General features: G+C 42.9%; 396 protein-coding genes, 5 tRNA genes, 1 other RNA gene, 2 pseudogenes and 1 other annotated feature (1 of these 405 running past the window's edge). Of the genes and pseudogenes, 320 read left to right on the top strand and 84 right to left on the bottom strand.

Going from position 1 to position 442,418, the window contains the following annotated elements:
- Positions 1-329: 329 nt before the first annotated feature.
- The 20 genes from ACFPU1_RS02610 to guaB form a co-directional block, all read right to left on the bottom strand.
- Entirely contained in the window at positions 330-596 is a 267-nt protein-coding gene (locus tag ACFPU1_RS02610) for a pro-sigmaK processing inhibitor BofA family protein (RefSeq protein WP_385938204.1), read from the bottom strand.
- A 333-nt stretch (positions 597-929) separates the two neighbouring features.
- Entirely contained in the window at positions 930-1,148 is a 219-nt protein-coding gene (locus ACFPU1_RS02605) for a YaaL family protein (RefSeq protein ID WP_054636230.1), read from the bottom strand.
- Positions 1,149-1,162: 14 nt separating this feature from the next.
- The gene (gene recR, locus ACFPU1_RS02600) at positions 1,163-1,759 is read right to left on the bottom strand and encodes a recombination mediator RecR (RefSeq protein ID WP_100400521.1); all 597 of its coding nucleotides are present in this window, start codon (positions 1,757-1,759) and stop codon (positions 1,163-1,165) included.
- Positions 1,760-1,776: 17 nt separating this feature from the next.
- Positions 1,777-2,088 carry a YbaB/EbfC family nucleoid-associated protein gene (locus ACFPU1_RS02595; RefSeq protein WP_385938199.1) on the bottom strand — a complete coding sequence of 104 codons (312 nt, stop codon included), beginning with the start codon at positions 2,086-2,088 and terminating at the stop codon, positions 1,777-1,779.
- A gap of 24 nt (positions 2,089-2,112) precedes the next feature.
- The gene (dnaX, locus tag ACFPU1_RS02590; protein ID WP_385938196.1) at positions 2,113-3,816 is read right to left on the bottom strand and encodes a DNA polymerase III subunit gamma/tau; all 1,704 of its coding nucleotides are present in this window, start codon (positions 3,814-3,816) and stop codon (positions 2,113-2,115) included.
- Between the two features lie 163 nt (positions 3,817-3,979).
- Positions 3,980-4,245, bottom strand: an RNA gene (gene ffs, locus ACFPU1_RS02585) — signal recognition particle sRNA large type.
- Between the two features lie 99 nt (positions 4,246-4,344).
- Positions 4,345-4,500, bottom strand: coding sequence for a YycC family protein (locus ACFPU1_RS02580; protein ID WP_083465382.1), 156 nt, complete (start codon positions 4,498-4,500; stop codon positions 4,345-4,347).
- A 64-nt stretch (positions 4,501-4,564) separates the two neighbouring features.
- The gene (gene tadA / locus ACFPU1_RS02575; protein WP_385938257.1) at positions 4,565-5,059 is read right to left on the bottom strand and encodes a tRNA adenosine(34) deaminase TadA; all 495 of its coding nucleotides are present in this window, start codon (positions 5,057-5,059) and stop codon (positions 4,565-4,567) included.
- Positions 5,060-5,153: 94 nt separating this feature from the next.
- Positions 5,154-5,246, bottom strand: a tRNA-Ser gene (locus ACFPU1_RS02570).
- A 127-nt stretch (positions 5,247-5,373) separates the two neighbouring features.
- Positions 5,374-6,309 (bottom strand): oligopeptide ABC transporter permease, encoded by a 936-nt coding sequence (opp4C, locus tag ACFPU1_RS02565; protein WP_385938192.1) that lies wholly within the window; start codon positions 6,307-6,309, stop codon positions 5,374-5,376.
- A gap of 10 nt (positions 6,310-6,319) precedes the next feature.
- Positions 6,320-7,285, bottom strand: coding sequence for an ABC transporter permease (locus tag ACFPU1_RS02560; protein WP_385938189.1), 966 nt, complete (start codon positions 7,283-7,285; stop codon positions 6,320-6,322).
- 75 nt (positions 7,286-7,360) lie between these two features.
- Complete coding sequence (locus ACFPU1_RS02555) at positions 7,361-9,142, bottom strand: ABC transporter substrate-binding protein (RefSeq protein WP_385938186.1); 1,782 nt, start codon at positions 9,140-9,142, stop codon at positions 7,361-7,363.
- A 103-nt stretch (positions 9,143-9,245) separates the two neighbouring features.
- Positions 9,246-10,298, bottom strand: coding sequence for an ABC transporter ATP-binding protein (locus ACFPU1_RS02550; protein ID WP_385938183.1), 1,053 nt, complete (start codon positions 10,296-10,298; stop codon positions 9,246-9,248).
- Positions 10,295-11,290, bottom strand: coding sequence for an ABC transporter ATP-binding protein (locus tag ACFPU1_RS02545; RefSeq protein ID WP_385938180.1), 996 nt, complete (start codon positions 11,288-11,290; stop codon positions 10,295-10,297). Before ACFPU1_RS02545 ends, ACFPU1_RS02550 begins: the two co-directional genes overlap by 4 nt.
- Before the next feature lie 98 nt (positions 11,291-11,388).
- A complete protein-coding gene (locus ACFPU1_RS02540) occupies positions 11,389-11,841 on the bottom strand; it encodes an Lrp/AsnC family transcriptional regulator (protein ID WP_054636314.1) in 453 nt (150 codons plus the stop codon).
- Positions 11,842-12,219: 378 nt separating this feature from the next.
- Positions 12,220-13,494: a serine--tRNA ligase gene (gene serS, locus ACFPU1_RS02535; protein ID WP_385938254.1), complete on the bottom strand. Its 1,275-nt coding sequence runs from the start codon at positions 13,492-13,494 to the stop codon at positions 12,220-12,222.
- A 71-nt stretch (positions 13,495-13,565) separates the two neighbouring features.
- Positions 13,566-13,778, bottom strand: a binding site (T-box leader).
- 1 nt (position 13,779) lies between these two features.
- Positions 13,780-14,385: a pyridoxal 5'-phosphate synthase glutaminase subunit PdxT gene (gene pdxT, locus ACFPU1_RS02530; protein WP_385938176.1), complete on the bottom strand. Its 606-nt coding sequence runs from the start codon at positions 14,383-14,385 to the stop codon at positions 13,780-13,782.
- 55 nt (positions 14,386-14,440) lie between these two features.
- A complete protein-coding gene (gene pdxS / locus ACFPU1_RS02525; RefSeq protein WP_054636235.1) occupies positions 14,441-15,325 on the bottom strand; it encodes a pyridoxal 5'-phosphate synthase lyase subunit PdxS in 885 nt (294 codons plus the stop codon).
- Between the two features lie 136 nt (positions 15,326-15,461).
- Entirely contained in the window at positions 15,462-16,799 is a 1,338-nt protein-coding gene (locus tag ACFPU1_RS02520) for a D-alanyl-D-alanine carboxypeptidase family protein (RefSeq protein ID WP_385938172.1), read from the bottom strand.
- Positions 16,800-17,211: 412 nt separating this feature from the next.
- Positions 17,212-18,681: an IMP dehydrogenase gene (gene guaB / locus ACFPU1_RS02515; RefSeq protein WP_385938170.1), complete on the bottom strand. Its 1,470-nt coding sequence runs from the start codon at positions 18,679-18,681 to the stop codon at positions 17,212-17,214.
- Between the two features lie 269 nt (positions 18,682-18,950).
- Here guaB and ACFPU1_RS02510 point away from each other — a divergent pair, with 269 nt between their 5' ends.
- On the top strand, positions 18,951-19,895 hold the full coding sequence (locus ACFPU1_RS02510) for a YaaC family protein (RefSeq protein ID WP_385938167.1): 945 nt from the start codon (positions 18,951-18,953) through the stop codon (positions 19,893-19,895).
- A 17-nt stretch (positions 19,896-19,912) separates the two neighbouring features.
- On the opposite strand, the gene ACFPU1_RS02505 is transcribed toward ACFPU1_RS02510, so the two are convergent.
- The 8 genes from ACFPU1_RS02505 to dnaA form a co-directional block, all read right to left on the bottom strand.
- Positions 19,913-21,022 (bottom strand): HD-GYP domain-containing protein, encoded by a 1,110-nt coding sequence (locus ACFPU1_RS02505; protein ID WP_385938164.1) that lies wholly within the window; start codon positions 21,020-21,022, stop codon positions 19,913-19,915.
- A gap of 236 nt (positions 21,023-21,258) precedes the next feature.
- Positions 21,259-23,820, bottom strand: coding sequence for a DNA gyrase subunit A (gyrA, locus tag ACFPU1_RS02500; RefSeq protein ID WP_385938161.1), 2,562 nt, complete (start codon positions 23,818-23,820; stop codon positions 21,259-21,261).
- Positions 23,821-23,932: 112 nt separating this feature from the next.
- Positions 23,933-25,843 (bottom strand): DNA topoisomerase (ATP-hydrolyzing) subunit B, encoded by a 1,911-nt coding sequence (gene gyrB, locus ACFPU1_RS02495; RefSeq protein WP_385938158.1) that lies wholly within the window; start codon positions 25,841-25,843, stop codon positions 23,933-23,935.
- Between the two features lie 148 nt (positions 25,844-25,991).
- A complete protein-coding gene (gene remB, locus ACFPU1_RS02490; protein ID WP_054636240.1) occupies positions 25,992-26,273 on the bottom strand; it encodes an extracellular matrix regulator RemB in 282 nt (93 codons plus the stop codon).
- Positions 26,274-26,283: 10 nt separating this feature from the next.
- Positions 26,284-27,405 carry a DNA replication/repair protein RecF gene (gene recF / locus ACFPU1_RS02485; protein ID WP_385938155.1) on the bottom strand — a complete coding sequence of 374 codons (1,122 nt, stop codon included), beginning with the start codon at positions 27,403-27,405 and terminating at the stop codon, positions 26,284-26,286.
- A gap of 11 nt (positions 27,406-27,416) precedes the next feature.
- A complete protein-coding gene (yaaA, locus tag ACFPU1_RS02480) occupies positions 27,417-27,635 on the bottom strand; it encodes a S4 domain-containing protein YaaA (RefSeq protein ID WP_385938152.1) in 219 nt (72 codons plus the stop codon).
- A 280-nt stretch (positions 27,636-27,915) separates the two neighbouring features.
- Positions 27,916-29,058, bottom strand: coding sequence for a DNA polymerase III subunit beta (dnaN, locus tag ACFPU1_RS02475; RefSeq protein WP_054636242.1), 1,143 nt, complete (start codon positions 29,056-29,058; stop codon positions 27,916-27,918).
- Positions 29,059-29,212: 154 nt separating this feature from the next.
- A complete protein-coding gene (gene dnaA / locus ACFPU1_RS02470; protein WP_054636243.1) occupies positions 29,213-30,565 on the bottom strand; it encodes a chromosomal replication initiator protein DnaA in 1,353 nt (450 codons plus the stop codon).
- A gap of 958 nt (positions 30,566-31,523) precedes the next feature.
- Between dnaA and rpmH the strand changes: the two genes are divergently transcribed.
- The 12 genes from rpmH (at position 31,524) to ACFPU1_RS02410 (ending at position 43,505) form a co-directional block, all read left to right on the top strand.
- Positions 31,524-31,661 carry a 50S ribosomal protein L34 gene (gene rpmH, locus ACFPU1_RS02465; protein ID WP_054636244.1) on the top strand — a complete coding sequence of 46 codons (138 nt, stop codon included), beginning with the start codon at positions 31,524-31,526 and terminating at the stop codon, positions 31,659-31,661.
- Between the two features lie 123 nt (positions 31,662-31,784).
- Positions 31,785-32,171 (top strand): ribonuclease P protein component, encoded by a 387-nt coding sequence (gene rnpA, locus ACFPU1_RS02460; protein ID WP_385938147.1) that lies wholly within the window; start codon positions 31,785-31,787, stop codon positions 32,169-32,171.
- Positions 32,172-32,499: 328 nt separating this feature from the next.
- Positions 32,500-33,267 carry a YidC family membrane integrase SpoIIIJ gene (spoIIIJ, locus tag ACFPU1_RS02455; RefSeq protein WP_054636246.1) on the top strand — a complete coding sequence of 256 codons (768 nt, stop codon included), beginning with the start codon at positions 32,500-32,502 and terminating at the stop codon, positions 33,265-33,267.
- Positions 33,267-33,902: an RNA-binding cell elongation regulator Jag/EloR gene (jag, locus tag ACFPU1_RS02450; protein ID WP_385938144.1), complete on the top strand. Its 636-nt coding sequence runs from the start codon at positions 33,267-33,269 to the stop codon at positions 33,900-33,902. The genes spoIIIJ and jag overlap by 1 nt, the downstream gene beginning before the upstream one ends.
- A gap of 650 nt (positions 33,903-34,552) precedes the next feature.
- Positions 34,553-35,929, top strand: coding sequence for a tRNA uridine-5-carboxymethylaminomethyl(34) synthesis GTPase MnmE (gene mnmE / locus ACFPU1_RS02445; RefSeq protein WP_385938141.1), 1,377 nt, complete (start codon positions 34,553-34,555; stop codon positions 35,927-35,929).
- Positions 35,930-35,971: 42 nt separating this feature from the next.
- Complete coding sequence (gene mnmG / locus ACFPU1_RS02440; protein ID WP_385938138.1) at positions 35,972-37,861, top strand: tRNA uridine-5-carboxymethylaminomethyl(34) synthesis enzyme MnmG; 1,890 nt, start codon at positions 35,972-35,974, stop codon at positions 37,859-37,861.
- 80 nt (positions 37,862-37,941) lie between these two features.
- Positions 37,942-38,658: a 16S rRNA (guanine(527)-N(7))-methyltransferase RsmG gene (gene rsmG, locus ACFPU1_RS02435; protein ID WP_054636248.1), complete on the top strand. Its 717-nt coding sequence runs from the start codon at positions 37,942-37,944 to the stop codon at positions 38,656-38,658.
- A 191-nt stretch (positions 38,659-38,849) separates the two neighbouring features.
- Entirely contained in the window at positions 38,850-39,707 is an 858-nt protein-coding gene (noc, locus tag ACFPU1_RS02430; protein ID WP_054636249.1) for a nucleoid occlusion protein, read from the top strand.
- A gap of 173 nt (positions 39,708-39,880) precedes the next feature.
- Positions 39,881-40,642 carry a ParA family protein gene (locus ACFPU1_RS02425; protein ID WP_100400494.1) on the top strand — a complete coding sequence of 254 codons (762 nt, stop codon included), beginning with the start codon at positions 39,881-39,883 and terminating at the stop codon, positions 40,640-40,642.
- Positions 40,635-41,489 carry a ParB/RepB/Spo0J family partition protein gene (locus tag ACFPU1_RS02420; RefSeq protein WP_054636250.1) on the top strand — a complete coding sequence of 285 codons (855 nt, stop codon included), beginning with the start codon at positions 40,635-40,637 and terminating at the stop codon, positions 41,487-41,489. Before ACFPU1_RS02425 ends, ACFPU1_RS02420 begins: the two co-directional genes overlap by 8 nt.
- A gap of 111 nt (positions 41,490-41,600) precedes the next feature.
- On the top strand, positions 41,601-42,755 hold the full coding sequence (locus tag ACFPU1_RS02415) for an aminotransferase class V-fold PLP-dependent enzyme (protein ID WP_385938132.1): 1,155 nt from the start codon (positions 41,601-41,603) through the stop codon (positions 42,753-42,755).
- 33 nt (positions 42,756-42,788) lie between these two features.
- Entirely contained in the window at positions 42,789-43,505 is a 717-nt protein-coding gene (locus ACFPU1_RS02410) for a DUF554 domain-containing protein (RefSeq protein ID WP_385938129.1), read from the top strand.
- A 258-nt stretch (positions 43,506-43,763) separates the two neighbouring features.
- Here ACFPU1_RS02410 and yyaC read toward each other — a convergent pair whose 3' ends face one another.
- Entirely contained in the window at positions 43,764-44,429 is a 666-nt protein-coding gene (gene yyaC / locus ACFPU1_RS02405) for a spore protease YyaC (RefSeq protein ID WP_100400489.1), read from the bottom strand.
- A gap of 96 nt (positions 44,430-44,525) precedes the next feature.
- On the opposite strand from yyaC, the gene ACFPU1_RS02400 reads away from it, so the two are divergent.
- The 23 genes from ACFPU1_RS02400 to rlmH all read left to right on the top strand — a co-directional run bounded on the left by ACFPU1_RS02400 (position 44,526) and on the right by rlmH (position 64,709).
- On the top strand, positions 44,526-45,545 hold the full coding sequence (locus ACFPU1_RS02400) for a YkvI family membrane protein (protein ID WP_385938126.1): 1,020 nt from the start codon (positions 44,526-44,528) through the stop codon (positions 45,543-45,545).
- 219 nt (positions 45,546-45,764) lie between these two features.
- Positions 45,765-45,968, top strand: a complete 204-nt coding sequence (locus ACFPU1_RS02395) for a DUF951 domain-containing protein (RefSeq protein WP_054636254.1) — start codon at positions 45,765-45,767, stop codon at positions 45,966-45,968.
- Between the two features lie 559 nt (positions 45,969-46,527).
- Complete coding sequence (gene ychF, locus ACFPU1_RS02390; protein ID WP_054636255.1) at positions 46,528-47,628, top strand: redox-regulated ATPase YchF; 1,101 nt, start codon at positions 46,528-46,530, stop codon at positions 47,626-47,628.
- Between the two features lie 119 nt (positions 47,629-47,747).
- Positions 47,748-48,035, top strand: coding sequence for a 30S ribosomal protein S6 (gene rpsF / locus ACFPU1_RS02385; RefSeq protein WP_054636256.1), 288 nt, complete (start codon positions 47,748-47,750; stop codon positions 48,033-48,035).
- 24 nt (positions 48,036-48,059) lie between these two features.
- On the top strand, positions 48,060-48,551 hold the full coding sequence (gene ssb / locus ACFPU1_RS02380) for a single-stranded DNA-binding protein (protein ID WP_054636257.1): 492 nt from the start codon (positions 48,060-48,062) through the stop codon (positions 48,549-48,551).
- Positions 48,552-48,619: 68 nt separating this feature from the next.
- Positions 48,620-48,847 (top strand): 30S ribosomal protein S18, encoded by a 228-nt coding sequence (gene rpsR, locus ACFPU1_RS02375; protein WP_054636258.1) that lies wholly within the window; start codon positions 48,620-48,622, stop codon positions 48,845-48,847.
- A gap of 304 nt (positions 48,848-49,151) precedes the next feature.
- A complete protein-coding gene (locus ACFPU1_RS02370) occupies positions 49,152-50,093 on the top strand; it encodes a YybS family protein (protein ID WP_054636259.1) in 942 nt (313 codons plus the stop codon).
- An 11-nt stretch (positions 50,094-50,104) separates the two neighbouring features.
- Entirely contained in the window at positions 50,105-52,075 is a 1,971-nt protein-coding gene (locus ACFPU1_RS02365; RefSeq protein WP_385938119.1) for a DHH family phosphoesterase, read from the top strand.
- Entirely contained in the window at positions 52,072-52,515 is a 444-nt protein-coding gene (gene rplI / locus ACFPU1_RS02360) for a 50S ribosomal protein L9 (RefSeq protein WP_054636260.1), read from the top strand. The genes ACFPU1_RS02365 and rplI overlap by 4 nt, the downstream gene beginning before the upstream one ends.
- Positions 52,516-52,682: 167 nt before the next feature.
- Positions 52,683-54,050 (top strand): replicative DNA helicase, encoded by a 1,368-nt coding sequence (gene dnaB, locus ACFPU1_RS02355; RefSeq protein ID WP_385938115.1) that lies wholly within the window; start codon positions 52,683-52,685, stop codon positions 54,048-54,050.
- A gap of 391 nt (positions 54,051-54,441) precedes the next feature.
- A complete protein-coding gene (locus tag ACFPU1_RS02350) occupies positions 54,442-55,731 on the top strand; it encodes an adenylosuccinate synthase (protein WP_100400482.1) in 1,290 nt (429 codons plus the stop codon).
- A gap of 221 nt (positions 55,732-55,952) precedes the next feature.
- Positions 55,953-56,028 (top strand) — tRNA-Lys (locus ACFPU1_RS02345).
- 174 nt (positions 56,029-56,202) lie between these two features.
- Positions 56,203-56,277: transfer RNA gene (locus tag ACFPU1_RS02340), tRNA-Glu, on the top strand.
- A gap of 16 nt (positions 56,278-56,293) precedes the next feature.
- A tRNA-Asp gene (locus ACFPU1_RS02335) sits at positions 56,294-56,369 on the top strand.
- Between the two features lie 6 nt (positions 56,370-56,375).
- Positions 56,376-56,451: transfer RNA gene (locus ACFPU1_RS02330), tRNA-Phe, on the top strand.
- Positions 56,452-56,720: 269 nt separating this feature from the next.
- Positions 56,721-57,428 (top strand): response regulator YycF, encoded by a 708-nt coding sequence (yycF, locus tag ACFPU1_RS02325; protein WP_385938112.1) that lies wholly within the window; start codon positions 56,721-56,723, stop codon positions 57,426-57,428.
- Positions 57,429-57,430: 2 nt separating this feature from the next.
- Entirely contained in the window at positions 57,431-59,248 is a 1,818-nt protein-coding gene (gene walK, locus ACFPU1_RS02320; RefSeq protein WP_385938109.1) for a cell wall metabolism sensor histidine kinase WalK, read from the top strand.
- The gene (locus ACFPU1_RS02315) at positions 59,245-60,582 is read left to right on the top strand and encodes a YycH family regulatory protein (RefSeq protein WP_385938106.1); all 1,338 of its coding nucleotides are present in this window, start codon (positions 59,245-59,247) and stop codon (positions 60,580-60,582) included. The genes walK and ACFPU1_RS02315 overlap by 4 nt, the downstream gene beginning before the upstream one ends.
- The gene (locus tag ACFPU1_RS02310; protein WP_100400478.1) at positions 60,569-61,402 is read left to right on the top strand and encodes a two-component system regulatory protein YycI; all 834 of its coding nucleotides are present in this window, start codon (positions 60,569-60,571) and stop codon (positions 61,400-61,402) included. The genes ACFPU1_RS02315 and ACFPU1_RS02310 overlap by 14 nt, the downstream gene beginning before the upstream one ends.
- A gap of 14 nt (positions 61,403-61,416) precedes the next feature.
- Entirely contained in the window at positions 61,417-62,211 is a 795-nt protein-coding gene (locus ACFPU1_RS02305; RefSeq protein WP_385938251.1) for an MBL fold metallo-hydrolase, read from the top strand.
- A 352-nt stretch (positions 62,212-62,563) separates the two neighbouring features.
- A complete protein-coding gene (locus ACFPU1_RS02300; protein WP_385938248.1) occupies positions 62,564-63,772 on the top strand; it encodes a S1C family serine protease in 1,209 nt (402 codons plus the stop codon).
- A gap of 232 nt (positions 63,773-64,004) precedes the next feature.
- The gene (locus ACFPU1_RS02295; protein WP_385938103.1) at positions 64,005-64,163 is read left to right on the top strand and encodes a CxxH/CxxC protein; all 159 of its coding nucleotides are present in this window, start codon (positions 64,005-64,007) and stop codon (positions 64,161-64,163) included.
- A 66-nt stretch (positions 64,164-64,229) separates the two neighbouring features.
- Positions 64,230-64,709 (top strand): 23S rRNA (pseudouridine(1915)-N(3))-methyltransferase RlmH, encoded by a 480-nt coding sequence (rlmH, locus tag ACFPU1_RS02290; protein ID WP_385938100.1) that lies wholly within the window; start codon positions 64,230-64,232, stop codon positions 64,707-64,709.
- 39 nt (positions 64,710-64,748) lie between these two features.
- Here rlmH and ACFPU1_RS02285 read toward each other — a convergent pair whose 3' ends face one another.
- The 3 genes from ACFPU1_RS02285 to ACFPU1_RS02275 all read right to left on the bottom strand — a co-directional run bounded on the left by ACFPU1_RS02285 (position 64,749) and on the right by ACFPU1_RS02275 (position 68,766).
- Positions 64,749-66,653, bottom strand: coding sequence for an alpha-E domain-containing protein (locus ACFPU1_RS02285; RefSeq protein ID WP_385938097.1), 1,905 nt, complete (start codon positions 66,651-66,653; stop codon positions 64,749-64,751).
- Complete coding sequence (locus ACFPU1_RS02280; protein WP_385938094.1) at positions 66,654-68,111, bottom strand: circularly permuted type 2 ATP-grasp protein; 1,458 nt, start codon at positions 68,109-68,111, stop codon at positions 66,654-66,656. It lies immediately after the preceding gene.
- A gap of 73 nt (positions 68,112-68,184) precedes the next feature.
- Complete coding sequence (locus ACFPU1_RS02275; protein ID WP_385938091.1) at positions 68,185-68,766, bottom strand: DedA family protein; 582 nt, start codon at positions 68,764-68,766, stop codon at positions 68,185-68,187.
- A 208-nt stretch (positions 68,767-68,974) separates the two neighbouring features.
- Between ACFPU1_RS02275 and ACFPU1_RS02270 the strand changes: the two genes are divergently transcribed.
- Positions 68,975-69,748, top strand: a complete 774-nt coding sequence (locus ACFPU1_RS02270) for an inositol monophosphatase family protein (RefSeq protein WP_385938088.1) — start codon at positions 68,975-68,977, stop codon at positions 69,746-69,748.
- Positions 69,749-69,852: 104 nt separating this feature from the next.
- On the opposite strand, the gene ACFPU1_RS02265 is transcribed toward ACFPU1_RS02270, so the two are convergent.
- Positions 69,853-71,334, bottom strand: a complete 1,482-nt coding sequence (locus ACFPU1_RS02265) for a S8 family peptidase (RefSeq protein WP_385938085.1) — start codon at positions 71,332-71,334, stop codon at positions 69,853-69,855.
- A gap of 147 nt (positions 71,335-71,481) precedes the next feature.
- A complete protein-coding gene (locus ACFPU1_RS02260) occupies positions 71,482-71,763 on the bottom strand; it encodes a hypothetical protein (RefSeq protein ID WP_385938082.1) in 282 nt (93 codons plus the stop codon).
- Between the two features lie 82 nt (positions 71,764-71,845).
- On the opposite strand from ACFPU1_RS02260, the gene ACFPU1_RS02255 reads away from it, so the two are divergent.
- The 3 genes from ACFPU1_RS02255 to ACFPU1_RS02245 are packed head-to-tail and all read left to right on the top strand — an operon-like array spanning position 71,846 to position 74,202.
- Complete coding sequence (locus tag ACFPU1_RS02255) at positions 71,846-72,541, top strand: uracil-DNA glycosylase (RefSeq protein ID WP_054636271.1); 696 nt, start codon at positions 71,846-71,848, stop codon at positions 72,539-72,541.
- Positions 72,528-73,370: an aldo/keto reductase gene (locus tag ACFPU1_RS02250; protein WP_385938078.1), complete on the top strand. Its 843-nt coding sequence runs from the start codon at positions 72,528-72,530 to the stop codon at positions 73,368-73,370. The genes ACFPU1_RS02255 and ACFPU1_RS02250 overlap by 14 nt, the downstream gene beginning before the upstream one ends.
- A gap of 10 nt (positions 73,371-73,380) precedes the next feature.
- Positions 73,381-74,202: an SPL family radical SAM protein gene (locus ACFPU1_RS02245; RefSeq protein ID WP_385938075.1), complete on the top strand. Its 822-nt coding sequence runs from the start codon at positions 73,381-73,383 to the stop codon at positions 74,200-74,202.
- A 58-nt stretch (positions 74,203-74,260) separates the two neighbouring features.
- Here ACFPU1_RS02245 and ACFPU1_RS02240 read toward each other — a convergent pair whose 3' ends face one another.
- A complete protein-coding gene (locus ACFPU1_RS02240) occupies positions 74,261-74,755 on the bottom strand; it encodes a glutathione peroxidase (protein ID WP_385938072.1) in 495 nt (164 codons plus the stop codon).
- 468 nt (positions 74,756-75,223) lie between these two features.
- Here ACFPU1_RS02240 and ACFPU1_RS02235 point away from each other — a divergent pair, with 468 nt between their 5' ends.
- On the top strand, positions 75,224-76,426 hold the full coding sequence (locus ACFPU1_RS02235) for a ParM/StbA family protein (protein WP_385938069.1): 1,203 nt from the start codon (positions 75,224-75,226) through the stop codon (positions 76,424-76,426).
- Positions 76,427-76,437: 11 nt separating this feature from the next.
- Positions 76,438-76,866 (top strand): hypothetical protein, encoded by a 429-nt coding sequence (locus ACFPU1_RS02230; protein ID WP_385938066.1) that lies wholly within the window; start codon positions 76,438-76,440, stop codon positions 76,864-76,866.
- Between the two features lie 139 nt (positions 76,867-77,005).
- On the opposite strand, the gene ACFPU1_RS02225 is transcribed toward ACFPU1_RS02230, so the two are convergent.
- On the bottom strand, positions 77,006-77,887 hold the full coding sequence (locus ACFPU1_RS02225; protein ID WP_385938064.1) for a lytic transglycosylase: 882 nt from the start codon (positions 77,885-77,887) through the stop codon (positions 77,006-77,008).
- A gap of 232 nt (positions 77,888-78,119) precedes the next feature.
- On the opposite strand from ACFPU1_RS02225, the gene ACFPU1_RS02220 reads away from it, so the two are divergent.
- From ACFPU1_RS02220 to ACFPU1_RS02200, 5 genes are all read left to right on the top strand, one after another.
- Positions 78,120-79,415, top strand: coding sequence for an ammonium transporter (locus ACFPU1_RS02220; RefSeq protein ID WP_385938061.1), 1,296 nt, complete (start codon positions 78,120-78,122; stop codon positions 79,413-79,415).
- A 1-nt stretch (position 79,416) separates the two neighbouring features.
- Positions 79,417-80,433, top strand: a complete 1,017-nt coding sequence (locus ACFPU1_RS02215) for a DUF294 nucleotidyltransferase-like domain-containing protein (RefSeq protein WP_385938058.1) — start codon at positions 79,417-79,419, stop codon at positions 80,431-80,433.
- Positions 80,434-80,450: 17 nt separating this feature from the next.
- On the top strand, positions 80,451-81,149 hold the full coding sequence (locus ACFPU1_RS02210; protein WP_385938055.1) for an exonuclease domain-containing protein: 699 nt from the start codon (positions 80,451-80,453) through the stop codon (positions 81,147-81,149).
- Between the two features lie 78 nt (positions 81,150-81,227).
- Positions 81,228-81,569 (top strand): MerR family transcriptional regulator, encoded by a 342-nt coding sequence (locus ACFPU1_RS02205; protein WP_054636277.1) that lies wholly within the window; start codon positions 81,228-81,230, stop codon positions 81,567-81,569.
- Positions 81,570-81,615: 46 nt separating this feature from the next.
- Positions 81,616-81,804, top strand: coding sequence for a hypothetical protein (locus tag ACFPU1_RS02200; protein WP_385938052.1), 189 nt, complete (start codon positions 81,616-81,618; stop codon positions 81,802-81,804).
- Positions 81,805-81,883: 79 nt separating this feature from the next.
- Here the strand turns inward: ACFPU1_RS02200 and ACFPU1_RS02195 are convergent, their stop codons facing one another.
- Entirely contained in the window at positions 81,884-82,393 is a 510-nt protein-coding gene (locus tag ACFPU1_RS02195) for an RsfA family transcriptional regulator (RefSeq protein WP_054636279.1), read from the bottom strand.
- Between the two features lie 682 nt (positions 82,394-83,075).
- Between ACFPU1_RS02195 and ACFPU1_RS02190 the strand changes: the two genes are divergently transcribed.
- From ACFPU1_RS02190 to ACFPU1_RS02155, 8 genes are all read left to right on the top strand, one after another.
- Positions 83,076-83,240, top strand: coding sequence for a hypothetical protein (locus ACFPU1_RS02190; RefSeq protein ID WP_385938049.1), 165 nt, complete (start codon positions 83,076-83,078; stop codon positions 83,238-83,240).
- Between the two features lie 93 nt (positions 83,241-83,333).
- Positions 83,334-83,633, top strand: a complete 300-nt coding sequence (locus ACFPU1_RS02185; RefSeq protein ID WP_385938046.1) for a general stress protein — start codon at positions 83,334-83,336, stop codon at positions 83,631-83,633.
- Between the two features lie 87 nt (positions 83,634-83,720).
- Entirely contained in the window at positions 83,721-84,116 is a 396-nt protein-coding gene (locus tag ACFPU1_RS02180; RefSeq protein WP_385938043.1) for a glucose starvation-inducible protein B, read from the top strand.
- A gap of 86 nt (positions 84,117-84,202) precedes the next feature.
- The gene (locus ACFPU1_RS02175) at positions 84,203-84,529 is read left to right on the top strand and encodes a KGG domain-containing protein (protein ID WP_054636280.1); all 327 of its coding nucleotides are present in this window, start codon (positions 84,203-84,205) and stop codon (positions 84,527-84,529) included.
- A gap of 193 nt (positions 84,530-84,722) precedes the next feature.
- Complete coding sequence (gene thpD, locus ACFPU1_RS02170; protein ID WP_385938039.1) at positions 84,723-85,652, top strand: ectoine hydroxylase; 930 nt, start codon at positions 84,723-84,725, stop codon at positions 85,650-85,652.
- A 307-nt stretch (positions 85,653-85,959) separates the two neighbouring features.
- Positions 85,960-86,616: a FusB/FusC family EF-G-binding protein gene (locus ACFPU1_RS02165; RefSeq protein ID WP_385938036.1), complete on the top strand. Its 657-nt coding sequence runs from the start codon at positions 85,960-85,962 to the stop codon at positions 86,614-86,616.
- A gap of 69 nt (positions 86,617-86,685) precedes the next feature.
- Positions 86,686-86,976, top strand: coding sequence for a DUF5327 family protein (locus tag ACFPU1_RS02160; protein WP_385938033.1), 291 nt, complete (start codon positions 86,686-86,688; stop codon positions 86,974-86,976).
- A gap of 42 nt (positions 86,977-87,018) precedes the next feature.
- A complete protein-coding gene (locus ACFPU1_RS02155; RefSeq protein ID WP_385938031.1) occupies positions 87,019-87,390 on the top strand; it encodes a DUF423 domain-containing protein in 372 nt (123 codons plus the stop codon).
- Between the two features lie 426 nt (positions 87,391-87,816).
- Here ACFPU1_RS02155 and ACFPU1_RS02150 read toward each other — a convergent pair whose 3' ends face one another.
- From ACFPU1_RS02150 to ACFPU1_RS02120, 7 genes are all read right to left on the bottom strand, one after another.
- On the bottom strand, positions 87,817-89,970 hold the full coding sequence (locus tag ACFPU1_RS02150) for an ATP-dependent Clp protease ATP-binding subunit (RefSeq protein WP_385938029.1): 2,154 nt from the start codon (positions 89,968-89,970) through the stop codon (positions 87,817-87,819).
- A 528-nt stretch (positions 89,971-90,498) separates the two neighbouring features.
- Positions 90,499-91,032: a spore coat protein GerQ gene (gene gerQ / locus ACFPU1_RS02145; RefSeq protein ID WP_385938245.1), complete on the bottom strand. Its 534-nt coding sequence runs from the start codon at positions 91,030-91,032 to the stop codon at positions 90,499-90,501.
- 119 nt (positions 91,033-91,151) lie between these two features.
- Positions 91,152-91,577, bottom strand: a complete 426-nt coding sequence (locus tag ACFPU1_RS02140) for a cell wall hydrolase (RefSeq protein WP_385938026.1) — start codon at positions 91,575-91,577, stop codon at positions 91,152-91,154.
- Between the two features lie 188 nt (positions 91,578-91,765).
- Positions 91,766-92,518 (bottom strand): hydrogen peroxide-dependent heme synthase, encoded by a 753-nt coding sequence (hemQ, locus tag ACFPU1_RS02135; protein ID WP_385938024.1) that lies wholly within the window; start codon positions 92,516-92,518, stop codon positions 91,766-91,768.
- Positions 92,519-92,651: 133 nt separating this feature from the next.
- The gene (locus tag ACFPU1_RS02130) at positions 92,652-93,404 is read right to left on the bottom strand and encodes an enoyl-CoA hydratase/isomerase family protein (protein WP_385938021.1); all 753 of its coding nucleotides are present in this window, start codon (positions 93,402-93,404) and stop codon (positions 92,652-92,654) included.
- Positions 93,405-93,460: 56 nt separating this feature from the next.
- Complete coding sequence (locus ACFPU1_RS02125) at positions 93,461-95,386, bottom strand: oxidoreductase (RefSeq protein WP_385938018.1); 1,926 nt, start codon at positions 95,384-95,386, stop codon at positions 93,461-93,463.
- Between the two features lie 74 nt (positions 95,387-95,460).
- The gene (locus tag ACFPU1_RS02120) at positions 95,461-96,054 is read right to left on the bottom strand and encodes a TetR/AcrR family transcriptional regulator (protein ID WP_385938015.1); all 594 of its coding nucleotides are present in this window, start codon (positions 96,052-96,054) and stop codon (positions 95,461-95,463) included.
- A gap of 428 nt (positions 96,055-96,482) precedes the next feature.
- On the opposite strand from ACFPU1_RS02120, the gene pta reads away from it, so the two are divergent.
- On the top strand, positions 96,483-97,484 hold the full coding sequence (gene pta / locus ACFPU1_RS02115) for a phosphate acetyltransferase (protein WP_054636289.1): 1,002 nt from the start codon (positions 96,483-96,485) through the stop codon (positions 97,482-97,484).
- A gap of 196 nt (positions 97,485-97,680) precedes the next feature.
- A complete protein-coding gene (locus tag ACFPU1_RS02110; RefSeq protein ID WP_385938012.1) occupies positions 97,681-99,114 on the top strand; it encodes an ATP-binding protein in 1,434 nt (477 codons plus the stop codon).
- 96 nt (positions 99,115-99,210) lie between these two features.
- Here the strand turns inward: ACFPU1_RS02110 and lipL are convergent, their stop codons facing one another.
- The gene (gene lipL, locus ACFPU1_RS02105; RefSeq protein WP_385938242.1) at positions 99,211-100,071 is read right to left on the bottom strand and encodes an octanoyl-[GcvH]:protein N-octanoyltransferase; all 861 of its coding nucleotides are present in this window, start codon (positions 100,069-100,071) and stop codon (positions 99,211-99,213) included.
- Positions 100,072-100,324: 253 nt separating this feature from the next.
- Here lipL and ACFPU1_RS02100 point away from each other — a divergent pair, with 253 nt between their 5' ends.
- From ACFPU1_RS02100 to ACFPU1_RS02080, 5 genes are all read left to right on the top strand, one after another.
- On the top strand, positions 100,325-100,549 hold the full coding sequence (locus ACFPU1_RS02100) for a DUF1450 domain-containing protein (RefSeq protein WP_054636317.1): 225 nt from the start codon (positions 100,325-100,327) through the stop codon (positions 100,547-100,549).
- 247 nt (positions 100,550-100,796) lie between these two features.
- On the top strand, positions 100,797-102,053 hold the full coding sequence (locus ACFPU1_RS02095; RefSeq protein ID WP_385938009.1) for a dicarboxylate/amino acid:cation symporter: 1,257 nt from the start codon (positions 100,797-100,799) through the stop codon (positions 102,051-102,053).
- 212 nt (positions 102,054-102,265) lie between these two features.
- Entirely contained in the window at positions 102,266-103,561 is a 1,296-nt protein-coding gene (locus ACFPU1_RS02090; RefSeq protein ID WP_054636295.1) for an HD domain-containing protein, read from the top strand.
- Positions 103,562-103,652: 91 nt separating this feature from the next.
- Positions 103,653-104,153, top strand: coding sequence for a YwgA family protein (locus ACFPU1_RS02085; RefSeq protein WP_385938006.1), 501 nt, complete (start codon positions 103,653-103,655; stop codon positions 104,151-104,153).
- 255 nt (positions 104,154-104,408) lie between these two features.
- Positions 104,409-104,957 carry a YwhD family protein gene (locus ACFPU1_RS02080; protein WP_385938003.1) on the top strand — a complete coding sequence of 183 codons (549 nt, stop codon included), beginning with the start codon at positions 104,409-104,411 and terminating at the stop codon, positions 104,955-104,957.
- A 321-nt stretch (positions 104,958-105,278) separates the two neighbouring features.
- On the opposite strand, the gene ACFPU1_RS02075 is transcribed toward ACFPU1_RS02080, so the two are convergent.
- Positions 105,279-107,375 (bottom strand): transglycosylase domain-containing protein, encoded by a 2,097-nt coding sequence (locus ACFPU1_RS02075; RefSeq protein ID WP_385938000.1) that lies wholly within the window; start codon positions 107,373-107,375, stop codon positions 105,279-105,281.
- Positions 107,376-107,727: 352 nt separating this feature from the next.
- Here ACFPU1_RS02075 and speE point away from each other — a divergent pair, with 352 nt between their 5' ends.
- From speE to ACFPU1_RS02055, 4 genes are all read left to right on the top strand, one after another.
- On the top strand, positions 107,728-108,555 hold the full coding sequence (gene speE, locus ACFPU1_RS02070) for a polyamine aminopropyltransferase (RefSeq protein WP_385937997.1): 828 nt from the start codon (positions 107,728-107,730) through the stop codon (positions 108,553-108,555).
- Positions 108,556-108,686: 131 nt separating this feature from the next.
- The gene (gene speB, locus ACFPU1_RS02065) at positions 108,687-109,565 is read left to right on the top strand and encodes an agmatinase (protein WP_385938239.1); all 879 of its coding nucleotides are present in this window, start codon (positions 108,687-108,689) and stop codon (positions 109,563-109,565) included.
- A 241-nt stretch (positions 109,566-109,806) separates the two neighbouring features.
- Positions 109,807-111,024 (top strand): CynX/NimT family MFS transporter, encoded by a 1,218-nt coding sequence (locus ACFPU1_RS02060; protein WP_385937994.1) that lies wholly within the window; start codon positions 109,807-109,809, stop codon positions 111,022-111,024.
- A gap of 193 nt (positions 111,025-111,217) precedes the next feature.
- Positions 111,218-111,406 (top strand): hypothetical protein, encoded by a 189-nt coding sequence (locus tag ACFPU1_RS02055; RefSeq protein WP_385937991.1) that lies wholly within the window; start codon positions 111,218-111,220, stop codon positions 111,404-111,406.
- Between the two features lie 57 nt (positions 111,407-111,463).
- Here ACFPU1_RS02055 and eutB read toward each other — a convergent pair whose 3' ends face one another.
- Positions 111,464-112,447, bottom strand: a complete 984-nt coding sequence (gene eutB, locus ACFPU1_RS02050) for a hydroxyectoine utilization dehydratase EutB (protein WP_385937988.1) — start codon at positions 112,445-112,447, stop codon at positions 111,464-111,466.
- 488 nt (positions 112,448-112,935) lie between these two features.
- Here eutB and ACFPU1_RS02045 point away from each other — a divergent pair, with 488 nt between their 5' ends.
- The 4 genes from ACFPU1_RS02045 (at position 112,936) to argS (ending at position 117,682) form a co-directional block, all read left to right on the top strand.
- Positions 112,936-114,126, top strand: coding sequence for a M24 family metallopeptidase (locus ACFPU1_RS02045; RefSeq protein ID WP_100400944.1), 1,191 nt, complete (start codon positions 112,936-112,938; stop codon positions 114,124-114,126).
- Positions 114,127-114,156: 30 nt separating this feature from the next.
- A complete protein-coding gene (locus ACFPU1_RS02040) occupies positions 114,157-115,152 on the top strand; it encodes a cyclodeaminase (RefSeq protein ID WP_385937985.1) in 996 nt (331 codons plus the stop codon).
- A 419-nt stretch (positions 115,153-115,571) separates the two neighbouring features.
- Entirely contained in the window at positions 115,572-116,009 is a 438-nt protein-coding gene (locus ACFPU1_RS02035; RefSeq protein WP_385937982.1) for a YwiB family protein, read from the top strand.
- 2 nt (positions 116,010-116,011) lie between these two features.
- Positions 116,012-117,682 (top strand): arginine--tRNA ligase, encoded by a 1,671-nt coding sequence (gene argS / locus ACFPU1_RS02030; protein ID WP_385937979.1) that lies wholly within the window; start codon positions 116,012-116,014, stop codon positions 117,680-117,682.
- A gap of 83 nt (positions 117,683-117,765) precedes the next feature.
- On the opposite strand, the gene ACFPU1_RS02025 is transcribed toward argS, so the two are convergent.
- A complete protein-coding gene (locus tag ACFPU1_RS02025) occupies positions 117,766-117,951 on the bottom strand; it encodes a hypothetical protein (protein WP_385937976.1) in 186 nt (61 codons plus the stop codon).
- A 135-nt stretch (positions 117,952-118,086) separates the two neighbouring features.
- Here ACFPU1_RS02025 and ACFPU1_RS02020 point away from each other — a divergent pair, with 135 nt between their 5' ends.
- The 5 genes from ACFPU1_RS02020 (at position 118,087) to ACFPU1_RS02000 (ending at position 122,933) form a co-directional block, all read left to right on the top strand.
- Positions 118,087-118,263 (top strand): XapX domain-containing protein, encoded by a 177-nt coding sequence (locus tag ACFPU1_RS02020; protein WP_385937973.1) that lies wholly within the window; start codon positions 118,087-118,089, stop codon positions 118,261-118,263.
- Positions 118,264-118,283: 20 nt separating this feature from the next.
- The gene (locus ACFPU1_RS02015) at positions 118,284-119,072 is read left to right on the top strand and encodes an alpha/beta fold hydrolase (protein WP_385937970.1); all 789 of its coding nucleotides are present in this window, start codon (positions 118,284-118,286) and stop codon (positions 119,070-119,072) included.
- 198 nt (positions 119,073-119,270) lie between these two features.
- Positions 119,271-120,695, top strand: a complete 1,425-nt coding sequence (locus ACFPU1_RS02010; RefSeq protein ID WP_385937967.1) for a spore germination protein — start codon at positions 119,271-119,273, stop codon at positions 120,693-120,695.
- Positions 120,696-120,717: 22 nt separating this feature from the next.
- Positions 120,718-121,803: a GerAB/ArcD/ProY family transporter gene (locus ACFPU1_RS02005; RefSeq protein WP_385937964.1), complete on the top strand. Its 1,086-nt coding sequence runs from the start codon at positions 120,718-120,720 to the stop codon at positions 121,801-121,803.
- The gene (locus ACFPU1_RS02000; protein WP_385937961.1) at positions 121,800-122,933 is read left to right on the top strand and encodes a Ger(x)C family spore germination protein; all 1,134 of its coding nucleotides are present in this window, start codon (positions 121,800-121,802) and stop codon (positions 122,931-122,933) included. Before ACFPU1_RS02005 ends, ACFPU1_RS02000 begins: the two co-directional genes overlap by 4 nt.
- 322 nt (positions 122,934-123,255) lie before the next feature.
- On the opposite strand, the gene ACFPU1_RS01995 is transcribed toward ACFPU1_RS02000, so the two are convergent.
- Together ACFPU1_RS01995 and ACFPU1_RS01990 are read right to left on the bottom strand one after the other, a co-directional pair.
- Complete coding sequence (locus ACFPU1_RS01995) at positions 123,256-124,497, bottom strand: zinc-dependent alcohol dehydrogenase (RefSeq protein ID WP_385937958.1); 1,242 nt, start codon at positions 124,495-124,497, stop codon at positions 123,256-123,258.
- 35 nt (positions 124,498-124,532) lie between these two features.
- Entirely contained in the window at positions 124,533-125,624 is a 1,092-nt protein-coding gene (locus ACFPU1_RS01990; RefSeq protein WP_385937955.1) for a class II aldolase/adducin family protein, read from the bottom strand.
- Positions 125,625-125,965: 341 nt separating this feature from the next.
- Here ACFPU1_RS01990 and ACFPU1_RS01985 point away from each other — a divergent pair, with 341 nt between their 5' ends.
- Both ACFPU1_RS01985 and ACFPU1_RS01980 read left to right on the top strand, forming a co-directional pair.
- Positions 125,966-126,589: a lysophospholipid acyltransferase family protein gene (locus ACFPU1_RS01985; RefSeq protein ID WP_385937952.1), complete on the top strand. Its 624-nt coding sequence runs from the start codon at positions 125,966-125,968 to the stop codon at positions 126,587-126,589.
- Positions 126,590-126,642: 53 nt separating this feature from the next.
- The gene (locus ACFPU1_RS01980) at positions 126,643-127,527 is read left to right on the top strand and encodes a diacylglycerol/lipid kinase family protein (protein WP_385937949.1); all 885 of its coding nucleotides are present in this window, start codon (positions 126,643-126,645) and stop codon (positions 127,525-127,527) included.
- A gap of 72 nt (positions 127,528-127,599) precedes the next feature.
- On the opposite strand, the gene cls is transcribed toward ACFPU1_RS01980, so the two are convergent.
- Positions 127,600-128,790 (bottom strand): cardiolipin synthase, encoded by a 1,191-nt coding sequence (gene cls, locus ACFPU1_RS01975; RefSeq protein ID WP_385937947.1) that lies wholly within the window; start codon positions 128,788-128,790, stop codon positions 127,600-127,602.
- Positions 128,791-129,133: 343 nt separating this feature from the next.
- Between cls and ACFPU1_RS01970 the strand changes: the two genes are divergently transcribed.
- The 9 genes from ACFPU1_RS01970 to ACFPU1_RS01930 all read left to right on the top strand — a co-directional run bounded on the left by ACFPU1_RS01970 (position 129,134) and on the right by ACFPU1_RS01930 (position 143,563).
- On the top strand, positions 129,134-131,269 hold the full coding sequence (locus tag ACFPU1_RS01970) for a heterodisulfide reductase-related iron-sulfur binding cluster (protein ID WP_385937944.1): 2,136 nt from the start codon (positions 129,134-129,136) through the stop codon (positions 131,267-131,269).
- Positions 131,270-131,592: 323 nt separating this feature from the next.
- A complete protein-coding gene (locus ACFPU1_RS01965; RefSeq protein WP_385937941.1) occupies positions 131,593-132,771 on the top strand; it encodes an acetyl-CoA C-acetyltransferase in 1,179 nt (392 codons plus the stop codon).
- An 89-nt stretch (positions 132,772-132,860) separates the two neighbouring features.
- On the top strand, positions 132,861-133,712 hold the full coding sequence (locus ACFPU1_RS01960; RefSeq protein WP_385937938.1) for a 3-hydroxybutyryl-CoA dehydrogenase: 852 nt from the start codon (positions 132,861-132,863) through the stop codon (positions 133,710-133,712).
- A 33-nt stretch (positions 133,713-133,745) separates the two neighbouring features.
- A complete protein-coding gene (locus ACFPU1_RS01955; RefSeq protein ID WP_385937935.1) occupies positions 133,746-134,888 on the top strand; it encodes an acyl-CoA dehydrogenase in 1,143 nt (380 codons plus the stop codon).
- Between the two features lie 98 nt (positions 134,889-134,986).
- Complete coding sequence (locus ACFPU1_RS01950; RefSeq protein WP_385937932.1) at positions 134,987-136,129, top strand: acyl-CoA dehydrogenase; 1,143 nt, start codon at positions 134,987-134,989, stop codon at positions 136,127-136,129.
- A 126-nt stretch (positions 136,130-136,255) separates the two neighbouring features.
- Positions 136,256-136,888 (top strand): TetR/AcrR family transcriptional regulator, encoded by a 633-nt coding sequence (locus tag ACFPU1_RS01945; protein WP_054637051.1) that lies wholly within the window; start codon positions 136,256-136,258, stop codon positions 136,886-136,888.
- A gap of 28 nt (positions 136,889-136,916) precedes the next feature.
- Positions 136,917-140,174 carry a fused isobutyryl-CoA mutase/GTPase IcmF gene (gene icmF, locus ACFPU1_RS01940; protein ID WP_385937928.1) on the top strand — a complete coding sequence of 1,086 codons (3,258 nt, stop codon included), beginning with the start codon at positions 136,917-136,919 and terminating at the stop codon, positions 140,172-140,174.
- Between the two features lie 821 nt (positions 140,175-140,995).
- Positions 140,996-141,487: a DNA-directed RNA polymerase subunit delta gene (rpoE, locus tag ACFPU1_RS01935; protein WP_385937925.1), complete on the top strand. Its 492-nt coding sequence runs from the start codon at positions 140,996-140,998 to the stop codon at positions 141,485-141,487.
- Between the two features lie 471 nt (positions 141,488-141,958).
- Entirely contained in the window at positions 141,959-143,563 is a 1,605-nt protein-coding gene (locus ACFPU1_RS01930) for a CTP synthase (protein ID WP_385937922.1), read from the top strand.
- A gap of 109 nt (positions 143,564-143,672) precedes the next feature.
- Here ACFPU1_RS01930 and ACFPU1_RS01925 read toward each other — a convergent pair whose 3' ends face one another.
- A complete protein-coding gene (locus ACFPU1_RS01925; protein ID WP_385937919.1) occupies positions 143,673-144,191 on the bottom strand; it encodes a DUF2529 family protein in 519 nt (172 codons plus the stop codon).
- 189 nt (positions 144,192-144,380) lie between these two features.
- On the opposite strand from ACFPU1_RS01925, the gene ACFPU1_RS01920 reads away from it, so the two are divergent.
- From ACFPU1_RS01920 to ACFPU1_RS01880, 9 genes are all read left to right on the top strand, one after another.
- Positions 144,381-144,743, top strand: coding sequence for a response regulator (locus ACFPU1_RS01920; protein ID WP_100400409.1), 363 nt, complete (start codon positions 144,381-144,383; stop codon positions 144,741-144,743).
- Between the two features lie 238 nt (positions 144,744-144,981).
- Positions 144,982-145,845 (top strand): class II fructose-1,6-bisphosphate aldolase, encoded by an 864-nt coding sequence (gene fba / locus ACFPU1_RS01915; protein ID WP_054637054.1) that lies wholly within the window; start codon positions 144,982-144,984, stop codon positions 145,843-145,845.
- A 106-nt stretch (positions 145,846-145,951) separates the two neighbouring features.
- Positions 145,952-146,596 carry a fructose-6-phosphate aldolase gene (gene fsa / locus ACFPU1_RS01910; RefSeq protein WP_385937915.1) on the top strand — a complete coding sequence of 215 codons (645 nt, stop codon included), beginning with the start codon at positions 145,952-145,954 and terminating at the stop codon, positions 146,594-146,596.
- A gap of 186 nt (positions 146,597-146,782) precedes the next feature.
- Complete coding sequence (locus tag ACFPU1_RS01905) at positions 146,783-148,069, top strand: UDP-N-acetylglucosamine 1-carboxyvinyltransferase (RefSeq protein ID WP_385937912.1); 1,287 nt, start codon at positions 146,783-146,785, stop codon at positions 148,067-148,069.
- A gap of 242 nt (positions 148,070-148,311) precedes the next feature.
- The gene (gene glpX / locus ACFPU1_RS01900; protein WP_100400406.1) at positions 148,312-149,280 is read left to right on the top strand and encodes a class II fructose-bisphosphatase; all 969 of its coding nucleotides are present in this window, start codon (positions 148,312-148,314) and stop codon (positions 149,278-149,280) included.
- Positions 149,281-149,600: 320 nt separating this feature from the next.
- Positions 149,601-150,878: a transcription termination factor Rho gene (gene rho, locus ACFPU1_RS01895; RefSeq protein ID WP_100400405.1), complete on the top strand. Its 1,278-nt coding sequence runs from the start codon at positions 149,601-149,603 to the stop codon at positions 150,876-150,878.
- Positions 150,879-151,006: 128 nt separating this feature from the next.
- Entirely contained in the window at positions 151,007-151,252 is a 246-nt protein-coding gene (locus tag ACFPU1_RS01890) for a type B 50S ribosomal protein L31 (RefSeq protein WP_054637055.1), read from the top strand.
- Positions 151,253-151,587: 335 nt separating this feature from the next.
- Entirely contained in the window at positions 151,588-152,202 is a 615-nt protein-coding gene (locus ACFPU1_RS01885; protein ID WP_385937907.1) for a thymidine kinase, read from the top strand.
- Positions 152,203-152,353: 151 nt separating this feature from the next.
- Positions 152,354-152,842 carry a hypothetical protein gene (locus tag ACFPU1_RS01880; protein ID WP_385937904.1) on the top strand — a complete coding sequence of 163 codons (489 nt, stop codon included), beginning with the start codon at positions 152,354-152,356 and terminating at the stop codon, positions 152,840-152,842.
- Between the two features lie 187 nt (positions 152,843-153,029).
- On the opposite strand, the gene ACFPU1_RS01875 is transcribed toward ACFPU1_RS01880, so the two are convergent.
- Positions 153,030-154,358, bottom strand: a complete 1,329-nt coding sequence (locus ACFPU1_RS01875) for an FAD-dependent oxidoreductase (protein ID WP_385937901.1) — start codon at positions 154,356-154,358, stop codon at positions 153,030-153,032.
- Positions 154,359-154,512: 154 nt separating this feature from the next.
- Between ACFPU1_RS01875 and prfA the strand changes: the two genes are divergently transcribed.
- The 7 genes from prfA (at position 154,513) to ACFPU1_RS01840 (ending at position 163,294) form a co-directional block, all read left to right on the top strand.
- The gene (prfA, locus tag ACFPU1_RS01870) at positions 154,513-155,583 is read left to right on the top strand and encodes a peptide chain release factor 1 (RefSeq protein ID WP_054637058.1); all 1,071 of its coding nucleotides are present in this window, start codon (positions 154,513-154,515) and stop codon (positions 155,581-155,583) included.
- The gene (gene prmC / locus ACFPU1_RS01865; protein WP_385937898.1) at positions 155,583-156,470 is read left to right on the top strand and encodes a peptide chain release factor N(5)-glutamine methyltransferase; all 888 of its coding nucleotides are present in this window, start codon (positions 155,583-155,585) and stop codon (positions 156,468-156,470) included. The genes prfA and prmC overlap by 1 nt, the downstream gene beginning before the upstream one ends.
- Positions 156,471-156,754: 284 nt before the next feature.
- On the top strand, positions 156,755-157,357 hold the full coding sequence (gene spoIIR, locus ACFPU1_RS01860) for a stage II sporulation protein R (protein ID WP_385937895.1): 603 nt from the start codon (positions 156,755-156,757) through the stop codon (positions 157,355-157,357).
- A gap of 140 nt (positions 157,358-157,497) precedes the next feature.
- A complete protein-coding gene (locus ACFPU1_RS01855) occupies positions 157,498-158,553 on the top strand; it encodes an L-threonylcarbamoyladenylate synthase (RefSeq protein WP_385937892.1) in 1,056 nt (351 codons plus the stop codon).
- A 426-nt stretch (positions 158,554-158,979) separates the two neighbouring features.
- Positions 158,980-160,128: an iron-containing alcohol dehydrogenase gene (locus ACFPU1_RS01850; protein ID WP_385937889.1), complete on the top strand. Its 1,149-nt coding sequence runs from the start codon at positions 158,980-158,982 to the stop codon at positions 160,126-160,128.
- A 33-nt stretch (positions 160,129-160,161) separates the two neighbouring features.
- On the top strand, positions 160,162-161,841 hold the full coding sequence (locus ACFPU1_RS01845) for an ATP-binding protein (RefSeq protein WP_385937886.1): 1,680 nt from the start codon (positions 160,162-160,164) through the stop codon (positions 161,839-161,841).
- On the top strand, positions 161,819-163,294 hold the full coding sequence (locus tag ACFPU1_RS01840; RefSeq protein ID WP_385937883.1) for a sigma-54-dependent transcriptional regulator: 1,476 nt from the start codon (positions 161,819-161,821) through the stop codon (positions 163,292-163,294). Before ACFPU1_RS01845 ends, ACFPU1_RS01840 begins: the two co-directional genes overlap by 23 nt.
- Before the next feature lie 197 nt (positions 163,295-163,491).
- Here the strand turns inward: ACFPU1_RS01840 and ACFPU1_RS01835 are convergent, their stop codons facing one another.
- The 3 genes from ACFPU1_RS01835 to ACFPU1_RS01825 all read right to left on the bottom strand — a co-directional run bounded on the left by ACFPU1_RS01835 (position 163,492) and on the right by ACFPU1_RS01825 (position 166,986).
- Positions 163,492-164,145, bottom strand: coding sequence for a carboxymuconolactone decarboxylase family protein (locus ACFPU1_RS01835; protein ID WP_385937880.1), 654 nt, complete (start codon positions 164,143-164,145; stop codon positions 163,492-163,494).
- Between the two features lie 61 nt (positions 164,146-164,206).
- Positions 164,207-165,727 (bottom strand): aldehyde dehydrogenase, encoded by a 1,521-nt coding sequence (gene adh / locus ACFPU1_RS01830; RefSeq protein WP_385937877.1) that lies wholly within the window; start codon positions 165,725-165,727, stop codon positions 164,207-164,209.
- 65 nt (positions 165,728-165,792) lie between these two features.
- Positions 165,793-166,986: an iron-containing alcohol dehydrogenase gene (locus ACFPU1_RS01825; RefSeq protein WP_054637068.1), complete on the bottom strand. Its 1,194-nt coding sequence runs from the start codon at positions 166,984-166,986 to the stop codon at positions 165,793-165,795.
- 329 nt (positions 166,987-167,315) lie between these two features.
- Here ACFPU1_RS01825 and ACFPU1_RS01820 point away from each other — a divergent pair, with 329 nt between their 5' ends.
- The 41 genes from ACFPU1_RS01820 to ACFPU1_RS01620 all read left to right on the top strand — a co-directional run bounded on the left by ACFPU1_RS01820 (position 167,316) and on the right by ACFPU1_RS01620 (position 209,298).
- Positions 167,316-167,861: a manganese efflux pump MntP gene (locus tag ACFPU1_RS01820; protein WP_054637069.1), complete on the top strand. Its 546-nt coding sequence runs from the start codon at positions 167,316-167,318 to the stop codon at positions 167,859-167,861.
- A gap of 226 nt (positions 167,862-168,087) precedes the next feature.
- Positions 168,088-168,525 carry a low molecular weight protein arginine phosphatase gene (locus ACFPU1_RS01815; RefSeq protein ID WP_054637070.1) on the top strand — a complete coding sequence of 146 codons (438 nt, stop codon included), beginning with the start codon at positions 168,088-168,090 and terminating at the stop codon, positions 168,523-168,525.
- A 14-nt stretch (positions 168,526-168,539) separates the two neighbouring features.
- The gene (locus tag ACFPU1_RS01810; RefSeq protein WP_385937872.1) at positions 168,540-169,832 is read left to right on the top strand and encodes a methyl-accepting chemotaxis protein; all 1,293 of its coding nucleotides are present in this window, start codon (positions 168,540-168,542) and stop codon (positions 169,830-169,832) included.
- Positions 169,833-169,910: 78 nt separating this feature from the next.
- Entirely contained in the window at positions 169,911-170,348 is a 438-nt protein-coding gene (rpiB, locus tag ACFPU1_RS01805; protein WP_385937869.1) for a ribose 5-phosphate isomerase B, read from the top strand.
- Between the two features lie 150 nt (positions 170,349-170,498).
- Complete coding sequence (locus ACFPU1_RS01800; protein WP_385937866.1) at positions 170,499-171,056, top strand: TIGR01440 family protein; 558 nt, start codon at positions 170,499-170,501, stop codon at positions 171,054-171,056.
- A 143-nt stretch (positions 171,057-171,199) separates the two neighbouring features.
- Positions 171,200-172,441, top strand: coding sequence for a serine hydroxymethyltransferase (gene glyA, locus ACFPU1_RS01795; RefSeq protein ID WP_385937863.1), 1,242 nt, complete (start codon positions 171,200-171,202; stop codon positions 172,439-172,441).
- Positions 172,442-172,768: 327 nt separating this feature from the next.
- Complete coding sequence (gene upp, locus ACFPU1_RS01790; protein WP_385937860.1) at positions 172,769-173,398, top strand: uracil phosphoribosyltransferase; 630 nt, start codon at positions 172,769-172,771, stop codon at positions 173,396-173,398.
- A gap of 48 nt (positions 173,399-173,446) precedes the next feature.
- Entirely contained in the window at positions 173,447-174,595 is a 1,149-nt protein-coding gene (gene wecB / locus ACFPU1_RS01785; protein WP_385937857.1) for a non-hydrolyzing UDP-N-acetylglucosamine 2-epimerase, read from the top strand.
- A gap of 292 nt (positions 174,596-174,887) precedes the next feature.
- Complete coding sequence (locus ACFPU1_RS01780; protein WP_385937854.1) at positions 174,888-177,164, top strand: S8 family serine peptidase; 2,277 nt, start codon at positions 174,888-174,890, stop codon at positions 177,162-177,164.
- 481 nt (positions 177,165-177,645) lie between these two features.
- The gene (locus ACFPU1_RS01775; RefSeq protein WP_054637090.1) at positions 177,646-177,879 is read left to right on the top strand and encodes an AtpZ/AtpI family protein; all 234 of its coding nucleotides are present in this window, start codon (positions 177,646-177,648) and stop codon (positions 177,877-177,879) included.
- On the top strand, positions 177,876-178,253 hold the full coding sequence (locus ACFPU1_RS01770) for an ATP synthase subunit I (protein ID WP_385937850.1): 378 nt from the start codon (positions 177,876-177,878) through the stop codon (positions 178,251-178,253). Before ACFPU1_RS01775 ends, ACFPU1_RS01770 begins: the two co-directional genes overlap by 4 nt.
- 77 nt (positions 178,254-178,330) lie before the next feature.
- A complete protein-coding gene (atpB, locus tag ACFPU1_RS01765) occupies positions 178,331-179,059 on the top strand; it encodes a F0F1 ATP synthase subunit A (RefSeq protein ID WP_054637074.1) in 729 nt (242 codons plus the stop codon).
- Between the two features lie 81 nt (positions 179,060-179,140).
- Positions 179,141-179,350, top strand: a complete 210-nt coding sequence (gene atpE, locus ACFPU1_RS01760) for a F0F1 ATP synthase subunit C (protein WP_054637075.1) — start codon at positions 179,141-179,143, stop codon at positions 179,348-179,350.
- Between the two features lie 101 nt (positions 179,351-179,451).
- Positions 179,452-179,943: a F0F1 ATP synthase subunit B gene (gene atpF / locus ACFPU1_RS01755; RefSeq protein WP_054637076.1), complete on the top strand. Its 492-nt coding sequence runs from the start codon at positions 179,452-179,454 to the stop codon at positions 179,941-179,943.
- Positions 179,940-180,479 (top strand): F0F1 ATP synthase subunit delta, encoded by a 540-nt coding sequence (locus tag ACFPU1_RS01750; RefSeq protein WP_385937845.1) that lies wholly within the window; start codon positions 179,940-179,942, stop codon positions 180,477-180,479. Before atpF ends, ACFPU1_RS01750 begins: the two co-directional genes overlap by 4 nt.
- Before the next feature lie 18 nt (positions 180,480-180,497).
- Complete coding sequence (gene atpA / locus ACFPU1_RS01745) at positions 180,498-182,009, top strand: F0F1 ATP synthase subunit alpha (RefSeq protein WP_054637077.1); 1,512 nt, start codon at positions 180,498-180,500, stop codon at positions 182,007-182,009.
- Positions 182,010-182,060: 51 nt separating this feature from the next.
- A complete protein-coding gene (gene atpG, locus ACFPU1_RS01740) occupies positions 182,061-182,918 on the top strand; it encodes an ATP synthase F1 subunit gamma (RefSeq protein WP_385937842.1) in 858 nt (285 codons plus the stop codon).
- A gap of 36 nt (positions 182,919-182,954) precedes the next feature.
- Positions 182,955-184,367 carry a F0F1 ATP synthase subunit beta gene (gene atpD / locus ACFPU1_RS01735; RefSeq protein WP_100400380.1) on the top strand — a complete coding sequence of 471 codons (1,413 nt, stop codon included), beginning with the start codon at positions 182,955-182,957 and terminating at the stop codon, positions 184,365-184,367.
- Between the two features lie 28 nt (positions 184,368-184,395).
- Entirely contained in the window at positions 184,396-184,803 is a 408-nt protein-coding gene (locus tag ACFPU1_RS01730) for a F0F1 ATP synthase subunit epsilon (RefSeq protein ID WP_054637079.1), read from the top strand.
- Positions 184,804-185,319: 516 nt separating this feature from the next.
- The gene (locus ACFPU1_RS01725) at positions 185,320-185,553 is read left to right on the top strand and encodes a DUF1146 family protein (RefSeq protein ID WP_054637080.1); all 234 of its coding nucleotides are present in this window, start codon (positions 185,320-185,322) and stop codon (positions 185,551-185,553) included.
- A gap of 726 nt (positions 185,554-186,279) precedes the next feature.
- Positions 186,280-187,605: a UDP-N-acetylglucosamine 1-carboxyvinyltransferase gene (murA, locus tag ACFPU1_RS01720; protein ID WP_385937837.1), complete on the top strand. Its 1,326-nt coding sequence runs from the start codon at positions 186,280-186,282 to the stop codon at positions 187,603-187,605.
- Positions 187,606-187,951: 346 nt separating this feature from the next.
- A complete protein-coding gene (gene spoIID, locus ACFPU1_RS01715) occupies positions 187,952-189,001 on the top strand; it encodes a stage II sporulation protein D (protein WP_385937834.1) in 1,050 nt (349 codons plus the stop codon).
- Between the two features lie 188 nt (positions 189,002-189,189).
- Positions 189,190-190,062 carry a peptidoglycan DD-metalloendopeptidase family protein gene (locus tag ACFPU1_RS01710; protein ID WP_385937831.1) on the top strand — a complete coding sequence of 291 codons (873 nt, stop codon included), beginning with the start codon at positions 189,190-189,192 and terminating at the stop codon, positions 190,060-190,062.
- 420 nt (positions 190,063-190,482) lie between these two features.
- Positions 190,483-190,659, top strand: coding sequence for a hypothetical protein (locus tag ACFPU1_RS01705; protein ID WP_385937828.1), 177 nt, complete (start codon positions 190,483-190,485; stop codon positions 190,657-190,659).
- 26 nt (positions 190,660-190,685) lie between these two features.
- The gene (locus tag ACFPU1_RS01700) at positions 190,686-190,976 is read left to right on the top strand and encodes a hypothetical protein (protein WP_385937825.1); all 291 of its coding nucleotides are present in this window, start codon (positions 190,686-190,688) and stop codon (positions 190,974-190,976) included.
- Positions 190,977-191,092: 116 nt separating this feature from the next.
- Positions 191,093-191,395 carry a DUF4212 domain-containing protein gene (locus tag ACFPU1_RS01695; RefSeq protein ID WP_054637085.1) on the top strand — a complete coding sequence of 101 codons (303 nt, stop codon included), beginning with the start codon at positions 191,093-191,095 and terminating at the stop codon, positions 191,393-191,395.
- Positions 191,396-191,695: 300 nt separating this feature from the next.
- On the top strand, positions 191,696-193,357 hold the full coding sequence (locus ACFPU1_RS01690; protein ID WP_385937822.1) for a sodium:solute symporter family protein: 1,662 nt from the start codon (positions 191,696-191,698) through the stop codon (positions 193,355-193,357).
- A complete protein-coding gene (locus ACFPU1_RS01685) occupies positions 193,338-195,275 on the top strand; it encodes a DUF294 nucleotidyltransferase-like domain-containing protein (protein ID WP_385937819.1) in 1,938 nt (645 codons plus the stop codon). Before ACFPU1_RS01690 ends, ACFPU1_RS01685 begins: the two co-directional genes overlap by 20 nt.
- 668 nt (positions 195,276-195,943) lie before the next feature.
- Positions 195,944-196,606 carry a 3'-5' exonuclease gene (locus ACFPU1_RS01680; RefSeq protein ID WP_100400941.1) on the top strand — a complete coding sequence of 221 codons (663 nt, stop codon included), beginning with the start codon at positions 195,944-195,946 and terminating at the stop codon, positions 196,604-196,606.
- Positions 196,607-197,158: 552 nt separating this feature from the next.
- Positions 197,159-197,443 (top strand): sporulation transcriptional regulator SpoIIID, encoded by a 285-nt coding sequence (spoIIID, locus tag ACFPU1_RS01675; RefSeq protein WP_054637802.1) that lies wholly within the window; start codon positions 197,159-197,161, stop codon positions 197,441-197,443.
- 991 nt (positions 197,444-198,434) lie between these two features.
- Entirely contained in the window at positions 198,435-199,199 is a 765-nt protein-coding gene (locus tag ACFPU1_RS01670) for a glycerophosphodiester phosphodiesterase (protein WP_385937815.1), read from the top strand.
- Positions 199,200-199,485: 286 nt separating this feature from the next.
- On the top strand, positions 199,486-200,487 hold the full coding sequence (gene mreB / locus ACFPU1_RS01665) for a rod shape-determining protein (protein WP_054637805.1): 1,002 nt from the start codon (positions 199,486-199,488) through the stop codon (positions 200,485-200,487).
- 406 nt (positions 200,488-200,893) lie between these two features.
- Positions 200,894-201,721, top strand: a complete 828-nt coding sequence (locus ACFPU1_RS01660; RefSeq protein WP_385937812.1) for a flagellar hook-basal body protein — start codon at positions 200,894-200,896, stop codon at positions 201,719-201,721.
- A gap of 125 nt (positions 201,722-201,846) precedes the next feature.
- Positions 201,847-202,677, top strand: coding sequence for a flagellar hook-basal body protein (locus ACFPU1_RS01655; RefSeq protein ID WP_385937809.1), 831 nt, complete (start codon positions 201,847-201,849; stop codon positions 202,675-202,677).
- A gap of 54 nt (positions 202,678-202,731) precedes the next feature.
- The gene (locus ACFPU1_RS01650; protein ID WP_054637807.1) at positions 202,732-203,019 is read left to right on the top strand and encodes a DNA-directed RNA polymerase subunit beta; all 288 of its coding nucleotides are present in this window, start codon (positions 202,732-202,734) and stop codon (positions 203,017-203,019) included.
- A gap of 96 nt (positions 203,020-203,115) precedes the next feature.
- Complete coding sequence (fabZ, locus tag ACFPU1_RS01645) at positions 203,116-203,547, top strand: 3-hydroxyacyl-ACP dehydratase FabZ (protein ID WP_054637808.1); 432 nt, start codon at positions 203,116-203,118, stop codon at positions 203,545-203,547.
- 310 nt (positions 203,548-203,857) lie between these two features.
- Complete coding sequence (locus tag ACFPU1_RS01640) at positions 203,858-205,597, top strand: sensor domain-containing protein (protein ID WP_385937805.1); 1,740 nt, start codon at positions 203,858-203,860, stop codon at positions 205,595-205,597.
- Positions 205,598-205,830: 233 nt separating this feature from the next.
- Positions 205,831-206,250 (top strand): hypothetical protein, encoded by a 420-nt coding sequence (locus tag ACFPU1_RS01635; protein WP_385937802.1) that lies wholly within the window; start codon positions 205,831-205,833, stop codon positions 206,248-206,250.
- Between the two features lie 351 nt (positions 206,251-206,601).
- Positions 206,602-207,039: a hypothetical protein gene (locus ACFPU1_RS01630; RefSeq protein WP_385937800.1), complete on the top strand. Its 438-nt coding sequence runs from the start codon at positions 206,602-206,604 to the stop codon at positions 207,037-207,039.
- Positions 207,040-207,240: 201 nt separating this feature from the next.
- Positions 207,241-207,417: a hypothetical protein gene (locus ACFPU1_RS01625; protein WP_385937797.1), complete on the top strand. Its 177-nt coding sequence runs from the start codon at positions 207,241-207,243 to the stop codon at positions 207,415-207,417.
- Between the two features lie 402 nt (positions 207,418-207,819).
- Complete coding sequence (locus tag ACFPU1_RS01620; RefSeq protein ID WP_385937794.1) at positions 207,820-209,298, top strand: C40 family peptidase; 1,479 nt, start codon at positions 207,820-207,822, stop codon at positions 209,296-209,298.
- 514 nt (positions 209,299-209,812) lie between these two features.
- On the opposite strand, the gene ACFPU1_RS01615 is transcribed toward ACFPU1_RS01620, so the two are convergent.
- Positions 209,813-210,841, bottom strand: a complete 1,029-nt coding sequence (locus ACFPU1_RS01615; RefSeq protein WP_385937791.1) for a C40 family peptidase — start codon at positions 210,839-210,841, stop codon at positions 209,813-209,815.
- Between the two features lie 564 nt (positions 210,842-211,405).
- Between ACFPU1_RS01615 and ACFPU1_RS01610 the strand changes: the two genes are divergently transcribed.
- The 11 genes from ACFPU1_RS01610 to ACFPU1_RS01560 all read left to right on the top strand — a co-directional run bounded on the left by ACFPU1_RS01610 (position 211,406) and on the right by ACFPU1_RS01560 (position 226,976).
- A complete protein-coding gene (locus ACFPU1_RS01610; RefSeq protein ID WP_100400361.1) occupies positions 211,406-212,191 on the top strand; it encodes an ABC transporter permease in 786 nt (261 codons plus the stop codon).
- The gene (locus ACFPU1_RS01605; RefSeq protein WP_385937788.1) at positions 212,191-212,922 is read left to right on the top strand and encodes an ABC transporter ATP-binding protein; all 732 of its coding nucleotides are present in this window, start codon (positions 212,191-212,193) and stop codon (positions 212,920-212,922) included. The genes ACFPU1_RS01610 and ACFPU1_RS01605 overlap by 1 nt, the downstream gene beginning before the upstream one ends.
- Positions 212,919-214,136, top strand: a complete 1,218-nt coding sequence (locus ACFPU1_RS01600; protein ID WP_385937785.1) for a glycosyltransferase — start codon at positions 212,919-212,921, stop codon at positions 214,134-214,136. The genes ACFPU1_RS01605 and ACFPU1_RS01600 overlap by 4 nt, the downstream gene beginning before the upstream one ends.
- A gap of 144 nt (positions 214,137-214,280) precedes the next feature.
- Positions 214,281-215,561 carry a nucleotide sugar dehydrogenase gene (locus ACFPU1_RS01595; RefSeq protein WP_385937782.1) on the top strand — a complete coding sequence of 427 codons (1,281 nt, stop codon included), beginning with the start codon at positions 214,281-214,283 and terminating at the stop codon, positions 215,559-215,561.
- 20 nt (positions 215,562-215,581) lie between these two features.
- Complete coding sequence (locus ACFPU1_RS01590; protein WP_100400358.1) at positions 215,582-216,949, top strand: nucleotide sugar dehydrogenase; 1,368 nt, start codon at positions 215,582-215,584, stop codon at positions 216,947-216,949.
- A 14-nt stretch (positions 216,950-216,963) separates the two neighbouring features.
- Positions 216,964-219,036: a glycosyltransferase gene (locus ACFPU1_RS01585; RefSeq protein WP_385937778.1), complete on the top strand. Its 2,073-nt coding sequence runs from the start codon at positions 216,964-216,966 to the stop codon at positions 219,034-219,036.
- A gap of 50 nt (positions 219,037-219,086) precedes the next feature.
- Positions 219,087-219,842 (top strand): glycosyltransferase family A protein, encoded by a 756-nt coding sequence (locus tag ACFPU1_RS01580; RefSeq protein ID WP_385937775.1) that lies wholly within the window; start codon positions 219,087-219,089, stop codon positions 219,840-219,842.
- Positions 219,843-219,932: 90 nt separating this feature from the next.
- Entirely contained in the window at positions 219,933-221,039 is a 1,107-nt protein-coding gene (locus tag ACFPU1_RS01575; RefSeq protein WP_385937772.1) for an acyltransferase family protein, read from the top strand.
- Between the two features lie 274 nt (positions 221,040-221,313).
- A complete protein-coding gene (locus ACFPU1_RS01570; RefSeq protein WP_385937769.1) occupies positions 221,314-223,056 on the top strand; it encodes a cell wall-binding repeat-containing protein in 1,743 nt (580 codons plus the stop codon).
- A 181-nt stretch (positions 223,057-223,237) separates the two neighbouring features.
- Positions 223,238-225,346 carry a cell wall-binding repeat-containing protein gene (locus ACFPU1_RS01565; protein WP_385937766.1) on the top strand — a complete coding sequence of 703 codons (2,109 nt, stop codon included), beginning with the start codon at positions 223,238-223,240 and terminating at the stop codon, positions 225,344-225,346.
- A gap of 4 nt (positions 225,347-225,350) precedes the next feature.
- Entirely contained in the window at positions 225,351-226,976 is a 1,626-nt protein-coding gene (locus tag ACFPU1_RS01560) for a cell wall-binding repeat-containing protein (protein ID WP_385937763.1), read from the top strand.
- Positions 226,977-227,269: 293 nt separating this feature from the next.
- Here the strand turns inward: ACFPU1_RS01560 and ACFPU1_RS01555 are convergent, their stop codons facing one another.
- Together ACFPU1_RS01555 and ACFPU1_RS01550 are read right to left on the bottom strand one after the other, a co-directional pair.
- The gene (locus tag ACFPU1_RS01555) at positions 227,270-229,306 is read right to left on the bottom strand and encodes an N-acetylmuramoyl-L-alanine amidase (RefSeq protein ID WP_385937760.1); all 2,037 of its coding nucleotides are present in this window, start codon (positions 229,304-229,306) and stop codon (positions 227,270-227,272) included.
- Between the two features lie 81 nt (positions 229,307-229,387).
- On the bottom strand, positions 229,388-231,634 hold the full coding sequence (locus ACFPU1_RS01550) for a SpoIID/LytB domain-containing protein (RefSeq protein ID WP_385937757.1): 2,247 nt from the start codon (positions 231,632-231,634) through the stop codon (positions 229,388-229,390).
- A 165-nt stretch (positions 231,635-231,799) separates the two neighbouring features.
- Between ACFPU1_RS01550 and ACFPU1_RS01545 the strand changes: the two genes are divergently transcribed.
- The 5 genes from ACFPU1_RS01545 to ACFPU1_RS01525 all read left to right on the top strand — a co-directional run bounded on the left by ACFPU1_RS01545 (position 231,800) and on the right by ACFPU1_RS01525 (position 238,533).
- Entirely contained in the window at positions 231,800-233,767 is a 1,968-nt protein-coding gene (locus ACFPU1_RS01545) for a hypothetical protein (protein WP_385937754.1), read from the top strand.
- Positions 233,668-234,843, top strand: coding sequence for a glycosyltransferase family 4 protein (locus tag ACFPU1_RS01540; protein WP_385937751.1), 1,176 nt, complete (start codon positions 233,668-233,670; stop codon positions 234,841-234,843). Before ACFPU1_RS01545 ends, ACFPU1_RS01540 begins: the two co-directional genes overlap by 100 nt.
- Before the next feature lie 153 nt (positions 234,844-234,996).
- A complete protein-coding gene (locus ACFPU1_RS01535; RefSeq protein ID WP_385937748.1) occupies positions 234,997-236,217 on the top strand; it encodes a glycosyltransferase family 4 protein in 1,221 nt (406 codons plus the stop codon).
- Positions 236,210-237,340, top strand: a complete 1,131-nt coding sequence (locus ACFPU1_RS01530) for a glycosyltransferase family 4 protein (protein ID WP_385937745.1) — start codon at positions 236,210-236,212, stop codon at positions 237,338-237,340. Before ACFPU1_RS01535 ends, ACFPU1_RS01530 begins: the two co-directional genes overlap by 8 nt.
- 116 nt (positions 237,341-237,456) lie before the next feature.
- A complete protein-coding gene (locus ACFPU1_RS01525; RefSeq protein ID WP_385937742.1) occupies positions 237,457-238,533 on the top strand; it encodes a glycosyltransferase family 4 protein in 1,077 nt (358 codons plus the stop codon).
- Between the two features lie 397 nt (positions 238,534-238,930).
- Here the strand turns inward: ACFPU1_RS01525 and ACFPU1_RS01520 are convergent, their stop codons facing one another.
- Positions 238,931-239,941 (bottom strand): LCP family glycopolymer transferase, encoded by a 1,011-nt coding sequence (locus ACFPU1_RS01520; RefSeq protein WP_385937739.1) that lies wholly within the window; start codon positions 239,939-239,941, stop codon positions 238,931-238,933.
- Positions 239,942-240,157: 216 nt separating this feature from the next.
- On the opposite strand from ACFPU1_RS01520, the gene ACFPU1_RS01515 reads away from it, so the two are divergent.
- Positions 240,158-240,556, top strand: a complete 399-nt coding sequence (locus ACFPU1_RS01515; RefSeq protein ID WP_385937736.1) for a VanZ family protein — start codon at positions 240,158-240,160, stop codon at positions 240,554-240,556.
- A 34-nt stretch (positions 240,557-240,590) separates the two neighbouring features.
- Here ACFPU1_RS01515 and ACFPU1_RS01510 read toward each other — a convergent pair whose 3' ends face one another.
- Both ACFPU1_RS01510 and ACFPU1_RS01505 read right to left on the bottom strand, forming a co-directional pair.
- A complete protein-coding gene (locus ACFPU1_RS01510) occupies positions 240,591-241,082 on the bottom strand; it encodes a VanZ family protein (protein WP_385937733.1) in 492 nt (163 codons plus the stop codon).
- Positions 241,083-241,220: 138 nt separating this feature from the next.
- A complete protein-coding gene (locus tag ACFPU1_RS01505) occupies positions 241,221-242,120 on the bottom strand; it encodes an LCP family glycopolymer transferase (RefSeq protein ID WP_385937730.1) in 900 nt (299 codons plus the stop codon).
- A 179-nt stretch (positions 242,121-242,299) separates the two neighbouring features.
- Between ACFPU1_RS01505 and ACFPU1_RS01500 the strand changes: the two genes are divergently transcribed.
- The 21 genes from ACFPU1_RS01500 to ACFPU1_RS01400 all read left to right on the top strand — a co-directional run bounded on the left by ACFPU1_RS01500 (position 242,300) and on the right by ACFPU1_RS01400 (position 265,183).
- Positions 242,300-243,049, top strand: a complete 750-nt coding sequence (locus ACFPU1_RS01500) for a YveK family protein (RefSeq protein WP_385937727.1) — start codon at positions 242,300-242,302, stop codon at positions 243,047-243,049.
- Positions 243,030-243,731, top strand: a complete 702-nt coding sequence (locus tag ACFPU1_RS01495; protein WP_385937724.1) for a CpsD/CapB family tyrosine-protein kinase — start codon at positions 243,030-243,032, stop codon at positions 243,729-243,731. The genes ACFPU1_RS01500 and ACFPU1_RS01495 overlap by 20 nt, the downstream gene beginning before the upstream one ends.
- Before the next feature lie 114 nt (positions 243,732-243,845).
- Complete coding sequence (locus ACFPU1_RS01490) at positions 243,846-244,613, top strand: tyrosine-protein phosphatase (protein ID WP_385937721.1); 768 nt, start codon at positions 243,846-243,848, stop codon at positions 244,611-244,613.
- A 583-nt stretch (positions 244,614-245,196) separates the two neighbouring features.
- Complete coding sequence (locus ACFPU1_RS01485) at positions 245,197-246,987, top strand: polysaccharide biosynthesis protein (RefSeq protein ID WP_385938235.1); 1,791 nt, start codon at positions 245,197-245,199, stop codon at positions 246,985-246,987.
- A gap of 32 nt (positions 246,988-247,019) precedes the next feature.
- Positions 247,020-247,646, top strand: a complete 627-nt coding sequence (locus tag ACFPU1_RS01480; protein WP_385937718.1) for a sugar transferase — start codon at positions 247,020-247,022, stop codon at positions 247,644-247,646.
- Positions 247,647-247,648: 2 nt separating this feature from the next.
- A complete protein-coding gene (locus ACFPU1_RS01475; RefSeq protein WP_385937715.1) occupies positions 247,649-248,509 on the top strand; it encodes an NAD-dependent epimerase/dehydratase family protein in 861 nt (286 codons plus the stop codon).
- Positions 248,510-248,539: 30 nt separating this feature from the next.
- The gene (locus ACFPU1_RS01470; protein ID WP_385937712.1) at positions 248,540-249,355 is read left to right on the top strand and encodes a glycosyltransferase; all 816 of its coding nucleotides are present in this window, start codon (positions 248,540-248,542) and stop codon (positions 249,353-249,355) included.
- A 172-nt stretch (positions 249,356-249,527) separates the two neighbouring features.
- Positions 249,528-250,709: a glycosyltransferase gene (locus ACFPU1_RS01465; RefSeq protein WP_385937709.1), complete on the top strand. Its 1,182-nt coding sequence runs from the start codon at positions 249,528-249,530 to the stop codon at positions 250,707-250,709.
- A gap of 76 nt (positions 250,710-250,785) precedes the next feature.
- Positions 250,786-251,844: an EpsG family protein gene (locus ACFPU1_RS01460; RefSeq protein ID WP_385937706.1), complete on the top strand. Its 1,059-nt coding sequence runs from the start codon at positions 250,786-250,788 to the stop codon at positions 251,842-251,844.
- 44 nt (positions 251,845-251,888) lie between these two features.
- A complete protein-coding gene (locus tag ACFPU1_RS01455; protein WP_385937703.1) occupies positions 251,889-253,385 on the top strand; it encodes a lipopolysaccharide biosynthesis protein in 1,497 nt (498 codons plus the stop codon).
- Between the two features lie 57 nt (positions 253,386-253,442).
- Positions 253,443-254,648, top strand: a complete 1,206-nt coding sequence (locus ACFPU1_RS01450; RefSeq protein WP_385937700.1) for an ATP-grasp domain-containing protein — start codon at positions 253,443-253,445, stop codon at positions 254,646-254,648.
- Between the two features lie 27 nt (positions 254,649-254,675).
- On the top strand, positions 254,676-255,668 hold the full coding sequence (locus ACFPU1_RS01445) for an NAD-dependent epimerase/dehydratase family protein (RefSeq protein ID WP_385937697.1): 993 nt from the start codon (positions 254,676-254,678) through the stop codon (positions 255,666-255,668).
- 14 nt (positions 255,669-255,682) lie between these two features.
- On the top strand, positions 255,683-256,777 hold the full coding sequence (locus ACFPU1_RS01440; RefSeq protein WP_385937694.1) for a DegT/DnrJ/EryC1/StrS family aminotransferase: 1,095 nt from the start codon (positions 255,683-255,685) through the stop codon (positions 256,775-256,777).
- A 17-nt stretch (positions 256,778-256,794) separates the two neighbouring features.
- The gene (rfbA, locus tag ACFPU1_RS01435; RefSeq protein ID WP_385937691.1) at positions 256,795-257,691 is read left to right on the top strand and encodes a glucose-1-phosphate thymidylyltransferase RfbA; all 897 of its coding nucleotides are present in this window, start codon (positions 256,795-256,797) and stop codon (positions 257,689-257,691) included.
- On the top strand, positions 257,688-258,701 hold the full coding sequence (gene rfbB, locus ACFPU1_RS01430; protein ID WP_385937688.1) for a dTDP-glucose 4,6-dehydratase: 1,014 nt from the start codon (positions 257,688-257,690) through the stop codon (positions 258,699-258,701). Before rfbA ends, rfbB begins: the two co-directional genes overlap by 4 nt.
- A 108-nt stretch (positions 258,702-258,809) precedes the next feature.
- Entirely contained in the window at positions 258,810-259,760 is a 951-nt protein-coding gene (locus ACFPU1_RS01425; RefSeq protein WP_385937685.1) for a glycosyltransferase, read from the top strand.
- A 112-nt stretch (positions 259,761-259,872) separates the two neighbouring features.
- A complete protein-coding gene (locus tag ACFPU1_RS01420; RefSeq protein ID WP_385937682.1) occupies positions 259,873-260,910 on the top strand; it encodes an NAD-dependent epimerase in 1,038 nt (345 codons plus the stop codon).
- A 104-nt stretch (positions 260,911-261,014) separates the two neighbouring features.
- Positions 261,015-261,908, top strand: a complete 894-nt coding sequence (gene galU, locus ACFPU1_RS01415) for a UTP--glucose-1-phosphate uridylyltransferase GalU (RefSeq protein WP_385937679.1) — start codon at positions 261,015-261,017, stop codon at positions 261,906-261,908.
- Positions 261,909-261,922: 14 nt separating this feature from the next.
- Positions 261,923-263,242: a UDP-glucose dehydrogenase family protein gene (locus tag ACFPU1_RS01410; protein ID WP_385937676.1), complete on the top strand. Its 1,320-nt coding sequence runs from the start codon at positions 261,923-261,925 to the stop codon at positions 263,240-263,242.
- Between the two features lie 186 nt (positions 263,243-263,428).
- Positions 263,429-263,869, top strand: coding sequence for a hypothetical protein (locus ACFPU1_RS01405; protein WP_385937673.1), 441 nt, complete (start codon positions 263,429-263,431; stop codon positions 263,867-263,869).
- Positions 263,870-264,037: 168 nt separating this feature from the next.
- Positions 264,038-265,183: a type II asparaginase gene (locus ACFPU1_RS01400; protein WP_385937670.1), complete on the top strand. Its 1,146-nt coding sequence runs from the start codon at positions 264,038-264,040 to the stop codon at positions 265,181-265,183.
- Positions 265,184-265,299: 116 nt separating this feature from the next.
- Here the strand turns inward: ACFPU1_RS01400 and ACFPU1_RS01395 are convergent, their stop codons facing one another.
- Positions 265,300-265,431 (bottom strand): anti-repressor SinI family protein, encoded by a 132-nt coding sequence (locus ACFPU1_RS01395; RefSeq protein WP_385937667.1) that lies wholly within the window; start codon positions 265,429-265,431, stop codon positions 265,300-265,302.
- 512 nt (positions 265,432-265,943) lie between these two features.
- On the opposite strand from ACFPU1_RS01395, the gene ACFPU1_RS01390 reads away from it, so the two are divergent.
- The 10 genes from ACFPU1_RS01390 (at position 265,944) to ACFPU1_RS01345 (ending at position 279,758) form a co-directional block, all read left to right on the top strand.
- Positions 265,944-267,473, top strand: a complete 1,530-nt coding sequence (locus ACFPU1_RS01390; protein WP_385937664.1) for a class I adenylate-forming enzyme family protein — start codon at positions 265,944-265,946, stop codon at positions 267,471-267,473.
- Between the two features lie 50 nt (positions 267,474-267,523).
- Positions 267,524-268,294 carry a helix-turn-helix domain-containing protein gene (locus ACFPU1_RS01385; protein WP_385937661.1) on the top strand — a complete coding sequence of 257 codons (771 nt, stop codon included), beginning with the start codon at positions 267,524-267,526 and terminating at the stop codon, positions 268,292-268,294.
- A 780-nt stretch (positions 268,295-269,074) separates the two neighbouring features.
- Positions 269,075-270,454 (top strand): solute carrier family 23 protein, encoded by a 1,380-nt coding sequence (locus tag ACFPU1_RS01380; protein ID WP_385937658.1) that lies wholly within the window; start codon positions 269,075-269,077, stop codon positions 270,452-270,454.
- A 27-nt stretch (positions 270,455-270,481) separates the two neighbouring features.
- Positions 270,482-271,330 carry a 3-hydroxybutyryl-CoA dehydrogenase gene (locus ACFPU1_RS01375; protein ID WP_385937655.1) on the top strand — a complete coding sequence of 283 codons (849 nt, stop codon included), beginning with the start codon at positions 270,482-270,484 and terminating at the stop codon, positions 271,328-271,330.
- 12 nt (positions 271,331-271,342) lie between these two features.
- On the top strand, positions 271,343-272,128 hold the full coding sequence (locus tag ACFPU1_RS01370; RefSeq protein WP_385937652.1) for an enoyl-CoA hydratase-related protein: 786 nt from the start codon (positions 271,343-271,345) through the stop codon (positions 272,126-272,128).
- Positions 272,129-272,148: 20 nt separating this feature from the next.
- Entirely contained in the window at positions 272,149-273,324 is a 1,176-nt protein-coding gene (locus ACFPU1_RS01365) for an acetyl-CoA C-acetyltransferase (RefSeq protein WP_385937649.1), read from the top strand.
- Positions 273,325-273,438: 114 nt separating this feature from the next.
- Positions 273,439-274,746, top strand: a complete 1,308-nt coding sequence (locus tag ACFPU1_RS01360; protein WP_385937646.1) for an acetyl-CoA hydrolase/transferase family protein — start codon at positions 273,439-273,441, stop codon at positions 274,744-274,746.
- 397 nt (positions 274,747-275,143) lie between these two features.
- A complete protein-coding gene (locus tag ACFPU1_RS01355; protein WP_385937643.1) occupies positions 275,144-277,090 on the top strand; it encodes an N-acetylmuramoyl-L-alanine amidase in 1,947 nt (648 codons plus the stop codon).
- Positions 277,091-277,338: 248 nt separating this feature from the next.
- Complete coding sequence (locus tag ACFPU1_RS01350; RefSeq protein WP_385937640.1) at positions 277,339-278,721, top strand: cell wall-binding repeat-containing protein; 1,383 nt, start codon at positions 277,339-277,341, stop codon at positions 278,719-278,721.
- 215 nt (positions 278,722-278,936) lie between these two features.
- On the top strand, positions 278,937-279,758 hold the full coding sequence (locus ACFPU1_RS01345; RefSeq protein ID WP_385937637.1) for a hypothetical protein: 822 nt from the start codon (positions 278,937-278,939) through the stop codon (positions 279,756-279,758).
- A 17-nt stretch (positions 279,759-279,775) separates the two neighbouring features.
- On the opposite strand, the gene ACFPU1_RS01340 is transcribed toward ACFPU1_RS01345, so the two are convergent.
- Entirely contained in the window at positions 279,776-282,337 is a 2,562-nt protein-coding gene (locus ACFPU1_RS01340) for a CotH kinase family protein (protein ID WP_385937634.1), read from the bottom strand.
- 203 nt (positions 282,338-282,540) lie between these two features.
- On the opposite strand from ACFPU1_RS01340, the gene ACFPU1_RS01335 reads away from it, so the two are divergent.
- The 6 genes from ACFPU1_RS01335 to ACFPU1_RS01310 all read left to right on the top strand — a co-directional run bounded on the left by ACFPU1_RS01335 (position 282,541) and on the right by ACFPU1_RS01310 (position 288,557).
- Positions 282,541-283,272, top strand: a complete 732-nt coding sequence (locus ACFPU1_RS01335; protein ID WP_385937631.1) for a polyphosphate polymerase domain-containing protein — start codon at positions 282,541-282,543, stop codon at positions 283,270-283,272.
- 21 nt (positions 283,273-283,293) lie between these two features.
- On the top strand, positions 283,294-283,971 hold the full coding sequence (locus ACFPU1_RS01330; RefSeq protein WP_054637608.1) for a DUF4956 domain-containing protein: 678 nt from the start codon (positions 283,294-283,296) through the stop codon (positions 283,969-283,971).
- A gap of 393 nt (positions 283,972-284,364) precedes the next feature.
- Positions 284,365-285,591, top strand: a complete 1,227-nt coding sequence (locus ACFPU1_RS01325; RefSeq protein WP_385937627.1) for a glycosyltransferase family 4 protein — start codon at positions 284,365-284,367, stop codon at positions 285,589-285,591.
- A 21-nt stretch (positions 285,592-285,612) separates the two neighbouring features.
- Entirely contained in the window at positions 285,613-286,989 is a 1,377-nt protein-coding gene (locus tag ACFPU1_RS01320) for a sugar phosphate nucleotidyltransferase (RefSeq protein ID WP_385937624.1), read from the top strand.
- Between the two features lie 490 nt (positions 286,990-287,479).
- The gene (locus ACFPU1_RS01315) at positions 287,480-288,364 is read left to right on the top strand and encodes a helix-turn-helix domain-containing protein (protein WP_385937621.1); all 885 of its coding nucleotides are present in this window, start codon (positions 287,480-287,482) and stop codon (positions 288,362-288,364) included.
- 31 nt (positions 288,365-288,395) lie between these two features.
- Positions 288,396-288,557, top strand: coding sequence for a hypothetical protein (locus ACFPU1_RS01310; protein WP_157049989.1), 162 nt, complete (start codon positions 288,396-288,398; stop codon positions 288,555-288,557).
- Positions 288,558-288,780: 223 nt separating this feature from the next.
- On the opposite strand, the gene ACFPU1_RS01305 is transcribed toward ACFPU1_RS01310, so the two are convergent.
- Positions 288,781-289,626 (bottom strand): LysM peptidoglycan-binding domain-containing protein, encoded by an 846-nt coding sequence (locus tag ACFPU1_RS01305; RefSeq protein ID WP_385937617.1) that lies wholly within the window; start codon positions 289,624-289,626, stop codon positions 288,781-288,783.
- A 483-nt stretch (positions 289,627-290,109) separates the two neighbouring features.
- Here ACFPU1_RS01305 and ACFPU1_RS01300 point away from each other — a divergent pair, with 483 nt between their 5' ends.
- The 7 genes from ACFPU1_RS01300 (at position 290,110) to ACFPU1_RS01270 (ending at position 296,028) form a co-directional block, all read left to right on the top strand.
- Positions 290,110-290,766: a GntR family transcriptional regulator gene (locus ACFPU1_RS01300; RefSeq protein ID WP_385938233.1), complete on the top strand. Its 657-nt coding sequence runs from the start codon at positions 290,110-290,112 to the stop codon at positions 290,764-290,766.
- The gene (locus tag ACFPU1_RS01295; RefSeq protein WP_385937614.1) at positions 290,763-291,443 is read left to right on the top strand and encodes a DUF2848 family protein; all 681 of its coding nucleotides are present in this window, start codon (positions 290,763-290,765) and stop codon (positions 291,441-291,443) included. The genes ACFPU1_RS01300 and ACFPU1_RS01295 overlap by 4 nt, the downstream gene beginning before the upstream one ends.
- 11 nt (positions 291,444-291,454) lie before the next feature.
- Positions 291,455-292,240, top strand: a complete 786-nt coding sequence (locus ACFPU1_RS01290) for a carbon-nitrogen family hydrolase (RefSeq protein WP_385937611.1) — start codon at positions 291,455-291,457, stop codon at positions 292,238-292,240.
- A 127-nt stretch (positions 292,241-292,367) separates the two neighbouring features.
- The gene (locus ACFPU1_RS01285) at positions 292,368-293,408 is read left to right on the top strand and encodes a DctP family TRAP transporter solute-binding subunit (protein WP_385937608.1); all 1,041 of its coding nucleotides are present in this window, start codon (positions 292,368-292,370) and stop codon (positions 293,406-293,408) included.
- 86 nt (positions 293,409-293,494) lie between these two features.
- Positions 293,495-293,950 (top strand): TRAP transporter small permease, encoded by a 456-nt coding sequence (locus tag ACFPU1_RS01280; protein WP_054637847.1) that lies wholly within the window; start codon positions 293,495-293,497, stop codon positions 293,948-293,950.
- Complete coding sequence (locus ACFPU1_RS01275; protein ID WP_385937604.1) at positions 293,947-295,242, top strand: TRAP transporter large permease; 1,296 nt, start codon at positions 293,947-293,949, stop codon at positions 295,240-295,242. Before ACFPU1_RS01280 ends, ACFPU1_RS01275 begins: the two co-directional genes overlap by 4 nt.
- Positions 295,243-295,260: 18 nt before the next feature.
- Positions 295,261-296,028 (top strand): putative hydro-lyase, encoded by a 768-nt coding sequence (locus ACFPU1_RS01270; protein ID WP_385937601.1) that lies wholly within the window; start codon positions 295,261-295,263, stop codon positions 296,026-296,028.
- 105 nt (positions 296,029-296,133) lie between these two features.
- Here the strand turns inward: ACFPU1_RS01270 and ACFPU1_RS01265 are convergent, their stop codons facing one another.
- The gene (locus tag ACFPU1_RS01265; protein WP_385937598.1) at positions 296,134-296,763 is read right to left on the bottom strand and encodes a cell wall hydrolase; all 630 of its coding nucleotides are present in this window, start codon (positions 296,761-296,763) and stop codon (positions 296,134-296,136) included.
- A gap of 249 nt (positions 296,764-297,012) precedes the next feature.
- Here ACFPU1_RS01265 and ACFPU1_RS01260 point away from each other — a divergent pair, with 249 nt between their 5' ends.
- The 20 genes from ACFPU1_RS01260 (at position 297,013) to ACFPU1_RS01165 (ending at position 316,763) form a co-directional block, all read left to right on the top strand.
- Positions 297,013-297,174, top strand: a complete 162-nt coding sequence (locus ACFPU1_RS01260) for an aspartyl-phosphate phosphatase Spo0E family protein (RefSeq protein ID WP_083465643.1) — start codon at positions 297,013-297,015, stop codon at positions 297,172-297,174.
- A gap of 410 nt (positions 297,175-297,584) precedes the next feature.
- Positions 297,585-299,012 (top strand): DUF7125 family protein, encoded by a 1,428-nt coding sequence (locus ACFPU1_RS01255; RefSeq protein ID WP_385937595.1) that lies wholly within the window; start codon positions 297,585-297,587, stop codon positions 299,010-299,012.
- 16 nt (positions 299,013-299,028) lie between these two features.
- On the top strand, positions 299,029-299,286 hold the full coding sequence (locus tag ACFPU1_RS01250; RefSeq protein WP_385937592.1) for a hypothetical protein: 258 nt from the start codon (positions 299,029-299,031) through the stop codon (positions 299,284-299,286).
- Positions 299,283-301,421: a LuxR C-terminal-related transcriptional regulator gene (locus ACFPU1_RS01245; protein WP_385937589.1), complete on the top strand. Its 2,139-nt coding sequence runs from the start codon at positions 299,283-299,285 to the stop codon at positions 301,419-301,421. Before ACFPU1_RS01250 ends, ACFPU1_RS01245 begins: the two co-directional genes overlap by 4 nt.
- 271 nt (positions 301,422-301,692) lie before the next feature.
- A complete protein-coding gene (locus ACFPU1_RS01240; RefSeq protein WP_385937586.1) occupies positions 301,693-302,037 on the top strand; it encodes a DUF192 domain-containing protein in 345 nt (114 codons plus the stop codon).
- Positions 302,038-302,097: 60 nt separating this feature from the next.
- Complete coding sequence (locus ACFPU1_RS01235) at positions 302,098-302,259, top strand: Flp family type IVb pilin (protein WP_385937584.1); 162 nt, start codon at positions 302,098-302,100, stop codon at positions 302,257-302,259.
- A gap of 86 nt (positions 302,260-302,345) precedes the next feature.
- Positions 302,346-302,852, top strand: a complete 507-nt coding sequence (locus tag ACFPU1_RS01230; RefSeq protein WP_385937581.1) for an A24 family peptidase — start codon at positions 302,346-302,348, stop codon at positions 302,850-302,852.
- Positions 302,849-303,220 (top strand): TadE/TadG family type IV pilus assembly protein, encoded by a 372-nt coding sequence (locus tag ACFPU1_RS01225; RefSeq protein WP_385937578.1) that lies wholly within the window; start codon positions 302,849-302,851, stop codon positions 303,218-303,220. The genes ACFPU1_RS01230 and ACFPU1_RS01225 overlap by 4 nt, the downstream gene beginning before the upstream one ends.
- An 11-nt stretch (positions 303,221-303,231) precedes the next feature.
- Positions 303,232-304,158, top strand: a complete 927-nt coding sequence (locus tag ACFPU1_RS01220) for a pilus assembly protein TadG-related protein (RefSeq protein WP_385937575.1) — start codon at positions 303,232-303,234, stop codon at positions 304,156-304,158.
- An 11-nt stretch (positions 304,159-304,169) separates the two neighbouring features.
- Positions 304,170-305,096, top strand: a complete 927-nt coding sequence (gene cpaB / locus ACFPU1_RS01215; protein WP_385937572.1) for a Flp pilus assembly protein CpaB — start codon at positions 304,170-304,172, stop codon at positions 305,094-305,096.
- Between the two features lie 17 nt (positions 305,097-305,113).
- A complete protein-coding gene (locus tag ACFPU1_RS01210) occupies positions 305,114-306,010 on the top strand; it encodes a CpaE/TadZ family protein (RefSeq protein ID WP_385937569.1) in 897 nt (298 codons plus the stop codon).
- Positions 305,955-307,436 carry a CpaF family protein gene (locus tag ACFPU1_RS01205; protein WP_385937566.1) on the top strand — a complete coding sequence of 494 codons (1,482 nt, stop codon included), beginning with the start codon at positions 305,955-305,957 and terminating at the stop codon, positions 307,434-307,436. Before ACFPU1_RS01210 ends, ACFPU1_RS01205 begins: the two co-directional genes overlap by 56 nt.
- 3 nt (positions 307,437-307,439) lie before the next feature.
- Positions 307,440-308,381 carry a type II secretion system F family protein gene (locus ACFPU1_RS01200; protein WP_385937563.1) on the top strand — a complete coding sequence of 314 codons (942 nt, stop codon included), beginning with the start codon at positions 307,440-307,442 and terminating at the stop codon, positions 308,379-308,381.
- A gap of 5 nt (positions 308,382-308,386) precedes the next feature.
- Entirely contained in the window at positions 308,387-309,289 is a 903-nt protein-coding gene (locus ACFPU1_RS01195) for a type II secretion system F family protein (RefSeq protein WP_385937560.1), read from the top strand.
- Between the two features lie 590 nt (positions 309,290-309,879).
- On the top strand, positions 309,880-310,629 hold the full coding sequence (locus tag ACFPU1_RS01190; RefSeq protein WP_385937557.1) for a hypothetical protein: 750 nt from the start codon (positions 309,880-309,882) through the stop codon (positions 310,627-310,629).
- A 166-nt stretch (positions 310,630-310,795) separates the two neighbouring features.
- Positions 310,796-311,482, top strand: coding sequence for a class D sortase (locus ACFPU1_RS01185; RefSeq protein WP_385937554.1), 687 nt, complete (start codon positions 310,796-310,798; stop codon positions 311,480-311,482).
- Positions 311,483-311,934: 452 nt separating this feature from the next.
- On the top strand, positions 311,935-312,684 hold the full coding sequence (chbG, locus tag ACFPU1_RS01180; RefSeq protein WP_385937551.1) for a chitin disaccharide deacetylase: 750 nt from the start codon (positions 311,935-311,937) through the stop codon (positions 312,682-312,684).
- A 285-nt stretch (positions 312,685-312,969) separates the two neighbouring features.
- Positions 312,970-313,365, top strand: coding sequence for a hypothetical protein (locus ACFPU1_RS01175; protein ID WP_385937548.1), 396 nt, complete (start codon positions 312,970-312,972; stop codon positions 313,363-313,365).
- A gap of 15 nt (positions 313,366-313,380) precedes the next feature.
- The gene (locus tag ACFPU1_RS01170) at positions 313,381-314,598 is read left to right on the top strand and encodes a TcaA NTF2-like domain-containing protein (protein WP_385937545.1); all 1,218 of its coding nucleotides are present in this window, start codon (positions 313,381-313,383) and stop codon (positions 314,596-314,598) included.
- A gap of 200 nt (positions 314,599-314,798) precedes the next feature.
- The gene (locus ACFPU1_RS01165) at positions 314,799-316,763 is read left to right on the top strand and encodes an acyltransferase family protein (protein WP_385937543.1); all 1,965 of its coding nucleotides are present in this window, start codon (positions 314,799-314,801) and stop codon (positions 316,761-316,763) included.
- Between the two features lie 107 nt (positions 316,764-316,870).
- On the opposite strand, the gene ACFPU1_RS01160 is transcribed toward ACFPU1_RS01165, so the two are convergent.
- On the bottom strand, positions 316,871-318,166 hold the full coding sequence (locus ACFPU1_RS01160; RefSeq protein ID WP_385937540.1) for a D-serine ammonia-lyase: 1,296 nt from the start codon (positions 318,164-318,166) through the stop codon (positions 316,871-316,873).
- 126 nt (positions 318,167-318,292) lie between these two features.
- Between ACFPU1_RS01160 and ACFPU1_RS01155 the strand changes: the two genes are divergently transcribed.
- The 6 genes from ACFPU1_RS01155 (at position 318,293) to ACFPU1_RS01130 (ending at position 325,522) form a co-directional block, all read left to right on the top strand.
- Positions 318,293-318,874, top strand: a complete 582-nt coding sequence (locus ACFPU1_RS01155; protein WP_385937537.1) for a glycerol-3-phosphate responsive antiterminator — start codon at positions 318,293-318,295, stop codon at positions 318,872-318,874.
- A gap of 308 nt (positions 318,875-319,182) precedes the next feature.
- Positions 319,183-320,028 carry an N-acetylmuramoyl-L-alanine amidase gene (locus ACFPU1_RS01150; protein WP_385937534.1) on the top strand — a complete coding sequence of 282 codons (846 nt, stop codon included), beginning with the start codon at positions 319,183-319,185 and terminating at the stop codon, positions 320,026-320,028.
- Positions 320,029-320,308: 280 nt separating this feature from the next.
- Complete coding sequence (locus ACFPU1_RS01145; RefSeq protein WP_385937531.1) at positions 320,309-321,796, top strand: PTS mannitol transporter subunit IIBC; 1,488 nt, start codon at positions 320,309-320,311, stop codon at positions 321,794-321,796.
- Positions 321,797-321,823: 27 nt separating this feature from the next.
- Positions 321,824-323,926, top strand: coding sequence for a BglG family transcription antiterminator (locus tag ACFPU1_RS01140; protein ID WP_385937528.1), 2,103 nt, complete (start codon positions 321,824-321,826; stop codon positions 323,924-323,926).
- A gap of 17 nt (positions 323,927-323,943) precedes the next feature.
- Entirely contained in the window at positions 323,944-324,378 is a 435-nt protein-coding gene (locus ACFPU1_RS01135; RefSeq protein WP_385937525.1) for a PTS mannitol transporter subunit IIA, read from the top strand.
- Between the two features lies 1 nt (position 324,379).
- On the top strand, positions 324,380-325,522 hold the full coding sequence (locus tag ACFPU1_RS01130; protein WP_385937522.1) for a mannitol-1-phosphate 5-dehydrogenase: 1,143 nt from the start codon (positions 324,380-324,382) through the stop codon (positions 325,520-325,522).
- A 178-nt stretch (positions 325,523-325,700) separates the two neighbouring features.
- On the opposite strand, the pseudogene ACFPU1_RS01125 reads toward ACFPU1_RS01130, so the two are convergent.
- Positions 325,701-325,955: pseudogene (locus tag ACFPU1_RS01125) on the bottom strand (transposase); the annotation flags it as partial.
- Positions 325,956-326,473: 518 nt separating this feature from the next.
- On the opposite strand from ACFPU1_RS01125, the gene sda reads away from it, so the two are divergent.
- Entirely contained in the window at positions 326,474-326,650 is a 177-nt protein-coding gene (sda, locus tag ACFPU1_RS01120; protein WP_385937519.1) for a sporulation histidine kinase inhibitor Sda, read from the top strand.
- Between the two features lie 65 nt (positions 326,651-326,715).
- Here sda and ACFPU1_RS01115 read toward each other — a convergent pair whose 3' ends face one another.
- Positions 326,716-327,225 carry a sigma-70 family RNA polymerase sigma factor gene (locus ACFPU1_RS01115; RefSeq protein WP_385937517.1) on the bottom strand — a complete coding sequence of 170 codons (510 nt, stop codon included), beginning with the start codon at positions 327,223-327,225 and terminating at the stop codon, positions 326,716-326,718.
- 462 nt (positions 327,226-327,687) lie between these two features.
- On the opposite strand from ACFPU1_RS01115, the gene ACFPU1_RS01110 reads away from it, so the two are divergent.
- From ACFPU1_RS01110 to ACFPU1_RS01095, 4 genes are all read left to right on the top strand, one after another.
- Positions 327,688-328,752 carry an ATP-grasp domain-containing protein gene (locus ACFPU1_RS01110; protein WP_385937514.1) on the top strand — a complete coding sequence of 355 codons (1,065 nt, stop codon included), beginning with the start codon at positions 327,688-327,690 and terminating at the stop codon, positions 328,750-328,752.
- A 313-nt stretch (positions 328,753-329,065) separates the two neighbouring features.
- Entirely contained in the window at positions 329,066-329,797 is a 732-nt protein-coding gene (locus tag ACFPU1_RS01105; protein WP_385937511.1) for a Bax inhibitor-1/YccA family protein, read from the top strand.
- Positions 329,798-329,952: 155 nt separating this feature from the next.
- Positions 329,953-330,093, top strand: a complete 141-nt coding sequence (locus ACFPU1_RS01100) for a hypothetical protein (RefSeq protein WP_157049906.1) — start codon at positions 329,953-329,955, stop codon at positions 330,091-330,093.
- A 125-nt stretch (positions 330,094-330,218) separates the two neighbouring features.
- Positions 330,219-331,055 (top strand): SGNH/GDSL hydrolase family protein, encoded by an 837-nt coding sequence (locus ACFPU1_RS01095; RefSeq protein ID WP_385937508.1) that lies wholly within the window; start codon positions 330,219-330,221, stop codon positions 331,053-331,055.
- 50 nt (positions 331,056-331,105) lie between these two features.
- Here the strand turns inward: ACFPU1_RS01095 and ACFPU1_RS01090 are convergent, their stop codons facing one another.
- Complete coding sequence (locus ACFPU1_RS01090) at positions 331,106-331,654, bottom strand: hypothetical protein (protein WP_385937505.1); 549 nt, start codon at positions 331,652-331,654, stop codon at positions 331,106-331,108.
- Positions 331,655-331,814: 160 nt separating this feature from the next.
- On the opposite strand from ACFPU1_RS01090, the gene ACFPU1_RS01085 reads away from it, so the two are divergent.
- Positions 331,815-332,372, top strand: coding sequence for a YdcF family protein (locus ACFPU1_RS01085; RefSeq protein ID WP_385937502.1), 558 nt, complete (start codon positions 331,815-331,817; stop codon positions 332,370-332,372).
- A 422-nt stretch (positions 332,373-332,794) separates the two neighbouring features.
- Here ACFPU1_RS01085 and ACFPU1_RS01080 read toward each other — a convergent pair whose 3' ends face one another.
- Together ACFPU1_RS01080 and ACFPU1_RS01075 are read right to left on the bottom strand one after the other, a co-directional pair.
- A complete protein-coding gene (locus ACFPU1_RS01080) occupies positions 332,795-333,196 on the bottom strand; it encodes a single-stranded DNA-binding protein (protein ID WP_054636886.1) in 402 nt (133 codons plus the stop codon).
- Positions 333,197-333,769, bottom strand: a complete 573-nt coding sequence (locus ACFPU1_RS01075) for an REP-associated tyrosine transposase (RefSeq protein ID WP_385937499.1) — start codon at positions 333,767-333,769, stop codon at positions 333,197-333,199.
- A 224-nt stretch (positions 333,770-333,993) separates the two neighbouring features.
- On the opposite strand from ACFPU1_RS01075, the gene ACFPU1_RS01070 reads away from it, so the two are divergent.
- Positions 333,994-337,215 carry an efflux RND transporter permease subunit gene (locus ACFPU1_RS01070; protein ID WP_385937496.1) on the top strand — a complete coding sequence of 1,074 codons (3,222 nt, stop codon included), beginning with the start codon at positions 333,994-333,996 and terminating at the stop codon, positions 337,213-337,215.
- A 268-nt stretch (positions 337,216-337,483) separates the two neighbouring features.
- Positions 337,484-338,752 carry a M20 family metallo-hydrolase gene (locus tag ACFPU1_RS01065; RefSeq protein ID WP_385937493.1) on the top strand — a complete coding sequence of 423 codons (1,269 nt, stop codon included), beginning with the start codon at positions 337,484-337,486 and terminating at the stop codon, positions 338,750-338,752.
- A gap of 197 nt (positions 338,753-338,949) precedes the next feature.
- Here ACFPU1_RS01065 and ACFPU1_RS01060 read toward each other — a convergent pair whose 3' ends face one another.
- Entirely contained in the window at positions 338,950-339,195 is a 246-nt protein-coding gene (locus ACFPU1_RS01060) for a DUF3953 domain-containing protein (protein WP_385937490.1), read from the bottom strand.
- Between the two features lie 514 nt (positions 339,196-339,709).
- A complete protein-coding gene (locus ACFPU1_RS01055; protein ID WP_385937487.1) occupies positions 339,710-340,348 on the bottom strand; it encodes a YigZ family protein in 639 nt (212 codons plus the stop codon).
- A 248-nt stretch (positions 340,349-340,596) separates the two neighbouring features.
- Between ACFPU1_RS01055 and ACFPU1_RS01050 the strand changes: the two genes are divergently transcribed.
- The 14 genes from ACFPU1_RS01050 (at position 340,597) to ACFPU1_RS00985 (ending at position 353,863) form a co-directional block, all read left to right on the top strand.
- Positions 340,597-341,739, top strand: a complete 1,143-nt coding sequence (locus ACFPU1_RS01050; RefSeq protein ID WP_054636893.1) for a sensor histidine kinase — start codon at positions 340,597-340,599, stop codon at positions 341,737-341,739.
- A gap of 263 nt (positions 341,740-342,002) precedes the next feature.
- Complete coding sequence (locus tag ACFPU1_RS01045; protein WP_385937483.1) at positions 342,003-342,716, top strand: response regulator; 714 nt, start codon at positions 342,003-342,005, stop codon at positions 342,714-342,716.
- A gap of 545 nt (positions 342,717-343,261) precedes the next feature.
- Positions 343,262-344,113 (top strand): DegV family protein, encoded by an 852-nt coding sequence (locus tag ACFPU1_RS01040; protein WP_385937480.1) that lies wholly within the window; start codon positions 343,262-343,264, stop codon positions 344,111-344,113.
- 107 nt (positions 344,114-344,220) lie between these two features.
- Positions 344,221-345,744: an ATP-dependent helicase ComFA gene (locus ACFPU1_RS01035; RefSeq protein WP_385937477.1), complete on the top strand. Its 1,524-nt coding sequence runs from the start codon at positions 344,221-344,223 to the stop codon at positions 345,742-345,744.
- 332 nt (positions 345,745-346,076) lie between these two features.
- The gene (locus tag ACFPU1_RS01030; protein ID WP_385937474.1) at positions 346,077-346,928 is read left to right on the top strand and encodes a ComF family protein; all 852 of its coding nucleotides are present in this window, start codon (positions 346,077-346,079) and stop codon (positions 346,926-346,928) included.
- 38 nt (positions 346,929-346,966) lie between these two features.
- The gene (locus ACFPU1_RS01025; RefSeq protein WP_385937471.1) at positions 346,967-347,389 is read left to right on the top strand and encodes a TIGR03826 family flagellar region protein; all 423 of its coding nucleotides are present in this window, start codon (positions 346,967-346,969) and stop codon (positions 347,387-347,389) included.
- Between the two features lie 95 nt (positions 347,390-347,484).
- Positions 347,485-347,748 (top strand): flagellar biosynthesis anti-sigma factor FlgM, encoded by a 264-nt coding sequence (gene flgM, locus ACFPU1_RS01020; protein ID WP_385937468.1) that lies wholly within the window; start codon positions 347,485-347,487, stop codon positions 347,746-347,748.
- A 155-nt stretch (positions 347,749-347,903) separates the two neighbouring features.
- Positions 347,904-348,401: a flagellar protein FlgN gene (locus tag ACFPU1_RS01015; RefSeq protein ID WP_385937465.1), complete on the top strand. Its 498-nt coding sequence runs from the start codon at positions 347,904-347,906 to the stop codon at positions 348,399-348,401.
- 111 nt (positions 348,402-348,512) lie between these two features.
- Positions 348,513-350,108, top strand: coding sequence for a flagellar hook-associated protein FlgK (flgK, locus tag ACFPU1_RS01010; RefSeq protein ID WP_385937462.1), 1,596 nt, complete (start codon positions 348,513-348,515; stop codon positions 350,106-350,108).
- A 242-nt stretch (positions 350,109-350,350) separates the two neighbouring features.
- Complete coding sequence (flgL, locus tag ACFPU1_RS01005; protein ID WP_385937459.1) at positions 350,351-351,511, top strand: flagellar hook-associated protein FlgL; 1,161 nt, start codon at positions 350,351-350,353, stop codon at positions 351,509-351,511.
- A 31-nt stretch (positions 351,512-351,542) separates the two neighbouring features.
- Positions 351,543-352,124 (top strand): DUF6470 family protein, encoded by a 582-nt coding sequence (locus ACFPU1_RS01000; RefSeq protein WP_385937456.1) that lies wholly within the window; start codon positions 351,543-351,545, stop codon positions 352,122-352,124.
- A 24-nt stretch (positions 352,125-352,148) separates the two neighbouring features.
- A complete protein-coding gene (fliW, locus tag ACFPU1_RS00995; protein ID WP_385937453.1) occupies positions 352,149-352,598 on the top strand; it encodes a flagellar assembly protein FliW in 450 nt (149 codons plus the stop codon).
- Positions 352,598-352,825, top strand: a complete 228-nt coding sequence (gene csrA, locus ACFPU1_RS00990; protein WP_054636903.1) for a carbon storage regulator CsrA — start codon at positions 352,598-352,600, stop codon at positions 352,823-352,825. Before fliW ends, csrA begins: the two co-directional genes overlap by 1 nt.
- A gap of 258 nt (positions 352,826-353,083) precedes the next feature.
- Complete coding sequence (locus tag ACFPU1_RS00985) at positions 353,084-353,863, top strand: response regulator transcription factor (protein ID WP_385937450.1); 780 nt, start codon at positions 353,084-353,086, stop codon at positions 353,861-353,863.
- A gap of 565 nt (positions 353,864-354,428) precedes the next feature.
- Here the strand turns inward: ACFPU1_RS00985 and ACFPU1_RS00980 are convergent.
- Positions 354,429-354,917 (bottom strand): competence protein ComK, encoded by a 489-nt coding sequence (locus ACFPU1_RS00980; protein ID WP_385937447.1) that lies wholly within the window; start codon positions 354,915-354,917, stop codon positions 354,429-354,431.
- Between the two features lie 312 nt (positions 354,918-355,229).
- Here ACFPU1_RS00980 and ACFPU1_RS00975 point away from each other — a divergent pair, with 312 nt between their 5' ends.
- From ACFPU1_RS00975 to ACFPU1_RS00950, 6 genes are all read left to right on the top strand, one after another.
- The gene (locus ACFPU1_RS00975; RefSeq protein ID WP_385937444.1) at positions 355,230-356,081 is read left to right on the top strand and encodes a flagellin N-terminal helical domain-containing protein; all 852 of its coding nucleotides are present in this window, start codon (positions 355,230-355,232) and stop codon (positions 356,079-356,081) included.
- 83 nt (positions 356,082-356,164) lie between these two features.
- Positions 356,165-358,666: a YheC/YheD family protein gene (locus ACFPU1_RS00970; protein WP_385937441.1), complete on the top strand. Its 2,502-nt coding sequence runs from the start codon at positions 356,165-356,167 to the stop codon at positions 358,664-358,666.
- A 68-nt stretch (positions 358,667-358,734) separates the two neighbouring features.
- Complete coding sequence (locus ACFPU1_RS00965) at positions 358,735-359,778, top strand: D-alanine--D-alanine ligase family protein (protein ID WP_385937438.1); 1,044 nt, start codon at positions 358,735-358,737, stop codon at positions 359,776-359,778.
- Between the two features lie 138 nt (positions 359,779-359,916).
- Positions 359,917-361,650: a LytS/YhcK type 5TM receptor domain-containing protein gene (locus ACFPU1_RS00960; protein ID WP_385937435.1), complete on the top strand. Its 1,734-nt coding sequence runs from the start codon at positions 359,917-359,919 to the stop codon at positions 361,648-361,650.
- A 32-nt stretch (positions 361,651-361,682) separates the two neighbouring features.
- Complete coding sequence (locus ACFPU1_RS00955) at positions 361,683-362,417, top strand: LytR/AlgR family response regulator transcription factor (RefSeq protein ID WP_385937432.1); 735 nt, start codon at positions 361,683-361,685, stop codon at positions 362,415-362,417.
- A 147-nt stretch (positions 362,418-362,564) separates the two neighbouring features.
- Complete coding sequence (locus ACFPU1_RS00950) at positions 362,565-364,013, top strand: carbon starvation CstA family protein (protein WP_100400247.1); 1,449 nt, start codon at positions 362,565-362,567, stop codon at positions 364,011-364,013.
- Between the two features lie 53 nt (positions 364,014-364,066).
- Here ACFPU1_RS00950 and ACFPU1_RS00945 read toward each other — a convergent pair whose 3' ends face one another.
- Entirely contained in the window at positions 364,067-365,404 is a 1,338-nt protein-coding gene (locus tag ACFPU1_RS00945; RefSeq protein WP_385937429.1) for a hypothetical protein, read from the bottom strand.
- Between the two features lie 216 nt (positions 365,405-365,620).
- On the opposite strand from ACFPU1_RS00945, the gene ACFPU1_RS00940 reads away from it, so the two are divergent.
- From ACFPU1_RS00940 to ACFPU1_RS00930, 3 genes are all read left to right on the top strand, one after another.
- Entirely contained in the window at positions 365,621-367,324 is a 1,704-nt protein-coding gene (locus tag ACFPU1_RS00940; protein ID WP_385937426.1) for a methyl-accepting chemotaxis protein, read from the top strand.
- Positions 367,325-367,428: 104 nt separating this feature from the next.
- Positions 367,429-367,797 (top strand): flagellar protein FlaG, encoded by a 369-nt coding sequence (flaG, locus tag ACFPU1_RS00935; RefSeq protein WP_385937423.1) that lies wholly within the window; start codon positions 367,429-367,431, stop codon positions 367,795-367,797.
- 108 nt (positions 367,798-367,905) lie between these two features.
- Complete coding sequence (locus tag ACFPU1_RS00930) at positions 367,906-369,693, top strand: flagellar hook-associated protein 2 (RefSeq protein WP_385937420.1); 1,788 nt, start codon at positions 367,906-367,908, stop codon at positions 369,691-369,693.
- A gap of 465 nt (positions 369,694-370,158) precedes the next feature.
- Here the strand turns inward: ACFPU1_RS00930 and ACFPU1_RS00925 are convergent, their stop codons facing one another.
- The gene (locus ACFPU1_RS00925) at positions 370,159-370,620 is read right to left on the bottom strand and encodes a hypothetical protein (RefSeq protein WP_385937417.1); all 462 of its coding nucleotides are present in this window, start codon (positions 370,618-370,620) and stop codon (positions 370,159-370,161) included.
- Positions 370,621-370,895: 275 nt separating this feature from the next.
- On the opposite strand from ACFPU1_RS00925, the gene ACFPU1_RS00920 reads away from it, so the two are divergent.
- The 7 genes and pseudogenes from ACFPU1_RS00920 to ACFPU1_RS00890 all read left to right on the top strand — a co-directional run bounded on the left by ACFPU1_RS00920 (position 370,896) and on the right by ACFPU1_RS00890 (position 378,635).
- Positions 370,896-371,042 carry a hypothetical protein gene (locus tag ACFPU1_RS00920; RefSeq protein WP_157843055.1) on the top strand — a complete coding sequence of 49 codons (147 nt, stop codon included), beginning with the start codon at positions 370,896-370,898 and terminating at the stop codon, positions 371,040-371,042.
- Positions 371,043-371,196: 154 nt separating this feature from the next.
- Positions 371,197-372,054 carry a glycoside hydrolase family 16 protein gene (locus tag ACFPU1_RS00915; RefSeq protein WP_385937414.1) on the top strand — a complete coding sequence of 286 codons (858 nt, stop codon included), beginning with the start codon at positions 371,197-371,199 and terminating at the stop codon, positions 372,052-372,054.
- A gap of 270 nt (positions 372,055-372,324) precedes the next feature.
- Positions 372,325-374,319 carry a methyl-accepting chemotaxis protein gene (locus ACFPU1_RS00910; protein ID WP_385937411.1) on the top strand — a complete coding sequence of 665 codons (1,995 nt, stop codon included), beginning with the start codon at positions 372,325-372,327 and terminating at the stop codon, positions 374,317-374,319.
- Between the two features lie 587 nt (positions 374,320-374,906).
- Positions 374,907-376,715, top strand: coding sequence for a flagellar hook-associated protein 2 (locus ACFPU1_RS00905; protein WP_385937408.1), 1,809 nt, complete (start codon positions 374,907-374,909; stop codon positions 376,713-376,715).
- Between the two features lie 504 nt (positions 376,716-377,219).
- Positions 377,220-377,594, top strand: a pseudogene (gene fliS / locus ACFPU1_RS00900) (flagellar export chaperone FliS); the annotation flags it as partial.
- Complete coding sequence (gene fliT, locus ACFPU1_RS00895) at positions 377,594-377,959, top strand: flagellar protein FliT (RefSeq protein WP_385937405.1); 366 nt, start codon at positions 377,594-377,596, stop codon at positions 377,957-377,959. The pseudogene fliS and the gene fliT, both read left to right, overlap by 1 nt.
- A gap of 301 nt (positions 377,960-378,260) precedes the next feature.
- A complete protein-coding gene (locus tag ACFPU1_RS00890) occupies positions 378,261-378,635 on the top strand; it encodes a DUF8042 domain-containing protein (protein ID WP_385937402.1) in 375 nt (124 codons plus the stop codon).
- A 95-nt stretch (positions 378,636-378,730) separates the two neighbouring features.
- On the opposite strand, the gene ACFPU1_RS00885 is transcribed toward ACFPU1_RS00890, so the two are convergent.
- The 3 genes from ACFPU1_RS00885 to ACFPU1_RS00875 form a co-directional block, all read right to left on the bottom strand.
- On the bottom strand, positions 378,731-379,783 hold the full coding sequence (locus tag ACFPU1_RS00885) for a DUF6612 family protein (protein ID WP_385937399.1): 1,053 nt from the start codon (positions 379,781-379,783) through the stop codon (positions 378,731-378,733).
- A gap of 300 nt (positions 379,784-380,083) precedes the next feature.
- Positions 380,084-380,299, bottom strand: a complete 216-nt coding sequence (locus tag ACFPU1_RS00880; protein ID WP_054637852.1) for a hypothetical protein — start codon at positions 380,297-380,299, stop codon at positions 380,084-380,086.
- Positions 380,300-380,629: 330 nt separating this feature from the next.
- Complete coding sequence (locus ACFPU1_RS00875; RefSeq protein ID WP_385937396.1) at positions 380,630-380,845, bottom strand: hypothetical protein; 216 nt, start codon at positions 380,843-380,845, stop codon at positions 380,630-380,632.
- A gap of 623 nt (positions 380,846-381,468) precedes the next feature.
- Here ACFPU1_RS00875 and ACFPU1_RS00870 point away from each other — a divergent pair.
- The 17 genes from ACFPU1_RS00870 (at position 381,469) to ACFPU1_RS00790 (ending at position 403,868) form a co-directional block, all read left to right on the top strand.
- Positions 381,469-383,151, top strand: coding sequence for a methyl-accepting chemotaxis protein (locus ACFPU1_RS00870; protein WP_385937393.1), 1,683 nt, complete (start codon positions 381,469-381,471; stop codon positions 383,149-383,151).
- A 312-nt stretch (positions 383,152-383,463) separates the two neighbouring features.
- Complete coding sequence (locus tag ACFPU1_RS00865; RefSeq protein ID WP_385938231.1) at positions 383,464-384,888, top strand: NAD-dependent succinate-semialdehyde dehydrogenase; 1,425 nt, start codon at positions 383,464-383,466, stop codon at positions 384,886-384,888.
- A 214-nt stretch (positions 384,889-385,102) separates the two neighbouring features.
- A complete protein-coding gene (locus tag ACFPU1_RS00860) occupies positions 385,103-385,300 on the top strand; it encodes a cold shock domain-containing protein (protein WP_054637849.1) in 198 nt (65 codons plus the stop codon).
- Between the two features lie 478 nt (positions 385,301-385,778).
- A complete protein-coding gene (gene hpf, locus ACFPU1_RS00855) occupies positions 385,779-386,342 on the top strand; it encodes a ribosome hibernation-promoting factor, HPF/YfiA family (RefSeq protein ID WP_100400931.1) in 564 nt (187 codons plus the stop codon).
- Positions 386,343-386,689: 347 nt separating this feature from the next.
- Complete coding sequence (secA, locus tag ACFPU1_RS00850; protein ID WP_385937389.1) at positions 386,690-389,221, top strand: preprotein translocase subunit SecA; 2,532 nt, start codon at positions 386,690-386,692, stop codon at positions 389,219-389,221.
- 283 nt (positions 389,222-389,504) lie between these two features.
- A protein-coding gene (prfB, locus tag ACFPU1_RS00845; RefSeq protein ID WP_385938227.1) for a peptide chain release factor 2 occupies positions 389,505-390,573 on the top strand; the annotation gives its coding sequence in 2 pieces (ribosomal slippage) (positions 389,505-389,540 and positions 389,542-390,573; 1,068 coding nt in all).
- Between the two features lie 148 nt (positions 390,574-390,721).
- Complete coding sequence (locus ACFPU1_RS00840; protein ID WP_385937386.1) at positions 390,722-392,746, top strand: transporter substrate-binding domain-containing protein; 2,025 nt, start codon at positions 390,722-390,724, stop codon at positions 392,744-392,746.
- A gap of 20 nt (positions 392,747-392,766) precedes the next feature.
- Positions 392,767-394,128 carry a sigma-54-dependent transcriptional regulator gene (locus ACFPU1_RS00835; protein WP_385937383.1) on the top strand — a complete coding sequence of 454 codons (1,362 nt, stop codon included), beginning with the start codon at positions 392,767-392,769 and terminating at the stop codon, positions 394,126-394,128.
- A 171-nt stretch (positions 394,129-394,299) separates the two neighbouring features.
- Positions 394,300-395,319: a TAXI family TRAP transporter solute-binding subunit gene (locus ACFPU1_RS00830; protein WP_385937380.1), complete on the top strand. Its 1,020-nt coding sequence runs from the start codon at positions 394,300-394,302 to the stop codon at positions 395,317-395,319.
- A 2-nt stretch (positions 395,320-395,321) separates the two neighbouring features.
- Positions 395,322-395,849, top strand: coding sequence for a DUF1850 domain-containing protein (locus ACFPU1_RS00825; RefSeq protein ID WP_385937377.1), 528 nt, complete (start codon positions 395,322-395,324; stop codon positions 395,847-395,849).
- A 5-nt stretch (positions 395,850-395,854) separates the two neighbouring features.
- The gene (locus tag ACFPU1_RS00820; protein ID WP_385937374.1) at positions 395,855-397,825 is read left to right on the top strand and encodes a TRAP transporter permease; all 1,971 of its coding nucleotides are present in this window, start codon (positions 395,855-395,857) and stop codon (positions 397,823-397,825) included.
- A 36-nt stretch (positions 397,826-397,861) separates the two neighbouring features.
- A complete protein-coding gene (locus ACFPU1_RS00815) occupies positions 397,862-398,647 on the top strand; it encodes an SDR family oxidoreductase (RefSeq protein ID WP_385937371.1) in 786 nt (261 codons plus the stop codon).
- A gap of 271 nt (positions 398,648-398,918) precedes the next feature.
- Positions 398,919-399,776, top strand: coding sequence for a YitT family protein (locus tag ACFPU1_RS00810; RefSeq protein ID WP_385938224.1), 858 nt, complete (start codon positions 398,919-398,921; stop codon positions 399,774-399,776).
- Between the two features lie 36 nt (positions 399,777-399,812).
- Positions 399,813-400,160 (top strand): c-type cytochrome, encoded by a 348-nt coding sequence (locus ACFPU1_RS00805; RefSeq protein WP_385937368.1) that lies wholly within the window; start codon positions 399,813-399,815, stop codon positions 400,158-400,160.
- Between the two features lie 602 nt (positions 400,161-400,762).
- Positions 400,763-401,449 (top strand): cell division ATP-binding protein FtsE, encoded by a 687-nt coding sequence (gene ftsE, locus ACFPU1_RS00800; protein WP_100400221.1) that lies wholly within the window; start codon positions 400,763-400,765, stop codon positions 401,447-401,449.
- Complete coding sequence (ftsX, locus tag ACFPU1_RS00795) at positions 401,439-402,332, top strand: permease-like cell division protein FtsX (RefSeq protein ID WP_385937365.1); 894 nt, start codon at positions 401,439-401,441, stop codon at positions 402,330-402,332. The genes ftsE and ftsX overlap by 11 nt, the downstream gene beginning before the upstream one ends.
- Positions 402,333-402,416: 84 nt before the next feature.
- Entirely contained in the window at positions 402,417-403,868 is a 1,452-nt protein-coding gene (locus ACFPU1_RS00790; RefSeq protein ID WP_385937362.1) for a murein hydrolase activator EnvC family protein, read from the top strand.
- A gap of 126 nt (positions 403,869-403,994) precedes the next feature.
- Here ACFPU1_RS00790 and ACFPU1_RS00785 read toward each other — a convergent pair whose 3' ends face one another.
- The 3 genes from ACFPU1_RS00785 to ACFPU1_RS00775 all read right to left on the bottom strand — a co-directional run bounded on the left by ACFPU1_RS00785 (position 403,995) and on the right by ACFPU1_RS00775 (position 405,838).
- Positions 403,995-404,603: an STAS domain-containing protein gene (locus ACFPU1_RS00785; RefSeq protein WP_385938221.1), complete on the bottom strand. Its 609-nt coding sequence runs from the start codon at positions 404,601-404,603 to the stop codon at positions 403,995-403,997.
- Positions 404,604-404,636: 33 nt separating this feature from the next.
- On the bottom strand, positions 404,637-404,831 hold the full coding sequence (locus tag ACFPU1_RS00780; RefSeq protein ID WP_385937359.1) for a hypothetical protein: 195 nt from the start codon (positions 404,829-404,831) through the stop codon (positions 404,637-404,639).
- 248 nt (positions 404,832-405,079) lie between these two features.
- Positions 405,080-405,838 (bottom strand): hypothetical protein, encoded by a 759-nt coding sequence (locus ACFPU1_RS00775; protein WP_385937356.1) that lies wholly within the window; start codon positions 405,836-405,838, stop codon positions 405,080-405,082.
- A 380-nt stretch (positions 405,839-406,218) separates the two neighbouring features.
- Here ACFPU1_RS00775 and ACFPU1_RS00770 point away from each other — a divergent pair, with 380 nt between their 5' ends.
- The 33 genes from ACFPU1_RS00770 (at position 406,219) to ACFPU1_RS00610 (ending at position 439,339) form a co-directional block, all read left to right on the top strand.
- Positions 406,219-407,067, top strand: a complete 849-nt coding sequence (locus ACFPU1_RS00770; RefSeq protein ID WP_385937353.1) for a manganese catalase — start codon at positions 406,219-406,221, stop codon at positions 407,065-407,067.
- 237 nt (positions 407,068-407,304) lie between these two features.
- Positions 407,305-408,513 (top strand): pyridoxal phosphate-dependent aminotransferase, encoded by a 1,209-nt coding sequence (locus tag ACFPU1_RS00765; RefSeq protein ID WP_385937350.1) that lies wholly within the window; start codon positions 407,305-407,307, stop codon positions 408,511-408,513.
- 100 nt (positions 408,514-408,613) lie between these two features.
- Complete coding sequence (locus ACFPU1_RS00760; protein ID WP_385937347.1) at positions 408,614-409,645, top strand: methionine ABC transporter ATP-binding protein; 1,032 nt, start codon at positions 408,614-408,616, stop codon at positions 409,643-409,645.
- Positions 409,635-410,312, top strand: a complete 678-nt coding sequence (locus ACFPU1_RS00755; protein ID WP_385937344.1) for an ABC transporter permease subunit — start codon at positions 409,635-409,637, stop codon at positions 410,310-410,312. The genes ACFPU1_RS00760 and ACFPU1_RS00755 overlap by 11 nt, the downstream gene beginning before the upstream one ends.
- 372 nt (positions 410,313-410,684) lie before the next feature.
- Positions 410,685-412,190 carry a S41 family peptidase gene (locus tag ACFPU1_RS00750; RefSeq protein ID WP_385937341.1) on the top strand — a complete coding sequence of 502 codons (1,506 nt, stop codon included), beginning with the start codon at positions 410,685-410,687 and terminating at the stop codon, positions 412,188-412,190.
- Between the two features lie 412 nt (positions 412,191-412,602).
- Entirely contained in the window at positions 412,603-413,793 is a 1,191-nt protein-coding gene (locus ACFPU1_RS00745) for a PDZ domain-containing protein (protein ID WP_385937338.1), read from the top strand.
- A 219-nt stretch (positions 413,794-414,012) separates the two neighbouring features.
- Complete coding sequence (locus ACFPU1_RS00740) at positions 414,013-414,240, top strand: DUF2198 family protein (protein ID WP_054636822.1); 228 nt, start codon at positions 414,013-414,015, stop codon at positions 414,238-414,240.
- A gap of 162 nt (positions 414,241-414,402) precedes the next feature.
- Positions 414,403-416,379 (top strand): excinuclease ABC subunit UvrB, encoded by a 1,977-nt coding sequence (gene uvrB / locus ACFPU1_RS00735; RefSeq protein WP_385937335.1) that lies wholly within the window; start codon positions 414,403-414,405, stop codon positions 416,377-416,379.
- A gap of 7 nt (positions 416,380-416,386) precedes the next feature.
- Positions 416,387-419,263: an excinuclease ABC subunit UvrA gene (gene uvrA, locus ACFPU1_RS00730; protein WP_385937333.1), complete on the top strand. Its 2,877-nt coding sequence runs from the start codon at positions 416,387-416,389 to the stop codon at positions 419,261-419,263.
- Between the two features lie 343 nt (positions 419,264-419,606).
- On the top strand, positions 419,607-420,785 hold the full coding sequence (locus ACFPU1_RS00725; protein ID WP_385937330.1) for a DUF4097 family beta strand repeat-containing protein: 1,179 nt from the start codon (positions 419,607-419,609) through the stop codon (positions 420,783-420,785).
- A 15-nt stretch (positions 420,786-420,800) separates the two neighbouring features.
- Positions 420,801-421,001 carry a PspC domain-containing protein gene (locus tag ACFPU1_RS00720; protein WP_054636824.1) on the top strand — a complete coding sequence of 67 codons (201 nt, stop codon included), beginning with the start codon at positions 420,801-420,803 and terminating at the stop codon, positions 420,999-421,001.
- Complete coding sequence (locus ACFPU1_RS00715) at positions 421,001-421,360, top strand: phage holin family protein (protein ID WP_054636825.1); 360 nt, start codon at positions 421,001-421,003, stop codon at positions 421,358-421,360. Before ACFPU1_RS00720 ends, ACFPU1_RS00715 begins: the two co-directional genes overlap by 1 nt.
- A gap of 257 nt (positions 421,361-421,617) precedes the next feature.
- Positions 421,618-422,550 (top strand): HPr(Ser) kinase/phosphatase, encoded by a 933-nt coding sequence (hprK, locus tag ACFPU1_RS00710; RefSeq protein ID WP_385937326.1) that lies wholly within the window; start codon positions 421,618-421,620, stop codon positions 422,548-422,550.
- Positions 422,551-422,713: 163 nt separating this feature from the next.
- A complete protein-coding gene (gene lgt, locus ACFPU1_RS00705; protein WP_385937323.1) occupies positions 422,714-423,592 on the top strand; it encodes a prolipoprotein diacylglyceryl transferase in 879 nt (292 codons plus the stop codon).
- Positions 423,593-423,652: 60 nt separating this feature from the next.
- A complete protein-coding gene (locus ACFPU1_RS00700) occupies positions 423,653-424,612 on the top strand; it encodes a nucleoside recognition domain-containing protein (RefSeq protein WP_385937320.1) in 960 nt (319 codons plus the stop codon).
- Entirely contained in the window at positions 424,602-425,249 is a 648-nt protein-coding gene (gene ppaX / locus ACFPU1_RS00695) for a pyrophosphatase PpaX (RefSeq protein WP_385937318.1), read from the top strand. Before ACFPU1_RS00700 ends, ppaX begins: the two co-directional genes overlap by 11 nt.
- Complete coding sequence (locus tag ACFPU1_RS00690) at positions 425,246-425,761, top strand: acyltransferase (protein ID WP_385937315.1); 516 nt, start codon at positions 425,246-425,248, stop codon at positions 425,759-425,761. Before ppaX ends, ACFPU1_RS00690 begins: the two co-directional genes overlap by 4 nt.
- 426 nt (positions 425,762-426,187) lie before the next feature.
- The gene (locus tag ACFPU1_RS00685) at positions 426,188-427,375 is read left to right on the top strand and encodes an ATP phosphoribosyltransferase regulatory subunit (RefSeq protein ID WP_385937312.1); all 1,188 of its coding nucleotides are present in this window, start codon (positions 426,188-426,190) and stop codon (positions 427,373-427,375) included.
- Positions 427,368-428,006: an ATP phosphoribosyltransferase gene (gene hisG, locus ACFPU1_RS00680; protein ID WP_385937309.1), complete on the top strand. Its 639-nt coding sequence runs from the start codon at positions 427,368-427,370 to the stop codon at positions 428,004-428,006. Before ACFPU1_RS00685 ends, hisG begins: the two co-directional genes overlap by 8 nt.
- A complete protein-coding gene (gene hisD, locus ACFPU1_RS00675; protein WP_385937306.1) occupies positions 428,003-429,283 on the top strand; it encodes a histidinol dehydrogenase in 1,281 nt (426 codons plus the stop codon). The genes hisG and hisD overlap by 4 nt, the downstream gene beginning before the upstream one ends.
- A complete protein-coding gene (gene hisB / locus ACFPU1_RS00670) occupies positions 429,276-429,866 on the top strand; it encodes an imidazoleglycerol-phosphate dehydratase HisB (protein ID WP_385937303.1) in 591 nt (196 codons plus the stop codon). The genes hisD and hisB overlap by 8 nt, the downstream gene beginning before the upstream one ends.
- Positions 429,867-429,936: 70 nt before the next feature.
- Complete coding sequence (gene hisH / locus ACFPU1_RS00665; protein WP_385937301.1) at positions 429,937-430,581, top strand: imidazole glycerol phosphate synthase subunit HisH; 645 nt, start codon at positions 429,937-429,939, stop codon at positions 430,579-430,581.
- Positions 430,574-431,308, top strand: a complete 735-nt coding sequence (gene hisA / locus ACFPU1_RS00660) for a 1-(5-phosphoribosyl)-5-[(5-phosphoribosylamino)methylideneamino]imidazole-4-carboxamide isomerase (protein ID WP_385937298.1) — start codon at positions 430,574-430,576, stop codon at positions 431,306-431,308. Before hisH ends, hisA begins: the two co-directional genes overlap by 8 nt.
- On the top strand, positions 431,308-432,066 hold the full coding sequence (gene hisF, locus ACFPU1_RS00655; RefSeq protein WP_100400197.1) for an imidazole glycerol phosphate synthase subunit HisF: 759 nt from the start codon (positions 431,308-431,310) through the stop codon (positions 432,064-432,066). Before hisA ends, hisF begins: the two co-directional genes overlap by 1 nt.
- Positions 432,063-432,689 (top strand): bifunctional phosphoribosyl-AMP cyclohydrolase/phosphoribosyl-ATP diphosphatase HisIE, encoded by a 627-nt coding sequence (gene hisIE / locus ACFPU1_RS00650; RefSeq protein ID WP_385937295.1) that lies wholly within the window; start codon positions 432,063-432,065, stop codon positions 432,687-432,689. The genes hisF and hisIE overlap by 4 nt, the downstream gene beginning before the upstream one ends.
- A gap of 162 nt (positions 432,690-432,851) precedes the next feature.
- On the top strand, positions 432,852-433,910 hold the full coding sequence (locus ACFPU1_RS00645; protein ID WP_385937292.1) for a tetratricopeptide repeat protein: 1,059 nt from the start codon (positions 432,852-432,854) through the stop codon (positions 433,908-433,910).
- 124 nt (positions 433,911-434,034) lie between these two features.
- A complete protein-coding gene (gene trxB / locus ACFPU1_RS00640; RefSeq protein ID WP_385937289.1) occupies positions 434,035-434,982 on the top strand; it encodes a thioredoxin-disulfide reductase in 948 nt (315 codons plus the stop codon).
- Positions 434,983-435,161: 179 nt separating this feature from the next.
- Positions 435,162-435,428, top strand: a complete 267-nt coding sequence (locus ACFPU1_RS00635) for a hypothetical protein (RefSeq protein ID WP_385937286.1) — start codon at positions 435,162-435,164, stop codon at positions 435,426-435,428.
- Positions 435,429-435,611: 183 nt separating this feature from the next.
- Complete coding sequence (locus ACFPU1_RS00630; RefSeq protein WP_385937283.1) at positions 435,612-436,094, top strand: NUDIX hydrolase; 483 nt, start codon at positions 435,612-435,614, stop codon at positions 436,092-436,094.
- 39 nt (positions 436,095-436,133) lie between these two features.
- Positions 436,134-437,024, top strand: coding sequence for an RNase adapter RapZ (rapZ, locus tag ACFPU1_RS00625; RefSeq protein WP_385937280.1), 891 nt, complete (start codon positions 436,134-436,136; stop codon positions 437,022-437,024).
- A complete protein-coding gene (locus ACFPU1_RS00620) occupies positions 437,021-437,965 on the top strand; it encodes a gluconeogenesis factor YvcK family protein (protein WP_054636833.1) in 945 nt (314 codons plus the stop codon). The genes rapZ and ACFPU1_RS00620 overlap by 4 nt, the downstream gene beginning before the upstream one ends.
- A gap of 77 nt (positions 437,966-438,042) precedes the next feature.
- Positions 438,043-438,999: a DNA-binding protein WhiA gene (gene whiA / locus ACFPU1_RS00615; protein WP_054636834.1), complete on the top strand. Its 957-nt coding sequence runs from the start codon at positions 438,043-438,045 to the stop codon at positions 438,997-438,999.
- Positions 439,000-439,081: 82 nt separating this feature from the next.
- Positions 439,082-439,339, top strand: coding sequence for an HPr family phosphocarrier protein (locus tag ACFPU1_RS00610; RefSeq protein ID WP_054636835.1), 258 nt, complete (start codon positions 439,082-439,084; stop codon positions 439,337-439,339).
- Positions 439,340-439,670: 331 nt separating this feature from the next.
- Here ACFPU1_RS00610 and clpP read toward each other — a convergent pair whose 3' ends face one another.
- The gene (gene clpP, locus ACFPU1_RS00605; protein ID WP_054636837.1) at positions 439,671-440,258 is read right to left on the bottom strand and encodes an ATP-dependent Clp endopeptidase proteolytic subunit ClpP; all 588 of its coding nucleotides are present in this window, start codon (positions 440,256-440,258) and stop codon (positions 439,671-439,673) included.
- Between the two features lie 400 nt (positions 440,259-440,658).
- Here clpP and ACFPU1_RS00600 point away from each other — a divergent pair, with 400 nt between their 5' ends.
- Together ACFPU1_RS00600 and rpoN are read left to right on the top strand one after the other, a co-directional pair.
- Positions 440,659-440,940 carry an amphi-Trp domain-containing protein gene (locus ACFPU1_RS00600; RefSeq protein ID WP_054636838.1) on the top strand — a complete coding sequence of 94 codons (282 nt, stop codon included), beginning with the start codon at positions 440,659-440,661 and terminating at the stop codon, positions 440,938-440,940.
- A gap of 301 nt (positions 440,941-441,241) precedes the next feature.
- Positions 441,242-442,418, top strand: the 5' portion of a protein-coding gene (gene rpoN, locus ACFPU1_RS00595) for an RNA polymerase factor sigma-54 (RefSeq protein ID WP_385937274.1). The gene runs 176 nt beyond the window's last position; 1,177 of the gene's 1,353 nt are visible here — the first part of the coding sequence; it begins with the start codon at positions 441,242-441,244; its stop codon lies off the right edge, out of view.

Genomic DNA, 442,418 nt, shown 5'->3' with positions numbered 1-442,418 from the left:
TGAAACTAACTTAACTTACTTTAATAGAAATTAACTGACGTTTGACTTTCATTCGATTTTCAAAGGACAATCTAGCAATCTATGAATTGCCGCCTCAACAGCGACTCAATTAATATTATCAGAAGTTGTTTTTAATGTCAACAACTTTTTAATTATAATTGCTGTCCTCAACAGCGACAAGTAATAATATATCATGTCCTTAAAACACATGCAACACTTTTTTTGTATTTTGACTGAGAATGATAAAAAAGAACATTATAAATGGAAGATCACTCACCCATCAAAAAAAAAGCAGGGACTTTTAAGGACCCCGCCTAAACTTTTTCTCTCTATGGAAGAATCAATAAATCGACGACTACGAGAAGTGCCACTCCAGGAATGCCCAGCAACCCGGAGATCGAAACTGTAAAGAGGTTTAAAGGGATATGATAACCCACTGCACTCCCAAAGACATTTAAAAAGAATAAAGCAAGAGCTCCAATCATCAAACGTATGACCCCTTTTCCAATCCACCGAAAGGGCTTAAAGGGCCCAGTGACAAATAAAATAAAAAAGACGAGCAAGCCTAATGCTGAAATAAGTAGTATCGGGTCCACTTTCGTTCACCTAGCCTTTCCACTCACTTGTTTACTCTATATGTATGTCCATCCTAAAAAATCTTTCCCCTTAAAATACCTGTTAGAAGTAAAGGCACTTCAGACTGGTCCTTCCCCTAAAAACAGCAGCCCATATCAGGATAAGCTTTCCTTCATTCATCTTCCATAATCATTAAGGTAAAGGAGGGGAGCGAAAAACAGATATACCGGCTTTACTTCTGCTGACTGCAGAAAAGAGCAAGTGAACAAAAGGGGCCAAATAAATAATACAAAGAAACCCACGCTTTAAAAAAACGTGGGTGCCTCTTCAATATGAAGGATGAAGGTGCTTTTTTACTTACTCACTCCGCTTACCTTCTTTTGTCTTGCTTCTTTTAAGAGAAATAAATACTTGGCTTCTGTAAGCTTAACATCAGCCAACACTTCTCTTGACGGCTCTACACTTTTTGATACAAATGCCTGCTGTCTTTCCAGCTGGTGCTTCATTTCCCCGATTAAACGCACGAGCCTCTCTCTTTCTTTTTGCCGGATTCTTTTCTTTTTAAATAACATCGGCATCCTCTTTCCTATAACTCACGTCGTCCCTCGATCGCTCTTGATAACGTTACTTCATCCGCGTACTCCAGATCTCCTCCTACAGGAAGCCCGTGTGCAATCCTTGTTACCTTAATTCCTGTAGGTTTAACAAGGCGGGAAATGTACATGGCAGTGGCCTCCCCTTCAATCGTAGGGTTTGTTGCCACAATGATTTCAGTCACTGTGTCATCTTGAAGTCTTTTAAGAAGTTCAGGAATTTTAATATCTTCCGGCCCGATTCCCTCCATAGGGGAAATTTCTCCATGAAGCACGTGATACAAGCCATGATACTCGCGCATCTTCTCCATCGCCATCACATCTTTTGAATCTTGCACTACACAAAGAACGGTTTGATCTCGTTGTTTATCCTCACATATCCTGCATGGATCAGTATCTGTTATATGGTGGCATACTGAACAGTACGTCAAATCTCTTTTTGCGTTAACGAGGGCTTTGGCAAAGTCCAGGACGTCATCTTCCTTCATGTCTAACACGTAAAAAGCAAGACGGCTGGCTGTCTTTGGCCCGATTCCCGGGAGTTTCATAAACCCGTCAATAAGCTTTGAAATAGGGGCAGGGTACTGCACCGAACACTCCTCCTAATTTAGAACATCCCAGGCAGGTTCATCCCTTTCGTGAACTTGCCCATATCTTGTTCTACTAACTCGTCTACTTGTTTTAGTGCTTCATTTGTTGCGGCTAGAACCAAGTCTTGAAGCATTTCTACATCCTCTGGATCTACTACATCTTCATCAATTTCAATATCTACAATTCGCTTGTCACCAGAAGCGATAACCTTAACCGCTCCTCCACCTGCTGTCGCCTCAACAGTTTTTTCTTTCAGTTCTTCTTGTGCTTTTTGCATCTGTTTTTGCATCTTTTGCATTTGTTTCATCATACTACCCATATTTTTCATTTCTCACGCCTCCTAATATAGTCACTATTCACTTTCTACAATTTCTATTAAATCAGAACCTACTAATTTAATGGCTTCGTCAACAATCGGCTCCGTTCCTGCCTCGTCTTCTGTCTGGCTGCTGAGCTGGCTCCGCATATAATCTTCCTTAACCTTTTCCCATTGGCCCATAAGAATGGTAATAAGAGTCATCGGCTTCCCGCTGATCGTTTCAATCGCGCTTTCAACTAATGAGCGGAACTTTGAGTCCACCATGTTTCTGTGCATCTCGTTTTGAAATGCCAGGAGCACAGAATCCCCTGTGGCCGCCACCGGCTTAGAATCACTTGCCCAGGCACTGGCCGGGACACTTTCGCTTTTAATTTTATTCATTACTTCCGGCCATTTAGAAGAAATGACTTGAAGTTCCTGTTTCGAAGCCGAACCTAGCATTTCTTTGACTTTGCCCAGTCCGGCTAAATTAACCCCGCCCTGTTTGGAGGAAGAAACAGAAGGCGCCACTCGGGATTTTGGCTGCGATTCTTCTTTTCTTCCTGCAGCGGCAGGCACTCCCTGTTTTTTCAACGTCTCCAGCTCTTTTTCCATCCGGCTGAGCTTCTTGTGTAATTCCTGGACCTCTGCAGAGCTTGTTCCTTCAGCCTGGTTTTCTACATAACAAACATTGATTAAAGATAGCTCCAAAAAAATTTTGGGGTGGCTTGCCCACTTCATCTCCTGATGATAGTGGTTCAACTTATCAATTACTTCATATAACCATGGAGTGTCAATGGACTGGGCTGTCTCCTCGAAGCTTTCCTCCACTCTCACACGGTCAAGCACTTCATCCAGCTCCGGTGCTGTTTTATATAAAAGCATATCCCGGAAGTAATAAATTAAGTCTTCCATAAAGCGAAGGGGATCTTTCCCCTCTCTTATTAATGCGTCTGCTGTCTTGATCGCTTTTGCTGTATCTTTGTCCTTTAATGCCCTGGCTGTATCAGTCAAAAATTGCTGTGACACAGCTCCGGTAATAGCAAGCACATCAGCAGATGTCACCCTATCTTCAGCAAAAGAAATGGCCTGGTCTAACAGACTCAATGCATCCCTCATACCGCCCTCGGCTGCACGGCCAATCAAATGGAGAGCTTCTTGTTCTGCCTCAATATGCTGCTCTTCTAAGATATATTCCATTCGGCCAACGAGGGCCTGGCTGGATATTCGTTTAAAATCAAAACGCTGGCAGCGAGATATAATTGTTAAGGGAATCTTATGAGGTTCCGTTGTTGCAAGTATAAAAACAACATGCTTCGGAGGCTCTTCAAGCGTTTTTAAAAGCGCATTGAACGCTCCTGTAGAAAGCATATGCACTTCATCTATAATGTACACTTTATACCTGATATCTCTAGGTGCAGCCATTACATTTTCACGGATATAACGGATTTCGTCGACCCCGTTGTTCGAAGCCGCATCTATCTCCATTACATCAACAATTGATCCATCTCCTATCCCCCGGCAAGAAGAACACTCATTACAAGGTTCTTTTACGGGAGCGTGTTCACAGTTGATGGCTTTAGCGATGATTTTGGCTGCGCTTGTTTTTCCTGTCCCCCTGGGCCCAGTAAATAAATAGGCGTGAGAGAACTTTTCCTGGATTAGAGCATTCTGCAGTGTCTTTGTAATATGCTCCTGTCCCACCACATCGCTTAGCTGCCGTGGTCTCCATACCCTGTAAAGCGCCTGGTAGCTCACTCCCGTTCCTCCTTTAACCGGCTGACATTCATCCCTAATTATACCGGTCTCAAGCGCATAATTCAAAGCAAGGATACAACCAATTCCGGACTTTTCTTTTCAATAATTTTATGTACAAAAAAACGACCCCGACGGAGCCGTTTGATCATTTCATTTATTAAAGCCGTGCACCTTCTGTTGATAATGCCTCCATAAGCGTTACCTGAACAGTTAGCTAGACCCAGGCGACTCTGCGGCACACGGAAGTGGCCGCTTACTGCTGCTTCCTTCCGGACCTGACAGGGTTCACGGGTTCCCGTTGCGCAGAACCCGGGCGTCAACACCACTTATTCAGGGCAGACCTTACGGAGACAAAACCTCGAGAAGGGATTAAGCCTCGCTATAGCGGATTGCGAGTACAGGGCACCGCTACCTCCCCGCCTAGCACGACAAATTTGATAACATTGTTAGGCGTCAGCATTTCAGCGACGCATTTCTCATTCTACATACTCTTGATACAAAATGCAAGAGGTTCTTCGTAGAAAATTTTTATTTCTCGTTTGCGGTGTTTTCCTGCTTTTTTTCCAATTCAGCAATCTTAGCCATAATCACATGAGGCGGCGTATGCATGATATGCTCTAGCGGCATATTAAGTTTTTCAGCAAGCCTTTGTGCTGTTTCTAAAGAAAATTGATTCGGTTGCACCGTTCTCCCTCCACTTCTAAAACCTCTAAGGTAACTATATCATGAGAAACCAGAGGCAGCCAATCTAAAAAAGGTCAGATTTTTGTCTTTTCTTTTCTTTCTTTTTTTTGCGCAACTCCTGAAAAAAGGAAGTCAATAACAGCCCGCACTCCTCTTCAAGGATACCCGCCCTTACGTCAGCCCGGTGATTGAAACGGGAGTCATCAAGAAGGTTCATCAGCGTACCGGCACATCCTGCTTTTGGGTCGACAGCGCCAAACACTACGCGTGGAACTCTGGCCTGAACCAGAGCCCCCGCACACATAGGGCAAGGCTCTAACGTAACGTACAATGTACAATCTTCCAACCGCCAGGAACCCATATACTCACATGCCTTTTCTATAGCAATCATTTCAGCATGAGCATCCGAACGCTGTCTGGTTTCTCTTTCATTATGACCTCTTGCAATAATTTCCCCTTTAAAAACAATGACGGCACCAATTGGGACCTCTCCCTTTTCCTGAGCTCTAAGAGCCTCATTTATTGCTTCCTTCATAAAACGTTGATCATGTTCCTCCATCAAATGCTCACCACCTCTCTCATCCCAGTAACACTATTTAAGTATAAAAAAGCATACCCTTTGACAAAAGGTATGCTTGTAATAGTAAGTATTATGGCGGAGGAGGAGGGATTCGAACCCCCGCGGGCCGCAAAGCCCCTGGCGGTTTTCAAGACCGCTCCCTTCAGCCGGACTTGGGTACTCCTCCGTGCTTGTTTATGTCTTTTTGGCTGACAAGAACTATAATAGCATAAGGTCATAACCCATGCAAGCAGTTTTCTAAAAAAAATTTAAAATGTAGTAAAAGAGCCGTTCCAACCGGAACAGCTCTTTTGTTATCTTTGGCTTTTAGGATCAAACGCATCTCGTAACCCATCACCGACGAAGTTAATAGATAAGACAGTCAACACAATCAGAAGACCAGGCGGCAGCCAGGCCCATGGCTGATTTGTTAATATATTTAAGCTTGTGGCTTCACTCAGCATAGATCCCCACGTTGGTGTAGGCTGCGGAATCCCAAAACCAAGGAAACTTAATGCAGATTCTAAGATGATCATTTGTGCCATAATGACGGTAGCATTGACGATAATCGGACCGACAGCATTCGGGATCATATGCTTCCCGATAATCCGAAGATCTGAGGCGCCTATTGATCTCGCACTAAGTACGTATTCTTTTTCCCTTAAAGATAAATAATTCCCTCTAATAATACGGGTGATATTTGGCCACGTAATTAAACCTAAAGTCACCACGAATATGAAAATAGTCGTTTCCTCTAAAATAGTTACTACTGTTAACACCATAAGCAAGAATGGAAAGATTAAAAAAAGGTCAGCCAAACGCATAATAGCACTATCCACAATTCCCCCGTAGTACCCAGCTAATGAGCCAAACACAACACCAATCACTGTAACGATAAGGGTAATAAATACCCCTACTTGAATAGACACCTGCCCACCGTACAATAATCGGGCAAAGTTATCTCTCCCTGAACTGTCCGTCCCTAGAAGATTAGTAGAATTTGGATCAGCATGTACGTTTAACAAGTCCGTTCTTGTCGGGTCAATGTCTGTTATTAACGGAGCACTAAAGGATACAATAGTTATTAAAATAAAGATAACGAGACCGATAACCGCTAACTTATTGCGGATAAAGCGCCGCAAAGCGAGTTGGGTGGGACTATAGTGCTTTTCCTTTTCTTGTCCTTCGCTCGGTTCAGGTGCACCTGGGTCTGTGTTATCCATTTGTTCTGTAGATCTAGGATCACTCATGTCTTTCACCTCAATCGTAGCGAATTCGCGGATCAACTACAGCGTAGAAAATATCCGCTAACAAGTTACCGACTAATATCGTAACTCCAACTAATAAATTTATCCCCATTATTAACGGAAAGTCCCTGTTCATTATTCCTGTTAAAAAGAGTTGTCCTAGTCCTGGGAAGTTAAAGGTGGCTTCAATCACTACCGCCCCGCTTAACAGGGTTCCAAACTCAAACCCAAGTAATGTGATGATTGGAATCAATGCGTTTCGAAGGGTGTGCTTATAAAGAACACTGTTTTCTCCTAACCCTTTAGCACGTGCGGTTCGAATAAAGTCACTTCCCATGACGTCTAGCATTTCAGATCTGATGTAGCGCATGTAAATGGCAGTACTTGCCAATCCCAGGGTGATCCCTGGAAGAACTAAATGATGTAATCGATCAATAAAGGCTTCAAACCCTGTCAAACTCGTCGATGATACCGTTCCCTGTGCTGGAAACCACCCTAACTGGAACGAAAAGAAATAAATCGCCACCAGTGCAGCAAAAAAGTTAGGTGTTGCCAGTCCCAAAAAACCAAATGTAGTAGCAGAATAATCTACTACGGTGTATTGCTTACGAGCTGAATAAATCCCTATAGGCAAACCGACAATAATCGTGACAAATAAAGAAAATACCGCTAAATAAATTGTATTGGGCACCCTCGATAGGATAAGCTCCTGCACTGTTCGTCCCGAGTAGTGCAATGAATCACCCAGGTTCCCTCTTGCCACATTAGAGAGCCAATTTGCATATTGAACATGGGGTGGTTCATTTAATCCCAATGCTTCTCGACGCTGCTCTAAAACTTCCGGGTCAATCGTAGGATCGAGCTGCTGGCCTGTTAAAGGATCCCCTGGCGCTAAATACGCAAGGGCAAACACAACAACTGTCACAATAAATAACATCGGAATGAAGACAAGTACGCGCCTTAGTATATACTTGTACATGTTTTCCTCCTTCTCCCTCTCATAGCAATGGCGTGTGGCATATTCACCACACGCCATTTACCATCTTATACAGCCTTATTCGGCGAGGTACCACTCGTGTGTATCTTTGTACATATTGGCAGGGTGTTCAGTAACTCCCTGGAGGCTGTCGACGTATGCAAAGTTATTGATTGGAGACCATAAGAAGACCATAGGAACTTCTTCAGATACATGCTCCGCCCACTCTGCATACACTTCCATTCGGTACTCTTCATCAAATGCTTCTGGAGCTTGTACGCCAGCTGCAATGAGTTCGTCACTATGCTCATCATTCCAGCGCGTATAGTTATAAGCCACATCAGACTGGAAATAGACTGCAGGATCCGGATCGCCAGATGCTAAGCTCCAGCCCATAAGGTAAAGATCCATGCTTCTCTCATCATCCTCAACTCGGTCAGCATGAGCAGAAAATTCACGAGGCTGCTGCACATTTACATTAATACCAATATCCTGAAGGTTCTCCCCGATAACTAAAGCCGCATTCTCACGAGCTTCATTTCCAGTAGGGTATTCAAGGTTCAATACGTATTCTTCTCCATCTGGATCTTCATAGAAGCCATCGCCTGTTACATCTTCAAAACCGGCATCTTCAAGAAGGGCACGTGCCTGATCCGGGTCGTACTCATATTTCACTGGCGCATCTTCATCATATGCCCAGGAAGCTTCCGGGAATGGAGCGTGGAGGACCTCTCCAGAACCATGAAGGAGTCCTTCAATCATCGCTTCACGATTAATACCATAGACAAGAGCTTGACGCACACGCTTGTCTTCAAGTTTTTCGTTAACAATGAAATTATCAGGATCAACTACACCGGCTTCCACATCCTCACTTGGACGGTGAGCCAATTTAAGACCCATGTATTGGTAACCTAAATCTTGAGGCTGGTAAAGGTTCACATTCCCCAGCGCTTCAACACTTTCCACATCATTTGGCACGATTCCGTCTGGTTCAGCCACCATGTGAATCTCACCATTATCCAGTAAACCAGTCATAACAGATTGGTCAACCACTCTCCAGGTCACACTATCAAGATGAGGTCTACCTTTCCAGTAATCCTCAAATGCTTCAAGCTCATAGCGATCCCCTTCTACAGCTGCGGTAAACTCAAACGGCCCTGTTCCAATGATTTCCCCAGGGTTAGAGGAAGCAGAATGTTGTTCCATTTCATCAGCAGGAACATCACCAAACACATGCTCTGGAATAATAAAGAAGCTGGCATCGTATTCTGGTGTTACAGTAGGCTCTTCCCACCGAAATACAACCGTATGTTCATCTACAGCTTCCACACCTTCAAACTCCTCCGTATCACCGGCTTTAAACTCATCATAGCCTAACAGTGAATCTGCATAGCTTGTACGAACACCTGTATATTCTGGGTCAGCGATAGCAGTATAAGTAAACACGACATCGTCTGCAGTAAATGGCTCGCCATCATGCCATACGACATCTTCACGAAGCTGAACAGTCATTTCTGTTTGCTCATCATTTAATTCGTATTCTTCTGCAAGTTCCCCGTAAAATTCTAGGTCTTCGTTCTGTTCAAAAAGCTTTTCATGTGTGAACTCCAGGATATTATTATCATATGAGGATTGATAGTAAATTGGATTAAACTGGTGATCTGGTGCGGAATACATGGCAAGATTTATATTTCCGCCTTCTTGAGGCTCTCCTGCCGTTTCACCGTTTTCTCCATCTGTCTCTGTTTCCGCGCCGTCTTCTGCCGGATCTGCACCTTCTTCAAAATCCTCATCGCCGCCATTACACGCTGACAAGATAAGACCTGTAGATAGTAAAAATAACAAACTTTTATGTTTCATCTTTTGTGACCCCCTTTTATTTTCTAAACCAGCAAACTTTTTTGACTCTTCCCTCTCCTCCTATACCCGCGTCACCTCCTGTACAGGTTAAAAGCTGAATAGGTTAGTCTTGTTCGGCATTTTCAGCAATTTTAGGTTCAGGCTCGGTGTACAAGTGACAAGCAACATAATGTCCTCCACCCATATTTGTTAATTGAGGCCGTTCTATTTTGCATCTTTCATGAGCTTCCGGACATCTCGTGTGGAACGGACAACCTGAAGGAGGGTTAGAAGGGCTCGGCAAGTCACCCTCTAAGACCACCCTTTCTTTTTCTTCTTCTACATTGGTTGTCGGTACAGCCGATATTAAGGCCTGTGTGTATGGATGAAGTGGTTTTTTGTATATTGATTCCTTAGGAGCAATTTCTGCCAGCTTTCCAAGATACATCACAGCCACACGGTCGCTGATATGCTTAACCACGCTGAGGTCATGAGCAATAAAGATGTATGTTAACCCGTATTCATCCTGTAAATCTTCCATCAGGTTAAGAACTTGTGACTGAACTGAAACGTCCAGGGCGGAAACGGGTTCATCACCTATAATCAGCTTCGGACGAGTCGAAAGAGCACGGGCAATCCCTATTCGCTGCCGCTGGCCGCCGGAAAATTCATGGGGATATTTGTTCCTTGCACTTTCGTTCAGACCCACTGTTTCAAGAAGATTTATGACTCTTTTTTCCCGTTCATTTTTGCTCATGAGCTTTTGAACGACCATCGGCTCTTCTATGATTTCTCCTACACTCATTCTTGGATTTAAAGATGCGTAGGGATCCTGAAAAATCGTCTGCATTTCTTTTCTTAAATTTCGCATTTTTCGTTGAGAGATATTTGTTATCTCTTGTCCGTCAAAACGGATCTCTCCTTCAGTAGAATCAAGAAGACGAAGGATCATTCTTCCTAAGGTCGATTTTCCAGACCCTGACTCTCCCACAATTCCTAAGGTTTCTCCTTTGTAGACGTCAAAAGTGATATCATCAACTGCTTTCACATGGGCTACAGTTCTTTTTAAGAACCCTCCCTTGATAGGAAAGTATTTTTTTATATTTTTAACTTCTACTAACTTTTCACGGTTTTGAACGTCATGCTGGTTCTGTTGTTTCTCTTTTGTAGTGTTCATGAATGCTGACCTCCTTGACTCTCTTCATAGAGAATACAGCGGACTTTTTGCCTATTCCCTGTATCCCGAAGGTCCGGCACTTCCGTTGTGCATTCTTTCATCGCATGCTTACAGCGGGGAGCAAACCGGCATCCTTGAGGAAAGTTATGGGCCGGCGGTACAGTACCAGGTATAGATTCCAGCCGTTCTTTTTCATCGTCAAGCTGAGGCATGCTCCCTAACAGACCGACGGTGTATGGATGTTTAGGTTCCGTAAATAGTGTCTTCGCATCTGCGTTTTCTACAATTTGACCTCCATACATCACTAGTACTCTATCAGCCATCTCAGCGACGACGCCAAGGTCATGGGTAATCATTAATATGGAAGAATTTGTTCTTTCCTTCACTTCAGCCATCAGATCGAGAATTTGAGCTTGAATGGTGACATCCAGCGCTGTTGTAGGCTCATCAGCTATTAACAGTTTAGGGTCACAGCTCATAGCGATCGCAATCATCACCCGCTGTCTCATCCCCCCGGAAAGCTGATGAGGATATTCGTCTATGGTTTCTTCGGCACGAGGAAAACCAACCATTTTCAGGAGCTCAATCGTTTTTTCCCGAGCCTGCTTCTTTTTGTATCCTCTGTGCTTTATCAACGGCTCAGCTACCTGGTTTCCAATAGTAAATACTGGATTCAGTGAAGTCATTGGCTCCTGAAAAATCATTCCAATTTCATTTCCCCGCACGTTCCGCATTTGCCGTTCCGGAAGATTAACGATTTCTTTCCCCTCTAATTTAATGGAGCCTTCTACTATTTTTCCCGGTGGACTGGGTATCAGACCCATAATAGACATGGAGGTTATACTTTTTCCACTGCCCGACTCCCCTACGATAGCTACTGTTTCCCCTTTGTTAATTTCAAAATCAACGCCATCTACAGCTTTAGCCACTCGGTCTCCAAGATAGAAATATGTTTTTAATCCTTTTACGTCTAGTAATGCTTCATTACTCATAGGTACACCTCAATTTAACTCTATTTTCCTTTACTGAATATTTTAAAAATTTATGCTGAGACCCTGGCTTACCAAAAAACTAGTTTTCTACTATAGGGTTAGGGTATAATATAGGAAAACGAATCTTTATACTGCTTTAACTCCACGCTTACATCTGCTGTGAGAATACCCTCAATTTGTGATAGTTCTTTGTTTACAAAGTGAACAAGATCTTCATTGCTTTTGAAATAGGCCTGAATAATCAGGTCATGTTTTCCGGAAAAAGCACCAATAAATCTTACTTCAGGGTACTTTTGCAATTTCCCCGCAATTTCTTCCTGCTTGCCTAGTTGAGTAGAAAAGCCAATAATCGCCTGGACTTTTAAGCCTACTTTATTTGGGTTCGTATGAATGATAAACTCAAATACTCCCTGCTGAAGCATTTTATTTATTCGGGAACGAATGGTTCCTTCACTCACATCAAGACAACGAGCAATCTCACTGTATGATCGCTTTCCATTTTCCTGCAAATACCCTAAGATAGCGAAATCTGTATTATCCAAATGGTTCATTTCTCTCACACTTCTTTTTGTATGTACTCTTCCTAGGCTTGTTCGTTATACATGCTGATTTTTTCCAAGTATAGGAATGTGTTACGATATCTTCACGCATATACGTCTTTATTTATAATTTTCGTAAGAATTAAAAGAATGAATTAAGATTATTATAAGGAAACTTGTAATTTAATGCAATATTCGTTTTTAGAAAAAAGCAAAATTATTGAAAGATTTTTTTACAATTCTACATATTTCAACGCCTAGAGACCATTTGGTAATATATTCTTCAATTTTCTCCCTTTTCTATTTCCTTCGAATTCCGTAATTTTTTGCGAAATCACGTACATCTTTATATAAAAAGCACTCTGTCTCGCCAAAGACAGAGTGCTTATTTTATCTGATGTGAGTTTTGTTTTTCATATAAGGCTGTAGAACCTCAGGGATTTTTATTGTCCCGTCTTCTTGCTGATAGTTTTCAATGATTGCAGCTACCGTGCGGCCCACCGCTAAACCAGAGCCATTTAACGTGTGAACAAATTCTGTTTTGGCCTTTGCATCTCTTTTAAAACGTATGTTAGCTCTTCTGGCCTGGAAAGATTCGAAGTTACTGCAAGAGGATATTTCTTTATATTCATTGTAGCTTGGAAGCCAAACTTCAATATCGTATTTTTTTGCGGCAGTAAATCCTAGGTCCCCTGTACACATGTTCATGACCCTGTATGGAAGGTGTAAGAGCTGAAGCACCTTTTCTGCGTGTCCAGTAAGTTTTTCAAGCTCTTTATAAGAATCTTCTGGTTTAACAAATTTCACCAGCTCCACTTTGTTAAATTGGTGCTGACGAATGAGTCCTCTCGTGTCACGGCCGGCGGAGCCTGCTTCAGACCTGAAACAAGCACTAAAAGCCGTATATCCTATCGGAAGTTCTTCACCATTAAGAATTTCATCACGATGTAAATTTGTTACTGGCACTTCTGCTGTCGGAATAAGAAAATAATCTTCTTCTCTAATCTTAAAGGCATCCTCTTCAAACTTAGGAAGCTGCCCTGTCCCCGTCATGCTCGTGCGATTTACCATATATGGGGGCAGTACTTCCTCATACCCATGCTCATCTTCATGAAGATCCATCATAAAGTTGACAAGGGCTCGCTCTAAACGGGCTCCTGCCCCCTTATAAAAAGCAAAGCGGCTGCCTGTCACTTTACTTGCTCTCTCAAACTCCACAATTCCTAGCTCTGTTGCCAGATCCCAGTGGGCTTTCGCTTCAAAAGAGAAAGACGGAATCTCTCCATACGTTCTTATTTCTTCATTATCATCTTCATCACTACCGACTGGCACACTTTCGTGGGGGATATTAGGAATTGTTAAAAGCAAAGTTTCTAACTCTTCTTCAATTTCCCGCAGCTCCACATCAAGGTCTTTTATTTTTGCAGATGCTTCCTTTGTTTTCTTTATTACCTCGTCTGCGTCTTTTTTTTCTCTCTTTAGCTGGGCTACCTGCTGTGACGCTTCATTTCTTTGCTGCTTTAACGTTTCTGTTTCTTGAATTAACTCTCTGCGGCGCTTATCCAGTTCCTGGAACCGGTCGATCTCTCCAATGTTTTCTCCTCTTTTTTGAAGCTGTTCTTTTATTTCTCCGAAGTTATTTCTAAGTTCTTTAATATCAAGCATCATCTTTGCCTCCTTTTTCTGTTCGTTTGTCTTCTTTCTGCTATTCTCCATAAAAAAAGCCCTCATCCCTGGTAAGGGACGAGAGCTTTTCCCGCGTTGCCACCCTAAATTGAAGACGCCAGTCTTCCTCTTAGCACCCCATAACGACGGATGAACCGGAAGAACCTACTACATTCAGCCCTTCACTCCAGACTGGATTCCTGCTTATTCTTTACCGATTCACACCAGCCATCGGTTCTCTGAAAAAAGAATAAAACAGTACTAGCGTCTATCTACGAATTAAATTTATGAAGAAATCGCTTGTGTTGCGAACTGTTCTTTGGCTTCTTTTACCATTGTAGCAAAATATCTATGCATACGGCAATCTGTCGTTAATTCCGGGTGAAAGGAGCATGCGAGTAAATGACCTTGTCTGGCTACCACGATCTCTTCGCCGTATTTGGCCAATACTTCCACATTGTCACCAACTTCAGAAATAAGGGGAGCACGGATAAAGACAGCCTGTATGTCTTCTCCAATGTCTTTGACAGGCATAAGAGTTTCAAAACTCTCTCTCTGACGGCCAAATGCGTTCCGCTCCACTACCATATCCATCAGTTCTAAATGGCCTTCTCCTTCACCTGCAATTTCCTTTGACATTAAAATCAGCCCTGCGCAGGTTCCAAATACTGGTTTTCCTGATTCTGCAAACTTTTTAAGGGGTTCAAAAAAATCGTATTTATCAATTAAACGGCGCATAGTGGTACTTTCCCCGCCAGGAAAAACCAAACCGTCCAAGTCTTCCAGCTGTTCTGTGCGTTTTACAATCGTGACTTCCGTATCCGGAGCAGCTAAACATTCCACGTGTTCCCGCACTGCTCCTTGAAGAGCCAGCACTCCAATTTTCACCATGATAATGCTCCTTTGCTTGTTTGTATTGATAAGCAATGTACTCCGGGATGATTTCTTACCAGCCGCGGTCCTGCATGCGCTCTGATGCAGCCAACGTAGAAATCTCAAGACCTTTCATTGCTGTTCCCAAACCTTTGGATAACTCACCAATCAATTTATAATCTTCATAATGAGTGGTAGCTTCTACAATAGCACGGGCAAATTTTTCAGGGCTTTCGGATTTAAAGATCCCGGATCCTACAAAGACCCCGTCTGCACCAAGCTGCATCATAAGTGCTGCATCCGCTGGTGTAGCAATTCCGCCGGCAGCAAAGTTTACAACTGGAAGCTTACCGTTCTCCTGAATATTTAAAAGCAGCTCGTAAGGAGCACCGATGTTTTTAGCTTCTGTCATTAACTCGTCTTTTGACATGGTAACAACACGTTTAACCTGTGCTTGTACCATTCTCATGTGACGCACAGCTTCAACAATGTTTCCTGTACCTGGTTCACCTTTTGTACGAAGCATTGATGCTCCTTCTCCTACCCGGCGAAGAGCCTCTCCTAAATCTCTTGCTCCACATACAAACGGCACGGTGTAATCTCTTTTGTCAAGATGATACACTTCATCCGCAGGAGTCAAAACTTCACTTTCATCAATGTAGTCTACTCCTAAAGCTTCTAATACGTGAGCTTCAACGATATGTCCGATACGGGCTTTGGCCATAACCGGGATAGAAACGGCTCCCATCACTTCTTCAACAATCGTAGGGTCTGCCATACGGGCAACTCCACCGGCTGCGCGGATATCTGCCGGTACTCTTTCTAGTGCCATTACAGCAACTGCGCCTGCTTCTTCTGCAATTTTTGCCTGTTCAGCGTTTACCACGTCCATGATGACGCCGCCTTTTTGCATTTCTGCCATACCACGTTTTACTCGATCAGTACCTCTATCTGCCATGTTTTCCTTTTCCCCCTGCTCATTTTATAACTAGATCATAAACGACCTTATAAATAGTAAGATAATTTTTACTATCATTCCGTTCTATATTGTATCATTATTCTTCGTCATGTTAAAGCAGATAAGAAAAGAGGGATTAAAACCATCCTTTTACTGTATCTGCAACGTTGTTCCACATCCCTGAGAAGAAACCGCCGATACTGCGCATGCCTAAAGAAAACCAACCTGCTTTTTCAACTTCTTCATTAACAATTACAGGGACACGCTTCGCTTCTTCTAATTGTTCACTTAAATATTCTTCACTATTCTCACCAGTATATTCAAAATCAATGTACCCAATGACCTCACCTTGTTCAATAGGTGCTGTCAGCTGATTCTCTTCATCAAGGAATTCTCCGTTAATCGTTAAATTGGGTGTATACGCATCAGCCTCTTCATTGCGATGCAGCAGCAACGTTAAAGGTTCAGCGGTTGAAATAGAAACTTCTGACTCTGTTCCTCTGCTTACCGGCAATGTTTCATGACCTTCAATTTGGTATCCTTCTTCCGCCACTTCTTCATGTTCATAGTTATCAAAACCATAATCCAGAAGCTTTGCTGTTTCTTCAAAGCGGGCTTCACGAGAATCTGTCCTCATCACAACGGAGATTAAGCGAAGATCCTCTCTTTCCGCTGTGGCAGTAAAGGCATTTCCCGCAAGGTCTGTGTACCCTGTCTTTAAACCGTCAAGGCCTTCATAGGCAAAAGGAAGATCTAATTCAGGAAGCATCCAGTTCCAGTTCACCATATCTATTTCGTCATCTGTGCCTTCTTTGAAAGACTTACGCCCAATGCTAGCTGTCTCCAGCACTTCCGGGTACTCATCCAGCAGGTTATAAGCAAGCTTTGCTGTTGCCCGGGCAGACATCATATTCTCTGCATCTGCACCAGTGCCTTCAGGATGCAAGCCTCCCATTGAGTTATTATTCAACCCGCTTGAATTGACAAACTCATATTCATCAAGCCCTAATTCAGCAGCTTTTTCGTTCATTTTATCGACAAACTCTGTTTCAGAGCCGGAAATTAATTCAGCTAATGCTATCGTCGCTGCATTGGCAGAGTATATAGCCATTGATTCATACAGTTCACGGACGGTGTATTCCTCATCAGGTCTTAACGGTACATTTGACAAAGCTCGAACGTGAGAAAGTTCCCTGACCTTATCACTTATAGGAACCGTCTGGTCCCAGGAGATCTCCCCTTCCTCGATAGCTTCATGTACCAAGTATTCTGTCATGATCTTTGTCATGCTCGCAGGGGGCAGTATTACATCTATGTTATCTTGATAAATAATCTTCCCCGTTTCTGCATCAACTAAAATTGCAGCCTCAGCTTCTAGATCCGGTCCGCTTGCTTCCGCCGAACCAGCAAATCCAAAAACTGCTAAACTACTAAGTACAGCGGCTGCCCCTGTTCCTAAAAAATTCTTTCCCAACTTGCTACACCTCCATGATGACTTGCACAAAAGATATTCTATCATAAGAATATGGAAAAACATAGATTCCCAGAGACCCTATTCTATCTTTTTTTCACTTCTGTTTTTGTTGCTTTTTCACTATTACACAGCTTTGTTTGCTGCCAGGTGGCTCCTGAAGACAGAAGATTGCTCTCGCAGTTTTCATTCTGAAGGTAAAATCGGGGATAATTCAGGAAGGTGACCGTGCTCCAGACTCTTGCTTGGTAATAAATCTTACTAACAAAAAGAGCTTTTCCCGGGAAATAAAGGAAAAAGCTCGATTGAAATTGCTTACTTTGTTAACAGCCTTCAGCTTCTACTCTCCTGGCTGCCCAAACGGGGGCCGGAGAACTCAGCCCCTTCCATGGCGTTTTGAAGACCAGGTCTTAGCTTACAAGCTATAGTTTGGTGCTTCTTTAGTAATTTGAACGTCGTGAGGATGACTTTCAATTAAACCGGCGTTTGTTATCCGGACAAATTTTCCGTTTTCTCGTAAATCATCCAGTGTCTTTGTGCCACAATAACCCATGCCAGCCCGAATACCCCCTAATAACTGATGAAGAGTATCGGAAAGCGGTCCTTTATAAGGAATTCGCCCTTCTATGCCTTCGGGTACAAGCTTTTGATTTTTTTCCTGGAAATAGCGATCTTTACTTCCTTGTTCCATTGCCCCTAGTGAGCCCATGCCCCGGTACACTTTAAACTGACGTCCTTGATAAATCTCTCTTTCTCCCGGGCTTTCTGACACTCCTGCCAGCAAGCTTCCGAGCATAACCGCATGTGCTCCGGCAGCAAGTGCTTTTACGATGTCTCCAGAGTATTTAATGCCGCCGTCTGCAATAATAGGCACGTTATGCTTGCCAGCTTCTTGTGCACAGTCGTAGACCGCAGTAATTTGAGGGACTCCTACTCCTGCAACAACGCGAGTGGTACAAATAGATCCAGGGCCAATTCCCACCTTTACAATATCAGCTCCAGCTGTAATTAAATCCCTTGTTCCTTCAGCTGTAGCTACATTTCCTGCAATAATTGAAAGATCCGGAAACTCATTGCGGATTTCTTCCACTTTGTTGAGTACTCCCCTGGAATGACCGTGCGCCGTATCAATTACGATGACATCTACCCCCGCATCCACAAGTGCACTTACGCGTTGAACACTATCTTCTGTCACACCTACGGCTGCTCCGGCAAGAAGACGTCCCTGTTTATCTTTGGCGGAGTTTGGAAACTCGATTACTTTTTCAATATCTTTGATCGTAATTAAACCTTTAAGTGTGCCATCTTCATCAACGAGAGGAAGCTTTTCAATCTTATATTTTTGCAGTGTTTTTTCAGCTTCCTTTAAGGTTGTCCCTACAGGAGCCGTAACAAGATTATTGCTCGTCATTACTTCTTCAATCTTGATGGAATAATCTTCAATAAACCGAAGGTCTCTATTTGTTAATATTCCAACAAGCTTTTGATTTTCATTTACAATCGGCACCCCGGAGATACGGTATTTAGCCATTAATTTTTCTGCATCAAATACCTGTCTGTCTGGTGTAAGAAAGAAGGGATTAGTAATAACACCGCTTTCTGACCTTTTTACTAAATCCACAAGCTCTGCCTGCTGTTCAATAGACATGTTCTTATGGATAATGCCAAGTCCCCCTTCACGGGCCATGGCGATAGCCATACCGGCTTCTGTTACTGTGTCCATTCCTGCACTAATGATCGGGAGGTTCAGCGGAAGTTTTTCTGTTAAAGTCGTTTTCACTGATACTTCGCGAGGATGAATTTCAGACCGGTCCGGAACCAGCAATACATCATCAAACGTCAATCCTTCTTTTTCAAACTTATCTGTGCGCACGATACTTGTCATCCTCTCTATTATGGTCTTCCCTGAATCTAATCAGTCTCTAAATATTATTAAGTAGGGTAACAATTGGGTATCCTACTGTCAAGAAACAAATGTGAAGCTGTCTTCTTAACTAAGAAGACACCATTTCAATGAGTGATTTGAGGACACAAAATGTTATTTTTCATATCTTATCATTTTTTGTCTTTTTTTAATGCTAATTATCTGAAGTTTAAACATTCAAAAAACTATGGACACAAAAACTCTTTATACTTAAAAAAGGAGCCTCAGGCATGAATTCTCTCGATCAATCCTTTTCTTTTTTTCTCCCTTTAGAAGGGCAGGATATGCTTCAGCGATTTCTTTACCAGCACTATAAGTCCAACTCCTTTCGTGAGGCGAAGGCATTTAGTTACAACAACACCACCCCTCTTTCCCATTACTGGAAGCTTGGCAGGATGCTCTTTGAACAGGCTGACTCTTCCCCTTTAGCTCTTCAGCCTTTGCTCTATTTTTATGGATTCGTTGATTTGCTTAAAGGAACTGTCCTTCTCTATGACCCTCACTACCCGAGCTCCTCCCATGTGCTGGCCCACGGTGTCAGTACTCGTAAACGCAAGAAAAGAAGCTATTGTTTTTTAGATGACGAAGTAAAAATTCAAAAAAATGGACTCTTTTCACATACGGCCAGCGTTATGTTCCACATGAAACACGTAGAAGGAGAAAAATGGTCAATGGGTCATCTGCTTTTGCAGATCCCTGAGCTTTATGAACTTTTTACTTTTATTCACAATTATCCACCATTGCTAACCGTAGAGTTCCATCCTGAATTCTTTGAGATTAAAAGCCAGCAGCCAATAGGCCAGACCGAAAGAGAAAATGTAAAGGAATGGATCTCGAAAAAGGAGATGAAAGCCGTACTGAAAGAAGAAGGTTCTTCCGTGCTTTCTTATTCTTCCTCTCTTATAGAGAATTCTGCCTTTAAAAAAACTCTCCTTCAAGATCATGAAAATCGTTATTACCTTCTTCCTGACGTGGAGAAGCATACTGGTTTACATGAATTACTGATTCATTACCTTCTTTTGTATAACCTAAGCATGATATGCAGATATGAAACGGAATGGTGGGGAGAGCTGATCACCCATCAAACAACCAGTGATTTTTCTTTTATAAAAGCTTATCTTGCCCTTGTACGAGAAAAAGTTCCCTTTCTTTTTCAGCCTTACTATACCCCATAGTATCCTGAAGATCTTTATCAGCGCCAAACAACTACCTCTTTGATTGTGTAAAGATCTTTTGCAGAAAGCTGAATAACCTTCTCAGTATCTTCCATGCAGATAACAGGGCAAGAAGGTGCTTTGTCATCTATGAACACAATCTTTCCTTTTTTACCGTTGTTCAATTTCACAGTAAGGCCAGTTGAAAGTGTAATTAAACTCTCCAGAAGAGTTTCAGTTACTTTAGGGGAAAACTTGCCAAAGTTTTTTAACGATATATCTTCTACCGCCTTAAACGGTGACTGCCCTAAACGGTAAGGGCGGTTTGTTGTCATGGCATGGTAGGCATCTGCCACAGCTACTATTTGACTAAAGGGATGGATCTGATCACTTTTTACACCTGTAGGATATCCGCTTCCATCTTCTCTTTCATGGTGCTGAAGAACAGCCAGGACCATTTCGTTGGAGGCTATATTTTCCCTGACCATTTTATAGCTTACATATGGATGCTTTTTTACAATTTCATATTCCTTTTCTGTTAATATCCCTTTGTTATCCAGGTGGGATCTTCCTATCTTAAGCATTCCCACATCACATAATGCAGCAGCTTCAGCTATCTGAATGCTCTCTTTTGGTGTATACCCCATCTTTTTACTTATAAAGTAAGAGAGTAATCCGGTACTGACAGCATGGTGATAAGGGTAGTCTTCCTTAATGGAATATTGATTAAGAAACAAAGGTATGGGCGGAATCTTGTCCATTTCTTCAACAAGGCCAGTAAAGAACCCTTCCAGCTTCTTACTATCTACCTTTTCTTTATTCACCCACTCTCTGGAAAGTTTAGTAAAGGTCGTCACTGCCTGTTTGTACCGATACAAAAAAAGGGACGTTTTGGAAGAAGCAAGGCTGCTTTCTTGGTTTACTTCAGAAGAACTATTCTCTGAACTTCTTTCGTTTTGGCTGTTTTCTTTTTCTAAAAGGGAGCCTGTTCCTACAATTTCCACACTCTCTACAAGAAAGACCTCCAGTATTTCTAAGTGAGATTCCTCCAGCACCGTGTCTTTTTTCAACAAAGGAACATTCTTAGATACAAACACGTCTTCTTTCAATATAAAGCCTGCTTTTACTTCCTTTGAGTATACTCTCATCCTCATTCTCCTCTAACCATGACGATTGTCTTCTTTTTCCTTTTTTAAGGCATTCAAGCTTAGATCAATTAATCAGATTACGCTCCTTAAACTCTTTGTTTTATTTCTTTCATCATACCTTTCAAGGAAATGAAAGGCTATGCTTTTTGATTATAAATAAAAAGGATCAACCTCCGGCCCGTTTGGCCGAAAGTTGATCCTTGGTAAACCATTGTTATTCTTTTTTGCTGCCTGTATTATTCTTCTTCCGAATCCATATTTTCTACTTCTTCTACTGCTTCTTCTGCAGAAGCTTCCGTCTCACTGGTTTCTTTGGCAGCTTCATTTCCTTCTTCAGTTTCTTCCTCTGTTTCGTCGAGCTCTTCCTCGATTTCTTCAGGGATTTCCACTGGTGCAACGGTAGCCACTTCTTCACCTTCTCCTACACGTATCAAGGTAACCCCTTGCGCATAGCGGCCTAATCTGGATATTTCCTCTGCACGTATACGAATCAATACCCCATGTACGGTCATAATCATGATATCCTGCTGATCCGCTACAAATCTCAGGGCAACAAGATGGCCTGTTCTTTCGGTAAGAGTCGCTATTTTAAGACCCTTTCCTCCCCGGTTCTGTACTTTGAATTCTTCTGGGAGAGTTCTCTTGCCAAATCCTTTATTTGTAACAATCAGGACATCTTCATTTTCTTTAATGATGTCCATCCCTATCACTTCATCATCTTCTGCAAGGCTGATGGCCTTCACCCCTGTAGCACTTCGGCCCATGAGCCTGACGTCTTTTTCATGGAAACGGATGCCCATTGCATTCTTTGTTCCAATAAGCAGTTCATCATCCCCGTGGGTCAAACGCACGCCATGAAGCTCATCGTCCTCTCTCAGGTTAATAGCAAACAGGCCGCCTTTTCTTATGTTTGCAAATGCTGACAGGGAAGCACGTTTTGCTATTCCTTTTTTTGTAAGGAAGAATAACGAGGAATCTTCGCTGAAATCCTGGATTGGAATCACCGTACTGATAAATTCATCCTTTTCAATCTGCAGCAGGTTAATCACTGGAATTCCTTTTGCCGTTCGTCCTAATTCAGGAATTTCATACCCTTTTAAACGATAAACCTTCCCCTTGTTAGTAAAAAAGAGAATGGTGTGATGAGAGTTTGTAGTAAATAAATGCTCTACAAAGTCATCCTCGTTGGTTCCCATTCCTTGTATTCCTCTCCCGCCTCGTTTTTGGCTTTTGTAGGTGGATAAAGGAAGTCTCTTAATATATCCCTGGTGAGTGATACTGATCACTACGTTTTGTTTAGGAATCAAGTCCTCATCTTCAATATGATTGCTGCCTGCAGTAATTTCTGTTCGGCGGCTGTCATTAAATCTTTCTTTAAGCTCAATAAGCTCTTCGCGGATGATTTCCAGGACTTTTTCTTCACTTGCCAGGATTGCTTTCAGTTCTGCAATTCTGGCCATTAATTCTTTATATTCGTTTTCAATTTTATCCCGCTCTAATCCAGTCAAACGTTGAAGACGCATATCAAGGATGGCCTGTGCTTGATCCTGACTTAAAGAGAACCGATCCATTAAACCGTTTCTTGCAATCTCCGTTGTTTGAGAGCTTCTAATTAATTCAATCACTTCATCAAGGTGGTCAAGAGCTATTCGCAGTCCTTCCAATATGTGAGCCCTTGCTTCTGCTTTACGGAGTTCAAAAGCAGTCCTTCGTTTAATTACCTCTTTTTGATGCTCTAAATAATATGATAAGCATTGTTTTAAGTTCAGCACCTTCGGCTGTCCGTCAACGAGGGCCAGCATATTGATGCCAAAGCTCGTCTGCAATGCCGTCTGCTTATATAAGTTATTTAACAACACATTTGCGTTTGCATCCTTGCGGACTTCAATTACGATTCTAAGGCCCGTGCGATCCGATTCGTCTCTTAAGTCTGTGATTCCTTCAATCTTCTTATCCCGGACAAGTTCCGCTATCTTTTCTACCAGCCGTGCCTTATTTACCTGGTAGGGAAGCTCAGTTACAATAATTGCTTGTTTTCCATTCGGGCTTTCTTCTATTTCAGCTACCGCACGAATTAAAATGGAACCGCGTCCGGTTAAGTATGCTTTTCGAATGCCGCTTCGTCCTAAAATCGTAGCCCCTGTTGGAAAGTCAGGACCTGGGATATGTTCCATTAATTCTTCAATTGAGATCTCCGGATTCTCGCTGAGCTCGAGCACTCCATTAATCACTTCACCAAGCTGGTGAGGAGGTATATTGGTAGCCATCCCTACAGCAATGCCGGCGGCTCCATTAACAAGGAGGTTAGGGAAACGTGACGGAAGAACAATGGGCTCTCTTTCTGCCCCGTCATAGTTATCTTGATAGTCGATTGTGTCTTTATTAATGTCACGAACCATTTCCATTGAGATCTTGGCCATTCGCGCTTCAGTGTAACGCATGGCAGCTGCTGCATCTCCATCTACGGATCCAAAGTTTCCATGTCCGTCGATAAGCATATAACGGAAACTAAAATCCTGTGCCATCCTTACCATCGTTTCATAAACGGCAGAGTCACCGTGCGGGTGGTATTTCCCAATAACCTCTCCGACAATACGCGCTGACTTTTTGTATGGCTTATCCGGTGTCATGCCTAATTCGTTCATAGCAAATAAAATTCTGCGGTGCACAGGCTTTAAACCATCTCTTACGTCTGGCAAAGCACGGCTGACAATTACGCTCATGGCATAGTCTAAAAAAGACGTCTGCATTTCTTGTCCTATGTTTATTTCTCTTACTCTGGATTCATTCTCTGCCATCCTACTACCTCCATTTCTTTCCGGTAACGTCCTGGCAGTGGGCTCTGGATTCTATTGCCCTGTTACCAATATTAAGCAGGAAAGGGCAGGGTCCTTTTCCCCACCCTCTTGCTTATACGTCTAGATTCTTAACATAATGTGCATTTTCCTGAATAAAATCTCGCCGTGGTTCCACACGGTCGCCCATAAGCGTTTCGAAAATTTCATCGGCTTTCATGGCGTCTTCCAAGGTAACCTGCAGCGTTGTACGTGTCTCAGGGTCCATCGTAGTCTCCCACAGCTGATCCGGGTTCATTTCACCAAGCCCCTTATAGCGCTGATACCCTGGTTTAGGCTGCTTAGGAAGCTCTTCCAGGATTTGATCTAGTTCCTTTTCATAATACGCATAGTGGATCGCTTTTCCTTGCTGAACCTTGTAAAGAGGAGGCTGGGCAATATATACATATCCTTCTTCAATAAGGGGACGCATGTATCGATAGAAAAAGGTTAAGATAAGCGTTCGAATATGGGCGCCATCCACATCGGCATCAGTCATAATAATAATCTTATGATACCTTGCTTTTGAGATATCAAATTCTTCGCCAATCCCGGTACCTAAGGCAGTGATAATTGAACGTATTTCATTATTTGCAAGGATCTTGTCAAGCCTTGCTTTTTCCACATTAATAATCTTACCGCGCAAAGGAAGAATTGCCTGAAAGTGCCGGTCTCTCCCTTGTTTTGCTGATCCTCCGGCTGAGTCGCCCTCCACTATATAAATTTCACTGATAGAAGCATCCTTCGTGGAGCAGTCTGCGAGTTTTCCAGGAAGAGAGCTTACTTCCAGGGCGCTTTTTCTTCTTGTAAGCTCCCTGGCTTTTTTCGCTGCTTCCCGAGCCCTTGAAGCCATCAGTCCTTTTTCCACAATCAGCTTTCCAGTGTCCGGGTTTTCAATTAAGAAACGTGAAAAAGCTTCTGAAAACAAGGAATCAGTAATCGTTCTGGCTTCACTGTTTCCTAGCTTTGTCTTTGTCTGCCCTTCAAACTGCGGATCGGGAATCTTCACCGAAATGATAGCTGTCAGCCCTTCTCTTACATCTTCTCCTGTAAGATTAGGATCGTTTTCTTTAAAGAGGCTGTTCTTACGGGCATAATCATTGATCACACGTGTGAGGCCTGTTTTAAAGCCTGACTCGTGGGTCCCGCCTTCGTGGGTATTTATGTTATTAGCAAATGAATAAATATTACTGGCAAAGCTGTCATTATATTGGACGGCTATTTCAACCTGAATACCTTCTTTTTCACTTTCAATGAAAATAGGCTTTTCGTGCAAAGTATCACGAGAGCGATTCAAGTATTCTACAAAGGAAGCGATGCCTCCTTCGTAGTAATACTCTACCTTCTTTTCTTCTTCTTCTCTCTTATCCGTAAAAATAATTCTGAGGCCTTTATTTAAAAAGGCCAGCTCCCGAAGCCTGGTTGCTAATGTATCAAAATCAAACTCCTGGGTTTCCTGAAAAATTTCCTGGTCAGGCTTAAAATGTATCTTCGTGCCCCGCTTTTCTGTCGTGCCGATCTGCTCTAGATCCTGCTGGGGCACACCTCTTTTAAAGCTTTGAAAATAGATTTCTCCTTCTCTGTGCACTTCTACTTCTAAAAGTTCTGACAGAGCGTTCACAACAGAAGCTCCTACCCCATGTAAGCCGCCTGATACCTTGTAACCGCCGCCGCCAAATTTACCTCCTGCATGAAGAACGGTCATAATCACTTCAACAGCAGGTCGGCCCATTTTTTCATGCATGCCGACAGGGATCCCGCGCCCGTTATCTTGCACGGTAATGCTATTATCTTCTTCCACAGCGATTTCTATTGTGTCACAATATCCGCCCATCGCTTCATCAATACTATTATCAACAATTTCCCACACTAAATGGTGGAGTCCCCGTCCGCTTGTAGAGCCAATATACATTCCCGGGCGTTTTCTTACGGCTTCCAAACCTTCCAAGACCTGAATTTGACTCTCATCATATGAATGTTGTTCCATGGACAATTTATTCACCTTCACTTCCTATGGAAATATCACAGCTTCCTTGAGCGACTGTGCTTTCCGTTCAGTTACCTCGTCATGCTGAAAAAAAGATTCGGAAATTTCTTCCTTGCTTACGATCTATTTTTATATGGGAGCTTTCCCATTAATTGTCATGCACGGTTTCTTCTTCACTATAATCCTCAATACCTGACACAACTGAAGCCCTTCTTTTAAGGGTTAATGAGGAAATAGGTGAAAAGTAAAGGATATCGTCAGTTACGACAATCGACTTTTGCAAATCTGCAGAAATTTCTATGATGTCTTTCTTGTCTTTGGCATTTAAAAACTGCTGACTGATTGCTGAAGACTTGTTTGTTTCATAATCTAAGATTGCCACTACGTCTTTAGCGCGGATTACCGTGTCACCGCCTAAATGGATAAACATCGTATACCCCTCATTTCTTCTGCTGCAAACGACCATCTTCTACATAAAACATGGAAGCTTGCTTTAGTGTCTCATGCTCTATACCTTCAACGCTGGTTGTCGTTACAAAGGTCTGCACCTTGCCCTGGATCGTATTTAAAAGGTGAGACTGACGGTGATCATCTAATTCAGAAAGAACATCGTCTAATAATAAAATCGGGTATTCCCCGATGTTTTCTCGAATTAGTTCTATTTCAGCCAGCTTTAATGATAAAGCGGTCGTTCGCTGCTGTCCCTGTGAACCATATGTTTGCACGTTCCTGTCATTTACCGTTAATTTAATATCTTCCCGGTGAGGACCAACTAGCGTCACACCGCGGCGTTTCTCATTATCTCTTACTTTCCCAAATGCTTGTTTGTATTCTTCTTCTATCATCGACAATTCCATGCCTTCTGATACCTCTGCAGTAGGGACATACGAAAGAATCAGCTCCTCTTTTCCCCGGCTGATTTCTTTATGAATCGTCTTCGCCCATTTTTCCAGCATGTTCAGAAAGTGGAAACGCCTTTCGACTAACTTGGCTGCTGCTTTTATTAATTGCTCAGTCAGCACCTCCAGCATCATATCGGCTTGAGTGCCTGACTTGGAAAACATGTCTTTCAGCAACTGGTTTCGTTGCTTTAATATCCGGTGATAGACAGCAAGATCATGCAAATAAACCGAACTGATCTGCCCTATTTCCATATCAATAAATCGGCGCCTGACTTGTGGGGCGCCCTTCACTAAATTTAAATCTTCTGGTGCGAACATGACTACATTGCATGCCCCTATATATTCACTTAACTTTCTTTGTTCTAATTCATTATATTTAACCTTTTTTCCCTTTTTTGAAAGGATCACTTCAAGACTAAACGGGCCTGATGATTTCGAAAGCTGGGCATGGATGCGAGCAAAATCCTCATCCCAGTTTATTAACTCTTTCTCCCTGGGAGTCCGGTGGGATTTTGTAAAAGCAAGCACATAGATAGCTTCCATAAGGTTTGTTTTCCCTTGAGCATTTTCCCCTATTATAACATTGATTTTATTTTCAAATTGCAGGGTCAGCTCTTCATAATTTCTATACTGTTTTAAATAAAGCGATTCAATATGCAAAAAGCATCCCTCTAACTAGGAGCGGAAACAACAAACTGCCCTATCCCTTTAATAACTATTTCATCCCCGTCATAGAGCTTTTTCCCTCTTCGCTGTTCCGGCTCTCCATTTAACTGAATCTCATGTTCAGATAAAAACCACTTGGCCATTCCGCCTGTATCGATGACCCCGGTTTCTTTTAAGAATTGACCAAGAGTAATATATTCTGTTGAAATCTTCACTTGCTCCATCCCTTGCTCCCTCCTTTTTGTCACCAGTTTTCAATCAGGAAAATAAGGTCTTTACCAAAATAAAAAATGTATGCCTCCGCAAGGCACATGGATACATCTTATATTTTACTAAACTCTCGTCCATACGCCAATAGGCTGTTTGGATTTCTTTTTTTCCTTAAGGCTCTACTCCTTATTGTCTTTACATTTTATTATTTTACCCTTTTTGTTTTTTTCTTTATCAAAAGAAAACCCGCTTTTTTGGGAAAGCGGGGAATCGGCTGAGAACTCAATACTCTTTTTAGTATGTTCTGACGGGTGAAAAAAGGTGAAGCATTTGGTTATGGTCAGTCGGACGAATGACAAAAGGACTCATAGCTCCAGTAAACATGATATCAATCACTTCACTATCAATGACTTTTAAGGCATCCATGATGTTTTTGCCGTTAAAAGAGATCCTGAGTTCTTCTCCTTCAAGCTTTTCGGTCGTGATTTTTTCAGTAACCTTCCCTACTTCTGCAGATACCGAGCTCACTTCAATTGTTGTTTGATCAAGCGTCTTTAGGTTAATGACATTGTTTTTTGCTTCCCTGGACAACAGCAGGGCACGTTCGAGTGAATTTAAAAGCTCTTTTGTGTGGATTTCCATGCGCGTTTTTGACTGGCTTGGAATCATATTTTTTGTTACCGGGTACTTTCCATCGAGTAAACGAGAGAAAAACAAAAGGTTCTTAAGTTTAAACAGAACTTGGCTTTCGGTTACTACAATGTCTATATAGTCTTCGCTGTCTTCTACGATCTTGCTTAGTTCGTTTAAGCTTTTCCCTGGAATCACGACGTTGCTTATTTCCAGTTCCTCCATGTTTGTTTCCACAGGAGCCGTCCGAAGTGCCAGCCTGTGACTGTCTGTTGCAGTACAGGAAAGTGTCTGGTCTTCTATTTCCAGGTTTACACCTGTCAACACGGGGCGTGTTTCCTGAGAGGACACTGCAAAAACTGTTTGTCTGATCATATCTTTCAACAGACTTTGGGGCAACGAAAACGTCTGATCTTCCTCAAGCTGTGGTAAACGCGGGTACTCTTCAGGATCCAGTCCGTTTAAATTAAACACTACACTTCCTGATCGTAAAGTGGTCGCAAATTGATCTTGAACACTTACCTCTATTTCATTACCAGGGAGTTTTTTTACGATATCAGCGAAGAATTTTGCCTGAAGTACGATGCTTCCTTCATTTTTTACTTCCACATTTCTTTTTTCATCTTCTTCTGATGGAATAAACGCTTCTATGGATATATCAGAATCACTTCCTGTTAAAGTGACGCCTGTTTGTGAAGCTGAAATTTTTATGCCCGTTAATATGGGGATTGTTGTACGGGAAGAAACAGCTTTATTTACATGCTGTACCCCGTGTACAAATTGTTCTCTGTTTATGACAAAATGCATAATTCATCTCCCTTTAACATATATTTATTATTTAATAAAAAAAATCGTCGTAGTAATAGAGGGTGTTTATACTGTGGATAAGTCAGAAGAGTTCAGGAATGGCAAAGAAATCCACATGTGGATAGTGTGTGTGTAACTTTACTGGTTTTGCACATTATCCTTTAAGCTTGTCGATAATTTCCTGCACCTTTTGCTGTAATTCTTCATCAGACGACATTAATTTTGAAATTTTCTCATGAGCATGAATGACTGTCGTGTGATCTCTTCCGCCGAATTCCTCCCCGATTTTAGGCAGAGATGAATCTGTCATTTCCCTTGAGAGGTACATAGCAATCTGTCGCGGAAAAGCGATCGTTTTTGTTCGTTTTTTTGCCATGAGTTCATCTCTTTGAATTTGAAAGTGTCCGGCTACCTGCGTTTGAATATCCTGTATGGTCACAACCCTCGGCTTAGCTGAAGGGATGATATCTTTTAAGGCTTCTGCAGCAAGATCGGCATTCATATCCTGGTTAATTAACGAAGAATAAGCGACCACTCGAATCAGAGCTCCTTCAAGCTCCCTTATATTTGTATCTATTTGATTTGCGATATAAAGCATGACTTCATTTGGGATATCAAGCTTCTCTGCTTTTGCTTTTTTTCGCAGGATCGCAATTCTCGTTTCCAGGTCTGGAGGCGTAATGTCTGTGATTAACCCCCATTCAAATCTGGAGCGGAGCCGATCTTCCAAAGTGGGAATCTCTTTTGGTGGACGATCACTTGAGATCACAATTTGTTTGCTTTCTTCGTGCAGGGCGTTAAACGTATGGAAAAATTCTTCTTGAGTCTGTTCTTTCCCCGCTAGAAATTGAATATCATCTATCAAAAGAACGTCAACGTTTCGATACTTGTTTCGAAAGTTAATCGTTTTGTTGTCACGGATAGAATTAATAAACTCATTAGTGAATTTCTCAGAAGATAAATACACCACGCGAGCACTGGGATTATGGTCAATGACGTAATGCCCGATTGCGTGCATCAAGTGAGTTTTCCCAAGTCCTACACCACCGTATATAAATAAGGGATTGTACGCTTTAGCAGGTGCTTCGGCCACTGCTAAAGAAGCAGCATGGGCAAATCGGTTTCCTGAGCCAATGACAAACGTGTTAAACGTATATTTGTCATTTAACATGCTTTTTGGAATTTCTTCTTGTGCAGCCTGGGCTTTAGGAGGGGATTTCTTCAAATCTTCCTCAACTGAAAACTGATCTGTTTCCTCATCATCCGGGATAATAAATTTCACCTGCAAAGCAGCGCCGGTAATGTCCTTTAATGTATCGGAAATAATGTCGGAATATCGGTTTTCAAGCCAGTCCCTGGCGAATTCATTGGGTGCTTTTACAATGATCATGTCTTCTTTTATATCTGCTGCTTGAGTTGCCTTCAGCCAGGTTTCAAAACTGGGCTTACTCACTTTTTTTTGAATAAGCTCGAGTGTTTGATTCCACAAATCAGTTATATTCTCCAATCCGTGCACCCTCCTTTTGTCAGTAATATTGTCTTCCCTTCCGAGAAAAACAAGGCAAGAAAGGCTTCCCAACTTCATTGTGAAAATAAGAAGGAAGCCCTCGTAAGGTCAGTTGTATAAGAAATGTTCACCCTGTATGTATAAAAATACTTCAGTACTTATGCACAAAAAATCAGCACAAATAAACATGTATATATAATATAGTAGGAAGAAGGAATGTCCACAACTGGAAGTAAAATGTGGACAAGCATATACAGAGCCTGTGGAAAGTTATCAACACAGTTATCAACAGCTGTGGATAAGAAAAACCTTGTTCACAGTTGTCCAGAGTAAAAACAAATATATCATATCAAAAAAAAAGAGCGTTAGCAACGGGATTATATGTACTTATCCACACAACTCTACCCCTTGTGTACAATAATTATCCACACCACAAGATGGTGTGTACAACTTGTCGAAAAGGTGTCGAAAACTAAAAAAAAGAACACCAAAGTTATCCACAAAGGCAAATTCGGTTACAAGGAACAAAGATTACATCATTTAGGGAAATTCATTTTTTAGGCAGGCAGAAAAGAATAGGGAAGGCAGAATTTCTTTTTTTATGCTCTGATAAAGAAGAAAGTTGATTTCTTATGGGAGAAAAAACGCATACGACATCGGGAATAGCATTATCCGAAGATCCCAAAAGGTGTTTTCCCCAAGACTATGGCAAATTGAGACATAGAGGACACCGTGAATGAAGTGATGCAGGAATGGATGTTGCACCGTTTAGGAGCAAGCGAGCGTAAATAAACAACAAAGTTATACAAAGCCTTTTTAATTAGAGGAGTGTTTCCATTTACCTTTGACCTATGTGAATATAAAAAAACAGAAGCATCTTGACATGTTTGTCTTTCCTCTATATAATTCTACAGGATGTCTTGTTTATAGAAGATAAACCTCAGGAGGTGCATATAGAATGGGAAAACCAACTTTTAACCCGAATAATCGTAAGCGTAAAAAGGTTCATGGCTTCCGTGCGCGTATGAGCACAAAGAATGGACGTCATGTATTAAAGCGTCGTCGTCAAAAAGGAAGAAAAGTATTATCTGCTTAAGGCCACTGATTGTGACAGTGGTCTTTTTTTCTCTTTTATTTGTATGTTTTAAAAAGAAGGGGAACTTATAAGTGTGAAATCCACTTTTTTCATTACATATTTTTTGTCTAATGAGGTGCTGGGATGAAAAAGGAGTACAGAATAAAAAAAAATGAAGAATTTAGTGCTGTGTTCCAAAAGGGGACCTCTTTTGCCAATCGGCAGTTAGTAATTTATGTTATGGATAAACCAGGTCAGGAGCACTTTCGAGTCGGACTTACGGTCAGCAAAAAAGTAGGGAACGCTGTAACCAGAAATCGGATTAAGCGCCACCTTCGTGAGCTTGTCAGGGAATTTAAAGATGACATGCTTCAAGAGAAAGATTACGTAATTATTGCAAGAAATCCTGTAGCCAATATGGATTACCATGAAATAAAGAAGAGCCTTATTCATGTAATGAAAAGGGGAAAGATATTAAGATCATCCAGACAATCAAGGCAGCAATCTCCAAAAAACATAAGAAAAAAATAACAGGAACAAAATTGTTCATAGAATGATATCTTTATTTCTTGTTATCTCTTCGCTACAATAGTAAAAGTAGTGTCTTTTGACCAAAATTGTAGGTTTTTATGAGAAAGGTTCTGTGACCTGAAATGTTCGTTTTCTCCAGGAAGAAGCGGGAGTGGACAACTGGGACTGGCAGGGGAGGAAGACTGTGAAAACAATTATGTTTGTGGTCGTGCAGTAAGAACAAGCGTCCAATGGCACGCTGTTTGTTTTCTCATCTCGACACCCAACATGGTGCGGGAATTTTTTATAAAGCCTGCTCATACTTAGATATAGTCAAGGAGGAAGGGTAGTGAGCAAGAAACTAGGTTTGGCAGCAATGCTTGTTGGTTTAATGGTTTTTTTGACTGGATGTTTCAACATTGAGGATCCGATCACAGCTGACAGCGAAGGTGTTTGGGATTCTTTTTTTGTGTATCCGCTCTCGTGGCTTTTAATTACGATAGCTGAATACTTTCAAGGAGATTACGGGTATGGTCTTTCGATCATTATTGTAACGATTATCCTTCGTATTTTAATTCTGCCGTTAATGATTAAACAAACAAAAAGCGCCAAAGCAATGCAGGAACTTCAGCCTGAAATGCAGAAGTTAAGAGAAAAATACAGTGCAAAAGATCAGCAGACACAGCAAAAGCTTCAGCAGGAAACAATGAAGATGTTCCAGGAACGGGGAGTCAATCCATTGGCGGGCTGTCTGCCTATCTTCATTCAAATGCCGATTCTTATTGCTTTTTACCATGCAATTATGAGGACGAGAGAAATTGAAGGACATGTATTTTTATGGTTCCCTCTCGATTCCCCGGATTTTATCTTACCGCTGATTGCAGGGGTAACCACATTCATTCAGCAAAAAATGATGATGGTTACAGATAACCCGCAAATGAAAATTTTGCTTTATATGATGCCGATCATGATTACAGTATTTGCTTTCTTCTTCCCGGCAGCACTTGCATTATACTGGGTTATCGGTAACTTGTTTATGATTGTCCAAACGTACTTTATTACTGGTCCGAATGTGAAGAAAAAAGCTGATGCTGAAGCAGGAGGAGCGAAAAAGTAGTGAGAACGATTAAGGTCTCCGGTAAAACGATTGAAGAAGCCTTATCTCAAGCACTTAACGACCTTGAAGCACAAAGAGACGAAGTGGAGTACGAGGTACTTGAAGAACCTCAAAAAGGGTTCCTCGGGTTCATTGGAAACAAGCCTGCTTTACTGAAGGTGCAGGTGAAACCTCAGCCAAAAGAAGAAGCTTTATCCTTTTTAAAACAGCTTCTGCAGGACATGGAAGTAAAGGCAGAGGTAGAGGAAAAGGGAGAAGGAAAGGATATTGAATTTCATCTGACAGGGGAAGATTTAGGGTCTCTTATCGGAAAAAGAGGAAAAACGTTAGATGCTATTCAGTATCTTGTTAATCTGGTTGCAAACCGTCACTCTGATCAATATCTTCGGCTTACGGTAGACGCTGAAGGATACCGTGAAAGAAGAAAACAGTCGTTAGAGCATTTAGCATCTCGTCTGGCAAACAAGGCTTTGAAAACAAGGCAAAAGGTAACACTCGAGCCAATGAATGCGAGAGAAAGAAAGATCATTCATCATGCCTTGCAAAAGTCACGTGAGATAGAGACTTTTTCGGAAGGAAAAGAACCTTATCGTAAAGTTACTATCCTTCCTAAGGATCATAGCGGGAAGAGATAGGGACAACGGCCGGAGACGCCGTTGCTCACAAACGAAAGGAGACGCCACTCAGGCGTCTCTTTTTTTATGGTTACGAGCTGCTTATCGCATCTTTGGATATATTATTGATGCAGAAATTTTTACCAAATAAGCTCGCTTTCTTCATTATAGGTAATTACTAAAGAAAGGAAGGCAGTCAACGTCATTCAGATGGTAATACAATTTTCCAGCTGCACACCCCCGCCGTGTTTCCTGCTCGCTAAAGGAGGATCGATGTGTGGTCTACGTAGAGTCTATATGTAGTCTACATGTAGCAGAAGATACAACTTGAGCGTTAGAAAAGGCTCGTGTGTGACTGCACAATAGCAATGCGAAGAGCAGGATCTCTCCAGCTCCTCCTTTTTAGACAATCAGAATGACTAAGAGCAAATACGGAAGGAAACGGAGGCAGATGCTGGAGAGGAGTCATATTCATGAAAAACAGTTATCCACTTGTGGATAAATATTCTTTATATCCCTCGTTTTTTGTGATATTCTATTTTGTCAGGAAAGGAATATATCCACAACCTTTTCTGAAAGGAAAAACTTCTTATCATTTATTAAGACCTTTTTGGCTATACCATAGATAATTACTTTAATTTATATAGAAGAAAAACAGGGAGGTGTGTTTCTTGGAATTTGATACGATTACCGCCATTTCCACTCCTTCGGGGGAAGGGGCAATAGCGATTGTGCGGATCAGTGGAGATGCGGCAGTCACGATTGCCGACAATATTTTTAAAGGAAAAACACCTCTGGCAAAGGCTGAGACTCATACAATTCATTACGGACATTTGATAGAGCCGTCTACAAGTGAAATAATAGAAGAAGTGATGGTCTCTGTACTGAGGGCTCCTCGTACGTTTACAAAAGAAGATATCATAGAGATTAACTGCCACGGGGGAATTGTCTCGGTTAACCGGGTTCTTGACCTGGTTCTCAGCCAGGGAGCAAGGCTTGCTGAGCCTGGTGAGTTCACCAAAAGAGCCTTTCTGAATGGCCGAATTGACCTTTCCCAGGCAGAAGGGGTTATTGATTTAATTCGCGCGAAAACTGACCGGGCAATGAATGTGGCTTTAAAACAAGTTGAAGGTCGATTGTCTTCTCAGGTGCGCCGCTTAAGACAAAAGCTGCTGGAAACAGTCGCTCATGTCGAAGTAAATATTGATTATCCTGAATATGATGCAGAAACCGTGACTCTTGAGTTATTGAAAGAAAAAGGGGAAGAGGTCCGCCAGGAAATCGAGCAGCTTCTGATGACGGCAAAACAAGGGAAAATTCTAAGAGAGGGATTGGCAACTGCCATCATAGGGCGCCCTAATGTAGGAAAATCATCTCTTATGAACAGCCTTGTCCATGAAAACAAAGCGATTGTGACAGACATTCCCGGCACGACAAGAGACGTGCTTGAAGAGTATGTGAATGTTCGCGGAGTTCCCCTTCGTTTAATAGATACAGCTGGAATCAGAGAAACAGAGGACATCGTGGAGAAAATCGGTGTAGAACGCTCAAGAAAGGCGTTAGCTGACGCTGAACTCATCCTCTTTGTGTTAAATGCCGCTGAAGAATTATCTAAAGAAGATGAGGCTCTCTTTGAAGCGATACAGGATATGAATGCCGTAGTAGTTTTAAATAAGACAGATCTGGAGATCACAATAGATACAGACAGGGTAAGCAGCTTAGCTGGAGAGCGGCCTGTGATCGGTACTTCCTTATTGAGAGAAGAAGGCATTGACGAGCTTGAACAAGCGATTGCCCATCTCTTTTTTGATGAAGGTGTGGAAGGGGCCGATTTAAGCTACGTGTCTAACGCTCGCCATATTGCCCTGTTAAAGCAGGCTAAAGGAGCTATTGAAGAAGCACTGGAAGGAGCAGATATGATGCTTCCGGTGGATATGGTTCAAATTGATATTACCCGGGCTTGGGAGCTTCTCGGTGAAGTTATTGGCGATAACGTTCATGAAAGCTTGATCGATCAGCTGTTTTCTCAATTCTGTTTAGGAAAATAAAGAATGAATGAAATAAATATAAAAGAAAAAGGAGGATGCAGCATGCAATACCAAGGCGGTAATTATGACGTCATCGTCATCGGAGCGGGGCATGCCGGCGTTGAAGCCGGGCTTGCTGCTGCCCGTATGGGAGCGAACACTCTCGTACTCACTTTAAACTTGGATTCTGTTGCGTTTATGCCATGTAACCCTTCTGTAGGTGGTCCGGCTAAAGGAATTGTAGTCAGGGAAATTGATGCCTTGGGCGGGGAAATGGCACGAAACATTGACAAAACCCATATTCAAATGAGGATGCTTAATACAAGAAAAGGTCCAGCGGTGCGTGCACTTCGAGCTCAAGCTGACAAATTTTTGTACCAGCATGAAATGAAAAAAACGATGGAGGAAGAAGAGAATTTAATCCTTCGTCAAGGCATGGTGGAAGAATTAATTGTAGAAGACGGTGTTTGTAAAGGGGTAATCACTAATACGGGTGCTGCTTACTACGGTACATCAGTCGTTGTGACTACAGGCACGTATTTACGGGGGAAGATCATTCTTGGGGAACTCTCTTATGAGAGCGGCCCGAATAACATGCAGCCATCGGTTAACCTTTCTCATAACTTAAAGGATTTAGGCTTTGACATGGTTCGTTTTAAAACCGGGACTCCACCGAGAGTCAATGGAAATACCATAGACTATGATAAGACCGAGATTCAGCCAGGCGATGAAGAGCCACGGGCTTTTTCCTATGAAACAACAAAGTATATTACCGATCAGCTTCCATGCTGGCTCACGTATACAGGTGAAGAAACTCATCAATTGATTAATGACAACCTGGGTCGTTCTCCTATGTACTCAGGAATGATTGAAGGTACAGGACCAAGGTATTGTCCATCCATTGAAGACAAGATTGTCCGCTTTAACGATAAACCGAGACACCAGATCTTTTTAGAGCCAGAAGGCCGTAATACGACAGAAGTGTATGTACAAGGACTATCTACAAGCCTTCCGGAAGACGTTCAGTTTAAGATGCTGAAAACCATTCCAGGACTTGAAAACGTCCGGATGATGAGACCTGGCTACGCCATTGAATATGATGCCATTGTTCCCACACAGCTTTGGCCGACACTGGAGACAAAGCGTATTGAAGGCCTGTTTACGGCAGGACAGATCAATGGAACCTCAGGCTATGAGGAAGCTGCAGGACAAGGGTTGATGGCAGGCATTAACGCTGCGAGAAAAGCCCAAGGAAAAGACGGACTCATCCTTGATCGTTCCGATGCTTATATCGGGGTATTAATTGATGATCTTGTGACAAAAGGAACAAATGAACCGTACCGTTTATTAACTTCAAGAGCCGAATACCGACTTATTCTGCGCCATGACAATGCGGATCTGCGCCTTACGGAAACCGGTCACGATATTGGCCTGATTTCGGAAGAACGCTTTGAAAGGTTTACACGGAAAAAGGAACAAATTGCTGCTGAAAAGGCTCGGTTAGAAAAAGTGGTTATTAAGCCGACGGAAGACGTCCAGCGCATGCTTGAAGAAAAAGAAGGAACGCCTATGAAAGAAGCCGTTTCTGCTTCTCATTTACTCAAGCGTCCAGAGCTTGGGTACCAGGATGTTGCTCAATTTTCTCCTGCCGAAGCTGCGGTGACACCGGATGTTGCCGAGCAGGTGGAAATCCAAATAAAATATGAAGGCTATATTGCAAAACAGCTTGAACAAATAGAAAAGATGAAGAAAATGGAAGAGAAAAAGATACCAGAAAACCTCGATTACTCAGCGATTTCAGGGCTTGCCACGGAAGCCAGACAAAAGCTGAGTGAAGTAAGGCCCTTATCTGTTGGGCAGGCTTCCAGAGTAGCTGGGGTGAATCCTTCTGACATTTCGATTTTGTTAGTGTATTTAGAGCAAGGAAAGCTGGCAAGAGTAAAAGAAGCTTAATGAAGGTAAACAGGCTCCCTCTGTAATAGACGGGGGCCTGTCATTTACATAATTACCTACAGAAAAGGTGGAGCAGACACATGAGCAGACAATTTTTTACAACTTGGCTTGAAAAAGAAGGCCTCTCTTTATCAAAACATCAGCTCAAGCAGTTTGATGAGTACTTTCATCTCCTTGTGGAATGGAACAAAAAAATGAATTTAACAGGTATTACCGAAGAAGATGAAGTGTATGAAAAGCATTTTTATGACTCATTAACGGTCGCTTTTTTTCATGATTTCACGAAAGTGAAGAAAGTGATAGATATTGGTGCTGGTGCTGGTTTTCCGAGCCTTCCGTTAAAAATTGCTTATCCCCATCTTGAAGTGGTGATCGTAGATTCTTTAAAAAAGAGAATTACGTTTTTAGAGCACGTTGCAGAACATATTGGCATAGATAAGGTCCAATTCATGCATGGCAGAGCGGAGGAGCTTGCTAGAAAAAAAGAACTTCGGGAGCAGTTTGATGTGGCTTTGGCAAGAGCAGTAGCCCGAATGCCGGTCCTTACAGAATTATGCCTGCCATTTGTGCAAAAAAATGGCTCTTTTCTTGCGATGAAGGGTGCAAGCGGGCTGGAAGAAAAAGAAGAGGCAGGAAAAGCAATTTCCCAGCTGGGAGGGAAATGGGGCGAGGCTTACTCATTAAAGCTTCCAGGAGAAGAAAGTGAGCGTTCTATTTTAAAAGTCGAAAAAGTTAAGGAAACGCCTAAAGCCTATCCTAGAAAGCCTGGAACACCTGCAAAGCAGCCGATAGTATAATTTGTTCCTCTGGACAAAGTCCCTGTTCATGATACAATTGACGCATATTATTCCCGTTTTCTCCATACGCAAAACTATCATTCTGAATAAAGTGTCAGCATTCTTTTAAAAATATGTTTCAGCAAGGAAGGATTCTCTCTTTTTTCGAAGAAAGTAAATAGATTGTAGCTCCAATAAGGTGGTGTCAGGCAATGAAGCAATCGCTTCAACGGTTGTTTGGCCTCGGCGATCAGCATGAAGGCAAAGAAGAAAATGAAATAGAAAGCTTGGAAGAGATCCAGCAGGAAGAAGTGAAAAATCTTCCAGTAGAGGACATTATACCTAACCCTTATCAACCCCGGACTGTATTCCAGGATGAAAAAATAAAAGAATTGGCTCAGACCATCCGGACTCACGGAGTCTTACAGCCGATCGTTGTAAGGGTGAGAAATGGCCGCTTTGAACTCATTGCAGGTGAACGCCGTCTCCGGGCTGTTAAAAGCTTAGGCTGGGATGAAATCCCGGCTTTAATTAAGGATTATAATGATGCTCAAACGGCCTCGTTAGCGTTAATTGAGAATCTTCAAAGAGAAGGCCTGACAGCGATTGAGGAAGCCTTGGCTTATGATAAGCTCTTACAAATCCATAATTTAACTCAGGAAAGTCTTGCCCAGCGTTTAGGAAAAGGCCAATCAACTGTTGCGAATAAGCTTCGTCTGCTTCACCTTCCTGAGTCTGTTCAAGATGCATTAATGAACAGGCTCATTACTGAACGGCATGCAAGAGCCCTCCTTGCTTTAAAAGATGAAGAAAAACAATCAAAGCTTCTTTCAGAAATCTTAGAAAAAGAGCTGAATGTAAAGCAGACGGAAGAACGTATCAAAAAGATGCTGGAGGAAGTACCAAAGAAAAAGGCCAAACGAAAGCATTACCCTAAAGATATGAGATTGGCTATGAATACGATCCGTCAATCTGTCGACATGGTAGAAAAAAGCGGCTTGCACATAGATACAGATGAAGAGGAAAATGAAGACTTCTACCAATTCACCATTCGTATTCCTAAAAAATAATCTATCATGGAGACATGGTAGATTTTTTTCTGGAAAGCTTTGAAGACTGTTCTCAGAGAGAATGACACGAAAATGAAAACAAAATTTCCCGGGAAACATGATAAAATAAAACCAGTATTTTTCAATGTTGCTTTTGATAGAAAGAAGTCAGGGGAGAGAAAGTTGGTGAGCCTGTGGCAAAGGTGATTTCGGTTGCTAACCAGAAAGGCGGAGTGGGGAAAACCACGACTGCTGTGAACTTAAGTGCCTGTCTAGCTTACATAGGAAAAAAAGTTCTTCTCATAGATATAGATCCACAAGGAAATGCAACAAGCGGGGCTGGCATAGGTAAAGGCGATGTAGACGAGTGTGTATATAATCTACTGGTGGAAGACATGGATATTAGAGATGTGATTCGTCCTTCTTCAGTTGAAAACCTTGACGTCGTTCCTGCAACGATTCAATTATCAGGAGCAGAGATTGAGCTTGTACCGACAATCTCAAGAGAAATCCGCTTAAAAAAGGCTCTTTCTGACGTGCAGAGTGAGTATGATTACATGATTATAGACTGTCCCCCATCTTTAGGGTTGTTAACCTTAAATGCCTTAACAGCCTCGGATTCAGTTCTGATCCCCGTGCAATGTGAGTATTATGCGTTAGAAGGCTTAAGCCAGCTATTAAACACGATCAGGCTAGTTCAAAAACATTTAAATACAGATTTAATGATTCAAGGGGTTTTACTTACTATGCTTGATGCCAGGACAAACCTGGGCCTGCAAGTCATCGAAGAAGTAAAGAAGTATTTCAGGGAAAAAGTATTCCAAGCCATTGTTCCTCGTAACGTCAGGCTGGGGGAAGCACCCAGCCATGGAAAGCCCATTATCATCTATGATGCGAAATCCAGAGGGGCGGAAGTGTATTTAGAATTAGCAAAGGAAGTGGTTTCCGTTGGGTAAAGGGCTTGGAAAAGGATTGAGTGCATTTTTTCCAGAAGAACTCACTAGTCAGGAAGATGGAGTTCAAGAAGTAAGAGTAAAGGATTTGCGCCCAAATCCTTATCAGCCTAGGAAAGTTTTTTCTAAGGAGGCAATTGAAGAGCTAAGAATTTCAATTGAAAGAAACGGGATCCTTCAGCCTTTGATTGTCAGAAAGAGCATTAAAGGGTACGAAATTGTCGTAGGTGAAAGACGTTTTCGGGCGGCACAAGCAGCCAATCTGGATACAGTGCCTGCTATCGTCAAGGACCTGTCAGATGAAAAAATGATGGAAATCGCTCTTATTGAAAATTTACAGCGGGAAAATTTAAACCCTCTTGAAGAGGCATACGCTTATGAAAAGCTAATGAATTACCTTGAGGTGACTCAAGAGCAGCTTTCGAAGCGTCTGGGCAAAAGCAGGCCTCATATTGCAAATCACCTTCGTCTTCTCCAGCTCCCGGCTAAGGTTCAGCAAATGATAGGAGAGAAAGAACTATCTATGGGACATGGACGGACTCTGCTTGGTCTCAAGGAAGAAAAAGAGATAACAAAGGCAGCGGAAAAAGTATTAAAGGACAAGTTAAGCGTCCGGCAGACAGAGGAGCTTGTACAGCGAATCAATGAAGATGTTTCACGTGGAACGAAGAAAAAGAATGAAGGTAAGCCCTCGGTCTTTATAAAAGCAAAGGAAGAGGAACTTCGTACTTATTTTGGCACCTCGGTTTCGATTAAAAAAGGTAAAAAAAGGGGGAAAATTGAAATTGAATTTTTCTCTGAAGATGACCTTGAAAGGATCCTTCAATTAATGGAGAGTGAGGAAGCTTAATAAAAAGCCTTTACGGTCTCGAAGCCATCAGCATGATGGCTTCTTCTTTGTAGAAAACTGTTTACAGGAGAACCATCTCCGGTATCGCCAAAGAATGAGGAGGAAATATCTATGATTTATTTAGACCATGCCGCTTCTTCCTACCCAAAACCTGAGATGGTAGCGAAAGAAATGGCTTCAGCTGTAATGGATTACGGAGCCAATCCAGGCAGAAGTGGTCACGAGTTGTCTCGGAAAGCTGCAGAAAAAATTTCAGACACGAGGAAGCTGTTGGCACGTATGTTTGAGGCACCATCGGCTGAATATGTTATTTTCACCCAGGGGGCTACCATGTCTTTAAATATGGCCATAAAAGGGCTGAGCTGGGGGCATGGAGATCATGTGATCAGTACGGCTTTTGAACACAATGCTGTTCGAAGGCCCCTTGAGTTTTTAAAAAGAGAGTATGGAGTAAAGATTACTTACATTGAAGCTGATTTAAACGGAAAGATGTCTGTTTCTGCCCTGGAGGACAGCATAACGGAGAACACCAAAGCTATTGTAACGACCCATGGGTCAAATGTGACTGGAACAATAGTGGATTTGAGTAACATAGATACGCTGGTCAAAGAAAAAAACCTAACATGGATAGTGGATGCTTCTCAAACAGCCGGAGTTATTCCTCTTTCAATGAAGAAGCTTTCCATTGATTTAGCAGCGATCCCTGCTCACAAAGGACTCCTTGGCCCGCAGGGGGTAGGAGCCCTGTTGCTCAGTAAAAAAGTACAAATTGATCCGCTGATTCACGGAGGAACAGGATCGTTTTCATCAGAGGAGGACATGCCTGACAAGCTGCCTTTTACTTATGAGGGAGGCACTTTAAATACACCGGGTATTGCCGGGTGGCATGAAGGGTTAAAGGAAGTTGAGAGGCTGGGAGAAAAAGCAATATATGAGCATGAGAAATCCTTGGCAGAGTTTGTATTACAGGAGCTGAAAAAAATGCCTGAATACAAAGCATTTGGACCGGGGCAAGGGAGGGAGCGGCTTGGGGTGCTTTCTTTTCTCCTTGATGGAGTTGATTCTCAGGAAATTGCAGCTGTGCTCGATTCTCATTACAACATTGCTGTACGTGGCGGTGTTCACTGCAGTCCTCTCCTTCATCAGCAGCTGGAAACTGCAGACTGCGGCTTAATTCGCGTCAGCTTTGGTCCTTATAATACAAAAAAAGAAGCAGAGGAATTACTTGCTGCATTAGAAGAAATAAGAGATGGATTTTTACTGTAACCAGATTGTGCATCTTTATTAGGAGTTAAAGCAATGATTCTACTAGGTACTATTGTAAATGGATTAGCTATTATTATTGGCTCTTTGCTGGGACTGTGTTTTAAACGGATTCCTGAACGAGTGAAAACAACGATCATGCAGGCCATCGCCTTGGCAGTGATGGTATTGGGAATTCAAATGGGGATGCAAAGCGAACAGTTTTTAATTGTAATTGGAAGCCTGGTGATCGGAGGCTGGATTGGAGAAAGACTACAGATAGAGGATCACCTTAATCACTTGGGACAATGGCTGGAGCGAAAGACCGGTGCAAAAGACGGAGAAGGACAAATCGCAAAGGCCTTTGTTACCACGACCCTTATCTATGTAGTAGGAGCCATGGCTGTATTAGGAGCACTCGACAGCGGCTTAAGAAACGACCACAGCGTATTGTATACAAAAGCTCTCTTAGACGGTTTTTCAGCTTTGTTATTTACCACCACTTTAGGCATTGGAGTTATTTTTTCCTTTGTTCCGGTTGTCCTTTATCAAGGAAGTATTGCTCTGCTTGCCGGACAAATTGATCGTCTGCTGCCCAGTGAGCTGTTGGACATGTTTATTGTAGAAATGACTGCCACAGGTGGAGTTATGATTCTTGCCATTGGCTTAAAACTTGCGGGAATCCTTGATATGAGGATTGCCAACCTTCTTCCTGCCATTCTTGTAACGGGCGGGTTAGTCTCCATTGTGTATTATGTTGATCTTCTCTTTTAGAAAGTGGCTCTGTAAAAAGGGAAAGACAGAAATCCTGCTCACCACCATCCCAGGAGGCAGAGGATATGCTGAGGACAATGGAAAAGCATCGTGAATGGGAGGAAAGGAGCCTGAACAGTATCGCTCTTGTGTTTTAAAAGCAAAGGGTGTTTGCTGGCGCGCGGGGCCTTCGTGAATGGCTAAAGAGTGAAAACCCGAACCATTTATTACAGTGGTTCGGGTTTTCTTTGAATCTTTGGCTCCTGCCTCTTATCTTTTTTATGATTTTCTAATAGGCTGTACTTCCAGGGACGGGGAAGGAAAGAAGCTCTTTGTAGTTTTTGTGGGAGCAGGAGCTGGTTCAACAGTACGATCACGCAGACGCAGGTCCGTTTTACGCAAACTTTCGGCAATATGTTCGGCCATGGACATTACCGTGTGGAGCCTTGTATTTTGCAGAACAAAATATTCCATCATTCCGCTGACATTTACAATGGCGGTAATGTGCATGTCACCTACAGCAGGGAGCTTCTTTTTCATAGCAGAACCAGGATGAACAGGACCTTCCGCAACATTTATTTTCCCCACATTTTTCATGCGGCCCAAGCAGGCATCCACAGCAATAATAAAAGGTGAGTCGTGGGTAACAGCTATTTGTTCAAGAACACTCTCAAGGTTAAGAGCGTGTACCGGGTCAGCCAGTGTACCGTACACATGAAGCCGCTGGCGTCTTTTCTTAGAAAGTAATGTTCCCGCTAGAGGGCCAAGAGAGTCGCCGGTAGATCGGTCTGTGCCGATGCAGACAATTACAATGTCTCTGTGCGCCGGAACCTCTTTTAACTGAGAGGTTAAGCTTCGAGTCAGCTGTTCTACCGCTTGCTCATCATCAATATGGACTTGAAAGGAATAGGGTGGCTGGCCAAAACGAATTTTTTTACCAATCATATTTGTCTCTCCTTTGTCATACTAGTCCCATTATAGGGACGCTTTCTTTTTTCTATACTCAGCGAGAAAGTAAAAGTCTGATTTAGGGAGCGATATATGGTAAGTGGCGGACTAAAATGGATGTGCTTAATTATTGGTACGATGATCGGCGCAGGATATGCATCAGGACGAGAATTATGGGAATTTTTCGGCCATGAAAGCGGACTGGCTATTCTTTTATTTACAGTCATGTTTAGTGCTAGCTGTCTCATTATCCTTCACATTAGTTATCAAAGCGGGTCCTCTGATTATGTTGGTGTGCTGCACAAGTTAATGGGCCGGAAAGTAACGGTTTTGTACGATGGATTGATTATCATGTACCTGTTTACAACGAGCGGAGTAATGGTTGCAGGCGGCGGAGCCACAATGCAAACCTTCCAAATTCCTTACTGGGTGGGCGTACTTATTATCAGCAGCTTTCTAGTATTATTGTTTGTATGGGACGTAAATGGGTTAACAAGCGTAAATTCGTTGATAATTCCCATCTTGATTACCAGCCTTCTTTTTACGTTAGTGGTCTTTCAATGGGAAAGCGGGAATGCTTTGTTTTTTGAAGAACCAGGCCAAAGAAACTGGCCTGCAGCCTTTACCTTTACAGCGTTAAATATTCTTCCCTTAGTTGCTGTGCTTTCAGCTGTAGGCAACAAAATAAAGCATGAAGGAGAAATCTGGATAGCGAGCATAGGAAGCGGTCTTATACTTGGCGGTCTCTCCTTCCTTTATAATCAATCATTAATTGTAGTTGCCAGCGACATTATGCTTTACGAAATTCCTCTTTTTGCCATATTAAATGCGTACCCGTACGGCATGCTGCTGTTTATGGCTTTTCTTCTTTGGATGGCCATCTTTACTACAGCAGCGAGTGGCATATTCGGGTTAGTGAGCCGTGTGAAAAGCTGGCTTCCATGGCCGGCCTGGGTGCTGTCGATTATGTTTCTTTTGTTGATGATTCCGATGACGAGCATTGGATTTTCTAATCTTGTAGCGTTCCTATATCCTTTATATGGGTTACTCAATTTATATTTGCTGGGAGCTGTCCTTCTTTACCCTTTTTTACAAGGCAAGAACACTCTGTAGTCGAATTGACAAAAGGTACTTGTTATCTACCTAATCTATTTCCCGGGTAATAGGAGGAAAAAACCACCAAAGGGCATCAGAGAGGTGTAAAGCACAAGGGTAGGGCTATTTGCTTTTTTTACAAGGTATGAAAGTCGCTATCTTTGTAAATCAGGTGTAAACTAATAGGAAAAGCAAATATGAAACTGTGTAGTAAGAAGGTAGAAAGAGGTGAATCAGTTGGCGGATCAGCCTTTTCAATTAAACGATGTAGTGGAAATGAAGAAACCTCATCCATGCGGAGAAAACAAGTGGAAAATTATCCGTATGGGAGCCGATATCCGAATTAAGTGCCAGGGGTGTGGGCATAGTGTCATGCTGCCAAGAAGAGAGTTCAGAAAAAAAATCAAAAAAATAATCGAACGGGCTGAAACTCAAGAGTAGTATTCAGGACTCTGGGTGATAACGGGCTTTAATAGAGCAAGGTCTGTTTTAAAAGGAAATCTAAAAAAGATGGTAACAAAGCCAAAGAATAACAAAACGCTTCCGATGCCAAAAAAGAGGGTCGGAAGCGTTTTGTTTGATTTCTTTAGTGTGTAAAAATTAATACTCCCTTTTCTTAATAATCCTGATACGCATGAGGAAAAGCAGGTGCTGAGGCAGAAGTGCAACGTGCGTTCCATCTTCACGCCAAACGTATTTATTGTTTTCTATGTCTCAGACAGCGCTTCAGCTTCCTCGTAAGCAAAAATGGCTGACGGCGGGATCATCAGGTAGAAACATCTTTTGGATAACCTTATTCATGTAAAGAAAAAATCATCCTTTTGCGATGACTGGCAACTCCACCTTGTTTTTTACCCTTGATCTCTCTATAATTGTAAAGGTGAAAATACTGGATTTACAAAAGGTTAAGGCCTTTTTGTCAAATATATTAACGGCTTTACGCTCTCAGTAAATTGAAATGAGGGCCATATTTTTATGAGAAAAAAGGAAGTGACGTTTCATGGCATTGACAACAGGGATAGTAGGTCTTCCAAATGTAGGGAAGTCCACTTTATTTAATGCTATTACCCAGGCAGGAGCAGAATCAGCAAACTACCCGTTTTGTACCATTGACCCAAATGTGGGGATCGTAGAGGTCCCTGACGAGCGACTTCAAAAGCTGACTGAGCTTGTGAAGCCAAAAAAAACTGTTCCGACAGCTTTTGAATTTACGGATATTGCAGGCATTGTAGAAGGCGCCAGTAAAGGTGAGGGACTTGGAAATCAGTTCTTATCCCATATCCGCCAAGTGGATGCTATTTCACACGTTGTCCGCTGCTTTGAAGATGGTGATATCACTCATGTTTCCGGAAGAGTAGATCCAATCAGTGATATCGAGGTCATTAACCTTGAGTTAATTTTAGCGGACCTTGAGTCAGTAGAAAAACGACTCACAAAAGTGGCAAAACAGGCCAAGTCAAAAGATAAAGAAGCGATGGCTGAGTATAGTGTCCTATTGAAGCTTAAGGAAGTGTTTGAACAAGAGATGCCGGCACGCAGCCTCGAGCTTACAGAAGAGGAAGAAAAGCTCGTTCACGGTTTTCATCTTCTGACGAAAAAGCCGGTTCTTTATGTCGCTAATGTAAGTGAAGAAGATCTTCTAAGCGAAGAGGATAACGAACATTTACAAAAGGTGAAGGAATTTGCAGCCAAAGAAAACTCTGAAGTAATTACTGTTTGTGCAAAGATAGAATCTGAGATTGCTGAGCTGGACGGAGAAGAAAAGGAAGAATTTCTTCAGGAACTTGGGATTTCAGAGTCCGGCCTCGACAAACTCATTAAAGCAGCTTATCAGCTTCTTGGCCTGGAAACCTATTTCACGGCAGGAGAGCAGGAAGTACGAGCATGGACGATCCGTAAAGGCACAAAGGCTCCTCAGGCAGCCGGAGTGATTCATACAGACTTTGAGCGGGGCTTTATCAGGGCAGAAGTCGTTTCTTATGATGACCTGGTAGAAAGAGGCTCCATGGCAGCCGCCAAGGAGGCTGGAAAAGTAAGGCTTGAGGGCAAAGAATATATTGTTAAAGACGGTGACGTCATTCATTTCCGTTTTAACGTCTAAGGGATATTGCCAAAGGTGAAAGACTCTGCTATAATTGCTAATTGCGAGTGAAAACGATTTGTCCGTTTTTTCTCCTTGCTCCTATACGGAGCCGTAAGACCAGAAGGAGGTGACGCATTATGCGCAAATACGAAGTTCTTTATATCATTGCTCCAGATCTTGATGAAAACGGAACAAAGGAAACAATTGACCGTTACAGCAACGTTCTTACCAACAATGGAGCAGAGATTGAGAAAGTAGACGAGATGGGAAAACGCCGTCTTGCTTACGAGATCAATGATTATCGCGATGGTTATTATGTAGTGGTATACGCTAACTCTAACACTGAAGCGATTAATGAATTTGATCGTCTTGTAAAGATGGATGACAAGATTCTCCGTCACTTAGTAGTTAAAGACGAAGATTAATGAATGGAACCGGGAGGGGATTCGATGATCAATCGTGTAGTGTTGGTCGGGCGTCTCACCCGTGACCCTGAATTGAGATATACACCAAACGGCGTAGCAGTGACCAATTTTGGCATTGCTGTAAATCGACCGTTTACAAATCAGCAGGGAGAGCGGGATGCTGATTTCTTCAATTGTGTAACGTGGAGAAAACAAGCAGAAAACGTCGCCAACTACTTAAAAAAAGGAAGTATGGTCGGCATTGATGGTCGTTTGCAAAGCAGAAGCTTTGAAAACAATGAAGGTCGTCGTGTAAATGTGGTAGAAGTACAAGCAGAGAATGTGCAATTTTTAGAGCCTAAGAATGCTTCCGGAGGAGCACGTGACGATTTTCGAGGCGGACAACAAGGGTCGTATGGCGCGGCTCAAGGTGGTTATGGAAGCCAAGGAAAACAAGGCTCTTCGAACCTTGATGAAGATCCGTTTGCTAGTGATGGAAAGCCCATCGATATTTCTGATGATGATTTACCGTTCTAGTAACCCTCCCACCACGAGATAAAGAATAGTATATATAAATAAAACCTAAATTAAAGGAGGCGAAATACATGGCACGTCGCAGAGGTAAGCGTAGAAAAGTGTGTTACTTCACGGTGAACAAAATCGAAAAAATCGACTACAAAGATGTTGATCTTTTGAAGAAGTTCATCTCTGAAAGAGGGAAAATTCTTCCTCGTCGAGTAACTGGAACTTGCGCGAAGTATCAACGCCAACTGACTAAAGCAATCAAACGCTCTCGTCAAGTTGCATTGCTACCATACGCAAAAGAGCAATAATATTAGTGGAAAGCATAACAGGTTTACGTCTGTTATGCTTTTTTTGTTCTTTTGTCAGCAGTGTGTAAGAGAGCAGTGCCTCGTTCCTATTTACCTCCTGTTCCTGTAGCCGTACATAAACGGTATATTGCACTGTTGTCTTCGTGGTAAAGGGTCCAGGCACTGGCTCTCCCTTTACTTGTTCCCTTTCTTTTTTGGTTGGAATGGGATAAAATAGACAAATGAATTTACCAATATCTCACACACTATTCAACAGTAATGATAATGAACAAAGTATAGTTGTAGAACATAATGAGGTGAAACCATGCAGAGAACAAAGGCTCTGACAGAAGGGGCTTTACTTACAGGACTTTTTATTGTTCTTATGCTGATGGCCCTTTGGGTGCCGGTTATTAATATGATTGTTTTATGGTTTCTTCCCCTGCCCTTTATCGTGTACGTGGTTAGACATGGAGTAGGAGCAGGACTGGTAATGTGGGGAGTAGCTTTCTTATTATCTTTCATCATTTCTGGATTGTTTGGTTTTCCTTTCACCTTTTTCTTTGGTGCAGGCGGGATCATAGTAGGGGAAATGATACGCAGGAAAAAAGAGGCGCTGGCTGTGTTAGTAGGTGGAAGTCTTGCTTATATTTTTGGTTTGCTGCTTCTTTACATCGGAAGCATTGTCCTTTTTGATATAAACGTAGTACAAACCTCCCAGGAAATGATGAGGCAGTCTATGGAAACTGCTGAAAATATGCTGGGTGGGTTGGGGCAGGAAACGGACGAAGAAGCAATGGCAGTCTGGAGAGAGGCACTTGATCAGCTCCAGTATCTGATACCGGTTATATTGATTCTAACTGGCATCACGTTCGCTCTTGTTACCCAGTTGATTGCACATGTGATTTTAAGAAGGCTGAGAGAACCAGTTGAACCTTTTCCTCCTTTTCGAGAGGTGAATTTCCCTCGCTCGCTCCTTTGGTATTATCTGGTAGCGGCTGTGCTGGTAATTGTTGGGCTTGAAGAAGGCACATCCATGTATATTGTCGTTGCTAACATATTTCCTATTCTTGAGCTGGCCATGACAATTCAAGGAATAACTGTGATGTTTACTTATACACATGCTAAATCAATGTCTAAGGCTTTACCAATTCTTTTAGTGATCGTGGGAATCTTCCTGCCTTTTATCCTTTATCTCATTCGAATCTTAGGTATAATTGATTTAGGATTTAACTTGAAAAAAAGGATTGAAACTGACAAGAAGTAGGGGTTGACTTTATGCCTAAGTTCTTGATGAAACGGTGGCACGGCTATCATATTATTGCACTGTTTACGGTAGCCACAGTGTTTATAGGGCTGCTTACCCTTTACCAGTGGGAGCTTGGTTTGCTGGGCTTTTTTCTTCTGGGTCTTTTGCTGTTTTTCACGGTACAAGCGCGAAAAGCTTTTGAAAAAGATCTGGAAGAATACATTTCTACATTGAGCCACAGAGTAAACAAAGCTGGTGAAGAAGCTGTCACAGAAATGCCTATAGGTATGGTGTTATATAATCCGGATTATGCCATTCAGTGGTTAAATCCTTATATGATGTCTTATTTTCCAAATGAATTTCTCGGGGAATCTTTAGATGAGATTTCAGATGAGCTCATTCCCTTAATAAAAAAGAAAGAAAGTGAAAAGCAAATCCATATAGGCACCAGGCATTATCATGTGTACTCGCGACCCGAGGAACGTCTCCTCTACTTCTTTGATATGACTGAAACAGTAAGGACAAGAAGTTTATACAGCGAGGAACAAACCGTCATTGGGTTAATATATCTTGATAACTATGATGAGGTAACCCAGGGAATGGAAGATCAAATCCGCAGCAAATTAATGAGTCAGGTGACGTCTTCTTTGAATAGCTGGGCCAACCGCCATGAAATTTTATTAAGAAGCACTTCTTCTGATCGGTATATCGCGGTATTTAATCAGCGGGCGCTTCATGAAGTGGAAGAGACACGCTTTGATATATTAGATGAGGTCAGAGAGCTTACAGGGAAGGAAAAAGTCTCTATTACGTTAAGTATTGGAATTGGTACAGGGGAATCTTCTCTTCGTGAAATCGGAGCACTTGCCCAATCCAGTTTAGACCTGGCCTTAGGACGAGGCGGCGACCAAGTGGCGATCAAAGAACAAAACGGGAAGGTACGGTTTTACGGCGGAAAATCCAATGCGATGGAAAAGCGTACTCGTGTCAGAGCCCGGGTTATCTCTCATGCGCTAAGAGATTTTGTTCTTGAGAGTGATCAAATTATTATTATGGGTCATAAAAATCCGGACATGGATGCGATTGGTGCGGCGATTGGTGTCTTGAAAATCGCAGAAGTCAACGATAAGGATGCCTATATTGTAATTGATCCTTCGGATATTAATCCTGACGTCCAAAAACTCATGGAGGAAGTAGGAAAGCATGAGGATTTATGGGCTCATTTTATTACTCCTGAGGAAGCAATGGATGAGCTTTCTCGCCATACCCTGGTCGTTGTCGTGGATACCCACAAGCCATCTATGGTCATTGAACCGAGAATTGTCGAAGCAGTTGAAAGAGTCGTGGTTCTTGACCATCATAGAAGAGGGGAAGAGTTTATAAAGGACCCTGTTCTTGTGTATATGGAGCCATACGCTTCCTCTACCTCAGAACTCGTCACGGAGCTTCTTGAATACCAGCCAAATAAGCTGGAAATGGATACCTTGGAAGCAACTTCTCTGCTGGCAGGAATTATTGTCGATACAAAAAGCTTTGCAATCAGGACTGGGTCAAGGACTTTCGATGCAGCATCTTTCTTGAAAGCAAACGGGGCGGATACGACACTTGTTCAGCAGCTTTTAAAGGAAGATATAGATAAATATGTGAAGCGCTCTAAGCTTATTGAACAGGCATATATTTACCGGGAGGGTCTGGCCATTGCCAAGTCATCTGAAGAAGATACCTTTGGTCAGATTTTAATTGCACAGGCTGCAGATACACTTCTAACTATGAATAATGTTCGAGCGTCCTTCGTCATTTCTAAGCGGGAGGATGAGAGAGTCAGTATAAGTGCCCGCTCCTTAGGTGATGTCAATGTTCAGGTGATCATGGAAGCAATGGGCGGAGGCGGTCATCTGACCAATGCCGCAACACAGCTTGAAGAAGTGACTCTTGAAGAAGCAAGAGAAGCGCTTGAACTTGCAATAGATGAATTTTTAGAAGGGGGAACACAAACATGAAGGTAATTTTTCAACAAGAAGTCAAAGGGAAAGGTAAAAAAGGGGAAGTGAAAAACGTTTCTGAAGGATATGCAAGGAACTACTTATTTCCCAACAACCTGGCTGTAGAAGCAACAAAAGGAAACATGAAAAACCTTGAAGCAAAAAAGCAAAGTGATAATAAAAAAGCAGAAGAAGAACTAGAGAAAGCAAAAGAATTCAAGGAAAAGCTGGAAGCAGCCAAAGTGGAAGTTAAAGCAAAAGCCGGGGAAGGCGGCCGTCTCTTTGGAGCGGTGTCCACTAAGCAAATTGCTGAAAAGCTAAAGGATATGAATTTAAAAGTAGAAAAGAAAAAGATTCAGCTTGATGAACCTATTCGCAGCCTTGGTGTGACAAAAGTGCCCGTTAAGGTTCATCCAAAAGTAACTGCAACTGTAAATATTCACGTCGTAGAAGAATAAAAAGAAATGGCTGATATTGTCAGCCATTTCTTTTTTTATATCTATCTTGAAGACATTGGACGAAAGAGTCATTTCTTTCATATTTCTTTTTCTACAGGCTCGCCTTATAATAGAACATGGCAGGAAAATGAGCCAAGAAAATATTTATACTAGGAAGGCGATGTACGATGAATGAAGTGTTTACAGACCGGACACCGCCTCAAAACATAGAAGCTGAACAAGCTGTGTTAGGGGCGATTTTCTTAGAAGGCGAGGCCCTTGTAACAGCTACGGAACATCTTACCCCTCATGATTTTTACCGGGCTTCACACCAACGAATCTACCAAGTAATGATAAATTTAGCTGATAAAGGTGAGCCAGTTGATTTAGTAACAGTAACCTCTGCCTTGCAGGATGCACACCTGTTAGAAGAAATAGGCGGCCTATCCTATTTAACGGATCTGGCTAATTCTGTACCCACGGCAGCAAATGTTGGGTACTACAGCCAGATTGTTGAGGAGAAGTCGTTACTGCGCCGGCTTATACGGGCAGCCACAAACATTGCTTCTGAAGGCTATGCAAGTGAAGAAGAGGTAGAAGATATACTAAGTGAGGCTGAAAAATCTATATTAGAAGTTTCTCAGCGTAGAAGTACAAGCGCTTTTGTATCCATCAAGGATGTCTTGATAGAAACCTATGATAATATTGAAATGCTTCAAAACCGAGGAGAAGATGAAGTTACGGGAATCTCCAGCGGATTTGTGGAGCTGGACCGAATGACTGCCGGGTTTCAGCGAAGTGATTTAATTATTGTGGCGGCAAGACCTTCCATGGGGAAGACAGCATTTGCTTTGAATATTGCTCAAAACGTTGCGACCAAAACGGAGGAAAACGTGGCCATTTTCAGCCTGGAGATGGGAGCATCCCAGCTCGTGCAGCGTATGCTTTGTGCAGAAGGAAACATTGATGCACAAAAAATGCGGACAGGGGCTTTGGAGGAAGAAGATTGGGAAAAACTAACTATGGCAATGGGGAGCCTTTCAAGGGCTGGAATTTATATAGATGACTCTCCGGGTATTCGTGTCGGAGACATCCGCGCTAAATGTCGACGGTTGAAGCAGGAACAAGGCCTTGGAATGATTCTGATTGATTATCTTCAATTAATCCAGGGAAGCAGCAAAGGCGGGGAAAGCAGGCAGCAGGAAGTTTCAGAGATTTCCAGAAACCTGAAAGCAATTGCCCGTGAGCTTGACGTTCCCGTCATTGCGTTATCTCAGCTTTCCAGGGGAGTAGAATCCCGCCAGGATAAACGACCAATGATGTCTGACTTGAGGGAATCTGGAAGTATTGAGCAGGATGCTGATATTGTTTCCTTCCTTTACCGTGAAGATTATTACGACAAAGAAGCAGAGAACCAAAACATCATAGAAATTATCATTGCAAAACAGCGTAACGGACCTGTAGGAGCGGTAGAGCTTGCTTTTATTAAGGAGTACAATAAATTTGTTAACCTTGATCGAAGCCATGATGACAGCTTTGCTCCTCCGGTAGCTTAGCCAGAACAAGCCTTAAGAGGATCTTTCTCTGTATGTTTTAAGAATCTTAGCTGAAACTAAGGAAGATTCTTTACGATACAGAGGGGATTTTTCTTAAGGTTTTTTCTGTACCGGAAATAGGAGGAGAAAAATCACGTATTCTCATGGCGGTCTGTGTTTCTCTTCTCAGATACATAATTATAACGAACATATAACTTTGTCAATTACAAAAATGTTCGGGTTTTGTTGACTTGCTTATGGTAAGTTGATACAATATGAAAGGGTTTTTAGGAGAAAAAACTTCTTAAATGAATATCTGCCTGCACAGAACCTTTTGGAGAATTTTTCGTAACAAAAGGTGTGTTTTGGCTTATAAGAGAGTGGTTGTACATACTTTTTGGAGGTGGACGCTTTGTCGTCAGTAGTTATTGTAGGTACACAGTGGGGAGACGAAGGAAAAGGAAAAATTACAGATTACCTTTCGGAAAATGCAGAGGTTGTGGCTCGATATCAAGGCGGAAATAATGCCGGCCATACGATTGTGTTTGGCGGAAAGAAATATAAATTGCATTTAATTCCATCAGGAATTTTTTATGATGATAAAGCTTGTGTGATTGGAAACGGAATGGTAATCGATCCGAAAGCGCTTGTGGAAGAGCTGGCTTATCTTCATGAAAGAGGTGTAGACACCAGCAATTTGAGAATCAGCAATCGTGCTCACGTGATCCTGCCTTATCATATTAAATTGGATGCCGTAGAAGAAGAAAGCAAAGGTACCAATAAAATTGGAACAACCCGCAAAGGGATTGGTCCTGCATACATGGATAAAGCAGCAAGAATCGGGATTCGCATTGCAGACCTTCTGGATAAAGAAGAGTTTGAGGAAAAGCTTGAAAGAAATCTTAAAGAAAAAAATCGTCTTCTTGAAAAGATTTATGATGCAGAAGGCTTTAAGATCGAAGACATACTTGAGGAATACTATCAATACGGTCAGCAAATCTCAGAGTATGTGGCTGACACATCTGTTGTGTTAAATGATGCGATTGATGAAGGGCGCCGCGTATTGTTTGAGGGTGCACAAGGGGTTATGCTGGATATCGATCAGGGGACTTATCCGTTTGTCACTTCTTCTAACCCTATTGCAGGTGGAGTGACGATTGGATCAGGTGTTGGTCCCTCAAAGATTGATCACGTGGTAGGGGTGTCTAAAGCGTATACTACACGTGTAGGAGATGGCCCGTTTCCAACTGAATTGCATGATGAAACAGGCGACCAGATACGTGAGGTTGGTAATGAATACGGAACTACCACTGGACGTCCAAGAAGAGTAGGGTGGTTTGACAGTGTGGTTGTCCGCCATGCAAGAAGAGTAAGCGGACTGACTGATCTTTCTTTAAACTCCATTGATGTATTAACAGGAATTAAAACATTGAAGATTTGTACAGCGTATAAGTACAAAGGAGAAATTATGGAGGAGTTCCCGGCAAGCTTGAAAGTATTAGCTGAATGTGAACCTGTCTATGAAGAACTTCCAGGGTGGGAAGAAGATATTACAGGCGTAAAGTCACTCGGAGACCTTCCTGAAAATGCCCGCCATTACATTGAGCGGATTTCTCAGTTAACGAACATTCCTTTAACCATTTTCTCTGTTGGACCAGACCGGAACCAGACAAATCTTGTCCGGGGCGTGTGGGGAAGATAACAAAGTGCAGGAACAAAGGAGAAAGGAACTTTCTTTCTCCTTTGTTTTTTTCATACTTTTCCTTTTCATGGAGAGGGCGGAATGTTAAAATAGGTACAGAATTTAAGGAAGAACAAATTTTTTAAAAAAGAATATAGATTTCTTCTTGCATTAAAAAAACACCTGTGATAATATTAATCATGTCGCCGAAAACAAAGCATAACTGCTTGCGAGACACACAGGAGCCATTAGCTCAGTTGGTAGAGCATCTGACTTTTAATCAGAGGGTCGGAGGTTCGAATCCTCCATGGCTCACCATTTATACACATGAGTCGCATGATTCTCACCTACGGTTCTCCCGTAACAGAGAAGCACAGCAAGGAAGCGACGGGACTAGCGTTGCGTCGGAATCCTCCATGGCTCATCATTTAATTACATAATACATAAGTTTTATGATATGGAAAGTGACATAGAACACTTCTTTTCCTGTAAGGCCCGTTGGTCAAGTGGTTAAGACACCGCCCTTTCACGGCGGTAACACGGGTTCGAATCCCGTACGGGTCACCATTTCATTTCATAAACTGGGCCTGTGGTGTAGCGGTTAACATGCCTGCCTGTCACGCAGGAGATCGCGGGTTCGATCCCCGTCAGGCCCGCCATGTTTAGGCTCGATAGCTCAGTCGGTAGAGCAGTGGACTGAAAATCCACGTGTCGGCGGTTCGATTCCGTCTCGAGCCACCATTTCATACTCTTTGAGTATGTTTTTTTTATAGGAATAATTGAATGTAAGTGAAAATTAACACTGCGCGGTTGGTAAACCGGGCAGTTTTTCAGTAAATAAAGGGAATAACCCTAGATTAACAGAGAAAAGACGGCAGATAAGGAAGTATTTCATTAACAAGATAACTTCCCCTGCTCGCTATGTTACAATAGAAGCTGAATTAACGATCCAACGCTTCTTTATGCTGGGCGATTAATCTTTTAGTGATGAAGAAATGGAGCGGATGAGGATGGACAAGAAAATTCTTGTTGTCGACGATGAGCAGCCGATTGCTGACATTTTAGAATTTAGTTTAGATAAAGAAGGTTTTGAAGTACAAGTGGCTTATGGTGGAAAAGAAGCAGTAGAAAAAGTGCACGAATTTGAACCTGACTTGGTGCTTCTGGATATTATGCTTCCCCATCAGGATGGGATGGAAGTATGCAGAGAAATCCGCAAGCATTTTGAAATGCCTATTATTATGCTTACTGCCAAAGATTCAGAGATTGATAAAGTACTGGGCTTAGAGCTTGGTGCAGATGATTATGTAACAAAGCCTTTTAGTACCCGGGAATTAATTGCCAGAGTTAAAGCTAATTTACGACGGCATCAAGCCCCTCCAGAAGAAACAGAACAAAAGCAAAAGGAAATTCAATTTGGCGATCTGCTCATTGATCCGGATGCGTATCTCGTTTCTAAGCGAGGAGAGCCTATAGAACTTACACATCGAGAGTTTGAACTGATCTATTATTTAGCAAAGCACATTGGACAAGTGATGACGCGAGAGCATTTACTTCAAGCTGTTTGGGGCTACGACTATTTTGGTGATGTACGAACAGTGGATGTAACTGTACGCCGGCTCCGTGAAAAAGTGGAGGATAATCCCAGCTACCCTACGTGGATTATTACGAGAAGAGGAGTAGGCTACTATTTAAAAAACCCTGAACAGGAGAAATAACCATGAAAGCTATCGATTTCTTTAAATCGATTAATTTTAAAATCGTAGTAATCTATGTATTGCTGCTTATTATTGCGGTACAAATTATTGGTGTCTTCTTTACGAATCAGTTAGAAGAACAACTCGTGGATAATCATTTTTCCATGCTGGAGGAACGGGTTAATTTACTTGAGTATAATGTGGCCCAGGAAATGGTCAGGACCAGAGGGGATGATGATAACTCGTTAGAGAGAGATATCAGCATCCTTTTAAATGAGTTTTTTACTATTGATAACGCTACAATTCAAGTTGTTGATGCTAACCAGGTAGTACGGGGCACGTCTCTCAGCCAAAACCTTGTAGGGCAGCTCAACACTGAAGTCAGAGTCAAGAGAGCCCTGCTTGGAACAGAAGATGAAGATATCCTTCTTGATCCTCAGGGAAACCGGATATATGTGATGGCGCACCCGGTTCGTGTGGACGATACAATTGTGGGAGCGATTTATATCGAAGCTCCTATGGAAGAACTGTATTCAGAGATGCAGGATATTAATAACATTCTAGCTACGAGTACCTTTATTGCCTTGGTCGTGACAATGATTTTGGGAATATTTGTGGCCAGAACCATTACGAGACCTATTGTAGATATGAAAAAGCAGGCCAGAGTTATGTCTGAAGGTGATTTCTCTCGTCGTGTAAAAGTATATGGCAACGACGAAATCGGGCAGTTGGCCATTTCCTTTAATAATATGACCAGAAAGTTAAAGGATGCTAATGCGACGACAGAAGGAGAGAGAAAGAAACTAAGCTCTGTGCTTACTCATATGACTGACGGCGTGATTGCAACCGATGAACTGGGCCGTGTTATTTTAATGAATAAGAGAGCAGAACAGCTTTTAAACATATCCAGTGAAGATGTAGAAGGGGCCTCCCTTCCTGATTTGCTCAGGCTGTCGGAAACCATTGCACCAAGTGACCTATACGATTACTCAGATTCAATTTTGCTGGATTTCAGTGAGCAGGAACAAGAGTATCTCCTGGAAGCAAACTTTTCGGTAATCCGTAATGAAGATGGACCGGTTAATGGTTTAATTACTGTTCTTCATGATGTAACGGAACAAGAGAAGATCGATCGTGAACGAAAAGAATTCGTAGCCAACGTTTCCCATGAACTTCGCACACCTCTTACCTCTTTGAAAAGTTACTTAGAAGCTCTTGAGGATGGCGCGATGCTTGATGATACGCTGAGACAGCGCTTTTTAAAGGTGACCCAGAATGAAACGGAACGAATGATCCGTCTTGTTAATGATCTGCTGCAACTTTCAAAAATGGACAGCAACGATTTAAAACTTAACTACCAGTCTTCAGATATAGGCAGCCTTCTTCATGAAATCGGCGATCGTTTTGAAATGGTGACGAAGGATAAAAACATTCAATTAGAACGAGTGATTCCTTCTTATCCTGTTTACATTGACATGGATCAAGATAAGATGGTGCAAGTGTTTGATAATATCATTTCAAACGCTGTTAAATATTCTCCAGATGGCGGAACAATTACTCTAAAGCTCCATCCTCGAGGGCAAAATATAGCAGTAACTGTTCGTGATGAAGGAGTAGGTATACCAAAGGAAAATCAAAAGAAAATCTTTGATCGATTTTACAGAGTAGATAAGGCAAGGGCTAGGAATTTAGGGGGCACAGGTCTTGGGCTTGCTATTGCCAAGGAAATGGTTCAAGCTCACGGTGGTCACATTGGTGTGCGCAGCGAGTGGGAAAAAGGAACGACAATTATCGTTACTCTTCCGTATTCTGTCTATAAAAAAGCAGGTGTTAACGAATGATTGAACGGGTGAAATCTGGCCTCCTGACAATTCTAGTCATTATTAGTTTATTTCTAACGTGGCTCATGTGGACGTACCAGCCTGATTATGATCTTTTGCAGGGTACTGAGCCTATTGAAAGTGACCCTTACGGAGAGGAATTAAACTACGATGAGGTAGTGTGGCCTGAACGCATGATCCTTCATACACAATTGGGGAGCACCATGGTGGACGGCCAGGAATCTTTGTTTGTTTCTTTTTATGAAACCCTTCTTGATGCCGGGTTTGAAGAACTCTCTGTCAGCACCTCTGTAGATACTGAAAACCTGTATGACGTGGAATCAGGAATTGAACTGATATTTCCTGCTCCTATTCCCAGTGAAGTGTTAGGCGAACTTTTTGAATTTGAAGAAGATGAGCCTTATTTAACGGTTGGATCGGCAGATCGTTTTCTCTTTACTCATGATGAGGAAAACGAGGAGATACTGGCACATCTGATTTCATATGAGGAAGATTTAGTGATTGAAGCATCTACCACTTTGAGTGTTTCTGATTTTGAAAACCAGTATTTGAACCGTGCAGGGTCTTACCCTGAGGTATTTGCTCATCAAGGGAACGAAGGGAACGAAGAAATACCTCGAATACACTATCTGCCGGAAAACCCTTTAACTTATCCGCATGTACAATATACGAGCGTAGAGCTTCAAGCTGAGCCTTTTATCGATTACTTGTTTAGTGACCCGACGTATGTAAAGCATTACCGCCAGGAGAATGGCACAGAGTCCTTTACCGACGGGAACAGGATGATGAACTTAACTAGAAATGGACGGTATTTAAATTATATTAATCCAGTGTTCAGCGACCATGGAACTGCCAGTCAGCAACATGTGGTGAACACATCCTTTGACTTCATTAATTCTCATGGAGGGTGGACCGATCAGTATCACCTCTATTCCTGGAGTCAAGATGCGGACCAGGATGAAAGCAGATTTCGATTGATTATAGAAGGGGTTCCTGTGTTTGAAAGCAATGGAGTGAACAGAACAAGCTTATTTGTTACAAGGTCTGGCACCCAGACATCCCGTTATTCTAGACCGATGTATGATATAGATGTAGAAGAAGAGCCCATTGAATCCACTCCATATGAACTGCCCGCTGGACAAGAGGTGCTGGACTATATTGAGCAGCATACTCCATTTAGCGAAGAGGAAATTGAAAATATTCGTGTAGGCTACCAGATGGACAGGCACAACCTCGTCCTGGCCTTTGAACCCATGTGGTTTGTGAAATACAGAGACTCTTGGTATCCGCTTGAAATTAATAATTCAGAGGGGGAGGAGCATGGACTGGAGTAAAACAAAAACCATCTTCATTGTTACGTTTCTCCTTCTTAATTCTTTTCTGGTCTATCAGCTTATTCAAAAACAAAATGCCAGTGAACTAAACGTAAGAGCTGAGATGACTTTGCAGCAGCGTTTTGAGGACAATAATATTCGCATTACTGAAAACCTTCCCGATGAAATTAATGAAGGACGACACATAGTTGGGAAACGCACACCCGTCCCTCAGGAAGCAATAGATGCAGTAGACGAAGAAGAAATTCTTTTTCCTGATGAACATGCCATGGGGGTTGTCCTGGATGAGCCATACTCAATTTCCAATGATAATGTGAACGAGGACATTGGGAGCTTTTTAGAATCGGAGGTATATAACGGTGAACAGTACCGCTTTGCCAGCTGGGATCAGGAGAATCAAAATCTGGTATTCTACCAAACCTACCAAGGCAGCACGATATACACTGATCAGGAAGAGCAGCTGGTACTGTTTTTAAATGACGAGGGAGATGTGACGAGCTACCTTCAAAGCTTCCTGGAAGTGGAAGAACACGGGAGAAAGCGCGAACTCCTTTCTCCTTTAAAAGCAATTGAAAGCTTGTTAAATGAGCAGCTTCTTACGTTCAATTCTGTCGTCAGTCAAGTGGAACTTGGGTATTACAGTTATTTCAGTCCTCTTGGAGAATCCCAGGTGTTTGCGCCGATGTACCGCATCGAAATTGATGAGGAGTCTTTTTATCTGGTCAATGCCATAGATGGTGGAATTCAGGAGTTAACTGATTCTGCCCACCAGGAGAATGAAGATACTAGTGAAGAGTCCAGGGAAAATGAAGAGGAATAAACGGAGTGAATACAATGTCTTTAAAGTGCAGTGTACTAGCAAGCGGGAGTACAGGTAACGCCATCTATGTAGAGACAGGAAAACAAAGACTTCTCATTGATGCGGGGCTGAGCGGAAAAAAAGTAGAACAGCTCCTGGCCAAGGTTTCTTGTAATCCTAAAGAGCTGGATGGCATATTAGTATCCCATGAACACAGCGATCATATAAAAGGGGTAGGAGTGCTTGCGCGTAAACATGGCATTCCTGTTTATGCCAACAGCCTAACCTGGAAAGCCATGGACAGCCAGATAGGAACAGTTGATCCAGGACAGAAGTTCCACTTTGAACGAGGAGAAGTGAAAAGCTTTAAAGATCTTGACGTGGAATCTTTTGGAGTTTCCCACGATGCTGCTGACCCGATGTTTTTTGTTTTCCATCATGAGGGAAAAAAGCTGACGCTTGCTACCGATATGGGGTATGTCAGTGAACATATTAAGGGTACCATTCAAAACTCAGACATGCTTATCTTTGAGTCCAACCATGATATGAACATGTTGAGAATGGGGCGTTACCCTTGGAATGTCAAAAGACGGATTTTAGGGGATTTAGGGCACGTATCAAATGAAGATGCTGCGTTGGCTTTGGCGGAAGTAATCGGTGATAACACATCAAGAGTGTATCTGGCTCATTTAAGCCAGGATAATAACATGAAGGAACTGGCTCGAATGACAGTGTCTCAAATGCTGGAAGAGAAAGGACATGGAGTAGGCAGTGAGTTTCACCTTTTGGATACGGATCCTTATACGCCTACGTCCTTAATTGAAGTATAAGCAAGGTTACAATAAGAAAAGTGTTTCGGTCTAGTACGGCGAAGACCGCTGTCAGGCTGTTGAGAAAGTTTTCTCAACAGCCGTTTTTATCTTCTTCAGCAACGTGGTATATAAGCAGGTGAACTTTTAAGGTGTAAAAATACAGAGAGTCGGACACCCTAACATCATAATTATGGAAAATATTCTAAAACGTTTTTCTCATATAGACAAATGAGAGCAACCTTTTTAAAATAAGATCACACCCCTTCCTCATAAGGTTGTCGTCGTTACATTTGTCCATATGGTTTGAATGAACAGTGTCTATGAAAAAGACTGTAAGAGAAGAACTGGGGAAAGGATGATGATGAGGGTCATGGGTTATTATGATGATCATGCTCACAAAACTAGAAGTGGAAACAAAGGCAGACGCGGGCTGATATGGGCCGGTGTTACAGGGGTAATATTAGGAGCGCTGCTCGTAATGTTTTCTGTTCCTTTTTTTACGACCGATCAGGCTGGCACAGCAGAGAATCAGTCCAGTCCTAATAATGAGGAAACGGTTGAAGAAAGTCCTAATCAGCAGCATGTCAGTTTAAACGTAACTTCAGATATAACGGAAGCTGTCGATCAGGTTTCCGGAGCAGTGGTAGGAGTGTTTAATCTTCAGCAGTCAGACTTTTGGGAAGAGTCGGGTATGAATGAAGGGACCGGGTCAGGAGTTATTTATAAAGTAGAAAATGGCCAGGCCTATATCGTTACAAATCACCATGTGATTGAAGGAGCAAGCCAAGTAGAAGTGAGCTTGGCTGATGAAACAAGGATGGAAGCAGAAATAGTAGGTTCTGACATATTAACTGATTTAGCTGTCCTGCGAATTGATGGAGAGCCTGTAGATACAGTAGCAGAGTTTGGCGACTCGGAAGCTCTCCGTGTTGGAGAACCGGCAATTGCCATTGGAAATCCATTAGGATCTTACCTGTCAAGCACGGTCACGCAAGGAATTATAAGTGCAACCGAGCGCAGCATTCCTGTAGATCTAACGGGAGACGGTCAAATAGACTGGCATGCGGAGGTGCTGCAGACAGATGCAGCTATTAATCCGGGAAACAGCGGGGGAGCTCTCATTAACATTAACGGTCAATTAGTAGGGATTAACTCCATGAAAATTGCTCAAGCAGCAGTAGAAGGAATTGGATTTTCAATTCCTACCTCAGTGGCGGTTCCTGTTATTGAAGATTTAGAATTATATGGAGAGGTTCAGCGTCCTCAATTGGGTGTAGGGATCAAATCTCTCGCAGAAATACCAAGCTATCACTGGCAAGAAACCTTAAACCTCCCGGAAGAAGTGGAACATGGAGTGTTTATAACAAGTGTAGCAAGTAATTCACCAGCTGAAGAGGCAGGTCTTCAGGAGTATGACGTGATTGTCGCCTTAAACGGAGAAGAAATTGTAGACGGTCACAGTTTAAGACAATTTTTGTATTCTGAAGTTGAAGTGGGCGATACGATTGAAGTGGAGTTCTATAGAAACGGAGAACTTCAAACTATTGAAGCGACTTTGATGGAAGAAGTGCAATTTTAACAGGAAAGAACAAGGGGCTGTCTCAATTTGAGCACGGCCCTTTTTTTTGTTACAGATCTCTTCAGAGAGCGGAACACTGAGTCTATTCTAAAAGAAATGGGGCTTCGAATGTGGATAATTTATAGAGAGGAAGGGCAGAAAATAAATGGAGGAATGATGGTGGGAACGGCTTTGCACTAGCCATTCCTGTGGATAACTTGTTACAATAATAAAATGGAAAGGAGAGTTACTTTTGATATATTGTTGCGAAACACATGTGGAAATGGCGCTGGATGATATTGTCGAACGTTCGGGAGAAATGCCGATATTTGAAAAAATAAAAGAAAATAAATTATCCACAGCCTGTTCCTATTGCAAAAATCTTGCCGCATACACAGTCAGCGAGCAATGATTGAGCAATGGTTGTGTATATGTGGATAACCTTTGTGGATAAGATAAGTAAAGGTGGATAACTCTTGTGAATATAACAATTATTGCTGTAGGGAAATTGAAAGAAAAATTTATGAAGCAGGGGATAGAGGAATATCATAAAAGAATGACAACCCTCGCTAACGTGAAAATAATGGAAGTGGCTGATGAAAAAACTCCGGACCAATTAAGCGAAAAGGAGCAAGAGCAGGTCAAAGACAAAGAAGGAGAAAGAATTTTAGCTAAGATCCCACAACAAGCCTATGTCATCGTCTTAGATTTAAAAGGCGAGATGCTGAGCTCTGAAAGTCTGGCAGAGAAATTAAATCATTTGGCTTTGCACGGAAAAAGCAAAGTTGTTTTTGTCATTGGCGGATCTTTGGGTATCAGTGAGAGTGTCCGCAGACGGGCAGATTTCTTATGGTCTATGTCAAAACTTACATTTCCTCATCAGTTAATCCGGGTCATAGTAATGGAACAAGTATATAGAGCATTTCAAATTAATCGCGGATCTTCTTATCATAAATAAGCGGATGCCTGTGTACAAGGCACCCGCTTACGTAATGTATTATTCTGTTGAGGAGACGGTGTTTTGGTCAAGGAGGGTAACTTTGACACTTACATCAAGAGTCTGGTTGCCTCCACGGTAAACTCCTTGAAGAGGACTCACGTCAGCGTAGTCACGGCCTGTACTAACGCGAATATGATGCTCCAAAGCTTCTACATTGTTTGTGGGGTCAAGTCCTACCCAGCCAATACCAGGCACCATCACTTCAACCCATGCATGGGTGGCAGAGTCCCCAATTAAAGCAGAATTTTCGCCTACATAAAGATAACCGCTGACATAACGAGCCGGGATGTTTTTCGCCCGTAAAATACCAAGCATCACATGAGTAATATCCTGGCATACCCCGTTTTTTAAATCAAAGGATTCTCGTGCAGGAGTGTTTACATCCGTTGTTTCACCATTATAGGTAAAGGTATCATGCAAATGCTCCATGACATCAATGGAGAACTGAACTGGATTATCCATTTCTCCGACTGCCTTTACAACCTGTTCTACCTGTTCTGGCGTAACATAGGTATAGTGGGTATCATTTAAAAAGGACAAATAATGAAGGCGGAATAACTCCGAATGAAAGATAGCTTTCATTTCAGGTGAATAATCAATCCGATGAATAAAAGGACTTCGCTGAATGCTTACAATTGAAGTAGTTTTCACTTCAAGGTGAGTGTGCTGTTCAGGAATAAAAAAAGTTTCCACGTAATTTCCCCACAGATCAATATGCTCTTTTGTTAAAGAAGAAGGCTGGATCTCTGTCCGGTAAGACAGCAGACGCTGGACTTCATCTGTGGTAGGCTTAAGCCTGATCGTATTCATGCTCTGGTCTACGACAGTCTCATAATCAAACTTATTTGTATGTTCGATTTGATATTTCATCGATGATCGACTCTCCATATTCTGTTGTTGATGAGGATGCTGTGTTTTCCCTACTTTATAGGAAGTGTTGACGGGTTCTACTAAATAATACGTCTTTGAAAAAATTTGTCCAATTTCATTGCAGCGATATTGAAAGTGATTTAAAAAGTTACTTAACTCCTGAAGACTTAGCTCTTTAATTCTAACCTCATTAAACTCATCCATCAAGTTATCAAGCGCTGCATACATTTCCCACGAATAGTGTGAAACTTTCCCTTCCTCAAGCTCGAAGATTGCTTCCCGAACATGATCCATACAATACTTAATGGACCTTGGAAAGTTTTCGTCTCCAATTAAAAATGACAGAATTGTTTTTGGGTCCATAATTGGAGGATGCTGCTTTAAGTATGCTTCATAGCCGTTGACAAGCTGAAGAGCGGTTCTCCAGTAATAATAATACTCTTCCTGATATTCGGCATCAGAGGTAGGAATGTTTTTGCAGACACAATTCAGGATTCGTGCCGTTTTGTCAGCTCGCTCGAGCCACTTTCCTATTTTAATCATTCGATAGGGAAGCCCACGGGACATAGACGACTCAATAACTCCTTGAGCAGTAAGAGAGGCCATTTTCATACGCTGAAGATAATTTTGTATGTCTTTTTTGGACCATTTCTCTTCTTTTGATTCTAGTACGTACAAGTAAAAATCATTCCAGATTTCCCAAAAATCATTTGGGAGATGATCTCTCGTTATGCGGGCATTTTCCCTGGCCGAGCTTATGCAAGTGGTAATGGAATTAATGTTTTCTTCAGAAAAAGCCAGGTAATTGATAAGAACTTCTCCATCATAAATATCTGAGTGGCTGAATTTTTCGAATTCTTGAATGGAAGCGCATATCTCAAAAATGACTTCCCAATCATGGTTGGCGTACGTTTCTTCATCCGAAGCCTCCAGCATTTGGATAAGCTTTACACTTAATATTCTGGCATTGTTTTCTGCTCTCTCGATATTCCGGGACATCCAATATAACGAATCTGCAACACGGCTTAGCATTTACTGATCGCTCCCTTCACCCTTTAATACCCATGTGTCTTTTCCTCCTCCGCCTTGTGAGGAATTAACGACTAATGAACCTTCTTTAAGAGCTACACGTGATAAGCCCCCAGGAACAACGTGGGTGCTCTTTCCCCGTATGACGAAAACCCTTAAATCAACATGACATGGGTAGAATCGTTCTCCTTGATAAGCAGGGGCCCGGGATAAATTGATAGTGGGCTGGGCAATGTACTGATGAGGTTCTTCGATGATTTTTTCTCTGAACATTTCAATTTCTTCTTGCGAGGCGTGAGGACCAATTAGCATGTCGTATCCTCCGGAAGCTCCAACGTTCTTTACAACCAGCTGTTCCAGGTTCCTAAGCACCCATTCACGCTGATCAGGCTCACGGAGACGGTACGTATCAACATTTGAAATGATTGGCTCTTCGTTCAAGTAATAACGGATAATATCAGGTACATAAGCATAGATGGCTTTATCGTCGGCAATTCCATTGCCTATCCCGTTTAATATGGCCACGTTTCCGCGCCGGTAAGCTTCTAATAATCCAGGCACGCCCAGTGCAGAATCCGGACGGAATGCTTTGGGATCCAGAAAGTCATCATCAATGCGCCGGTAAATAATATCTACTCGCTTTAACCCTCGGATCGTTTTCATGTAGACAACATGGTTATTTATAACTAAGTCCCGGCCTTCCACCAGCTCAATTCCCATTTGCTGAGCCAGAAATACGTGGTCATAGTAAGCAGAGTTATACATACCGGGAGTTAACAGTACGGCGCGTGGCTGAGTACCGCTTTTTGCGGTTTTTGGGACATGTGCCAAGGCTGCTTCATGTAAATGAGAAAGTTGGTGTTCTAGGGTGTGGAGGGAATGATTGGCAAAGAATTCGGGGTATACTTGTCTCATCACATACCTGTTTTGATAGACATAGGACATCCCGGAAGGGTTTCGTAAATTATCTTCAAGAATCAGGTATTTTCCTTCTTCATTTCTGATAAGATCTATTCCAGCTAAAAAAATATGGTTATTTAAAGGAATCTCCATTCCTTGTACCTGCTTTTGGTAATAATAAGGGTTGTCTACAATAAGCTCTCGAGGAATCACACCATCATTAAGTATTTCCTGCTCATGATAAATATCTTCCAAAAATTGATTCAATGCTTCCGTTCTTTGAATCATTCCTTTCTCTATCAGTGCCCATTCTTCCGGAGGAATGACAATAGGAATGAAATCAAATGGCATGGTTCGTTCTGTGCTTATATTTTCATTGTACACAGTGAAGGTAATTCCTTGCCGTAAAAAAGAAAGCTGGGCTGTCTCATGCTTTTCTCTGAGCTCCATTTCTGAAAAGTTTTGCAATGTATGATAAAAGCGAGAGTAGTGATCCTTTGGATCTCTGTTAGATGTAAACATATGATCAAAAAATGGCTCAGTTTTGTATGAATTGAACAATGTAAGATCACTCCTTTTTTTCCATGATACTGTAAATGTAAATTTGTTCAAGTAGATTTTTGAAACTTTCAAACTATTTTGTAGATGATTGGTATTTTTTGTTACGTTTCAGACGGTACATGAGATAAAGAGCAGTCAAAAGCGCTAGTAAAGAGAATATTGCAAATTGAAAATTTTGGAACCATTCATAAGCAGCTTCAATGTTGCCCAGTTGTCCTACATAAAACATGACTAAAGCTGTAGGAAAAATACCTATGAAAGTTAAAACTCCATACCGAAGCGGAGTGATTTGACAAAAAACAGCCACATAAGCAATATACCCTGCACCAAGCATTCTCCCTGCTGCTAAGGCCCAGTCCCCATGTTTTTCTACTAAGCGGACCATTTTCTTAATACTGGGTTTATTAACATGTCGTTTTAAAATGTAATCATATCGCTGAGACAACAAGTATGGGATATAGCTGACAGCCACATAGCATATAGAAACAGCGAAACTCAGACCGACCAATTCCCACCCACCTGGATCTAAGATATAACCATAAGCGAGAATGAAAATCCCCGCAGGAAAGGGGATCGAAAGAGCCTCTATGGCTACTCCTAAAAATAAACCTATAATGCCGAGCTGTCCTAAAATCTCCAGAGCATATTCAATCATTGGTGTTCTCCTTTAATCAATACGAAATAAATACCATTGCTTTCCTATACCCTTTTTTTCTCACGAGTTACCTTGATTAATTTGTAAATAAAAGTTTCAAGATGCCACTGAGACAATACATCCGCTTATTGATAAATACAACTATCTTTGTGCTCTGGCCTTCAGTTCGTTAAGATAAGTATGATGTCAAATGAAGGAGTGTTGTGATATGAGCCTGGAATGGAGAGAGCTATTAGAAAACGCCAAGAAGTGGGCCATAGAAGCTGGAGAAGAACAGGTCAGCCGGCTGGAAGGGCCGATGAAAATGGAATCAAAAACCTCTGATATAGATTTAGTCACAGAAGTGGATGTTTGGTCAGAGGATTTTATTATGAATAGGATTAAAGAAACGTATCCCGATCATGGCATGGTTACTGAAGAAAGCGGGGAACATGCTGGTGAAGCCGAATATGAGTGGGTGATTGATCCTATTGATGGTACGGTCAATTATGCAAGGGGCCTTCCTGTTTTTTGCGTGTCTATAGGGATTAGATATAAAGGTGAAACGGTAGCGGGCGTAGTTCATGCACCTAGAATTGGTGAAACGTATGAAGCGGTGAAAGGAGAAGGTGCTCTATTAAACGGCAGCAAGATTACTGTGTCTAAAACAAGTGAGCTTTCCAAATCTGTGTTGGGTACTGGTTTTCCATATGACAAGGGGACAGACCCTGATAATAATTTGTCCTACTTCAATGAATTACTTCCGAGAATTGGAGGTATTCGGAGAATGGGAGCAGCTGCCATGGATCTTTGCCAGGTCGCTGCAGGGCGTTTCGATGGATATTGGGAAATGAAGCTGAAGGCCTGGGATATTGAAGCCGGTGTATTAATTGTTGAAGAAGCGGGTGGAAGCACCTTTGTTAAAGATGAAGAAAAAGGTTTCTTTGTTATCGCAGGAAATGATGAGATTTTCTCACGATTACAGGAAGTAATTCAACGGTAGCTCATGCAGGTGCAAGCGAGTGTCGTTTAATGATTATCAACAACAAAATGGAACTAAGCCATAAGATAAAAAGATTCCCCCTGGGTTGTCCCAGGGGGAATCTTTTATCTAGCCAGAGTAAAGGAATAGCTAACGTCTTTATTGTCTTTAAATTCAGGGTGAGTAACCCGGCCAGAGATAAGGTACTCCCCATAAAAATTTCTGTGGAGATCGATTGTACCGGTATAAATTCCCTCTTCACTTGTAAAGCCTTCTATTTGTTGATCTTTTCCTCTTGGAGCGTTGATAAGGAGATCAATTGCAGCCTCTTGTACCTTCTCGCCATTTTGGTTTGTCGTAGAAATGGTTACATCAAGTTTTCCATTAGCGGGGCTCTCGTGGTCAACTGTTACGTTTAAAGAGGGAACAAACTCTTCTTCCGCGTGTTCATCATCTTCGATTTCCACTTCCACTTCCACTTCTTTATTCTTATGAGGGGCTTGTATAAGTCCATAACCATATCTATTAGTGGAACCGAGGTCAATCGTATAATGGTTTTGAAGCATTTCTCTTATTTCCTTGTGATCAGCGTCAGGATAAGCATTTTTCAACAAAGCCAGATTTCCGGCTACATAGGGAGCTGCCATGCTTGTGCCGCTTAATCTTGCATAGTCTCCTTTCAAATAGGTGCTTAGTATTTGAACGCCTGGCGCAGCTGCTTCTAAATCCGGTCCAGTAGAAGAAAAGGATGGCCGTTCATCATCCTGGTTCGTGGCTCCTACTCCAATAACAGACTCATACTTCGCAGGGTACATCACGGTATCATTGTTTCCCCCGCGGTTACCGCTGTTTCCGGCAGACGCTACAACAAGCACTCCCGCCTCATAAGCCTCATTTACTGCTTTTTCAAGAGCAGTGGAGTGAGAGGATGTTCCAAGGCTTAAGTTGATAATATCCATCTCCTGTTCTACCGCCCAGTCAACCCCTGCAGCGACATCAGACAAGAAACCAGAGCCGTTTTTATCTAATACTTTTACACCGTAAATATCGGCTTCATGCGCAATTCCCACTGTACCTATTTCATTATTTAAAGCTCCTACAATTCCTGCTACATGGGTACCATGTCCATTTTCATCCGTGTAATCCTCGCTGTTTGTTCTGCTTCCTCCAAGAAAGGCAGCACCGCCTGCGATCTGTAAGTCCGGATGTTCAGCGATTCCTGAATCAAGTAATGCTATCTTCACGCCTGTACCTGTGAACCCTGTTTCCCAGTCATTTTCTCCGTAAATACGTGTAAGACCCCAGTCAGCCTCTTGGCTTTGTGAGTGAGCATGGACCAGACTGTCTTTTTCCACAGCTGTGACATGGGGGTTGTTTGCAAGCCCGTTTGCTGCATTTTCATTCATTTCTACCACACTTACTGAAAAGGAAGAGAAATCGTATACCACATTGTGCTGAGGTATATGTACTCTGTCCTTAGCTCCCTGATTTTCAAACGTTACCAGGTATCTTTCTTTTTTCTCCTGTCCGCTGCCATATGCATTCGAATTAAAACCGCTGACTGTTATAAGCAGTACGATTAATAAAGTTGAAACGATCACTCTCATATGTGCACCTCCCATTTTCATAGTAACAAAGTATCAACGAATCAGGAATAATTATCTATTAAATTTACAAAAAAATACAACTGTCAGGGCTACACTTCCCGTAAAGAAGTCAGGATTACAATGAATGGAAAATTAGCCTGGTTTTATTTAACCCTGCCTCAGGAGTAAGCCAATAACTAAAATACTGATAAAAAACAAAACAGCAAGAACACTGGTTACTAGGCCTAAAAGGGCAAGTATCAAGCCGCTTTCCTGGTTTTTCTTTATTTTAGCGAGGGAAATAGAGCCGAGAATCATCCCTGCTGCTCCTAATAGGAGTCCCAGCAGGGGAACAACAAGCATAAATGCTCCTGCTAACAGGCCAGTAACTAAAGATGCTAATGCTTGTCCATTTAAGTGGTTTTGTTGCTGTGTTTTATTTTCTGTCACCGTTACGTTCACCTCTATTTTCTTTATATCCTGGCTACTATGCTACAATGAATTCATCACCCATGCTAGAAGGGGGAAGAACATGAGCATTCTGCACAATGATTGGGCTCTCCGCTTAGAGAATGAATTTTCTAAGCCGTATTATGTGGAGCTGAGAGAATTTTTGAAAAAAGAATACGAAACCAACACAGTTTATCCACCTATGGATGACATTTATAATGCCCTGCACCACACAACTTATGAAAATACGAAAGCAGTGATCCTGGGGCAGGATCCTTATCATGGCCCTAATCAGGCTCATGGTCTTAGTTTTTCGGTGCAGCCAGGGGTAACTATCCCCCCATCCTTAAAAAACATCTATAAGGAGCTTGAGGAGGACCTTGGATATCCGGCTCCTGATCATGGCTGTTTGACTTCCTGGGCAGAGGAAGGTGTGCTTTTACTCAACGCGGTTCTAACGGTCCGTGGAGGTGAACCTAATTCTCATCATGGAAAAGGATGGGAGCATTTCACCAATGAAGTGATACGGCACGTAAATGAAAAAAAAGAACCGGTTGTGTTTATCTTGTGGGGAAAAAATGCTCAAGCCAAAGAAGATTTGATTACCAACGAGCATCATTTAATTATAAAATCTCCCCACCCAAGCCCTTTTTCAGCCAAAAGAGGCTTTTTTGGAAGCAAGCCTTTTTCACAGGCCAATGAGTTTTTAGCAAAAGCAGGCCGGCCGGAAATCAACTGGTCTATTCCTGCAAGGGAGGATCTTGATGAAAAGAGATAAATTTTACACTACCCTTCATAACGGCACCAACATGCCCTGGGTTGGTCTTGGTGTTTATCAGGCAGAAGAAGGGGAGGAAGTGAAAAATGCTGTAACAACAGCTTTACAACATGGTTACCGAGGGATTGATACTGCCTCTTTTTATGGAAACGAAAGAGGAGTAGGAGAAGGAATTAGAGAAAGTGGTATTTCAAGAGAAGACGTATTTATTACTACAAAAGTATGGAATGATGAACAAGGATACGAGGAAACCCTTCAGGCTTTTGAAAGAAGCAGAAGAAACCTTGAAGTGGACACAATTGATTTATATTTAATCCATTGGCCTGTACCCGGTAAATTTGAAGAGACCTGGAAGGCTTTAGAAGAGCTTTATAAGCAGGGGAAGGTAAGAGCGATAGGCGTGAGCAATTTCCAGCAACACCACCTCGAGAAGCTTTTAAAGCAAGCTTCTGTAAAACCAATGGTTAATCAGATTGAATTTCATCCTCGACTTTTCCAAAAGGACCTCCTTGAGTTTTGTAATAGTCATCGTATTCAGGTAGAGGCATGGAGGCCGCTGGGAAAAGGGAACCTTCTCAGTCACTCCGTTATCCAGAATATTGCTGAAAAATATAATAAAACACCTGCTCAGGTGTTAATTAGATGGTGCCTTGAGCACGAGGTGGCAACGATTCCAAAGTCAGTGACACCAGAGAGAATCAGAGACAATTTTGAGGTGTTTAATTTTTCACTTGATCCTGAGGATGTAAGCTCTATTGACGACTTGAATGAAAACCACCGCTACGGTTATCATCCTGATGAATTTCCTTATGATGATATGCAGGGCTGATGAGCAGTAAATGACAAAGTTAAATGTCACGCATAAAAAGCCGTCTCGTCTTCTTACACCAGCCAGTGGATTCTTAAAAGGCTACAGCCATTCCTTAAATCCTTACATTGGCTGCTCTTTTGCCTGCTCATACTGCTATGTAAGGCAAATGCCTGTAAATCTGTTCAGAGAGGGAGAATGGGGAACATGGGTCGAGGTAAAGGAAGAGTCAGCGGAAATGCTTCGTAAGGAACTTACCCGTGAAAAAAAGAAGCAGAATGTCCGGATTTTTATGTCTTCCAGTACCGATCCCTACCAGCCCGCCGAGGCCAGGGAAAGGATAACTCGCATGCTGCTTAGGGTATTGACCGAAGATCCTCCCGATTTTTTACTGATTCAAACAAGAAGCCCATTAGTACTGAGAGACATAGATCTTATCAAAAAACTCGAGAACAGAGTAAGGGTCAGTGTTAGTATGGAAACAGATGAGGAAAGTGTCAGAAAAGCCATTACACCGCAGGCTCCACCTATTTCGGGAAGGTTAAAAGCGATACAGATCTTACAGCAACATAATATTCCTGTTCAAATTGCTGTCTCTCCTCTTCTTCCCCATTCACCACGTTTCCCAGCGCTTCTTGGGGAAATTGGAGAGAGGGTAGTGGTTGATGATTACTTTCTTGGTGATGGGAGCGGTGGAAGACGTACAAAGAAGCTGAAAATACCGGAGCTGTATCACAAACATGGGTACGGAGAGTGGTATTCTCCTGAATGTCTTTCTCATTTTCTTAAACAGCTTGAAAAGCAAGTAAAGAAAAGCAGGATTTTTATTAGTCAGGAAGGGTTTTTGCCATAAGGAAGGGACTGTCTCAAAAGTAAACCTCTTGAGTACAGTCCCTTTCTTTATTACTTAATTACTTATTTACAGGCTGCTCAAGTCCTGCTTCAATCATACCAGTAATTTGCGGGTCATCAGGCTTTACATCGCTTTTAAAGCTTCCGAGAATTTCTCCGTCTCGTGATATGACAAACTTCTCAAAGTTCCAATCAATGCCTCCATCAGGGTCCGTTTTATCAATCAGCCATTCATAAAGTGGATGCTTGTTTCCACCTTTCGCATGAACCTTATCAAAGACTTCAAAACTGACGCCGTAGTTACTTTGGCAGAAATTTTGGATTTGATCAATGCTTCCTGGTTCTTGACCGCCGAAGTCATTAGAAGGAAAGCCTAATACATGAAAGCCTCTTTTATGGTACTGTTGATAAATTTCTTCTAGCTGCTCGTACTGTGGCGTATAGCCACATTCAGAAGCTACGTTTACAATCAGCAACACGTCGCCTTTATACTCTGCTAAGCTTTTTTCTGTTCCATCTGCTCGTTTCACATCGATAGTGTAGAGTGTAGACATATGATTCCATACCTCCCTAGAAACAATTCTAGTACCAAATCTTCCCGTCTGTTGTTTTCTCAAAACCTCCATTCAATAGGAAGAGGATAAACTGCGATTATTACAAACTAATACAAATTAATACCTGATATTATTTTGTGTGAATAATGTAATACAAAGTATAACTTAATAATATTTTATACGTTTTTATGCAGTGGTAATTAATGGATACTATCAAATATTACTTAATATTATAAAGTAATATATTGTATTACACTTTGTATTAAAATGTATTACAATGTATTACAAAGTAATAGTGAGTGTATGATAATGTATTACATTTCAAAAATGGGAAGTGGTTGTCAAATGTATTACATTGTATTAACAATGTGCTAACTATGTATTAAACCCTATTGACTAAGGGCTTCCGTTTGATAGAATATATATGTACCTTGGAAATTATCACTAATTGAAGGAGTTGTTGGATTCATGACACAACTATTAAAAGCGGGAGCCGATGCTGGTAATAACAGCCTGAAACTATGGGTGAAAGATAAAGAACCTATTAACATACCTACTGTTTACTCTCTTTATATGGGAGAAACGACTGAGTTGATGGATTTAGAGGACATTCCTAAGGAAGATTTACTTAATAATATTGATGTAACAATTAATTCAAAAGCCCTCTCAGAAAATGGCCTGAGATATGCAATCGGAAATAAAGTAATCGATGAAAATTTAGATGCGTTGGAACTTGAAAAGAAATCTGATAAGTCAAAAGATGAAATACCAGTCATTGTAACGTTAGCAGGTCTGGCTATTTCAGCAATGAAAGAGAAAGAAAATGAGGACCGCAACCATATTGATGTAACCTACGATCTGTCTGTAGCTCTTCCTGTCAGCACCATTACAAAGGAAAGCGCAGCTCATAACTCAGCTCGATATACAGGAACACATGAAGTTATTTATCACCACCCTTCGGGGCGCAATGTAAAAGTAGTTATAAAAATACAATACTGCAAATGCCTGCCTGAAGGAGCATCCGCAGCCTGGGGTGTAGTGTATGATGAAAATGGCAAACTCACGGAAAGAAAGGTAGAGGCTGACGGAAGAGTAGCAAAGGTGAATTTCGCCGATAAAACACTTCTTCATTTTGATATTGGTTCAGGAACGACTGAAATTGTTGTAACAGAAGGCGTGAAGTTTAATCCAAAGCTTTCTGAAGGACTTGGGTATGGAGTGAAACATGCAATCTCTGAAATTATTAAACGATGGAATCGGAAAAACCCTAGAAAGAGCATAGATTCAATTGCTGAGTTTAATGAAATTTATTTTGACACAGAGCATCCAAGGCACAGCGCATTAAGAGAAGAATCAAAAACAGGGCTCATGCAGCTTTCTAAGTTAATTAGTCAGGCAATCATAAACAAGATCGACGATATGAAAGATGACCCCTATGTATTTATTTACGGCGGAGGAGCTGCAGTCCTTAAAGAGAATCTCCAAAGTATTTTAAGAAGTAAAGACAGAATGGTAAATGTAACCTTTTTAAAGGATCCATTATATGTGAATGCACGCGGTCTGTTAGTTTATACTTGCTCTCCTCGTTTTACTCAGCAAAAAGAAAAGGAATTAGGAGTGGAAACAGCCAGTTCGGCTAATAATTCTTTTAACAAAAAGAAAAACAACTAGGAGCCTAAAAAATGAGCAGGCGAAAAAAGCAGTACCAACAAGGTGAAAGAGCTACCATATATATAAATAGGGATGTCTCGCCTGAAATGCTTGAGTGGATTAACAAACAGTCTGATCTTTCTAACTTTTTTTTGTATGCAGCGAAAGAACTTTATAAGCAGACAGGTAACATGGACGTAGCTGAAATTCTTCCCAGAAAGATCAACTTTTCACTAGACGAAACGGCTGCTGCAAGTGAACATAGTTCCTCCTTTTCGAACCTGAAGTATTTTCCTTCTTATGAAGAAAAGGAACCACCGGAAAAAAAGTTACCCATTCTCCTTGATGAAGAAGAGGAAGAACAAGAAAAGGCATACGAAGAAGTGGAACAGGAAGAAAGTGACGGGCAAGATGAAAGCTGGTCCAATTTAGAAATGGATGACGACGATCCCTTTGCCTAATCATCACCCGTAAATAAAAATACAAGGTAAGGCTGCCTCCAGCGGACTGGGGGCAGCCTTCTTTGAGTTAATGCTTTGCGGTCTGTTCATAAAAGTATAAAAGTGAACAAAACGGGTATCCCCGTAAAAGCTGTGTGATTTATATGGTCCACTCGTCATTAATGATACCGACTACATACCATTCGCCGTTCTCCTGAACCATAGCCAGCCTAAGGCTGTCCCAGTCCATTCCTTGATATTCCCCGCTGGAAGGAAAGTGATATTCTACGACTGTAGCGTCAGGGTATACATCGCCGGTATTGTCAATTGTATTTCCTGGTCCTTGTCTTTCATCAACAGCTACCTCTTCTGCATGAGCATAATCTCTGTTATACACAAATTCCTCGTAATATTCAGAAAAAGTATATTCAATAGGATGACCGCTTCCATCATAGTTTCCCCACAGGTACTCTGTTTCATCGTGCCATAAATTTTCCACTTCTTCAGAAGAAAACACCTGGTCATTTTCCTGGTCTACAAAAGCATAAGGGCTGAAGCGTACACCATCATCAGGGTGTATATAAGAAGAAACGGCTTCCATATCCTGACTTTGCAAATGGGTAACAACTTGATCTGCTGTTTCCCGGGCGGATTCAGAGTCGTTTTCAATAAGAACAGTAGTGCCAGGCTGAAGGTTGTAAGGATCAAGGTCAGAGTTCTTCTCCATTAGTTGCTGAGCACTGACACCTTCATACTGGGATGCAATGCTGTAAAAGGTTTCCCCCTCTTGAACAGTATGGCTTCCAGTAGAATCTGATTGTTCATTTAGATTAATCATGGTGCCGGGTTGAAGATTGTAAGGGTCAAGGCCGTTATTAATGGCTTGTAAGTCCGATACGCTTACTCTTTCTGCTTGGGCAATACTCCAAAGTGTATCGCCAGGCTCAACAGTGACAGTGGCAGCATGAGCAGAGAATCCTGAAACACCAAACACAACTCCTGAGGCTAGAACCGGTGCAAGAATACGAGTGGATTTTCTCAAGATGATCTCCCCCTTTAAAAATCCTTATTATTCTCTACCATTGTCAAAGTGAACTTAAACTATGGATTTTTAAAATTTAGAATAATCAAATACGATGGAAATTCAATGAAGATAATGTGTTAGATTATCTTACGCAAATGTAGATTACTACGTGTGAAAGAGTAAAATAAGGATTAACGAAAGATGTTAACTAAGTTAACGTCAACTCTGATTAGGAGAAGGGGGAAAAAAGATGGATCCAGTATTTTTAATGAATAATTTGTGGATTTTGATTGCATTTATTCTCGTTATTTTAATGCAAGGTGGATTTATTCTTCTCGAAGCAGGATCTACTCGAATGAAAAATGCCGGTCATATTGCCGGTAAAACAATTTTTACTCTGGGAATAGCCTCAATCATTTTTTGGGCTGTGGGGTATGGACTAATTTACGGCACGAGTGCCGGAGGTTTTATTGGAACATCTGATTTCTTCTTTGGCGATTTTACAACAGTATTTGATGGTTTAGCAGGATCAGTAGATTTTATCTTCCAATTAGCATTTGCGGCAATTGCTCTTACAATTGCATTCGGGGGATTTGCTGAAAGAGCAAAGCTTTCCGTTTATATCATATTCGCCGTTCTATTTTCCGCGTTAGTATACCCGGTAGTTGCTCACTGGATCTGGGGAGACGGCTGGATCGGAGGACTTGGCAAGCAGGACTTTGCCGGTTCAACAGTTGTCCATTTAACAGGAGCAATGGGGGCCTTGGCAGCAACTATTTTACTTAAGCCTCGTATTGGGAAATTTAATAAAGATGGCTCTGCTAACGAACTAGCAGGTCACAACCAGGTGTTTACCGCATTAGGTGTGCTTCTCTTATGGGTAGGCTGGTTTGGTTTCAATGCTGGAAGTACATTAGGTGTGGATGATGCATTCTTTGGCTTCGTTGCTCTTAACACTCAACTAGGTGCCGCTGCTGGTGCTGTAGCTGCGATGATTATTGCGTGGATTGCCATTGGCAAGCCGGATGTACCTACAATGCTGAACGGTGCATTAGCAGGCTTAGTAGCTATTACAGCATCGTGTGCGTTTGTCGATCCGTGGGCTGCACTTGTTATTGGTTTAATTGCAGGGATTCTTGTCTTCTACAGCATGAAACTTATGGAGAAATTAGGTATTGATGACCCGATCTTTGCCTTATCTGTACACGGGATTGCAGGGATTTGGGGTACGCTTTCAACGGGATTTTTTGCAACTCCGGCACTTGCTGAAATGAATGGAGGAAATGCAGGTCTGTTCTATGGCGGGGGGCTGACTCAGCTTGGCGTTCAGGCGATCAGTGTTCTAGCCTGCGGGGTATTCGCTTTTGTAGCTTCTTATATCCTGCTTCTTATCACTCGCGGCCTTACAGGCGGACTCAGAGTTTCTGAAGAAGAGGAAATCATGGGCCTTGATATCAGTGAACACGGAGGATATGGTTATCCAGAATCTTTCCAGCCGACAAACACAAATACTACTGCATTCAACTCTTCCAATACGGGAGCCTGACATGGAAAAAATAATATATTCTGAGGAAGAATCCTTTCTTCCTCAGCCTTCTTTCACCACCTATGAACAAATAAAACAAAAGAGAGAGAAAGAGACAAAAGAAGTGACGGGAAACCATGAGCTTCTTAATAAGGCTCACGATGTATGGGTTGCAGAAACCGTTTTGTTAGCTATAGAAAAGGTTAAAAGTGAGCGGGGAAAAGCCCCTGCTCATTTTGCTTTCTTTGTAATGGGCAGTGGGGGCAGACTAGAGCAGTCTACGTTTAGTGATCAGGATCATGGAATCGTTTTCCAAGGTGAGGATAAAAGATGCCAGGAGTACTTTCTTAAGCTTGGAGAGGAGATTCGTGAAGGCTTAGCGGAAGTAGGATACCCACGTTGTGATGGGAATGTAATGGCTTCCAATCCAAGATGGTGTCATGGAGTAATAGAATGGAAAGAACAATTGGATGCCTGGATTCAAGCAAATGAGTGGGAAACTTTAAGGTATTTAATTACCTTTAGCGATGCAAGAACTATTGCAGGAAAGGAAAGCCTTCTTTCGGAAGTGAAAGAGCATTTACTAGAGCGGGTGAAGCAGGAGTCGGAACTGAGAAAGAGGATAGGTGAAAACACTTCTGTTCTTCACAAAGGCATCGGAATATTTGGCCAGGTTCTCACGGAAGAAAAAGGACCATACACCGGGTTTTTTAATGTCAAAGAAGCTGCTTTGTTCCCTTATGTGCATGCTGCAAGGATGCTTGCCTTAAAAGAAGGTATTGAAGAACCCTCTACCCTAAGAAGACTGGCTCTCTTAAAAGAAAAATACCCTTTTCTTCAAGAGAAGGAAAAGAGTTTTTCACAATTATTAGAACTGAGAGCATCCTTTTCAGAAAAACACCACCACTATGACGATGTTCATTATATTCCAGTACGCTCCTTGCCAAAAGGTCAAAAGCAACAACTTAAATTATGGATAAAAGAAGGGAAAGAGATGTTAACAGAAGCAAAGAGTAACATGGAAGCGGGTGAAAGGTGATGGGGATGTTTCAGTGGATGCGGCAAGTATCAAAACTAGGCAGTCAGGATCCAGGCGCTATTTTTGAACAAAGCACCCCGCAGCAGCTCTCTTTTATCCGCCAATTGCAAAAAGATTTGAAAAAAGAACAGCCATTAACACGTCAGTTAAAAAACTTGCAAGTAACCGTGTTAGATTTAGAAACGAGTGGCTTTTTTCCGGATAGAGGGGATCAAATCCTTTCTATAGGAGGGGTAAAAATTAAGGAAGGGAAGGTTCAAAATGAAAAAGTCTTTTATTCCTTGGTCAATGCTCCTCATGCTCTTTCTGAAGAAATATCTGAATTAACAGGCTTACGGAAGGACGAATTGGAAAAGGCCCCTTCTCTTGCTAGTGCGTTAAACGGCTTTTACCGATTTGCGGGGACAGATGTGCTTGTAGCCCACCACGCCAGCCACGAAAGAAAATTTTTACAGCATGCTACATACCAGGTTCTTGGTTCTCAATTTCGTCACCGCTTGTTAGATACATCTTTTTTGCTGAAAATTGCTGCCCCGGATGTTCCGTTAAAAACGTTAGATGATTGCTGTAACCATTATGGGATTCCAATAGAAAAACGACATCATGCTCTGGAGGATGCTTTAATAACTGCTGAACTGTGGAAATGCATGGTGGAGATCGTAGAGAGGAAAGGGTATCAAACACTTCAAGAAATCTATGCTTTCCTGAATAGCTGAGAGGACTCCTATTTATAAAGTCTTAAGAACGGCGCGAAAAAGAGTGAATAAACACCTGACTGAAAAGGAGGAATGGATGTGAGTGACCATATACCGCGTGAAACCGCTTTTTTTCCCATCAGTGTGGTCCAGGAGATTACTTCATTGACTGCCAGGCAAATTAGGTATTATGAGGAGCAGGGTTTAATTAAGCCGGTAAGAAATCGGGGAAACCAACGTCTCTTTTCACTTGAGGATATAGATCATTGTGCAGAAATCAAGAGTTTGATTGATAAAGGATTAAATATTGCAGGGATTAAAGCTATATTAGAAGCAAGGCAAACTGCTCCCGATAAAACATCCCCCCGTAAAAAAATAGTAAAAAAAGAAGAAATAGAACATTTATTAGAACAGTGGCAAATGAAAAAAGGATTAAAATAGAGCTGTTTAACTTTTCCATTCAAAGGGAAAGTGGAGGATGGAGGTGATGTCATTGGCTTATATTGTCATTGATAATTTACAAATTCCCGCTCAAAAATTTGAAGAGAAAAATGAAGCTCTTAATGTTTCAAAGGATAAAGAAGTTGTAGTGGAAGATAACAACGAAAGATACTGGGTTATTGATGAAGAAAACTACGCAAAAGTAGAGCCCTTTGGATACTCAAAAGTGGAATAAATGCAGGCAATCATGCGGAACACCGGGAGAAGACCCGGTGTTTTTTATGTGAACTCCCTTTATGAAAGAAAGGAAAGGATCAGCCGGCATCTCTTTTTCTGGCACGATCCATTAATTCCATCAGTGTTTTGTAGTCCTTATACACCGCTTCATATTCTTCCTTTAAGTCGGCAATAATTGCATGAAGCTTTTTATTTTCAAGCTGAAGTTCGTTTCGCTGTGTGATAAGCTCTTCAAATTTTTCTTGAGAAAGTCCGTTGACAGACGAGGATATTTCTTCCAAATAGGATATGATATCGGGAATGGTGATAGTAGAAGCAGTTCCCGTCTCAGGAGGGGCTGCAGACTCTTTCCTTTTGTCTTCTGTTCTCATTTTCCTTTCTTTCTTAGCTAATTCAATCTGTTTTTTATTTTTGTCCCGTAAGATCGCATTCCAGCGAAACCCACAAGCGGAAGATGATCGGTTTAACTCGTCTCCCACTTCCTCAAAAGCCTTTAACTGGGTGCTTCCCTTTTTTATATGTGCAAGAACAGTATCCGTCAGCAGTTGATCTTGTTCCTCTGTCCAGGCATCACGTCGCTTATTCATGCAAATATCTCCCTTCTCCTAGTAATCTTAATATCTATTAATATGAACAAGAAAAACACTTTTAATACTAAATTTGAAAATTTCAATATCTTTTTCTTTTATGAAGTGTAATAGTATATTTTCATATTGTGGATGCCGAAAAATTACAGGAAGGGCAAACTACCTTTGTTTTGGCTGGAATAATAGCCAAATCCCTTGGAATCAGTGAGTGACAAGGTGGACGATTTATTTATCGCATGTGGCTGTCCATAGCTTGCCTACGTTTATGGCATGGGGGAAGGGTGTTTTAAGTAAGGTAAGGAAAAGAGAAGCCAGAAAAAGCACTCTGTTAAAGAGGATCTTGTACATAGTGGGTGGTAGCAGAAATGAAGTGGCTTGATTGAGAAAGCATTATTAAAACCAGGCAACCTCCTGCCCTTTTAAACTTTAGGGGAAAATTAACAATAACCAGGCGAAAAGGTGCTCACTGGTGGATTTCTGTCTACAGCTTTTTTCATTTATGAGTTTGAATTTAATTGTAAATGTTTAAGAAGTATTCTCAACGGATAAACAGCTATCAACAACAAAATAAGTCATTAGTAATGATTGTCAAAGGGCTTAGAAAAAGAGTGTTTATGCAATTACAAAAATAGGAATATAAAACACTGTAGTGGAAATGAAAAAATCAAGGAGGATGATTATCATGGCACAAAACAATAACAATAATAACAATAACATGAGCCGTGAAGAAGCAGGAAAAAAAGGCGGCGAGAAAGTAAAGGAAAAGTACGGTCAAGAGCATTTTGAAGAGATTGGCAAAAAGGGTGGAAAGAACTCCGGAAGCCAAAGCTCAGATTCCGAGAAATAAGAAAGAAACTTTATCCCTCGTTTCTAAATAAGAAGTTTAGAAGAAACTTCAAGTGGTATAACAGTGAACAATAAACAAAGGAGGATGATTATCATGGCACAAAACAATAACAAAAACAATAACAATATGAGCCGTGAAGAAGCGGGACGTAAAGGCGGCGAGAAAGTAAAGGAAAAGTACGGTCAAGAGCATTTTGAAGAGATTGGTAAAAGGGGTGGAGAAAACTCCGGAAGCAGCAACTCTGATAGTAACATGAGCCGCGAAGAAGCGGGACGTAAAGGCGGCGAGAAAGTAAAGGAAAAGTACGGTCAAGAGCATTTTGAAGAGATTGGCAAAAAGGGTGGAAAGAACTCCGGAAGCAGCAACTCTAACTCAGATAAATCAGATAAATAAGATAAACACCCCTCTGCGTATAGTTGGAAGTTGTAAGTGAGTGGATGACTGTTATTGAAATAATTACCTTTAAGGAGGATGATTATCATGGCACAAAACAATAACAAAAACAATAACAATATGAGCCGTGAAGAAGCGGGACGTAAAGGCGGCGAAACAACAAGCAAGCGCTATGATCAAGAGCACTTTGAAGAAATCGGGGAAAAAGGCGGAAAAACCACCAGCGAAAAATATGACAAACAGCATTTCCAGGAAATCGGGAAAAAAGGCGGGAAAACAACAAGCCAGGAACATGGTCAGGATCATTACGAAGAGATCGGCCAAAAAGGCGGCGAAACAACAAGCCGTGAGCATGGTAAAGATTTCTATGAGGAGATCGGCCAAAAAGGCGGCGAAACAACAAGCCGTGAACACGGAAAAGACTTCTACAAGGATATTGGTCAAAAAGGCGGGGAAAGCAGGTCTAACAACAATAATCGCTAACCCTTGCTAAAGGACTAGTCTATGAACAAGAGCTGTTTCGTGCAACTGAAAAATCATTTGATATTTATATGAGGAGGAATGTACGTATGGCACGTAATAATGATCGCATGAGTCGAGAAGAAGCAGGACGTAAAGGCGGAGAAAAGACCAGTCGTGAGCACGGCCAGGAATTCTATGAGGAAATAGGCCAAAAAGGCGGCGAAACAACAAGCCAGGAACATGGTAAAGATTTCTATGAGGAGATCGGTCAAAAGGGCGGGGAAACGACAAGCCGAGAAAAGGATAAAGAGTTCTACGAGGAAATCGGTCAAAAAGGTGGAGAAAAGACAAGCCGTGAGCATGGCAAGGAGTTCTACCAGGACATCGGTCAAAAGGGCGGCGAAAACTCAAACAATAACTCTGACAATCGCTAAGATTTCTGCTTCATAGACGGCAGATCCTGCCTATGAACTTGTCTCTTCTCAAAGCAGTTTTCAGGGTCCTGGTCAGAGGACCCTGATTTCTATTCTAGCATAGAGAATAGTTATAGAAAAGAAATAAGCAGGCCGAAAGACCCCCCTTTTTATGCATTAAAATTTGAATCTTTTAATTGGAGAGTGTTTAGCAATGCAAAAAGATTTATATCCATCCAGGAAAGGCGAAAACACGCGAATAATTGAAAGAAAAGATCCAGTAATTCATTCAGAATCAAGAGATAAAGGCCCTTTAAGCCATAAGGATCTTGACTTCTACGAAAATAATGGCTACTTACTCTTTGAGAAGATGTTTAATGATGAAGAAGTAGAAATCATGAAAAAAGAACTGGATAGTACGATGAAAGAGAATGAAAGCAGAGATGCTGACGATGTGATCAAGGAACCGGGAAGCAATGAAATCCGTTCTGTTTTTGAGACTCATAAAGATGGGAACTTCTTTCAAGAGCTTTCAAAAAATGAGCGAATTGTAAAGGTTGCTGAGCAGCTTTTAGGAGATCAGGTGTACATTAATCAATCCCGTATTAACTTCAAGCCCGGTTTCAAAGGGAAAGAATTCTACTGGCACTCTGACTTTGAAACATGGCACGTAGAGGACGGCATGCCGAACATGCGTGCAGTCAGCTGCTCAATTGTTCTTACGGACAACTATGAATACAATGGACCGCTTATGCTGATCCCAGGGTCCCACAAATGGTTTGTTTCCTGCCCTGGTGAAACTCCGGATGCTAACTATAAGAGCTCTCTTCAAAAGCAGGAGCTTGGGGTGCCGGATAATGAAAGCATGAAGTGGCTGGTGGACCAGGCAGGAGGACGCATTGACCGTGCAACCGGTCCGGCAGGATCTGTGTTGTTCTTTGAGTGCAACACGATGCACGGATCTGCAGGGAATATCTCTCCTTATCCGCGAAGCAATGTTTTCTTTGTCTATAACTCGATTACCAATAAGCTTCAGGAGCCGTTTTCCGGCAAAGAGCCGCGACCTGAGTTCGTAGCCAACCGTGAAAACGTGCAGCCGATCACACCGATTAGTGGAGATATCTCTTCTAGAATAAAGAAATAAGCAGTTTTGAAAAGGAACCTGAAAAAGGGTTCCTTTTTTAGTAAGCTGACAAGAGTTATTGTTTTAAGGAGAAAAGCTGGAGGAAGTATACCCTGAAAGCACGAGCGCCTAAATCTACCCATTTTCAGGACCTTCTTCGTAAGGAATCAGGAAAAGAAAGACGCGGAAGTGGAGGATTTCTTACACCCTTTTTTTAATTTAGGAAAAGAGAGGTTTTTACAGGGGAGAATAAAGGGCAGAGATAAGTAGACGCTACAAGAGAGTTCAGGCGGCACCTACATCAGCTTCCAAAAGGAGAGGGAACAACATGGAACCTTTTATTTATAACCACCAATATAACTTTATAAAACAGCAGGCCTTTCAGCTTCAAAAAAATTACCTTCAGGTAAAAGATGAATCAGTTATTAGTGCGGTGAAAGCAAATGCTGAGGAGAAAATACTGGCTCAATTTGAAGGGCTGACAAACCAGCAGAGACAAATGCTCGGCTTGATCATTGATCTGAAACAAGAGCAGGATTTTCACAATTATCTTCATTCCTTATCTTCCTATATCCTTTCGTTTCCATCAGTATCAGAAGATACACTGAGAAAGTTGTTTAAGAAAAATAAAAAACTAAACCTGCCTGATCTTGAAGAAATAGATTTTTCAAAACTTACTTATCTAGGGTGGAATGATATTAGCCTGCAGAAAAAATTCATTGTCTATGAACAAAACGGTGAGTGGATTGGAATTGAAGGAAAGTACACTCCAGTGCAACATAAAAATATATGCTTTTTCTGTCAGAAGCAGACCAAGGTTTCATTTGTTTCAGCTGTCACAAATGCTACAAGTACAAGTGATCCAAATTATTATAAATCACTAGGACATTATATATGTTCAGACAGTCAGGAGTGTAATGAAAATATTACACATTTAGCTGCCTTGGAAAATTTCATGGAAAAGGTGAAAGAGCCGACCGTGTAATTCTTCATTCCTTACCCGTCACTTTCCTATGTTATAATAAGGCAAAAATAGAAAGGGCAGGTGAGCAGAGTGAATATTTCAGCTCACACCATTATCCATAAAATACAAACAGAAGCCGCTCGCTTGCAAGAGCGCGGGGAAGATGAACAAGCGATAAAAGAGCATGCTCGTCTCATTCGAGCATATTGTGATCTCCTTTTAGAAAGCGAAGAAGAAACGTTCAGCAATCATTCATTGCCCCCAAAAAACTATCAGACCATTCAAAAACCCTTGATGAGTGAGAGCCAGGCGGTGTCCCCTCCTAAACAAAATAAGCCAGGGGAAACTCCGTCTTCTGAAGGAAGCCTCCTTGAATTCTAATAATCGCTGCAATAAAGTAAAAAGAAGTGAAGGTGACAAGGAATGTGGAAGATATTTGTAATACTCGGCGCAATAAATGCGGCTTTAGCTGTAGGATTAGGGGCGTTTGGAGCTCACGGATTAGAAGGAAGGGTTACTGATCGGCTGATGGAAGTGTATCAAACTGGCGTTCAGTATCATGTGATGCATGCACTGGGCCTTTTAGCCATCGGATTGGTAGCCGCATATGCAGGAGAATCCGCCTTGTTAGCATGGGCCGGTTGGGTGATGTTCGCAGGGATTGTTATTTTTTCTGGAAGCTTGTATACAATGACGTTTACAGGCATGTCCTGGCTTGGAGCAATTACCCCTATTGGCGGCATGGCATTTATTATTTCCTGGATTCTGCTTGTAGTCCATGTAATAAAAGCATAAGAAAAAGGCTTCCTAATGGTGCAGGAAGCCCTCTTCATTTCATTCACAATCCTTCTTAGCCGCTCCCCAGGCGGTAAGAAAACAGTGAATTGTACTGTGTCTGCAAAAGGTATTAATCCCTGATTATTTTCCTGATCGAGTATTCCTTTTTTACGAGAAAACGTACATAAAGAGACAGGTTTACAGTCTTCTATGAGAAGTATAGTAAGAGTAAACTTATGATTTCCTTAACCGAAAGACGGCGGCTCCAACGGGAAAAGCAACAGCTGAAGATCCCGCAGGGCGAATTTCCCGAGGAAGCTGAAGCGTTGCCCGTGGATAGCGTCCGTCTGTAGGGGGGAAGAAGGGTTTTTAATTTAATAATTCTCTAACTTATCTCTGATAAGAGAAAAAGGGCTTCCTGATGGTGCAGGAAACCCTTTTTTGTTATTGTTTTTTAACACGGATCTCATTGTTTTCTGTGATGACTTTAATATTTGTAAGCAGATCTTCTTCAAGCATTAAGTCAGCGATTCCGTCTTCTACTGTTTCTTCAATGACGCGGCGAAGAGGACGGGCTCCGTATGCAGGATCATACCCCTTCTCTGCCAGAAGCTCTTTGGCTTCTTTGCTGATATGAAGAGTAATTCCTTGTTCAACTGCTGCTTCAATGATATCAGCAAGCATAAGATCAACTATGGCAACCAGGTTTTCTTGGGTTAGTTCTTTAAAGCCTATAATACTGTCAAAGCGGTTTAGGAATTCTGGTTTAAAGTAATCTGTCAGACCTTCCATAACCTTTGCATCAGCTTCATCTTTGCTGCCAAAGCCTACCGTAATTTTTTTAACGCTTGAGCCTGCATTGGAAGTCATAATAATCACGGTGTCTTTAAAGCTTACTGTCCGTCCTTGACTATCTGTCAGCTGCCCGTCTTCCATAATTTGAAGGAACATATGCTGGACATCTGGATGAGCCTTTTCAATTTCGTCAAGAAGAATGATACTATATGGTTTGCGGCGGACACGTTCGGTTAATTGTCCGGCTTCTTCATGACCTACATATCCAGGAGGAGAACCAATTAGTTTGGAAACAGAATGCTTCTCCATGTATTCACTCATGTCGAGGCGGATCATTGCTTCTTTATCTCCAAAGATTTCTTTGGCAAGTGATTTTGACAGCTCGGTTTTTCCTACGCCTGTCGGTCCGACAAAGAGGAAAGAACCAATCGGACGGTTTCCTTTACGAAGTCCGGCACGGTTTCGGCGAATGGCTTTTGCCGTTTTCATGACTGCCTCTTCCTGACCAATTACCTTTTTGTTTAAACGCTCAGGAAGATCTTTCATTTTCTGCTGTTCATCCTTTTGCAGGCGGCGGACTGGAATCCCTGTTTTGTTCTCGACAATTTCCTGAATCGTTTCTACGGTGACGGCTGCTTTATTTGAAGAACTGTTATTTTCTTTTTCTGACTCATCTAATTGCTTGGTGAGCTTGGCTTCTTCATCGCGAAGTTTAGCAGCCTTCTCATAATCCTCTTGCCTTGTCGCTTTTTCTTTTTCGCTTGCAATCTGTTCTAATCTTGTTCGGATGTCGCCTGCATCTTCTTCTGTAAAGGAAAGATTAATTTTAGAGCCTGCTTCATCCATTAGATCAATGGCTTTATCAGGAAGGAAACGATCCTGAATATAGCGGTTAGAAAGGGTAACGCACGCTGTTAAGGCGTCATCAGAGTAGGAGACGCTGTGGAATTTTTCATAGTTTTCCTTTAATCCTTTTAGAATGCTTACTGCATCCTCAGTAGTTGGTTCATTAACCATAACAGGCTGAAAGCGGCGTTCTAACGCTGCATCTTTTTCAATCTTTCGGTATTCTGCAAGAGTCGTAGCTCCAATCACCTGTATTTCTCCTCTGGCCAATGCAGGCTTCATAATATTTCCTGCATCTGAAGAGCCTTCCGCGGAACCTGCGCCAACAATTTGGTGAATTTCGTCAATAAAGAGAATAACGTTTTTCCGTTCCTGCAATTCTGTGATCAGCTGCTTCATTCTTTCCTCGAATTGTCCTCGGATGCCTGTATTGGCGACTAGTGAAGAAACATCAAGCAAGTAAATTTCTTTATTTTTTAATTTTGCAGGGACTTGTCCTTCAGAAATTCGAAGTGCAAGGCCTTCTGCAATCGCTGTTTTTCCCACCCCTGGCTCCCCGATAAGAACCGGGTTGTTCTTATTTCTTCTGTTTAACGTTTCAATAACTCTTTCAACTTCCTTATCTCTTCCAATGACAGGATCAATTAATCCAGCGCTTGCAGCATGTGACAAGTTTTTTCCAAGGTCGTCTAATAGTCCGCCGCCTTGGCCTCCTGTTTGAGAGGCTTTTTCAGAAGGTATATCCTGGCTTCCCATGTTAGATTTCATGATATCTTGGAAAAAGTGGTCAAAAGGATTTGATTGACCGTGTGGATGAAATCCTGACGGCTGTTTCATACTGTTTCTGATTTTCTCGTAGCAATGATTACAAAGGGTAAGCTTTTGTTTGTTTCCGTTTATATTCATATGCAATTCAATTTGTGCTTGACGCTGTTTGCATTGCTCACACATTTTCATACTATTACCTCCTGCGTATTTAATGACTAACTGATAGTGTCTTTGTCATCAACGGGAATTATTTTACGGTAATTTGACCAATATTGATCTTAACTTTATTATAGTTTGACTTTAACTGACTTTCAATCCTTATGCTTTTCTACAAAGGAAAGCTCTACAACCATAAGTTACCCTGACTATAATGCCTGCTTATTTTAGGAAAGACCAAAGTTAATTCCAAAAGACGGGAAGGATTTTATGCTTTACCTTACATTAACTTTTGACTAACTTTGACCTTATAAACATTATAATTTGACCTTTGCTGACTTTCAAGTGGAGAACCAAAAATTTTTTTGTCCCGGATATAGAGACAGGGCGGCGGTGGGTCAACGGAATCGGGGAATATAAGGCCAAGTGCAGTTCCAGGAGAATCGGGTGGATTCAACTGTTAGAGGAAATCATGGGAAAGGGTTAAAAGGGAGTATAAGGATCAATAGTTTTAAGAGCACTTTACAATAAAAAAGCTCCCATAGCTGGGAGCTTTACGACCTACCTTGGAGCATATCCGGCAAGAGGAGGGACATCGTTAAACGGATAGTCATATTCAATCTCTTCTTCAAACACAATATAGTCTAAGTAAACCATTAATAATAAATACCACTGGCCGGTTTCAGGGTTACTGAGAACAATATGATCTCGTCCTGCTTCTTCCACAATTCCTTCAAATACCATGGATCCCCAGTCCGGATTCTGTTCAAACGTCATGTACACGGTGACTGGCTTTCCTCGATTCAGACGCAGAATGTTTTCTATATACGACTGTTCAAGAGGAAGCATACCTGGAATTTGAGGAAAGCCGGGCTGCTGTTGTTGAGGCGCCATCATGCCAGGCATCATTTGTTGTCCGGGCATCATCCCGGGCTGCATGCCAGGCATCATTTGTTGTTGTCCGGGCATCATCCCAGGCATCATTTGTTGTTGTCCAGGCATGGGCTGCTGCATTCCGTGCATGGGCTGCTGCATACCAGCCGTCATTCCAGGCTGCTGGTGGGCATGCTGGCCTGCTTGGTGGCCCCCAGCCATGGCTGGCTGACCTCCATGGGCTTGAGGACTTGGATATCCAGTGTGCCCTCCTGTCTGTTGCTGAGCTGGACCTTGCCACTGTTGTTCATGACGTTGCATATGCCACACTCCTTTTTCAGTTATCGATAAACCTCTGGACAGTCTTCCGGTCTGGGTGAGTAAAAGCAGTGAGCTTTAAATTGCCCCACATTTGGCTGGCCAAACCATTCATCAGGACACGGTGCATCAGGTCTGAAGAACCACAATGAAGCCTCAGCTGGATGAAATCTTTCCCCATTAATTAACCTGTTTGCAAGCCTGATTTCTTTTTCTCTGGCCCGCTGGTAAAAGTAGCCTTTCTGAACAGCTTCAAATCCTCCAGGTGACTGGAAAGCCATTTGCGGAATGGTGCGGATATCTACAAAATCCATACAGTCGGCAAAAACTCTGTTCACCATCACATTACCGGCTAAAAGCATCCCCAGTACTCCTTCACCTTCTGCTTCAGCCCTCATAAGTCTGGCCATGATTTTCCGATCTTCTTGGTTTGCTTTTATGATTGCCATTACATTCACCTCTTTTAGTTGTTGTTAACTAAATAGGCGCTGATTCAATTTATGCCTACCTCCCATACAATATGCTCGATAATAGGAGGTGGGAATGGATTTTCAAAAAGTAATAGAGTCATGTGTCTAGGGAGAGATAAGAACCAAAAAAAACCTTCCGTCCCAATAAGGCCGGAAGGCAGGTAAAGCTATTTCACATAAAGAAAAGATTCTACTTTTGATGGCTCCAGGAGGTTTCCAACGTAAAATGGTCCGAAATCTCCGTAACGAGCGGATACTTCATCAAAACGCATTTCATAGACAATCTTTTTAAATTGCAGGACATTATGGGCAAAGAGCGTCACACTCCACTCCCAATCGTCAAAGCCAGTTGAACCGGTAATAATCTGTTTAACCTTGCCGGCATACTTACGTCCTGTCATGCCATGAGCTCTCATAAGCTCCCGGCGTTCGTCCATCGGAAGAGAGTACCAGTTATCATTACCTTCACGCTTTTTATCCATAGGATAAAAGCAAATATGATTCCATTTTGGCAGAATCGGATAAATCCTTGCGCGGATCTCAGGGTTCTCTGTTGGATCGCTTCCATCCTTTGGAGGCATGTAGTTTCCAAGCTCCACCACAGATACATAGGAATAAGCAGGAATGGTGTAATCTGCAAGGCCGGATTTATTAAAAGCATTTTCAATTTCATTTAACTCTTCCATCGTCGGGCGAAGAATCATCATCATGAAATCAGCTTTTTGCCCAACGATTGAATACAGAGCATGGCTGCCTTCTTCATTATCTTCTACTTGCTGCCAGCCTTCTACCATATTTAAAAAATCATGAATAATTCTTTGGCGTTTTTCACTGGGTACTTGTTTCCAGGATGTCCAATCCATCGTCCGGAAGTCGTGCAGGCAGTACCAGCCATCTAAAGTTTGTGAAGCTTGAGCCACGGTTAAACACTCCCTTTGTTAGAATAATCCATGAATACTATACCATAAAGTGTTCTCTCGCCGAAACGACACACACTTTTTATGATCAGCTTCAGGTTCTAAATGAAGGGCTTGTCAATGATAGAGAGGCAAATTAAGATTTCTTTCCTTTCGACATAAAGGAAAGAAGCGCTTGACGGTGTTCCTCTGTCTGTCCGGCCAGACTTTGAGCAGATACTTCCATTTCAAGGACTTCAGCCAGGCTTTTTTCAAACCCTTCAGTCATGTTTTGTTTCATAAGCCCGTATGCTTCAGCAGGTACCGAAGTCAACTTTTGTGCGAAATCTTCAGCACTGCCGATTTTAGTGATAAGATTTATACGATAGGCTTCTTCGGCAGAAAGGGTTTCTCCAAGGGACAGCTCCATTGCTTTGCTTAATCCTACAAGGCGGGGGAGAAAGTAAGAGGCCCCGGCATCAGGTACGAGACCAATTTTAAGAAAGCTGAGAGCAAGCTTTGAATCGTACTCGGCTACCCTGTAATCACAGGCCAGGGCAATGGATAAACCGGCACCGACAGCTATCCCGTTTAAGTATGCAACGATTGGTTTTTTTATATCGGCAATAAACAAAATGAGGCGGTTATAGGTTTCACGAAGGTAATGGCCATAATCAAAAAGTTCGTCTTCCTCTACAGGAACGCTTTTTAAATCAGCTCCCGCACAGAAGGAATCTCCAGAGCCCTGAAGAAGGATCACTTTGACTTCTCCATCGTTGGCAGCTGCATTAAAGCAATCAAACAATTCATTATGCATGTCCAGGTTCAGGGCGTTTTTCACCTCCGGACGGTTTAAAGTAATGTGGGCAATGTTCTCTTTTTTCTCGTATAAGACAGTGTTTTGCTTCATGATATGTCTCCTCCTGTATTTTCGTGGTCACCCGCCTTACTTACGGGGTCATTTTACTATAATGCCCGACCGGTCATCGTCCCTTCATAAATTGCCTTTTTTGCATCAAGGCCAAGAGCGTGTCTGGCTCCCCCAATCACATGTACAGGCTTGCCTGTCTGGCTGATCGCTTCGTAGAGAGCAGGGTTTGGAAGCTGCCCGCTGGCGGTAATAACAGTTTCACCTTTGATCATTTTGTCCTCTCCTTCTATGGAGACAAGCACGCCTTCAGGTAGAACTTCTTTATAAGTTACGCCGCCGAGCATTTGAACTCCTTTCTTTTTCAATTCAAGAATCGTTGCCCACCTTGTCGTTTTTCCAATTCCTTTCGCAAAACGACTGCTTCTCTGAAGCATAGAGATGTCTTTATGCCCTTTTTCATATAAAAAGGAAGCAAGGTCACAGGCAATCCCGCCTCCGCCAATGATGACAACAGCTCCTTTTATGTTTGCTCTCTCTTCAAAAACATCCTGATAGGATATCACGTGTGAGTGGTTTATACCTGTTATTTCAGGAGTGCGTGGAATGATTCCTGCTGCTACTACAATTTCATCAGCCTCTTTGACGAGGGGATGGTCTTCAACAATCGTTTCACCAAGGTGGATCGCCACTTGATTTTTTTCGAGGACTGCTTTGTAGTACCGAATCGTTTCGTTAAACTCCGACTTTCCGGGGACAATCCGGGAGTAATTTAACTGGCCGCCGATTTCAGTTTTATTATCAGCCAGAGTAACCTTATGCCCCCGCAAGGCTGCTGTCTTTGCAGCTTCCAATCCAGCTGGTCCGCCTCCTATGACAAGAATGTTCTTAGCCTTGGCTGCGGGTGAAAGTGTGAGTGTGAGCTCCCGGCCAGCTTCAGGATTAACAAGACAGGAGGCTGATTTCCCTTCAAAAACATGGTCAAGGCAGGCTTGGTTACAGGCGATACAGGTGTTTATTTCCTGGAGGCGGTTTTCTTTGGCTTTAGTAAGGATCTCAGGGTCTGCCAAGAAGGGACGGGCCATAGAGATATAGTCTGCTTTCCCCGATTTGAGAATAGCTTCAGCATCATCTGGATTATTAATTCGGTTGGAAGCAACGACAGGAATAGGGACGTGGGCTTTAATTCCTTCAGCTATATAGACAAAATTGTTTCTTGGAACCTTCATCGAAATAGTAGGGACCCTTGATTCGTGCCAGCCTATACCGATATTAAGCAAATCCACGTCTGCTTCAGCCAGCTTCTCTGCCCACAAGAACGTTTCATCTTCAGTGGTACTGTTTTCAATTAAGTCAAGGCCGGACATGCGAAAGATGATGGGGTACTCGTTTCCTGTCTCACGGCGGACTGCTTTTGCAATTTCAAGGGAAAAACGGATCCGGTTCTCAAAATTTCCTCCCCATCGATCCGTACGTTTGTTAGTGACAGGAGAAACAAATTGATTAATAAGGTATCCTTCAGATCCCATAATCTCAACAGCATCAAAGCCGGCTTCCTTTGCCCGCCTGGCAGCAGAGGAAAAGGACCTTATTAATTCTTCTACTTCACTGTCTGTTAATTCTCTGGGCTGATCAGGGTTGATAGGAGACTGAAGAGGAGAGGGGGCAACCGGCTCAAGTCCGTTTGCGGCTTTGTATGCGTAACGACCGGCATGAAAAAGCTGCAGCGCAATTTTACCGCCGGCTTCATGAACTTTATCGGTAAGATTTCTCCAATGAGCAATGTCATCATCTTTATATATGGACATAAAGTGAGTGCCGCCGCTTCCTTCCGGACTCACAGCAGCTCCTCCTGTTACAATTAATCCCACATGTTCCTTTGCACGGCGTACATAGAAAGCCGTAAGCTTCTCTAAACCGTTTTCTTCGCCTTCAAGTCCCACATGCATTGACCCCATAATCACTTTACTTTGCATTTCCATTCCTCGAATAGTAGAGGGGGAGAAGAGATATGAATATGCCATAATCAGCCTCCTGTTTTATATTGAATATTCATTATAAAAACGCTTTCAAGTACATTATAGGAACAAGCCAGGTATTAATCAACATATTGTTTGAAAATTCTTATGAATTCATCTTTTAACACGCTGCTCCTTTCTTCCTGGGGCAGGAGCATCCCCTGAAAAGCAAGACCCATCGCCTGGCTTGTAATCATCTGAGAAATTGTTTTTTGCTCTAATGGTGTAAGCCGTCCTTCATTCACGCCATGTTGAAGAATGTCTTCAATAAAGCCCTGAAGGTTAATCAGGAATTTAGAGATGATTTGTTTCACATCATCATTGTAAGGAGACTGGGCAAGGTAATTTAAAAGGATGATATAAAAATCAGGGTTGTCCTCAGGAACGGCAGCCACCACTTCTAAATAAGCAGAGAACTTATCCCGGTAGCTGTTCTCTTTAGTCACAGCCTCTCTAACCATAAGTTCCGTTTCCCCAAAGGAGTCCTTCAGGACATGTACATAGAGGTCCTGCTTATTTTTAAAATAGTGGTAAATCACCCCTGTGCTTAGCTGAGCTTTTTCTGCTACATCCTTAATAGAAAAGTGATCAAACCCTTTAGAAAGCATGCAGGCTTTCGCAGCCTCTATGACTTGTTTGCGTCTGATGGGTTCCATCCCCACTTTTGGGCTCATTTTTTCCCCTCCCTGTAGTTGCCGTTATTTTTCCATTTTACCATAGGGAAGAGTAAGGGGTGCTAAAGTGATTCGCTTTCATGGAAAAAACAATTCAGGGAAGACTAAGAAAGGAGAAAACAGGGTAGAGAATACGTAAACAAGGCTCAAGGAAAATGTGATTCAGGTATAGGAAAGAGCAGCTAATAAAAATGAAAGTGATTATAGTATTATTATTCATATAAATGCATTAATATAACAAAGGTTATTATTTAAAAACCACCCTCGAGTGTCTGAAAGCGCTTAACAATAAGAATGGCAAAAAAAGAAAACCTTTAGAAAATTAATACTTTGATTATTTTATGCAAGTCGGTTTATTTTTAAGAATAAGAGGAGTATCCTAAAGGTTGACTAAATCGTGTTAAGACTTAAACTAGGAGGAATTGCTTGTGAGCGATCTCTTTAATAAAATTAAAACCAAGGTCCAAGAGCATAAACCGGCTATCGTATTTCCAGAAGGAAATGATGAGCGGATTATAAAAGCCGTATCAAAATTACATGAAGATGACATGGTGAAACCAATCGTCGTTGGGGATAAGGAAGAGATTCATGAAAAAGCAGAAGATCTTGGAGTATCTCTTAAAGGCGTACAGATATTTAACCCGAAAACATACGTGAATTTTGATAAGCTTGTTTCTTCTTTCGTAGAGCGGCGCAAGGGAAAAGAAACAGAAGAATCAGCAAGGAAAAAGCTGTTAGATGCGAACTATTTTGGAACAATGCTTGTCTATGAGAATTATGCAGACGGACTGGTAAGTGGTGCTGCCCATTCCACTGGCGACACTGTCCGCCCGGCGTTGCAAATTATCAAAACCAAGCCAGGTATTCAAAGAACATCTGGGGTCTTCATTATGGTAAAAGAAGACAAGCAGTTTGTTTTTGCTGATTGTGCTATTAATATCTCCCCAAATGCAGATGAGCTTGCGGAAATAGCGATTTCTACTGCTGAAACAGCTAAAGCATTTGACATTGACCCTAAAGTGGCAATGTTAAGCTTTTCAACAAAAGGTTCAGCTTCCTCTCAGGAAACGCAAAAGGTTTCCAAAGCAACGAATATGGCACAAGAATCACGTCCTGATCTTGTTATAGATGGCGAGTTCCAATTTGATGCAGCATTTGTACCGGCAGTAGCCCAGAAAAAAGCTCCTGACTCCCCGCTTCAAGGTGAGGCAAACGTCTTTATTTTTCCAAGCCTGGAATCAGGCAACCTTGGCTATAAAATTGCCCAGCGATTGGGAGGATACGATGCAATTGGTCCAATTCTTCAGGGGCTGAACAAACCTGTAAATGATCTATCCCGGGGATGCAGTGTGAATGACGTATACAGCTTGGCTTTGATCACAGCTATGCAGGGAATTATGGAAAAGAAAGTACAAACAACAAGCAATTAATACCAAAGTCTGTCTATTTTACATGGGCAGACTTTTTGTTTCACGTGAAACAAAAAAGATAAACAATAAACTTTATTTATAAATTTCACTATTATTATTTATTTCTAAATATTAAAACTATAGAATAAAGGAAAGGTACGTTTTAGGTGATATCCCTGAATCAGGAATAAACAATAAAGATAATCGGGTGAACACTATGAATGATAAACTGCAAAGAGGTTACGTAAAGGATGCTAACATTTATGAGGACCGTGCATCTTTTCAAAGTAAGGAATTATTAGATAACCGTTTCATCTTAGAACAATTATATTCATTATTAAGTATCGTCCGAAAAAAAGAGGATACGTTTGTCTTTACGTATTGTGGAGGAAAAGCGGATGATGAACTGGACGTCCAGCTGAAGGCCATGGAAAACAAGACTGCAGAAGAAATCTTTCCTTTGCACATTGCCGCTCGTCTGAATGAATACTTAGCGGCCGGCTTTGAAGGGAAAAGAGTGGAGTTTGAGAGTCTTTACCTGGATCGTTATTTTTTTACAATCATACATCCTGTGATTAAAGAGGGAGAGATTACGGAAGTGATCGTGACCTCTCAGGATATAACGAAGCGAAAGCACGGGGAAAGAGAGGAAAGTGAGAAAACAAAATTGTATTTTTCTGTTTTCCATGAAGCCTCAGATGGCATGTCTTTTTTTAACAATGAGGGGGTACACTTTGACGTTAATAAAGCCTTGTGCGAAATCTTTGGAAGAACGAAAGAAAAGGTACAGCAAAAACTAATCAGTTTTTTTACGTATAACAAGGACTGGATAAAGGAACTGAACCGCAAAGGAGAAGTCAAAGGAGAATATGTAATTGAGCATTCTAACGGGTCGGCCCGGATTATTGAATATGTCGCAAAAGCAAACCTGCTTCCTGGCAAACATTTAGCGATTCACCGTGACATTACAAATAGAAAAACGCTTGAAGATCGGTTAATGCAAGCTGAAAAGCTTAAAGTTGTCGGAGAAATGGCAGCAGGTGTAGCTCATGAGCTTAGAAATCCGATGACCTCCCTTAAAGGCTTCCTGCAGCTGATGAGGTATGAAAAAGAAACAAACCCCCATTACATAGATATTACCTTGTCAGAACTACAAAGAATGGAAGAAATTATAACTGACTTTATGACGCTGGCAAAGCCTGCAATAAGCGAAAAGGAAGCAAATAACCTGGTAGAGATTCTTCGTGAAGCTATCGATGTTCTGCAGCCTGAGGCTTCTTTGAGAAATGTGACGGTACAGTCTCATTTGGGAGAGGACTGCTGGATCGAATGCACGCGTAACCAGATGAAACAGGTTTTTATTAATTTAATTAAAAACGGCATGGATGCGATGGAGGATGGCGGCTGTATCACGTTAACAGCTAAAAAGGAAAAGGGAGACATAGTAATCCAGGTAGAGGATGAGGGCTGTGGAATGAATGAAGAAACACTTCAAAGAATAGGGGAGCCTTTTTATACGACAAAAGCAAAAGGAACCGGTTTGGGCCTGATGGTCACCTATAAAATCGTCAATGATCATAATGGGAAGATTGAAGTTGACAGCGAGGAAGGGAAAGGGACCGTCTTTCGACTTCTTTTTCCACTTGGATGACTAAATGAATCTGGCAACAACCATCAGCTCCTGCTTCTTGGCTGCTGCCTTCTTCCGTAAACAAACCAGTTAGAATCAGAATTCCCTGCGTCCTCATTATAAATGATTTGAAATATCTTTATTTCTTTCCAGTGCTTTTTTATTTCTTTCCGTAACGCGCTGGACCTGGTAATCAAAAAGGTGGATCTCCTCATTGGTAAGCTGAGAGGTTTGAAGGTATGCTCCGTTGTTTTGAAAAAAAGTAAGAAGGCGGTAAAGTACATCATTTACAGTGATTTCAGTTCCATACAGTTCAGAGAGGGAAGCCATGACTTCCGGCTTGATTTTTGGCCAGGAAAATTTTGGTTTTCCGCCTGCGACAGCTTTATCATAGAAGTTTTTTAACAAGGCCGCTCTTTCCCCACCGCTTCCTGTCATACATAAATAAATTTGGACAGCAGCCCCACCGCGAATTCTTCTCTGAGATATACCGGCAAATTTCTGTCCGTTGATGCTTAAATCGTAGCTGCCGGGACAATACGATCCTTCGACTTCGTAAGCTTCAATCTTACCTGGAGAATCTGTAAATACTTCTTGAATAAGTTTCCACATCATGTCATAGCCATAGTCGATGGTGAATTTCTTCTTTTCTGTCATAATCAGCGACAAGTTTAGAATGCCCTCATCAAGGACTACCGCTAATCCTCCGGAATTTCTGACTATCACGTCATACCCCTGGTCTTTTAAGTAGTTTATTCCAGCCTGGACCGATGGCAGTCTGCTGTCTTGTATGCCAAGAACAATGGTAGGAGAGTGAACCCAGGCCCGTAAAACGGAAGGCGATTTTCCTTCCCCGGTACTCGTACATAACGTATCATCCATGGCAAATGACTGTAGGGCATTAAACTGAAGGCCTGAGCTTGAATGGTCGATCCACCGCCATGACTGATTACTTATCGCGCTTTCTAGTATATTCATCATTTGGTACCTCGTTTTTATGGATTTCAGGATGCTTCTGTTCTTGCTGCAAAAGAATTTTCTCCTCACTTAGTATAACATGGCGGGGATGAGCAAGGCTTTGTAACAAGAAAGACTTATAAAGGTCAGGTGCTTCTTTTCTTGTGAATGCATAAAATGCTAATATCTTTCATTGCTTTCAATAGACGATGTGGTATACTATAGCATGCAAAATCATTCCGGGAGAATGACTGATGAAAGGATTGGTAGGAACATGGCTAACGAATTTCGTGTATGTGATGACTGCCAGGCCACCAATTTGAAAACATTGCTGCCAAAGCTAAAGAAGCTTGATTCAAAGGCTACAATAGATATTGGCTGTCAATCTTATTGCGGACCTGGCCGGAAAAAGTCTTTTGCGTTCGTAAATAATCGTCCGGTAGCTGCACCTGATGAAGAGCAGCTTCTAGAAAAAGTCCAACGTCGCATGAAATCATAAATAGGCAAGAACGACCTGTCCTTTGGTTGTAAAGGCAGGCCGTTTTTTTGTTAAGTGACAAAGAGGAAAGATTAGGAAATGATTTGTTTTATTAATACCTGTATCCGCATAGCGGTTGTTTGGTAAGGGGTTTGGCTTCAGGCTGCTGAAGTAAGCAATGAAGTTTAAAAATTTTATAAATAAGGAATTTAGGAGTAAGGAAGCAGCCAAGCAAACAGACCCCTCGTTTGAGAGAGGAGATATAGTTATGAGTTTAACGAAAAAAATATTAATTGCACTGGTATTAGGTGTCGTTGTTGGTTTGGGGCTGAATTTTGTTCCTGCTGACGTGTTCGAAGCACTTGATACATATGCTTTGACTCCAGTGGGACAGCTGTTCCTCAACCTTATCATGATGCTCGTAGTGCCCATTGTCTTTATCTCTATTGTTTTAGGGGTAGCGGGATTAAATGACCCGGTACAGCTGGGGAGGATTGGCGTCAAAACGATTGGCTTTTACCTGGCTACGACGGCTATTGCCCTGGTTATCGGTCTGAGTCTGGCGTATATCGTTCAGCCTGGTCAGGAAGGCCTGTTGGAGCAGGCCGGCGGGGAAGAAGAATTCCAACAAGAAGAAGCACCGCCGATTATGGATACGCTTCTGGAAATTATTCCAGATAATCCAATTGAAGCTATGGCAGCCGGAGAAATGCTTCAAATTATTGCTTTTGCCATCTTTATTGGGATTGCCCTTGCGAAACTGGGTAAAAAAACCGAAGGAATTGTCAAACTGTTTGAACAGGGAAACGATATCTTCATGTTCCTCGTAACCCTTGTTATGAAGTTCGCTCCGTATGGAGCGTTTGCCCTGATTGCTTCTGCATTGGGGGATGCAGGACTAGAAGCCTTAGGTTCTATGGTGATGTACATTGTCACTGTTATCGGTGCTCTCCTTATACATGCAGTCTTTACGTACAGCCTGGCCATTGGGTTAATTGGAAAAGGAAACCCGTTAAGCTTTTACAAAGGGTTTTTCCCGGCAATGACGTTAGGTTTCAGTACGTCCAGCTCTGCTGCAGCTTTACCTGTATCAATGAAAACAGCCCAGGAGGCATTGGGTGTAAGAAAGTCGGTCAGTAGTTTTGTGCAGCCTCTGGGAGCAACCATTAACATGGACGGTACTGCCATTATGCAGGCAGTAGCTACAGTGTTTATTGCTCAGGTATATGGTGTTCAGCTCGGCTTTACAGATTTAGTGATGGTCGTGTTAACTGCTACATTGGCAAGTATTGGCACGGCAGGTGTTCCTGGGGTAGGGATGATTATGCTGGCCATGGTATTAAACCAGGTAGGCCTTCCTGTAGAAGGAATCGCGTTAATCATCGGTGTGGACCGTCTCCTCGATATGATCAGAACATCGGTTAATATTACAGGTGATGCAACATGCGCTTATGTTGTTTCAAAATCCGAAGACAGAAAAGAGAATTCTGCCGATATCGAAGCAGCGAAAGACTCCTCCCGCTAATGGAGGAGTCTTTTTTTGGCTGGGGTGCCTGGCACCTCAAGTCTTTGTAACAATTTGCTCACAATAATTATTGATATAAAAGGAAAAGCGTAAGAAACAATGTTACAGCCATCTTCGGTGCCAGGCACCGTAAATGACAGGTTTCCCTATGTTTCGATCTTAGGTATAATGAGGTATAACAAAAAAGACCGAAGGCAAAGGAAGGGTAGGCCATGGGAAAGGGCAACCGAACGTTGAAAGAAGAAAAGGTATTTAAGGACCCGGTGCACCGTTATATCCATGTGCGTGACGAACTCATTTGGGAGCTGGTTGGAACGAAGGAATTTCAGCGTCTGCGTCGTGTCCGTCAGCTTGGGACAACGTACCTCACGTTTCACGGTGCTGAGCACACGCGCTTTAACCACTCACTGGGAGTATATGAAATCATGCGTCGTATTATTGAAGGCTTCGAAGGCAGGCCTCACTGGGATGAAAAAGAAAGGCTCCTTTGTTTATGTGCGGCTCTTCTTCATGATATAGGGCATGGCCCGTTCTCTCATTCGTTTGAAAAAGTATTTCACACGGACCACGAAACATGGACGAGAAAAATCATTGTAGGAGACACCGAAGTCAACCAGGTTCTTAAAAGGATGGGGGATCATTTTCCCCAGCAGGTTGCTGATGTTATTGAAAAAACCTACCCTAACAAGCTGGTAGTCAGCATGATATCAAGTCAGATTGACGCTGACCGCATGGATTATCTCCAGCGGGACGCTTTTTATACAGGAGTAAGCTACGGCCATTTTGATATGGAACGTATCCTTCGGGTAATGAGACCTACGGAAGACCAGGCTGTTGTAAAATATACCGGCATGCACGCAGTGGAAGATTACATAATGAGCCGCTATCAGATGTACTGGCAAGTATACTTTCATCCAGTAACGAGAAGCGCCGAAGTTATTTTAAGTAAAATATTGCGTCGTGTACGTGTTTTATATGATAAAGGCTACAGCTTTAAACAGGAACCCGCCCATTTTAAAGGTTTTTTTAATGAATCCCTCACCTTAGAAGAGTACCTTCGTTTAGATGAATCAGTCGTATTGTTTTACTTTCAAGCCTGGCAGGATGAAGAGGATGCTATACTTAAAGATTTGTGCCAGCGGTTTATGAACCGCCGCTTGTTTAAATACGTGGAATTTGACCAGAACTTTGTCATGAATGAATGGGGCGAACTTCAAGAACTGTTCCGCAAAGCAGAAATTGACCCGGAATACTATCTTGTTATTGATTTTTCCTCTGATCTTCCTTATGATTTTTACCGGCCGGGAGAAGAAGAAGAGCGGATGCCTATTCATTTGTTAATGCCAAACGGGAAGCTTAGAGAGTTATCGAGGGAATCAGATGTAGTCGAAGCCATATCAGGAAAAAAAAGAACGGATCACAAGCTGTATTTTCCTGTGGATCTTCTGGAGACAAAAGGCCATGAGAAGGAAAAGCAACGAATTAAAGAAATTTTGTTAGAAACATAAGAGGAAGGTTTCGCAGGCGAAACAGTAGGAAATAGAAGTGACAAGTATAGATGGCAGAAATGAATTATCTGGGCAGAGGAGGCGCTTGCCAGTGCTGACTGAACACGCGAAAGTAATGGCGTTATTAAAAGACGCAGGAGAAGTCGTAGGACGTAAAAAGCTGCAAAAGATGGTATACATCAGCAAAAAATTGAAGCTCCCTTTTCAAGAGAGATACAATTTCCATATGTTTGGCCCGTACTCTGAAGAACTGACCTTGAGAGTGGAGGAGCTGAGTAATCTGGGATTTGTAAAAGAGGTCAAGGAAAAGAAAGCCGGCTATTACCAATACCGTTATGCCCTTACAGAAGACGGAGAAACATTTTTAAAGAAATTTCCTTTAGAATGGCCCAATGAAAAGGCAAAAGGGATGGTAGAAAGCATGAATACCCATCCTTCAAAGTTTTTGGAGCTTGTATCTACGATTCTTTATTTTGACGACCTTCCTAAGGCAGAAGTAAAGGAAAAGGTGTTTACGTTAAAGAAAAAGCAGAATTATTCTGAAGAGGATATAGAAGAAGCATATAATTATATACATTCATTGAAACATTAAGTATTTTTTGTAATTGCCTGTGGTAATCTGACAGGGAAGACACCCGGGCTGATACTTACTATTACCGCCTGCTGATACAGCGGGCGGTTTTCTAATAGAAGAAGAGGGAAAAAGCCTCCTCTCAGTGGAGGAAAAGCGCCAGAAGGAGTGGAAGTCATTTACAATCATTTTCCTTCGAGTGGTAGAAAGCAGAACTATTATGATAAACTAAACATTAACTCAAGAAGAAAAAGGCTGTTGAAAGGAGTTATATATATGGACCTTTTCGATAAAAAGAAGAACGAAGAAATAAAGAAGATGGGCGGCCGAAGAGGCGGCGGATTTAATATTTTAAGCAGTGATTCCACGGATGGTCATGGCGGGTACGGAGCCGGGACGTTAAACTTAAATAATATTTCACCGATCATTGTCGATCCTGAGGGTGGAGATGCATTTGTGGATATGGGAGCTCTTCATGCTCGTTCTGAGATTGAAAAACGCATTAAGTTTTTAAAGAATAAAGAAGAAGTGCCAAATGGCCGTCTGTACTGGCTTGTGTGGGTGACCGTAGACCACCGTGATGGCAAGCCGTATTACGCCGGGGTAGCAGCGTGTGAAATGACAGTTGATAAAGAGATTCGCCGAGGTTACAAGAGCCTTCCGGAACATGTAAATAACATGGACAGGTCGTTAAAAAGAAAACTTGTTGTCGATAAGATGGACGATAAGTCAAAGCAAATATTAGCCGAGTTTCTGCAAAGTCATAGTGAAGAGATGTGGAAAAATAGTGATGAAGACCTCCACCAGGCTCTGAGTACAACCTGATTTCGGCAGAAACAACGTGAAAAACCTGTGACCACTCATGAGAAAAGTCACAGGTTTTTTTTAATAGGTAGTATTTATATAACCAGTTCTTTACCAAACATATAGGCCTGGTTTTGTCCATCCCCCAATTATGCAAACTATGAACGATTTTTGAACAGATGGACTACCTGGTTGTTCTTTTGGAAAAATATAAGTAAACTAGCATTACACACACACGCAATATAGCTAGGACACTAAAACGTGTAAGGGTTTCCGAATCCTTGCACGTTTTAGTTTTATTACAAATATTACAGCTTTACCCAGGGTGCCAGGCACCTAAATTTATTCACCAAACCAGTTGATAAAGCGGTCGAAGAATTTTTCTTTTTGTTCAGGCAGTTCATCCTCAAGCTGCCCTTCCGGCTTGTCATTATCATCTTCCTCGAGCTCTTCGGTACAGGACTTAATTGGTTCTGTTCCTTCAAGGAAAGCAACTTTTCGCGAGGGGCCGCATGCTTCAGCTCCTAAAAGGCCGGTCTCAAGGTCAATGTCTGCCTCGATGACATCAGGCGGCCTTGAGAAAGAGAGTTTCAGCTCTTCGGCTAGCCCTTCATTCATTGTCCGCGCCCAGATTCGCTTTGCAAACTGTCCTTCATCTCCGTGGTGAAGGGAGCGGTTATCATCATACCCGACCCAGACCCCTGTAAGAAGCTGGGGTGAAAAGCCCACCATCCAGCTGTCTGCTGGTGTAGATCCGCTTTTTCCTGCAATGGGTCTGTTAATCATGTGCGCGACGGATCTCCCCGTTACTGTTGTATAGGTATCCATGTCTGGATCAAACATGCCAGTCATTAAATCGGTCATAATGTAAGCTAAAGAAGGATCAAACACTTCCACTTTCTCCGTTTCCGTTTCCAGAATCACGTTCCCTTCTCCATCTGTCACTTTTTCAATTAAATAAGGATCAATCCGGTAACCGCCGTTTGCAAAAGGACTGTAACTGCCAGTCAGTTCAAGGAGGTTTACGTTTTCTGTCCCCAGCGCAAGAGATGGAATGGGAGAAAGAGGACTATCAATCCCTGCTTTTTTGGCCGTTTCCATCAATGCTTCGGGACCAAGAAATAAATGGGATTTCACAGCAAATATGTTATCAGAGACAGCTAAAGCTTCAGCCATCGTAATAAAATCATCGGCATAACGATTTCCAAAGTTTCCTGGCGAGTATTCATCTTCCCCGTCGTTAAACGGAAACGTACTCTCTTCGCTCACAAAAGAAGTGGTTGGGGTAAACCCGTTCTCAAGAGCCGCATAGTACAAAAAGGGTTTAAAGGTAGACCCTGGAGGGCGCATAGCCTGCGTCGCCCGGTTAAAGGCGGATTGTTCATAGTTTTTCCCTCCAACCATCGCTTTGACAGCTCCTGAGCGGGGATCTATGGATACAAGTGACCCTTGAATTTCCGTATCAGCAGGCAGTTCAATCGCCAGCTGGTTCTCAGCTTTTTCCTGAAGCACAGGATCCAGAGTGGTATAGATTTGAAGTCCTCCTTCTTCCACAAGCTGAGGGTCGAGCTCATATTCATCAACAAGAAGCTGCCTTACATAATCCTGAAAAAACGGGCCAGTACGGCCATCTGTTACTGTTGCACTGTCTACAAGAGGGAGTGCTTCTTGTTCCGCTTCCTCTCTCTGAGTTCCTGTGATCATTCCTGTTTCTTCCATGGCGGCAAGCACGGTTCTCTGCCGGGATTCCGCTCGTTCAGGTTCCAGAAACGGTGAGTAATAGGTAGGGCCTTTTGGGATGGCAGCAAGCATGGCGGCCTCTCCTAACGTTAGGTTTACAGCCGATTTATTAAAATAGAGTCTTGAGGCCGCTTCTATTCCGTAGGCTCCGTGGCCGTAATAGATCGTATTTACATACCCTTCCAAAATGTCTTCCTTGTCGTAGTGCATTTCCAGACGGAGGGCGTAAAGAGCTTCCTCAATCTTTCTTGACCACGTTTTATCATGAGAAAGAAAGAGGTTTCTTGCATACTGCTGTGTAATCGTACTGGCTCCTTGTGCCTTTGAGCCAGATTTTATGTTAGCTGCCACAGCGGCTCCGATTCTTGTAAAATCAAACCCTTTGTGGCTGTAAAATCTGCGATCTTCAATAGCAAGAGTAGCATCAATAAGGTCAGGCGAAATTTCTTCAACGTTCACCCAGTATCGCTGCTGTCCCCCCTGGCTCTCTCCGATGATGGAACCGTCTTCCCCGTAAAATACTGTCGTCTGGTCTACCTGCAGAGGAGGAGCTCCTGCTCCTAAGGAGTAAAGCACAACCAACAGTGCTCCTCCCATGGCAAAAATGCCTGCCAATAATGTGAGACGAAATCCCATACGAATAAATCCCGGCCGTTTCTTCTGAAGACGCTGCCTTCTTTTTCTTGTTACGACATCCATGCCATTACACCTCTTTTCCTTACAGGAAGAATTAGATAACAGACTCTCTGTTTGATAGAATCTATTTCTAGTTTTGGTTTTTTGAAAGAATTTTAAACAAGGAGTGAAAAATAACCTTGCATTCTCTGCCTTCCTGCGGGTATAACAAAAAGAGGGTTCAACCATTGCTTTTAATAAGGCTTTATTCCAGACAGGAACTACAGGCGGCTAGTGAGGGAACTCACTTACCCTGGATGCTAATTTCCGGGCCGGGGTCTGAGTGGGATCCTTTGCGTCAGTATAAGGCTAAGAACGGGTGAAGACCTGGAAGGAAAGCGGGAAAGAACCTATTTTAAGTTTGAGGTGATCTGCAGTGGAATTTTGGTTTACGGAGAAACAAACAGATAAATTTGGTATTACAGCGAAAGTGAAACGAACGCTCCATACAGAAAAAACAGACTATCAACAGCTCGATGTTGTAGAGACGGAAGAGTTTGGGAATATGCTGCTTCTTGACGGAATGGTGATGACCACGGAAAGAGATGAGTTTGTTTACCATGAAATGGTCACCCATGTACCTTTGTTTACTCACCCAGAACCTAAAAGTGTTCTTGTGGTTGGCGGTGGAGATGGAGGAGCGATCAGAGAGGTACTGAAGCACCCATCTGTCGAAAAAGCCACGTTAGTGGAGATTGACGGCAAAGTCATCGAGTACTCGAAAAAGTACCTGCCAACGATTGCTGGGGCACTGGATGATGAGCGCGTAGAGGTAAAAGTTGGAGATGGGTTTATGCACATTGCAGAAAGCGAAAATGAGTACGATGTGATCATGGTCGACTCAACAGAACCGGTGGGACCGGCTGTGAAACTGTTTGAAAAAGGGTTTTACGAAGGTATTTACAAAGCGCTTAAAGAAGATGGAATCTTTGTGGCGCAAACAGATAACCCATGGTTCCAAAGTGAACTTGTGAAAAATGTCTACTCTGATGTTAAAGAAATCTTCCAGGTTACAAGCTTGTATACATGTAATATCCCTACCTATCCAAGTGGCTTGTGGACATTTACCATCGGGTCTAAAAAACATGATCCGTTGAATGTGCCCGAGGAGCGATTCCACCACATTGAAACCAAGTACTATACAAAAGAGCTTCATACAGCAGCCTTTGCCTTGCCTAAATTCGTCACCGACCTCATCAAGTAGGGTGCCTGGCACCCAGCCTGGTTGTAACAAGTTTGTCATAAAGCTTCAGGGGGAATCGTTGTCCTGCAAGGATTTCACCTGAAATAACACAATGGGGTGCCAGGCACCACAATACAAAGGGGGAAGTTATCATCAGGAATTTTGATCAAGCCTACTCTGGAAAAGTATTTATCGCCAGTTCTCCTTCTTATGAAGAAAGTGATATCGTATTGTACGGTATGCCGATGGACTGGACGGTCAGCTTTCGGCCGGGATCCCGTTTTGGGCCAGGGAAGATTCGCGAAGCTTCCATTGGTCTTGAGGAATACAGTCCATATTTAGACAGGCATTTAGAAGATGTTGCCTATCACGACGCAGGCGACCTTCTGCTTCCCTTTGGAAATCCACAAAAAAGTCTTGATATGATTGAGCAGACGATAGACATGTTTTTGAAGGATGGAAAGTTTCCAATTGGTCTGGGAGGAGAGCATCTTGTCACATGGCCGATTATTAAGGCAATGTCCCGTAAGTATGAAAATCTTGCCGTGATCCACATTGATGCCCACACTGATTTGCGAACAGATTATGAAGGCGAAGAGCTTTCTCATTCTACACCAATCCGAAAGGCTTGCGAGTGGCTGGGACCGGAAAATGTATACTCCTTCGGTATTCGTTCTGGAGAAAGGGAGGAGTTTGAATACGCCAGTACATCAGGAATGCACTTCCACCGGTTTAACGTAGCTGATCCTTTAAAACAGGAGCTGCCTAACCTGGAAGGAAGGCCCGTGTATGTCACAATTGATATTGATGTACTTGATCCGGCCTACGCACCTGGAACAGGGACTGCAGAAGCGGGAGGCATTACATCTAAAGAGCTCCTGGAGGCCATTCATTTTATTGCACGGTCAGAGGCGAACGTGGTAGGGGCAGACCTAGTAGAAGTAGCACCGGCTTATGACGCAAGTGAAAAAACACAAATTGCTGCCGCTAAATTTATAAGAGAAATGATTTTGGGCTGGCCGCAAAAATAACAATCAAAGGGGGCTCTCTTTCTTAGTTGAAAGAAGTCTCCTTTTTCATGCCATCATAAAAAGGGGACGCCATAGGCAAATAAAAATCATGAACCGGTATACACCGTCCATGTAAGAAACTTCTTCAGACAAGCGGAAAGATTTATGAGTAAGCACTATTTTTCATAACGTGATAGAGTAATAGAAGCAAGGCTTTCATAGTTTTGTCAGAAGAAAAAGTGTTAGTACAGGAGTATTACGTATGAATAATCATTCTTTAGTATTTGAAAAAGGGATGACTGCAAACAAAGTGATCCTGATCCTTGGTATTCTTTTTGTATCTTTTAATCTGCGCCCGGCTATTACTGCTGTAGGCCCGGTAGTAAGCGCAATCAGGGCTGATCTTCATATTACAAATGGACAAGCTGGTTTCATTACGACTCTGCCGCTTCTTTCTTTTGCGGTGTTTTCTTTTATTGCTCCTAAGCTGGGATATCGCTTTGGAAGTGAAGCCATGATATTTGCAGGCATGCTGGCTTTACTTGCCGGTATTCTTATCAGGTCCACGGGAGTATTGTCTGCTTTATTTATTGGAACAGCTCTTGTCGGTGTGGGCATTGCTCTGGCAAACGTATTGCTCCCAAGCATTATAAAAAACAGGTACCCTGCTAAAATCGGTCTGATGACCGGTGTGTACACTGCGTCAATGTCTATTTTCGCAGCGCTTGGCTCCGGGTTTACCATCACGTTAGCGGACGGATTTCAATTAGGCTGGCAGCATTCTCTGATGTTCTGGGGAATTCTTGCCCTGGCTGCACTTATCCTATGGTATCCCCAGCTTCATCAGTCATCAGGAAACCAGGCTGATGTAAAAAGAAAAGCTCAAGCCGTTCCTGGAAGTAATATTTGGCGCTCGGCTATTGCCTGGCAGGTCACTCTTTTTATGGGCTTTCAATCCTTTCTTTTTTACTGCATGATTGCCTGGCTGCCTGAAATTTTAAGCGGAGCCGGGCTGCCCCTGGCAACAGCAGGGTGGCTTGTCTCTATCATGCAGCTTGCTGGTATCCCGATGGCCTTTTTTATCCCTGTGCTCGCAGGGCGCCTTGAAAATCAAAAAGGACTGATATGGCTTATCGGGGCTCTTTATATGGCAGGTCTCAGTGGCTTACTAACAGGCGGCAGTGTGGCGCTTATTACCATAAGTGTGATGCTGATTGGTCTTGGACAGGGATCTTCAATCAGCCTGGCTCTGACATTGCTTGGGCTGCGGGCAGCAAATCCGAAAGAATCAGCTGAGCTTTCGGGAATGGCCCAGTCTCTTGGCTATGCTTTTGCCGCTACCGGGCCGGTGTTGATAGGATTTTTCCTTGATATGACAGGTTCTCCTTTTGTTCCATTGTTTATTTTTGTTGGGATTGTAATCGTCATGGTGGTCGCAGGGCTTGGCGCAGGGAGAAACAAAACAATCTTTCAAGTGTAGAGAGGCTTTCTTTAAAAAGGGAGCTTCTTTTTTTAAATTAAAGGCATGTACTATTAATTTTGTCTTAAAAGTTAAAAGATTAAAATTAAATAAAAAGGGAATAGGGAATAATAGGAAATAAAAAACCTTAAGAGATGGTCAGGATCCTCTCTTACATAATGGTTGTATTCTGACTGAAAAAAGGAGGATAGCAATGAAAGATCAGCTTCAATATAAGGTTGTGGCTTACAATGATCAAGGAGAGGAATTCAGCGTTTCTCCAAGTCATTTAGAACAGGATGCGATTTTTACAACGAAAGAGGAAGCAGAAAGGGCTTGTGCCGACATGAAATCAGCATTGCCAGACGATTACACGATAAAAATAAAAGAAATAGGAATGTGAAAGAAGCCATTGCTCGGAAGCAATGGCTTCTTTTATTACAATAGTGTTACAACCCCGCTAGGTGCCAGGCACCGTGATATAGGGGTGGACGGCTTTATAATGGTCCTTGACTCCAACGTTGTTTCCCGTGACTAAAATAACTGTCGGCCCGGTCGGCTGGACGGTTCCGGCAAGCAAAGCCCCCACTCCGACGGCCGCTGCGCCTTCTACTACCAGCCGGTGTTTTTCATAAAGATAAGCCATCCCTTTTGCGATAATATCCTCAGGCAGCCGGAACCTTTGATCGACATACTGCTCCACACATCTGTACGTGTATTTATTGTTCTGTCCGATGCCTCCAAGCAGGCTGTCAGCATAAGTAGGGTGTTCCGGAATAACAACAGGCTTTCCGGCAAGGAGGCTTTCATCCATTGCAGCTCCCTTTTCTACACAAAGCCCGATCACTTGGGTATCAGGAGCGGTTTCCTTCATCACCATTCCAACACCAGACAGAAGTCCGCCGCCGGACAGTCCGCCCATAACGGTCGTGACCTGTGGCAGTTCCTCGAGTATCTCAAGGCCAATGGTCCCTTGCCCGGCAATGATGTCCGGATGGTCAAAAGGTGGGATGACCGTTAACCCTTCCTCATCCCGAAGACGGTAGCAGGCAGCCTCCGCGTCGTCCTGTCCCTTTCCTTCAATATGAAGTTCAGCACCGCTTTCTTTTAATGCTTCCACTTTCGATGGGGGCACATTTTCAGAAATACAGATGACAGCTCGAAGTCCTAAGCAAGAAGCTGCAAACGCCACAGCAAACCCGTGATTTCCCGTGGAAAAGGTTGTCACCCCCGTGGCTTTTTCCTCTTCGCTTAGATTGTTGATCATATTTGTCGCCCCTCTAAGCTTAAAAGAGCCTGTCGGGTGAAGCTGCTCCAATTTTAAGAAGACAGGGACGTCCAGTCGTTTTGATAAAGGCAATGAATAAAGAAGGGGAGTAGAAGAAACCGTGCTTTGAATTCGCTCCTTTGCTTCCCACACGTGCCTTACAGTTAGATCCTTCATCCAATTCCTCCTGCCCTTAGGTTCTTACTTAATGTTTTTCTGTTTTAAAAAAGAAAATCCTCTCCCTGAACCAAAAAGGTTTCTTTTCCTGTGAAGATGCCGTTTAAGTCAGCCATTACATCCGCAGTTCATTTCCCGCCCAAAAGCTCGTCCAAACTTTTTTAAAAAGTAATCATGCTTTCCATTCCTTACATAATATATTGAAAAGTATAAAGCTATTCCTCCCGGCTCATAAAAACCAGCTGGGCAGGCTGCTGCATGGAAAGAAAAGCAGAAAGCCGTAAGCTGCTGACCATTGATGACTGTTTGTAAAAGAAAGGAAAGCAGGCTGCCGGCAGCAGGGGAAAGTAAAAGTAAAACAGACTGAAGGGGAATCTTCTCCTGAAATAGATAGTAAAAAGAGCTTACTTTGCAGGGATGATGGTTGTCTGCAGCTCTTTTCTTAAGGTTTTAACGTGAACGACAAAGGAGGCAGCCGAATGCGATCAATGACAGCCTTTCCAAAACAAGAATATGACGAGCGATTGATCAAAGTGAAAGAGGAAATGGAACGAGCAGGGGTGGAGCTGCTGTTAATTAGTGATCCGGCCAATATGAACTACATTACCGGGTATGATGGCTGGTCTTTTTATGTATCACAAATGGTAATGATTTTTATTGATGAACCGGAGCCTTACTGGTTTGGAAGGGGCCAGGATGTAAATGGGGCCAAGGCGACCACGTGGCTTCCTGAAAGTCATTTGCTTTCCTACGGGGACGAATTTGTGCATGCCAAAACCAAGCATCCCATGGATGAAGCGGGACGGTGGCTCAAAAGCAAAGGAAAGCATGCGAAAAGAATCGGAGTAGAACTGGACGCATATTATTTTTCTGCTAAAGCTATGAATCATTTAGAGCAAGCACTTCCTGATGCGGCATTTGCTGATACAACAAACCTGGTTAACTATGTGCGAATGATTAAATCAGACAGGGAAATTACTTTTATGAAAAGAGCGGCTGCTATTGCCGAGGAAGCGATGAATGAAGGAATTCGTGCCATTCAGGAAGGAACAAGAACCTGTGACATTGCAGCAGCTATTTCTTCGGCGCAAATTCGGGGAGCAAACGGAATAGGGGGCGATTACCCGGCCATTGTTCCTCTGATCCCTGCGGGAGAGCTCACCTTTGCTCCCCATTTGACGTGGACAGACGAACCGCTGAAAAAGGGAGAGCCTATCATCATTGAACTTGCAGGCTGCTACCGTCGCTATCATGCGCCCCTTGCAAGAACGGTCGTACTGGGCAAACCGGATGCCGAGCTGCAAAGGCTGGCTTATGCAGTGACAGAAGGCATTGAAAACACCCTCGATTCCATCCGTCCAGGGTTAACATGTGAGGAGATCGAAGGAGTCTGGAGGAATACGATCTCAAAGCATGGATTTAATAAGGATTCCCGTATTGGCTACTCCATCGGTGTCAACTACCCGCCAGACTGGGGAGAGCACACGGCGTCAATACGACCGGGCGATCATACAATTCTTCAGCCCAATATGGCTTTTCACCTCATTCCAGGTATTTGGCTAGACAATATGGGGGTAGAGATAAGTGAGTCCTTTATTGTGACTGATAAAGGGTGTGAAACCTTAGTAGATTATCCTCGTTCTCTCATTGTTCAGCCAGGTTTTTCAACGGCAATCTAGAAGTATGGTAGAAAGCTGTGAAAAGGAGTGATGGGCTTGTATATTTTTTCAGAGAAAGATATTCGGGACATTGTAAAGGTAGACAAGAAGGCATTGTCCCTGATCGAAGAAGGCTTTAAACGATTCGAAGAGGGAGAGGTGACTCTCCCGCCTATTTTACGGGTGGACATTCCTGAAAACAACGGCGAAGTCGATGTGAAGACCGCTTATATTAAAGGAATGGACAAGTTTGCTTTAAAAATATCTTCAGGCTTCTTTGATAATTACAAAATCGGTCTTCCCAGCTTGAGCGGCATGATGCTGCTCTTTAGCACAGAAACCGGTGTGCCGGAAGCTGTTCTTCAGGATAACGGCTATTTAACAGATGTCAGAACAGCAGTAGCAGGAGCCATGGCAGCCAAATATATGGCAAAGGATGAAATTGATACGGTAGGGGTGATTGGCACAGGCACCCAGGCCCGCTATCAAATAAAAGCGCTCAGTCTGGTGCGTAATTTTAAGCGGATCGTTGTTTATGGACGAACTCCAGAGCATGTTGAAAAGTATAAAAGAGACATGGAGGAAGAATTTAAAATCCCTGTGGTAGCCGTAGAAAATCCAGAAGAAGCAGTATCCAAGAGCGATATTCTAATTACAACCACCCCAGCTAAAGAACCCATCATTCAAGCAGAGTGGATAAAGCCGGGGTTGCATATTACCGCTATGGGCTCAGATGCAGAAGAGAAAAATGAGCTTCATCCAGAGGTTTTGAAAAAAGCAGACCTCTTAAGCTGTGATGTGGTAAACCAGGTGTTTACGTTCGGTGAACATCACCACGCGAAAGAGGCAGGGCTGGTTTCTGAAGAGGACTCAATCATTGAGCTTGGGGCACTGGCCGCTGGGAACAAAAAAGGAAGAACAAGTGATGAACAGATAACGGTGACTGATTTAACGGGAACGGGGGTACAGGACACAGCAATTGCTGTATATGGTTATGACCGCCTCCGAGAGCAGGAAAAAGGTGTATGGTTTGGGGAAAACGAATAAAGGAAACAAAAGCGGGACAGCCCATCAAGGCTCCCGCTTTTTGCATGGAGCCTGAAGGATAAACCAGAGGATTATAGGATAGTCGATCCTCCCTTCTAACAGGCATACGGCCGCTCTCCTGTGATAAAAGGTTGATACTGTGTATTAGTCAGACATATGGTATCATAGTCGTTACCATCACCTTTCTAAAAGGATCTTCCCATCAAGAAGACGAACATAGTTATTTATGCCTTGCCATACATAGGTTGTCCTTTTCTAACATAGAGTGTACAAATGTTTTTTTTATTTCACACATCTGAGGATGAAGAAGGCCGGCAGAAAATGGCGCTCCTTAAAGGAAGTTTTAAAAAGGAGTGAGGCTCCCCTTGCATGACAAGGTGGGAATCGCTACACTTTTAAAAAGAAAGGTGAGAAAAGACATGCCTATTAATGCAAAAACACCGATTTATGTAGAAATGACAACAAATATAAGCCAAGAAGGGCAAAAGGACCAAATAAATTTAGAGGCGGCAGGAGAGCTGTACCGCAAAAATGATTTTATTTATGTGACCTTTACGGAAACCCTTGAGGATATCGGTGAAGTGAATACGCTGTTAAAGGTTGGAGACGAGCAGATCACGGTCATTCGTAAAGGAGCTGTTTCCATGAGACAGCCTTTCTTTCTTGGCGAAGTGACCTCTGGAAGCTATGAAACCCCTTTTGGCAAACTTGCGACAGAAGCGAATACGGATCAAGTATCTATCCAATGGTCTGACGATGGAAACAAGGGAGATATTTCGTTTGGATACGACCTGACGCTCCAAGGGTCAGCAGCAGGAAGATATGATGTGAAGATTTCGATTGAGGAGGAGACGTAAGAATGAACATAGCAGAGCAAATGAAGGAGCGGCTCAAAGAAGAAATCATAGCAGCCGTTGAAAAAGCAGGGCTCGCCAGTAAAGAAGAGATCCCTGAAGTTATTTTAGAAACACCTAAAGAAAAAGAACATGGGGACTTTGCAACAAACATGGCAATGCAGCTGGCCCGCATTGCCAAAAAAGCTCCCCGTCAAATTGCAGAGGAACTAACGGCACAGCTTGATAAAGAAAAGGCCTCTATTGAGAAGGTAGACATTGCCGGTCCTGGATTTATTAACTTCTTTTTAGATAACGGCTATTTAAGAGATTTAATACCAACGGTTATTCAAGCCGGTGAAGAGTACGGCCAAACAAACAGCGGAGAAAACAAAAAGGTACAGGTCGAGTTTGTCTCTGCTAATCCTACCGGGAATCTTCACTTAGGACATGCCCGTGGTGCAGCTGTAGGAGATACGCTGTGTAATATCCTTGATAAAGCGGGTTATGAAGTGACACGTGAATATTATATTAATGATGCGGGAAATCAGATTCAAAACCTGGCTCTTTCTGTGCAGGCTCGTTATTTGCAGGCGATTGGGGAAGACGTGGATATGCCTGAAGACGGGTACCGGGGCGCTGACATTGAAGGCTTTGGCCGGGAGCTTGCCGAAGAGCACGGCGAGAAGCTAAAGGATCTCTCTGAGGGAGACCAGCTTTCTTTTTTCCGTGCGTATGGTCTTAAGAGAGAAATAGACAAGCTGAAGAAAGATTTAGCCGACTTTGGTGTTGAATTTGATGTGTGGTATTCCGAAACCTCTCTTTACGAAAATGGCAATGTAGAGGACACACTGGAGCTTTTGAAATCCAAAGGAGAAACCTTTGAAGAAGAGGGGGCTGTGTGGTTTAAATCCACGGAGTACGGAGACGACAAGGACCGTGTGCTGGTAAAAAGCGATGGAACATACACGTACTTAATGCCCGACATTGCGTATCACCGTGATAAGTATGAGCGGGGCTTTGAGAAAGTCATTAACATCTGGGGTGCAGACCATCATGGCTACATACCAAGAATGCGTGCTGCAGTGCAGGCACTGGGTTATGACAAAGAGCAGCTTGAAGTGCAAATTATACAAATGGTCAGCCTTTACCAAAATGGTGAAAAGGTAAAAATGAGCAAGCGGACAGGAAAAGCTGTTACGTTACGAGATCTTATGGAGGAAGTCGGCATTGATGCGACCAGGTATTTCTTTGCTATGAGAAGTGCAGACAGCCATCTTGATTTTGATATGGATCTCGCTGTATCCAGCTCAAACGAAAACCCTGTGTATTACGTTCAGTATGCCCATGCGAGACTATGCAGTATTTTCCGCCAGGCTGAGGAAAAAGGAATCAATCTTGATGTAGATGCTGACCTTGCTCCCGTTAACACAGAAAAAGAATTCGATCTACTTAAGAAGATAGGTGAGTTTCCGGAAGTGATTGCATGGTCAGCCGATAAATATGCTCCCCACCGGATCACAAACTACCTTCATGAGCTCTCTTCTGCCTTCCACAGCTTTTACAACGCAGAACGGGTGATTGATGCAGAGAACCCTGAGCAGACCAAAGCACGCCTGGTTCTGGCCAAAGCTGTCCAGACCACGCTTCAAAATGGAATGAAGCTTATCGGCGTATCTGCGCCTGAAAAAATGTAATAAACGCAGCAAGGTTTTTAATAAGAAAAGCAGGGAATATAACAAAAGGGAGCCTCAGGCTGAGGCTCCCTTTCCCATGGGTGTTAACTGACTTCATTTTTTAAGAGGACGATCCTGTTATAAGGAAACTCCTCTTCTTTCCCTTCAAGAGGAAAATCAATGAATTCAGCCACAATTGTCCGGTCGTATTCAGCAATGACTTTCATTTCTTCGCCATCATAGTAGACGGTTTGACCGGTCTCAAATAGTTTAGGCTTTTCTTCTGCCATAGTATCACCTGCTAATAAGTTCGTTAGCTTTGTTATTTCACGTTTACGTGAAATTTAAACTAACTCCTTAGAATAAAAATTTATCAGGATAGTAAATCCTTTAGAGTAAATCATAGTAACAAGGATGTGATTGAGATGCAAGAGGTTATTTATGCCTTACTTACAGGAGCGGTAGTGGGTTTTTTATTTGCGCTCCTTCGCCTGCCCATACCTGCACCCCCTGCTTTTGCCGGAATTATGGGTATCGTAGGAATTTTTCTGGGGTATAAGATCTTTCAGTGGATTCTCCCTCTTTTTAATGGGGGAGCATAAAAGCAGAGGTGAAATAGACGATGCCGTATTTTCATTCGAATGGAGCAGATCTATACTACGAAAGCACCGGGAGCGGCCCCCCTCTCATGTTTCTTCATCCGCCTGCGATGGGAGCAGCAGCTTTTTATACCCAGCGGGAGGAGCTGAGTGATCAATTTCAGGTCATTACTTTCGATGCCAGGGGTCATGGGAAGAGCGGAGACGGAGGCAGGAATGATCTTTTGATTGCTGAATGGGCCGAGGACATGGCAGCACTTGCGGACCACCTGGGAGTGAGCCAAATCATCCCATGCGGCTATTCAAGCGGAGCAAACCCAGCTCTGGAGTTTGCGATATCTTACCCGGAACGAACAGCCGGCTTGATTCTTATCAGCGGATATCCTGAAGTCAGCACGAACATTCTTGATAAGCAGATTAAAATCGGAATATGGGGAATGAAAAAGGATCTTAGAGGGATGCTGGCCAAATGGCTTGCTGTCTCTCACACAGGGAACAAAAAACATCAACGCTTTATTGAGAAAACAGCCAAAGCAAGCAATCCGGTTTTGTTAAAAAACCTCTATGCCAATAGCTTGTATTACCAGTGTACCGAGCAGCTTCCCAAGATAAAGTGCCCTGTCGCTGCTATCTATGGAGCAAACGATTATTACATCCACTACTATCAGTATTTGTTTTACAAGTACGTGAGAAACATTCAACTGATTCATATCCAGGGCATTGCTCATCAGATTCCAACGAAAAAACCGAAAGAGCTTCATGGAATTATCCGAAGCTTTGTTGCACAGCATCATTTGAGTTCTATTACCTGAAAATTTATTTGTAGACTCGTCTTCAAGCAGCTTCTTTTCAACCAGAAAGGAAGCTGTTTTTATTTTGCAGCAAACAGGCAGTACCAGTACTTTGGAAATCATTCTTCCTTTCGGCGATATGTTTCTTCTCGATAACGAATGAATACGAAAGAGTGGAGCATAATGAGAAGAAGGATCAGGGTTTGGAGGTGAAGAGATGTGAAGCGGTCACTATTACATCCAAAATCTACTCAAGAACAAGAGAACAGCTCTCCTTCTTTAAAAGAAGTGCTTCGTCACTTCGAACGATGTGACGACTTGATTGAACGAAAGACTCCAGATGCTGATACTACTGTTCTTTATTTCAATCACCTTGTAGAAGAAGACAAGCTTGAGAGAAATCTTCTTGGCCCTCTCCGGGAAAAGAAAGAAGCAGACATCAATGAGCTGTTTATTGAAGAACAATCAGCTGTTGGGAAAAAGACGGCTGAAGTGGTTGATGGCATCCTTAGTGGAGAGGCGGCAGTGTTCTGGAAAAATCAAACCTTTTTAATAGATGTATACGGGCCTGAAAGCCGCACTGTTCAATCAAGTGAAACGGAGACAGTCGTTTCCGGTCCTCACGACGCCTTTGTAGAAACCTTAGGGACAAACCTTTCTCTTATTAGAAGAAGAATTAAATCGTTTGACTTGAAGATCGAATTTTTTCAGGCAGGAACAGTGACAAAAACAGATGTGGCCCTTCTTTACATGAAAGGAAGAGCCGAAGAGGAAACAGTAGAGGAAATGAAAAAAAGAATTACCAGCGTGAAAATGGATGCCCTTTTTGAAAGTACGATGCTGGCTCAGTATATAGATGATCACCCAAACTCCTTGTTTCCCCAGTTTTTGACGACAGAGCGACCAGATCTGATTTCTTCCAAGCTCGTTGATGGAAAAGTAGTAGCCATGGTTGATGGCAGTCCGTCTGCATTGATGACACCTACTAGTTTCTTTGAGTTTTTTGCCTCCCCTGATGACTTTTATCAGCGCTGGATATTAAGTTCAGCAACCAGGCTCCTTCGTTTAGTGGCGTTTTTGATTACACTTACGTTTACTGCCTTTTATGTTGCTGTAATCACGTACCACTACGAGCTTATCCCGGAAGATCTTCTCTTACAGATTGCCTCCTCAAGAGCACAGGTTCCTTTTCCTCCCCTCGTTGAAGCACTGATGATGGAGTTTACCATTGAGCTGCTAAGAGAAGCAGGGGCCCGTCTTCCTACTAAAATCGGCCAGACAATCGGCATCGTGGGAGGGATTGTCATCGGACAGGCTGCTGTGCAGGCAGGCATTGCGAGCGGCATCCTTCTTGTGACGGTGGCGATTTCTGCGATTGCTTCCTTTGTGATACCAAGTTATTTGATGAGCACAGCGATCAGGGTTATTCGTTTTGGGTTAATTATTCTTGCGGGCTTTTTAGGACATTTCGGCCTCGTAGCAGGATTGGTCTTTATTCTTATTCACCTGGCAAGCTTACGTAATGTTAGAACATCATATATGGTTCCTTTAACGCCTTTGGTACTTAGAGATATGCTTTTTACCTTTATACGAGGGCCATATTGGGCCCGGCCAAAGGGAGCTAAAGAGAAATATATTAAATAAGTCAGCAAACGAGGTATAAGCTATGCTAAGAGAAAAACTGCAAGTTTTTCATGTGATCCTCCTAACGTACATGCTTCAAACAGGAGTTGTCCTCTTTAGTTTACCCCGCCTTGTGGAAGAAAATCTTGGTCCCAATGGTTGGATTGGACTCCTTGCTGTCTTTCTGATTGCCATAGCCAATGCCTGGCTGATCGCCCTTGTTTTTCAACGTGGGAAAGGAAAGTCTGTATTTGAGATTCTAGAGTCAGTTTCTAAGTGGCTCGCTTATCCCATCTATGTCTACCTGATTCTTGTGTGGGCTTTTTTAGGGTGTCTCGTAGATGCTCAGTTTGTGTTTATTTTTCAAATGATCAGTTTTCCTACGACATCACCCTGGGTATTTAAAGTGACCATATTGATGTTAGTTGTTTTATATGTCCATACAAAGGCTTACAGTATGGTAAAAGCAGCATCCATGTTATTTTTCTTGTCAATTTGGACATTGGTAGTGCTAGTGTTCCCCATGCAGGAATTTGATTGGGGAAGAACTGAGCCACTACTTTTTCATTCAAATATTGCAAATGTGGAAGGAGTGCTGGAGGTATATCCTGCGTTTTTAGGTTTTGAGCTGATTCTTTTGCTGTTTCCCCTGATGTACAAGAAATTCAGGCTGTTTCAAGCCCTCGTGCTGGGGAATCTCTTTTCTCTTTTTGTTTACATGGCTACCACCATTGTTTCATTAGGCTTCTTTGGCTCCCAGTATATAGGTGAGATTATGTTTCCAGTGTTAGACTTGATTGGATATGTACGTCTTCCCTTCGTGGAAAGAGCGGAGGCTCTTATCTTTTCCTTTTTTATTGGAAAAGTTGTGGTGACGGTCGGGTTTTATTATTGGGCAGCAAAGGAAGCTCTCGAAAGAATCTACAAGCCCAGGCGTCCAACCTGGCTTGTCGTTTTTCTCATTATCGGTACTTACATTCCGGTAAGAATGCTTGACACTTTTCATCAAATCCAAGAGCACCTTGCACTCGTGGCCTTGCATGCTACCGTCATTTCGTTTGGCCTTCCTATATTACTATTGATTATCTTGTCCTTTAAAAAGCCGGGAAGGAGTGTTCAAAAAGGATGAGGAACCGTATTTTTTTTCTGATTTTTCTCCTTCTTATGGTGGCTTCCGGATGCGAGGACGAACGAATTTTGGAAGAGCTGGGGGTGATCCATACAATTGGCTATGATATAAACGACGGTGAAGAGGAAGAGAAACTTCGGGTAACTATGAAATTGCCAAAAGCAGGGGAGCTTGAAGGAGCCGAAAGTGAAACCTTAACGATGGAAGCAGCCAGCAGCAGGGATGCTCGTCATCAGCTTTCCAGACAGACAAGCCGCGAGCTGGTAGGAGGACAGATGAGAGTCGCTCTATTTGGCCTGAATATGGCGGAAGAAGGAGTATGGGAGACACTCGACACTCTGGTTAGAGACCCCACCATCAGTAAAAGAGTAAAAGTAATCGTGACCCAGGGAACTGCTCATGAATTAATCGTGACTGATTTCCCTGAACATGAACGAACGGACTATTATCTTGACGGGATCATTGAAAAAGAAACAAGGTCATTTACGATCCCTCCTGTTAACCTATATAGTTTTGCAAGAGACTTGATCAACGATGGTGTAGAACCTGTGGCTACGCTTGTCAAGGTAGGGGAAAACGAAATAATTATGGACGGAACCGCTCTTTTTAAAGGTGATCAATATGTTTCCAAAATCAATCCTAAAAAAAGCAATATTTTCTTTTTTTTACGTGACGGGGCGCGAATTGGGGAAATAAATGTGAACCTCAGTTCTGAGGGGGAAGAACAGGAAAATATTGTACTTACTGCTATTACCAGTGATAGAAACATTGAGGTGAATGTCAGCGATCCCGAACATATCAAGGTAAATTACAAAGCGGATGTAAAAGGATCCCTTCACGAATACCAGGGAGAGATGGATATATATTCACCAGAAGCGCAAAAAGAGCTGGAACAAACTCTTGCTGTATATATTGAAAACATGGTGGAAGAAATAGCCCAGGAGCTTCAGGAACTTAGAGTAGACAGTCTTGGGGTTGGAAAGCATGTTAAGAAAAAGCTTGGAACTTTCGAGTGGTCCGAAGAAAAGTGGAGAGACGAAATGTTTCCCGCTGTCGATATAACAGCCGACGTAGATGTAACCATTAAAGACACTGGACTCTTTAAAACAGGCCCAGGGAATTTAAAGTAGGCTTTCTACGGGAAACAGCACAGGATATAAAAAGTAATTAAAAAGAACTCCTGAGCGGCCAGGAGTTCTTTTTCTGTCTTTTTTAAAGGAAAGATAAAATAATACTAATTACCACAATAAGACCAATAATCATTAAGATTGTACGAAGCATGACATTCATCCTCTCTTAAAAAGGTTTAGTTCACTTTTCCCTTTTCAAGAGAGAGAATAAACAAGTAATTGACTTATTAGAGATTTTCTCACGTTCTAAGTCTAAATACCCATGAACAACAACATGACATAAAGGCTTTTTAATCACTGCAACTAATACTTTCTTATGGAACTAAGAAGGGAGCCGGAAAATAGAAGGTTCAAATACCACCTTCATTGTATTCTCTTTTTTCTTATTGGAGGCTGCTGCCAAAGCTTCTTTATAATGCTCAAGGGGGAAGTAATGAGTAACAAGAGGGGAAAGATCCACCTTGCCAGCTTCCATTACATCCACGGCAATCTGCAGTGTCCGTTTTCTTTCGCCATGAACCTCATCGGTTCCATAGGAAAAACAGCCTTTGATCTCCAGCTCATTCAGCCAGATCATCGTCATATCCAGGTTATCAACAAAGCTTGCCAGGCCAAGAAGAACAATTTTCCCTCCTCTTCGGGTGAAACGGATTGCGTCGTTAAGACTCTTTTTGCTGCCGACACATTCGTAAATGATATCGGCTCCTCCATGAACAATGGGCTCTCCTATGACAGGCTTGAGAACCTCGGCACCGAAAGAATCAGCAATATCTTTAACATAATCCCCTCTTAAGTAAAAAATCTCATCGGCTCCGTATTTTCTTGCTAACTCCTCTTGAAAAGGATATTTTACAAGTACCTTAACGTGACATTGAAAATCAAGGGCTTTCAGGGCAGCCACAAGACAAATGCCGATGACACCGGCGCCAATCACAAGTACAGAATCATTAGGCTTAGGCGGGTTTTGCAAAACGGTATGCAACGCACAGCTGAAGGGTTCAACTAACACACCATTTTTATCATCCACGTTATCAGGGAGCTTAATAATCTGACTCTGGTGAGCAACAAGATACTCTCCCCAGCTGCCGCCTGTATCCTTGCATGTACCAGTTAAAAGACCTGGAGAAATAATACCATCTTTCATATGGTGGCAAAGATTATAGTTTCCTTGCTGGCATTCATGACACATTGGCTCTATGCCTCTTGCTTCGCATGCGAGTATCGGATCAATCACGACCCGTTCTCCAATTGCTACATCCTTTACGTCCCTGCCGACTTTAGAAACTGTGCCTGTCATTTCATGGCCGATCGTAAATGGAAAGGATATGAATGGAGAGGTAGACGGACTGTCTTTTAAGGAAATCAAATTTAAATCACTGCCGCATATACCTCCGTACTTCACTTTCACTTCCACCCAATCTTCCTTTGGCAGGGAAGGAGCCTCCACTTCCCTGAGCTGCAAACAGGTAAAGGGCGAGTTGACATAAAAGGAAGGGTTGATTTTTCCTGCCGCTTTACTAAAGGCATACTTTGGTAAATTTAAATCAAACTGTACAGCTTTCATGGCACCACCTGTGTAAGTTAATTTTCCTTGATTCCTTATTGCATAGGAACCTGAGGAATGATCTTCCCTTCAATACGTTCAAAAATATCTTCAAGACTTGTCCCGGTGATCGTTAACCCATGGTTTTTCAATCCCACAACTGTGCGAGAGGGATCTTCTGACTTGCTTACAATATCAGCCACTGCCTCTGCAAGCTCCACTGTTCCGCATGGGTAGTTAAATTCGGTGGCTTCAATGCCATCCATCCAGGCATGGACGTGGACAATCGCTCCAACCTCAGGGTGTTCTTTATAAATCATCCAGTGCTCAATCGCATCAACTGAGGCCCTTTTTGGTGTAATTTGCGGCGGGATGCTTACCTTCATGGTATTTTTCTCATCATCATAACCGGTAATATAAAGAAAGTCTTTTCCCACGTCGTTCATATTTCCTTTATCAATACCGCTTGCGCTCATCCAAAAATGGTTATTATCTTTACGGGCGCTTAAGTTTCCATAGCTGAGTCCGCCGATGCCATAAAGCTTTTTAAGATGGCGAATGTCCCTGTCAGATAACACCTCTTCCAAAGGAAACGGAGCAGGAAGCAGGTCCATGCTGTCAAGCTTGGCACCAGATTCTTTTAAAGACCGGGTGACATGATCACCCTGCCACAATTCCTCGGGCAGGTCTTCAACGAAGTCGTTATCAATGACAAGCTGGGAGGAAGCAAGAGGCTCCAATCTTGTAAATACTCTCTCAATCACATTATTTTCCTTTTCCTCGGTAGAAAAAGTGAGGCTGTAGCTTCCCTGTTCAGGTGTTAAGAAATGGACTTCTGTTTCCTTATCACCATGAGCAATATACATTAAGTGATTAGCTAAGCTTCTGACAAGGTAAGGATAGGCTTCCTTGTGAATATCCTCAGGAGAGCTGTTTGTTTCTGCAATGGAAACAACAAATGTCCCCTGCGCTTTTCGCCGAAAAGGACGAGGAGATTCACGGTCAATCACATTGAAGACCAGGTTAGTGTTGTCTTCAGGTGCTGTAAGATAAGAGTACCCTTCTTTGGAAAAGACGTCTTTCATTCCATTCAAAAGCCACTCTGTAGTCGGGTGTGTTGGCTGCCCATTAAATGCAAAGGTTTTCATTAATGATCCCTCCGTGTCTAGTAGCTGGGTGTATAATAGATGGTGGCGAGTGTATAATGATACTGATTAGGCAGATCATTGTTTCTTTTCCATGTTATAGAAACATTATCTTCAAATCAAAAATGGTTTGTCAAGCAAAGCAAGGGTCTCTGGAGAGAGGAAAGAAGCATTCTGTGCAACAGAATTCTTAGAGAAAGCTGTCAATATTTCAGATGGTCAGGTTACGGTATAACGAAACACGTATCATCATTATTTTTAACCTTGATCATTTTTAAACGTCTGTTGTAGAGACAGAGACTAATTTACTATATAATCGAACTAGCAAGTGGGGGGGGACAAAGTTGTTTTATACAGTACTTAAATTTATAGCGAAAGTTATTATACCTCTGCGGTTCAGCATAACAATAACAGGGAGGGAAAATGTACCGGAAGATGGTCCGGTGATCCTGTCCTCTAACCATATCAATTTTTTTGACCCTGTCTTTTTAGGAATACTCGTTAAACGCGATATACATTTTCTGGCGAAAATAGAACTGTTCAGCAGCCGTTTGACGAGGTCTCTTATGCTGAAGCTCCATACCATTCCTGTAAACAGGCAAAGTGGAAATGCTATTCGTCCTGTAAGAAGAGCTTTAAAGCTTTTGGAAGAAGGTCAGGTTGTCGGTATTTTTCCCGAAGGAACGAGAATTCCAACCGGCAAACGGGTAGAACCTGCCAAAGGTGTAGGTTTTTTTGGAGTGAAAACAGGAGTGCCAATCGTACCAGTGGGGATTTCCATTTATAAAAAAAAGAATTCCCTGCGAAAGAAGGTAACGATTCACATCGGGAGTCCGATTGAGGTTTCTACACTTGAGACGGACGATTACAGGGAAGTTGCAAGGCTTGTCATGGACCAGTCAAGAGAGCTTGCATGGCATCACCCGGAGACAGCCCTTGAGAGAGGGCATGGAAGAATAGTGGAATAAATAAAAATGCACGTGATGGCGATTAGTGAACGGAACGTAAAGGAGAACGGAGCATGTTTGGGTTTATTGTGAATAGAGAGTCAGGAAATGGGTACGGAAAAAAGGTTTGGTCACAGGTAGAAAGCACTGTAGTAAAGAGAAATATTAAGTATGTGGTGCGTTTTACAGAAAGGCCCATGCACGCCAAAGAAATTGTAGCTGAACTCTTAGAAAAGGATGTAGAGACAATCATTGTTATCGGCGGAGACGGGACGATTCATGAAGTTGTAAATGGATTAGTATATAAAAATGTTTCTCTAGGTATTATCCCGGCAGGCTCCGGAAATGATTTCGCCCGGTGTCTCGGTGTTCCTTTAGCGTACGAGAAGGCTCTTGAACGTATCTTTGAAAACAGACCGCAGCAGGTTGACCTGTTAAACCTTGGAGAAAGATACTCCCTTACTGTCGCCGGTATAGGATTTGACGGGCAGGTTGCTAAGAACGTAAATGAGGCACTTTATAAAAAATATCTGAATTTCTTCCGACTGGGAAGCTTATCTTACGCGATAAGTGTGCTTGATACATTAAGAACATATAAGCCCACAAACATGCAAATTACCGTAGATGGAAAAAAGCTGGACTTTGCAGACGTCTGGCTGGCAGCGGCAGCAAATACGACGACATATGGGGGAGGGATCAAGATCAGTCCTCTTTCTTCCCACACGGACGGAAAGCTGGACATTTGCGTCGTGCATGGATTAAGAAGAGGAAAGCTTATACGCTTATTGCCTAAAGCTTTTAAGGGGAAACATATTTCAGCGAAAGAAGTCACCCTCTTAAAAGGAGAAGATATTTACATTAGCTCAGATCCTCCCGTTCTCGTCCAAAGTGACGGTGAACAAGTAAAGCAGACTCCTCTTCATATTACAGTCGAAAAAAGAGCTCTTACCCTGGTGTAAGAGCACCAAGGGGCGGCCTCAAAAGGTATACTTTTGAGGCCGCCCCTATTTCGTTCACAAAAGGAACACAACTTAAAGCAGCTCAGAAATCCAGGTAGAAACCCTTTCCTTACTCCGGTGAAACACGGAGCGTCTGCGGTAGCTCTCCCATGTTAACTGCTCAGATTTCTTCATATCACTGCTAAGTGTTTCCTTGACCACTGATATGATGTCAGGATGTAAAAGCAGACAGTTAATTTCATTATTTAGATGGAAGCTTCGCTTATCAAAATTGGCTGTACCTACGTCACAAAAATGGTCATCGATGACCATAGCTTTGGCGTGATAAAATCCTTTCGGGTAATGAAAAATATTAATACCAGCTTCCATCATATCTTTGAAATAGGGATAGGAGGCTTCCTTGACGAGAGGATGATCTGACTTTTTTGGCAGGAGAATGCTGACTTCCACCCCACGCCTGGCAGCAGTAATCAAGGCTTTTTGCAGCGGCTTTCCTGGTATAAAGTAAGGTGAGCCAATATAAATATAGGAATCAGCTTGATTAATGACTTGAATGAACTTCTTTTCAAGCCCAAGACCGTTGGTCGGCATGAACCGCAGAGGGTGGGGACCCTGTTGCAGCACAGGATAATAGCGATCTTTAGAAGCAGGGATTGTTTGCTGAGACTCTTTCCAGTCAGCAAAGAACTGAGTTTGTAAATCCTGCACGCCATCTCCTGAAATACGAAGCTGAAAATCCCGCCAGAAACCAAACTTCTTTTTTCTTCCTAAGTATTCATCTCCAACATTAAACCCGCCGAGATACCCTGTTTTTCCATCTATGATCGTGATCTTGCGGTGATTTCGTCTGTTAAAAGTAAAGAACAGGTAAGGGGGGGTAATTTTTCGTGTATAGGCAAATTGCACACCCGCGGCTTTCAGTTTTTTAACATCTTTTTTTGAAAGGTGAGAACCGAGGCGATCTGCCATTACTCTTACCTCAATTCCAGCCTTTGCTTTTTCTGTCAACAACTCAATAATCTTACTGCCTATGCTGTCACCTCTGAAAATATAAAAAAGAATATGAATATGATCAACAGATTCTTCAATATCTTTAACGTAAGAAGTAAAAAATTCTTTTCCATCATCCATGAACTGAACACGCCCTTGCCTTTTTGGAAAACGAAGGGTATCAATGGTATGTCGGTGATTACGCAGGCCAAGGAGAAAGTCCATACGAATCCATGTAAATAAAAGCAATAGGAGTAATAACACCCAAACCATAGAGACACCTCCTTTAGAAAATAAAGAAAAGCAAATGAATAAAAAGGAATTAGAGCAAGAAAGAGAGAATGACTTATATCAACTTCCATCCCTTATTCAGTACTACCGTTACTATGCCCATGAAAAGGAAAAGCAATGAAGGAAGTAATTGGTTAAAAAAATATATAAAATTTTCAGTGACTGAATGTTCATTCATTAACTTTTTTGTTATACTTAGACCATAAAACAGAATATTCGATCCACTGAATGACCAGGCGGGCAAGAAGAAAAGCTTTCAGGAAAGGCTTTTGACGCAGATTGTCAGGCAGGAGGAAAGACCCTCAGGGGAAAGGAGAGAGGAAGTATGGAAACGTTTCTTATTGTAAACTGGATCGCTTTTCTGCTGGTTGTAGGTTATGGACTTTTTCTATTTGCCAGGCTGGTGCTGACTCGTTATGAATATATCAAGATGGGTAAGAAGGCTGAGTTTGAACATACGGCAAAAGAGCGTTGGAACGCCATTGTTGAAAACGTTTTCGGACAGAAGAAACTGCTCAAGGACAAGAAAAGCGGCATCATTCATGTCATGTTCTTTTACGGCTTTTTGCTTGTTCAGTTTAGTGCCATTGATGTGATTTGGAAAGGGCTGAATCCGGGGTCCCACCTCCCGCTGGGTCCGGTGTACCCTGTTTTCACGTTGTTTCAGGAAGCCGTCGTTGTCATGATTCTGGTGGCGGTCGTCTGGGCCTTTCACCGCCGCTATATTGAAAAGCTTGTCCGCCTGAAACGAAATTGGAAAGCAGGACTGGTCCTGATTTTTATCGGCGGCCTGATGGTGTCAAAGCTGGTCGCCAAAGGAGCCGAAATGGTGTGGCTGGGGAAATCCCTGACCGGGTTTGAGCCGATCGCTTCGGTGATTGGAGCTGCCCTTTCCCCGTTATCGGCCACGGCGGCCGGAGCCATTTTCTACGTGGCCTGGTGGGTTCACCTGCTCATTTTGCTGACCTTCCTGGTGTATGTGCCTCAGTCCAAGCACGCCCACTTACTCGCAGGACCGGCAAACGTCTGGTTCGGGCGCACCAATAAGGTGGGGCAGCTGTCAAAGATTGATTTTGAAGACGAGTCCCAGGAAGAGTTCGGGGTCGGGCGCATTGAAAACTTTAACCAGAAACAGCTGCTTGACTTATACGCCTGTGTGGAGTGCGGGCGCTGCACGAATATGTGCCCGGCGACGGGCACCGGGAAGATCTTATCCCCGATGGATCTTCTTCTGAAAATGCGGGATCATCTCACCGAGAAAGGCGCGGCCGTCACCTCCAAGTCCCCGTGGCTTCCAGCCTACGCGTTCAGCCATACGAAAGGAAACCAGCTTGCCTCCCAGGGAGCCGAAGAAGCGGCTGCTTCCTTTGAACAGGTGAACCTGATTGGCGATGTCATTACGGAGGAAGAGCTTTGGGCCTGTACAACATGCCGAAACTGTGAGGACCAGTGCCCGGTGATGAATGAGCACGTCGATAAGATCATCGATATGCGTCGTTACCTTGTCTTAACCGAAGGTAAGATGGACTCAGAAGCCCAGCGTGCGATGACGAACATTGAGCGCCAGGGAAACCCGTGGGGGATTAACCGCAAGGAGCGTGAGAACTGGCGGGAAAGCCGGGACGATGTCGACGCGCCGACGATCAAAGAAATGAAAAAACGCGGGGAAGAGTTTGAGTACCTGTTCTTTGTGGGATCCATGGGCTCCTATGACAAGAGAAGTCAAAAAATAGCCCAGTCCTTTGCGAAACTGATGAATGAAGCGGGTGTGAAGTTTGCGATTCTAGGAAACAAGGAAAAGAACTCCGGTGACACGCCAAGACGGATTGGAAACGAGTTTCTGTTTCAGGAGCTTGCGACGGCAAACATTGACACGTTCCAGAAAAATGACGTAAAAAAGATCGTCACGATTGATCCTCACGCCTACAACACGTTTAAAAATGAATATCCTGACTTCGGACTGGAAGAAGATGTGGAAGTCTATCATCATACCGAGCTTCTCGCTGAGCTGGTCCGGGAAGGCAAGCTGAAGCCGACCCATGAAATCAAGGAAACGATCACGTACCACGATTCCTGTTACCTGGGCCGCTACAATGACGTGTATGATCCTCCAAGAGAAATTTTAAAAGCCATTCCAGGCCTTACGGTCGTGGAAATGGAACGAAACCGTGAGGACGGCATGTGCTGCGGAGCCGGCGGCGGCATGATGTGGATGGAAGAAGAAGCGGGGCAGCGGGTGAACGTCGCCCGGACAGAGCAGGCGATGGAAGTGAGCCCGTCCATGATTGGGAGCGGGTGCCCGTACTGCCTGACGATGCTGAGTGACGGGACCAAGGCCAAGGAAGTGGAAGATGATATTTCCACACTGGATATTGCTGAAATTCTTGAACAATCTGTGGTTGGACCAACGAAACCAGCTGGTGATGAGGAAGAAGAACCTCAGCCGGCAGCGGAAAGATAGGTATAAAAGGGAGCAGAGTAGATGCTCCCTTTTTTCTGAAAAATAAATGAGCATACGGGGGAAGACCCGTTATCTTTGAAAACTATCTATAAATATTTTGCTATTTAATAAAAAAGGTTGATTTTTCTAAATTTTTTGTATAATTTAATAGTAAGAAGAAAGCGCTTTCAGATTAGATCCTTGAACAGCAAATTGAGGACTGCAGAAGAAACAAGAACCATCTAAAGGGTACGAGGTGGTTTTTTGCTAATGGGTGACCGTCTTTTTTTGCAGCCGAAAATAATGAGCGAGCGTTCGATAGGAAAAGGAAAGGGTGATTTCTGATGAGAAGAACAGTAATTGTAGAAGGTGCAAGAACACCATTTGGAAAGTTCGGCGGGGCGTTGCAGGCATTAACAGCGTCAGAGCTTGGAGGGTATGCCATTAAAGAAGCGGTAGAACGTTCAGGTGTGAATAAAGAGGACATTCAAGAAGTAATCATGGGAAACGTCCTGCAAGGAGGGCAGGGTCAGCTTCCTTCCAGACAGGCATCTCGCCATGCCGGTCTATCTTGGGAAGTAGAAACAGAAACCATTAACAAAGTTTGTGCTTCAGGGATGAGAAGTGTGACAGCTGCTGATCAAATCATCAGATCAGGGGACGGTACAATGATTATCGCCGGGGGAATGGAGTCGATGAGCAATGCTCCGTACATAGTGCCCAAAGCTCGCTGGGGAGCAAGAATGGGTGATACTCCCATGAAAGATCTCATGGTTCATGATGGTCTCACATGTTCTTTCCAGGGAGTTCACATGGGGGTATATGGAAACACAGTAGCGGAACAGCATGAAATTTCCCGGGAAATGCAAGATGAATGGGCGCTGAGAAGCCATGAAAGAGCTGTCAGTGCAACCGACAATGGAAGGCTGAGAAAGGAAATTGTCGGCGTGACCATTCCCCAGCGCAAAGGAGAAGATTTGGTTGTAGAAGAAGATGAAGCTCCTAGAAGAAACGCTGGCATCGAACAAATGAGAAAGCTTTCTTCTATTTTTTCCAAGGATGGAACGATCACTGCCGGGAATGCGCCTGGAGTAAATGACGGAGCTTGCGCAATGGTGCTGATGGAAGAGCTGAAGGCAGAAGAGGCCGGCTTAAATAAGCTTGCAACGATAGTTGGTCATACAGCGCTCGCTTTGGAAGCAGAGAATTTTCCTAAGACCCCTGGTCTTGTTATTCAAAAGCTTCTTAAGAAAACAGGAAAAAGACTGGATGACATCAAGCTGTTTGAAATTAACGAGGCTTTCTCAGCAGTGGCCTTAACCAGTAACAAAATTGCAGGGCTGTCTCCAGAAAAAGTGAACGTAAATGGCGGTGCCGTAGCATTAGGCCATCCAATTGGAGCAAGTGGAGCCAGAATTATTTTAACTCTTGCCTATGAATTGAGAGAAAGAGGAGGAGGTCTTGGCATCGCAGCTATTTGCAGCGGAGGCGGACAGGGAGACGCTGTTTTAATAGAGGTATAAAAGGCAAATCACTATTGCTTTTATCTTATAAGAAGAAATAGAAAACAATCATCTGACAAGACCAGGAGGCAAGGAGGAAGTGTGTATATATGAAAATACAAAACATTATGGTCGTCGGTGCAGGCCAAATGGGATCCGGCATCGCACAGGTACATGCCGAAGCTGGATATCACGTTTATTTAAACGATATTGATGCAGCGAGAGTAGAAAAAGGATTAGCGGTCATCCGAAAAAATCTATCAAGACAAGTAGAGAAAGAAAGAATGACCGAGGAGCAAAAAGAAGCTGCACTTGCTCATATCCACCTCTCAACCGAGTTAGACGATGCCCAAAAGGTGGATCTGGTTATTGAGGCAGCGATTGAGAATATGGACACAAAAAAGGAGATATTTGCTGCGTTGGACCGGTTAGCGCCGGAGCATGCCATTTTGGCTACGAATACATCTTCTCTTCCGATTACTGAGATTGCAGCTGCCACCAACAGGCCTGAACAGGTAATCGGTATGCATTTCATGAATCCGGTTCCAGTCATGAAGCTTGTCGAGATCATCAGGGGACTGGCCACGACTGATGAGGTATTTGAAAACGTAAAGAACACGGCCGAGGCTCTAAAGAAGGTTCCGGTAGAGGTAAACGACTTTCCCGGGTTTGTGTCCAATCGCATCCTGCTGCCTATGATTAACGAGGCCATCTACACCGTCTATGAAGGTGTAGCGGAGCCAGAAGCCATAGATGAAGTGATGAAGCTTGGCATGAACCATCCGATGGGACCTTTAACTCTTGCTGACTTTATCGGGCTCGATACATGTCTGTATATTATGGAAACGCTTCATGAAGGACTGGGAGATGACAAATATAGACCATGTCCTCTTCTTAGAAAGTATGTGAAGGCTGGGTGGCTTGGAAAGAAATCAGGAAGAGGTTTCTACCAATACCATTAATTCTCTGAAATGAAAAGCCAAAGGAGGACGGTCATGGAGCTGACATTTACGAGTGAGCAGCAAATGATGAGAAAAATGGTCAGAGAATTTGCAGCGGACCGTGTTCAGGGAGAAGTAAAAAGGATGGAAGAGGAAAAACGTTTTCCGGCAGAACTGATAAAAGAGATGGCTGAGCTGGGTCTTATGGGTATTCCAGTTCCTGAGAGGTACGGCGGGGCCTCCATGGATTTTACCTCTTATGTGATCGCAATTCATGAATTGTCAAAGGTCAGTCCGGCCGTTGGGGTCATTTTGTCGGTTCATACCTCCGTTGGAACTAATCCTATTCTTTACTTTGGGACGGAAGAACAAAAGCAAAAGTATGTGCCAAAGCTTGCTTCAGGAGAGTATCTCGGGGCGTTTGCACTTACGGAGCCTGGTTCAGGAAGCGACGCAGCCAGTTTGAAAACCTCGGCTGTGCAAAAGGGAGATTATTATTCTCTAAACGGAAGCAAAGTGTTTATCACAAACGGAGGGGCAGCTGACACTTATATCGTATTTGCATCCACCAGCCCGGAAAAAGGGAAAGACGGCATTACTGCCTTTGTTGTAGAGAAAAACACACCAGGACTGAAGGTAGGAAAACATGAAGAAAAGATGGGCCTTAATGGTTCAAATACAACAGAGTTAATTTTTGAAGAGTGCCAAGTGCCTTTGGAAAACCGCCTCGGTAAAGAAGGAGAAGGCTTTAGTATTGCCATGGCTAATCTTAATAATGGGCGTGTCGGAATTGCCGCCCAGTCTCTTGGGATCGCCGAAGGAGCCTTTGAAGGAGCGAAAGCATACGCCAAAGAGCGCAAGCAGTTTGGAAAGCTAATAGGAACCCATCAGGGCCTTGCTTTTAAGCTGGCTGATATGGCGGTACAGGTAGAAGCAGCTAGACTTTTAACGTATCAGGCAGCCAGCCTGATTTCAAAAAACAAACCAAGCGGCAAGGAATCGTCTATGGCTAAGCTTTTTGCCTCCCGTGCTGCCATGAACGTTTCAATCGAAGGGGTTCAAGTATTTGGCGGCTATGGCTATACAAAGGAATATCCAGCGGAACGGTTTTTCCGGGATGCCAAGGTTTGTGAAATATATGAGGGAACGAGCGAAATCCAAAGAATTGTCATTAGCAAAGCATTGCTGAACCAGTAAAAAAAGAAACAGGGAATGTGCCTGTCATGACTTTCCACTCAGCTTTTGAAGCAGACAGGGCAGGTGCATTTCACAGGATAAATAAGGAGAGATAACAAATGAACTTTTTATTAACAGAAGAGCAGCAAATGATTAGAAAAATGGTAAGGGATTTTGCTGAAAAGGAAGTAGCTCCCACGGCTGCAGAGCGTGACGAAGAAGAACGTTTTGATATGAAGATCTTTGAGAAAATGGCTGAGCTGGGCCTGACAGGCATCCCTTGGCCCGAAGAATACGGAGGGATTGGAGCAGATTATGTCAGCTATGTCATCGCAGTGGAGGAATTATCAAGAGTATGTGCATCCACAGGGGTAACGTTGTCTGCCCATTTGTCTCTGGCAAGCTGGCCTGTATACAAATACGGAACAGAAGAACAAAAACAAAAATACTTACGGGCCATGGCGGAAGGAACAAAAATGGGAGCTTACGGACTGACGGAGCCCGGTTCAGGGTCAGATGCAGCAGCAATGAAGACGACTGCTGAGGAAGACGGGGACGATTATATTTTAAATGGTTCTAAAATCTTTATTACTAACGGCGGTATTGCTGACATCTATATCGTTTTTGCTATTACAAGTCCTGAGAAAAAGCACAAAGGCATTAGTGCATTTATTGTAGAAAAAGATTTTCCTGGTTTTTCAGTAGGCAAAAAAGAAAAGAAACTGGGGATTCGCTCATCTCCTACCACGGAAATTATTTTTGAAAACTGCCGGGTCCCAAAAGAAAACATGCTCGGAAAAGAAGGGGAAGGCTTTAAAGTAGCAATGAGCACACTCGATGGAGGGCGCAACGGCATTGCAGCCCAGGCCGTCGGTATCGCTCAAGGAGCCCTTGATGCTGCGGCAGACTATGCAAAAGAAAGAAAACAATTCGGCCAGGCTATCGGAAAAATGCAGGGGATTTCTTTTAAGCTGGCAGATATGGCTACAAAAATAGAGGCTTCTAGACTTCTTACCTATCAGGCTGCCTGGAGGGAAAGTGAGGGAGTTTCCTATGGCAAAGAATCTGCGATGTCAAAGCTTTTTGCAGGTGATACAGCCATGGAAGTAACAACAGAGGCAGTTCAAGTATTTGGGGGCTACGGATACACAAAGGAATATCCGGTTGAAAGGTACATGCGTGACGCCAAGATCACACAAATTTATGAAGGAACCAATGAAGTGCAGCGCCTTGTTATTTCAAAAATGCTTTTATCTGAGTAAAAAAAGGAGCCGGCACGGTAAACCGTTTCGGGGAGTGCAGGAGCCAATTGGGTGTGAAAGATATGAGGGAGAGCAGCTTTTCATGAGCTGCACCCCTTTCTTATAAATCAAGGGGAGGTCGTGCTGGTGAAAAAAAAGAAAGTGCCATCGATGGTGAAGGATCAACAGCTCATTAAACATCGACGTGAGCAAATGATACAAGGAGCTATCACGCTTTTTAAGGAAAAAGGTTATCATCGGACCACGACCAGGGAAATTGCCAAGGAATCAGGTTTCAGCATTGGAACACTGTACGAGTATATTGGATCAAAGGAAGACGTTTTGTATTTGGTGTGCGATTCAGTGTATGAAGAAGTAAGGACCCGTCTTGACTCCTTGATTGATACAGAATCCGTTGGTCTTGACCGACTTAAGTTAATCATAACCTCTCTGTTTAATGTAATGGATGAAATGCAGGATGAAGTGCTGGTGATGTACCAGGAAGTCAAATCTCTCCCTAAGGAGGCGCTTCCCTACGTCCTGAAAAAAGAAGTGGCCATGACGGCCATTATAGAACAGGCGATAAAAGACTGCAGGGAACCCGGAGTCCTGACCATTTCAGATAAGGAAGCCACCTTAATGGCTCATAATATAATGGTAAAAGGACAAATGTGGACCTTTAGGCGCTGGGCGCTAAAGCATTCCTTTACTCTTAAGGAATACACCGATATCCAAATCAAGATGCTGCTCGGTGGAGTGGTGTCAGAACAAATGTCTTAATATTTTGAAAAGAAAAGAGGGCATGCAGATGGCACAAGAGGATTTATACCGACCGAAGAATCACGTTCGTTTTGTGACAGCTTCTAGTCTGTTTGATGGACATGATGCCTCGATTAACATCATGAGGAGGCTTTTGCAGGCAGGAGGGGCAGAAGTTGTACATCTCGGTCATAATCGTTCAGTAGAGGAAGTTGTAAACGCAGCCATTCAAGAGGATGTACAAGGAATCGCTATCTCATCCTATCAGGGCGGTCATATTGAATATTTTAAGTATTGCTATGATCTGTTACAGGAAAAAGGAGCGGGCCATATTCGAATTTATGGTGGAGGCGGCGGAGTGATCACCCCTCCAGAGATTAAGGAGCTTCATGAATATGGCATTGCCCGTATTTTCTCTCCGGAGGATGGAAGAACGTTCGGGCTTCGTGGAATGATTAGTCAAATGCTTGAGGAATGCGATTTTCCTACCATCCAGGATACAACCATGCGGATGGAAGAGATCAAGGAGAAAAGGGATCAGGCGGTGGCTCGTTTTCTTTCTGTCGTAGAAACAGAAGGAGAAACAAAAAAGGCATGGGAAAAAGCTTTGCAGGAGCTTAAAGGACTTGCAGGAGCAAAGGATGCTCCGGTGCTTGGAATTACAGGAACAGGAGGTTCCGGGAAAAGCTCATTGACCGATGAGCTGGTCAGGCGTTTCATACGTGAATTCCCTGAGAAAACGGTGGCGATTTTGTCTATTGACCCCACTAAGCAGAAAACGGGAGGAGCTCTTCTTGGGGACCGTATACGGATGAACTCTATACACCATTCACGGGTGTATATGAGAAGCCTTGCCACACGGGGCTCAAAGACGGAGATGTCCAACAGCATTGTAGATGCTATTGAAGTGGCTAAGGCTGCAGGCTTTGATTTAATCATTATTGAGACAAGCGGGATCGGACAGGGGGATGCTGAAATCACAGAGGTTTCTGATGTGTCCATGTATGTTATGACAAGTGAATTCGGTTCCCCTTCTCAGCTCGAAAAGATTGACATGATCGATTTTGCCGATTTAATTGCGGTAAACAAGTTTGACCGAAAAGGGTCAGAGGATGCAAAGCGTGATGTAAGTAAACAATATCAGCGGAGTCATATGCTTTTTGAGCAGGATACAAAAGAAATGCCGGTCTACGGAACAATAGCCAGTCAATTTAATGACCCGGGCACTAATATTTTATTTGCTGCCTTAATTGACGCATTAAACAAAAAATGCGGTACAGAGTGGGAAACGGCTATTGATGTAACGAAGGAATCAAAAAAGAAAGACTTAATTATTCCTCCTGAGCGGATTACGTATTTAAGGGAGATTGTACAGACAGTCAGAAATTATAAAGCTTATGCTGAAAAGCAGTCTGAATTGGCCCGCAAGCTGTTCCAGATTTCCGGAACCATTGATTTGCTCAAGAAGCAGGAGGAAGCAAATGAAGAGATGATAAAAGAGCTGCAGAACATCTATGAGGATATCGAAGAAGACCTTGATAAAGATGTACGAAAGCTCTTACGAAACTGGGAAGACTTTAAAGATTCCTACAAACAAGATACCTTTACTACAAAAATCAGAGATAAAGAAATCGTAACCGAGCTTCAGACCGAATCATTGTCAGGTCTGAAAATTCCCAAAGTGGCTCTCCCAAAATACAAGGACTGGGGAGAAATTGTAAAGTGGAGCATGAAGGAAAATGTTCCAGGCAAGTTTCCTTTTACAGCCGGTGTTTTTCCATTTAAGAGAAAAGGGGAAGACCCTAAGAGACAGTTTGCTGGAGAAGGAACACCGGAACGGACAAACCGCCGCTTCCACTATTTATCAAAAGACGATGAGGCCAAGCGTCTAAGCACAGCCTTTGACTCTGTTACATTGTACGGAGAAGACCCGGACCACCGGCCCGATATATACGGAAAAGTGGGGGAAAGCGGCGTAAGCATATGTACATTGGAAGACATGAAAAAGCTCTATGACGGGTTTGACCTTTGTGCGCCGACTACCTCCGTGTCTATGACGATCAACGGGCCGGCACCAATTATTTTAGCTATGTTTATGAACACGGCTATTGACCAGCAGATCGAATTTTTTGCTGAAAAGCACGGACGGCGTCCGACCATCGAGGAAGCAGAAGAAATAAAACAGTGGGCCCTGTCTACCGTAAGAGGAACAGTGCAGGCTGACATTTTAAAGGAAGATCAAGGGCAGAACACATGTATTTTCTCCACAGAATTTGCACTTAGAATGATGGGGGACATCCAAAGCTACTTTATTACAAAGAAGGTTCGAAACTATTATTCCGTTTCGATCTCGGGCTACCATATTGCCGAAGCAGGGGCAAATCCTATCAGTCAGCTTTCTTTTACTCTGGCTAATGCTTTCACCTACGTGGAGTACTATTTAAGCCGGGGAATGGACATTGACGACTTTGCACCGAACCTTTCCTTCTTTTTCAGTAACGGCCTTGATCCGGAATATACAGTGATTGGCCGTGTTGCAAGAAGAATCTGGTCAACAGTAATGAAAAATAAATATGACGCCAATGAACGGAGCCAGAAGCTGAAATATCACGTGCAGACGTCTGGACGCTCATTGCATGCCCAGGAAATTGATTTCAATGATATACGTACCACACTTCAAGCGTTAATGGCTATCTATGATAACTGTAACTCCCTGCACACGAATGCTTATGATGAAGCAGTCACTACTCCTACAGAGAGTTCGGTAAGAAGGGCCATGGCTATTCAAATGATTATCAGTAAAGAGCTTGGGCTTGCAAAAAATGAAAACTCCCTTCAGGGTTCATTTATTATTGAGGAACTGACGGAGCTGGTAGAGGAAGCAGTGCTTCAGGAGCTGGAGCGGATCAACGATAGAGGCGGCGTACTTGGCGCGATGGAAACTCAGTATCAGCGCGGTAAAATCCAGGAAGAGTCCATGTATTATGAAATGAAAAAGCACACAGGGGAGCTTCCGATTATAGGGGTAAACACGTACCTGAACCCTGCAGATGAGGAAGATGAAGACTTCGATATGGAACTTGCCCGGGCAACGAAGGAGGAAAAGGAAAGCCAGATTCAAAACCTGCGGGCGTTTCAGGAAAGGAACAAAGAAGAAGGGGAAAAAGCGCTGAAAAGACTTCAAGAGACAGCGGTAAGCGGCGGGAACATCTTTGAAGAGCTGATGGAGACAGTGAAAGTGGCGAGCCTTGGGCAGATTACCCACGCCTTATATGAGGTAGGGGGGCAGTATCGACGTAATATGTAAGGAAGAAGAGACCGAAAAAAGAATGGAAAGAAGTCCCGGACTACTTACTGCAGTGGTTCGGGATTTCTTTATTTATTCCATATAAATGAAACACATCCACACCCTTTCACCTAAACACCCAGATCTGTTCGAGCTTCCTTTTTCTCGCATGCACGGTGTCTTCTCTGCTACGGGTACGGACCCAGCCCTTTTTGTTGTTTGTTTTTGTTAAAAGAGGCTCGCTTGCACCTAAAGGTACAAGTGCGACATCCATGAATGCATCACTTCATTCCATTCATGGTGTCTTCTATGCCTCGGGCATTGCCTCAGCTTCCTCGGGTAAACACCCTGCGGGATCTTCGGCTAATGCTATTCCCGAAGGCGTCTCGCCCTTTTATCTACAATCAAATTACTTATAAAATCAACATAGGCCATTAACAGGGATATTCTGAATTAAAAGAAGCTTGCCAAAAGAATGGGACTTACAAATCTAGAGAATAGATAGCTGACGGCCGTACCTTACTATAGAATGGTTAAAAGTGAAAGACTAGAAGAGTAGAGTGGTCAAAGGTTTAGGGAGGAGTTTTTCCAGCTCTTTCTTTTTTTCTTGAAATCTTTGTTCCTTGCTAGCATAAAGAGGGGAAATGTGTTTATAATGGAAAGTATGATTTTAACGGTTTACTCTCTTCTTCCCTTTTCATGCAAGGGAATTTCCAATCAGTGATCAGCCTCAAGAGGGGAAGGTCACTCAGAGAGAGTTCTAAATAGTTCTTCCTTTCAAACCATGAAAGAAAGAGCATGAGCCGCAAGGCTGAAAAAAATTGGAAAGGAAGTGTTGTTCCATGAGCATCCGCGATTATTCCCGTGAAGAAGTAGAAGAAATGGCAGCGGTGGAAGTGGCTCACATGTTACTGGAGCAAGAAAAGAAACCTTACCCTTATCTTCAGTTAATTGACACCATTGCAAAGGTTAAAGGATTAAATGAAGAAGAGAAGGCATTGCGCCGGACGAAAGTTTTTACTTCAATGAACCTGGATGGACGCTTTGTCCACCTTGGTGAAAACCACTGGGGACTCAAAGCATGGTATCCTGTTGATAAAACAGATGAAGACCTCAGCCACACAGTGACTGATTCCGGAAAAGGAAAAGCTCACGAAGACGGCTTTGATCATTTCGAGGATTATGATGAGGGTCTTGAAGACCTTGAAGATGAGCTGGACGAGCTTTCTCACAGTGAAAGCGGCGTAGATCTTGAAGAAGATGACGATCTTGGCGGACGTTTTGAGGATGAAGGCGAAGAGCCGTACCCTCACAAAGACGGAGATGAAGACTAAGTTTTTTTGTGGACTTTTTCTTATGAACACTCAGGTACAAAGACAGTTCAGCTAAGAAAAGTGACGCTTGCAAAATAAAGTTCATTGGTTCTATTTTTCCGCTCTTGACTTTTAAAAGGGCGCTCGGTAAAATCATTTTTGGGCTTTAAAAGGTTAGAAAATTACATTTTGCAAAAGATGAAATTTGATACTAAAACAAAAGTGCGCCCCTCCTATGGGTGAGGTGTCACTTTTGTTTTTTTTATTACCAATACAATGCCGGGGATATAAATTTTGCTTTTAAGTAAAAATGAAAACAGGGCCTTTTTAAAAAGGCAGCAGACTGGCAGGAAGTATCGTAACCCCCATGTACAAAGACAGAATTCAGTATATATATTTGCGGCCATAGAAAATGCAGGAATGGCCCAGGGCTTGCAGGAAAAGCCCTCTCACTGCTAACGGACTTATTTTGAAAAAGGAGTAGATGAAAGCATGTCAACTAAATATATTTTTGTAACCGGAGGCGTTGTTTCTTCTTTAGGAAAAGGAATTACAGCTGCATCTTTAGGCCGCTTATTAAAAAATAGAGGATTAAACGTTACCATACAAAAATTCGATCCCTACATCAATGTGGATCCAGGAACAATGAGTCCGTACCAGCATGGAGAAGTGTTTGTGACCGAAGATGGAGCCGAAACAGATCTGGACCTTGGTCACTATGAACGCTTTATCGACATTAATTTAAATAGAAACAGCAATGTGACCACAGGAAAAGTCTATTCATCTGTCATCCGCAAAGAACGCCGCGGCGACTACTTAGGAGGAACCGTACAGGTTATTCCACACATTACCAATGAATTAAAAGAACGAATTTATCGTGCGGGCCGGGAAACGAATTCGGATGTCGTAATCACTGAAATTGGCGGAACAGTAGGGGACATCGAAAGTCTTCCTTTCCTGGAAGCCATTCGCCAAATTAAAAGTGATGTAGGCGTGGAAAATGTAATGTACATCCACTGTACATTAATTCCTTATCTTGCAGCAGCTGGAGAGATGAAGTCCAAGCCGACCCAGCACAGTGTTAAGGAATTAAGAAGCCTTGGCATTCAGCCTAACGTTATTGTGGTGCGTACAGAAAAGCCGGTGCCACAAGACATGAAAGAAAAGATTGCTCTTTTCTGTGACATTAATAAAGAAGCAGTTATTGAAGCCCGTGATGCCGACACGCTGTATCAGGTTCCTCTTGACCTGCAGGAACAGAAGCTTGATCAGCTGACTTGTCAGTATTTAAACCTGGATTGTCAGGAAGCGGATATGACAGAGTGGAAGGCTCTCGTTAACAGAGTGCAGAACCTTTCTGAAAAAACAACGATTGCCCTGGTCGGAAAATATGTTTCACTGCCCGATGCTTATTTGTCTGTAGCTGAATCCTTGAAGCATGCAGGCTACAATTTCGATGCTGACATAGACATTCGCTGGGTTGATTCAGAAGCACTGACAGAGGAAAACGTGAAGGAGCATCTTCAGGATGCAGATGGAATCATTGTGCCAGGCGGGTTCGGAGACCGTGGAATTGAAGGGAAAATCTCAGCAATTAAATATGCTCGTGAACAGTCCGTTCCTTTTCTGGGCATCTGCTTAGGAATGCAGCTTGCATCTGTTGAATTTGCCCGCCATGTTGCCGGCCTTGAAGGAGCTCATTCCGCAGAAATTGATCCGGACACTGAACATCCAGTTATTGATCTTCTCCCAGAGCAGAAGGATGTAGAAGATATGGGAGGGACGCTTCGTCTTGGCCTGTATCCTTGTAAGTTCACTGAAGGTTCTCATGCAAAAGGAGCTTACGGGGAAGAAATTGTGTATGAACGCCACCGTCATCGCTATGAATTTAACAATTCTTATCGGGACACCCTTGAAAAAGCAGGGTTTGTATTCAGCGGGACCAGCCCCGATGGACGACTTGTGGAGATCGTAGAGATTAAGGATCATCCTTACTTTGTTGCTTCTCAATTTCACCCGGAGTTTGCCTCAAGGCCTACGCGCCCGCAGCCATTGTTCCGTGAATTTATTAAAGCTTCTCTTGAAAACAAGAAATAAAGAGAAAAGCCCGCTTTCCGTGCCTAGGAGCATGGAGCGGGCTTTTTGCTTAGCTTTTAAAGGGGATGGCCATACAGGATAGCACCTGTAAGCTTCCATTCCTCCTGCCTTACTCTAACTCCAGAAGCATTTCATGGAGTGTCAGAAACAAGGATAAAACTGCAAAGAGGGAAACGAGATGCTCTGGATGGCCTGCCCGGTTCCCGGCATCATCAGGGACGACTCCTCCTTGGACAAACGTATTAACGTGAAAGTCGCTGCTTTGCTCCAATGGGCTTTCAGGGGTGGTGAGCGGTGAAATGCTGACTACAGGAACATTCTGGTTCTGGCATGCTTCCAAAACATTCACGGCTTCAGGATTGCTGTCACTCTCGCTGATAATCAGCACACGATCAGAAGGAGACAGCTTTTCCTTACCGGGAAAGAGAGCTGCCGACTCTGGAGCGTCCTGGCTGTAAAGGGCCGAGTATGCGACTCCTATCATTCTTTCGGTAGCAAATATATAAATATTTCCTTCGCCTGCCAAGGCTTGTGCCAGCAATCTCGCGCTGTTTTCTAGTGCTTCCTCCTGCTGGTCGGTTATTTTTCGAAATAAGCCTTGAAGCTGTGTTGAAAAGATTTTTAACATACATCAAATCCTCCTATGAGTTATGAGTTATATTGTGCCGGAAAGAGGTCGAAATGAAAACAGGGGAAAGTTTATTTGAAAATAAAAAGGTAATTTGTCAAATAAGTGGAATTATATTTAAAGGGGAAAAGGGAGAGAGTAGATGCAGTCGACGAATGTTTAAAAACCTAGTAAAAGGAGAGATAAAGTATGCCAAAGATACTTATCGTCGATGATCAGTACGGTATTCGAGTATTGTTAAAAGAAATACTCCATAAAGACGGGTATGAAGTGTTCCAGGCCGCAAACGGCATGCAGGCACTTGAACTGGCCGAAAAAGAGAAGCCGGACCTTGTTCTTTTAGATATGAAAATCCCAGGGATGGATGGCATTGAAATATTAAGGCGTCTCAAAGAAAAAGACCAGAGCATACGTGTGGTGATGATGACTGCTTACGGGGAGCTGAGCATGATTCAGGATGCCAAAAGTCTCGGTGCCCTGACGCACATTGCCAAACCTTTTGATATTGAAGAACTGAGAGAATCGATAAAGGAATATCTGCCTTCTTCCTGATGAGATTGACAGGCGGTGAGATTCTTTCAGCCTTATATGGATGAAAATCCCTAGTCATGTGGTATAATAACCAAAGATGTTAATGGAGACCCACATGCACCGCCCTATACATATAGGCACTTTCCTCATATTTAATGAACCCGTCCTGGAATGTCTGTACATGAAAGGGCGTGTCCCTGTTTGCGCTCCATTAGAAAAGACATCCTAATTTCTCAATGTTTATAAGGAGGATTTTGTCATGCCTTTGGTATCAATGAAAGAAATGCTTGATAAAGCAAAAGCAGAAGGGTATGCTGTCGGTCAGTATAACCTGAATAACCTTGAGTTTACTCAAGCAATCCTGCAAGCTGCAGAAGAGGAGCAATCCCCGCTGATCTGCGGCGTGTCCGAGGGAGCAGCTCGTTACATGGGCGGATTTAAGCCTGTTGTTGACATGGTGAAAACCCTGATGGAAGCCTATAACGTGACTGTCCCTGTTGCGATTCACCTTGACCATGGGTCAAGCTTTGAAAAGTGTGTAGAAGCGATCCACGCAGGCTTTACGTCTGTCATGATCGATGGTTCCCACTACCCGCTTGCTGAAAACATCGCGCTGACAAAGCGTGTGGTTGATGTCGCTCACGCTGTAGGAGTTTCCGTAGAAGCTGAGCTTGGCCGCATTGGCGGGCAGGAAGATGATCTCATCGTTGATGATGCGGAAGCAGCGTATGCCATTCCGGAAGAGTGCGAAGAGCTTGTCCGTGAAACAAATGTCGACTGCTTTGCTCCTGCTCTGGGATCTGTACACGGGCCATACAAAGGCGAGCCTAACCTTGGGTTTGACCATATGAAGAAGATTTCCGGGCTTGTAGGAGTGCCTCTCGTGCTTCACGGCGGGACAGGCATCCCGACAAAAGACATTCAAAAAGCGATTGGTTACGGCCATGCGAAGATCAACGTAAATACCGAAAGCCAAATTGCTTCCGCCAAAGCTGTGCGTGAAGTATTGGATGAGAAGCCTGAGCTGTATGATCCTCGTAAATACATGGGACCGGCACGCGATGCCATTAAAGAAACCGTCAAAGGCAAAATGCGCGAGTTTGGCTCTTCCAACAAAGCGTAATTGACAAAGAGCATGCTTGATTGACAGTTGGTCTGGCAGGGGCCTCGGCGCCCCTTCAGACTTCTGTACAAATTGATGTACATTGAGAAAATGGGGGAAAAGCGAAATGAGATTTTTTATTGATACAGCTAACTTAGATGAGATTAAAGAAGCTCATGAGCTTGGAGTTTTGGACGGAGTAACAACGAATCCCAGCTTAGTAGCAAAAGAAGGCGTTGATTTTCATGACCGTCTCCGCCAAATTACTGAAATTGTAAAAGGATCTGTAAGTGCGGAAGTTATTTCCCTTGAAGCGGAAGGGATGATTAAGGAAGGCCGTGAGCTTGCTGCGATTGCTCCAAACATTACTGTAAAGGTTCCTATGACAATGGAAGGTTTGAAAGCGGTTAAAGCGTTCTCTGACGAAGGAATTAAGACAAATGTAACGCTTGTATTTTCGTCTGTGCAGGCGCTTCTTGCTGCCAGAGCCGGAGCTACGTATGTGTCACCTTTCCTTGGCCGTCTTGATGATATTGGCCATAATGGTCTTGATTTAATTAGTCAGATTTCAGAAATTTTCGATTTGCACGGAATTGAAACCCAGATAATAGCGGCCTCTGTGCGTCACCCGTTACACGTTTCTGAAGCTGCAGCCAGAGGAGCACACATTTCAACTGTGCCGTTGAAAGTGATTTCTCAGCTCGCACAACATCCCCTTACGGACCAGGGCATTGAGAAGTTCTTAGCTGACTGGGATAAGCAGCAGAAATAGCCGAAACCCTTTCTCCAGCTGCTTTCCTTTCAAGGGCAGGGCGCCTTCGTTTAAATTTTTCTGGAAAGTTGTAGTTGTTTTTGTCTTTTACATGGTATGGTTGTCAATACTAGGTAAAAAAAGAAAATAAAGAGTTCGTATAAACGGCGGCCTGCAACTAGAATATTTATGAGGAAGTGAGCATACATGGAGAAGTTGATGGTTGAGGGAGGATATCCTTTAAACGGGAAAATACATATAAGCGGTGCGAAAAATAGTGCTGTGGCATTGATTCCTGCAGCTATCCTGGCTGACTCTACGGTAAAGATTGATAACCTCCCTCGCATCTCGGATGTGGAAATATTAGCTGACCTTTTAGAAGATATCGGGGCTGAAGTGTCCTATGAAAATCAGGTAATGACCGTGAACCCGGCCGGTGTGATTCCTATGCCGCTTCCTAATGGACGGGTGAAGCGGCTCAGAGCTTCTTACTATATGATGGGTGCTATGCTGGGCAAGTTTAAAAGAGCAGCGATAGGACTTCCAGGTGGCTGTAACCTGGGTCCTCGTCCTATTGACCAGCACATCAAAGGCTTTGAAGCATTAGGGGCAAGAGTAACCAATGAGCACGGGGCCATATACCTGCGGGCAGATAAACTGACGGGAGCAAGGATTTACCTTGACGTTGTCAGTGTAGGAGCGACAATTAATATTATGCTTGCTGCTGTCAGGGCTGAAGGCAGGACGATTATTGAAAACGCTGCAAAAGAACCTGAGATTATTGACGTGGCTACATTGCTTACAAGCATGGGGGCCAGGATCAAAGGAGCTGGCACGAATGTGATCCGCATTGATGGGGTGGAAAGCCTTCATGGCTGTGCCCATCCTATTATTCCAGACCGGATAGAAGCAGGGACTTACATCATTGCGGCAGCAGCAAAAGGCAGCGAGGTCATCATTGATAATGTGATTCCGGATCATCTAGAATCCTTAATTGCCAAGCTTAGGGAGATGGGCGTTCAAATCGACGTAGGCGACGACCAGCTGTTAATCCGTTCTTCCCCTAAGTTGAAAAGTGTAGATATTAAAACACTTGTTCATCCGGGATTTCCCACGGACCTCCAGCAGCCTATTACTTCTCTTTTAACAAAGGCTCAAGGTACCAGCATTGTAACGGATACGATTTATAATGCGCGCTTTAAGCATGTTGACGAACTGCGGAGAATGGGCGCTGATATCAAGGTGGAAGGCCGTTCTGCATTAATTAACGGAAAAACCCGCCTGCAAGGAGCACGGGTAAAGGCAAGCGATCTTCGTGCGGGAGCTGCACTGGTGATTGCCGGCCTTATGGCCGAAGGGATAACGGAAATAACAGGGCTTGAGCATATTGACAGAGGATATGAAGATCTGGAATCAAAACTCCTCTCCCTGGGCGCCAAGGTATGGAGAGAAGGACTGACAGAAGAAGAAGCAGAGCAGGTCAAAAGCTCATAATAAGCCGAAAAAAAGAGACAGGACCTCTGAAAAAGAGGCCTTCTCTTTTTATAAAGAAGCGAGCAAGGCAAAGTGTTTCACATGAAACTGAAAGAAGCTCAAAGCAGAGCCTGAAAAGGACCATTTTTCTTCCTTCGCTTTTTTAACAGGGGAAAAGGAATTAAACGGCGAATAAATAAAGAAAAGATTTTACATACGAATTAACCAGAAAGAAATTGTGTGGGAAAAGGAGAGGAATCGCTATGGAAAGAAGTTTGTCAATGGAATTAGTTCGTGTTACTGAAGCAGCAGCGCTTGCATCTGCCCGGTGGATGGGAAGAGGGAAAAAAGAAGAAGCCGATGATGCAGCCACAAGCTCCATGAGAGATGTATTCGATACGATCCCGATGAAAGGAACAGTGGTTATCGGGGAAGGGGAAATGGATGAAGCCCCCATGCTTTATATTGGGGAAAAGCTCGGTACAGGATTTGGGCCGCGTGTCGATGTAGCAGTAGACCCTCTTGAAGGAACCAACATTGTTGCTGCAGGTCTCTGGAATGCACTTGCAGTCATCGCTGTTGCTGATCACGGCAACCTGCTCCACGCCCCTGACATGTACATGGAAAAGATTGCTGTCGGACCTGAAGCAGTTGGAAAAGTAAGCCTTGATGCTCCTGTCATTGATAACTTAAAAGCAGTAGCCCAGGCAAAAGGAAAAGATGTAGAGGATGTGGTTGTTACAATCCTCGACCGGGATAGACATAAGAAGATTATTCAGGAAGTACGTGACGCAGGAGCACGAATCAAGCTTATTCATGACGGAGATGTAGCCGGGGCAATTAATACAGCCTTTGATGAAACAGGTGTGGATATTATGCTGGGATCCGGCGGAGCCCCTGAGGGAGTTCTAGCGGCAGTCGGGCTGAAATGCCTAGGCGGTGAACACCAAGGAAGGCTTCTCCCGCAAAATGATGAGGAGCTTGAACGCTGTAAGAAAATGGGGATTGAAGATGTCAACAAAGTACTCATGATGGAGGACCTTGTCGGCGGTGATGATTGTATTTTTGCAGCGACAGGCGTGACTGACGGAGAGCTGTTAAAAGGAGTTCATTACAAAGGGGTCAAAGCTACGACTCAGTCTCTTGTTATGCGCGCCCGTTCAGGAACAGTTCGTTTTGTCGATGGAAAGCATAACGTGAAAAAGAAACCAGATTTTGTGATCCGTCCTTAAACCTTAAATACGGGAATGTCGGAGGCCCTTGACGGCTTTCGGCATTCTTTTCCTTTCTTTCCTCTTGAAGAAGCCGATGATTCCGTTTACAATAAATAAGACTTTACTAATCAAGTGAAGACTTCTTTCTTCCTATTATTCTCTTCGTTTACACCTCTTATGTCCATAACAGGAAATAAATGAAATAACCAAACAGGTAAATGAATTTCTACCCCTCTCCATTGAGACATTTCCAAAACTCTATTGAAAAGCAGATTGTGTTATAGAGGTTTATTTGGTAGATAAAAGCAGTACAAATATGTAGAAAAGTGGTGACATCTTTGAATGTAAATTTAGGTCAATTAGAAAGTATGACACTCCGTGAATTATACGGTTTAGCCAGGGAATATAATGTCTCTTACTACAGCAAACTGACTAAAAAAGAACTTATTTTTGCCATTTTAAAAGGACAGGCAGAAAAAGACGGATTCATGTTTATGGAAGGCGTACTTGAGATTATTCAATCCGAAGGCTATGGTTTCCTACGTCCGATCAATTACCTGCCAAGCTCTGAGGATATATATATTTCCGCTTCCCAGATCCGCCGTTTTGATTTGCGAAACGGGGACAAGGTGTCAGGGAAGGTGCGGCCGCCAAAGGATACGGAAAGGTATCACGGCCTCCTGCAAGTAAATGCGGTAAACGGTGAAGATCCTGATACAGCGAAAGAACGTCCATATTTTCCAGCTTTAACTCCACTGTATCCTCAGGAAAAAATGACTCTTGAAACCAAACCGGGAAGAATTTCTGCCCGCATTATTGATTTAATTACACCTGTCGGCTTCGGGCAGCGTGGGCTCATTGTGGCTCCTCCAAAAGCGGGGAAAACGTCCCTCTTAAAGGAAGTGGCAAACAGTATAGCCGAAAATCATCCTAATTCTGAACTGATTGTTCTTTTAATTGATGAACGTCCCGAGGAAGTTACTGATATAGAGCGCTCTGTGAAGGGAGATGTTGTCAGCTCCACTTTTGATGAGGTACCGGAAAACCACATAAAAGTTGCTGAACTTGTGCTTGAAAGAGCGATGCGCCTGGTAGAGCACAAGAAAGACGTTGTCATTTTAATGGACAGCATCACTCGTCTTGCTCGTGCCTATAACCTTGTTATCCCTCCAAGCGGAAGAACTCTTTCCGGGGGGATTGACCCGGCTGCCTTCCATCGTCCTAAACGTTTCTTTGGAGCAGCGCGAAACATTGAAGAAGGCGGAAGCTTAACGATTCTGGCTACAGCTCTTGTGGAGACAGGCTCCCGTATGGATGATGTTATTTATGAAGAATTCAAAGGAACAGGAAACATGGAGCTTCACCTTGACAGACGCCTTGCGGAACGCCGAATCTTCCCATCTATTGATATCCGCCGCTCCAGCACTCGGAAAGAAGAGCTGCTCGTTTCAAAAGAACAGCTTGAAAATCTTTGGGCAATCCGGAAAACAATGAACGATTCACCAGATTTTGTTGATCACTTTATTAAGAGGATCAAGAAAACAAAGACGAATGATGAATTCTTTGAAGAGATGGAAAAAGAGAAAGCAAAGGGAGTTGCGGCAGGAAAAAGTTAAGGTAAAGGTAATTTCCTTGCCAGCATTTTTAAAAAGAGTTGAAAAAAAAAAGACACCTTGATATAATTCTTTTATGTGTGAACAAAGACTCTGATATATATAAGTTCAGGGCGGAAGGAGTGAAAAAAATGAGAGAAGCTATTCATCCAGAATACAGAGAAGTTGTTTTTATGGATACAAGCACTGGTTTTAAGTTTCTAACTGGTTCTACTAAAGGATCAAGCGAAACTATCGAGTGGGAGGACGGCAACACTTATCCTCTAATCAAAGTGGAAATCAGCTCTGATTCCCACCCATTCTACACTGGCCGTCAGAAGAATGCTGAAGCTGGTGGAAGAATTGATAAATTTAAGAAGAAATATAACATGAAGTAATTTTTACTTCGTGGTATGTTAAGCTTGTAACAGGCAAGGGAACGCCGCTTGCCTGTTTTTTTATTGCTTGAATTCAGTTGCTTGTGCAGAAAGCTACTTTTCATTAGAATCGGACTTCTTATGTCACGTACACCTTGTGAAAGAGTCTGATGACGAGGATGCTTTATGCAGGAGAAGATAACACAAACAAATTAATACACTCTGCTTGCCTGGAAAGATCCAGAAAAGCATTTACATAAGAAGCGTTAAACGAGATCACTTCTTTTTCAGAGACTGAACGCAGGGAAAACTGGGGTACACTAGGTAAACCAATAAATATAAGGTGGGGGAAGGCAATGTACGTGGTGAGAAAGGAAGGCTGGATAGAGGTCATTTGCGGAAGTATGTTTTCAGGAAAGTCTGAGGAGCTGATCCGCAGAATCAGACTGGCTTTGTTTGGAAAGCTGAATGTAGCGGTGTTTAAACCTGCCTTGGATAACCGTTATAGTGAAGAGGAAGTTGTTTCTCATAATGGCACAAAGGTGCGGGCAATTGCTGTTGCTCGGTCAAAAGATATTTTGGACGGACTTGAGGAAGACATTCAAATGGTCGCTATTGATGAAACCCAATTTTTTGATGCTGACATTGTGGAAGTCGCACAGGAGCTTGCTGACAGTGGAATTAGAGTGGTTCTTGCCGGTCTGGACCAGGATTTTAGAGGAGAGCCATTTACCCAGGTGATGAGGCTGATGGCTTTGGCAGAAGACGTGACTAAGCTGCAAGCGGTTTGCCCGGACTGCGGTTCCCCTGCTTCAAGAACGCAGCGCCTCATTGATGGTGAACCAGCTCATTACGAAGATGAAATTATTCTAGTGGGGGCTGATGAAGCCTATGAAGCGAGATGTCGTCACTGCCATGAAGTTCCTGGGAAACCAGAGCCTTCACTTAGTTTAAAAAATGAAATCCTCTAAAGGGCATACTGCTATGTAAGAAGCTGTTTTACTAAGTCGGTTTCAAAAGCCTGAGCAGGGTCTGGAGTAACAGGTTACCAGTGTATAAGCTGTGCTTTTGAGAAAGACTATACTTGCAGCATCTCCGTGTTGCTGCAAGGGGGAGTTAACAGTGAAAAAGCAGCTTTTTACAGGTGTTCTTTGTGCAGCTATCCTTGTGCCGGCAGGGTGCGGAGCCGGTGACGGAGCAACAGAGGCGCAGGGTGGCCATGGAGGAACCCAAGAGCATGGGAACGCCCAGGAAATAACACCAGGTCTTTTTGGTCCAGGCCCGATTAATCACAGAACAATTAATCCTCAGGACCACTCTGATCATCCGTTGAATCAGGGAGAAATCAATAACGGAACCAGCTTTACCACACTGGATGCGGATCGTCCGGACATTGGAGATGATGCAGATAACATGCATTACATTGCCAAAGAAAATGGCTTTACACCTTTGTATGTCCTGTACGGGGGCAGTCATGCCACTGTCTATGTGAACGGAAATCAAGGGTGGAGCAAACAAGAGAGAGATAATAAAGTGAAAGAGCTTAGAACAGCCTATGAACAAAACACGCCTCGGTATAATGTAGAGGTCCACGTATTGAATGACGGCTAATAAGAATGGAAGGCTGTCCCCAATGGGGGCAGCCTTTTTTTGAATGATCGTTTTCGAAGGTGGGGTACGCTAATGGTGCAAAGAAAGGGGGAGTTGTGAATTTGTTTTGTTTGATGTGCAGGCTATAACCCCTTGGTTTTGGGCTGCTATTTTCCTGCAGCGGTATCGGTACTACTCATGATCGGTGTCACTTTGCCCGGCGAACAGCCTGCTGAAGAGGATCCCACACCCCGTTGTAAGGAGGCGCATAGGAAAGGTCAAGATCCTCAAATTCTGAGATTGTCATACGGTGAAAAAGAGCAGTGGCCAGAACATCAACCCGCTTGTCTACCCCGGACTCTCCAATGACCTGGCCGCCGATCAGCAGATCGTTATCTGTGCGGTATAAAATTTTGATATAGATCGGTTTTTTATCCTCATAATAACCGGCAATATCTGAGCCTTTGTATGTCACAGTTTCGTAAGGGAAATGAAGAGCTGACGCTTCTTTTTCAGAAAGGCCTGTTCTTCCTAGAGTGAGGCGGTGAAACTTCAGAATAGAGCTTCCGACAATACCCTGGAATGCCTTCGGGTTGTTGACCATGTTTAATCCTGCTACACGCCCCTGTTTGTTGGCGTGAGTTCCCAGCGGGATATAATCGTCTTTTTGTTTAATACGGTGGTATTGTGTGGCGCAGTCTCCTGCTGCATAAATATCATCCACGTTCGTCTGCATGTAGGAGTTGACTTTTACCGCCCCGTTTGTTTCCAAAATCACGTCTGTTCCTTTCAGCATATCAGTGTTTGGTCTTACACCAACGGCAGCAATGACGAGATCTGTTTCATAACGGTTTTTATTTGTCACCACTGCTTCGACACGATCGTTTCCTTCAAAGCCTTCTATTGATTCCTCAAAGCAAGTTTCAATTCCGTTTGCTTCAGCTTCCTTATGGATGTGCTCTGCCATATCTTCATCAAACATTTTTGCCAGCCGGTTACCACGCTCAATCATTCGTACCTGTCGGCCTGTTTCTCGAAAATTTTCAGCCATTTCAAGGCCGATGTACCCGCCGCCAATAATCGTGACATGTTTAACACGGTCAAGATTACTTTTGATTGATTCCAGATCAGGTATTGTTTTTAACGTATGAATGCCGGGAAGGTCATGATTCTTCCAGGGAGGCAGAAACGGACGGGCCCCTGTTGCTACCAGGAGCCGGTCATAAGGAATTTCAAAGGTCTCATTACTTTCCAGGTTTCTCCCTGAGACGATCTTTTTCTCTGCATTTACATGGGTTACCTGATGAAATACGCGGGCATCAATCCCGTACTTTTCTCGAAAGGTTGTGACGTCTCTTGCGATCAATTGATCGGTCCCTTTTACTGAGCCGCCGATTACATAAGGGAGACCGCATTGAGCGTAGGAATATATATTTCCCATTTCAAGAACTGTCACGTCAGGATTTTCACGATTGCGGACAATCTGCATCGCTGCACTCATGCCAGCGGCATCGCCGCCAATAATAACAAATTTCATGCTATGTACCTCCTAGTCAGCTTTTATTTATACGATTCCCTTAATTCACATATAAAAACAAGAGTTCTACTCACAATCGCCTATACATTTTGACTGTAAAGTCCTGCTATAATATAATTAGAATGTTATGCAATCATAAATGAGGTGAAAGCCTGTGCTTGAACGTCTACAATCAGTAGAAGATCGTTATGACCATTTAAATGAGTTATTAAGTGATCCAGAAGTGATCAGTGATTCGAAGAAACTCCGTGAATATTCAAAGGAACAGTCAGATATCGAAGAAACGGTGCAAACGTACCGGACGTACAAAGAAGTCTCTACCCAGCTTGCCGATGCCAAATCCATGCTTGAAGACAGCCTGGATGACGAAATGGTTGAGATGGTAAAAATGGAGATTTCAGAGCTTAGTGAGAAAAAAGAAGAGCTTGAAGAAAAGCTTAGAGTTCTTCTTCTGCCAAAGGATCCAAACGACGACAAAAACGTTATCGTGGAAATTCGGGGAGCAGCGGGCGGGGACGAAGCCGCTCTGTTTGCCGGAGACCTCTACAAAATGTACTCTCGTTTTGCCGAGCAGCAAGGCTGGAAGCCAGAAGTAATTGAATCAAGCTCCACAGAGCTTGGCGGCTACAAGGAAATCATTTTTATGATTAACGGTGAAGGCGCCTACTCGAAAATGAAGTATGAAAATGGAGCTCACAGGGTGCAGCGTGTGCCTTCCACAGAGTCAGGAGGAAGAATTCACACCTCTACGGCAACAGTGGCTGTACTTCCGGAGGCTGAAGAAGTAGAAGTGGAAGTCCATGAAAAGGATATCCGTGTCGATACCTTTGCTTCAAGTGGACCAGGGGGACAGAGTGTAAATACGACGATGTCAGCGGTCCGTTTAACCCATGAACCAACAGGTATTGTTGTTTCCTGTCAGGATGAAAAATCCCAGATCAAAAATAAGGAAAAAGCAATGAAGGTTCTTCGGGCTCGAATTTACGATAAGTTTCAGCGTGAGGCCCAGGCTGAGTACGCAGAAAACCGGAAATCCGCTGTGGGAACGGGTGACCGTTCCGAAAGAATTCGGACGTATAATTTTCCACAAAGCCGTGTGACAGACCACCGTATTGGCCTGACCGTGCAAAAGCTTGATCAAATTCTGCAAGGAGATCTTCATGAAATCATAGATGCTCTTATTGTGGAAGAACAAGCAGAAATGATGGAAAAGGCGGGCGAATAATGAAAAAGCCTGACTACATTTACGAAGCCCTGAATTGGGCTTCGTCTTTTTTGGAGAAAAAAGGACGGGAAGCGAAAAGCGGGGAGTGGCTCATGCGCCATCATTTGGGGGCAAGCTGGACTGACCTCCACATGAAGCGCCGGGATCCACTTCCTGAAAAAATCTGGGACGGGTTCCTGGCCGATGTGAAGCGCCACGGAGAAGGAGTGCCAGTACAGCACCTTATAGGTTACGAAGAATTTTACGGACGTTCCTTTAGGGTGGATGAACGGGTTCTGATTCCTCGTCCGGAGACAGAAGAGCTGGTTCATGGCGTGCTTCAGGAAATCAAAGCATGGCCAAGGCGCCAGGAAGGAAGCTCACTTGAAGTAGTGGATGTAGGTACAGGAAGCGGGGCTATTGCCGTCAGCCTTGCGCTGGAGGCAGAACATATAAGTGTTACAGCGATAGATGTGGAAGAGCCGGCCTTAGAGGTGGCTGGTTCAAATGCGAGGGCGCTTGGAGCAGATGTTCATTTCCTGCAGGGAGATTTATTTTCCCCCCTGGTTCAACAGGGCAAAAAAGTCGATGTCGTCGTCTCCAACCCTCCTTATATTCCGGAAGAAGATAGAGAGTCACTTGATACCGTGGTGAAGGATTTTGAGCCGGGCACTGCCTTGTTTGCTGGAGAAGACGGCTTAGTCTGCTACAGGAGACTAGCTGCTGATCTGCCTAAAGTGCTAAAAAAACCAGGCCTTGCCGCCTTTGAAGTGGGGGCGGGACAAGGAGAAACAGTTGCTCGTTTGTTACGGGAAGCCTTTTCTGAGACGCCTGACGTAGATGTTACAGTACGTGAAGACATCAACGGAAAAGACCGAATGGTATTTTGCAAAGTGGGTCTAGACTAAGGAAGCCAAATTTGGGTGCCCACGTTAAGGTGCCTCAATTAAGGTGCCTCAATTAAGGTGCCAGGCACCCCTCCCAGGTTGTAACATAAAAAATCGTGAAAAGGGCTGTGGCTCAAGGGAAAGCGGGGAAAAAATGTTACAGCGTGCTGTGGTGCCAGGCACCCCTCAAGGGACCCTCTCAAGGCACGTTTCCCCCTCTTCACCACAATAATTGTCGAACAATTCTAAGTTTAATAACTGGGTTCACTGACCACAATGTGAATACGAAAGGTTGGTGAACCCATATGCAACGAAACGTCTTTATTTATATTATTATTATTATTTTTATTTTGTTAGTAAACTGGGAAGGTCAGCAATTTGCGGCAGTAAGTGCAGGGGAAGAAGTCATTCCTGATGATGCAATCCGTCTTAGAATTCTTGCTCACAGTGATGCTCCAGTGCACCAGCTGGTCAAGAGGGAAGTTCGTGATGAAGTCAATGCAGAAATCAGAGAAATTGTTACGGGTCTTGAGAATAAAGGAAAAGCAAGAGAAGCAATTAATGAACATCTTCCAGTCATAGAGGAAGAGATTCAAAATGTGTTAGATTCAAGAGATTTAACGATTCCTTTTGAAGTAGAGCTGAGAAAGGATGTAGAGTTTCCAACTCGCGTTTACGGTCCTTTAGTTTACCCGGCAGGAGACTATGAAGCCCTGGTAGTGACACTTGGAGAAGGCAAAGGTGAAAATTGGTGGTGTGTTCTATTCCCTCCTCTTTGTTTCTTTGACTTCAGTAAGGAAGACAAAGCTGAAGAAAAGGAACAAGCAGGCAGTGAGTTATCCACAGAGGAACCTGAAGTAGCGTTCTTCTTTGTGGAAAAATTTAAAGAATGGTTTGGTCAATCCTAGGATAACCTGTGGAAATACTGAAGTGAGTGGGTTGTAGTTATCAACAAGTTATCCACCTAATGTGGGTAACTTTTTTGATTTACTTTTTTAACCAGGAAACCCTACAATATAAGGAAAAAAAGACCTCAAAACGGGAGCGGATGTTCGTGGATTATAAACAAACTGAGGTATTAGTTGTGGATAAGTGGATAAGTTTAGAAGAAGATGAGAACATCCAGAAAGCGGGGATGTGGATAAGTTGTGGGGAAGTCGTTGCCTTACCCACAGAAACGGTATATGGACTGGGAGGAAATGCTAACAGCGAAGAAGCTATTGAAAAAATTTTTCTTGCTAAAGGAAGGCCTAGTGACAATCCTTTGATTGTACATATTAGTGAAAGAAAACAGCTTAGTGAGTTGGTTTCCCATATTCCTCTCATTGCTGAAAAGTTCATGAATGCTTTCTGGCCTGGTCCTTTGACATTAATTTTACCAAAAACAGAACAAGTCTCTGAGAAAGTCACAGGGGGGCTATCCACAGTTGCTGTACGGATGCCGGACCATCCTGTAGCCCAGGCGGTCATAAAAGCTGCCGGAGTACCTGTAGCTGCTCCAAGCGCCAACCGATCCGGCCGGCCAAGTCCCACAACCGCAGAACATGTAAGGCACGATCTTGATGGCCGTATTGCCGGAATTATAGATGGCGGGCCAACTGGATACGGGCTGGAATCAACAGTGGTAGACTGCACCCGTGATGTGCCCATGATATTACGCCCAGGCGGGGTGACCAGAGAAGAGCTGGAAGAGGTTGCAGGAGTCGTAGAAGTTGATCCTGCCCTTATCAGTGATAACGAAGTACCTCGTTCTCCCGGCCTGAAATATCGCCATTACGCCCCGGATGCTCCTTTAACCCTGGTGGAAGGATCCACTGCATTTCTTCAGGAAAAAATAAAAGAAGTGGAGGAGGAAGGCTTAAAAACAGGGGTTATTACAGTGGATGAACTTATTCAGGAAATTCACGCGGACCACGTGATTTCTTATGGTTCAAATGACGACATCAAGGAAGTGGCAGCAAAGCTGTATGATACGCTTCGAAGGGCAGACAAGCTAGAAGCAGATGTGTTGTTTAGCGTAACTTTCCCCAAAGAGGGAGTAGGTGCGGCCGTTATGAACAGGCTTGAAAAAGCAGCCGGTGGAAGAATCATAAAAGAGGAGTAAAAAAGTGCAGGGGACAACCCTTGTGCTTTTTTTATTACATCCTCGCTGTGGTGCCAGGCACCGTAAAGTGGGTGCTGGAAAAGAAGCGCAGTATATCAAGGGATAGAGCCGAAACAAGGTTACAAAAGTGTGACAACGGGGAGGGGTGCCAGGCACCCTAAAGAGGGGTGCTGGAAGAGAAGTGCAGTATATCAAGGGATAGAGCTGAAGCAAGGTTACAGAAGTGTAACAACGGAGAGGGGTGCCAGGCACCAAAAAAGGCACCAAAAAAAAAAACGCACCCCCCAACCCGCACCCCCACATCGCTTCGGAAATGGGGGCATCAGGAAGGATATCGGATGTTTTTCTCGAAATACATATCTATGTTCAGGAAAGCGAATACACATAGGATTTCCCCTATTTCCAAATAGAAAGAGCTGAGTGTAAATGAAAATGACTAAATTTATCACTCCGGAGATTATTTTTGGCAATGGTTCAATTGACCAGGCTGGTGACAGCTGCCTGCGGCTTGGTGCCAAAAAAGTACTCATTGTAAGTGATCCAGGGGTTATCGAAGCGGGATGGGCAGACAAAGTGATTACGACATGCGAGGAAGCAGGATTGTCTTTTTCCACTTTTTTTGAAGTGACCACAAACCCGAGCGATCTTGAAGTTCAAAAAGGTTCTCAAAGATACGTGGAAAATGAGTGTGATGCTGTCATAGGAATAGGCGGCGGAAGCGTGCTTGATGTAGCCAAATCGATTGCCATTATAGCAACAAACGGAGGAGAAATTGCTGAGTATGAAGGAGTCAATCAAATTGCCCATCCTCTGCCGCCATTAGTTATGATCTCAACGACGGCTGGTTCAGGATCTGAAGTGTCCCAATTTTCAGTTATAGTTGACTCAGAAAGAAAGAAGAAAATGACGATTGTCTCAAAATCTCTTGTTCCGGACATTTCAATTACTGATCCCTTAACCTTAATGACAAAAAGCAGTTACTTAACTGCTTCCACTGGTCTGGATGTTCTGTCTCACGCCATTGAATCCTATGTCAGTGTGGCAGCGACTCCTCTTACTGACGTACAGGCAAAAAATGCAATGAAACTGGTGTCCTCCAATCTTCGGCCTTCTGTCGCATCGAAAACAAATGAAGAAGCAAAGCTTCATATGGCCATGGCAAGTCTCCAGGCGGGAATTGCTTTTTCCAACGCCATTTTAGGAGCGGTTCATGCGATTTCCCATGCAATAGGGGGGCGGTTTCAGCTTGCTCACGGCGTCATTAATTCGGTGCTGCTCCCTTATGTGATGGATTTTAATTTAATTGCGTGCCCGAAGCGGTACAAAGAAATTGCTAAAGCAATGGGCAAGGATGTCACCGGACTGTCGGATGAAGAGGCCGGCAGGGAAGCGATAGATATGGTCAGACGGTTATCAAAGGACATAGAGGCTCCCCAGACGCTGAGTGCTTTAGGCATTACAGAAGATGATCTTCCGCTTATAGCGGAAGATGCCATTGAGGATGCCTGCATGATCACAAACCCCCGGGATATCTCTACAAAAGATATCATAGCCATTTGCAAACAGGCGCTGTAATGGTTAGAAGGCAGCTTGGAAGGAGAGAGAGCTATGGAGAATAAGCAGACGATGATTGAGCACCTGACAGGCGTCAAATCTTCGAAAATGAATTATTATACCGAGCTGAAAAAAACAATTCAGGAGCTGGAAAAAAAGAATATTAATCTTGAAATTATGAATGAAAGCCTTAAGAGCTTTAACGTCAACATGGATATTGACGACATGTTAAAAAACGTCCTGGAAAAATTGCAAAGGGTGTACTCGGTTTCAAGGATCAGTCTCAGCCTTCTTGAAGAAGGAGAGCTAATCCTGACAAATGTTTATCCCTTGGACTCCAAGTTTCTCCAGGTCGGCTCAAAGCTTCCATCCGATGAATCTCTTTACTGGGAGGCTATCTATCAAAAGAGTGCCACATTGTACTCGTTCCCTTTGAAAAAGGAGGAGGTTCCATACATTGAGCGGCACACCTTTGAAAAGCTGGGCATGGAAAGTGTCCTCGCTCTTCCTCTTTTAAGTAAAGAACGAGTCCTTGGGGTATTGAGTCTTGGAAGTAAGGAATTTGCAGCCTACAGTGAGGATGATCTTTCCTTTTTTCAGCAATTTGCCGACCAGCTTGCTGTCTGCATAGAGAACTCAAGCCTTTACAATGCTGTTCTCCAGGGAAAAAAAGAATGGGAGTCCACCTTTAATGCCGTAGAAGATATGCTGTTTCTAATTAGTGAAGAGGAAAAAATTCTGCGATTTAACCAGGCTGTGTTGAACTTTTTTAAAGTAAAACCTGGTGAAATTATCGGGAGACACTATGCTGACATTCTATTTCGCCATCCAGAGAGCAAAGGAGAAGAGCTTGATTTCAGGCAGTCCCAGCATGCTCGCCTCGTGTTGGAGGATAATCGAATTTGCGAGATGAATACGTATCCCGTCATCAGTGATGATAGCCAGATTCACGGCATTCTTTTATATATAAAAGACGTAACAAAGCGAACACATATTGAAGCCCAGCTCATGCAGTCGGGCAAGCTTGCCGCGATCGGGGAAATGGCAGCGGGAGTCGCTCATGAGCTGAACAGCCCTCTCACCGCCATTCTTGGCAATGCCCAGCTCCTTTTACGTCAGGCCGATCAAGAAGACATAAGCTATGAGCTGTTAACAGACATTCGAAACTGCGGAGACCGCTGCAAGCATATCATCAGAAACTTACTGACATTCTCCAGGCAGGATGAGTACATGTTTCAGGAGTGCTCCTTGAATCAGGCCGTAGAGCAGGTGCTAAGCCTAGTAAAATACCAAATTGAACGTCAGCATATACAGGTGACGGTCACCCTTGCTTCTGAGCTGCCTGCGTTTAACGGAAGCATGCAGCAAATTGAGCAGACGATCATTAACCTTTTATTAAACGCCAAGGATGTCCTTTTAGAAGAAGAAAAAGAAGAGAAGTGTATCTTAATTGAAACAAAAGCGATTATTAAAGAAGGAGAGGAGTGGGTGGAATTAATAGTGGCCGATAACGGCAAAGGGATCCCTCCTCAGCAGCAAACCGAAATCTTTCATCCTTTTTATACGACAAAAGAAACAGATAAAGGAACAGGGCTGGGTTTGTCCGTAAGCCTTGGAATTGCAAAGGCCCATGGCGGCATGCTGACTGTAACGAGTGAAGAAGGAAAAGGGAGTTGTTTTACCCTGCTGCTGCCGGCTAAAGGAGGAACGCATGAAGAATATCCTGATCATTGATGATGAACGTGAAATCTGCACTTTTTTATCTCACTTGCTTACATTAAAGACGTATCACGTGACTACAGGGTTAAATGGAGACGATTTTTACAAACACATAAAGGCAAAACTGTTTGATCTCGCCATCCTGGATGTTCGTCTTCCTGATGCTGACGGAATGACACTGTTAAGGGAGTTAAAGAGAGAACAGCCTTCCTGCAAAACGTTGATTATGACGGGCTACAGCACTGTCAAAACAGCTGTAGATGCCATCAAGTCAGGAGCAAATGATTTTATTGAAAAGCCCTTTGATGATATCGATAAGCTTGAGGAACAAATTGACGGCTTGCTTGAAAATGGAACAAATCAAATGGAAAGGCACGTGCAATCTATCGCTGATCAGGCAGGTTTTTTTCTGGGAAGATCCGAGGCCATGCGTCACCTTGCTGCTTTTGCCTATAAAATAGCCCAAAAACAGCTTAGCGTATTAATCGAAGGAGAAACCGGAAGCGGCAAAGAGGTGCTTGCCAGGTTTATTCATATGGCCAGCCATCGCAGCAAGGAAAGGTTTATTGGAGTGAATTGCGGGGCTCTCTCTGAGCAGCTTTTGGAAAGTGAATTGTTCGGCCATGAAAAGGGAGCATTTACCGGAGCCGTGGAAACCAGGAGAGGGCTCTTTGAGCTTGCGAGTCAGGGAACACTTTTTCTGGATGAAATCGCCGAAGCTTCTCCACAGACTCAGGTGAAGCTTCTTCGGGTGCTTGAAGCAAGAGAGTACTACCCGGTAGGAAGTGAAAAAGTAAAACGGACCAATGCAAGAATTCTGGCGGCAAGTCACAAGAATTTGCAGGAAGCAGTCAAGGAAAAAGCCTTTCGCGAGGATCTTCTGTACCGGCTGAATGTAGTCAAGCTTACGATTCCTCCTCTTCGTGAACGGGTGGATGATCTTGAAGAGCTCACAACTTTTTTAGTCAGCCAAAGCGAACGTCCTGACATGACATTCAGCAGCGAGGCCGTGTCGGTAATGAAGAAATACCACTGGCCGGGGAATATCCGAGAGCTGTCTAATGTCATCTCCCGGGCAATTGCCCTTGCAGACGAAGAGGCCACAATGATTCCTGTTTCTCTTCTGCCTCATACCTTTCACGAATCTCCAGCAGAAAAGGAAGCCGGTGCCGCTGTGGAGATACCTCAAAAGAAGGAAAGCAGCAGCCAGTCCACTGCTGAGTTTGAACGCTACCTTAAAGAGTGGACAAGTCATGTACTTTCCTTGTGGCATCAGGAGGAACCGCCTCCTCTCGAAGAGGTATTAGATAAGGTAAAGGAGCTTGAGCAGGTTACCGGGCAAGCATTTGTGGAGAAAACTCTGCAACAGACCTATGGAAATCGAAGGGAAGCGGCCAGGCAGCTGGACATTACGATGAGAAAGATTCGTTATATATTAAATGAAAAAGGGACTCCATCTTCTGGATAGACCAACGGAAGCCTGCCAGGTTGATTATGAACCAGGCTCGATGGATGAAACATTGCTCACATCAGACACCATCTTTGCAAGGGAGGAGCCAAACGACGCTCTCCCAAAGAAAAAAGAGGACCAGCAGGTGAGAAGCAGGTGTGCTCTGCTTTAGCCTGAGTCCTCTGTGTACTGCCATGTGATTGTGACCATTTTGGTTAAGAATCAAAAGAATTTAAAGCATTCACTCCGTGAGCCAGGGCCGACCCCGCTTTTAAAGCGGTAGCGACCATGATCACCTCAGCGACTTCCTCTTTGATCGCTCCGGCTTTTCTGGCACCTTCAATGTGAACCTCAATGCAGTACGGGCAGCCTGTGGTATGGGCGACCGCCACAGCAATCAGCTCTTTTTCTTTTACAGTAAGCGCCCCTTCCTTCAATGCTTTTTGGTCAAAATCAATAAAGGAAGCAAAGCTCTCTCCACTCAAATCTGAAAACTCTTTCATCCGTGCAAAATATTCTTTTTTATAAAGGGAGCCGTCGGATTCTCCGTCAAAGGCATTAAGAGCATTTACACCGTGAGCAGCGGCTGAGCCGGCTTTAAGTGCCGTGGCTACAAAAATCGCTTCGCTCATTTCCTCTTTGGTGCCTCCGGCTTCTTTGAGGTTTCCGACGTGAACCTCAATGCAGTACGGGCATCCGGTTGTATGAGCAACAGCCACCGCTGTTAACTCTTTAAGCTTAACGGAAAGAATACCATTTTCCATGACGCTTTGGTCAAATTGGATAAAGGCTTGAAAGGACTCTGGTGAAAGTTGTGAAAACTCACGAATCCGGGAAAAATAAGATTGATCATACAAAGCTTCCGTCATAAAATCACCCCGGAATATAGATAGTTTTTTCGAAACAGAAGGATTGCGTGACTAGTATATGTTAAAAGAATCCAAGAGCGTCTTTACTGTAGCTTACGAGTAAATTTTTCGTTTGCTGGTAGTGGCTTAGCATCATCAAATGATTTTCCCGCCCGATTCCCGACATTTTGTAGCCGCCGAATGCTGCATGGGCAGGGTAGTCGTGATAGCAGTTCGTCCATACACGGCCAGCCTCAATTTCTCTGCCAAAACGGTAAGAGGTATGGAAATCTCTTGTCCATACACCCGCCCCCAGCCCATAAAGGGTGTCATTTGCAATCGATAAGGCTTCTTGATCGTCCTTAAAGGTCGTCACCGATAAAACAGGTCCGAAAATTTCTTCCTGAAAAATACGCATGCTGTTATTTCCCTCAAAAATAGTTGGCTGAATGTAATAGCCATCCTTTAACTCACCGTTCAAATCATTTCTTCCCCCGCCGGTAAGAAGCGTTGCTCCTTCTTGTTTGCCAATATCTATATAAGAAAGAATCTTTTCCACTTGTTCTGTTGATGCCTGGGCACCCATCATCGTGTGTGGATCAAGTGGATTTCCTGTCTGTATTTCTTTTACACGCTTGAGCGCGCGTTCCATGAAGTCGTCATATATGGATTCATGAATTAAAGCGCGAGAAGGGCAAGTACACACTTCTCCCTGGTTTAACGCAAACATAACCATGCCTTCAATGGCTTTATTTAAAAAGGCATCATCCTTTGCCATGACGTCTTCAAAGAAGATATTTGGGGATTTTCCCCCAAGCTCAAGTGTCACAGGGATAATATTTGCTGAAGCATATTGCATGATCAATCGTCCCGTGGTTGTTTCTCCTGTAAAGGCGATTTTATTAATTCTTTTGTTTGATGCAAGAGGCTTTCCCGCTTCTACGCCAAAGCCATTTACTACATTTAATACTCCCGGAGGCAGAAGATCCTGAATAAGCTCCAGAAGAACCATAAGAGAAGCAGGGGTCTGTTCTGCCGGCTTTAAAACAATGCAGTTTCCGGCAGCCAAAGCAGGCGCCACTTTCCATGTTGCCATAAGGAGAGGGAAGTTCCAGGGAATAATCTGCCCGACCACACCGAGAGGCTCATGAAAATGGTAAGCAACCGTCTCGTTGTTAATTTGGCTGAGGGATCCTTCCTGGGCGCGAATGACTCCGGCAAAATATCGAAAATGGTCAATGGCTAAAGGCAGATCAGCGTTTAACGTTTCACGCACCGCTTTCCCATTGTCCCAGGTTTCAGCTACAGCAAGCTTTTCTAGATTTTCTTCCATCCTGTCAGCGATTCGCTGGAGAAGAAGAGAACGTTCGCCTGATGACGTTTTGCCCCAGATTTCCTTTGCTTTGTGAGCTGCATCCAACGCTTTCTCTATGTCCTCAGAAGTGGAACGGGCGACCTGGCAAAAGGCCTGCCCGGTGACTGGAGTGTACACATCAAAGTAGTTTCCATTCACAGGGGGTGTCCACTCGCCTCCAATGAAATTATCATATCTTGCTTTAAAGGATACGAGGGCATCTTTTTCTCCTGGCTTTGAATAAATCATAAGTGGACCTCCTTTTTATAGAAAACCCGGCCTGTAGCTTCCTACCGCCGGGCGTCCTGTTTGTTTTACAATGTCTGGGCTTTTTCGGCCGGCTTTCTGTTATAGGAAGCAGCCACGATTTGTTTGATTTCATCTAAGGTGGCTTTTCGAGGATTGGTTAAGGCGCACGCATCATTCATCGCGTGGATGGCAAGGGTTTCAATATCCTCTTCTTTAGCTCCCATTTCAGCGAAGCCATCAGGGATTCCTACGTCCTTACACAGCGTTTCAATCGCTTCAATCGCTTTTTCTGCAGCAGCACGCTTGGACAGTCCTTCAATGTTTTCACCGAGAGCTTCGGCAATGTCAGCAAAGCGCTCAGGCTTGGACATTAAGTTAAAGCGCTCGACGTGGGGAAGAAGGATCGCATTACACACGCCATGAGGGAAGTTGTAAATGCCTCCGAACTGGTGGGCGATCGCATGCACATAGCCAAGGGATGCATTGTTAAAGGCCATCCCGGCAAGGAACTGAGCATATGACATCTGGTTTCTTGCTTCAATATCTTCGCCGTTTGCTACCGCGGCGCGTAAGTACTTGCTCACTAGACGCATCGTTTGCAGAGCGCATGCATCGGTGATAGGAGTAGCATCAGTAGAAACATAGGCTTCCACCGCATGAGTAAGGGCGTCTATTCCTGTAGCTGCAGTAAGTCCTGCCGGCTTTTTCACTGTTAAAATAGGATCATTTATCGAAATTTTTGGCGTGGTATGTTTATCAACGATCGCCATTTTTACTTTTCGCTCTGTATCTGTGATGATGCAGAAGCGGGTCATTTCACTAGCTGTTCCGGAAGTTGTATTGATAGCTACAAGAGGAGGGAGCGGGTTAGTGGATTGATCCACACCTTCATAATCGTGAATTCTTCCTCCATTAGAAGCAACAAGGCCGATTCCTTTCGCGCAGTCGTGAGAGCTTCCCCCGCCAAGAGAGACGATCGAGTCGCATCCTGAAGACTCATACACCTCAAGACCTGCTGCTACATTGAGGTCCGTAGGATTTGGTTCGGAACCAGGGAAGATTTCAACATCCACACCGGCGGCTTTAATGATGTTGGCCACATCGTCTGCCACACCCATGTTATAAAGTCCTTCATCCGTTACAATGAGAGATTTTTTCATTCCGAGGTTCTTGATTCTTTCCCCGGCTTCATTCACTGCTCCTACTCCCATTAAGTTGACACTTGGAATAAAGAATCCATACACCTTTTCTTCTACCATTTGATCTCCTCCTCATATAAATCAAAGTTTCACACCTTTTTATTGCAAAGAGCATGCCAACTTTCTTTAAAAAAGGAAAAATAGTTTGGTAACCGCTGTGGTTGTAAGCGTTTACCTTGATTGAGGAAGAAAAGAGCTGAGTCATTTTTTAATAGAGAGGCCGAGGATGTGGCTGTGACAGGCCGAAATTTCGGCTCAATCAAGCCAGAGGTTTGGAGGACTGTTTATTTTGAGACCAGTTTCTCGCAGTATTTATGTCTTAAAAAGCCTGTCTATTCCCATCCTCTCCTGCATAGGGTTATAAAAGCAGATTTGGGGGAGGGGACGGCATGGAAGAATGGATCGTACTGGGCATTATCGCTGTCGCTCTTGGCATGGATGCCTTTTCTATGTCGCTTGCAATGGGAATGAACGGAATCAAAGTAAGGGAAAGGCCGAAAATTGCAAGCACGATCGGAATGTTTCATATATTGATGCCTTTAGCCGGGATTGCCGGCGGCAAATGGATTGCCTCTTCTTTTGAACAGCTCGCTCTTTGGGTAGGAGGAGGGCTTTTAATTTTAATCGGTCTGCAGATGATCTGGACAGGGGTCGGGTCCAGCAGCGAAAATAATACCATTACACCAAGAGGGCTTGGGCTGCTGCTGTTTGCCTTGCTTGTAAGTCTGGATTCTTTTTCAGTAGGTATTACTCTTGGCATTGTAGGGGCAAAGATTGTAGCGGTCCTTCTTCTATTTGGTCTTACGAGTGCTGTAGCAACGTGGATGGGTTTGTTTTTAGGCACTCATGCCAAAGGGGTGGTCGGGTCTTACGGTGAAATGCTTGGCGGAGGGATACTCCTTGCTTTTGGGGTAAAGCTTCTTTTACCTCTGTAAAAATAAGATTTTAGTGACGTGATGCTCTTTTAGATTTGTGGTCTACATAAAGAGCACAATTCGACATGTCGAGAATACAAGGTTGAACTTTTGGTAATTCAGTGAGAATGCTCCCCATCTTGAGGGAGTAACAAATTTTTTGCCACCTCGGCTATTGCTTCTTATTGAATTATGCTTGTTTGTGCTAAAATAATAGAAAAAATGCAGGAAAAGAAAGGGTGCCATCATGAAAAAAATATTGTTTGTTTGCACAGGAAACACGTGCCGGAGCCCGATGGCAGAAGCTTTAATGAAGAAAAAAGCTGGGGAGCAAGTCGAAATAAAATCAGCAGGGGTTCATGCTTTTCCCGGCATGGGAGCCTCTGAAGGGACAACCTCTGTCCTAAATGAAAGAGAGATCCCTCTAAACCATTCTGCCCGACTTGTCGATAGAGAACTAGTAGAGTGGGCAGATTTAATTTTAACAATGACGAAAAGTCATTTTCAGCTTCTGGCTGCAAAGTTTCCGGCCGCTGCAGAGAAAGCTTTTACAATTAAGGAATTTGCTAATGATGAAAATCACGGGGATATTAGCGATCCGATAGGCGGCACGATAGAAGATTACCGGAACACAGCCAGAGAACTGGATGCCCTTCTAGATAAAGTAATACAAAAACTTGACTAGAAAAGGTGGGGGCTATGGGGGGACAGAAGTATGCTTTTAGTATTCGGAAAAAGCTGGTCCTTGGAATCAGCATATTATCACTAATCACGTACGGGACAAGTGGATTTTTTATCTTTATTCTCCTGGATGTGATTCCTGAAGCCTGGGGAGTGACCGGTGATTCCTTTATTGTTCTAACACTTGTTTTAGGCTGTTTGTGGAGTATTCTGCTGGCATTCTTGGCAGCTCCGTTCATTACAAAGCCTTTGGCAAGGCTGGAAGCTGCTGTACGAACAGCGGCAGGGGGAAACATTCAGGAAAATGTGGCTGTAACCAAATCGGATGATGAGCTCAGGGCATTAGGCCTTGCTTATAATGAAATGCTTGGCAGTCTGAGAGCCATGGTTCATGATATTGAAACAAATTTTCAGGAAACGAGCCAGAAAGTGGCTGATATTACACTTGCTTCAGAGACGGCATCGAACCGGGCAGCCGGGATTGCCGGCACCATTGATGAAATCTCAGCAGGAGCTGAAAGCTCAGCCTATGCGATCCAAAACACTGCTGACTCTATGGAGGATATCACTAGAATTGCGGAAGAAGTACATAGTAAGGCTGATTCATCCAAAGAGTCTACGAGAAAAATGGTCGATACCCTGAAGAAAAGCCGGAGTGTAACTGATTCGTTAGTAGGCGGGATTAAGCAAATGGAAAGAGATAATCAAGATTCTCTGCTAGCCGTTGAAGCGCTGGACAAGCAGGCTGGAAAAGTAGAAGAGATTATTTCTCTTGTAGGTGATATTGCCGGCCAGACAAACTTACTCGCTTTAAATGCATCCATTGAAGCAGCAAGGGCCGGCGAACAGGGCAGAGGGTTTGCAGTAGTAGCTGAAGAAGTGAGAAAGCTTGCTGACGAAAGCTCTTCAGCTGTCCAAAGTGTATCTGAAGTCATTAAGAACATCCAAGGTGAAGTACAGAATGTGGTCTTTAAAATTAAAGACCAGGTACTGGCGGCTCAGCAAGAGTCCAAAAAAGGAACCGAAACACACCAGGCGATCGGGGAAATGGAAGCATCAGTCGAGGTGGTTGTACAAGCCGTTGATCATATTACAGAATTAATTGATAGGCAGCTCAAGGCAATCCAGGATACCTCCCAGGAAACGCAGGAGGTTGCCGCAATTGCAGAAGAAACGTCCGCAGGAGCACTCGAAGTGTCTTCGGCTACAGAAGAACAGACACAAGTAATGGAGAAATGTACAGAGAAAGCTCAGGAGCTCTCTGAACAAGCAAAGAAATTGAAGCTCACCATCGATAAATTTACAATATAAATACATGGTGCAATTCATCTCCATAAAGGATATCCTGTATAGGAAAGGGTATCATGAACAACAAGGAGGATTTATTCCATGAAAGTAGCAATTGGCGCCGACCACGGCGGCTATCATTTAAAAGAAGAAATCAAAGGTCTGCTTGATGAGTTAAATATAAGCTTTGAGGATGTCGGCTGTGACTGTACTGACTCTGTGGATTACCCTGATTACGCTTCACCGGTAGCTGAAAAGGTGGCAAGCGGAGAAGCAGACAGAGGCATTCTGATTTGCGGGACAGGCATTGGCATGTCCATCGCTGCCAATAAAGTAAAAGGGATCCGCTGTGCCCTGGTTCATGATTTGTTTAGTGCGAAAGCAACGAGAGCTCACAATGACAGCAACGTTCTTGCTATGGGTGAGCGCGTGATTGGACCGGGCCTTGCACTTGAAATCGCCAAAGTGTGGCTGACGACTGATTATGAAGGCGGACGCCATGCGAACCGTGTTCAAAAGATTACAGATCTTGAAGGCTAAGAAAACAGCTGGTTGAAAAGCACCGGCCATGGAGAGGAAAATGCCCGGTGCTCCAGGCTGAGTATGTGGCTGTGCGTTGAAAATAAGAAAACGATCCCTTCTCTTACGGCTATTCCCTAAGAGGAGGGATTGTTTGTAAGGGGTGGAAACGTGAATATCCAAACGGAGATAAGAGAAAGCTTGTCTACCGCACTGCAGGAATTAAGTGATGTCGTCACCCTGAATGACCGCCATATCTTTGTGATTGGTGCAAGTACAAGTGAAGTTCTTGGTAAAAGAATCGGATCAGCGGGTTCAGAGGAAGCTGCAGAGGAAATATTCAGCGTCTTGCAGGAATTTCAGGAAAAAACAGGTGTGCACCTGGCGTTTCAGGGCTGTGAGCACATTAACCGGGCACTGGTTATTGAAAGCCGGACCGCAGAAAGGTTCTCACTGGAAGAAGTGACAGTCGTGCCTCACGCGAAGGCCGGCGGAGCGATGGCTTCCTATGCTTACCAGCACTTCAGGGATCCGGTAGTCACTGAATTTGTGAAGGCAGACGCGGGCATAGATATAGGTGACACATTGATTGGAATGCATTTAAAACACGTAGCAATACCGGTGCGAAGCTCTATAAAGGAAATTGGAGCCGCACACCTGACTATGGCGAAAACCCGCCCCAAACTTATCGGCGGTTCAAGAGCTCGTTATCCGATAGTAGAAAAATAACTGAATTCTTAATATTTTTTTATAAAAATCAAATAAAATACGTTTTTAAAAGAAAATAACGTGTTACAATAGGTCTTGATATATAATATGACAGTAAATAACGAACATATTCAAGTAAGGGAACGAAAGGGGACACCATTTTCATGGAGAACGTAAAAAAGCAAGATCCAAAGGTATTTGATGCGATTCAAGCAGAGCTTGGCCGCCAGCGTGACAAAATCGAACTAATTGCTTCAGAGAACTTTGTAAGCGAAGCGGTGATGGAAGCACAGGGCTCTGTTCTTACGAATAAGTATGCAGAAGGATACCCTGGCCGCCGCTATTATGGCGGTTGTGAATACGTAGACGTAGCTGAAGATATTGCCCGTGACCGTGCAAAGGAATTATTTGGGGCAGAGCATGTCAACGTCCAGCCTCATTCAGGTGCCCAGGCTAACATGGCCGTATACTTTACGATCCTTGAGCCAGGAGACACTGTACTTGGAATGAATCTTTCCCACGGCGGCCACCTGACACACGGAAGCCCGGTTAACTTCAGTGGGGTGCAGTACAACTTTGTGGAATACGGAGTGACTGAAGACGAGCAGCGTATTGACTATGATGATGTACTTGCTATTGCAAAAGAGAGCAAGCCAAAGCTCATCGTTGCCGGAGCAAGTGCCTACCCTCGTGAAATTGATTTTGCAAAGTTCCGCGAAATCGCTGATGAAGTAGGAGCTTACTTAATGGTCGACATGGCTCATATTGCTGGGTTAGTCGCAACAGGAGACCACCCAAATCCAGTTCCTCATGCTCACTTTGTAACGACAACTACTCATAAGACACTTCGCGGTCCACGCGGCGGTATGGTCCTTTGCAACGAAGAATTTGCAAAGAAAATAGACAAATCGGTATTCCCTGGCTTGCAGGGCGGCCCTCTTATGCACGTGATCGCAGCAAAAGCAGTAGCTTTTGGAGAAGCTCTTCAGGATGACTTCAAAACCTACGGACAAAATATCATTAAGAATGCGAAGAAGCTTGGTGAAGCTCTTGTAGAAGGCGGAGTGGACCTCGTTTCCGGCGGCACCGACAACCACTTGCTTTTATTGGACTTGCGCAAGCTTGGCATCACTGGAAAAGTAGCGGAGAAAGCTCTTGATGAAGTCGGCTTAACGACAAACAAAAACGCAATTCCTTACGACCCGGAAAGCCCGTTTGTAACAAGCGGCATCCGTATTGGGACAGCAGCTGTAACCTCCCGGGGATTCGGAGAAAAAGAAATGGAAGAAGTAGGCGCCATCATGGCACTTACACTAAAAAACCATGACAATGAGGAAAAACTCCAGGAAGCCAAAGACCGTGTCAAAGCACTAACAGAGCAGTTCCCAATGTACGAAAACCTGTAAATAAGGTGCATGAGAAAGCAGAAGCCAGAGCAGGCTTCTGCTTTTTTTCGGTGCCTGGCACCCTGCCGTTCTGTAATATTCCTGTAACATTCCACCTTTTACCCAGCCAGGGTGAGAGGAGAAGTGCAGTGGAGCGGGGAAGCGAGCAAAGCTGCAGGGTGCCACATTAGCAGGCTGTGTGAAAAGAACAACAAGAAAACTTACAAATATTTTCAGAATCGTAACGCTTTTTAACATCTCTTGAAGGAAGAGCTCTTTTTCTGTAGAATCTTCAAAGAATATATAATATGGCACGTAAGCTTTTAAGAAAAAGGAGCGCATGCATTCATGGGTAAAGTACATGTTTTAGATCATCCGTTGATACAACATAAACTAACATTCATTCGAGACGTAAACACAGGCACGAAAGAATTTCGCGAGCTCGTAGACGAAGTAGCAGCTTTAATGGCTTTTGAAATCACAAGAAACCTTCAATTGCAGGAAGTGACAGTGGAGACTCCAGTCGGTCCTGCTCAGTCTTATACCCTTGCAGGGAAAAAGCTTGGTCTTGTTCCGATTCTTCGTGCAGGACTTGGAATGGTAGATGGAATTCTTGATTTGATACCAGCTGCTAAAGTAGGGCATGTTGGACTTTATCGTGACCCTGAAACTCTCCAGCCTGTTGAATACTACGTGAAACTCCCTAGCGACGTGGAAGAGCGTGAGTTTATCGTTATTGATCCTATGTTGGCTACTGGCGGTTCAGCTGCTGAAGCCATTAACAGTATCAAAAAACGGGGAGCAACCAACATTAAGCTCATGTGTTTGATTGCTGCTCCAGAAGGTGTAGAAGTGGTTCAGGAAGCACACCCTGATGTGGAAATTTACCTGGGGGCTCTTGACCAGAAGCTAAACGAAAAAGGCTACATTGTCCCTGGTCTCGGGGATGCCGGCGACCGTCTTTTTGGAACGAAGTAACACTCACATATTAGGCACGGCAGACCATTGAACCAAGGAGCGGCGAACGTGGGAAAAAAGATTAAAGTCATGACTGTTTTTGGGACAAGACCTGAAGCCATTAAAATGGCACCTCTTGTTTTAGAGCTGAAAAAGTACCCAGAAGAGATTGAGCCGATTGTAACGGTAACGGGGCAGCACCGAGAAATGCTTGACCAGGTGCTGGAGGTTTTTGATATAAAACCTGACTACGACCTGCAAATCATGCAGGCCAGACAAACACTGGCAGGTGTGACGACAAGAGCTCTTGAAGGCCTGGATGATGTCATCAAAAAAGTTGAGCCGGACGTGGTTCTTGTTCATGGGGACACGACTACTACGTTTGCGGCTGGTCTGGCAGCTTATTATAATCAGGTTGCTGTCGGTCACGTAGAAGCTGGACTGCGAACGTGGGACAAGTACTCGCCTTTTCCTGAAGAAATGAATCGTCAGCTGACAGGCGTAATGGCCGATCTTCACTTTGCTCCTACAGAAAAGGCTGAAAAGAATCTATTAGATGAAAATAAAAATGTTGAATATGTATATGTTACAGGAAATACAGCTATTGATGCCCTGAAAACAACCGTTTCTGAGGACTACCACCATGAAGCTCTTGATAAATTGGGTGATGATCGTCTTATTTTAATGACTGCTCACCGCAGAGAAAACCTGGGCGATCCTATGCGGGGCATGTTTAGAGCGATCAAGCGCATTGTGACAGAGCATGAAGACGTACAGGTCATTTATCCAGTTCACTTAAACCCTGCCGTTCGTGAAGCAGCAGACTACATTTTAGGGAATGATCCCCGCATTCACCTGATTGAACCTTTGGGAGTGCTCGATTTCCATAACTTCGCATCAAGGGCAGAGATCATTTTAACAGATTCAGGAGGCATTCAGGAGGAAGCTCCATCCCTGGGGAAGCCTGTTCTCGTGCTTCGTAACACAACAGAGCGGCCAGAAGGAATTGAAGCTGGAACCTTGAAGCTTGCCGGGACAGATGAAGAACGTATCTACAGCCTGACAAAAGAGCTGTTAACTGACCGCGACACATATGAAGGAATGGCAAAGGCATCCAACCCCTATGGCGATGGTGAAGCTTCACGAAGAATTACCGAGGCAATCCTTCATTACTTTGGGAAAAAAGAAGATAAGCCGGATACCTTTCGGCCGTTATAAAAAAACTGGCTCATTCAATATTGAATGAGCCAGTTTTTTTGTGCTGCAAACATTTGTCATCCACCCACAGATGGTGCCTGGCACCAATAAAGGTCTGTAACAAAAAAAGACGGGAAACCAGCGTTGAAAGAGGAATGCGGCAATTTGAAATGTTACAAGAGGCTGGGGTGCCAGGCACCCAAAAATGCACCCAAAAATGCACCCCAATATACCCCCAAATACGGACCCGGCTTATGAATATTTTTTTCTTGTTTTTGAAAAGATAAGCAAAAAAAGAGGGAGGAGCACATAAGTGGGTAAACACAAATTGATGATAGTCCTCCAGCTTATTATAGTATTGAATTTTGTTTGGTCCCCGTTGACAATCTATGAGGCCTACGCCGTAGATGAGAGGACCACCGTTATTATCTCAGTGGAAAACAGTGAAGACCTGGATGCAGTTAAAGACAGGATTAAGGAGCAGTTGCCGGACACGGAAGTAGGGCAAAGCTACAGAAATGCATTTTATGGTCTGTCCGTTTCTCTTTTTGAAAAAGATATTCCCCGTCTAGAAGCTATAGAGGGCGTAAAAAATAGCCACCAGGCGGTCGCCTATGAAGCTTCTCTCAATGAAAGCATTCGCTTTATTGGAGCCGAGGATATTAGAAATAAGCTTGATGAAAATGGAGTTCGTCTCACAGGAAAAGGTGTGAAAGTAGGTGTCATTGATACAGGCATAGACTATAATCATCCGGATCTACAAAAAAACTATAAACAAGGATATGATCTCGTCGATGACGATGAAGATCCTATGGAGACTAAATCCAGGAAGGGGAAGGGAACTCTTCATGGAACACATGTGTCGGGTATTATCGCAGCTAACGGGACGGTACGGGGAGTAGCGCCGGAAGCCGACCTTTACGTATACCGTGCCCTGGGCCCTGGTGGGCATGGTTCAACGGAGCAGATCCTTGCAGCAATTGAAAAAGCCATGGAAGACAAAGTGGACGTTTTAAATCTTTCACTTGGCAGTCCTATAAATGGACCGGACTGGCCGACTAGTGAAGCATTGGATAAGGCGACAGAAGCGGGGATTGTAACCGTCACCTCAAATGGAAACAGCGGACCAGATATGTGGAGCGTAGGTTCTCCAGGAACGAGTGAAAAGGCAATATCGGTCGGTGCTTCCATGCCTCCCTTGAAAATCCCTGTGCTTACTTTGTTTTCCCAGAATGACCGTTCCATTCCTATTTTATCCATTCAAGGAAGCCTGCCGTGGACCTTCCAAAGGGATCTTCCTTTAGTGGAAGGAGGCCTTGGCCTTGAAGATGATTTAACCTCAGTAAGGGGGAAGGCGGTTCTCATAGAAAGAGGCGGTATTTCCATAAGCACAAAAATAAAAAATGCAGAAAAAGCGGGAGCTATAGCTGTTCTGATTTATAACAATGTTTCCGGTCCATTTGCAGCCGGAACAGAACAAGCATCCAACATTCCTGCAATCAGTATTTCCAAGGAAGACGGAGAGTTTTTATCCAAAGCAATAAAAGAAGACCAGGATGCAAAAGAATCTGCTGCTACAGTGATCCGTACAACCTTTGAAGAAGAAGTGGATCACATGGCACTATTCAGCTCACGGGGGCCGGTTACGCAATCATGGGATATTAAACCGGATGTAGTGGCTCCAGGAGTGGAAATAGACAGCACTGTACCAAATGGCTACCTTGCACTAAACGGCACAAGCATGGCTGCTCCTCACGTAGCTGGTGCCGCAGCTCTTTTAAAACAGGCTCATCCTGACTGGTCCCCTCTTCAGATTAAAGCAGCCTTGATGAATACCGCAGTTGCGTTAAAAGATAACGAAGACCATCGATATCCTCCCTTTGTGCAAGGAGCTGGGAGAATAGACATACCAAAAGCGGTGGAAGCTGACACATTAGTCCACCCGGGAGCTTTGTCCTTTGGCGTATGGGAGTCAGCCCAGCCTGAAGAGAAACAAAAGCAGAAGGTGACCATTGAAAATCATACAGACCGCAAGAGGACCTACACCTTTTCTGCACCTACCGGTCTTGGAGTTGGTTTGCGGTGGCGCCTGCCGATGCCTGTTATTTTAGAGCCAGGTGAGAAAAAGGAAGTGACGGTTGAACTTGATATTAATCCGGAGCTTGCCTCATACGAACGCCTTGACGGAGAGCTTTTGATAGAGGGAGGGAAGGAAACCATTCACCTGCCGTTTCTCCTCTTTGTCAATGAACCGAATTATCCGAGAGTCAGTGCTTTTCAACTAGAGCCAGAACCAGAAAAGAAAGGGTTCAAATACGAAGTGTATTTGCCGGGAGGGGCAGAGGAGCTGGAAATTGCCCTCTATGACCCGGACACGGCAGCCTACGTTGGTACTCTTGATAAAAGCAGGAATATCAATAAGGGACTATTCGAAAAGGTCATCCCCTTTAAAGATCTCCCTGTTGAAAACGGACTGTACATGGCGGTGATCTTTGCAAGACATAAAGACCAGGAAGATGTGTACGAAACACTTATTTTGTTGGATGAAAACGAAATTCTCTTTTCTGATGAAGAAGAGGACGTACAATAGATGGCCGGAGGTCCCATGCAGACCTCCGGCTTTTTTCAGGGTGCCTGGCACCTCAATGGTAATGTAATATAAAAATAAAAATAATCCTGCCATAAAAGGATAACAGGATGTGAAATGTTACAAAACGACAGAGGTGCCAGGCACCAAAAATTATTGTGAAAAATGTCACGCAATTGACACATTAAATAAAATTGGGGAAACCCTTGATTTAACAGTTTTTTTCTTATTTAACCACATTGACAGATGTTTTCCCCTATTGTACGATGACTAAGGGTATATGAGAGGGTTTACATAATAAATCTCTTTAGCTGGTTCAATGAAGCGTTACGTGGAATGAAAATCAGTTTCTACCCGCAAGGTAAATTCTTAAAGTGCCTGTATTATGCAAAAGCCTGGAAACAGGTGTGTCCTTCGACTTTGTAGGATTGTGCACAAGCAGGAAGGTGCTTTTTCACCTATATTACCGTGTATGGGGGCTGGCATGAGCAATCAAAAGAAACCTCCACAAGACTTTCGGGCCATCGCGCTGATGAGTTCTGTCTTATCTTATCTTGTAGGGCCTCTCCTCGTTGGAATTTTCGGAGGAAGGTGGCTTGATGGCTTGTTGGGCACAGAGCCTCTCTTTTTAGTGTTAGGCATCCTTGGCGGTCTTGGGGCAGGAGTGTACGGACTAGTCCGTCTGCTCGGGCATTACCTGGGAGACGATGATGAATGAAAGATTTTAGCCTAATGATCAAACAGTACACTCAGTACACCCTCTATCTGACCGCATTATATGTGCTTGGCTGGGGATTCACTTCTTATGAGACGCTTTTTCTTAGCCTGAGTTTAGGAGCTTTATTCAGCTTGTACATGCTTTGGAGCATGTACCGTAAGATAACGAAGCTTAATGAAGCAATCGACAAGGGGAAAAAGTTTTTTACAATAGGAACAGTCTCGCGCCTGGCGCTTGCAGGTTTGCTTGCACTCTTAGCAATACGTTATCCTGACACATTCAACATTGTTGGACTTGTTGTCGGTTTGATGACACCTTATATTTTGATTCTTGTCCATGCCTTATTGCAAATCAGACGCTTATCAAAGCAGTAAGCGGTGAAAAAGGGCCAAGCACTAAGAACAAGAATGCTCTAGGTAACAGCAAATTACAGGGAAAGAGGTGAGAACTCGTGGATCACGGTGCACCCATTGTGGAAGGGCTATTTGGTATTGGATGGCTCTCAGTCAACCTTTCAAACATCATGATGATCACAGTGACAGCTATTATTGTGGCATTAATAGGTATCTTCAGCGCCAGAAGTATTCAGATGAAACCAACTGGACTACAAAATGTGTTCGAATGGATCATCGACTTCGTAAGAAACATCATCAACAGTACAATGGACTGGAAGAAAGGTGAAAGATTCTTCGGTCTGGGGATTACTTTATTTCTATTCATTTTCGTAGCAAACATGCTGGGGATCCCATTTATGATCGTAGCTGAACCAGGTCATGAAGTTTGGTGGAAATCTCCAACAGCCGATCCAGTTATTACATTAACCTTTGCGGTCTTTGTAATTGTACTGACCCACTATTACGGTATCAAGATGAAGGGATTCAAAGCATATGGAGCAGATTATTTCAAACCTGTGCCATTCTTATTCCCGCTCAAGCTTGTCGAGGAAGTAGCTAACACCTTGACGCTTGGAATGCGTTTGTTTGGTAACCTTTACGCAAAAGAAATCTTGCTTGCTCTTCTCGCAGGTTTGGGAGGAAGCGGCCTGGTCGGGGCGATGGTTGGTGTAGCTCCAATGGTAGCCTGGCAGGCATTCAGTATTTTCATCGGGGCAATCCAGGCATTTATTTTCTTAATGCTGACAATGGTTTACATGGCCCATAAAGTTGAAGAAGATCACTAGTCATTGGGAATTTGCTCTTTATTCCAAGAGCTTATTAAATATTATATTTTCAAACATACATTTTTAAGGAGGATTTTACTTATGGAAGCTTTAGCAGCTGCAATTGCCGCAGGTCTTGCTGCACTTGGTGCAGGTCTTGGTGTATCTAACATTGTCCGTGCAACAGTCGAAGGGATCGCTCGTCAACCAGAACTACGTGGAACACTTCAAACTACAATGTTTATCGGGGTAGCCCTTGTTGAGGCCCTGCCGATCATTGCAATCGTAATCGCATTTATCGCATTATTCTAACAAGCATCTTGATGATTGATGTCAGAACCCAATGGCGGAGTTATATTCTCTAAGAAGCTTCGCCATTCCTTTTGTAATGACTGCTGAAAGGAGTGAATCCTATGCCTGATACAATTACATGGGGCGATACGATATTTTCGCTTGTAACCTTCATTATACTATTGGCTATCCTTCGTAAGTTTGCGTGGGGACCTCTCATGAACATGATGAAAGACCGTGAAGAACATATCGCCAATGAAATTGAAACAGCTGAGAAGAATCGTAAAGAATCTGAACAGTATTTAGAAGACCAGCGTAAGGAAATTGAGCGTGCTCGTGAAGAGGCTCAATCCATTATAGAAAATTCAAAGAAAACTGGTGAAAAGCAGGGCGAAGAAATTATTGCCCAGGCGAAGTCAGAAGCAGAACGTATCAAAAACGATGCTGTAGCTGAAATCAGCCATGAAAAGGAACAAGCTATTTCTTCTGTACGTGAGCAAGTGGCGTCCTTATCTGTCTTGATTGCAACGAAAGTTATTGAGAAAGAACTTGATGAAAAAGAGCAAGAAAGACTTATCGATGAATATCTCAAAGAAGTAGGCGAGAAAGTATGAGCGCAATAGCAAATCGTTATGGTGTGGCTCTCTTTCAGCTGGCGAAGGAAAAAGGAACACTTACTCAAATTGGTGATGAATTGAATGCAGTGCAAAAAGTATTTCAGGATAACAAAAAGCTGCAAGGCTTATTAAATCACCCAAAGGTGGATATGGAGAAAAAGAAAGAAGTAATTAAAGAAAGCTTTTCCCCACTAAGCAGCACAGTTCGCAATACCCTTCTCCTCCTCCTTGAACGAAACCGCATTGATGAAGTACTGCCAATGGTAGATAAATTCCAGGCATTAGCCGATGATGAACAAGGTGTAGGCAGAGCAATTGCTTACACGGTAAAACCTCTTAATGAGGAAGAACAAAAGAGAATCTCTGAAAGCTTCGCAAAAAAGGTTGGGAAGCAAACTTTATACATTGAAAACAGAATTGATAATAGTCTCATTGGCGGCGTCAAGCTCCGAATTGGGGACAAGATCTTTGATGGCAGTGTAAAAGGCCAGCTTACCCGCATTGAACGCGAGCTTACCTCCGGAAGACGATAGAAGATAGGGGTGAACGAAATGAGCATTAGACCTGATGAAATTAGCTCTCTCATTAAGCAGCAGATTGAGAATTTTGAATCTGATGTGGAAATGAATGAAGTGGGTACTGTTATCCAAGTCGGTGACGGTATTGCCCGTGCTCATGGCCTTGAAAACGTAATGGCTGGTGAGCTTCTCGAATTTTCAAACGGCATTATGGGCATGGCTCAAAACTTAGAAGAAAACAACGTCGGTATCGTAATCCTTGGACCGTATTCCGAGATTCGTGAAGGCGATGAAGTAAAACGTACAGGCCGCATCATGGAAGTTCCTGTAGGGGAGCAGCTTCTTGGCCGCGTTGTAAATCCACTTGGACAACCTGTAGACGGAAAAGGACCAATTGAAACGTCTAAAAGCCGTCCAATTGAAAGTCCGGCACCTGGTGTTATGGACCGTAAATCTGTTCATGAACCACTTCAAACCGGTATTAAAGCGATCGATTCCATGATTCCAGTAGGCCGCGGACAGCGTGAGTTAATCATTGGTGACCGTCAAACTGGTAAAACGGCAATCGCGATCGATACGATCCTTAACCAAAAAGAAGAAGATATGATTTGTATTTACGTTGCAATCGGGCAAAAGGAATCCACCGTTGCAGGGGTTGTAGAAACCCTTCGTCAAAAAGGTGCTCTTGATTACACGATTGTTGTAAATGCAGGTGCTTCTGACCCGGCACCGCTATTGTTCCTTGCTCCATATGCAGGGGTAACAATGGGTGAAGAGTTTATGTACAATGGCAAGCACGTTCTTGTTGTGTATGATGACTTGAGTAAACAAGCAGCCGCTTACCGTGAGCTGTCCTTGCTCCTTCGTCGTCCTCCAGGCCGTGAAGCCTTCCCAGGGGATGTATTCTTCTTGCACTCCCGTTTGCTTGAGCGTTCTGCTAAGCTCAGTGATGCACTAGGAGCAGGTTCATTAACTGCTTTACCATTTATCGAAACACAAGCAGGGGACGTTTCTGCATACATTCCGACAAACGTTATTTCCATCACGGATGGACAGATCTTCCTGCAGTCTGACTTATTCCACTCAGGTGTACGTCCAGCGGTTAACGCAGGTATCTCCGTATCCCGTGTTGGTGGTTCTGCCCAGATTAAGGCAATGAAAAAGGTATCTGGTACGCTCCGTCTTGACCTGGCTGCTTTCCGTGAGCTTGAAGCTTTCGCGCAGTTTGGATCTGATCTTGATAAAGCTACCCAGGCGAAGCTGAATCGTGGGGAGCGGACGGTTGAAATCCTTAAGCAAGGACTTCATCAGCCTCTAGCTGTTGAAAAACAGGTTGTCGTGCTTTATGCCCTCACAAAAGGGTTTATCGATGATATCCCAGTTGATGACGTGCGCCGCTTTGAATCAGAAATGCTGACTCATTTTGAGCATAACAATAAAGATCTTCTTGACAGCATTCGTCAAACTGGAAATCTTCCTGACGCTGATGAATTTAATAAAGCGATCGAAGAATTCAAAAAGACGTTTAACGTAACTAAAAAATAATCTGCGAATGTTGTTTGGATGACCAGCCCAGCAAGAAGGTGGTGAACAAAGATGGCCTCTTTGCGCGAAATAAAAACGCGGATAACTTCGACAAAAAAGACGAAGCAAATAACAAAAGCGATGGAAATGGTTTCTGCGGCTAAGCTTAACCGTGCACAATCAAAAGCGCAGTCCTATGACCCCTACACGCAAAAAATCCGCGATGTGGTGGCAAGCATTGCATCAAGCAGTACAGATGTAAGCCATCCCATGTTAGAAGAGCGCCCGGTAAAGAAAACCGGATATATCGTAATCTCATCTGACCGCGGATTAGCGGGCGGTTATAATTCTAGCTTGATGCGTGACTTCTTCAACAAAGTAGATGAACGTCACAATTCAACAGACGAGTACGGAGTAATTGTGATAGGACGAATCGGCAGAGACTTGCTGAAAAGAAGAGGAGTACCAATCTTTTCTGAAATCACAGGTCTTGGAGATGATCCTTCCTTTAACGATATCAAGAATTTAACCCGCACTGCGGTAGATATGTTCGCTAATGAAGAAGTCGATCAGCTGTACTTATGGTACAACCATTTTGTCAGCCCGATTTCTCAAATAGTGACTGAAACAAAGCTTCTGCCTCTTACGGATCTAGCAGAAGAAAATGTAAAACAGTCATACGAATACGAGCCGTCTGAAGAAGTCATTCTTCAGCAGCTTCTTCCCCAATATGCTGAGAGCTTAATTTACGGAGCATTATTGGACGGAAAAGCGAGTGAGTTCGGTGCCCGGATGACTGCTATGAGCTCGGCAACAGACAATGCCGGCAACATTATTGATGAATTAACCTTGTCGTACAACCGTGCGCGACAAGCAGCGATAACCCAGGAGATCAGTGAAATTGTCGGCGGTGCCGCGGCACAAGAATAGACATTTCACATCTCTATCAGGCTAGGAGGGAAAGAGATGAACAAAGGATACGTCACACAAGTTATGGGTCCAGTTGTTGATGTAAGGTTCGAAAGCGGTAAGCTTCCTGAACTTGACAGCGCCCTGACTGTCGATCAAAAGGCGTCATCTGCTGACTCTGTTGACTTACAGGTTACATTAGAGGTCGCATTGCATCTAGGTGATGACTCTGTGCGTACCGTAGCGATGGGTTCTACAGACGGCCTCGTTCGCGGTGCGGAAGCATTAGATACAGGCGCTCCAATTACAGTGCCAGTTGGAAATGAAACACTCGGCCGTGTATTTAACGTATTAGGAGAAACAATTGATTTGGACGAGCCGATGGCACCAGGAGTGCGCAAGGATCCAATTCACCGTGAATCTCCAAAATTTGAAGAGCTTTCCACACAAACGGAAATTCTCGAAACTGGAATTAAAGTAGTAGACCTTCTTGCTCCATATGTAAAAGGTGGTAAAATCGGTCTCTTCGGTGGTGCCGGTGTAGGTAAAACCGTACTAATCCAGGAGCTTATCAACAACATCGCGCAAGAGCACGGGGGGATCTCCGTATTCGCTGGTGTAGGTGAGCGTACTCGTGAAGGTAACGACCTTTACTATGAAATGAAAGACTCTGGTGTTATTAACAAAACAGCCATGGTATTTGGACAAATGAACGAGCCGCCTGGTGCGCGTATGCGTGTTGCCTTGACTGGCTTAACAATGGCTGAGCACTTCCGTGACCAGGAAGGCGCTGACGTACTTCTATTCGTTGATAACATTTACCGCTTTACACAAGCTGGTTCTGAGGTATCAGCTTTGCTTGGCCGTATGCCATCTGCGGTAGGTTATCAGCCGACACTAGCAACGGAAATGGGTCAGCTACAAGAGCGGATCACATCCACAAAGACAGGTTCCGTTACTTCCATCCAGGCGATTTATGTACCTGCGGATGACTATACTGACCCGGCTCCAGCAACTACGTTTGCTCACTTGGATGCTACCACAAACTTAGAGCGTAAGCTTTCTGAAATGGGTATCTACCCGGCGGTGGACCCACTTGCATCTACTTCCCGTGCCCTTTCTCCTGAAATTGTTGGAGACGAGCACTACGAGGTAGCTCGTAATGTGCAGCAGACTCTTCAAAAGTATAAAGAGCTTCAAGATATTATCGCCATTCTTGGTATGGATGAACTATCTGAAGAAGATAAATTGGTCGTACATCGTGCTCGTCGTATTCAGTTCTTCTTGTCCCAAAACTTCCACGTAGCTGAGCAGTTTACAGGACAAAAAGGTTCCTACGTGCAAGTAAAAGACACCATCCAAGGTTTCAAAGAAATCTTAGAAGGTAAATACGATGACATTCCTGAAGATGCATTCCGTCTTGTAGGTCCAATTGACGATGTGCTTGAAAAAGCTAAGGCCATGTCCTAAGCCCGGATGCTGTTAAGGAGGAATTACCATGCCGACTATGAATGTCAATGTTGTAACTCCTGATGGCACAGTATACGAAGGGGATGTGGAAATGGTCAGCGCCCGTGCTCAAAGCGGTGAGCTCGGTATTTTACCTAATCACATTCCGATGGTTGCCCCGTTAGCAGTAGGAGCTGTTCGTTTGAAGAAATCTTCAAACGATGTTCAGCTCGTTTCTGTAAGCGGCGGATTTCTAGAAGTTCGTCCAGACAAAGTGACCATTTTGGCTGAAGCTGCTGAACTTCCTTCGGATATTGATGTCGCCCGGGCCCGCGCTGCAAAAGAGCGGGCAGAGCGCCGGCTTGAAAGTGCCAAACAGGACGAAATTGATTTCAAAAGAGCCCAGCTTGCTCTTAAACGAGCAACAACACGGCTTGACGTTGCGAATAACAAATAAATCAAAAAAACGTACCCGAACATTAGACGTTCAGGTACGTTTTTTTATTTGCCCTGTAACCTATTTGTAACAATTATGTAACATTTCCGTGGTGCCTGGCACCCGTATTAGTTGTAACATTATTGTAACAATCTTTGAGTTCGCGGAGAAAAAAGCTGTTTTATTCTCTGTCTCGCGGGAAGAGAACATATAAGAGCAGTTATTAACAATCCTAGAAAGGGTATGTATGAGACAGTCTACAGGGACTCCTTCCTGCGAAAGAAAGCGTAGAGAGCAATCTGATATTCTTTTAGTAATGTAAGCATTTCCAATTGATAATATTTTGTGAAACGACAAAAATTATCTATGGATTCTTTAGAAGAGATAGGATATTATGTAAATTGGATTGCTGATTACAAAGAGATTAAGCTTTCTTTAAAAAAAGCAATTTATAGGTAAATGGGCCCTTCTCATATGGCAGAATTTAACCTATGATACTTCTCGGATTGTCAGTTCGACGGTAAGGAGTTTTGAGTTATGGAAGATGCCGCAGGGCAACAGGCTATCATACATATCGTCGTCAATCTCTTTTTCTTGGTGGTTGTTTGGTGGAGCATACAGTGCTTCCGATTTGATGTTTTTGTGCGGCAGCCAGATGGTCCAAAAGCAAAGATGCTTATGATCCTGGTCACAATCGCACTGGCTCATCTCGTGAGCGCATTTTTCCTTGAGTATTTAAATTGGTCACTCATGCTTCGTTATTTGTTTTAACCAAAGCAAGCCCTCGTATTCGTTCTAAAAAGTGGATGCTGACTACTTCTTCCATGTATGAGCTCTTATGTTCAGGTCACAATTTAGATAAGGACATTACTCGGCAGGAGAAATAGGCATCGGGAATACGTACAAGGTTTGTAAGTTTTGCTGACCATCAAAAGGGGTAAGTGCAGTATGGATTGCAGGTTTTTCCATTATTAGGAAGGAAATTACGAAAGAGGTATGGAAGCTATTGGTCAAAAGCCAATAATTAGCAGCTAGAATGCAGATTCAGTTTTCCTTTATTACTTTCCTGTATTATCAAGAAAATGAAAAAAAGAATGAGAAGAAAGCCTGCGATGAAAAGCGGTGGGGGTTTTACAGAAAGAAGAACACCAAAGGAATATGCCTTGATAAAAGGTGAGACAACGACAGTGGTAATTCCCTTTATCCGTTACACAAGTTTGAAAATGAAAAGAACAAAAAAAGCAGCAGTCATTACGGACATAATCTAGGACCGTCTTACACTTTATAAATGCAACTGACCAACTACTAAACATTGGGCTAAGAACGTTACCCGTAAAGAGCACGCCCATGTGCCTTTTTGAATACGAATAACAGTAAGGCGAGATTCCTGTCTAACTGTATTGAAGGAAACTATTTTAAAAGGGGCATGCCTGGATCGGGACTTCTAAGAATTGCCTTAAAGATTTAGGATCATTATTGGACGCGGAGGGGAATACGTTGGATAAAATTATTGTACGCGGAGGAAAGCGGCTGAAAGGTACTGTAAAAGCAGAAGGCGCAAAGAATGCAGTGCTGCCTGTTATTGCAGCTTCTTTATTAGCCGAAGAAGGCACAAGCAGAATTTATGATGTGCCATCCTTAGCAGATGTATACACAATGAAAAATGTGCTTGCGCACTTAAACATGGATGTAGAATATAAGGATAATACGTTTATTGCAAACGCTGAAGGTGCTCTTGGAACAGATGCACCGTTTGAATATGTTAGAAAAATGAGAGCATCTTTTTTAGTCATGGGTCCTTTGCTTGCTAGAAAAGGGCATGCACATATTGCTCTTCCTGGAGGGTGTGCCATAGGTTCTCGCCCGATTGACCAGCACCTAAAAGGATTTGAGGCAATGGGAGCCACTGTGGAAATTGGCCAGGGCTACATTGAAGCGAAGGTAAAAGGTAGACTTCAAGGCGCGAAAATTTATTTAGATTTCCCAAGTGTAGGTGCGACGGAGAACATTATGATGGCTGCGTCTCTTGCTGAAGGGACAACAGTAATTGAGAACGTTGCGGAGGAGCCTGAGATCGTTGACTTGGCCAACTATTTAAATGCAATGGGAGCTAAGGTCCGCGGAGCTGGTACAGGAAGCATCCGTATCGAAGGGGTAGAAAGCTTAAAAGCTGCTGAGCACACTATTATCCCTGACCGGATTGAAGCAGGAACGTTTATGGTAGCTGCCGCTATTACACGGGGAGATGTATTTGTTGAGGGAGCTCTTACTGAACATCTTCGTCCACTAGTGGCAAAGATGAGAGAAATGGGAGTGAAGATCGAAGAGCACGATAACGGAATGCGTGTGATTGGCTCAGATATTCTTCGCCCGGTTGATCTGAAAACTATGCCTCATCCTGGTTTCCCTACTGATATGCAAGCACAAATGATGGCTTTGCTTACACAGGCCAAGGGGACAGCAGTAGTTACAGAAACAGTATTTGAGAATCGTTTCATGCACGTAGAAGAGTTCCGTCGTATGAATTCAAGCATTAAGATTGAAGGACGCTCTGCGATCATCAGCGGACCAACACGCCTTCAAGGAGCAGAAGTATCCGCAACAGACCTGCGTGCAGGTGCAGCCCTTATTTTAGCCGGGCTTGTTGCAGATGGAGAGACTCACGTAACCGAGCTTCGTCACATTGACAGAGGCTATGTAAACTTCCACGAGAAGCTGAAAAGCCTTGGAGCCCGCATTGAGCGCGTAAAAGTTATCGAAGAAAGTGATATTGAAGAAGACAAAGTTGTATCAATGAACAGCAACAACAAAGCAGTAAACTAATGTAATCCTTCCAAAACGACCACTCCACCAATGGAGTGGTCGTTTTTTTAGGGTGCTTTTAGGGTGCCCTGGCACCACACAGCAGCCTGTAACATTCATATGACATTTTTTTAGGGTGCCTGGCACCCCAGTAGTCTGTAACATACATGTAACATTTCAGAATCCCTTTTTCTCTTCATGAGTATCTTTATGCCTTCTATCCTTGTTCTATCCCCGACCTGGAATTCATAAGCTGATACAGAAAAAGAAAAGCTTATTTAGTTGTGTCCTGCTGTGAATAAGATACAGGCAGGACAAGTTAATCACTGGGTTGCATGAAGACTCTTGGGTCATGGGGGAAATTCATATGAAAAAACTGTTATGCTTGGGACTGGTTTTTACTGGTTTATTATTAGTCATGCCGGCTCTGCTGGTCATTGCTTTTTCAGGAAGCGGCACGGCTCCTGTGGGATCTGCTGATGGTACAGCACCCTTAACAGAAGCAGAAACAAGTTCCGAGGAGGTCAGCGATATGGCAGATAACCTCGAGGTAAGTGTTTTTAGGAGCAAAAGTGAAATGATTGAGGAGATTCCTTTAGAAGATTATGTAACAGGCGTAGTGGCCTCAGAAATGCCCGCCAGCTTCGAAATGGAGGCATTGAAGGCCCAAGCCCTTACAGCTAGAACTTACATCATACAGCAGGTCCTGCAGCCTGCAGACATCAACCTGCCGGACGGAGCCATGGTTTCGGATACTCCCATGCATCAGGTCTACCATAGTAAAGAAGAGTTGAAAGAGCAATGGGGAAGCGAGTATGAGTGGAAAATAAACAAAATAGAAGAAGCGGTAAAAGGAACAGCGGGCCAGGTGCTTACATTTGAAGGTGAACCCATCACGGCTGCCTTTTTTTCAACGAGCAACGGCTACACTGAGAATTCCGAGGATTACTGGGAAAATGAAATTCCTTATCTACGAAGCGTGGAAAGTCCCTGGGATCAGGAATCTCCTCGATACGAAAATGCGAAACGATTTACTCAGACCGAATTTGAACAGAAGCTTGGCATCACTCTCGGAGAAAGTGCAATTGGAGATATTGTAGAGAGAACAGAGGGAGGACGGGTGTCGGAAGTTGTGATTGGAGAGAGAACCTTTCACGGCCGTGATGTTCGAGAAAAGCTTGAGCTTGATTCCAGTGACTTTACCTTTGAACAGCTTGGAAATGAAGTCGTCGTCTATACGAAAGGCTGGGGCCACGGTGTGGGAATGAGTCAATACGGGGCTGATGGAATGGCCAAAGAAGGAAAAAGCTATAAAGACATCATTCAGCATTATTACCAGGGAGTTTCTGTGGATGTCGTGGATCCATACGTTCCTCGCCTGACAGCTATGGTCACAGGAGAAGAGGATGCTTCATAGATTTATAGGTGCCTGGCACCCCTGGGGTTTGTAATATAATTGTAAACAGTATGAGCTTGTAAGCCCTTTGCTATCAGCCTTTACCTTATTATTATAAAAAGGGTGCCAGGCACCCTTACAAAAAATTTCCAAATTGATGTATATCTTCTCTCAGTTTTGATCAGAATGGTTTTTGAGGTGATGATCAAATGAGAGAAGAAGACAAACAGCACACTGCTGCCCGTGAATCTCAATCCAGGGCATCAAAGCTGCGTAACGCAATGAAAAAATCGTGGGTATGGCCTGCAGTCTATCTAAGTGCATGTGCGATTTTACTAGGTTCGTTCTTTTTCATTCAAGGAACAGGGAACGACCAGGCAGAAGAGCCACTTCCGCCAGATGATTTAGAGTGGGGCGAAGAGTCTCAAAATGAAGAAGATGCCGTTGAAGTAGCTTTAGAGACTGAGAATCTACAAATGCCTGTAACTGATGAAGATAGTGTAGAGATTATTGGCTATTACTACGACCATGAAGCATCCACAGAAGAACAGCAAGCTGCACTCGTATATTACAATAATATGTACTATCACAACAAGGGAATCGATGTAGCGAGAGAAGACAATGAAACTTTTGAAGTAACAGCTGCTGCAAGCGGTGAAGTGGTAAAAGCAGAAAAAGATTCTCTGCTTGGCCATATTGTCGAGCTTGAGCATGAAGATGGATTGGTTACATCTTACAACAGTCTTGAAAAGCTTGAAGTAGAAGAAGGCGATTCTGTATCCCAAGGCGATGTTCTTGGAATGGCCGGCCGTAACCTTTATAACACTGACGCTGGCGTACACGCTCATTTTGAAGTACGGAGCAATGGAGAAGCATTAAATCCAGTTGATATGCTTCACCAGCCAATGAGTGAAATTGTAAATGCTGATGAGAAGGAAGAAGAGCCAAAAGAAGAGCCAAAAGAAGAAACTGACACAGAAGATCAAGGCGATGAAGACTTAGAAGAAATGCTTCCTCAAGAGGATGACACTCAAGACGAGGAAGAAGAACAGCCTGAAGAAAACGAAGAAGACGTAGAATAATATAATTGAACCAAATAAAAAAGGGAAGAAGGTAAAGGCAACGCTTCCGTTCTTCCCTCTCTATTAAGGACTCTGGTAAACATATCCAGGGTCCTATTTATTTTAATTTTCATTATTAAAAGAATTTTTTTAAAATAATTTAAAAAACCTGTTGCTAAGAATCAGAAAATTTGAAATAATGAGTAACATAGAAAGATAGGTAGGAACATAGAGAAAAGAAGAATAAAAGGTTTTCGAATCGATATTTTGAAAACGCATACATTTTTTGAAAGACAGGCCTTCACAGCATAGTGGAATAATAACCTCCCAGATACACTAGAGGGGAGGATAATGAGGCGAGTGAACTTTTATGGCAGTCGTTAAGCTGAGCAAGTATTCAGTTTTTATCAAATTAATGAAAAAAAGAAAGGGGTCATCATGATGCTCATTCTCTTATTGACAATAACCTTGCTCTGTATTGTAGGAACCATTTATTTCAAAAAGCCGCTTCTCTTAACTGTACCGTTTGGAGTCATTGGCCTGTATATGGTCGTTCAAATAGCTATGGTGCCGCTGCCTTTTTTTGAAACCATGCGATTTATCTTTAGCCTTCGATAAAGATGACAAAGAAAGGAGTAACAAGCATGAATGCTAAAGCTTCAAATCATACAGTTCGCAATCAGCAGCATGCTTATGCTGCCTGTCCAAAGTGCGGGAAAGAAGAACTTCTCCTCATTTTAAAATGGAGATACATGTTCTTAACTTCAACGATGCCGATAGTGGCGGCTCTTCTCATAGGATATTTCTTTCATATTATATTTCTTGTGTTTATCCCGGGAATTCTCGTGATGAATTACTTGATTGCCAAAAAGAAAACACCTTTCCTGATCTGCAAGACATGCAGGCACGCGCAACCATCATTTCAGCCAGATTGACTGCTCAGTCATTCATCCCAGGAAAGGCTTTATAATAACTCATATTAAAGGGGGTGGTGCCCTTCTAACCTAAAGGGACGAAGGGGAGGAAGTGTATTAAATAAGGAGGTGCAAGGATGCAAAAAGTAGAAAAAGCGAAAGCAGATGCTTATTTCAAAACAAGAACCACACTTGTCGTGATCTTCCTGGCTATCGGGTTTTTAGTATCATTTGGGGTGGTGGCGTTCGCAGAGTTTTTTGCACAATTTAGCTTTATGGGTATGCCGCTTCATTACTATATGGGGGCTCAGGGAGCTGTAGTCATGTTTGTAGTGCTCCTATTCCTTAACGCAATTATCAGTGACAGAGTCGATAAGAAATTTGGCATTGATGAAGAATCGAATGTTCGGATCAGCGGTGGCAAGACACTGGATCATTAAAAAGAAGAAGTACAGGGGGAGAAAATACAAAAAGCTCACACGAATGGCCGTTCGTGTGAGCAGTAAATAGAAAAAACTATTCACTTTTATTTTAACAAAATGAGAAAAAAGAGTCATTTCACTTTTAGAAATCAGGATGCTGACAAGGGGAGATAGATATAGGGTTTCAGAAAGTTGAAACAACTATGAGGGGCTGCTCCAAAGAAAAAAATACAGCTGACGGGCTGCTAGAACGAAACTTGAAAGTTCCTGTCGTAATAAAACATATGCAAAAGATTTAAATAGTGAGGGAGGATTACAATGGATGCTCAATCCTTAACGTCCATCGGTCTTATACTTTTAACATTTGCCTTATATATAGGTATATCGATTTACCACCGAGCGAAAGCTACCTCTGATTTCTACGTAGCAAGCCGCGGAGTTCCTCCATTCTGGAATGGTATGGCTATCGGTGGTGACTGGATGAGTGCCGCGTCCTTTATTGGGATGGCCGGTACGGTTATGCTCCTTGGTTATGACGGACTAGCCTACATCATGGGGTGGACAGGTGGTTACTTACTTTTAACCTTCCTATTGGCGCCTCAGCTTAGAAAATACGGACGCTACACGGTCCCTGAATTTATTGGAGACAGATTCGACAGTAACACTGCCAGACTTATTGCGGCAATAGCAACTATTATTATCAGTTTTACCTACATCATCGGTCAGCTGTCTGGTTCCGGGGTTGTAATTGGAAGAATCCTGAACATTGATTCTATGTACGGGACAATGATCGGGGTTGTCATTATCGCAATTTATGCAACACTCGGTGGTATGAAAGGTGTAACCTGGACTCAGGTAGCCCAGTACATGATCTTAATTGTTGCCTATATTATTCCGATTGTATTTATGTCATTGCAAATTACAGGAAACCCATTCCCATGGCTGACGTATGGTAACGTTGTAAGTGAGCTGGGAGCCATTGACGCAGAGCTTGGACTTTCAGAATATTTCGCACCTTTTGCTGAAAGCCAGAAAGCTCAATTTATTGCTCTTATGTTTACGTTGATGGTAGGTACAGCATCCCTTCCACACGTTATTGTTCGTTTCTACACGGTAACAACAATGAAAGCAGCTCGCTGGAGTGGTGCCTGGGCAATTCTGTTTATCGCACTTCTATACTTGTCTGCACCGGTATACGCTGCATTTTCCCGCTTTATTTTAATGACTCAGGTTGTAGGTCAGCCAATTGATGATCTGCCTGCCTGGACACAGCCTTGGGTAGATACAGGACGTCTGGAAATTCTAGACACGACCGGTGATGGTGTTCTTCACTGGGAAGACCTGGTAATCAGTAATGATATCGTCGTTATGGCGACACCTGAAATCGCCAATTTGGGACTATTTGTAACTGGCCTTGTTGCAGCTGGTGCCATGGCAGCGGCCTTATCAACAGCAGGCGGCTTGCTGATTACAATTTCTTCATCCTTTGCTCATGACATTTACTATCGTTTATTGAAGCCAGAGGCTTCCGACCAGAAGCGATTACGTGCTGGACGAATTGCCATTGTATCCGCTACCGTTGTAGCAGGTATTGTAGCATTGGATCCACCAGGAGTAATCACTCAGATTGTTGCCTGGGCGTTTGGTATTGCCGGCGGTACATTCTTCCCGGTACTCTTCCTAGGGGTATGGTGGAAGCGCATGAACGCAAAAGGTGCGATTGCCGGGATGCTTTCAGGGCTTGGTGTAACTCTAGGTTATATCTTCCTGGCACTGAACGATATCACGTTCTTTGGTATAATTGATACAGGAGCAGGACTGTTCGGTGTACCAGTTAACTTGATTGTAACGATTGTTGTTTCACTCTTAACTGCACCACCTGCCCAGCGCTTACAGGATGAGGTAATGGATCTACGTTATCCTGAGCAAATGACCTATAAAGACGGAGAGGTTTGGATGGATGAGTCTTCAGGAAAATAATGTCTATTATAACCAAATAAAAAATCACCCACTATTCAGCGGCGCTTCAGTCGCTGAATTTGGTGCATTCATGGAAGATTGCAATCTTCGTGAATATGAAAAGGGCGACACGGTTCTTTTTTCAAAAACACCTAGAGAAGGACTGCTTTTGATTCTTGAGGGAATGACCGAGGTATATGTTAACACAAAAGAAGGACACTCCAGCCAGGAAGTCCTTGAGGTGTTAGAAGCAGGAGACATCATTGGCTTTTCAAGTCTGGCAGACTTTCTCGGCCAGCCAAGTGAGGTAGAGGTCAACTATACGGTTGAAGTGCAGGCAGTAGAGAAGTCCGTTTGTCTGCAAATTCCTTATTCTGTCCTCGAGAAGCGGTGGGACAAAGAAGAAGTGAGGGAATACGTGCTTCGTCAGGTGTCAGTGCGTTTGAGAGATATTTATGCTTCTCTTGCCGAACAGGTTCAGCTGGCCAGCCAGTGGGGTGAGAGCGAAGCGTTCATCCGCCGTGTTCAGGACATCATGACCACGCCGCCAATTGTTGTTGATCAAGAAACAGAAGTCGATGACATAGCAAGAATTATGGTAAAAGAAAGTACAAGCTCCGTTGTTGTAGAAGATGAGGATAGAAAGCTTGTCGGGATTATTACAGAAAAGGATTTGGTACACAGGGTTGTGGCCAAAGGAATGGCTTCCGGACTCAGAGCCCGCACGATTATGACGCCGCGTCCTTTTACGATTCAGCGTCAGGCCTATTATTATGAAGCCATGTCCAGCTTTTTGATGAACAGAGTGAAGCACCTGCCTGTGGTGGATGAAAACCAGAGTGTAAAAGGAATGCTTACACTCTCGGACCTTCTTCGCCAGCAGAACCGCGGGAAGTTTGAAATTTTACAAGAAGTTGAAGAATCAAATGCAGAGACCCTTCCTCACGTAAAAAAAGCAATCTATGAAGTGCTTGGCAATTTGATACAAGATAAGATACCAACTCTGCAAATCTTAAATATCATTACACAGCTCTTTGATCGTCTGGTGCGCCATTGTGTCGTTCTTGCTGTGGAAAGTGTAGAGGAAAAAGGGTACGGCAAGCCCCCCGTTGCGTATTCTTTTTATTTGATGGGCAGCGGTGGACGGGGAGAGCAGTTCATGCTGACAGATCAGGATCACTTCCTCGTCTATGAAGACCCTGAGGACCATCAAGATCCAGATGAAATAGAAATGTATTTTCGCATGCTTGGCGGGGAGATTGTCCTCTGGCTTGAAAGAGCTGGATACCGGCCGTGCGATGGCAATATGATGGCCAGTGAGCACAGCTGGAGAGGATCTGTCTCAAAATGGGCAGAGCGTCTCCGTACGTGGGGGGTCAGAGCTACAAATGAAAATATTCTGCTGGGACATAATTTCCTGGCCTTTCGTTATCTATATGGTGAAGAAGCCGTAGACGAGCAATTTACGAAGATGGTTCTGCAACAGATGGAAAAGTCCCGGATCTTTCTATACCGGGCAGCGGAACAGGAAAAAGCCTCCCCGGTGCAAACGTTGGACCACCCGATTCGAGCGTTGTTCAGGCTGAAGAAGGAATCTATCGATATCAAAAAGAACGCGTTATTTCCGTTTCATCACTCTTTGCAGATTCTCGCAGCTCATCACGGAGTGGTAGGCGGAGTGCCGACAGATCAAATAAAGAAGTTAACAAGGAAAGGTGTCTTTACAGAAGCCTTTGAAGATGAATTACTGTTTGCCTATGAGATCGTATTAAAAATACGGGTAGAGCAGTCATGGAACCGTTATTCACGAGGAGAGCAAAGCTCAAGCGAAATCAAGTTCACTCACATTAAATCACGGGACAAAGAAGAGCTCATGCTCGCGCTGAAAACGATCAGGTCCCTTCAGAACCAGGCCATCGGCGCATTCGGCATGATGTAGGAGCACCCTTAAAAAAGGTGCTCCTTTTTTTTAGGGTGCCATTTATTTAGGGTGCCTGGCACCCCATCAGGTTGTAACATAAGAAAATGGGAGAAGCGCGTGGCATCAGGTGTTGGCGCAGATGAAATATTACAAAGCTTGAGGGGTGCCAGGCACCCTCCCCGGTTGTAACATAAGAAACCTGGAGAAGCGCGTGGCATCAGGTGTTGGCGCAGATGAAATATTACAGAGCTTGAGGGGTGCCAGGCACCCTCCCCGGTTGTAACATAAGAAAATGGGAGAAGCGCGTGGCATCAGGTGTTGGCGCAGATGAAATATTACAGAGTTTGCGGGGTGCCAGGCACCCGCGTCGGTTGTAACATAAGAAAATGGGAGAAATGCGTGTGGTCAGGTGTTTGCGCAGATGAAATATTACAGAGTTTGCGGGGTGCCAGGCACCCTGCCGTCTCGTGCCTGAGGCAGCAAAAATAAACGGGTAACTATAAAAGTTGCTGACAAACCAGTCAGTTTTATATATAATCATTGTATAAAGAATTTTCTAATTATTTAAAATTGTAAGCGTTAACATTGTTTAGGAGATTGTCTATGGGGAATAAAACATAGGTACTAAATTTGAAATAAGCCTGAAATATCTTGCTTGATCACAAGAGGGGAGATTGCACGTGATGATGTTTTGGAAAAAGAAAAGCCTTCACTACCAACTAGCCAATCAGCTCCCGTTAAACACGCCATTAGAGAACATGTCGTTTACCGTTTTTGACACTGAAACAACAGGGTTTTCTATCGGAGGGAAAGATCGGCTCATTGAAATAGGGGCTGTCCAAGTAGAAAACATGAGTGTCACCGATAGGACCTTTCAAACCTTTGTGAACCCAGAGCGAGAAATCCCGGAAAGAATTGTAGAACTAACTGGCATTAATGAGGGACAAGTAAAGGATGCTCCTAATTCTCTTGAAGCTATTGAAGCCTTTTATAAATACGTTGAAGAAAATGACAGCGGAGGATGGGTTGGTCATTATCTAAGCTTTGACGTAATGGTCTTAAAAAAAGAATTACAACGGCATAAATTTACTTTTGATGAACCATTATCAGTTGATACGTTAGATTTGATCGGGTATTTAAACCCATCTTGGGATATGAGAGATCTTGAACATTATGCTAAGCAATTTGGAACAAACATATATCAAAGGCACAGTGCTTTAGGAGATGCTTTAACAACGGCCCACCTCCTTGTGGAGATATTTCACCATCTTAGGATGCGAGGAAAAAGAACACTCGGTGACATCATCGATATTACCTGTAAAGAAAACGGAAAAATACTTCAATTTTAATAAGAGTAAACCACTGGCTTATGCCAGTGGTTTTTTACGTATATCAAGGTGCCAGGCACCGCAGATGGTCTGTAATAAAGAAAAAGGAGAGAACGCCCCATCCCCAAGGGTTACAACGTGAAGGAGGCGAACATAAGATGACAGGGGTCCATAGGTGCCAGGCACCGCAGATGGTCTGTAATAAAGAAAAAGGAGAGAACGCCGCAGCCCCAAGGGTTACAGCGCAGAGAAGGCGAACATAAGATGACAGGGGTCCATAGGTGACAGGCACCGCAGATGGTCTGTAATAAAGAAAAAGGAGAGAACGCCGCAGCCTCAGGGGTTACAACGTGAAGTAGGCGAACATAAGATGACAGGGGTCCATAGGTGCCAGGCACCGCACCCCAAGGCACCGCACCCCAGAGGCACCACCCCAAAGAGGCACTCCACCGCGAGGGTGTTAGGCACTTATTTAAAGGAAAGCCTTGTCCTGCTTGAGTTTTTGGTATATATACGCCCACTCGTTAATAAACTGTAACAAATCACCAAGAATGGAGTAGGAGGCGAGTGGTTGTGCACGATTACATCAAAGAACGAACTATCAAGATTGGGAGGTACATTGTGGAGACTCGCAAGACTGTGCGGACGATCGCCAAAGAGTTTGGGGTTTCGAAAAGCACCGTCCACAAAGACCTGACTGAAAGGCTTCCTGAGATTAATCCTGAACTGGCAAATGAAGTAAAGGAAATTCTTGAATACCATAAATCGATCCGCCATCTTCGAGGTGGAGAAGCAACTAAAATTAAGTATAAGAAAACCCAAGATAGATCCTCTGTGCAAACAGAACCTACTATTTAAGTAACAGAACCCTCTCAATTATCTCCCCTTAATAAGCTTCCAACGTGCCCCCTGCATGCGTCTCCTATGTCCACCATAGGTACGTTCATAGCTCTTCGTGTGTCCAAACCGTATCTCACCTCTTCGAATAATCAGACACACAAGACATTAGTATTCTATTAAACATTACATTTGATAAATAATCAGTTACGAAGGTTGTTATACAACCATAAAGCCGGGTCTGGCCCTTTTGTCAGGCCCTTTTGCGTGAGCAAGAGGTTTCCATTTATCGTTGAACCGGCCTGTATGAAAAGAAAAGAGGCTCTTCCAATTCCTTTGCTCCACCCAAAGATATCTACCATTTGTTCTTACTTCATATATAGATCATTTCCTCTCTTTTATTCCTGACAAATAGAGGACGATGAAAAAAAGTAGATTATAAAGATAGAGAGCCTCCGGGGAGAGGAGAGAAAGTGAGGTCCTCCCTCTGCCGCGCCCACATCTTGGATCTCTGGTCATCCGTATATTTTTGTAAAGCTTACATAGATATACACAGGAGTACAGGTCAATTCTTTACAAAGGAATACAGTATACTATGAGCGCGGTAGAAATGGTGTAAGTTAAATGAGAAAAGAGAAGGTGCCGGTTGCTTCGTGTTCCATTTGACTTTATTCCATGTCGTGCCATCCCTGGCTGGTTTGCCGATCACCCTTTTACAACCCATATTTTCACTCCCTCCCGTCAGGGAGTTTTCTTACGTTTGCAGGTGGATTCCTAAGGTAAAAGACTCCCTGATTTTCAATCATGAAAATCAACATTTTAAAAAAGGCCGAAAAGGCCGGCATCACGCGCAACACCAAGCTCTGTTTTTTTCCACGCAAGAGTCCCGTGATAAAATAGAAGAAAGAATCAGGTGCTGCGGCTCAAAACAAAGCGGGAAAACAATGAATGACCGGCCTGTCTGCTTAAGACAAGCCCAGCTTTCAAGCCAGAAAGGTAGGTAGAAAAAAGGATGACAAACATTTTCGCCCATAGGGGAGCTTCAATCACTCACCCGGAAAATACAATGACTGCTTTTCAGGCAGCTGTGGATGCCGGGGCTGAAGGTATCGAACTTGATGTGCAATTAACAAAAGACGAAGAAGTCGTAGTCATTCATGACAATACAGTAAACCGGACGACAGATGGGTTTGGCGCAGTTCATGAGCTGACAGCAAAGGAAATTTCCAAGCTTGACGCTGGTTCATGGAGAGATGCTTCCTTTCGAGGAGAAAAGGTTCCTTTGTTAAAAGATGTTCTGGAATGGCTTACAGACAAAGACATTCTTATAAATATAGAATTAAAAAAGCATAAACCAGGGTATGAAACTCTGGCCAAAAAAGTAACAGATGTAATCAAGGAGCATAACGTTCAAAAGAAGATCATCCTTTCTTCCTTTTACCATTCAATCATGGTTGACCTTCACCAGAATCACCCTGACATAGAAAGCGCACTTCTTGTAACAGCTGGCCTTTATGATCCCCTGTCTTATATGAAAAGCACCGGCATCACATCCTTACATGCCAATGTAAATACAATAACAGTAAAAGAAATGCAGGAACTTCAACGTCACGGGATAAAAGTGCGAGTGTATACAGTGAACAATCCTATTGAAATCAAATGCTGCATTAAAGCTGGCTTTGATACAGTGATGACAGACGATCCAGCAGCGGCTGTCAAATTACGTAACAGGCATCTTGAAGACAAAAAGACTACACAAAACCCTCGTGATATCTAGGTCTTTCCTATGAGATATGGAATAAAAGATAATTTTCCCAATGAAGACAATTTTTCAAAATCAATGGTTGACTTTTGTTTCTGTTTCCATTTATTTATGATAAAATTACAGATTAGAGAAGAGCGTATGCCGGTATAAAAACGGAGAGATAAGAAAACAATAACTAAAAAACGCCTTTTTGCATCCTACAGAAGTCACGTTTTTTGTGGTGGCTCCTTTTAGTGATGTGTTTTCAATGAGTATGGATATATTTTGGTTGTAGATTAAGGGAGGAGCGACAAAGAAAATGGCCAGAGATATTGGGATAGATTTAGGAACGGCAAACGTTCTAATACATGTAAAAGGCCGAGGAATTGTACTGGACGAGCCATCAGTAGTTGCAATTGAGAAACAAACAGGACGGGTCATGGCAGTAGGGGAAGAAGCTTTCCGAATGGTCGGCCGTACACCTGGCAACATTGTAGCCATTCGCCCTATGAAAGATGGCGTCATTGCAGACTTTGAACAAACGGAAGCGATGCTCAAGCACTTTTTAAATAAAATTAATGTAAAAAGCATGTTTTCTAAACCAAGAATTCTTATTTGCTGCCCGACAAACATTACATCGGTAGAGCAAAAGGCAATCAGAGAAGCTGCAGAGAAAAGCGGCAGTAAAAATGTGTACCTTGAAGAAGAGCCAAAAGTAGCAGCAGTAGGCGCAGGCATGGATATCTTCCAGCCAAGCGGCCACATGGTTGTAGATATCGGCGGAGGTACAACCGATGTAGCTGTACTTTCTATGGGCGATGTCGTCACGGCATCCTCTATTAAAGTAGCAGGCGATCAATTTGATCAGGACATTTTAAATTACATTAAAAAGAAATACAAACTTCTTATTGGTGTTCGTACTTCTGAAGCCATTAAGATGGAAGTAGCTACTGTATCTCCAAGCGGACGGGAAGCGGAAATGGAAATTCGCGGACGTGACATGGTCAGCGGTCTGCCACGCACGATTTCTATCACGGCTTCAGAGATTTATGGCTCGCTCATGGAATCAGCAAGCCACATCGTCCAGGCGGCTAAATCGGTATTAGAACGAACTCCTCCAGAACTATCGGCTGATATTATAGACCGAGGGGTGATCTTAACTGGCGGAGGGGCTTTAATTCACGGAATTGATGAGCTGTTAGCTGATGAATTAAAGGTTCCTGTGATGATCGCGGAAGAGCCAATGCATTGCGTGGCAAACGGTACAGGAATTATGCTTGAAAATCTTGACAGACTATCAAACAAGAAAGCAACGTTATAAATAACTTCGGGTCCCTGATGCAATTGGCATGGGACCTTTTTTTATAGGAGAAAAGAACGGAAAAGCAGGAAAAACTTTGTTCATTGTCGAAGCATGTAGCAGTATGGTTGTGATTAATCTTTTTTCTCCTTGATTCCTTGAAAAAGTAAGAAGAATAGCCGATATAATAGAAAGGATCTTTTTTTCTTACAAAACAAAACACCAGATAGGTAAGCCGTATGACATAGGACCGAATGTAGATGACAGGTTACACAATCTCTTCATGATGGCTGGGCATATGACCTGATCCTGTGAACGTTGGACTGGCTTATCCTTACACGCAGAACAAGACTGAATGAATGTACATAGCATTAAAATCTATATCCTAACCATAGACAGCTCGAGAGAACGAAGGAGGACCACATCCATGCTAAGAGGTTTTTACGGAGCTGCTGCCGGAATGATTACTCAGCAGCGCCGCACAGAAATGCTGACGGAGAACATGGCAAATATCAACACACCTGGGTACAAAGGGGATCATGCTTCAATTCGGTCTTTTCCCGAAATGATGATCTCTGCCCAAAATACAGCAAGTATGCCGCCTAATCAGGCAGCACCGATTGGGACGCTTGCCACTGGAGTCTATATGCAGGAAAGAACTCCTAATTTTACGCAAGGGGACTTGCGGGAAACAGGGAACAGCACTGACATTGCCTTACTGCAGGGAAATATGCCGGTAAATGAAGAAACAGGACGTGCGGGCGCCTTATTTTTTAATGTAACAAATGAAAACGGTGAGCAGCGCTACACTAGAAATGGCAGCTGGACTGTCGACGGAGATGGGGCACTGGTCACAGCAGAAGGACATTATATCCTTGGGACTGACGGAAATACCATTAATGTCGGAAATGAGCATTTTATCGTGGGGGAAAATGGGGTAATAGAGACTGAAGAAGGAATGATCGCTGGGCAAATCGGAGTAGCTTTTGCTGGAAATCCTGAATCCCTGGTAAGAGAAGGAGGAGGCCTTTACCGTCTTGGTGAAGGGGAAGGTGAACTGCCAGATGCCCTTGAGGTAGAAGAAGTCAATTTTCAGCTGAATCAAGGGTTCCTGGAAGGGGCTAACATAGATGCTGCCCAAACCATGGCCGAGATGAACAGCGCTTTTCGAACGTTTGAGGCTAACCAGAAGGTTCTTCAAGCCTATGATCAAAGCATGGACAAAGCAGTCAATGAAGTAGGGCGCCTTGGTTGATCATAGAGTAAATTTCCCGGGAAATGTACATCTTGCAGGCAAGCATGGCAAATAAAGTTTGCCTTTGAACAGGAACAAGAGCAGCACAGCAAGACATACTACTTATCCAAAAAGGTGTGACCTTTATGAATACATCAATGATTACCTCCTCTGTTACCATGGGCCAGCTCCAGCAGCAGCTTGATACGATCTCCAACAATCTTGCCAATGCTGACCGCACAGGGTATAAGCGCAGAGAACATTCCTTTTCCGATCTTTTGGCCCAGCAGGTTAATAACCAGAGTGCACAGCAATATGAAGGAGGACGGTTAACTCCTTTGGGCATTCGTGTGGGCAGTGGAGCAAAGATAGCACAGACAGCACTTCGCATGGAGCAAGGCAGCATTCAACAAACAGAACGTTCCTTAGATTTTGCATTAACAGACCGTGAAACCTTCTTTCCTGTTCAAGGAGAGGAAGGGGAAGTCCTCTATACGAGAGACGGGGCTTTCTACCTTTCGCCAGACCCGGCAAACCCTGATCAGCAGGTGATTGTGACAGGCGATGGAAACGAGCTTCTTTCTGGAGAAGGAACTCCTTTTGTTGTTCCAGCTGGCACCCGAGACTTCCAATTAACGAATGAGGGAATGATGGAAGCCGTACTTGCTAATGGAGAGTCAGTAAACATCGGGGAATTGGAGCTTGCCCGCATCACAAAACCCCAGCTTTTAGAAGGAGCAGGCGGCAGTATGTTCACTCTTCCGGACCTTGCTGCTCTTGATATTGAGGCTGAAAATGTGATAGAGTTGGTAGCTGGTAACGAAGCTCAAGTGCAGCAGCGTGCACTTGAGCAATCGAACGTTGATTTTTCCAAAGAATTTGCTGATATGCTTAACGCTCAGCGTGCGTATTCATTTAATGCAAGGTCTGTCAGTCAAGGAGATCAAATGATGGGTCTTATCAATAATCTTCGATAGAAGTAACTTGCAAAAAAACTTTGATTTACTAATCAAGGAAGACGAGGAATTGCCATGAGTAACGAAGCGGAAAACAAAGAGGCTCGTTTGCGAGCAGAAAAAAGAGACGAAAAGGCTAATGTGGAAAGTAAGGACAACGATGTAAAGTGGTGGAGGATTGGTCCGCGCATTCGCTTAATTCCAATCTGGCTTCGCCTGGTCATCGTTTTTGTGCTTCTTTTTATCAGTTTAATTATCGGCCTTGTATTCGGCTATAGTCTTCTTGGAGGCGGAGAACCTACTCAGATTCTGCGATGGGAGACATGGCAGCGTCTCATTGATTTTGTAAACGTAAGAGAATAAAGTGGAACCTTTGCTCACGGAATAAGCAGGCAAAAGGAAGACTCCGGGGAAAGGGGTCTTTCTTTTTCTACGATATAAAAAAGGGTGTGCATACATATGCTAAATATTGATGAAATCAAAGAAATTATTCCTCATCGTTATCCTTTTCTTCTTATTGATAAAGTAGAAGAAGTGGAAGAGGGCAAGATGTGTACAGCAATCAAAAACGTTTCTGCCAATGAAGAGTATTTTAACGGTCATTTTCCTGACTATCCTGTGATGCCCGGTGTCCTCATTATTGAAGCGCTGGCTCAAACAGGAGCGGTAGCGATTTTGAAAAAAGAAGAAAACCGCGGTAAAATTGCTTTCTTTGCAGGAATTGACAACTGCCGTTTTAAAGGACAAGTAAAGCCTGGCGATCAGCTCCGCCTGGAAGTCGAAATGACTCGTTTGCGTGGGAAAATAGGAAAAGGCAAAGGCACTGCCAGTGTAGACGGCAAGGTTGTCGCTGAAACAGAATTAATGTTTGCTTTGCAGGACGCTGAATAAAACCCAACTCATCTATATTGATAGCAGAAGCTATGAATATAGATGTTTTTTATTTAAGGGCAGTTTGCCACAGCTTTCTCGTGAAAACGTATGGTGGCTTTCTAGAAATCAACAATTCCGCTGCATGATGGGATGTTTTTGTTTTGGTGCAAGGGAGCTTCCAACAACAAAGTATTTTGCCAGGATGGAACCTATTCTAAACTTTGTATATAAAACTATCACAGTTGTTTATCTTTTCTGCATTTTTACCGATAGTACTATTAGAGATGCCTTCTTACTGTGTAAAACAAAAAAGAGAGGAGGAGCTGGTATGAAGCAAGGGCAAAGTCTTCATTTAAATAAAGAAAAGATATTTAAAGAGCTATCCTTTGACTCTGAGAATATTTGGAGAATATTTTCCCACATGAATGATGGACTTGTCATTACGGATTACAAACAGAGGATAATTATGGTTAATCCAGCTTACGAAAAAATGACTGGATATACATACGAAGAAGTTTATGGAAAGAATCCTAAATTTATCAGTTCGGGAAAAACCTCCAGAGAAGCGATTATTGAAATGTGGGACCACTTGAATACAAAAGGGACATGGACAGGGGAACTTTTTAATAAAAGAAAAGACGAGGAAGAATTTTGTTCCTTTATGACGGTCACTCATGTAAAAAAAGAACCGGAAAGCGACTCCTTTTTTATAGGAATAATGAGGGATATAACCGAACGAAAAAAAGCAGAGGAAGAAGCATCTTATCTAGCCCATCACGACAGCTTAACCGGCCTGCCCAACCGCATGGCATTTGAACAAATGGTGGAAGAAGCGATAGAAGATGGGCAAGGAAAAGGAACAAAGCTTGGGATTTTATTTTTGGATTTAGATCGCTTTAAAAGAGTAAACGATTCCTTTGGCCATCAAAGAGGGGATGTACTTCTCCAGGAAGTGAGCAGGCGGCTTTACGCAGCGGTCAAAGATCACGGGAAAATAAGCAGATTTGGCGGGGATGAATTTACAATTCTTGTTGAAGACACAGAAGAGAAAGAAGAAACCGCTGTGTTACTGAACAAGATTTTTGATTCTCTAAGAGTCCCGGTACGTCTGGAAGGTCAGAACCTTTACCTGACAACCTCAATTGGTGTCAGTTTTTATCCCGAGCATGGAGAAAGCGTGGAAGAGCTGTTAAAGAATGCCGATTTTGCCATGTACCAGACAAAGGATGAAGGCAGAAATAATTTCAGTTATTATCATGAAGCAATGAAGGATCACTCTATGGAGCAGTTTAAGCTGAGTAATCAGCTGCAGGAAGCATTGGAAGGCGAACAGCTGGAAGTCTACTACCAGATGCAAATGGATGTATTAAGCGGTGAACCACACGGTGTGGAAGCTTTAATTCGCTGGAATCATCCGGAGAAAGGCACCCTGTCTCCCGCTTTGTTTTTACCCTTGGCAGAAGAGAACGGATATCTTCATGAGTTTGATGAATGGGTACTGAGAAAAGCGTGCATACAGGTGAAAAACTGGCAGATGGAAGGATTTTCCAATCTTTCAGTTTCTGTTAATGTATCTCCTCCTTTTTTTGAAAGTGATCATTTTGAAACCATTGTTAACTCTGCTTTACAGGAATCGGGCTTATCTCCGGAATGTCTGTGCATTGAAATCACCGAAAACAATGCCATTGCAAATTTAAAGGAGTCCATCAGAAGAATTAGAAGGCTGAAACATAAGGGAGTCAAAGTGTCTCTCGATGATTTTGGAAAGGGATATTCTTCACTTACTCAGCTAAAACAGTTCCCTGTTGATATCGTAAAAATTGATCAATCCTTTGTAAGTCAAAGCAATGGTAACGACGAAAATGCGGCCATTGTAAAGATGGTGATTGATATAGCTAAAATGATGAAATTGCGGGTTACATGCGAAGGGATAGAGACTCTGGAACATTATGATCTTGTAAAAAAACAAGGATGCGACTTTGCACAAGGATACTATTTTAACCGTCCAGTAAATAGTGAAGAGTGCCGTGAATTGTTAGCATACATGAACAATACTAAGCAATTTTAATGTATTTAAAGTATATGTGATGCTTTCAAACTTGAGAAACATATGAAAGATAAAACACCTTAATATTGTACTTTTTACACAAGATCGTGTGAAAATGTAAAAGACATTCAAAAAGAAGCGAAACTCATAGACGACCACTTCACCCTCTGATAGCATAAGAATCAGCTAATCACACAAGACAGATTAGCCCAACCAAACAAACCAATCATTAAATATCCAAGGAGGATTATAACATGAATAAAAAACTACTTTATACTGGAGCATCTGCACTACTTGCAATGGGAGTACTAGCTGGCTGTGGAGACGCTGGCGAAGATGAAAACGGTCTTGACGACAACGGTGTAGGTGAAGAAGAAGAAGCAGACGTTGAAATCGAAGAAGGCGACGACGAGCTTGAAATCGAAGATGAAGAAGATGGCGACGACGTTGAGCTTGACGAAGAAGACGACGTAGAGCTTGAAGATGAAGAAGGCGACGAAGAGGAAGGCGAAGCTGACGATCTTGACGTTGACGAAGAAGGCGAAGATGAAGAGCTAGAGCTTGATGAAGAAGAAGACGAAGATCTTGACGCTGACGAAGATGCTGAAGAAGACGAAGACGCTGAAGAAGATGAAGACGCTGAGCTAGACCTTGACGAAGAAGAAGAAGAGTAATTAATAGTTACCCCCTATTAATGATAAAAAGAGGCACCCATCGCGGTGCCTCTTTTTTTTGTATTCATTGGGGTGCCAGGCACCCTGGGAGAATGTAACACTCCTGTAACAATTGAACACATCCAATCCCTGGTATATAAGGTTTTTCATGTTATTAAGCCTTTGGGGTGCCAGGCACCTTCCCCTTCACAAACTATCTTCCTAGTATCTTTCTATAAGAATCCTGTGTGAGAAAGAGGAAGAAGAAGAAAAGGGAAATTTCATATACTCGCAACAGTAAAAATTACTTACTTTTCCTAAAATTTGTTATATAATATTTCCAAACATACATTCTATATAAGGGGGCTCATCATGGTCGCTCGTTATGAAACTTCTATTGAAGTAAGCATCAATTGTAAAAGCATCAATGAAGATATATGGGGAGAAATGTATGACCTTCTTTTTAATTATACAAACGATTTACCAAGAGGAAAGAACGATCTTTTTTTCAACACCGACAACACACAGGTTTGGGTGTCTCCGGATAAAATATTTGTGAAAACCCTTCACTCATTTTCCACGGATACAGTCATTATTTATAGGAACCTTATGAAGTATCGCGTAAGTGACTCTCCATTAATTGCGCTAGGAGTTTGTAACGAGAAAGGTAAGCTCCTTACTCCTTTTATCATGGACATTATCGTGCTCCTAAAAGCTAATCTCCCAAAAGTAATACTGTGTAAAGGATACCTGCATCCCGAAGATTGGAAGGAATCTATGATGAGATTACACGACATGGGTTACCTGTAAGAATTAGGTGGATCCCATTTTTCTGTGCTGAAAAACTGTAAATCTGCTAATGCGGGGTACATTTGGTGAGCTCCTACATATACTGTGTTGTATGTTTACCTTTCAACCTAAAAAGGTAAAAAAGTGATAGATAGAGAGGAATGTGCTAGAATAATAGCAACTCATTTATTACCTTTGAATCAAAGGGGAGACCAGCTAAGTATGCTACTGACAAACGAAGATAAAAAACATCTTTTAAAGATACTTGCTCAAAACCAGCGACGTGTAATGGCATCGAAAGAAGATCGTGCTAAGTCAAAGGCAGTTTATGATAAAATTTATCAAAGCTTGCGCAATGAAGATATCAATAAAGACCACCAACGTGGGAGAATGCTATAAGCCGGAATCCGCTTCCGGCTTTTTTGTGTGGCGCTAATTAAGGTGCCAGGCACCCGCCTGGGGGTGTAACAAAACTCGCGTGAATCCCCCGCAGTGCAGGGAAAAGTATATTACAACCTCCAGTGGTGCCAGGCACCCCCGATGCACCCCCCTAAGGCACCTGCCAAAAAAAGCACGCTCAAGAGAGGCAGCTTTAAGAAGGGTACCTGGGCTATATGCCTATTTTATTCTTTCAATCTAGCACTTTTACCACTTTTTCCCCTATAATAGAGACACATAGAATGCATAAGAAGTGTCTTCTTATCTTTACATCAATGATTAGTGTTAACACACTATTTCTAAAGCCAGGTAGTCGTCTGGTTTTTTATTTTTCAAAAAGCTACAGGCAATGGAGGACATAATATGTTGTTAACTAAAGGGTTAGAAAGCGATGATGTGAGAGAACTGCAGGATATTTTAAAAGAAAAAGGCTATTTTACATATGATGAGTCTACAGGTCATTATGACCAGGATACTGAAGAAGCGGTTAAGGCCTACCAGAGAGACCACGGGCTGCGTATTGATGGCATGGCAGGTCCTGAAACCTTCTACGCTTTGTTGAATGGCGTACAGCCCGTAGATCCTCCTCTGCCGTCTTCTAAACCAAAGGTCCAGCTTCAGGCAGCTAGTTCATTTTCTGTGCTGGAGCCAGGTTCAGAAGGGAAAATGGTAAAATCTCTTCAGAAGAAGCTAAAAGATCTAGGCTATTATAAGCGCAAAATTAGTGGAACTTTTGGCAGGAGCACAAGTGAAGCGGTGAGGAGCTTTCAAAAAAAGCAAAATCTTACACCTGATGGGGTAGCCGGGCCTGAAACCTTTGCTCTGCTTCGTGCCATCCACCAGGCGGACCACGGGGGAGAAGTGGAAAGCGATTCAGCTGCGGCTGAGCCAATAGAAGAGGAAACTCATTATACACCGGTTCATAATTTTCATACTGAACTTTTGCAGCTAGGAGTAAAGGGAAACGGAGTATCAAGGCTGCAAAACACACTCAAGGAATATGGATTTTATAGCTACGCGGTGACAGGAATTTACGGAGAACGAACTGAAAAAGCAGTGAAAGATTTTCAACATGCTGTAGATATAGAAGCAGATGGCATCGTTGGGGAAGAAACTCATGAGAAGCTGGCAGCATACGAGCCTCCGAAGGATACAGGAGAAAGCCAGGCAGAAGAAATTCCAGAAACCGATGAAAATGAAATAGGAAAAGAATTAAAAGTAGGTTCTCATGGGGAAGATGTCTCCAAGCTGCAAAAAGCACTGCAAACGTTAGAGTATATAAAAATGGAGCCTACAGGCATATACAGCTCAGTTACAGAAAAAGCAATAAAGCTTTTTCAGCGTGAACACGAGGAATTGGTCGTAGACGGCGTAGCAGGGGAAAAGACTTTATCAAAAATAAACAAGGTTCTTAAAGGTGAAAGTGAAGAAGAGGTTCAAAAAAAAGAACCTAACGTTATTCCTCCTCCTAGTAAAAGGTTAAAAGTCGTAGACTTAATTGCGAAAGCTTCCGACTATCTTGGTGTCCCATATGCCAGGGGAGGGAAAGACTCTAATGGGTTTGATGGAATAGGGTTCGTACAGTGCGTTTTTAACGAACAAGGAACAGAATTGCCAGAAACGATCGAAGGAATGTGGGAAGAAGGAGAAGTAATAGAGAATCCCACGGTAGGAGATGTCATCTTTTTCGAACTGAATGGACCCGGGCCTTCTCAAGTGGGAATTTACATAGGCGGTCGGCAGTTTACCTATGCTGGGTCATCGACCGGAGTGACAATAGCTGACCTGGACTCCATATATTGGAGTGAGCGTTACATAGGAGCAAGAAGATATCATTTCTAAAAAGAAGCAGGCCATCATGGCCTGCTTCTTTTCTGATAGACATATTTATGAAGGGTGCCAGGCACCGATGGGAGGATGTAACAAAAACGCGTGAATGCGCCCGCTGCAGTAGGAAAGATATATTACAGCCATGGATGGTGCCAGGCACCGCCGGGAGGGTGTAACAAAAACGCGTGGCCTAGCCCGCTGCAGTAGGAAAGATATATTACAGTCATGGATGGTGCCAGGCACCGATGGGAGGATGTAACAAAAACCGTGGCCCCGCCCGCTGCAGTAGGAAAGATATATTACAGTGGTATGAGGTGCCAGGCACCGATGGGAGGATGTAACAAAAACGCGTGAATTCGCCCGCTGCAGTAGGAAAGATATATTACAGCGGGATGAGGTGCCAGGCACCCCCCTATTCCCCCCCCTAAAAAGCTGCAAAAATATATAAAAAAGCTGTTTACTCTTCTGCAAAACGGGTATTAAAAAAGTGACTCCCGATTGGGAGCCACTTTGCTTGTTAGAGTTATTAGTTTACACGGCCAGCGCCAAGATATCTTTGGCTCCAGTAGCTGTTGCTCATGCTGGTAGTTGTTACACCAGTAGAAGCACCGGAATGGATGAACTGTCCGTTACCAAGGTAGATACCAGCGTGGGAAGGACCAGTACGAGTTTCAAAGAATACTAGATCTCCACGTTGTGGGTTGGATACGCGAGTTGTAGACCTCCACATTTCGGCTACCGTTCTTGGTAAAGATACACCATGTTGGTTAAAAGAATATTGAATGAAACCACTGCAGTCAAATCCGCTTGGAGAAGTTCCTCCCCATACATAACGAGTGCCAGTTTGGGCTTGTGCAGTACGGATTACATTTTCATAGCTTGCAGATACACCAGCTACTTGTGAAGATGAGCTGCTGGAGCTTGAAGCACTGCTGTTAGAAGAGCTGGTTGCATTTGAAGAAGAACCAGATCCGCCTAGTGCACGGAACGTTTGTGGTCCGGCAATTCCGTCAGCTGTGATACCAGCAGAACGTTGGAAGCTTCTTACAGCCTGTTCAGTACGTGGTCCATAAGTAGAACCAGTAGAACCGGAGAAATGTCCGCGCTCTTTCAATTCAATTTGTAGAGCAGCTACAGAGCTGTTTACCGCACCGCGGCGAAGTGTACCGTTGCTTTGGATCGTACCAATTCTATCGCTTGAAGAAACATTAGAGCTGCTTGAGCTTGAAGAACTGTTGCTAGAGCTTGAAGAAGAAGAACTGCTGCCGTTTACTCCAAGTGCTCCGAATGTTTGTGGTCCAGCGATGCCGTCAACTGTGATACCAGCAGAACGTTGGAAGTCTCTAACTGCTTGACGAGTGATTGGTCCAAAGTAGTTTGTTGTTGTATGGAAGTTGAAGTATCCTTCGTCTTTCAATGCTTGTTGTAGTTCTTGAACGTCACTGTTGTTCATGCCTGAACGTAGTGTTTGATCTCCTAAAGCTGCATCGGCAACCGATACGGTACCAACCATTAAACATGTTGCAAATACTGTCGAAATCATAAATTTTTTCATAATGTGTTTTCCCTGCTTTATAACTCAGTTTATGTATAGGATTACTCCACTATTAATCCGTAACCTTGTTACAAACCAGGAATTCCCTCCTCTTATTTTCAAAGTTTTTTAGTTTTTAAGTTTAAGTTTCACGTTAAGTGATATTGTATATATAGGTCATTAGGTATATTTGCTATGTATAAGACTAGAATTAAATTCCTACGTTTCCTGTTCACGTTACTTATCTTATCCCGAACCCCCGCCCATGGCAATGCTTGCTTGCTATTTGTAAAACAACTGTAATGTTTGTAAAACAAAGAAACATAGTAGCTTAATTTGTAATATAATGTAGAAAGGTAGAGATTTATCAAACAAAGCACCAACTTATGTTACCAATTATGCTCATTATACGAATGGGAATAGTTTTAAAATATGAGCACTGTTTTTTCTATATAGTTTCTTCCATAATATAACGAGCCGTCGGGCTCGTATTTAATTTGGTGTTTTGAAACAAAATATACATTGAAACCTTATTTATAAAGTAATATAATTCATTTGTTAAATAACAGAATCGGGAGTAATTAAATGTTTATTCTGAAAAAGTACTTCCGGGATATTAAAGAATCGAAAGATCTAATTTGGTATCTTACAATCTCGGATTTCAAATCACAAAGTGCTCGTACGTATATAGGGTTTATATGGTGGATTCTTGACCCGATCCTATATATGATGATTTTTTACTTCTTAGTTCAAGTCATTTTGCAGCGAGGTGGAGAAGACTATGCTGTATTCTTATTTGTCGGCTTAATTCCATTAAAATGGACCATGGCCTGTTTAGTCGACTCAACTACGGCTATTTCTTCAAAAGTCAGGATACTTCAACAAATTTACGTACCTAAAATCGTGTTTATTACCGTGCGGCTATGCACAAATACATTAAAATTTTTAGTAAGCTCAGTCATGATGTTTTTGTTTTTGTTAGTGTATGGAGTAGATGTGACGACATTGGCATTTTACTACTTCCTCATAGCCTTCATACAGATGCTTCTCTTGCTGGGATTCATGATGATTTTAGCGCACGTAGGCGTGTTTTTTAGAGATATTAAGAACATGATGCAGTATATTACTCGGACATTATTTTACCTTTCTCCTGTTCTTTACACGCTGGACAGGGTTCCTGAGAACGTAATGCCGTTTCTCTATGTAAATCCGCTCACAACGTTTATTGTTTCGTACCGAAATGTCTTTTTATATGAAGAGCTTCCAATGTTTAGTTTCATGCTCATGTGGCTGGGTGTTGCGATCGTCCTTATATACATAGGTGGGAAAATCCTGCACCGCTTTGAAAATCAATATGCTAAGGTGATTTAATGGCAAATAAAAAAGTAATAGACCTGAAAGATATATGGATTTCTTACCCTGAATCGTCCAATTTTTCCATGAAAAATCTACTTCGTCTCCGAAAGGACGAAGTATTTTGGGCGGTAAAAGGACTGAATTTTGAAATATACAAAGGAGAAGTGCTGGGGATCATCGGCCGGAACGGCTCTGGGAAAAGCACCCTTCTCAAACTATTGAGCGGTCTGATTCTTCCCGACAAGGGTGAATATAAAGTGTACGGAAAAAGGCCTGTTCTGCTCACGTTAGGGGCCGGCTTTGATGCTGAGTTGTCAGGAATAGACAACATCTACTTAAATGCCTTATACCTTGGCCATAAGAAAAAAGACGTAGACAGAGACCTTAAGGAAATCATTGAGTATTCAGAGCTGGGCGATTTTGTCTACAAGCCTGTACGCACATATTCTTCCGGAATGAAGGCAAGACTAGCTTTCTCTATTGCCGTCACGCTGGATCCGGAGGTTCTTCTAATCGATGAAGTCCTAGGAGTAGGAGACCAGCAGTTTAAGGATAAGTCCAAAGCAACCATTATGGATAAGATCCAGCAAAAACGGACGGTAATTATGGTTACCCACTCAGCAAATCTGGTAAAAGACATTTGTGACCGCGTCGTTTGGATTCATAAAGGAGAACAAATGGAAGTCGGACCTCCTGAAGAAGTCGTGCCAAAATATCTTGAATTCATGAAAGGGAACAAAAAATGAACGTCTTAATGCTTCTATTTAAGGATCTTCATAATGATGCCAGAGTGGTAAGAGAAGCAAATGCCCTTGCTAAAAAAGGATACATCGTTCACATTGCCTGCTTACAGGAGTATGACCATGAACCTAAGGAAGAGCTTCACGAAAATGTGTACGTGAACCGAATTCCGATTTTAAGCAAAAAGGCCAAAAAGTCACTAGGAGGATACAAGCCCTCCCAAACAAGGAAAAAGACTTCCCTTGCCTTTAAAATAATTAGAAGCCCTTATATAAAGCTGGCAAAAGATTTCACGGGTTATGGTGAATTTTACCGGAAAATCCTGAAGTCCTATAACCAGATGAACTTTAAGGTTGTACATTGTCATGACCTTAATACCCTGCCAACGGGGTATTATCTGTCAAGGAAGTTTCAGGCAAAGCTCATCTTTGATGCACATGAGCTGTTTAACGAAATGTCAGGAAGAAACGAACTCGACCGAACCATAGGATACAAACTTGAGGAATATTTCCTGCCAAAAGCAGATCAAGTAATTACAGTAAACCCTTTTATGGAAGAGGAAATGAAAAAGAAATACGGAAACTTTCCTTCGACCATCCTCCAAAACACACCAGAAGATATAGTCGAAGAGGAAGGGCGTGCAGTTCCAGACTTACGGTCCCTCTATGGTTTGTCTAAAAATGATATTCTCCTTATTTATCAGGGAGGCCTAAGTCAGCAAAGAGGACTGGATCTATGCATTGAAGCACTGAGAGACCTTCCAAACGAGTATAAGATGGTGTACATCGGTGACGGTCCCCTTAAAGAAAGCCTTAAGGCAAAAGCCGAGGAAGAAAAGGTAAATGATCGCTTCTTTCTCCATGAAAAAGTACCAGCAAAAGACTTGCTTCTGTATACGAAGCAGGCTGATGTTGGATTAGTGATGTATGAGAATCTCTCCAAAAATAATTACTATTCCACGCCGAATAAGATTTTTGAATACATGCTTGCCGGTATTCCAGCTGTCGCTTCAAACCACCCAGGGAAGAGTTACATTGTAACCGAGGAAGGAACTGGAGTGTGCACCAGTGAGGACGCTCACAGTATTGCTGAAGCGGTCATGAATATAATGGAAGATTATGAGCATTATAAATCTACATGTTTACGTAAAAAGTCTCGTTTCACGTGGGAAGTCGAACAGGATAAACTGGTTTCTCTCTATAAAACGCTGACAAAATAGGATAAAATACGCAAAAATACACACTTGACAGAGTTTGGTGCTTGAATTGAACAGGTAATTGCAATAAAATTCAAAGATAGAGGATTTTTATGTCTCGACATATTTCATGGAATTAAGCGAAATATGTCAAAGGTGGTTATTGGGATGAAAGTATGTGTAATGGGGCTCGGATATATAGGATTGCCAACCGCAGTGATGTTTGCAAGCTGTGGTTTTCGTGTGCATGGGGTGGATATTAACCAGGAAGTCATCAATTCCTTGTCCCTAAAGAAGCCGCACATTGAAGAGCCAGGGCTGGAGGAAACGCTTGGTCATGTTATTGAAGAAGGAAATCTTTCTTTTTCAAAAGAGCCAGAAGAGGCTGATGCCTTTATCATTGCCGTTCCTACTCCTATTACAAAAGAAAAGAAAGCAAACATAGATTATGTAAGAAATGCCATGGAAATGATTGTTCCCTGCGTGAAGGAAGGGGATTTAATCATATTAGAATCCACCGTGCCTCCGGGGACAGTGGAAAAGGTAATGATACAGGAACTTCAAAAAACAGGACTTAAAGTAGGAGAAGAAGTATTTGTTTCTCATTCACCAGAAAGGGTCCTGCCTGGAAAATTGTTTGAAGAACTGGTCTCCAATGACCGCATTGTTGGAGGCATTAATCAGGAATCAGCTGACAGGACGGCAACCCTTTACAAGCACTTTGTTAAAGGGACCATTCATATTACAGATGCCAAGACGGCGGAAATGGTAAAATTAATGGAAAATACGTACCGGGATGTAAACATTGCTTTGGCCAATGAGCTTGCCCAGATCTCCGATCAATTAGGCTGCGATGTGTGGGAAGCGATCAGGCTGGCAAACTTCCACCCGCGAGTGAACATTCATCAGCCGGGTCCCGGTGTCGGCGGTCACTGTATCGCAGTGGATCCCTGGTTCTTGCATGAAGCCTCTCCTGACAAAGCCAAACTGATTGAAACGGCAAGAAGGATCAACGATGAAACTCCTATATATGTCGGGGGGCTGATTGAACAAATAACAGAATTTATCACAAAGCCGAAGGTTGCTCTTCTTGGCCTTGCCTACAAAGGGAATATAGGGGACATGAGAGAAAGCCCTTCGTTAAAGGTGATATCGTATTTAAAGAAGCTTAATGTAGAGTACACCATCTACGATCCTTACGTAGAATCGAAGATGGAAGAGCAGGTATCTACAGTAGAGGAAGCTGTTAATGGGGCAGATTGTATAATCATGTTAACAGAGCACTCAGCCTTTAAGGAGCTTGACTACAAGAAGCTTTATGAATTAATGAACAATCATAATATTATAGATACAAAAAACGTACTTGATGAGAAACTTCTATGTAATATTGGTTTTCAATATAAAAAGGTAGGAAAAGGTGCTTCACAGGTTCCTTACTTATTTTCCTAAGAAAGAAGGGTGTAAGATTAATGTCTAATACATTAATGGAAAAAATCTCAAATAAGAACGCTACTGTCGGGGTGGTGGGCCTTGGTTATGTCGGTCTTCCATTAGCAGTTGAAGTTGCCAAGCAAGGGTTCAATGTATATGGTTTTGACGTTTCTGAGGAAAAAGTAAACCAGCTGAAGGACGGGAATTCATATGTGATGGATGTGTCTGACAGCACATTACAAGACATTATTGATGGAAGCTTTGTACCAACTACAGATTTTTCAAATATCAAGCATTGTGATGCGATCAGCATTTGTGTACCAACACCGTTAAACAAAACAAAAGACCCGGATGTATCATTTATTAATGCTGTAGTACAAGAACTCATTCAATATATGACGAAGGATACTGTGGTCATTCTTGAAAGCACAACCTACCCGGGAACGACAGAAGAACTCATTAAAAACGTCATTGAGGAAGAAACTGATTATAAGGTGGGAGAAGATGTATTTTTATGTTTCTCTCCAGAACGTGTAGACCCAGGAAACCCTCAATTTAATACAAAAAATACACCAAAGGTTATCGGTGGTGTAACACCTACCTGCCTGGAAATTGGTTTAAGACTATACAATTCTTTCCTGGAGAACCTTGTTCCAGTTAGTTCCACAAGTGTCGCTGAAATGGTTAAGCTTCTTGAAAACACATTTAGAAGTGTAAATATCGGTCTTGTTAACGAGTTAACAGTAATGTGTGACCGTATGGATATTAATGTATGGGAAGTTATTGACGCAGCAGCAACGAAACCATTTGGTTACATGCCTTTCTATCCGGGACCTGGAATTGGGGGACACTGCATTCCTTTAGATCCTATGTATCTTTCCTGGAAAGCGAAAATGTTTAACTTCTATAACCGCTTTATTGAACTGGCAAGCGACGTCAATGGAAACATGCCAAGATACGTGCTTCAGCAAGTAAGTGATCTTCTAAATGAAAACGAGAAGCCAATCAAGAACTCCAATGTGTTAATTGTAGGGCTGGCTTATAAAAAGGATATAGATGATCTTAGAGAATCCCCAGCCGTTGAGCTCTTCCGTTTGTTAGAAGATAAAGGTGCAAATGTTACCTACCACGATCCTTACGTGAAATCGTTCAAAAACCGCGGTGAGGTACTCGAGCCAGTGTCTCTTGACGAAAATACCGTCTCAAACTCTGATATCGTGGTGATTGCAACAAATCATACTGACGTTGATTACCAGATGGTGATTGATAACGCCCAAATTGTTTATGATACACGCAATGTAACGAAAAAGTATAATACTGGAAGCAATGTTGTATTGCTTGGTGGTTCTAAGCATGATGAAGAAGTAAGACTGCTGGAACAGAAATTCGGCTTAACCCCAAAATGATAGGAGTCTAAACAATGTCAGGGAATAATGAATTGAACAACTATTACAATGAAATGGAATTTTGGAGAACATACACCCAGTATTCCGCAAATAAAGCAGCGGGCAAACAAGTGCTTATTATCGGCTCACAAGAGCCCTTGCCTGATCTTCTTTCCTTGCTTGAACAGAAGGGCTGCTCATCTACTGTCCTGCTAGATTCAGAAATAGAGCCTCCCGTTCAGGCGATTAGTGAAGGACAAGTTCAATTCGTCTACGACCTTAGTGAAATCGATCAAAGTCTCTCATTTACTGATGTTATTGTATACTCCAAAATAACCCGGCAACAAAGCCTAGCCGGGTTATTTACTCTCATTTCTCCTTTTCTTAAGGAACAGACAAAGCTTGTCTATTACTATGATTTCTTAACAGAAGATGATGAGGCAACAATCTCTGAACTTAAAGATTTATCCCTCGAACAGAAGCTTTCTATTATAGATACAAAGATTCTGGATGAGTATGTATTTTTTACAAGCGAAGTAAATCCATACATAAAAGTCAGTGAAGAGCCTGAAGAAACAGAGGTTGGCAAGTGGCTAAGGGTTACTCAGGATATTCTTTCCCATGTGAAAGAAAAATATCAGGATGTAGAGAAAGCTGAAGGATCTGAGAGTAATGTTGATCGTTTTATTGAAGCCGAGACGTTGAAAAAGATGGTAAGCTATCGTCTTCAAATGAAAGAACTTGAAGGAATGGTGTCTCATCTTGAGCGCCAGATCGGAAAGGAACAGCAAAAACAAAAGAAACTAAAGAACTTATTAGATAAATCTAATAAAGTCCTTGCCGTACATAAAGAAAATGCATCAGCAAGGTACAGAATCGGCGACGCCATAATTAATTCTATGCGATCTCCCAGGAAGATGCTTGGCTTGCCTCGTACGTTGTATCGTATTTATAAGCAGACAAAAAACGGAGAGATCGTTCCACGAAATGCTTCTTCCCAGCAGCAGAAGCAAGAAAAGGTGCAGCCAATCTCCGAAACAAAAGAGACGATTGTATTTGTACCAACAAATGGAGCAGGTCTTGGCCACTTAACTAGACTCTTGGCCATTGCCAGACGAGTGAAGAAGCTGGATCCCAATAAAGAGATCGTTTTCCATACAACAAGCTCGGCGATGCACTTAATCCTTCAGGAAGGCTTTTTGGGATATCATTTGCCGTCCAAGATGCTCTTCCCGAAAGAAATGACTGCTAAGCAATGGAATCAAATGCTGCACAACCATTTAAATGATGTCATTGATCTGCATCAGCCAGAAATGATTGTGTTTGACGGGGCATTTCCCTACGCCGGCTTAGTATCCTCCATGAGAAAAGATGAAGGGATCAAAAAGTACTGGGTAAAACGAGGTCAGCATAAGGAAGGCACAGCTGAGCTTGTTTCTGAGAAAGAAAAGTACTTTGACCGAATTCTTGTGCCAGGAGAAGCGGGAGCAAGCGGCAACATGGAAACACAGGATAAAGTGGTCCACAGTGAACCCGTTATCTATTTGGATAAGGAAGAGCTTGTCGGAAGAGAAATTGTACGGAAAAAGTGGAACATTCCCGAAGGTGCAAAGCTTGTTTACGTACAGCTAGGCGCGGGGAATATAAATGACATTAATTCCACGATTTCTATTTTGCTAAGAGAACTGACAAGCCGGGAAAATGTCTATGTGGTCGTAGGTGAATCTATTATCGGAACACGGATTGCCGTAGATATGGAAAGAGTCATGACAATTAGGGATTATCCTAACTCCATGTATTTTGGAGCGTTTGACCTGGCTATTTCAGCTACCGGTTATAATACGTTCCATGAGCTTATGTACTTTGGTGTGCCGTCTATCTTCCTGCCTAATGAGAATACGAAAACAGATGACCAGGTGGCCAGAGCAAATATTGCAGGCGACGCAGGTGCTGCGATCGTATTACGTGACCCGAGTGAAGATGATTTCAAAGAGGCCATTGACCGTGCGTTAGACCCAGAGGTTAACGAACAAATGAGAGAAAGCACGAAAAAGCTTGTTCAAATTAACGGTGCAGACCAAATTGCAAGAAAAATCGTGGAAAGCTAGCTTTTACGATGGTAAAGTGAAGAAAAAGGCATAGGTAAGGAGGTTCTCTTTTGCCAAAAAAGAAGATATTAGTATCCATTGCTTTCAATAACTGGGGCTTACAGGACAAGGAAGAGAAAAGGCTGACAAAAGAGTGGATTGATTACCGGATGGAAGTGTTCCAGACATTCACTTTAAAGAGCTTAAAGAACCAGACCAACCAGGACTTTATTACGTTTGTACAGTACGATCAAAGGTCAGAAGAACTGGTGCAGGATGCGTTAAACCAGTATGAAGAACTTCCTGAAAACGTAAAGTTTGTTAAGAAATCAGCGTTCAACACGCTTGTAAACAAAGAAGTGGAAGGGCATGACTATTTCTATTTGGTACGAATTGATTCCGATGACATGTACCATAAGGATCACATTGAGTATTTGCACCAGCATGACCCTACAAATAGCGACACGGTAGTGATTACTAATAAAGTCGGCTATATTTATGACGCTCCTCAAGACAGGCTGGCTACAATTGATCTGCCGTCGCCGCCATTTTATACAATTATTTATGATGCAAACGAGTACCTTGAAGGTAAAAGAATTAAGCTTAAGGGTCATTTATCTGTCCAAGAGCTTCCTCACGAGGAAATTACCGATAGAAGGTACTTAGTCATCATTCACCAGAGCAATACGTCAACAAGCTTTGAAAATGCTTATGACAAACAAGAAATTGAGGATACAGCTGAAAAAGAAGAAATTCTTGAGTGGTTTTTTGGGAAGAAGAAAGTAAGCTGGATGGATAAACTGAAATCCAAGCTTTTTAAAAGATAGTTCATAATTTGTAAGAATTAACAACAGAAACCTTCTTGCTAAATTCTCTAAGATGGTATATCTTATGGAAGCGGAGCAAGGAGGTTTTTTATGAGTAAGAAAAAAGTAGTTAATGAGATTAACTACATCCGGGCGTTTGCGTGTTTGAGCATCGTGTTTATACATGCAGTAACTGTGGCAATAAATAGTGTAGCGATTAGTGGTGAGCTAAGAAGCTGGATGCAGACATTTCAAGTTGCATTGATGTTTGCTACACCTCTTTTTATCTTAATTTCTGAGTTTCTGCTGGCATACGCCTACCCTAAACAAGTACCAAAAAATTTCTTTGCTAAAAGGATCCAATTTATTCTTCTGCCTTACATCAGCATAGGGCTCATTTACGGACTGTTTGATATATGGTATGCAGGCGGCTCATTATCACTGGCCGGATATTGGGATAAGGTCTGGAACATTCTTGTTTTAGGTTCCTGGTACGGTTATTTTGTCTTGATTATCTTTCAATTTTATATTCTTCATAAATTATTTGCTAAGCATTTATATAAGGCAAACCCTTTGATGATTCTATCAATCTCCTTTTTTATAAATGCAGCGTATCTCTCAATCTTTTATTTTATGGACCCTGTCGCTGGAATATCGGAAAGGTTTTGGGAGAGGCATTCAATCATTCCATTTCCAGGCTGGGTATTTTATTTTACAGCTGCCTATTACGCAGGGAAAAATTTTGATCAAGTGAAAGCCTGGCTTCAAAAGAACATTGTCTGGTTAACCGCCGGTGGTGCCGGTTTACTGATGTTCATAGTGTTTAACCACAGAGCAGGCATCGTTACAGATGTCTCTTCCAAGAGAGTGGATTTGCTGTTATATACTTGCGTGGTTATGGCCCTTCTTTATTATGTATTTACGAAGGTCAAGCCCTTTCCAAAATGGGCTGTGCTGATCAGTAACTATTCGTTCAGTATTTATCTTATTCACTTTATGATCCTGCGGGCGATACGAAAGCTCACTGATCAGTCGGTTGATATGAACCTTGCGGTGTATACCTTGCTATTATTTTTTGTAGGAGTTATAGGATCTATAGTGATTGCATATATGATGAACAAGCTTCCATTTGGATCTTATGTCGTGGGTAAAGTAAATAGAATAAAATATACTCCGCCAGTTCAAAGAGAAGAGCTGCAGAGACCAAAAGCAAGTTAATAATATAGTAGGAGAAGAACACGGTTCGTGCAATGCATGTACCGTGTTCTTTTTTTGCTTTTCCCCCCTTTTTTCCTCAAGTGGCTGTTGTTTCCCTAAAAAGAAACTCAAACCTTCTATATTTACTTTCTGACCAGATAGACTTAGGTTAAAAATCACATCTATTACCAATAAACAATAAATTTTAACAAAAAAATACAAAATATATACCACTTTTTTCTACTAATATGGTAGTATTTAACCTGTTAAAAAGTCATACAGGAGGTAAGATCTAGTGATAAAGATTTACAAATTTACAGCACCATTCATTTTCTCGTTTCTTTTGTTTTTTTCAATAGTACATATGACAGAGGCAGGGTATCTGGATTTTGAAAGAGTAGCAGGTGAAAATCGTGTAGAAACGTCAGTTAAGGTTTCACACAAGGGGTGGCCGGAAGGACTTGAACACCCTGAAAAAGCCGTCATTTTGGCTAGAGCCGACGACCCGGCAGATGCTTTGTCTGCGGCTAGTATCTCAGGTGTAAAAGATGCACCTATTCTTCTTACTAATACGAATCGTGTCCCTGCAGCAGTGGTGACAGAACTAAAAAGACTTGGAACGGAGAAGGTTTACCTGTTAGGCGGAGAACAAGCGATCTCTTCAGCGGTGGAAAGCGAATTAAACAGCCAAGGATATAGTGTGCAGCGTCTTAAAGGAGATAACCGTTTTGAAACAGCAGCAGAAATTAATCAACAGTCAGGCGTGGATTTAAACGGTAAGGCGTTCTTGGCAAACGGCTCGACTATGGCTGATGCTCTTTCGGCTTCAGGGATGTCCGCTGTTCAGCAAATACCTATTTATCTGACTCGAGAAAAGGAGCTTCCAGTTGATATTCCTGAGGGAATCGAAGAAATTTACATATTTGGCGGAGAAGCGGTAGTTAACGAATCGATTGAAAAGAAATTGAAGGACAAAGGTCACATGGTTACTAGAATAGATGGAACTAACCGATTTGATACAAATATTAAAGGGATTAAAGAACTGCAGCCAGATTCTGATAACCATATTATTGTACGAGGAACATCAACGAATACAACTAAACAAGATTTTCCGGATGCGGTAACAGCAGCAGGATTAGCTCACAGAACCAATGCAAGTGTTTTATTGACTCATCATGACCGTGCGGCCCAAGAGCTGAAAGCCCACATGGGAACGATAAATTCTTATTATTACATATTAGGTGGTCAGAACGCCCTTCCGTATCCTGTGATAGGTGCACTGGGTCTTACATTGCCGGAATTTTCCGCGGAGGTTCAAGTGCTGACATACCATCATATTATCGACGAAAATGATATTTCATCACGCCTTTACCGTGATAATGGCAATCTGCACAATACTATTGTTTTGAAACATGAGTTCGATAAACAAATGAAAGCATTGCATGAAAACAATTTTCATTCTATTTCCTTGAAAGATCTTGAAGAATTTGTAAAAGGAAATCGTAAAGTATACAAAAATAGTGTCCTTATTACCTTTGATGATGGGTACAAGAACAATTTCCTTCACGCTTATCCGTCTATGAAGCAATATGGTTTCACTGCTGCAAACTTTATTATTACGAACCGAATTACACAGGATACTCAACAATACGCTTATGAAACCCGTAACCAGTATTTCAGCTGGGACGAGATAGCTATGGCAAGCGATGTGTTTGAGTATGGCAGCCATACTCATGCCTTCCACACGACAGAACCAAATGGACAAGCTTTTCTTCTATCAAAAACAAGAAACGAAATAAGAGATGATGTAAAGGAAAGTCTTCGTCTTCTTGGAAACGGAACAACTGCATTTGCGTACCCATATGGTGCTTTTAATTCAACATCTATTCAGGCTTTAAGGGAGGCCGGGATTACCATGTCCTTTACTGTTAGAAGCGGAAAAGTAAACCCAGGGGATGACCTTATGCGTTTAAATCGTACATCCATACGACCTTTTCATGATGTAAACGACTTCCAACGAATTGTAGGCATTAAATAGACTGATAGATTCATAGATATTATATAACAGTGCCCCGGTTACCGAGCAGGAGACCGGGGCTTTTCATATGTTCCAATTGTCAAAAATGATGTAAAAAAAGACTTACTTAGTTGGTAATAGATGTTAAAATAAAAGGTAGAAAGTAGTTAATAAAATAGAATTTCAGCAAAGAGGAGAAGAAATGAAAAAGAAAATAGTAGCTGCTAGTGTGCTTTTTTTATGCCTTTTTCCACTAGACGATGCTTTCATGGAAGATGGCATGGTAAAGATACTTGTGGAAAAAGAAGCGGAAGCTGATGAGACTGTCACGCCATTTACCAAGGATAGTAATGAAGAAACACAAAGAATAGATGACCAATACGATATTGTTGAGGTCAGTGAAGAGGAAGTAGAGGAATTTTTAGAAATGAAAGAAGCAGAGAATGTATATGCGGAAGCAGAACAGCCTCTCATTCGTTTCTCTACCCCTAATGACCCGCTGCTGTCTACTCAGGCGGTTGATCTTAATTTAATGAACGCCTACAGTGCCTGGGAGAACTACCAGCCAACAGGAAAAGCAGTCACAGCGATCTTAGACAGCGGCATATACCAAGCCCATGAAGACCTTGGATCCAATGTGATAAAAGGGAAAAACTTCGTACATAGCAAAGGAAGTGTGGAAGACGTAGATGGTCATGGAACTCATGTGGCTGGAATTATCGGGGCAGTAACAAATAACAACAGGGGAATTGCCTCTATGTCAAAAGGAAAGGTCGATCTCCTTCCCTTGAAAGTGTTAGAAGGGGAAAAAGGGACGACGTTTGATTTGGCTGAAGCAATATTTTATGCCGCAGATCACGGAGCCGACATGATGAATATGAGCCTGGGCTTTGAGAACTACTCCCGCTATGTAAATGAGGCTGTCCAATATGCCCATGATAAAGGCATATTGTTGGTTGGCGCGTCAGGAAATAAAGGTAAGGATAAAGTGGACTTTCCTGCAGCCTTTCCGGAGGTATTAGCAGTAGGCTCTTTAAATGGAAGGAATACATCCTTATCTTCCTTTTCAAACTTCGGAGCAGAGATCAATGTAGTCGCGCCAGGGTCAGAAATCATGAGTACATATATCGGATTTCCCAGTTCTTATAAGAAAATGAGCGGTACCAGCATGGCTGCCCCTCAAGTGACCTCTCTGGCAGCTATGATAAAGGCGCAAGAGCCTTCATTAGAAGGGAACCAGCTTAGAGAAATCATAGAAGTTCCGGCAAAAGACATTGGTCTTAGCCAGAAGTTCCCGTTAATAGATGCGGAGCAATCACTTTATTACTTACAATCTAAAAATCGAATATACGGAAGCAATGCCATTCAAACCTCTATAGAAATCGCCAAAGCAGGCTGGGAGAAGAGTGGGGAAAAGTCAGGAAGTTTACAAGGAAAAGAAGGGAATTTTGCTATTTTAGCTACCAATGCTTCATTCCCAGACTCGTTAACAGGTACGAGGGCTGCCTATGAATTAAACGCACCGATGCTGCTCACAAGGTCAAGTCGAATCAGCCCAGAAACCTTGGAGGTCCTTGAGGAACTTGCCATTGATCACGTTGTGCTCTTAGGAGGGCCAAACGCTATATCCCCAGCAGTTGAAACGGCTATCCAAAGAAAAGGATATACTACACACCGGCTGGCCGGAGACAATCGTTACGAAACAGCCGTTCACATTAATAAGGAGTTAGAAAAGAAAACGAATAAAGTTATTATTGCTTCTGGTGAAAACTTTCCAGACGCTTTATCAGTAGCACCATACGCAAGTAAGGAGGGGATTCCCATTCTCCTTGTTCGAAGAAATGTCATTCCAGAAAGCACGAAATCCTATTTAGCCGAACTGAACCCATCTAAAACGATAGTCATTGGAGGTCCAAACGCCATCTCTGAACAGGTGGTCAGCAGTCTTCCCAATCCTGTTAGAATTGCGGGAAGCAACCGTTTTGAGACATCCATTAAAGTACACGATTACTTCAAAGGTTCAAGTAAAGAGCTGCTGTTTGCATCGGGAGGAAATTTCCCAGACGCATTGTCTGGTGCTGCCTATGCTGCCAAACATAACAAGAGCATGCTCCTCGTAAGAAAGGAAAGAGCAACGCCCGAAACGGAACAGTATATTAAAAGCAGAGCAGGCACAGGAATGCAGTATGAAATCCTGGGAGGGCCAAATGCGATTTCACCATCAAAGGCATGGAAGCTGGATCGATTGATGGGCAATCCCTCTCCTGCAAAAGAACACACTCAGGATCCAATTAGTAAGAAAGCAGGATAAATAAATGAAAAATCGTTTTAGTATAACAGTAGTGATAATCAGTATTTTACTGGGGATAGGTGGATTCCTCTCTTTAGAAGCGGAGGCCAAAGAGAGCCATAGAATATATGGCGACAACCGTTTTGAGACAGCTGTGGAAATATCCAAGGAACACTGGGAGACTAGCCGGAAAGTAGTTCTTACGCAGGGTGGCAATTTCCCAGATGCCCTGGCAGGAGCTTCTCTTGCCTATAAACAGCAAGCCCCGATCCTCCTGACAAGAAGAAGTACGTTACCTCCAGAAACGAAAAAAGAAATTCAGCGCCTGGGGGCAGAGGAAGTTATCATCCTGGGAGGTCCGCTGGCGGTCTCAAATGACATAGAAAATGAATTAATACATAGTACAGGAGTTTCGGTTACAAGAGTCAGTGGAGATAACAGGATGGAAACAGCTGAATCAATTGCTGATAGATTAGGAAAATATGATAAAGCTATACTTGTAAACGGCAGCAACTTTCCAGATGCCCTATCCATTGCCCCGATTGCTGCAGAGGCAGGGTATCCCATCCTTCTCACTAGTGACGGGAAAAGGGTGACCAAAGGCACTGAAAACAAACTCAATAAAGCAGAAGAGGTTTTAGTGATAGGCGGTCCTTCCGTTGTCTCCGAAGAGCTGCGAAGACAGTTTTCAGGAACCCGTATCAGCGGAAGTAACCGGTATGAAACAGCCGCGGAAGTCATTAAGGAATTCCACCAGGATAATGGAAATATATTCATTGCTACTGGAACAGACTTTGCTGACGCGTTAACAGGATCAGCGGCCGCAGCAAAACAAAAGGGCGTTACCCTTCTCTCTGCACAAGATAGCTTTCCGTCGGCAAGCAGGAAGGTTTTACATGAAACACCTAAGGTTCATACTACCTTTCTTGGTGGGCCGAATGCCTTATCAGAAAGAGTAGTAAGTGAAGTAGAAAGCTTTCCATCCTATGAAACAAAAGAACAGGGAGGAGACACAGTCATCTACTATTCTCCTCATCCTGATGACGAAATACTAACCATGGGCGTGGGAATAGCGAATGACTTGTACTACGGCCGTGACGTTCATGTCATCCTGTTAACGCAAGGCAGAGCATCCGGGACTTACCAAAGAGTCTTAGCAGATCATCCCAGCCTTACTTCTCAAGAGTTCGGACAATCCAGAGTGATGGAGTTTGTAGATGCGATGGAAAGACTGGGGCTTCCTGAAAGCAACTATGAAATCTATGACTTTGAGGACGGGCAGCTTCAAGTGGATGAGGTGAAGGAAGTAGTTAGGAAATATGAGGAAAGGTACCCTGGGGCCTATCATAAAACTTTTTCGTATTATGATCCCCACCGGGACCATGTAGCTGCAGGAATAGCAGTCAATGAATTATATATCGACAAGGAAATAGAGAAAGCTGAATTTCACATTTCCTCTTACCAGTTTCAAAATGTAAATGGGGTTAACCTTCCTGTTTACGACAGGGAACGAGTCATAGATGCGGCTCACGCTTACATTTACTTATCACCCAGAGAAGGACGTTACTCAGTGGGGTACTCCTCAGTTCCCCATTGGTTTGACCGGTTACTTAAGAGACCGCAGGGTAAGGTGCACGGTCCTAATCAATAATGTCGGCGTCATTTCGTGATCTTCAGCTTTTGCTTTTCCCACAGGCGTCTCGTGATTTTTACTAACTTGATGACTGTGGGATCAGCCTATAAACATTACGTAAATGATTTCGCTTATTACCGTAAGTCATCTGAAACGCTCTGCGATGATACAGTAAGTAGTTTTTACACCTGACTATTTGGCTTGCCATTTCAGAGTGATGAAGAGCTATTTATATTTTCTCCCAAAAGAAACAAAAAAGGTGCCGATTATCAAATGAAGATAATCGGCACCTTTTTCTTTCATGAGACTGTTTAGTTTCTAGGCTGACGGTGGAAATCTAAGATTCCTTGATAAAGAGCATTCGCAGCATCTTCTCTAAACTGATTCGTTTTCATTCGGTTGGCTTCAGCACTGTTTGTTACGAAGCCAAGCTCTGCAAGGACTGCAGGCATTTCAGAGTTCAGAAGAACAGCAAAGCCAGTGTTGATAAAGGACAAGGAACGATCTTCTTTCGCACCTCTGTCATTTGTCTGGAGAAGATAAATCATACGGCTTTGCACTTTCTCAGCCAGTTCTTTACTCTGTGCAGGCTCATGGCGGTGATTCCAGTAGGTTTCAGTTCCGTGAGCTGCAGAACCGGCAGCATTGGCGTGAATGCTGATAAAAGAATGAGCATTTCTATCATTTGCTATTTTAGAACGGTTGCTTAAGGAGACGAATGTATCAGTGTTTCGCGTCATCACCACAGTGGCACCGGCGTCTTTCAGCAGCTTTTCTAAACGAAGGCCCACATCAAGAACAAGCTCTTTTTCTTGTAGGCCGTTCGCTACTGCTCCAGGGTCACTTCCTCCGTGGCCCGGGTCAACCGCAATGACATGGCCGCGCAGGAGGTTGTTTTTACCGTCAATGTTCAAGTAGAAGGAATGGACAAAGGCTTTTTGACCTTCATAACGAATTTCTGCCCAGTCCCCGTCAAATGAGTAAATATCTACGGAAGATCCGTTTCTTAAACTTCCCAGGCTGCTTCCATTAGGCGTTCTTCTTACATTTAACGTAGAGGCGGCAACTTTTGCACTTGCCACAATCCCATCAGAAGGTTCAGAGCCTGAATCTCCAGGGGATGTTGTTTGGACATTTAAAAAGTTAGAAGAAACGTAAGCTTTTTGCCCGTTATAGCGGATTTCAGCCCAGCTTCCTTCATAGGAATAAATAGAAACCTGACTTCCGTTAGGAAGAGAACCGATAATTGTACCGCTTGGAGTACTTCTCACATTTAAGGAGCTGGCAGTTACCGTAGCTTCAGCAATCGCATCTTCAGATTCAGGTTCAGGTTCAGGACTCGGAGATGGAGCCGGAGTAGATGATCCTCCGCTGCCAAGGACTGAGTCAGGCAGAGCGTGAGGGCCTCCAAGGGCAAAAAGAGTACCAGTCCTGCTGTTTAAATAATTTTGTACTTCACTTCGTGCACTTGAATGGTGACTTAATACCACGGGAGCATTACGTTTGTGTGACAGACTGGCCGCTGCCACGGCATCCGGATAGTCTTCCCTGTCATTGCTCACAGAGGTTCCTCTTACGACAATGGTGTCATTTGAAAAAGAATAATGCTCCAGGGCTTTTAAGTTGGTTTCAAAGCGATTGTCCCCGGCAATTCTATTTACTTGAATTCCCTGCTGTGTTAAAGAGTTTTCAAGACTTGTACTGATCGCTTGAGGACCTCCAAGAATAGTTACATTTCTAACAGAGCTTGGAAGCTCTGTGCGCAGGCGGTCAGCATTAGCCAGATAAATAGGAATATTATTATTGGCTGCAATGCTTGATGCTGAAAGAGCATCAGCAATGGTGACCCCATTTACCAGAAGAGCGGACTGGCTGCTGCCAAGGCCTGCTTTTTTGTTGATTTCAAGGGCGGTTTCAGATCTATTGCTGCCTTCTATGCGTTCTACCGTGTACCCATGTTGTCTAATACCGGAGACAACGGTGCTGCTGATCGCATCTTCACCACCCAGTACATAAACTGTACGGGCGTTTAATCTTTGTAATTCATTAATGGTTTGAGTATCCACCCGATTTGGGTAAGTAAGAAGGATAGGAGCGTCTTTTTCTCTAGAAAGACTTGAGCTGGCTAGTGCGTCGGCAGGCACGTCAGCTCGAGCGAGAATGACAGCTCTTTCTCCTGAGAGGCCGTTTGGCCACCCTTCTTTTGAAATTTCTATCGCAGTGTCTATCCTGTTGTCACCAGCTAATCTCTTAATCTCACCGTTGGCTTGTGCGAAATGGGTGTTTCCGGCCAAAAGCGAGAGGAGAACAATAAATATAATTCCCAGCATGGGAAGGGGTTTGCGCATTTCTTTCCTCCTTTTCGCGAACACGAATCGATAAATTTACATATCTTTTTATAAGCATTGCTTGATCTTAGGTAAAAAAACTTACCTTACTAGACTTTCAATTTGTTCTCTGGCAGAAGAATGAATCGCATGGGTTCCGCCAAGGTAATAAAGGCTGTTAACCTGACTGCTTTGGTTTCTAAGATACGTAGAAATGACCTCAGGAACCTGATTGCTTCTCGTTAATAAAATTGGTGCTCCTTCTTTGGCAGCAAGAGGGGAACCGGATAAAGCATCGGCATAATCATCGCCTCTGGCGAAGAAGATTGTTTCTGGAGAAAGGTTCCATTGTTCTACGATTTTGATTGCTGTTTCAAAACGGTTATCCCCGGCCACACGAGTAACTGTTGGTGCCGAGCTTTTCACTTCGTTCTCTATAGAGGACGAAATGGCATTGGGGCCCCCAATTATAAATACTTCCTGAATATTGTTATTTTCAATATAGCGACTGACTTCTTTGTTTACATTGCTGCGGTTGGCCGTGTAGAGAATAGGAATTTGTTCCGTGCCTGCTACGGTGGCAATCGTAAGAGCGTCAGGTGAAGCATTGACTCCTGAACTGTCACTGCCTGCGGTTAGTATCAGTTTATTAGAAGAACTGCCTACCTCATTAGCAATTTCATATGCTGTTTCAAGTCTTGTATCTCCTGCCACTCGAGTAGTAGAAGCGATAGACTGAAGCTCTCTTTCAGCATTTTCAGATATTGCATTAGGACCACCTAGCACATAAATGTGCGATGGAGACAGCCTTTTAATCTCTTCGATTACTTCCTTTCGAACTCTCTTTGTTTCTGACAGCAAAAGAGGAGCATTGTGCTTCTTGGCCAGAACATTTCCTGTCAGGGCATCCGCTGTGCGATCGCCGCGGCCTACAACGACAGTATCCACTTCACCTGGGTTTTTCCAGCCGTATTGAGAGATTGCCACGCTTGTTTGGAAGCGGTTATCTCCTTCCAGGCTGGTAACTGAAAGAGGAGTAGAAGCTGTTTTTCCTTCAAGAGACGACCCGTCATAATAGAAAGCGAGAATGTCCTGATAGCTTTGTCCTGCTTTTGCTCGTTCGTTAGCTCCGTGCTGGCTTAGACCGACACCGTGCCCGAATCCGTGACCGGAAACGACAATGTCATTGCTTCGATTTTGAACGTTTACGAGTGTACTTCTAAATTCCCCGGCACCCATCATAATCCGGAAAGGGTTCATTCTTTGGTTGATATTTTCTGTCATCACTCTAATGTTGTTATTAGAGTCGCGGACAAAGTTTCCTTTATTGTCCTTGGCAATAAAAGATACTCTTAAGGTCGCGTCCGTATGGCGTCCCCCGTCGTACCGGCTGTTTGATAGATTGAGAGATTCAATAGTTGTCAGTTTTATCTCGTAGCCCGAATACGCATTCCTTCCCTTTAGATGATTTTTAACCCCATTTACAAATGCTTTGCCGCTGTCTTTCTCTCTTACTTGCTGCCACCAGTTTTCGGGCTTTTTTAAGTCGCGAGAAGAAAGGTCGATCTGCGTCTTTTGGAGAGTTAAGCTCCAGGCGTTTTTGGGGTCATACGGATCTTCTTTTACGGAAAAGTAAGGAAGAGGGCTGCTTGACCAGACGTTAGCATTTGATTCTGTCATTCCGCCATTACTGGAAGAATAAAAGGTTTCTACTGGAGTGCCGTTATACGTCAGGATTTCTCCTTTTGTAGAATCAACCGCCTCAGAGGTGTTAGGGTGCCAGTCATATCCGCCATATACCTGGTCGGACACCGTGTCAACTAACTCTCTGTTATTACGGCTTGGATGGCTTGCGAACGTACGGGCGGCTACCGTTTGTGCTTTAAGAGCCTCTTTGTGCCAGCTCGCAGGCATTTCTCTAGGAACGACACCTTTTAAGTAATCTTCAAGGGGCAGGGTATTTACAGGGCGTATGTACTGTCCATCGACACGAAATGTCATGCTGCCCAAGTATTTTCTCCCTTCTACCGTGGTATAATGACTGTAATCATACCGTTCGGGAGTAAGGGTAAATTCCGTTCCTAATTCCCTTATCTTGCTTGATCCTCTATACAGCACTAACTGGTTATGTTCCAGTTTCACTATATAGGACGATCCGCTGGTTAAAGAATCACTGTTTCCCGAAAGGTGGTATGGATTGGATACTTGTATGTTTAGACTGTTTTTGTTTTGGATGTAGTTGTGAAGTTGGACTGAGACGTTTTTTTCTTCAGCTAGTAATGTAGTAGGAAGTGTGATAAAAGTACAAAATGCGACAAGCGAAACAATGAAAATACGAAAATACGGCAAAAACTTTCCTCCTTATACAAAATTTTCTTTGAATCATAGATGATATTACCATATGCTAGAAGAATATTGAAGATAGGCATAGGAATATCGTTAGATATGTACCGGTGACTAAAGTCCAGGTACTTCTTATATATCGGGTAAATAACAGGGAGTGTGAAGAAAAAATTGTCAAAAAACAAAAATTTACAGCAGCCATGGTTACAAACAAGAGTAGGCGGAAATTATGTCCTGCTTGTAGGCGGCCGTTTTGAAGATGGATTGACGCTTGAAAAGAGTCCGAACGCTGATATTCTGTTTGCCTCCCATTACCACACGTCTGCTTATTTTCATAGAATGCTTTCCGAGGGCAAAGTCGTGAAAACAGGTAACATAGACCTATACGCTTTTTCTGGGAATTTCGACTTGAGTATATATAAAGAGAACCAATTCGACTCTGTGATTATAGGAGAAGTGCCGCGAGAACTTGATTATGCTGCGCTCCTTTCAGGTATACAAAGAGTCCTGAAGCCAAGCGGGAAATTCATTTGGACAGAAGTGATTCCTTCCTACCCGACCTTTCCTGTGAAGGAGGGATACGGATTTATAGAGCGGTTTATCCAAATCCAAAAGTATTTCAAAAGGCGAGAGACGAAGTTTCTGACCGACGACAAGATTGGCTATGTAGGATGGAACAAAGAATCATCTGAGTACTCTAAAGACCTTGTCTATAAACTGGCGGTGAAGATTGGAATCGAAGAGTCTGAACGTTATTTTCGTCATCAGGAAAAAGCAGTCCAGGCTCTTAAGGAAGAGAATGAACAGCTGCGCTATTACTTGAACGCATTTTTAGAAGACCACTCCAAGCTCCTGGAGGCATACGAAACGGAAAGCACATTTTACAATCGAATGAGAAAGTCATTATATAAAGAAACCGTAAGCGAGCTTTCTGGAGATATAATCAAGAAAGCCGAAAAAGCTGCTGACACTTCGTCTGTGTCGATCGCATCCTCCACGGTACCTGTAAAAGGAAGCCGGCCTGACCAAAGGATGTTAAAGCTCACCCCTGCGCCTTCCAGGAAGGAACAGCAAAAGAACATAGATTATTTCCTTGCGGCCTGCGGAACAGGCATGTACCGGGGGGTTATTGTAATGTACACTAATGAAGAATTTATAAAAGACAAGAGTGGCACACGAGTGAGTCAGCTTGCTCAAGCATTCTCCTCATTAGGCTGGGGAGTATTTTTCATTTATAAAGGGGAAAAGGAGAGCAAGCATTACCCTGTCTACGCGGGAGGAAACGTCTTTCAAATAGAAGAAAAAGAAGCACTCGACATGCTGTTTCCAAGGTTGCTTCAGCACACCTTTGACGGCAGCATGCCTAAAGTGGTGGCAAATACGGCGGCTTCTACACATGGGGCAAAGTGGCTTAACCAATTTGCTGTCCGGGGCTGGAAGACGTACTACCTGTGGGACAAGCCGGCAAAGGAACAATGGAAAGCAGAAGACTCTTTTCTTCTACATCAGTCCATGAAGACAGTCACGTCAAGCGAAGAAAAAGCAGAAACACTGAAAAAGAAGGGAATATCCCAGCCGGTGGTGCTTTCCGATGGCATCGACTCTTCCTACTTTCAGCATCCCCGTAACAAAGTGAAGAGCGAGGAGCTGGTGATTGGCTGTGTTGAAGGAAATAAGGAAAGAATTGATTGGGAGTTTTTATTGGACCTAACTCGGAAAAACAAGAATGTAACGATACACACCGTTTCCTCAGACCGGCCTCAGCATGTGAAGCAAGAAAAGAGAATTAAGTGGTACCGGCCGCGGGAGGAGCGGGATCTGGTGAACCTTGCGGCAAGGTGGTCTCTCGTTGGAGCTTTTTATGAAGACATGGTACAAAACGATCTCTTTACAGCTTTTCTCCTTTCCCTTGGCCTGCCTGTGCTGGGTAACTTCCAGGAATCAGCCGAGGTTTTCCCAAGGGGGATGTTTTTAAATCTGGAAGAGGATATAGAGAAACAGATGAAAGAAGCAAGGAAGCAGGAGTTTCCATATTCCACATGGCATCAAAGAATTCAATCCAACAGCTGGGAAGCGAAAGCGGAGCAGCTTGCCGGGCTGCAGGTTCAGAATCCTTTTCAGCCTGTTGTTGTGCAATAAAGAAGGTGAACGGTTTGAAGATTTTATATATCTACAGATATCTCCTGCTTGGGGGAGTCTGCACTCAGCTTTCAAATAGACTGGTGCACCTGAGCAAAAAGTGTGAAGTGCACTTTGCCTTTCTTAGAGATCACGGAGGGGAGACGGCTTTTCGCAAGCATCCACATGTGTATAAGCCAAAGACGGATGATGAATTAAAAGAACTGATCAACAAAAATAACTATGACCTCATCATTAATGTGGATACAGAAGAAGCCTATGAGGTTATTCATGCTTCTACCTTTCAAGGGAAAGTCATCCATGAAGTTCATGGGACTTCCAAAAGAATTGAATATTTGAAATGGCTTGATGTCTCGACAATCGATGCCCTGATTACTCCGACTCAATATGTCATGGATGTATTAAGGAAGGAATACAACGTCTCAACGAACATCCCGGCGTATGTAACACCAAATTGCCTGGAGCTTGAACACTTCTATCCACGGAGCGTTTCAGCAGGCGAACAGCCCAGGGTTATGCTCTGGATTGGAAAGATTAACGACCATAAGAACTGGAGAGGTTTTATCGAACTGGCTGCTGACTATACCGAGACCTATCCGGACAGTGAAATATGGATGGCAGGGGGAGAAACTGCGAGTCCCCGTCCGGTCAAAGAGCTTCTTGCCTATGTAGAGGAGCACAAGCTGATGAACAAATGGCGCTGGCTCCCAAGAGTGGAATACGAGGCGATGCCTCACCTGTACTCGTTCGTAGCTCAAACAGGCGGGTTTACGATGAGCACCTCAACGAATGAGTCCTTTGGAATGACCCTCATTGAAGCGCTTGCCTGTGAGTGCCCGGTCATTGCCCCAAACGTGGGAGGAATCCCTGAAGTACTCCGGGGGTCTCTTCAGAGGGCCATGTATCCAGGGAATGATCTTCAAGGAGCGCTTTCTTTAGCGGGGAAAATGTCAGAAGATCAACAGTGGCGCATGTCCCTGGCAAAAGAAGGAAGAGAAGAAGTTGCCGCAAGGTACGGGGTGGAGCCGGTTGTGGATCATTACTTCTCAACTCTCCAAACGATCGTGAATCAATAATCTCCGCTTTCACATGAGGCCTTCTCATAGTAAAATAGAGTAGAAATTCTAAGAGGATATACGGTTAAGCGAGAGGTGCAGCAGATGCACCTCTTTTATGTGAATAAATAAAAGAGACAGCGCCAAGAGGATTGGAAGAAAGGGAATCAAACTATGAAAATTCTGTATCTCAGCCAGCACTTTCCGCCAGAAATTGGAGCAGCCCAGGGAAGAGCGTACGATATGGCAAAAAACCTGGTAAAAGAAGGCCATGAGGTAACGGTTCTTACGACGTTTCCAAATCATGAAAGGAACCGTTCACTTTTTAAAGAAGAAACAAAAGAAGGCATACAAGTTCGCCGTTCCTTTCGTTTTCAGGATACGAAAAAAAGCTCGAAAGCAAGGCTTGCTAACTATTTTTCCTTTATGTTTTCAAGTATCATCAGCGGCTTATTTGTTAGAAAAACAGATGCAGTCTATGCTTCAAGCCCCCATCTGTTTACGGCAGCATCCGGGTATGTTCTCAGCCGCCTGCTCAGAAAGCCATTTATTCTGGAAGTAAGGGACCTGTGGGTGGATTTTGCTACGATTCTGAGCCAGTTTTCCAATCCGCTCCTGCTTAAGTGGGCCAGGAAGCTGGAGAATTTCTTATATCAAAAGGCAGATCATATTATTACAGTTACTTATGGATACAAGGAGCATTTAATCAAGCAAGGGGTAGATGGACGAAAGATCGATGTAGTCACAAATGGTGTAGATATAGAAGATATACAGTCGGCTGCCAGTGAAGAAAAGGAAGAGATTCGAAAAAAGCATGAGCTTGGAAACGACCTTGTTGTCTTATACGCAGGAAACATGGGAGCGGCCCAGGGACTTGATGTGGTGCTTGACGCTGCTAACATACTGGGTCCAGAAGCAGGAGTAACATTTTGCTTTATAGGAGAGGGAGTGGAGAAAGACCCCTTGAAGGCGAAAGCAGATTTCGAACACATCCCCAATCTCTTGTTTCTTGACAGTATGAATAAAGAAGAACTTATGCCGTACTATCAGGCAGCTGATCTCTGCTTAGTCACCTTGAAAAACCACCCTCTTTTTCATATTACCATTCCTTCCAAAGTGTTTGATTGTATGGCAGCTGGAAAACCAGTCTTAATTGGCGTAGGGGGAGAAGCGACGGATATCGTGCTTGAAAATGAAGCTGGGATCGCCTTTGAACCTGGGAACGCAGAAGAACTTGCTGAAGCTGTGAACAAAGCGGTGAAAAATAGAGAGTGGATCAAGGAGCTTGAGAGCAACGTCAGCGAAGTCGTGAAACAAAAGTATAATCGCAGAACACTTGCCAGGAAGCTGAGCGGCATTCTTGAGAACGTGGTAAAGGGTGAAAAAAATGACTAAAGCAGTGGTGCTCACAACCGTTCATCCGGCATACGACGGTAGAATTTATTATAAGCAGTGCAGGACCCTTAAGAGAGCAGGGTACGACGTAGAACTCATTGCCCCGGAACCGGAAGAGTACGAGGATCAAGAAGTACCAATTGTTCCCCTTCCAAAAGCGGGCAGCAGGTTATCACGTCTTCTTCTTTCATTGAAAGCAGTAAAAGCTGCCAGAAAGCGGAAAGGTGATATTTATCATTTTCATGATCCAGAGCTTCTGCCTGCAGGTGTCCTCCTGCGAATCTTAACGAGAAAGCCTGTGATCTTTGATGTTCATGAGCACTACCCAAATGCGATTATGAGCAAGCCTTACCTTTCAAAGCCTGCCAGGGTGATGATGAAAAAGGTGTTTGAAGTAACCGAAAGGGTGTTGCTTCCCTTTTTATCGGGTATAGTGGTGACGACGGAGGAAATCGGGGAGAGGTATAAGAAGTACAGGCATTGTAAAGTAGAGAATTATCCATTAAATGAATTGTTTCCTGCGCCTGACCTTTCAATGAAGGATGCGACACAGCTTGTATATGTAGGGGGCATTACGGAAATCCGGGGAGCGGCAGAGCTTATTGAGGGCTTTGCCAAGGTGGTAAAGGCCCGTCCTGATGCCCACCTTACTTTTGTAGGGTTCTTTCAATCTGCTGAATTTGAGAAGAGGATCATGGAATTGATCAATTCTCTTGAGATAGAAGACCATGTTACCTTTACCGGAAAGGTTTCCTACCAGAAGGTCCATGAATATTTGGAGCATTCATCCATCGGACTGCTTCCATACCTTCCGGTACCAAACCATGTCGTCTGTCTGCCGAATAAGCTCTTTGAATACATGGCCACCGGGCTGGCAGTCGTTTCCTCAGACTTTCCCAACTACCGAAAAGTAGTGACAGACTATCATACAGGCGAGCTGGTGAATCCAGAATCCCCGGAGGAAATCGCAGATGGAATGCTGAAATTAATGGAAGATGAAAAAGAACTGAAAGAAATACAAAAGCGGGCGCTGAAGGCCTTTGAAGAGTCATACAGCTGGGAATCGGAAGGAAGGGTTCTTCTCCGCTTTTATGAAGAATTGCTTTCAAAGCAGAAGAAATGAGAAAAAGGATATATGTATAAGATTATGGGAAAATAAAATAATCCTTGATTGTACCTGCCTTGCTGATATACTTAGTAATGGTACAATAAAGTATATTTTTAAGGAAGGTGTGGACGGTGGAGCCATTATATGAATATTTTATCGCTTTATTTATCGCTTTTATCGTCACGATAGCCACTACACCTTTAGTGAAGAAGCTTGCACTTAAAGGCGGATTTGTGGACCAGCCTTCTCAACGAAAAGTGCATGAAGATTCCATGCCGCGAATTGGCGGATTAGCGATCGCCTTTGGGGCCGTGGCCGGGCTGATCTATTTACAGCCACCTTTTGAATTTTTCTGGCCTATTACGATAGGTGCACTTACGATACTCATTCTCGGCTTGATTGATGATAAATATACACTCTCCCCAAGCAAAAAGCTGTTTGGGCAGATGGCTGCCGCAACCATTGTAGTGGCAGGCGGATTACAGATTGAATTTATTTCCCTGCCGTTTAACGGCTATATAGAGTTCGGATTATGGAGCTATCCTTTTACGATTCTATGGATTCTTGCCATGGTAAATGCCATTAACTTAATTGACGGTCTGGACGGACTGGCAGCGGGTACCAGTTCAATTGCCTTAACGATATTGTTTATGATGGCATTTACGGACGGGCAGATTCTTGCGGCAGCCCTTGCCATTGTCTTAGTGGGAAGCGGGCTTGGATTCTTAGTGTTCAACTTTCACCCTGCTAAGATCTTCATGGGTGACACAGGATCCATGTTTCTCGGATACTCGATATCGATTATTTCCATGGTCGGTTTATTTAAAAACCTGACACTGTTTACTTTGATTATCCCGATTATTATTCTGGCAGTGCCGATCTTTGATACGTTCTTTGCGATTATCCGCAGGCTTCTGAACAAACAGAAGATATCCACGCCGGATAAAGGACACTTGCACTACAGGCTCCTTGCTCTAGGTTTCAGCCACCGGACAACTGTTTTAATCCTGTACGGGGTGAGTATATTCTTTGGCGGCGCAGCGCTCGTCTTTTCAGAAACAGCGTTATGGATGTCTATTCTAATCATTCTCTTTCTGGGATTGTTAACCCAGGTCATGGCAGAGTGGATTGGGATACTTGGAGAACGGAAGAAGCCAATCTTCAGCCTGGTGAAGAAGTTAAAAAAGAAAACATTGTTGCGACAATAATAAAAAAGGAAGCATCATCTGCTTAGACAGTGATGCTTCCTTTTTCGTTTTTCTAAAGACGAAGCAAAGAGACTGACAGAACCAGCAAAAAGAAACGACTTAATTGATCAGATGTGTGGGTTGGTTGGTCAAAAACACCCTCGCTTGCACCTAAAGGCATAAGTGCGACATCCGTTCAAGCTTCATTTCATTCGCATTCACGGTGTCTTCTATACCGCGGGCAAGGCTTCAGCTAATCGGGGAAGATCACCCCGATGGCTCTTCAGCCCTTGCTTTTCCCGCAGGCGTCTCGTGATTTTTGCCAACTTTATAATGAGACTCTTTTATTCCAATGTCTTTATAGCCAGAAAAAACCTCCATTCACGTCATGAATGGAGGTTTTTATAATTATTGATTCTTACTCATACCCATTTGCTTCCTGGGCAGAGTAAGTGTGAGGCTCTTCAATCATATCCAAGTGTACTTTCAACCGTTCTCTGGCTTCCTGAAGAGAATCCTCAGATACCTGGTAGTAGTACACGCCGTTTTGCGTTAAATCATTTCCACTTAAGTTCACCGTTTCAATGGAATCTAATGACTGAGCATAAGGATGTAAGCTCAGAATATTTCCCAGGGAAAGGTTTGTTGACATATTGTTTCCAATTTCATCAAGGACATCGTCATATCTGGCTACCGATGAAATCGATCCTGCTCTGCGGATGACAGCTTCCATGACTTCCTGCTGACGCTCACCGCGCCCAAGGTCGCCCCGAGGATCCTGCTTTCTCATTCGCACGTAACCAAGGGCTTCTTCGCCGTCAAGATGCTGGCGTCCTTCTTCAAAGTACACCATATTGGCGCTTCCCTCTGTCCCATGGGTTTCAAAATCAAACGGCACGTCTACTTCTACGCCGCCTAAGGCGTCAATGATATCGACAAAGCCGTGAAAGTTCATTTTTGTATAAAAGTCTACCGGAATATCCAGCATATTTTCAACTGTATCAATCGTAAGATCCACTCCGCCAAAGGCGTGAGCATGATTGATCTTATCTCTGTTCTGGCGCCCTGGAATATCAACCAGTGAATCCCGTGGGATGCTGAGAAGCTTAATGGAGCTGTCTTCTCTATTAAAGGTTGCCAGGATCAATGCATCTGCTCGTGAATTCTCATTTGGATCATCGGTATCAACCCCTAGAAACAGGACCGAGAAATGATCCTTTGAAATATCCACAGCTTCATCACGTTTCTCCGATTTCTCACCACGGGCAAGATCTTCCTGCATATCTGATGCGGTGGTTACCACTTTATATCCTAAATAAGTTCCAAATAAGGTCAGCGGAAGAACAATGACAAGCAGAGGAATGAAAATCCACCGTTTCATTTTCCTCTTCTTCCGAGCCTCTTGCCTTCGTTGTTCCATACGTCCCATAGGCTTAAACGCTCCTTTAAGATTCCTTCGTCCAACGTCTATTTCTTAGGGTACACACTTTACCCTCCGTATATTATAAGAGAATATCATTCATATATCTATAAATATTTTATCAAATTGTGTAGAATGATAGGTCTTGACTATGAATCTGGCATTGGCAGACAGAAGGAAATCATAGTAAAATAACAGCTTACAACTAACGACAGGTGATTCATAATGAAGGGAAATAGGAAATGGTGTGTGACAGCTACAGCCTGGTGCCTACTCATAGCAATGGCAACACGTCATACGGGGTTTACAGGTGAATCAACAGGACAATTGCTTGAGAATCCTTTGATTAATCCAGATATACTTAATTATATCATAAGAAAGCTAGTTCATCTTGCAGCCTTCGGCCTGCTAGCTGTCTTCTTTTGGCTGGCGCTTAGAGGGAAAAGATATCAGTACATATTGGCCTGGGGGCTGGCCACAGCCTACGGTGCCATTGATGAATGGCACCAGACCTTTGTGCCAGGAAGAGACGGAGTATTTTCCGATGTGTTGATTAATTCAGCCGGGGCCTTGATTGCATTAAGCTTTGTTTATGTAATCCAAGCAAAAATGGAGAGAAAGTAGAAAAACCCTTGGAGCAGCTTCCAGGGGTTCTCTATTATCCAAGTCTTCTTCGCCGGGCCATCCTTGAATTTTCAGGATAAGAGGTTTCTTCTTTGGGAGAAGACAGTAACCACTCAGCCCCTTTATAAAGGAAGAAAGCCGTATAAACTGCCGTTAAATTAATGACCATATCCATGATTAAGCCGTTCCTGCCAAAGAAAGGCTGAAGGACCTCCAAAATAATAGAAAGAAAGAGGGCAATCGCAAGAGCCATTCTTTGGGATCTAAAGGACATAAGCAGCAGAAGTGTCATAATAAAAAAAGCAAATAGATGTCCGATCTTTGATAAAAGGAACAAATGATCAGAGAGATTGAAGACATAGACTGAAAACTCAGCTCTCCAATTAGTATGTGGGTCGAAATGAAAAGAAAAGCCTTTCCCGCGAAGTAACACATCGCTGATTTTATTTGTTAAGTTAAATGCTATGGTAAAGAGAATCCAAGAAAAGCATAAAGTGTACATAAAAATCCTGGTTACGTTTTTCATTTTCTTGTTTTCTCCCTTTCTTCAAATAGCAAATATAAATTAAGTATTTCCTAGTGTATAGCAATTTACACTTTATTCCAATAAGTCTCTCATCTCAAATAAAAACGGATGTCGAAAAGAGCTTCGACATCCATTTTATTAGTCTACATTCAAATGATCTTTCAGTTCTCCTGATACTCGTTGCCGTTCCTCTTCCGGAACCTCCAAATAATAAACACCATTAATTCTTGTTCCATTGCCGCTAATCTCAAACTCTTCAAGGTCATGGCGTGCCTGGCGGTAATTTGATTGAAGGTCTCTCATTTCCTCAAATGTCAGGTTCGTTCTTACGTTGTTTCCTAAGGCATCTAAAATAGAACCGGCCTTTGTTACTGAAGAAATCTGAGCTCCTTCATGAATGACAGCATCCACAAGCTGACGCTGGCGTGTATTTCGTCCAAAGTCACCGTCAGGGTCATTTTTTCTCATTCGTACATAAGCAAGTGCTTCATCGCCATCAAGCTCAATTTCCCCTTCGGAAAAATCATACCCTGATTGCTCAAAGGCAAAGGCGTTATCTACAGTAACACCGTCAACCGCATCAACAATGTCTTTAAATCCATCCATATTTATGGAAACATAGTAATCTATCGGAATATCTAAAAAGTTTTCTACTGTATCCATGGCCATTTCCGGGCCGCCGAAAGCAAAAGCATGGTTGATCTTATCCTCGTTGCCACGGCCAACCATTTCTGTGCGGGTGTCCCTTGGAATACTTACCATTTTCATAGACTCCTCTTCAGGATTAACTGTCAGGACAATCATGGTGTCAGAACGCCCTCTGGTCGATTCCTCCGCATCGATTCCAAGGATAAGAAAAGACAATGGTTCTTGCGAAGAAAAATCAACATCTCGTAAATTATTACTTTCGCGAATCAATGGTTCATGCATGCTGTCGGCAGTATTAGAAATAGAAAGGTATAAATAAAGAGCATATCCGCCGATAGCAAGGATGACAGCCCCAGCTAAGCTGAATAAAATGATTAGTAGTTTCTTCATAGATTGCTTTCCTGCTTTCTTAAAGTAATAGTTCATTCCTTTACAATTATAGGAAGGGGGTTGAGATTATACAAGAAAAATTTACAATAATAGTGAAAGGTGTGTTACAATTCTTATATTGTTTTAGGGAATTGTAACTATTTGTAAAATATAATATGGAATAACAGCAGGAGGAAGGTATGGAAGAAACAATCAGCTTGAAAGAGATACTCGAAACGCTAAAAAAAAGAATCGTCATGATTATTGCAATCATCCTGGGAGCAGTGGGAATCAGTGCTGCAATCAGCTTCTTTGTGTTAACGCCAATTTACGAAACATCCACGCAAATTCTCGTAAACCAATCTCCAACTGAACAGCAAACGTATTCTACCAGTGATATTGATACAAACCGTGAACTGATCAATACATACAACGTCATAATCAAAAGTCCCACGATTTTAGAAAGTGTTAGAGAAGAGCTTGGTTTAGAGCGTTCCTACAATTCATTAAACAGCCAAATTAACGTGGCAGCTGAAGGCGACTCACAGGTGGTCTCGATTTCTGTCCAAGATCCAGATCCGGTAATGGCAGTAAATATCGCCAATATGACAGCGAATGTTTTTGAAAGAGATATCGTAAACATTATGAGTGTTGATAACGTTAGTATTCTATCAACAGCTGAACTAACAGAAGAAATGTCCCCTGTCTCCCCGCAGCCTATGCTGAATATGGCGATTGCCTTTGTTGTTGGCTTAATGGCAGCAGTGGGATTGGCATTTCTATTAGAATTCCTTGATAACACGATTAAAACAGAACAGGATATTGAACGTGATCTAGAGCTTCCTATCTTAGGGGTTATTCCGGAAATGGATGCCAATGATCAGAAAGCAGCCAAACCATACCGAGAAGAACCAGGGAGTGAGAAGGTTAATGCTCAAAAAATTTCGTAATAAAAATGAACAAGGAACTAAGACAAGAACGTTAATCGCTAAGGAACAGCCGCGGTCACCGATAACAGAGCAGTTTCGCACGATTCGCACAAACATTCAGTTTGCGGCAGTTGATGAAGAAGTGTCTACCATTATGACCACCTCAGCGGGACCAGGGGATGGGAAATCAACCGTAAATGCAAATTTGGCTGTGGTGTTGGCTCAGCAAGGAAAAGGGGCTCTTCTAATTGACGCTGATATGAGAAAGCCGACGGTTCATTATACTTTTAGGCTCCCAAACCATGTAGGACTTAGTAATGTTGTAACCAAACAAATGACTTTACAGGAAGCGGTACGTCCAACAGATGTAGAGGGTTTAGATGTGTTAAGTTGCGGGCCTATTCCTCCTAACCCATCTGAACTATTGGGCTCAAGGATGATGAAAGAACTACTAAGTGAAGCAAAGAAGACCTATGAATATGTTATTCTAGATACTCCACCGCTACTTGCTGTAACAGATGCCCAAGTACTTGCAAGTATTTGTGACGGTGTGGTGCTTGTGGTAAGCAGCGGGAAAACAGTGAAAGACGAAGCTGAGAAAGCGAAAGAATTGATAGAGAATACGAATGCAAGACTATTAGGTGCTGTGTTAAATAGAAAAGAAAAGAAAACGAGCAACTATATGTATTATTACGGAAGTTAACCACATACAGGAAATTTAACAAATAACTTCCATTTATTTAACATTTGGTATATACTGTATTTTGTTAGTTTCATAGTAATAGGACTTTTGTATATAAAAAGAGGAGGGTGTTATATGATTGATATTCATTGTCATATCCTTCCGGATACCGACGATGGGGCAGCCCATTTAGAAGAAAGCAAAGCAATGGCTCTAAAGGCATTAGAAGAAGGGGTTACAACAATCATCGCTACCCCCCATCATTACAACGGTACGTACTTAAATCCTAAATTTGATATTTTCCAAAAAACAAAGAAACTAAACGATGCCTTCAAAGCAGAAAACATTCCTCTTACTGTATTGCCTGGCCAGGAAACCAGAATTCATGGAGACCTAATAAAAGGATTAGAACTAGGAGAGATACTGACACTTGCTGATGGAGGTCTTTATTTATTTGTAGAGCTGCCGAGTGACCATGTGCCCAGGTATACGCCAAAGATGTTATACGACATCCAGCAGCAGGGTGTGATTCCGATTATTGTTCATCCTGAAAGAAATAAGGAATTGATTGAGCAGCCGGGAATGTTATATGAACTAGTGAAAAACGGGGCAGCCACCCAAGTAACTGCTTCCAGCATTACGGGCGATTTTGGGAAAAAGGTGAAAACTTTCAGTATGCAATTAATAGAACATGAGCTTACTCATTTTATTGCCTCCGATGCCCATGGAACCAAGAAACGTCCTTCGCGAATGAAAGGGGCATTTGAGGAAGTTGAACGAAAGTTTGGTGTGGATGCTTCCTATTTCTTTAGTGAAAATGCTGAATTTCTTGTTAAAGGGCAGTATATTGCCATGAATGAACCACAACGCATAAAAAAGAAAAAAGTATTTGGTTTGTTTTAGAAAGTGATATAACTTTATTTATAAAATTAAGTAAGACAAATTTTCGCTTTTCGTATCTAACTTCTACACCAAGTCGCTTGGAATTCCTCCCTCCTTCGATTATCAGGGTGATCTTGATGGAAGGTCCAAAATCTATCACGTCTGTGCAGGGCGTTTGCGCTTTTCTATTGGTTTAGTTACAGTTTGCAGACCTTCGGGTCGCTTCAAGAAACACACTTGATGGCGAAGAGCACCATTCGGTGTTCTCTCCAGCGCCTGTCAGGTCTACCGGCAAAGCTTTCACTATTCTTTATAGGTGATGTCTCCTTACCTTTAATAACGGAGATACTCGGCCGTGCTGTGGGGTAACACCTTAGGCGCTTGTCGCCAAGGGTGCGGTGTGAGGTTAGGTTAAATGCCTATTTACAAAAGTTAAAAATATAAATAATGCCTGGGAGTGCCAAACATTGGTGGAACCAGGCATTATTTATATTTTCGTAAATAAAAGACAAAAGGAGTGATAGGTTTGAGTTCATCTACATTGTTAAAGGATTCATCAAAGAAAGCAATTCCCTTAACGTATAAAAAGAGAATAGCTACGTTGATGACCATTGATACACTTATTGTACTAACGGCTGTATTCATAGGGGGATATTTATTATACTCGCCTGAATACATCTGGTCAGCCATTCTATTTGCAAGTTCAGCTACACTGGTTATTTCTCATCACATTCTGGCACATTTTTTTAAATTATATAAGCGTGTTTGGGCTTATGCGAGTGTGAATGAGCTTGTAGCTATTTTTCAAGCTGTTTCCTTAACGATTCTTATTACAGGCATTATGCAATTTGCTTTTTTCCAGACTCTCCATATAAGAACGTTAATTGTAACCTGGATGTTACATATTTTACTCATTGGGGGATCTCGCTTTGCCTGGAGAATCTACAGAGATGGATACTTAAAAGATAACAAGGAAAAAACAAGAACCTTAATAATTGGAGCAGGCGGAGCGGGTACGCTTGTGTGTCGTAATATACAACAATACAAAGATACAGAAATGCATCCTGTTGCTTTTATTGATGATGATATATCTAAGCAAAATTTAGAGGTGCTAGGCCTTCCAGTTGCTGGAGGGGTCGATGATATTTCAAGAGTCGTAAAAGAATATGAAGTAGAGCAGATAGTCATTGCAATTCCCTCTTTAAAGAAAAAAGAGTTACAGAGAATATATGAAGAATGCCAGAAGACCCAAGTGAAAACTCAGATCCTTCCTTCTGTTGAAGGTCTTTTAACTGGTAAAGTCTCAATAAAGCAATTCCGAGATGTTCAAGTAGAAGACTTGCTAGGAAGAGAACCTGTGGAACTTGAGACTGACAAAATTGGAAAAAAGCTCAATGGTAAGACCATTTTAGTTACAGGGGCTGGTGGCTCGATTGGTTCTGAAATATGCCGGCAAGTTTATAAGTTCGAGCCAGCCACTTTAATTCTCCTTGGTCATGGGGAAAACAGTATTTACAGCATTGAAATGGAATTAAACCAGTTGAGTGGAGTAACAGATATTGTTACAGAAATTGCTGATGTACAGGATCGGGAAAGAATGTTTGCTGTAATGGAAAAACACAGACCAGATGTGGTTTATCATGCAGCAGCTCACAAGCATGTCCCGCTTATGGAAAGAAACCCACACGAAGCGGTCAAAAATAACGTGATAGGCACGAAAAACACGGCAGAAGCATCTGACGCTGCTGGTGTTACTTCTTTTGTAATGGTATCGACAGACAAAGCAGTAAATCCAACGAGTGTAATGGGAGCAACAAAGCGAATTGCCGAAATGGTGATTCAGCATTTGGACATGGTTAGTAAAACGAAGTTTGTTGCCGTGCGCTTCGGGAATGTTCTTGGAAGCAGGGGGAGTGTCATTCCTTTATTCACTAAACAAATTAAATCAGGCGGGCCAGTTACGGTAACTCACCCGGAGATGGAACGCTATTTTATGACAATACCAGAAGCTTCAAGATTAGTACTTCAAGCAGGAGCGCTTGCTGATGGTGGGGAATTGTTTGTGCTTGATATGGGTGAACCAGTCAAAATTGTGGACTTAGCAAAAAATCTCATTCGCTTATCAGGATTTTCCGAAAGTGAGATTGAGATTAAATATTCTGGTATGAGACCTGGAGAAAAGTTATTTGAAGAGCTGCTAGGAAAAGATGAAGTTCACCAAGAGCAAATTTACCCTATGATTTACCGAGGAAAAACACCGGAAGTGAATGTAAATGTTATTTATGATTTACTTAATGAATTTGAAGATTTCTCTATTGACACGTTACGAGAAAGAACGTTAGATATTGCTCACTTTAGAGTAGAACGACTTCAGATCTTAAAAGAAGTAAAGTAGTTATTCAAGAAGAAGGAGTGTTTGATTAAAAAATGTACTTAAAGATAAAGCGGTCAATAGATTTTCTTCTTTCTTTTATAGGCTTGGTAGTATTAGCACCAGCATTCATGTTACTAATACTAGCTATTAAGCTTGACTCAAAAGGACCAATTTTATTCAAGCAAAAGAGAGTGGGAGTTAACAAAAGCCATTTTTATATATTTAAGTTTCGAACAATGAGAATAGATACTCCAAAAGATACACCAACACACTTATTGGATAATCCAGAGCAGTACATTACAAAAGTGGGGAAATTTTTAAGAAAAACGAGCTTAGATGAGCTTCCGCAGATAATAAATATATTACTTGGGCAAATGTCTATTATAGGTCCCCGTCCAGCCTTATGGAATCAGTATGATTTAATAGAGGAACGGGACAAATATGGAGCAAATGACATACCGCCTGGTCTTACTGGCTGGGCTCAAATCAACGGGAGGGATGAGCTTCCCATAGAATTGAAGGCTAGATTAGACGGAGAGTACATAGAAAAGTTCAGTTTGTGGATGGATATAAGGTGTTTCTTTGGGACTTTTATTAGTGTAGTAAAGAGTGATGGAGTTGTAGAAGGCAAAAGGGAATCAACAAATCAAGAACAAAAAAGTAAAAAGGAGTCTGTGTAACTATGAAAAGGATATTAATCACCGGAAAAAATAGTTACATTGGAAATAAATTTGAGAATTGGGTTAGTCAATCCCCGGAAATGTACGAAATCGACAAAATTAGCGTAAGAGATGAAAAGTGGAAAAATGTTGATTTCTCCTCTTATGATACTATATTACACCTGGCTGGCATTGCACATGTTTCGAGGGACCCAAAGATGGAGGAGCTGTACTATCAGGTTAATCGAGACCTTACTATTGAACTAGCGAACAAGGCAAAGGAAGAAGGGGTTACCCAATTTATCTTTATGAGCAGTATTATCGTTTATGGAGATAGTTCTTATGAAAACAAAGTGATCGATCAAGAAACAATTCCCAAGCCAAGTAACTTTTATGGTAATAGCAAGCTTCAAGCAGAGGAAGGAATTAATAAATTAAAGGATAAGAACTTTAAGGTTGCGATTATACGACCGCCGATGATTTATGGGAAAGGCTCCAAAGGAAACTATCCTAAGTTAGCCAAAGCTGCTCAAAAGTTACCTATCTTCCCCGACATTGATAACCAACGAAGCATGCTTCATATAGATAATCTATGTGAGTTTGTGAAATTAATGGTTATTAATCAAGAGTCAGGACTCTTTTTTCCCCAAAATAAGGAGTACACAAAAACTAGTGAAATGGTTCAGTTAATTGGAGAAGTACACGGGAAGAAAGTTTATTTAACAAAAATATTTAACCCAGTCATTAAACCGTTTGTTCAAAAAATAGAAGTTTTAAATAAAATATTTGGGGATTTAAAGTTCTCAAAAGATATGAGCCATTACAAAGAAAACTATGTTGTTAAGGGTCTTGAAGATAGTATTAAACATACTGAGCAATTATAGATGTTAAATAATCTCTAATGGAGTGTAGAAATGAATCCACAAGTTACAGTTTTAATGAGCGTATATAATGAAAAGTCTCACTTGGATGAAAGTATTAAAAGCATTCTTAACCAGTCATTCAGTGACTTTGAATTTTTAATAATTGATGACTGTTCCAATGATGGAAGCAATAAGATAATTGAAGAGTATGCAAAAAAAGATAAAAGAATAAAGTTAGTACGAAACAATACAAACAGGGGATTAAGTTACAACTTGGCAGAAGGAGTAGATTTGGCTAGCGCTCCTTGGATAGCTAGGATGGATGCTGATGACATAGCTTTTCAAAACCGTTTGTCCACTCAAATCAATTTTATAAAGCAAAATCCGGACATAGATGTAGTAGGGAGCTTTGTAATAGACATTGATAAAAGTGGGAACGAAATTGAGTTAAGAAAGGTACCGACTACACATAGTAAAATAGCTAAATTAATATGGACTTGTCCGTTTATACATCCAACAGTTTTATTCCGAAAAGATGCCATAATTAGGGCGGGGTCATACAATAGGAGATTAAGAAGGCGTCAAGATTATGATCTATGGTTTAGATGTCATGCAGAGAAACTAAAATTTCATAATTTGGAAAAACCACTCTTATACTATCGTTCAACAGATGATTACTATAAAAAAAATAATTTTAAAGTCCAGTTACAACAAGTAAAAATGGGCTTCAGTGGTGCAAGAATGGTAAATGCTTCACCAATGGCTTATTTAGGTATTACTATAGCTTTTTCAAAGGGCATATTACCCTATAGAATTAGAAAGCCAATAAATAGATTATTAAAGAATTGTGACCCTAGAAGAGTTTAATTTTATCCGAAAAAATGAGCCCATTATCGAATTTTATATTTTTTATTTATTTTATATTTTTCTAGAAAGCAATTAACTAAAGTGAAATATTAAGGCTTAAAAGTGTGTAGGGTTAAACACTGGTAGCTGTGTTAACTCTAAAACTGTTTAAGGAGAAATGGAGAAGTCTAATATGAAAAAAGTTTTGTTCTGTGAATCCGGGTATAATAGGTTCTATGGTGCACAGCAATCTCTTTACAATTTTTTAGTGAATGTAGACAAAGAAAGTATTGAAGCTGTGGTTCTTTGTCCTAACAAAGGTAAGTTCACTGAAGAAATCAATAGAGTTAATATACCTGTTGAAATAGTATCTTATCCTAAAGTTTTAGATAAAACTGGAGAGGAAGCCAAAAGTACAAATTTAATTACAAAAGTTAAAATGCTGATAGGTGGCCTTCGTTATTTAAAAAAGTACATGAAGTACTTTAAAAGAAACAAAGTTGACCTTGTTTATTGTAATGATATTCGTTCAATCCTCACTTGTGGATTAGCAGCAAGATTATCAGGTATTCCTGTTTTATGGTATGTAAGGATAAATAAAAAGCTTGGAGTATACAATCATATAGGAGCAAACATAGCAAGCAAAATCGTAGTAATAGCTGATAATGTAAAAACTATTTTTAACGATAAATATATTTTTAATGCTAAAGAGAAATTTTCCACTATTTATACAGGGATTAATTTAAAAGAGGTTGACTCAGTTGAAGAAACAGGTTCATTAATCAAAGAACTTAACCTTTCACCAGAGATAAAATTAGTTGGGATAATTGCATCTATCCAACCAAGAAAAGGGCAGAAAGATTTAGTGAAATCAATAGTTAGTTTAAAAAAGGAGCGTTGTAAATCAATTGAAAACACTAAATTTTTAATTATAGGAGATACCCAAGATGTTAAACAAAAAGAATACCTAAAAGAAGTTAAGGAAATAATTAAAGAGAACAACTTGCAAGAAAATGTATTATTCTTAGGCTGGAGGCAAGACGTTCTGCAAATATTGAAACAAATACACTTGTTAGTTCTTCCATCTTATAGCGAAGGATTACCAAGAACGGTTCTTGAATCATTAGCTTGTAATTGTCCGGTTATTGCTACTAATGTAGCAGGGACTGGAGAAATCATTAACCATAAGAAAAATGGAATGTTAGTTAGCCCTGGAGATATTGAGGGTTTAGCAAAGTCTCTTAAATACATGCTTGAAGATAACCGTAGACTCAATAAAATGGGAAATGAGGGGAGGAAGACAATAGAGAAGAAGTTTGAAATGGAGAAATATATTAGTGAACTTAAGGAAATAGTTATTAAGACAGCTAAATAGGTAATTTATTTAAATTAGGGTGTTTTTGAAAACACCCATTAAGTAGAAGGGAAATACAAAGTATGGACGTGGGGAAATGATACTTTATATCGCTTTAGCTTTAACTATAGCTATTTGTGCAGAATTGTCAGTTAAATTAAAATCTAAACTTCTTAGAGTGGTTAATATAATAATCATAATTGTATTACCCTCTTTTTTATTTGCAGTAAGATATGATATAGGAACAGACTACTACAATTACCTAGCTATCTATAATAGGGCTAAAGATAATATTGAAAGTAGAATTGAGTGGGGTTATTATGCTATTAATTCTGTTGTGGCAAGCCTAGGGGGTAGTGCTCAGGTTGCATTTTTTATAATTGGATTAATCATGTTTTCTTTTTTATATCTTGCAATTAGGCACTATAATAATATATTAAGCCCGGGGCTAGCTATGTTTGTCTTTATGTTAATGTACTATCAGATGTCATTTAATACTATAAGACAGGTTATTACCATGACAATCGTTTTATACAGCATAAGGTTTATACAAGAAAGAAAATTATTCAAGTTCTTATTTATTATCTTTATTGCATCAAGTTTTCATAATTCAGCTTGGATATTTCTTCCAATTTATTTCTTGTATCCCTTCATAAAAAAACAAAAAAAAGTATTTGCAAGGGTTTTAGTTTACGGCTCTATAGTATTAATAATTATAGGATTGGATACTATACTGGCACCCGTGCTTAGTAATGTCGAGAGTTTAGATTATTATCTGAGGTACTTGGATGAAGGAGATATGGGCACAAGTTTAGGGTTTGTAATTCGGAGCTTACCATTTATCATTATTGGAATTTATCTATCGCCACGCCTAAGATCAAATACTTATTTTACCTGGTTCTTTTTCCTTTACATTATCAGCATACTTATGAAGTTTACCCATATCGTGGGAGCCAATTATATTAGTCGAGTGGCATGGAATTTTGAAGTGATTTTAGTATTGTTGGTCCCACTCTATATTAGGGAATTAAATAAAAAAAGGGAATTTTTAGTCAGTTGGTTATTAATATGCTATATAGTAATTCATTGGTGGTATATATATATCTATGCTGGTAGTCATGAAACGGTACCATACCAATGGATTTTTAATCAGTAGGTATAATATACCTTCACTAGAGATTTTACAAAGTAGGTTCTTATATGAAAAAGAATAATCAATTAACACATAAAACTCTTAAAGGTTTAATATGGAGTTTTATTGACCTAATGGCGAACCAAGGAATTCAGTTTATTATACTAATTATACTAGCTAGGTTACTTGTTCCTGAACACTTTGGACTGCTTGGTATGGTTATGATATTCGTAGCCTTATCACAAACTTTAGTTGACAGTGGATTTAGCCAAGCCTTAATTAGAGAAGAAAAGGTTGGACAAATAGATTACTCAACAACATTTTACGTGAATTTATCTCTTTCATTAATAATTTTTTTAATGATTTTTAATTTAGCCCCACTCGTAAGTGGTTTTTTTAATGAACCACAATTAATAGAGGTTTTAAGGGTTATTAGTTTAGTTGTATTATTTCAAGCTATATCAATAGTTCCAAGGACAATTCTTATACGCAAGGTAGATTTTAAAACACAAACGAAGGTTAGCATAACTGCGAGCATTTCTTCGGGCGCTATTGCTATTAGTATGGCATTATTGGGTTTAGGCGTATGGAGTTTAATATTTCGTATCCTTATACAGAAAGCAGTAGAAGCAATATTGTTGCTTTATATAAATAAATGGTTTCCAACTTTTGAATTTAGCGTATATTCGTTTAAGAAATTTTTCACTTTTAGTTGGAAATTATTAGCTTCCAGTTTAATTGATACTAGTTATCGTAATATCTATTATGTGATTATTGGTAGAATGTATACTACAGGCGATCTAGGATACTATACTAACGCAAAACAATTTAGAGATGCTATTAACCAAGGCATTACAAGATCTATCCAGAGAGTGACATATCCGGTGTTAAGTAGTGTTCAAACAGAAGAAGCCAAGCTGAAATATGGATTTAAAAAGTTAATTCGCATAACTGGTTACGTTTCATTTCCAATGATGCTAGGGATGGCGGCTATAGCGCAACATTTAATCGTATTACTTATGGGTGAGCATTGGGAACCTGCTGTCGTATACTTTCAGTTACTATGTGTGGCGGCAATATTATACCCAATGCATGCGATTAATTTGAATATACTAAAAGTAAAAGGTAGATCAGATCTTTTTTTGAAAATAGAAATATTGAAAAAGGTAATAACCACCATTGCAATTATATTAGCAATACTAGGGAATATTGGAGTGGTTGGTTTTATTTTAGCTGCGATTGTAACAACTCATCTAGCTTTATTTATTAATACCTATTATTCAGGTAAAGAAATTGATTATGGAACGAATGAGCAGATAAGGGATTTACTTCCTTCATATTTATTATCCTTCATAATGGCAGGTGTTATTTACTTACTAGGAATTTTTATCCCTTTTCATTCTATGCTAGTTATAACGTTTCAAATCTTTGTCGGAGCCTTAATTTATGTGGGTATAAGTCGCTTATTAAATTATAAAGAGTTTTACGAAGTCGTTAGAATGATTAAGCCGTATATTTATAAATTATATAGTAGCTTGCTCAAAAAAAAGAACTATAAGCACTGAATATCCAAAGCTTTGTATCTATAAGATTAAATCATTAAAGAAAGTAGGTTTTAAGAATTGAAAAAGAAACTTCTTTTATTAGGTGGTTCTACTCAGCAGGTTCCCGCTATAAAGAAAGCGAATGAGTTGGGATATACCACGATTGTTTGTGATTATCTAACAGATAATCCAGGGCAGGAACATGCTGAAAAGTTCTATTGTATTAGTACTACGGATAAAGAAAAAGTCCTTGAAGTTGCAAAAAAAGAAGCAGTAGATGGAATAGTTGCTTATGCCTCGGATCCTGCTGCTCCAACTGCTGCCTACGTAGCTGAGGCTATGGGGTTACCCACTAATCCCTATAAGTCAGTACAGATTTTATCAAATAAAGATCTTTTCCGAGATTTTCTCAAAAAAAATCATTTCTTTACACCAAGAGCTAAAGGGTTTAACTCAGTTAAGGAATTCATGGCTACAATCTCAACATTTAATTTTCCCCTAGTTATTAAACCAGTTGACTCCTCTGGAAGTAAGGGTGTTAGTATTGTGCACAATAAAGAAAAAATTAAAGATGTGGTCAACCATGCATTATCTTTTTCTCGGACAAAAAGGTATATAGTGGAAGAGTACGTAGAAATGGAAGGTTATCAAGTAGCGGGGGATGGGTTGGTGGTAAATGGTAAGTTGGTGTTTAGGTGCTTTGCAAACGACCATTTTAACCCTTTTGCATCTAACCCCTTTGTACCAATCTCGGCAAGTTTTCCTTATAATAGATCTACCGAAATACATAATAAAATTCATAGTGAAATTCAACGCTTGATTGATCTCCTTAATCTAAAATCAGGAGCATTCAACTTTGACATTAGAGTAGATAAAGAAGATAACATATTCTTAATGGAAGTCGGGCCAAGAAATGGCGGGAATTTTATCCCGCAGGTTATTAAATATGCAACGGGAATAGATATGATTGAGTCTACTATTAAATCCTCCTTAGGTGAAGATCGTGACGATATAAAAATGGTGGAGCCCAAAGGTTTTTGGAGTTATTATGCTATTCACAGTTTAAAAAAAGGGACACTCACTGAAGTGAAAATCAACGAAAAAGTAAAGAAGGAAAACGTTGTTGAGGAGTATTATTATTATGAAAAAGGAGAAGAAATTCCTTTGTTTACAGGTGCCAATAAGGTTATTGGTATATTAATATTAAAATTTGATTCAATGAATCAGATGCTTAGCATGATGGATTATCCAGAAAATTGGCTAGAAGTAAAAGTTGAAGAGTGAGAAAGGTAATTTTAATAGGGGGTTAATATGAAAAAAGTAGTAATTTTTGGAGCTACAGGACACACTGGTGCTTATTTAGTAGATTATTTCCTAGAGAACTTTGATCCATCGGTATATGAAGTTGTAGCTGTTGGGAGAAAAAAAACAGATTATTTTAAAAAACGAGGTATTAAATACCATTCTGTTGACATCATGCAGGCTAGTGATTTTGAAAAACTACCGAAGAAGGAAATTCACGCAGTAGTTTTGCTTTCAGCAATCCTACCAGCGGCTATGGAAGGTTATCACCCAGCAAAATACTTAAATACAAATATAATTGGTGCTTTTAATGTGTTGGAATATTGCAGAAATGTAAAGGCAGATAGAATTATATACACTCAAACTATACGTGATATTGGGAATTTTATTGGTACTGGTGAACCTCTTACATCTGATATGCCGAGAAACTTTTCTTACACTGGAGACCATGCTGTATATATTATTTCTAAGAATACAGCCGTGGACTTAATTGAGCATTATTCGCAAGACTATGGGATAAAACAATTTGTGTTTAGATTACCTACTATTTACTCTTACAGTCCCATTGATTATTACTTTGTTGACGGAGTTAAAAAAACAAAAGCCTATAGACATATGATTAAGCAAGCAATAAAAGGAGCCCCCATTGAAATGTGGGGTGATCCTACAAAAGCTCATGATATTGTCTATGTAAAGGATTTTTGTCAAATGGTGAGTAAAGCAATAACAAACGAAGGTAAAGGTGGTTTCTATAACGTGGGAACTGGGATACCGGTCTCTCTAAGGGAGCAGATTGAAGGTATGATTGAAGTCTTTTCTCCAAAGGAAAGTCCATCCAAAATAATACCAAAACCAGATAAGCCGAACAGCCGCTCTTATGTGATAGATATTACAAAGGCTAAACAGGAATTAGGCTATAACCCGCGTTATGATTATATAAGTTATTTGAAAGACTTCAAAAAAGAAATGGAATTAGATAGGTACAAAGATTTACGAAAGTGAAATGGTGGTTAATTATGAATAAACCTATTCAAGTCACAAATTCTTCTATGCCAAACTTTGAGGACTTTACTGATGAAATAAAAGATTTATGGGAAAGCGGTTGGTTGACAAACTCAGGTAAAAAGCATCAAAAGTTAGAACTTGAACTTTGCAAATACCTTGATATTTCAAATATATCGTTATTTGCAAACGGTCATCTTGCTTTAGAATATGTGTTGACAGCTTTTAATCTATCAGGAGAGGTAATAACCACTCCTTTCACCTTTGCTTCTACTACCCATGCAATTGTAAGGAATGGGTTAACCCCAGTTTTTTGTGATATAAACCCTGTGGATTTTACAATTGATACAGACCAAATAGAAAAGCTAATAACGGATAAAACAACTGCTATTGTTCCCGTTCATGTGTATGGTAATGTTTGTAACATTAAGGAAATAGAACGAATAGCTAATATATATAATCTCAAGGTAATTTATGATGCTGCCCATGCATTTGGTGTTAAAATCAATGACCAAAGTATAGCTAATTTTGGGGACGCTTCGATGTTTAGTTTCCATGCAACCAAAGTATTTAACAGTATTGAAGGTGGAGCGGTAGCCTTTAAGGAGCCCAACTTATCCCCTATTCTAAAAAGTTATAAAAATTTTGGGATTACTGGACCAGAGAGCATTGACTACATAGGTGGTAATGGAAAAATGAACGAATTCCAAGCTGCCATGGGCCTATGTAATTTGCGTAACATAGATGAGGAGATTAACAAACGAAAAATTGTATTTGAAAGGTATATAGAAAATTTAGAAGGAACTAAAGGCATTAAACTCCTTCAACCCCAAAAGGCAATTAAAAGAAATTATTCATACTTTCCGATCGTATTGGATGGTTACTGGAATTCTCGTAATAAACTACATGAACACCTTAAGATAAATAATGTTTTTGCTCGGAAATATTTTTATCCCCTTACAAACAGACTTTCATGCTATGAAGGACGATTTAACAAAGGGAAGACTCCCATAGCCGAGCATATAGCAGAAAAAGTACTTACTCTTCCACTATACGCAGATCTTGCTTTGGAAGATGTCGATCAAATATGTAAGATAATTAAATCTTAACAAGAGGTGAATTTTAAATGAAAGGAATTATTCTAGCTGGTGGTTCTGGTACCAGGCTTTATCCGCTTACAAAGTCGGTTTCTAAGCAAATATTGCCTATTTACGACAAACCAATGATTTATTATCCATTGTCCGTTTTAATGTTGGCTGGAATTCGAGAAGTATTAATAATATCTACTCAGCGAGACATGTCTGATTTCCAAGAACTGTTAGGAGACGGAACAGATATAGGCATGCAGTTTGAATATAAAGTGCAAGAAAATCCCAATGGACTAGCAGAAGCTTTTATTTTAGGTGAAGATTTTATTGGAAATGAACCAGTGGCGCTTGTGTTGGGTGACAATATTTTTTATGGATCTAATTTTGGGAACCGTTTAAGAAGAGCTGCTGAGTTAGACGAAGGTGGTCTGATTTTTGGATGTTTTGTGCGTGACCCAAGGGCTTATGGAGTGGTTGAAGTAGATGATCAAATGAATGCAGTTTCGATTGAAGAAAAACCCCCACATCCGAAATCTTCCTATGCTGTGCCTGGTCTTTATTTCTTTGATCAAGATGTAGTAAACGTAGCTAAACAGGTCAGACCATCTGATAGAAAAGAATTAGAGATAACCTCGGTTATTGAAGAATACATGCGTAGAGGGAAGCTTAAAGTACAGCTTACTGGTAGGGGATTGGCTTGGTTAGATACCGGTACACATGAAGCTCTATTAGAAGCTTCTAATTTCGTAGAAGCAATTCAAAAAAGACAAGGACTCTATATTGCTTGTATTGAGGAAATAGCATACCGTAAAGGTTATATTAATGAACAACAGTTAAATAAGCTAGCAGAACCATTGTTGAAAACTGAGTATGGACAGTATTTAAAAGAGCTTGCCAATTCTAAAAAAACACAAGAGGTGAAAATTAACTCATGAATATATTAGTAACCGGAGGAGCAGGCTTTATTGGTTCAAACTTTGTTAAATACATGCTTAATAATTATGATTATTCTATTATTAACCTTGACGTTTTGACTTATGCTGGTGATATAAAAAATTTGCATGAATTTAGGGAAAATAAGAAACATTATTTTATAAAGGGAGACATTAGGGATAGAAAGTTACTTGATGATATTTTTACGGAACATGATATTAAAATCGTAATTAATTTTGCAGCAGAATCTCACGTGGATCGAAGCATTGACGACCCGGAAATCTTTTTAAAAACTAACGTTCTTGGGACACAGGCACTGTTAGATGTAGCAAAAGAGCATTGGAAACTATATCCGGATCAAAAGTATAGTAGAGAGTTCAGAGAAGGAGTTAAATTTATACAAGTATCAACTGATGAAGTATACGGGACTCTAGGAAGAAGCGGGTATTTTACAGAAGACACCCCCTTAGCACCTAATAGTCCCTATTCCGCTTCAAAAGCTTCTGGTGATATGATAGTTCGTGCTTATCATGAAACATATGGAGTGCCAGTGAATATTAGTCGTTGTTCCAATAACTATGGACCACATCAGTTTCCTGAAAAACTAATACCCTTAATAATAAATAATGCACTGAAAGACAAAGACGTACCTGTCTATGGAGATGGAAAGCAGGTACGAGACTGGCTTCATGTGGAAGACCATTGTAGTGCGATTGATACCATTTTACATAATGGTATTAGTGGAGAAGTATACAACATAGGTGGCAACAATGAAAAAGAAAATATAGAAATTGTTAACCTGATTTTAAAAAGCTTAAATAAGAGTGAAAGATTAGTTACATACGTTCAAGACAGGTTGGGACATGATAGGAGATACGCAATAGACAATACCAAGATTACAAGGGAACTAAGGTGGATGCCTGCCTATACTTTTGAAGAGGGTATTAAACAAACTATTGAGTGGTATATAAAGAATGAACAATGGTTGAAAGAAACTTTGTCAGTTGACTAGTACTCCTCATACTAAACAAAAGGTTTATTAAACATAGAAAAACATAAGAATTTGGTTATGTTTGTTTAAATATTATAATAGTTTTTTTATAGGCAAGCGAGGTGAGTCATGAGTAAATTAGTTAGCATTAGTTGTATTACCTATAATCATGAGAAATATATTCGAGAAGCATTAGATAGTTTATTAATGCAAGAAACATCATTTGAGTATGAAATTTTAGTGCATGATGATGCTTCAACTGATCGCACACAGGAGATAATTAGGGATTATCAAAAAAAACACCCTGATATAATCAAACCTTATTTTCAAAAAGTAAATCAATATTCAAAAGGTATAAGAAGGATTGGTATTAAATTTAACCTTCCACGAGCCCAAGGGAAATATCTTGCAATTTGTGAAGGTGATGACTTTTGGAATGATCCTTTTAAGTTACAAAAGCAAGTGGATTATATGGAAAATAATAAAAATTGTACAATGTGTTGTCATGCTTCAGATAAAGTCCACAATGACGGAACTAAGATTGGGGAAATTCGGCCTTTTACAAAGAATATAATCATTTCCCCGGAGGAAATGATCCTAGGGGGTGGTGGTTTTATAGCCACCAATTCTATGCTATATCGAAAAAGTTTGTTAGAGACTCCTCCAAAGTTTTATGAGAATGCTCCTGTAGGAGACTACGCTCTTCAAATATACTTTTCTTTTATGGGAGAGTGCTATTATATAGATGAAGTAATGTCAGCTTATAGAAAAGGAGTAAAAGGCTCTTGGTCCTCTAAGTTGTCTGGAGGAAAAAAAGGTAGAGATTTCAGTGTGACCCATTGGAAAAACACAATTAAAACCCTAGAAAGTTTTAACGATTTTACCCAAGGGCAATATGAGGGAATTATTGATTCAAGGCTTGAGGAATTAAGATTTGAGATAAAATGCCTGGTTGGAGATAAAAGTGCTTTAAGGTCTAAGTATTTTTCGAAGTTAAGCTCAAAACAAAAAATTAAGAAGGCAATGACACTGTTTTTTCCGTCTTTAGTTGACCGATATAAAAGATTAAAACATGGCTAACGATTATGGTGTTTCTTAAATGCTGGAATATAAAGCAAGAGTAAAATTAACTGTTTAAAACTTTTTAGAACAAATATTAACCTATTATATAAGTAATATTAGGAGAGATTTAATGAATATATTAGTTACTGGAGTGGCCGGCTTTATAGGAATGCATTTATCAGTACGTTTAATTAAAGAAGGGTACTCGGTGGTCGGTATTGATAATCTAAATGATTATTATGATGTGCAAGTAAAAAAAGATCGCTTGGAGAATTTAATGCAACTTGATTCCTTCACTTTTTACGAAACAGATGTTGCTGACCTTAAAGCATTAAACGATTGCTTTGAAACAGAAAACATTGGTGTTGTAATTAACTTGGCAGCTCAGGCAGGGGTACGTTACAGTCTTGAAAATCCTCACGCTTACGTGGGTTCTAATCTAGTAGGCTTTGTAAATGTCTTGGAAGCCTGCAGGCATTACGATGTTGAGCATTTAATTTATGCTTCTTCAAGCTCAGTCTACGGAGCTAACGTAAAGATGCCATTTGCTACATCTGATGAAGTAAATCATCCAGTTAGTTTATACGCAGCTACCAAGAAGTCAAACGAGCTAATGGCTCATACGTATAGTCATTTATACGGGATTCCAACTACGGGTCTTCGTTTCTTTACCGTGTATGGTCCGTACGGTCGTCCAGATATGGCGTATTATTCATTTACCAAAAATATCGTTGAAGGAAAACCGATTAAGGTCTTTAACAACGGGGAAATGATGCGGGACTTTACTTATATTGATGACATTGTCGATGGGATTGTAAGGTTATTGGACAAAGAGCCAAAGCCTGATGAAACATGGGACCGGGAGAACCCAGATCCCAGCTCTAGCTATGCTCCTTATAAGGTTTATAACATTGGAAACAATCAGCCCGTGAAGCTAATGGACTTTATCCAAACTCTTGAAAAACATTTAGGAATTGAAGCAAAGAAGGAATTTCTTCCGATGCAGCCTGGTGACGTGCAAGCAACCTACGCTGATATTGATGATCTCCAGAATGCTACCGGCTTTAAGCCTAGCACAACCATTGATGAAGGACTTAAGAAATTTGTTGATTGGTATAAAGAGTATTACAAGGTTGATTCAACTGCCATTCAACAAGAAAACAAGTAATATCATTATTTCCATTTTAATTTTGGGGATTTTTACCACATTCTGATTAAAGATGTGGTATTTTTATTATATTGATTATTTTACAAAATTAGGAGGGATTTCTCATGCAAGTACGTAAAGCTATTATACCGGCAGCTGGTCTTGGGACTCGTTTCCTGCCTGCCACAAAAGCTCAGCCAAAAGAAATGCTCCCTATTGTTGATAAACCGACCATTCAATATATCGTTGAAGAAGCCATTGAATCTGGAATAGAAGACATCATCATTGTAAGCGGCCGCGGTAAGCGTGCCATCGAAGATCATTTTGATAAATCTTATGAGCTTGAAGAAACATTATTAAAGAAGCAAAAGATGGAGATTCTTGACGATATTCAAAGCATTTCAAACATGGCTAACATCCATTATATTCGTCAAAAGGAGCCTAAAGGATTGGGGCATGCGATTTCTTGTGCCAGCAGCTTTGTTGGCAATGAACCATTTGCTGTACTTCTTGGTGACGACATAGTCAAATCTAAGAATCTACCTTGCTTAAGCCAGTTAATAGGTACCTTCGAGCGGTATTCTTCTTCGGTGGTAGGAGTTCAGGAAGTAGCCAATGAAGACGTTTCTAAATACGGCATCATTCAGCCTAAAGGTGAACAAATTGAACCAGGAGTTATTCACGTATCTGACTTATTTGAGAAACCAAGTCTGGCAGAAGCTCCTTCTAACTATGCAATTATGGGCCGGTACGTACTTCGTCCGGAAATCTTTGATATTTTGGAATCTCTTCCACCTGGAGCTGGAAATGAAATTCAATTGACCGACGCGATTAAGGTTCTGAACTCCCAGCAGGCCGTTCTTGCGTATGAGTTTGAAGGCGTAAGATATGACGTTGGTGACAAATTAGGCTTTGTGAAAGCAACAGTAGATTTTGCGTTAGACCGAGAGGACCTGCGGGATGATGTAAGAACATATTTAGAAAGTCTTACTAGTGCTGAATTAGTAGGAAAGAAATAGGGGGAAATAAACAAATGAACATAGCAGTCGTTGGCACAGGGTATGTAGGCCTTGTCACAGGTGTGTCTCTTTCAGAAATTGGCCACACAGTGACGTGCATTGACCTTGATAGACAAAAAGTTGATAAAATGAAGCAGGGCTTCTCTCCTATCTATGAACCAGGATTAGAAGAACTCATGACAAAAAATATTGCTGCTGGCCGCCTATTCTTTACTTCACAGCATAGTGAGGGTTTCAAAGAAGCTGATGCGATTTACATAGCTGTCGGTACCCCGGAGCGCTTTGACGGAACAGCTGACCTGACGTATATCAAAGCGGCAGCCAATGATATTGCAGAGCATATTACAAAGCAGGTTGTCGTAGTCACCAAAAGCACGGTTCCTGTAGGAACGAATGATGTGATTCAAAACATCCTATCCGCTGGGACAGATGTAGAATGTGAAGTTGTTTCTAACCCTGAGTTTTTACGTGAAGGATCAGCCGTGCATGATACCTTCCATGGAGATCGTATTGTTGTAGGGTCTTCCAGCGAAAAAGCAGCCAAGCTGATGGACGACATTTATGCTCCCTTTAACATTCCGATTTTCCATACTAATGTGAAAAGTGCAGAGATGATTAAATATGCATCAAACGCTTTCCTCGCAACAAAGATTAGCTTTATCAATGAGATTGCTAACCTGTGTGACAGCTTAGGAGCAAACGTGGAAGATGTGGCTGCCGGTATGGGTCAAGATGATCGGATTGGTAGTAAGTTTTTAAATGCCGGAATTGGCTACGGAGGATCTTGTTTTCCGAAGGATACCAGTGCCTTAGTTCAGATTGCCAGTAATGTAGACCACGAGTTTAATCTTTTGCGTGCCGTGATTGATGTGAATGCTCACCAGCAGGCTCTTCCTGTTCATAAAATAAAAGAGCACTTTGGTGGTTCGGTCCGTGGTAAGAAAATAGCTCTTCTTGGCCTGGCCTTTAAACCTAATACAGATGACATGCGAGAAGCAGCTTCAATCGTAGTCTCTCAGGAACTTATTCTTTCTGGAGCAGAAGTGGTAGGGTATGATCCCATTGCAACAGAGAACGCGAAAAAGGTTCTTCCTGAAATTATGGAATATGCTGACTCTCCTGAAGAAGCCACTGAAGGAGCAGACGCGGTGATCATTCTTACGGAATGGGATGAGATTAAACAGCTAGACCTCGGTTTGTTTACTGAAAAAATGCTAGAGCCCGTCGTGTTTGATGGCAGAAACTGCTTTGATCTTAAAGATGCATCGAAGCATAATATTGTCTATTATTCCGTAGGCCGCCCGTCTGTGGGGAAAGTGGCAGAAAAAGTGTAATTTTATCTATCCCGCCTATTGTAGGCGGGTTCTTTTTTTATTTAATAATTTCAGAATTTTCAATTAAAAATAAAGGTTTGTGAGATTATGTTCCAACGTATGTCTAAAGTCCTGGTTAATATATTAAGATAAGATTATATCAACCATAACATATAAAGTTATTACATTTTGAAAGGACGATGGTAAGTGAAGAGAGCTTTTATAGTAAATACAAACAAATCCTACAATCCAACGAATGAAAAAGAAATGTTGCAGGAGATGAAAGTGGCTGCTTATCAATCCCCCTGGAAGTATTACATAAGTGATATCCAGGCCGGTGATATTGTCTTTCTGCACAGCAATACCAATGGAATCATCGCTCGTGGTCTGGCCACTGGAGAGGCTAAAGTGAAGGTTACTAATGGCAGGGAAAGCTATCACTATATGCAATTAGATGAATTTGAAAAAGTAGAACAGCCTGTACCTGCAAAAGATGTGACCTACCTTGCAAGGCAGGTAACCGATCTGTATTTTAGAATGAGGTGGTACCAGGCCATTATGCACGTCCCACACGTGGTAGGCGAACATATATGGGAACATATCACTAATCATTGCATGAAGAAGGAGGGGTTAATGTATTACATATAGGTTTTAATTATTCCTAAAAATACTTATGAAACTATTTTTCTATAAAAGTAACATAGTAGAAGGTTTACTTAAAAATATTTAATGTAAGGAAAGTTGACATACTCTAACTAGTTAAATTACTTTTTCACTATAATAGAAATCAATCTATACATAAAGGATGGGTTTCTCATGCAGGTGAAAAAGAAAAGTAAGTTTGTCATTGGTTCCATCATTGCTGCATCCGTTGGGTTTGGTTCCTGGTCTATGTATGCAAGCGGGCCAGCCGAGATAGTGCCTGAGGAGGAGCAGGAAAGCGTTCAAGAAAATGAAGACGTGGCAGTAGAAGGATATGATGAAGAGTTACCGAATGTAGAAATACTAGCCACCGGCGGAACGATCGCAGCAGTTGGAGAAGAGAGAACAGATTTAGCTGATTACACAGCTGGAGAAATTGAAATTCAAGATTTAATAGAGCAAGTTCCTGAGCTGGAAGGCATTGCAAATGTTACCGGTGAGGATATTACGGGTGTAAACAGTAATGATATTAATAATGAGATTCTGTTAGAGCTTGCTCATGAAGTGAACGAGCGTCTGGCCTCTGATGATGTAGATGGGATTGTAATTACACATGGGACCAACACGTTAGAGGAGACTGCTTACTTTCTAAATCTCGTAGTAGACAGTGAAAAGCCAGTAGTCATGGTAGGTGCCATGAGACCAGATACAGCCATGAGTTCAGATGGGGAACTTAATCTGTATAATGCTGTCCTCTTAGCAGGGCATGAAGAGGCAAAGGATCGAGGAGTCATGATCTCACAAAATGACCGTATCGGTTCAGCTCGTGACGTAAGTAAAACAAATACCATGCAGATTGACACGTTTACTTCTACGGAAATGGGATACCTGGGAAATATCATTGATGGAGAGCCAAGGTTTTATACCGAAACGACACGTACCCACACCGCCGACTCAGAGTTTGACGTTTCAGATGTAGAGGAGCTTCCAGAGGTAGACATTATTTACACTCACCAGAGTGACCGCTCTTATATGTTTGAAGCTGCGGCCAATCAAGGAGTAGACGGGCTTATCGTGGCTGGAGCAGGTAACGGCGGCATGTCTTCTAATGCTCGTGAAGGGGCTGAATATGCACACGATAACGGAGTCATGGTCGTGAGATCTTCAAGAGTAGGAAACGGGATAGTGACACCGGATGAAGATAGTGACTTTTTAACATCTGATACTTTAAATCCTGTAAAGGCTCGTATTCTGTTAACCGTCGCCTTGACACAGACCGATGACCCAGAAGAAATACAGAGTTATTTTGAAGAGTATTAATTATTCCTTATATAAGCCAAAAAGAAAGAGCTGACTGATCGTTAGCTCTTTCTTGATTTGTATAAATATGAACGATTTCTGTTCTGCCCTCACTACTTATTCCTCACATTATCAGTTTAAAGAGGGACTTTGATAGCCTCTCTCTGAAGAAATTCTTTTACCTCTTTTTTCGTGATTCCTATTTCATAGGCTTCTTTTATCAATTCTAGCCATTCATGATCGATGTTAGACGTTCTTTGTTTCCCCATCCTTCTCCCCCTAGGTATTAAATAGTCTTTTATGTGTTGTTGACATGAGAAATAAATAGTAATTTCACAAATAGAATGACAATATGTAGCATGAGTAACCATATATGTTAATTATTACTAATATAGTATTATTATACTATTTGTGTCTTTGATTTCAACTATAAACTTAGACAATAAGTTGCAGGAATTGAAACCATAGAAAAGGAAAAGAAATGTATCTTTACGAGGGAATAGTTTAGGGCTATATTATATAACAGAATTCCTATAATTCCAATTGGTTTAATTGATTACTTCTGTATTAGCATAATAGTAGAAGAAAAGCGGAGTGCAAAAGGATGGGGTTAGCTATTAACTATACAATTGAATGGGGAGTAGGCAGTTGGTGGTCCTGCTTATTGCTTTCCTATTATTAACTAGCTGAAAAATGCAGGAGGCTTTATCACAAAACCAAATTAATAATGATAAAATAAGACTATGTCTTAAAGATTTAGAGAATAAAGGAGGGTTTCCTTTTGAACTTGAGCATGCTGTTTGATATCTCTGTCCACCGGCACGCGAGTAAGCCGGCTCTTATTGGCTCAAAGAAAAGCTATACATACAAAGAATTGGAGGAAGAAGTGAATCGTATGGCTTCTTCTTTACAAAAGCTTGGCATAAAAAAGCAGGACCGGTTGATGGTTATTTTAAAAAACAATATTGAAAACGTTATCATATTTTGGGCCTGTCAGAAGCTCGGTATCATATACACACCGGTCAACTTTCGCTTATCCATTGATGACTTTTACTTTTGTGTGAAGGACATTGAACCAAAGGTAGTTGTCTATGAACCGTTTAGTGAGCATCTGGTGAAAAAAGAAGTGTTTGCGGAGCGTCCGATTTTGATAGGGGTAAATGGGGCAAAAGCAGATATCAGCTATGAAGAGCTTATTGACCAGGGGACTTCTTCTTATAGCCGGCCGGATATTTCGTATGAGGATATCGCAATGATTTTGTACACCTCAGGGACCACCGGGGTGCCAAAAGGTGTGCCAAGGACTCATATCAATGAATACACATCTTCGTTAGCACACATTATTCAGTGCAGGTACAAAACCTTTGACCGGACGTTACTCGCAGTTCCCATGTACCACGTCATAGGCATCAGGTCTTTGCTTGCTGTGTCTCTCCTTAGCGGCTCAGCCGTGTTAATGACAGAGTTTGATCCGAAAGATTCCCTGCAAGCGATAGAGGAAGAGAAGGTAACGTGTCTGTTCTTAACTCCTACCTATTATCATGATATGGTGTACCACCCTGACGCTTCCCAGCATGACTTATCTAACCTCCACACCATTGCTTATTCAGGGTCGCCTATGTCTGATGAACTGGTGAGAAAATGTGATGAAATCTTTTCCCCCCAGCGTTTTGTCAATCACTATGGAAGCACGGAAATTTACACATTTACCTATTGTGAGGATATTCGCCTGAAAGGCTCGGGCGGAAAGCCCGGTATACACCAGAATATCCGTCTTATTTCCCCAAATTCTCGACCGGACTCTATGTCAGAGGCAGAGATGAAAGAGGGGGAAGTAGGCCAAATTGTCATCAATATGAACTCTGTGGAAGCATTTAAAGGGTACTGGAACAGGCCTGATGCGACAAGAGATGCCATTAGCAGCGACTGGTACTATACAGGAGACTTAGGCTATTTCAACAAGGAAGGCAATCTGGTTGTGGTTGGAAGAGCCGATGACATGATTATCTCTGGGGGAGAAAATATTTATCCTTTTCATATTGAAAATGTTCTGAAAGAACACCCCGGCATACGGGAAGTGATCGTGGTTGGAGAAGCGGATAAAAGGTGGGGGCAGATCGTGGCTGCTTTTATCGTACCGGAGGATCCATCACTGAAAGTTCAGGATCTTGACCAGTTCTGTAAAAAGCATCCTCAGTTATCAAATGTGAACCGGCCGCGGAAATATACCTTTGTCTCAGAAATTCCTAAAAGCAAAACAGGAAAAATACTAAGAAGAAAGCTGCGCGAGGGGTTCTATGAACAGATATAGGTTTTCGTATATTTGCTCGATAGCAAAATAGTGAAAGAAAGGAGGCAGAAATGGCTGAAATTATTCTTATTGATGATGATGTGGAAGCAAGACATTCGATCAAAGAAGTGTTTAAGCAAAGCTCCTACAGCTACCTTTCTTTTGTTGAAGAAGACTCCTTTGAAAAAGGATTTGAGCTTATCAAGCAGAGAGAACCCATCGTTTTGTTTCTTGAGCTTTCTTTGCCGGATGGAGATGGGATCGAACTAGGGAAAAAGGTGCTGCGTCATTATCCTAATCTTCCAATCGTCCTGTTGTCTCAGCTTCAAATGTTTGAGCCTGTCCATGAAGCGATTAATGCCGGGTTCTCCGGTTATTTGCTTAAGCCCGTAACGAAAAGTGAAGCCCTTCAGGTCCTTGACCGCCTGTTAATAAAAGGGCTCGTCAGAGAAGCGAACGATTATGTAAGGCAGGAGAAGACAGAAGAAGAAAATGACTTTTACCCTGACCGGGCCAATCCGATAAACACGGCGATGAAATACATTCACCTGAATTATCAGGAGCCTTTAACCTTAAAGGAAGTCACAAACCTTGTGTATTTAAGCCCATCTCATTTCAGCCGGATGTTTAAAGAGGAAACAGGTGTCAATTTTATCGAGTATTTAAATCAATACCGCATTGAGAAATCGAAGGGCTTTTTGAAGATGACCTCCCTGCCGATTGAAGTCATCGCTAATAACACCGGCTTCTCCAGTGCGGCTTACTTTGCTACGACATTTAAACGGATTGAAGGAGTGACACCGAGGGAGTACAGAAATCTATTTGGCAATTTTGCTAAATAGCGGTGTGGGAGAGGTTTCAATAACGGGGAATGCTGCTATTCTCCACTCGATGTTTCTTTAAAAACACATTTTGTAAGTTAAAGCGAATGCTGATTTTTAAAGTCATGAGATTGTAGTTAAAAGCGCGAGACGCCTTCGGGAATAGCATTAGCCGAAGATCCCGCAGGGTGGTTTTTCCGAGGAAGCTGAGGCAATGCCCGAGGGATAGAAGACACCGTGAATGCGAATGAAGTGAAGCATGAATGGATGTCGCACTTGTACCTTTAGGTGCACGCGAGTGTCTTTTAACGAAAATCAACAGCAAAATGTAACATAACCTGCGAATTTACAAGAATAGCAAAAATGTAAAAGTAGATTAAGAAAAATATTAAAACATAAGTAGTTAGAATTTTTTTAAGATTGGAATAGAAGATATTTCAGTCTTATTTTTTTGGAGGTGTATTGTAAGCGCTTAAATTGTTATAAAGGGAAAAGTTTTACAGGCAGTTATTTTTAATTTATTTAAAGGCTCTGTTAAAGACGAATGTTGATTTCTATTCAGTTTGATTGTAGACAAAAACGCGAGACGCCTTCGGGAAAAGCATTAGCTGAAGATCCCGCAGGGTGGTTTTCCCGAGGAAGCTGAGGCAATGCCCGAGGGATAGAAGACACCGTGAATGCGAATGAAGTGAAGCATGAATGGATGTCGCACTTGCACCTTTAGGTGCAAGCGAGCGTCTTTTATCGAAAATCAACTACGAAATTTAACAAAACCTATTTAAAAGAAGGGGGAGGGATTATATGCAAGTGTACAAGCGTAAGGAAGGGCAGGAGCAGCCGTTTTGGAAATTTGGCCCTTTTAAAATCAGATTGCCTTTTGTTCACTATCGTTGGGAATCCGCTGAGTTTGTCCAGGCACTTATTATGTTCGTTGTCAGTTTAGGGATGATCCCGCTTCTTCAAGAGCATTTGGGATTGCCTTACGAAGTAGCCTTAGCGTACGTATTTATCGGAGGGCTTGGGTTTATGCTTCCTTCCCTGCTTGGGGTCGCAATGGTTCCGGGGTGGATCACGGCAGCGATTCCGGTGGTGGTCATTTATTTAGGGAACTTTGAACCAGGTCCTGAAGCAATACAAGGGCTGTTTGCTCTCCAATTTACCGTGTTCTTGATTTTCTTCATTCTTGGTGTCACAAAGCTCGGTGGGAAACTGGTAGCCGTCGTTCCAAATTCCTTGAAAGCAGGGATATTAATTGGAGCCGGGCTTGCAGCCATTATTGGGGAGATTGAAGCGGGCGGCAGATTGGTTTCTACGCCATTTTCCTTGATTATTGGAAGTTTGATCGCCATATACATTCTCTTCTCTTTATCGTTCAAAGATCTGGTTAAAAAACATAAACTTGCCGCTAAAATTGCTAACTACGGGCTAGTGCCGGCAATGATTATTGCCATGGTTATCGGCTGGATGGTCAGTGAATATCCGGTCCCTAATATTGAGTGGGGAATTACACAGCCAGCATTTGCAGAAATGTGGGGCTACCTTCCATTTGTAGTTGGTTTCCCGGGAATTGATGTATTCCTGCTGGCGATTCCAACAGCATTAATTGCCTATATTATTGCCTTTGGCGACATTATTGTCGGTAACACGCTGTTAGAAAGAGCGAACAAAGTAAGAAAAGACGAGTGGATTGATACAGGAATTGACCGCACTCACTTGGTGACGGCCCTTAGAAACTTAATTCATTCCTTCTTTGCTCCGTACCCGGGACTTGCCGGTCCACTTTGGACGCCGGTGCAGGCCACCGTGACGGAACGGTATAGGCATGGCCGCAAAGCGATGGAGTCGATTCACAGCGGAATGGGGACCTTCTGGATTGCAGGTTTCATTGCCTTATTCATCCTGCCGCTGGTCACTATGTTCCAGCCTGTTCTTCCAATCGCTTTGGCTCTGACGCTAATTATCACTGGGTACGTTTGTATCAGTGTCGGAATTGAGCAGGTCCATACGACCACAGAGCGTGGTGTCGCTGGTGTCATGGCTGTCGTATTGGCCATCCACGGTGCGGAATTCGGGCTTCTTGCAGGGATCGCCTTGTACTTCCTTGTAGAAAAGACAAGCTTATTCAAGAAATCTAAGAGTGAAGAGACAGACGAAGAAGCTGAAGAAAAGAAAATCAGCTAGCCGTTGAATAAAGGAGTGGAAAGAATCATGCCAATCGAAAACGTAGCAATCATTGGAGCAGGCCAAATGGGGGCAGGCATCGCCCAGGTGGCAGCGAAACAGGGCAAACAAGTGACATTGCATGATGTAAAAGAAGAATTGGTCGAACGCGGGAAAGAAAGAATCGCGAAAGCACTGGGAAAAGAAGTTGGAAAAGAAAGAATCACAGAGGAAGAAAAAGAAGAGGTGTTATCAAGAATCCATCCTACTATCAATTTTGAAGAAGCGGCAGATGCAGACATAGTCATTGAAGCCGCTTCCGAAAATACGCAAATTAAGAAGAAAATCTTTCAGGATCTTGACCGTTTGACAGGAAAAGAAACAATCCTGGCAACGAACACGTCATCGATTTCTATTACAGAGCTGGCAGCATTGACTGGCAGGCCGGAAAAGGTCATTGGGATGCACTTCTTTAACCCGGTGCCAGTCATGAAGCTGGTGGAAGTGATCAGGGGACTCACAACAGATGACCATACATTTACGGAAGTCAGGGCATTGGCAGAAGAGCTGGGAAAAGAGCCTGTTGATATAAGTGATTACCCTGGATTTGCCGCCAATCGTATTCTTGTTCCGATGGTCAACGAAGCCATCTACTGTGTGTATGAAGGGGTGGCCAGCCCGGAGGATGTTGACAAGGTTATGAAATTAGGAGCGAATCACCCCCTCGGCCCCCTTGCGTTAGCTGATTTGATCGGGCTGGATACGTGTTTATCCATTATGGAAGTGCTTCATGACGGATTTGGAGATTCCAAGTACCGTCCATGCCCGCTCCTTTACAAATACGTAAATGCCGGCTGGCTTGGACGAAAAACAGGACGAGGATTCTTTAGCTATTAAAGGAGGATGAAAATGAGCTATCAAAATGTAGAAATGAACGTGGAAGAAAAGATTGCTACAGTCACCATTAACCGGCCGAAGGTACTAAACGCATTAAGTTCAGAGGTCATCGAGGAACTTACAGAGGTCTTTGATGACTTGTCTGCCCGTTCAGATGTGCACGTCGTCATTCTTACCGGTTCAGGAGAGAAGGCCTTTGTCGCAGGCGCGGACATTGGGGAGATGAAAGGAAAATACGCACTGGAAGCCAGAGACTTCTCGGAAAAGGGCAACCGGTTAATGTCAAAGATTGAGAAGTTAAAACAGCCGGTGATTGCAGCGGTAAATGGATTTGCTCTTGGCGGCGGTTGCGAATTAGCTCTGGCCTGCGATATGAGAGTAGCAAGCGCAAATGCGAAGTTTGGACAGCCGGAAGTGAACTTAGGGATTGTCGCTGGCTTTGGAGGCTCTCAGCGGCTGCCAAGATTAGTCGGGCCTGCGATTGCCAAAGAGCTTCTCCTGGGAGGAGAAATGATTACAGCACAGCGCGCGTATGAAATTGGGCTGGTGAACCATGTCCTTGACTCTCAGGAGGAAATGCATGAAAAAGCAAGAGGCCTGGCAAGCTCCATCATTAGCCGCTCTCCTTTAGGTGTCCAGAGAACAAAACAGCTGGTAAATGAAGGGGCGAACATGGATATAGACAGAGCCATCTCATTTGAAGTCGAAGTATTTGCAAATATGTTTTCAACAGAAGATCAAAAAGAAGGCATGGATGCCTTTTTGAATAAACGAAAGCCGGCCTATACAGAGAAATAAGTGCAGAAGGAGAGGGTACAATGAAGGACGTTTATTTACTAGAAGGAGCGCGGACTCCCTTTGGGTCATTTGGGGGAAGCTTGAAAGATACAGGACCTCTCACGTTAGGGGTCACGGCTGCCAAAGAAGCTGTTAGACGAAGCGGAGTGACAGCAGAAGAGGTGGACATTTCCGTAATCGGAAACGTCATTCCCTCTGAAAAGAATGCCGCTTATCTGAGCCGCCATATTGCTCTCCACACGGGAGTTCCCATTACTTCACCAGCTTTAACCGTCAATCGTTTATGCGGATCCGGCCTCCAATCAGTCATTTCTGTGGCCCAGTCATTAACCCTTGATGAAGGTCGCGTAGGGCTTGCCGGCGGAACGGAAAACATGAGCATGTCACCGTATGCTCTTCGAAAAAGCCGTTTTGGCACGGGTCTGAAAAGTCCCCAGATGGACGATATGCTCTGGGAAACATTAACCGATGAGTACTGTGGGTGCGGCATGGGGATTACGGCCGAGAATCTGGCAAAGAAATACGAGATTACTAGAAATGAGCAGGATGAATACGCTCACCTTAGTCACCAGCGGGCAGCAAAAGCGGTTGAGGGAGTGTTTACTCAAGAAATTACTCCAGTAGAGCTGAAAAGTAAAAAAGGAACAAAAATGATTGAGCTGGATGAACACATTAGAAAAGACCTCACCCTGGATAATCTAGGAGGGTTAAAGCCTGCATTTCAGGCAGAAGGAACGGTAACAGCAGGTAACGCCAGCGGAATAAATGACGGAGCTGCGGCTGTTATCTTAGCAGGAGAAGATTACGTAAACCAGAGGCAGGAAAAGCCGTTGGCCAGGATTGTTTCCTGGTCTGTAGCAGGTGTTGAGCCCGACATTATGGGGATCGGTCCTGTGCCTGCCATCAGGAAAGCACTGGAAAGAGCTTCTCTTTCTATTGAAGACATGGATCTCGTTGAAGTGAATGAAGCCTTTGCATCTCAATATGTAGCGGTAGAAAAAGAACTCGGATTAAACCGTGAGAAAACAAATGTAAACGGCGGCGCTATCGCCCTGGGTCACCCTGTGGGAGCCAGCGGAACGAGAGTGCTGTACTCCCTGGCCCTTGAGCTTAGAAACAGGAAAGCAAAATACGGAGTCGCTTCCCTTTGCATCGGAGGCGGACAAGGAATCGCAGTGATTCTTGAAAGCTTGTAAGGCTTGATGACGGTCATCACTGGGGCCAAAGGAACAATTGCTAAGGTAAGCTGATTAACGAGTCAGCGATCACAGGCAGAACAACTAGAAGAAAAACTGAGTGGAGGGATTGAAATGAATTTTAAAGCAGATTACGAGATGAAGAAACGAACAGCTGAAGAGGCAGTACAAATGATACAGCCTCAAACAGGAATCGTCGTTCCGGTGATGGCCGGGGAACCGCCGGCACTCCTTGAAGCCTTGCCTTCTCATGAAGGACTGAAAGGCAACAGCCTCTATCGCATGCTTCCAAGCTACCCTGTGTTGGATATCGAGGAGGACAGGTTAAAGCAGGTATCCTTGTTTCTAAGCGGGATGGACCGTCCTGGTTATCATGAGGGGAAAGTTGATCTGCTCCCTAATCATTTTTCCGATATCCCGGATTTAGTCAGGGAAGCAACCGAGGAAAGAGTCATTATGGCGGCAGTATCTCCTATGGATGAGGACGGCTACTTTTCTCTCGGAGTAAGCCCTGCGTATACCGCTCCCCTCGTTGAGGATGCTAAGCAAATTATTCTTGAGGTAAATGAGAGAATGCCGAGAACCTATGGTATCAAGAACCAGATCCATATCAGCCAGGTAACGGCTCTCATAGAAAACACCAAAGAGCTCCCGGAGGCTCCGAACCCTCCTTTAAGTGACAAAGACCAGCAGATCGGAAAATATATCGCTGATATCATTAATGACGGAGATACCCTGCAAATCGGGTTTGGTGCGATGCCAAACGCCGTCATGGACTTTTTGAAAGATCATAAGGATCTGGGGGTTTATACAGAAATGCTTCCAGACAAAATAGTGGACCTTTATGAATCAGGAGCTGTCACGAATGTAAACAAGCCATTATACAAGGGGAAGACGACCATGACCTTTGCGTTTGGTTCCAAGCGCCTGTACGACTTCATGCATGAAAATGAAGACCTTTATTTTATCCCTTGTGACCAGACAAACGATGTCCGTACCATCTCAAAGTTTACTAATCTTGTTTCGATCAACACGACCGTGGAAGTAGATTTCTTAGGGCAATGTAACTCTGAAACAGTCAAAGGAAAATACTATTCTTCATCCGGGGGACAGGCTGACTTTGCTAAAGGTGTCCGCTTAACCGAGAACGGCCGGGGAATTATCTGCTTATATTCCACTGCCAAGAATGACACAATCTCTAAGATCGTTCCTGCCTTAGCTACAGGAGCAGTGACCACCACCTCCAAAAACGACGTAGATACCATTGTAACTGAGTACGGTGTCGCACAGTTAAAAGGGAAGACAGTTCGAGAAAGAACGAGAGCCTTAATTGATATTGCTCACCCGAAATTCAGAGAAGAGCTGGAACTTCAAGCGGCAGAAATGGGCCTTCTTCCGAAGAACACTCTTGTATCTAACTAAAAAGGTGTAGTAGAAAAAGCAAAGTGGCGGGTAAACCGCTTCTTTGCTTTTTTTCTTTATATTGAACTACTGCAAGGAAAAAGAGGTATGATGTCTGGGAAGGTAGATCAAGAAATGGAAAATGAAAAGGTAATCCTAAAAAATGTCGAATGCTCTTTTGTATGTAGTACCAGGAATATTGGTCAATTTATAAACAAAATAAGGATAAAATAATAGAAATTCGTCTCCTTCTCTCTAGTTTATTGGGAAAAACATGGCAGAAAGTGACTAGATTAAAATTAGGTCTTTTATTCGATAAAGACATTCAGTATAGTGAAAACATGACTAAATTTGTCATTTTTACTGGTTTTTTCTGCCAGTAGGCTCAATTTACTAGTTTATTTTAAAGGGGGACGTAATGATTTATAAGAGGTTACAAGCTATTCTTATCTTTTCTGTAGCTCTCTTATTCATTTTCAGCTTTTCTTCTCAAGCCGCTGAAGCTGCTGAGAGAATCTCTGGTGATAATCGAATAGAGACAGCTATAGAAATTTCACAGTACGGTTGGAATTCAAGTGATCACGTGGTCCTCGCACGAGCGGACCACCCGGCAGACGCTCTTGCATCAGCAAGTCTTTTGTCTGTTACAGAGGCTCCGATTCTATTAACAGATAGCAGCAGTATAGATCTGCAGGTAATTAATGAAATACATAGGCTCGGTGCAAGTCATGTATACATACTCGGTGGTCCTCATGCGATAAGCTCTGATGTGGAAGGCGCTCTTACTTATGAGGGGCTGCAAGTGACAAGAGTAGAAGGAGATAACCGGTACCAAACAGCAGAGCAAGTAAACCGGGAAGCGGGATACATAAATGAAAGTACAGCGATCCTTGTGAGCGGAGAAGTTGCTGCAGATGCCTTGAGTGCTTCTGGCATGGCTGCCAATGAAGGCTATCCCATTTACTTAAGTGGACCAAACTCCATGCCGGTCAGTCTGCCATCTTCCGTATCCAATGTTATTATCTTTGGTGGTCCCAGCGCCATTAGTGAGTCAGTAGAACAGCAGCTGATGAATGAAGGCAGACAGGTGGAGCGCATTCAGGGAGACAACCGCTTTCAAACAAGTATCGCTGCTGCCGAGCGTGCAAGGCTGGCAGGGAACCATAACATTATTGTCCGGGGTACGTCGGTACGAAGTGATACAGAGGATTATCCGGATGCCGTCGCATCAGCAGGGTTAGCAAATAGGTTAAATGCTTCAGTCATCCTCACCCATCATGATTCCCCGAGAAATGAAACACTTCACTACATTCAGAATAGTGGGAATCAAAACTTAGTACTTGGCGGTCCTGCCGCGGTGAGTGATTCTGCCGTGGAGGCATTGTCTGAAACCTCGCCGTCTGCACCTGAAGAAGTTACGCAGACAGGGATCATCACAGGGGTGCAAAGCAGCCTTAATGTCCGCAGTCAGCCGAATGGTTCTTCGAGCATCATAGGTAGCTTATCAAACGGAGCAGAAATTAATATTTATGAAGAAGACGGAAATTGGGCGAAAATCGACTTTGGTGGAGATGTGGGCTATGTGAGCATGACCTATGTGTCGATCAGTGAACCCACGTATGAAGCAACGGGAACGGTGAGCGGGGTTCAAAACAGTTTAAATGTCCGCAGCCAGCCGAGCGGTTCTTCAAGCATCATAGGCGGCCTGTCAAATGGCACTTCCCTTGATATTTACGAAATCAACGGCAATTGGGCAAAAATAGATTATGACGGTGGCATTGGGTACGTGAGCATGACGTATGTATCCTTAGACACTTCTTCAGAGGTGCTTCATGGTCAAACAATTGCTATTGATCCAGGTCATGGAGGCAGGGATCCGGGAGCGGAAGCAAACGGCCTTCAGGAGAAAGAAATTGCTCTTGATGTGGGTCTTCGAGTCCAAGAGAAACTGGAAAGTGCCGGGGCGAATGTCATTATGACAAGAACCACAGATGTATACGTGTCCTTACAAGACCGGGCGACGATTGCAAACAATGCAGATGCAAGTTCATTTGTAAGTATCCATACAAATGCCTTTAATTCGGAAACTCAAGGAACAGAAACCTATCATTATCCAGGAAGTTCCGATGGTGAAAGGCTTGCTGAAGCCATTCAAGAAGAAATGCTGGCAGCCCTTGAGACGAATGACAGGGGTGTCCAGGACGCTAACTTCTCTGTTCTTCGCAACACGACAATGCCAGCAGCGCTCGCTGAACTTGCTTTTACCGATCATCCTGATGATGCAGAAAAGCTACGCTCCGATACATATCGTGACCGGGCAGCGGATGCTATTGTTAGAGGGTTAGAACGCTTTTATAGTGAGTGAGAATAAGAGAAAGGGATAGGGTGAACGATCACCTTATCCCTTTTTTTATATGCAAAGGACATAATTTCCTCTATTGCTTGTTTCCTTGCTAACAAAAATTTTTGTTAAATACAAGTCTAAAATGTGGTTTGAACTTCACGTAGGATGGGTAAGGAAATATCCTTTTTTGTCTTTTTATACATAATTGGGTCGAAATTAATGATTTGATGGTAAATGATCGTTCGTTTTACCAGGAGAAGGAGAGAATCATGAAAGGTTTTAAGTTTGGTACATTCATAGTTTTACTCTTCGGTCTGCTTGCTTTTTCACTGCCTCCGGCAGACGCCAAAGCAGTGGATCGAATTCATGGAGATAACCGTATTGAAACGGCCATAGAAATTTCCAAATACGGGTGGAATTCCAGCGGCCATGTGGTCCTGGCTCGTGCTGATCATCCTGTGGATGCGTTGGCTTCAGCAAGTCTTGTAGCCAAGACAGGAGCCCCTATTCTTCTTACAAACAGTGAATCTTTGGGAGATGGGATTCTTGAAGAACTAGAGCGGTTAGGAACACACACAGTGTACATATTAGGAGGAGAGCAGGCGATTCAGCCGGAAGTGGAAAATACTTTAACAGCTGAAGGCCTGGCCGTGACCCGTGTCGCTGGAGATAATCGTTACAGCACAGCGGAAGCTGTTAATGAAGAAGCTGGATACAGCGGCAAAAGCACGGCCATTCTTGTGAGCGGTGAAGTAGCAGCTGACGCGTTAAGCGCCTCCGGAATGGCTGCCAATCAGGAAAGACCAATTTATTTAACTAGACCGGACTCATTATCGGTGAACCTTCCAGATTCAGTCAATGAGGTCATTATCTTTGGCGGTCCAAGTGCAGTAAGTGAAGCAGTGGAATCAGAGTTGAAAAATGATGGGAAGGAAGTTCGTAGAATTCAAGGTGATAATCGCTTTGCTACGAGTGTGGAAGCGGCAAATGCAGCTAATTTACAGGGAACCCATAATATTATTGTCCGGGGAACGTCGGTAAACAGCAGCAAGGAAGATTACCCGGATGCCGTTGCAGCTGCAGGATTGGCGAACCAGTTGAATGCCCCGGTAGTCTTGTCTCACCACGATTCGCCCCGTTCTTCTACACTAGATTATGTGAGTGAATCTGACAAACAGCCTATTATTTTAGGCGGACCAGCAGCAGTTAGTGATGAAGCAGCACAATCATTTACTGACGAAGGTATTTACAAAGGAACCAGCGAAAATACTCACAGTGAATTTATTGACGATGTCATTGCAACAGGGGAGAAGTACATGGGAGCGGAATATGAGTTTGGCGCATCACCGCACCGCACAGATCGATTTGACTGTTCGTCTTTCACTCAGCGAGTGTTTGCTGAAAATGGTGTAGACATCCCGAGAGTATCAAGGAATCAAATCAATGCAGGTGAAGAAGTATCGACCAATGATCTTCAAAAAGGGGACTTGGTGTTTTTTGATACAGGCGGTGATGGGGTCATTAACCACGTTGCCATCTATATAGATGAAGATAAACTCTTTCATGCCACGGTTACGTTAGGTGTAGATTATACTGGCTTTACTCCTTATTGGCAGGATGCACTTGTGGGGGCAACGAGAGTCACTCAGTAATCAGGAAAGTATTTGCAGGAAGCTGTCAGGCATTAGGTGCCAGGCAGCTTTTTTTATTGAATGCCCGCTATTACGGCAATATAGAAGGGTGTAATTACAAAGCGGGGTGAGATGAAATCCAACAAAGGAAAACAGACTTTTTTCTCGAGCCCTTTTATCTCAGAAATAGAAATAATGGTACAATTTAATCAGTTTTAGAAAAGAAGGGGTAAACAATGAATAATAAAAAGCTGTGTCATTTACCGGTCATATTTGTTATAGCTTTGTTAACGTTATCTTTTATTCTCATCCTCCTGATTGATGTATGGAATCTATTTGGCGTAAGGGACATTGTGATTGAATATCGTGACTTCCCGTATTTTTGGTTTCACTGGTTTTTGGTTCCAGTAGAAGTGCTTCAGTGGCCCATGCTTGGACTATGTATTCTCACCTATGCATTCATTGCCGGAATAGCATATAGGAACGGAGAGAAAGAAATCCTTTCTTTTTGGCTTTTGCTTGGTGCGGGAATTATTCTGATGCTGATGGAAGATGCGGGGGATGTACGGCATATTATCCGTAATGATATTGAAGAAATAACCGGGGAAAGCAGCTATGGCTACTTAGGAACAATATTTGAGTTAAGTTATTTTGCCTTAGTGGCTCTTATCCCATTGTATGCCATAATTAGGTACCGAAAGGTCTATTGGCCTGGCAAAGCAACAAAAGGGTATTTTCTGCTCGGCTTTGCCTGTTATGGGCTGGCTGTCTTTTCCTCCTGGGCAGGAAGCGCTTTCCGATCAGTGACGGAGTTTAATGACCTGTATACCTTTGCAGGACAATTCATCGTCCGTCCTCTTTTTCATTTAAATGAAGGAGCCAGAGAGCTTTATGAACAAACCAATGCGGAGTTCGCAGAGAGAGGAAATCATTTAGTAGAGTTTTGGTTTATGGACCGAGTGTATGAAGAGTCATTGGAGCTCTTGGGAGCTGGTGCTTTACTAGCTGCCGGCCTGTCTTTTCTATTTTACTTGAACAACAAGAAAGACCGTCTCTAAGAGACGGTCTTGTCATGCTATTCAAAAATCGGGGTGAGAGTAATATCTTCGTCTACTTGTAAATGAAGTGTTTCCTCACCTTCTTCAAACTCTTCCCATCCAGCAAAAGAGTAGCCTTCTTCAGGGATGGCGGTTACTTCAAGGGTGGAACCTTCAAAATACTCCGCTTCCCATGAATCTTCGACGGTATAATCGTTTATTACGACCTGGCCTTCAGAAGATGAGTTAACAGCGATATCGAAGGTACCTTCAAGGTCAAAATGGTTGATGACGTGTTCTCTCATCGCTTCTGGACGATCTGCAGCAAACTCTCTTCTAATTTCTACTTCTTGTTCCCACCTCTCAAAGGAAGAAGGAGCTCTCCAACGGGCTGACTGTTCTTCCATTTCCGGTTCAATGACACTCGCCATTTCATCAATGCGGTTAACCACATACTCTGGCTCAAAAGCGGTGTTCATTAAGTCTGAAAAACGGGTAACGAACTGTTCACTGAATTCCTCATTTTCAAGAAGATTTCTCAGCAAGGAGGTAGCCCATGGTTCATTAGGGCCATCACTGTCATCATCGGTAGCCCAGTGGATGGTGTCGTGGGTGTAATCCATAGGGTTACCGTAATGGTCAGTGCGGTCTGCTGCGTAAATTTGAAAACCAAAGTCTGTATCATATAATAGCCAACGCCATCTTCCGTCATGCCCAGGCTCTGCGTCAGGGGCATAAGAAGTGTTTTTTCTCCACATTGCCAGATTATTGTGAGGCCAATCTGTGTTTCCAAAGTAGATATTGGATACGTTGTAATCGATATAGTTATCTACATCCATAAGTGTCTGTACGTATTCATAGTTTCCAGGGTCGGACATGTCATTACGTTCTACAAAACGAAGCATGCTTTCATAATGTTCTTCATCGCCGGGAGAGCCGTCTGATACAGAGCCGTCAGCATTTAAAATCGTCACATCATTCTGTTCAATGCCGTAATGGCTTTCAATATACCGGTCATCCTGGCGCTCTCTAATATTGTGCAGCCCCCAGTATTCTCCATTTAATAAAACGACTGCCGGGCGGTATCTTTGTGTATCTACGTCAGTGAAATCTCTTACTAAGCTTTGCAGCATGGCGTCCTTAAACATCATGCTGTTCCAGTCGTTTCCTGACTGACGAAGGAGCAGCCGTTCAAATTGCTGAACATCTCCTTCTTCAAAAAACGGGTAGTCAAGGTAGCCTCTTCCGTAATCATGACGAGCATAGAGGCGGAGGGATTTTTGCGGATAACGCCGGGTTAATCCCCCGTGAATCCTTACACCTAAATCTTCAGCCAGCTCACGCTCTCCTTCTTCATTATAAAATTCAAAGCTTGCAGGCCGTTCCCACTCATGTCCTCTCTGGTGGTAGTTTCCGGTGTTGTCTGGCCGTTCGGCATTCTCATCATGATGGATACCGGGTACGTAAATGCCAGTTTCTTCATGAAAGAAATGCTCCGCATCGGTGGCAAGTGAAATGACAGGAAGGGAGAAGCGGTCTTCTCCTGCTTCATCCACCATGTAAGAATGGGTAATGGTTTCGCTTTTCACGCCATCTGAACGGATAGCTTTGGCTCTTATTACATTGGCTTGAAACAACGATTCAATAGTATGGTCATCCCAGCCCTCTAATACAGTTGTGGTAATGTCTGCCAGGTTTGGCTCTGAGGAAGACAAATCAGAAATAGAGATAGGGGAATCATATACCTCTGAATCAGTAGTAGGTTCAGAGCCATCCAGCGTGTAATAGACAGTGGAACCTTCCTCAGCTTCAATTTCTAATTGAAATTCATCAGTATAAAATCCGCCTTCGTGTGAGAACGCAGGCGGAGCAGCAGTTAAATCAAAATCAGTTTCATGGATTTCTTCGTAATACTCCTCGATAGGATCTGTCCCTTCAATCGGATTCCCCCGTAAGTAGAGGCGTGTACGGAGCTGATTTAAGTTACGCAAAGGCTCCAGAGAAGTAACATTGTTATTTCTCATATTTAAGTCTTCCAGATCACTAAGGTTTGCAAGCGCGGAAATGTCTTCAATGTAATTATCTCTTATGTTTAATTCTTCCAGGGTATCGAGAGAAGCCAGCAGGTCAATATTTACAATCTGGTTATCTCGTAAATTTAAAGAGACTAATTGTTCCAGCTCTTCAATTCCTGACAAGTCTTCAATAAGATTCCCTCTTACGTCCAACTCTCTTAAATTTGATAAGTTGGAAATGGTTTGTACTGATTCAAGATCATTATTTTGGATAGATAACTCTTCGAGGTGTTCCAGCGCTGTGAGCGGCATCAGGTTTTCAATCTGATTGTCACTGAGGTCCAGCCTGCGAAGTTCAGTAAATTGCTGTAATCCGTCAATGTTTTGGATATTAGATCCGCTCAGGTCCAATTCATAGACAGTGGTTGGATCAACTGACTGAATTGATTCTCCAGTAGAATCAGTAAAAGAACTTTCTAAATTTTCATCTGCAAACGAAGCCCCGTCTGGGGTGATGACAAGGGCTATGTACCATATAATAAGTAAAATTGGCAGGGATATCAGAATAACAAGACCTTTTCTCAAAACAATCCTCCTGTGTTTACAAAAAATTAATAGTAAGCTAAAAAAATTATACCGATATTTATGCTTTTCAGCAAACCTATTTATTGGTAACATCATAGTTTCATTGATTTTTAAAAAAATTGACCTTATAATTATTTAAGTGTTATTTACGTAAATTTTACATTTTCTTAATATACAAGGCTTATGAAAAGGAGGCGGAGCTGTTGTCTAAGGAGATATTTAGCCGATATGAAGTAAAGTACTTAATTCCTTTCGATAAATATCAAAGATTAGTAGAAGCAATGATGCCCTATATGAGATTTGATAAATTCGGAAATGAAGGAAGATATAATATAGTCAGTCTGTACTTTGACTCACCAGATTATAAGATATATTATGAAACTCGTAATAAGCTGCGCTTCAGGCAGAAGCTGAGACTCCGCGTCTACGATAATGTGACGGTGAATGACACGTCTTTTTTGGAAGTGAAACAGAAGTTTAATAATGTGGTTAACAAACGCAGAACCTCCATTAAACTAAATGATGCTTATAAATACATTTATGAAGGTGAAAAAGAGAACCTTCAGGCATCGAACTTTCAAACCCTTCGGGAAATTGATAACTTTAAGACCCTTTATAATCTGCAGCCAGAGGTTGTTGTAAGTTATGACCGGCAGGCATTCCATGGGTTATTTGAAGACGACCTTCGCGTCACGTTTGATTACAATTTAATGTGCCGAAGCGACGATTTACGAATCGAGAATGGACCGCAGGGAACGAACTTTGTTGACCCGAATTTGGTCATCCTCGAAGTGAAGGTGAATAATAGCGTACCGTTGTGGCTTGCTCGTATGTTAAGCGAGTTTGAATGCTCCAGGCAGAGCGTTTCTAAATTCTGCACAAGCATTGACTTAATGACGGGAGAAGAAGAAAAGAAAGCAGTCAGTCAATTTTAGCAGTAGTAAAAGGAGTACTCCATGAATCAATTTAGCGACATTATTAATCAATTTACTGTAACAAGTACTACAACCACTCTTACAGAAGCATTTATGGCAATCATCTTAAGCTTTGTCCTAAGTATGATTATTACGGTTCTTTATAAACATACGTATAAAGGGTCTCAATACTCTCAATCCTTTGTCCACACGATCATTATTATGAGTGTGGTCGTTTCTATCGTAATGATTGTAATTGGTAACAATATTGCTGTAGCGTTTGGTTTGGTTGGTGCCTTCTCAATTATTCGCTTTAGAAGTGCCATGAGTGATCCAAAGGACATCGCGTTTATCTTTTTTGGAATGGCCGCAGGGATTGCGAGTGGTTTAGGATTCTATATGCTGGCGATTCTTTTTACCTTAACATTAAGCTTCTTAATTTATGTATTGTATGTCATGGACTACGGAAGCAAAGGCGAAGCCTTGAAGCGTTTACGGATTACTATTCCAGAGAATCTACATTATGAAGACCTATTTACTGACATCTTTGAGGAAAAGCTGGAGTATGTAGAGCTTCGAAGCGTAGAGACAACAAACCTTGGAACCATGATTCAGCTCGATTATTCTGTTCGTAACAAAGAAGGCGTCCTTGATAAAGAATTAATGGATGCCATTCGCGAACGAAATGCAAATCTAAAAGTCTCGATTAATTTCTCCTAATAAGCAGCACACAGCATGTAATTCATGCTGTGTGCTTTTTTTTATATATATAGGGTGCCTGGCACCTATAGGGGTTTGTAACATAGAAAACAGTACAAGTCGTGATATAGAAGGAAAAAGGCAAACGGAAATATGACAGCCACCAAGGGTGCCAGGCACCCATAGAGGTTTGTAACATAGAAAACGGTACAAGTCGGGATATAGAAGGAAAAAGGCAAACGGCAATATGACAGCCGCCAAAGGTGCCAGGCACCCCTGTACTGGCAAGGGAACTTTTTATCAAAAATTCCTCCATTGTTCTTGATTAAGAACAGACGGTGATATATTATGTAGTTAAGTTCTCAATGAAGAACAATAGATGCTTGGAAAATTCTTTTTAAAGAAGGGATCCGTATGAAAGTACTTTATGTAACGGCAAGGTCTCCCTATCCACCTCATAAAGGAGATCAATTAATAGCTTATGAGCAAATCAAAAAACTTGCCGCAAGCAGTGTGAAAGTCTACCTTATTAGCTTTGTCAGCTCTGAGGCAGAAGAAAAAGAGCTAAGAGAGGAAGTAGGAGACTGCTGTGAGGCCATTTATACACTTTCTATACGAAAATCGACCCAAATACGAAATCTGGCAAATACGCTGACTAACAAAAAACCATTTCAAGTCAATCTTTATACCAATACATTCATAAAAACCAAACTGGATAACATTGTTGAAACGGTTTCGCCGGATCTCATCCATGTACAAACCGTAAGAATTGCTGACTATTTTCTCGATACTGACATCCCTAAGGTAGTAGACATGATTGATGCTCTTTCCCTCAATATGAAAAGAAGAGCTGAGAAAGAGAAGTTTCCTTTAAAGCAAGTATGCCGGATAGAGAGCAAGCTTCTTCGTGCCTACGAAGAACGTGTGCTTTCAGCGTATAGCAAAGCCTTGCTTGTATCAGAAAGTGATACGAAAGCATTTCCGCAAGCGAACATCACCGTCAACCCGAATGGCACCTACATCACGAAAGAATATCTACAGAACTATGAAACGATCAAGAGGGAAAAAATCATCCTTTTTCATGGGAACATGGGATACTTCCCAAACGTGGAAGCCATGACTGTCTTTGTGAAAGAAATATGGCCAAGGATTCATGGCAAGTACCCGGATTACAAGCTTTATATTGTAGGAAAAAGTCCGTCTTCTAAAATTCAAAGCTTTCATGGGCAGCAAAACATTGTCGTAACTGGCTTTGTAGAAGAAGTGTGTGAGTATTTAAAGAAAGCTGCCATTGGGGTCTATCCGATGTACTCGGGAACGGGAATGCAAAACAAAATCCTTGAAGCCCTTGCCTGCGGCCTGCCTAGCGTGGCTACTCCCCTTGCTTTGCAGGGGATCAAAGGAATATCTGATCGGGAAGTTATTAAAGTGACCAACAATGATGAGCTCTGCCGAAGTATTGATAACTTAATTCAGGAAGATCTTGTAAGGCGTGAGCTTAGTAAAAACGGGCAGGATTTTATCTTTAGAAATTATTCATGGGAAAAGAATGTTGATACTCTGATAAAGGTTTGGGAAAAGGCTGCTTCAAAAAACGTGGACAATGATTCGGTCCTTAAGAAAGAGGCTCTGTATTTATAATATGGTGGAGGAGGAAGACGGATGAAACTGGTTTTGTTATCAGGCGGGTCTGGAAAGCGTCTGTGGCCGCTATCAAATGATGCTCGCTCTAAGCAATTTTTAAAAGTGCTAGAAGGAAAAAATGGGGAAAAGGAATCCATGGTTCAGCGAGTCTGGGGGCAGCTTGGTGAAGCAGGGCTGCAGGAGAACTCAATGATTGCCACCAGCAAGGCCCAGATGGATATGCTGCAAAGTCAACTTGGACAAGATGTATCTATTATTACAGAGCCTGAAAGACGGGATACCTTTCCAGCGATTGCCCTAGCTGCAGCGTATCTTTACTCCATTCAAGGCGTAGAGCTCGATGAAGTGGTGACGATCCTGCCAGTAGACCCTTATGTAGATGACCAGTTTTTTCATAGAATCAAAGATATAGAGGAGGCTCTGTCCTCCACAGAAACCGACATAGGACTTGTCGGAGTCACCCCGACATACCCATCCGAAAAATACGGCTACATTGTTCCTGAATCACACAGCCAGGAATCTTCCTCCCTGACAGTCAGCTATTTTCGGGAAAAGCCATCTGAAAAAGAGGCAGCTGCTCTCATAGAAAAAGGAGCCCTGTGGAATTGCGGAGTATTTGCGTTTAAGCTTGATTATATGATTTCTTTTCTTGAAGAAAAGGGTCTGCCGATTCAGTACGAAGAGCTAATCAAGCAATACAGCATACTTCCAAAGAACAGCTTTGATTATGAAGTGGTGGAAAAAACGAAGAACATAGCCGCTATCCCCTATGACGGGTATTGGAAAGACCTTGGTACCTGGAATACACTCACTGAGGAAATGACTACTAATATAATAGGGAAAGGGAAAATGTGTGAGGCTTCCACACACACACATATCGTGAACGAACTTGACATACCCGTAGCCGTGTTAGGATTGAGGAACACAGTGGTCGCGGTGAGCCCAGACGGGATTCTAGTAACCGAAAAAGAAGCAAGCCCGAAAGTAAAGGATGCCATTAAAGATCTGGTTCAGCGTCCTATGTTTGAAGAGCGTCGTTGGGGCTGGTACCGGGTGCTGGATTATACAAAGCAGGAAAGTGGAAATGAAATCCTGACAAAACGCATTGGTGTGGCAAAAGGAAAGAATTTAAGTTATCAGCTTCATCTGAAGCGAAGCGAAGTATGGACCATTATCAAAGGCGAAGGGGAATTCGCTTTAAATGATGAAATAAGGAAAGTTGAACCCGGAGATGTGCTTGAAATTCCTGTGGGAGCAAAACATGGGATCAAGGCAAACGAAGATTTGGAATTTATTGAGGTGCAGCAGGGAAGCGAGCTCATCGAAGAGGATATTATTAGAATATATATGAATTGGGAAGAAGTAGAGGGAGCATGCGCCTTTGCGAAAGGATAACAGAAGAAGCGGGGACCTTGCGAGGAAAAGCAAGGTCCCCGCTTCTTTGCGATGCCTTTTGGGGTGGGGTGCCTGGCACCCATAGAGGTTTGTAACATAGAAAATAATGAAAGCCGTGATACAGAAGGAAAGCGAAAAACGGAAATGTTACAGCCGCCAAGGGTGCCAGGCACCCATAGGGGTTTGTAATATAGAAAACAGTGAAAGCCGTGATATAGAAGGAAAGCGGAAAACGGAAATGTTACAGCCGCCAAGGGTGCCAGGCACCCCCGTGAGGCACCCCCAGTGGAACCCACCGTTGGCTTTCCTCAATAAATCCTTTACTAGGATAAAAGTAGTCCTTTTTAAAATAGGGAATTATAATTAAAATCATAATTTTTCCATTTTCATGCTTAATAACTATAGAAAAATAAGTGAAACATCTTTATGATAGGGGTAAGTTAAAATCGTAGAGAGAACTGGAAGAGAGAAGGGTGGGGGACAATTAGACATGAGTGTAAGACAAGTAGGACGTGTTTTATCCCATCTCCGTCAAGCAAGAGGCCTGAAAATCGAAGAAGTGTGCCGGGGGATCTGTACAAGAGAAGAATACAGAGACTTTGAGTTATCCCTTCAGTATCCGAGAGTGGATGTCCTGCAGAAGCTCAGCTGCCGGCTGCAGATTGAACTCGAAGACTTTTTTCAAATCAGAAATGAAGAAATTAATGATTACGGCGGTGCCATAGAAAATATTATACGTCGCTTTATTCGCTACCGGGATTATGCCTTTATTTATGAAATCGTGTCACGGGAACTGGAGGATGAACCATTATCCTGGGATAGATATCGTCAGCAGTTTTTGCTGTGGCATATGGGAATTTGCCAATACCACCACCTGGGAGACGCAGCCAAAGCACTGGACACATTGGAAGAAGCATTGCAGTTAACGTATACATCAAACGAACCAATAAAAGAACGAGAAGTTGAAATTGTGATCAGCAAAGCCATCATTCATTGTGAAATAGGGGAACTTGAGAAAGCAATCAGGATTTATAATAAGGCATTGAATTTGATGGCATCAAGCCCGCACTTAAATAACCCTCATATTCACATTCGTATATTGTACTCCTTATCCAAAACTTACACGGATGTAGAAGAGTATGAAAAATCCTGTGAGATGATTGAACAGGCCATTGATATGTGTATTGATAATGAAACCATGTATCTGTTTGGGGAATTGTATTTCCAGCTTGGTGAAAACTACATTAATTTAGGCAGGATCAAAGATGGTGAAATGATGATTCAAAAAGCGATTGTGCTATTTGAAGCCCAAAAGCATACAGAAATGGTAGAACTATCAAAAAAAGAACTAGGGAATTTGTTAAAAGTGAAGTAATATATAGGTAGGAATGAAAGGAGGGGAAATTATGAAAAAAGCTGCAAAGACACTTGCTAGTTTTGCCATCGTTGCTTCTCTTTTTAGCTTTGGGTTATTTGGAGGCGTAACAGGTGATTTTGATGAAGCAGTCAAAGGAAAACCTGCCCAAGATGAAGAAGTTAGCGTTTTAGGGTTACCGCACCGTCACTAATACTTAGGTAAAATAGAGCAGGAATGCCTTTTTAGGTGAAACCTGTTCTTTTTTTTGAACGTTTAAGGATGTTCTCTATGAGAGGAAGTAATGTGAAAGAGCCTCGACGATTCATAAAGGGCTTCTTCTTTTTCCTATTGGTATTGCCCCTTATAAGAATTTTATACTTAAAAAGGACTTTCCCTTTGTTTCAAGGAAAGTCCTTTTCATGGTTAGAGAGAAGCTAGCGTCCTGTTGCTTGTACAAGAGCAGGTCTGTCTCCACCTGTTGTATAAGTGATGTTCATTTCGTCTCCTGCATAGAAAGGAATATCGTTGTTATACCCTAGTTTTAACGCCCGTTCTTCTCCATGTATCTCCACTGCGATCGTATGCATGTCCGTGTAACCAACCATCGTAGCCTGAGCGGTTACTACATCTGGAATGGTCAATTGTTCGCCTATGTTTATACGGTGAGTTGATTTGTTGTTTAGGTCCTGTAATTCTCCAACTGTAGTCCCAAACCGGTCAGCCAGACTAAAGAGCGTATCTCCTGATACTACTCTGTATTGATCATAGGACGGGTCACTTGGCGAAGAAGAGTTCTCTTCCCTTGAATCGCTGCCATTGCTGCTTTCTAACGTCAAGCTCTGCCCGGGATAAATGATATTGCTCCCCAAATTATTTGCTTCTTTCACCTCATTTACAGTCATTCCGGCACCCGTTGCAATGCTGTAAAGGGTGTCACCTTGTTCGACGGTATACTCTGTCGTACTCCTCGTATCATTGTTCTCTCCAGAAGCTGGTGAGTCATGTACCGGACCACCTGGAGGAACTAAGAGCTCTTGACCAACTGAAAGCTCAGTGGAATGCCCCATTTCATTTTTATTTTGCAGCTGTTCCACCGTGACTCCGTATTGTTGTCCCAGAGAGTAAAGTGTATCTCCTGGCTGCACTTCATAAACTTCACTGCACGCACAGGCGCTGGAAGAAGATGCCGCCCCAGCAAAGAGGCCAGCAGCTACAACCAAAGATGCAACAACCTTTCCAAACGGCCCTCTCTTATGTTTCTCCTTCAAATGATATGTCATAAAAACCAACTCCTACGTGGGTTTACTTATCCCTACCCCTTTTTTCCTAGACCTAATCTAGAAAGTGAGTAATTATCATGGAACAGAGTTTGGTTGTACAAGGTATGGGAATCATTTTTGTGAAAATTAAAGCTCTGTTATTGGCAACTGCTGCTTTTATATCTAGTTAGTCGAAGGTCCCGCAAATTGGTTTTCCAGAGGAAAATGAGGCATGCCAGTGGCACAGAAAACACCATGAATGGATTGTGCCACATGCACCTTTAGATACAAGCGAGTTTTTTTTAGCGAAAATCAAAAACAAGATGTCATAAGGTTTTTTACAATGATTATTTGAAAAAAAGTAATAAATAAAATTTTATCATTAGTTTGACAATTTAATTAATATAGGATAAAGTACTTAGTAATGAGAGAGTGGTATACCACACACCGCACACCATATATCGGTTTTTAGAGAGCTAGTGAGGAGTGTTAGTTTTGAAAAAGGTGGGAAAGTTCGTTTCTTACACGGATCAAGTATACAGAGAGATAAAGGCTGCAATTATCAGCCAGGATATTAAGCCGGGTGATACGCTGCAGGAACGAACAATTGCCGATACCTTAGGAGTGAGCCGTACACCGGTAAGAGAAGCATTAAAGAAATTGGAATTTGAAGGATGGGTGGAGACGATTCCCTGGAAGGGGGTCGTTGTAAAAGAAATCGACAGGCAGGATATACTGGAAGTCTTTCAATGCCGCTGCGCCAATGAAAGTTTTGTCGGCATTCTGATTGCTGAGAGCATAACAGATGAACAAATCGAGGCTCTTGAAGGCTTTTACAAGAAGATGGTGGAGCTTTCCACTCAAAATAAGCAAGAATTTATAAATGAGGACAGAAAGTTTCATATGTATATGGCCCAGCTGACTAATAACAGCCGCTTAATACAGTTTCTTGACCATTTAAGCGATCAGATGCTCCGGTTTGGGATTCGGGCTGTGGACAATGATTTCCGTACAAAAGAAACACTTGAAGAACACCAGGCAATTTTGCAGGCACTAAAAAACAGGTCTGTCGATGAAACACGCCAGGCTATTGAAGAACACATTAAAAATAGTGAAGAAGTACTGATAAGGTTAGTCGACAAAGAGGAGGGCAAGCTATGAGCAGCAATGATACCAGCTTAACGATTACAAGCAGCAATGAAAACAAAGGTCTTTCTATAAACAATGTGCTTTGTATTGGTTACTCAGGAAGAAACCAGGAGAAGGTAAAGGAGCATATTGAGGAGCTTGCGGAGCTCGGCGTACCTCGTCCGGAGCAGACACCTACTCTTTTTCCTATGAGACTTTCAAGTCTGAACACGACTGGAAAGATGGAAGTAATAGGAGATCAGACCTCAGGGGAGGCAGAGCTTGTCTTTATTTATGGAGACAAGGAAGAGGATGTGTATGTGACGGTAGGAAGCGACCACACAGATAGAGAGTTAGAGACAGTACATATCGGAAAGTCAAAGCAGGTGTGTGACAAGCCGCTCGCTTCCAAAGTCTGGCCGGTGAAAGATGTAATCGATCATTGGGATGAGTTAGTTTTGAAAACAGAAATTAAAGTGGACGGCCAGTGGCAGTCTTATCAAAACGAGAAGGTATCAGCAATCATGCCTTACGAAGACATCAAGGAAAATTTAAAATCACGGGGAATTGAGCTTCCTAATTCTGTGTTTTTTGCAGGGACAGTCCCTTTGCTTGACGGCTTCAAGTTTGGCGAAGCCTATGAAATGTCTCTTGAGGATCCGGTTAAAGGAGACTCTATTATACTTCATTATGAAGTCCAGGAGCTGTAAGGAGGGGTAGAATGAGAATCTTAGTTTTCCAGATTGATATTGTGCCGGGAGATCCGGAGGCAAACAGAAAGAATATATCCAAATGGTTTAAAGAGCAGGTTTCCAGTGAGGAAACAGATCTGGTTGTTCTTCCTGAAATGTGGACCACCGCTTATACGCTTCCTGATCTTCATAATCAGGCTGAGCCGCCAAATCATGAAACCATTGATTTTCTTAAAAAACTCGCACAGGAATACGGTGTGCACATTGTCGGAGGCTCTATCGCTGTTAAAGAGAAGAGCGGCATTTACAACCGGGCAATCGTGATCGATAAAAAAGGGAGCGTTGTCTATGAGTATGACAAGCTCCACCTTGTCCCGATGCTGAAGGAACCAGACTACCTTGCACCTGGTCGTGAAAAAGTGAAAGTGTTTGAACTGGATGGAATTAAAATGGGGATTGTCATCTGCTTTGACCTTCGCTTTCCTGAAATTATGCGTGAGCTTGCCCTTCAGGGAGCCCAGGCCCTGTTTATCCCTGCAGAATGGCCGGATGCAAGAGCTGGTCACTGGGAGGTGCTTCAGCAGGCCAGAGCGATAGAAAATCAAATGTATGTCATATCATCAAATCGAGTCGGCGCGTATGACGGGGTGGAATTTGCCGGCCGCTCGATGATTACAGACCCGTGGGGGAACGTGCTGGCAAAGGGAAGTCAGGGGGAGACGGAGTTTCTAACGGCTTCTCTGGACTTGGAAAATGTGAAAAATGTGAGAAAACAGGTTCCTATTTTTGATAGCAGAGTCCCTCATTTATATTAAATAGAATGCTTTGCCAATTTTTATGCAGGCAGGAAAAAGCATGAGGGAAACTTTCTATATAGATATAATGCATTACTGGTATCCGTATGTACAGAGGTTCTTAATTTTACTAAAGGGGTGACTAACATTGAGAAAAAGATGGACAATGACTATGACTGGAGCAGCGATGGTACTTGCACTTACAGCATGCGGGGGAAATGGTGACGAACCAGCTGGCGGAGAGGAAGAAGCAGCAGATGGAAACGGAGGAGCAGAGGAAAGCGTAACGCTTCGTCTTGCACACTCGGCTTCAGACTCTCACCAATATCATATTGCAGCGGAACACTTCCGCGATCTGGTGGCGGAAAAAACTGATGGAAGCGTAGAGATTGATATTCATGGCAACGCCACACTTGGCAGTGAAGCGGAAGTTGTAGAGCAGATTCTTGACGGTACCATTGATATGACAACCGTTGCGGCTGACAGCAGCTTTGCAAATACTGTCCCGGAAATGAACCTGTTTGGTATTCCATACATCTTTGAAGATATTGACCACGTCTATGAAACTCTTGACGGTGACATTGGGCAAGAACTCCTTGAAACGGTAAATGAAAAAAATATGGTTGGTCTTGGCTACTGGGAAGTGGGAGAGCGTCATGTGTCAAATAATGAGCGTGAAATTGCCCACCCTGACGACATGGAAGGACTAAGCATACGCGTACAGCCTTCTGCTGTTTGGGAAGCACATATGCAAGCCTTAGGAGCAAGCCCGACACCAGTAGATTTTAATGAATTGTATTCAGCCTTGGATCAGGGTGTGGTTGACGGCCAGGAAAATCCTCTTCCAACTATTGATTCTATGAACTTCTATGAGGTTCAGGATTATGTATCTTTAACTGCTCACACGTATTCTCCGGCTATTGTGGTTATGAGCAATAACGCCCAGGATAACCTTAGTGACGAGCAATTTGCAGCGGTTCAGGAAGCAGTAGATGAAACAACGGAATTCCACCGTGAACACCTTGGCGAGCTTGAAGAAGAAATTCTTGAGCATTTGGCAAATGAAGGTGTAACCATTACGGAAGACCCTGACCGTGACGCGTTCCAGGAAGCTACTTCTGAAGTAAGAGATGTACTTGAGGATCAAGTGCCAAGTTCCCTAGTAGACCGCGTTCTTGAAAGAGAATAGTAGAAAAGTGAAGGGTGTCTTAGCTGGTGTATGGCACCAGCTGGGGCACCTGCTTTTATTGTAAAAGATCCCAAGGGGAGGTCTATATGGCTAAAATTGATTACATCTTAGGGAAAGTGATGGAAGGGCTCCTGTTTTTAGGCTTGTTCTTGACCGCAGCGGTGACACTTCTTCAAGTCGTCTTTCGGTATGTCCTTGGCCAATCATTGGCCTGGTCGCAGGAATTCGTTTTGATCTGCTTTGTTTATACCGTCCTCTTTGGGGCGGTGCTTGGGATTAAAAATAGTGAGCATTTGCAGGTAGACCTTCTTGACAAAGCACCTGAACCGATAAGAAAAATTTCAGTAATTTTAGAATTCCTCATTGTTTTTGCATTGATAGCCGTCCTTGTTTATTACGGTTTTCAGCTCTTTTTAAATAATTTGCAGTCGGGGCAGATTGTCGGGATTCTTCCAGTGCCGGTCGCTTACGTGTACCTGGCTATTCCGGTAAGCGGGTTATTTATGCTCTACTTCCAAGTTAGGAAGGTGATGAAGAAATGATCTGGCTTATTCCACTTTTATTTGCACTTATTTTACTACGAATTCCGATAGCCTTTGCTCTTGGCTTCGTATCTATGCTGGGCATTTTTCTAACCGATCCCGGTTTATTGATAAACGTGCCTCGAAGGATTTATAACGGGATTGAAAGCTTTACGTTAATTGCTGTTCCCTTGTTCATTCTTGCTGGAGAAATCATGACAAAGGGCGGCATTTCGAACCGTTTAATTCGTTTTTCCCAAATGATTGTCGGCTTTATGCCCGGGGGTCTTGCGATGGTCATTGTCGTGGCAAGCATGTTCTTTTCAGCACTGACCGGAACAGCGATTGCCGCAGCCGCTGCCATCGGGGGCATGATGATTCCTGCGATGACTAAGCAAGGCTATGATCCTCGTTTTTCCTCAAGCCTTGTTGCCACATCATCTACAATCGGACCGATTATCCCTCCTAGTATCGTGTTGATTTTGTTTGGGGTAATGGCAAGTGTATCCATAAGTGATTTGTTTGTGGCGGGAGTTGTTCCGGGTATCTTAATGGGGATTGGCCTGATGGCGTACTGCTTTGTGATCGGCTTAAAAACCAAGGATAAAACGAGATCCCCTTTTCCAAGTGCAAAGGAATTTCTCTTTGGATTAAAAGACGCCGTGCTTGCTTTGATCATGCCTATTATTATCCTTGGGGGAATAATTTCAGGTATTTTTACAGCGACTGAATCAGGGGTTATTGCCGTCGCCTACGCGCTGATCATCGGACTCTTTGTATACAGGGATTTAAAGCCAAAGGATCTTATTCCTGTGTTTATTGATTCAGGAAAAACCACAGCCTATATTATTTTCTTAATTGGTAATGCCTCTTTATTTATCTGGCTATTATCCTATCATTCGATTCCACAGCAAATGGTAGAAATGCTGGGACCGGTTGCTGAAAATCCGTTTTTGCTACTGCTATTGATCAACGTAATCTTATTAATTGCTGGTACATTTATTGATACCATCAGTGCTGTGTCTATTTTTACACCACTGTTTTTGCCTCTTGCCTTAGCAGCAGGAATTGACCCTGTACATTTTGGTATTATCCTGGCAGTCAACCTGACAATTGGTATGGTGACACCTCCTTTAGGAGTGGCTTTATTTGTTACGGCACGGATCGCCAATATCAAGGTTCCGGAAATGTTTAGATATCTGATCCCTCAGATCGCTATTTTGCTTTTTGTATTGGTTATTGTTACGTATATTCCAGATCTAATCATGTTCTTCCCTGACAACTACGAGCAATGGTTTGGGACAGTTGATTAATATGAAGGAGATGAAGGTATGAATACACCAGCAGAGGTTCGCGAGCAAATTCGAGCTGGAAAATGGAATAAACCAACAACAGGATTCAATTTTGAAACCCTGCAGGCAAATATAGTGATTCTTCCCGTGCAATATGCAGGAGCTTTCAAAGAATATACAAGAAGTAACCCGAAGCCCTGTCCGGTCCTCGAAGTGATACATCCTGGTTCTTACGTTTCAGAGCTGGCTGACGGGTCTGATATACGAAAGGATGTTCCCAAGTACCGGATATACAGGCAAGGAGAGTTGGTAGAGCAGGCAGAGGATGTAACAGAGATTTGGCAGAACGATTTTGTCACATTTCTCATTGGCTGCAGCTTCACGTTTGAAAATGCATTGATCGACAGTGGGATCAGGCTGCGCCATATTGAAGAGAAGAAGAATGTAGCCATGTACCGCACGAATATTGAGACGGTGGAAGCGGGCCCGTTCCATGGCCCCATGGTCGTATCCATGCGCCCTGTTCCCCAAGAACAAGCAAAGCTGGCAGCCGAGATTACAGAAAAATTTCCCCGGACTCATGGCGGTCCGGTCCATATTGGGGACCCAAGGGAGATTGGAATTCAGAATTTAGATCAGCCTGACTACGGGGAAGCGATTGAACTGAAAGAAGGCGAAGTTCCTGTGTTTTGGGCTTGCGGAGTGACCCCTCAGGAAGCGGTTCTCCGCGCAAAGCTTCCTATTGCGATTACCCATGAACCTGGCCATATGTTTGTTATGGATAAAACCTACGATGAATTAGACTGAGCAGGGCTGTGTAATAAGGAAATGTGTGTGGACAGCAACGCTAACTAAATAGTTTACACCTTAAAGAAGACCTGTCTCACATGATGAGACAGGTCTTCTTTGTTTTTAGTTGGCAAATAAATGCTTACCGATCGTATGACTCGGTGTTCGGGTTAGAATCCACTCGGATGTTGCGATGGCCGGGTTGTAATAATATGTAGCTCCTTTTGAAGGATCCCAGCCTTGATAGGCGTCTCTTACAGCCTGATAAGACGTGCTGTCGGGGGTGAGTGCGTATTGACCGTCATGAACCGCAGTGAATGCGTTCCTTTGATGAATGACTCCCTCGACCGAATTTGGAAATTCAGAGGAGTGGAGGCGGTTTTTCACGACCGCAGCGACTGCAACCTGACCTTTATAAGGCTCCCCGCGTGCTTCACCATGAACGACTCTTGCCATTTGTTTGACCTCTTTCAGCTTGTGGAGAGTACCCGGTCCGGCTATTCCATCTACACCGAGAGAGAACTCAGCCTGGAATTGACGGACCGCTTCTTCTGTTGCCGGGCCGTAATATCCAGTTGGAGCAGTATGTAGGTAATCAAGCTGTACCAGCTGCTGCTGCAGATCGGTGACAGCAGGACCTTCAGACCCATTTTGCAGGACTGAATGGGCTTCTGCATGTTCAGTCATGGTAGTAAGAAGTAGGAAAGTAAGTGCAAATAAAAAACTGTAAACTATAGTGAACCTTTTCTTCATACGAAGCCTCCTTTCTCTCTTACTAAACCCGTTTTGAAAAAAGTTAAAACTAGAAATTGAGAGATTGAGACAATAGACTTAGTTATCAGAGAGGAATGGTATGAATACTGGCGTCGATGGGAGTGGGTTGTTTCAATTTTATTACAATCAATTGGGAAATATAGTAATTTAGTCGTAGGCTTGTATACTAGTGATAGGACATCAGATGACAGAAAAGATAGAGGGAGAGTATAAAAAGGGGAGTGGAAAATGAATGCCTATTGTAGGAAAGTCTTACTGGAAGAAAGAATCAAATGGAATAAAAGAAGAATGCACATCGTAGCGAAAAGGCACGGATTAAGCAGCATGAAAACAGTGAAATGCAGCCAGAAACTAGACATCTTACTTAACCACTACCAAAAAATCCAATAAAGGTGCCTCTATGCTAGGGTGCCTGGCACCCTGGCATGGCGAAAAAGGAAGAATCCATTAGTACCAGGGGTTGCAGCGTGTTTCATGTTACAGAGATGTTACATTCTGTAGGGGTGCCAGGCACCGATAAATGTTACAAAAGTATTACATTCGGGGAGGGTGCCAGGCACCGATTATAGGGCGAAGTTATAGTTTTTGGGTCACAACTTTTTGCTTCCAAGTAAAAAGGGTAGAGGGCTTCAAGTACATATTTTTTTAGATTTATTGTTCACTAAAGTGAACTTTGAAAATAAGAATAGAAGGGGATACTTAATCTGCGGAAGCTGGTTTAACATTGACCTTACACCACGACAGACCAAACACCTGCAGAAAAGTTCCTATTCTGTTGTGTAAGGAGGGTGGTTGAATCTATGGCTGGTAAATGTGCTACAGGAATCCAGGGTTTAGACGAAATAATAGAGGGGGGCCTTCCAGAAAAATCGGCTGTCATTTTGGAGGGAGCACCAGGCACTGGCAAAACGACGATTGGTATCCAGTTCTTGCTCCATGGCATTCAACAAAACGAGCCTGGAATTTACATTACGTTCGAAGAATTTCCTGAACAACTCTACGAGGATATGAAAAGTTATGGATGGGATCTTAGAAAACATGAGATAAATAACAATTTACGAGTCGTGTGCTTGTCTCCTGAGGTGTTAATGGAACAACTGACAACACCAAAAGGCTTACTTGAAGTAATGGTCCAGGAAATAGGCTGCAAACGCATAGTCATAGACAGTATTAGCTTGTTTAGGTATTTAAGTCAGGAGGGGGAAAGGGACAACCGTAAAATACTTTACACATTGCGGAACACTTTGAGAAGGCTCGGACTTACCTCTCTTCTCATACAGGAGCAATCCAGTCTTCAAAGAGAAGACATCCCCTTTGAGCACTTTCTTGTGGATGGGGTCATTCGGCTGTATCTTAAAGAGCATATGAGTATGTTTCGGAAGAGAACCCTTGAAGTCGTTAAAATGCGGGGAGCACGCCTTTTTGAAGGAGAGCATGTATACCGCATTACAGAGGAAGGAATCTATGTCATGCTGGCTGCTCAAACGGTGGTTGACAAGCAAATAGATTCAAGAGACAAAAGCGTCAATACAGGCATCGAAAGCCTGGACAGGCTGTTAGGAGGAGGAATGGCCGAGGGTGCGGTTTATATGCTCGATACAAACAGCAAAGCCAACTACAGGCACATTATTGCATCCATCCTTGGTGCACGTCTGAAAGAAGGTTACAGTCTCATCAGCTTATTGTCCAGTACACAGACAATAACTGAGTTCGGACCTTTACTGAAGCTTCACAACGTAGATATTGAAAAAGCTATTAAGGATCAAAGGGTATACTTTATTGAGCACTACGACCGCCCAGTGCCCTCTGACTGGGAGCATGCCGTTTTTCAAGTGAAAGATTTATCTAATGAAGAATACAGCCATTTTATCGACCATGAATTAATCAATCAAATAAAGAACGGTCCACAAAACAGTGCCAGCTGGTTTGTCTATTATGACTTAAACACGATATTTAATGAAAGAGGAAAAGACTATGTATTAAGGTCTTTTGCCAAGGAGGCCGCGCTGTGCAGGTCACTCGGGCTGACAATGCTCGTTTTATGCAATTTTAAAGAGGTTGGTGAACAAGCTGCTTCCTTTTTAGAACGGACTACAAACGGAGTATTTAAAACCTGGGTTGATGGCGCCTACCAATATCTGCAGGTTACCAAATCACCGAATGGTTTAATTTCGGAGCCTTGCTTGCTTGAAAGTAAAAAGGAACATCCATTTATAAGGTTAAGATAGAAGGGGGACACACCCATTGAAAAAAAACGAGTTACTGTCCATGCAACTTGAATGCACCATGCTGTTTCAGTCAAATCCCTATATGGTTGAAACTGTGGAAGGACTAGAAATAAGATTAGGGAGAAACAAAAAGGATCTGGAGCCTGTTATAGATTCGTTACTCAAGCAAGAAATTATTCAAAAGATCGGAGATGATTCCTTACCCCTTTTTCGTTATAAAGAACCCGTGGTTACGACAGAGATTGACCTGACAAGTGAGCTGAATAAATCATGACCATGCCAATAGAGCTTATTGAAGAAATACAAGAAACATACGCGGCTCAGTACGACCTTACTATTTTGTTTACTGATGAAAAGGGTGAGCTGGTTGCGCCGCCTAAAGGGGAAAATGTACTGTGTAACAGGCTTCTTACTCTGGAAGAGGGAAATTTATTAGATAAAATTAAAGAAGGCCTGGGAAGTGTTATCTCCCGGCCTTTTGTGTACGATGTTTTGCCGGGTGTCCATGTAGTCATTGCTCCTGTCGGTAAAGAGAATGGAGAAAATATTTACTTATGTGCTGGAGCCATGGTGGAAGAACAGACACAGCAATTTGTAATATCCGAGCTGGGTAAAATATCCAAGGGTGAAGAAGTATGGGAAAAAGCAGTAGATGAGGCGCCTTCTCTTACCCCTGAAAACAAACAGGAATGGATGCGGCGTGCTGGCTCTGTCTCAGCCCTTGCCGGCCTCTGTTTTCAGGGAAATAACCAGGAAGGGGCGGCCTCTGTGCAGGCTCAGCTGTTCCGCGAAGCTGCAAAGACAGAGCACAAAGACCTTCAACAGCTCCTTGATTATTTTCTTGAAAACAGCAGAGATCTGGATTTTATAGGAACAGCTCAGAAGGAAGAAGACGAGCTTTACCGGGTAGATCATATTGCAGGCAGTGAGGCTCAAGACTTATTAAATGCTACTTTCTCCCCTGGAGAAAGCTTTTTGGGAAGAGTCCTTATTACAGGGAAAGAATCCAGCTGGGAACAAGTTCAAGAGGATCCCCGCTCTCTCTTTTTTAGGAGAAAAGGCGTCAATGTGAAATCTCTTTATTGTTTCCAGATAAAACAGCGGAATGGCTCGATATCTCTTTTATTCGGAGGAGAACTTAAAAAGGGAGTTATTTCACAATCAGCCTTAGAACAGGGAAAAACATTAGCTGCCATTTTAGAATCAAGCTTTCACGCAACATCCTTGCAGGCTGAACATAAGCAGCAGCTTGCCCGCTTATCGTCTCTGGTGGAAATTTCCACTATGCTTGCTTCTACCCCAGAGCTTAAAAGGATACTCTATATTTTAGTTGATATCAGTCTTAACCTTGTAGAAGGGCCTTTTTCCTGTGTCATATTAAAAGATCGAGAAAGCGACAAAATTCAGCTTGTATCCCGAGGGAACAGGAAAAAAGAAATAGGCGCCTATGCAAAGGAAGCAGCAAAACGTTACTTCCAATCCCCAGGCTCAAGAGATGTTTTTGCGCCAACGGTCCGGGAGACTCAGGAAGCAAGCTATGTTATTGAGTGCCCGCTGTTCCATCGTGACGACCTGTTAGGTATCCTCTGCGTAGGGTGTGACACATTGTCAGAACGGCATCTTCAGGAACATAAGGCTTTTTTGCATACATTATCTATTATTGGCGGCGTTTCTTTGCAGCTGGCGAGACAGGAAAACGAAGATCTTGGCGAAGGGCAAGTTCATGCCTTGCACAAAGCCATTGAGCAGTTTGATCCGGCATCTCATTCAGCCTCTCAGCAAGCAGCAAAAGTTGCTGGAGAGTTTATTGCAAATATTGGCCTGCCGGTAACATTGATGCGGGATGTAATCAACGCATGCCAGCTCTATCCTTATACACCGGATTTTATTCGAGAAATATTTCCTGAAAGCAAGGTGCCCGATATGCTGGAAGAAGGAAAGGCACTGGCCGATGGGAAACCGGGGGTTTCGTGGAAAGAGATCGGAGCAGGCAGTCAAGTGCTGGCTGTGATTTTGTCTTATATCGAAAATGGAGAAAGCCTAGAGACTATGAAAGCTTTACTAGGATCAGAGGAAGGAGTTGTTCAGGAATTTATTTCTTTTATAGAAGGCAAAGAAGTCATGGAAGAAGAGTTTACCCTTACAAAGAAAATATTAAAAAGTGAAGAGATCGTACCTACTTCAGCGGCAATTAAAACGAATAGCAAGCTTTCACCGCGAGAACAGGAAGTATTGGATTTAGTCGTACAAGGATTGAACAATAGAGAAATCGCTCAAAAGCTTTATATTAGTGATCATACGGTGAAAAATCACGTAACGAAAATCTTTCAAAAGCTTGATGTCACCGACCGGGCTCATGCGATTTCCAAGGTATACAAAATGAAATATGAAGGAAATTCTTCCTCGTAAAATGGCTGTCTCACATGTCGTACTCCGGCGGTGAGGCATTTTTTTGTGCTTCTGGAGCTAAGAGCGATTAGCAAGATCATTTCTTTCCTATAGGAAGAGATCCCCCCTTGGCTGGACGATAGGAACCTGTTCTTATAAAAAAGAAAAGAGAATGAACAGGAATGGTGGGGGATATTCGGTTTATTTGCTGACAGGCATAATAAGCATTGTAAGTTGTTAGTCACAAGTCAACACCATTACACACAAAGGCAGGGGGTGCTCGCGAATTAAAGTGCTTAATCAGCAAACAAATGAAATTATTGTTGAAAAAGTGCAAGGAGCTTACAGCTTCGGAAAAAGGCTGAAAGGATTAATGTTTACAAAAAGCATCCCAGAAGATTATGGGCTTCATATTGATCCTTGTCCATCGATCCATACATTCTTCATGAACTTTCCTATCGATGTATTGTATCTAAACAGGCAAAACGAAATTGTAGGGATAGACGAAGAATTGAAACCAGGAAAAGTCGGAAGAAGAATACCAAAAGCCAGGTCAGTCATCGAGCTTCCGGCTGGAAGAGTTCAGGCTTCTTCCATTGCTGTAGGGCAGACCGTTGCCATTGTGGATGAAAAGTAGTGTCAATGAGTCAGTAAGTAAACTAAAAAACTAGTTTTATATAAAAAAGGAGAGATTTACATGTTGGAATTATTTAAAGGTCTATTCATTGAAGAAGAAGGACAAGGCATGACGGAATACGGTTTGATTCTAGGGCTTATTGCTGTAGGGGTTATCGTGGCCCTAGGCTTGCTTGGAGACCAAATCCGTGGCTTCTTTGAAGACATCACAAATCAGCTCTAAATCATTACTATAAAAAGAAGGACCCTATAATGCATAGGGTCCTCCTTTTAAAAACTAATCAAAACTCGAATGAAAGGATGGCCGCTGTGATTGATATTTTCTTGATTCTTGTTTTAGTCATTTGTGTCGCCACGGATATAAAAAGTCGGAAAATCTATAACAAAGTGATCTACCCAAGCTTGCTGGCTGCTTTTATCTATCATTTAGCAACTGGCGGCTGGGAAGGGCTGAGCCATTCCTTCATTGGATTTTTGATCGGTATGGGGCTTCTTTTCATCCCTTACGCACTGGGAGGAATGGGTGCGGGAGACGTAAAGCTGCTGGGGCTGATCGGAGCACTTAAGGGGGGCACATTTGTCTTTCATTCTTTCCTTTATATTGCTTTAGCCGGAGCAGTCATGGCTCTTGCTGTCATCTTATTCCGAAAAGGAGTTCTAAAATCTCTCTATTACACGTTTGCTAGCCGAAAAAGCGGTGTGAAGCTTACAGAGGGAATTTCCAGAGGATCCTTAAAGGCGACATATCCCTATGGTGTACCGATAGCCGCCGGAGTCGTAATCACATTGTTTGTAAATGGATGGACCTTTCTATGATCAAGCGGGAAGACGGCCAATCTCTTGTTGAATTTGCCCTTGTCCTTCCTGTTCTCCTGCTTGTCCTTGTTGGAATCCTTGATTTTGGAAGAATTATGTATACCCATCTTCAACTGGAAATGGTCACTCAGGAAGCTGTGCGACTCGGGGGGTTGGGCCAGACAGATGCACAGATTCGATCGTATGCTTCCGACAAGTTTAACGGTGATTCTTCTAAGCTGGCTATTACAGTTTCACCAGGCGGAACACGTCGGGCAGGGACATATGTAACAGTGGAAATGACTTATCCGGAAACTTTTTTTAAACCGTTAGGGAGTGTTTCTATTCCATATACAGTCAAAACAAGTTCGACGATCCGCGTGGAGTGAGGGAATGGCTTATGCTATATTTTTTAAAAAAGTTTAGAAAAAGTGAAAGTGGCAATGCTCTTGTACTTGTTACTTTGTCGTTTGGAGCGATTGTAGCGATCCTGGGGCTCGTGATTGATGGCGGGCACTTATATATGACCAAAAGCCACTTGCAAAAAACCGCAAACGCAGCGGCGCTTTCCGGCGCACAGGAAATACCAAACAGTGGTGCAAGGGTGCAGAGGGTTGTAGGTGAAGTACTTGCTTCCCATGAAGAAGGAGGCAGCCTTCTTCGCTCAACTGTGGAAAATAATAGACAGCTGCATGTTGAGTTAGAACGGGACGTGCCTCTCTTCTTTGCTTCTCTATTTGGAAGGGATTCTGTTTCTATTCATGTGGAGGCCAGGGCTTCATTGAACCCCATGGGAGAAGCCAAAGGAGCTGTGCCATTAGGGATTGATGAAAAGGTAGAGTTGAATTATGGAGAGAAATACGAATTAAAAGTAGACTCTGGAGATTCAGAGGCAGGAAGCTTTGGTGTTCTAGCGCTGGCAGGCTCCGGGGCAAATCATTACGGTGAGACATTAAAGCATGGTTTTAAAGATACGATGAAAGTAGGGGATATCGTCCCTACTCAAACAGGTAACATTGCAGGAGCTACAAGAGAAGGGATTAACCATCGGATCGACACCTGTCCGTACCCGAACGGGGAGTACAGGGAACGGGATTGTCCAAAAGTAATGCTAGTTGTTGTTTATAAACCTCATGAGAAATCACAAAATCAATTAAGAAGCATCCAGGTTACGGGGTTTGCTTATTTCTATGTTACTGATCGCATGGGAAGAAATGATGATTCTATTAAAGGGACCTTTATTAAGAGAACCGGGCCTGGAATGGCAGGAACGGGAACGACACTTCCCCCAGACCGAGGCGCTTACGCTATTAGACTAACAGAGTAGGTGAAACAAGAATGAAAGCTAAGAAACTATTAATGCTGGCGATTTTTTCAGGATTTATTACAACAATTTTCTTTTATATTTTTATAAACCAGGCAGCTTCAACTCCAGCCGAAACATCTCCGGTAACCGAGGTGGTTACTGCAAGTGAAGACATCGCAAGAAACCAGCAGATTACCGAAGAAAATACAGTTATCGTGGAAATGCAGGAAGACCAGGCTCATCCACAGGCAGTCACTGATCAGGAAATGATTCTTAATCGCTTTGCTTCCGCTGAAATTAAAGAAGGAGAAGTAATTTTGAATCACCGCGTCGAACAGGGTGAGGAAGCGGACTTTATTTCGAAAAAAATTGAAGAAGGAAACAGGGCAGTTTCTATTAGTGTGGACTACGTAAAATCGGTTTCTAACTTAGTAGAACCAGAGGACTTCGTGGATGTTGTGCTGTCAGAAGAGGAGGATTCACAACATGCAGCTGTCCATACAGAGCTGGTACTAGACAAGGTAAGAGTGTTAGCTGTTGGGGAAAGAATGGTTGATCCGGATGTAGAAGAAGGAGGGACAGAAGAGTACCACGCAGTCACTCTTGAGCTGTCTCCAGAACAATCCATTGAGGTAATCAATGCCAGTGAGAGAGGAACACTTCAACTGGCTTTACACAGCAAAAGGCATACGACAAGTGAGGCAAAATTGGTACAGCAAACTGCCGGGACAGCCTTGGGAGCGGGAGACTATGTGATTCCAATGCCTGACAGCTCTATGATTAGGTCAGAGCCGCATATCAATGCTTCCATTAATACTGTGGTTGCAGCAGGAACGGAGCTTCAATTTCTAGATGAGCAGCAAGCGGATAACGACAATAGAGTTTGGTATTTGGTAGAAACGCCGGGGGGGAAACAAGGCTGGATCAGCAGCCGGATAGTAAATGAGAAGGAAGAATAAATAGGAGTGGTGAGACAGTGGCAAACCGTGCGTACAAAAAACAGTCGGGCGAAGAGCAGGGAAAAGGAAAGGTAATCGTTGTTTGCAGTGCTGTAGGCGGAACAGGAAGAACCTCTGTCACTGTTAATCTAGCAGCACTCCTGGCGAAAAGAAATTTGAAAGTAGATATTATAGATGGCAACCTCCAGTTTGGAGATACAGCAATGGCTCTTGACCTTCAGCCTTTTTATACCTTAAAAGAGTTAGCTGAAAGAAATGACATCTCAAATGCAAGGGACTACGCAGTACGGCACGAAACAGGAATTCAGTTAATTGCTTCTCCGACAAGACCTGAATTTGCAGAGCTTATCTCAACTAGCTTTCTTGCTTCTTTAACGAAAGAACTTTCTGAGGAAGCAAATGTGGTCCTTGTTGATGCCCAGCCTGGATTACCTGAATACAACATTGAGCTTATGGAACAAGCAGACAGCCTTTTTGTGGTGACAACGGCAGGCATGGCTGCTGTAAAAAATACAAAGATCTTCATAGAAACGTTGGAGGCTCTTGGTCTTAAAGAAAAAGCTCACTTACTCGTAAATAAAGCAACTGCCCCGTCTGTTATAAAAGGGAAAGAGATAATGGAACTAGTGGTTGTGGATATGGCCTGCTTTCTCCCAGAAGAAAGAAAACGAATGTCCCAGTCAATGGACCTGGGAAGGCCATTAGTGCTTGATGAGCCGCAGCGAAAGTATACAAAAGAGCTTGGAAGAATGATAGATGAACAGATTTTTTCTCAAATTAATGAAACCAGAAAATCTACTTCAAGGGGCTTTGTAAGGAAGGTTGACGAAAAGTTAAGAGGGACTGGGGGGAAGAGACGTGAGCTTATTAGCAAGACTACAATCAAAGAGCCAGACGGAAGTGAAAGTAACTAATTCAGTCGTAGATAAAGAGGCCGATCACCAAGAAAAAAAGAAAGGAAAAGAGCAGGATAGTGAGCTGAAACAAAGTCAGAAGCTGGAACCAAAAAAAGATACGGAAAAGAAATCTTCTTCATCTTCCTCTCCTTCGACTCCGAAAAATAAAAAGCAGCAACGCCCTGCACAGAGAGATGAATATAGTGAAATAAAAACTCTTACGCTAAAGCACATCGTGAAAGAACGAAAAGATGAATCTATTGAGGATATTGTGGCTGATCTGGATTCAATTATTAATGAAGTTCTTACAGAGAATGAGAATTTAAACAGGGTGAAGGAGTGGACAAGGCTAAAGGACGAGCTGATTAATGATTTAACAGGCTATGGGCCCATTAATCCACTCCTGCAAAATGAAGATGTTTCAGAAGTTATGGTAAACGGACCAGACAAAGTATACGCCGAGATTGGCGGGAAACTTCAGCTTACTGATGTGACCTTCAGGGATAACGACCATGTGATGGCGGTTCTTGAGAAGATTGTTGCTCCATTGGGGCGGAGAATTGATGAAAGCAGCCCAATGGTTGATGCTCGCCTGCAGGATGGTTCACGAGTGAATGCCATCATTCCTCCTTTAGCACTGGGTGGTCCAACAATAACCATCCGTAAGTTTTCAAAGGATCCCTTTACCATTCATGACTTAATTCGCTTTGGCACTCTAACGGAAGAGATGGCTGACTTTATCAAAGCCTGCGTGGAAGCAAAGCTTAATATCTTTGTCAGCGGCGGTACCGGTTCCGGAAAAACAACGACTCTTAACGTATTATCATCATTTATTTCAAATGAAGACCGGATTGTAACCATTGAGGATGCTGCAGAGCTTCAGCTTGGGCAGGAGCACGTCGTTTCCTTGGAAACACGTCCTCCCAATATAGAAGGAAAAGGAGCCATTACGATCCGCGACCTTGTAAGAAACTCTCTGCGAATGCGTCCTGACCGTATTGTCATAGGTGAGGTTCGAAGCGGTGAAGCGTTGGACATGCTCCAGGCAATGAATACAGGACATGACGGATCACTTGCTACCGGTCATTCAAACAGTCCCAGGGATATGGTGGCGCGATTGGAAACAATGGTGCTGATGGCGGGTATGGAGCTTCCGGTTAAAGCAATCAGGGAACAGATTGCAGGAGCGTTGAATGTCATTATTCAACAGTCAAGGTTGAAAGACGGATCACGACGGATCACAAATATTACAGAAGTACAAGGACTCGAAGGAGACATTATTGTTCTTCAGGATATTTTTACGTTTAAACAGTTTGGCGTGGATGATAACGGGAAGATTCTTGGGAAATTGGTGCCCACAGGAGTGCGGCCGAAATTTTACGAGAGAATGGAATATGAAGGTATTTATTTGCCGCCGTCTATTTTCACAGAAAGAGAGGAGTAGAAGATGACCATATTATTGGTGCTTTCTGTGTTTTTAACCTCCTTTCTCCTGCTGTGGTCGATCACTCTTTTTCGTGCGAAAAAAGAAGCCGCAGACGCAGAAGCGGAGAAGATTAGAGAGCCTGTAACGATAAAAGGCTTGCTGAAAAATGGGAACCAGAAACTCAAGCTGCTTATAGTAAAAAAGAAAAAGCCCAGCAAGAAAAAAGATAAACTGGAACAGCAGCTGAGTGTAGCTGGTGTGCCGATAAAGCCTGAGGAATTTATTGTGTTTCAAGTGTTTGCTATCTTGATCGCAGGGGGACTGATGCACCTTTTAACCAGTCAGCTGATCTTAATGGCGGCAGGGGGAATGGTTGGGTACTTGATGCCAAAAATGTGGCTGAAGGCTAAACAGAAAAAACGAATGAAGCAATTTAATGAAGGACTCCCTGGAATGATTACATCTATTACTGGCTCCCTGCGAGCAGGTTTCAGCTTTCCTCAGTCTCTGCAAATGGTGGCAGAAGAGTCATATTCCCCTATTAGAGAGGAAGTTCAGCTTGTATTAAAATCCATGCAATACGGAACGACCCTGGAGGACGCACTGGTGGCATGGAAAGACAGAATGCCTAGCGAAGACCTGGATTTACTGGTTGAAGCTATTTTAATCCAAAGGCAGGTTGGCGGAAATCTTGCTTATCTCTTAGACAAGCTTGTGGAAACAACCAGGGAGCGTTCCAAGATAGAAGGGCAGGTTAAGACACTGACTGCTCAAGGAAGGCTTTCAGGAATCATAATCAGTCTCCTTCCTGTCGGTCTCGGAGTTCTTATCTACATGATGAACCCGGAATATATGAGCACGCTATTTATTCATCCGATAGGGCAAGGAATGCTAGTGGCAGCAGTCATAGGCGGAGTCATCGGCTTTTTCCTCGTTCGAAAAATAACGACAATTGAGGTGTAAGAAAGATGTTTTCCTTATATATGGGGTTCTTTACATTTGCCACTCTTCTTTTCTACGCGTTCTTTGCTTTTCGGGCGGAAAGAAAAAGCGTGGAGCAACGAATAAAGGTCTATTTTTCAGACATAGGCGATGCAGGTGAAGTAGACGATCGCTCTTTCTATGAGCGGGTGATTGATCCTTTTTGGAAAAATTCGAAGAGAAAATTCCAAAGAAAGCTGAACAAAGAAAAGGCAACGCAATTGGAAATCAGGCTGCTGCAGGCAGGACAGCCTTTTGGCTTTAGTCCGGTAGAGTTTAAGATCTTCCAGCTGGCTCTTCTTATTCTTTTTCCTGCAATGGGAGCAGGGTATGCTTTTTTACTCCGAGCAGATGCCTTATTCTTGTTGCTGATAGCGGCAGCTTCCACAGGAGCCGCTGTCTTACTGCCAAAGCAATATTTGAAGATGAAAGCACAGAAACGAAGCAAGCTTGCGTTAAAGGAGCTTCCTGATACATTAGACTTGCTGACGATCAGTCTTGAAGCAGGCCTTGGTTTTGACGCTGCGCTGAGTAAAGTGGTGGCGAAGAAAAAAGGGGTGCTGGCTGACGAATTCAAAGTGTGCCTTGAAGAAATAAGGCTTGGGAAAACAAGAAAAGAAGCACTGAGCGGGATTAATGAGCGTTTAGATGTAGAAGAGCTGAAAGCTTTCATTTATAACGTCATCCAGGCAGAAAAGTTAGGAATAGGGATGGTATCTGTGCTGCGAGTGCAGACGGATGATATTCGGGAAAAGCGTAAGCAGCGAGCAGAGGAAGCCGCCATGAAAGCACCAATTAAAATGATGTTTCCTTTAATTCTGTTCATTTTCCCGACCCTATTTATTATTCTCCTAGGTCCCGCAATGCTCCAGCTTCTTGAAAGCTTCTAACGTAGGGGTGCCTCCAGCAAGGCGCAGCGGGGTGCCAGGCACCTCGCTTGATCAATTAAGTAAAAATCCATTAGTACCAAGGGTTGCAGTGTGTTTCCTGTTACAGAGATGTTACATACAGCGGGGGTGGGTGCCTGGCACCCTGGCATGGCGAAAAAGGAAGAAACCATTAGTGCCAGGGGTTGCAGCGTATTTCGTGTTACAGGGATGTTACATACTGCAGGGGTGCCAGGCACCATTAAAGGCACCATTTACCATAGTTTTTCATATTTTTCCGTTATTGTACGTTTATCTCACATAACTGCTGGGAAACACACATAATGAAACATCAAGTTTCTATCATTTAGCCTATTACTATACTGGAGGTGAGGGTAGTTTAAAGGAAGTGTAAAGAGCAAAGAAGCTAAAAAAGAGAACTGCTTTACAATGATTACTAAATGTAAAAAAATGCTCCCTTTATACTAACTTCGACTTCTATCTAAAATACAATCTGCCAGACATTTTACCAAAGCAATGGCTCAAGCTACTTTTCCTGACGACTCCGTACAACTTGTTTGTATTTAGGGGAAAATTATAGGAGGGTATTTGAAATGAGCAATAACAGAATTGATTACAGACAAAAGATGGAACGAAACAGAAAAAGGTCACATAAAAAGACTGTCAGTGTACTAGCCGCTGCCTCTATTATTGCGCTACCAATGAGTGCAGGCGCAGCTGATGCAGAAGATGATGATAGTTTACTAGCGTTCGGACCTGATGTGGCAGAAGCTCAAGATGATGCTGAAGAAGAAGGCACTGACTTAGATGCAGATGCAGATGAGGACGACGATGACGACGATGACGATGATGATGACGACGATGATGATGATGTAGTGGACGACGACGATGACGACGATGACGATGATGATGATGTAGTGGACGACGACGATGACGACGACGATGATGATGACGACGATGATGATGATGTAGTGGACGACGACGATGACGACGATGACGATGATGATGATGTAGTGGATGACGACGATGACGATGATGATGATGATGATGACGATGACGACGATGATGATGTAGTGGACGACGACGATGACGATGATGACGATGATGATGTAGTGGACGACGACGATGACGACGATGATGATGACGACGATGATGATGATGATGAGTACGATGAAGACACTGACACTGATGCAGACGATGCCTACGGCGATGACGAGCATACTGGTGAAGGTGAAACACTTCCTGATACTGCAGCAGGGATCTTTAACCTAGGTGCTATTGGTATTGCAGCGCTAATGGCAAGCTGGGCTGGAAGAATCTTTGGTAAAAGAAGAGAAGAGTAAGATAAAATAAGTGATGGTAATCGCCCCCACTAGCTGCCTAGTGGGGCTTTTTTCAAAATGTATCCTACATATATTTCTATTACTCCAAGAAAGGGGAAAAGGCTATGTAATGATTAGAAAACATTCTTCCTGATCAGGAGAACTGAATGTGTAAGGAGGAGAAATGATGATAAGAAAAATATCGAATTGGCTTTTTGTGATTGGCATTGTCCTTATCTCAGCCAATATCTTTTTATATTTGAACCAAAGTAACAGTACATCTGGTGCTTTAGGAGATGCTGAAGCTTTGCTGGGAGGAAGTGACAACTCCTACGAGGAAGAAGCTCAGGATGAGACTTTACAAAGACATGACGATAGTGCGGCTCACACGGAAGGTGAGTTTGAAGAAAATAAACCCCCTCATATGATTAACGAAGAGCCTCCTTCGATGACAAAAGAAGAATTTGAACCACAAGTAAATGAAGTGATAGGACTTTTACACATCCCTAAACTGGATGAGTCTCTTCCCATCATCGGTGGTGTAGATGATGAGCAGCTTGACAGGGGTGTCGGTCATCTTCCTAGTACAGTTCTTCCTATGGATGGGGATCAAATTTTGTTATCTGGTCATCGTGATACAGTTTTTACTAACTTTGACGAGCTGGAAAAAGGAGATAACTTTATCGTTGAGCTTCCTTATGGAAAGTTTGAATATGAAATGAAAGAAACTGAAATTGTCGACAAGGACGATACAAGCGTCATCCGTTCTATGGATGAAGAAGTATTAACTTTGTCTACTTGTTACCCTTTCAGCTATCTTGGAAATGCACCGGAAAGATACGTTATCTATGCTTATCCAGTAGAACAGGAATAACCTTTAGGGCGCTCCCTGCATTGGGAAGCGCTCTTTTATTGTTGCGGTAGTAAAGCGGTGCCTGGCACCTTAATTGGGATTATAAGGTAAATCCTTTAGCGGCAGGGGTTACGGTGTTGAATGTATTACAACAGAGTTACAGCAGGTAGAGGTGCCAGGCACCCAAAGTGGGAGGAACAGGTAAATGCTTTGGTGACAAGGGTTTCACGGTTGAATGCATTACAGCAGTGTTACAACGCGTAGGGGTGCCAGGCACCCAAAATGGGAGGAACAGGGAAATGCTTTGGTGGCAAGGATTACGTGGATGAATGTATGACAACAGTGTTACAACGCGTAGGGGTGCCAGGCACCACCCAGGCACCACCCAAAAATGCAGGCACTGAAAAATGGAGCTTTGGACTGGAATCGTGGTAAGATGAACGCATGATTCAGAAAGACGTTCAGGAGGAACCATGACTACATTAATTATAAATGCTGATGATTTTGGTTTGACTCGAGGAGTTAATGATGGAATCATCAAAGCCCATACAGATGGTATCGTCAACTCTACCACTTTGCTTGTGAACATGCCTGGCACAAAGGATGCTGTAAGGAAAATGAAGGATTATCCTGACCTTGGTGTCGGCATCCATCTTACCTTGTCCTGCGGCAGTCCGGTAAGATCCGATGTTCCTTCTCTTGTTAACGAGGAAGGCAGCTTTAAACTGACAAAGACCTACCGAGAAGTTGATCCAAAAGAGATTAACGTTTCTGACGTGGAAAAAGAATGGCGGGCACAATTACAAACCTTTCTTTCTTTCGGGATCTACCCGACACACATAGACAGCCACCACCATATTCACGGATGGGACCCTCTCTATCCGGTCATCCATAAGCTTTCCAAGGAATATTCTCTTCCGGTCCGTAATGTGTTCCAGAACACAAAGTCACAAGGAATTCAGCTTCACACTGCTATTTTCCGTGATGATTTCTATAAAAACGGCACAGGCCTAAAGTACTTTCACAAACTTCAAAAAGAAGTGAGCACAGAGGAAGTGGTTGAAGTCATGGTTCACCCAGGCTTCATTGATGACGACTTAAGAAATATTTCTTCATTTCTGGAGAGACGTGAAAAAGAGCTTGAACTGTTAACGGCTATCCAGCTTCCGAAAGGCATGAGGCTCGCTGAAAGAAGAAATAGAGAGAAATTCTGTACAACATAACAATGCCCCTCAATGAAAATCAGATTTTCCAAAATAAATTCCATATAAAAAGAAGGCTGTCCTGCTGGTATTTACCACCTAAAGGGCAGCTTTTTTATATGTTAAACCTTTATTCCTTTTTTAAAAAAACTTTAATTTCAACAAAGTAGTGAATTTTCATTTCTAAAGTCGTAAAATATAAGTATATTTTTCCATTTATATAGGCTGTAATTCTCTGTTAGTGATCTGTCTTTTTTCACAGTCAGCAGGCTTGAAAGTCAAAATCATACATAAGGGGGAAGGGAAATGTCAGAGGAGCAGTCAGTAGAACCGAAAAAGGCCAATGTCTTAGGAATGCAGTTTTGGGTGGGAGCAAGCTTAGGGATAGTGCTGGGGATTGGAATGGCGTTTTTGTTTGGAATGATGGGCGGGGGAATGGAAGCAAGCGGAGCCGATCGAAGCGAGGTATTAAAACAGTCCCAGGAGTTTTATGAAGAGGAGCTGATTGCCCCGTCCACGGCTGTTTGGGCACCAATGAATGAATCAGAAGTTGAGTATTTGGGCGGCGACCGTTACCGTGTGGAAAGCCATGTAGATGCACAAAACGAAAATGGTGCACAAATACGAGAAAGATATGAAATGTGGATGCTTTATGACCCTGACAAAGAAGAGTGGGAAATGGAAGTTTACTATAACAACTAAAAGGAGGGAAGAGCTGTGGGCGCACTAACGACAATGGAACTTATCTTAATAGGAATCTTTTTACTTGCATGTGCAAGCTTTGCCTCCTTTATTTATGCATTAATTAAAAAACGATCTTCCATGGGTATCTTTTTATTTGCCACAGTCCTGACAGGAGCGGCTGTTGTCTTTTTGTTTTTCCATGAAGATACCTTACAACCGAGAGTCACTCAAACGGCGGCAGAGGAAACGGCAGAGGAGATAGAAGAAGAGGAATCGACTGCACAGGAAGAAGAGGAAGAAGCTTCAGGAAATGAAGCTGACAAGAAAGATGAGGAAAAAGCTGAAGAAGGAAAAAGCAGGGAAGACTACAGTGAAGAAAAGGAAAGCCGGTCAATTGAGGATAGCAAAAGGGCTGCCGAGGAAAGATATGAAAGAGAGATCGCTGAACATATCGATGAGATCACATTCGCTTTTGATTTAGTGGATGCGGAAGTCAAGAAGCTGGAAGGAAATGAGTCAGACGCAAATATTCAATCCTTGTTAAACAGGCTGAAAGAAGCGGTTGACGTTCTGGGTGATCATGCATTGATCACGAACCCGCCTGCCGGCTATGTTTCTTTTGATGATCAGTACATGAATGGGGTTTGGTATCTGCAGGAAGCCTGCCAATCCATGCATACAATAATCAGTGATTATTACTATGATTACTATGAAAACCATCTAGCATTGGAATTACTGTGGGATAATTTGTATTATGCAGAGCTGCATCTTCAGGAAGCATACGACCGTTCGACGGTTCTCTTTGCCAGTCCCCTTGCAGGGCTTGAAAGTCTGGGTACGATAGAAGAAATTGATTTAGATGGTTCCTATCTTCAAGCACATGAAATAGAAACTCCTTCAAAGGAAGAAAGAATTCAAAGCTTAGTAGCAAACTATCAGTATCACTTTGTGGAAGCTGTGAACGCTGGTAATTATAATATCGTAGCTCCATACATTTATCCTGGCAGCAACCTTCAAGATGCCCAGGAAAGCTTAATTAGTAATCTATCAGAACAAGGGACAAAAGAAGAATTAGTAGAATACGTGATAGAAGATATATATGAAGAAAATGGAATCACCTATGTACGGGTATTTGAGGTTCATTTAATTATCAGCAGTGACGGTGATGTAAAAGAGGTAGAAAATCTTTGGAAATACGAAGTAAAATCCTATGATGGAGGATTTCGATTGGCAGATATTGAGGGTCAGTAATTTTTGGTAAAAAGATAGTTACAGTGTAATGGTAGTTTCCATTATTTATCGAAAATAGATAGGGTGATCTGCCTATTTTCTAACATTAACAAAAACGAAAAATATCTCTATGTTGGTGATAACCGATATACTATAATGAAGTGATGCTGCCCGCAGCATCACTTTTTTCATGTCATTATTATTGGTTAGGATGGGGAAACGTGGATTTATACAGACAACCTGATAGAAAGATAAGAACGGAAATTGAAGGGTTACGTGCTGTGGCAGCAATCCTTGTTGCGGTTTATCATATTTGGCTAGGAACTGTATCGGGCGGAGTAGATGTATTCTTTGTCGTTTCCGGGTTTTTAATTACAACCTCCTTAATTAGAGGGCTAGAAAGGGACAATAGGATCGATTTTTCTAACTTTGTTTTGAGACTGTCAAAAAGGTTATTCCCTGCGGCCTTTACTGTTCTGTTTGTAGTCACAATTGCATGTTTGCTTTGGCTTCCACAAGTTAGATGGAGTCAAGCTGTTTCTGAAGTCTTTGCTTCTGCCTTGTACTTTCAAAACTGGCAGCTGGCGCAACAATCAGTAGATTATCTAGCTAAAAACAATGAAGCGAGCCCTTTTCAGCATTTTTGGGCCATGTCCATACAAGGCCAGTTTTATCTTCTTTGGCCATTGGTTTTGTTCATTTCTGTATTACTGGCGAAGAATCTATTTAAAACCTCCATAAGGGCAGCTTTTTTAAAAACTTTGCTAGCGGTATTCGTTTGTTCATTTGTTTATTCAGTCTATATGACTGAAGTAAATCAGCCGTGGGCTTATTTTGATACCTTTACGCGAGTTTGGGAGTTTTGTCTTGGAGGGATTATTGCCTTATTAATCTCAAACATTGTGCTAAATAAATCAGTGAGTCTGGTGTTAGGGTGGCTTGGATTTATTGGTCTTTTGTCGTGCGGGATTATCTTGCAGGTTTCCGCTGTTTTTCCGGGGTATGCAGCGTTGTGGCCAACCTTAAGTGCAGTGTTTATCCTTTTGGCAGGAAACCAAGGAGGAACCCTGGGAGTTCACCGCGTATTAAGTTCCAAACCTTTAGTCAAATTTGGTAGTATTTCATATGGTTTTTATTTGTGGCATTGGCCTGTGCTGATTTTTTATTATATTTTAACAGGTAACGAAGTGGTTAGTATTTTTCATGGTGTGTTACTCATAGTGCTTGCGACTTTACTAGCTCACTTAACTACAAGATTTGTGGAGACACCTATTAGAAAAGGCAAAAGGCTAAATACTAAATGGAAAACGGGAGCGGCTTCAGCCGCATTTTTGGTTCCCGTTCTATTATTATCTTCTTTATGGTACGGGACCATTCAGTATATGGCTCATGGAGCAAGTTCAACTATCTCGGTCGAAGGAGAACTACAAAATAAAGATGAGGGAGTAACTCCTACGCCATTGCAGGCAAGAGATGATGTTCCCAGGATTTATAACGAGGATTGTCATCAGGGAGAAGGGAAGTCTGAAGTCATAGAGTGTAAGTATGGTAATACAGAAAATCCTGCTATTACTCTTGCTTTGGTTGGAGGATCTCATTCTGCTCATTGGCTTCCTGCTCTTGAAGTGATTGCGGGGGAAGAAGATATAGAAGTCAGAAGTTATACAAAAAGCGGTTGCCGTTTTTCAACTGACCAAAGAGAGGATAAAGAGGATTGTCAAGAATGGAATGATAATATGATGGAAGTCCTTCTTTCTGAAAAACCTGATTTGGTATTTACGACCGCTGACGCAACAGAATTAGATGAAGTACCAAAAGGTTATGTGGAGCACTGGGAAACATTGAATGAAGAGGAGATACCGGTGTTTGCTGTAAGAGACAACCCAAGGTTTGAGTTTGATCCACCTTCTTGTGTAGAAGAAAATGGACCCTATGCTCAGGAGTGCGCAATAGATAGAGAAGAAATTTTACCTTCAAATAGCCCGTGGGAAAAATTGGATAATCCTCCAAGTAACGTTCATTATGCAGATTTAAGCGATTCCTTCTGTGAAGAAGATGTATGTTACTCAGTAGTAGATAATGTACTTGTTTATAGGGACTTTCATCATCTTACAGCAACATTTTCTAAAAAGATTGCCCCAGAATTAAAAGAGGAACTTCTTCCTGTCTTAAATAACCTTCAGTAGAAGGTAGAATTCAGAAGATTGATTGTGAGATTTTAAGTCTAATTAGAAGCTGGCCCAGACCTAGGGCCAGCTTTTTCTTCTTATCTACGTAGAAAAGCTGTAGACACTCAGCTCTTTTTCCCTTTTTCATACCCATCCGTTCTTACCTCTTCCGGTACAAGGGCTCCCCCTGTTCCCCACACAATATGAATAGCGTTAGATTTATCCTGGTTGTTTGTCCGGTATGGCCCGGCCATGCCGGCAAGGGCAGAAGGCTCGAGATAGGTGCCTTCTGTATCCTTAAGAATACGTAAATAGTGGTAGAGCACGTCATCTCTTATCGTGTAAATCCCGGAAAGCAGAGGATCCATAACTTTTCCTACAAAGGAAGACGGTGTGCCGACAGCAAGGCCATCCGCTTCTGTAATATTATCCAGTCCGACGTCTTGAACAGAAATGTCAGCATGCTTTCCTGTTAACAGCCCAAGGAGCATACAAGGAGATTGCACCGGTTCAGCAAAATAACAACGGACATGTTCACCAAAGACATGCTTCAAGCCAAATGCCACCCCGCCCGGTCCTCCGCCGACACCGCATGGAAGATAGACATAAAGTGGCCGCTCTTTACTGACCGTGATTCCCTGTTCTTCTAATTGTTCCTTTACTTCAAGGGCAGCAGCAGAGTACCCGGCAAATAAATGAACAGAATTTTCATCATCTACGAAGTGACAGCGTGGATCTGCTTCGCATTGCTTCCGGCCTTGCGCCACGGCAGCACTATAGTCTGTTTCATATTCATGAACGTTCACTCCTTTTTCACGAAGGAGCTCCTTCTTCCACTCTTTGGCGTCCTGCGACATATGCACATCTACGGTAAACCCTAATTCAGCACTCATGATTCCAATGCTTAAACCCAGGTTTCCAGTCGATCCGACTGCAATAGAATAACGTGAGAAGATCTTTCTGCTTTCTTCATGTAAAAGCTTTGAATAATCATCTTCTTTGCTTGTAAGAATGCCTGCTTGTAAAGCCAGCTTCTCCGCCCAGGTGAAAATTTCGTGAAAGCCACCGCGCGCTTTAATAGAGCCTGCGACCGGCAATTCATTGTCACATTTTAAAAACAGTCTCCCTTTGATAGATTCTCCAGTATCCTGCTCTAACGAAGCTTTCATGTGGGGGATTTCTTCTAAGGAAGAAGAAATGATCCCATCAGGAGAAGAGTCAGGAAATGCTTTAGCCATCAAAGGTTCAAATCTCTTAAAACGTTTGACGGCTTCATAGATAACAGATTCATCAAGACCTTGAACAGGCAAAGGCGCATCGGGCTCACAGTTGGGGTTGGTCCAGTATACTTCTTTGGCATCTATGATGTTTTGGAATACAGGGTATTTTTCTATGTAGAATTGCAGCTCAGATTGATTCATAACAGTCACCTCACTTACTTGTATTGTAGCATTCTGACACGAGGAGAGAGACGAGAAATTGACAACCATGCGTGAAATCCATACGATAACACCATAACCATAACACGTGATAAAGAGGGGTAATAAATGGCGGAAAAGAAGAAACAGTCATTTACAGATATGATGAAATCACCGATTATTGCGGCAATCAGTTCCCCAAAAAGGCTGGATGAAGCAATGGATAGCAAGTGCAGCATCGCGTTTCTCATGATGGGGGATGTCATGAGCCTCCCTAATTATGTAAAAGCCTTGCAGCAGGCGGGAATGAAGGTGTTTGTCCACTTGGATTTTGTAGAGGGAGTCGCCAATGATCGAAGCGGCGTTCGCTATGTTGCCAGACAAGCTAAGCCAGAGGGAATTATTTCGACAAAGAATCAAGTGATTCGCTACGGAAAAGAAGAAGGAATGCTGACCATCCAACGGTTCTTCTTAATTGATAAATCTGCGATTGACAAAGGGATACAAATGGTAGAGTCATCCAGGCCCGATGCAGTGGAAATTTTACCTGGCGTGATACCAAAGGTCATAAACAGGCTGTCAGAACAAACCTCACTTCCCCTTATCGCAGGTGGATTAATAGAAACATTGGATGAAATCCAGGAAGCACTGGATGCTGGAGCGGTAGCGGCTTCCTGCGGCAGTAAGAAACTATGGAATTCTGAAGTATAATAGATTGTTGTGTTTTACCCGTATTCGTTTAAGAATGCGGGTTTTTTTGAGAGAAGAAAGTCCCTTTTCCTCAAACTCATTCTTTTTTCTCAATATTACGGGAAAGTTTATTTGCATAAACCTCTGAATATACCGCCATACCCGCTTCTACTTAATTACTATGGGGAATCAATGGTAACAGCTACTAGTTTACTAATCTAGCAAAAAAGGCTTCTCCTAGTAGATAAAAGCAAGTAGCCTAGTGAGCAGCTAATTCTTTTTTCATATAATATTTCATTCCAGTATACAAAGTAGAAAGGGAGTTGAAAATGACAAGAAAAATGACAAAGTTTGCCGCCATGCTGCTCATGGTAATTGCTGTCACCTTGACGGGACAAGCAAACCAGGGGAATGCTGCCCAGGATTCACAGCTTGGGACGGTCACAGGTGTGCAGAATGGTTTGAATGTGAGAGCCCAGCCTAATTCTGGTTCAACCATTATCGGGGGGTTATCTAACGGAACACAAGTTACGATCCATAGCATTGATGAACATAATTGGGCACAAATTGACTATAACGGTGGAGTCGGTTACATAAGCATGACTTACGTTACGTTGAATAATGCACCCTCAGCCGTCCAAGGTAAAACGATAGCCATTGACCCCGGGCACGGGGGAAGCGACCCAGGCGCTGAAGCATTTGGACTTCAGGAAAAAGAAATTGCTTTGGATGTCGGGCTGCGCGTAGAGGAGAAGCTTAGGAATGCAGGGGCTGAGGTAGTGATGACAAGAACTGCAGATACATACGTGGGTCTCTCTGAAAGAGCCCAAATTGCAAATCAAGCAGACGCCGACTCGTTTGTAAGTATCCACGCAAATGCCTTTGATGGAAGTGCGGAAGGATCAGAAACCTACCATCACCCAGTTAGCAATGAAGGAAAAGAACTGGCAGAATCTATCCAGGAAGAGCTGATAAGAGAATTAGGCACCACTGATCGAGGCGTACATGACGCACACTTTGCTGTTTTAAATGAAACAGCCATGCCGGCGACCTTGGTTGAAATAGCATTTGTAGACAATGCTTCAGATGCCGAACAATTAAAAACCAATGAGTTCCGGGAAAAAGCAGCCAATGCCATCGTGCAAGGAATCGAAAATTATTACAGCAGCAAATAAATAAAATAGTGTGAGAGATCTGAGTTCGCGAACTTAGGTCTTTTTTATATGGAGAGAGACATACATGAATAGACCATTGACCGGGACAGAAGGGGGGAAATCCAGGAGAAGCTTTCTATATATAACCCCTTGAATTACAAGATGATTTTTCATTGGCAAATGCTGTTTTCAATTTTGTCAACAAGCGTGGTGACGAAATCACAATTAGATTACATTGAGAACCATGATGAGAGCGCTTTATTATTAGAGTATAAGTCAAAGGGAAGTAGGAGGAACAAAAATGGCTAATACTAATACAGCGCCAGAGCAAAGCGGAACAGGGTTAAAAGCGAAAGTTCAGCGTTTTGGCAGTTATTTAAGCGGCATGATTATGCCGAATATAGGAGCGTTTATTGCATGGGGTCTGATTACGGCTCTCTTTATTGAAACGGGCTGGACACCAAATGAGAATTTAGCAGAACTGGTTGACCCTATGATCATTTATTTGCTTCCGCTTTTGATTGCGTTTACAGGCGGACGTATGGTTTATGATTTGCGTGGAGGAGTGGTTGGAGCCACAGCTACGATGGGTGTTATCGTCGGGGCGGATATCCCAATGTTTATTGGGGCTATGATTATGGGGCCTCTTGGCGGTTACCTCATTAAAAAGATTGACCAGTTTTTTGAAGGGAAAGTCAGATCAGGATTTGAAATGCTGGTCAACAACTTTACCGCAGGATTTCTTGCCTTTGGTCTGGTTCTGGTTGCTTATCAAGGAGTAGGACCGGTTGTTGTTGCCTTGAACCAGGTACTGGCTGCAGGCGTTCGTGTGATCGTTGATGCAGGTCTTCTTCCATTAGCGAGTATTTTTATTGAACCCGCTAAGGTGCTTTTCTTAAACAATGCCATTAACCATGGAATCTTAGGTCCTCTTGGAATGCAGGAGGCTACAGAGACCGGGAAATCGATCTTGTTTATGCTTGAATCAAACCCAGGACCTGGTCTTGGAGTATTGCTTGCCTTTATGCTGTTTGGAAAAGGCGCGGCAAAGATGTCTGCAGGTGGCGCAGGATTTATTCATTTCTTTGGGGGTATCCATGAAATTTACTTCCCATACATCCTCATGAAGCCAATGCTGATTCTTGCTGTTATTGCTGGTGGCATGAGTGGAGTGTTTACTTTCGGACTGTTTAATGTCGGCCTTGTAGCGGTGCCGTCGCCAGGAAGTTTCTTTGCTTATCTTGCCATGACGCCGCAGGGAGATCACATTGGTATGCTGGCTGGTGTTATTGTTTCCACTGCTGTATCCTTTGTTGTCGGTGCAATCATTCTAAAAACAGTAAAAGGTAAATCAGAAGAAGGGCTTGAAGAAGCAACGTCCAAGATGGAAACAATGAAAGGAAAGAAAAGTAGTGTTTCTGGAAGCCTTGTTGGAGAAGAGCAAATGGAAAAGCAGGCAGCAGACGGTGAAGCAACTGAAGTTCATGCTTCAGACCTGTCTCCTGACAAGATTAACAAAATTATTTTTGCCTGCGATGCCGGCATGGGTTCAAGCGCCATGGGTGCCTCCATACTCCGGAACAAAGTAAACAAAGCTGGCCTTGATATTGAAGTTACAAATAAAGCGATTAACCAGATTCCAGATGACGCTGATTTAATCATTACCCATAAAGATTTAACAGATCGTGCACGGGCAAAACAGCCGGATAAGCTGCACATTTCTGTGGACAACTTTATGAATGGTGCAAAGTACGATGAAATTGTAAGTGACTTAAAAGAGAACGAGTAACGCGCACCTATGAAGCGGGGTGAAATCATGTATGTATCGGCACGAGAACGTAACATTTTAGAGCTTTTGCTAGCCAGTCAAGATGGGATTACAGTAAAAGGTATCGCCGAGGCATTGAAAGTCAGTACCCGTACCATTCACCGCGATTTACAATCAATTGAAGATATTTTAGCAGAGTATGACCTTACGTTAGAAAAACAGGCAGGAATTGGAGTGAAGCTTGCAGGACCAGAGGAAAAAATCACTCAGTTACAAAGCTTTCTTCATGGGGTGAAACCTGTAGAGTACACTCCGGAGGAGCGGCAACAGCTGCTCCTCTCCATCCTTTTGCAGGAAGGAGAGCCTGTTAAGCTGTATACACTGGCTAAGGAATTAAGTGTCACCATTTCTACGATAAGCAATGATTTAAATAAAATGAACAGCTGGCTTCAGCCTTTGGATTTAAAGATAGTGAGACGCAGAAGCTACGGCATCGAAATTCAAGGGGATGAAAAACAGAAACGACGAGCGCTCCGCCGTTTGATTACAGAACAAATAGGAGAGGAGAAGCTCCTTTCTTTACTGGAAGCTCATCGCAATAGGGAAATGATACAGGAACAGGCTTCTCACAAGCTCCTTCATCTTTTAGATACAAAGGTTATTCAAGAGGTGCTTACGATCCTTCATGATTTACGTGAGGAAGGAGAGTACATTGCTGATGTATCCTTCACAGGCCTGGTTGTACACTTGAGTCTCGCTGTTGACCGGATACAAAAAGGGGAAAGTATTGAAAAGAATGAGGCTTATTTAGAAAGAGTCCGGAAAGAAAAGGAGTACGACACAGCAGAGAAAATTGTAAAACGGCTGGAAGAGCGGTTATACATTGAAATACCTGAAGTCGAGATTGGCTATGTGGCGATGCACTTGCTGGGAGCAAAGCAAGGGGACGAGGGCTTGAACCTTCTGCAGGAGGATGCGCTGGATCTTACATTGAAAGCAAAAAGGTTAATTGAGGAAGTGGAAGAAGAGGTTGGAATGCCCCTTGCAAAGGATACGTCACTGCTTGAAGGACTGGTAAGCCATCTAAAGCCTGCTTTGTTTCGAATCGAACAAGGTATGAAGATCTATAACACTCTCCTTGCGGATATAAAAAAAGGGTATGGACCTTTATTTTCTATCTTGCAGGTGAAAATCGAAAAGGTGTTTCCTGAATATGAAATGCCAGAAGAAGAAATCGGGTATTTGGTCATGCACTTTGGATCGGCAATGGAGAGGGCCAGGAATAAACAGCATATAGAGGCTGTCGTTGTATGCTCCAGTGGAATCGGCACATCAAAGCTGCTGGCCACAAGGCTGGAACGAGAGATCCCTCAGATCAGCAAGGTAAGCCACATGTCTGCTTTTGACATCAACCAGGACGCTATATCATCAGGTACTATTGTTATATCAACCGTTCCTTTGCAATCGGTGGATCCTTATTTTCTTGTGAATCCATTTTTATCAGATAAAGAGGTTGAACGGATCAGGAGTTTTATTAGTAAGAAGGAATGGAAAACAAAGAATAACAAACTAGAGAATGATGAACCTAACTCCCGTGATTCGGAAGAAACGTGGAACAAAGAGGAAGTACTGACGGATTTTCAAGGGATTCAGCAGGTAAGCAGTCTCATTAATTCTTTGTTGGAGACGTTTGAGTTTAATGAAGTGCCGGCCAATGAAACCGTGCGTGAGATTGTGAAGCATATAAGCAGACACCAGGAAGACAGAGGCTGGGTGAAAGATAAGGATTCGATTACAGAAGCCTTACTGGATAGAGAGAAAAAAGGCGGCCTGGCCATTCCCGGGACAAGCCTCGCTTTATTTCACACCCGTTCAGAGGATGTAATGAGGCCTTCCTTTACCGTCCATCCATTGCAGAAGCCGGTCATTCTCAGGGGGATGGACAACAAGGATACGGAAGTCACTCGTATTCTCCTCATGCTTGCTCCTGAAAACTGGAGCTCCGAAGGTATTGAGTTAATGAGTTATATCAGCGCATTAATGATTGAGAATGAATCTTCAATTGATATATTTGAAAATGGAAATGAACAAACACTGTTTTCTTTTTTAGAAAAAAAGCTTAAAGCGTATTTAATGGAAAAATTACAATAATAAGGAGTGGAGAAACCATGGCAAAACAAGTATTAACGGAAGAGAATATCATTATTGGAGAGAACGTTTCATCAAAGGAGGAAGCCATCAAGCGCGTTGGCGGACTGCTTAAGGATCATGGGTATGTGAATGATGAGTATGTAAATAAAATGTTTGAAAGAGAAGAAGTGACCTCCACGTATATGGGGAACTTTCTTGCCATCCCTCATGGTACGGAAGAAGGAAAAAAAGAAGTATTGGAATCCGGTATTACGATCCTTCTGCTAGAAGAGCCTATTGAGTGGGACGGCAACGAGGTGAAGCTTGTAATTGGAATTGCAGGGAAAGGCGATGAGCATCTTAACATCCTTTCAAACATTGCTATTACTTGCTCTGAGGAAGATACCCTTCAGGAAATCTTATCTGCAACAACAAAGGAAGAGCTGATGAACCACTTTGGAGAGGTACAGTAACATGCTGGCTGTCCATTTTGGTGCAGGAAATATTGGAAGAGGCTTCGTTGGTGAAGTATTAAATAACAATGGGTACAAGATTTGTTTTGTTGACGTGCAGCAATCATTAATTGATGAAATCAATAAAAAAAATAGCTATCAGATTGAACTTGCCCAGGAAAAAGAAGAAAGTATCGAAATTAACGATGTGTACGCCCTTAACAGCCAGGAAAACAAAGCAGAAGTTGTTGATACGATTGCCAGAGCTGACCTGGTTACAGTATCGGTGGGTGTGTCGATCCTTCCCTTTATTGCACCAGTTCTGGCTGCAGGGCTGGAACAGAGGGTAAAGGCAGAAGGCGGCCCTCTCCATGTCATTGCATGTGAAAATGCTGTTGGGGCCAGCACGACTCTTAAGCAAGCGGTAAAAGAGGAATTATCAGAAAGCAGCTGGGCAAGAATCTCTGAGATGACAGGTTTTCCAGATGCCGCAGTGGACCGCATTGTTCCTAATCAAAGAACGGATGGCTCTCTTGATGTGAAAGTAGAACCATTTTTTGAATGGATTGTGGAACAGCAAGGAATGGTAAAGGAAGAGAACCTTACAGGTATAAAGTATGTAAAAAATCTCACGCCTTATATTGAAAGAAAACTCTTTACTGTAAACACAGGACACGCCTGTATTGCTTATCTTGGTTTTATCAATGGACAAGCGTCCGTTGCGGAAGCTCTTGCTGATGAAAGCATCCGCGCCCAAGTAGAGGGAGCTTTAAACGAAACAGGTCGACTGTTAGAGGAAAAATACCAATTCAGCAATGAAGAAATGGAACTCTATCATAATAAGATTATTGAGCGTTTTGAAAACACACACCTTTCTGATCCAGTAGAAAGAGTGGGACGAAATCCGTTAAGGAAGCTGAAAAGCACCGACCGCTTAATTAGTCCGCTTTCCCAGCTCCATCAACGGGGGATAGAAGCGCCTCACCTCATTACAGTAGCAGCTGCTGCCTTCTTGTTTGATGTTCAAGAAGACGAAGAGAGTGTGAAGCTTCAAGAAATGGTGGATGAACTAGGGATAGAGAAAACGATTCAACAGGTTACTGACCTGCCTGACGAACTAGTAAGTAAAATTGAAAAAGAATATATGACCTTAAAAAGCCGGTGATTCATCGGCTCAGACTGTCGAGGACCTACGCTTTTCTAAAGCGTGGGTTCCTAATGTTTTGGAGAAATGTCGTCTTCCAGTCATTTTATTTGCTCTAAAATGCAAAAACACCCCTTAGCTGGCTGTGAGGTGGTTGACGATCTTCTTTATATTCTGCGCTGTGGCTGTCATCAGCGCCTGTTCCGATGCGCCTTTCAAGCTGCCTTTCAGAACGGATACCGTAAAGGTATCCGACAAACATCATTTTAAAAAGCATAACAGGATCAATGGGCGGACGACCGTTGTCTTCACTGTAGCAGGGCTTGACTTTGTCATATATAAAAGAAAAATCAATTGTGGCTTCAATTTTCTGGAGTAAGTGGTCTTCAGGGACCAGTTGATCAATCAATACCATTTCCAATTCAACTTGCTTCTCTCGGATTGGACGTAACATGTGTTTTCCTCTTTTTTGAGTAGCGAAAGACGGCGACTCCGGCGGGAAGAGCAGGAACTGAAGACCCCGCAGGGTGATTTTCCCGAGGAGGCTGAGGCCCTGCCCGCGGCATAGAAGACACCGTTCATGCAATGAAATGTAGCTTGAACGGATGACGCACTTGTACCTTTAGGTAAAAGCGTCCGTCTGTAGCGATTTCGTACTATATACTATACTATAAGTATCTGAATGATCGGATTATTAAAGGTGAAAAAACAGGTTGTTGAGACGACTTTCTCAACAACCTGAGCCGGTGATTCATCGGCTTTCTTGATAATAGGGACACACAAAACAATCAGGTTTGACTGGGTAATGTCTCGATTAGAATCTTAGTTGTTTTATCCTGGGTCATAAATAAAAGAATATAAAAATTTTCCATTTTTTTATTGAATGACTATTTTATTTACTATAAAATGGTTAAAAAGACTTAGGGGAAGCCGATATAGAAAATAACATAGTAAGGATGGAGGGATACGGCAGTGCACACTATTTCTGACGATTGTTTAGTAGATGCGTTGCAAAAAGCGGTTACGTTTGACCTGGAAATAAATTTTATCTGTTTATTGAAAGAAGAGATTGAACGACGTGAAATAGTGTTAGACAAAGAACTTCTCCAGCAGATAAAAGCCAGGAAGGAGCTTGAAAGAGCTTCCTGAACCGGCTTCTACATAAGATGGGACAAAAAACGATGCCTTGCTGGCATCGTTTTGTTTTACCAAGTTTACAGCATCTTTGGAAGACGCTCTCTTAATTTATGAAGGGCGTTTCGTCGCCATGTTTTTACCGTTGTCGAAGACACACCATGCATAGCTGCTATTTCTCTAATTGAGTAGCCATGGATCACATAAGCTTTAACCCACGTTTTTTCCCGGTCTGACAACATGGAAATGTATGGCTCAATGGAGGCTTCTTCCCCTCCCGGCTCCAGACTATGGGGATCAATCATATCAAGCTCTCTTTCTTCCCCTGTTACAGTATGCTTCTCGGCAAACCTTGCTTCTTTCCTTAACAGCATAAGCATTTCTCCTCTTACGTATGAAAAGGCCAGGGAGGAAAAGGTGCCTTTGTCAGCATCAAAAGAGTGGTAAGCCTTCCATAAAGCAATTTTTCCTACATGAATAAATTCCTCTTGATTCTTATAAATCCGAAGCCTCTTTATCATGTTGTGTAAGAGGGGAGTGTATTGGTCTACTATCACTTCAAAGGACTCTATCGTTTTATCATTCTCCATTTGCTATTCCTCTTTGGAACGGCGCGCCTTCCTGTAATTCCAATTGGTACATTCACTTTAATAGATTGAGCGGAAGAGGACATCTTGCCATAATTTAATAACTTACGAGTGTTTCCTTTCTTATAATCTATAATCTAGTAAAAAACAAAAGCCAGGAAACTCAATTATGATAGTTTCCAGGTGGCCCTCTTGTGCATATGTTGGGGTGGGGAAAGAAAAGTCGAAAAAACAGGGAATTTCCCGGGAAATAGGACTACAGTCCATACTTTACTTTCCTAAATTTTAAAAGGTTAAAATCGTTAAAAGACGGGGAAGAAGAAGAAGGAAGAGGTACAAATGAGTTTAAGAAAGCTCCCCTTAAAAGGTAATGAATTTGTAACATTATTTGGTTTTAGAATCTATTTAAACGGGGCATATAAAGATTACCTATTGGAGTGGCAATATATACTAGGAGGAATATACATGAATATTCTATTAACATCAGGAGCAAGACGAATAGATTTTGTAGAATTTTTCCAGCAGGCATTAAAAGAGTCAGGAACATTAGGGAATGTGATCGTAGCCGATCCTGACGATAACGCACCTTCTTTGCAAGTGGCTGACCTTGCTTATATAATCCCAGAACAGACTGACGATAATTATATGGATGCAATTTACAATATTTGTGAGGAAAATGATATTGATGTATTAATTCCTCTGAACGATCTTGAGGTTCCAAAGATCTCAGAAAATAAGAAAAAGCTTGAGGAAAAAGGGATTACCGTGATTTGTTCAGATCCCGATGTAGTCCTGCAAATAAGAGATAAAGCGTATTATCGAGAGCTGCTAGGAAAATTTGGAGTAAAAGCTCCCCTTACGTATATGAAAGTGGAGGAAGCAAAGGAAGCGATAGAAAATGGAGAAGTGGAATTTCCCCTCATCGTGAAGCCAAGAAATGGATCTGCTTCCATTGGAATTGAAATCGTGAACACAATAGAAGACTTGGATTCAGCATACAAGCTTGCTATACAAAAGGTTAAGGAGTCACCGCTGGATGATGCCACGGCAGAAAAAGCAGAAGATAATATTATTATTCAGGACGTTGTGGACGGGGAAAAATACAGCCTGGATATTGTAAATGACCTGGATGGCAACTATTTAACAGCATTTGCAAGAAAACAGCTGGAAATGAGAGCTGGAGATGTTGACCGTACGCTTGTAACAGATGAAGATGAAGTGTTAAATCTGGGAAGAGCAATCGGCAACAACTTAAAGCATGTGGGTTACCTTAATACAGATGTCTTCTATGATGGAAAAGACTACTACGTCATCGACATGAATCCTCGTTTTGGAGGCGGATATTCATTTTCCCACGCCGCCGGAGCCAATATCCCGGCAGCATTTGTAGCCCTGGGAACAGGAAAAAAACTTAAAAGTGAATGGTTGAATTCAACGCCGAACATGGAACTTGCAAGACATGATGCCGTAGTGCAAATTCGGAAAGAACAAATTAGGGATGCTTCCAGAGGTTCTTCCAAAGCGAAGTAGAAAAGATAATTTACTATGGTAAAAGCGCCAGGCGCCATCGAGGAAGCTGGCAATGCCCGCCGCCTGGAAGTTCCTGTGAATGGGATTGAAGGGAAACATGAATGGGTGTCGCCCTAGCATTTTAGTGGTAAGCGAGGAACGAGAATCCACCACTAAATGTAACAAATCCTTTCTTTAAAACTAGTAAAAGAATCTGCTAGTTTAATAGAAGAGAAAACAGCTCTTTTTAGAGCTTTTAAATAAATGGCCTCTGGGTATTTTATCCAGGGGCCTTTATAATGAAAGTAAGGTTAGTAGAAAGAGGGACGAGAACATGAGAGGAATTTCAAATCCAGTATTAAACCACAAAGTATTTGCTCAACATACAGGCGGTCAGGCAATGACCATCACAGGGACGATAAATAAGACGTTCTTCTTTCTTATTTTAGTCACGATATCAGCGTTTTACGTCTGGCAGCTTTATGCCGCCGGGGAAAACATTCAGCCATACATGGTGATAGGGCTTTTAGGCGCTCTGATTTTAGGGCTGGTTGCCAGCTTTAAGCCTGCTACTGTACCTTTCACCGGACCGCTCTATGCCTTGCTGAAAGGAATGTTGATAGGAGGATTGTCCGCCAGACTGGAACATGAATTTGGCGGAATTGTGATTCAGGCGGCAGCGGGAACCATTGCTGTTTTCTTTGCGATGCTGATTCTTTACCGGCTTCGATTAATCAAAGCGACAAAGAGATTTCGATCTGTCGTACTTACGGCAACCGCAGGTATTTTTCTGCTCTATCTTATCCATATCATTTTGCGTTTTTTTGATTTAGGAGTTCCTATCATTAGAGACGCTACTCCTTTGGGGATTATTTTCAGCTTATTTGTCATAGTGATTGCAGCATTAAATTTAATCATAGATTTTGACTTTATCGAAAAAGGAGTACAAAGAAGATCCTCTAAAAAGATGGAATGGTACGGGGCTTTTGGCCTGACTGTTACACTGATCTGGCTTTATATTGAAATTTTGAGGCTTTTGGCTAAAATCAGGAGAATGAAAAACTGAGTTTACACCAAGGAAGGAAGCGGGTAAGAAAGAAAAATAAGAACAAAAATGCGAATATAATATGGAAAAAGTACAAATTTTTTGAAAAGTAATTGTTTTAAAAGACAAATATTGCTATATTTTTATACGTCTAACGTAAGTAAAGGATGGTGCACATGGCAAAGTCTAAGCTTGATCAGGAGTCACTGCTTAAGATCATGGAGTACATATACGAACAGGAAAATGCAGAAAAGAATGAAGTGGAGCTGACAAAAGAAATCGCAGACAAATTAAAACCTTACTATGCAACAACGTGAGCCTTGTAGAAGGCTCTTTTTTATGGGTGAGTTCAGGAAGGGAAAATTTTGTCGTAATTCCTGTACTCTGGAAAAAACTAAGTATATAATAACAGAAGATGACTTATATATAGGAGTTTTCGATCATGAAGTTGTTTTCTTTATTATTTTTCACAGTCGTTTGTCTTGGTATTATTATAGCTGGAAACATTCATTATGATAATAAAGTAGCTTCCAGCGTTCAACCAGAAACCGAATCTGACCAAGGGCAAACGGAACAAGACATTACAGATAACGTAGAAAATGTGAGTGCGGGCGAAGGGGAAGGCGTGACAGCTGGTGAGGAGAGTACTTTACCAGAAAGCCCGGCAGAGGCAGCAAGTGAACCATTTGCCACCAGGATGGAAGAAGCCCTCGGGGATGGAAGAGATCTGCGAATCGTTGTAGCGGGTTCCAACGCAGTCCTCGCTGAAGAAGAAGCGGATAAAGGCTGGCCACAGATCGTCGAAGAGCAGCTGAGGGAGATGTATTCTACCAGTCAGATAGAAATCGAGGTAGTTTCTTTTGACCAGAAAAGTACGTTTGAAGTAATAGAAGGTGATGGAGACGAGAAACTTGCCGAACTGGCTCCGGATGTTCTTTTATTTGAACCTTTAATTTTGAATGATAATGCAAGAGTAAGCATAGACGATACTCTCTTTAATATTAATAGAATCTTACAGACAGTCAAAAGCTCTAATGACGAAGTGGCTGCTTATATTGTTCCTACCAATCCCATACATCAAGCAGGCTACTACTTAACTCAAATTGAGAGATTAGAAGATTTCGCAGAAGAGGAAGAGTGGCCGTATATTGACCATTGGGGTAACTGGCCTGATGTAGAGGATGACGATATTTTAACGTATTTGCAAGAATCTGTTCCGAGCCAGGATGGACATGAGGCCTGGGCTGAAGCCGTTGTATCCGAATTGACAGGAAGATAATCAAAACCCCGCACCATTGGGAAGTGGTACGGGGTTTTTTGGGTGCTATTTCAGTCATTTCCAAATGTCTCTGTCACTCCGAAATAGTTTGTATCTCCACTATAATCATTTATCACAATATCAAGGTCGTGGAAGATGCGATGCACCATTCTGAGTTCTTCTGGATTATTGTCTTCGATGGCGGCACTGATATGAGAGTCTGCTGTTTTGAAATCTTCTTTTAAGGAATCAGTAGCAATTGGCAGAAGTCTGTCTTGTATTTTTTCCTGCTGTTCTTCAAGAGAAGAAGCCGTCTCATCCATTGATAGACTATCTAAACCGCCGTACCCTGTTAGGTCATTCCAGTATGTATGCTGTCTTGCGATTTCCTCTTTAATTTCTGATTCAATTTCCTCAGAAGTACTTTCTTCAGAATCATCTGTTTCTTCTTCTATCAGATCGCTCATTTCCTGCTCGCTAATAGCCCCTGCATCCTGGGCCTCGCTTAAAGTTGTTTCACCGCTGTCTCCAAAGGAACCTGCCAAAAAGGAGTAGGACCCCCATCCGCCTGCTATTAACACTCCTAAAACAATGAATATAATAATTGCTGTTTTTTTCATGGTACCATCCTTTTCCATTATTGGGTCTGTTAGGCTTATGTACTATGATAAAAGTTATAAAGAGGTCTGTAAAGACAAGAGGGAAAAGCTGATGTTTTATATGCACGAGTATAAAGTGTAGGATAAAGGGAAGAACCGTGTAGACGGGAAGGAAGAAACTATGAGATTAGGGTGTACGATTGGTGTATTACTGACCTTTTTGTTTTTTGTTTATTTGACAATTATCGCTTTGCTGCCAAGAAGTATTTTGACTGATCTGCTCTTATACGAAGATGAGCCAGTGAAAAGTGATGTAATTATAGTATTAAGCGGGGATCAGGATAGATTAGAAAAAGCGGAACACTTATATAGCGACGGTTATGGAGCAAAAGTGCTAATTTCGAACGCTCTGGATGGCAGTATGACACCTGAAGCAGCAAGGGAGTTTGGGATTGCTGCTGATGATATTATTGTCGAGGATGAGGCAGGCAGCACTTATGAAAATGCCGAGTATACAAAAGAAATAGTTGAAGAAAAAGGATTTTCATCAGCCATGGTTGTTACCAGTGATTATCATATGAGAAGAACAAAAGTAGTGTTTGACCGTGTATACGGAGATACAGGCGTAAGGTTAACTTATGTGCCCTATTACCATGAGTATGACGATTGGAGCAAAAGGGATAATGAGCTGGCCTGGGAGTATTATAAATGGATAGGAAGCTTAGTTGCCGTTTGGTAAGTTGTGCTGTTGAGTAAGAAAAATCAAAGTCTATTTGCTATAATTGTACTATGGAAAAGAGCCACATGGCATCAAAGGAGGGTGTTTTGCGTGAGAAGTCAGTTTGGCTGGGGAATGGTTTTAGTCATTGGGGGCTTTATTGCTACCATGGTTTCTACATTCATCGAAGGAAAGTATTAATAAAGATAGGAAAAAAGTCTGGAAGCTTATGCTTTCAGACTTTCTTTAATGAGAAGGGGTTTAGAGGGGATGGGCTCCTTTCATATTCGGAAAAACAGAGGGGCAAAGGAAGGGAAGTGCCCTGGGAACGAGGAAGGGTGAACAGAGGAGAGTAAAAGGAAAATAAATAAGTAGAAGGAATATTGTTCACTAAAATGAACAAAAGAGGAAGAGCGCGTTAGAAAACAGGTAAACAAGGGAATCTAAAGATTTATAGAGAGGGGTTCTTCCGATGGAGCTTTCTCATGAGGAAGGGGAGGAACATGATTGACGGTAGTATTGCCTGGATTTAGCTTGAGAAACCGTACTTGATCTGTAATGACCTCAATGACAAAGACAGTCCGCTGGTCTTTGTTTTCATAGGTTCTGCTTCGGATTCTTCCGCTTACACCGACAAGTGCACCTTTGTGACAATAAAGAGCAGTATTTTCGGCCTGCTTTCTCCATACAGTACAAGGTACAAAGTCGGCATCAAAATCCCCTTCACCGTTTCGGAAAGTACGCTGAACCGCAAGTGTGAAATTACATACAGCAGTACCTTCTTTCGTGTAAGCAAGTTCCGGGTCCTTTGTCAGGCGTCCTACAAGAGTCACTTGGTTAAACAATTAAAATTCCTCCTTTGTGGTTAAGGTTTCACGGTTCATAAACATAGAATAGTTTTCCTGACTAGGCTGGGGGAAGGCATCTAATGTGCGTGTAAAGGTGAGGAAGGGGTGCTGGGGATGCAAGTAGGCCGGAGTTTCTTCATAGTCCCTGCCGCTGCTCCATCTGTACTCTGCGACAGTTCCCGTAAGTCCCGCTTCTATGGGATTTCGGTGAATATATTTGCTCACCTGGAAAAAGTGTGCCTGATCCCGGATAGGATCGGAATAGAAACGCTTTTCAAAAACGTGGCCTTCTTTCTTGTACCGGTGATTGTAATACTTTGCATAGTTGGTCTGGAGCTGGTGCATCGATTTAGATAAAGGGGTTTGGTCAGTCTCAAGGAGAAGATGAAGATGGTTTGGAAGCAGACAATACGCGTGGAGTAAAAAGTGATGGCTGTCTTTTAAGAGGGATAGATTTAAGAGGTACCGCTTGTAATCGTGGGAGTCGTGAAATAAGGTTCCGCGCCTATTCCCTCGTGCAGTGATATGATACATCATACCCGGAGACCAAACTCTAAGGCGCCTTGGCATATATGCTTTCAACCCTCCTTTCGCGGGAATGAGTCAAATATACCATGAATAAAGTTGTGCAAACATTACATTGCTGTAACATTTCCTTGTGGTGCCTGGCACCCCTGAAAGGGGAAATGGAAGAAAGCTATTAAGAACAGGGGTTACATAAATGATTAGATTACAATACTGTTACATTCTACTGGGGTGCCAGGCACCCATAGAAAAAAGAGGGGGAGTAGTACATGATTGAGTGGCTTGTGAAAAAGAAAAAGATTACGTTGTTGTTCTTTTCGATGCTGTTTATCGTGGGGGTGCTGTCGTTTTTTCAGCTGCCTCAGCGTGAAATCCCTGAAATTGAACCTCAAGTTGCACAGGTGAGTGTCATCTATCCAGGTGCTTCTGCTGAGCAGGTGGAAGCGAATATAACCGACCTGATTGAAGAGGAACTCATGGCGGTTCAGGAACTTGCGGAGGTCACTTCAGTTTCCAGTCCAGGATTTTCTTCAATCTCCCTTGAGCTGGAGGAGGGAGTCAATGAGGACAGGGCCTGGAATAACATCCGTCAGCTGGTGAATGATGCTGCGGCTGAATTTCCCGAAGGAGCAGAAACACCAATCTTTGACGACGATTTAAGTGTGCAGGGGTTAGCTACATACCAGATTACTTTGGAAAATGAAGAGATTTTACCAGAAGTTGATGAGGTGCTTGACCGGTGGAGAAGTGATTTTGTTCAAATACCGGAAATCTCGGATATGGGTGTCCAGGGTGCTCTTGAAGAAGAACTGCGCATCGTACTGGACCTGGAAGCCCTTGAAGAAAATGATATGTCAGCATCTCAGGTCATGGGAGCAATCTCCGGAGAAACCTCACCGACTCCTCCAGGAGAGTGGGAGACAGATGGAGAAATTCAAAGGATTACTCTGGATACCTACGAAACGGCTGAGGATCTGGAAGGTCTTCCTGTAGGAGCAGATGAAGAAGGTGAGCCTCTTCTCATCAGTGATGTAGGAGAGATCACTGAGACATATCAGCCGGTGGAAGAACTCGTGTATTATGAGGGCGAGCCGGCGTTATCTCTCACTTTTTATCTTGCTGAAGGAACGAGTGTACCCCAAGCTCAAAGCGCTCTTGATCCCTATGTGGAAGAAATGATTGCTGAATTACCGGACGGCGCAGAAGTGGAATTGCTATATACCCAGGCTGACTTGGTATCAGAGCTTTTCCAGGAGCTTGCCATCGCGTTTCTATTAGCCGTAGCTGCTGTGTTGATCGTTTGTTCATTAGGGTTAAACATTTCAACCGCACTGTCGGTTGCATTAGCAATCCCTGTATCCTTAAGTTTAGGGATGATTGCCCTACCTTTTATTGATGTTGGGCTTAACCAGATTTCTTTAATAGCATTTATTATTTCCTTAGGGATTCTCGTAGACGACGCCATCGTGGTAAATGAAAACATAGAAAGACGGCTGCGGATAGGGGAGGACCCTTTCACCGCATCGATTAGAGGTGTCCGCCAGGTAGCTGTTTCCGTATTGACATCTACGTTGACCGTCGTGTTTACGTTTATGCCTTTGCTGCTGCTTCCAGGATCAGCGGGAGCTTTTATTCGCCCGCTGCCTGCAGTGTTAATTGCTACCATTATCGCCTCAACACTTGTTGCTTTGTTTCTGATCCCAATATACAGGTCAGTCAGGGAAAAAAGAGTGAACAAAAAGCAAAAGAGAAAAGGAACAGAAAGAAAAGCTCCTGGGCTGGCTGGCGGTCTTATTGATAAAGCCGCAAGGGGCTATGGAAACAAGTTTCTTACCCGCGTGGTAAAAAGACCAGGACTGACAGCAATCATAGGCTTAGGAATAGGAACAGCTGCCTATGGTTTGATTCCTTTTATTCCTCTTGAATTTTTCCCGGATACTGACAGGGAGGAAATCTTTATTGAAACGTCTCTTGAGCCGGGAACATTGATTGATGAAACGGAGGAAATGGCTGACGAAATTGAAGCCTGGTTATATGAACAGGAAGAAGTCCGGTCTGTGTCTACGTATATCGGAACGGAAATCCCTCGTATATTTGGAGCAGACGGCGGAGGGGGAAGCGCGGAGCAAAACGATGGAAACTTTCTGGTTTTTATCCATGGAGATGGTCCACCATCCCGTGAAGTGATGAATGCATGGAATGAGGAATTTATTGAAGAGTTTCCAGAGTTTGAAAGAGCAAACCTTTCGATTATTGAGTCAGGTCCTCCGGTAGGTGCACCGATTGCCATTGAAATCAGCGGGGAAGATATGGATGTTCTTTTTGATATGGCAGAAAGTGTAGAGGAGTTGCTGGAGGCCGAAGACGGAGTAGGCGGCGTAGAAGTGGATGCCGGCCGCAATTTATCGGGAGTTTCCTTCTCACCGGATCGGGAAGCTCTTGAGGAATACGGAATAGCAAGTGATGAAATCAGCCAGCAGCTAAGGCTGCTTGGAGAAGGGATGCCTCTTGGGCAGCTTCAGCAGGGAAACCGGCTTCTGGACATGAGAATGGTCTATGATACAGAAGGAAGTGTCGAGACGGAGGATTTAGAAAGAGTATTCGTTTCAGGAGGCATGACTCAAGGAGCAGGTATGCCAGGAGCACAGGGAGATGGAGCACCTGAAGAGGAAGGTGGTCCTGGAGGCCCTGGAGAAGAGGAAATCCCTGAGGAAGCCGGCGTGGAAGAAGCCGATATGGGGACCACCCTTGATCAGCTCGTGACATGGGAGGAAGGAACCAGTATCGAAGCAATCCCTCATCAAGATATGGTCAGAACAGTAACCGTAAGAGCTTATCCTGGGGAACGTGATGTTGATGAGGTTGTCGCTGACCTTGAAGGTGAGATCGCAGCTGTTGAAGCTAGTGTAGACGGCTATGACATTAACGTTGGCGGGGAAACAGAAGCAAGAACTGATGTCTTTATTGATATCGGGCAGATCTTTGTCATCGTTGTCTTTTTAATCTTGATCATTATTGCCGTTCAATTTTATTCGTTGGTGATGCCCTTCTTAGTACTCAGCGCAGTTTATCTTGCTATCTCAGGAACGTTAATTGGATTGTTCCTTACGCAGACAGGGCTTGGGTTTATGTCGATGATGGGTGCGGTGAGTTTGGCTGGAATTGTGGTACGAAACGGCATCGTTATGATTGAGTTTTTCGAACAGCGGCGAAACGAAGGGAAAGACCTGATCGAAGCGGTCGTTGAAGTGGGAGAAGAGCGGTTCAGGCCCATCGTGTTAACCAGCTTAACCTCCATAGGAGGGCTTTTGCCGATAGCTCTTGGAGATAACCCCTTATTTCAGCCACTCGGAGTCGCTATTGTATCAGGGCTTATCTTCTCGACAGTGTTAACGCTTCTCATCGTGCCGGCATTATATGTGCTTCAGGCAAGGTGGAAACAGCGAAGAGCTGAGAAAAAGGGAAGAATTCAGGAACAAAGCCAGAGATAGATTACAAACATGTTACAAATGAGAATGGTGCCAGGCACCGATATGTGAGAGTGGGGGGCGAATGTCCCTCACTTTTTTCGTGGAGATATTTCTTGTGAGGTATGTTTACTAACTCGTTGATAGGTTTTGAAGTAACGTAGTAAAGTGACTAGTACATAAAATTTTCTAAGGGATAGGAACAGAAGGCGGAAGTTGTGAAAAAGCTTTGAAAAAGGAAGAGTATGAAATTTTAAGTGTGAATATTCTGTATTCATTAAAGGAGGTATTTATGCAAATAAACAAAGGCAGGCTTAAGGGGACATTTGAGGAGTTAAGCAAGGTTGGGAAGATTGAGGAAACAGGGGTGTGCCGACCTGCCTTATCCTCCCTTGATAAAGAAGCTTCTTTATTGGTGGCAGGATGGATGGAAGAGGCCGGAATGAATACACGGTTCGACCACTTTGGAAACCTGATTGGCCGTTTTGAAGGAAAGAACCCGGACGCACCTATTTTAATGGTCGGTTCTCATATTGACTCTCAGCCTAACGGAGGACGGTTTGACGGAACGGCAGGGGTTCTTTCTGCCCTGGAAGCAGTGACTGTTATGAATGAAACAGGAGTGAAACCATACAGGCCTATTGAAGTTATTGCATTTTCTGATGAAGAAGGATGGCGTTTCAACAAAGGCCTCTTCGGCTCCCGAGGGATTATTGGCGAACTGGAAGAAGGAGAGCTTGGGAGAAAGGACAAGGATGGGATCACCAGAGAGGAAGCTTTACGGGCGTATGGCTGCCAACCTGAGAGATTTGCAGAATCTGAATATGATAGGAAACACATTCATTCATTTTTAGAGCTTCATATCGAACAAGGACCTGTTTTAGAAGAAAAAGGAGTGCCTGTTGGGGTGGTAAAAGGTATTTCGGGACCCCTGTGGGCGACCCTAAAGCTGAAGGGAACAGCAGGACACGCTGGTTCTGTTCCCATGAAGCTTCGCCAGGATGCGCTGGCTGGGGCTGCCGAAGTCATAACGGCACTGAATTCGATTGTACAAGACGATCCTGACCAGGTAACAGTTGGAACTGTCGGATCTCTGGAGGTCTCACCTAACTCGAGGAACGTCATTGCAGATGAGGTCGTTCTTACCATTGATTTGCGCGATATTGACAAGGCACAGCGGGAAAAATGTGAGGAAAAGCTGAGGAGGAGAATTGAGGAAATCTGTGAAAAACACAACCTTACTTATGAATTAAGGGAGGATTTTAAAAATGAACCGAGTTATTGTTCAGATTGGATTAAAGAAATTATTCATGAAGCATGCAAGACAACAATGGATACCGATGCCCCGGAAGTAATGAGCGGGCCATTTCACGATGCACTCACAATGTCTAAGGTGTGTGATTATGGCATGATATTTGTCCGCTGTAAGAAGGGAATCAGCCATAACCCGGCGGAATTTGCTTCTTTTGATGACTTGGCTGCAGGGGCAGAAGTCTTGTATCAATCTATGCTCCAGATGGTTAAGAAGGAAGTGAAAGGAGAAAACCTGGTTAAGCAGTAAGCTTTAAAAATATGATTCTAGTTAAAAAAGTGGTAAGAAAGAACAGAGGATAGTTTACTCCGGAAAAAAATCTTTCTGTAAGCCTCTGTAAAAGCTGATGTTTTTTTAAAATGAACTTCCAAATTTATGGAAGTTCATTTTATTAAATTCCTTATCGAAATAACGGACCCGTTAGTGTAATAAAATCAGGAACATTCTCAACCTATAACAAGTTGGGTTATAACTCCAATGGCAAAAAACATAGCTGTAGCAATAAATATATAACCCATCCAATCTTTTTTATTTTCTTTAACTTCTTCAATTCCATTTAGCAAAAACATCACCGACAAAAAGAGAAAAATTGCAATTGTCGGTACCGGGATTTCTTCAACAAGAAAATGATAGATACCACCACTCAGACCTATAAATGCAATAGTGATATTCACTATTCTCAGTAACTTCAAGTTCTCAACCCCTTTGTGGTAATATGAATATTAATATTATTGAAATTTTTCGAATTTACATTTTGGTAAAAAAAGCCTGCTTACATTAGTAGCTGGCTATCTTCATCACCTCGTTCATCAGTGTTTCTTCTTAATTATTTACCGTGACGGAAACTATTTGAAACAAAAGAAATATTGCTATTTATCATTCACACCCGTTAGCATAACAAGATTTTATACTTTGATTACGTAACTTATTCATTATTAGAGGTGTTTCCTTCAAATCCTCCCCTATGAAATCTGCTTTACCGTCACCCCAGTGAAATAGAGTGATTCTAGGATCCCGGAGGGTGAGTAAACAAAGGATGCCGGTGGCATAGAAGACAGCGTGTAAAGCATATTTGGATGTTAGTGCATGGGAGCCACTCTTTAAAATGGAACAATGAAGAAAAGGACCTACCATAGATTGTAGGTCCTTTTCTTCATTTCCTAGGAAATATTGTCGAATGTAAAAATAGAGAAGGAAATTTCTACCCTATGCCGAAACATCTTCTTCAAGGTATATTTTATCACCTTGTGTAATGGCAGCCTGCCCATTAGTCAGGTTTGTCATCCAGCCTTCAAATTGTTCGGACTCGCTAACTGGTACATAAGTGTTGATTTGAACCATTTCGCCATAGTCAATATTCTTTAGAAGGTAGGAAGATTGGTGAAGTTCGTTTTCTACTTTGCCAAGCCACGTATAGTCAACCGTTGTATTGTACTCTTGCATTAGCTTGCGTTCAACGACCCCAGTGGCATTTATCCCTTCAGTGGTGGCGTTTCCGTAGGCACGAATTAAGCCTCCTGCACCAAGTTTGATACCTCCAAAATAGCGTGTGACCACAACGACAGTATCTTTCAATTGGCGTTTCTTTAATACTTCCAGTATAGGCACTCCAGCTGTTCCACTTGGTTCACCATCATCATTTGCTTTTTGGATCTGGTCGTGTTCACCAATCATGTAGGCAGAGCAGTTATGGGTAGCGTTCCAATGCTCTTTTTTTATTTTATTAATAAAATCCTGGGCTTCTTCCTCTGTCTCTGCCCTTTGCACGAATGCAATAAATCTTGACTTTTGTATGACTATTTCCTTCTCTCCGGATGGTTTGACTGTATAATATGAAGTGAGCATGAAAGACCCTCTTTCTCTCCTAGAATTCAATGTAATTATCCTATAATGTAAGCGTAAAAAATGAAATACCTCTGACATGTTCCCCTGTTTTATGACAGAGCCTGTCATAGTATTGACGTATAATTATGTAATTTCTTGAGAGTTCTCCTTTTTATAGGATAGGTCTACAACCATGTGATAAAATAATCATACTGGATCAGGAGAGTGTGTCAAACGATCTGATTCGTAATTAGGTTGGTGAATACTTGGTGTCAAATAATAATAATCTTGATTTAGTTATTGAGAAGGTATTAAATACAGTAAGTCAAAGTAAAGAACAGATATTTGAAATCAATGAATGTTCTCGGCAGGAATATGAATCTCTTGCTAAAGAATTGCAAGATGTGAGAAAAAAAGTAGGACACATTATAGAGGAAACGGATAAGACTGAAGTCCAGGCTCGTCTAAGCCGGAATCGCTTGGCTGAGGTAAGCAAGCAATTCCAACAGTTCTCTAGCGAAGAAGTTCGTTCGGCTTATGAACAAGCTAACGAATATCAGGTGAACTTAGCTGTTCTTCAACAAAAAGAAAAACAATTGCGTAAGCGAAGGGATCAAATTGAGCTTCGGTTAACGCACCTGAGGGAGACAATGGATCGGGCTGAAACTCTTGTTGGGCAAGTGTCTGTTGTATATAACTTTCTTACTGGTGACCTGAAAGAAATGGGAGAATTAGTGGAAGACGCTAAGGAAAAGCAGAAATTTGGCTTAAAGATTATCGAAGCCCAGGAAAAAGAGCGTAAAAGAGTGGCCAGGGAAATCCATGATGGTCCCGCTCAAATGATTGCAAACGTTCTGCTTCGATCTGATCTCGTTGAAAGAGTATACAATGATCAAGGAATAGAAGCAGCTTTAGCTGAAATCAGAGACCTTAAAGGTATGATCAAGAGCAGCCTGTCAGAAGTCAGACGCATTATATATGATCTGCGTCCAATGGCACTGGATGACTTAGGCCTCATTCCTACTTTAAACAAATACTTGAAAACATTTGAAGAACATTCGGGCATGAACATTACGTTTATGCATTTTGGGAAGGAAATCAGGCTGTCACCTAATCTGGAAGTCGGTTTATTCCGTCTCGTACAGGAAGCCGTTCAAAATGCATACAAGCATGCTGAGCCTACTGAAGTAAAAGTGAAAGTGGAAGTAAAAGCCTCTGATATTTCTATTGTAGTAAAAGACGATGGCAAAGGCTTTGACAAAAGCGCCAAAACTGAAAATTCCTTTGGGATTATGGGAATGAAAGAGAGAATTAATGTCCTGAAAGGGAGAATGTCTATTGACTCCGCACCTAACAAAGGGACCACAGTCATGATTAAGGTACCTAATCATTACAAAGTCGAGCAGGAGTAACAGGCTTTTTTGCGACTACTCACTCTAGTTAACTTATAGAAGTAGGAGTTTCACCGATCCTAATTTTTAGCTGGCAAATGGATACGAGTTCCGATTGTAAGAGAATAAAGCCAGCTGTTACGCATGCTTTATCAACCGAAAACCTTTGTAAGGAACATTGGTGATTTATCAATAGATAAAATCTACTTCAATTGTAACTACTAATATAGAACATTCAACATACTGATCAATCACAATTGTAAGATTTGGAAAGGATGAGGTTTATGCAGGAACGAGTAGTAGAAAAGATTAAATTGTTACTAATAGATGACCATCAACTTTTTCGTGAAGGGGTAAAGCGAATTCTGGCCATGGAGCCAGGATTTGAAATCGTAGCAGAAGGCGATGACGGCCAGTATGCGGTTGAACTGGTCGAGAAACATGAACCGGATGTTGTGTTGATGGACATTAATATGCCGGGTGTGAATGGTGTTGAAGCAACGAAAAACCTGGTTAATCAGTATCCTGATATCAAGGTTCTTATCCTTTCAATCCACGATGACGAGTCCTACGTAACCCACGTGTTAAAGACTGGAGCAGCAGGCTATCTATTAAAAGAAATGGATGCCGAAGCGTTAATAGAAGCCGTGAAAGTAGTAGGGGCCGGAGGAGCGTACATTCATCCAAAAGTCACTCATAATCTTATCAACGAATATCGACGCCTTGCTACTGGCGGAGATGGCGGTGAAGAGGAGGGAGAAGTGGGCTTTAAGGAAGTGGAGTACCGGAAGCCCCTTCACATTCTGACACGTCGCGAGTGTGAAGTTCTCCAGCTTATGACTGATGGCTACAGTAACCGGATGATAGGGGAAGCTCTCTACATCAGTGAGAAGACAGTCAAGAACCATGTCAGCAACATATTACAGAAAATGAATGTAAATGACCGGACTCAAGCCGTCGTAGAATCGATCAAAAAAGGCTGGGTAAAAGTAAGATAAGCATAGAAAAAGTGCAAAGGAACAATCCCTTGCACTTTTTTTGATTTCGTTTTTGGAAAGGGGTGCCTAAAGGGGTGCCTGGCACCAAAAAAGGCAGAATATAAGAAATCCTTTCCTATCAGGGGCTAGAGCTGAAATAAGGTTACAGTCCTGTTACAGCGGAGAGCGGTGCCAGGCACCGTACAGGTGGGATGGAAGAGAAATCCTTTCCTATCAAGGGCTAGAGCTGAAATAAGGTTACAGTCCTGTTACAGCGGAGAGCGGTGCCAGGCACCATATACGGGGAGTGGAAGAGAAATCCTTTGCTGCCAGGGGATAGAGCTGAAGAAGGGTTACAGTCTTGTTACAACGGAAAGCGGTGCCAGGCACCGTAGTAAGGTACCGCGGCAGTGCCGTAGTGAGGTGAAGGGGAAAAGCGTTGACGTGCCTTGCTCCAAGGGAATCTTACCTTGCAGAAACGGTCAAGAAAAACTATCATTAAAGAGAGAACAGAAAAGAGAGAACAGAGGTTTTAACGAAAATAAAAGAAAAAGCGGGGATAACCTATGCCGAATATTGCGGTCGTAACAGACAGTACAGCCTATTTAAGCAAGGAAACATTGGATAAATACGGCATTACCGTAGTGCCGCTTAGTGTGGTTTTTGGTGAAGAGGCGTACGAAGAAGAAGTTGATATAACGACTGATGAATTTTATAAGAAAATGAGTGAAAGTGAAGAGCTGCCTACGACGTCACAGCCAGTAATGGGGACGTTTTTGGAAACGTTCGAAAAGCTTGGAGAGAACCATGATGCGATCATTTCCATCCATCTTTCCAGCGGGATCAGCGGCACGTATTCCACTGCTGTAACTGTGGGCGAAACGGTTGAAGAAGTGGATGTGCATTGTTTTGATTCAGAGGTTAGCTGTGCCCCACAAGGCTATTATGTTATTGAAGCAGCAAAAATGGCCCAGGATGGGCACTCTGTGGATGACATTATGACTCGGTTATCTGAAATGAGAGAAAGCATGCGTGCTTATTTTGTCGTAGATAACTTAAATCATCTCCACCGTGGAGGTCGATTAAACGGCGCGCAAGCAATTGTTGGAAGTCTTTTGAAAATTAAGCCTGTTCTTCACTTTGAGAATAAGCTGATTGTCCCTTTTGAAAAAGTCAGAACAGCTAAAAAAGCCGTGAACCGAGTATATGAGCTCCTAGATGAAGATGCAGCAAAAGGAGAGCCAATCCGCGCTACAGTGATTCATGCCCAAAGGCCGGAAAAAGCTGAGGAAATCAGAAATCATTTGGACCAAAAGTATGATAACCTTGAAATAGATATCAGTTATTTCGGGCCTGTTATTGGTACCCATCTTGGGGAAGGCAGCATTGGAATCGGCTGGTATAAACAGAAAGACTAATTAACATTTTACCTTCAGAAGCTGTCTGCTTTCCTTCAAAAAGAGGCAGCTTTGTTTTACCCTCAAATCCCCTCACATTAAAACTCTTCAAAAAGGAGGCTTTTTTATTGAAATTTGCCCTCGTTGAATGGCCTGACCCCTTTGGCCGAAATCACCCCTATTTCCTCCCGGAAGCCTGGATACCTTCTTCAGCAATATTAAAAAAAGATCCCCAATCCATTAGTTTTTACCGTGAAACTCCTTCTATTGAAATAAACCGTGCTTTTACCCCTCAAACTGATATTAGGTCTTTGTTAGCCGGCAAAGAACTCCTCCCGGATGAACTTCCTTTCTCATTCCAAATTCTTCGAGACTCTTACTTCAATGGATATATTTATTTAAAAAAAGGAATCGAAAAAAGCGCTAAAGGATATCACTGTCATCGCTGTGGCAATCACGGAAAGACAATTACCTTTGCCCAAGTTCCTTGTGCCCGTTGTGAAAGACTTTGTGTGTATTGCAGGAACTGCATCACGATGGGAAGAGTGGCAGAGTGCACTCCTTTGATCGGGTGGAAAGGAGCCTCGCCACAGGAGGGCAAAAAGTGTGACTCTCTTTTAGCATGGGAAGGAGAATTTTCACCAGGGCAAAAAATAGCAGTCACGGAGATAGAAAACAGAGTAGGGACAGAGCAGGAGCTGTTACTTTGGGCAGTCTGTGGAGCAGGGAAAACAGAAATCTTGTTTCCGGGACTAGAGAAGGCTTTGCTGCTTGGACAGCGTGTACTCCTTGCCACTCCTAGAACAGACGTAGTGTTGGAGCTCCTTCCCCGTATGAAAAAAGCTTTTCCAGACGTGAAGGTAACAGGGCTTTACGGAGGCAGTGAGGACCGTGATGTCTGGGGCCAGCTGGTGATTGCTACAACTCATCAGGTTAGGAGGTTTAAGGATGCCTTTGATCTGGTGATCGTAGATGAAGTAGATGCCTTTCCGTACACGTTTGATAAAAGTCTGGCCTTTGGCATTCAGAAAGCGAAGAAGAAGTCAGCGGCTGTATTCTATTTAACGGCCACTCCCTCTACTGACTTAAAAAAACGAGTCCAGCAGAAGAAATTAGAAGCTGTCAAGATTCCCCGCCGCTATCACGGTCACCCTCTGCCTGAGCCTCATTTTGCCTGGACAGGAAACTGGAAGAAGACTTTAGAAAAAAAGAAGCTTCCCCATGCTCTGCGAGATTGGTGCAGGAAGCGTCTAGATTCAGAGACACAGGCTTTCGTGTTTGTACCCACAGTAAAGGTATTACACCAAATAACGCCGCTGCTGCAAAAGATAAACTCCAACATACAAGGGGTTCATGCGGAGGATACCGAGCGCCGCGGGAAGGTTCAGGACTTTCGGGAAGGGAAAATTCCCTTGTTAGTGACGACTACGATTTTGGAGCGGGGAGTCACGGTGAAAGGAATCGAGGTAGCGGTGCTGGGAGCGGAGGAGACCATCTTCGATGAAAGCGCCCTCGTGCAAATCGCCGGCCGGGCAGGGAGAAGTGCCGATCATCCAACCGGTGACGTAGTCTATTTTCACTACGGCAAGAGCAATGCCATGCTGGCTGCCCGCCGGCATATCAAACAAATGAACAAAGCGAACATCCTGTGACGGTGCCAGGCACCGGTAAGGGTGTTTGCGGCCAAAGCCCGTGGTAACGGGATTTTCCATGACAAATGTTACAGATTGGGAAGGGGTGCCAGGCACCGAAAAGGGTGTTTGCGGCCAAAGCCCGTTGTAATGGGATTCTCTATGACAAATGTTACAGATTGTGTAGGGGTGCCAGGCACCGAAAAAGGGTGATGGCGGTCAAGCCCGTGGTATCGGAATTTTCCATGACAAATGTTACAGGTTAGGTAGGGGTGCCAGGCACCCCCCCCCAGGAGGGACCCCAAAAAAAGGGCACCCTCAAAAACCGGCACACTAAAAAAGGAGGAGTAGTATTGTCTGTTCTTACGTATCGAAACCTTGGTGATATGCCCAATTGTTTGTGGTGCGGGGCTCCACATCCCGTCCACGTCACCTGGGGCAATCTATTATATGAGAAAGAAAAGCCCTTGCTCTGTGCGGAGTGTTCAAACCGACTGGAAAAGCTGGAGTGGAAGTTATGCAACCTATGCGGCCGCTCCTTGGAAACTCTGGATGAAAAATATATTTCCACTGATGAAATGTGTCACGACTGTACGAGGTGGGAGACCTCAACTCACTGGAGCGGACTCCTCGACAAGAACCGCTCTCTTTATCACTACAATGATTTTCTTCAAGAGATTATCGGGCGCTATAAGTTTCGTGGTGATGCCATCTTAAGCTCCCTTTTCACAAGGAGACTCAACGACTATTACCACCAGGAATTTTCCGGTTATCACATCGTCCCTATTCCTTTAAGCAAGGAGCGCCTCTCAGAAAGAGGCTTTAACCAGGCTGAACTTCTAGCCACCACCATAACTCCTGATCAACCGCCTCTGGGTTTTCTCCTGAAAAAACCCTTCTTAACACAATTCTTTTCCTCACTAAAGGGAAATTCTCAAGTTCTCTATCTTCCTGATCTTCTCACCCGCACCCGCCATGAAACAAAACAGAGCAAGAGGTCAAGAGTAGAACGTATGCCACACCCTCACCAAACAGGATCTTCCCCTTTTGCCATCCCTTATCCTGAATTGTTTTCGATAAAAGATAAACAATTTCTCTTAATTGACGATATATACACTACCGGCAGTACCGTTCGGAAAGCTGCAAAAATCCTCAATGAGCACGGAGCAGCCGCTGTCTCCTCATTAACCATCGCAAGAGGATAGCAGAGAAATCTCCAGAAACCAAAGAAGAGGGTGATACAATGGCAAGTCTGGAAAATTGCCCAGAGTGCGGAAGTTTATTCGTGAAAAACCTTCGTAGTGTGTGCGATGCCTGTCATCAAGAAGTTGAAAAACAATTTGAGCTTGTATACAGCTATATTAAAAAAAGAGACAACCGGACAGCGACAAGAATGGAAGTCTCTGAAAACACCGGGGTAGCGGAATCTCTTATCTCCCGTTTTATAAGAGAAGGACGACTGCATCTTACTCACTTCCCTAACATGACCTATCCGTGTACGTCCTGCGGAGAAGAAATTAGAGATGGGAGTCTTTGCCGTTCCTGTAAGGAAAACATCAGACAGGGGCTTGAAGAAGATAGAAAAGACCGGGAACGCAAAGACAGGATAAAAGAAAGAGAAGCAGTGACATACAAAACCTATCATTCTTTCAATGCAAAACAATAGTTTTTTTGAGTAGGTAAGAGAATCTGTTTGCCTTATAATTAAAAAAAGGACCATCACTCACCACCGTGAAAAAGAATGAGAAAGAGGTGAACCCGATGAATATCAACCCTTTTGGACCCGTTAATCATACAAACCCTTATCAAAAACAAGCGGAAACACATAAATCCACTCAAGCATCTGAAAAAAAACACGACAAGGTTGAAATTTCAGAGGCGGCAAAAGAACTCCAGAAAAAAAGCAGCGTTGAATTGGAGCGTGAAGAAAAAATTCAAGCACTTAAGGAAAAAGTAGAGGCAGGGGAATACCAAGTAGATTCCCATGCTGTCGCGAAAAAATTCTACGAGTACTGGTCGAAATAGAAATGAAATAGGGGCTGTCCTCGAAGTCGGGTTGGCCGAAAGAATACAAGGAAGCTGAAGCTTTTAATTAAAAGACACATCGTCACTGAGTACGAGCAGGCTGCCCTTGTTTCAGCCCCCCTTGATTACATAAAAGAAAAGGAGCTTTTATAACAGTGAAAGAAATTTTTGAGTCACTGGCTGATTTGGTGAAGATTCACCAGCAGATGAATGATATAGCCATTCAGAAAACAGAAGTTATAAAAGTAAATGATATAAAAGGCTTGCAGACTATGATTCAGCAAGAGACAAAGCTGTTGAAAGTTCTTCAGCTGGCAGAGGGAAAAAGACAGAAAGCAGTCTCAGCCTTTCTAACGGAGCGCCCTGACTTTGTTAAAAAGGGTGGAGAAGGCTCAATGAATGACCTTCTTTCAGCGATACCGCAGGATTACCAAAAGCCTATGCAGACTCTTTATGATGGACTTCTAAAAGAGGTGGACAAACTGTCAGCTCAAAATGAGCTCAACCAGCAAATGATCCGGGATTCTCTTCAATTTGTGAACCTTTCTCTGGACCTTTTACAGCCTGATCAGGAAACGTTCAGCTACCAGAATCCCCATGAGAAGGGACAGGACAGTCAGCTGAACTATTCAGCGTTTGACTCCAGGGCTTAACTATGGCCCGACCGCGTTCCTAAAAAACAGACCAGCCAGGAGGTCAAGGAGCCAAATTTTATTTTATATTGAAAAAAATCAATGAAGCAATTAGAACGGAGGAAGCACGGGATGACTTCAACTTTTCATGGGCTCGAAACTGCCAGGCGGGCAATGACGACCCAGCAGACGGCACTTTATACGACAGGCCATAATATAGCAAACGCCAATACACAAGGGTACACACGGCAGCGTGTGAATTTTTCTGCAACAGAGCCTATGCCTCCAGCCTCCTTGAACGCCCCGCGTATCCCAGGTCAGATAGGCACTGGAGTGGAAGCAGGGTCCGTTCAACGGGTGCAGGAACACTTCCTGAATGTTCAGTACCACGGAGAAAGTGCCAAGGCAGGCTACTGGGATTCGGTCTATACTTCCCTTGAAAAGATGGAAGACATCATGAATGAGCCTACCGAGGACGGCATTAACCAGACCCTGGACCGTTTTTGGAACTCTTTGCAGGACTTAAATGCCAACCCTCAGGATTCCGGTGCCCGTGCTGTTGTAAGGCAAAATGGAATCGCCGTGGCAGAGGTGTTTAACTACACAGCTGATTCCTTAAAAGCCATTCAGCGTGACATTAAAGCAGATATCAATACAACAACGAACCAGGTGAATTCCCTGCTGCAGCAAATTAACGAGATTAATAAGCAAGTGTCATCTATGGAGCCCCACGGCTACCTCCCAAATGACTTGTACGATGAAAGGGACCGGCTTATTGATGAGCTGTCTGCCATTGCAAATATTCAAATAGAGAAGGAACCAAGCGGTGGCCAGGCGAAAAGCAGTGCGGAAGGAAGCTTTACCATTTACCTTGCAGACGGGGATGGAAATCAGATCACAAAGCTGGTAGACGGTGCAAATCATGACTTCCGTCAGATGCAGATTCAATACGACAGTGAGGATCGAACAGCTCCTGTCTCAGCTATGACGCTGGCATGGGACAACGGGGCCTGGGTGGACGGTGAGGCCCTGGATGGCCCCATAAACGACTTGTCCTTTTTGGATTCTCCGGGAAAAATGAAAGGCCTGGTAGCGGCATACGGACACACGGAAAATGGTGAAGTCAGGGGAACATACCCTGATATGCTGACTGAACTCGACCTTATGGTCACTACCTTTGTAGAGGCTTTTAACGAGGTGCATGAGGCAGGCTGGACTCTAAACGACATTAGGAATGAAGAAAAGGGAGAGCCGATCAGCTTTTTCACGTTTGCCGAGCCCACCGCAAATAAAAGTGGCGCATCTCAGCTTTTACAAATTTCAGATGAAATTAAAAACAGCCTGAACCATATCGCTGCGGCTGCACCAACTGGAAATCCAGCGATCGCTTTTGCCGGAGACGGATCCAACGCCTTGGCTCTTGCAAATGTAAAAGATTTGCCTCTTGATTTTGGCGGCAACGACACAAACGTGCAAAGCTTTTATCAAAGTATCATCGGAGATATGGCTGTGGCCACAAACGAAGCCAACCGGATGAAAAATAACTCGGCAGCTCTTCGGGACAATATTGATCACCGCCGTCAATCTGTAAGCAGTGTCTCCCTCGATGAAGAAATGACCAACATGATTCAATTCCAGCACGCATACAATGCTGCTGCCCGAAATATTACCACGATCGATGAAATGCTGGACAGAATTATTAATGGTATGGGCATCGTCGGCCGGTAAATTACAAGATATCATCAATGTGAAAAGGATAATTGGGTCAATTTGAACAATAATTGGGTCAAAATGCAGATAATTGGGTCGTTTTGAACAATAATTGGGTCAAAAACGCAGATAATTGGGTCAAAACCCAAATTATTGGGTCAAAGCAGCAATTATTTCAATCAACTCACCTCAAAACAGGGCCAGCTCCGGATCAAACAGCTTACCTATACTTCTGAAAAAACAAAGGCAGGTGAAATAGTATGCGTGTTACTCAGTCCATGCTTGCTCATAACTCGCTGGGCCACATCCATAAAGGCTACAACAACCTTGGTAACATCATGGACCAGCTTTCCACGGGAAAAAAGATTACAAGGGCTTCCCAGGATCCGGTTGTTGCGATGAACGGTATGCGGTACCGAACTCAGGTCACCGAGGTTGAGCAGTTCAAGCGCAATTTAAGTGAAGTCTACAACTGGATGGAGTCTTCGGACTCGGCACTTGATACGTCCACCCAGGCGATGCATAGAATACGTGAGCTTGCTATCCAGGCTTCAAACGATACATACGAATCAGGCCAGCGGGCTAACATGGCCAGTGAAATCGAGCAGCTGCTTGAGCATTTGGCATCCATCGCCAATACGAAAACAAATAACAAATATATTTTTAACGGAACCAATACGACAAACCCACCGGTAGATATGGACCTGATGAACCTTGAACCGGGTGTACTGTCTGCGCCGGGAGCCAACCAGGATCTCTATGAAATTTCATATAACGGTGAAATCTATCGCTATGACCCGGAAGCAGGGGAGCCTCTGCACTATGTAAATATCAACGAGGACGAAGACGACTATATTATCCTGGAAAATGAGAGCTTTACCTACCATTTTCAAGCACCTGTAACGAATGAACAAGGAGTAGTCCAGCCTGGGGAAACGGAAGAGCAGACGCAGAACTTGCGTGCAGAAGACTTCATTGTTTCACAGCGGAACGCCGTATCAACAAATACCCAGAACGTGGACATTGAGCTGATGAAAGGCATTAACATTCCGGTCAACTCAAACCCCCAGAAAGTATTTTCAAATGCTCTATTCGGTGACATTAAGCATCTGACTAGGGTGTTAGAAGATCCGACTACAAAAGGGTCTGACATCTCAAGCCTTATTGGCAGCCTTGATAAGCACATTGACAATATGGTAAACGAACGGGCGGAACTGGGAGCCCGCATTAATAGAGTGGAAATGATGGATACGAGGCTTAATGAACAGGAAGTTATAGCAAAGAGAATCCTGTCAGATAATGAAGATGCTGATTTGGAAAAAGTAATCATAGATTTACAGATGCAGGAAAATGTTCACAGAGCTGCGATGGCAGCGGGAGCAAGAATTATGCAGCCTACGTTAATGGACTTCTTACGATAGGACAATCAGTGCTTGAAAAGGGGAGAATGTGATGGAGATGCAGGTAATTCATATCACCCAGGTCCCAGGGGAAACAGGTCGGAGCAGCCACAGACCGCATCTACAGATTCACACTCCTTTCCCAAATATGCACATTGAGCAGGACCACCATGACCTTGTCCACATATCCACTACAGCTTCAAAGCTGTTCATCGACCAAAGTGAAGCTTTCGCCGATGCCGGTTTGAAAACACCCTTGCGTGCTGCCAATGAACATATCCAAAAAGCCTCTCAGCAGCTTGCAGAATATATTGCTTTAAAAAATGCCGAAGGCGAACAGCTGAAAAAAATTGAACATGGCACCGGCGCCATACAACGAATTGCAAGGGAAAGAACCCAGCCAGAGCAAAGTGAACTTCACTTAGAATACATGCCGAAACATGCGTTTCGTGTTTCTTTTGATTTTCAGCCATCCACGGTAAGCATCCAGGCAAATCCAAAGGAAACGACTGTTCATGTGGAAAAAAGGGAACCGGAAATAAAGGTGGATCGCTGGGAAACGCAAGCTTATATGAAACAAAAGCCTTCTCTTTCCTTTCAGGTGGTTGGCAGTCACGTGAATCGCACCATGTAATAAGCCATAGAAAGGTGGACCAACATGAACATACAGTCGAAATATGTAGGGGAGATAGACATCGAGGAGCGGGACATTTTTTCTTTTGAAAAAGGATTGCCGGCATTTGAATCGGAAACACAATTTGTGCTTCTTCCCTTCGGTCAGGACCAGGTGTTTCAGATTCTGCAATCTGTTAAAAGTCCGGAAGTTGCATTTGTGGTTGCGAGCCCGTTTTCTTTTTTTCAAGATTATCAGGTGAAGCTCCCTGAAAGCCTGCAAGAACAACTTATGATTAAAAAAGAAGAAGACGTGGCAATCTTTACGATTCTTACATTAAAGGAACCCTTTAAAGACACATCGGCAAATCTTCAAGCACCAGTCATATTAAATGTGAAAGAGCAGAAGGGAAAACAGCTTCTCTTAAATGACAGCCCCTATGATAGAAAGCATCGAATTTTTCCAAAAGAATTAGCTGAGGAGGGACAAAGGTAATGCTGGTGCTTACCCGAAAACCCAACCAGTCCATTCAAATTGGAGAAGACATTGAGATTAAAGTAGTAGCCGTTGATGGAGACCAGGTCAAACTAGGAATTGACGCGCCGAAGCATATTGACATTCATCGGAAAGAAATCTTTTTGGCGATTGAAGAAGAAAACAACGAAGCTGCCTCCTCGGATCTTTCATTGTTAGAAAAACTATCACAACAATTGAAAAAGTAGAAATCTAGAATTTGATAGATTTCTACTTTTTTCGTTCTTAAGTTCTAGGTAAAGACTAGCAACATTTTTGTAAATTCGACTTTTTTTTGAAAAAAAATGAAAAAATAATACGATACTATTTCATTTTGTTAACATTTATGGGACAGACGCACCTTGTATAAATCGCGCAAGAAAGGTAATATTTACATTCATAAAGATGAATAAGAAGAGTGTTGCTTTCACAATACGTAGACAAAATTCAGGGGATATTGTAGAAAATTGCGGGATACACGTGAGTCTGTTGCCAAGGGAAAAGAAACAACGATGAGGATAGAACGTCAAGAGGGGGATACAGAAGTGAGAGGAATGCACGGTTCTGCAATACATGGGGGGAAGGCACCCACAGTTTTATTTAATTCCTGTAAAGCGTTTGCAATAGAAACAATTGAAGAGCAGATAGAGGGCACCATTTACAAGTGCCAGGGGGAAGAGCTTTCAGCATACTTGCAATCTGGATTGAACAAAAACTGCCTGTATTATATTGAAGTCGATCCTGAAGAGATCATAGAAAAAATTAAAGTAATAACAGATCAGGAGATTCTTTGCAGGCTTGGTGTTAATTTAGGTGAAGAACATGAGGGGAAAACAAACCATTTATTGAAACATCAGGTTTCACTACTATTGTGCGGAGATAGAGAACCCAAAGAATGGGTTGTACATTACCTACGAGCAATGGAATTTATGGTCTATATTGATCCAGTTTTCCAGCCGCGCTTTGTTAATGCTTATCGTTCACTATATAGGATAGAAACGGAATCAGAAAACAAGCGGCTTGAGTTGATCTATGAAAAAGCAATGGAGAATTTATCAGAAGCCGAATGCCGGATATTAGAGAAAATTTTAGAAGGCAAAAGCAACCGCAAAATCGCAGAGGAATGCTACTTGGCGGTTGCAACTGTAAATAACCACGTCAGCCATTTAACGAAGAAGATGGCTGCGAATGACCGCACTCATACGATAAAGCGGGCAATTGAAAGCGGCTGGGTAAAAACATCCTAAATAAATAAGTAATGCAAAGAGATAGAATAATAGTTTGAGGATAAAAGTTTTGGGTTAGCGATTCGCTTTATAGGCCTCCATTTTATTGTATTTCCACCGGTTAACCATTTTGTGAGAGCCATTAAAAAATTTAATAAAATATATGCCGTCGTCTGTTTTATACAGCTTTACCCCGAGAAACTGCAAAGGGGTCCAAACTTTTCTCATGTTAAAATAAGGCAAGTGATTGTCCTCCTTTACTATTTTAATAGGTTAAATAATAAAAAAAAGTCATGTTTCAAACAATGAAAATAAGGGAATAGAAAGAGTTTAATCTTTGATTAAGAACTTATTAATATTTTATAACGAATCTCGTTCGTAATCAAGAACTTTTTGGTAATTTAATACCAGAAAGTTCTTTATAAAGCAAAAAAACAGAGAGCGGTAGGGGTTACGCTCTCTGTTTTGTACTATATAAAATTATTTTTATTAAAAAGTTCTCTTTAGTGAACGTAGATTCCGTCCATTGAATGCTGGCCCATGTACTTATGTAGTCTCTAAGGAAGTGCAGGAACAAAAAACAAAATTAACTGGCATCATTCTTTGGATTGAATTCTACAATACACGTGTGAGTCCTCTGCATCTGCTGTTTAATAGAATACTTACTCGCCCTTACCGTAAGCTTCTGTTGATCGGAAAAAGTGAGAACAGTATTTCCTTTGTCTTTTGAAGGGATGGCATGCTCAAATCCGATTAAATGATGAATGAATACCCACTCATTATCCGTCGCCAAATAAGACATGACGGGAAAGGCATAAATCATGTGATCCAGATTCACAGGAACAGGCCGTTTCTTCTGGATATTCGTTCGCTCTCTCACTGCTTTATTTCTTCCTTCAAGGGAGGCCCCGCCAGCAATGCAGGCGTCATCCAGAATCTTAAGAGGAGTTTTCTTCGCAAGAATAGGTTTCTTTCCTTTTTCATAAATTAGCGTCTTCGCTTCTCCTTTAAAGTAGGGTACCAAAGCCAGCGTGTCCTTGTTTACAATATAATTCTCCACAACATGTTGTTCCATTTCTCGTCCTCCTCTAATTTATAATTATGTGAATATTTACTTTATATTTTTATTATACTCATGAAATTCCAAATATCTACAATTTGTCAGGAAATCTGACATAGTATTTTAGTTTTGGTTATATGTACCTAATTGAAACGATGGCAGAAAAGAAAATTAGAAAAATAGTAAACAGTTTGCTCCATCCTCCGATATTACTTATGTAGGTGATAACAGCGAGCCCTGGCGGCCGACAGGGTACTGCTGGTCACTAAATAAAGTATCCAGCCACAAGGACGTGGACGGACAACAATCAAGGAGGATTTATTTATCATGATCATTAACAACAACATTCCAGCGTTGAACACACACCGTCAAATGGGCATCAACCAAAACAACATGCAATCTTCAATGGAGAAGTTATCTTCAGGTATGCGTATCAACCGTGCAGGTGATGATGCAGCAGGTCTCGCAATCTCTGAGAAGATGCGGGCACAAATTAACGGTTTAGACCAAGCGAGCCGTAACTCACAAGATGGTATCTCTATGATTCAGACTGCAGAAGGAGCTCTAGATGAAGCTCATAGTATATTACAAAGGATGCGAGAACTAGCAGTTCAGGCTTCTAACGATACAAATGTAGGAGTAGATAGAGAAGAGCTTCAAAAAGAAGTAGAACAACTAACACAAGAAATTGGAAGAATAAAAGACGAAACTCAGTTTAATAAGCAGAATATACTCGATGGAACAGCTGGAGCTGCTGGAGGAGAAGGAGAAGGCATTGTATATATTCAAACCGGTGCAAACTCCAACCAGCTGACAGAAATTGACTTTACCACTGAAGGAGTAGATTTAACCTCGGTTTTTGAAGCTATGGAAGGAATAGATATCTCAGAAAGTCAATCGTCAGCAACAGAAGCCATTGATTTAATTGATGCTGAAATCGAAAAAGTATCTAGCGGTCGTTCTTATCTAGGTGCCATGCAAAATAGGTTAGAACATACGATTGCAAACCTTGATAATGCCTCAGAAAACTTATCAGCAGCTGAATCACGGATAAGAGATGTAGATATGGCAAAAGAAATGATGGAAATGACCAAATCGAACATTTTATCCCAAGCATCACAGTCTATGTTAGCTCAAGCAAATCAACAACCGCAGTCTGTTTTACAATTACTTGGTTAATTTTTTATTAAAGAGACTCTAGATTTTGCTAGAGTCTCTTTTCTAACAGTAACTTTATTTTAGTAAAGAAGGTATGTATATATATGAGCAGGTATGCAACAAAAGATATTGAACAAATAATACAAATTTGTAACACCTTTATAGAGGGACTAGAACAACTCTCGTATTTACAAAGATGTAAAAAAGTTAAAGAGAGCGTGTTTTTATGTGGGTCGTTAATCGAAGGCATTACTGTAATCAGTACTTGGATCAATAATAACAAACAAATGAGTAAATACGTACTGGAAATAAATAATAAAATAGCAAATAATATTTTTCTATTAGCTGAAAGTTTAGAAAAGGGAACTATTTATAAAAGTTTAGAGATATTACAATTCTCTTTAATCCCTCAATCTAAGAAATTATTGTTAGAGTTGAAAGGGGAAGTTATAGAAAGAAAAAATAAAGAGATAATAATAGGTGTGTATCTGTGCCAGAATAACCCGTTAATAGTAATGCCAGAAGCTAGAGTAGCTGCTTTAAATAAGGAGGCCCAATTGCAGGGGAGTAAGTTAATTTTCTTCTCATCTGAGGATGTTGACTTTCTCAATGAGAAAGTGGAAGCAAGTGTATACGGTAAACCTCTATATCAAAAAAAAGTTGTTGAATTTCCAGACGTTATACATAATATCAATCCTACAAATTCTTTGAATCGTTCTAATATTGAAAAAAAATTAAGAAAGATAATCCCTTTTACCACGTTTGGCATTGGAGATAAATTAAATTTACCAGCAAAATTCATAGAATCAAAATTGTTTGCAGAATTGCTCGTGCCATTTAAAGTAATTACAAATGTAGCAATTACGATAGAGTTTATTGAGAAAAATAAAAAGGCAGTAATTAAGCCACTATTGGGTAGACAGGGACAAAAAATTTACTTTATAGAAAAGAAAGCAGAAAATAAATATCTAGTTAGAGACCACAAGAAAAAAGTAATCTTACAGGCTTTCCAATTAAAAGATTTCATTCATTACTTATTGTCTGAAAAGGGAAAGTATATGGTTCAAAGATATATTAATAGTAGAACAAAGGACAAGTCCCCATTCGATATAAGAGCCCACATGCAGAAGAATGGTGATGGCGAATGGACTCTTACTAAAATTTATCCTAGGATTGGGAGCAAAAAAAGCATATTAAGCAATATTAGTAGGGGTGGGAGAACCGGACTATTAAATGAGTTTTTAAAGAAAGAATTTGGAGAACTTAAAAGTGGCAACTTAGAGAGTAACTTAGTAAATTTAGCTTTTGATTTGGCTTGGTGGACAGATAAATGTTATGGATCTGCAATAGATGAGCTTGGTTTAGACTTGGCAATAGATGAAAATAATAAGATTTGGCTCCATGAAATTAATGGCGGCCCTCAATCCACCTTTCATGAAGAAGAACGAGCATTAAATACCATAGCTTATGCTAAGTATATTAAAGAAAATGCGTTATTTTTAAGTAACCAGTTTGATAAATTGAAAGGGACACAAATTTTTGAAAGTGAACTTTCTAAATTGGAGCATGCCAAATTAAATGGTAAAGCCATAATCGGTATGTTAATAAGTAAAGAGGTGGATGAATCTTCAATGGCTCTTAAAGAAGCAACTGCTTATGTTGCTAACTTTGAAGGGGTTAACTTTTTTTGTTTTTCTCCAGAAGATGTAGATATCTTCAATCAGAAGATAAAGGGACATATATATGAAAGTTATAAATGGGTCCCATATATTTTTAATTACCCTGATGTGATAATTGATAGGTACAGGATGCGAAACATACAGGGTTACGATGGTGTTTACCAAGAGTTCTCTGACATTCCTTTTACAAACATTAATAAAGGAGGGTCAATGAATAAGTTAGACTTTTATAATCTCTTAAAAAAAACAGGAGAAGTAGAAGATACTATCATACCTTACAAAAACGTGACCTCCTTCAATGATCTAAAACACTTCACGGATTCATATGAAACTGTTATTCTAAAGCCGTTATCAGGGTCTTTTGGGAGTGGTATATACTTTATTGAGAAAAAAAATAATAATTACACTGTTAGATACAAAGATCAGGTAACAAAATACTCTAGAATAGAATATGAGAAGTATTTTAGTAATATAACAAGTAAAAAGAACTTTGTAGTACAAAAATTTATTGAAACCAGGACTATTGATAACCTTCCGTTTGATATAAGGGTGCACATGGTAAAGGATCCCGAAAAACAAGAATGGGAAATTCTAGCTTTGTATCCTAGGGTCGGATTCAACCACCATAAAATATCCTTAATGAAGGAAGGCGGTTATATAAGTGAATGGAAAGGATTTTTAGGTCGTAACTTTCCTCAAACATCTTATGAAAAGCTAACAGAAAATCTTAAAAATAAGGCATTTAAAATTATAGATACTTTTGAAAAAAACCACACTACTACGGTAAATGAAGTGGCTTTAGATCTGGCTTTAACTAGAGATTTATCTATTTATTTAATTGAAGCTAATATAAACAAGCCTGCAGTAGCAAACTTTGAGTTCAAGTATGCTAAATTTTTAATAAAGTTAGCAAAACATTTAATATAAAATTAATCAAAGGCTCAGTTTTAACGCAAGTGTTTTTTTTCTTACTTACTTTAATAAGGATGATAAATATGAATATTGCAGTTCTTTATGGAGGGAAGTCTCCAGAGCATCAAGTCTCATTAAAGTCTGCTGTGTCGGTTTTTGATAATATAGACTACTCTAAATATCAGGTTACCCCCATTTATATTACTCAAGATGGAAGTTGGTTTTCTAAAGAAAAGGTTACTGAAACAATGACCTCCACAAATGAATTGATAACTAGCAATTTACCTTTTTCATTTGATAATTTATCGAAGTTCGATGTTATTTTTCCTGTGTTACTTGGATCCAATGGGGAAGATGGCACCCTACAAGGCTTATTTGAAATAATTGACGTACCATATGTGGGGAATGGCGTAACTTCATCAGCTATTTGTATGGACAAAATAATAATGAAATCGGTTTTTTCCAGCTATAAGATACCTCAGGTAAATTATTTATGGTGGAATAAAAGTGATTGGATAGAAAAAAAAGAAAAAATTTTCAAGGAAATTGAATCTTTACTAGGTTTCCCTTGCTATGTAAAAGCATCTAACTTAGGCTCCAGTATAGGTGTTTATAAGTGTAGATCAATCAAAGAACTAAGCTTTTCTATGTCTCAAGCTTTTAACTTTTCTAATAAAGTGATTGTCGAAGAAGCTGTGAAAGCTCGTGAAATTGAGCTAGCCGGTATAGGAAACAATGACATAAAATTTTCAGTAGCTGGAGAAGTGGATATTGGAAGTAATATTTTTTATGATTACCATGCTAAATATAACCAAGGATTAAACACTATTGTCCCTGCCAATATAAGTAATGAAACTTACATAAATTTAATAAAACTTGCAAAAAAATGCATCAACGCAGTTCCTATTGAAGGTCTATTTCGAGCTGACTTTTTCTTAACAGAGAAGGGAAAGATATATGTTAACGAAATAAACACTTTTCCAGGTTTTACAAATACCAGCATGTTTCCTTTGCTTTGGGAAAAAACTGGCTTGTCATATACTGATTTGATTGATAGCTTAATTGCATTTGCAGTTGAAAGACACAGGAGAAAAAAGGGTTTTATTAAGCAGGGTAATTATTCATAAAGTTGGTTTGTATTAATCTATTTAAGCTATATTATCTCAAAAAGAATAAAATTGCTATCCACTAAGCTAACCACTACACTAGTATGGGTTAGCTTATTTTTATGGACACACTACATAGCAGAAGGAGGAGGTCATCGGATGTGGGAGTTACTGTTGTTAATGTTTGAACGTCTCGGAATTATTGTAACTCTTGCTTTCATTATGACGAGGCTTCCTTTCTTTCGGCAGCTGCTGGATCAGCGGCAGTTGACAACCGTTCAGGCGTTTAGTATCACGGTGATCTTTGGCTTGTTTGGCATCGTGGGAACGTACACGGGCTTGACCTTCTCTCCGGAAGAGGGAGTGTTTTCGAGCTGGGCGGTTTCTGTGGGCGAGGATGAGGCCATTGCCAACTCAAGAGTCATTGGAGTCGTTGCGGCCGGTCTTCTTGGCGGGATAAAAGTAGGTCTTGGCGCTGGTTTGATTGCAGGGCTTCACCGCTACTCGTTAGGGGGCTTTACGGACTTTGCCTGCGGGCTTTCCTCGGTCATTGCCGGGCTTCTCGCCGGACTGATTCATTCGAAGCTCAAAAAGCAGCGAATTATTTCTGTGCCGGTTGCTCTTTTTGCCGGCGCGGCGGCTGAGGCTATTCAGATGGCTGTGATCTTAGGGGTGGCCAGGCCCTTTGATCTGGCATTAGCGTTAGTGCAGGAGATTGGTGTGCCGATGATTGTGGCCAATGGGGCCGGAACGGCTATTTTTATTTTGATCATTCAAAACGTCATTAATGAAGAAGAGAGAATGGGGGCTCTTCAATCGCAGAAGGCGCTAAGAATTGCTGACCGGACAATTAATGATCTCCGCCAGGGGTTAACACCGGATTCAGCCAAGTCTGCCTGCAATATTTTATTAAAAGAAGTAGAAGTGAGCGGGGTTGCCATCACCAATAAAGAAAGCATTTTGGCACATAGCGGCTTGGGGGCTGACCATCACGCAGGGAGCAGTCCTATTAAAACAAAGGCGACGCAAGAGGTGATTCAAACAGGGAAAATGAAGATCGCAAAGGATGGAGAGATTGAATGCCGCGTTAAGGACTGTCCTATCAAAGCGGCCATTATTGCTCCTCTTAAGCAAAAAGGAGAAACGATCGGGACGTTAAAGTTTTATTTTGAAGCCGAAAAAGAAGTGACACCGTTAAACGTGGAACTTATGAGCGGTCTGTCTCTTCTTCTCAGCAGCCAGCTTGAGCTTGCTGAAGTGGAACATCAGCAGAAATTGGCCAGGGAGGCTGAAATTAAAGCGCTGCAGGCGCAGGTGAATCCTCATTTTTTGTTTAACGCCCTTAATACAATTGTTTCTCTCATTCGGACGGATCCTGCAAAAGCAAGGAAGCTGCTGCTGGCTTTATCCAATTTTTTCAGAAAAAATTTGTCGGCTTCTGAGAAAAGCCTCACGACGTTAGAGGAAGAGCTCAACCAGGTGAAGTCTTACTTAGCGATTGAAGAGGCTCGTTTTTTTGATAAGCTCGAAGTGATATATGAGGTGGATGACACTCTTCTCTATAAGGAAGTGCCTCCGATGACGCTCCAGCCTCTTATTGAAAATGCCCTTAAGCATGGGCTGAAGGATAAATACAAAGACCGGAGGCTGAAGATTTCGATTCAAAAGGAAGACGACAGAGCAAGGGTCTCCGTTACTGATAACGGAGCGGGCATGACAAAAGAACGTCTTGCTCAATTAAAAGAGCAATCGGTGGAGTCAAAAGAGGGAGCAGGTATTGGTGTATATAATGTGAACCGGAGACTGGAAATGACCTTTGGAGAAGAGTCGGCTCTTCACATCGAGAGCACTATAGGGGAAGGGTCCTGTGTGTTCTTTTATATACGTACGTAAGCATCAATGATCATGGAAAGGAGAGGCCATTTATGAAAACAGGACGTATTCGTGTCATTGTTGTAGACGACGAACCTCACAGCAGAAGTGAGCTGATCTATTTACTGGAAGAACACAGCCAGATTGAGGTGACAGGAGAAGCCGATTCTGGACAGAAGGGGCTGGAGCTGGTCCTTCAAAAAGAGCCGGATGTCATCTTTCTGGATATAGAGATGAGCCAGATGAATGGAATGGAGTTAGCGGAGCATTTGAAGAAAGTAAAGAAGAGGCCTCTCCTTATTTTTGCGACAGCTTATCCTGATTATGCTGCCAAAGCGTTTAGAATGGAGGCAACGGACTATTTACTTAAACCCTTTGATGAAGAACAGCTGGAAGAAACGATCAAAAGAATCGAAAAGATCCTTCTTTCTGACACTATGCCAGAAAACGCAAGGAAAAAAGGGAAGCTTGCCGTGGAAGGTCAAAATCGAATCGTTTACTTAGCCCCTGACACCATTGATTATTTGTACCGGGAAGGGAGAGAAACGCTTATTCACAGCCAGGGGCAGCAGTATTCAACGAAAGCTACGTTAAAAGAGGTAAGTGAGAAGCTGCAGGGCTGGCCTTTTTTTCGTATTCATAAAAGCTATATCGTAAACCTGCAAGCTGTAAAGGAATTGATCCCGTGGGTGAATGGTGCCTATCAGCTTAAAATAAAGGGATACCAGGAAGAGCTTCCAGTAAGCAGGAATTTTGTAAAAGCATTACGGGAGGAGCTTGAGCTGTAATCCTTGCAGGTAGGTGAGGATGTATGACATGTTACCATCAGTTTTCGACATGATAGCCTATTTTTCACAAAAAAGTAACAAATTCATCTATAATGAAACTATGAAAGCGCATACAAACAAGCATACATCATAGATGAGGTGAGACCAGTGATTACTTTTTTGCTCTCTATTGTTATTTTAATTATCGGCTATTTCACGTATGGTAAATTTGTAGAAAAGGTCTTTGGTGTAAAAGATAAACGGATGACTCCGGCGTATTCAGTGAATGACGGAGTGGACTATGTGCCAATGTCCACAAAGAAAAACTCCATGATCCAGCTCTTAAATATCGCTGGGGTGGGTCCGATTTTTGGCCCGATTATGGGTGCACTGTACGGCCCGGTTGCTTTTCTCTGGATTGTACTAGGTGCCATCTTTGCCGGTGCTGTTCATGATTACCTGACAGGGATGATTTCCATTCGTAACAGAGGAGCTCATTTGCCTGAGCTGGCAGGTAAGTTTCTTGGTACGATTATGAAGCATGTTGTAAACGTTTTCGCCATCCTTCTTCTCGTTCTTGTGGGAACCGTGTTTGTTTCCGCACCGGCTGATCTTCTTAGCGGCCTGACGCCAATGTGGGCAACAACTGGTTTATTTATAGCTTTGATCTTTATTTATTATATTTTTGCAACGATGCTTCCAATTGATAAAATCATTGGACGAGTGTACCCGTACTTTGGCGCGCTCCTTGTCATCAGTGCCGTTGGAATTGGTGCAGGGCTAGTGATAACAGGTGCCCCGATTCCTGAATTAAGCTTTACCAATATGCATCCTGACAATCTACCAATCTTTCCACTGTTGTTCTTAACGATTTCCTGTGGAGCATTATCCGGGTTTCATGCAACACAGTCACCGATCATTTCCCGGACGACGCAAAAGGAAAAACAGGGACGAAAGATCTTTTATGGAATGATGATTACTGAAGCGATTATTGCGATGATCTGGGCAGCAGCAGCGATGAGCCTGTTCTACGGACAAGATCTGAATGAACTTCTTGCAGCAGGCGGTCCGGCTCTTGTGGTAAGTGAAGTGGCGATCACTATGCTTGGTGCAATCGGCGGTACGCTGGCTGTTCTTGGTGTTATTGTTCTTCCAATTACATCTGGTGATACAGCGTTCCGTAGTGCTCGTATGATTATTGCTGACTATATCAAAGTTGGACAAAAGAAAATCATCAAGCGTCTCATGATTGCCTTGCCGTTGTTTGTCATTTCTGTCGCGTTAACCTTTATTGATTTCCAATTGCTGTGGCGTTACTTCTCCTGGGCAAACCAGTCCACGGCGATGATCGCTCTCTGGGTAGGGGCTATGTACCTACTCTTACAGCGGAAAAATCACTGGATAGCAAGTATTCCGGCAGTCTTTATGACAATGGTAACCTTCACGTATATTCTGAATGCTGAAATTGGCTTTGGTCTTCCGATGAATTCCGCTTATATCGGAGCAGCCATAGGAACGGCCATTGTCATTGCCTTGTTTACTCGCCGGGCAAAGAGAGAACTGAATGCCGGCCGAATTGATGTGGACGAGGTAGAACAAGATCATAAGGCAGCGTAAATGATGAATCGAAAGCAGACCTGGCTTCTAAAAAGTCAGGTCTTTTCTTATTTTTATTTTACAAAGGTATGGTTCAAATGGATGCCGGAGCCGCTCCATTGCCAGCATTCCGAGCCTTCCGTTGTGGTAATGGAGTTGCCTTCTTTTACAAACGACATTTGGCATCCAATCTCATCAGCGCTTTGAAGTGCTGTGCTGCCGTCTTTTACCGCATAGCCTTCCACTGAGCCTGCATGGGTGTTAGACACATGGATATCAAAGGAAAAGCCTGTGTCGTCCTCATTGTAAATAGTAAGAGATCCGCCGATGTCAGAGCTTCCGTCAATAAGCCATTCTCCTTCCCAGGAAGCAGCAGGCTCTTGTGCTGCTGGAGCTTTTTTTTCAGAGACTTCCTCTGTTGAAACCTCTGCTGCTTGCTCTTCTTCTGAAGTTGGAAGGCTGCCCCTTTGTTCAAATGAGAGTTCTTCAGGCATGAGAACGTGGCTGAATTCAGTAAATTCTTTGGCCCATTCTTCAATTGTTTCTGGTACCAGAATTTCATTATTGGAGTAATATTTCACTTTTTCCTCATCAATAATCGCTGCCCACAAGGCATCTCCGTCGCCATGCATCAGGATTCCTTCCATCATGCCAGGCAGGCCTTGAACCTTGGCAGAGTAAGCCTCTCCCTCGAATGAATCAATGATCTCCTCTTCCTGGATCAGGTGAAAGGTAGATAAAAATAATTCATAATCAACACCGACCATAGCTTTAAAAAGATCTTCCTGTTCAACTGTGAGCAGCCCAAGGGAGGAGAGCGTATCAGGCTCGATTTCTGCTGCATGACCTTCCCCGTAAAACACTCCGTCGAATGTCACCCCGTTTCCGGAGTAGTATTTGCAATCATCACTCGATGAGACGAGAATGTTGGAATCCTTCCACTCAAAGGTTAAGGAACAGCTGTCAGGGCCTTGATATGTAGCCTGAAAGTCTTCATTCATCTTTGCATTTCCGGAAAGGTGGCCTACATTCGCTCCCTCTGAGACGTGAATCTCAAAAGAAAAAGCCTGGTCACCGTTATCCTGAATATCTAAAAGACCTCCACTCGTATGGCTGATTCTTTCATATGTACCGTCTCGGAAGACCTGTTGTTTCTTATCTTCCTCCTCTGTTAGTTGTTGATTATTCTCCGGTGACTCTGGTGAATTGCCGGCTTGCGATGCTTCTTCACTTTCTGTATTGCTTTCTATCTCTTCATTTTGATCGGTTTCTGTATCCTCATGGCTGCCCGTGTCTTCCTCTTGCACCGTTGTATCTTCTGCTGTTGCCCCAGATTCAGAAGGTGAAGGTTGCGTACCACATGCAGACAAAGCAAATAGTAAGCATACATACATCATCCAATACCTTTTCACCTGATCCCTCCTTTTATGACTTATTACCTAGGTAAATTATACAAAAAAGAAAGATGAATGCAAATAATTACACCTATGTACCTATAAAAGAATTCTGTAGCTATAAATATTCGTGTACTCTATTAACAATGTACAAAACGAAACGATATTACTTATATTGGCAGGATTTGGTTCGTTGTGCCTACTTCCATAAATATGAGTAAAGAAGGGTGAGCAGTGGTGAAAGGTTTTATTGATAAACTTAAGCTTGGAACGAAACTTAATGTATTAATTGTTGCGATTTTGCTTTGTTTTTCCACGGTGATCGGATTTGTTGTGCAAGGTCAAATTACAAATGGAATTGAAAGAACAGCTGTGGAAAAGGCCCAGTCAGATCTTGCTTTGGGATACAGCTATATTGACGCCCAGTACCCGGGTCCTTGGCAGGTTGAGGATGGCGTCCTCTTTAAAGGTGACGTTGAAATTTCCAATAATTTCGACCTGGTAGACGAAGTTGGGGACATGACAGAGGGTACGGTGACAATTTTCCTGGAAGACACACGTGTAACGACGAATGTAATAAATAACGGTGAAAGAGCGGTGGGGACCCAGGCTTCCCAGGAAGTTGCACACACAGTACTGGAAGAAGGAAACGTATATACAGGTCCAGCTGATGTTGCGGGAGTTACCTATCAAACGGCATATCAGCCATTATACGATGCAGAAGGGGAAACCATCGGAATGTGGTATGTAGGAGCATCACAGGAAATATTAGATGAAATTATCGGCCAATCTACCATTGTATTTTTAATTGTCTTAGTAGCAGGAACTCTTGTTTCAGCAGGGGCTGTGCTTTTATTTTCCAGACGTATTACGAAACGGTTATCAGGGGTTTCCGAAGCTCTTGCCTCTGCCGGAGAGGGTGATTTCACGACTGCGTTGTCGGACTCTTCGAAAGATGAAATTGGTTCGTTAGCCCGAAGCTACAACACTATGAAAGAAAGTCTTCGTCAACTCGTCTCTCAGGTTACAGAAAGTTCACAGCAGGTGGCAGCTTCTTCTGAGCAATTAAGTGCCAGCGCCCAGGAAACCAATGCTGCCACGGAAGAAATTTCAAGTTCCATTCAAGAAATGGCAGCGGGGGCAGAAGAACAGCTGGCCAGTGCGAATTCAACAAATGATGTCGTGATGGAGATTTCAACAGGAATGAAGCAGATTGCAGGCATTATTCAGGAGATCAATGATTCCTCCCAGCAGGCTTCTTCGAAAGCAGAGCACGGCAGAGAAGTCATAGAACAAACTGTAAGCCAAATGAAATTCATTTTTGAAAAGACAAATGATACCTCCTCAATGATTGATCAATTAGGTGAGAAATCTAAGAAAATCGGCGATATTGTTTCTCTGATTACTGCTATCTCTGACCAGACAAACCTTTTAGCTCTTAACGCAGCGATTGAAGCAGCAAGAGCTGGAGAGCATGGAAAGGGGTTTGCAGTAGTAGCTGAAGAGGTGAGGAAGCTTGCTGAACAGTCAGGTGAATCGTCAAAACAAATTAGTGAAATGATTCAGGAGATCCAAAAGGATATACAAAAGTCTGTAGAGTCTATGTCCGAAGGCAAACAGGCCGTTAATGAAGGCTCTGATCATGTGAACCGGGCAGGCTGTTCTTTTAAAGACATTTCAGAAGCGATCCAATTTGTCAGTACACAAATGGAGGAAGTATCGGCAGCTGTTCAGCAAATATCTGCGAGCACAGAAACCATGTCCTCATCGGTACAGGAAACGGCCAAGGTGGCTGAGGATTCATCTGGTTATACGCAGGAGGTGGCAGCCTCAGCGGAAGAGCAGAATGCATCCATGCAGGAAATTACCACTGCTGCCACAACACTTGCAGAAATGGCTGAGGAGCTTCAGGACTCCGTGAAAACATTTAAGTTATAGAAGAGTCGTTCTGGGTGCAGGCAGAAAAAATGGCAGAACCCTTTAACAATCCCCTCTTTTGACCGATAAAAGAATCAGGTGAAAAAATCGGAGGGTGAATTCTTATGGAAATAAAAGGGACAGGCATACCAGGAGTTCAAGAAGTCATTCATTCCTCTCGCCACTACACACAATCAACCAGTCAGCACGAGAAGGCCGCTACAGAGGAAAAGCATGGTACAGAAGACCAGCGCAAGACCACTTCTTTGGATCGTGAGAAGCTGTTGCAGGAAGTGAACGGGTTAAATCAGATGCTCGATGTGAATGCAACGGCTTTGAAGTTCAATGTTCATGACAAGCTGGAAAGGACATATGTTCAGGTGGTGGATCGAAACACGGAGGAAGTGGTACGGGAAATACCTCCGGAAAAGTTTCTGGATATCGTTGCAGCCATGCTTGAGCATGTAGGTCTGATTGTCGATAAGAAAGTGTAGACCTGTTTATAGATGTAACAACAGAAAAAGGACAAGAGAACATTCTCTGTCCTTTTTCTTTTTACCACCATAAGAATTCACTTTTTAAAAAAACATGGGGGATCAAACATGAGTGATATGAGAATGACTGGCTTTGCCTCGGGCATGGACATAAATCAAATGGTTTCAGACTTAATGAGAGCCGAGCGGGAGCCATTAAACCGGATGGAACAGGACCGCCAGCTGCTTCTGTGGCAGCAGGAGGCCTACCGGGAAGTGAACCGGCAGTTTGCTGATTTTCGGACAACGACCTTTGATGGAATCATGCGAAGGGCAAATATGACAGCAACAACGGTAAGCAGTACAGACGAAAGCAAGGTAACGGCTTCAGGATCAGCATCATCCGGTGAAGGCTCCTATACACTTTCAAGAGTTGACCGTCTTGCTTCAGCGGCAAGCAATGTCAGCAGTGATGAGATTCTCGGAGCAGAAGGAAGACTGGACGGGGATGCTTCCTTATGGAGCCAGCTCAGCACCCATGAAGGAATGAACTGGGAGACAAAGGAGCACCAGGAAACGATACAGGTGAACGAGGACAGCGGTATAGCCGTACTGGAAAGTGGTGCAATTGACCCGGACAGTGTAGAGGTACCAGGCTTCAGTGTAGTCACTTCGGAAGAAGATTTAAATGAAGGCAGTGTTTTGGTTGATGATGAGACGGGCACTCTTCAATTTCATGCTTCATTTGAAGGGGGAGAGAGTCTTGAGGTAACGTATCAATCCCATGTCTTTTCCTTTGATGCAACCACGTATGACAGTGAAGGAGAGGAGGTAACAGAGAACTTTGAATTTGCGGGCACAGACAGCTTGCATCAGGTGCTTGGTGACATTAATCGTTCCAGCCTGGGCGTTAACGCCTTTTATGATGAATTTTCTGGCCGGGTGGCGTTGACCCGCAGTGATACGGGGCAGTATAACGAAGCCCGGGAAGGTGAGGAAGCAAGAACCGCTGAAAACGGAGAAATCAAATTCTCTGACGGATTTCTACGTGATGTGCTCCATTTGGATGAGAGTAACGAAAGTGGCGGGGACAATGCTCAATTTACGATAAATGGACTGGAAACAGAGCGGACTTCCAATTCCTTTACCATTGATGGAGTAAATATTACACTCCATGATACGTTTACGGAAGGATCTGTCATGCTGGGTGTCTCGACTGATACAGAGCAGGTTTTCGACCAGGTGATAGAGTTTGTGGACGAGTACAATGCACTGATCGAACTTGTGGATGGAAAGGTCTCGGAGGAAAGGTACCGGGACTATCCGCCATTAACTGACGAGCAGCGCAGGGAAATGTCAGAGAGAGAACAAGAAATGTGGGATGAGCGGGCGGAAAGCGGGATGCTGCGAAATGACCGCATGCTCTCTGGCGCCCTGGACCGGATGCGCCAGGATATGTACGGATCTGTGGACACAGATCAGGGGGCCTTTTCACATTTGACGGAGCTTGGCATTACGACGACCTCAAATTATCAGGACAGGGGTAGGCTTGAAGTAGATGAAGAAAAGCTTCGAGAAGCGATTGCTCAAGATGCAGAAGGTGTGTTTCAAATCTTTGCAGCGAACGGTGAAACATATGAGGAAAAAGGGGCGGCCCGGCGCTTGCGAGAGACTCTTCAAGGCACCATTGAACAGGTGTCGCAGCGTGCCGGCGGAGCCTCTGCCGCATCAAACCAGCAGTTTACAATCGGTCGCGAAATTGATCAAATGAATGACCGGATGACAAACTTTGAGCGACGGATGCAGCAGACTGAACAGCGGTACTGGGCTCAGTTTACCAGGATGGAACAGGCCATGGCGCAGGCGAATGCCCAGATGGAGCAGTTAATGTCGCAAATGGGCGGCATGGGGATGTAAGGAGTATATATAGTAAAAACCTGTGGCGTGAAGAGCTGGCCACAGGTTTTTTTATGAAGGGGGAAGTGTTGTGCTATTGAACGGGCATTTCCCCTTTGGCCACCGCACGGCTGATTGCTTGCTGGCTTTCTTTTCTGGTAATTTCCAATTATGGGCGGGGAAATACGTGTTTGACCCAATTATAGTGCAGTTAGACCCAATTACCGGCGGTTTTGACCCAATTATGGTGAAGTTTGACCCAATTATCGGCAGTTTTGACCCAATTAATTCAATAATCGACCCAATTAAGTCCGCGACTGCCCGAATGAGGTTCCGCGTCGGCCCAATCAAGTCCCCGACTGCCTGAAATGAGGTTGCACATCTGCCCTAACAAGTCAGAGAATGCCCGAATCGGGTGCAACGTCTGCCCACTCACCCACCACCTACCGAATTCCAGCCAGCGTCACTTTGCTCGGCCGCGAATTATCATTCTTTATAGTCCCAGAGTATCCTCCACTCCCTCTCTTCCTCGGTCACATAGACAAACTGGACAAAGTCAAAGTGGCCGTATTTACCGACATAGCTTTTGGTGACCACAATCTCATATACCTCTTCCAAAGGCTCACTATCTGCAAACATCCGCCATTCTTTTATTTTTTCAGGGCTGCTCATTGTAAACTCATAATCTTCTACATCAAAGTGATTTTGAAAAACATGGGGCCGGTCTGATATATAGCTGTCTCTTGGGAAATGTTCCTGCATGGAGGAATGAAACAGCTCCCAGGAAGAAGCAAATTTTGCTTCCTGCTCCAGTTCATAAAATTCTTCTACTGTCTTGGCGGCCTTTCTGGCATCAGAAGGCAGCAGGGCAGCTGCAAGCAGTACAAGGATGACTAAGCCGGCTGCAATCGGTACAAGGTGCGGGGAAAAAGGGAGTTTTCTTTTCAAGAAAGGCCCTCCTTTGCAAGGTGTTTTACACGTATGTGTATTCTGCCGTCCTGATAATTATTTCAGATAGGCCGGCTTGTATTTTAAAAGACTCGGACTTCGCCTAACGAGAATTTTGTAATAATGTCTTTCTTTTTTTAAAATGAAAAGGAATTTTACTGAGAGAACTAGAAATAACAGAGAATACTACTCTCTTGGACTTAATTTGATTAAAACAGTGGAACCTTGGTCATAATGAATTTATGAAAAAGCTAAGCAAATGGGAGGTGGCCCCTATGCAAAGTCCAGGGGAAATGAAAGAGATGCTGATCTGTCTGACAGGCATTCCAGGTGAAGTCGTCCAGCATATGTCCGAGGATGAAGTAAAGCGAATGTACAAGGAACGGTTTGTCACAAAGGATTCTATGAAAACAGGTTCATAATCTGAAAACAAGGTGGGAGGCTATGTATAGTAGTCTCTTTTTTTGTGTGTCTATGAAAAATATGTTTTCCTGTTATTTACAATATAGCTTTATATTCCGGCGTAAAGGTCCGATAATAACTTATATACGATCCAAAAAAGGGGCGGAAAATCACTTGAACAAGTTTACATCGTGCTGTGTTGCTGTGCTGGCTGCTGCTTTATTATGTAGTGAAGGAAAAGGAATGGAGGCTGCCAGCTTGGAGAAGGTAAATTTCAGCGGTTATACCTGGGATGTCAAGCATACGGGAAGTGAATTTACATGGGGGCCGGGTCCTAACCATTGGTCCAGAGATCACGTAAATGTAGATGACGAAGGCAGGCTGCATATGAAAATCGACCGCCAGGACAATCAGTGGTACAGTTCTGAAGTATCAACAACCGAGACACTGGGCTACGGCACATATTCTTTTCAAGTCGATTCGAGTATTGATATAGACAAAAATGCTGTCCTTGGTTTGTTTACCTATGATATGCAATCAGAGGACGCTGTTCAAGCAGAGCACCGTGAAATTGATATTGAATTCACGAAGTGGGGACTGGAAAGCAACCACAATAGCTACTATACCGTCCAGCCTTATATAAAAGAAGAGAATCAATGCATGTTTACAATTAGGGAGGAAGCTGCTGAGCCTACGGTTCACTCCTTTACCTGGACTCCTGAGGAAATTGTTTTCCGGTCTGCCACTACAGGAGGCAGGCTGCTGCAAACGTGGACATATTCTGGGGAAGATATCCCTGACAGCCAAAATGAAAAAGTTCATATAAATTTATGGCTCTTTCAAGGTAAAGGACCCAGTAACAACCAGCCTGTAGAAATGGTAATTTCTGATTTTTCATTTACACCGATTGAAGAAAATGATCAGGAACTCAAGACTTCGGAGGAGAATCAGGCAGAAGAGGAACCTAAAGCCCATCCTGGTCAGAATAGAGGAAGCAACGGCCTCAAAAATGGAAATGGAACTTTTAAGTAAAAGAAGCTCTTGCTGGAAAGCAGCGAGGGCTTTTTTATCTTCTGGGATTAGAATAAAGAAATGTTTAAATGTGGAGAAAGAAAGTCGATATAACCCATATGTCCAAAGCTGAAGGGTATGCAGCTAACGGGAACAGAGGGGAAGAAAGGAGTAAGGGTTATATATAAACGGTTACGATCAGTCATTCCGATGATTCGCGAGGGGGCAATGAAATCGGAATGGCTTATATAAGGTGGAATTTTTTTCAAACAGGAAAGGAGAAAACATTCCGTGCGTTCTTTAAAAACAAAGCTGATCCTCTTGATCAGCGGGTTGGTTTCGATTGCTATTATTTCTGTTTCTGTTTTTATGTACTTTCATACAAGTGAAGAAATATCCTCTGCTACAGAGAGGGAAGCCGCAACGGTTACAACAGAAGTGGAAAGGTTTCTGGGAGCCTATTTAGAGCAATTTTCTTTATCACTTCACCGCTATGCCAATGATGGGAGTATTGTTTCTTTTTTGGAAAATGATCCTGAGGAAAATGAAGAGTGGGAGGACATTGCTGAGGATTTTGCTTATTTTGTAGAGCTGGATGAACGGGCTGACACTCTATATATCGGAGCGGAAAATGGAGAGATGTTCACCGCGCCTGTGATAGACCTTCCAGATGATTTTGATCCGACTGTCCGGCCATGGTATCTCGCCGCCAGCGAACAGACTAATGATGTCATATGGACCGAGCCTTATGAGGATGCTGGTTCAGGAGATATGGTTATCACAGCGGCCAAGGCGGTAGAAGGCAGTGATGGAGTCATAGGAGTAGTCGGGGTTGATATTTACTTAGATGAATTGTCTGCTATGATGGCAGACATTGACATAAGCTATAACGGTTATATTACTTTACTACATAATGAAGGGATGGCTGTTACCCATCCAGATGATACAATTCAGGGCACTCATTTAGGCGAGGAAAGCTTTGTCCAGCAAATGGCTGCTTCTGACGATACAAGTGGACGTGTTTCAACCCATTTCCAAGGGACAGCAAGCACGGTCTTTTATGAAGAAGTGGAAGGAATTGATTGGACGGTTGCAGCAATTTATTCAGATGCAGAAGTAGCAGCACCGGCAAACGAGCTCCGTAATTTATTTATTGTTATTTCAGTTGCGGCGATTGGTATTTCTATTGTGATCGCTTATCTTGTCGGGCGCCAGATCACAACCCCGATTCTTTCCCTGCGACGTGATGTGGAGCGGGTCATGGATGGTGACTTCTCTGCACAGGCAAAGGTAAGAGGAAAGGATGAGGTGGCCCAGCTAACTCAAGGATTTAACCAAATGATCCGGATGCTTCAGGAACTGATAGGTTCTCTGGAGTTATCCTCCAGGCAATCGAGCCAGGAAGCTGCGGAGCTGAGTGCGACTGTTCAGCAATCCACCGCTTCTAGTGAGGAGATAGCGGCAGCTTCTACTGAAGTTGCAAAAAGAGCTGTCCAGCAATCAGATGATGTAAACAGTGTACAAGCTGAAATTGAGAATCTTTCTGTGCAGATTACAAAATCCAATGAACTGGCTGACCATATGAATGAACTCATGGACTCCGTAGCGGTGATGAGTAAGGATGGTCTCTCTCAGGTCGGTGTGCTTCGAGAGAAGACTTCTGAAAACGATAAAATCATACAAACGATGAATGACATCGTTGAAACATTTACGAAGCAGACGGAGGAAGTGGTCAATGTCGTTCATATGATTCAGGGATTTTCTGAGCAGACAAATCTACTTGCATTAAATGCGAGCATTGAAGCGGCAAGGGCGGGGGAATATGGAAAAGGCTTTGCTGTTGTAGCTGAGGAAGTGAGAAAACTTGCCGAGCAATCAACAGAGGCGACTGGAACAATTCAAAAAACAGTAGGGCGCATTCAAGATGGCGGCCTCCAGGTGAAGGATGAAATGAAGAAAACGATGGAGCTTTCATCTGAACAAGTGGCCGCTGTGAATGACACTGATCAATCCTTTACGAATATTGCAGGTTATATAGATGAAATGGGGAATTTGTTTCAGACGTTAGCAGAACAGCTCAAGGCAATGAATGAGGCAAGGAGTGCATCGATTGAAAAGGTTTCAAATATATCCCTCGTCAGTGAGGATACGGCCGCAGCAGCCGAAGAAATATCTGCATCCACCGAAGAGCTTGTAAGGGGACTCACTGTGCTGAGTGAAGCCTCTGAACGTCTGAATGAAACAAGTGCTGCCGTCCAGGAGCAGGTAAAGGAAATTCAGCAGTAACACGAAATTGGAAGAGACTTTAGTAAAAATTTCAGCAAACACCTGTGAAGAGGTTCCCGTTCTTTTGTTAGGACAAGAATGAGAGGTGGGACTCTTCTAAAGCTGAAAAAATCCTGAAGGAGACATAAAATTTTCACATTTTTTGTAAAAAAAGATCGAATTATCGTTTACACTATATGTACGGAAACCCAAAAGATATATAGAGAATTGCCGCCAAAATGGTATCCTGTTATCTTTTTAGAGAAAATTGTTTGTTCGACACCAAAACCCGTCTGATGTTCAGGCGGGTTTTTTCATATTATCGGCACGGAATTAGTTGGCAGTTGTGAGGACTGGCTTTGAAGAACTCGTCGACTCCACCTTGAAAGAGGTGGGAAAGGATTTATGGAAAAGATTCCATTAGTGCTATGGACCTGCTTTTTATGGAACTTTTCAGGTAAGGCTGTAAGAAAGCTGTGTCATTGACGATAAAAGAAAAAAGGCATGATCCATCATGGGAAGGTGGCATGTTCTTCATTAAATAATAAAAATCAGACAAATACATATCGGTAACCAGACAACTAAATAAAGAAAGAAGGCGGAGAGCCATGAGACTTTCAGGTTTTGCGTCCGGAATGGACACTGATCAAATGATTCGGGATTTAATGCGGGTAGAACGTATGCCGATGGATAAAATGTTTCAGCAAAAGCAGATCATTGAGTGGCAGATGGAATCTTACCGTGAAGTCAACCGAATGTTTGATACCTTTCGTACTAATATATTTGACACAGTGATGAGAAGCGCCAATATGCTTGCTCGGACAGTCAGCTCTTCCGATGACAGCCGTGTGACGGCAACGGCGGCTTCAACGGCAGGGAATTCTTCCTTTCGGATCACAGAAGTAAGCCAGTTGGCTTCAGCGGCTTCTCAAAACAGCTCTGATCCTATCTCAGGCGGGACTCTTGATGCTGCCAAGGCGTTACACACTCAAGCTTTGTCAGAGGACATGGAATGGAAGCAGGGAGTATTTAATCAAGAAACAAAGCGTGTGGATCAAGCAGGGACAACCTTTTATTTTGAAAAGGAAGCCATTAAGGCCGATGCCCTGGAGGATACGATAGTAAAAATAGGAGGCCGCTCTTATGAGGTCGTCACTGAAGGAGACGCAGGCAGTCTTTCCAGTGGGCAGGTATTGGTAACGAAAGAGGAAGACGGAAGGCTGCGGCTTGATTTTGCTGACACAGTCAGCAGAGGAGCGCAGGTGAATGTTCAATATATCACTGAAGGAGAAGGCCGATATACGACCGGAAGCATCACTACTTTTACTACTAATGGAGAAGAAGTGAAGAATTCATTTATTGTCAGAGACGGACAGACAATGAATCAGGTGCTTCAGGAGATCAGCCGGTCTAACGCAGGTGTCAATGTGTTTTATGATTCTTTTTCAGATAAAGTATCCGTAACCAGGACGCAAACCGGAAGTTTTAACCCAGGGGGAAATGAAATTCTTTTTGAAGGAGATTTTTTCACCCGTGCTCTAAAGCTGTCAAATGATGGCGAGCCGGGCTCCCAAGGAGGGCAGAATGCCGTATTTACCTTAAACGGTCTAGAAACAGAGCGTCCGAATAATACGTTTACAATCAATGGAATGACCCTCACGCTAAGGGATACTTTCGGAGTGGACGACCCGCCTGTAACTCTTGCAGCTTCCATTGATACCGACAAAGTGTTTCAGACCATTAAAGGGTTTGTTGATGAATACAATGAGATTCTAGAAAAAGTAAACGGGATGCTGACCGAAACCAGATATCGGGACTACCCCCCTTTAACAGATGAACAGAAAGAAGCGATGAGTGATCGTGAAATTGAAAAGTGGGAGGAACGGGCCCAAAGTGGAATGATTCGAAATGATCGTGTGATTTCAGGAGCCTTGGATAGATTCCGAACAGATATTTACGGAAGTGTGACTTCTAGTCTTAATACGGAATTCCGCCAGCTTGCCACCATAGGTATTACTACTTCCAGGGACTATACAGAACGAGGAAAGCTTGAAATTGATGAAACGAAGCTGAGAGCGGCAATAGAAGCTGATCCAGACGGGGTGTTTGCTTTGTTTACAGCAGACGGTCCGACAGCAGCTGAAAAAGGCATTGGCAGGCGGCTCCGTGACTCTTTAGGGCAATCGATTGATCGAATAGCTGATCGAGCTGGCGGTTTGCGAGGAAAAGTGCAAAACCATCAATTTACGTTAGGCAGGAACATCCGGTCCATCGATCAGCGTATTTCTGACTTTGAAAGACGTCTGCAGCAGACGGAAGAACGTTTCTGGAGACAATTTACCGCTATGGAAAAGGCAATGGCACAAGCAAATAATCAGGCTAATATGATTTATTCTCAAATGTTTGGCATGTATTAAGAGGAAATGACGAAACTTTTAAAGAATTATAGAGAGAAACCGTGACAAATGTCGTAAGATGGAAGAAGCTTTAAAGAGTAAGCAAGGAAAAGTGTACGGAAAAAGCCCTGGTGACAATCGAACAAGGACCACACGGATGGAACGTGAAAAAAGGGTGGCGGCATTTTACATAAAAAACGTGTTTGGGGAAAAGCAGTCCGGTCGGTGTGAAGTTTTAAAGAAGCTTGCAAGGAAGGTGACAGACACATGAGTTTTCAAAATGCACAGGCAGTTTATAAGAAAAATATGCAGGAGGCCGAAGCGTACAAAAATGCAGGCAGGCAGGGGCAAAGTCAGCCCGAAGCTGGCAAGGGTGGAGCAGCCATAGGAAGGATTCCTGTGGCTGCAAAAGTGATCGAACGGCCTGGTACAGCGGCAACCGCCGGGGGTGAGGGAGCTTCCCGGCGGGACGGCAGCCAAGTAAGAGCGGGGAATCAAACGGCGAGCACCAGCGCCTCGAACCAATATAAGCAAAATGCTCTGCAAACCGCCTCGCCTGGTGAGTTGACAATGCTTTTGTATAACGCCTGCCTTAAATTTATCAAAAAAGGAAAGGTTGCTATTGAAGAAGGAGATGCAGAAGCCAGAAATAAGTTTGTGAGCCGGGCACAGGACATCATTCGTGAGCTGATGGTTACCTTAAAGACGGACAGTGAGGTTGGGCAAAGCATGCTTCAAATGTATGACTTTATTCATCACAGGCTGGTAGAAGCGAATATTAATAATGATGCGAAGGCACTTGATGAAGCAGAACAGTTTGTTGCTGATTTTCGCGACACATGGAAAGAAGTCATTAAGCTTGACCGCCAGCATCGTCATAATGAAGGCGGGCAAATCTAATGTCAAAAATTAAATCCTTATTTCTGGCAACTAAAACATTAGCTCATCATCTGAGCAGGGAACTTCCAAAAGGATTGGACGAAAGAGATGAGTATATTATAGCAGTTGAGGATTATCTACAATCGAGGGACCGGCTCCTTAAGGAGATTTTGCAGGAAAAGCCTTCATTTTCTGAAACAGACCGTAAATTAGGCATGGAAGTCCTGAGGATGAATGAAAAAATTGAAGAGCAAATGGAAAAGATCCAATCAGTCATCAGCGCTGACATCAGAGCGTTAAAGAAGAAAAGAAAGACAGGCCAGAGGTACGAGAATCCATACGAGGGCACAACCGTTGATGGTGTGTTTTTCGATAGCAAAAAATAGACAAGAGAACTTGCACAGAGAGAGACCTCCCTGCCAAGTTCTCTTTTTGGTGCCAGGCACCCGGACGGAGAAGGTGTCCGGGGCCGAGACCGGGCGAAACCGCCGCCCCCTGGTGCAGGAGCACGGATTGGACAATTACAAACATGTAACAACCGATTGTGGTGCCAGGCACCTTTAAAATATGGTCTGTTTCTATTACCATAGGTGTAGGAGCCAGCGCCTGAAAAAGGCCAGTGAATATTACAGCAGTATTACAAACAGCAGTGGTGCCAGGCACCCCTGATAAAGGGAGGGGATTGGAGTGTCCCAGCAGTTAAGGGAGTCGGAAAGAAAGTTTTTGCGTTTATATATGGAATGGCTGAATACGGTGGAAGAAGGATTGATGTCAGTCAGCTCGTTTTACCGGGAAGGTCACACAGACAGCGGGGATCGGCTGCTTGCTCAAATGATGGAAGGGTTCGTTCCATTTGATGCATCGAATATGACGATGAAGTACATCTTTGGACGGGAGGAAAAGCATGAAGAAGAGCTTAATCGCTTTCAAGAAGTAGTAGAAAAAGCCTCCGCCATTGAAGAGCTGAATGAGGAGGGAGAGAGGTTTCGTTTTCTGACCAAGGAAATCATCCCTGCTTTTCAACGCTGGAAGCTTATCGTGTGGCAGGTTGCTGGAAAATGAGTTTCCAAGTGAGGTGCCTGGCACCACACCGAGGAGTGTAATATTTGTCATATACAAAAAGCTGAACCAGAGTGAACCTCTGGATCAGCTTTTATTTATTCTTCGTCATTCTCTTCCTCATCATCTTCGTTGTCGTCTACGTCCTGATCGGTGTCCCCGTTTTCGAGCTCGCTTTGATCAATATCCAAATCATCAAGATCTGTTTCTTCCATGTCCTGAATACTGCCAAGCTCTTCAAAATTCAGTTCTTCTGCGTTTTCAACAACGTCTTCTGGAATCTCAATTTCTTCTATTTCATTGTAATTGCTATAGGTCGCTTCCATTTGCTGTGACGTAGTAAAGGAATCGTCACCCTCAAGGTTCATTGTCATTTCCATGTCCATCGTCATGCCTGTTTGATAAAAAGTTTCTTCATCAATAAACAAGGTGTATTCCAAGTGTTCAATTTCCATCATTGCAAACAGCTGGTCAACCATCGTTGAGATATCCCCTTCAAGCATCCCCGTCATTTCCAGAGCCAGCTGTTTGAGCTGCTCACTGTCTCCTGATACCTCCAGGATGTATTCACCATCTGCCTGGCTTACCTCTATATTTTCTTCAAACTGAATGAGAAGCTCCAGCTGTTCTTCAGGGCTTTCATAGTGCTGGGCCAGTTCATTGACAGAATCCCTGAAATCATCAGGGAGCTTGAACCATTGGTCTTCAACTGAGTCTTTAAGGAAAAGACCCTCTTCTCCGTAGTAGGTTTGAGCTTCTATTTCTTCCATGCCTTCTTCATCAGATTGCATAATGGTATTTTCATAGTATCTAAGCGGATCAAGCATTATTTCAGAGGAGGTGTTTGTCGTAATGGACATGCTCTCGCCCTGAAAATCCATATCCTGAACCATGGACATATCCATTGCATAGCTTTCTACGTCCGTCATCACTTCTGTTGTGCGGGACATTATTTCTTCTGCGTGTAAATCACTTTCCGCAGCTGGCTCTTCATTTTCCTCTATTTGTTCCTCTTCTTCTAAATCCTCTTGGTCTTCTATTTCGGCAGGATCGGTAGTTACAGCCTCTTCCTGAGTTTCCTCATTACCGCCGCAGGCAGTCAGAAAACCAAGCATAAGCACCAGGGCAATCCATGAGTTAATGGGTTTCATAAAAACTCCTCCCCTTTTTCAATAGCCAATTATGTTCTTTTAAAGCGTACCATATGCGCAGAACTTATTATACAGTCTGCAAAAGAGACACTTTTTTAAGTTTATTCCCTGCTGTTATGTATAATATTGCAATTATTTCCATAGTAATTAAAATACTATAAGAGTTGAAGATTATAAATAGTTCCAACGAAAAAGGCTTCAAATTACTCAGTTTAAGTGGGGCTTTGTTAGCGAAAAAAACTCCACAAAAAGGGATACAGAAAAAGCCTTTGCCAGAGTGTCAGGCAAAAGCTTTTTTACTTAGCAAATGTTTTCAGGCGGAGCTCCTCTTAAAACAAAATGGCTTTCTTTGTTTTCCTTCAGCTGCTCCTCTGCTTTTTTAAGGTATGCCAGTGCTTTGTCAAAGTCTTGAGAGACGTACCGTTCAATTGACTTTTCCCCTGCTAATAAACCAAAGAAGCGCCTTTTAGGCTTTACTTCTTCTATAATAAATAGTTTATCGGTAAGGATAATCATCACTCCTTTGTAAATGTTTTATTTATTATCATATGTAAGTAGGAAAATAATTCGTCTACCGTTTATTATTCCAGAATTTTTCCAATGGGTCAATGGTCTCGTTTTTTATAATTTGCGTGTTCATCAAACGAAATGAGGTTTACATCTTGGTATAAAGGGATTGTAAGGAATAAATAAATTTTATTAAATAGTAGAAATAATCGATAAACTGGGCTTTTGTCTCAATAAATAAGAATGCTGAGTGATTTTATAAAAAAGAAGGTTTTATAAAAGAAGGAAAGGGTATATGGAAAAAGGAAAAGGACCGGCACCGGTCCTTTTGAAGTAAATTTATCGGTCGTGCCCTTTTAATATAAGGTGGCTTTGGCTCGGCCCTGTCATTTCCCCTTCAGCATGTTTCATGAATGCTATAGCCTTCTCATAGTCTTCGCTTCCATACCTTTCGATGCGTTTCTTGGTTTCATATAAACCAAACAAGCGACGTTTGACTTTCACTTCTTCAATGATGTAAAACCTTTCTTTTAGAATAGCTCTCACATCCTTCATAAGGTTATAGCATGAGGACAAGGGCACGGTATAAGTATATTATTTCAAAAGGTGAGCGAATAGTCAATTATTATTTTAAATATTTAGATAATTCAATCAAGTGAACGACACAGGGTTCCGGCCGTAAAACAATGGCCGGTTTTTTGGTCGTTCCATTTTTACAGCCTGCTCAAGGGGATGCAGGGTAAAATGGATGAGGAGCATAGAGGAAAAGCTGATTGGAAGGGAATCAGGGGCGGTCACTTTGTATGTAGGACCTGTAATATCTACTATAAAACAAATTTTTGAAAAGACAATATATTCTGCCATCTTGGTGCCGTTATTAACGTATGGCCCTGGGATAGTTGACGTTTCCCTTGTGGATTTTTCACTTTTTCCAGTGTGATAAGTAAAAAACGGAGAGCTATAAGAAACAAAAATTTCTACTTTTTTAGTACTCACTTATGTAAAGGTTCAGTCTTGTGTACGTTTGTCTCCCGGAGCTGATAATGAATGAATCAGTCAGTCCAATCACCTTTTTAATAGAAATATTTCCGTTACTGAGTCTTTTTACCTAAATAAATGATAGAACAAACCGATACATAGTATAGGTAATTCTTAACTGACTTAGGGGGGGGCATTTTATGAAAGCATGGAAATTTTCCAGTGTGAAAGCTAAGCTGCTTGGAGTTTTTTTCTCAGTGATTTTTATATTTCTCTTAGGTTTTTCTTATATTTATTGGAACCAGACAGGAATTGAAACGGAAACCATGGAATTGGAGCATATGACTGATCTAACTTTTGCAGTCGAGGATATTGAGGCTTTTTTCAGCGTTCAATACATAGAGCTCAGCGAGCAAGTAAGAGCAGGTGAAATGAATGAGGAAAGGTATCAGGAAGCTGAAGCAGCATTAAATGAATCCTTATCTTATATCGAGAATAACTACAGAAATTCTCAACAACAGGCATTTTTAGAAGAGTTAACGAGGTATAACGAGGAATTTGGTCTAATGGCTGATTCGATTCTGTCTGGTGCAGCATCAAATGAAAACCAGATATTAAATCAGCTTTATGGGGTGGCTAATATTGCTATTGATAGAGCCGAATCTTTTTCTGATTTGGTGATGGTTGACCATCAAAGTGCTGAAGACAGACTGCTCTCACTCATTGGTGAAGCTAAATTCTCGATTTTTCTTACTTTTGTTGTTGCAACATCTGTCGGCACTGTTTTATTTCTTCTTTTCAGCATAAAAGTAAGTAAAGCTTTAAAACAGGCCGTAGTCATGGCCAATGAAATTAGCCAAGGAAACCTGAAAACTGAAAAAATTGAAGTGACAACCAGGGATGAAATTGGCAGCCTTGCTGCTTCCATGAATGAAATGAAAGAGAATTTAACTACGTTAGTAGGGCAGATTTCAAGTACATCTACAGAAGTTGCTGCCTCAGCCGAGCAATTAACAGCAAGCACGGAGGAGACGACAAGAGCCACTGACGAAATTTCAAGTTCGATCCAGCAGATAGCAGGAGGAACAGAAGCTCAGCTCAAAAGTGCAACCCAGTCGTCTGCCATCATTACTGATATCTCAAAAGGCATGGAGCGGATCACCACAAATATACAAGATGTAAACAGCACAACTCAGGAGACAGCAGATCGGGCTGAGAAGGGAACAGAGGTCCTTCATCAGACAATTAGTCAAATGACCACAATTGAAGAAACTACCTCTTCTACCTCATCCTATGTGCAAGAATTAGGGCAAAAGTCAAAAGAGATAGGAGAGATTATTTCCTTAATTAACGCAGTATCAGATCAGACGAATTTGCTAGCTTTAAATGCAGCGATCGAAGCAGCAAGAGCTGGTGAGCATGGGAAAGGCTTTGCAGTAGTAGCTGATGAAGTGAGAAAGTTGGCTGAGCAGTCAGGTTCTTCTGCTAAACAAATTAACCAGATCATCAGGGACATCCAGGCTGGCATTGAAAACTCAGTTAAGTCAATGACAGAAGGGAAAATAGCTGTAAAGGAGGGGATGACTTTGGTCGGTGAAGCAGGCCTCTCCTTTGAGGAGATAATGAAAGCGGTACAGAACATTTCAAGGCAGGTGGAAGATGTAACTTCAGCCGTGGAGGAAGTAAGAGCCGGGACGGAAAGTGTAGTTCAAACGATCAGTGAAACGACAAGAATCTCTAATGATTCTTCTTCGTTTTCCCAAAATGTAGCAGCAGCAGCCGAAGAACAGAGTGCTTCAATGGAAGAAATCTCAGATGCCACCACTACGCTGGCTTCTATGGCTGAAGACTTACAGAAATCAGCTACGACTTTTAAGGTATAGGTTTATATCGCTTGCCATGAGCCTTTTAAAAGGTCAGCTGGCACCAGCCTCACCAGAGTATGGTGAGGTTTTTAGCGTTCTACTATTTTTCACGAGGACAGCAGAACGTGAAAGGAAGAAAATAAGTGGAGCGTGTCGGGGATGTAAAATAATATAGGTGGTCCGTCTCTTTGACAGGAACCTATAAGACCTTCAGGAATATTAGCTTTTTTAATCGGATTGAATACATTTTTTGTGAAGGAAATGGAATGTCCTTTCTATAAGTAGGGTATAGAACTGGAAAATATTTAAGAAATGAGGGATGAGGAAATGATGGAAGGACGTCTATTTATTAACGGGGAGTGGAAAAAGTCGGACAGTGGATCCTTTGATGTGTTTGACCCTGCGACAGGTGAAAAAGTCGGCACCGCGGTAAATGGAGGGAAAAGCGAGACAAAAGAAGCGATTGATGCCGCTCATCGGGCGTTTAAACCCTGGGCGGAAAAGACTGCTGGAGAACGTTCCGAGTACTTAAAAAAAATCTATCGTATCATGATGGAAAAACAGGACGAGCTGGGCGAGCTTATTACAAAGGAAATGGGTAAGCCATTAAAGGAAGCAAAGGGAGAAGTAGCCTACGCTGCCTCGTTTCTGGAATGGTTTGCAGAAGAGGGGAAGCGTGTGTATGGAGAAATGATTCCAGCAAGCTCAAGGGAAAAGCGATTGATGGTCATCCGTCAGCCCGTAGGTGTGGTCGGAGCTATCACCCCATGGAACTTTCCTCTTGCCATGATTACGAGAAAGGTTGCTCCAGCACTTGCTGCAGGCTGTCCCATTATTGTTAAGCCTGCTGAAGATACACCATTTTCGGCGATTCGTTTTGCGGAAATTTGTGAGGAAGCAGGGCTCCCAGAAGGGGTTTTCAACCTTGTAACAGGTGAAGCTTCTGAAATTGGCGGAGAAATGATGAGCAATCGCAAGGTAAGCAAGATGACTTTTACAGGATCAACGGAAGTTGGGAAAATTTTAATGAAGCAGGCTTCGGATCAGGTGAAAAAGCTTTCATTAGAACTGGGAGGCCATGCACCGATCATTGTTCTCGATGACGCCGATATTAATAAAGCTGTACAGGGAACGATTGCATCTAAGTTTAGAAATGCAGGGCAGACCTGCGTTTGCGGAAACAGAATTTACGTTCAGGAAGGCATCTATGATGATTTTGTTGAGGAATTTAAAAAAGAAGTATCTAAGCTGAAGGTGGGGAACGGCTTTGAAGAAGGCGTGGATGTTGGGCCCTTGATCAATCAGGATGGGTATGAAAAAGTTGACCGGCACGTACAGGACGCGGCGAAGCAGGGAGCAGAAATTGTCTGCGGCGGTTCTGGGTATGAAGAAAATGGTTCGTATTTTTACAAGCCGACAGTGTTAAAGAATATTACTCATGACATGGTTGTGATGAACGAAGAGACCTTTGGGCCGGTTGCCCCGATCCAGAAAATCTCAAGTGATGAGGAAGGAATTCGTCTGGCAAATGACTCTGTATACGGCCTTGCCGGCTACTTTTTTACAGAGAACTTATCTCGGGGCATGAAAGTGGCGGAGGCCCTTGAGTATGGAATTGTCGGGTGGAATGACGGCGTGCCGTCAGCAGCTCAGGCTCCTTTTGGAGGAATGAAAGAAAGTGGCATTGGCAGAGAAGGAGGGCATCAGGGAATAGATGCTTTCTTGGAAACAAAATATATTTCCATGGGCGTTTAGGCGATAGTGAGCAGTAGAAAATTTAACGGAATGTAAATTTAATCAAATTTGTAAAAAACATGCATACATTTCATAGGTAAGGGGTAATATTAAGTAGGCAGTTTAAGATTGAATTTTTGTGGAGGGGCGTAAAGCCCCTGCACAGGCCTCGATCTTAGCTGTGAGCAATGCGGCGCAACCGCAGAATTTTCGAATTTGAAAGGAATGGAAATGTATGCAAGGTAAAGTAAAATGGTTTAACAACGAAAAAGGTTTTGGTTTCATCGAGCGTGAAGATGGAGACGACGTATTTGTGCACTTCTCAGCAATTAATTCAGAAGGGTATAAGTCTCTTGAAGATGGTCAGGATGTTGAGTTTGAGATTGTTGAAGGTTCCCGCGGGCCGCAAGCTGCTAATGTAGAAAAAATCTAAGGACATTCTGCCAGCTGCCAAAGCTTTCATTCATTAACTCACACAAACAAACCCTGTTTCTTGGTTAGCGCCAAGAAGCAGGGTTTTTCTATGTTCAGTTACAGAAGGATGACAATTGCCGTGGTGCCAGGCACCCGAATGGGGTGAGGTGGGTAGAAAAGGGAGAGAGCCCGCGAGAAGCAGTCGTTTGGCCGGTGAGTCGTGTTACAGGGATGTGACAATTTGATATGGTGCCAGGCACCCGTATGAGGTGCAGTGTGCAGAAAAGGGTGCGGTCCGCGTGAAGCAGTCGTTCGCCGGCGAGTCGTGTTACAGGGATGTGACAACTTGATATGGTGCCAGGCACCCCCCAAAAAAAAACCGAAAAAAGCAGCTGAAATTGGGTGTCGAAAAGAAATCTTTGGTTATTTGTCGTTTTAGAAGGGAATGGATGAAGGAATATAGAATTAAAGAGGTACTGAAAGGAGGAGTTCATTTGATGAACTACAACATTCGTGGCGAAAACATTGATGTAACTCCAGCATTAAGAAAGTATGTGGAAAAGAAAGTCGGTAAGCTAGAAAGGTATTTTGACACTACCCCAGTAGCAGATGTCCACGTGAATATGCAGGTTCTAAACAGTCAAAACATCATTGAAATTACAATTCCAATGCCTCAACTTCTTTTAAGAGCAGAAGAACGACACACGGACATGTACGCTGCTATTGATCTTGTTACGGAAAAGCTGGAAAGGCAGATCCGTAAGCATAAAACGAAAGTAAACCGTAAGTTCCGCCAAGATGGAAGCGTAAAGTACATGTTCAAAAATGAACTGGAAGAACTCACAGAAGCTAACGGTGAAGCTGTTCCGGAAGATGATGACGAGTTGGAAATCGTCCGTAACAAACGGTTTAACTTAAAGCCGATGGATGCGGAGGAAGCCATCCTGCAAATGGATATGCTCGGTCATAACTTCTTTGTTTTTGCAGATGCAGTAAGTGGTTCCACGAATGTGGTGTACCGTCGCAAAGATGGGCGCTACGGATTGATTGAACCAGAATAAAGCGACAAAGAGGTCATTTAAAAAAACTACAGAATGAGAGGGCGCAACTGTCACTAGACGGTTGTGCCTTTTAACGCTTTAAAGCTATATTGGCGCAAACCCGTGAAAGGAACAGGCTGTCACTTGGAAGGTGGGTATTCAAGATCAGTCCATTCGATTGTTACAATAACATTACATCTACAAAAGGTGCCAGGCACCCCTTAGAGGGGTCTTTCATATAATGACTTCTTCTTCCTTTCTTCACGGTTTCTCCCCCGTTGTAACGAATAAGACAAACTGATAAAATGAAGCATAAGTGCGAGACTTATTTTCATCTGCAGATGAAAGAGAGGACGATGATTTAAATTATGATGGGCTTGCTAAAAAAAGTCATTGGAGATACAAACCAGCGTCAAGTGAAGAAGTTGGAAAAAGCAGTGGTCCAGGTAGAATCACTGGCTGATGATATGAAGAAACTGTCGGATGACGGTCTCCGCCAGAAGACAGAAGAGTTCAAAGAGCGTTACCAAAATGGTGAGTCTCTTGATAAGCTTCTTCCGGAAGCCTTTGCGGTTGTTCGTGAAGCAGCAGGGCGAGTGCTGAACATGACTCCGTTTAGAGTCCAGATTATGGGTGCTCTTGTGCTTCATGACGGAGATATCGCTGAAATGAAGACAGGTGAAGGGAAAACGTTGGTTGCCACCATGCCGGTATATCTGAACGCGATTACTGGTAAAGGAGTGCACGTGATTACAGTCAACGATTATCTTGCCCGTCGTGACAGTGAACAAATGGGTGATTTATATAGATTTTTAGGATTAACTGTAGGTTTGAACGAAAAAGGAATGACAAAAGACGAAAAGCGTGAAGCGTATAGCTGCGATATCACGTACGGGACCAATAATGAGTATGGTTTTGATTATTTGCGTGACAACATGGTTCTCTACAAGGAGCAAATGGTGCAGCGGCCACTCAATTTTGCGGTAGTCGATGAAGTCGACTCTATTTTAATTGATGAAGCTCGTACACCTTTGATCATTTCCGGCTCAGTAGAACAGACAACCCAAATGTATGCCGAAGCGGATGCATTTGTACGCTTTTTAAATAAAGAAGAAGATTTTACCTTTGATGAAAAAACAAAGAATGTACAGCTGACCGAAGAGGGCGTTAATAAAGCAGAGCGTCACTTTAACATTGAGAACCTTTTTGACGCGAAAAATGTTTCCATTACTCACCATATTAATCAGGCTCTTAAAGCCCATGTTGCCATGGTAAAAGACTCGGATTACGTGGTTGATGACGGTGAGGCGGTCATTGTTGACCAATTTACAGGTCGTTTAATGAAGGGACGCCGTTACAGTGACGGCCTTCATCAAGCCATTGAAGTAAAAGAAGGCCTTCAAGTTCAAAAAGAAAGCATGACTTTGGCGTCAATTACGTTCCAGAACTATTTCCGTATGTATCAAAAGCTTGCAGGGATGACGGGAACGGCAAAGACCGAGGAAGAAGAATTCCAAAATATTTATGGAATGAATGTAACTTCTATTCCTACGAATAAGCCGATTGCCCGTGAGGACAACGCCGATTTAATTTACAAGTCTAAAGACGGAAAGTTTAAAGCGGTGGTTGAAAAGATAGAAGAGCTTTATAAAACAGGACAGCCAGTGCTTGTTGGTACTGTAAGTGTAGAAACCTCTGAACACGTTTCGAAGCTATTGAAAAAGCGTCGTGTTCCACATAATGTCCTTAACGCAAAAAATCATGAAAATGAAGCGAAAATTATTGAAAATGCCGGCCAGAAAGGTGCGGTTACGATTGCAACGAACATGGCAGGACGAGGAACAGATATTAAGCTTGGCGAGGGTGTAAGAGAGCTTGGAGGCCTGTATGTGATAGGGACAGAGCGTCACGAAAGCCGTCGTATTGATAACCAGCTCCGGGGACGTTCCGGTCGTCAAGGAGATCCTGGTGTATCTCAGTTTTATCTTTCTATGGATGATGAATTAATGCGTCGTTTCGGCTCGGATAACATGCGGGGCATGATGGAAAAGCTGGGCATGGAAGAAGATCAGCCAATTGAAAGCAGACTAGTCAGCCGTGCAGTAGAAACAGCTCAAAAACGAGTAGAAGGCTCCAACTTTGATACTCGTAAGCAAATCCTTCAATATGACGATGTGATGCGTGAACAGCGCGATATTGTATACGCTCAGCGAATGGAAGTTCTCGAGTCAGAGAATCTGAGTGAAATTGTTATGAAAATGATCAATTCTACCGTTGAACGAGGGGTTAGGGCGCATACACCTGAAGAGGAAGTTCCTGAGGATTGGGATCTTGATGCTATTGTGAACTACCTGAATGGCGTGGCCTTTTCAGAGTACGAAATGACTACAAAAGAAATCTGGGGCAAGGAGCCTGAAGAAATCATTGACCTTGTCATGGAAAAGGTGAAAGAAGAGTACAAGCAAAAAGAAGAAGAGGTCGGCGAAGAGCATATGCGTGAGTTTGAGAAAGTCGTCATGCTCCGCGCTGTGGATCGCAAATGGATGAATCACATCGATCAGATGGATCAGCTTCGTCAGGGTATTCACTTGCGTGCATACGGGCAGAATGACCCTCTTCGTGAATATAAGTTTGAAGGCTTTAACATGTTTGAAGAGATGGTAGCCTCTATTGAAGAGGAAGTAACAACTCATGTGATGAAAACCAAGATTGAGTCTAATAATTTAGAGCGTGAGCCTGTTGCCCAGGGGAAAGCAGTTCATGGCAACAATACGGAACGAAATGAAAAGAAGCGCCAGCCAGTCCGGAAAGCACAGGAAATAGGACGTAACGCGTCTTGCCCTTGTGGCAGCGGGAAAAAGTACAAAAACTGCTGCGGCGTGGCAAAAGCAAAGGCATAAATCAAGGTGCCAGGCACCAGCGATGGGTTGTAATATAAAAAGGGCCGCGATGCCTGGTGCAAAGGGATTTCCCGAAAAAGGAATGTTACAATGAGTCGTGGTGCCAGGCACCCCAAATGGGTTGTAATATAAAAAGGGCCGCAATGCCTGGCGCAAAGGGATTTCCTGAAAAAAGAATGTTACAACGGGTCGTGGTGCCAGGCACCCTAAAAGGCACCGCGGCCCAAAATAATATGAGGTGACAATTGTGGATTTTGCAGATATAAAGAATGAACTTTCAACTATGGCTAAACGTTTAGCGGACTTCCGGGGGTCTCTTTGACCTCGCTGAAAAGGAAGAACGAATCGCTGAATTAGAAGAAAAAATGACTGAGCCTGGCTTTTGGGACGATCCCGACAAATCTAAGAAAGTCATCGATGAATCTAACGTTCTCAAAGAAACGGCAAATGGCTTTAAAAGCCTTGCTGACAAGTACGAGAATCTTGAAGTAACCTATGAGCTCGTCAAAGAGGAAGAGGATGAAGGGCTGTACGAAGAGCTTGAAGAAGGCGTAAAGGAGCTTAACAAAGAGCTGAATGACTTTGAACTCCAGCTTCTCTTAAGTGAGCCGTATGATAAGAAAAACGCCATCCTTGAGCTCCACCCAGGAGCAGGCGGCACGGAGTCCCAGGACTGGGCGTCCATGCTTTTGCGGATGTACACACGCTGGGCCGAAAAAAGAGGGTTCCAAGTGGAAACACTTGATTACCTTCCAGGCGATGAAGCAGGAGTGAAAAGTGTAACCTTATTGATCAAAGGCCATAACGCTTATGGCTACCTGAAGGCTGAAAAGGGCGTCCATCGTCTTGTACGGATTTCTCCATTTGATTCCTCGGGACGCCGCCATACATCTTTTGTTTCCTGTGAGGTTATGCCGGAAATGGATGAGGATGTTGAAATTGAGGTGCGGACTGAGGACCTTAAAGTTGATACGTACCGGGCGAGCGGCGCAGGCGGGCAGCATGTCAATACGACAGATTCGGCTGTCCGGATTACACACCTGCCCACCAACACGGTGGTAACCTGCCAAAATGAGCGCTCTCAGCTGAAAAACCGCGAGCAGGCTATGAAAATGCTAAAAGCAAAGCTGTATCAGCGCCAAATTGAAGAACAGCAAAAAGAACTGGATGAAATCCGCGGCGAACAAAAGGAAATTGGCTGGGGAAGCCAGATTCGATCCTATGTGTTCCATCCATACAACATGGTAAAGGATCACCGTACAAACCATGAGGTTGGAAACACAGCTTCAGTCATGGACGGCGGTCTTGATGCTTTTATTGATGAGTATTTACGTTCAACGATGAAAACATGATCACGCTGAATCCTTATACCCTCTGAACTTCTGGAGACAGAAGAGCAGGGGGTTTCTTCTTTTTCATTTCTATTTCCTTCTGCTTCCTATGGTTTCTCTTTCCTAAAACGATTACACTGAATATAGGAAAAAAGGAGGTGGGTGAGCGATGTGGAAAGCTGTGTCTATGCTATTGCTGGCGTTAGGTTTAGCGTTCAGCTTTTCGTATGTAAAAGCAGAAGAAGACCTCCATCATATACCGGTAACAGAACAGGAATTCATCGTGGCTTATGACCCTGACCTGCCGCCTCTCCATATGGAAAACGAAAACCTCGATGGGTTTTCTATTGAAATATTTAATGAAGTGGCTGAAAGAACTGGCTTACGTATTCAATACATCCCTATGTCAAAGGAAGAATCTCTAGAGGCCATCCGGGAAAGGGAAATTGATATGATTCTCAGTATTAATTTTTCAGAACAGGATGCGGAGTTTATGGAGTTCAGTGAATCCATTCTATCAAGCTCTGTCGGGCTGGTGGTGCCTGCAGAAGAGGAAAACATAGAAGGCATTACAAGTCTTAGCGGGCAGGTCACGGCTTTGCAGAGGGAAACCATTGAATACGGCTTTTTACGAAATGTTCAAGGGATCAGATATCAAGCCACAAGTAATCAGGTGACAGGGCTGGAGCTTCTTGTCAGCGGAAGAGCAGACGCTTTTGTTGGAAACGTTCTCACAGCAGAACACTTTTTTGAGGAACGGGACCTGATTGAAAATTACCAGGTGGTGAATAACTATGTTCTTCCCGTTGAATTTTCTGTTGGAGTCCAGGGAGAGCACTATCAGCTGCTACATACAATTAACAGGGGCATCCGTGAGGTGAAAAGCGACGGAACCTATACTCAAATTTATGAAAACTGGTTTGTGGATGAAGAAGAACAATTAATAAGTCAGCTTTGGCGGGCTCTGCAAATCACAGGGGTGCTTTTTTTAGCCATTATTATTTTGCTGCTTCTTGGTGTCCGCTGGAACAGGCAGTTAAAGCGAGAGGTTGATAAAAAAACAAGGGTGCTGAACCGGCTGAATCAGTCTCTTCAATACCAGGTGGAGCAGACAAAAAACAGTACCGAGTTTCAAAGGCAGATCTTAAACTCAAGCCCCCGGGGCATCATTACGATTAATGACAACAGAGAAGTGACTACGATTAACCCGAAAGCGATACACCTTTTAGAAGCAGATGAGGACATAAAGGGAAAAAGATTCGAAGAGCATCCTCTTCTTAAGAAACTGCTGGAAGGAAAGTATGCACAGGTCATGAAAGGGGAGGGAAGACAGTTTCTAGGGCAGGAAACCATATGGACAAACTCTCAAAATGAAAGCTTATACCTTCGCTATTATGTCTATCCTCTTTATAATTTTGCAAGTGAGATTACTGGAATTATATTTGCCATCGAGGACAATACTGCTGAACAGATGGTGAGGCAGCAAATGTTTGAACAGGAAAAAAATCAGGCGTTAAGCCGGGTTGTGGCAGGGATTGCTCATGAAATCAGAAACCCCCTTTCATCCATTAAAACCTTTGTTGAGCTGATTCCGAAAAAATTTCAGAGTGAACGGTTCCAAAAACAAATAACTACCCACGTCCCCCGGGAAATAGACAGGCTCAATCAATTAATAGAAGGGCTGATAGATTATGCACGACCGAAAACTCAAAGTGTTGAAGTAGTTAATCTTATTTCCATAGTAAAGGATTGTGCAATACTATTTGAAAGAACTGTAAACAATAAAGGATTTAATCTGGAAACAGATTGGCCGGAACAGGTTTGTGTAAAAGCAGATCCTGACCAGCTCAAACAGGTGATTATCAACTTAATGATAAATGGATTGGATGCTATGGAAGAAAGAAAAGACGACAATACTCTTTCTTTACAGCTTACAGTAAAAAAAGGACCTTCATCCGTGTTTGTTATTGTGAAAGACGAAGGACCGGGAATTACTGAGGAGGCAAAGAAAAAGGTATTCGAACCTTTTTACACCACAAAAGCAAAAGGCACAGGCCTTGGCTTGTCTATTGCTCAGCAATACGTGAAAGAAAACCATGGAAAATTAAGAATTGATGGAGTAAAGGATAAAGGAACGAAAGTTGAGCTCGAATTTCCGATTGTTCCTTGCAGAAGAGAAGCTTCAAAGGAATAAGACAGGAGGGAGAGATAGGCATGAAAAGAATACTGATAATAGATGATGAACCGTCTATATGTGCTTCATTGGAATTCGCACTGGAGGACGAATACGAGGTTGCAAGCACAACTGACCCGGATCAGGGAGTGCAATTAATCAAGGAAAGTCATTATCACCTCTGTCTTCTTGACCTGAAAATAGGAAACAGGGACGGTCTGGACGTTTTGCAGGAAATAAAACAAGAAAAGCCTGGCATGATCGTAATTATGATTACGGCCTACGGCACGATTGAATCATCAGTGAATGCCTTGCACCTGGGCGCTTATTCGTACCTTACCAAACCTGTTAACACAGAAGAGCTTACCTCGGTCATACGCCGAGCTCTCCACTACAATGAACTAAATCATCAGGTTGAGTACTTAACTCAAGAGCTTGAAAAAAAATACAGCAAAGATGGGATGATCGGAAGCAGTCAATCCATGGCCAAGGTCTACCAAATGATTGACAAAGTAAAAGAGGTAGATACCAACGTGCTCATTACGGGGGAAAGCGGAACGGGCAAAGAGCTTGTGGCCCGGGCTGTTCATTTTTCCGGAAAGCGGAAGAGGGAGCATTTTGAGGTTGTCAATTGTGCAGCCATCCCGGAGCACCTCCTTGAAAGTGAATTATTTGGCTATGAAAAAGGAGCATTTACAGGAGCAACAGCCAGTAAGCAAGGGAAATTTCAGCTGGCTAATAAGGGGACGATGTTTTTAGATGAAATTGGTGATATGTCACTGGCTTTGCAGGCAAAGTTACTGCGGGTTTTACAATTGAAGGAAGTCACTCCCCTCGGTTCAAATCGGACGGAAAAATTGGATGTCAGAGTGATTGCTGCGACCAATAAGGATTTAAGCAAAGCGGTAGCTAACGGTGAATTTAGAGAGGACCTCTATTTTCGGATGAATGTCATTCAAATCGAACTTCCGCCCTTAAGAGAAAGAAAAGAAGATTTACCCTATTTGATCCGGCATTTTTTAAATATTTACAATAAAGAATTAGGGAAGGGCATCAAAGGCCTGACAAAGCCTGCTGAGACTAGCCTGCTTCAGCACAGCTATCCGGGAAATATCAGGGAACTGGCAAACATTGTCGAAGCTTCAATGGTTATTGCGGAAGGGGATATGATTGAGATTGATGACCTTCCCCCTTATTTGAACAAAGGAAAAACGTTGGAAGTTTCACGGGAACAAGCGGCTAAAGCTTTTGTCGGGTTAACAATGAAAGAAGTTGAAAAGGAGGTAATCCAGGCAACCTTGAAGAAAATGAAAGGGAGCAGAAAAAATACGGCTTCCATGCTTGGGATCAGTGAGCGGGGTCTTCGAGATAAGATAAAACAGTACAATCTTTCCGGTTCATAACCGGCAAAATATGCAGGACCGGCAGAAAATGCCGGTTTTTTTGTCGTATAATTGTAAACGTTTCCTTGTTTTGAAAGCGTTTTAAAGAGTTTAAAAACTTGGCACGCTTTTTGCAATATATAATAAGCAGAAATGATTTTAATTTACTATTTTTATAAGGGAGAGATTTATATGAAAAAGAGATGGATATTTGCCTTTTCTACACTGCTGGTTCTTTCTGCATGTGGAGATAATGGAGACGAAGAAACAGCTGCGGATGAAAACGGTGGAAACGGAGGAGACGATGGGGAAGTAGAAACAGGAGACATGGACGCTGATTTCATTACTATTGCCACCGGGGGAACCTCAGGGGTGTACTATCCAATTGGAGGAGCGATTTCTAATCTTCTAGAAGGAGAGCTTGGTGCAGACAGCTCTGTGCAATCCACGGGAGCGTCCGTTGAAAATATTAATCTATTGGATACTGATCGTGCCGAATTAGCTATCGTTATGGGAGATGCAGTGTCTCAGGCCACTGAAGGAACAGGTCCGTTTGAGGAGGAAGGTGCAAAGGACGACTTAACAGCTATTGCTTCCTTATACCCTAACTTTGTACAGGTGGTAACAACAGAGGGTTCCGGAATTGAATCTATTGATGATCTAGCTGGCCATGATGTTGGTGTTGGGGACGCGAACTCAGGTGTGGAGCTAAATGCACGCATGATTTTGGAAGCTCATGATATGTCCTATGATGATATAAATGAAGACTACCTTTCTTACAGTGAAGCTATCGACCAGATCCAAAACGGCATGATTGACGCTGCCTTTGTTACAAGCGGACTTCCGAACGCAACTGTAATTGATCTCTCCACCACAAACGACGCGAAAATCATTCCGATTGAAGGCGAAGGACTGGAGAACTTACAGGAACTGTATCCATTCTTCTCTGAAGGAACCATTCCTGCGGGCACCTATGACAATGAAGAAGATATTACAACAGCGACAATTGAGAACCTTCTTATTGTAAATAACGAGCTTTCTGAAGATGCAGTATACGACATTACAAGCACAATTTTTGAAAACATTGAAACCATTCAAGGGTCTCACAATGCTGCAGAAGAAATTACCCTGGATACAGTAGAAGAAGGGCTGCCGATTCCATTCCACCCTGGAGCGGAAAGGTACTTTGAAGAGCAGGGTGTTCTTGACTAATTTTGCAAGGGAGGCAGGAGAGAGGCATCCGTCGTGATGCTTTCTCTCTGCTCTATATGAAAAAAGGCTTTCTATTTACCATGATGATCCTGCTGTCAGCTGCTGTAATGTTTCCTGTTTCAGCTTATTATTCGTCCTCCGGATGGGAGCTTATTATAAGCAGTCAGGAGACAGATAAAGTGTACAAAAGTCAGGAAGCAGAGCCAGGGGATGAGCTTGTCCTGTCGTGGATTCATTCTGTGGAGAAGTCTCCATGGGCTGAGCTGTACAAAGTAACAGAGGAAGGAAGCTTGCTGTTGGACGAAACAGTATTTCAATCCTTCGGGGCAGGTGTTCCGCATCAAAAAGGAGACATGTCGGTAGAAAACGGTGAAGTGGTCATAAGGAATATAAATGAAGAGCATGAGGCCCTGAGGTGGATTCATTCACAAAATGTGGAGTTCACACTGTATTTAAACGGCAAAGAGGTTTTTGATGCCGAAGAACTGCCCCATCATGAAAAAATGGAAATGAAGATTGAAAAGAGGTGAAGGAGATGGAAACCAGACAGCAATTGGACCATCAGCAAAACTTAGATGAGAATCAAAGAGAAACCCTGGAAAAGTACGATAATGAATCGAGGTTCCGTGTCTTTGACAACCGGAAAATTGCTCTCGTTGTCGCTGGTATTGCTATTATTTTATCTATCTATCATTTATATACATCATACTTTGGCACCCCGCCAACGCTGGTGCACAGATCATTTCACGTCGCTATCGTGCTGGCCTTAATCTTTATGCTTTATCCGCCGCTGAAAAAGGCAAAACGAAACACCCTTCCGTGGTATGACGCCATATTAGCGTTGCTTGCTCTTTCCACGTCTGTTTATATTTTTATGGAATATGATTCGATTGTTAACCGAGGCGGGCTTCCCAATACATGGGATCTTGTTTTCGGAGCCATTCTTGTACTCCTTGTATTAGAGGGAGCCAGACGGGTAACAGGCTGGGGGCTGCCGACCCTTGCGATATTATTCCTCCTTTACGGGCTGTTTGGCCGGGAAATGGCCGGAATCTTCCGCCACAGGGGCTATGAATGGCAGGATATTGTAAACTTCATGTATGTAACAAATGAAGGGGTTTACGGAACAGCAATTGGTGTTTCTGCCACCTACATTTTCTTGTTCATTCTCTTTGGAGCTTTTCTCCAGAAATCAGGCATGGGTCAGTTTTTTAATGATATGGCTCTTGCGATTGCAGGACAGACAAGAGGCGGGCCGGCAAAGGTATCTGTTATTGCGTCCGGATTTTTAGGAAGCATTAACGGGGCTGCCGTAGCCAATGTTGTCACCACTGGTTCATTTACCATACCTTTGATGAAAAAAATAGGCTATAAGAAAAACTTTGCTGGAGCAGTTGAAGCCTCAGCTTCCGTAGGTGGACAGATTCTGCCGCCAATCATGGGTGCTGCCGCTTTTATTATGGCTGAAATTCTTGGAATTCCGTACAGCCAGATCGCGCTTGCTGCCCTTCTTCCGGCACTCCTTTTCTATCTGGGAGTTATCGTGCAGATTCACCTGCGTGCTTCCAAGGAAGGGTTAAAAGGGATCTCCAAAGATAATCTTCCTGCGGTAAAGCAGGTTATGAAAGAACGGGGCCACCTGCTGATTCCACTGTTATTTTTAATGTATATGCTTTTCTTCAGCGGCCGGACCATCATCTATTCTGCCCTGTTGACTATTATCGTGACAGTTATTATTGCCATGATTCGCAAGACAACGAGAATGTCTTTGCGTGACATTTTAGAAGCACTGGAAAATGGTGCGCGTACAGCTCTTGGAGTGGCGATTGCGTGTGCCGCAGTTGGTCTTATTGTAGGTGTGGCAACACTGACTGGCTTTGGTCTCAGCCTTGCCAATGCAATTGTTACCCTTGGCGGGGAAAGCCTGCTCCTTACCTTAATGTTTACGATGGTGGCATGTATTGTTCTGGGAATGGGGCTTCCGAGTATCCCAACCTACATCATTACTGCAACGATGGCGGCTCCGGCTCTTGTACAGCTAGGTATTGAGCCGCTTGTGGCCCACTTGTTCGTCTTTTACTTCGGTATTTTTGCAAATATTACACCGCCGGTTGCCCTGGCATCCTTTGCTGCTGCGGGGATTTCGGGAGGAAACGCAATGAGGACAGGGTTTGTTTCTATGAAGCTTGCCATTGCAGGGTTTATCGTTCCTTACTTGTTTGTATATAACGATTCTCTCCTCCTGACAAATACAACCTTCGGTGAAGGGGTACTCGTCGTATTTACCTCTGTGCTCGGAGTAATGATGCTGGGTACTGCAGCAGAAGGATATTTCATGACTCATATCAACCCTGTGCTGAGGATCCTGCTGTTCGGTGGAGCTTTACTCTTTATGAATCCAAATCTAATGCAGGATGTGATCGGGTTCTCCATCATCGCTGTCGTTATTTTCTTCCAATGGATTCGTGCGAAAAAAGAGGGTGTGGCATCTTTACGTGCAATATAAATAAAGAGACTTTTTTTGAAAGGGAGAGAAAAGAGTATGGATTTAGGACTTAAAGACAAGGGAGTCGTGGTTATTGCTTCAAGCAAAGGTTTGGGCAAGGCCTCGGCCAGGCAATTTTCCTTAGAGGGTGCTTCTGTCATGCTGTCTGGAAGACATGAAGAAACACTTCAGAAAGCAGCAGAAGAAATAAGCAGTGAAACAGGAAACAAGGTGTATTGGAAAGTGTGCGATCTTCATAAGGAAGATGACATCCACAGTTTAATTTCTGAAGCGAAAGAAAAGCTGGGCCGTCTCGATGTTCTTGTAAATAACAGCGGAGGACCGACAGCTGGAACCTTTGAATCACTTTCGGATGAAGATTGGAAGAGTGCTTTTGAGCTCACGCTGTTAAGCTTTACTAGAGCGATTCGCAGTGCTCTTCCTCATCTGAAAGAAAACGGCGGACGCATAGTAAATATTGCTTCTTCCTCTGTTAAACAGCCGATTGAAAACTTGATGCTTTCCAATACGTACCGGCTGGGTGTGATGGGAATGGCCAAAACCCTATCAAAGGAGCTGGCCGGTGATGGTATTTTAATAAATACTGTCGGACCTGGGAGAATTGCAACAGACCGGACGGAAGAACTGGACAAGAAAAAGGCTGAGAAAAGGGGCCTGGACGTCAGTGAGGTACGATCGGAAAGTGAAGGAAACATTCCACTCGGCCGCTACGGTGATCCCGAAGAGTTTGCGAAAGTCATCGCCTTTCTTGGTTCGGGAGCAAACAGCTATGTAACGGGCCAGACAATCGTAGTAGATGGCGGCATGACGCAAGCCTTCTAAGAAAAAGAGCTTCTGCTTGAATAAAGCAGAAGCTCTTTTTTTTTGATGGGGTGCCAGGCACCAAAAAGAGCGAATTGGAGAAATCGGCGCAGTGACGGGATTTAGCATTACATTTATGTTACATTTCTTTTGGTGCCAGGCACCGTAATCGGGAGCGCGTTTACACCAGGGTTTTCCAGTGCTATACTACTGTGAATACAAGGAAGAACGTTAGTAGGAAGGTGTGGCCTGGATGGCTGTAACAAAGAAAGGAAACAGAAAGCGTCAGCCTATGAATCCCAAAGCTATGTTTGCGTTGAATATTACGATGATTTTCGCTGGTTCTGCCATTGTAGCGATCGCGTATAACCTTTTTCTTCTCCCTAATCGTATTGCTTCAGGAGGAGTCAGCGGGTTTGCCACTATCGTTTATGATGTGTTTGGCATCGAGCCCGCTATTACTCTCTGGGCTTTTAATATCCCTCTGTTTTTGGCAGGTGTCCTCCTTCTTGGAGGCTTTAAATATGGTGCCAAAACAATTATTGGAACAGCCTTTCTGCCATTGGTTGTGTTACTGACCAGTGAACTGCCGCCAGCAACGCAGGATCCCTTGCTCGGCGCTTTATTTGGAGGCATCGGGGTAGGTCTTGGTCTTGGCCTTGTGTTTCGGGCTCAAGCTTCAACTGGCGGAACAGATCTTGCTGCCCAAATACTCAATAAATACACTGGTGTTTCACTAGGCGCGAGTGTGGTCTTTTTTGACGGCCTGATTGTCTTTACTTCAGCGCTTGTATTTAACCTGGAGCTTGCCCTTTATGCATTGATCGGCCTGTATATTACAGGAAAAACGATTGATATTGTCCAAACTGGGGTAGGCTATGCAAAGGTAGCATTAATTATCACCAATGATGAAACACACGTCCGCCAGGATATTCTTCAGAAGGTGGACAGAGGGGTAACCAGGCTTGAAGGATACGGCGGGTATACTGACAAAAAGCGACCTGTTTTAATGTGTGTCGTTAATAGAAACGAAGTCACAAAATTGAAACAAGTTGTTCAAGCTGCTGACCCGCACGCATTTGTAATTGTGACAAATGCCACAGAAGTACTTGGAGAGGGTTTCAAAAAGAAAGAAGTAGGGTATAATTGAGCCGTACTGTTTCTATTAAAGGAGGTTGGAGATATTATGAAGAAGTATTTAATGGCAATTGGCGGAAGCCTTGTACTTATTCTTGGTGCCTGTGGCGCTGAGGAAGAAGAACCGGTAGACGAAGAAGCACCACAAGAAGCTCCAGAGGAAGAAGAGCAAGCTGGGGAAACTCATGAGGGTGCCGGAGAAGATATTTATCAAGGAAACTGTGCCAGCTGTCATGGCGGCGACCTTGAAGGCGGATCTGGACCTGCACTAGCAGGTGAAGGATTTAGTGAGGACGAAGTTCTTGACGCCATTGAAAATGGCAGACCTGGTATGCCTGCTGACATCGTTGAAGGTGAAGAAGCAGAGCAGGTATCAGCCTGGGTAGCTCAGCAGTAATAGATCACCAGTAAGGATGGTCTTTATGCCTTACATCTGTTGATTGCAAAGGAAAAGGCATCTGTCAAAAAAGACCGGACAAGTTCCGGTCTGCTTACCTCTTAAACATCCCCTTTTGAAACCACGTCATCCTTCTATGAACACCTCTTCCTACTCATTTAAATTACCTCCTGTATGAATTACACCTGTCAGACCTCCCTCACCGTTTGTACATTTTCACTTTGTTACATCCTCGCTGAACCCATGATTTCACTCTTGTTTCCCTATGTACGTGAAATAAAAATGTAATACAAAGGTAAGCCTATTGCCACGATGAAGGTGATATAATGTGGAAGGATATCGAATTATGTTGAAAATATAGATAAGAGAATGAAGCGTGGTTTGTAATGACAAAATGGGCTTAATGCCGTTTCTCAAGGAAATCATTCCCTGGACAAGTGTATTTTCCGCTGAACTATCTCATGGCAGAATAGATCAGGGAAAAACAAGAACGGTCAGCTTGTGCAATCTGTAAAAGAAAGACCTTCCCCGGTACAATTACTCTCCATAGCTGTTTTGACCTGTCCGAAATTCCATCCATTCAGATTCAGGAAGTGATCATTTTGATTGAAATGAAAGATGTTGAAAAAAGGTACCCTAATGGTGTCCGTGCGTTGAACGGGATTGATATCACCATTAAGAAAGGCGAGTTTGTCTATGTCGTAGGTCCCAGTGGTGCAGGAAAATCTACTTTTATTAAGATGATGTACAGAGAAGAAAAGCCATCCAGCGGGACAATCACGATTAATGGAACAAGGTTAGCTGACTTAAAAGAAAAACACGTCCCTCATTTAAGAAGAAATATTGGGGTGGTTTTCCAGGACTTTAAGCTTCTGCCTACGCTGACGGTTTTTGAAAATGTTGCATTTGCCTTAGAAGTTCTTGAGGAAAAAAGAACAGTCATAAAAAAAAGAGTCATGGAAACCCTGGGTTTTGTCGGCCTGAAAAATAAGGCAAGATTCCTTCCGGATGAGCTTTCCGGCGGTGAACAACAAAGGATATCCATTGCCCGGGCGATTATTAATAATCCCAGCGTGCTGATTGCTGATGAACCCACGGGGAATTTAGATCCTGACACAGCGTGGGAGATCATGGACATACTTGAAGAGATCAACAGCCAAGGAACCACAATTGTGATGGCGACTCACAATAAAGACATTGTGAATACTATCAAAAAAAGAGTGATAGCTGTGGAGAATGGCCGAATTGCCAGGGATGAACGCAGAGGGGGATATGGATATGAAAGGTAGCACCCTCTTAAGGCACGGCAGAGAAGGCTTGAAAAATCTGGGACGTAATGGCTGGATGACATTCGCTTCAATCAGCTCTGTGACGATCATGCTTTTTGTCGTTGGTGTCTTTTTGCTTTTACTATTAAATATTAATGAATTTATGAGTTCTGTAGAAGATGATGTAGAAATCAGGGCTTATGTAGAATTGACTGCTTCTGCAGAAGAGCAGGAGGAGCTCTACGAAGAACTGCAGGATATTCACCATGTAGAAGGTGTTACATATTTGGATCGTGACCAGGGGCTGGAGGATTTGATCGAAAGCCTCGGGGATCAAGGAGAAAGCTTTGAAAGTCTCCGGGACGAAAACCCCCTGAATGATTTGTTTGTTATCTCTGCTGAAGAACCTCAACAGACAGGAGCAGTGGCAGAGGAAGTGGAGGGGCTTCAGAATGTTGAAAGAGTAGATTACGGGCAGCAGGTAGTGGACCAGCTTTTTACATTTACAAATATACTGCGTATTGCTGGTTTGGTTCTTGTTCTCGGACTCATGTTTACCGCGATGTTCTTAATCTCCAATACTATTAAATTAACGATTATTGCTAGAAGAAAAGAAATACAGATTATGAAGCTGGTAGGAGCAACCAATGGTTTTATCCGCTGGCCGTTTTTCATAGAAGGGATCCTTCATGGAATGATTGGGGCCATTTTGCCTATTGTTGTATTGGTTACAGGCTATACTTATTTTTATGACTTTTTTAATGATAGATTTCAGCTGGCGTTTATTGAGTTACTCAGTGTTTATCCATTGACCATCATCGTTGCGGTCATACTGGCGGGGATTGGTGTCTTCGTAGGCATGTGGGGAAGCATGATGTCTATGAGAAAGTTTTTAAAAGTTTAGCAGGATGGCTGGCAAAAAGGCCTCCATGCCCTTACTTGTCAGTACTGAGAATAGCAATATCCAAAACAAGGAGGAGACGGAATTGTGAAACAAACACTGGCTCTAAGCATTCTGGCTTTTATGCTCATTTTTTCCGGCTTCTTTCCATCTCCACATTCCAAGGCTGTTTATGCTAATGAAGAGTTAGAAGGGAAAATAGAAGAAATAGAGGGACAGCGCGAGGAAAATCAAGCAGAAGCAGAGAAAAAGGAAGAAGAGATAGAGGAAGTTAAAGAAAGTATTACCGAGGTAGAGATTGAGATTCGAGAGCTCGACGAAGATATTGTGGAAGCTAACCACAAGGTGGAAGAAAAGAAAGCTAGCATTGAATCTACTAGCAATAGAATTGATGAGTTGAACGAAGAAATTGACAAGCTGCAAGTACGGATCGAGGAAAGGGACGATATTTTAAAAGAACGTGTCCGGGCTATGTACCAAAACGGCGGCTCTGTGAATTACCTGGAGGTGCTTCTTGGAGCGCAAGGCTTTGGAGATCTCCTCGATCGTATAACGGCTCTCACAACCATTGCAGATCAAGACCGATCCATTCTTGAAGCACACAAAGAGGATCATGATCAGCTTGAGGCGGCCCAAAGTGAAGTTCAGGGCCAGCTTTCTTCACTTGAATCCCAGCTTGAAGAGTTAGAGAGTTTAATGGTGGAGCTTGAAAACAAGCGTGGGGAAAAAGACGAGCTGATTAACAACTTAGAGGATGAAGAAATAGAGCTTCTTGAACAGCTTGAGGGAATTGAAAATGAAGAGGAAGTATTAGCAAGGCAAAAGGCAGCGGCGGAACAGGAATTAGCCGAGTGGCAACGTCAGGAAGAGCTTCGTGAGAAAAGAGAAGAGGAAGAACGAGCTGAGCGTGAGGAGGCAGAAAGAAAACGAGAAGAAGAGCAAACCCGGCAGAGTGAACAAGAGCAGCAGGAAAGAAGTGAGAATGCAGTGGCAGCCTCTGCTTCTGCTGCAGAAGCCAATACAGAAGCCAGTGCGGAAGAAAGTGAAGATGGCAGCTCTTCTGAAGCTGAGTCCTCAGGTAATAACGCTGAAAGCTCCGCGAGTGCTTCAGAAACGAGCGCCGCACCGGCAGACAGCGGAGCCCGCTTGCACAATCCGGCAACGGGAAGAAGAACGTCGGAATACGGCCCGCGCTGGGGACGAATGCACCACGGTCTTGATATTGGCCAGGGTGGAAGATCTAATGTACCTATCATGGCAGCAGAGTCAGGGACAGTTATTGAGGCTCGTTATATGAACGGGTATGGAAACACGATAATGATTACTCACAATGTAAACGGTCAAACCTTGACGACTCTTTATGCCCATCTCGATTCCATAGGGGTCTCCTCAGGAGAGCGTGTGAGTCGTGGCCAGCAAATAGGCATTATGGGTAACACCGGCCGCTCCACAGGACCTCACCTTCATTTTGAAGTACATGAAGGCGGCTGGAACAGTGCCAAGTCTAATTCGGTTAACCCAAGAAAATATATTGATTAAAAAAAGCATGGTTGAAGGGGCTAAGAGGCTGCCTTCATCCATGCTTTTTTATGATTCCATTTCCATCAACTGAATAGGTGAATCACGCCTTACTGGGTGGCTCTGCTTTCAAGACTTTGAGAAGGGTTATTTATTTTTTTGCAGAGTAAAGCCCAGAGCTTTCAAAGCGTCGGCAAGGTTCGATTTTACTGTCACGTCTTTAAAATGTGTATCCTGTTTGATGGCTTCCATCGCAAGGTCAGGGCGTACACCTGTTAAGACAGGTTCGGAGCCGATAAGCCGTAACGATTGTATAATTTTAAATAAATATACAGCAGATGAACTGTCAAATTGATGTAAGCCAGACAGATCAAGGATAAAATAATCCAGAGAGGAGTCGTGAGCTTCTGCCAGCGCCACTTCTAAAATTCTTTCAGCGCGGAGCTGGTCAAATTCTCCTATGATTGGCAGAACCACTACTCCTGGAAATATGGGGACAATAGGAACGGAAAGGGATTGGACTCGCTCGTTTGCGCTGTCTAAATCAATCACATATCCAAGAATATCAGCCATGGTTGTGAGCAGTTCAATGTCCTTGTCCGTAAAGGTAACAGGTCTGGTGTCCAGGGCACAAAGCGTGCCATAATTCTCCCCGTTGTTTCGCATGATAGGGACGCCGGCCAGGGACCCTCCCCCAAGGTTTTTTGTTACTGCCATATCCTTTGTTACCTCGTCCAGTTCTAAGTGTGAAATGATAAACGGTTCCCGACCGTTTTGAACAATAAATTGTCAGTAGGACTCTTCATATTCTGTTTCGAATCCAGCTTCGATAATAACCCGGTCCCGGTTAAAAGATTTTACGATTTCTACATCTTGTTTATCGTTTTTAGCAATAAACAAAGTGTTTACTTCCATTAGACCGCTAACCATCTTTAGTACATTTTCGGCTGCATGGTCGAATGACGTGAAGGAATAAGGAGTCATGTACTCCCTCCTTTCGATTAAGTATAAGAATGTATTTTAAAATGTTCTGTTTACCTAAAGAAATACGACTAGCGTCCTGTGTCACATCTACTAGGGTAACATTAATACATTCGTTTTATAAACTACTTTTCCCATAAAACAAAAATAGAAAAGATGAGAGAGGCTCAGGGAAGCAAGAAGAGGAAAGGCTAAAAAGAGTGCTGCAACGGAAGGGGAAAACGGGGGTGGAAGTCTTACCATCCCGTAAACTACAGCTTTTTGCCCTGGTAAGTTTGATAAAATTCTTGTCTTTGTTCGGGGGTCAGTCGTGGGCATTTATAACAGTAAGGTTGTTTTGTCCGCTTGTAATTTAAACAGCAGACAGGCTTCGTGTATGTTGTGGAGTTGTCCACAGGATTGAGTATAGGGCGGATATGAAAGTGGAGAGGAGATTGCTTTTCTAAAAAAAACTTTCCTGGAGCATCGTTTTTTATGTAATTCCAATCCTTCTCCAAAAGGTGTTTCACTTCGTCAGATTCACGAGCGGAAGCGAGCTCCAGAAAGTGAGGCACCTGATAGTATAATTGCCCCCAAAGCTCTCGGCTTGGCAATCCAGCAATAGCGCACCATTGTTGAAAGACAGGCGAAAGAACCTTTTGATAAAAATATTGGATATGAGACAGACGTGCCTGGTGAGAAGAGTCGTGAAAGGTCTCAAAGTCAGGAACGTGATAGGTGAAAATTGGCTCTCTTTTTCGGTAGCTGGCAGCGGAGAGAAAAACGCTTTGAAAGTCACAGGAATGTCCTGAAGCTGCGGCCCAGTGGACAAAAGCAGCAAAGCGGCTGATACGGCTGGCTAAAAAGACAGCTGTAACGTCATTTCCGGGTGCGTATATTAATGGCTTGTACCATTCAAATAAGGCGGAAGAATCCTCTTTCCGTGTTAATTCCAGCAGCTTATGGCGATACGTGCCAATCGTATGTTTGCTTTTGGTGACGGAAAAGACCTTTAACATGTTTTCATTCATACAACCAGACCTTTATGTAGTATTGTGGTGCAATTTTTCTTCTAGGGTGCCTGGCACCCTAAGGAAATGTAATTCAATTGTAATAGAAAATAAAGCAGAAACAGTGGTATATAGGGAAACCCTGCATTTCCATGTTCTAGGGTGCCAGGCACCTACCAAAGCACCTACCGGTGATAATGATTATCATTTAAAAGTGTAAAGGATTCAGAATAAATGGTCAATACAAATCACTGGCTGAAAAACTAGAAAAGAGAGTAAGCGTATAAATCCCTGCTCCGCTTGTGCCTCTCTAAGGACTACCATGTATGAATGAAATAGAAGGAATAAGACGGGCTGGCTTATATATATAGTGAAGAGGAGGAATGAAAGGAGGGGGCAGGTTGTTTTATCACGTTAAGGAATTGCAGTACCACGCTAAGCCCGACAGGCCGGACCCTATTTTTGCTAAAAAACTGCAGGAAGTCTTAGGCGGTCAGTTTGGAGAAATCTCAGTAGCACTTCAATATTTGTTTCAGGGCTGGAATACAAGAGGAGATGGAAAATACCGGGACTTATTAATGGATACAGGAACAGAAGAGCTGGCACATGTGGAAATGCTTTGTACAATGATTGCCCGTTTGCTTGATGGTGCCCCTGTTGGAGATTTGGAGGAAGCGGCCAAGGACCCGGTGCTCGGCGCTATTCTTGGCGGAATGAATCCTCAGCATGCGATTGTCTCCGGGCTTGGAGCTATGCCTGCGGACAGTGTGGGAAATCCTTGGACGGCAGCCTATATTAACGCAAGCGGAAATCTTCTTGCTGACTTTCGTATGAATTTAACCTATGAATCTCAAGGCCGTTTGCAAGTATGCCGGTTATATGAAATGACAAATGACAGGGGAGTAAAAGATATGCTTTCCTGGCTCATTGCCCGTGATACGATGCATCAAAATATGTGGTATGCTGCAATTTGTGAATTAGAAGAGCAGGAAAATATTGTTGTGCCTTCCACGTTCCCCAGGAAGCTGGAAAAACAAGAGGTGGCTTATACCTATTTTGACCTGTCAAGAGGGACAGAGAGCAGTAAAGGAAGGTGGGCCTCAGGGCCGAGCATGGATAGCTTAGGGGAGTTCACCTATGTTGAAAATCCTCCGCCGTTTGGAGAGAAGCCATTCATTCGCCCAGCTCCCCCGTACATGTTTAATACGCCACCCCACATATTGAAACATATCCCTCCCCATCGGGGCTGAGGCAAGCAAGAAAGCTTTGAAAAGTGATGAATCTCTTATACAAGTAAAACAGGTGACGGTAATCATTCACATAAATATTTTTCCTGTTGAGGTTCAGAGATAGAGGAGACCAGCTATTGACCAGATAAGGGTCAATAGCTTTTTTTACTGGGAAAAAAGAGATAGAATTGACTATTACCACGATATCTATGAAGATAAAATTAAGAAAACAGCCATTTAAGTGAAAGGTGATTACATATGGACTTTAAGCGCTCAGAAATTATGGATCAACTGCCTAAGCAATACTTCGCACATTTAGTGAAAACCGTTAACGAGTTAAAGAATACTGGAGCCGACATTATAAATTTAGGACAAGGCAATCCGGACCAGCCTACGCCTCCTCACATTGTCGATAGTATGAAAAGTGCTGTGGAAAAATACGAGAATCATAGATATCCTCCGTTTCGAGGACATTCCTATGTAAAAGAAGCAGCCGCCTCTTTTTATCAACAGCAGTTTGGAGTAGAACTCGACCCTGAAAAAGAAGTGTGTGTGCTGTTTGGAGGGAAAGGAGGCCTGGTGGAAGTAAGCCAGTGCCTGCTGAATAAAGGAGACACGGCCCTCGTGCCAGACCCTGGATATCCTGACTACTGGTCGGGGGTGGCTTTGGCCGGCGGACAGATGGAGATGATGCCGCTGATAAAAGAAAATCATTTCTTGCCGGATTTCACTGAGGTTTCTGCAGAATCCTTGAAAAAAGGAAAACTGATGTTTTTAAACTATCCGAACAATCCTACAGGGGCGGCAGCCAATAAAGAGTTTTTTGAAGAAACAGTCAAGGTTGCCAGGGAGCATGACCTGTGTGTGGTACATGATTTTGCCTATGGAAGTATAGGTTTTGATAACAAAAAGCCACTCAGCTTTTTAGAGACAGAAGGAGCAAAGGAAACGGGAATTGAGATTTTTACTTTGTCAAAGACCTATAATATGGCTGGCTGGAGAATTGCTTTTGCCGTAGGGAACGCCTCTGTGATTGAAATGCTTAATTTATACCAGGATCATATGTATGTCAGTATTTTTGGAGCGGTTCAGGAAGCAGCTGCGACTGCATTGACTGGCTCCCAAGATTGTGTGGAGGAGCTTGTGCAGATGTATGAGGAACGCAGGAACACATTGATCAAAGGGCTTCATTCTATCGGGTGGCAAGTGGAAGCACCGGCAGGATCATTTTTTGCCTGGCTTCCGTGTCCTGATGGGATGACATCCGATGAAACCGCGGAATTGCTGCTTCACGAGGCCTATGTGGCCGTTGCCCCTGGACGAGGGTTTGGTGAGCACGGAGAAGGGTATATCAGGGTAGCGTTGACTGAGGAGAAAGAGCGATTAGAAGAAGCGGTGGAGCGAATCAAACGCTGCCTTGGTGACCGCGGTACCCACAGCGGTGCCTGGCACCATTCTCAACCGTAACCTAATTGTAATCTATAATCATGGAAACCCTTATCGGTAAAGGTTTTCCAGTTATCTACCATTTTGGTGCCAGGCACCCTACGTAAAAAGGAATGATCTGATGATTAGTCTTAATGAAGTTGTGAAGAATTTTCCGGGGCGAGATAAGAGAGGGAAGTCTGTTTCTGCTTTGCGGGACGTCACGCTTAACGTGGAAAAAGGAGAGATCTTTGGAGTAACCGGCGCGAGAGGATCTGGAAAGAGCACGTTGCTTCGTTCTGTGAATGTACTGGATCGGCCGACAAAGGGGAGGGTCGTTGTACAAGACAATAATATGGTGAAGCTCTCTGCCGAAAGCCTGAGGAAAGCCAGGCAAAATATTGGCATGGTGACGAGGGAAGCTCATTTGCTTGAATGCTCATCAGTCTATGAAAATATTGCCCTTCCGTTAAAGCTCACAGGAGTTTCATCCTCTGAAATAAAAAGGAGAACGGAGACATACCTTGCGTTTACCGGCCTGGAGACTAAACAATCTGCTTATCCGCAGGAACTTACTGAATTGGAAAAACAGAAGACGGCTTTAACAAGGACTCTTGCCCTGGAACCGGAAATTCTATTGTGTGACGAAGTGACAGACCTTCTTGATAGGGAAGGGGCAGCTTCACTCATTTCTCTTTTGTTAAACGTAAATAAAGAGTTTCATACAACGATGCTTGTGAGCACTAGAAACATAGAAACCATTTGCAAGCTTTGCGACAGGGCTGCAGTTATGGCTTCTGGAAAAATAGTTGAACAAGCTCCGGTTATTGATTTACTCTCAAACCCGCAAAGTGAAGAAGCTAAGGCTCTTATATCCCGTTTGTTTCCTGTCTGGGCCCCGGAGGAAATGAAGCCTGTGGTTACCCAGGCTGGACAGGCCGTCACTCTGACCTATGCCGGAAGAGCCACGATAAAGCCTGCTTACGCCCTTGCAGCAAAAAAATATAATGTATTTATGAATATATTGACTGCCACCGTTTTACAGTTGAAGAATGAATCCTTTAGTAGAATGGTTGTCCATATCCAGGGAAGTGATAAAGATATATCCTCCTCCTTAGAATTTTTAAAAGGGGAAGGGATAGGTATCGAAAGGTTGGATCCTGATGATTTTTAATATGAACGGACCATTAAACGAATGGGAAGCCAATCTATCGGAAGCTGCCCTGCAGACACTTGCTGCGATAGGAGTCATCTTTTTAACTTCCTTGCTTCTAGGAAGCGTACTGGGGCTGTTCCTTCTAACCATGCGTTCAGGGGAGGGCAGCGGAAAAAAAGCAGTCTATCACGGAGTTAAAGTCTTACTTGCTGTGTTTTATACCATTCCATTTATTTTGCTGCTGCTTGTTATCCTACCTGGTGTGCAATTTATCTCAACTCCGTTTGGCTGGTGGGAAGTCAATCTGTTACTTATTCTTATTTTCACTTCTTACATAGGAAGAGCAATAGAGTCGTGTTACGCCGCTGATAACGGAATTACAGAAGCCTATGAGGCATTGGGAGTTTCAAAAAAAGATATTCTGCTAAAGGTGCTATGGAGAGAAAAGCGGCCTATAATCATTCGCAGCGTCACAACAGCTGCCATAGCTGTGACAGGAGCAGTGGTTATTGCTGAAATCATTGGAGGCGGGGGACTTGGCGGCCTTGCCTATCATGTCGGATACGCAGAAGAGGAATTGGGCCTCTTATATACGATTGTCAGCCTGCTTATTTTACTGGTGCTGCTTCTTAAAGTCGTTGGTCTTGGGCTGGCTGCGACTGGTCCTGGCCGCCGGCGCAGATAAAGGTGCCTGGCACCACTTCAGAATGTCATGGGTTTGTAACAGAAAAAGGGTCTAGTCCTGATTTTAAAGGGATATTTAGGATAAAATGAAATATGGTGCCAGGCACCAATTGTTTTCGCTTCTTTTGTGTGATTTAATGAGTAGAGACAAGTTCATAACATAATGATTGATTGTTTTCATATATATGGTGGCAAGCACTTCCTTGCAAAACCATACTGCTGAGAGCTCTTCCTCCGCGTTATGTGAAGGTAGGAATTGAGAGTAGAAACGATAGATAGGACAATGGGATTCTAAATAATTAAATGGCAGTGATAAAGCATTACACAGCGAAGTGTGTAATGCTTTTTCTTCCAGTGTAATGAGGTGAAAGGGATGGACATAAGCAGCAAAGCAATGGGACTCATTGCTGCAGTAGCAATTGTGGCTGGAGGGGGAGGCTTATACGCAGGGTCCAACTTTTTGGGCGACAACGAGGATAGGGGCCAGGAGCCTGCTGATGAAGCCGCGACTGAGGCTTCTGTAAATTTGGCAGAGGAACTTAATCCGGGTGGACAAACATCTGACGGGGATTTTGAAAAGGTACATCATGCCTTTGAAATTATCAGTCAGCAATATGTAGAAGAAGTAGATGAAGACCTGTTAATTGAAGGTGCCATTGAGGGAATGGTTGAAAAACTGGAGGATCCCCATTCTGTATACATGGACCAGGAAACGGCAACCCAGTTTACCGAGTCTCTCGATTCTCATTTTGAAGGGATCGGGGCGGAAGTCAGCATGACCGATGGATACGTTACGATTGTAGCACCTTTCAGGGATTCACCGGCAGAAGAAGCGGGACTTCAGCCGAATGACCAGGTAGTGGAAATTGATGGAGAAAGCACTGAAGGGTTATCGCTGTATGAAGCAGTACTGGAGATCCGCGGTGAAAAGGGGACAGTAGTCAACCTTACAATAAGCCGCCCAGGGAATTCAGATTCATTTACTGTTGAGGTGGAACGGGATGAAATCCCTGTAGAAACCGTTCGCAGTGAAACATATGAGCATAAAGGACAAACAGTAGGAGTCCTTGAAATTACATCTTTTTCAGAGAACACCTCTCACGAATTTACAGAACATCTTGAAAACCTGGAGAACGAAGATATTGATGGTCTTATCGTTGATGTGCGCGGAAATCCTGGAGGATATTTAAACAGCGTAGAGGAAATAGGCGACCAGATTATTCCGCAAGGAGAGTCCATTGTACAAATCGAATCTCGTGAGGGTGAGGTGGCCAGTTACGTTTCTTCCCTTGAAGAAGAAAAAGACTATCCTGTAGTCGGTGTGATTGACCGGGGAAGCGTTTCTGCCTCTGAAATTCTTGCAGGTGCGTTAAAAGAAGCAGGGGACTACGACCTTGTTGGAGAGACAACCTATGGAAAAGGAACGGTTCAGCAGCCAATTCAGCTCGGAGACGGAAGTGAATTGAAATTGTCTCTCTTTAAATGGCTGACTTCTGATGGAAATGACATCAATGAAGTCGGGGTTGAGCCGACAGTGGAAGTCCAGCAGCCCGAGTATTTTTACCTGGCAGCCCTTGCTGTCGACGATGAAGAACCTCTTGAAAAGGATTCAATGGGGGATCAGATCCGGGCAGCCCAGGAAATGCTGACAGGCCTGGGGTATGAAACAGGTCGGACAGATGGCTATTTTGATGCACAGACGGAGCGGGCAGTGCAGGCTTTTCAAAATTCCAGCGATATAGAGGCTACAGGAATCATTGATGAAGAGACAGCAAACGCGATGCACCAGGAATTAGTTGAGCTGGTCCGCGACCCTGATAATGATGAACAGTTAAAAACAGCCATCGAATTGGTTGTAGAACAGAGTGGTGCTGAATAACAGCAGACAGGCTGGGATGTATTCCCTGCCTGTTTTTTTATCGGCATGGAGGAAAGGAGAGAAGGAGTGTCGAAATATAAGGAGAATTGTATGAAAAAGATGATATCATGAAAGGGACCGAACGGATTTTCTATATTGATAAATGCATGGTTCTCATGGCTAAATAAGGGTAGGGCATATCACATACATGCGTAAGAAAAGTGATTTTTTTAAGAAACCTACATAATAAACACACAAAAATATATCATCCATGTAAAAAACAGCTGGATGAGGGGGCCTGCAGCTCACGGGTAAGCAGAGAGGTACACTGGATACTAATGGGGCAGGCAAGTTTATTTTAATAGACACTACAACTACACCGTTGCAACCAACTTACACCCAAGCTGCACGGCATAGAAAAGGGGCATCTTTTATGGGAGCGATCGGATGGGAACTACTCATAGCAATTGGACGTTTTTTTGCACATCCATTAACCTACATTTTTTTAATAGCAATGATCCTTCTAGGATACAGACGGGTAAAAAAAGAAAGAGCTGATTTTCATACGAGAGTACAGGATACCCTCGATGACTTGCTTACACCAATGGTTCCGGGGCTCCTGGCAGGTGCTGCTGTTTCAATAGTTATTCTCTTAGCAGGGGCTTCCGTTCCGTGGTCATTTTTATTGCTGGTCGGCCTGCTGTACGTTGTATTTCTTCTGACAGGAAGAGCATGGCTGTTATCTCCTTCCTATGTCCTCGGTCTGGCTGTCCTCATTGCATATTTTATCCCTTCACAGCTTGAAACAGGCAATATGACTGTGGATGGGTGGCTGCAGACGTTAGCAGAAGCGAATTTAATGCATGCTGTTCTTCTTCTTGCTTTGTTCATGCTGGCAGAAGGAATATTAATACTGAAAAATGGTCAGAAGCATACATCTCCACTCCTGAAGAAGAGTACAAGAGGAAAATGGATTGGCGCCCATAAGCTGCAAAGACTATGGTTTGTTCCACTGTTTGTATTTGTCCCTGGAGGAGAAATCGAAGGGCTGGGATGGTGGCCGGTCCTGCCAATAGGTGACGGCGGCCTTGCCCTCTGGCTGGTGCCGATGGCGATTGGGACTTCCTTTACCATATATCACACGCTCCCTTGGAAAGCAGCCAGTCTTCATGGCCAGAGAGTCATTGGGGCAGGAATTCTTGCTCTGGCAGGAGCTGTTGCTGCCTATTTCTATCCGGTGTTTGTGCTCGTTACAGCAATCGTGGCAATTGTCCTGAGAATTGCTGCTTCTATTGTTGGAAAAATACAGGAAGACTCTAATCCTCCATTTTTTACAATGCAGACCAAAGGGGTAAAGGTACTGGGAGTGATCCCTGGTTCACCGGCTGAGAAAATGGAGCTCAAGCCAGGTGAGATCATTATGAGAGTAAACGGCATCCCTGTAAACGGGGAAAAGGATTTCTATAAAGCGCTGCAGAGAAATTCAGCGTACTGTAAGCTTGATGTAGCTGATTTAAACGGAGAAATCCGTTTTGCTCAGTCAACTGTTTTTCATGGTGCTCATCATCATGTTGGTGTATTATTAGTGAAGAGAAAAGAAGCGCCTGAGGAAGAAACCGGATAACATGGGAGGGCCAGATAGGCCCTCCTTTTTTACGAAGGCTTTGAATCGTGTGATGGATGACACCAGACACTAAGGATAAGAAAGTTTGACTGTAGCAGAAAAGTAACGTTGGCAGGTCTTGCTCTGCTGTGGCAGCATCCTTGAATACTGTTTTCCCAGGAGTCAGCCTGCTGTACAAAGCAGGATGGAAGTGCTTTGAAAGTGAGAGGAGTATGGTAGTTGTTTATAGAATTACTTGCAGCTTTGGCTTTGCCTTTTTTTCTATTGTTTTTTATGGCCCGTGTCACACATAGTTTTATAGGAACAGTCGCGGTCACTCTCATGGTCCTTCTTGCTTTAGAGCCGTGGTCCCGGTCGATTTGGGTGATGCTCTTAGGTCTGGCCTCATTTCTTGCAGGGACGTACCTTGTGTACAGAAAAATACAAAGTCAAAAAACCGGCCCTTAAGCCGGTTTTTTTGGTGCCTGGCACCTGGAAGAAATGTAATCATAATGTAATAAACGAATGTACGTTCGTTTATTCGTTTGATTTTCACTTTTTTGTGGTATAATGTTAGATATTAGTGTGTGTCAAGGTCCGTGTAATTGTCTAATAAAGTGAGGGATAAATATGAACGAAACTTTTGACCTCGTTTCTAAATACGAGCCCGGCGGTGACCAGCCGAAGGCCATTGAAGAGCTTGTAAAAGGGGTACATGAAGGAAAAGAGCATCAGACTCTTCTCGGGGCGACAGGAACAGGGAAAACATTTACCATCTCCAATGTTGTAAAAGAGGTAAATAAGCCGACTCTTGTTATGGCTCACAATAAAACACTTGCCGGCCAGCTATACAGCGAGTTTAAGGATTTTTTCCCAAACAATGCAGTGGAGTACTTTGTCAGCTACTATGATTATTACCAGCCTGAGGCGTATGTCCCTCAATCTGATACATTTATCGAGAAAGATGCAAGCATAAATGAAGAAATAGATAAACTCAGACACTCAGCTACCAGTGCTCTTTTTGAGCGGAATGATGTAATCATTGTGGCGAGTGTTTCTTGTATTTACGGCTTAGGTTCTCCAGAAGAATACCGTGAAATGGTCGTTTCTCTCCGCACAGGAATGGAAAAAGAAAGAGACCAGCTGTTACGGGATCTGGTGGATATTCAATATGAAAGAAATGATATCAATTTTGTTCGCGGTACGTTTCGGGTTCGCGGTGATGTTGTTGAAATTTTCCCCGCATCACGGGATGAGCAATGCATCCGGGTTGAGTTTTTCGGGGATGAAATAGACCGGATGACTGAAGTTGACGCGTTAACAGGAGAGATAAAAGGGGAAAGAAACCATGTAGCCATCTTTCCGGCCTCTCACTTTGTGACCCGTGAAAATAAACTGCTCAGAGCGATCAAAAATATTGAAAAAGAATTAGAAGAGCGCTTAAAGGAGCTCAGGGACAATGGAAAAGAGCTTGAGGCTCAGCGCCTGGAACAGCGAACCAACTATGATATTGAAATGATGAAGGAAATGGGTTTTTGCTCAGGAATCGAAAACTATTCCCGCCATTTAACATTCCGTCAGCCGGGAGACACACCGTACACTCTTATCGATTTCTTCCCGGATGACTTTCTGTTAGTGGTAGATGAGTCCCATGTGACGCTTCCTCAGGTCAATGGGATGTACAAAGGCGACCGGGCCAGAAAGCAGACCCTGGTGGACCATGGTTTCAGGCTTCCGTCTGCGATGGATAACCGGCCGCTGAAGTTTGAGGAGTTTGAAAAGAAAACACCTCAATCCATTTTCGTGTCCGCTACTCCAGGACCTTATGAAATTGAAAAAACTCCTGAAATGATTGAACAGATTATCCGTCCGACCGGGCTCCTTGACCCGACAATTGATGTCCGGCCGATTGAAGGACAGATTGATGACTTAATTGGTGAGATCAATGAAAGAAAAGAAGTAAACGAACGAGTGCTTGTTACCACATTAACAAAGAAAATGGCTGAGGATTTAACGGATTACTTAAAGGAAGTAGGGATCCGGGTAAAGTATCTTCACTCCGATATAAAAACGTTAGAGAGAATTGAAATCGTCCGCCAGCTCAGGATGGGACAATTCGATGTTCTCGTAGGGATTAACCTTTTAAGAGAAGGGCTGGATATTCCTGAGGTTTCCCTGGTCGCTATCTTAGATGCTGACAAAGAAGGATTTCTCCGTGCAGAGCGTTCGCTGATCCAGACGATGGGGCGGGCAGCCCGTCACGCAAATGGCCATGTCATTATGTATGCTGATAAAATTACAAAATCCATGGACATTGCGATTAGTGAGACGAAACGGCGCCGTTCCCTGCAGGAAGAGTTTAATGAAAAACACAATATTACGCCGCAGACGATCCAAAAAGAAATCCCTCAGCTCATCCAGGCAACAGTGGTGAATGAGGAAGATGATGGTCTTGATAAGCCGGCACTTGCAAAAATGAGCAAGAAAGAAAAAGAAAAAGTGATTGCAGAAATGGAAAGTGAAATGAAGCAGGCAGCAAGAGATCTTCACTTTGAACGAGCTGCTGAGCTGAGAGATATGATTTTAGAGCTTAAAGCGGAAGGATGACGAAGGCATGGCACTTGAAAAACTGCAAGTCAAAGGTGCGCGTTCTCATAATTTAAAAGATATAGATGTGACGATTCCGCGAGATAAACTGGTTGTATTTACAGGTATCTCGGGATCGGGTAAATCTTCTCTCGCCTTTGACACCATATATGCGGAAGGGCAGAGAAGGTATGTAGAGTCTTTGTCTGCCTATGCCCGCCAGTTTCTCGGACAAATGGATAAGCCCGATGTTGATGCCATTGAAGGTCTGTCGCCAGCTATTTCCATTGACCAGAAAACAACAAGCCGCAACCCCCGCTCGACGGTGGGGACGGTAACAGAAATCTATGATTACCTCCGTTTGCTTTTTGCCCGTATTGGCAAGCCGGTCTGCCCGAAGCATGGAACTGAAATTTCCTCCCAGACGGTTCAGCAAATGGTAGACCAGGTTTTGGAGTTTGAAGAGCGAACCAAGCTGCAGATTCTGGCTCCTCTTGTTTCCGGACGAAAAGGTGAGCACGTGAAGGTTCTTGAAGACCTCAAGAAAAGAGGGTTTGTCCGCGTGCGTGTGGATGGGGAAATTCGTGAGGTTTCCGAAGACATTACACTTGAAAAAAATAAAAAGCACAATATTGAAGCAGTAGTGGACCGTATTGTAGTAAAAGAAGGTATAGAAACAAGGCTGACGGATTCCATGGAAACGGCGTTAGAGCTGGGAGAAGGGCGCGTTCTCATTGATATTATCGATGGGGATGAACTTCTCTTCAGCCAGCACCATGCCTGTCCCATTTGCGGATTTTCCATTGAAGAGCTTGAGCCCAGAATATTCTCCTTTAACAGTCCATATGGTGCTTGTCCGACGTGTGACGGACTGGGCAGTCAGCTTGAAGTCGATAAAGACCTTGTTGTCCCTGACTGGGACCGGACGTTAAAGGGCCATGCCATTGCGGCGTGGGAGCCTACAAGCTCACAATACTACCCCCAGCTTCTGGAATCAGTCTGTCATCATTATGGGATTGACATGGAAACCCCGGTCAAGAACCTTCCAGAGGATCAAATGAATGTCATTCTTTACGGAAGCAATAAGGAGCGTGTAAAGTTCCGATATGAAAATGACCGGGGCCAGGTGAGGGAAAGAAATATTTATTTTGAGGGTGTCCTTAAGAATATTTCCCGCCGTTATCATGAGACCTCCTCTGATTATATCCGTGATCAGATGGAGCAATATATGATACACAAAGCATGCGGCACATGCAAAGGCCACCGCCTGCGCAAGGAGAGCTTGTCTGTCCTTGTAAATGAGAAGCATATCGGCCATGTAACAGATATGTCGGTAAAAGACGCCAAGAGTTTCTTTGAGGGCCTTTCTTTAAATGAAAAAGAACTGGCAATTGCCCGGATGATCCTAAGAGAAATTGAGGAACGCCTTGGCTTTCTGGTCAATGTCGGCCTTGATTATTTAAACCTCAGCCGCTCAGCCGGAACCCTTTCTGGTGGAGAGGCTCAGCGGATCCGGCTGGCCACCCAGATCGGTTCGTCTCTTATGGGAGTATTGTACATTCTTGATGAGCCATCAATTGGCCTTCACCAGCGAGACAACGATAGACTGATCAGCACCCTTGAGCATATGCGTGACCTGGGCAATACGCTGATTGTCGTAGAGCACGATGAAGATACAATGCTTGCAGCTGATCACATAGTGGACATTGGGCCCGGAGCCGGCATGCACGGGGGCTACATTACCTCTCAGGGAAGCCCTGATGAAATAATGGAAGACCCTGAATCCTTGACCGGACAATATTTATCGGGGAAAAAGTTTATTCCTCTCCCCCCTGAACGAAGAAAAGCAGGAGACCGAAAGCTGACCATTAAAGGAGCAAAGGAAAACAACCTTAAAAATACAACGGTGGATATCCCCCTTGGTCTCTTTACAGCAGTAACAGGGGTGTCCGGTTCAGGGAAAAGTACACTTATTAACGATATTTTGCATAAGTCGCTGGCTCTTAAGCTCCACCGGGCTAAGGACAAGCCGGGGGCCCATAAAGGAATCGAAGGAATTGATCATATTGATAAAGTGATCGATATTGATCAGTCACCTATCGGACGGACGCCCCGTTCCAACCCCGCAACGTATACCGGCGTTTTTGACGATATCCGTGATGTCTTTGCCATGACAAATGAAGCAAAAATGCGCGGGTACAAAAAGGGGCGCTTCAGTTTTAATGTCCGTGGCGGCCGCTGCGAAGCCTGTAAGGGTGATGGGATTATAAAAATTGAAATGCACTTTCTTCCTGACGTTTACGTTCCATGTGAACAATGTAAAGGAAAACGTTATAACCGGGACACCTTAGAAATCCGGTACAAAGGGAAAAACATTGCAGATGTACTGGCTATGACTGTGGAAGAAGGTTTGGATTTCTTTGAAAATATTCCAAAGATCAAGCGCAAGATTCAGACCTTATATGACGTGGGGCTTGGTTACATTAAATTAGGACAGCCTGCGACCACACTCTCTGGGGGGGAAGCACAGCGGGTAAAATTAGCTTCCCAGCTTCACAGGCGTCCAACCGGCCGATCCTTCTATATTCTCGATGAACCAACGACAGGGCTTCACGTAGATGACATTGACCGTTTGTTAAAGGTGCTTCAACGGTTAGTTGATAACGGGGACAGCGTGCTTGTGATTGAGCATAACCTTGATGTTATCAAGACGGTAGATCATATCATCGACCTTGGCCCTGAAGGCGGTGACGGTGGAGGAAAATTGGTAGCTTGCGGGACACCTGAGAAGGTGGCAGAAGCAAAGGAATCATATACAGGAAGATATTTAAAACCTATATTAGAAAGAGAGCAGAAAAGGATGAAGGAACGGCTGGCGTATGCAGAGAAAGTAGCCGAATCATAAAGAAGCCTCCCTGCTCCGCGAAGGATCAAAAAGGGAGAAGGAGAGTGTGCTTCTCCCTCTTTTTTTGATATACGATCCGGTTTTATGTACCTGCTTGGATGCTGAGACCGGTTTATTTTCGAGAAAGTAATTGACTGGCTGGCAGAGCTTGAAAGATATTGCTCAGGAACTTCAGCGAAGGTATCATGAAAAAGAGAAAATTATTATATTCTATTTTGAAAACTGAAACATTCTTGGGCGATGATGCGTATGAATGGTTAGACTACTGCATAAAAGAAAAACAGGTTGAAGAAGGATCTGTTGTCGGCTTGGCCTAAATAGCAAGGAAGGGCAGGGATCAATCATGGAAGAAGAACGCAAGATGATATTGAAGATGGTTGAAAGCGGAAAGATTTCCGCGGAAGAAGGGGCAAAACTACTGCAAGCCTTAAATCAGGAAGAGAAGAAGCCGGAAAGCAGTACAACTAATGAAGAAAACGTAACTTCTGCTACCGAAAAGGAGAAAGTGAAATCTATTACTGATCACCTGTCAGACCTCTCTACGAAAGTAGATTGGGGAGAGGGCAATAAAAGGTATAATCAGTGGCAGAAGGATAAGGATAAAGATAAGACAGAACCAGGCATGAAAAAGTTCTCGGATTTTATTGAGAACACACTGCAAAAGATAAAAGAGCTGGATCTTGATTTCAATTTTGGTTCTTATGTAGAGGTTAATCATATTTTCCAGCATCAAAATATGTTTCAGTCAAAAATAGACGTTTCCCTGGAAAATGGGTCCTTAAATATTGAATCATGGGATGAACCTCATGTACGGCTTGAGACAAAGGCAAAGGTTTATAAAGCAAAAAATCCTGACGAGGCAAGAGAAGAGTTTTTGAAGGAAACAGACTTTGAAGTAGCCGGAGAGGAGCTTCATTTTCATACGAAAACAAAAGCTATTAAAGTAAACGGGACTTTGTATTTGCCGAAAAAGGACTACGCCAGCCTGCAGTTTTACACGTTTAACGGGCATTTTAAAGGGGAAAAATTGAAGGCGCAGTTGCTGACAGCAAAGGTCGTTAACGGCAGCATGATTTTTAATGATGTCCACGCTCAAGCGTTTAAAGGGGAAACCGTCAGCGGCCCGGTTACCATTTCAGGAGGCACAATTGACCAGTGTGATGTCCAGACCATGCATGGGACCGTTGAGCTTGAAGCGTTGATGAAGGACGTTGAAGCCGAGTCACTTAATGGGACGATTAGTGCACGCTTGAATATTGCTGAAGATACGAGAGCTAATTTGGCGGCTACCACGGGAAGTGTCTTTGTGACTGTCCCATCCACGATCCGCACTGATGGTATCTTAAAAACAAACATCGGGAATTATAATTGGACGATGCCAAACGTAGAGGTCATTGAGGAAAAGAAGGATTTTGTTCAAAAATCCATTACCTTTGTATCCAATCAAAGCGGATCACCTCGGTTAAGGCTTGAGGCAAGTACAAAAACAGGGTCGATCTCCCTTAAAAACATGGAAGGGTAAAAGGAGGGCATTCCTATGAAAAAGTTGTACCGAACGAGAGAAGATCGGAAAATTGCAGGGGTCTGCGGGGGGCTGGCTGCTTACTTTGGTATTGACGCCACGATTGTCCGTGTACTTACTGTCGTTTTAGCTATTGTGACTTCAGGGGTACCGTTTCTTCTAGGTTACTTGCTGCTTGTATTTCTTATGCCAAATGAAGAGGATGCCACCTTTTAATGGGGTGTCTTGTATACCTGCTTGTCAATACGGTTGTCCTGATGACGGTAGCCGGGTTCTTTGGCGAGTATTTTCATCTCTCTGGAATAGGGGCAGCTATTGTTGCCAGCTTGATCCTGTCGATAATTAACACGTTCATCAGGCCGCTGTTAGTCATCCTGACACTTCCAATTACCTTTATTACGTTAGGGATTTTCTTGTTTATCATTAACGCTGGGTTGTTAATGCTGACAGCCGCAATAATGGGAGAGGCTTTTGTCATTTCAAGCTTTTGGATGGCACTTTTAGCAGCAATTATTATTGCCATATTAAATGCTCTAATTAATTCCTTTGTGGTAGATCCTCTGCGAAAAAAATAGCAGCAAAGCGTGAAGGCCGGAAAAAGCTTTCACGCTTTTTTTGATAGAAAGCAATGCTGGGAAATGTGATCCACTTGTGGAGGGGTTACCAGGATGAAGCCTCCGATCCTTCTATGAAAGGCGGCTTGAACGTTTCAAACAAACGTTCAATTAAAACGGGGCGCCCTTTTCGTTCTTATTACATTTTCAATATTTCATGCTACAATGGAAAAAGTGAAAAATCCTATATTGCAAGATACAGCTTGGAGGGATGGGAAATGCCTAAGGTAACAGCCAATGACTTGATCGAGCATTTCAATTTAACGTTATTAAGTGGCGAAGACGGGCTCTACAGGGCTATTACGACGAGTGATATATCAAGGCCGGGAATGGAGATGGCCGGTTACTTTACATACTATCCGGCGAAAAGGCTTCAGCTGATTGGGCGGACGGAGCTCTCATTTTTCCAGCAGCTGACGCAGCAGGAGAAGCAGGAACGAATGGAAAAGCTTTGTACATATGACACACCAGGGATCGTTATTTCCCGAGGGATTGAAGCACCTGATGAATTACTTGCAGCTTCACAAAGGACGGGAGTTCCGATAATGAGCTCCGCAACCACTACGACAAGGCTGAGTAGTCAGATTACCAACTTCCTCGAAGCGAGGCTTGCCAAGTCTACTGCTATTCATGGGGTCCTTGTGGATATATACGGGATCGGGGTATTACTAACAGGAGCAAGTGGAGTAGGTAAAAGTGAAACGGCTCTTGACCTTGTCCGCAGAGGGCACCGCCTGGTAGCTGATGATTCAGTGGAAATTCGTCAGGAGCATGGAACAACCTTAATAGGAAGAGCACCTGAGTTAATTCAGCATTTACTTGAAATTCGAGGACTGGGCATTATTGATGTAATGACTCTGTTTGGCGCGGGAGCCGTTCGGCCATTTAAGCGTGTAGCGTTGGTGATTAACCTGGAGCTCTGGGATCAGACCAAGGCTTATGACCGGCTAGGGATAGAAGAAAACACCATGAAAATTATTGATACTGAAGTACCTATCTATACTATTCCTGTGCGTCCAGGGCGAAACCTTGCTGTTATCGTTGAAGTGGCTGCCATGAACTTCCGTTTGAAGCGAATGGGGATTAATACAGCCGAGAAATTTTCTGAAAGACTGACGGACGTCATTGAGGAAGGCGAGCAGGACTATTAAACCCGAATCTTCCTCGTTTTTATGTTAAGAAGAAACTGGTGTTCGCTTTGATAATGCAGGGTGCAGACTCTGACTCTTGTAAGCATCGTATGGAAGCATAAGGAAAGCAGGAAACCGGTAAAACAAGTACGTAAAGTGATTGTAGAACAGAGGTGTCACGAATATGATTTTTACAGCGCAGCCTTATGACCGTGTAGCATTTGAAATTGGTCCCCTTACCGTGCATTGGTATGGACTTCTTATAGGGATTGGTGCCTTTTTAGGATACCTCCTTGTTTCACGAGAATTTGAAAAAAGAGGATTGCCAAAGGATATGTTTGCAGACTTGCTCCTTTGGGCGTTTCCGATAGCAATCGTTTCAGCACGCATTTATTATGTGATATTTGAATGGCAAAGCTACATTCATGAACCCCTTCGCGCATTTGCGATCTGGGAAGGGGGGCTTGCCATTCATGGTGGTTTGATTGGTGCCTTTATTACCGTCTATGTTTTTGCGAAAAAGAGAGGCGTGTCCTTCTGGAGGCTGACTGACCTGGTTGTGCCGGGGATTATCCTTGCACAGGCTGTTGGGCGATGGGGTAACTTCATGAACCAGGAGGCCCATGGCGGTCCGGTGACAAGAGAGTTTCTGGAAGGCTTACTGATTCCTGATTTTATCATTAATCAGATGTATATAGACGGTACGTATTACCATCCAACTTTTTTATATGAATCCTTATGGAATCTACTTGTCCTGGCGATTCTTCTCTGGCTCCGCCGGGTAAATCTGCGACAAGGTGAGATGTTCTTTTCCTATCTCATCCTGTATTCAGTAGGACGCTTCTTTATTGAAGGTCTGCGTACAGACAGTCTGATGATTTTTGATCTCCTGCGTACGGCACAGGTAGTTTCTCTCGTATTGATCGCAGGTTCTATTTTCCTGATCTGGTACAGAAGGAAAAAGGGATATGCAGATACACGGTATTTAGATGATGAAGCGGAAGCCCCTAAGAAAACGAATAACGGTAAAAAGAAAACGACCAAAAAGAAAAAGAAAAAATAAGCAGCCCTTGATCAGGCTGGATGAGTGAATTTCGAAAGGCAAAAGGCAGGTGATAGAACTTTGTGGCAAACATTGAAAAAAGGGTTACTGGTTGGTCTGCAGACCTCCTGGACGTTAGGGAAAATTATTTTTCCCATTACACTGATCGTAACCATTTTAAGCTATACACCTGTTCTTGATTGGATCGCACGTATACTTGCTCCTATGATGGGGTGGATTGGGCTTCCTGGTGAAGCTGCCATTCCCCTTGTTTTAGGAAATGTACTGAATTTATATGCTGCGATTGGTGCCATTCTAACCATGGATCTCACAGTTAAGGAGGTCTTTATCCTTGCTGTGATGCTGTCTTTTTCTCATAATCTTTTTGTCGAATCGGCCGTAGCGGTAAAAATAGGCATACGAATGTCTGTCGTTCTGGCGGTTCGCCTTGGGCTTGCTTTTTTCTCTGCTTTAATGATTCACTGGCTCTGGCAGGGGGGAGGAGAACAGGCTCAATATGGGTTTGTATCAGGAACGGGCCAGCCTGAGGTTGATGGCTGGATGGGAGTCATCTGGCAGGGGGTTTCCAGCGCTACATTGGGAATTATACAAATTGCTTTGATTGTTATCCCTATCATGATTTTTGTACAGATTATGAAAGACCTTAACTGGCTGCAAGTCTTTTCACGGTGGATGTCTCCCTTTACCAGGATGCTTGGAATTAGGGAAAATACGTCCACCACATTGGCTTCAGGGCTGTTGTTTGGGCTGGCTTTTGGGGCAGGGGTGATGATCCAGGCTGCCAAAGAAGATAAAGTAAAGAAAAAGGATTTATATCTGGTCTTTATATTTCTTGTGGCCTGTCATGCTGTCATAGAGGATACACTAATATTTATCCCCCTTGGCATACCTGTTCTTCCTCTTCTTATTATCAGGCTGGTTACTGCAATTATTCTGACCATGATCATTGCTTACATTTGGAACCGGGTGGAGAAAAAACAAGAATTTGCCGGAAAGGAAACCACATCCTATGAATATTAATACGATTTTATTTGACTTGGACGGAACGTTGGTTAATACAAACGAGTTAATTATTGCTTCCTTTAGACATACACTGGATCATTACAAGCCAGGAACATACGGGCGAGAGGATATTATTCAGTTTATCGGACCACCTTTAACGGAAAGCTTTCGAAAGGTCGATCCTGAGCGAGCAGAAGAAATGATAGAAATGTACAGACAGCATAACCTGTCTTTCCACGACGAACTGATTGAAGAGTATGAAGGAGTGCAGGAAACTGTGGATACTCTTCACAAGGAAGGGTTTAAATTGGCTGTTGTGACTACAAAACGAAAGCAGACAGCTCTAATGGGTATTGAAGTGATGGGGCTCAGCCCTTATTTTTCCAGTATTGTGACGTTTGACGATGTGGAGGAAGTGAAACCAAACCCGGAACCTTTAAATCAAGCGATGGAGGCTCTTGGCTCCAGGCCGGATAACACTCTGATGGTAGGCGACAGTCATTATGACATTCTTGGCGGCCAGAATGCAGGGACGTACACGGCAGGAGTAGCCTGGTCTATTAAAGGAAAGGAGCATCTCAGCTCTTTTAAGCCGGATCTTATGCTTGAAAAGATGCCTGATCTGCTGAAGTATGTAGGAGTTCGAGTACGATGAGGAAAACGGACCGTTATTCTGTAAAAGAGGCAAATTCACTCTGGCAAGTTTATAAGACGGTCCCGTTTTGGAAAGTATCAAAGAATTTTATCGTCATTCAGATGGCGAGGTATACTCCTTTTCTGCCTATGAAGAACTGGCTTTACAAAAGGTTTCTTGGCATGGAGGTAGGAAAAGAAACGTCCTTTGCCCTGATGGTCATGCTTGATGTGATGTTCCCAGAAAAAATTTCAGTGGGGCGAAACTCAGTTATCGGCTACAATACAACAATTTTGGCTCATGAGTATTTGATTAAAGAATACCGTCTGGGCGATGTGAAAATTGGTGATGAGGTATTGATCGGGGCAAACACAACCATTCTGCCGGGTGTGACTATTGGGGATGGTGCTATCGTGTCGGCAGCCACTCTCGTGCACAAGGATGTCCCGGCGGGAAGCTTTGTCGGGGGAAACCCGATGAAAGTGATATACACAAAAGAACAAATGGAAGAACGAAGCGAAGGACTTGATTAGACAAGCCTTCGCTTTTTTTTGTGGGGAGGGAGGTGCCTGGCACCGCAGAGGATTGTAATGTTAAATTAAGAAGAACGCTGATATAAGAGGGAAACTGGGATTAAAATATTACGGCATGTAACGGTGCCAGGCACCCCGGTGGGCACCCCGGTCTCTTGACGATGCAACAAAAGGTGTGTACACTACACCTATGTTCTTTATCTCGATAGTACATTAGCGAACTAAAGCAACAATCAATAAGAACAAGTGAACATTTGATTATATGGGAAATCCTATCTATGATTTATCTAGATGGAAAACAGTGTACGGAAAAATATGCTGAAACTGCGTATGCAGCGGTTCTTGGCATTTTAATAAAGATTTGACTACATACAGGCTCACACAGCCTGCTGACCAATATCTTCAGCCCAAAGGAGCGACCCACAAATGAGCAAACCCTTTATGTTTGAAAAACCTCTTGGAATGCGAGATACCCTTCCGGCCTTCTATGAAACGAAACGGAACATAAGCAAAAAGGTGGAAGCAGAAACTGAGCGCTGGGGTTACCGCCCGATAGAGACACCGACGTTAGAATACTACGATACCGTAGGCGATGCCTCAGCAATACTAGACCAGCAGCTGTTTAAGCTTCTTGATCAGCAAGGGAACACTCTGGTTCTTAGACCTGATATGACCGCGCCGATTGCAAGAGTTGCCGGCTCCAGTCTGAAGGATCAGCCTTTCCCTTTGCGTCTTTCCTATCAAACTCATTTGTTTCGTGCCCAGCAGCGTGAAGGAGGACGCCCGGCAGAGTTTGAACAAATGGGTGTAGAGCTTGTTGGAGATGGCACGGCAAGTGCAGATGGTGAAGTTATTGCATTAATGATTGCCGCTCTAAAAGAAGCGGGATTGGAAAACTTTCAAGTAGCCGTCGGCCACATTGGCTATGTGAATGCCCTCCTGCTTGATGTGGTAGGCAGCGAGGAGCGGGCAGGCGTTCTTCGTCGTTACTTATATGAAAAGAACTACGTAGGATACCGCCACCATGTCAAGAGTCTTCCTCTTTCCTCTATTGATGAAAAGCGTCTTCTGGGTCTTCTTAAGCTCCGAGGCGGCTACAGTAAAATAGAAGAAGCGAAAGAAATCGTGTATAACGGAGAGGCCTCCAAGGCACTTGAGGACCTGGAGCAGCTGTGGGAAGTTCTCGAAGGATACGGCGTGACCGAGCATTTAAAGTTTGACTTAAATTTAGTGATGCATATGAGCTACTATACCGGTGTCGTTTTTGAAGGCTATGGAAGCAAGCTTGGTTTTCCCCTTTCAAGCGGCGGACGATATGATGAATTAGTGCAGAAATTTAACCGTCCAGCCCAGGCAACAGGCTTTGGCATTCGTCTCGACCTTCTTGTGGAGGCACTTGGAAAAACAGAAGAAGAGCCTAAACAAACATGCATTATTTTTAGCAAAGAACGCAGAAGAGAAGCCATAGAAAAGGCAAGGCACCTCCGTAATGAAGGAAAGCAGGTTGTTCTTCAAGACCTTCAAGGAGTAGAAAGTGTAGATCAATTAAGTGAAACCTTTGAGGACGTCATTTATTTTATCGGCAAGAAAAAAGGAGAGGGAGTCAATGAGTGAGCAACTGACCGTCGCAATGCCGAAAGGCAGGATATTTGAAGAAGCGGCCGACTTGCTTCGTAAGGCAGGTTACGCCCTTCCCCCTGAGTTTGATGATTCCAGAAAGCTGATTGTGGAAGCGCCTGAAGCAAATATGAGCTTTATCCTTGCCAAGCCTATGGATGTTCCAACATATGTGGAGCACGGGGTCGCCGATGTAGGGGTGGCAGGAAAAGATGTGATGATTGAAGAGGAACGGGATGTATATGAAGTCCTTGATCTTAAAATTAGTGAGTGTTACATGGCTGTAGCAGGGCTTCCTGGCTATACGAAATCCGACATCAATCCGAAGGTGGCGTCTAAGTATCCTAATTTAGCCACACAGTATTTTAAGGAGCAAGGTGAACAAGTGGAAATTATTAAGTTAAACGGCTCAATTGAGCTCGCTCCGTTAGTGGGCCTAGCTGACCGGATTGTTGATATCGTTTCAACGGGCCGGACCCTCAAGGAAAACGGTCTTGTAGAATTAGAAACGATGATTCCTATTACCTCCCGTTTGATTGTAAACCCAGTCAGCTACCGGATGAAGGATGAACAAATTGATGATCTCGTGGAACGACTCGCGGATGTGATGGGAGGAGAGCAGCGGTGAGAATCATTAAAGTTACAGAAGAAGTAAGCCTGGCACGTGATGTGGATACAGGAAATGAAACGCAGCAGGCTTCAGTAGACAACATCCTCGCCCAAGTACGCGAAGAAGGGGATCAAGCACTAAAAAAACTGACAGAGCAGTTTGATGGGGCAGCCCTGGAAAATCTTCTTGTAACCAAGGAAGAAATGGATGATGCCTATAATGAGGTTGACGATGAGGTTCTGGAGGCGCTGAGACAGGCAGCTCTTAACATTCGTGAATTTCATGAAAGGCAGACGCGTCAGTCCTGGATGGTGACCAAGGAGGACGGAACGATGCTCGGTCAGAAAATCATTCCTCTTGATTCTGTGGGCGTGTATGTTCCAGGAGGAAAAGCCTCTTACCCCTCCACGATTATGATGAACGTGATTCCCGCCCAGGTCGCTGGTGTGGAAAACATCGTTATGACGTCCCCACCTGATAAAAACGGAAACCTTAACCCCGCGGTCCTTGTCACTGCAGCAGAACTTGGGGTCAAAACCATTGTGAAAGCCGGGGGGGCTCAGGCTGTCGCTGCTCTGGCCTATGGAACGGAAACCGTGCCGAAGGTTGATAAAATAGTAGGACCTGGCAATATCTTTGTGGCACTTGCGAAGCGTGCGGTATTTGGCCAGGTTGATATAGATATGATTGCAGGGCCCAGTGAAGTCGTCGTTCTTGCTGATGAAAGAGCACGCCCCGAGTATATAGCTGCCGATCTCCTTTCTCAGGCAGAACATGATGAAATGGCGTCAGCTGTTTTAGTCACACCTTCGGAAACACTTGCTCAAATGACAGCTTCAGAAATTGAGCGCCAGGTCAAGGAGCTGCCGAGAAAAGATATTGCGGAAGCCTCTATTAAAGATTACGGGGCTATCTATTTGACAGAGACCATGGAAGAAGCGATAGCTGCAGTCAATAAGCTTGCTCCGGAGCATCTCGAAATTTTAACGTTAAACCCTCATGATCAGCTTGGAAAAATCAAGCATGCGGGTGCCATCTTTTTAGGACAGTACAGTCCTGAGCCAGTGGGCGATTATTTTGCCGGTCCGAACCACGTGCTTCCTACGAACGGGACAGCACGATTCTCAAGCCCATTAAATGTCGATGATTTCACCAAGAAATCGAGCATTATTTCATACAGTAAAGAAGCATTCCATAGAGATGCTGCCCATATTACGGCACTTGCTCGCCTGGAAGGGCTTGAAGCTCATGCAAGATCCATAGATATTCGAACGGAGGGGAAGAAAAGTGAGTGAACGCAGAGGTTCTATTGAACGCAACACCTATGAAACACAAATCAAATTAGATTTTGAAGTGGATGGGGAAGGAAAAAGTGATATTGATACAGGCGTTCCTTTCATGACTCACATGCTGGAGCTTTTCACAAAGCACGGCCACTTTGATCTGACGGTAAAAGCAACAGGGGATACCGAGGTTGATGATCATCATACAACTGAAGACATTGGTATATGTCTCGGGCAGGTATTCAAGGAGGCCCTGGGTGATAAAAAAGGAATCCGCCGTTATGGAAACTCCTTTGTTCCAATGGATGAAACGCTTGCTCAAGTTGTGGTCGATTTAAGCAACAGACCTCATCTTGAGTTTCGCGCTGATTTTCCCCAGGCAAAGGTAGGGACCTTTGATACGGAGCTCGTCCATGAATTTCTATGGAAGTTCGCTCTTGAAGCAAGAATGAACCTTCATGTAATCGTCCATTATGGTCATAATACTCATCATATGATTGAGGCAATTTTTAAAGCGATGGCAAGGGCCCTTGATGAGGCAACCATGATTGACCCGCGGGTAAAGGGTGTTCCTTCCACAAAAGGCATGCTGTAAAACAGTCAGGTGCGCTATAATTAGAAAATCAGGTCTGGAAAAAAGGTTTCCATAGAAAGGATGAAACAGCATGATCGGTGTGATTGACTATGGAATGGGTAACTTGCACAGTGTGACAAAGGCAATGGAACGGCTCGAGCTTGAGTATTTTTTATCAGAGGATATCCAGGAGCTGAAAAAAGCTGATGGCCTGATTCTTCCTGGGGTTGGATCCTTTAAAGACGCTATGACCATTCTGGAGGCGAAAGGCCAGGCAGGTTTTGTGAAGGAATGGGCAGAAGATGGGAAGCCTTTGCTGGGCATTTGTCTTGGCATGCAGTTATTATTTGAAGGAAGTGAAGAAAATGGGGAAACTGAAGGGCTTAATCTGCTGCCAGGCTATGTCCGTCGTTTTTCTGGTGTGATGGAGGATGGAACGAAGTATAAAGTGCCTCACATGGGCTGGAATAACGTTTCCTTTCAGCAGCCGGATCACCCCCTTCTTCAATCGCTGAATACGGGCCATGTCTATTTTGTCCATTCTTATGTAGTAAGAACGGACGATGAATCGGTGTTAATTGCAACGAGTGAATATGATGGACCGGTTCCTGCAGTAGTAGGCCGTGATAATGTCATGGGGACACAATTCCATCCTGAAAAAAGCAGTCAAATGGGGATGACTATTTTAAAAAATTTCGGGGCTTTAGTGGCTGGAAAGGTGAGCGCAAATGAGTAAGTTTATAATCTATCCAGCAATTGATATGCGCGGCGGCAAATGCGTGCGCCTGTTACAGGGAGATTATGAGAAAGAAACGGTATACGGAGATTCACCCTTTGATATGGCGAAGCGTTTTGCTGATTCAGGCGCTTCCTGGATACATATGGTAGACCTTGACGGGGCAAAAGAGAAGAAAAGAGTAAACGATAATCACGTGCTGGAGGTGGCCAAAAACCTTGATGTTAAGGTGCAGATCGGCGGCGGTATCCGCACAGAGGAAGACGTGGCGTACTATCTTGAACATGGTGTTGACCGGGTGATTCTTGGAAGTGTAGCGGTAAATAATCCTGAGTTTGCTCAGAAGATGCTTTCATTATACGGGGAAAGAGTAGCGATCGGACTCGATGCAAGAGATGGATATGTAGCCGTAAACGGCTGGCTGGAAACCTCGGAAGTAAAAGCGGTAGACCTGGGAAAAGAGCTTGCTTCCCAGGGCGCCGAAACGTTTATATTTACAGATATTTCAAAAGACGGAATGCTCTCCGGGCCCAATGTTAAGGCGATAGCTGAGCTTGCTGAAGCAACAGGAAAAGAAGTAATCGCATCTGGAGGAGTCAGCAGCCTGGATGATATTAAAGAGCTTGCTGAGTATAAAGAAAAGGGAATCGGCGGAGCCATTGTTGGGAAAGCATTGTATACAGGAAAGGTAGAGCTTGAAGATGCGGTTAGAGAGGTGGAGAAATAATGCTCACAAAACGAATCGTTCCCTGCCTTGATGTGAAGGAAGGACGGGTTGTAAAGGGTGTGCAGTTTGTTGACCTCCGTGATGCCGGCGACCCGGTTGAGCTGGCTGCCTTTTATGATGAGCAGGGCGCCGATGAACTTGTTTTTCTTGATATATCAGCCTCTCATGAAGGTAGAAAAACAATGGTAGAAGTAGTCAAAGAAGTGGCCGGGAAATTGGCCATTCCTTTTACAGTCGGCGGCGGCATTAACTCTCTTGAGGATATGAAAATCATTTTGCGTGCAGGAGCAGATAAAGTTTCTCTGAACACAGCAGCTGTCAACCGTCCTGAGCTGATCACAGAGGGAGCAGCTTACTTTGGTTCTCAGTGTATTGTAGTGGCTATCGATGCGAAATACGATGAGGAACTTGGATCATGGCGCATTTATACTCACGGCGGCCGCACCCCGACAGACTGGGAAGTAAAAGACTGGGCTCGGGAAGTAGTGAAACGAGGAGCGGGAGAAATTCTTTTAACGAGTATGGATGAAGATGGTTCGAAAGCAGGGTTTGACCTTCCTCTGACGGAAGCTGTTAATGAGGTGGTTTCCGTGCCAGTTATTGCTTCTGGTGGAGCCGGTGCAAAGGAACACTTTGTCGATGTGTTCGAAAAAGCAAAAGCGGATGCTGCTTTGGCTGCTTCTATTTTTCATTATAAAGAAACTTCAGTAGAAGAAGTGAAACATCATTTGCGTGAAAAAGGAGTGGAAGTCCGTTGAACCTGGAAGAACTATCATTTGATGAAAAGGGCCTTATCCCTGCCATTGTTCAAGACGCTGTCTCAAAAGAGGTTTTGACGCTGGCTTATATGAATAAAGAGTCTCTTGAAAAGTCCATTGAAACAAAAGAAACATGGTTTTACAGCCGCTCCCGCCAGGAGCTGTGGCATAAAGGGGAAACGTCAGGGAACACACAAACGATAGAGGACATCAGGTTTGACTGTGATCAGGATGCCCTGGTGGTTCTCGTCCATCCTAAGGGGCGGGCCTGCCATAAAGGCAGCTACAGCTGTTTTGCAGATTCCCTGCTGGATAAGGAAGTACCAGAGAAGGCCTCGGAACGCTTTGCAATCATCAACCAGCTTGAAGAAACCATTGCCAGGCGTGAAGCCGAAATGCCGGAGGGGGCCTACACCACCTATTTGTTTACTGAAGGTGTGGATAAAATCCTCAAAAAGGTTGGTGAAGAAGCAAGTGAAGTGATCATTGCTTCAAAAAACCGAGATGCCGAAGAACTTAGCATGGAAGCAGCAGATCTTTTGTATCATACGCTCGTGCTGTTCCGTGAACAGAAGCTTCCGATAGACAGTGTTCTCGATGTGCTTAAAAACCGCCATGGCTAAAGTATTCATCAATGAAAGAAGCCATGGAAAAGAATCATGGACATAAATAAATAACTGTTAAAAAAAGGGGTGGACCAATCGTCTATCCCTCTTTTTTGGGTTGACAGAAAATGCTATACTTGATACATTGCATTTTTTGTGGACGGAGGTCATAAAAGTCGCATGAAATTATCATCAGAGACGAAGGGACAAGTAATCCCTTTTATACAAAACGGGGAATACTTCTTTAAAAAAGGAGTAGGAGCCTATCAAAAGAAAGAGCTTAACCGGGCTGTGAAATATTTGCGCCGTGCAATAGATATAAATCCAAAAGAAGCTGTTTTTCAATGTCAGCTTGCTGCTATTTTAGCAGATCTAGGAAGGTACGAAGAGTCAAATGACCTTCTTTTACACGTTCTTGACCATGTGGATTCAACGATGTATGACAGCTACTTCTTTTTGGCAAACAATTATGCATACCAGGGATTGTTTGAGAAAGCCAGGGAAGCAGCAACGAGTTATCTTCAATTTTGCTCCGAGGGAGATTTTGCAGAGGATGCAAGAGATCTTTTAGAGCTTCTTAAGCTTGACCATGATCAAGGAGAATCCCAGGAACGGGACGGAATTGAAGATGAATTGATTTTAAGTTACGAAAAAGCGTGCCGTTATATGAAGGATGGGCATTATAATAAAGCAGAGGAGCTGCTGGAAAATATTATTACGGATTACCCTTCCTTTCGCTCCGCCTATAGTCAGCTGGCCTATGTTCTTCATTTAAAAGGTTATTCCGAAGAGGCACTTGCTTTCACAAAGGACCTGTTGGAAGAAGAGCAGTATCTTCCTGCAATCTGCCAGCTTGCCCTTCTTTATTATGATATGGGACGTAAAGAAGAATCAAAGGAAGTAGCTGATTTGTTAAAGCAGGTTGTACCTATGGATAGAGATCATATTTATCGCCTTGGGGCCACTTTTTGTCACCTTGCTGAGTATGAAGAAGGGTACCGCTGGTTTAAGCACCTGGGAAAAAGGTTCGCTCCCGATCATGAGGATTACTTCTTTAAGTATGGGGTGACGGCGTATCAAATAGGGAAAGAATCCTTAGCAAAAAAGATGTGGGAACAAGCTGACCATATGGGGCATCAGGCTGCCGCAGACCTTTTGGAAAAGATGAAGGACGGGATTTTGTCCAAAGGGGACGCCCGTTGTGATTTATATATGGATCCAGGAATTTCTCTTCGCTAACAAAGCGTGAGCAGATTAATGGACTTCCTTTTAACCTTTTCGTAGGATAGGATTTGTAACCAGCAGATAAAATAATGAGAGATCATCGAGTTATAAATGTACGGATGAAAAGGAGAGAATCGGTATGACGGAAGAAAAGATTTATGATGTAATTATTGCAGGTGCCGGCCCCGCAGGGATGACAGCAGCTGTCTATACGTCACGTGCCGAGATGAGTACGTTAATGCTTGAGCGCGGCGTCCCTGGGGGCCAGATGGCTAACACGGAGGACGTGGAAAATTATCCTGGGTTTGGTCATATTCTAGGTCCGGACCTTTCAAACAAGATGTTTGAGCATGCCAGAAAATTTGGTGCTGAATATGCTTATGGCGATGTCAAAGAAATCATTGACGGCAAAGAATATAAGATCGTAAAAGCAGGAAATAAAGAATATAAAGCCCGCTCTGTCATTGTGGGAACCGGGGCTGAATATAAACAGCTTGGAGTGCCCGGCGAGAAAGAACTGGGAGGCCGCGGCGTTTCCTACTGTGCTGTCTGTGACGGAGCATTTTTCCGAGGTAAAGAAATTGTTGTAGTCGGCGGAGGAGACTCTGCTGTAGAGGAAGCCGTGTATTTAACACGTTTTGCTTCAAAAGTAACAGTTGTTCACCGCCGTGACCAGCTTCGTGCCCAGAAGATTCTTCAGCAGCGTGCCTTTATTAACGAAAAGATAGATTTTAAATGGAATCACATTGTGAAAGAGATCAATGATAATAACGGCAAGGTAGGCAGTGTAACGCTCACAAACCTTGAATCCGGTGAGGATTACGAATTTAAAACGGATGGTGCGTTCATTTATATCGGTATGCTGCCACTGAACAACGCGGTAAAAGAGCTTGGTATAACCAATGAAGAAGGGTATATTGAGACAAATGAGGAAATGGAAACAAAAATCCCTGGTATCTTTGCTGCCGGAGATATTCGTGAAAAGTCTCTTCGCCAAATTGTAACCGCGACAGGTGACGGCTCTATAGCTGCACAAACTGCTCAGCATTATGTAGAGCAGCTAAAAGAAACCGTCAAAGCGAACTAAAAGGCTAAAGAAGAAACTTTACCTTTTCGTAAGCCTGTCTTAACGATTTTGTAACAAATTTGAAACATTAAAAGGGTAAGATAAGAATAAGTAATTGACCCCCTTTTATAAATCTTTGTGAGTACAGGTTTTCAGCCTGTGCTCTTTTTTTGTCCAAATGACAGAAAAGAGGAGCGGTTGTGATTGGTAAATGTATGGGCAGAGGAGTACCAAGGTGGTTAGACATTTCTGGAATGCTAATATCTACGTTAATCGGCGATTTTGACTTTCATTCCAACTGGAATTCTCAGAGGGACCAGACGGGAAAGCAAGAGCCGAAGCGTGGTCTTCTTTTAGAATCCGCCCGACTTGTCACTTTGTTGCTGAACATGTTCTTTCACGTTATGAAATATGTAGTTCAAATTGGGAAAGCTTTTGAGACAGGGCTCTCTTTTTCATTCTTATAAGCTTATTTCTGGAACGTATGAATTCCTTTCACCGTGAAAGGTTGAGAGGAACGATGAATAGAATGAAAAGAGAGAGGAATTAGTAAGGGTGTTAAAAATGCTCACTTAATTGTTGGTTTCTTTGCATTGTGGGGAACCTGGAATAATTGTATACTTGAAGGGTAGTTACGTGAGGTGATGAGCATGCAACGGGTTACAAACTGTGTGTTAAAAGACGGCAGCCAAGTGCTGATGCTTCAAAAGCCGAGAAGGGGCTGGTGGGTAGTCCCTGGCGGCAAAATGGAAACCGGAGAGTCAACAAGAGAAACAGCAATAAGAGAATTTAGAGAAGAGACAGGGCTACATATCAAAAACCCTGCAATCAAAGGGATCTTTACGATCCTTATAATAGATGAAGATGATGAGTTACTATCCGAATGGATGATGTTTACTTTCCTGGCAACAGAATTTGAGGGAGAGATGCTGGGGAAATCGCCAGAAGGGAAGCTCGCATGGAAGGAAAAAGATGAGATTCTAACACTCCCTATGGCTCCCGGCGATCGGTATATTTTTGAACATATACTCAATAATGAAGATGTTTTATATGGCACCTTTCGGTACACGCCTCAGTTTAAGCTGCTTTCTTATCGCTTGCAAAGTGATTCGAACCCAAAAGAGAGCAGCTAGCAGGGTGTTGGTAAGGAGCAGGAGAGGGGGAGAAGCATAGTGAAGGAGAAAAAAGAAGATATTCAAGTAGTGATTATTACAGGAATGTCTGGTGCGGGAAAGACTGTGGCGGTACAGAGCTTTGAAGATCTTGGCTACTTCTGTATTGATAATCTGCCTCCCGCGTTAATCCCGAAATTTATCGATCTGATTGAAAGCTCAGGAGGCACCATGAACAAGGTTGCGCTGGTCATTGATCTGAGAGCTCGGGATTTCTTTGATCATTTGCTTGACGCTATTGATAAGTTGAACGAAAAGCCTAACTTGAATCCCCATATTTTATTCCTCGATGCTAAAGATAATACTCTTGTCCAGCGCTATAAGGAAACGAGAAGATCGCATCCTCTGGCTCCAAAAGGACTGCCCCTTGAAGGCATTAAAAATGAAAGACAAATGCTTGAAGAATTAAAAGGCCGGGCACGCCAGATTATTGATACGAATGATTTAAAGCCCAGAGAGCTGCGGGAAAAGATCATTGACTCTTTTTCAACTCCTGAGAACCACCCTTTTACTGTAAACTTTATGTCTTTTGGGTTTAAGTACGGAGTCCCTATAGACGCAGACCTGGTATTTGATGTGAGATTTTTGCCCAATCCTCACTATATTGATCAACTGCGTCCTAAAACGGGACTTCAGGAGGAAGTATCTTCCTATGTGTTAAAATGGAAAGAAACAAAGGATTTTCTCCAAAAGCTGACAGATCTCTTAGAATATATGATTCCCCAATATAAGCGGGAAGGGAAAAGCCAGGTTGTCATCAGTATCGGCTGTACAGGAGGCAAACACCGTTCAGTCACACTTGCTGAGCATTTGGCGGCACACTTTGGGAATGACTATGTGGTGCGGAGCAGCCATAGGGATATAGAAAAAAGAAAGGAAAGTACGTTGTGAAGAAAGCAAACGTGGTTGTCATCGGAGGAGGGACCGGATTGTCTGTTCTTCTTCGAGGCTTAAAAACCTTTCCTGTTGACATAACCGCTATTGTTACTGTTGCTGATGATGGAGGAAGTTCCGGCAGGCTCCGTAAAGAGTTAAATATTCCACCCCCAGGTGATGTAAGAAATGTTCTAGGGGCTCTGGCGGAGGTCGAACCTATGATTGAAAAGTTGTTTCAGCACCGCTTCAATCATGGAAAGGGGCTTTCCGGCCATTCTTTAGGAAATCTGTTACTAGCGGGAATGACTTCCATTACTGGCGATTTTGCCAAAGGAATCAGTGAGCTGAGCACTGTGCTTAACGTGAGAGGAAAGGTTCTTCCCGCCTCGAATCAAAGCATCGTTTTACATGCTGAACTAATGGATGGTTCAATTGTCAGTGGGGAATCACAGATTCCAAAGGCAGGGAAAAAGATCAGACGTGTGTATTTGACGCCTGAAACCATTTACCCCCTGTCTGAGAGTATTAAAGCGATTGAAGAAGCAGACTTAATTGTAATCGGTCCAGGGAGCTTATATACGAGCATATTGCCAAATCTACTCGTTCCAGGGATCACTGATTCTATCAAAAAGTCCAAGGCAAGAAAGATTTATATATGTAATGTTATGACCCAAGCAGGGGAAACTGATAATTTCAGTGCAGGAGACCATGTTGAAACAATAGAGGCTCATACAGGCAAAGGTGTGATAGATACCGTTTTAATGAACGAGGGTGAAATCCCGCCTTCTATCACTTCCGTTTACAAGAAAGAAGGAGCTTTTCCTGTCATTAGTGATGAAGAACGAATTGAAAAGATGGGTTTATCCCTTATTAAGGATGAATTTTTACAGTTTGAAGGACATCTTCTTCGCCATGACGCGTTAAAAGTTTCCCGCTCCTTGTTAACCCAGCTTTAAGCCTGGCAGCATAAAAGACAGTTCCGGCATAAGGTCAGACGTGACAAAGGAAAAGGGATCGAGAAGGTGGTGAAAACATGTCATCCTTTGCGGCTATGACAAAGAAGGAATTAACACAGCTAGAGACAGATGGCTGCTGTGCGAAAGCAGAGCTTGCTGCTTTAGTACGGATGAATGGATCGATTTCATTGGGAAGCGGAAGAAAAGTCACCCTTGATATTTCTACTGAAAATGCTGCGATCGCCCGCAGAATTTATAAGCTGATCCGTCGTGTATATGGAAACATTGAAGTCGAACTTCTAGTCAGGAAGAAAATGAGGCTTAAGAAAAATAATGTCTATCTTGTAAGGATTATAGAGGACAGCCAGTCCATGTTAACAAGCTTAGGCATTATGAAAGAAGGTTTCCATTTTACCAGGATTATTGATTCTGACCTTGTGAAGGAACCATGCTGTAAAAGAGCTTATTTGCGAGGCGCTTTTTTGGCGGGGGGATCCATTAACCACCCTGAAACATCCTCTTATCACTTAGAAGTGTTTTCATTTTATGAAGAACATAACCACTCCCTTCAAAAGCTCTTGAAGGAATTTTACCTGGATGCAAAGAGTTTAGAAAGAAAAAAAGGATTTATCCTCTACATTAAGGAAAGTGAAAAGATTACAGAGTTTTTAAATGTAATCGGGGCCCACCAAGCATTATTATATTTTGAGGACATTCGGATTGTAAAAGACATGAGAAATTCAGTAAATCGACTGGTGAATTGTGAAACAGCCAACCTTAACAAAACGGTTGGGGCTGCTTTGCGGCAAGTGGAAAATATCAGGCTTATTGATGACCAGATCGGTTTAGATAACCTTCCTGAAAAGCTGAGGGAAATAGCCGAACTTCGAGTAGCTCATCAGGATGTAACCTTAAAAGAGTTAGGGGAAATGGTTCAAAGCGGAAAAGTCAGCAAATCGGGTATTAACCACCGCTTAAGAAAAATTGACCAAATCGCAGAAAAACTAAGAAATGGCGAGTCAGTTAAAGTATAAGCCAGCTTACAAAGCAGTTTTTCTGCTGGATAATAATGAAAACGATAGCAAAAAAGATAATAAAATAATGGAGGAGATGGCGGTGCTAGAGAAAACAGTAAATGTCAATTTAAAAACAGGATTGCAAGCTAGGCCGGCCGCCTTATTTGTTCAAGAGGCAAATCGCTTTCAATGTGATATTTTTGTGGAAAAAGCAGAAAAGAAAGTGAATGCGAAAAGTATTATGGGGATCATGAGCCTGGCGGTCAGAACAGGAGCAACCGTGAAGCTTATAACAAGCGGCAGCGATGAAGAAGAAGCGATGGAATCCCTTGAGAAATTTATCTTGAAAGAAGAATAAGGAAGAGTCATTTAAAGGCATAGCTGGTAAAAAGGGGAGTTTCCTGTTTTGAGGAGGCTGCTCTTTTTGTTTTCACAAATAATGAGGTGGGAGGATACATAATAAGGACATTTTTCACCCTGCAATCGCTACAAAAGCAAGCGATCGTTCCCCGCGTTTCACTTCGAGGGCTTGAGAAGTTGCTTTTCTCAAGTTGTGCTGAGTCATTGCCCCAAAATTCCCAGAAAGAGACACAAGTGAGCCGCCTGTTTCAGGAAACATAGAAAAACCCAGGATACTCCCTATCCCGGGTTTTTCTTGGCCTATATGCCCTTTTCGACAGTCAAAGAACTTATTTCTTTTCTTTGTTCAAAACTTCATCAATCAGGCCGTACTGCTTGGCATCGTCAGCAGTCATAAAGTTATCGCGATCTGTATCGCGCTCAATAACGTCTAAAGGTTGCCCAGTGCGCTCAGAGAGAATCTGGTTTAGTTTCTCACGCATTTGCAGAATACGCTTCGCATGGATTTCAATATCAGACGCCTGTCCTTGAGTTCCGCCAAGAGGCTGGTGAATCATGACTTCACTATTAGGAAGGGCAAAGCGCTTACCAGGTTCACCGGCAGCCAGAAGGAATGCACCCATGGAAGCTGCCATACCTACACAAATAGTAGAAACCTTTGGATTGATGTGCTGCATGGTGTCATAAATAGCCATGCCGGCAGTGATGGAACCGCCCGGGCTGTTAATGTAAATCGAAATATCTTTGTCTGGATCTTCAGCTGCAAGAAATAGAAGCTGAGCAACGATGGAATTTGAGACATTATCATCGATCCCAGAGCCTAGCATAATAATACGGTCTTTTAGGAGACGGGAATAAATATCGTAGGCGCGCTCTCCACGGTTTGTTTGTTCAATTACTGTTGGAATGAGATTCATAACTATTCCTCCTCTTCTCTTTTACAAACATTATAAATTGAGTTCTGACATAGGCTGGTCAAAAGTGCTGTGCTGACCCTTTGTAACTTAAGTAAACCAAGCCTTTACCCATGTATGCTGTACACTTATTATCATCTTACCTTAATAGGTCAGCTAAGGTCAAATCATTCCCCTTGTTCTAGCCTGACAGAGAAGCGATTTTTTTAGAAGCTTACAAATAAGCCTCTCAATAGGTTCTCTTTCTTTCATCAAATCCCTTCCACCATCATAACCGTTTTTTTTACCCTTCAAACTACCTCGTGCTCTCGCCTTTCCCGTGCAATTCCTTTATAATATAATTGAAAGCGCTTTAATTTTTGGTTTTAATATTCTTTTACTAGTTCTATGGGGGGGTTGCATCATGTTCGGACAAGAACGGCTGGAGAAACAATTGTTGTTTAAGCACAAGGAAAAACAAAGCTTGGAGGAAGCTGCTCGTTTTTTTGAGAATGTGGCAGCGAAGCTTCGGGAAAATGGAGAATGTTCCTTTATTCAAGACGATGAAGAAGTTTCCTTACGCCCGGCTAAAAATGTGACCTACGAAATAGAATATACTCAAAAAGGGAAAAAGCATTCCTTTGAGTTTGAACTAGAGTGGATAGAAGGAGATGACAGCGAGGATCCGAAACTCCGCATCCGTTAGCAGCTGAAAGTAATAGGAATAAGCCGGCAGGGAAAAAGGCGCGTACTTTTCCCTGTTCTTCTTTGTTTAAAGAGTAAAGGTTGTAAAGGGAAGCGGCTCTTTTTAAAAAAGATTGTCAGAAACAGAAGAAAAAAGATATTATTTAAAAGCTATTTCAATTCATAACATAATAAAGTATTATAGAAGAGGAATTAATTTTAATTTTTCGACAATTATCCAGGAAATACAGACAAACTCGTTCACATAGTATTAATTTAGGAAAGCGCTTTCATTTAAGTGCTTAGAAGGGAGGAGCTATTCTATGAACTTAGAAATGGGCTTGTTCCAACAGCAGACAATGAAGCTTATGATGACGCAGGAATTAAGGCAGGCTATATCACTGCTGCAATACTCTACGATGGAGCTGTCTGAGTATTTAGAAGAACAGGCATTAGATAACCCCCTCATCGATTTGATGGAAGCAAAAGAGAAAGAACAGCCCAATTTGGAAATGCCTGTCCTCTGGCAGGATGACCATGAAGAGTACCATGAGAAAGAAGAGCGGGAATACACTTCCCCCTTTGATAGAATTCCCGAATCAGCAAATAAGCTGTCTGATTATGTGCAGGAAGAAATCAGACTGATGCCGTTGAGCGGTCAAAAGGAGAAACTGCTGAATTACTTAGCCAGAAACATAGGAGAAGACGGCTATCTAAAAGCAACCTTTGAAGAGGCAGCTGAATCGTTTTCTGTTACCGAAGAAGAATATGAAGAAGGCGTAATGCTCCTGCAATCACTGGAACCGGCAGGAATAGGTGCGAGGTCACTAAAAGAATGTCTCTTAATACAGCTTCAAAGGCTGGAGCCAAGACATAAACTGGCTGAAACCCTTGTTGAGCACCATCTCGAAAAGTTAGCTGAAAGGAAATGGAAGGATATTTCTAAGGAAACGCTCGTTTCCCTTGAGGAAATCCAGGAGGTTTATGATTTTATTCAAAAGCTGGAGCCGCGTCCAGGAGCTAATTTCGGAGGGGAGCACCCCGGCCATATCGTCCCTGATGTATTCATTGAAAAAAGAAGCGGCGGAGAATATATGGTTATTTTAAATGATGACGGGCTTCCTCGTATCAGATTAAATAAGCATTACCGTCACCTTCTTGAAGGCAAAAGCAATGACGAAGCTTCAGACTATGCCATGAGAAAATATAAACAGCTGATGTGGCTCTTAAAAAGCATTGATCAGCGTCAGCAGTCGCTGCGCAGTATAAGTGAAGCAATCCTTTCTTATCAGCAGGACTTTTTTGAAAAAGGACCTTCCTATCTAAAGCCGATGACGCTGCGTGATGTCGCAGAAATGGCTGAAGTCCATGAATCTACAGTATCACGGACAACCACTAATAAGTACATGCAGACTCCTCACGGACTGTTTGAGTTAAAATACTTTTTCACTTCTAAAATTGAAAATGGGAGTGGGGCAGAGACGTCTGCTTTTGTGATTA

The sequence above is a fragment of the Thalassorhabdus alkalitolerans genome, from assembly GCF_042656525.1.
GTDB lineage: Bacteria > Bacillota > Bacilli > Bacillales > Marinococcaceae > Thalassorhabdus > Thalassorhabdus alkalitolerans.
The sequence above is the reverse complement of the archived record's forward strand: the minus strand, read 5'-3'. Positions and strand labels throughout refer to the sequence as shown.

Coding starts and splice junctions, on each gene's coding strand:
- ACFPU1_RS02605 (WP_054636230.1), bottom strand. CDS start 1,148: ATGTTATTTAAAAAGAAAAGAATCCGGCAAAAAGAAAGAGAGAGGCTC.
- ACFPU1_RS02595 (WP_385938199.1), bottom strand. CDS start 2,088: ATGAAAAATATGGGTAGTATGATGAAACAAATGCAAAAGATGCAAAAA.
- tadA (WP_385938257.1), bottom strand. CDS start 5,059: ATGGAGGAACATGATCAACGTTTTATGAAGGAAGCAATAAATGAGGCT.
- opp4C (WP_385938192.1), bottom strand. CDS start 6,309: ATGAGTGATCCTAGATCTACAGAACAAATGGATAACACAGACCCAGGT.
- ACFPU1_RS02560 (WP_385938189.1), bottom strand. CDS start 7,285: ATGTACAAGTATATACTAAGGCGCGTACTTGTCTTCATTCCGATGTTA.
- ACFPU1_RS02555 (WP_385938186.1), bottom strand. CDS start 9,142: ATGAAACATAAAAGTTTGTTATTTTTACTATCTACAGGTCTTATCTTG.
- ACFPU1_RS02550 (WP_385938183.1), bottom strand. CDS start 10,298: ATGAACACTACAAAAGAGAAACAACAGAACCAGCATGACGTTCAAAAC.
- ACFPU1_RS02545 (WP_385938180.1), bottom strand. CDS start 11,290: ATGAGTAATGAAGCATTACTAGACGTAAAAGGATTAAAAACATATTTC.
- ACFPU1_RS02540 (WP_054636314.1), bottom strand. CDS start 11,841: ATGAACCATTTGGATAATACAGATTTCGCTATCTTAGGGTATTTGCAG.
- serS (WP_385938254.1), bottom strand. CDS start 13,494: ATGCTTGATATTAAAGAACTTAGAAATAACTTCGGAGAAATAAAAGAA.
- pdxT (WP_385938176.1), bottom strand. CDS start 14,385: ATGGTGAAAATTGGAGTGCTGGCTCTTCAAGGAGCAGTGCGGGAACAC.
- pdxS (WP_054636235.1), bottom strand. CDS start 15,325: ATGGCAGATAGAGGTACTGATCGAGTAAAACGTGGTATGGCAGAAATG.
- guaB (WP_385938170.1), bottom strand. CDS start 18,681: ATGACAAGTATCGTGCGCACAGATAAGTTTGAAAAAGAAGGATTGACG.
- ACFPU1_RS02510 (WP_385938167.1), top strand. CDS start 18,951: ATGAATTCTCTCGATCAATCCTTTTCTTTTTTTCTCCCTTTAGAAGGG.
- ACFPU1_RS02505 (WP_385938164.1), bottom strand. CDS start 21,022: ATGAGAGTATACTCAAAGGAAGTAAAAGCAGGCTTTATATTGAAAGAA.
- gyrA (WP_385938161.1), bottom strand. CDS start 23,820: ATGGCAGAGAATGAATCCAGAGTAAGAGAAATAAACATAGGACAAGAA.
- gyrB (WP_385938158.1), bottom strand. CDS start 25,843: ATGGAACAACATTCATATGATGAGAGTCAAATTCAGGTCTTGGAAGGT.
- remB (WP_054636240.1), bottom strand. CDS start 26,273: ATGTTTATCCATTTAGGCGGTGACACGGTAATCCGCGCTAAAGACGTA.
- yaaA (WP_385938152.1), bottom strand. CDS start 27,635: ATGGAGCAAGTGAAGATTTCAACAGAATATATTACTCTTGGTCAATTC.
- dnaN (WP_054636242.1), bottom strand. CDS start 29,058: ATGCATTTTGTCATAAACAGAGAACAATTTGTACACGGGGTACAGCAT.
- rpmH (WP_054636244.1), top strand. CDS start 31,524: ATGGGAAAACCAACTTTTAACCCGAATAATCGTAAGCGTAAAAAGGTT.
- rnpA (WP_385938147.1), top strand. CDS start 31,785: ATGAAAAAGGAGTACAGAATAAAAAAAAATGAAGAATTTAGTGCTGTG.
- mnmG (WP_385938138.1), top strand. CDS start 35,972: ATGCAATACCAAGGCGGTAATTATGACGTCATCGTCATCGGAGCGGGG.
- rsmG (WP_054636248.1), top strand. CDS start 37,942: ATGAGCAGACAATTTTTTACAACTTGGCTTGAAAAAGAAGGCCTCTCT.
- noc (WP_054636249.1), top strand. CDS start 38,850: ATGAAGCAATCGCTTCAACGGTTGTTTGGCCTCGGCGATCAGCATGAA.
- ACFPU1_RS02415 (WP_385938132.1), top strand. CDS start 41,601: ATGATTTATTTAGACCATGCCGCTTCTTCCTACCCAAAACCTGAGATG.
- ACFPU1_RS02410 (WP_385938129.1), top strand. CDS start 42,789: ATGATTCTACTAGGTACTATTGTAAATGGATTAGCTATTATTATTGGC.
- yyaC (WP_100400489.1), bottom strand. CDS start 44,429: ATGATTGGTAAAAAAATTCGTTTTGGCCAGCCACCCTATTCCTTTCAA.
- ACFPU1_RS02400 (WP_385938126.1), top strand. CDS start 44,526: ATGGTAAGTGGCGGACTAAAATGGATGTGCTTAATTATTGGTACGATG.
- ychF (WP_054636255.1), top strand. CDS start 46,528: ATGGCATTGACAACAGGGATAGTAGGTCTTCCAAATGTAGGGAAGTCC.
- rpsF (WP_054636256.1), top strand. CDS start 47,748: ATGCGCAAATACGAAGTTCTTTATATCATTGCTCCAGATCTTGATGAA.
- ssb (WP_054636257.1), top strand. CDS start 48,060: ATGATCAATCGTGTAGTGTTGGTCGGGCGTCTCACCCGTGACCCTGAA.
- rpsR (WP_054636258.1), top strand. CDS start 48,620: ATGGCACGTCGCAGAGGTAAGCGTAGAAAAGTGTGTTACTTCACGGTG.
- ACFPU1_RS02370 (WP_054636259.1), top strand. CDS start 49,152: ATGCAGAGAACAAAGGCTCTGACAGAAGGGGCTTTACTTACAGGACTT.
- ACFPU1_RS02365 (WP_385938119.1), top strand. CDS start 50,105: ATGCCTAAGTTCTTGATGAAACGGTGGCACGGCTATCATATTATTGCA.
- rplI (WP_054636260.1), top strand. CDS start 52,072: ATGAAGGTAATTTTTCAACAAGAAGTCAAAGGGAAAGGTAAAAAAGGG.
- dnaB (WP_385938115.1), top strand. CDS start 52,683: ATGAATGAAGTGTTTACAGACCGGACACCGCCTCAAAACATAGAAGCT.
- yycF (WP_385938112.1), top strand. CDS start 56,721: ATGGACAAGAAAATTCTTGTTGTCGACGATGAGCAGCCGATTGCTGAC.
- walK (WP_385938109.1), top strand. CDS start 57,431: ATGAAAGCTATCGATTTCTTTAAATCGATTAATTTTAAAATCGTAGTA.
- ACFPU1_RS02315 (WP_385938106.1), top strand. CDS start 59,245: ATGATTGAACGGGTGAAATCTGGCCTCCTGACAATTCTAGTCATTATT.
- ACFPU1_RS02310 (WP_100400478.1), top strand. CDS start 60,569: ATGGACTGGAGTAAAACAAAAACCATCTTCATTGTTACGTTTCTCCTT.
- ACFPU1_RS02305 (WP_385938251.1), top strand. CDS start 61,417: ATGTCTTTAAAGTGCAGTGTACTAGCAAGCGGGAGTACAGGTAACGCC.
- ACFPU1_RS02300 (WP_385938248.1), top strand. CDS start 62,564: ATGGGTTATTATGATGATCATGCTCACAAAACTAGAAGTGGAAACAAA.
- ACFPU1_RS02285 (WP_385938097.1), bottom strand. CDS start 66,653: ATGCTAAGCCGTGTTGCAGATTCGTTATATTGGATGTCCCGGAATATC.
- ACFPU1_RS02275 (WP_385938091.1), bottom strand. CDS start 68,766: ATGATTGAATATGCTCTGGAGATTTTAGGACAGCTCGGCATTATAGGT.
- ACFPU1_RS02270 (WP_385938088.1), top strand. CDS start 68,975: ATGAGCCTGGAATGGAGAGAGCTATTAGAAAACGCCAAGAAGTGGGCC.
- ACFPU1_RS02265 (WP_385938085.1), bottom strand. CDS start 71,334: ATGAGAGTGATCGTTTCAACTTTATTAATCGTACTGCTTATAACAGTC.
- ACFPU1_RS02255 (WP_054636271.1), top strand. CDS start 71,846: ATGAGCATTCTGCACAATGATTGGGCTCTCCGCTTAGAGAATGAATTT.
- ACFPU1_RS02250 (WP_385938078.1), top strand. CDS start 72,528: ATGAAAAGAGATAAATTTTACACTACCCTTCATAACGGCACCAACATG.
- ACFPU1_RS02245 (WP_385938075.1), top strand. CDS start 73,381: ATGACAAAGTTAAATGTCACGCATAAAAAGCCGTCTCGTCTTCTTACA.
- ACFPU1_RS02240 (WP_385938072.1), bottom strand. CDS start 74,755: ATGTCTACACTCTACACTATCGATGTGAAACGAGCAGATGGAACAGAA.
- ACFPU1_RS02235 (WP_385938069.1), top strand. CDS start 75,224: ATGACACAACTATTAAAAGCGGGAGCCGATGCTGGTAATAACAGCCTG.
- ACFPU1_RS02230 (WP_385938066.1), top strand. CDS start 76,438: ATGAGCAGGCGAAAAAAGCAGTACCAACAAGGTGAAAGAGCTACCATA.
- ACFPU1_RS02220 (WP_385938061.1), top strand. CDS start 78,120: ATGGATCCAGTATTTTTAATGAATAATTTGTGGATTTTGATTGCATTT.
- ACFPU1_RS02215 (WP_385938058.1), top strand. CDS start 79,417: ATGGAAAAAATAATATATTCTGAGGAAGAATCCTTTCTTCCTCAGCCT.
- ACFPU1_RS02210 (WP_385938055.1), top strand. CDS start 80,451: ATGCGGCAAGTATCAAAACTAGGCAGTCAGGATCCAGGCGCTATTTTT.
- ACFPU1_RS02200 (WP_385938052.1), top strand. CDS start 81,616: ATGTCATTGGCTTATATTGTCATTGATAATTTACAAATTCCCGCTCAA.
- ACFPU1_RS02195 (WP_054636279.1), bottom strand. CDS start 82,393: ATGAATAAGCGACGTGATGCCTGGACAGAGGAACAAGATCAACTGCTG.
- ACFPU1_RS02190 (WP_385938049.1), top strand. CDS start 83,076: ATGGCACAAAACAATAACAATAATAACAATAACATGAGCCGTGAAGAA.
- ACFPU1_RS02185 (WP_385938046.1), top strand. CDS start 83,334: ATGGCACAAAACAATAACAAAAACAATAACAATATGAGCCGTGAAGAA.
- ACFPU1_RS02180 (WP_385938043.1), top strand. CDS start 83,721: ATGGCACAAAACAATAACAAAAACAATAACAATATGAGCCGTGAAGAA.
- ACFPU1_RS02175 (WP_054636280.1), top strand. CDS start 84,203: ATGGCACGTAATAATGATCGCATGAGTCGAGAAGAAGCAGGACGTAAA.
- thpD (WP_385938039.1), top strand. CDS start 84,723: ATGCAAAAAGATTTATATCCATCCAGGAAAGGCGAAAACACGCGAATA.
- ACFPU1_RS02165 (WP_385938036.1), top strand. CDS start 85,960: ATGGAACCTTTTATTTATAACCACCAATATAACTTTATAAAACAGCAG.
- ACFPU1_RS02155 (WP_385938031.1), top strand. CDS start 87,019: ATGTGGAAGATATTTGTAATACTCGGCGCAATAAATGCGGCTTTAGCT.
- ACFPU1_RS02150 (WP_385938029.1), bottom strand. CDS start 89,970: ATGAAAATGTGTGAGCAATGCAAACAGCGTCAAGCACAAATTGAATTG.
- gerQ (WP_385938245.1), bottom strand. CDS start 91,032: ATGGCTGGGGGCCACCAAGCAGGCCAGCATGCCCACCAGCAGCCTGGA.
- ACFPU1_RS02140 (WP_385938026.1), bottom strand. CDS start 91,577: ATGGCAATCATAAAAGCAAACCAAGAAGATCGGAAAATCATGGCCAGA.
- ACFPU1_RS02130 (WP_385938021.1), bottom strand. CDS start 93,404: ATGAAGCAAAACACTGTCTTATACGAGAAAAAAGAGAACATTGCCCAC.
- ACFPU1_RS02125 (WP_385938018.1), bottom strand. CDS start 95,386: ATGGCATATTCATATCTCTTCTCCCCCTCTACTATTCGAGGAATGGAA.
- ACFPU1_RS02120 (WP_385938015.1), bottom strand. CDS start 96,054: ATGAGCCCAAAAGTGGGGATGGAACCCATCAGACGCAAACAAGTCATA.
- ACFPU1_RS02110 (WP_385938012.1), top strand. CDS start 97,681: ATGAATGATAAACTGCAAAGAGGTTACGTAAAGGATGCTAACATTTAT.
- lipL (WP_385938242.1), bottom strand. CDS start 100,071: ATGAATATACTAGAAAGCGCGATAAGTAATCAGTCATGGCGGTGGATC.
- ACFPU1_RS02100 (WP_054636317.1), top strand. CDS start 100,325: ATGGCTAACGAATTTCGTGTATGTGATGACTGCCAGGCCACCAATTTG.
- ACFPU1_RS02095 (WP_385938009.1), top strand. CDS start 100,797: ATGAGTTTAACGAAAAAAATATTAATTGCACTGGTATTAGGTGTCGTT.
- ACFPU1_RS02090 (WP_054636295.1), top strand. CDS start 102,266: ATGGGAAAGGGCAACCGAACGTTGAAAGAAGAAAAGGTATTTAAGGAC.
- ACFPU1_RS02080 (WP_385938003.1), top strand. CDS start 104,409: ATGGACCTTTTCGATAAAAAGAAGAACGAAGAAATAAAGAAGATGGGC.
- ACFPU1_RS02075 (WP_385938000.1), bottom strand. CDS start 107,375: ATGGATGTCGTAACAAGAAAAAGAAGGCAGCGTCTTCAGAAGAAACGG.
- ACFPU1_RS02060 (WP_385937994.1), top strand. CDS start 109,807: ATGAATAATCATTCTTTAGTATTTGAAAAAGGGATGACTGCAAACAAA.
- ACFPU1_RS02055 (WP_385937991.1), top strand. CDS start 111,218: ATGAAAGATCAGCTTCAATATAAGGTTGTGGCTTACAATGATCAAGGA.
- eutB (WP_385937988.1), bottom strand. CDS start 112,447: ATGAAGGATCTAACTGTAAGGCACGTGTGGGAAGCAAAGGAGCGAATT.
- ACFPU1_RS02045 (WP_100400944.1), top strand. CDS start 112,936: ATGACAGCCTTTCCAAAACAAGAATATGACGAGCGATTGATCAAAGTG.
- ACFPU1_RS02040 (WP_385937985.1), top strand. CDS start 114,157: ATGGGCTTGTATATTTTTTCAGAGAAAGATATTCGGGACATTGTAAAG.
- ACFPU1_RS02035 (WP_385937982.1), top strand. CDS start 115,572: ATGCCTATTAATGCAAAAACACCGATTTATGTAGAAATGACAACAAAT.
- argS (WP_385937979.1), top strand. CDS start 116,012: ATGAACATAGCAGAGCAAATGAAGGAGCGGCTCAAAGAAGAAATCATA.
- ACFPU1_RS02025 (WP_385937976.1), bottom strand. CDS start 117,951: ATGGCAGAAGAAAAGCCTAAACTATTTGAGACCGGTCAAACCGTCTAC.
- ACFPU1_RS02020 (WP_385937973.1), top strand. CDS start 118,087: ATGCAAGAGGTTATTTATGCCTTACTTACAGGAGCGGTAGTGGGTTTT.
- ACFPU1_RS02015 (WP_385937970.1), top strand. CDS start 118,284: ATGCCGTATTTTCATTCGAATGGAGCAGATCTATACTACGAAAGCACC.
- ACFPU1_RS02005 (WP_385937964.1), top strand. CDS start 120,718: ATGCTAAGAGAAAAACTGCAAGTTTTTCATGTGATCCTCCTAACGTAC.
- ACFPU1_RS02000 (WP_385937961.1), top strand. CDS start 121,800: ATGAGGAACCGTATTTTTTTTCTGATTTTTCTCCTTCTTATGGTGGCT.
- ACFPU1_RS01995 (WP_385937958.1), bottom strand. CDS start 124,497: ATGAAAGCTGTACAGTTTGATTTAAATTTACCAAAGTATGCCTTTAGT.
- ACFPU1_RS01990 (WP_385937955.1), bottom strand. CDS start 125,624: ATGAAAACCTTTGCATTTAATGGGCAGCCAACACACCCGACTACAGAG.
- ACFPU1_RS01980 (WP_385937949.1), top strand. CDS start 126,643: ATGTTTGGGTTTATTGTGAATAGAGAGTCAGGAAATGGGTACGGAAAA.
- cls (WP_385937947.1), bottom strand. CDS start 128,790: ATGGTTTGGGTGTTATTACTCCTATTGCTTTTATTTACATGGATTCGT.
- ACFPU1_RS01970 (WP_385937944.1), top strand. CDS start 129,134: ATGGAAACGTTTCTTATTGTAAACTGGATCGCTTTTCTGCTGGTTGTA.
- ACFPU1_RS01965 (WP_385937941.1), top strand. CDS start 131,593: ATGAGAAGAACAGTAATTGTAGAAGGTGCAAGAACACCATTTGGAAAG.
- ACFPU1_RS01960 (WP_385937938.1), top strand. CDS start 132,861: ATGAAAATACAAAACATTATGGTCGTCGGTGCAGGCCAAATGGGATCC.
- ACFPU1_RS01955 (WP_385937935.1), top strand. CDS start 133,746: ATGGAGCTGACATTTACGAGTGAGCAGCAAATGATGAGAAAAATGGTC.
- ACFPU1_RS01950 (WP_385937932.1), top strand. CDS start 134,987: ATGAACTTTTTATTAACAGAAGAGCAGCAAATGATTAGAAAAATGGTA.
- icmF (WP_385937928.1), top strand. CDS start 136,917: ATGGCACAAGAGGATTTATACCGACCGAAGAATCACGTTCGTTTTGTG.
- rpoE (WP_385937925.1), top strand. CDS start 140,996: ATGAGCATCCGCGATTATTCCCGTGAAGAAGTAGAAGAAATGGCAGCG.
- ACFPU1_RS01930 (WP_385937922.1), top strand. CDS start 141,959: ATGTCAACTAAATATATTTTTGTAACCGGAGGCGTTGTTTCTTCTTTA.
- ACFPU1_RS01925 (WP_385937919.1), bottom strand. CDS start 144,191: ATGTTAAAAATCTTTTCAACACAGCTTCAAGGCTTATTTCGAAAAATA.
- ACFPU1_RS01920 (WP_100400409.1), top strand. CDS start 144,381: ATGCCAAAGATACTTATCGTCGATGATCAGTACGGTATTCGAGTATTG.
- fba (WP_054637054.1), top strand. CDS start 144,982: ATGCCTTTGGTATCAATGAAAGAAATGCTTGATAAAGCAAAAGCAGAA.
- fsa (WP_385937915.1), top strand. CDS start 145,952: ATGAGATTTTTTATTGATACAGCTAACTTAGATGAGATTAAAGAAGCT.
- ACFPU1_RS01905 (WP_385937912.1), top strand. CDS start 146,783: ATGGAGAAGTTGATGGTTGAGGGAGGATATCCTTTAAACGGGAAAATA.
- glpX (WP_100400406.1), top strand. CDS start 148,312: ATGGAAAGAAGTTTGTCAATGGAATTAGTTCGTGTTACTGAAGCAGCA.
- ACFPU1_RS01890 (WP_054637055.1), top strand. CDS start 151,007: ATGAGAGAAGCTATTCATCCAGAATACAGAGAAGTTGTTTTTATGGAT.
- ACFPU1_RS01885 (WP_385937907.1), top strand. CDS start 151,588: ATGTACGTGGTGAGAAAGGAAGGCTGGATAGAGGTCATTTGCGGAAGT.
- ACFPU1_RS01875 (WP_385937901.1), bottom strand. CDS start 154,358: ATGAAATTTGTTATTATTGGCGGCGATGCCGCTGGCATGAGTGCAGCG.
- prmC (WP_385937898.1), top strand. CDS start 155,583: ATGAAAAAGCCTGACTACATTTACGAAGCCCTGAATTGGGCTTCGTCT.
- spoIIR (WP_385937895.1), top strand. CDS start 156,755: ATGCAACGAAACGTCTTTATTTATATTATTATTATTATTTTTATTTTG.
- ACFPU1_RS01855 (WP_385937892.1), top strand. CDS start 157,498: ATGTTCGTGGATTATAAACAAACTGAGGTATTAGTTGTGGATAAGTGG.
- ACFPU1_RS01850 (WP_385937889.1), top strand. CDS start 158,980: ATGAAAATGACTAAATTTATCACTCCGGAGATTATTTTTGGCAATGGT.
- ACFPU1_RS01845 (WP_385937886.1), top strand. CDS start 160,162: ATGGAGAATAAGCAGACGATGATTGAGCACCTGACAGGCGTCAAATCT.
- ACFPU1_RS01840 (WP_385937883.1), top strand. CDS start 161,819: ATGAAGAATATCCTGATCATTGATGATGAACGTGAAATCTGCACTTTT.
- ACFPU1_RS01835 (WP_385937880.1), bottom strand. CDS start 164,145: ATGACGGAAGCTTTGTATGATCAATCTTATTTTTCCCGGATTCGTGAG.
- adh (WP_385937877.1), bottom strand. CDS start 165,727: ATGATTTATTCAAAGCCAGGAGAAAAAGATGCCCTCGTATCCTTTAAA.
- ACFPU1_RS01825 (WP_054637068.1), bottom strand. CDS start 166,986: ATGGTAGAAGAAAAGGTGTATGGATTCTTTATTCCAAGTGTCAACTTA.
- ACFPU1_RS01820 (WP_054637069.1), top strand. CDS start 167,316: ATGGAAGAATGGATCGTACTGGGCATTATCGCTGTCGCTCTTGGCATG.
- ACFPU1_RS01815 (WP_054637070.1), top strand. CDS start 168,088: ATGAAAAAAATATTGTTTGTTTGCACAGGAAACACGTGCCGGAGCCCG.
- ACFPU1_RS01810 (WP_385937872.1), top strand. CDS start 168,540: ATGGGGGGACAGAAGTATGCTTTTAGTATTCGGAAAAAGCTGGTCCTT.
- rpiB (WP_385937869.1), top strand. CDS start 169,911: ATGAAAGTAGCAATTGGCGCCGACCACGGCGGCTATCATTTAAAAGAA.
- glyA (WP_385937863.1), top strand. CDS start 171,200: ATGGAGAACGTAAAAAAGCAAGATCCAAAGGTATTTGATGCGATTCAA.
- upp (WP_385937860.1), top strand. CDS start 172,769: ATGGGTAAAGTACATGTTTTAGATCATCCGTTGATACAACATAAACTA.
- ACFPU1_RS01775 (WP_054637090.1), top strand. CDS start 177,646: ATGAGCAATCAAAAGAAACCTCCACAAGACTTTCGGGCCATCGCGCTG.
- ACFPU1_RS01770 (WP_385937850.1), top strand. CDS start 177,876: ATGAAAGATTTTAGCCTAATGATCAAACAGTACACTCAGTACACCCTC.
- atpE (WP_054637075.1), top strand. CDS start 179,141: ATGGAAGCTTTAGCAGCTGCAATTGCCGCAGGTCTTGCTGCACTTGGT.
- atpF (WP_054637076.1), top strand. CDS start 179,452: ATGCCTGATACAATTACATGGGGCGATACGATATTTTCGCTTGTAACC.
- ACFPU1_RS01750 (WP_385937845.1), top strand. CDS start 179,940: ATGAGCGCAATAGCAAATCGTTATGGTGTGGCTCTCTTTCAGCTGGCG.
- atpA (WP_054637077.1), top strand. CDS start 180,498: ATGAGCATTAGACCTGATGAAATTAGCTCTCTCATTAAGCAGCAGATT.
- atpG (WP_385937842.1), top strand. CDS start 182,061: ATGGCCTCTTTGCGCGAAATAAAAACGCGGATAACTTCGACAAAAAAG.
- atpD (WP_100400380.1), top strand. CDS start 182,955: ATGAACAAAGGATACGTCACACAAGTTATGGGTCCAGTTGTTGATGTA.
- ACFPU1_RS01730 (WP_054637079.1), top strand. CDS start 184,396: ATGCCGACTATGAATGTCAATGTTGTAACTCCTGATGGCACAGTATAC.
- ACFPU1_RS01725 (WP_054637080.1), top strand. CDS start 185,320: ATGGAAGATGCCGCAGGGCAACAGGCTATCATACATATCGTCGTCAAT.
- spoIID (WP_385937834.1), top strand. CDS start 187,952: ATGAAAAAACTGTTATGCTTGGGACTGGTTTTTACTGGTTTATTATTA.
- ACFPU1_RS01710 (WP_385937831.1), top strand. CDS start 189,190: ATGAGAGAAGAAGACAAACAGCACACTGCTGCCCGTGAATCTCAATCC.
- ACFPU1_RS01705 (WP_385937828.1), top strand. CDS start 190,483: ATGCTCATTCTCTTATTGACAATAACCTTGCTCTGTATTGTAGGAACC.
- ACFPU1_RS01700 (WP_385937825.1), top strand. CDS start 190,686: ATGAATGCTAAAGCTTCAAATCATACAGTTCGCAATCAGCAGCATGCT.
- ACFPU1_RS01695 (WP_054637085.1), top strand. CDS start 191,093: ATGCAAAAAGTAGAAAAAGCGAAAGCAGATGCTTATTTCAAAACAAGA.
- ACFPU1_RS01690 (WP_385937822.1), top strand. CDS start 191,696: ATGGATGCTCAATCCTTAACGTCCATCGGTCTTATACTTTTAACATTT.
- ACFPU1_RS01685 (WP_385937819.1), top strand. CDS start 193,338: ATGAGTCTTCAGGAAAATAATGTCTATTATAACCAAATAAAAAATCAC.
- ACFPU1_RS01680 (WP_100400941.1), top strand. CDS start 195,944: ATGTTTTGGAAAAAGAAAAGCCTTCACTACCAACTAGCCAATCAGCTC.
- ACFPU1_RS01670 (WP_385937815.1), top strand. CDS start 198,435: ATGACAAACATTTTCGCCCATAGGGGAGCTTCAATCACTCACCCGGAA.
- mreB (WP_054637805.1), top strand. CDS start 199,486: ATGGCCAGAGATATTGGGATAGATTTAGGAACGGCAAACGTTCTAATA.
- ACFPU1_RS01660 (WP_385937812.1), top strand. CDS start 200,894: ATGCTAAGAGGTTTTTACGGAGCTGCTGCCGGAATGATTACTCAGCAG.
- ACFPU1_RS01655 (WP_385937809.1), top strand. CDS start 201,847: ATGAATACATCAATGATTACCTCCTCTGTTACCATGGGCCAGCTCCAG.
- ACFPU1_RS01650 (WP_054637807.1), top strand. CDS start 202,732: ATGAGTAACGAAGCGGAAAACAAAGAGGCTCGTTTGCGAGCAGAAAAA.
- fabZ (WP_054637808.1), top strand. CDS start 203,116: ATGCTAAATATTGATGAAATCAAAGAAATTATTCCTCATCGTTATCCT.
- ACFPU1_RS01640 (WP_385937805.1), top strand. CDS start 203,858: ATGAAGCAAGGGCAAAGTCTTCATTTAAATAAAGAAAAGATATTTAAA.
- ACFPU1_RS01635 (WP_385937802.1), top strand. CDS start 205,831: ATGAATAAAAAACTACTTTATACTGGAGCATCTGCACTACTTGCAATG.
- ACFPU1_RS01630 (WP_385937800.1), top strand. CDS start 206,602: ATGGTCGCTCGTTATGAAACTTCTATTGAAGTAAGCATCAATTGTAAA.
- ACFPU1_RS01625 (WP_385937797.1), top strand. CDS start 207,241: ATGCTACTGACAAACGAAGATAAAAAACATCTTTTAAAGATACTTGCT.
- ACFPU1_RS01620 (WP_385937794.1), top strand. CDS start 207,820: ATGTTGTTAACTAAAGGGTTAGAAAGCGATGATGTGAGAGAACTGCAG.
- ACFPU1_RS01615 (WP_385937791.1), bottom strand. CDS start 210,841: ATGAAAAAATTTATGATTTCGACAGTATTTGCAACATGTTTAATGGTT.
- ACFPU1_RS01610 (WP_100400361.1), top strand. CDS start 211,406: ATGTTTATTCTGAAAAAGTACTTCCGGGATATTAAAGAATCGAAAGAT.
- ACFPU1_RS01605 (WP_385937788.1), top strand. CDS start 212,191: ATGGCAAATAAAAAAGTAATAGACCTGAAAGATATATGGATTTCTTAC.
- ACFPU1_RS01600 (WP_385937785.1), top strand. CDS start 212,919: ATGAACGTCTTAATGCTTCTATTTAAGGATCTTCATAATGATGCCAGA.
- ACFPU1_RS01595 (WP_385937782.1), top strand. CDS start 214,281: ATGAAAGTATGTGTAATGGGGCTCGGATATATAGGATTGCCAACCGCA.
- ACFPU1_RS01590 (WP_100400358.1), top strand. CDS start 215,582: ATGTCTAATACATTAATGGAAAAAATCTCAAATAAGAACGCTACTGTC.
- ACFPU1_RS01585 (WP_385937778.1), top strand. CDS start 216,964: ATGTCAGGGAATAATGAATTGAACAACTATTACAATGAAATGGAATTT.
- ACFPU1_RS01575 (WP_385937772.1), top strand. CDS start 219,933: ATGAGTAAGAAAAAAGTAGTTAATGAGATTAACTACATCCGGGCGTTT.
- ACFPU1_RS01565 (WP_385937766.1), top strand. CDS start 223,238: ATGAAAAAGAAAATAGTAGCTGCTAGTGTGCTTTTTTTATGCCTTTTT.
- ACFPU1_RS01560 (WP_385937763.1), top strand. CDS start 225,351: ATGAAAAATCGTTTTAGTATAACAGTAGTGATAATCAGTATTTTACTG.
- ACFPU1_RS01555 (WP_385937760.1), bottom strand. CDS start 229,306: ATGCGCAAACCCCTTCCCATGCTGGGAATTATATTTATTGTTCTCCTC.
- ACFPU1_RS01540 (WP_385937751.1), top strand. CDS start 233,668: ATGGCATCAAAGAATTCAATCCAACAGCTGGGAAGCGAAAGCGGAGCA.
- ACFPU1_RS01535 (WP_385937748.1), top strand. CDS start 234,997: ATGAAAATTCTGTATCTCAGCCAGCACTTTCCGCCAGAAATTGGAGCA.
- ACFPU1_RS01530 (WP_385937745.1), top strand. CDS start 236,210: ATGACTAAAGCAGTGGTGCTCACAACCGTTCATCCGGCATACGACGGT.
- ACFPU1_RS01520 (WP_385937739.1), bottom strand. CDS start 239,941: ATGGGACGTATGGAACAACGAAGGCAAGAGGCTCGGAAGAAGAGGAAA.
- ACFPU1_RS01515 (WP_385937736.1), top strand. CDS start 240,158: ATGAAGGGAAATAGGAAATGGTGTGTGACAGCTACAGCCTGGTGCCTA.
- ACFPU1_RS01510 (WP_385937733.1), bottom strand. CDS start 241,082: ATGAAAAACGTAACCAGGATTTTTATGTACACTTTATGCTTTTCTTGG.
- ACFPU1_RS01505 (WP_385937730.1), bottom strand. CDS start 242,120: ATGAAGAAACTACTAATCATTTTATTCAGCTTAGCTGGGGCTGTCATC.
- ACFPU1_RS01500 (WP_385937727.1), top strand. CDS start 242,300: ATGGAAGAAACAATCAGCTTGAAAGAGATACTCGAAACGCTAAAAAAA.
- ACFPU1_RS01495 (WP_385937724.1), top strand. CDS start 243,030: ATGCTCAAAAAATTTCGTAATAAAAATGAACAAGGAACTAAGACAAGA.
- ACFPU1_RS01490 (WP_385937721.1), top strand. CDS start 243,846: ATGATTGATATTCATTGTCATATCCTTCCGGATACCGACGATGGGGCA.
- ACFPU1_RS01485 (WP_385938235.1), top strand. CDS start 245,197: ATGACCATTGATACACTTATTGTACTAACGGCTGTATTCATAGGGGGA.
- ACFPU1_RS01480 (WP_385937718.1), top strand. CDS start 247,020: ATGTACTTAAAGATAAAGCGGTCAATAGATTTTCTTCTTTCTTTTATA.
- ACFPU1_RS01475 (WP_385937715.1), top strand. CDS start 247,649: ATGAAAAGGATATTAATCACCGGAAAAAATAGTTACATTGGAAATAAA.
- ACFPU1_RS01470 (WP_385937712.1), top strand. CDS start 248,540: ATGAATCCACAAGTTACAGTTTTAATGAGCGTATATAATGAAAAGTCT.
- ACFPU1_RS01465 (WP_385937709.1), top strand. CDS start 249,528: ATGAAAAAAGTTTTGTTCTGTGAATCCGGGTATAATAGGTTCTATGGT.
- ACFPU1_RS01460 (WP_385937706.1), top strand. CDS start 250,786: ATGATACTTTATATCGCTTTAGCTTTAACTATAGCTATTTGTGCAGAA.
- ACFPU1_RS01455 (WP_385937703.1), top strand. CDS start 251,889: ATGAAAAAGAATAATCAATTAACACATAAAACTCTTAAAGGTTTAATA.
- ACFPU1_RS01445 (WP_385937697.1), top strand. CDS start 254,676: ATGAAAAAAGTAGTAATTTTTGGAGCTACAGGACACACTGGTGCTTAT.
- ACFPU1_RS01440 (WP_385937694.1), top strand. CDS start 255,683: ATGAATAAACCTATTCAAGTCACAAATTCTTCTATGCCAAACTTTGAG.
- rfbA (WP_385937691.1), top strand. CDS start 256,795: ATGAAAGGAATTATTCTAGCTGGTGGTTCTGGTACCAGGCTTTATCCG.
- rfbB (WP_385937688.1), top strand. CDS start 257,688: ATGAATATATTAGTAACCGGAGGAGCAGGCTTTATTGGTTCAAACTTT.
- ACFPU1_RS01425 (WP_385937685.1), top strand. CDS start 258,810: ATGAGTAAATTAGTTAGCATTAGTTGTATTACCTATAATCATGAGAAA.
- ACFPU1_RS01420 (WP_385937682.1), top strand. CDS start 259,873: ATGAATATATTAGTTACTGGAGTGGCCGGCTTTATAGGAATGCATTTA.
- galU (WP_385937679.1), top strand. CDS start 261,015: ATGCAAGTACGTAAAGCTATTATACCGGCAGCTGGTCTTGGGACTCGT.
- ACFPU1_RS01410 (WP_385937676.1), top strand. CDS start 261,923: ATGAACATAGCAGTCGTTGGCACAGGGTATGTAGGCCTTGTCACAGGT.
- ACFPU1_RS01400 (WP_385937670.1), top strand. CDS start 264,038: ATGCAGGTGAAAAAGAAAAGTAAGTTTGTCATTGGTTCCATCATTGCT.
- ACFPU1_RS01395 (WP_385937667.1), bottom strand. CDS start 265,431: ATGGGGAAACAAAGAACGTCTAACATCGATCATGAATGGCTAGAATTG.
- ACFPU1_RS01385 (WP_385937661.1), top strand. CDS start 267,524: ATGGCTGAAATTATTCTTATTGATGATGATGTGGAAGCAAGACATTCG.
- ACFPU1_RS01380 (WP_385937658.1), top strand. CDS start 269,075: ATGCAAGTGTACAAGCGTAAGGAAGGGCAGGAGCAGCCGTTTTGGAAA.
- ACFPU1_RS01375 (WP_385937655.1), top strand. CDS start 270,482: ATGCCAATCGAAAACGTAGCAATCATTGGAGCAGGCCAAATGGGGGCA.
- ACFPU1_RS01370 (WP_385937652.1), top strand. CDS start 271,343: ATGAGCTATCAAAATGTAGAAATGAACGTGGAAGAAAAGATTGCTACA.
- ACFPU1_RS01365 (WP_385937649.1), top strand. CDS start 272,149: ATGAAGGACGTTTATTTACTAGAAGGAGCGCGGACTCCCTTTGGGTCA.
- ACFPU1_RS01360 (WP_385937646.1), top strand. CDS start 273,439: ATGAATTTTAAAGCAGATTACGAGATGAAGAAACGAACAGCTGAAGAG.
- ACFPU1_RS01355 (WP_385937643.1), top strand. CDS start 275,144: ATGATTTATAAGAGGTTACAAGCTATTCTTATCTTTTCTGTAGCTCTC.
- ACFPU1_RS01350 (WP_385937640.1), top strand. CDS start 277,339: ATGAAAGGTTTTAAGTTTGGTACATTCATAGTTTTACTCTTCGGTCTG.
- ACFPU1_RS01345 (WP_385937637.1), top strand. CDS start 278,937: ATGAATAATAAAAAGCTGTGTCATTTACCGGTCATATTTGTTATAGCT.
- ACFPU1_RS01330 (WP_054637608.1), top strand. CDS start 283,294: ATGAATCAATTTAGCGACATTATTAATCAATTTACTGTAACAAGTACT.
- ACFPU1_RS01325 (WP_385937627.1), top strand. CDS start 284,365: ATGAAAGTACTTTATGTAACGGCAAGGTCTCCCTATCCACCTCATAAA.
- ACFPU1_RS01320 (WP_385937624.1), top strand. CDS start 285,613: ATGAAACTGGTTTTGTTATCAGGCGGGTCTGGAAAGCGTCTGTGGCCG.
- ACFPU1_RS01315 (WP_385937621.1), top strand. CDS start 287,480: ATGAGTGTAAGACAAGTAGGACGTGTTTTATCCCATCTCCGTCAAGCA.
- ACFPU1_RS01310 (WP_157049989.1), top strand. CDS start 288,396: ATGAAAAAAGCTGCAAAGACACTTGCTAGTTTTGCCATCGTTGCTTCT.
- ACFPU1_RS01305 (WP_385937617.1), bottom strand. CDS start 289,626: ATGACATATCATTTGAAGGAGAAACATAAGAGAGGGCCGTTTGGAAAG.
- ACFPU1_RS01295 (WP_385937614.1), top strand. CDS start 290,763: ATGAGCAGCAATGATACCAGCTTAACGATTACAAGCAGCAATGAAAAC.
- ACFPU1_RS01290 (WP_385937611.1), top strand. CDS start 291,455: ATGAGAATCTTAGTTTTCCAGATTGATATTGTGCCGGGAGATCCGGAG.
- ACFPU1_RS01280 (WP_054637847.1), top strand. CDS start 293,495: ATGGCTAAAATTGATTACATCTTAGGGAAAGTGATGGAAGGGCTCCTG.
- ACFPU1_RS01275 (WP_385937604.1), top strand. CDS start 293,947: ATGATCTGGCTTATTCCACTTTTATTTGCACTTATTTTACTACGAATT.
- ACFPU1_RS01270 (WP_385937601.1), top strand. CDS start 295,261: ATGAATACACCAGCAGAGGTTCGCGAGCAAATTCGAGCTGGAAAATGG.
- ACFPU1_RS01265 (WP_385937598.1), bottom strand. CDS start 296,763: ATGAAGAAAAGGTTCACTATAGTTTACAGTTTTTTATTTGCACTTACT.
- ACFPU1_RS01260 (WP_083465643.1), top strand. CDS start 297,013: ATGAATGCCTATTGTAGGAAAGTCTTACTGGAAGAAAGAATCAAATGG.
- ACFPU1_RS01255 (WP_385937595.1), top strand. CDS start 297,585: ATGGCTGGTAAATGTGCTACAGGAATCCAGGGTTTAGACGAAATAATA.
- ACFPU1_RS01245 (WP_385937589.1), top strand. CDS start 299,283: ATGACCATGCCAATAGAGCTTATTGAAGAAATACAAGAAACATACGCG.
- ACFPU1_RS01235 (WP_385937584.1), top strand. CDS start 302,098: ATGTTGGAATTATTTAAAGGTCTATTCATTGAAGAAGAAGGACAAGGC.
- ACFPU1_RS01225 (WP_385937578.1), top strand. CDS start 302,849: ATGATCAAGCGGGAAGACGGCCAATCTCTTGTTGAATTTGCCCTTGTC.
- ACFPU1_RS01220 (WP_385937575.1), top strand. CDS start 303,232: ATGCTATATTTTTTAAAAAAGTTTAGAAAAAGTGAAAGTGGCAATGCT.
- cpaB (WP_385937572.1), top strand. CDS start 304,170: ATGAAAGCTAAGAAACTATTAATGCTGGCGATTTTTTCAGGATTTATT.
- ACFPU1_RS01200 (WP_385937563.1), top strand. CDS start 307,440: ATGACCATATTATTGGTGCTTTCTGTGTTTTTAACCTCCTTTCTCCTG.
- ACFPU1_RS01195 (WP_385937560.1), top strand. CDS start 308,387: ATGTTTTCCTTATATATGGGGTTCTTTACATTTGCCACTCTTCTTTTC.
- ACFPU1_RS01190 (WP_385937557.1), top strand. CDS start 309,880: ATGAGCAATAACAGAATTGATTACAGACAAAAGATGGAACGAAACAGA.
- ACFPU1_RS01185 (WP_385937554.1), top strand. CDS start 310,796: ATGATAAGAAAAATATCGAATTGGCTTTTTGTGATTGGCATTGTCCTT.
- chbG (WP_385937551.1), top strand. CDS start 311,935: ATGACTACATTAATTATAAATGCTGATGATTTTGGTTTGACTCGAGGA.
- ACFPU1_RS01175 (WP_385937548.1), top strand. CDS start 312,970: ATGTCAGAGGAGCAGTCAGTAGAACCGAAAAAGGCCAATGTCTTAGGA.
- ACFPU1_RS01160 (WP_385937540.1), bottom strand. CDS start 318,166: ATGAATCAATCTGAGCTGCAATTCTACATAGAAAAATACCCTGTATTC.
- ACFPU1_RS01155 (WP_385937537.1), top strand. CDS start 318,293: ATGGCGGAAAAGAAGAAACAGTCATTTACAGATATGATGAAATCACCG.
- ACFPU1_RS01150 (WP_385937534.1), top strand. CDS start 319,183: ATGACAAGAAAAATGACAAAGTTTGCCGCCATGCTGCTCATGGTAATT.
- ACFPU1_RS01145 (WP_385937531.1), top strand. CDS start 320,309: ATGGCTAATACTAATACAGCGCCAGAGCAAAGCGGAACAGGGTTAAAA.
- ACFPU1_RS01140 (WP_385937528.1), top strand. CDS start 321,824: ATGTATGTATCGGCACGAGAACGTAACATTTTAGAGCTTTTGCTAGCC.
- ACFPU1_RS01135 (WP_385937525.1), top strand. CDS start 323,944: ATGGCAAAACAAGTATTAACGGAAGAGAATATCATTATTGGAGAGAAC.
- ACFPU1_RS01130 (WP_385937522.1), top strand. CDS start 324,380: ATGCTGGCTGTCCATTTTGGTGCAGGAAATATTGGAAGAGGCTTCGTT.
- ACFPU1_RS01115 (WP_385937517.1), bottom strand. CDS start 327,225: ATGGAGAATGATAAAACGATAGAGTCCTTTGAAGTGATAGTAGACCAA.
- ACFPU1_RS01110 (WP_385937514.1), top strand. CDS start 327,688: ATGAATATTCTATTAACATCAGGAGCAAGACGAATAGATTTTGTAGAA.
- ACFPU1_RS01105 (WP_385937511.1), top strand. CDS start 329,066: ATGAGAGGAATTTCAAATCCAGTATTAAACCACAAAGTATTTGCTCAA.
- ACFPU1_RS01100 (WP_157049906.1), top strand. CDS start 329,953: ATGGCAAAGTCTAAGCTTGATCAGGAGTCACTGCTTAAGATCATGGAG.
- ACFPU1_RS01095 (WP_385937508.1), top strand. CDS start 330,219: ATGAAGTTGTTTTCTTTATTATTTTTCACAGTCGTTTGTCTTGGTATT.
- ACFPU1_RS01090 (WP_385937505.1), bottom strand. CDS start 331,654: ATGAAAAAAACAGCAATTATTATATTCATTGTTTTAGGAGTGTTAATA.
- ACFPU1_RS01085 (WP_385937502.1), top strand. CDS start 331,815: ATGAGATTAGGGTGTACGATTGGTGTATTACTGACCTTTTTGTTTTTT.
- ACFPU1_RS01075 (WP_385937499.1), bottom strand. CDS start 333,769: ATGCCAAGGCGCCTTAGAGTTTGGTCTCCGGGTATGATGTATCATATC.
- ACFPU1_RS01070 (WP_385937496.1), top strand. CDS start 333,994: ATGATTGAGTGGCTTGTGAAAAAGAAAAAGATTACGTTGTTGTTCTTT.
- ACFPU1_RS01065 (WP_385937493.1), top strand. CDS start 337,484: ATGCAAATAAACAAAGGCAGGCTTAAGGGGACATTTGAGGAGTTAAGC.
- ACFPU1_RS01055 (WP_385937487.1), bottom strand. CDS start 340,348: ATGCTCACTTCATATTATACAGTCAAACCATCCGGAGAGAAGGAAATA.
- ACFPU1_RS01045 (WP_385937483.1), top strand. CDS start 342,003: ATGCAGGAACGAGTAGTAGAAAAGATTAAATTGTTACTAATAGATGAC.
- ACFPU1_RS01040 (WP_385937480.1), top strand. CDS start 343,262: ATGCCGAATATTGCGGTCGTAACAGACAGTACAGCCTATTTAAGCAAG.
- ACFPU1_RS01025 (WP_385937471.1), top strand. CDS start 346,967: ATGGCAAGTCTGGAAAATTGCCCAGAGTGCGGAAGTTTATTCGTGAAA.
- flgM (WP_385937468.1), top strand. CDS start 347,485: ATGAATATCAACCCTTTTGGACCCGTTAATCATACAAACCCTTATCAA.
- flgK (WP_385937462.1), top strand. CDS start 348,513: ATGACTTCAACTTTTCATGGGCTCGAAACTGCCAGGCGGGCAATGACG.
- flgL (WP_385937459.1), top strand. CDS start 350,351: ATGCGTGTTACTCAGTCCATGCTTGCTCATAACTCGCTGGGCCACATC.
- ACFPU1_RS01000 (WP_385937456.1), top strand. CDS start 351,543: ATGGAGATGCAGGTAATTCATATCACCCAGGTCCCAGGGGAAACAGGT.
- fliW (WP_385937453.1), top strand. CDS start 352,149: ATGAACATACAGTCGAAATATGTAGGGGAGATAGACATCGAGGAGCGG.
- csrA (WP_054636903.1), top strand. CDS start 352,598: ATGCTGGTGCTTACCCGAAAACCCAACCAGTCCATTCAAATTGGAGAA.
- ACFPU1_RS00980 (WP_385937447.1), bottom strand. CDS start 354,917: ATGGAACAACATGTTGTGGAGAATTATATTGTAAACAAGGACACGCTG.
- ACFPU1_RS00975 (WP_385937444.1), top strand. CDS start 355,230: ATGATCATTAACAACAACATTCCAGCGTTGAACACACACCGTCAAATG.
- ACFPU1_RS00970 (WP_385937441.1), top strand. CDS start 356,165: ATGAGCAGGTATGCAACAAAAGATATTGAACAAATAATACAAATTTGT.
- ACFPU1_RS00965 (WP_385937438.1), top strand. CDS start 358,735: ATGAATATTGCAGTTCTTTATGGAGGGAAGTCTCCAGAGCATCAAGTC.
- ACFPU1_RS00960 (WP_385937435.1), top strand. CDS start 359,917: ATGTGGGAGTTACTGTTGTTAATGTTTGAACGTCTCGGAATTATTGTA.
- ACFPU1_RS00955 (WP_385937432.1), top strand. CDS start 361,683: ATGAAAACAGGACGTATTCGTGTCATTGTTGTAGACGACGAACCTCAC.
- flaG (WP_385937423.1), top strand. CDS start 367,429: ATGGAAATAAAAGGGACAGGCATACCAGGAGTTCAAGAAGTCATTCAT.
- ACFPU1_RS00930 (WP_385937420.1), top strand. CDS start 367,906: ATGAGTGATATGAGAATGACTGGCTTTGCCTCGGGCATGGACATAAAT.
- ACFPU1_RS00920 (WP_157843055.1), top strand. CDS start 370,896: ATGCAAAGTCCAGGGGAAATGAAAGAGATGCTGATCTGTCTGACAGGC.
- ACFPU1_RS00905 (WP_385937408.1), top strand. CDS start 374,907: ATGAGACTTTCAGGTTTTGCGTCCGGAATGGACACTGATCAAATGATT.
- fliT (WP_385937405.1), top strand. CDS start 377,594: ATGTCAAAAATTAAATCCTTATTTCTGGCAACTAAAACATTAGCTCAT.
- ACFPU1_RS00885 (WP_385937399.1), bottom strand. CDS start 379,783: ATGAAACCCATTAACTCATGGATTGCCCTGGTGCTTATGCTTGGTTTT.
- ACFPU1_RS00880 (WP_054637852.1), bottom strand. CDS start 380,299: ATGATTATCCTTACCGATAAACTATTTATTATAGAAGAAGTAAAGCCT.
- ACFPU1_RS00875 (WP_385937396.1), bottom strand. CDS start 380,845: ATGAAGGATGTGAGAGCTATTCTAAAAGAAAGGTTTTACATCATTGAA.
- ACFPU1_RS00870 (WP_385937393.1), top strand. CDS start 381,469: ATGAAAGCATGGAAATTTTCCAGTGTGAAAGCTAAGCTGCTTGGAGTT.
- ACFPU1_RS00865 (WP_385938231.1), top strand. CDS start 383,464: ATGGAAGGACGTCTATTTATTAACGGGGAGTGGAAAAAGTCGGACAGT.
- ACFPU1_RS00860 (WP_054637849.1), top strand. CDS start 385,103: ATGCAAGGTAAAGTAAAATGGTTTAACAACGAAAAAGGTTTTGGTTTC.
- hpf (WP_100400931.1), top strand. CDS start 385,779: ATGAACTACAACATTCGTGGCGAAAACATTGATGTAACTCCAGCATTA.
- secA (WP_385937389.1), top strand. CDS start 386,690: ATGATGGGCTTGCTAAAAAAAGTCATTGGAGATACAAACCAGCGTCAA.
- ACFPU1_RS00840 (WP_385937386.1), top strand. CDS start 390,722: ATGTGGAAAGCTGTGTCTATGCTATTGCTGGCGTTAGGTTTAGCGTTC.
- ACFPU1_RS00835 (WP_385937383.1), top strand. CDS start 392,767: ATGAAAAGAATACTGATAATAGATGATGAACCGTCTATATGTGCTTCA.
- ACFPU1_RS00830 (WP_385937380.1), top strand. CDS start 394,300: ATGAAAAAGAGATGGATATTTGCCTTTTCTACACTGCTGGTTCTTTCT.
- ACFPU1_RS00820 (WP_385937374.1), top strand. CDS start 395,855: ATGGAAACCAGACAGCAATTGGACCATCAGCAAAACTTAGATGAGAAT.
- ACFPU1_RS00815 (WP_385937371.1), top strand. CDS start 397,862: ATGGATTTAGGACTTAAAGACAAGGGAGTCGTGGTTATTGCTTCAAGC.
- ACFPU1_RS00810 (WP_385938224.1), top strand. CDS start 398,919: ATGAATCCCAAAGCTATGTTTGCGTTGAATATTACGATGATTTTCGCT.
- ACFPU1_RS00805 (WP_385937368.1), top strand. CDS start 399,813: ATGAAGAAGTATTTAATGGCAATTGGCGGAAGCCTTGTACTTATTCTT.
- ftsX (WP_385937365.1), top strand. CDS start 401,439: ATGAAAGGTAGCACCCTCTTAAGGCACGGCAGAGAAGGCTTGAAAAAT.
- ACFPU1_RS00780 (WP_385937359.1), bottom strand. CDS start 404,831: ATGACTCCTTATTCCTTCACGTCATTCGACCATGCAGCCGAAAATGTA.
- ACFPU1_RS00775 (WP_385937356.1), bottom strand. CDS start 405,838: ATGAATGAAAACATGTTAAAGGTCTTTTCCGTCACCAAAAGCAAACAT.
- ACFPU1_RS00765 (WP_385937350.1), top strand. CDS start 407,305: ATGGACTTTAAGCGCTCAGAAATTATGGATCAACTGCCTAAGCAATAC.
- ACFPU1_RS00760 (WP_385937347.1), top strand. CDS start 408,614: ATGATTAGTCTTAATGAAGTTGTGAAGAATTTTCCGGGGCGAGATAAG.
- ACFPU1_RS00755 (WP_385937344.1), top strand. CDS start 409,635: ATGATTTTTAATATGAACGGACCATTAAACGAATGGGAAGCCAATCTA.
- ACFPU1_RS00750 (WP_385937341.1), top strand. CDS start 410,685: ATGGACATAAGCAGCAAAGCAATGGGACTCATTGCTGCAGTAGCAATT.
- ACFPU1_RS00745 (WP_385937338.1), top strand. CDS start 412,603: ATGGGAGCGATCGGATGGGAACTACTCATAGCAATTGGACGTTTTTTT.
- uvrB (WP_385937335.1), top strand. CDS start 414,403: ATGAACGAAACTTTTGACCTCGTTTCTAAATACGAGCCCGGCGGTGAC.
- uvrA (WP_385937333.1), top strand. CDS start 416,387: ATGGCACTTGAAAAACTGCAAGTCAAAGGTGCGCGTTCTCATAATTTA.
- ACFPU1_RS00725 (WP_385937330.1), top strand. CDS start 419,607: ATGGAAGAAGAACGCAAGATGATATTGAAGATGGTTGAAAGCGGAAAG.
- ACFPU1_RS00720 (WP_054636824.1), top strand. CDS start 420,801: ATGAAAAAGTTGTACCGAACGAGAGAAGATCGGAAAATTGCAGGGGTC.
- ACFPU1_RS00715 (WP_054636825.1), top strand. CDS start 421,001: ATGGGGTGTCTTGTATACCTGCTTGTCAATACGGTTGTCCTGATGACG.
- hprK (WP_385937326.1), top strand. CDS start 421,618: ATGCCTAAGGTAACAGCCAATGACTTGATCGAGCATTTCAATTTAACG.
- lgt (WP_385937323.1), top strand. CDS start 422,714: ATGATTTTTACAGCGCAGCCTTATGACCGTGTAGCATTTGAAATTGGT.
- ppaX (WP_385937318.1), top strand. CDS start 424,602: ATGAATATTAATACGATTTTATTTGACTTGGACGGAACGTTGGTTAAT.
- ACFPU1_RS00690 (WP_385937315.1), top strand. CDS start 425,246: ATGAGGAAAACGGACCGTTATTCTGTAAAAGAGGCAAATTCACTCTGG.
- ACFPU1_RS00685 (WP_385937312.1), top strand. CDS start 426,188: ATGAGCAAACCCTTTATGTTTGAAAAACCTCTTGGAATGCGAGATACC.
- hisG (WP_385937309.1), top strand. CDS start 427,368: ATGAGTGAGCAACTGACCGTCGCAATGCCGAAAGGCAGGATATTTGAA.
- hisH (WP_385937301.1), top strand. CDS start 429,937: ATGATCGGTGTGATTGACTATGGAATGGGTAACTTGCACAGTGTGACA.
- hisA (WP_385937298.1), top strand. CDS start 430,574: ATGAGTAAGTTTATAATCTATCCAGCAATTGATATGCGCGGCGGCAAA.
- hisF (WP_100400197.1), top strand. CDS start 431,308: ATGCTCACAAAACGAATCGTTCCCTGCCTTGATGTGAAGGAAGGACGG.
- ACFPU1_RS00645 (WP_385937292.1), top strand. CDS start 432,852: ATGAAATTATCATCAGAGACGAAGGGACAAGTAATCCCTTTTATACAA.
- trxB (WP_385937289.1), top strand. CDS start 434,035: ATGACGGAAGAAAAGATTTATGATGTAATTATTGCAGGTGCCGGCCCC.
- ACFPU1_RS00630 (WP_385937283.1), top strand. CDS start 435,612: ATGCAACGGGTTACAAACTGTGTGTTAAAAGACGGCAGCCAAGTGCTG.
- whiA (WP_054636834.1), top strand. CDS start 438,043: ATGTCATCCTTTGCGGCTATGACAAAGAAGGAATTAACACAGCTAGAG.
- clpP (WP_054636837.1), bottom strand. CDS start 440,258: ATGAATCTCATTCCAACAGTAATTGAACAAACAAACCGTGGAGAGCGC.
- ACFPU1_RS00600 (WP_054636838.1), top strand. CDS start 440,659: ATGTTCGGACAAGAACGGCTGGAGAAACAATTGTTGTTTAAGCACAAG.